This is a genomic window from Bacillus cereus group sp. MYBK195-1 (genome assembly GCF_051916605.1).
In the GTDB taxonomy this organism is placed as follows: Bacteria; Bacillota; Bacilli; order Bacillales; family Bacillaceae_G; genus Bacillus_A; species Bacillus_A cereus.
On the sequence record NZ_JBQAGZ010000002.1, the window covers coordinates 230,686 to 692,058 of the forward strand.

Sequence of the window (461,373 nt, forward strand, 5' to 3'; positions counted from 1 at the left end):
GGGATTCTGTTAAGAAAGAGTTCTTATTACAAAACAGCGGTTCGTTAACTATTAAAGACGTTAAATTAGCAACAAAGTATACTGTTAAAGATGCAAAAGGTGATAATGCTGGTGAAGACTTTGGTAAGCACGTTAAAGTAAAATTCCTTTGGAACTGGGATAAACAAAGTGAGCCTGTATACGAAACAACTTTAGCAGACTTACAAAAAGTTGATCCAGATCTTTTAGCTAAAGATATCTTTGCTCCTGAGTGGGGAGAAAAGGGTGGATTAGCAGCTGGTACAGAGGATTATCTATGGGTACAATTTGAATTTGTAGATGATGGAAAAGACCAAAATATCTTCCAAGGTGATACATTGAATTTAGAATGGACATTCAATGCTAACCAAGAAGCTGGGGAAGAAAAATAATAAAAAAGCGGGTATTCCCGCTTTTTTTTATAAAGAAAAAGAAGTGCTGGTTGTAAGCACTTCTTTCTATTATTATTTTTGATTTTGCTTCCACTTTGTAAATTCAAGAAATTCACGAAATTGTTCTTTGGAGACACCAGAGTTCATTGCATCTTTAACGAGTTGTGTCCATTCGGAGTCTAGGTTAGTTTCCTTTGTTGTTTCATCATGAAGTAAAGTATCAACTGGAATTTGTAGAACTGCTGCGATCTTTTCAAGAAACTGAATGGAAGGGTTTTTTTGTAAATTTCGTTCTATAGAACTAATGTAAGATTTAGCAACGCCAGCTTTTTCGGCAAGTTCAGTTAATGAAATCCCTTTTTGTAAACGAAGGCGTTTTATACGTTCTCCAATCATATTTGCGCACCTTTCTATCAATATGTAGTTGTCTTATGATGTCATTATTATAACATAAACTTCGTTAAAAAGAACAAACCTATTGAGCCTGACTGGATGGCTTCATACGTTGGAAAAATTGCTCGATGTCTTGCATGGCGATACCAGCATCTAGAGCTTCAAGTATTAAATCAATCCATTCTTGATCCAGTGCGTCTGTCTTATCTTTGTACAAATGTAATTCCTCCCTAATTATCGGTCATAATTGCTGCTACAGAATACGTGATAATGCAATCCGCTTTTGTGTTTTATATAGTGAATTATCAAATATTGTGTAGATGAAACAAAGATAAAATCCCCATTAAACTCCCTCTATGGAAATTATAAATTGTTCGATAAAAACTTTCAATATTTTCAGAAAACATTGTTGAATTGTGATATATTCGTATGCTAACTATGAAATTTTTACAAATATATTAAAAACATTACATAATATGACTAAATATTGAAAAAATATTGAATTTTTAATAAAATTCAATTTGTAATACATATTATTTATTAGGGGAGGAAATAAGGGATGAACAAGAAACCGTTCAAAGTTTTGTCATCAATCGCATTGACAGCTGTATTAGGCCTTTCATTCGGAGCTGGCACTCAATCTGCATATGCTGAAACGCCTGTGAATAAAACAGCTACGAGCCCAGTTGATGATCATTTAATTCCGGAAGAACGTTTAGCAGATGCATTAAAAAAACGTGGGGTAATTGATTCGAAGGCTTCAGAGACAGAAACAAAGAAAGCAGTCGAAAAGTATGTAGAGAACAAAAAGGGTGAAAATCCTGGGAAAGAAGCAGCGAATGGGGACCAACTTACGAAAGATGCATCCGACTTTTTAAAGAAAGTGAAAGATGCGAAAGCAGACACGAAAGAAAAATTAAATCAACCAGCAACAGGCACACCTGCAGCGACAGGCCCAGTTAAAGGCGGTCTAAATGGTAAAGTACCAACTTCTCCAGCGAAACAAAAAGACTATAACGGTGAAGTTCGTAAAGACAAAGTACTCGTTTTACTTGTAGAGTACGCTGACTTTAAACATAATAATATCGACAAAGAGCCTGGATATATGTATTCTAACGATTTTAATAAAGAACATTATGAAAAAATGTTATTCGGCAACGAGCCATTCACATTAGATGATGGAAGTAAAATCGAAACGTTTAAACAATATTACGAAGAGCAATCTGGTGGTAGTTACACAGTGGACGGAACAGTTACAAAATGGTTAACAGTTCCTGGTAAGGCGGCTGATTACGGTGCAGATGCTGCTAGCGGCGGCCATGATAATAAAGGACCAAAAGGGCCACGTGATTTAGTAAAAGATGCTTTAAAAGCAGCTGTAGATAGTGGTATTGATTTATCAGAGTTCGACCAATTTGATCAATACGATGTAAATGGTGATGGAAATAAAAATCAACCAGACGGTTTAATCGATCACTTAATGATTATTCATGCGGGTGTTGGACAAGAAGCAGGCGGTGGTAAATTAGGCGATGATGCAATTTGGTCGCACCGTTGGACAGTTGGACCAAAGCCATTCCCAATTGAAGGTACACAAGCGAAAGTACCATATTGGGGTGGAAAGATGGCAGCATTCGACTACACAATTGAACCAGAAGATGGAGCGGTTGGTGTATTCGCACATGAATATGGTCACGATTTAGGTCTTCCAGATGAGTATGATACACAATATAGTGGTCAAGGTGAGCCGATTGAAGCTTGGTCTATTATGAGTGGCGGAAGCTGGGCTGGTAAAATCGCTGGAACGACGCCAACGAGTTTCTCACCACAAAATAAAGAGTTTTTCCAAAAAACAATCGGTGGTAACTGGGCAAATATCGTAGAAGTAGATTACGAGAAATTAAATAAAGGTATCGGTCTAGCGACATATTTGGATCAAAGTGTTACGAAATCTAACCGTCCGGGTATGATTCGTGTTAACTTACCAGACAAAGATATAAAAACAATTGAGCCGGCATTTGGAAAACAGTATTACTACAGCACAAAAGGTGATGATCTTCATACGAAGATGGAAACACCACTGTTCGATTTAACAAATGCAACGACTGCAAAATTTGACTTCAAATCATTATATGAAATTGAAGCAGAGTATGATTTCCTTGAAGTACACGCTGTAACGGAAGATGGTCAACAAACGTTAATTGAAAGACTTGGTGAGAAAGCAAATAGTGGAAATGCAGATTCGACAAATGGAAAATGGATTGACAAATCATATGATTTAAGTCAATTCAAAGGCAAGAAAGTAAAATTAACATTTGATTACATTACTGATGGTGGTTTAGCATTAAATGGATTCGCTCTTGATAATGCTTCATTAACAGTAGATGGTAAAGTAGTATTCTCTGATGACGCAGAAGGTACACCACAATTAAAATTAGATGGTTTCGTTGTATCTAACGGAACAGAGAAGAAAAAACATAACTACTATGTTGAGTGGAGAAACTATGCTGGGGCAGATAACGCGTTGAAATTTGCTCGCGGTCCAGTATTTAACACTGGTATGGTTGTATGGTATGCAGATTCAGCTTATACAGATAACTGGGTTGGTGTACATCCAGGACACGGTTTCCTTGGTGTAGTTGATTCTCATCCAGAAGCAATTGTTGGTACTTTAAATGGTAAACCAACAGTTAAGAGTAGTACACGATTCCAAATCGCTGATGCAGCGTTCTCATTCGACAAAACGCCAGCTTGGAAAGTCGTATCTCCAACGCGTGGAACATTTACGTATGATGGCTTAGCAGGCGTACCAAAGTTTGATGATTCTAAAACGTATATTAATCAACAGATTCCAGATGCAGGACGTATTTTACCGAAGCTTGGTTTGAAATTTGAAGTAGTAGGACAAGCTGATGATAATTCTGCAGGTGCTGTTCGTTTATATCGTTAATACAGTAAAACTACCGAGAGATTTTCTTTCGGTAGTTTTTTTGTGAGCAATGAATTTTATATAGCTGAAAAAGTCATATATAATGTAACCTTAAGAATAGAGATTTGTTATATATGAAGTCTATATAAATAATGAAAGAATTGGATAAAAATAGTGGGAGAAGGTGAGTGAATGAGTATTTCCTCTATTGTAAGTAGGCAAAAGGAATATTTTTTAAAAGGGCATACGAGAAGCATCGAAATGAGAAAGAATAATTTGAAGAAGCTTTATGAAGGCATTCAGCGTTTTGAAGAAGAAATATTTCAGGCATTGAAATTAGATTTAAATAAGTCAGTTCACGAGTCGTTTACAACGGAAGTTGGATATGTATTAAAAGAAATTTCCTTTCAATTGAAACATATGTCATCGTGGAGTAAACCGAAACGAGTTCGAACAGCACTCACTCATTTTGGATCAAAAGGAAAAGTAGTGCCAGAACCGTATGGTGTGACGCTTATTATTGCACCGTGGAACTATCCTTTTCAATTAGCAATTGCACCACTTGTAGGAGCACTGGCAGCTGGAAACACAATCGTTTTAAAGCCGTCAGAGTTAACGCCAAGCGTTTCAAAAGTGCTTAAGAGAATGTTAGATGAATTATTCCCAGAAGAGCTTGTAGCGGTAGTAGAAGGTGGCGTTGAAGAGAGTACATCTTTGCTGAGGGAACCGTTTGATTATATTTTCTTTACTGGTAGTGTTGGAGTTGGAAAAGTTGTAATGGAAGCAGCAGCGAAACAGTTGACGCCGCTCACTTTAGAACTTGGCGGGAAAAGTCCTTGTATTGTACATAAAGATGCAAAGATAGAGATGACAGCAAGAAGAATTGTTTGGGGTAAGTTTTTAAATGCAGGGCAGACGTGTGTAGCGCCTGATTATATGTATGTGCATTCTTCCGTGAAAGAAAAGCTAATTGAGGCACTGCGACATGAAATTACAGAGCAGTATAGTAAAGAACCTTTGCAAAATGAAAATTATGTGCGTATTGTAAGTGAGCGTCATTTTGAACGATTATGTGGATTTTTACAAGATGGTCAAGTCGTAATTGGTGGAAACTATAAGAAAGATACATTACATATTGAACCGACAGTACTAGCGGATATTACATGGAAAGATACTGTTATGGAAGATGAAATTTTTGGTCCGATTTTACCAATCATAGAGTACGACAACATAGAAGATGTAATTGGCACAATCCAGCAACATCCGAAGCCGTTAGCGTTATATGTATTTTCTGAAGATAAAGAAGTACAAAAGAAAGTGACGAGTAATATTTCATATGGTGGAGGCTGTATTAATGATGTTGTCTATCATCTTGCCACGCCATATTTACCTTTTGGTGGTGTTGGAAGTAGTGGATTAGGGGGTTATCATGGGAAAGAAAGTTTTCGGACTTTTTCACATTATAAAAGCATTTTAGGCCAATCTACAGCATTCGACATGAAAATTCGTTACTCTTCTACAAAAAGTGCTTTAAAATTCATACGAAAGTTGTTAAAATGATGATGGTGTTTATCAGTAGGCGTAGCCGTATGATAATAGCCCCTTCGCAATGGAAGGGGTTTTTCTGTTCGACGTTATGTATCATGCGAAAATGAATCCAACATACTACATAAAGAATAGAAACGAACGCTTGTTAAATAACCATTTTTGTTTGGATCGAAACAAAAAATAGTCTATAGAACATAAATATTTATTCATGAATATAAAAATTAAAAATTTAAGGTAGATAGGACGGGAAAATGAAAAAGATTATTAAAGTTGAAGCAGTTGAAAAACATTTTGGAAATCAAGTGATTATCCCACCTCTTTCTTTAGATATTAAAGAGGGAGAGTTTTTAACAATTTTAGGGCCGAGTGGCTGCGGGAAAACGACTTTACTTCGTATGATCGCAGGATTTGAAACTCCAACTAAAGGGAATCTTTTATTAGATGATGAAAGAATTAACGATTTGCCGCCATATAAGCGTCATATGAACCTAGTGTTCCAACATTACGCACTATTCCCACATATGACAGTAGAGAAGAATATTTGTTTTGGTATGAAAATGCAGAAAGTATCAGCAGCAGAGCAGAAAGAGCGTGCTGAAGAGGCAATGCGTTTAACGCAGTTACTTGAGTTCCGTAATCGTAAACCTGCGAAGCTTTCTGGTGGACAACAGCAGCGTGTTGCAATTGCAAGAGCGATTGTAAATAATCCGCGTGTATTACTATTAGATGAGCCACTTGGAGCGCTTGACTTTAAGTTACGAAAAGACTTGCAACGTGAATTGAAAAACTTACAACGTAATTTAGGAATTACGTTCATATACGTAACGCACGATCAAGAAGAAGCAATGAGCATGAGCGATCGTATTGTAGTTATGAATAAAGGACATATCGAACAAATCGGAACACCGAAAGAAATCTATAATAAGCCGAAAACATTGTTCGTTGCGACATTCATCGGTGAAAATAATATTGTGAAAAACGGGGAAGGCTATGTAGCAATTCGCCCTGAAAATGTAAAAGTACGTTCGGTTGAAGAGTCAATTTTAAAAGAATACCATCTTGGACATATTGAAGATATCGAGTTTGTCGGAAATATGGAGAAGCTTTATGTACGTGATGAGAAAACATCAGAATTACTAATGGCATATCAAACTGCTGAAGAGGCAGCGCAGTGGAGCATTGGAGATAATGTATATGTAGGCTGGGAGCAAGAGGACGAGGTGACCTTAAATTGAAAAAAGGGAAATTACTCGCACTACCTACAGTCGCGTGGCTGTTAATTTTCTTCCTAACCCCGCTCGTATTCGTATTAGGATTCGCCTTCATGCAGCGCGGAGCTTACGGGACAGTAGAAATGCAATTTACGCTGGAGAATATATCCCGTGTGTTTGATCCATTGTACTTAGGAACGTTATGGGAAACTGTTAAAATCGCAGTTATTACAACAGTAATATGTTTATTAATTGGCTATCCGTTTGCGTATACAATTACAATTGTTGACCGCAAATACCGCTCTATTCTTTTATTATTGGCAACGATCCCGTTTTGGATTAACTTTCTTGTTCGTTCATACGCATGGATTGTTATTTTACGTTCACAAGGTCTTGTGAATACGTTGTTATTAAAGCTTGGCATTATTAGTGAACCGTTAAATTTATTATATAATACTCCTTCTGTAATACTCGGAATGGTCTATTCTTTATTACCATTTATGATTTTACCAGTGTATGCAGCAATTGAGCAGCTGGATAAGCGTAAGCTAGAAGCGGCTTATGATTTAGGAGCAACACCAATAAAGGCATTTTGGAATATAACAGTGCCGATGACGATGTCAGGAATTGCGACTGGTTCTATTTTAGTATTCGTTTCTTCTATCGGAATGTTTGTTGTATCAGACGTGATGGGCGGATCGAAAGTAGCATTAATCGGAAACGTTATTCAAAATCAATTCTTAGGTGCACGTGACTGGCCATTTGGATCTGCGTTATCGATTATCGTTGTTCTATTCTCTGTTCTGTTAATTTACTTATATTATCGTGCAACGAAAGTATATAAATATAATGAGAACGGAGGGGAATAGGCAAAGATGAAGAAGTTTTTAGTTTCTTATTCTTGGTTAATTTTGTTATTCTTGTATTTTCCAATGATGGTTTTAATGGTCTATTCTTTCAACGACTCTCGCATTAATGCGGAGTGGGAAGGTTTTACATTCCATTGGTATACAGATTTATTTCAAAAACAAGATGTTATTGATGCATTTGTAAATAGTATTACGATTGCAGTTATAACAACGATTGTGACAACGGTACTTGGTGTATTCTTTGCAATTGCTTTACATCGTTATAAATATCGTTTCGAAGGGGCTATTAATGGCCTTGTATATTTACCAATTTTAATTCCTGATATTTTAATGGGATTATCTTTACTAATTCTTTTCAGCCAGTTAGGAATGGAACTTGGACAAACAACGATTATTATTGCACATATTACATTTAGTATTTCGTTTGTTGTTGTTATTTTAGCTGCGCGTCTTTCAAGTATGGGACGTGACTTAGAAGAAGCTGCAAATGATCTAGGAGCAACGCCTTGGCAAACGTTTCGTTATGTAACGTTCCCAGCAATTGCACCGGGAGTTATTTCGGCAGCATTATTAACATTCACATTATCAATTGATGATTTTGTAATTAGTTTCTTCGTATCAGGACCAGGATCAACAACATTGCCACTATACATTTACAGTATGGTTAAGCGCGGAGTATCACCAGAAATTAATGCTCTTTCTACAATTTTAATTGTTGCTATCGTAGGATTAATGGTTCTATCTGAAATCTTCCGGAACAAAGGTGCAGATGGTGAAGAAAACTCTGGAGGACACCTTCCTTTATAATACGAACGATATAGAAAGTACAAGGGGGTAATAAACCGATGAAATTAATGAAAAGAATAGCTGGCGCAGCAATTAGTTTTAGCCTTGTTGCTGGTGTGCTTGCTGGTTGTGGTGAAAAGAAAGAAGAATTAAATATTTATAGTTGGGCTGACAATTTTGATGAGCAAGTGCTAAAAGATTTTGAAAAGAAATATAATGTGAAAATTAACTATGACAAGTACGCAAGTAATGAAGAAATGCTTGCGAAATTACAAGCTGGTGGCGCAAAGTATGACTTAATCCAGCCGTCGGATTACATGGTTAAAACAATGGCGAAAATGGACTTATTAGCGCCGTTAGATAAAAAGAATATCCCGAATATCGAAAATATGGTTTCTAATTTCAAAACACCTGCGTTTGATCCAGAGAATAAATATTCTTTAGTGTACACTTGGGGTGTAACAGGGATTGCATACAATAAAAAGTATGTGAAAGAAGCACCTACAAGCTGGGCGGACTTATGGAATGAGAAATATAAAGGACATGTAACGTTACTGAACGATTCTCGTGAAGTATTAGGAGTGGGTCTTAAGAAGCACGGGTTCTCAAACAGTACGAAAGACGATACACAATTAAAGACAGCAGCAGATGATTTAAAGAAGCTGCTTCCAAACTTATTAGCATTTGATACAGATAACATTAAACAAAAATTCATTACAGAAGATGCTTGGATCGGAACAGTTTGGTCTGGAGATGCAGCATTTATCGCAAAAGATAATAAAGATGTAGAATATGTTGTACCGAAAGAAGGCGGCACAATTTGGGCTGATACGTTAGCAATTCCAAAAGGTGCAAAACATAAAGAGCTTGCTGAGAAATTTATGAACTACTTACTAGATGAAAAAGTAAGTGTGAAAAACTACGAGTCAATTGGTTACAGTAATCCAAATGAAAAAGCTCATCCTCTTCATAGTAAAGAATACCGTGATAATCACATGATTTTCTTAACGAAAGAAGAGTTAGATCGTACAGAATGGCTTGTTGATGTAGACGATAAGTTAAAAGACTATGATCGTTACTGGACAGAGCTAAAAACAAAAGGTAAATAAGTAAGGAAATGCGGTTTCTAAAGTAGAAATCGCATTTTTTCATAGTAGGAGGAAATCGTTTGAAGAAGAAGTTACATCAGTATGAGGTAATGTGTATCGGTTTGTTATTTGCTGTATTTGGTATTGTTGCTTGGCGCGTACATGCAGGTGGCGTTACAGTGATGGATACATATGTCCGTGGATTAGTAAGAGGGCTACAAACGGAAAGTTCTCTTATATTTTTCTCGTACTTTACAAAATTGGGATCAGCAATTGGGATAGTCGCTACGCTCGTTATAAGTTTGCTTGTTTTTTGGAAGAAGCGTTATTATGCTGCGATGATTGTATATCCAATGGGAATTTTAATAACACATCTTGTGAATAAAGGGATAAAAGAGATTGTAAAGAGAGAACGTCCGTCATTAAATGAAGCGCTAGATGCACTTGGATATAGTTTTCCTAGTGGACATGCAATGCTATCGATTATGACATTTGGATTTCTTACTTATATCATTGCTGCTAATTTGAAAAGCGTAGCTGGGAAATGTGTCACAACGATTTTGATGGGTATAGTAATTCTATCGATTGGATTAAGTAGAGTCATTTTAAATGTACATTACCCAACTGATATTTTAGCTGGTTACTGCGTAGGTGGTATTTTGTTAATTATCGCGATTTACTACCATCGTTTACTTACTGAGAGATTAGGGCTTAATAAAGAGAGATAGAAAAACGTCTGGAAAAACTATTATTATAGTTTTTCCAGACGTTTTTTGTTTATATCAAGATGTGATACAGTATAAGTGACAATTGAATTATTTAAAGTAGGTGAAAATGTGTGAAGACAAACGTACATAAAGTTGATAAGTGGGGGAAGTTAGGAGCCTTTTTGTATCAGTTTCGTTATACAGTAATTGTAGCGTTACTGTTGCTCGCAATCGCACTTGGGATTTTTGCTCCAAAGCTACCGGGAGTATTAGGTGGTGACGGTTTCCAAACGGCAGGCGACTATCAAAAAACAAAAGAAATTTTAGATCAAGATTTTAAGAAGTCTCAAGATACGCTTCTGCTCGTTTTTGAGAAAAATAAAGATGCTTCGCATGAGGAATTTAAAAAGCGAATAGATGAAATTGTAAAGAATGTTCAAGAGAAAGAGAGCTATGAATCTTTCCATCACCCAATCCAAAATAAAGAAATGCTACAAGATGACATCGGTTATGCGACAATTTTATTTTCCGGGAAAACAAATAAAGAAAGAATGGAAAAGACATTACAATTTGCTGATGAGATTGAGAAAGAAAGTAATGTAGCATTAAAAGTAACACCTACAGGATTTCCGAAAATTAATCAAGAGATTAATGAAAGAACGCAAAATGATTTAAAAGTAGCAGAAATGATTGGATTACCAATTGCGTTTCTTGTATTACTATTTTCGTTTGGTAGTCTTTTGGCATCAATTTTACCGATTTTGAATGGGGCGCTTAGTGTTATTAGTACGATGGGGATATTGTATTTCATCGGTGTTGATAAAGAACTATCTATTTTCGTGTTAAACGTTGCACCGATGATTGGACTTGCATTATCTATTGATTTTGCGCTATTATTTGTGAACCGTTTTCGAGAGGAAGTTGCTAAACGAACGGTAAAAGAAGCGATAGCAATTACATATCAAACGGCAGGACGTGCGATTGTATTTTCAGGATTATGCGTATTTGTTGGGTTATCCGGTTTGTTTTTCTTTAAGATAGATTATATTCAATCTGTCGCGATTAGCGGAATGATTGTTGTCATTATGAGCATTTTATTCTCACTCACACTTCTTCCAGCACTATTATCGTTAATAGGTAAAAGAATATTAAAAAAGAATCAAGTAGCACATACGCCGGCAAAAGTATGGCGTAAATTTGCACAATTTGTGATGAAACATCCAATTGCAATGATTATTGTTGTTACAACATTTATTGTTATTTGCTTATTACCATTACGTACAGCGAATTTGCAGTTCCCTGGTGTTGAAGCTTTACCTGAAAAGAGTGATACAAGGATTGCATATGAAAAGTATGAAGAAGCATTTAATGAAACTTTCAAAACACACGCTGATGTTACGTTAGTTGTAGAGACGAAAAAAGATATGAAAGAAAAAGAAAGTCTACAAAAGATAGAAGAAGTCGTTCAAAAGTTAAAAGATGATAAGAAAGTACATGAAGTAAGAAGTTTATACGACGGGTTAACTGGAATGAAAGCAGATCAAGTTGTTGGAATATTGCAGTCGCCAGAATCAGCGAAACTAACTCCTGTATTTGAAGCATACACGCAAAGGAATAAGACGACGATAGAAATCTTTTTGAAAACAAAACCACGTACAGAGACTGCAAAACAGTGGGTACGTGACTTTAAAAAGAACTATAAAGAAACGGATGTTACGTATTATCTAGGCGGAATGACGACGTTTCAACAAGAATTAGAAGATGAAATTAAAGATAAAGTTGTAATTGGTATGTCTGTTATATTTGGATCGACCTTTGTTATATTATTATTTGCATTCCGATCTATACTCATTCCAATTAAGGCAATTGTTATGAATATACTTAGTTTAAGTGCAACCATTGGAATTGTTGTTTGGTTATTTGAAGGTGGTCATTTCGGTTTAGAAGCGAGTCCGGTTCTGTTTGTCTTACCAATCTTCATTTTTGGCCTCGTATTTGGGCTTAGTATGGATTATGAAGTATTTCTTATTTCACGTATTCATGAGCTCTATGAAGAAACAGGAGATAACGATCAAGCAACGTTAGAAGGGCTCGTTTCAACAAGTAGAATCATTACATCAGCTGCTTTAATAATGATTGTTGTAACTGGTGCATTCGCATTTACTGATATTTTACCAGTAAAGCAGATGGGGCTTGGCGTTGCATTAGCAATATTTCTTGATGCAACAATTATTCGTCTTATGCTCGTACCAAGCTTAATGAAGTTATTTGGAGACTGGAACTGGTGGTTACCATTTCGAAAAAAACGAGAAAAATCATCATAAAAAATGCTCATCATATTGATGAGCATTTTTTATGAATAGCAAAGCCTACATTTTGCAAATAGTATGTGATAAGAACATTACATAATAAGTAGGTGAAGGCAATGTTTCGTTATTTTAAGTTTAAGTTAAATGATACAGTACAGTTTGCCGAGAACGATGGGCATATGTATCGCATTGTCGGTTATCGGTTAGAAAAAGGATTTTATCCAAAAGATGAATGGACTCATATCATTTATGAACTACTTAGAGAATTTGACGGGTATACGATGGATGCAGAAGAGGAAGAACTTGTAAAGGTCGTTCAAGTAGAGGATGAGTATTACAAAATACAAGAAGTATCAGGTTATCGCTATCCAGTAAAAATGAAACAAAAACAACAAGTGATGAAAATAGAAAAGATGGACGATTTATTAGATGCTTACAATGATTATAAAAGGTTGGCGGATTTCTTTAAAGATTTATCATATGAACAAAAAGCTGAAGAAGTATTGTTAGAAATGAAAAGACTTAGAGCTTGAGGGGCAGTCTATTATAAGACTGTCCTCTATTTTTGGCAGTGCATCAAAGTGTGTTTTCCGTTACAATGAGAGAATCAATAGAAATAAGGTGATAAACAGTATGGAAACAAAGAAAAAGGGCGAATGGTGTGAAATTATCGTTCCAGCTAAATGGAATGGTATAAGTATTGAATCGGTATTAAAAGTAGAATGGGAAATACCGAAAAAGCTATTACATCAGCTTCGTATGGAAAAAGGTGTTACAGTTAACGGGGAACAAAGAAGATGGAATGAGCTTTTAAAAGAGAACGATAAGTTACAAGTCCATATGTTTGCGGAGGAAGAGTACGGTGTAGATCCAGAATATGGTGAATTACATGTAGTATACGAAGATGATCACGTACTTATCGTAAATAAACCAGAGCAAATGGACACACACCCTGCTGAAAAAGGTGGAACCGGGACGCTTGCAAATCTTGTTGCTTTTCATTTTCAAATGCAAGGTTTAGAGACGAAGGTGCGTCATATTCATCGTTTAGATAAAGATACGACAGGTGGTGTCGTGTTTGCTAAGCATAGAATTGCTGGTGCAATTATGGATCGTCTATTAATGGAAAGAAAAATTAAAAGAACGTACGCAGCGCTCGTTGAAGGGAAAGTAAAGAAGAAACAAGGAAAGATTGATGCTGCTATCGGAAGGGATCGCCATCATGCTACAAGGCGTCGTATTTCTCCAAAAGGTGACCAAGCTATCACATATTATAAAGTAGAAAAGTATTTTAAGAAGCAAAACACGACTTTCGTAACGTTACAATTAGAAACGGGTAGAACACATCAAATTCGTGTTCATATGAGTCATAATGGTAATCCACTAGTTGGGGATGTATTATATGGTGGACAAACAAAATATATGTCCAGTCAAGCATTGCATGCGATGAAGATAAATTTCTTGCATCCAATTACGAAAGAAGCAATTGAAGTTGATGTGCCGTTTCCTACAAAGTTAAATAATAAAATAAAAGAATTTCAAAAAGAAAATGCGTAAAGTATAAGTTTTAACTTGAAAAAAGTAGATTTTTGCAGGGATTTCTCTAAAAGAAGCGAAGCCGTTAAGAGAAAAGAGAGGTGAGAATCACTTGATCAAATATAAGTATGTACTTGGAATATTTTTCGCTTGTCTTTTACTTACTCTATTTCTCTATCCCTATTTACCAAATCGTATGGCAGTACATTGGAATGTAAATGGTGAGCCAAACGAGTTTATGAGTAAACAAGTTGTTGTAGCATTTATTCCTTGTTTTATTATTTTTTCATATGGATTTTTGTATATTATTTCACATAATATATTTAAGTTTAATGAAAGAGAGCATGGTATTATAGGCGGATTTATAAAGAAAATTACGTTATTTATGTTGTTTATTCATATGCTTATCCTCTTTATTAATTTTGGGGAGTTGATATCCTTTCAAACAGGATTAACGATTGGGATTAGTATGTTTCTTTTTATGCTGAGTAAAGAATTTAAGAAAATAAAAGGCAAAGAAAAAGATCCAATTAAATTACAAAAAATTCGTTTAGTAAGTAGACGAATTTTTCAAGTGATGGCATGTGGCATATTGTTTTCATTGTTTTTGAACTTAGAGTGGGGATTTTATGTATTGCTTAGTGTAATAAGCTGTGGATCTATGTTGTTTATGTTATATATTTTCTATTCATACATAATAGAAAGCTATGAAACTTAAAAAAGAGTCTTCTCATGAGAAGACTCTTTTAATCTATTTATTTCGTAATAAATTGTTGTGTCCAGTAGTTGCCGCTTTCTACATAGCCAACACCGATGTGAGTGAAGCCGTTATTTAAGATGTTTGCACGGTGTCCAGCGCTGTTCATCCAAGCTTGTACTACTTCTTCAGGTGTACGTTGGCCTTGAGCGATGTTTTCACCTGCAGATGTATAAGAAATACCAAATTTCTTCATCATATCAAACGGAGATCCGTATGTAGGACTGTTATGATCAAAGTAGTTGTTTTTTTGCATATCTTCAGACTTAATACGTGCTACTTTACTTAATTCAGTATCGATTTTTAGTGCTGGTAAGCCTTGTTTTGCACGCTCAGCGTTTGTTAATTCAACAACACGTTGTTCGAACTCGCTTAAAGATTTTGCTTCTTCAGCAGGCTTTTGCTCAGCAGGTTTTTGAGTATTGTTGTTTTCAGCAGGTTTTTGAGCTTCTGGTTTTTGAACTTCTTCAGCAGGCTTTTGCTCGGCTGGTTTTTGTTCAACTGGCTTTTGAGTTTCTGGCTTAGCTGTTGGTTGCTCAGTTACAACATTTTCAGTAGGTTGTTGACCAGGAATGAAGCAGTTTGGTTGGAAGTTTCCTTGTTGCCATTGTGCTAATGATTCAACTCCCATAGATTGTAAGAATGCTTGTAATTCTTGTTGGCTCATTTGTTTCATCATCACTTTTGAATGCTGAATATTTTGAACCTTTACGTTAGATGGTTGTACTGTTGCAGCTTGTGCATCTAGAGAAGATACTCCTAAAGTAAGAGCTGTTGCAGCAGCTACAGATAATAAAACACGCTTTTTCATGATGTGTGTCCCCCTATATAAAGTTTTAATTTGTTTTCACACGATTTGTTTTTGACAGCCTGTCTGACTGACAAATTCATCGTAGCATACAATTTGCGAGAAAAAAGATGGAAAAAAATTCATAGACTTTAAAATTACCTAATTTATCCTAAGAGAAGAAGGGAGCAAAAATAAGAGAAATATAGAGTATAAAAGGAATTTATAGTGTTTTTATACTTGGTTTTAAGAGGGGATTTTTGGATAAAGTTACCTAAATAGAAAATGAAGAATCCTATTGTATCAATGGTTTGAGCGATTTTTTGAGGAATATAATGGATTGATTTTTACAAAACTGTAATGTTTCTGTTGTTCTTTTTTATAATAAAGTAACATATTTTTAATGTTGTAGCAGACAAAAAAGCGGCTATCTCTTTACATAGACGAAGGAGATAGCCGTTTTCCTATTATTACGTATGTTACGAGTTATTACGAGTTAGTTTCAATTGCTTCTAATAATAAATCCACAATGTGAATTCCTCTCATCTTATGAGAAAGCCCTTCTCGCTCAATACCCAATTTCATTTGTAATAAACAACCCGGATTTGCAGTAACAATGGTTGCTGCTTCTGTTTCATGCACACGGTCCATTTTGTAATCTAGAAATTCCATTGATAACTCTGAATGAACAATATTGTAAATACCAGCAGAGCCACAGCAACGATCGGCATCTTTCATTTCTCGATATGTTGCACCTTGGATAGCCTCTAGTAACATACGAGGTTCAGAAGATGTGCGCATAACATTGCGTAAATGACAAGAGTCTTGATACGTAATAACTTGCGGCGTGAGTCGTAAGTCAGTTCGCTTATGGAAGTCTAGTTCTACTAGTATAGCAGTAATATCTTTAATCTTAGAAACAAACTGCTTAGCACGTTCAGCCCAATCCGGATCATCCTTTAAAAGATAATCATAGTCTACGAGGTAAGCTCCGCAACCACCTGCATTCGTAATAATATAGTCGATGTTTAAGTCTTCGAATGCTTTTATATTGCGCTTTGCTAATTCTTTTGCTCCACTCTTTTCACCAGCATGTCCATGCAATGCACCGCAGCAACTTTGTGTTTTCGGAATAACGATATCACAACCAGCTAATTGAAGAAGTTTCATCGTTGCGTTATTTGTTTCTAAAAACATCGTATCCATTAAGCAGCCTGTGAAGAATGCAACTTGTTTTTTCTTTGTACTTTCTGCAGGTAAAAATGAAGGACGATCTTTCATCGCTTTCATTTTAGGGACTTTTGGTAAAACGAGATCCATCGTTGCAAGTGTTTCGGGGAATAACTTCATAATCCCTGTTTTATGTGTTAGCGTTTGTAAACCAGAACGTTGATAAAATCCGATTAGTCCAGTTAATGTTCTCATTCGATTTTGATGGGGGAATAATCCTTCAAAAACGACTTTTCGAACAGCTTTCACTGGCACCGAGAATTTTTTATTTTGATTAATAATATCACGAGCTTCTTCTAATAAATGCCCATAATTTACACCAGATGGACAAACAGGCTCACAAGCACGGCAACCAAGACAAACGTTTAATGTATTCTCAACATCTTCATCTGGTTCGATTAAACCATCAACGACAGCTTTCATTAATGCGATACGTCCGCGCGGTGAATGTGATTCTTTATATCCGGATTGAATGTAGGTAGGACAAGTAGGTAAACAAAAACCGCATCGCATACAGTTTAGTAATTCATCTTCACTTAATCGTTCTTTAAATTCTTTTTGAATATTTTCTTTATTCAATGTCGTCATCGCTCAACCACCACTCTTTTTCGGGTGTCTTTCGCGAACATTTTTCCAGGATTCATAATGTTATTTGGATCGAAAGCTTGCTTTATTCCTTGCATAGCTGCAATACCTTCCTTACCTAATTTCATTTCTAAATATGGAGCTTTCATCGCACCAACACCATGTTCACCAGTAATTGTGCCACCAAGTTCAATTGCTTTCGCAAATATTTCAGCAAAAGCTTGTTCAGCTCGGTGCATTTCTTCTGCATTACGAGCGTCTGTCATACAAGTTGGATGTAAGTTACCATCACCAGCGTGTCCAAACGTACAAATAGGAATATTATATTTTTTTGCAATGGTATTAATAGCTTCAACCATTGGAGCTATTTGTGAACGTGGTACAGTTGCATCTTCTAATATTGTAGTAGGTTTTAATCGTGCGAGCGCTGATAGGGCACTACGGCGAGCGGTACGAAGCGCATCTGCTTCCGTCTCATCTTTTGCAACGCGAACATCAACTGCATTCATAGAGTGACAAATGTTAGCCATTTTTTCAATATCTCGATTGACTACTTCGGGTGGACCGTCTTGTTCGATTAATAAAATTGCTTTTACATCTGTAGGTAAACCGATTTGTGCAAACTCTTCTACTACTTCAATTGTCGGTTGGTCTAAAAACTCCAGTGTTGCTGGAATGATTTTATTTGCAATAATAGAAGAAACAGCACGTGCAGCTTCATTAATATCTTCATATAATGCAAGCATTGTTTTCTTTGTTTCAGGCATAGGAACAAGTTTTAATATGGCTTCTGTTACCACGCCAAGTGTTCCTTCAGAACCGATAAATAAACGAGTTAAATCGTAACCAGCTACATCTTTTGCTAATTTACCACCAGTGCGAATAATATCACCATTTGGTAAGACAAGTTCAAGCCCCATTACATAATCACGTGTTACGCCATATTTCAAACCGCGTAATCCACCTGAGTTTTCATTAATATTACCGCCGATTGTAGAAATTTTCATCGAGCTTGGATCTGGTGGATAAAATAAACCTTTTTCTTCTACCGCTTTAATAATATCAAGTGTAATGACACCAGCTTGTACAGTAATTGTTAAGTTTTCTTCATCAATTTCTAAAATATTGTTCATATGGTGGAAAATAAGGACGATACCGCCTTCAAGTGGACATGTTCCTGCGCAAAGATTTGTTCCAGACCCGCGCACATACACAGGAATTTTGTGAGTGTTACATACTTTTAACACTTCAGCTACTTCATTTGTATTACGAGGAGCAATGACTGCATCAGGCATTGCTTGGAAGTTTGGAGTGGCATCATAACTATAAGTTAAACGCCCCATATTGGATGTATCTACATTATCTTCGCCAACAATAGATACGAATGAATGAATAATTTGTTTTTCTAACATTGGAAATCCCCCTCAAACTGTTAACGTGTTTAGTTATAATAAACAACGTGGTAACAGTGCTTTCATTATAATGATAAAAAAGTCGAGGGATTCTTTCTATGTATAATCATCTAAAGATTAATCTGTTTTATCGTTCTTTTTTGTATGATTATCTAATAGGAGGAGTGCGAAGTATAAAACGTTTAAGTCTTTGAATTGTTTTGGATCAAGTCCTGTATGTTCTTCAATCTTTTTTAGCCTATAATGTAAGGTGTTAATGTGTATATGTAATTGTTTAGCTGTCTGTTTATAAGATTGGTTATAATCGATAAATAAGCGTAAAGTGTGCATAAGCTCAGGAGATGATAGTAAGCTTTCGATGGTACGCTCTAGAAATTGTTCACGCGTTTCGGCAGAAATATCTTGTAAACACATTTCTAAACGTAAATCTTCATTAAATACAATTTTTTTCGTTTCCAATGATACAGAAAGAGCACGTAATGCTTGTTCGTAACATATGTTCATATTGTTTGGGGTAACTGTTTGCCCAATCCCGATATATAAAGGAATAGAAAATAAAGCTTCGCAGTCTTGTTTTAACCGTTTTAAAAACTGATAAGTTTGTTCTTTGGAGCTCATCGCTGTAAATAAAATAAAACGATCATTTCCCCAGCGAACAAATAGATGCTCTTTTGTTAAAATATTTCGTACATGTTGCCATATTTTACGCTGGAGCATTGTGTCATTTTTGCCAATAGAAAACAAAACAAGTTGTTTTTTCTTATATAAATCAATGCCAAGTGTTTTGGCACGATCAAGAAAACTCGGGGACCACTCTGTATTTTGAAGCCAATCAAAGACAAAAGCTTCATAAGAACGGTGCTCAAGTTCTAATTGCTCTAAAAAGTAGTTTTCATGAATTAATAATTCGGTCATCTTACGCAATATTTCTCCGTAGCGTGAAATATTTTCAGGTTCTCCGGTAATCCCAATGACACCAATTACTTCATCATGAAATAATAGAGGAAGATTCATCCCAGCCTTTACACCTTGCAATCGCCTTTCATCTTCTTTTGTAATGATGACGGTTTTCTTTTGTTTAGCGCAGCGGAGTGCACCTTCATGAAATTGGCCAATTCTTTCTGTATCTGTACTTGCGATAATAACGCCTTCTATATTAATGATAATTATATTTTCTGTAATTAGTCTGCGTACTTCTCGTACAATTTTATTCGCTAAATCAGGAAATAGCATAATTGACACACCTCAAATTCTATTTGTTGTACATTATATATGTAAATTGAGTAAGAAAGGGAAATTTCACACTTTCCACACATTTATTTGTTATTTTACAATTATAACGAAATCATCTGAAGATGGAGGGAATCTTTTGAGAAAGTATGTTTTTCTTCTCTGTTTTTTATTTCTATTAGTAGGGTGTCAAGGAAGTTCATATACACCAATTGCTAAAGATAAAAATGTTATTATAACTACGAATATAAAAGAAGGCAGTATTAGTTTTATTGATAAAAAAGATAAAAAGTTAATTACGACATGGGAACTAAATGAGCCAATGGCCGGAATCACACTGCTTCCAAATGGCGATGAAATACTTGTATACGGTAAGCAATTAGAATATATGTATGTATATTCACTAGCGGAAGGAAGGCAAGTGGAAAAATATAAAACTGGAAAGGGCATTGTAAATGTGGTCGTATCAGCAGATAAAAAACAATTATTTGCTGCTGATCAAAATGTTCAAAAGGTAAGGTTCTTTACGATAAATGGGAAAGAGACAGGAAATGTTTCAACAGGAAAAGGGCCTATAACGATGGTAGAGTATCAGAATCGGTTATCTGTACTAAACTTTTATGATACGAAACTAACGACAATTGATACGAAGAAAAAAGAAGTTGTTCAATCCTTTATGATTCCGCCAGCATCAACAGGAGCGACGATTAGTCCTGATGGGAAAGAAATATGGATTGGCGGGCATGGTGATGGAAATCAAGTGAATGAGAAAGTATTAGTGTATTCTTTACAGAGCGGTGAAATGGTACGTTCTTTACACGCTCCATTTATGCCTGTGAACATAACGAAAGATAATAAGTACATATATGCATTAAGCCACGGTTCGAATATGCTTAGAAAATTTGATATTAGTACGTATAAAGAGGTAGCTTCCGTTGAAATAGGCTCAAATCCATTTGCATTTTTGAAAAGCGGAGCAGAAGGATATGTAGCAAGTTATGATAGTGATGAAGTGTGCGTCATGGATATGAAGAGTATGAAAATAAAACAAACAATTAAAGTCGGAAAAGGACCGTTTCAACTCATAGAGAGGGAAGGGAAGGACAATGAATAAATATAGAGTGCTAGTTGTAGATGATGAAAGTGATATGAGACAGCTTGTTGGAATGTATTTGGATAACTTTGGATATGAGTGGGGAGAAGCTGAAAACGGAAAAGAGGCTCTTAAAAAACTAGAAACGGATCATTATGATTTCGTTGTATTAGATATAATGATGCCAGAAATGGATGGACTTTCAGTTTGTAAAGAAATTAGAAAAACGTCAGATGTGCCGATTATATTTTTAACCGCAAAAGGTGAAGAGTGGAATAGGGTGAATGGCTTACGTATGGGAGCAGATGATTATATTGTAAAACCGTTTAGTCCTGGTGAATTGGTTGCCCGTATGGAAGCTGTACTAAGAAGATATACAAAGCAAGAACAGCAAGAAGAGATTCAATTTGGACCAATTCTTATCAATGAAAAAAGCAGACGAATTGAGGCGAATGGTGAGTCGATTTCTCTTACTGTAAAAGAGTTTGATTTACTATATTTTCTTTGTCAGCATACAGGACAAGTATTTAGCCGGGAGCAATTACTTGAAAAGGTATGGGGATATGATTATGCCGGAAGTACAAGAACAGTAGATACGCACGTGAAAACGATGCGCTTGAAGCTTGGAGAAAGTGGAAACTACATTCAAACTGTTTGGGGTGTAGGCTATAAATTTGAGGTGTAACATATGTTTACGATGGTACAAAAACTTTGGCTTACAGTAGTATGTGCAGTATGTGTAACAGTGTCCTTTCTTTATTTCGTATCTTTATACTCGTATGAAAAGTTATACGTTGATAATTTAAAAGCTTCGTTAGTAATGGAAGGAAAAAGTCTTGCTGCTCAATATGATAAGCGTGAAGGAATATCAACTTTTGAAGAGAAAGTAAGATCGTTTAATCAAATATCTAGTTCGGACGTTATTTTCGTATCTAATCCGCGTGATTTAAGCGCATGTTTGCCTTTTGATGTGCATCATCATTCTCTTATAAGTGAAGGAGATAGGCAAACGCTATTAGATGGGGAAACTGTGACAAAAATAGGATATGAAGAACATTTTGACCGTAATATTATGGGGGTTGTCATTCCTGTATTGGAAAATAAAAAATTAGTCGGAATTGTCTATTCGTATATTCCTTTAAAAAGTATAAAAAATTTAATCTATGATATGGGTCTTATTTTAGCACCGTTAGCAATTGCTATGATTTTAATTACGATATGGGTTGGAAGAAAAATTATAATTGCAATTACGAAGCCACTTTCGCAAATGGAGCGGGTTGCAAATCATTTGGCTACGGGAGATTTTTCGGAGCGGATTACAGTTTCTTCAGAGGATGAAATTGGACGATTAGGAAAAGCATTTAATAAAATGGCAAATTCATTAGAAACAGAAGATGTAAAGCGTAAGGAATTTTTAGCAAATGTTTCGCATGAACTTAGAACACCACTTAGTTATATAAAAGGGTATAGCGAGGCTATTTTAGATGGTGTTGCAAAGGGAGCTCAGCAGGAAAAAGTAACTCAGCTAATTCATAAAGAAGCAGGTCGTATGCAGCGTCTCGTTCATGACTTGTTAGACTTAGCACAATTAGAAGGTGAGCACTTTCCGTTAAAGAAGCAACCTATCGTTTTTTCACAGCTGATTGAAGACGTATTAGATACGTATGAGATTAAGTTTATAGAAAAGGAAATTCATATTTCAACCAATTTAAATCCAGAGGTCATTGTCATGATTGATGAGGATCGTATGCAACAAGTGCTTCATAATGTGTTAGATAATGCGATACGATATACAAATCAAAAAGGAAATATCGTTATAACTTTAGAGCAAATCGATGATTACTGTGAATTAAAAATAAAAGATACAGGAATTGGCATTGATATAGAGCATTTGGAGAATCTTGGGGAACGCTTTTACAGAGTTGATAAAGCGAGAAGTCGTCAACATGGTGGAACAGGTTTAGGCCTTGCTATTGTGAAACAAATTGTTCATATACATGGTGGACAGTGGAAAATTGAAAGTGAAAAAGATAAGGGAACAACGGTTATTATTAAACTGAATGTACAGGATGAGGGGGGCATGTTCTAATTTTTAGGGCATGTTCTTTATATTGAAGAAAATATTTATCCCACTATTCGCTGGTCAGTAAGACCCTCACCTCAAAATTCAGCGGAAGCAAAGAAGTTAGGTGGAGGCACTGCTGCCCGTAAAAGCCCGATTGGTGAGGGCTAATAATCAGTGGGGGATGAACAAAACCCTCACTGATTAAAGTTTCACTTTATACGTAAAAATATAAATTAATATGTAATAAATATCGAAAATTTGACTATTTTATGAACAAAACATTTGTACTTCTTATCAATTCGGTCTAAAATAGTTATGATGCAAAGTTCTTATAAATCGTTTCAATTGTTGTTTGGAAGATACTGAGGTGATTTAACTGGAGTACAAATCTATTAAACCGAAAAAAATTTACGAAGAAGTATCTGAAGCTATTTTAACAATGATTAAAAATGGTACGTTAAAACCTGGTGACAAACTACTCCCTGTGCATCAATTAGCTGAGCAGTTTCAAGTTGGCAGATCTGCTGTTCGTGAAGCGCTAAGTGCGCTAAGAGCGATGGGCTTAATTGAGATGAAACAAGGAGAAGGTACATATGTGAAGAACTTCGATTCTTCTTCATTAACGAAATCATTAAACAATAGATTATTAATGAAGAAAGAAGATATTTTGAATTTATTAGAAGTACGAAAGGTGCTTGAAGTGGGGGCAGTTCGAGTAGCGGCGGCAAAACGTACGGAAGATAATTTACAAAATATGAAACATTGGTTAGATGAAATGGCAAAGAGCATTGGAGATGAAAAGGCTGGCGAAAAAGCCGATTTTCAATTTCATATGGGAATTGCAGAGTCTTCGCATAATAGCATTTTGCTTGAACTCATGAATCATGTTTCAGAGATGATTGCTGAAACGATTGGTGAATCAAGACGCATTATTTTATATGGTGAACAAACGACATCAGAACGACTTATAGAAGAGCATCAAGTTATATATGATGCGGTGTTAAAACAAGATGTAGAATTAGCGCAGCAAGCAATGCTAGATCACTTAACAAATGTAGAACATATTGTCACAGGTAAAAACGATATAAATTCGTAATTTAATCTTTTAAAAATTTAATTTTCTGATAAAATAGAGAAAGATTAAGTAAGCGTTTTCTTTAGAGAAGGGAGAGGATAGGCCATGGTTGAGCCTATTTCTTCTCTGCTAAGTCATCTGATGACCATATGTTTGTTGGTGAAGTTGTAAAAAGGGGGAGTAATAGTTATGAAAGTTACTTTATTTGTTACTTGTTTAGTCGATATGTTTGAAACAAATGTCGGCAAAGCAACGGTTGAAGTGTTGGAGCGTTTAGGTTGTGAAATTGAATTTCCAGAAGCGCAAGTTTGTTGTGGTCAGCCTGCTTATAATAGCGGCCATGTAGAAGCAGCAAAAGAAGCAATGAAACATATGATTGAAACTTTCGAAGATGCAGAATATATTGTTACGCCATCTGGTTCTTGTGCGACAATGTTTCATGAGTATCCACATGTTTTCAAAGATGATCCAAAGTGGGCTAAACGTGCACAAAAAGTTGCTGATAAAACTTATGAATTTACACAGTTTATTGTGGATGTTTTAAAGGTTACTGATGTTGGTGCAAGTTTACCAGGGGTCGCTACTATTCATAAATCATGTCATATGACACGTATGCTTGGAATAAAAGAAGCACCAGGAATTTTATTATCAAATGTAAAAGGATTAACTGTGAGAGATTTGCCAAACGTGCAAAATTGTTGCGGGTTTGGGGGAACGTTTTCAGTTAAGATGACTCCAATTTCTGAGCAAATGGTAGACGAAAAAGTAGATAGTGTAATGGAAACAGGTGCAGATTATTTAATCGGTGCAGATTGTGGGTGTTTGTTAAACATTGGCGGACGTATTGAGCGTTTAGGAAAAGAAGTAAAAGTAATGCATATTGCTGAGGTACTGAATAGTCGCTCATGAAGGGGGAACATAAGCTATGTCTATGAAAATCAGTGAGAAAAAATTTAATGATCGCGTTGGTGATGGAATTCAAGATTCGTTTATGCGCGGAGCAGTATCTTCTGCACAAACGCGTTTATATACGAATCGCTTAAAAGCCGCAGATGAACTAGGAAACTGGGAAGAGTGGCGTGAACTAGGTGAACAAATTCGTCAACATACGTTAGAAAATCTTGATTATTACTTAATGCAGTTAAGTGAAAATGTATCAAAAAGAGGCGGACACGTGTACTTTGCGAAAACGAAAGAGGAAGCAGCAAAGTATATTCAAGACGTTGCAAAAAAGAAGCAGGCAAAAAAGGTAGTAAAATCAAAGTCGATGGTAACAGAAGAAATTAGTATGAACCATGCGCTTGAAGAGATTGGCTGTGAAGTGTTAGAGAGTGACTTAGGAGAGTATATCTTGCAAGTAGATAACGATCCACCTTCACATATTATTGCACCTGCACTTCATAAAAATAGAACGCAAATTCGCGATGTATTTAAAGAAAAGCTAGGCTATGAAAATTCTGATGACCCGTATGAAATGACAAAGTTTGTTCGTAAACAACTTCGTGAGAAATTTATGGATGCAGAAATTGGTGTAACTGGTTGTAACTTTGCTGTTGCAAATACTGGCTCTCTTTGTTTAGTAACGAATGAAGGTAATGCAGATCTTGTTATGTCAATTCCTAAAACACAAATAGCGGTAATGGGTATGGAACGTATGGTTCCGACAATGGAAGAATTAGATGTTTTAGTTGGTTTACTATGTCGTAGTGCAGTAGGTCAAAAATTAACAAGTTATGTAACAGTAGCGGGGCCAATTCAAGAAGAGGAAGTTGATGGACCTGAAGAATTTCATTTAGTTGTTGTTGATAATGGTCGCTCTCAAATTCTTGGATCTGAATTCCGTTCAGTATTACAATGTATTCGTTGCGCTGCTTGTGTTAATGTATGTCCTGTATATCGTCACGTTGGTGGACATTCATATGGATCGATTTACTCAGGACCAATCGGTGCGGTATTAACACCGCTTCTAGGTGGATATGATGATTACAAAGAGCTTCCTTATGCATCTAGTTTATGCGGAGCATGTACAGAAGCTTGTCCAGTAAAAATTCCATTGCATGATTTATTATTAAAACATCGTCAAGTCATCGTTGAGCAAGAAGGTCGTGCACCACTTGCAGAAAAACTGGCTATGAAAATGTTTAGTATGGGTGCTTCTTCAGCTGCTTTATATAAAATGGGTTCAAAAATGGCACCAGCGGCAATGAGTCCATTTACATCTGGTAATCGTGTATCAAAAGGTGTTGGACCACTTAAAAACTGGACGGATATTCGTGAATTCCCAGCTCCAAGTAAAGAACGATTCCGTGATTGGTATAAAGATCATAAGAAAGGCGGGGATAAATAATGACAGGATTAATTCAAAACCGTGATGCCTTTCTAGATAACATTGCAAAAGAACTTGGGCGCGCGCGTAAAACAGAAGGCGTAGAGCGTCCAGTATGGAAAAGTAATGTGAATATAGAAACGTTAAAAGATTATTCACAAGAAGAATTACTAGAAGTGTTTAAAGAGCAATGTACAAACATTCATACAACTGTAGTAGAAACGACAAACGACCGTTTAGGTGAAGACCTTCAAAAAGTAATCATGGAAAACGGCGGGGGACCTATTTTATTATCAGCAGATGCGCGTTTTGATGCATATGGTTTAACATCTTTATTTAAAGAAGAACTTCCAAAGCGAGATGTTGAAGTAAATGTATGGGATCCAGAGAGAAAAGACGAAAATATGCGTTTAGCTGAAAAAGCGAATATTGGTATTGCATTTAGTGATTATACATTAGCTGAATCTGGTACAATTGTTGTACAAAGTCATAAAGGTCAAGGGCGTTCTTTACACTTTTTACCGACTGTATATTTTGCTATTATTCCACGTGAAACACTTGTGCCTCGTATTACACAAGCAGTTCAGGATATGAACTCACGCGTAGAAAATGGGGAGACAGCGGCATCTTGTATTAACTTTATTACAGGGCCAAGTAACTCGGCTGACATCGAGATGAATCTTGTTGTTGGAGTACATGGACCATTAAAAGCAGTTTATTTCATCGTATAAAAGAGGGGAAAGCAGGCCAGGAAATGGCCTGCTTTTTAGTAGAATAAAGGATAATATGAAGTAGAAGTTCTCTCCTTTTTTTGCTATGTTTTTTGGGAAAGGAGAGGAAGGGATGTTCACTTATTTATATGCACTGTTAGCAGGGATGGTGTTTGGTTCTTTTTTTATGCTAGTTGCGATGAGGGTTCCATTAGGTGCTTCTATTATTACCCCGCGTTCACATTGTGATTATTGCAAATATGTGCTAAGGACAAAAGAACTAATCCCTATCATTTCATTTTATATACAAAGAGGCTGTTGTACGAATTGTAAGAGGAAAATTCCAATTATGTATGTAGCATTTGAATGTATAACAGGAGGTATATTTCTTCTTACAGTGTATATGATTGGAATAGAACGAGAGCTTATTATTATTTTATCCCTTTTTTCGCTACTTCTTATTATTTCAGTTACAGATTACTTATATATGTTAATTCCTGATTGTATTTTAATTTCGTTTGCCTTTTTACTCATTCTCGAAAGTGTTTTTGTACAATTAGTTACTTGGACAGATAGTATAGCTGGTAGTGGTGTTATATTTATTTTGTTATATTGCATGCAAAAGATATATCCAGAAGGGCTTGGCGGAGGAGATATAAAACTACTTTCGTTACTTGGATTTATAGTAGGAGTGAAAGGAGTTTTTATCGTTTTATTTTTAGCATCTTGTTTTAGTCTTTGTTTTTTCGGGATTGGTATCGGATTAAAACGTATAGAAGTACGAAAGCCAATTCCATTTGGTCCTTTTATTAGTCTCGGGGCAATATGTTATGTATTGGCCGCATATTCAAATTAGAGAGGGAATCGAAAATGAACGTATATATGGATGATCAAAGAAGTTGCCCGTCCGAGTATGTGCCCGCAACTACAGTAGAATGTGCTTTGCAAATGGTTCGGGATTATGATGTGAATATTCTTTCTCTTGATTTTAATATGGGATGGGGAGCGAAAAATGGACTAGATTTTGTAGAAGCTTTTTGTACAGAGGGGTTATATGTAAATGAAATTCACTTTCATACGAATGATGTTATCGGTATGCACAAGATGAAACAGAGAATGGATAAGGGAAAGGAAGAAGGAGAAATTACTCCTCACCTTGTTGTTAAATACGTGGGAAGCTAAAAACTCCAAAGTAAAACTTTGGAGTTTTTAATGCTTCATATGGGCTTGTAAAGGAATAATCTCTTCTTGTTGAGCTGTTGCGATTTCAGTTTCTTCCTGTTGAACTTCAGGCGTTTTCTTTGTTAAGTAGTGGTATACCATACCGACAAATACTGATCCGCCAATAATGTTACCAATTGTAACAGGAATTAAGTTATGAATAGCACCTGAAAAAGAAATTGTCTCAGGATGCGGTGAAACTAAAGATAAAGCAAAGAGTGATAAGTTTGCAATACTATGTTCGTAACCAGATAAGAAGAATGTGAAAACAAGTAGCATCATGACCATTATTTTTGCTGTGTCACCTTTAACCTGAGAAGGTAAGAAGCAAGCAAGACATACGAGCCAGTTACATAAAATGGCTTTAAAGAATAACTGCATTGTAGGTGTATTCATCTTTCCTTCAACGACTTTACTCATTAAGTGACCGTGATCAATTGCTTCAAAAATTCCAGTTGCGTAAAATAGTAAGGCAAAGAATAATGCGCCGGCTAAGTTACCTGCATAACAAGCAACCCAGTTACGAAGTGTATCAGAAATCGTTGTTTCTTTTCTTAAAGTTGCTACAGTAAAGTACATTGTGTTTCCAGTAAACAATTCAGCACCGCCATATATAATAAGTACGAGAGCAATCCCGAAAAACATAGAGGCAGATAAATAAGTTGCTGGTGAATCTGCAATGTGAAAAAAGTTACCTAATTTAAAACATAGTACAATAATAAAACCGATATAAATCCCCGCAAGTGCAGCACGAATGAAATATTGCATTGGGTTTGTATCTAGTATTTTCTTTTTGCTTTTAGCCAGTTTGACAACATAATCTAGTCCTTGTTCTAGCATGAGTAATACGCTCCTTTAGTAAATCTTCTATAAATACTCCTTATATGAATAAAGTACATGGAATTGTTCCTACTTTCAATGAGTTTGTGCAATGTTTCACAAAAAGGACATACATACATTAAGAAAACGTTTACAAAAGGTAGTATAATGGAATTTTTTCTGGACATTGCGAGGAAGAAAGGAAAAAGAAAAAGCGCTGTAATTACAGCGCTTTTTCGTCTAAATTCTTTTCCATTTTTACTTCTACTTCTTTTGAGAAGAACCAACCACCAACTGCGATTCCGACTAATACAATCCAGAATGTAAGCTTCCACGGAGTGGATTCTGGGAATGAATGTGGAATTACATTTAATGCAGGGTGTGCTAACGTATAAACTGCTAGCTTCACACCAACCCAACCTACAATTAAGAATGCTGCAGTTTCAAGCCCTGGTTTACGTTTTAAGATTTGTACGAAAGCAGTTGCTGCAAATCGCATAATGATTAATCCGATAAGTCCACCTACAAAGATAACAACGAATTGCCCAGTATCAAGACTACCAATTGTACCTAGTCCTGTTTTTGGTAAAGTCATTGCTAGTGCAACAGCAGCTAAAATTGAATCAACTGCGAAGGCGATATCAGCAACCTCAACTTTAAATACAGTCCACCAAAAGTTCTCTTGTTTTTTCTTTGCTTCTTTTTCTTCTGTTTCTTCATCTGTATTCTTTTTAACATATGTTTTAAATAAGTGATTACCAGCGATAAACATAAGGTAGATGGCACCGATTGCTTGCACTTGCCATACATCGACTAAGAACGAAATCATAAATAACGATCCAAATCGGAAAACGAATGCCCCCGCTAATCCGTAAAATAGTGCTTTCTTTCGTTTTTCTTCTGGTAAATGTTTTACCATAATTGCAAGAACAAGAGCGTTATCAGCCGCTAAAATCCCTTCAAGTGCAATTAGGATGAGTAATACCCAACCATACTCCAATAATAATGATACATCCATGTACATTCTCCTCTCATCTCTATAACTTCTAAATAAGTGAAGAATTTCCCCACTATTTAGTTTCCCCATACTCCTGCCTATTAACTTTGGAAGAATCTGGAAATGAATGCAAAAAAGACCTCTGCCGTTAATAGGCAAAGGTCTTGCTAGACATATGTAATAAAAATGCCAACAAAGCCGGAAGAACTAAGTTCTACGTAATGACGACTTTGTTTCCAAGATATATTCTTGGACGCTACTCCCCTTTGGAGATATGTTATTGTATTCTCATTATATGGATAATTTATACGGTTGTCAACCTGTTAAAATATCTTCATTCGGATATTTTATTTTTCGGTTCTTTTTACGAGCAAATGAAAATGCCAATGTTAAAGGACCCATTTTCCCAAAAAACATCATAAAAATAATAATCGCTTTTCCAATTATAGTTAAGTGGGGTGTTAAGTTCATACTGAGGCCAACAGTCCCAAATGCTGAAAATACTTCGAAAGCACTCATCAATAGAGGAACTCGTTCAGTAATACTCAAAATTAAAATAGCAAAAAAGATAAATGAAATAGAAATAATAGTAATGGTTAATGATTTGACAATGAGAGTATCTTTAATGGATTTTTTAAATACGACAATATCTTCTTGTTCTTGTAAAAATTTAAATACGCCAAAAAATATGATTAAAAATGTTGTTAACTTAATCCCCCCACCCGTTGAAGCACTACCAGCACCAATAAACATAAGTAGCATCATTAATAGCAGGGAAGGTTTTGACAATGTAGAAATATCAACTGTATTAAACCCGGCAGTTCGCGTTGAAATTGCTTGGAAATAAGAGGCCATTCCTTCTTCAAATGGGGTAAAACCTCTCATAGAAAGAGAGTTATGGAACTCGAATATAAAAATAAAAAGGGTAGCAATAATGTTGATGATTAGAGTAGAAGAGAGCATAAGTTTTGAATGTAGTGTAAGGTTTTTAAAGTTTTTCTTTCTTTTTATGTCTACGATCACTGTAAAACCAATTCCACCTAAAATGATGAGAGAGGAAATGACGAAATTGACAATAATGCTATGAGAATGGGACATTAAATTATCGCTCCACACAGAAAAACCAGCATTGTTAAAGGCTGAGATTGAATGGAAAAAACTATAATAGATCCCTTTGGTAACCCCGTATTTTGGTACCCACTCAAAAGAAAGAATTAAAGTAGCGATACATTCGACTGTAAAAGAGAATAAAAATAATGCTTTGGCAAGACGGATGACGCCGCCTATATTCGTTTGATTTAATGCTTGTTGTAATAAAATACGGTTTTGAAGACCGATTTTTCTGCCGAGCATAATCGCAATTAAGACAGCAAAGCTCATAATACCAAGTCCGCCAACTTGTATAAGCGTTAAAATGACACATTGTCCAAACAAAGTAAATACTTTTCCAGTGTCCACAACACCAAGCCCTGTAACCGTACAGGCAGAAACTGTTGTAAATAAAGCATCGAGCCATGAAATAGACGTTGTTGTAGCGATTGGAAGCTTTAATAAGCATGTACCTATAATTGATAACATGATAAAAGACAAAGTAAGAACGCGGGGAGGACTCATACGAATGTTAATCCGTTTCATGTTATATATCGTTCCTTTCTGTTTGCTCTTACTAGTATGTGAAAAAGTCCGATTATGTATGTGAAAAATAGAAAGAGGCAGAGAATATCTGCCTCTAAGCCATATGTTATATTATTATCCGCGTAATTGTTGTTGAGCTAAAGAAACAAGACGTTTTGTTACTTCACCGCCAACTGATCCGTTAGAACGAGATGCTGTATTAGACCCTAAGCTTACGCCGAATTCTTGTGCAATTTCATATTTAAATTGATCAAGTGCTTGTTCAGCACCTGGAACTAGTAATTTGTTTGTTTTTGCCATGATGATACACATCCTTATGAGTAATCCAGTCCAGATAAGTACTTATCTGAATTGGTACTGTTATTTTATGTGGAACCGGCGTGCTCATACGCGGAAGTAATCGGTGTGATTAGAAGTTATTGGATAGAAAAAAGAGTAGCAAATTTGCTACTCTTTTTTTAGTATTGTCGCTGTACCTTCCACGACAATATCATCCGATTGATTATATATATTTGTTTGCAACGTAATGATTTTTTTATCGTCACGCTTCTTAATAACCTCTGCCACAACGCGAAGTGTATCACCGATTTTGACAGGGGCACGGAATGAAACATTTTGGGATAAATAAATCGTATTTTTGCCTGGGAGTTTCGTTCCAAGGATGGTAGAAATAAAACTCGAAACGAGCATACCATGGGCAATGCGTTCTTTAAACATTGTCGTTTTTGCAAAAGAGTCTAAAATGTGAATAGGATTCACATCCCCAGTCAATTTTGCAAAATTGATAACATCTTCATCTGTAATTGTTTTTGTAAGGGATGCTTGATCACCGACTTGAATCTCATCATAACGAAGCTCCGGGACGGTTTGTGCTTCTTGAAATGGATTCATTTTGTCCTCCTTCTTTTCCATATCGAAAAATGCCAGCCATCTTGATGTAGTAGGAGGAAGAAAGAGTTTTGTTTGTGCTGCAGTTAGCTCCCACATTTTTCTTACTTGATGGAAGTAAATAGATTTTTTGAGTTTTCCTCGAACTTTTTTGCGAGTTCCAACTGTTTTGACTTGAACTCTTCCAAAAAACCTTCTAACTGTTTTTGAGCCTCTTCACGTTGTAATTGTTGTTGCTCAATAAATTGTTTTGTTGTTTCTTCAAATTGACCGCTTGTTTGTGTAAGAATTGACAAAGATGTTTTTGTAGGAGAAACAGTAAGTTGATGCATATGAGCAGAAAGTTCCTTCCATTTGTCCTGCCACTCGTTAATTTGATCATTTAAGGAGTTTCCAGTTAATTGTTTCACGTAATCTGTATATTGGTTGTTGAACTGAGCAGTGAGTTGTTGTAGTTCTTTTTCTAGTTCATCTACTCCTGATGTTAATTTATGCAAAGCGTCTTGTTGTTGTTTTAATGTTTCTAAAGTAAGCTGCTCTAATTGTTTCCCAGCTGAAGAGAAAAGGGAAAGTGATTGAGACCAGTTTTTCCAAAATGCATCGACTAATTCGTATGGTTTAGTTTCCATTATTTGACCCCCAAATGTTTTTTTGCATATTGTGAACGCAGATTACTCTGCTGTACCACCAGGTGAAGATGAAGAATCCTTTTCATCCTTTTCTGGAGAAGTAGAAAATGGAAAGAATGCATTGGTGTATAACGTGAAAAACGTTCGCAACATATTTTGATAATGTTCAAAAGAAGTCGCACATGTTGTTAAATATTGCTCTCCATATTCAGTTAAAGAATAAATTCTTTTTGCCGGCCCTCCATCGCTTGTATCCCAAGTAGAAGAAATAAGGTTTTCTTTTTCTAATTTGCGTAGTGTTCTATAAACATTACCTTGGTCAACAGAAGAAAAGCCGATATCCATTAGCATTTGAATAAGTTTGTAACCATGAAGACTCCAGTCTTTTAGACATAGAAGTAAGAAGGGAACTAAGAAGTTTTTTGGCATGGAGTTGGGTTGTTTCGCTTGGTTGCTCTCCAAACTTTCGCGTTGTTCTGGTTCATTTTGTAGCATGATTGTGCATCACCTCATGAATCAGTTAGATGGAATTTTTTGCTTATAAGTGCAATTTACACCTATCTGTTTTTAAAGTCAACACATTTGTTAGAAAATAGAAAAAAATAAAATATAGACTTGAAGTTTTATTCAGAATATTAGAAAATAGTGAATAGGTTGAATTGTTTCAAAAACGAAAAAAGGAGTGTAGGTAAAGTGATTGATCAAAAATTCGATCCACTACAAGCATGGAAAAATGCTTATGAACAAACCGAAACATTTTGGGGAAAAGCGCTCAATGAAACAATTAAAACAGAAGAATATTCTGCTTGGATGGGCAGCGTTCTAGATTTGAATTTGTTTTATCAAAAAGCATTAAATGATACGACAAAAAATTATTTAGAACAAGTAAATGTGCCGACGAAAGAGGATATCGCAAGAGTGGCTACGCTAGTTATTAACTTAGAAAATAAAGTAGATAACATTGAGGAGTTTCTAGAGGAGAAAGTCGATTCTTTAGGACAAGCTCCTACATTAAAGCGTGATGTGACGAAAGTGAAACAAGATATTCGTACGCTTGAAACAAAAGTAGATCAAATTTTAGAATTGCTAGAAAAGCAAAATGCAGTACTAGCTAAACTACAAGTACCTGTAAAAGAAGAGGTAAAGCCTGCGAATAAGCCAGAAAATAAAAAATGATCAAAGCGCTTGTTTATAACAGATAAAAGAGAGAGGGAGAATCTCTTTTCACGTATAAACAGCGAAACATAATTATATATGGACTCTATAGTATGAGTACCAAAATGATTCATAACAATCGTTCACAAATTCATTTAAGGGGGAAAAGAAATGGTTCAATTAAATGGAAAAGTAGCAATCGTAACAGGTGGAGCAAAAGGAATTGGAAAAGCAATTACAGTAGCATTAGCACAAGAGGGAGCGAAAGTAGTTATTAACTATAATAGCAGTAAAGAAGCAGCTGAAAATTTAGTAAATGAATTAGGAAAAGACGGACATGATGTTTATGCAGTGCAAGCGGATGTTTCTAAAGTAGAAGATGCAAACCGACTTGTAGAAGAAGCTGTGAATCATTTTGGTAAAGTTGATATTCTTGTTAATAATGCTGGTATTACAAGAGATCGTACATTCAAAAAGTTAAATCGTGAAGATTGGGAGCGCGTAATTGACGTGAATTTAAGTAGCGTATTTAATACGACAAGCGCTGTTCTTCCATACATAACAGAAGCGGAAGAAGGAAGAATTATTAGCATTTCTTCTATTATTGGTCAAGCAGGTGGATTTGGCCAAACAAACTACTCAGCAGCAAAAGCGGGTATGTTAGGATTTACAAAATCATTAGCGTTAGAACTTGCAAAAACAAATGTCACTGTAAACGCTATTTGCCCAGGATTTATTGATACTGAAATGGTAGCAGAAGTACCAGAAGAAGTACGTCAAAAAATCGTTGCAAAAATCCCGAAAAAACGTTTTGGTCAAGCTGATGAAATTGCAAAAGGTGTAGTATACCTATGCCGTGACGGTGCGTATATCACAGGTCAACAATTAAACATTAACGGCGGATTATATATGTAATGAAGTAAGAAAAAAGTGCATATCCATAGCAGGAATGCACTTCTTTTTTTTAGAAGGAAATCGACCAAAAAGGAGATAGAAAAATGACTACATTCGCAACAGAATGGGAAAAGCAATTAGAGCTATACCCAGAAGAGTACCGAAAAGCATACCGCCGAGTGAAAAGGGCGAGTGAAATTTTATTACGTGAACCAGAGCCGCAAGTAGGATTAACGCCGAAAGAGGTTATTTGGACGAAGAATAAGACGAAGCTTTATCGCTACATTCCAAAACAAGAAAAAACACAAAGAGTTCCAATTCTGTTAATATATGCTCTTATTAATAAACCATATATTATGGATTTAACTCCTGGAAATAGTTTAGTGGAATATCTAGTGGATCGTGGTTTTGATGTGTATATGCTTGATTGGGGCACATTTGGTTTAGAAGATAGTCATTTGAAATTTGATGATTTCGTGTTTGATTATATTGCAAAAGCAGTAAAAAAAGTAATGCGAACTGCAAAATCGGACGAGATTTCTTTACTTGGTTATTGCATGGGTGGAACGCTAACTTCTATTTATGCAGCACTTCATCCGCACATGCCAATTCGTAACCTAATCTTTATGACAAGTCCTTTTGATTTTTCTGAAACAGGATTGTATGGTCCTTTATTAGATGAGAAATACTTCAATTTAGATAAAGCGGTTGATACATTTGGAAATATTCCGCCAGAAATGATTGATTTCGGAAACAAAATGTTAAAGCCAATTACGAACTTTGTTGGTCCATATGTTGCTTTAGTAGATCGTTCAGAGAATGAACGCTTCGTCGAAAGCTGGAGATTGGTTCAAAAGTGGGTTGGTGATGGTATTCCGTTCCCAGGTGAATCATACAGACAGTGGATTCGTGATTTTTATCAAAATAATAAATTGGTTAAGGGTGAACTCGTTATTCGCGGACAAAAGGTAGACCTTGCAAATATTAAGGCGAATGTCTTAAATATTTCTGGGAAACGTGATCATATCGCTTTGCCATGTCAAGTAGAAGCATTGCTAGATCATATTTCTAGCAATGATAAACAATATGTATGTTTACCGACAGGACATATGTCTATCGTTTACGGTGGAACAGCTGTAAAACAAACATATCCGACGATTGGAAATTGGCTTGAAGAGCGTTCTAATTAAAGATAAAAAATCCAACTAGCCTATGTTAGTTGGATTTTTTTATGAAAAATAACAAAACATAGAAAGGAGAAATTTATATTTTAGGAGTATAATTATGAAACTTATGATGGGTAAGTTGTTTTGGAATACAGGAGTTTCTGTACCTTGTTATCCACTGTTAGAAAATGATATGATATGTGATGTGCTCGTAGTCGGAAGCGGCGAAGCCGGTGCTCATATAGCGCATTCGTTAGCGAAAATTGGCATGTGTGTTACACTTATTGAAAAAAGAGCCATTGCATGTGGTAGCACAGCTGCTAATACAGGTTTACTACAATTTCTTCATGATAAATCGTTAACCTCTCTTATCCATACATTTGGTAAAGAAAAAGGGGTGCGAGCATATAAGCTTTGTTATGAAGCGCTAAGAACAATGGAAGCGGTAATACCGACTCTTGATATTAATCCCCATTTTATTCTGCGAAATAGTTTATATTATGCAAGTAAAAGTGAGGATGTCTCATTTTTACAAGAGGAGTACAATACGTTACAGAATTATGGATTTCCTGTTGAGTATTTTACAGCATCTGATATTAAGGAGCGTTATCCTTTTATAAAACAAGCGGCATTATATACACACGGTGATGCTGAGGTAAATCCGTATTTATTAGCACATAGTCTTTTGCATAAAGCAAACCAAATGGGAGCTAATATATATGAACATACAGAGGCAATACATATAAAAAAACGTAAAAATGATTTAATTTGTTACACGAAAACAGGGAATCAAATTGTAGCAAAGAATATTATTATGGCGACAGGTTATGAAGCGCTTTTTGGAAAGAAAGAAAAAAATACAACAGTAGACATCTCTTATGCAATTGTAACAAATGAAATAGATCAGTTTGAAGGCTGGCATGAGCGATCGTTAATTTGGGAAACGGCACGGCCCTACTTATATTTTCGAACGTATCAAAACCGCATTATTGTAGGCGGATTAGATGAAGCGATGCAAATTCAAACAATCGGTGATACGAAATTATTGCATAAGCGTGATATCCTTATTAATATTGTAAAAGAGATGTTCCCGCAGTATAAAAATATACAGGCAGACTACTATTGGGCAGCTGTATTTGGTGGTACTCATGATGGGCTTCCCATTTTAAAAGAAGATGAAAAGATACATAATTTATTTTACGCATTGCCGTATGGAGGTAATGGAACTGTATATGGAATGGTCTTTGCCAAATTATTTGAGCAGTTATTTACAAATAAAGAAAGTAAAGATTTTTCTTTATTTAATCGATAGAAAAAAGGTAGCGAAGTGATGGAATGAGAGATATAAAAAAGTTTTTACAAAAATTACGTCCTGTACAACTCATCGTTTTGTTTTATTTATTAGCGGTAGTTGTATCGGTGATATTGCTTAGTTTCCCGTTTGTTACGAAGCCCGGTGTGAAATGGACATTTATAGATGCTCTTTTTACATCGGTTAGTGCGGTAAGTGTTACGGGGCTGTCTGTTATTACGATTCCAGATACGTTTACTACGGCAGGAATTATTGTTTTAGCTCTTATTTTACAATTAGGCGGCTTAGGAATTATGGCGCTTGGTACATTTGTTTGGATCATTACGGGGAAAAAGATTGGTTTGCAAAGAAGAAGATTAATTATGGCAGATCATAATCAAGGAAATTTATCGGGTCTCGTAGAATTGATGCGTTCTATTTTAATTGTAATTATTTCGATAGAACTTATTGGAGCAATCTTATTAGGTACAAGATTTTTACTTTACTTTCCGACTTGGCAAGAAGCTTATTTTCACGGTTTCTTTGCAGCTGTTAGTGCGACTACGAACGGCGGATTTGATTTAACAGGACAGTCATTAATTCCGTATAAAAAAGATTATATTGTTCAAATGATTCATATGTTACTAATTATTTTAGGAGCGATTGGTTTCCCTGTGCTAATGGAAGTAAAGCAATTTCTTAGTAAAAGGCGACAACAATTATTCCGTTTTTCATTATTTACAAAATTGACGACTACAACATTTTTCACACTCGTTGTTGTGGGTACAATTATGATTTTTTTACTGGAGAGAAATCATTTTTTAGTAGGAAAATCATGGCATGAAACTGTATTTTATACATTATTTCAATCTGTGACGACGCGAAGTGGTGGACTTGCAACAATGGATATACGTGAATTATCACAACCGACGCTTTTATTTATGAGTATATTAATGTTTATAGGGGCATCTCCAAGTTCGGTTGGGGGCGGAATACGTACAACTACATTTGCTGTTAGTATATTGTCACTATACACCTTTGCAAGGGGCGGTAGAACAGTTAGAGTCTTCAAACGTCAGCTACATGAAGAGGATGTACTGAAAGCATCTGTCGTTATGACGATGGGGATTTTGTTATGTGCTACTGCGCTATTCATTTTATCTATTACGGAAAATGTACCGCTTATGAGCTTAATTGTTGAAGTTTGTTCTGCTTTCGGAACGACGGGACTATCAACAGGTGTTACGCCTGATTTAACAACTGTTGGGAAACTTGTACTTATTGTGCTTATGTTTATCGGACGCGTTGGTATTTTAACATTTATTTTAGCTAGTGGTGGAAGGGAACAACCACCTCGCTATAAATACCCGAAAGAGCGGATTATTATTGGATAGTATGAAACCATTCTACCTACGTTAGGTAGAATGGTTTTTTAGTCGTTAATGCCAAATTGTGGATGCATAAAAGCTTCATTTTTATTATCCACTTCGTTTTTTAGTAACTCTTGATTTTCTTCTGAAATCCACCCAATATCATTTGTCGGATGGATCCACTCATCGCCAGCCATAATGGCAGGATCTACTTCATCACTCCAATTGTTAAGCGGACTGTTCTCGGAATTATATTTACTGTCTCCAATTACAACATTATATTGATTCACAAAAGGTTGTTGCATCGTTTTTCCTGTTCCTTTAAAAGATGGAAAATTCATTTGATGCGGGAGCGTTTCGTCTAAAATGGGTGATTGAATCTTTTCTTTTTTCTTCAAAATTATCGCTCCTTTTTATAATGATTTCTTCATATGTAGTATTTCCATCTAACGCCTCTTATGTACTTGTTAACACTTGCCAGTAATAATTATTTTAAGTTGTTTCAAACTAGAGTAGAAAGTGATTTCTTGAGAGCAGGTGAATGTATTGGTAAAAAGAAAAGTGAAACAAAATGCGGCAATCAATAATAATAAAACTCCGAAAGAAAGCTTACCAGATGCAGAATTTGCATTAGAGTATGAAGGAGAAAATAGCGCAAAGTATGCGAATCGTAATTCAAAAAAAGGGAAACAAAAATGAGGCGTTTTTTACAAACGCCTCATTTTTTTGTGGGATTATAAAGGTTTTTTTAATTATTTGTAAATTTAGTGTTTTCTATTAGCGGAAAAATGCGAAAAAACATAGAAGTAGCAACGTATTACACAAAAACAAACAACAAACAAAAGATTAATGTTGGTTTAATACTGCTTTTACACTAGTTGTTTATATTTGAGTTGTACATAAGATTTGTAAAAGGAGAGAGAAACAGTGAAAAAAACAATCTTTAAAGCTGTAGCGACTGGAATGGTATTTTCGTTATTAATGGGGTGTGGTGCAAAGAAGGAAGAAAGTGCTGGAGCGAAAGTGAAAGATGACAAATTATCTGGATCATTAACTGTTTACACAGCAATTGAAGAAGAACTTGTACCAATTTATCTTGATTCCTTTAAAAAGAAATATCCTGATGTGAAATTGAACATTGTACGTGATTCAACAGGAGTTATTACTGCGAAATTGCTAGCTGAAGGGAAAAATACACAAGCAGATGTTGTATGGGGAACTGCGGCATCAAGTCTATTAGCTTTAGATAAAAAAGATATGTTAAAAGGATACTCTCCAAAAGGAGCAGATCGTGTTCTTCCACAATTTAAAGATGATAAGCAACCTGAAAAATGGGTAGGAAATACTGCATTTATGACGGGGATTGCTGTAAATAAAGAAGAGTTAAAGAAGAAAAATTTACCGATGCCAGAATCATATGAAGATTTAACGAAACCAGAGTATAAAGGAACACTTGTTATGCCACATCCAGCATCATCTGGAACAGGATTTTTAACAGTTTCTGCATGGCTACAAATCATGGGTGAAGATAAAGGCTGGGATTACATGAAGAAACTTCATGATAATATGGCAAGTTATACGCATTCAGGATCAAAACCAGCGAAATTAGCAGGAGCGGGTGAATATCCAGTTGGCGTATCAATGGTTTATAGTGCTTTGAAAGAGAAACAAAAAGGTGCACCAGTTGAAGTTGTATTGCCGAAAGAAGGATTAGGTTGGGAAGTAGAAGCGAACGCACTTATTAAAAAAGATAATGCAAAAAATGAAAAATTAGCGCAAGCATTTTTAGATTGGGCGATTACTGATGATGTAATGAAGTTATACTTCGAGAAAAATGGATTTGCGACAATTAAAAATGATTATAAACTTCCAGATGGATTCCCTAAAGATGTAACAGAAAAGTTATACAAAAAGAATGACTTTAAGTGGGCAGCAGAAAATCGTGACAAAATTTTAGAAAAATGGGAAAAAGAGTTTGGCCAAAAAGCAGAACCGAAAAAGTAAGTGAGTGGGAGAGAGAAAAAATGAGCGAATATTTATCAATTCAACACATTCAAAAACAGTTTGATGCATTTACAGCGTTAAAAGATATTTCTTTTACTGTGAACAAAAATGAGTTTGTATGTTTATTAGGCCCAAGTGGTTGTGGGAAAACGACATTGCTTCGAATTTTAGCAGGTCTAGAAGAGGCAACAACAGGTAGTATAGCTGTGAATGGAAAAGATATTACAGCATTACCTCCTGGAAAGAGAAACTTCGGAATGGTGTTCCAATCGTATGCATTATTTCCGAATTTAACAGCACTTGAAAATATTGAATACGGCTTAAAGACAAAAAAATATGGAAAAGCAGAAGTAAAAGAGAAAGCGCTAGAGGCGTTAAAACTTGTAGATTTACTGAATGTAAAAGATAAATATCCTGCTCAAATGTCTGGTGGACAACAGCAGCGAGTGGCACTTGCACGTGCGCTCGCTCTGTCTCCAGATATTTTGTTACTTGATGAGCCGTTATCTGCTTTAGATGCGAAAGTACGTGAAAAGTTACGTAGAGAAATGCGTGATTTGCAAGAGAAAGTAGGAGTAACAACTATTATGGTCACGCATGATCAAGAAGAGGCATTAACGATGGCTGATAAAATTGTTGTAATGAATCATGCGGAAATTATGCAGATTGGAACACCAGAGGAGATTTATCAAAGACCAGCCAATCCGTTTGTGGCAGATTTTATTGGTTCTATTAATTTCTTTTCGAAAAATAACGAAGAGCATGCAATTCGTCCTGAACATGTAACAATTGTACAAAAGGACGGTATTAAAACAGTTGTGGAAAGTATGGAGTTTCGTGGATCTGTATATCGGACGGAAGTGCGAGTCGTAGAAGAAAACACATACCTTTATAATGAGAAAATTGTAGTGGATATATTAGCATCAGAAGTAGAAGTAGCTGATATTAGAAAAGGAAAGCCGATTCAAATCTCTTTCTCAGAAAATCATATGTTGTCATATGGAAAGAAGGTCATTGTATAGATGGAGATGTTAGAAAACTACAAGGTAGAAAGTGCGAAAAAAAAGATTAAGAGAAGTATAGGGAAAGAGGAATGGATCCAAAGGCTTGTAATTATCGGTATGATTCTTTCCTTCCTTATCATACTTGTATTACCACTATTACAACTATTTACACAAGCTTTTTATAATAAAGATGGAGTTTTCATTGGTTTAGCGAATTTCAGTAAATATTTCACAACGCCGACTTTAGTTCAGTCTTTACAAAATACGGTATGGATTTCGGGCGCAACAACAATTATTTCAGTTTCAATTGCATTCGTTTACGCATATGCGATTGCCCGTACGAATGTTTTTGGAAAGCGTGTATTTCAGTATGTAGCGTTATTACCATTGTTTGCACCAACGATGATGCACGGTATAGCACTTACATATTTATTTGGTAATCAAGGGCTAGTAACGAAAGGAATGTTTGGGTTATTTGAAGGTATACAAATCCCTTTATATGGACCAGTAGGAATTGTAATAGCTGAAGTTATGTATACATTTCCGCAAGCCTTTCTCATATTACTAATTGCCTTTCAAGGATCCGATTATCGTTTATATGAAGCTTCTAATATGCTAGGGGCGAGTAAAACAAAACAATTTTTCACGGTTACTTTACCTAGTGTAAAGTACGGATTAATTAGTGCAATGTTTGTTGTGTTTACACTTAGTTTCACTGATTTTGGGGCACCAAAAATTGTTGGTGGACAATATAATGTGCTTGCTACTGACGTATACAAACAAGTAATTGGACAGCAAAATATGTCGATGGGTGCAACAGTTGGAATGATTTTATTAATCCCAGCTATATTCGCATTTGCAGTTGATCGTATTACGCAAAGAAAGCAGGTGAATTTCTTATCTTCAAAAGCAGTACCATACAGAATAATAGCTAATAAGAAAAGAGATGTCATCTCATTCATATACTGTAGTGTGATTACATTTATGATCATTTTGTTATTTGTGGCAGTTGGTATTGCTGCAAGTGTGAAAGTATGGCCATATAATATGAGTTTTACATTTGAGCATTTTATTTTTTCGAGTTTAACAGGAGATGGACTTGAAGCATTTAAAAATAGCGTAATTGTTTCAGCAGTTACAGCAGTTATTGGGGCGATTTTAACATTTGTATTTGCATATGCAATTGAGAAAATAGACCAGCTACAATTCTTCCGAAAAACAGGTTACTTTTTCTCTATCGTTCCTTTAGCCATACCAGGTTTAGTACTCGGATTAGGATATGTCTTTTTCTTTAGTCAACCAACGATTCAAATTTTGGGACTATCAGTAACGAACCCGTTTCATTCTTTATACGGAACAATCGCTGTGTTAGTACTAGTAAATATCATTCATTTTTATTCTGTAACATTTGTCACGGCAACGACTGCTTTAAAGAAATTAGATCGAGAGTTTGAGCTTGTTTCGCAGTCGATGGGTATTCCGTTTTATAAAACATTCTTTAGAGTAACGGTACCAATGTGTTTACCAGCAATTTTAGAAATGGTAATGTACTACTTCGTAAATTCAATGGTAACTGTATCGGCAGTTGTATTCCTATATGCAGCTGATTTTAAACTAGCTGCCGTATCAATCGTAAATATGGATGATGCAGGAAATGTGGCGCCAGCAGCTGCAATGAGTGTGCTTATTGTTGTTACAAATATTGTAGTAAGAGTTGTATATGAATGGGGAACGAAAGCACTTCGTAACCGAACTTCACAATGGCAAAAAAGATAAGTAAGAAAGGTGATGGACAGAATGAAAATTGAAGCAGTTATTTTTGATTGGGCAGGGACAACAGTTGATTACGGATGTTTTGCACCACTAGAAGTATTCATGGAGATTTTTCATAAACGGGGTGTAGCAATTACAGCAGAAGAAGCTCGTAAGCCAATGGGGTTATTAAAAATAGATCATGTAAGGGCACTTACTGAGATGCCTCGTATTGCGAGTGAGTGGAATCGTGTTTTCCGACAATTACCAACAGAAGCAGACATTCAGGAGATGTATGAAGAATTTGAAGAGTTTCTCTTCGCTATTTTACCGCGCTATGCTTCGCCGATTAATGGAGTAAAAGAAGTGATTGCTTCTTTACGTGAAAGAGGAATTAAAATTGGTTCAACGACTGGTTATACGAGAGAAATGATGGATATTGTAGCAAAGGAAGCAGCGTTACAAGGATATAAACCTGATTTTCTTGTTACGCCAGATGATGTTCCAGCAGGCCGTCCATATCCATGGATGTGCTATAAAAATGCAATGGAACTTGGTGTGTATCCGATGAACCATATGATAAAAGTTGGGGACACAGTATCAGATATGAAAGAAGGTAGAAATGCTGGAATGTGGACAGTGGGTGTAATTCTTGGCAGTAGCGAGCTCGGTTTAACGGAAGAGGAAGTGGAGAATATGGATTCGGTAGAACTTCGTGAAAAAATAGAAGTAGTTCGCAATCGTTTCGTTGAAAATGGGGCGCACTTTACGATAGAAACGATGCAGGAACTCGAAAGCGTAATGGAACATATCGAGAAACAAGAACTTATTATTTCATAAAAGGGGAATAGGATCATGACTGAAAATCACTACTTATTATTAACACCAGGACCATTAACGACAACAAAATCAGTAAAAGAAGTTATGCTATACGATTGGTGTACGTGGGATGATGAATATAATACGATGGTGCAAGAAGTAAGAGCTAAACTTGTATCGTTAGCGACGAAGGAAGAAGAGAAATATACAACAGTGTTAATGCAAGGAAGCGGTACGTTTTCAGTTGAAGCAGTAATTGGTTCTGTTATTCCGGCAAATGGGAAGCTTCTCGTTTGTACAAATGGTGCGTACGGTAAGCGCATTGTGCAAATGGCAGAGATGTTACAGATTGATGTAGTGGTCAGTCAAACAGAAGAGTGGGAACCTACTAATATTGTAGAAGTAGAGAAGTTATTGCAAGAAGATAAAGAGATTACGCATATTGCAGTTGTTCATTGCGAAACGACGACAGGCATTATAAATCCAATTGTAGATGTATGTAAATTAGGAAAACAGTATGGAAAGGTTACAATTGTTGATGCGATGAGTAGTTTCGGCGGGATTGAAATAGACATTGCTGATTTACAAATTGATTTTTTAATTAGTAGTGCGAATAAGTGTATTCAAGGGGTTCCTGGATTCGGATTTGTAATCGCAAAACGTGATGAATTATTGAAGTGTAAAGGGCAAGGACGCTCTTTATCTCTTGATTTATATGATCAATGGGAAACGATGGAAAAACAAAATGGGAAATGGCGTTTTACTTCACCTACACATGTTGTACATGCTTTTTATCAAGCACTACTTGAACTAGAAAAAGAGGGAGGAGTAAGAGCGCGTTACAATCGATATTACAACAATCAAAAACTACTAGTAAATAGAATGGGAGAAATCGGATTTAAGCCACTAGTAGATGAGGAATATCAATCTCCTATTATTACATCTTTCATTTATCCAAAAGAGGGATTCGAGTTTCAACAGTTATATAACGAATTAAAGCGTTATGGATTTGTTATTTACCCTGGAAAAATTTCGAAAGTAGATACGTTCCGCATTGGAAATATCGGTGATGTACATGAAGAAGATATTAATCGCTTAGTTGATAGTATTGCTAAAGGAGCTGTTATTGGGTGAAAGTATTTTGCTTAGGTGGAGCAGGTAAAATTTGTCGCGAAGCTATTTTGGATTTAGTTCAATTTTCATCTTTTGAGACAATTACAGTAGCTGATTTTAACGAGGTAGAGGGCCGTAAAGTAGTAGAATGGCTCAACGACCCTCGTGTTGATTTTGTAAAAGTAGATGTAAAGAATCACGAGGATACGGTTGCAAAAATGATTGGTTATGACATTGTAATGGACGGTACGACGATAAAGTTAAACAGATTGTCGACCCGCTGTATTGCAGAAGCAGGCTGTCACGGTGTGAACTTAAATGGATTTGGTGAAGAAAATGAATCGCATGCTATATTTGTTGAAAATGAAAAGATATGTTTACCTGGATTTGGCATGACGCCAGGTGTAACGCAAATGATGGCAATGCATGCAGCAAATCAATTGGATACTGTAGAGTCTGTCCGTGTAAGTCACGGTTCGTATCGTCCGATTGCTTTTTCTGCATCAATTACAGAGACAACGACATATGAATATGATCCATATTTACCATCGCGTACAGTGTATGAAGATGGTGAATTTAAGCAAGTACCTCCGTTTGCGCGTCCGAGAGAAATAGAATTGCCAGAGCCTTATGGTAAGGCAACGCAGTATATCATTCCGCATTCTGAAACGATTACGCTAGCAAAGGCATTAGAAAATAAAGGTGTCAAACTGATAGAGACGAGAGGAACTTGGCCACAGCAAAATATGCAACTTGTACGTGCTTTATATGATTACGGCATATTGCGTAATGATCAGATTGAAATAAACGGGAAAGAAATAGGCATTATGGATTGTATTTCACAGTATTTATTGCAATCGAAAGAAGGGCAAGAAACAGAGCTTTATGGTTATGCACTTCATGTAGAAGTAATAGGTATGAAAAATAATGAGAAGCAAAGACATGTGTTATATCATACACATCCGTTATCTGATGGTTCTGTTGTAGGATGGGAAAAATTAAGAGCGTATACGAGAAACGTCGGTATTCCATTTGGGATTGCTGCAGAGTTAATTGCAAATGGAAATGTAAATAGGGTGGGTGTTGTTACGCCTGAAGAAGCCTTTGAAAATCCACAATTGATTTTTGATGAGCTAGCAAAGCGCGGTATTCATATTCATGAAGAAGTTTCTACTTATAAAGAAAATTATAGCTTTGTATAAGTAAGGAAGTTTATAAGGGAGATATAAATGAGGTGAAGCTATGTCTGTAGTAGGAGAAGAAAGAAAGCGAACCATTCTTGAAAAGGTAGAATTTAAAGGGAAAGTAAAGGTTTCAGAATTAGCGAGAGAATTTGCTGTATCAACAGAAACGATTCGTCGATATTTAGAAGAATTAGATCGTGAAAAGAAGCTGAAAAAAGTGTATGGTGGAGCTGTTCAACTTCCAGGCGCTGGAGTAGAGGCACCAATGTTAGAAAGAGAAATGCTACATATAGAAGAGAAGAAAAGAATTGGTTATAAAGCAGCGACATTTGTAGAAGACGGTGATGTTATTGCAATTGATGATGGAAGTACACCGCTTCAAATGGTTCCATACCTTGTTCATCGTAAAAACTTAACGATTGTAACAAGTTCATTTCCAGTCGCAACACAATTAATTTCTTCTATTAATAAAAAGATGTTTCACGGTGAAGTTTTATTTATAGGTGGAAAAGTATCTCCAAAGCATTCGCGTGTATCAGGGTCTATTTCTCAGCAAGTCATACAGCAATTTCATTTTCATAAAGCGTTCGTTTCGATTGATGGGTTATTACCTAGTTTTGGAGTTTCCAGCTTTGAATTAGAGAAAGCGAAATTGTCAGAGGCGATGATGAAATTAGCTGAGAAAACATATATTTTATGTGATCATACGAAGGTAGGAGTGAAAGGGAATTATCGTATAGCAGCAATTTCGCGTATTCAACACGTAATTTGTGATAAAAAAATGCCATATAGCTTTGAAGAAGAACTTAAGAAGCATAATATTCAGTGGACAGTTTGTTAAATACAGTGAAAGCACATAAACTCCCGCCTAATTTTTAGGAGGGAGTTTTATTATCTGTAAATCGTAAAATAAAAGATTTGCAGTTATGCAAAAAGTGGACACATTTTCTCACCTCTTTCATATAATTTACCAATACAAAAAAAGTTGGTCGAAGGAAAGAAGGGAGAACATGTCAGAACGAATATATAATAAACTTGTATTGTACGCGAATATTTTGCAAAAAATCGGTGTCATCAATGAGAAGGAAAAAAGTGAAATTCTTCATACGATAGGTAAAAAAGCCCTTTGAATAAAGGGCTTTTTTATTTTTTTATCTTTAAAAATATAAATTTAATGTAATATTCTCATTGACAATGATAATGATATTCATTATCATTTATTTGTGGATAATTGATAATACTTATCAATTGTAAAGATTATATATGATAGGGGATATTATTTTGAAAAAAAATTACATGAAGGCGCTAGTAGTAGCGACAACATTAGCAATTCCATTTGCTACGTACTCTACTCCAGCATTAGCGGCATTAAAAGTTGAAGCAAATCAATCGGTAGCAGCAGCGAGTGATCGCACGTATGATACTGAGATTAAAATATATAAGGACCAAAAAGATGAGCCATCTATGGTTTCTCAATATATAAAAGATCCTAAAGTAACGATTGCAGCTGGCAAAAAAATTGTCACTGTAACAATGCAAGATAGTGATTATTTTCAATATCTTAGAATAGAAGATAGAAACCAGCCTGGTGTATTTCATGATGTGAAGGTTTTGTCAGAAGATAAGAGGAAGAATGGAACGAAAGTAGTTCAATTTGAAATTGGTGAGTTTGAGAAGAAGCACAATATGCAAATGCATATACTTATTCCAGCTATTGGATATGATCACAAATATCAAGTTCAATTTGAAATTAAAGATCCAACTGTAGGTAACAAAGAAACAGAGAAACCAGATGATAACTCTAATTCAGGCAATACGGAAACGGATAATCCAGTTGATAATCAAAATATGATAACAGATAACAAATTAAGAGAACTTGTGAATAAAAAAGTATTTAATAGAAAAGATTTAAATACACCAATTACGAAAGAAGAGTTATTACAAGTAAAGGATTTGTTTTTAAATACGAATGAGATACTTGATTATAGTGCATTAAAATATATGCCAAATTTAAAATCTTTAACAGTTGCGAATGCGAAGATAAAAGATCCGTCGTTCTTTGCGAACTTAAAGCAATTAAGTCATTTAGCTTTGCGTGGTAATGAATTTTCAGATGTAACGCCACTTGTTAAGATGGATAATTTAGAATCTCTTGATTTAAGTAATAATAAAATTACAAACGTTGCACCACTAACTGAAATGAAAAATGTAAAAAGTTTATTTCTATCAGGCAACCAAATAGAAGATGTAACAGCATTAGCGAAAATGGAACAACTAGATTACTTGAATTTAGCAAATAATAAAATTACGAACGTTGCTCCATTAAGCGCTTTGAAAAATGTAACATACTTAACTTTAGCAGGTAATCAAATTGAAGATATTAAAGCGTTATATTCATTACCTTTAACAGACTTAGTATTAACACGTAATAAAGTTAAAGATTTATCCGGCATTGAGCAAATGAAGCAATTAGAAGAATTGTGGATCGGGAAAAATGAAATAAAAGATGTTACTCCTCTAAGTAAGATGACACAGTTAAAACAATTACACTTACCTAACAATGAGTTAAAGGATATTACGCCATTATCAAGTTTAGTAAACTTACAAAAGCTTGATTTAGAAGCGAATTATATTTCAGACTTATCACCAGTTAGTAATTTGAAAAAATTAGTATTTCTAAGTTTTGTTGCAAATGAAATTCGTGATGTCCGACCAGTTATAGAACTAAGTAAGACGACTTATATTAATGTCCAAAATCAAAAAGTATTTTTAGAGGAAACAGAAGTAAATAAAGAAATAAAAGTACCTATATATGAAAAAAATGGTGAAGTTTCTACGAAAATCCGTCTGAAGAGCGATAATGGTACGTATAGTAATGGCGTAGTGAAATGGAGTACACCAGGTGAGAAAATATATGAATTTGGTGTGAAAGATCCATTCGCGGATACAGGAATTTTCTTTACAGGGTCTGTTATTCAAAATGTAGTAGAAAGTAAAGACGGTAATACGTCTAAAGAAGATGAGAAAACAGAAGTGGTAGAATTTAAAGATGTACCAAAAGGACATTGGTCAGAAGAAGCAATTAATTACTTAGCGAAAGAAAAATTATTTATAGGCTATGGAAATGGTGAATTTGGATTTGGTGATAACATTACTCGTGGACAAGTAGCTCTTCTAATACAAAGGTATTTAAAATTAGAAAATAATCTAGTACCAAAAACGGCATTTACAGATACGAAAGGAAATATGTATGAAACGGCTATTGATGCAGTGGTTCAAGCTGGAATTATGACAGGCTATGGAAATGGTATGTTCCGTCCAGATGGAGTATTAACTCGATATGAAATGTCAGTAGTATTACAAAGAGTATTTCAGTTAAAAGAAAATGAAAATAGTGCAGAGAATTTTAAAGATATACCAAATGGCCATTGGGCGAAAGGATATGTGAAAGCTTTAGTGGATAATAAAATATCAAAAGGCGACGGGGAAGGGAATTTTTTAGGAGATAATTTCGTAACACGTGAACAATATGCACAGTTTTTATATAATGCAATAAAGAAATAAAGTGAAACTTTAATCAGTGGGGGGTTTGTTCATTCCCCACTGATTATTAGCCCTCACTAATCGGGCTGCCCGTTAATGCGGAATAAAAAATGAGGAAAATACGCTATTCTTTAATTAAAGAGTAGCGTATTTTTTATGTACAAAATGAAATAGGAAATAGATAGGAGTATAGACATATGAATAGCCTATTTTAAAGAAGAACCACGAAACTATATTGACAAAAAAGCGTTCTCATGTGATAATTCAATTAATTTTTAGAATAATCAAAAAATATTCCTTTTACATAGAAAGGATTCGAACCTTATATGAATATTATGCCGGGGGTGACGAAATGTTATTTTTTCTGAAGAAATGGAATGAATTAAAAGATGTGAAATCTGAATTGGCACTTCGTGATTGGTTTTATGGTACCAAAATTAGCTTATCGCTATGTACGTCAAAAGAGCCGTTAACATTCTTAGTAAATGTTGAGGGAAGAGATAAAGGGCTATTTTCGGAAGAAGATTTTATTGTCGTAAATTGCATGTGCGAGTCAGTATTTGAAAATGAAGAAAAACCAGCTGCAGAGTCATTTATGCATGCGGATATTTATAAAAAAAGTAGTGCAGGATGTATTTTACAAGTGCAGACTGTAGATAGTCATTTAATATCAGAGTTATATGGGGAAGAAGGAGAAGTAACGTTCGATAAACGCAGTGTGGAGCGTGTTTTCGGAAAAGAAGGTATAACAGAAATGACAATTCCAATTGTAGAAGATGAAAAAAAATTCGCTGATTTATTAGAAAGGAATGTTCCGAATTTCATTGAAGGTGGAGGAGTAGTTCTTGTTCATAATTACGGCATGATTGTGTGGGGAAAAACGCCAGAAGAGGCGAAAAAATGGCTAGAGGGTATAGAATATTTAATGAACTATCATGTAAAGTTATTAATGATTAAGGGGGCAAGGAGCTCTGTTATATAAAAATGGATGTGATATAGCTACAAGTTAATAAATAAATGAAAGCGTTTTAAAAATAATTTCACTCATAAAATATAGGTCTCCTTATTATATATAGATTACATGTTGACATGTAAGGAGGAACATATTTTGCGAGTTAAATATCATTTTCTGCCAAAGCAGCAAGTAACATTTTGCAAAATAAATGATTCTGGTGAAGAGGCACTGCAAATGATGAACGAAACGGGATTTCGAGCCATCCCGGTATTAGCAGAAGATGAGAAGAAATTCACAGGGATTATTTATAAAGTAGATTTATTAGAAAAAAAATGCAATAGCGGATTAGAGCATGTAAGTGCAGGAGATATGCTCGATGATTCTAATGCATTTATTTTTGAAAAGGATTCCTTCTTCAGAGCTTTTTATGTAATTCGTCGGCTTCCGTTTTTAGCCGTGCTAAATGATTATAATGAATTTGTCGGTATGTTAACGCATTCGAATATATTTGATGTTATTGAAGATTCATTTGGTATGCGAACAGGTGGTTATATATTAACAATTGCAACACAAGATTGTAAGGGAACGATTAAAGAGCTTGGGACATTGTTAAAAGCATATAATATCGGTGGCCTATTTACGCTAGATAACGGTGATCAATATATCCGCCGCGTTATTGTAAATATATCAGATGAGTTAGATGAAACAAAATTAAAGCAATTAATCGGAAAAATAGAGAAAAAAGGATTCAGAGTGAGTCATGTAGATTATATTTAAGTTAAAAAGAAAAGTACCTATCTGTTATATATAGATAGGTACTTTTTTGTCCCGCTATTTGTGGGCAGTAAGATCTTCGCCTCAAAATTCAGCGCAAGCAAAGAAGTTAAGTGGGGGCGGACTGCCCGTAAAAGCCCAATTGGTGAGGGCTGATTATATGTGAGTAATGAACTTTATTTTGAAACAGGAGGCGGGGATAATGCTAGATCAGATAAGAAAATAAAGTCTGCATGCTCACGAATTTTAGGGATAGAAGTTTCAATAACGCGTGATGTAATTTCACCTGGGGGGCCCACATGCCCGATAGCTACCATAATAGGTTTTTCTTGAATTTTTTTGATGAGTAATTGGGCTTGTTTTGAAATATGCCCTGCTGTATATACATCATCAAAAAATAGTTGGTTTTCAATAATAGGAACTCCTAATTCTTTTCCGATTTTTGGGACGACACTATTAGGATTCGTTTTACTATCTAAGTAAAATAAACCGTGTTTTTTACAAGCAGCAAGTATAAGGCGAACAATTCTTTCATCCGCTGTTACTTTTGACCCCATATGATTGTTCATTCCAATTGCATGCGGTACTTCTTGAATCGCTTGTTCAAGTCGGTTGTTTATTTCTTCATCGCTTAAATCAGTTGTAATTGCTTTCGGCCCAAGCCATTCTTTTTTACCTTTTATAGGTTCCATTGGCATATGTATAATAACTTCATGTCCTTTCTTATGGGCAGCTATTGCGTCTTCTTTTGTGGAAGGAAGAAAAGGCATAACAGCAACAGTGAGTGGAATGGGAAGTGATAACATTTGATTAGTCCCCTTCATATTATTACCGAAATCATCAATGACAATAGCAACTTTATTCGTATGAGCATTTGCTTGAATAGGAAATAAGAAAGACGGTAAAAACAAAACAATGATGAATAATGCAATCGTATATTTTCGCATATAAATATTTCCTTTCTATTGTTATCCTGCTATTTGTGGGTAGTAAGACTCCCACCTCAACATTGGGCTGGATAGGTGGGAGATTCACTGCCTACCCGATTGGTGAATGCTAATTATCAGTGGGGGCTGAACAAAAAAACACTGATTAAAGTTTCACTTTATCAATCATCATTATGTTTTGCTTTTTTATATAAATTAAACAAAAAATGTCGAAGAAAAGTAGGTGGAAAATTAAGAATCCCCGGTTTACGTAGAATTTATAAAAAAAGAAGATGAAAAAAATGTCTATTATTGCGAATGTATTTACAAAGATAGAATAATTTGTAATAATTCTCAAAGTGAGGGTAAAGATTTGTAAATTACAGGGAGAAAATGTTAAGTTTTCTGATTCTTCAAATTTGCATATGATTAAGTAGTTAAAAAAAGTCAATGGAGAAGTGAAGTTAAGAGCATGGAAGTATAATAAGGGGGATATGGATGTTTACTGTAAAAAGGAAGTACACATTAGAAAAGCTTTCACGTGATATTCATATGAAACGTGAAGAAATGATTCAACTAGGATTAACAAGTGGGCTAAATAGTAGGGAGACAATTCAAGTTAGTCAAGAATTGGACAAGCTTATTTTACAATATCAATGTTATAAAGAAAAACAAACACCGAAATGGTTTTCAATTATAAAAATACCTATTTTCCAAATCGGGTATGAAGGAAAATCAAATAATTTTTGGCGAATGCTTGTGGCTGGTTTTATGAAATAAGTATAATTACCCTTATAGGATAAGGATAATTATACTATGTGTAACGGAATTTCGATATGAACTGTCGTTCCTTCGTTTTCTGTACTGTCGATAAAAATATGCCCATTATACATCTCTACAATTCGTTTACATATGACAAGTCCAAGACCTGTTCCAGTATCTTTATTAGTAAAGAACGGATGAAAGAGGTGTTTTTGAATATGTTGCGGAATCCCTTTTCCAGTATCTGTAATATGCAGTTGTGCGTGTGTTTCATTGTTTTTTACTACAATGGTTAGTGTATCATTAGAAGTCATGGCCTCAATTGCATTTTTGGTAATGTTTAAAACCACTTGTTTCATATGGTCTTTCGAACAACGGATATGAACAGGATGGTCTGGCAAATGTAAATGGAATACAATGTTATGTAAATTCGCCTCAGATTGAATAATTAATGCTACCTCATTTAGAATTGTTCTTACATCATATGTTTGTTCGATGATGGCGGTTGGCTTTCCTAGAATAAGAAATTCACTTACAATTTCATTGATTCGCTCTATTTCTTGTTCAATTACGGAAAAGTAGAACTGATCTTGTTCATCTTTATATTTCTCTTTTAATAGAGCGACGAGTCCTTTAATTCCAGTAAGAGGATTACGGATTTCGTGTGCTGTACTCGCTGCAAAAGTTCCAACTAATTCAATTTTCTGTAGCTCATTTTGTTGTCTTTCAAGTTTTGTTTGACGTTTTAACAACATATATTGAGCAAGCAAAAATAAAATAGACATTAAAAATAAAGTAGCTATACACTCTATTGCAACCCACTGGTATAAGGTTTTTTGATGAATGGGTAATGGAGAAACAGAGACCTTCCAATTCAATCTTTGGAGTGGGGTAGTAAGCATATTAGAATGCGTATCACTTGTGTCGTTATTATCATCGGTTAGAAAAACTACATCATGTTTATCAGTTACCTCAAAATGGTATTGTGGTTTAATGGCATTTAAAGAAGAGGAAATGTAATCAAAGCGTAAACTAGCTAATAATAATCCTGAGAGCTCCTTCTGTTTATTAAATATGGGGGCAGCAATCATAATAGCTTTATGTCCAAGAACGCGATCAGTAATGACTGATGATACAGTGGTTTTTTTAGTTTGGAGCGCGTCTTGAATATATTTACGGTCTGAAACATCTATAGGCTTTGATTCATCTTCAGATGCGATTGTAATGACTCCTTCTGGTGTAGCGTAATATAGACCAGAAAAGCGTGCATCGTTTCCATCTGTATCATGTACAATTTGTTTAATGCCATTTATATTACCAGTCTCGGTGCCTACAACTTTTGCAAGCATGTCTAAAGCAGAAATTGCTTCACCAAGATGATGATCCAAATAATCTCTATATAAAAAGAGAACTGTATGAGCAGATAATTTGTTTTCCTGTTTCATTTTATATGTATGATACGAATAAAATGTAGCACCAATCCCTATTGTCGGTAGGATAACAAGCAATATATATATAATTATGCTTTGGAATTTGACTTTCAAATGTGGTACTCCTTCTTTTTTTATTATCATTATATATAAACTATGTTAAAATTGTCATGTTTTTATTCAAGAATGATTTTTAATATATTAGGGGAGAAGAAATGGATGAGTGAATGCTCATTCGGAATTCACATGAAGTATGAAGTGGTATTTTCTTTTTATTGCTGAGAATTTAAGTGAAGGGTTGAAAGTTGTATGACATCAAATAATGAACGAGAAGATATTTCTCAATCTTTAAAAGTATTTATTGCATTATCTCGTGTACATCGTTCTGTTATGGATACTACAAATAAATCTATACAAAGTAACGGGTTAAATCCAACTGAATTTGCTGTATTAGAACTGCTATATCATAAAGGCGGTCAACCACTCCAGCAAATTGGTGAGCGCATTTTAATAGCTAGTGGCAGCATTACATATGTTGTAGATAAGTTGGAGAAAAAGGGATTAGTAAAGAGAATCCCATGTCCGAATGACAGACGTGTTATTTACGCGCAATTAACTGAGTCTGGCGAGAACTTTATTGCTTCTATTTTTCCGGGGCATGAGAAAGTTATACATCAGTCTTTTGAAATGTTAACGAAAGATGAAAAAGATGAATTACTTGATTTATTAAAAAAAATTGGGAAGTATGAAAAATAATATGTTCCAAAGGAGCTTTGGATAAATAAATCCAAGGCTTTTTTATTTGTAATGAACTCAGGGCAGTCACTGCCGAAATTTGTTGAAAATTAAGAGGGGATTCGAGAATACGTATTGAATTATAATAAAGGTATGTAATGGAGAGGAGGCTCGTTCATGTCATTTAAAGACTATGAATATAAACGCCCAAATATTGAAGAGTTAAAAGAGAAATTTACTGTTGCTTTAGAGAAGTTTGATAACGCAAAAACTGTAGAAGAACAAAAACAAGTCATTCATTCAATTAATGAGATTCGCAACGATTTTGGTACAATGGGAAACCTTTGTTACATTCGCCATTCTGTTGATACGACGGATACTTTTTATAAGGAGGAGCAGGATTTCTTTGATGAATTCTCTCCAGTTGTACAAGGATATGGTACAAAATATTATAAGGCACTCATTAATTCTCCATTTCGTGAAGAATTAGAGGCGTATTATGGAAAACAATTATTTGCTCTAGCAGAATGTGATTTAAAAACATATTCAGATGAAGTCGTGAAAGATTTACAATTAGAAAATAAATTATCATCGCAATATACACAGTTATTAGCATCTGCAAAAATTGACTTTGCTGGAGAAGAAAGAACGTTATCGCAACTGATTCCGTTTATGCAAGGAAAAGAAAGAAGCGAACGTAAAGCAGCAAGTGAAGCATACTACGGATTTTTAGCTGGAAATGAGGAAGAACTAGATCGTATTTATGATGAGCTTGTTAAAGTGAGAACGAAAATCGCAAAATCTTTAGGTTTCAAAAACTTTGTTGAACTTGGATATGCAAGAATGTACCGTACAGATTATAATGCGGAGATGGTGGCTAATTACCGTCAGCAAGTGCTGGATTATATCGTTCCTGTTACAACGGAATTAAGAAAGCGACAACAAGCACGTATCGGTGTAGAGAAGTTAGCTTATTACGACGAAAATTTTGAGTTTGCTACAGGTAATCCAACTCCAAAAGGAGATGCGGATTGGATTGTTGATCATGGAAAGACGATGTATAAAGAGTTATCGGCTGAAACAGATGAATTTTTCAATTTCATGCTAGATAATGATTTATTAGATTTAGTTGCGAAAAAAGGAAAAGCTGGTGGCGGATATTGTACATATATTGAGAATTATAAAGCGCCATTTATTTTCTCAAACTTCAATGGAACATCTGGTGACATTGATGTATTAACACATGAAGCAGGTCATGCTTTCCAAGTATATGAAAGTCGTAAATTTGAAATTCCAGAATATAATTGGCCAACATATGAGGCATGTGAAATCCACTCTATGAGTATGGAATTCTTTACATGGCCATGGATGAAGCTATTCTTTGAAGAAGATGCAGATAAATATTACTTCTCTCACTTAAGTTCAGCACTCCTGTTTTTACCTTATGGTGTATCTGTTGACGAATATCAACATTATGTATATGAAAATCCTGAAGCATCACCGGAAGAGCGTAAGACAGCATGGCGTAACATAGAGAAGAAATATTTACCACATCGTGATTATGAGGATAATGATTATTTAGAGCGCGGTGGTTTTTGGCAACGTCAAGGGCATATTTATAGCTCACCGTTCTATTATATTGATTACACGCTTGCTCAAATTTGTGCGCTACAATTTTGGAAACGTGCAAGAGATAATAGACAAGAGGCTTGGGAAGATTATGTGAATCTGTGCCAACAAGGTGGAAGTAAATCGTTCTTAGAATTAGTAGAAGTTGCAAATTTAACATCACCATTTGCTGAAGGCTGTGTGAAAAGTGTTATTACAGAAATTGAAGCATGGTTACATGCGATTGACGACACAAAATTGTAAAAAACATGCGCTTTTTTTCACATGTTTAACATCGACATAATGGGAAAATGATGAGATAATAAAAGAAAATTCAGAATACTAAAGAGGTGTTTCTAATAAGGAGCACCTCTTTTCACAAACAAAAGGGGGGAACAAGTATGCTTCAATCTAATATGGATGTAAGTTTAGAAAGTTTAGTAAACTCATTACAGTCTACTCGAAGCACGCTATTATCAGAAATTGAAATGTTAAATGACACAGAAGTGAATGTAAAGCCACGCCGTGATAAATGGAGCATTATTCAAATTTTACACCACTTGCATTTAGTTGAACAATCTGTCACGTCTGCCCTTGTATATGCTTTACAAAAAAAGGAAAGAAACATGACTCCATTTAAAGACCTCCAACTTACGCTTGATCGCACACATAAACGAGAAGCTCCTCAGCAAATGCAACCAACAGAAACTTTAATGAAAAAACAGCAAGGAATTCAATTGCTAGAACATTCACGCCAAGAACTATTACACGCGCTTCATAGTGTTATAGATGAAAAAGATTTATTTGAAAATGGATTAAAGCATCCTGTTTTTAATGATCTGAATTTGTATCAATGGGTTCAATTTCTTGATTTGCATGAACAAAGACATCTTACGCAGTTAAAAGAGGCGAAACATGCAATTTTGCAACGCTAAAGTGGAAGAAGTGGGAAACCACTTCTTTTTTGATACGTGCATAGTTTTCTTTCTTATTTTGGAATACTACATGGAGAAAGAAAAGAAGGAGCTGAAAAAACATGTCTAAAAAGAAGCGAGAAGAAGAGCGCGCCTGGAAAGCACGTAAAGAAAATCAACAACCGCACGGAAAAGTGAAAGCTTTTGCTGAATTAGTTGAAGGAACAGAAAAAACGTGATGATTATTTCATCACGTTTTTTGTATGAGTGGAAAAGTTAATAAAAAGGTTGTACCGATTCCTTTTTCACTTATAATATCAATTTTTCCATTCATAGCTTGAACAACACTGAATACGACCATCATTCCAAGTCCAGTACCTTTTTCTTTCGTTGAATAAAAAGGAGAGCCAAGACGTTTTACTTGTTCTGAATCCATACCGACTCCTGTATCTTTTATATATAACTGAATATGCTTATGATCAGGAACTAATGTGAAATAAAGATCACCGCCTTTTGGCATAGCCTCAATGCAATTTTTTAAAATATTTAATAAACATTGATTTAGTTTTTGCTTTTCACCAGCGATAAAAAAAGAAGTGCTTTGCTTTATATAATGAGTACGTACATTTGTTAAATTAGCAAGCGGTGTAATTAACGACAATGCATGTAGTAATTCTTCTTCTAACTGTAATGTTTGTTCTTTTTCAATGCTTGGTTTAGCAAAGGTTAAATAATCTGTAAGAACATGATTTGCTTGTTCGATGCCGTTAATGGCAATGTCGATATATAATTTTCGTTCCTGCTCAGTACAGGTATCTGATTGTAACAGTTGTAAAAACCCTTTCGTTGAAGTTAATGGATTGCGAATTTCATGAGAGATAGACGCTGCCATTTCACCAATTAAATGAAACTTTTCAGCATTTATAAGTTCGTTTTGGAGACGAACTTGAGTTTGTAATATGTGTAGTAAATATAGAATTAGAATCGTACCAAGCATTGAACATAACTCATACACAATAATATGCGGTATATAATCAGTCTTATTTGTAACCTTTGAAAGGAAGAAGGGTATCCAAATAAATCCGTATGTGAGACTGTAGATAATAGCAAGTGTTATTTTTATACGATTAGAAGTTCGATTAAAAAATTTATATGTTAATAGTAGAACAATAAATAGAAGAACAGAACCGATAAGAGATGGGAAAACACCTACCCCCCCTAATAATAAGCGATATATGTTTAATACAACTAAGATAGAACCACCAGCAATAGGCCCTCCCGTTAATGTACCGACAATTAATACAATATGGCGCATATCAAATTGAAAACCATTATTTGTTTTTGCTGCAAATGTAATACAGAGTACGGTAGCGAGGCAACAGAGTACAATGAATATAGCTGAATTTAATTTAGGAGAGCGTTTCCCTTTTTGATTCCAAAATAAATGATATACGAGCATTGTAATCAGGATGAATAATATATTTAAAAAGAGATAAATAATAAAGGATTTCAGTGGGATGCCTCCTCTCTTCTTAGATTAAATTAATCATACTATAAAATGAAAGAAATGAAATAATAAATAGCAGAAAAATCAGAAATTTTTACGCTAGTATACAATATGTTACAATAAGTTGTGTCAATGAAAGAAGAAATTCCGTGCACCGCGCGGGAGAGGTTCGCGAACTCCCTCTATAAAAAACTATGGAAACAACAATATCCTTAGGTATTGTTTTGTTTTTTTATTGTGACAGTTCAAGAACGTTCTTTCTTCTTATTTATAGTAGAGAAGGAGAATGAGTGAAATGAAAAAAGAAAAAGCAGTTGTTGTTTTTAGTGGAGGACAAGATAGTACGACATGTTTATTTTGGGCAATAGAGCAGTTTGCAGAGGTAGAAGCTGTAACGTTTAATTACAATCAACGTCATAAGCTAGAAATTGATTGTGCAGTGGAAATTGCAAAAGAGCTAGGAATAAAGCATACGGTACTAGATATGAGTCTATTAAATCAACTTGCTCCAAATGCGTTAACGAGAACGGATATGGAGATTACACATGAAGAAGGTGAATTGCCATCGACATTTGTAGATGGACGAAATTTACTCTTCTTATCATTTGCTGCTGTATTAGCAAAACAAGTTGGAGCACGTCATATTGTAACGGGTGTATGTGAAACTGATTTCAGTGGTTATCCAGACTGCCGTGACGTGTTTGTGAAATCGTTAAACGTTACTTTAAATTTATCTATGGATTACCCGTTTGTTATTCACACGCCACTTATGTGGATTGATAAAGCTGAAACATGGAAATTATCAGATAAACTTGGAGCATTTGAGTTTGTTCGAGAAAAAACATTAACATGTTATAACGGAATCATTGGTGATGGTTGCGGTGAATGTCCAGCATGTCAACTTCGTAAAGCAGGATTAGATACGTACCTACAAGAACGCGAAGGAGCGAATAACTAATGGATAACTTTTTTGGATTTCGCATCGTAGAGAATTTGCAAAAAATGGACAAGGATATTCAGCGTAAACAACTCAAATACCATAATAAAAGAGTAATGGTCAGCAAGGAATTTACATTTGATGCAGCACACCATTTACACTGTTATGAAGGGAAATGTAAAAACTTACACGGTCACACATATAAAGTTGTATTTGGAATTAGTGGATATGTAAATGAAATAGGTCTTGCAATTGACTTTGGAGATATAAAAGAAATTTGGAAAAATGAAATCGAAATTTATCTAGATCATCGTTATTTAAACGAAACGTTACCTGCAATGAATACGACTGCTGAAAATATGGTCGTTTGGATTTATGAAAAGATGGCAGAAGCACTAACAAAAGAGAATCGAGTGAACGAATATAAAGGAGCTCGCGTTGAATTTGTTCGTCTATTTGAGACGCCGACTAGTTATGCGGAAGTAAGACGGGAGTGGATGCTCGATGAGTAAAATCCCTGTCTTAGAAATATTCGGTCCGACTATTCAAGGTGAAGGAATGGTTGTAGGGCAAAAAACAATGTTTATCCGTACAGCTGGTTGTGATTATAGCTGTGCTTGGTGTGATTCTGCTTTTACGTGGGATGGATCAGCTAAAGATCAAATTAGACAGATGACACCAGAAGATATTTGGGATGAGCTTGTTGCAATTGGAGGAGAAAATTTTTCTCATGTTACGATTTCAGGTGGAAATCCGGCATTACTGAAAAATATTGAGTTTCTTCTTTCTATATTAAAAGAAAATGGAATGCGAACGGCAATTGAAACGCAAGGGAGTAAATGGCAAGATTGGTTACTTCAAATTGATGAGGTAACAATTTCTCCAAAACCACCAAGTTCAACGATGAAAACAGATTTTCATAAGTTAGATGCTATTATTCAGAAACTAGCAGGAAAAGATATTAGTTTAAAAGTAGTAGTATTCGATGATCATGATTTTGAATATGCAGTTAAGATGCACGAACGTTATCCCAAGGTACCATTTTTCTTACAAGTAGGAAACGATGATACAAAAACAGTGGATGATGCGATGCTTATAAAAAAATTATTAGATAAGTATGAATGGCTGATTGATAAAGCTGTAAATTGTAAAGAGATGAATGATGCAAAAGTATTGCCTCAGCTTCATGCGTTAGTATGGGGAAATAAGCGCGGCGTATAACGAGAAGGGATGTTTAAAATGACAGGAAGATTAGATGAAGATTTAAAAGATGTAACATTACTAGGGAATCAAAATACAAAATATTTATTTGAATATAGCCCAGAAATATTAGAGGTATTTGATAATAATCATCCAAACCGTGATTATTTTGTAAAATTCAATTGTCCTGAATTTACAAGTTTATGCCCGAAAACAGGACAACCAGATTTTGCAACAATTTATATTAGCTATATTCCAGAGCAAAAAATGGTAGAGAGTAAATCTTTAAAGTTGTATTTATTTAGTTTCCGCAATCATGGTGATTTCCACGAAGATTGCATGAACGTTATTATGAACGATTTAATTAAATTAATGGATCCGCGTTATATTGAGGTATGGGGGAAATTCACACCACGTGGTGGCATTTCAATTGATCCATACTGCAACTACGGGCGCCCAGGTACGAAGTATGAACAAATGGCTGACTACCGCATGATGAACCACGATCTATATCCGGAAACAATTGATAATCGTTAATAGAAAGAAAGGGCCCGTATAGTATACAGGCCCTTTCTTTCTATTATATTATGCATTTTGATTAATGACAGTATAGTTTTTATGACTTACAACTGTAAGAGGTTCCATATCTAGTTCTCTAAAATTCTTCATAATTGTTATATCAACAATAACAGAGTTTTGATTTACTTTTTGAACACGGCCTTGCATTCCACCTTTAAATTCGATGATATCTCCAGTTTCTGCGATCTGCATAAGCAACTCTCCTTGTTACAGTTTTCCCAAAAAAAGAATAAATTTGGGTTTTTTTATTTCCTCCTATTTTGAACCATATTTCCTACTTTGTAAATGTTTCCAAAGTAAAAATTCGAAAAATATTCACTTTTTGTAAGAAAATATGTAGAAAATCCATGTTTTTTAGAAAAAATAGCAAAAATGCGAGAATCTTTATATCGAGGTATAATGAAAAAGTAGAATAACCTGCTGAAGTGGGAGAAATTAGAGGCGGTAAAATGATGTTTGAATTTGTGGGGAGTGTTATAGCTTTAATTTTATTTTTATTTTCTTATATGCATTTAAAAAAGATTCGTCAATATGATACGAGTACATATTTTGATGGGATGGATGGTATCCATGCTTCGATAACACATGATAGTGGTGGGGAGATGTAAAGGTATATAACTTTATTTTTTTGCGTGGTATGATGTTTAGAACTAGTGCATAATAGAGTTCATAAGTGATGAATGGAGAGTGAAAAGAATGAAGATTTCTTTTATTCGTCATGGTTGTTTAAGTCGTATAAGAGAACCGATGACAATTAATTCATTTCACGAATGGATGAAACGGTATGATTCCGAGTCAATGATACAAAAAGCTAAAATACCGATAGAAACAATAGAGGCAATTGAAGCAGCGAAATTTGTCTTAACAAGTGATCAAAGGCGTGCTGTACAATCAGCAGCTGAATTGACGGATTCTTTATCTTTTATGCAAAATTCTCTTTTTAGAGAAGCTGAAGTTCCTTCATGCTTTTTTGCTCCGAAGTGGTTGAAATGCACAATTAAGGTATGGATGTTCATTGGACGAACATTATGGATACTTGGCTACCATAAAGATGTTGAGTCTTATAAGGAAGTAAGAGAGAGGGTAAGGCAAGCGGCTTACCTGTTACATCGTTATGCTCTCGTACATGGAAGTATAGCTCTTGTAGGTCATAATTATGTGAATGTAATGATTGGTGCCGAACTGAGAGCGATGGGATGGTCTGGTTCTCCTATTTTGCACAGAGAGCCATGGGGATGTACAACATATACGTTTCACGAGGCGATGGATGGAAATATATTAAATACAAATTTAACATAAAAGCACACGATTTATATAAATCGTGTGCTTTCTTTTTAAGATATAGAAATTTTGACGTTTAATGGTTTTACGAGATGAGCATAAGGTTCCCCTACTAGCATAACAATTTCATCTTTTTTATAACCTAACTTTTCGTATAGTGAATAGGCGCGTTTGTTTTCTAAATTAACAAGTAAAGCGATTTTTTTATGCCCTTTTTCAGTTGCATAGATTTCGGCAGCTTCAATTAATTTAGAACCTATACCTTTTCCGCCGTGTGCACTTGAAACTGATAATGTATCAATGTAATACTCATCAAGCTCAGCTTCTTTTTCTAACGTAATTGATTCATCTTTATGTAATGCTCTTAAGTGATGTACAATTGGTGCGTCAAGCTGTGTTGCTTCACTACCGTGATAAGCGACAATAATTCCAACTGCACTCTCGTCTTGTTCATAGACAAAACAGTTTTCGTAGCTCAGACGGTTATTTTCTTTTGAGAACCATGTCTCAAGTCCTAGTAATACTTCTGCTTCAACTGTGCTACCTGTGATTTTTTCAGCAATTTCATGCAGAGCATTATACAATAAAGGAGCTATTGCCATCGCATCTGTCTTTTTTGCTTTCCGAATCATAGTATCCCTCCTAGTTCTATTTGTATATTGTAGCATAGTGGTATGGAACTTTGCATAATTGAATGCCGAAATGTTTGATATAGAGAAGTAGCTATGTTAGTATATGATATTTAGTGGACATATAGTAAAACAATATTGTTTGCGAAATAACGAAAATAAAATCATGGCATAACAACGAGATAAAGTGAAACGTTAATCAGTAAGATTTTTTGTTCATTCCACGACTGATTAGTAGTCAACACCAATCGGACTACCTGCAAATAGCGGGATAAATTTACAGTTGTTGACCTATAGAATATAAGATAAAATAAAATATTGCAGAGAGGTGAAATACATGGATAAAGAATTAGCAAATACAATTTTAGATCAGCTAAAAAATGGTGAAATAAAGGAGTATGTTGTTACGAAAGATGTATTTTATATGTTCAGAGAAGTTGTTGTAAATAGAGAAGACTTTAAGCATTTCATTGGTAACGCACAGCGAGGCGGGCAAGTGATTTATACATATTCAGAAACGCCACGTTCATAAGGGGGAATTTTGATCAGCAGGGCATCTCTCACTGATTAGTAGCCTTCACCAAACGGACGTTTCATGCGGGATAAATAAAAGATAAAGGAGAGGGGAATTATGGGCGATTTTAAACAAGGCATTTTACCACATTGGGATTATATGTGGAAAGATAGAGCCGGCAATCGATTTATGGGAATGGTTATGTATCCAGAGAAACGAAAATGTTCAGCAAAAATGCTTCAGAAAATAAAAAGAGCATATGAAGAAGCAATAGAAATTAAAGTAACTGTACAAGTTCAACATACATATCAGTACGTAGAAGGACTGATTGTATACTTTGATGAAGAGGCTCCTGTATGTACAATGATTGATAAAGATGAAAATCCACATCATATATTTGTAAAAGATATTTTGCGCATTGAGTACTCTGAATAAACTTTTCATAAATAAATTGAAGTTCCATAATAATAATCTTTTTCTATAATAGTTATCTTTTAGTATGTAACGAAAAACGAAAGTATATGTATAATATATTTAATAAGGTAAATTTGATAAATGTAATCGTTTTTTAGAGCAGATTATCGTTTCATATCTGTTCTTTTTTGCGTGATGCTGGAGAAATATATTTCTTCAGCATCTACCGTTTTATGACAAAATATATTATTAACTTTTTTAAAAATAAGGTTAAATTCGTTGACAACTTTTTTGAAAAGCACTTTATTGACATGAGTTTTAGAATGTTGTTTCATAGTCATTGTATTGAAAAAAAACGGCTATCATGTCGAAAAGTAAAAGTTAAAAAAAGAAAGAATTTATACATATATCTTGTGTCTTATTTTGAAACGTAATACAATATATAGAGAAATCAAGAACGACATATAGAGAATATAGATTTGAGAGGGAGGGTCGGAAATGTTAGTTGCATATGATTCTATGACAGGAAACGTGAAGCGTTTCATTCACAAATTAAATATGCCGGCCGTTCAAATTGATGAAGATCTAGTAATAGATGAAGACTTTATTCTTATTACGTATACAACAGGTTTTGGAAATGTACCAGAACGTGTTTTAGACTTTTTAGAGCGCAATAATGAAAAATTAAAAGGCGTATCTGCAAGCGGCAATCGTAACTGGGGAGACATGTTCGGTGCAAGTGCTGACAAGATTTCTACTAAATATGAAGTGCCTATTGTATCAAAATTTGAGTTGTCTGGAACAAATAACGATGTAAAATATTTTAAGGAAAGGGTGCGGGAGATTGCGACACATTGAACTGAATAATGAAATCACGCAAATGCAGGACGGTTTTTATCAGCTTCATAAAGATAAAGAGGCATTAGAAGTCTTTATGGAAGAAGCTAGAGAGAATACCGTTCCTTTTAATAGCGTGGCAGAGCGAATGGAGTATATGAAAGAACATGATTACTATTACAACGTTCTGGACGAGTATAGCTTGGAGGAAGTAGAGGAAGTATATAACATCGCTTATGGTGAAAACTTCGAGTTCCAATCTTATATGGCAGCATCTAAGTTCTACAAAGATTATGCGTTAAAAACGAATGATCAAAAACAATACTTAGAAAGCTATGAAGATCGTGTAGCAATTGTGTCATTATACTTAGGACGCGGTGATGTTTCGAAGGCAAAACAATTCGCAAGCATGATTGTAAAACAAAACTACCAACCAGCGACACCAACCTTTTTAAATGCGGGAAGAAGCAGAAGAGGAGAAATGGTGTCTTGTTTCTTGTTAGAGATGGACGATAGCTTAAATTCAATCGGCTTTAACATTAATACAGCAATGCAATTATCGAAAATCGGCGGTGGAGTAGCTTTAAACTTATCTAAGCTACGCGCACGTGGTGAGCAAATTAAAGGTATCGACAACGCTGCAAGTGGTGTAGTACCTGTTATGAAATTGCTTGAAGATTCGTTTTCATATGCGAATCAGCTTGGCCAACGAAAAGGTGCCGGCGCAGTATATTTAAACATTTTCCATTGGGATATTATTGAATTCCTTGATACAAAAAAAATAAATGCCGATGAGAAGAGCCGTATTCAGTCTCTATCAATCGGAATTATCGTTCCAAGTAAGTTCTTTGAACTTGCTGAGAAAAACGAACCTTTCCATGTTTTCGCGCCTTATACGGTTTATAAAGAATATGGCAAGCATTTAGATGATATTGACATTGATGAAATGTACGATGAATTAATGAGCAATCCGAAAGTGAAGAAGAAGCCACTAGATATTAGTGCACGTGATATGCTTATTAAAATCGCTATGATTCAGCTTGAGTCTGGTTACCCATACTTAATGTTTAAATCAAATGCAAATAATCAACATCCATTGAAGGATATTGGAACTGTGAAGATGTCGAACTTATGTACAGAAATCTTCCAGCTTCAAGAAACTTCAGAAATAAATGATTACGGTACAGATGACATTATCCGTCGTGATATTAACTGTAACTTAGGATCGTTAAATATCGTAAACGTAATGGAAAATAAAGAAATTCGTGAAGCAGTTCATGCGGGAATGGAAGCTTTAACAGCTGTTTCTGATATGACGATTATTCCAAATGCACCAACTGTGAAAAAAGCAAATGACGAGCTTCATTCAGTTGGACTTGGAGCAATGAACTTACACGGATATTTAGCAAAAAATAAAATCGCTTATGAAAGTGCAGAAGCGAAAGAATTCGCTCGTACATTCTTTATGATGTTAAATTACTACTCTATTGAGAAAAGTATGGAAATCGCTACAGAAAAAGGCGAGACATTTAAAGACTTCGATAAATCTGATTATGCGAATGGCACATACTTCGAAAAGTATGAAACGACAGATTACAGCCCAGTAACTGAAAAAGTTCAGCAACTATTCGAAGGAATTCATATTCCAACAAAAGAAGATTGGACAAGTTTAAAAGAGCAAGTTCAGAAGAATGGTTTATACAACTCATATCGTCTTGCCATTGCTCCAACACAATCAATCAGTTACGTTCAAAATGCAACTTCAAGCGTAATGCCGATCGTAAGTCAAATCGAATCAAGAACATATGCGAACGCGACAACATATTATCCAATGCCGTATTTATCAAAAGATACGTTCTGGTACTATAAATCTTCTTACGATATGAATCAGTTTAAATTAATTGATTTAATCGCAGAAATTCAAGAACATATTGACCAAGGAATTAGTACAATTCTTTACGTTAATAGTGATATTTCAACACGTGAATTAGCACGTTACTACATCTATGCACATAAAAAAGGCTTAAAGAGTCTGTATTATACGAGAACACGTAAATTAAGCGTGGAAGAGTGTGTGGCTTGTACCGTTTAATATAAAAAGTGAGACATGATGAGCAGGGTTTTCTGAACCCTGCTCATGCTTAGTTATCATATTTAGAGAAGGGGCGATTTAATGCGTGCGGTAAACTGGAACAAAAAAGAAGATGATTTTAGTTTAATGTTTTGGAAGCAAAACATCGCTCAGTTTTGGACAGAAGAAGAAATTGCGGTTTCGTCTGACAAAAATACTTGGGTGCAATTATCGAAAGAAGAGCAAATTGCTTATAAGCGTGTATTAGGTGGTTTAACACTTTTAGATACGAAACAAGGTGGCGAAGGAATGCCACTTGTACTTGTTCATCTTGAAAATTTACAAGCGAAAAGTGTATTAGCTTTCATGGGAGCTATGGAAGAAGTACATGCGAAAAGTTATAGTCACATTTTCACAACACTAGCTACAGAAGAAGAGATTGATGATATTTTTGACTGGGTAGACAATCATCCGTTACTTGAGAAAAAAGCTGGTATTATTACTAGTTACTATCGTCGTTTATTAAAGCCTGAAGTAACAAAAAAAGAGTTATACATGGCAATGGTAGCAAGTGTGTTCTTAGAAAGTTACTTATTCTATAGCGGATTCTTCTATCCACTTTACTTAGCTGGTCAAGGAAAACTAACAGCAAGTGGTGAGATTATCAACTTGATAATTCGTGATGAGTCAATTCACGGCGTATTCGTCGGTATTTTAGCACAACAAATCTTCGCAGAACTTTCTGCAGAAGAGCAACAAGAAGTGCAAAAAGAAACACAAGAGTTATTAATGGAACTATATGAAATTGAAATGGCCTATACAGAAGAAATTTACACTTCTATCGGTCTTGTAGAAGATGTAAATCGTTTCGTTCGTTACAATGCAAATAAAGGGCTTATGAACTTAGGGCTTGAGCCGAAGTTTGAAGAAGAAGAAATTAACCCAATCGTTTTAAATGGTTTACGTACAGATACGAAAAACCATGATTTCTTCTCTGTAAAAGGAAATGGTTACGTAAAAGCAACGAACGTTGAAAAGTTAGCTGACGATGACTTCGTGTTTAACTTTTAATATAGGATTATAAAGAAAAACTGTCTTATTCATTGATAAGACAGTTTTTCTTTATAATTTTGTTTACATAACACTATTATTTTTGTATAGCGATTTATATTTGGGAAGTTCTATTCGTTTAACGGATAGAACTTTTTTGTAATTAAATGGGTATTTACAAACCTTTTGTATCGGTGTATTATTTAACTAGTACACCGATACAAAAGGAGGGAAGAAATGAAAATAGAGTTTTCTCCAAATACACCAATTTACATTCAGGTAATGGAATACATAAAAAAAGAGATCGTAACAGGACATTTATTACCTGGTGATAAAATTCCCTCGGTCCGTGAATTAGCGAGTGAATTACAAGTGAATCCAAATACGATTCAGCGTACATTTCAAGAGCTAGAACGGGATGGAGTTGTTGTCACACGTAGAGGAATGGGACGGTATGTAACGAATGAAGGGGAGAAAATTATGGAGCTACGAAAAGAGATGGCGAAAGAATTACTTCATTCTTTTATAGATGGAATGGACAATTTAGGTTTTTCAGAAGAAGAAATTCTTACAATTCTTCGTTCTTCATTACATGAGAAAAGGGAGGAGAGCGAATGACAGAGCTATTAAAAATAGAAAATTTATGGAAGAGATACGGATTAAAAGCAGTGATTCGTGAATTAAACATAGAGATTCCGGAAGGGAAAATCGTTGGGCTTGTTGGAGATAACGGGAGCGGGAAAACGACGTTATTGAAAATGATTGCAGGCTTGCAACACCCTTCTGAAGGTAGTATTACAATAGACGGTAAAAAGGTAGGATTACAGACGAAAGAAATCGTTTCATTTATGTCCGATAAGCCAATCTTTGATGATTGGATGACTGTAAAAGACGCTTTATTTTTCTACCGGGATTTTTACAATGATTTCGATATTCAAAAAGCGGTAGATACGATTGCAGAATTTAAAATACCGTTAGAAGAAAAAATTACAGCTTTATCAAAAGGTATGGTTGAAAAGCTTCAAATTATATTAACGTTTTCGAGGAAAGCGAAGTTATACGTATTAGATGAACCGCTTGGCGGGATTGATCTTGTTTCTAGAGAGCACATATTGAATCTCATTCTACAATTTTATAGAGAAGATTGTACGATACTAATCTCGACGCACTTAATAAACGAAGTTGAAAATATTTTTGATGAAGTGATCTTTTTAAAAGATGGGGAAATTGTATTGTATGAAAATGTAGAAGAGTTACGTTTTCAGAGAGGAAAAGCTGTTACAGAGGTGTTTAAGGAGGTGTTTAGTAGATGAAGCCGAGCTTAATATATATGTACAATATAAATAAAAAGCAAATAATTATTTCTTTGTTAACATTTATATTCGTTGTCGCTGTAGCTTTCGTAAGTTTGGGGAATTATATTAAGCAAGAATCAGGAGAAGTAAGACAAACAATTATAGTTAGTTTCGTTATTCTAGTATATATAACTTTTTTAGCAATGATAGTTATTCAGGCGGTGTCTGCATTTGGAAAAATGACTGAAAGCACATTATTTCGGTTAACATCGATATCCGGTAAAAAGATTGTTTTAGCAATATTGTTATACGCTGTAATTTATTTACTTATTTTCGAATTAATAGGATCTATTTTTTTATATGGTATTTCTATGAAAATAATAAAAGGTACAGAGCTCTATGAGGTATTATTTACTCAAAGTGTATTCAATCCACTAAAGCACCTCTTTAGTACTATGTTATATGTATTTAATTTATCAAGCATATTGCTAGTATTACTTTTTTCAGTAGCAAGCGTTAAAGTGTTTTCTTTGAAAAAGAAGAAGTTAAAATATCCACTGGTATTTTTCTTATTTTTACTAGTAACAAAATTATTAGGTACTATATATGGAATGTTGGGTGGTCTTGCACCTACTACGCCTTTAATAGCAAAGTTAGTATATATAGATGAATCATCAGAAGTGAATGTGTTTCTCTATCCAGAAAAACTTATGAATTTATATAGTATTGCTTTTTCAATCGGTATATTTGTTCTACTTATTTATATAACAGGTCGCATTATCGATAAAAAACTAGAAGTCTAAAGGAGGAATCAGCATTGGGAAACGTAGTAGTAAAGTTAGAGAATGTTCGAAAAAAGATTGGTGGAACGGAAATTATTCGTGGTTTATCATTTGAGGTTCGTGAAGGAGAAGTATACGGATTCCTTGGGCCGAACGGTAGCGGTAAGACGACGACGATCCGTATGATGACAGGTCTTATTTCAATGACAGAGGGCGATATTACAATTTGTGGACATAGTATTCGCTCGGAGCGTGAAAAGGCACTAGAGCAAATTGGAGCGATTGTAGAAAATCCTGAACTATATGATTATATGACAGGAATGCAAAACTTAAAGCATTTTGCGAATATGGCCATTACACCAATTAGTAAAGAGCGCATTGCTGAGATTATAAAGCTTGTTGAGTTAGAGCATGCGATTCATAAAAAGGTGAAAACATATTCACTTGGCATGAAACAACGTTTAGGAATTGCACAGGCATTACTTCATCAGCCGAAAATCTTAATTTTAGATGAGCCGACAAATGGATTAGATCCAGCTGGTATTCGCCAAATTCGTGATTATTTACAACGTTTAGCGAAAGAAGAGAATATTGCTGTAATCGTATCAAGTCACTTATTGAGTGAAATTGAATTAATGTGTGATCGCGTTGTTATTATTAAACAAGGTGAGTTTGTACAAGAGTACAACTTACATGAAAAAGTGAAACATGATGAGGCAGTCGTTGTAGCGTTTGAAGTAGATGAAGTTCAGAAAGCAAATGAAATCATTAAAGGCAAAGCAAAAGGGAATGTAATTGTAGCATCTGTAACAAAAGACAACATTCCACAACTTGTAAAAAAACTTGTTCATGCTGATGTGCTTGTATATGGCGTTACTGTTCAAAATAAAACGTTAGAGGATGAGTTCTTAGCGATTACTGGGGGAGTGAAAGCGTAATGTTTAAATTAATTCAAAATGAATTTTTAAAGTTGCATGCGAAAAAAGGTATGTATATTTTAATTGGTGTCATTGCGGCACTCGAAATTTTAGGTACTTTAGCAATGTTGAAGTGGGGAAAAGGTGATGAGTTTAAGGGGTCATATTTAGATTATGCAAACTCAGAGATTGGCTTAATTGTTTTATTTACAACGATTTTTGGGATTACACTTGCTGCCCGTACTCTTACTGATGAGTTCCAAAAAGGTACAATTAAACAATTGTTAATCCGTCCAAGAAAAAGACTTGCAGTTTTATTTTCTAAATATATTACAGTGTTATTAGCAATGTTATTTATCGTATTAGCTGGTATGCTAATTGCAATGATTATTGGCGGTATTGTAATGGATGGTAGTAAAACAGAATTAACATTAGGAATCGTAATGAAGTCCACTTTATATCAACTACTTTCACCGTTCTTTTTTGCAACACTTGCATTTTTCCTAGCAAATGTCTTTAGAAAATCTGTATTACCATTAATTATTACGATGTTCCTATTCTTCTTACAAGGTGCAATTAATATGGTATTAATAATGTTTGCAAAAGGTGTAGCGAAGTTTGTAGTATTCAACCATTTGGATTTAAGAGCTTACGATAGTAATAAATTAATCAATGGTGGAATGGAACCAACATTTACAGAATTTACGTTTACAACTTCATTATTACTTGTAGCTGCATACTTTGTTGTGTTACTTGTAGCATCAAGTGCATTATTCCAAAAACGTGACGTATTATAATAAAAGAAATCCCCGCTTGTAAAAACGGGGATTTTTATTACATAAATTTCTCTTAGATTGCAACCTGAAGAACAGCGATATGTTATTTTAAGAGATATGCTGTTTGAAATGATTTGAGAAAAATAGGAAGAATTTCAACTATATTCATATTATAATTTAGTTATCCTGCTATTTATAGGGAAAGGATTGCCTATAAAGTATTGATTAAAGTTTTATTGTATTTTTACTATCTTTGGGGGTGTTCTATATGCACTATGCATTTTCACGTATAAGGCTACGTAGCTTTTTTGGATGGATGATTATAGGGGTGCTCCTTATAGTCATCCCATTAGGTCTAGCAAATGTTTCTGAGAATACGATGGAGGTTATTTCACAAATAACTGTATTTTTTGTATTTCCGTTACTTTGGCTATACGTAAAAACAAATAAAAATAATATTGTATTTAACAGTTTTTTTTATAAGCCAGGACATTTACCTTGGGGATTAATTGTATTAGCAACGATAATGGGAATGATTTTTTCAGTTGGCATATCTCAGATTCAATTTTACATATTAGCACATACGTTACCTAATTTCTTAGTTACTATGCTAGAAGACGGAAATGTTATTAATACGAGTAACGTATATATGACGATATTTACTTTCATTTCAGCATGTGTGTTAGCACCTATTATGGAAGAGGTTATTTTTAGGGGATTTTTCTTACAGCGAATGGCTTATAAATGGGGAATTAAAAAAGCTGTAATTATATCTTCAATTATTTTTGGCTTAGGACATTTTGATGTTATTGGTGCGTTCATGTTTGGTGTCGTTATGTGTCTTTTATATATAAGGACACAAAATATATGGACGAATATAGCTGTGCACGCTCTAAATAATTTGATTGCAACAAGTATGCAATTTTTCGGTGGAGAAGAAAGTGGTACAATCTCAATTACTGAATTACAAGCGCAAAGTAATTTATGGATTGGTATTGGTCTTACAGTTGTTGGATTACTTTGGTTAATTCCTTATGTTTGGAAACAATGGCGTACAGTAAAAGAAGTTGGCGTGCCACCAATACGTTTTATAAATGAGCAAAAAGTAGTGAGTTCATCACAAGAAAATGAAGTGTATAGTCAAGTGATCGTAACCGATAGATTGATGGCCATAGAGTTACCAGATGAGGCTGTAAATAAGCTTCGGTTAGAAGAAAATGATTATGTAACAGTATCTGTAGAAGAAGATAAAATCGTTATAAAGAAAGCACATAATAGATAATTAAAAAGTAGCTCCTTAAGAGCTACTTTTTAATTTGTAATAATTTCCACGCGGAAATTATTACCATTCTTTACATATTTAATATCTGTAACAGTACGGACCGTCTTTAAAATCTCCACTTTTTCACCAATTCGCGGGATGGTCGGAACGTTGTCCCAAATACCAAGCAAGTCATCTAATTGTGCCGTTTTTTCATAAAACCAGATTTTCAATGTAAAGCCCCTTTCTCGAACTTTATGTATTTTAATACATAATATATTATTTTTATTCTTATTGTAAGGGGTTTTTTGATATTTTATGAATAAAAATAAATTAATCTTCTGGGAAGATATGTTCAATATCAGGAGTAAGAGATACTTCTGATAATACGATATGAGAAACTGTCGTTGCATATGAAGAAACATCATTGATAAATTCTTCAAGTTCAACGAGTGAAGGAACAGAAATTTTTACAATGTAGCATAAGCTTCCTGTTACTCGGTAACAAAAACTTGCAGATGGATAAGACTGAATAAACTGTTGCATACGTGTTGTATCACCATTTTTTAAAGTGATTTCTAAAATACAATCTAAAACGAGTCCTGCTTTTTTATAATCAATATCGATTGTGTATTTTTGAATAACACCTTCGCTTTCGAGCTTACGAACACGTTCTGAAGTAGATGGAGCAGATAAGTTTACTCGTTTCGCCAATTCACGCATAGAAAGGCGACTATCATTATATAATTCATTTAAAATTTTTCGATCAACACGGTCTAGTTGCATTTGTAAATATACCTCCAGTAAAATAATGATTTTTGTAAAGGAAAAATATAAATTAAGATTCATATGAAATGTAAAGTGAACGTTATTTATTTTACAATAAAACAGAAGGAAATAGGAGGGGAAATAATGGAGAGAATTTCATTATCAAATGTAGGAGATACAAAGTTTCAAAAGTTATTAGGGCATAATTCGGATATATTACATTCGTGGATTACGTTAGAAGATACACTGTACAATAAAGGAACTCTTTCAGCAGAGTTGAAGGAGCAAGTGAGAAGAACATTAGCGTATGGGAATGAATGTCCGTACTGTATGGCAAAGGGAAGACCTGATGATGTGCAAAGGGCAGAGGAGATTGGTGTAGCTGTTACTTTTGCGCATACATTTGTTCATGACCGAAAAGCAATAGATGATACTATGTTTCACGTATTAAAACAATATTGGACAGAAAAAGAAATTGTAGAGCTTTGCGCCTATGTTTGCTTTATTACTGCGTCACAACAACTTGGTTTTCTATTTCAATTACAGCCAAATTAAGGGGGAAATGATGACAAATCAAATAGCACTTATCATAATCGATGTACAAAAGGCATTTCAATTACCAGATTGGGGCGAGAGAAATAATATTTTTGCTGAAGAAAACATGAGAATTTTGTTAGAAGAATGGAGAAAAAGAAAGCGAGCAGTTTTTCATATTCAACATGTAAATAAAGAAAATGCTCAGTCAATGTTTTATGAGAGAGCGGAAACGGTAAACTTTAAAGAAGAAGTGCAACCACTACTTGGTGAAGTGGTTATTCAGAAATTCGTTAACAGCGCGTTCATTGGGACAAATTTAGAAGAACAATTAAGAAAGAACAAATGTAATGCAGTAGTGATTGTAGGATTAACGACAAATCACTGTGTGGAAACTACGACACGAATGGCAGGGAATTTAGGATTTACAACATATTTAGTGAGTGATGCAACGGCTACTTTTAACCGTAAAGGTTTAGATGGTAAGGAGTATAGTGCAGAAGATATTCACAATATGACACTTGTAAATTTACATGAAGAGTTTGCTACGATTGTGACGACAAAAGAAGTATTAAAATTATTTTAAGAAAATAATTGCAAATTATGTAGAAAAAAATAAGAATATTTCGTATAATCTAAGTACAATCATTTTGAAAATAGGGGTGGCATCATATGGAGCAAATTTCAGTAAAGAAATTAGAAGAGGTACTTGTTGTAGCAGGGGATGATAAACAGAAGCAAAAGGAATTTTATGAATTGCTCTTATCTACTGAGTTTTATGTTGCTGGTTCACTAGAAGCAGAGGACGGGGCAACAGAGGGAATACTTCGTTTGCGTCATTTCCAAGGAGAAGGTAGATGGATCGTTCCGTTCTTTACACAAATGGAATTTGTAAAAGATGTGTTGCCAGAAGGAACGCCCCTTATTACGATACGTGGGAAAGAGTTATTTGGTAGCATTGAGAAAGATGCTACAGCTGTATTAAATGTTGGTACTGATATAAGTAAAACATTTATTCCAGAAGAAATTGCAGATATCTCATCTGGACGAATTTTTAATTATTATAAGTAAAAGGAAAAGCGTAATCGCTTTTCCTTTTTAATTTGAATATGGAGTGGCTATACCGGAAGAAATAGAGACTGTTTTATTATTCGTGTTTATTGTCGCTGTAGCTCCAAGTGGAATACCGATGTTTGGACTTATATGTCCAATTGGTAAACCGAATAGGACCGGTATATGATATGGTGCGAAATATTCATATAATATTGCTTGCAATGATTGAGATGGCTTTGAAGGAGTACAGTCGTGACAACTTGTGAAAATAACGCCCCTACATTCATTAAACTTTCCAGATAAAAGTAGTTGATTTAACATACGGTCAATGCGGTACGGTTCTTCACCAATGTCTTCAAGTAATAAAAGTGTATTGTCCGTATTTATCTCGTAGGGCGAGCCAATTATACTTGTTAACACAGCTAAATTTCCTCCAACTAACGTACCTGTAACTGTACTGTGAGAGCTAGGTACGATACATTCTGATGCAGATAAAATGGTTGAATACGGATGGAATAGCTGATTGAAAGAAGATAAAGAAAGAGAATCTACACCTTTCCCTAATTCTTCAACCATTGGGCCATGAAATGTCACAAGCTTTGCATAACGTGAAACAGCAGTATGTAAAGCTGTAATATCGCTATATCCCCAAAAGATTTTAGGGTTTTGCCGAATGATTTCATATTGAATGTGAGGGAGGAGACGAGCACTTCCGTAACCACCTCGTGCACAGAAAACGGCCTTCACTTCATTATTTATAAATGCTTCATGTATATCGTCAAGCCGAACTTGATCACTTCCGGCTAAAAATCCATATTTCTCGTAAACACTCTTCCCGATTATTACGGATAACCCCATCTCTTGTAATACATTCACACCTTTTAATACATTTTCGATTGTAGGTGGACCAGATGGTGCAATGATCATTACTGTATCACCTTGTTTTAATGCATCTGGATAAATCATTAAGCTCAGCCTCCTTCTCTTTCAATATATTCGCTTCATATGAAGTTCAACCCTTGCAAAAGCAGGGGAAAGCTTATCAAATAAAGAAGATATAAGGGAAATAGGAGGGGAAATGATGTTTACAAGTCGAGTAACAGACATATTAAAAATTGAGTATCCCGTTGTTCAAGCCGGTATGGCAGGCGCGATTACGACGCCAGAACTTGTTGCAGCAGTAAGTAATAGCGGAGGATTAGGGACGCTTGGAGCGGGCTATATGAGCCCAGAACAAATTCGTGAAGCGATTTATAGAATAAGAGAACTAACAGATAAGCCTTTCGGTGTTAATTTACTTGTAACGAAAGAGATACAAATAGAAGAAGAGAAGGTAAATGAGGCGAAAGTATTACTAAGCGGAGTGAATAGAGAATTAGGTATAGAAGTAGAAGGAACGTTAAAGCTTCCAAAAAGCTATAAGGAACAATTACAAGTGTTATTAGATGAAAAAGTACCGGTCGTTAGTTTTGCATTTCAAACGTTAGAAAAAGAAGAAATAAATGATTTAAAAAGAAGTGGAATAAAAGTTATCGGAACAGCTACCCATGTGAAGGAAGCGAAAGTACTTGCTGAGCTAGGAGTAGATATTATTATTGGGCAAGGTAGCGAAGCAGGAGGGCATAGAGGAACGTTTATTGGGAAAGAACGAGATGCTATGATTGGTACTTTTGCGTTAATACCTCAGTTAGTAGGGGTTATTCCGCATATCCCAATTGTCGCAGCAGGTGGTGTAATGAACGGACAAGGGCTTGTTGCGGCATTGGCACTAGGAGCAGAAGGTGTTCAAATGGGATCGGCCTTTTTAACAAGTGAAGAAAGTATTACGCACGATGTGTATAAAGAAGCGGTTTTACATAGTACAGATACGAGCACAACTGTAACTCGTGCGTTTTCTGGGAAATATGCGCGGGGTATTCGGAATGAATTTATAGAGAGACATGAAGGAAAAGAAGAAGGGCTGCCGATGTATCCAGTGCAAAACGTATTAACTTCTAAAATACGCCAAGAGGCAGCGAAGCAAAATAAGGAAGAATATATGTCACTTTGGGCAGGACAGGCAGCATCATTAGCTCGAATCGAATCAGCTCAGCATGTAGTGGAGCGAGTTATGAAAGAAGCAGAGAATGCAATCGAACAATTACAAAATATATACAAAAAGACCACTTGAGTAATTCAAGCGGTCTTTTCATTAGTTTGCTTTATAAAATTGTTGGATGGCTTCGTCGATGTAAACCCAGCCTTTCCAACCTAAGTGCATATGATCTTTTAAGAAGTATTTATCATATTCATGATTTGAGAAGTCGGCAATTGGATAACCAGCTTTTTCAATTTGCTCATGAACTTTCTTATAGTATGCTTCGCGGCGTTCTTTCGGGAAGCCAGCGTAGTCGTACCAAGGACCTTTGACAGGAACAGAAATGAAGAGTGGTTTTGCACCAGATTGTTTTAATAAATCAAGTACAATTTGTAAATCTTCATATTCTGGCGATTGGTCATAAGCATCATTTTTTAAGTAACCTTCACGTTGCTTTAATTTTTTCTTAATTTTGCTATTGAAGTAACCATCTTCGATACCATATTCATTAGATACAGATTCTGCTGCACCTGTTTGATCCGCATGTTTACGAGCCTCTTCCCAGTTCATTTGTTTTAATGAAGGGTCAAGCTTCTCTTTGTGCGGTTTAATATTAAACATAGCTGTAAATAAATCTTTACGATCTAAAATGTTACGGTAAATATAAGCGAAAGGTTTAGCAGCAAGTGCTTTTACTTTATACTTCGTATCATCATAAGCGATACCTTCAAGCGAGATTTTTAATAAAGTTTCTTTTTTTACAATCTCAAAGTTTAATAAACGCTTTGCAATTTGTTTTTTCATTTCAGGTTTTAAATCATTGTTGAAAATGAAGTGGTAACCTTGTTGTTTTGAAAAGTTAGGTGCAAAGTGCGTCTCGTCAATACCTTGTGGTACAAACCATTGCGGAGAAAGAACGAATACCATTTTCTTATCTTTCAATTGATCCATTGTAGATGCGAAGTTTAACACATGTACAAGGTCTTGTGTTCCGCCGCGTCCAAGAAGGAATGGCGTAAATCCTTCAGGCTTTACTTTAAAATAATTAGATGGATGGAAAGCATCCATACGTGCGAATTCCGATGAACCGTACATCGGAAGATATTTTGGATCTGCTAACATCTTTTGCTGTAAAATCATACTTTGAATTTTTTCTTCTTTTAAAGAAGTAGCAGCTTGTTCTACTTTCTCATCACTTAAAAGTGGAAGTAGGAAGCGCGTTGGAATAAGTAAGAATACAGCAAAAAGGGCCAATGCTAAAAGCATCGGACCAAATTTTGCTTTGTTCATCGGATTTCTTCCAACTTTTTAATAACCATGTTTGGTGTAGCCCACTCGTCACGGTCAAAATCAGAAATAGAAACTTCAATATCTAAACGCTCTTGGAATTCAACTAATAAAGATACTACAGCGAAAGAATCAAGGATACCTTCCTCAAATAATTGAACATCTAAGTTTTCTTTCACAATATCGTTTTCACATACTTCTTCTAAAATATCTAATACTTGCTCTTTGAATTCTGCCATTTTTAAAATCTCCTTTATATCCGAAATTATTATATGTGCAACTTCTTAATGGAATAAGAAGGGTGCATTAAAAGTATCTGTTAAGGTGTCCAGAGAAGATTAGGAAACCGAAACATACAACGTGGAACGTAATTACAATCGCAAGGACGTGTGTAAATTTATTGTTTGGCCAAAACTTATGCTTTTTGTTTTTTCGTTCGAAAATATCGAATAAAATGAACAGTGCGGCATGATAGAGACCATAAATAACATATTGTGCAACAGCGCTTCCTTGGATGTGCCAAATTCCCATAATGAAGAAGTTTAAAAATGCACCGATATACGAAATTGTGTAACGGTTCTTAATTAACTTTTTCTTCGTTGCAAAAAAGACGAAACGCATGTAAATAAAATCACGGAACCAGAATGATAAACTCATGTGCCAGCGGTTCCAGAAGTCTTTAATATTACGACTAAGGAATGGCTTATTAAAGTTTTCTGGCGTTTTAATTCCCATCATGTAACTGATACCAATTACGAACGCACTATAACCTGCAAAGTCAAAGAATAATTGCATGCTAGTAGCGTACATAAAAATCACATTAGATAAAAGTGTATCTTGATTGGCGAATACGGCCTTTACAAGATATGTTGTTATCAAGTGTGCAATTATAAATTTGTACAGAAAACCTTGGAAAATACGGTTAAGTCCTGTATATAGTAACTTTTGATATTCTTCACCGCTAGGTGGCTTTTGAATATCTTTTTGGAATCTACGGTAACGATCAATAGGTCCACTTGAAATCGCAGGGAAGAATAAAACAAACTCCCAGAAATTAAAGAAGGAAAGTTCTTTAATTAAATTATCACGAACTTCAAAGACCATTTGTACAGCTCTAAATGTTACGTAAGACATACCTGCGAAAACAATAAAATGTAATTCAGGTACAAACGGTGCAATTTTTGCCAAAATAAGAGGCAAAATCGATAAAATAACAGCTATGCAAAACATGAATGTACTATTATTTTGTTTTCTTAAAATTAAATAGCCTTTAATAAGGGCATATTGCCAAATAATAAATGCAGCTAACATAATCGCTTGCTTCGGTTTATCTGAGAAGATAATAGCAATCATGACTAATGTTAATACTGCATTATATTTACGCAACATTTTACCTTTTAATCCAGCTATGATAGTAGGTATTAATAAAATGCCCACTATAGCGAAAAAATAAAATGATCCATATGCGGTCATGCTGTAACCTCACTCAATAATTTTTTGCGATCTACCTTTCCATTTGGTGTCATTGGAATAGAAGATTGATACATGAATTTACGTGGAATCATGTAGTTTGGTAATCGCTCATTGAGTTCTTTTTTGATTGCAGATGTTAATTTGAATTCTTTTTCAAATGAATGTTCTCCAGGAACAACAACCGCTAATAAATAATCGTATTTTTCACCTTTTTTAATTGGAACGATAACTGCACCTTCTACGTAAGAACACGCACGAAGGTGATGCTCAATTTCTTCTAATTCCATTCGATAACCATGCAGCTTAATTTGGAAATCAAGACGACCATTATAGAATAGAAGACCATTTTCAACATAGCCAGCATCGCCTGTTTTATAGGCGCGCTCACCGTCAATCATAGTAAATGCTTTTTCTGTTAATTCAGGGCTTCCTAAATATCCAACGCTTACGCTTGGACCGACAATTACGATTTCGCCTTTTTCACCATCAGGTGCAATCGTACCATCTTCTTTCATAATAAGAAGGCGACAGTCTGATTTACAATAGCCAACTGGAAGTGATTTGTATTGATCAAGCACTTCTTCTGTAACGTGAATACCTGTTACAGCGACAGTAGCTTCTGTTGGACCGTAAGTATTCATAATTGTTGCTTTTGGGAAACGCTCAATTAATTTTCTAGCCACTTCATTTGGTAACACTTCACCGCAGAATAAGAATGTTTTCATGTTCGGTAGCATACCCTCAGAGAAAGATGCTTCCATTAAACACATTTCAGCGAAAGAAGGTGTGGAAGTCCATACTTGAATATCCGATTGCTTTAAAGAAGCAAACAAGTCTTTTGGACGCGCAATCATATCTTTATCGATTGCCCAAAGTGTACCACCTGTTACTAATGATGGGTAAATATCCATTACAGATAAATCGAATGAGAAAGGTGCTTGATTTAAGAATACTTGCCCTGTTTGTAAGTTGAAATCTTCTACAGCCCATTTTGTAAAGCTAACAAGACAGTTATAAGTAATCTGAACCCCTTTCGGATTACCTGTGCTTCCTGATGTGTAAATAATGTAGAAGTTCTCATCACCTTTTACCGCATGTTCAGGATTTGGAGTGTTCCCTTTATGAGTAAAGAAAATATCTTTTAAGTTGTCTTCACTTACGATGCGAACTGGTAAATCAGTTACAGTTACTGCTGTTGCCGATAAAAGTAATTTCGCACCAGAATTTTCAGCAATACGTTGTACACGATCAGCTGGGATAGATAAATCTACAGGAATGTAAGCATGTCCAGCTTTTACACATCCTAAAAAGTTAATAATCATTTCAGGTTGCATATGGCCATACACCATAATTGGTGAACGATCGTCTGGATACTCAGAAGAAATCCAATGTGCTAACGCATCAGAATCTTCCTTTAATTGTTTGTACGTAATTTTCGCATCTCGCCAAACAAAAGCGGTTTGATCAGGCGTTTCTGCAGCCCACTTTTCAATTTGTTCTAATAACTTCATAACGTTCCCACCCTAGAATTCATTGTAAATAAATGTACTTGTGTTTGTATCATGGAATCCATACAACCAAAGTAATGCAAATAAAATTGCAAGATAATAAACCGTCTTTGCAACCCATTGTGTGAGTGGTCGAGACCATATCTCTTTTAATCTTTCCATGTCTTTCCCTCTCTTAATGAAATAATAGCTCTTTGTAGGTATCATGTCCTACATTATTGTGAAAAAAACAAAATCCCACATTTTAGGTAAAAATAAGTCAAAAGGCTCTTTTTTGATATTAGCACTAAATACTAAAAAAGAAAATCCCTAACTTAGCAATTATATTACATTCAGCATGAATTTGTAATGGGTTTGACATGTAAATAGAAAGTGGATTGTGTGAATACATAAAAGTGGACTATAAGAATACGTAAAAATACAGTATTTGTTTTTATTAATCATTCAAGACGGAGTAAACTTTTAAATTTCTAGTTCTTTTGAAAAGGAGGAAATTATCATGAATAGAGTGTGGAAGAATCTAATTTCGGAAGAAAATATCGTGAAATGGAGAAGGCACTTCCATAAGTATCCGGAATTATCATTTCATGAAAAAGAAACTTCGCAATTTATATATGATACATTATGCTCATTTTCTTCTTTTGAAGTAACGAGACCGACGAAGTATAGTGTACTAGCAATTAAAAGAGGTGTGAAGCAAGGGAAAGTAATTGCGATTCGAGCTGATATAGATGCTTTGCCAATTCAAGAGGAGACAAGTAAATCTTATACATCTGTGAATAAAGGAATGATGCATGCATGTGGGCACGATGCTCACACAGCTATTTTATTAAGCACAGCAGAGGTGCTATCAAATATAAAGGAAGATTTTGCAGGTGAGATTCGTCTATTCTTTCAGCACGCAGAAGAGGTGTATCCTGGCGGGGGACAAGAAATGGTTGAGGCAGGTGTAATGGACGGTGTTGATTATGTAATAGGTTTACATGTTATGTCTGGATTAGAAAGCGGAAAGATAGGAATTGTGTATGGGCCGATGATGGCGGCACCAGACGTATTTACAGTTGAAATTCAAGGCAAAGGAGGACATGCGGCGCGGCCAGAAGAAACGATAGACCCTATTGCTATCGGAGCACAGATTATTACAAATTTACAACATATCGTATCAAGAAATACGAGTGCTTTTATGCAAAGGGTTATTTCAGTTACACAATTTCATGGGGGAACGGCTGACAATATTATTCCTAGTACAGCAACTTTAATGGGAACCGTTCGTTCATTTAATCAAGCATTGAGGGTGGAAGCAGAAGGGAAAATCGAGAAAATTGTGAAAGGAATTACAGAAGCACATGGAGGATCGTATACATATACGTATCGATATGGATATGATCCGGTTATTAATGATGAATATATTACGAAAATAGTAGAAGAAAGTGCACTACATTTGTTTGGGAATGAGCGTGTTGTGAAGCTTGAACCTTCTATGGGTGGGGAAGATTTTTCAGCATATTTAAGAAAAGCACCCGGTTGTTTCATTAAATTAGGAACAGGTAATGAAAATATATATACTTGTTATCCACATCATCATCCGAAATTTGACGTGGATGAATCAGCATTAATTTGTGGAGTGGAGTTATTTTTAGAGACGACTATAAGATTACTAAAATCATAGAAAAACAAAAAAAGGCAACTGCACTCTATTGCAGTTGCTTTTATTTCTTTCCGTCAGAGAGGGCTGAGAAAGAACTATGCTCATTCATAGTATATGAATAGCTAACGGACAAGCTTGTACATTTTAATCATTTTTTTAAAAATAGTTGTTGACATTGATAATCAATGTCAATTAATCTAAAAGTAGTTGAAATTGATAATTATTATCAATAGGATGGATGCGACATGTTAATGAGAAAAAATTTTCACCTTCTGCGGAGGGGATTAAAAGATAAAGATAAAGATGTTGATCAGCATATGGAATGGCAAAGAAATGTAATTCGGTCTGAATATGTAGATGAGAAGAAGAGCATTCAAACAGAAAAAGAGATACAAAGTAAAGGGAGAGGTTCAGTTGAGTAAGTTAGTAATGATTTTTGCAAGTATGAGTGGAAATACCGAGGAAATGGCTGACCACATTGCCGGCGTAATTCGTGAAACAGAAAATGAAATTGAAGTTATTGATATTATGGATTCACCAGAAGCTTCTATATTAGAACAGTATGATGGAATTATTTTAGGCGCATACACTTGGGGAGATGGTGATCTTCCTGATGATTTCTTAGATTTTTATGATGCAATGGATTCTATTGATTTAACTGGGAAAAAAGCGGCAGTATTCGGATCGTGTGATTCGGCTTATCCGAAATACGGAGTGGCAGTTGACATTTTAATAGAAAAGCTACAAGAGCGCGGGGCAGCAGTTGTGTTAGAAGGACTAAAAGTAGAATTAACGCCAGAAGATGAAGATGTAGAAAAATGTATACAGTTTGGAGCTGAATTTGTAAAACACCTTTCTTAATGGCAGAAGGGAGATGAAGAACAAGTGCATGAGAAAATCTCAATCAAAACGATGACAGATTATCATTTGTATGATTTTATGCGTTGTCCGCATAAATTTTATTTTCGTCATATAAAAAGAAGAGAACCTTCTTCATTTGAATGGCAACAAATAGCACAAATGATTGTCAATCAAATTATTAACGAGTATTACACGCTACCTGCGGGTCAACAAACGAAAATTGTACTTTTAATATTAATAGAAAAGTATTGGAAAAAAGTAAGGATTAATATGTTTGCTTCGAAGACGGAGTACTATATTGTATTAGCTAAGCTAACGGATCACTTATTACAGTTTGTTGAAAAGGATGATAGTCAGACACCACCATTGTTTTTATACGAGAAGTTTCAAACATATATGGAAGAGTTAGGTGTCCACATGTCATTGACATTTGAAGTTGGTGAGTGGAGTGCTGGGTCGTTTGTAATTAAAAAGTATGTCGTCGATGCGGATGAGGAAATGCTTGCTCTTTGTCAGAAGCTAATGACAGTATTCAGTTATAAAGCTTTCGGCGTTCTTCCAGGAAAGATTGAAGTTATTAATTTAATAGAAGGAACTAAGTATGAGTACATTCCAAAACAGGAAGATATTATAACTGGAATGGCTGATTTATCTAGAATGAAAGAAATGTTGCAACAACCTGAGCATTATACAGAGCGTCATTTTCGTTCTGAGTGTATAAGTTGTGCATTTCGTAGTGAATGCCAAGGGGAAGAAGTAAAGAAAGAAGCGGAGCAGAAGAAAAATATCGTACATTAAAGGATGCAACTTTGCATCCTTTTTTGTTGTTGACATGAAAAGCTTTTCATCATTTACCGTATATTTGTAGCAGATTTTAATAAAGGGAGGAATAATCAATGAAAGATGAAACGAAAGTATTTCAATGGTTAAAAGAACAGAATGCTCCTTTTGAAATTCAACTGCAAATTTTACAGGCATTTCAATTGTATAAAGTCATTGTTGAAATGGATAAAAAGTTAATGTTGTATGAGGAGAGAGTATATAGGGAGAGAATGTAATCTCATCCCTGTAATATCGTTTTTAGCTGTTCTGTGCCTGTAATGAATTCGAGTTTATTCTCTGACTCAAAGTTATAAATAATATTATGTAGTAAAGGACTGTATTGATAAAAGATAGTAATGCGATGAATGAGTAATGGATCATGATGAGAAATAAGTGTACTGTTCATATACAGATGTAGTAAACTCATGTCCGAAATCATAATATAGTCCTGCAAAATCAAAAGCAGGATCGCCAATTTGCGCATCACCAAAATCGATAACACCTGAAATGCTTTTGTTATGCTTGTTAAATAAAATGTGATGATGAGTAAAATCAGCGTGAATGATTGTATTTTGAAAAGTGGATGTAGCTAAACATGCAAAGGAATTTTCAAATAAGCGATTTAAGGCTAGTTTCTGTAATGAAGTAAGGCTAGTAGTGAGATATTGGTTTAATTTTGTTTGTAGCTCTTTCCAGTAGGTACATGTTTTTTCAATAGGGAAACATAGCGTTGTAACTTGGTGTAAAGGAATGCTATGTAGTACCGCAAGGAAAGTAGCTAATTGTGTAATAATTGCTTTCAGCTCTGGATCCTCCAGCGTGGCAACTGTGTCTGTTTTTAATGGTTCACCATGAATGAGAGTATAGTAACTACAAAGAGGAACCTCATCAGATTCATTTTTATAAATTAGGTGATATTGTGGAACTTCGATTTCTTGTAGTGATTGAGTGAGAATTGCGCATAGTTCTTTTTCTAACGGAATTCGCATCGCATATTCCTGTTTTCGTGGGAAACGAAACAATAGCTCATCATTTACTATAACTGCTACATTATCCCATCCATCTTCATTTTGTTTATATGAATGTATAGAAAGATTAGGCAAAGCTTCTTTTATATAATGTTTGTAAGAGTCCATAATTGTTCCTCGTTTCTAAGTTAAGTTATTCCACTTTATGATATCAGAATTTTCTTTCTATACGTTAAAATATAGCTATCATTATGAAGAAGGACGGGAGTATTACGAAAAAAAGACTGTTAATCAGTTCTCTATGTATCGCTTTTGTATTGTTTTGGTCATATAAAGAGGAGGTTTTTGCTACCTTTAAACCGATTGATCAGTACGAGTTAAATAAGGAGTTAAAGAACAAAAGTATAGAAAATTTAACTCATAATGAAATGAGAAAGGTAGGAGAGCATTTTGTGACCGAGCAACTATCAGTGTTTGGGTCTACTAATAAAGAAGATGTGAAACGAAAAGGTGAAGAACTATTTTTAAATAGAGGGTATGAACAATTAATGGGAAATTATTATCCAAATCGTTTTCGAGATTTAGAGTATAAATTTACAAACGAGGAGGTACGTGAAGAGACCGATGAGAGTTTTCTTTATCAAGCTGTAGCGTACGTTGCGGGTACTGAAAATGGTAAGAGAAGTGAAATGAAATTGAATTATGAAGTGAAAATTGTAAAGGTTAATAATATATTTATGGTGCTAGAACAAAAGCAGAGCGTACAATAAAGGAAATTCATTGCTCAATAGAACATTTGGGGGTGTGTACTACTTAATACGGAATAAAAAGGCCCTCAAGGAATAAAGGGCCTTTAAAGATTTTCATTTTGTTGACCAAGTTCTTTTTGAGCAATATATAAATTTCCTTGCTCGACTTGTTTAAGGGTATGAACAGAATCTCCTGCATATCCTTTTTGTGTTTTAACAGTTCTTTTTGAACGATTGGAATCTTGTTTCTTCATATAATAGGCCACCTTTCATCAAAAATAAACGAAAATGATAAGTATGAGTAATACAGCAGCGAAAATGGTAATGCCCATTAAAAACGAAGTGTTTTTATATTTAGGTGGCTTATGTACATCTTGCCGATATCCAGGTGAAATTTCAGGGGCAAATTCTTCATCGAATGATTGCTTTTTTTCTTTGTCGTCCATATGTACCCACCTTTCTTGTTCATTATATTATACGTTACAAGAAAAAATATGCATAAAGAAAACAGCCGCTTTATTATTAGCGGCTGTTTTGTGTTGTATATTTTCGTTGTACTTGAAAGAGACGGATAAGTAGGAAGGCAGCGCCAAATGCTAGACCGATAATAAGACCGATCCAATAGCCTTTTGCGGCCCATTCTGTATACGTTGCTAATATATAACCTAGTGGTAGACCTATTATCCAATAAGCAATTAAAGTCATAATTAGAGCGACATTTACATCTTTATAACCACGCAGAGCTCCTTGTACAGGGGTTGCAATTGCATCTGAAATTTGAAATAAAATCGCAAAGATAAGAAATTCTTTTGCTAAATGATGAACTTTTGCATCTGTCGTATAAATAGAAGCAATTTGATCATCAAAGAAGTAGAGAAGAATCGAATATAATAAAGCAAAGGCAAGGGCTAATCCAATTCCAATCAGTCCGTATTGTTTTGCATTATCGAAACGTTTTGCACCAACTTCGAATCCGACCGCAATAGTCATTGCCATTGCTAAACTTAGCGGAGTCATATATAACAAGGAAGCAAAGTTCATAGCTGCTTGGTGAGCTGCAATAGTTGTCGTACTAAAATTACTCATCATAAGCGTTACCGCAGCGAAAATACTCGTTTCAAAAAAGATAGCAAATCCGATAGGGACGCCAAGCTTTAAGAATGCTGTCCAACTCGAAAGAGAAGGGCGGTATAATTGTTTGAAAATGTTGAAAGAGGCAAAAGGCTCTTTCGTCTGAATAATAATGACTGTAATAATTAAAATGCACCAATATGTTGCAGTGGAAGCAATTGCCGCTCCGACACCACCAAGCTTTGGGAAACCGAAGTTACCAAAGATTAATAAGTAATTTAATATTACGTTAATTGGTAATGATAGTAATGTAATAATCATCGTTGTTCGAGTTTTTCCTAATGCATCAATAAATCCACGTAAAACCGTGTAAGTGAATAAAGGTATAATTCCTATTGCGATAATACTTAAAAATTGAGCTGCAATACGTTCCACAGGTTCTTCTAAGCGCATGCCGTTTAAAATAGGTGAAACGAAGAAGAAACCGATGAGGATAACAACGAAGCTAGCACAAATTGCTAAATAAACTGCTTGTATGACAACGTGAGGAACGTCCTCTTTTTTCTTGGATCCAACGAGCTGGGCAACAATGGGAGTCGTGGCCATTAAAATCCCTGTTAACCCAGTACTAACTGGAATCCATATACTTGTTCCAATTGCGACACCTGCTAAATCAGTTGGGCTTGCATGTCCTGACATTGTTGTATCAAAAAAACTCATCGCAAATAATGACATTTGCGTTACGAAAATCGGAAAAAATAGTAATACAAATTGCTTTAACTTTTGTGAGAATGAAGTAGTTTCTTTCATAAAATCCCCTTTCCGTATAAAAAAACAAACTCTTACTATCATACAATTTAATCAAAGATTAGAAAAGAAATACGCGCCTACAACATATGAAACCAATAAAAAAAGGATGCACTTTGAAAAGGGATAAGGTATTATGATAAGGTGTGAAAAAATTACATATTATTTGTTATTAAGGAGGCACTACTTGTGGCTGATTGGTTAATTGGTTTAATCATGGGTGCTGTTGAAGGGTTAACAGAGTTTCTACCAGTATCATCAACAGGACATATGATTTTAACAGGACATTTAATTGGATTTGACGATGAGAGAGCGAAAGTTTTTGAAGTTGTTATCCAATTGGGATCGATTTTAGCAGTTGTTGTTATATTTTGGAAGCGTCTATGGTCGTTAGTTGGAATAGGTAAAGTAACAGACGGACCATCGTTAAATTTATTACATATTATTATCGGGATGATTCCTGCCGGGGTACTTGGCGTATTATTCCATAGCACTATTAAAGAGGTTTTATTTGGTCCAGGACCAGTTGTTATTAGCTTAGTAGCCGGTGGTATTTTAATGATTGTTGCTGAGAAGTTTTCGAAACCAAGTACAGCAAGAACGTTAGATGAAATCACATATAAACAGGCATTTACAATTGGAATGTTCCAATGTTTAGCTCTTTGGCCAGGATTTTCTCGTTCTGGTTCTACAATAAGTGGTGGTTTATTAGCTCGCGTGTCGCATACAGCGGCAGCTGAATATACGTTCATTTTAGCGGTACCGATGATGGTAGCTGCAAGTGGCTTAGATTTAATTAAAAGCTGGGATGTATTAAGCTCAGCAGATATAACGCTATTTGTAACAGGATTTGTAACTGCATTCGTTGTTGCGATGCTTGCAATTGTTTCATTCTTGAAATTATTATCTCGTGTAAAACTAACACCGTTCGCTTATTATCGTTTCATTTTAGCTGCGGTATTCTATTTCTTCATTATGTAAAATAAAAACCTGCCGAGCTCGGCAGGTTTTTATTTTACTAATTTTTCTATCATGTTTTCCATTACATGTTCCCAAAGAGAAGTATCATCAGCTAATGTAGCACGGAAATTAGCATACATTTCTTTTTGTTTTTCTTCGAATGTTGGATCTTCTTTTTCAGGTAATGTAGCGCGCATTGAAGTTACTAATTCTTGTACTTTTGGAGCGCGTGGTCCAAAGACGGCTTGTTCATTTCCATCTTTATCAATGAAAATAAAGATTGGAATCGCACGTGCTGTTCCATTTGTTAAATATTGATCCATTAATTCTAAGTTTTCATCACGAATTAATAAACTCATATCAATATTTGCAACTTCAGAAATTCGTTTCATAACAGGTACGCATAAAAGAGCATCGCCACACCAATCAGCAGTTAATACGATAACACGCCAGCCATCATTTTGACGTTCTTCTAATACAGGAAGTAATTCATTTGGAATTAAAAAATTATTGTAAATGTGTAGTAGCTCGTATTGGTTTACTTGCATTTCATTCACATATGTATCAAAGGACATACCTTTATCAGCCCATTGTTGTAAGTTCATAATTAACACCTCTTTAGTAAGATTTGCTTTCATTGTACCAATTTTTATATAGAAAAGCTTGTATTCTTACTCTTTCTTGTCACTTAATAATTTATTTAATAGAAAAAAGAATAGTACGACACATAATTCAGTTAAGTTGGACATTTGTACGCTTTCTATCCAATCATCAGCAGTATGAATGACGAACCAATCTAGTGTAATTTCAATGAATGAGAAAAGAGTGAGAGAAATCCAATTTGGCATGTTTTGAGTCAATGGATATAGCAGTGCTTTGAAGAAACTGAAAATAAATAATGTAATACCATCTAAGAAAGTGATTAATAAAAAAAAGAGAAGTAAAGCAGTACGTGAACTATACGCTATACCTGTAATTTGAAAGATTCCTACATATACAAAAAATATAAATGTAAAAACTATAATGAGAAAAAGAGCAATAATACTAATGATAATTGTTTTATCTTTTAGGCTGAGATTTGAGAACCTATCCTCCTCATGCATTAAAATACCCCTTTTTCTGGAAGTTGACTTCATTTTATCATGAAATACATATTAAAAAACTACGAATTATGGGAAAATAAGGTGACAAAAAGTAAGATTTCATGTAAAATTATTAATAAGGTTTTTATTTAACTAAATGAAATAAAAGGAGCTGTCAATGTTGTCTCAAAATCGAGAGCAATTAATGGAAGAACTATCGACAAATGTGTTTGCTATGTTTCGCACGTTGCGTAATGATATCGGAAAAATATTCGGTGGTTACATACCGTGGAATGAATTCATCGTCCTAAGAATATTAAATCGTACGAATAAAGAAATGGTATCGCGTGTAGCAAATGAATTAAATGTGTCGAATAGTCATATTACAGCTGTTACAGAAAAATTAATTAATAAAGGTTTTGTAACTCGTTCACGTTCTACATCAGATCGCCGAGTTGTGTATTTAGAGATTACAGAACAAGGGAAAGATTTAGTTGCGAAAATGGAAGATGCGAAAAAACAATATTTACAAGAAAGATTCTCTGCACTTTCAGAAGATGAAATGAATGTAATGATTTCAATTTCCAAAAAACTTATTTAAGTGATTATAAACAAGAAAACGCTTACGTGATAAAATAGAAGGTCTTCCTTATATATGGGAGATCTTCTTTCGTGTGTAATAGATGTTAATAAATAAAATGTGTATGAAAAAAGATAGAGCGCCATACTACTAATACAAGGAAGGAGGGAGAAATATGACGAATCGTAACGGTAGTAAAGGGAGCGGTAATCAAGGGTCACCAAAGTCCGGCCAATTTAATCAGGAATTTAGCACTGAATTTGAAACTGGTAATGATAATAAAGGAAAAGAATATCGTTCTAAAAAAGGGAGTAAATCAAAAAAGGAGTGAAATAATTCACTCCTTTTTTGATTTAAGATGCTGCCGATTGATCCGTATTATATTTTTCTTCTGATTTTGCGACAATCATTGCGCAAATTGCATCGCCAGAAATGTTTACAGCTGTTCTAGACATATCTAGAATACGGTCAATACCGATAATTAAAGCGATGCCTTCTACTGGCAGATTTACTTGATTTAAAACCATTGTAAGCATTACAAGTCCAACACCAGGTACACCAGCAGTACCGATACTAGCTAGTACAGCAGTTAATACGACCATAGCTAATTGCGGTAATGTAAGTTCAACTCCGTATACTTGAGCGATAAATACAGTGGCTACCCCTTGCATAATGGCAGTACCATCCATATTAATAGTTGCCCCTAGTGGTTGTACAAATGAGCTTATCGCTTTTGGAACGCCCAGCTTATCTTGTGCTGTTTTCATTGCAAATGGAAGCGATGCATTAGAGCTAGATGTACTAAATCCAATTGCCATTACTGGTCCGAAATGTTTAAAGAAACGAACAATACTTTCTTTTGCTAATACCTTTAATAAGCCGCCATATACAAAGACCCCGTGAATAATGAGTACTAACATAACGACAATCATATACTTGAACATCGCAGCGACGCCTGCAAGACCCATTTTACCAACGGATGAAGCGAGCAAACCGAATGTTCCAATTGGGGCTAATTTCATAACGAGATTAACAAGATACATCATTAATTCGTTGCCCTGTTCAAGTAATGAATGGATACCTTGAACTCGTTTTCCTAAAATAGCTATACCGAGTCCAATCAATACGGCAAAGGTAATGATTTGTAACATGTTTCCGTCAGCCATGGCTTTTGCTGGGTTATCTGGTACGATATTTAACAATGTGTCGACGAAAGATGTTTCAGTTTTTGCACCTTCATACTTAAGACCTTCTGTTTTAAAATTACCGCCAGCTCCTGGTTTTATAATAAGTGCAAATGTAACCGCTATAGAGATGGCAACCGCAGTTGTTACGAGAAAGAATGAAATTGATTTTAAACCGATTCTTCCAAGTTGTTTCGGATCTCCAAGACCGGCAGCACCAAGTACGATAGAAATGAACACAACAGGAACAACTAGCATTTTAATAAGTCGAATAAATAATTGACCAATTGGGTTGAACACATATTGATTTAGTGGCTCAAAGATAGATGGAGCAGCTAAATTTAGAGTGAGTCCAACAACTAGACCTAGGAATAATGCGATTAAGATTGCTTTTGTTTGTTTCAATAAAATCCCCCCTTTTGTTTTTGCAAAATTTCTTTCTAAAGTAATTATACCGAAAAAATACCTAATTTGACAATATTTTCTGAATTTTTTGTTTTAATTTAAGTGTAGATAGACTGATTTTGTGTTTGGAAAATAAAATAGACCATCATATAGGATGGTCTAGGGAAGGGGACAATTTATGTCAATTTAATTAGGGATGGAAGTTGTTCAAAGACACTGGGGAATGTCTTATAAATTAGGGAGGAACAACTTCGATACATATACTATAAAAGGTAGGTGTGACTCTCATGTGAACATAGGGTGAAAGAGAGAGGGAGTTTTAAATAAAAGGTAGAAAGACAAAAAAATAAGACCATCATTTATAAGATGGTCAAGGAAGGGGACAATTTATGTCAATTTAATTAGGGATGGAAGCTGTTCAAAGACACTGGGGAATGTCTTATAAATTAGGGAGGAACAACTTCGATACATATACTATAAAAGGTAGACGTGACCTCTGTGTGAATATAGAGTGAGTTTTAAATAAAATGAAAATTTAATGAGTGTTTTTTGTTCATCCCCTGTTGATTATTAGCTTTAACCAATCGGGCGTTTATTGCCCACAAATAGTGGAATAAAAGATAGAGCAAACAAAAAATAAGACCATCATTTATAAGATGGTCAAGGGAAGGGGACAATTTATGTCAATTTAATTAGGGATGGAAGCTATTCAAAGACACTGGGGAATGTCTTATAAATTAGGGAGGAACAGCTTCGATACATATACTATAAAAGGTGGATGTGACCTCTATGTGAACATAGAGTGAAAGATATGGGGATTTGAAAAATAGTACATATGAAATTGTTATTGCTAGCAATATTGAGTTAGGATATAGAGTTTTCCAGCATAAAAACGAAAAGGAATCTGAATATAAATAAAAGTTGTAATCTATGAAAAAAAAGATTATGCTCAACTATATTATGAGAATATAAGGTTTGTCCCAATTATTTAAGGGCTTTTAAAAAGCTTTTTATTTATGAGGGGAAAGTTTCACTTTAATAAGGGAGTTAGTGATATGAACGTAACAAAAAAACAAGGGCTGTATAATCGTCTTATACGATTAAACCCACCACAAATATTAGCATTAGGCTTTTTCTGCTTAATTGTGGTTGGCGGTTTGTTATTAAAATTACCATTCGCAACGAAAGCACATATTAGTTGGGTAGATGCTTTCTTTACAGCAACTTCAGCAGCGACCGTAACTGGTTTGGGAGTAGTGGATACAGCAAGTACATTTACGATGTTTGGCGAAATTGTTATTATGTTTTTAATTCAAACAGGTGGTCTAGGTCTTATGACAATTGCCATTTTAATTGTTTGGGTACTAGGTAAAAAAATCGGATTACGCCATCGTTTATTAATTGGAGAAGCATTTAATCAAACAAATATAGGTGGTCTTGTAAAATTAGTAAAGCGTGTCTTTATATTTTCGATTTGTATTGAACTTATTGGGGTCATCTTTTTATCGTTTCGCTTTATTCCAGAGTTTGGTTTTGGAAAAGGTTTATACTATAGTATTTTTCATGTAATTGCATCTTATAATAATGCAGGATTTGCTTTATGGCCAGATAATTTAACAAGATATGTAGGGGATCCCATTATTAATATTGGGATTTGCTCTTTAATTGTAATCGGAGGACTCGGTTTTACCGTATTAATTGATATATGGTATAGTCGCAGTTTTCGAAAATTATCACTTCACTCAAAAATAATGATTATTGGAACAGTAGTGCTAAATGTTATAGCAATGATTGTAATTTTTGTATTGGAATATAATAATGTGAAGACGTTAGGGAATTTATCTTTAAATGAAAAACTATGGGCTTCCTTCTTTCAAGGTATTACTCCGCGGACAGCTGGATTTAATACGGTTGACTATGGAGGTATGGAAGAATCATCTATATTATTTACGATGATTTTAATGTTTATTGGTGCAGGAAGTGTATCGACAGGTGGAGGAATTAAATTAACGACGTTTGTTATCTTAATTACATCTGTCCTTTCTTTCTTTAGAAAAAAGGAGGAAATTGTTTTATTTCAGCGTACAATTAAAATGTCGACAGTAACGAGGGCATTAGCAATTGCTGTTGCCAGTCAAATACTTATTTTAGCAGCGGTATTCATATTAATGCTTACAGAAAACTTCAGCTTTATTCAATTATTATTTGAGACAATATCAGCGTTTGGCACAGTCGGATTAACGATGGGAATTACTGCACAGCTATCGGCGTTCGGAAAATGTATTATTATGTTTGTTATGTTCTGCGGATTAATTGGACCATTAACACTTGTGTTCTCTTTAGCGCGACCAGCAAAACAAAAAATAAAATATCCATCGGAAGATGTGTTTACAGGATAAGGTATCCCGCGTTAAGCGAGATACCTTTTTCTTTTTTAGAACAGGGAAAACAATAGACCAATAAGTGCTACTCGGAATAAAATTGCGATAAGTGCAGCAATCCCACCGACAACTGCAGCGATACCGCCAGTTACAGTAGCTCCGCGATTATAAGCGTAAATACCGAGTAAAACAGAAACAAGACCAAATAGTGTTGGAAATGTAAATAGCGATAAGATAGATAGCGCAAGAGCGATAAAACCAGCAGTTGATCCAGCAGCGGACGATTTTACAACATCTTTATCGTCTTTATCATCGTAATTATAATCAATGCGTTGTGGTGCAACCTCAGCGGCGTACTCTTCTTTATAGTCACTATCTATTCTATCTCTTCTTTTATAATCATCAAATTTCTCAGTCAAAGTCATGACTCCTTTCATAACAAGGTTCAATAGTAGTATGTATCTCTTTTTCTTTTTTATCCTGCTATTTGTGGGAGTCGAGCTACGTACACATCCCACTGATTAAAGTCTCACTATACCGGAGCATGTACAGGGAGTAGTATCTTTTAAAAGGAGGAAAATGTTTTCTTGAAATAGGAAAAGTTAGTATGACTTCCTCTATTTTGGAAAGTATAAAAAGGAATAATGAGGAAAGGGTGCAATACATAATGGAACATCCAATTGAAAATTTAATGAAAACGGCAATGACAAATTTAAAAGAGATGGTAGATGTAAATACAATTGTTGGGAGCCCGGTTTCAACAGCTGATGGAAATGTAGTATTAACAGTATCTCAAGTGGCTTTTGGTTTTGGAGCTGGTGGAAGTGATTTTAAAGGGGATTTCATTGCTGAAAAACATAACGGTGGGCAAAATCAGCATAAAGAGAACAAGCAAGGGCATCCATTTGGAGGAGGAAGCGGGGCTGGGGTTTCCATTAGTCCAGTAGCTTTTTTAGTAGTTGGTTCTAATGGGGTGCAAGTATTACATCTCAACAGCAGTACACATTTAATTGAAAAGGCTTTAAATACTGTACCAAGCACTGTAGATAAATTTGTGAATGGTCGTCAAAAGTGAACTTGCATTTTTTAGGAATTATGATATATTAGAAAAAGTGCGCTTTAGGATGATCGGAATAATTGAAATGTAAATATATATGATGTGTGGAATAAGGGAGAGGAATTTATGATTAATATCAAAAACTTAGTAGTTGGCTTATTTATGTTAGTAAGCGGCTTTGTTGTATATGTAATAAAAGAAAAAGCTCCATTCTAAAACAGACAAACCGTTAATGTCTGTTTTTAATTTACCGAAAAAAATTGACAAGTTATTGTATTGGTGTTATAATTTTAATTCGTGTCTCGGTTACAGCTAGTGTAAAGTAAATATCTCTTATGAATGCAATACGAAAAGTTTGCGAAAGATCGGGTAATTTTATCAACAACTTTTGTGAACAAACCCTATAAATTGTATTTGTAAGCTATATATGTATACTAGTGAATCAAGGAGCGGTCAGTGGAACCGTAATGATGAGAGAGAGGTAGGGCTTTCATCCAGTATATGTTACTTTCCCGTTAGGTGAATATAAAAAAGAGGACTCCTTTTAAAAGGAGTCCTCTTTCATTTTTTAAGTGCGACTTTCAACTTGTTGACAAATTTCATCCGTTGTTAAACCGTGAGCTGTAATGACTGATCCTTTAATTGATGTATCTGCAATGCCCATCACATTAGAATCTTGCCCAGTTACAACGCAACAATCACACCCTTGTGCATCCTGTTCTGAGTTAAGTGTAACAACTTCATGACCTTGTTGTTGAAGAGCTTGTTGAACGTCTGTTAATGAGTTTTCAACGCCAATTCTAGCCATAATTCTCACCTCCTACCATCTAATTGCTAGTATGCTCAAGTTCACTGCATATATTTATGAAAAGACGGTAGGAAGTAAATCTTTGTTTAGTCGTTATATACGCCAGTAAGCATTTGACTAACGAATTGATCGTTTAATGTATCTTGTGCTGAAGAAGTATTTGAATGGATGTCGATTGAAGCAATAAAATGATTATGTTCTTTCGTATTTGGTTCTACCTCTACGTAATTATCGAATTTACAAAAACCTTTCGTATCCATTAGATCAAATAATTGCAGCATTTCTACTACCTCTTGTCTCGTTCCTTTAATTTGTACACACGCCATATTTATTTCCTCCTTTATTTTGACAAATTGTTTTTTAAAAATAGGATTATGATTACGAAATGAAAAATATGAATGTTATTTTTAGACAGCGCTATTTTTGTTATTCCCCCCTTTTTCAGCAAAAGTCGTTATATATTCCCAGATTTATAAAATCGGACGTCCGTTTATTGAATACAATAGATTCGTATCAATTGATGAAAATCCTTCTTTTAAACAAATATTTTTTTAGTGGAAATTAGCGAAAAAAATTTTTGGTTTTTTTGTAAACGTTAACAATGTTGTTAAATCAGTATAAGCAAAGAAGTACGTACGATTAAAAATTATAAATTTTCTAAAAATTCACTTGATTTATTTAGAAAGGAGAGTAAACTAGGAAACAATAAAAAATTCATAGAACATAGGAGGCGCTTCTAGTGAATGAGCAATGGATTTTCTTAAATGGAGAATTTGTTCCAAAAGATGAGGCAAAAGTTTCAGTATATGATCATGGCTATTTATATGGCGATGGAGTGTTTGAAGGAATTAGAGTTTATAGCGGTAATGTTTTCCGTTTGAGAGAGCATCTTGTCCGGCTGTATGAATCAGCAAAATCAATCCTTTTAGAAATTCCATATTCATTAGATGAAGTAACAAATATTGTTGTTGAGACGATTCGACAAAATAAATTATCTAATGGATACATTCGCCTTGTTGTATCAAGAGGAGCAGGAAATCTTGGATTGGATCCCGATTCATGTAAGAAGCCGAATGTAGTAGTAATTGCAGAACAATTATCTTTATTCCCGCAAGAATATTATGAGAAAGGGATTCCAGTTGTAACAGTTGCAACGCGCCGAAATCGTCCCGATGTTTTATCCCCTCAAGTAAAATCTTTAAATTACTTAAACAATATTTTAGTTCGTATTGAAGCGAAATTAGCTGGAGTACAAGAAGCACTTATGTTAAATGATCAAGGATATGTAGCTGAAGGATCAGGAGATAACGTGTTTATTGTTAAAGGAAATAAATTAATTACACCACCAAGTTCTGCTGGAGCGTTAGAAGGTATTACACGAAACGCCATTTTAGAAATCGGCGAAAAACTTGGGTATGACGTAAGAGAAGAGTTATTTACAAGACATGATGTATATGTAGCTGATGAAGTGTTTTTAACAGGAACAGCTGCTGAAGTGATTGCTGTTACGACAGTAGATGGTAGAACGATTGGCTTAGGGCAAACAGGTCCACATACGAACCGTTTATTAGAAGAGTTTCGTAAGTTAGTTGTAGAAGATGGAGAGAAAATTTACGAAGAAAATAAAGTTGGATAACAACTTTTTTAACATAAGAAAGCGTTGATAGGGAGGAGTAGTTGATTGTGAAGCCTCACAGAGAGTCGGTGGTTGCTGAAAACCGATGGTTCACGTCGACGAACATCGCCCTTGAGTGCTAAGCTAAAGCATTTGTCTAGGCTTAGACGGTAGCTCCGTTATTAGCTAGATCCATTTATGGATCACTGAGGCAAGAGTATTCTTGCGAAGAAGGGTGGTACCGCGAAATCTTTCGTCCCTTCAGCACATAGCTGGAGTGTGGACGTAGGATTTTTTTATTGTATAAAAGTTTGAAAAAGGGGGCTTATAAGAACAATGTCTTCAAAAACGGAAGAGAAACTGGCAACTGGTGCACAGCTATTGTTAGAAGCGCTAGAAAAGGAAGGGGTAGAAGTGATTTTCGGTTATCCGGGTGGTGCCGTTTTACCTCTCTATGATGCATTGTATGATTGTGAAATTCCGCATATTTTAACAAGGCATGAGCAAGGGGCAATTCACGCTGCTGAAGGATATGCCAGAATTACAGGGCATCCAGGGGTTGTAATTGCAACGAGTGGACCAGGTGCTACAAATGTAATTACGGGTCTAGCTGATGCAATGATTGATTCATTGCCACTTGTAGTATTTACAGGCCAAGTAGCAACAACGTTAATTGGGAGCGATGCTTTTCAAGAGGCAGATATTATGGGACTTACGATGCCAGTGACAAAACATAACTATCAAGTGCGAAAGGCCTCAGATTTACCTCGAATTATTAAAGAAGCATTTCATATTGCTAAAACAGGAAGACCAGGACCAGTCGTTATTGACCTTCCGAAAGATATGGTAGTCGAGAAAGGTGAGCGATGTAGCAATGTACAAATGGATTTACCAGGATATAACCCTAATTATGAACCGAATCTACTTCAAATAAACAAATTACTCAAAGTAATTGAAACCGCAAAAAAACCGTTAATTTTAGCTGGAGCGGGTATATTGCATGCGAAAGCTTCGAAAGAATTGACAAGTTTTGCTCGTAAATATGAAATTCCTGTTGTGCATACATTACTTGGTCTCGGTGGCTTTCCACCAGATGATGAACTATTTTTAGGAATGGGAGGAATGCACGGTTCTTATACAGCCAATATGGCGTTATATGAATGTGACTTACTCATTAATGTAGGTGCGAGATTTGATGATCGGCTTACAGGGAATTTAGCTTATTTTGCTAAAGGGGCTACTGTTGCACATATCGATATCGATCCAGCAGAAATCGGGAAAAATGTGCCGACTGAAATTCCTATTGTTGCAAGTGCTAAGCGGGCATTGGAAGTATTACTTGAACCAGAAGGGGGAAAAGAAAATCATCATGAATGGATCACTTTATTAAAGGGGAGAAAAGAACAATATCCATTCTCTTATAAAAGAAACTCTGAAAGTATTAAGCCTCAATACGCAATTGATATGTTATATGAAATTACGAAGGGAGAAGCGATTGTAACAACAGACGTTGGGCAACATCAAATGTGGGCAGCGCAATATTATCCGCTGAAAAATCCAGATAAATGGGTAACTTCTGGTGGATTAGGAACGATGGGGTTCGGATTTCCAGCAGCAATCGGTGCGCAAATTGCAAAGCCTGAGGAACTAGTTATTGCAATTGTCGGTGACGCCGGATTTCAAATGACCTTGCAAGAATTAAGTGTGTTAAAAGAACACTCGTTGCCTGTTAAAGTATTTATCTTAAATAATGAAGCTTTAGGAATGGTAAGACAATGGCAAGATGAATTTTATAATCAAAGATACTCGCACTCTTTATTGTCGTGTCAACCAGATTTCGTCGCTCTTGCGAATGCGTATGGCATAAAAGGAGTTCGCATAGAGGATCCACTTCTTGCAAAGAAGCAAATACAGCAGGCGATTGAATTACAAGGACCAGTCGTAATTGATTGCCGTGTACTTCAATCAGAAAAGGTAATGCCGATGGTTGCGCCAGGGAAAGGTGTTCACCAAATGGAGGGAGTGGAAAAAAGGTGAAGAGAATTGTTACAGCGACAGTTCGAAATCAAAGTGGTGTGTTAAACCGAATTACAGGGGTTATGACACGAAGACATTTTAATATTGAAAGTATTTCAGTAGGTCATACGGAATCATCGGACATATCGCGGATGACGATTGTTGTACACGTTGAAAATGAACAGCAAGTGGAGCAGTTAATTAAACAACTTCATAAGCAAATTGATGTTCTGAAAGTATCAGATATTACAGAAGAAGCGATGATCGCAAGAGAACTTGCACTTATTAAAGTAGCAACATCAGTAGCAAGAGCAGAATTATATAGTTTAATTGAACCGTTTCGAGCCGCTGTAATAGATGTTGGGAAGGATTCCATAGTTGTGCAAGTAACAGGTACGCAAGATAAAGTAGAAGCGTTAATCGAATTACTTCGTCCATACGGTCTGAAAGAAATTGCTAGAACAGGTGTAACAGCATTTACGCGTAGTATGAAAAAACAAGATAAGCAAGTTATGTTAATTCAATAATCATTTAAATATAGGGGGAAATGAAAATGACAAAAGTTTATTATGAGAAAGATGTAACGGTAAATGTATTAAAGGAAAAGAAAGTAGCAATCATCGGATATGGCTCGCAAGGTCATGCACATGCGCAAAATTTACGTGATAACGGATTTGATGTAGTAGTAGGTTTAAGAAAAGGTAAGTCTTGGGATAAAGCGAATGAAGATGGATTTTCTGTATATACAGTAGCAGAAGCAGCGGAAAAAGCTGATGTAGTAATGATTCTACTGCCTGATGAATTACAACCAGAAGTATATGAAGCTGAAATTGCACCAAATTTACAGGCTGGAAACTCTCTCGTGTTCGCACATGGATTTAATGTTCACTTTGGTCAAGTAAAACCACCAGCTAATGTAGATGTATTTCTAGTAGCCCCAAAAGGACCGGGGCATCTCGTACGCCGTACGTTCGTCGAGGGCGGAGCTGTTCCTGCATTATTTGCAGTATACCAAGATGCAACAGGAGTTGCGACTGAAAAGGCACTTTCTTATGCTGATGGGATTGGAGCGACGAGAGCTGGTGTATTAGAAACGACATTTAAAGAAGAAACAGAAACAGATTTATTTGGAGAGCAAGCTGTGCTTTGCGGCGGAGTAACTGCGCTAGTAAAAGCTGGATTTGAAACGTTAGTTGATGCTGGTTATCAACCGGAACTTGCATATTTTGAATGTTTACATGAACTAAAACTAATCGTTGACCTTATGTATGAAGGCGGACTTGAAAATATGAGATATTCAGTTTCAGATACAGCGCAGTGGGGCGACTTCGTATCAGGACCACGCGTTGTAACGGAAGATACGAAGAAAGCGATGGGTGCAGTGCTAGCAGAAATTCAAGATGGTACATTTGCAAGAGGCTGGATTGCAGAGCATAAAGCAGGAAAACCAAATTTCCATGCGACAAATGAGAAAGAGAATGAACATGAAATTGAAGTAGTTGGACGTAAATTACGTGAAATGATGCCGTTTGTACAGCCGCGAGTAAAGGTAGGGGTTAAATAATATGAAACAGATTTTGTTCATGGATACGACGCTACGTGATGGCGAACAATCACCAGGAGTAAATTTAAATGAACAAGAGAAATTGCAAATTGCAAGGCAATTAGAGAGACTAGGTATTAATGTCATGGAAGCTGGTTTTGCAGCAGCTTCCGAAGGGGATTTTCAATCGGTAAAACGCATCGCAAATACCATTCAAAATGCTACAGTTATGAGTTTAGCTAGAGCGAAAGAAAGTGATATTCGAAGAGCATATGAAGCGGTGAAAGGTGCTGTATCTCCTCGTTTACACGTATTTTTAGCCACAAGTGATATTCATATGAAATATAAGCTTTGTATGTCAAAAGAAGATGTATTAGATAGTATTCACCGCTCGGTTACACTCGGGAAATCATTATTTCCGACAGTACAATTTTCTGCAGAAGATGCGACAAGAACAGCAAGAGATTTTTTAGCTGAAGCAGTTGAAGTTGCGATTCGTGCAGGAGCGAATGTAATTAATATTCCAGATACAGTTGGATATACGAATCCAGAAGAATATTATTCTCTTTTTAAATACTTACAAGAATCCGTTCCTTCATATGAAAAAGCAATTTTCTCTTGTCATTGTCATGATGATCTTGGGATGGCAGTAGCAAATTCATTAGCTGCGGTTGAAGGTGGAGCGTTGCAAGTAGAAGGAACAATTAATGGAATTGGAGAAAGAGCAGGTAATGCGGCGCTAGAAGAGGTCGCAGTTGCTCTTCATATTAGAAAAGATTTCTATAAGGCGGAGTCTTCTATGATGCTAAAAGAAATTAAAACGACGAGTACATTAGTAAGCAGATTAACAGGTATGGTTGTACCGAAAAATAAAGCGATCGTTGGAGCGAATGCTTTTGCTCATGAATCCGGAATTCATCAAGATGGTGTTTTAAAAGAAGTGACAACATATGAAATTATTGAACCAGCGCTAATAGGAGAATCTCAAAATCTATTCGTACTTGGAAAACATTCTGGACGTCACGCGTTTACAGAAAAAATGAAAGAGCTTGGCTATGAATTTACAAAGGAAGAACGAGATGCGGTGTTTGAAGCGTTCAAAAAATTAGCTGATCGTAAGAAGGAAATTACTGAGGAAGATTTACGTGCGCTTATGCTTGGTGAAGCAGCATTTGCAGCTCAGCAATATAACATTACGCAACTACAAGTTCATTTCGTATCAAATAGTACACAATGCGCGACAGTTGTACTAAAAGACGAAGAAGGAAATGCATACGAAGATGCAGCCACTGGTTCTGGTAGTATTGAGGCGATCTATAATGCAATCCAAAGAATTTTAGGATTAGAATGTGAATTGGTGGATTATCGCATACAATCTATTACACAAGGTCAAGACGCACTGGCTCATGTTCATGTTGAATTAAAAGAAGGAACGCATCAAGTATCAGGTTTTGGTGTTGCGCAAGATGTATTGGAAGCGTCGGCAAGAGCATATGTCCATGCAGCAGGGAAATTAAAATCTCTTATAGCGCTTGTGAAATAAATATTTGATAGGTGAGAGAAGCTTTCCTCACCTATCAAATTAAAGTTCTGAAAATTCAGTTAAAAGGAGTGTTAAAAATGGAAAAACGTATCGTTTGTTTAGCTGGTGATGGTGTTGGTCCAGAAGTAATGGAAAGTGCGAAGGAAGTATTGCATATGGTAGAAAGGCTATATGGACATCATTTTCATTTGCAAGATGAGTACTTTGGTGGTGTTGCTATCGATTTAACTGGGCAACCATTACCACAGCGAACACTTGCCGCCTGTTTAGCGAGTGATGCGGTTTTACTTGGAGCAGTAGGTGGACCAAGGTGGGATAGTGCGAAAGAAAGGCCTGAGAAAGGATTATTAGCATTAAGAAAAGGACTCGGTGTATTTGCGAATGTTCGCCCTGTAACGGTAGAAAGTGCAACTGCACATTTATCACCATTAAAAAACGCTGATGAAATTGATTTCGTTGTCGTTCGTGAATTAACAGGCGGAATTTATTTTTCTTATCCGAAAGAGCGAACGGAAGAAGTGGCGACAGATACACTTACGTATCATCGCCATGAAATTGAACGTATCGTTTCGTATGCTTTTCAATTAGCGAATAAGCGGAAGAAAAAAGTAACATCTATTGATAAAGCGAATGTTTTAGAGTCTAGTAAATTATGGAGAACTGTGACAGAAGAAGTAGCAATTCGCTACCCAAATGTGGAAGTAGAACACATTTTAGTAGATGCAGCAGCTATGGAATTAATTCGGAATCCAGGAAGATTTGACGTTATTGTAACGGAAAATTTATTTGGTGATATTTTAAGTGATGAGGCTTCAGTATTAGCTGGATCATTAGGAATGCTTCCATCAGCAAGTCACGCTGAAAAGGGACCTTCATTATACGAGCCTATTCACGGATCAGCACCGGATATTGCGGGGAAAAATAAGGCGAATCCAATTGCGATGATGCGTTCTGTTGCAATGATGCTTGGGCAATCGTTCGGATTAACGAGAGAAGGATATGCAATTGAAGAAGCAGTTTCTGCAGTCCTTAAATCAGGAAAATGTACAGCAGATATCGGGGGGACTGAAACGACAACTTCATTTACAAAGGCAGTTATTCAAGAAATGGAAGAGCAAGCGTTAGTAGGGAGAGGAAGATAATGGGGAAAAGGTTACTAGATAAGCTTTGGGAAAGACATGTAGTTGCGACTAATGAAAATGGATTGGATTTATTATATATCGATCTACATCTTGTTCATGAAGTAACGTCACCGCAAGCCTTTGAAGGCTTGCGGCTTACAAATCGAACAGTCCGCAGACCAGATTTAACATTTGCAACGATGGATCATAATATTCCAACGAAAGATGTTTGGAATATTACCGACCGCATTGCGAAGCAGCAACTAGATACACTTCGGGAAAACTGTAAACAATTTCAGGTGCCATTAGCGGATATCGGAGATGAAGAGCAAGGGATCGTTCATGTAATAGGACCAGAACTTGGGCTTACGCAGCCAGGAAAAACGATTGTTTGTGGTGATAGTCATACAGCAACGCACGGTGCTTTTGGCGCACTAGCGTTTGGTATTGGTACGAGTGAAGTGGAACATGTATTGGCAACGCAAACGTTATGGCAACGAAAGCCGAAAGCGATGGGCATTGAGTTAAAAGGAAAGTTACCGCAAGGTGTTTATGCGAAAGATATTATTTTACACCTTCTTTCAAAGTACGGAGTAGCAGTTGGAACAGGTTACGTAATGGAATTTTACGGAGAGGCCATTCATGCTATGGATATGGAAGAGAGGATGACGCTTTGCAATATGGCAATTGAAGGGGGAGCAAAGGCTGGCATTATTGCACCAGATGAAAAAACGGTTGCTTACGTAAAAGGGCGTAAATATGCACCGAAAGACTATGAATCTATTAAGAAAAAATGGTCAGAACTTTATACAGATTTAGATGCAGTTTATGATTTACATATTCTAGTAGATGTTACGGATTTAGCGCCGTACGTTACGTGGGGAACAAATCCTAGTATGGGCGTTCGGATCGATGAGAAATTGCCAGAAAAGCATGATGCAAATGACGAAAGAGCGTTTTCTTATATGGGATTGAGTCCCGGACAAAGTACGTATGACATTCCAGTTCAACATGTTTTCATTGGATCTTGTACAAATTCCAGGCTTTCTGACTTAGAAATTGCTGCATCTGTCGTGAAAGGTAAAAAAGTAAAAGAAGGTGTGCGAGCACTTGTTGTACCTGGATCTCAAAGGGTAAGAGAAGCAGCGATGCATAAAGGGTTACATCGCATATTTGAAGAAGCTGGATTTGAATGGAGAGAGCCCGGATGCTCAATGTGTCTAGGTATGAATCCAGATCAAGTGCCTGAAGGGGAACATTGTGCCTCTACGTCAAATCGCAATTTTGAAGGAAGACAAGGAAAGGGAGCACGAACGCATTTAGTTAGCCCGGCAATGGCGGCAGCGGCTGCATTATATGGTCATTTTGTTGATATTAGAAAGGAGAGTTATGATGGAGCCATTTCGTATTCATAAAGGTACTGCTGTAGTACTGATGAATGATAACATTGATACAGATCAAATTATTCCGAAGCAATATTTAAAGAGAATTGAAAGAACTGGGTTTGGGAAGTTTTTATTTGATGAATGGCGATATGATAATAATCGCCAAGAAAACCCTAATTTCCCGCTTAATGCACAAGAAAGAAAAGGAGCCAGCATATTAATTACAGGTGATAATTTTGGATGTGGCTCATCTAGAGAACATGCTCCATGGGCACTTGCTGATTATGGTTTCCGCGTTATTATCGCTGGAGGATTTGCCGATATCTTTTATATGAATTGTATGAAAAATGGCATGTTACCGATTGTAATGGATAAAGATATGCGTGAACAACTTGCTAAAACAGATGCGGGGGAACAAATTACAGTTGATTTAGAAAATGAAATAATGACAACGAATACGCATAGATTCCATTTTACAATCGAGAAAATGTGGAAAGAGAAGTTATTAAATGGTTTAGATGAAATTAGTATTACAATGCAATATGAACAAGAAATAAAAGAGTATGAAAGAAAAGTGGCTTTACATTAAAAAATGACGGAATATTAAAAATGTATTTACATTCAAAATTAACTGTTATATACTATGTGAAAATCAGAGGAGAAAGGGAGTAAGTATTATGAATATCGTGCAATCTATTACAATGCTTACACAACTACATCATCATACATGAAACCCTTGAACCTAGCGTGAAAACGTGTAGGTACAAGGGTTATTCCCGTTGTACCTACACTCTACTGAAGAGCCTTGTAGGTATTTTGTCTACAAGGCTCTTTTTATTTTCGGCTTAGGGGAATGAAATAGGCATACATTAGAAGGGGAAAGGTGTGAAAATTTAGATGACAAAATGGAAACGAGCAAACCCGAATGGAACGAGAGATTATTTATTCGAAGAATGTACGTTAATTGAAGAAGTAGAACAAAAACTAAGACTTACTTTTTTAGAGAGAGGTTATGAGGAAATAAGAACACCTACAATTGAATTTTATGATGTTTTTGCATTTCAAAATAGACCGATAGATGAAGAGAAGATGTATAAATTTTTTGATGAAAAGGGAAGGATTATCGTTTTACGTCCAGATATGACAATTCCTTTAGCGAGAGTTATTGGAACACAGAGACGGGATACGCCACTTAAAGTGACGTATAGCGGGAATGTATTTCGAGCGAATGAATCCCATTCTGGAAAATATAATGAAATCGTACAAAGTGGTATTGAAGTTATCGGGATTGATAATGTAAGAGCTGAAATTGAATGTGTAATAAGTGTCATTCAAGCACTTCAAAAGTTGAAGGTGCAATCTTTTACAATTGAGATTGGGCAAGTACAGTTATATAAATGTATTGTAAAAAAACTCTCCATCCATGATGAAGAAGAAAGGGTACTTAGAACATATATAGAAAGTAAAAATTATGCTGCCCTCTCAAATTTTATCGGAGAAAAGAAATTAGATCGATGCGATGAGACAGTAAGGTTACTTGAGAAATTGCCAAGGCTATTTGGAAATTTAGAAGTTATTGAGGAGGCAGAAAAGCTTGCTTCAAGTAATGAAATGAAAATGGCAATTGCAAGAATAAAAGAAATGTATGAAACAATTGAAACGTTAGGATATGGTTCTTACATATCAATTGATTTGGGCATGATTCAACACTTAGATTACTATACGGGTGTTATTTTCAAAGGATATATATATGAAATTGGAGAAGAAATCGTTAGTGGCGGAAGATACGATGAGCTAATTGGCAATTTTGGAGAAATGCTGCCAGCTGTTGGACTCGCGGTACAAGTAAATCAAATTGTGAAGGCGCTGCAAGAGCAGCAAGAACCATATGAACGAAATCAAATTGATATTGTGATTCATTATGAGTTAAATACAATAGCGGAAGCAGAAAGGCTACGAAATTTACTTCGAAAGGATGGAAAAAATGCTTGGTTATCTCTATTCTCTAATTTAAGCGATACCTTTCAATTCGCAAGAAAAAATAAAATAGGAACGGTCGTTGAGGCAAAGAATGAATACTTAGTGGAATATGTATGGAATGAGAAATGGGTAGTCCAGAAAGAAGGAGAGGCTTCATGCGTAACATTCAAATTGCGTTAACGAAAGGAAGATTAGAAAAACATGTCATTCCACTTTTTGAGCAGATTGGAATTGATTGTTCCGAGCTCAAAAATAAAGGTCGGAAGCTTGTATTTCAAAGTAAAAATACAAATATTTCATTTATTTTAGTAAAAGCGGTTGATGTTGCTACTTATGTAGAACATGGGGTAGCTGATATTGGCATCGTTGGAAAAGATATTTTAATGGAAAACGAGAAAGATATTTATGAAATGCTGGATTTAGGAGTGGGGATTTGTAAGTTTTGTGTGGCATCTATTCCTACGTATAATCCGAAGAGTTACCGGAAGAAAAGAATTGCTACGAAATACCCGCATATTACTTCTACTTATTTTCATGATAAGGGAGAGGATGTAGAAATTATTAAAATAGAAGGTTCTGTAGAAATCGCTCCTCTTCTTGGATTGGCGGATGCGATTGTAGATATTGTTGAAACAGGAAAAACATTACAAGAGAATGGACTCATTGTATTTGAGGAAATGCACTCTATATCGGCTCGGATGATTGTGAATAAGGCAGCTTTAAAAACTAAAAAAGACGAAATATTCAGTATTGTAAATATGATGGAGCAAGAAATCTTATCAGGGAAATAGGAGGATTTAAAGTGGAAATCATTTATGAAGATTTTAAGGAGGCATTATCTAAAATAAAAGTGCTAAGAGAAAACGCTAATATAATAGAAGAAACTGTTCAAAGAAGTGTAAGAGAAATCATTAGAAATGTAAGGGAAGGAAAAGATGAGGCTTTATCTTTCTATACAAAAAAGTTTGATGGTGTAGAGATGAAAGATTTTCGTGTAAGTGAAGAAGAAATACAGCAAGCGAGTATGTTTGTAGAGAATTCATTTTTAGAAGCTTTAAAAGAGGCGAAGAAAAACATTGTTTCGTATCACGAAAAGCAAAAGAAGCACTCAATATTCGATTGTGAAAGTAAAGGGATAATTAGAGGGCAACTCATTCGGTCGTTAGAAAATGTAGGTGTATATGTACCGGGTGGGACAGCCTCATATCCTTCTTCAGTATTAATGAATGTATTGCCGGCGAAACTCGCAGGTGTGAAAAAGATTGTAATGGTAACACCGCCGAGGAAAGGAGGAATTGATCCGCATATATTAGCTGCTGCAGATCTTGCGGGAGTAGATGAAATTTATACGATAGGTGGAGCACAAGCAATTGCTGCGTTAGCATACGGGACGGAATCGATTCCGAAAGTGGATAAAATAGTTGGACCGGGAAATTTGTACGTCGCTCTAGCGAAACGAGAAGTATACGGAATAGTAAATATCGATATGATTGCTGGTCCATCAGAAATTGTAGTTGTCGCGGATGAAACAGGTAATGCAAAATATATCGCAGCGGATTTATTATCGCAAGCAGAGCATGATGAGAGAGCAACGGCGATTTGTATTACAACGAATATGGAACTAGCTAAAGAAGTAGAAAAAGAGGTAGAAAGACAGTTAGAAACGTTACCAAGAAGTGAAATTGCACGTGAATCAATAAATAGAAATGGAGCCATCTTTATCGTTGCTTCTTTAGAGGAGGCACTAAAGTTATCAAATAAAATTGCTCCAGAACATTTAGAGTTACATATAAAAGAACCGATGAATGCTCTAGATTATGTGAAACATGCAGGCTCTATTTTCCTTGGGCCATATGCACCTGAAGCGCTCGGGGATTATTTGGCGGGACCGAATCATGTATTACCAACGAGCGGAACGGCAAGATTTTTTTCTCCGTTATCAGTCGATGATTTCGTGAAAAAATCAAGTTTTATTTCTTATACAGAGGAAGCATTAAAAAATGTACAGCATCATATTGTAGAGCTTGCAAATAAAGAAGGGTTACATGCACATGCGAGAGCAATCCAAATAAGGTTTGAGGAGGAAAAATAATGCGTCAGTCCAGTCAAGCACGTGAGACGACAGAAACAAAAATTAAATTAAGTTTGCAGCTTGATGAAAGTACGAGTGTATCTATTCAAACGGGGGTTGGTTTTTTCGATCATATGCTGACTTTATTTGCTAGACATGGAAGATTTGGATTGCAAGTTGAGGCAGAAGGTGATGTATTTGTCGATGCACATCACACCGTTGAAGATGTTGGAATTGTACTCGGAAATTGCTTGAAAGAAGCATTGCAAAATAAAGAAGGAATTAATCGTTACGGTTCCGCGTATGTACCGATGGATGAATCTTTAGGATTTGTTGCAATTGATATAAGTGGACGCTCATATTGTGTATTTCAAGGGGAATTAATAAATCCGAAGCTTGGGGATTTTGATACAGAATTGACGGAAGAATTTTTTAGAGCAGTTGCACATGCTGCCAATATTACATTACATGCGCGCGTTCTATACGGAAGTAATACACATCACAAAATTGAAGCATTATTTAAAGCTTTTGGTAGAGCGCTTAGAGAAGCGGTCGAAAAAAATGCCAACATTACTGGTGTAAATTCAACGAAAGGGATGTTGTAATTGATTGCCATTATAGATTATGGAATGGGGAATATTCGCAGTGTAGAGCAAGCATTAAAATATACTGGCGCAGAGTACATTGTAACGAGTGATAAAGAAGAGATATTGAGAAGCGATGGCGTGATTCTACCGGGAGTAGGTGCATTTCCGAAAGCGATGGAAGTATTAAAAGAAAGAGATTTAGTGTGTGTACTAAAAGAAGTTTGTGACATAGGAAAACCACTCCTCGGTATATGTTTGGGCATGCAACTTTTATTTGAACGAAGTGAGGAACTAAAAGATTGTAGCGGGTTAGGTTTACTACCAGGGGAAATTCGTAAGTTAAAAGTTTCGTATAAAATTCCTCATATGGGATGGAATGAATTAAGGAAGGAAAGAGAATTTCCGCTTTGGAATGGTTTAGTGGATGGTTCTTTCGTGTATTATGTTCACTCATATTACGCGGATTGTCCAGATGAAATTGTATGCGGAGTAAGTGATTATGGAATGCAAATACCAGGGTTTGTCGCGAAAGGAAATGTATTTGGTGCACAGTTTCATCCAGAAAAAAGTGGCGAAATAGGCATGCAAATATTAAAAAATTTTCAAGGAGTGGTAGAAGCATGGAAATCTTCCCAGCTATCGATTTAAAAGAAGGGCGATGCGTTAGACTTTATCAAGGAGAGTTTAGTAAAGAAACGGTGATGAATGAAGATCCGGTAGCGCAGGCGATCATATTTGAAAAGCTTGGAGCGGAAATACTACACATTGTTGATTTAGACGGTGCAATTGCTGGCGAGTCGTTAAATTTGCCCGTCATTGAAAAAATCTGCAAGGCGGTACGTATTCCTGTGCAAGTGGGAGGAGGAATTCGTTCACTTGTAACGGTGGAGAAGTTATTGTCAGCAGGTGTAGAAAAAGTGATTTTAGGAACAGCAGCTCTTTATGATAAGTCATTTTTAGAGGAAGCAGTTCGTCTATATAAAGAGAAAATCATTGTTGGAATTGATGCGAAAAATGGTTTCGTAGCAACGAGAGGTTGGCTTGATCTGTCTGAAATTTCTTACGTTAGTTTAGCGAAACAAATGGAAAGTTTAGGTGTTCAAACGATTGTGTTTACAGACATTTCGAAAGACGGGACGCTTGCAGGTCCAAATTTTGAACAATTAGCGATACTTCAAAAAAGTGTTGGCATTCGTCTCATCGCCTCTGGAGGAGTGGCATCTATTCAAGATGTGAAAAAGTTAAATGATATGAATATATATGGTGTCATAATTGGAAAGGCGCTTTACGAGAAAAAGATTGATTTAGAAGAAGTGTTACAGGTAACGAAGTTATGTTAGCGAAACGAATCATTCCATGTCTAGATGTGAAAGAAGGGCGAGTCGTAAAGGGTGTAAATTTTATAGGATTACAAGATGTCGGTGATCCGGTTGAAATAGCTGAAGCATATAACGAGGCAGGGGCAGATGAAATCGTATTTTTAGATATTACAGCGACTCATGAAGGAAGAAAAACGATTATAGATGTTGTAGAAAAAACAGCAGCTAAAGTATTTATTCCTCTTACGGTTGGCGGGGGGATTTCAAGTGTGAAAGATATGTACAATTTACTAAGAGCTGGAGCAGACAAAGTTTCAATAAACTCAGCGGCAGTGCGAAACCCGAAGCTTATAGAAGAAGGGGCAGAACACTTTGGATCACAATGTATTGTCGTGGCAATTGATGCTAGAAAAGTAGCAGAAGGTAAATGGAACGTATATGTCAACGGCGGAAGAGTTGACACAGGAATGGATGCTATAGAATGGGCGAAGCGTGTTGTTAAACTTGGGGCAGGTGAAATTTTGTTAACGAGTATGGATGCAGACGGAACGAAAAGCGGATATGACCTTCGTTTAACAGAAGAAATTTCAAAAAGTGTTTCCATTCCAGTCATCGCATCAGGGGGCTGTGGTCATACGGATCATATTATAGAAGTTTTTCAAAAGACAACAGTTGATGCAGCGTTAGCGGCATCCATCTTTCATTATGGTGAGGCGACAGTGCAGAGTGTAAAGCGAAAATTAAGAGATGCAAATGTTGAGGTGCGGTTATGAAACCTAATTTTTCAAAAGGATTAATACCAGCAATTGTCATCGAAGAAGGTACGAAAGAAGTTTTAATGCTAGCTTATATGAATGAAGAAGCATATGAAAAAACGTTAGAGACGAAAAGAACATGGTTTTATTCTCGTTCGAGGCAGTCGTTATGGAATAAGGGGGAAACATCAGGGAATGTTCAATATGTGCAATCTTTATATTTAGATTGTGATCAAGATTCAATTGTTATGAATGTGAAACAAGTAGGACCTGCTTGTCATACGGGAGAGAAGACATGTTTTCACTATCAAATTATATAGGGGGATACATATGGAAAATGCCTTTAAGTTGCTGTATAAAACAATTGAAGAACGAAAGGAAAGCCCACTTCCTGAATCGTATACAAATTATTTATTTTCAAAAGGAGAAGATAAAATTTTAAAGAAAATTGGTGAAGAGTGTGCTGAAGTAATTATCGCATGTAAAAATAATGATAAAGAAGAAGTAGTGAAAGAAATGGTTGATGTATTTTATCACTGTTTCGTTTTATTAGCTGAAAAAAATATTACATTGGAAGATGTCATGCGAGAGGTGAAAGAACGAAATGGAAAGCTTTCGAAAGTTGGGGATAGAAGGGAAATAGATACATTATAAGGGGGAATGTATATGAAAGTAGATTATCATCTTCACTTAGAAGAAGGACCGTATTCAATAGGATGGCTTTCTAAAATAAATGAAGCGCTGGAACGTTATGAACCGCTTCAAGAAAGGCATTCTATTGATTGGCTTATGAAAACACAAGAGCGTTTGCAAAAGCGTGTGAAGGAAGGGCCATTTACAACAGAATGGATGGACCTCTATTTAGAAGAAGCTGTGCGAAAAGGTATAAAAGAAGTGGGAATTGTTGATCATCTATATCGTTTTCATGAAGCGAAAGGATATTATGAAAAATATGTAGATATTAGTGATTCTAAGCTCGGTCGTATACAGAAGGAATGGTTAGATCAAGTAAGGGTAGTTTCACTGTATGATTTTACAAAGGTTATTGAAGAGGCGAAAGAACGATGGAGTAAAAGAGGTGTCACGCTTAAACTTGGAATTGAAGCGGATTATTTTATTGGTTGTGAAGGAGAGTTAAAAGAATTATTAGCGCTAGGAGACTTTGATTATATAATTGGTTCTGTTCATTTTCTAAATGGCTGGGGATTTGATAATCCAGATACGAAAGAATATTTTGAGAAGCATGACCTACGCGCATTATATGATATGTTTTTTAAAACAGTTGAGAGTGCGATTCGTACCGAGTTATTTGATATTATCGCTCATCTTGATAATATAAAGGTATTTAATTATCGATTGGATGAGAATGAACAGCTTTCTTATTATGAGGAAATTGCCTGTGCGTTAGTAGAAACGAATACGGCAACAGAAATAAATGCAGGATTATACTATCGTTATCCTGTTCGTGAAATGTGCCCAAGTCCACTATATTTACAAGTATTAGCTAAGTATGGTGTTCCAATTACGATTTCTTCGGATGCCCATTATCCAAATGATTTAGGGAATTATGTACAAGAAAATGTACAAACATTACGAGCTCACGGTGTTACTCAGGTTGCAACATTTACGAAGCGAGCAAGAGTAATGAGGTCGCTTGAAGAAGAAGTAACAAATTCAAAATGAAACGCAATTTTTTGATGAAAACCGTCCTTTTTGTTCAAAATAAGAAAGAATGAAAAGGAGGGTAAGAAATGGCGAAACAACAACATAAACAAAATGTACAAGGTGCACAGCAACAAGCTTATACTTCTGAAACGAATGCTGTATCTCAATCGGTTATTGAGGAGCAAATTAGCGATACGGTTGCAGAAGGAACGATTGATGTGAAGCTTGGAAAAGAATCGCAGGAAAAAGCGTAAGAAAAGGGGAGAGTTGCATCTCCTCTTTTTTCATGGAAAAGTGTCGATTTTTAAAACTATAATCAAATTCCTTGGTTTTTATATGTGGATTTCTTACAATGAAATATAAGAGATATCTTATTTTCTATAGAAGAGGTGTTAGTAGTGGCAAAAATATTAGTAGCGGGAAAAATTCCGGAAATTGGATTAGAACTATTAAAAGATCATGATGTAGAAATGTACGATAAAGAGGAGTTAATTTCTATAGATGAATTAACAGAGCGTGTAAAAGATAAAGATGCATTGTTAAGTTTACTTTCGACAAAGGTGCCAAAAGAAGTTATTGATGCAGCGCCTCATTTAAAGATTGTTGCAAACTATGGTGCTGGTTACGACAATATTGATTACACGTATGCGGGCGAAAAAGGAATTGCAGTTACGAATACACCGAAAGTATCAACGGAAGCGACTGCAGAATTAACATTTGCACTTCTTTTAGCAGCGGCGCGTAGAATTCCTGAAGGGGATACGTTATGTCGTACGACCGGATTTAACGGATGGGCACCGTTATTTTTCTTGGGACGAGAAGTCCATGGTAAGACAATCGGAGTTATAGGTCTTGGAGAAATCGGGAAGGCTGTTGCAAAACGTGCGAAAGCATTTGGAATGGATGTTTTATATACAGGGCCAAATCGTAAGCTTGAAGCTGAAAGTGAACTGGGAGCAACGTATGTGACGTTGGAAGAATTATTACAAACAGCAGACTTTATTACAATTAACTGTGCTTATAATCCAAAATTACATCATATGATTGATGAAGAGCAGTTTAAAATGATGAAGAAAACAGCGTATATTGTAAATGCTTCACGTGGACCAATTATGAATGAAGCAGCACTTGCTCATGCATTAAAAACGAATGAAATTGAAGGAGCAGCTCTTGACGTGTTTGAATTTGAACCGAAAATTACAGAAGAGTTAAAAGAATTAAAGAATGTAGTACTTGCTCCACACGTAGGGAATGCAACATTTGAAACTCGTGATGCGATGGCTGAAATGGCTGTTAGAAATATTTTAGCTGTATTAAACGGCGAAGAGCCAGTAACACCTGTAAATGAAAAGGTATTAGTCACAAAATAAAAAGAAACCTTCCGGACTCGGAAGGTTTTCTTATTTTTCTTTATTTGTTTTTTTAGACGGTCTTTGTCTAATGAATTGAGATAACATGTACAAAATATATAGTGGAATGGCAATGAATAAGAAAACAGAAAAATTTCCAAATCCTGTTTGATACATTGTAATAATGATTCCAACTAAAAATAGTGTAATAATGATGCTATATCGTGGAATTGGTACATCTTTTAAACTTGGGATACGAATGCGGCTCACCATTAAAAATGCGAACGTTACAAATACGGTAATAAGAACGATTTTTGGAATGGTATGTGAAAATAACGTTAAGAAAGCAACAAGCCCTCCCGCTGCTGTAATCGGTACTCCAGTGAAATATTTCATTGAAGTAGAAGATGGTGTTACATTAAATCGTGCTAAACGATATGCTCCGAAAAGAGGGAATAATCCCGCTATGTATAATCCGATGATTCCGTAGTTTGAGAAAGATGTGTAATACATTAAAACAGCTGGTGCTGCACCAAATGTTACGACATCTGCAAGCGAGTCGAGCTCTTTTCCCATTTGTGAATCAACACGTAATAAACGAGCAACACGACCATCAAGACTATCTAACATCATCCCGATAAGTACTAAAATAGCAGCTGATTTATAATATCCTAAAGATGCATAGCCGATTGATAAAAATCCGCTATATAAATTTCCGAGCGTAAATAAGTTTGGAATAGCTGCTCTATACAAAATCTGATCCCTTGCTTTCTGTAATAAATTCTTAATTAGTGTATGAAAGTTTACTTATTTTATCATACCATAAATTTATTCCTCATACGAAAGAAATTACCAATTTGTGAAAGATTTCATAGAAGGATGGTTTGAAAATTAAGTGAAAATAAAAAGAGGAAGCAACTTGTATAAAGTTGCTTCCTTTACTATTCAAATTTCGTTGTCATCGTTCCAGTTTTATATCGATTATTAGGATCGAAGCGTAATAAATCTCCATAAATTAATTTATCGGAGAGTTTTAATTCTGTTTTTGCTTTTTCAATATACGGCTGACATAGCGTCATGTCAGCTTCTTCACCCGTACTTCTTTTGTAGCACATATTTTTTGTATAAACATACTCTTCAGAAACAAAGCTACCATCACGCATTACCATAAGCGGGTCTTTCTCTTTAATAAATAAGTCAGTTCCAAATTCAACGGATTTATTTGTTTTAATACCAAGTAAATGAAGGAGCGTTGGCTTAATATCAATTTGACCGGATACTTTAGAAACAACTTTTCCTTCTTGGCCAGGCACATGAATAATAAGAGGGACTCGTTGTAATTGCATAGAATCGAATGGTGTAATAGTATCTTTTCCTAGGAACTGTGCCATAGCTGCGTTATGGTTTTCGGAAATACCGTAATGATCACCATAGATGACAATAACGGAATTATCATACAATCCTTCTTCTTTTAATTGTTTAATAAATAATTTAAGAGCTTCATCTGTGTAACGAACAGTTGGGAAGTAGCGGTTTACAACACCACTTTCCGAGTTGAATTCATCAACATATTGATCTTCCGGATTTAGAAGAAATGGAAAATGATTTGTTAATGTAATAAATTTTGTATAGAACGGTTGCGGTAAAGATTTTAACTTTGGAATAGATTGTTCAAAGAACTCTTTATCTTTTAATCCCCAACCGACAGACATTTGCTCCGTTCCTGCGTAATCATTTAAATTAAAGTAACGATCATATCCAAGCGCAGGATACATTACATCCCGATTCCAAAACGTTTTATCATTTGAATGGAAGACGGCAGAAGAATATCCGTATTTCTTTAATTGTTCTGGTGTCGCTGTGTATTCATTTGTTGCATGAGTAAAGAATACAGAACCACGATCTAGCGGATAAAGTGAGTTTTCAACGATAAATTCAGCATCAGAAGTTTTACCTTGTCCAGTTTGATGATAGAAGTTATCGAAATAGAAACTATCCTTAATAAATTCATTTAAAAATGGTGTAATTTCTTTTCCATTTATTTTTTTATTAATAACAAAGCTTTGTGTAGATTCCATTGAAATTAAAATTACATTTTTACCTTTTGCAGCTCCAAATAAGTTTTTATCAACTTGTTTGTCTTTTGAGTCTGTATAGTTTTTAATTTCAGAAAACCCATCCCCACTTGCAAATACACGCTCAGCTGAGGACTTGGATTGAAGCGTAATATCAAATAGATGATATGTGTATAAACCTAAATTCTTCACGACAGTTTGACGGTCAAATGAGCGTGAGAACATTTGTGGTTTATAAATAACTGATACAACAATTTGTAGTGCTAATAAAGCTGTTACACCGCTAAAGAAAGTTCGCTTCTCTGAGCGGGAAAGTGGTGTTTTGTCCCCAAATGATGGGAATTTACGCGAAATAAACATTAAAATAATTGCATCTGCAAATAAAAGTAATGTTTTGTACGTAAAGAGTTCTTTTATACTTGTCCCTAAATCAGCCATATTGTTTGTTTGGAATAAAACCGGGAAAGTAACGAAATCGTTATAGAACCCATAAAACATTGCGTTTCCAAATAAAATAAATGACAGTATAAAACTGATTCCAATTATAATTCGGTTTCGGTGCTTAGATGCAAGTAAAGCTAAGCCGAAAAATAAAAGTAACGCAGCTAGTGGATTGATAAAAAGCATGAATTCTTCAAAGAAATTATCAATTTTAATATCAAATGCTAGCTTGTACACAATATATGTTTTAATCCATAGTAAAACGACTGCAACGAGTGCAAATCGCAGTTTTGGAAACAGATGTTGTAGCATAATATACTCCTCTCCTAAAAAGCATGACAGTTCTTGAGAGTCAGTTTGCTTAACGACTCATTTTATATATACGAACAGTCCTTTGTTATTATGATTATTATACTATGAGTATCATTATACGAAAATAAAAGAAGGTTGTGGGCTTTTTTATAATAATCGAGTAGAAAAAGAGTGGTGGGAGACAATAAAACAGAATTTCTATGTATGATAATTATCGTACGCAGAAAGAATCGCGTGATAATACGGAGGTTATAATGCGAAAATTATTATGTTTTATAGCATGCAGTAGTGTTATATTTTTTACTTCACCGAGTGTGTCGGTAGCCCAATATGATGCACCTCTTATGGAAGATGCACTTTATTCTGTTTTATTTCCAAAAATAAATAAAGCAATTGAAAAACAATATGGAAGTTTGAAACCTTATCAATGTCCTAAAATTATTAGTTTAAAAAAAGTGTATAGCGGTACATATTTATTTCAAGCAAGTATTGAAGTGACAAAGTATGAACGTGTTGCTGGGAAAATTGCTCCACCATTTGAGAAGGTAACGATTACATTTAATAACGAAGAAGGCGAATGGGAAGTAACAAAGGTATTAGTAAAGCGCTTACCAGACGATACGAAATTAAACTGCAAAAAAACAATATAAAAAATTGTTTGACAAATAAAATGGTCCTTTGGTATTGTTAATAGCAACAATTAGATGTTTGAAAATTAAATAGACTTACCTCATCTACTCTCAAAGGTAGAGGCCGCGATAGGAAAGAGTAAGCTATGGGAGATTTAATGGAATCTGTGATCATAGGTTGAAAGGGACTATTGCCGAAATATAAGAATAACCATCTTATTCATATATTGGGACTGCATTGAATAAATGTAGTACTGTCATAATATTTATTTTATGGAGAGCTATTTGGAGATGTTGATGCGGTTTCTTATTTTGAGGAGATAACAACTCGTTTATTTTTTCAATATATATTTTTCCTAATAAGAAACGCGTGTGAACATTGTTCCGCGCGTTTTTTGTCTATCTAAAAGCGTGCTGCAATGAATAGAAGATTGGGGTTATGAGTTTTAGAGGAAATAAGGGAGGAATTTAAATGTATTTACACGGCACAAGCCGAATTAATGGGCAAGGACACTTAGAAATTGGAGGGTGCGATACGACGCAGCTAGCAAAGCAATACGGAACACCACTTTATGTATACGATGAAGAGTCTATCCGAGGAAAATGCCGAGCATTTCATCGTGCTTTTAAAGAAAGTGGTTTCTCTTATCAAGTAGCATATGCAAGCAAGGCGTTCTTGTGCATGGAGATGTGCCGAGTAGCTCGTGAAGAGAGTATGTCATTAGACGTTGTTTCTGGGGGAGAATTATATACTGCGCTCCAAGCAGGATTTCCGGCATCACGTATTCATTTTCATGGAAATAATAAAACAGAAGAAGAAATAGTGATGGCTCTTCAGGCGAATATCGGTTGTTTTGTCGTAGATAACTTCTTTGAATTAGAAGTTTTACACGATTTAGCGATGCAACATGGGAAATTTGTGAACATATTAATTCGTGTAACGCCTGGAGTAGAGGCGCACACACATGAATATATTACAACAGGTCAAGATGATTCGAAATTTGGATTTGGCGTTTCAAACGGTCAAGCGATGCAGGCAATTAGATTTGCTGTACAAAAATCCAATTATAATGTGCTAGGGATCCATTCACATATTGGATCACAAATATTTGAAACAGCTGGTTTTGTTCGAGCGATTGAAGTTCTTCGCCAATTTTTAGAAGAAGTGAGAGAGCAAACAAACTATGTAGTAAAAGTGTTAAATGTAGGCGGAGGATTTGGAATACGTTACACAGAGTCAGATACACCATTAACTCTTGAGACATATGTGCGAGCTGTAACAAGTGCAGTGAGAGAACAATTTACTGTATGTGAATATCCATTGCCAGAAATATGGGTTGAACCAGGCCGTAGCATTGTAGGTGATGCTGGGACAACACTTTATACAGTTGGATCTGTGAAAGATATTCCTGGTATTCGGAAATATGTATCAGTCGATGGTGGAATGACAGATAATTTAAGACCAGCTTTATATAGCGCGCGTTATGAAGCGATGTTAGCGAATCGAGGGAATGATGAGAATGAGGAACTCGTTTCGATTGCCGGGAAATGCTGTGAGACTGGAGACATGTTGATTTGGGATATTCATTTACCGAAAGTCGCTGCTTCTGATTTACTAGCAGTTTCCTGTACAGGAGCATACGGGTACTCGATGGCGAATAATTACAATCGGATTCGAAGACCAGCTGTTGTCTTTGCAAAAGGCGGAACATCGCAAGTAGTTGTGGAACGTGAAACATATGAAAATATTATTGGGAACGATCGCATACGTATTAAAGAGCTTGTCTAAATAGGAAAAGGAGTTGTTCGTATGGGCAATTCCTTTTTTATAAAATAAAATAATTAAAATATATCGGAAAACTAGGATTGAAAAAAATCAGAATTGTGATAAAATACAAATACAAAGCTTATCAAGAGAAGCGGAGGGAACTGGCCCGAAGAAGCTCGGCAACCTGCTTATAGAAAGCAAGGTGCTAAATCCAGCAAAATGGGATCCATTTTGAAAGATAAGGTAAAATATATTACCGAACAGTCTTTTCGAAATGGGAAAGATTTTTTTTATGAATAAAAAGGGGGGCTGTTTGCGTGAGTGTACGGGAACATTTTGATGAAGTATCCGAGAAGATTGAAGCGATGCTTGCTGATATGAAATATGGTTCAATTACAATTGTTGTGCAAGATGGAAAAGTAATTCAGTTAGAGAAAAGTGAAAAAGTACGTTTAAAGTGAAAAGCGCTGACTAGAAAAACTAGAGGCGGTTTTAACCTATTTTCATTAGGTTAAAACCGTCTTTTTGCTTTTACAGGGGGAAAAAACATGTTGACGTATGAAACGTGGGAAGAAAATGTTGTTTCATTTTCGGAAGAAGACGAAACAAAAGGCGCACTATCAGTATTAAAGTGGGCTTATGGAGAGTATAAAGATGAAATTGTCTACGCATGTAGCTTTGGGGTGGAAGGTATGGTATTGCTGCACCTTATAAACCAAGTAAATCCATATGCTAAAGTCGTATTTTTGGATACAAATGTTCATTTTCAAGAAACGTATGAATTAATTCGGAAAGTGCGGGAAAGATTTCCTTCATTGAATATTATAGAAAAACAGCCAGAACTTACACTTGATGAACAGGCGAAGTTGCATGGTGAAAAACTGTGGGAGAGCAATCCGAATCTTTGTTGTAAGATTAGAAAAATTTTACCTTTAGAAAAATCATTAGTAGTGGAAAAAGCATGGATATCAGGCTTAAGAAGGGAACAATCAGAAACACGTAAGCATACAAAGTTTATAAATCAAGATCATCGTTTTCAATCTATTAAAGTTTGTCCACTCATTCATTGGACGTGGAAAGAAGTTTGGCGATATGTATACAAACATAGCTTGCCGTATAACCCGTTGCATGATATTGGTTATCCAAGTATTGGGTGTGAGAAATGTACGTTACCTGTTGGGGATGGTGGCGATTCAAGAGATGGTAGATGGGCTGGAAAAGTGAAAACTGAATGTGGTCTTCATTATCAATAAGATGAATCTTGAAATAAAGCTAAGAGAGGATATAGAAAAATGAGCATAGTAAACGAATTAGTAAACCGTATAGATGAGGCATATGACGTATCACAAATTGAAAAAGAAATTAAGTTAGACAATATTGCGTTAAGTGATTTAGAACTATTGGCGACAGGTGGATATAGCCCCCTTACTGGTTTTTTAGGGAAGGAAGATTATGATTCAGTCGTAGAAACGCTTCGTTTAGCAAATGGTAGTGTGTGGAGTATACCAATTACATTACCTGTAACAGAAAAAGTCGCAGAAAGCCTGAAAGTTGGAGAGGAAGTAAAGCTTGTCAACAATGGAAATATATATGGTGTCATTCAAATAGAAGATATTTTTGTACCAGATAAAGAAAAAGAAGCGTTACTTGTATATAAAACAACGGATGGGGCTCATCCAGGAGTGGAAAAATTATATGAACGACCAAACGTTTACGTTGGAGGAACTATTATTCTAACAAAACGCTTTGAAAATAATCAATTTCCTTCTTATCATTTAGACCCAATTGAAACGAGGGAAGAATTTAAAAAACGTGGGTGGAAAACAGTGGTCGGGTTTCAAACGAGAAACCCGGTACATCGTGCCCATGAGTATATCCAAAAGTCTGCTCTTGAAATTGTAGATGGTCTCTTTTTAAATCCGCTCGTTGGAGAAACGAAATCGGATGATATTCCTGCTGATGTAAGAATGGAAAGCTATGAAGTACTCCTTCAAAACTATTATCCGAAAAAGCGTGTCTTTTTAAGTGTATTTCCTGCTGCCATGCGTTACGCAGGACCAAGGGAAGCGATATTTCATGCGTTAGTAAGAAAGAATTTTGGATGTACCCACTTTATAGTAGGGCGCGATCATGCAGGGGTAGGAGATTATTACGGTACTTATGAAGCGCAAGAAATTTTCACGAATTTTACGATAGAAGAGTTAGGAATTACACCACTATTCTTTGAACATAGTTTTTACTGCACGAAATGTGAAGCGATGGCTTCAACGAAAACATGTCCGCACGGAAAAGAAGATCATGTTATTTTATCGGGTACAAAAGTAAGAGAATTATTAAGAAACGGTGAGATTCCGCCGAGTACATTTAGTCGTAAAGAAGTAGTGGAAGTACTAATTAAAGGATTGAAAAAAGCAGTAGTAACAGAATAGGGAGAGAACGAGATGGATACGAATATTACTTGGCATACAGCGTCGGTTTCAAAAGATGAGAGAAGAGCGAAGAATGGACATCACAGTTTTGTAATTTGGTTTACTGGTTTATCAGCTTCGGGTAAATCTACAGTAGCGAATGCGGTCGCTCGTAAACTGTTTGAAAAGAATATTGGAAATTATGTGCTGGATGGGGATAACATTCGTCACGGTTTAAATAAAGACTTAGGATTTTCTGAAAGTGATCGCATGGAAAATATAAGACGTATTGGCGAAGTGGCAAAGTTATTTGTAGATCAAGGAACAGTTGTCCTTACAGCATTTATTTCACCATTTCGAGTAGACCGTAAACAAGTAAGAGATTTATTAGCGGCAGATGAATTTATTGAAATTTTTGTGAAGTGTCCGATTGAAGAGTGTGAGAAACGTGATCCGAAAGGGCTTTATAAAAAGGCAAGAAAAGGTGACATTAAGGATTTCACAGGTATTGATTCGCCTTATGAAGAGCCAGAGCAAGCGGAATTAATTGTAGAAACGCACAAATATTCTATTGAAGAATGTGCAGAACAAATCGTGAAGTACTTACAAGAGCGTAGTTTTATATAGGGGGATAAACAATGAGTTATGAAAAAGTATGGGCTAACAATGAAAAATTAAATCAGACCGAGAAAAATAAATTAGAAAAAGATGGCTTAGAAATTTTTAATGATATTCCTTACTATGCGGAAAATGGTTTCGAATCTATTCCGAAAGAAGAGTGGGATGCCTTTAAATGGGCAGGCTTGTATTTACAAAGACCGAAAGAAGCTGGTTATTTTATGATGCGGGTAAATATTCCGTCAGGGATTATTACAAATGCACAGGCAGAAGTACTTGCTTCTATCGCTGAAGATTATGGACGTGATGTAATAGATATTACGACGAGACAAGCGATTCAGTTTCATTGGTTAGAAATTCATCAAATTCCAGATATTTTTAATAGATTAGCGAGAGTTGGATTGTCTTCAGCTGGAGCGTGTGGTGATATAACGCGTAATATTACAGGTAATCCGCTTGCTGGCATTGATGCAAATGAATTATTTGATACAACGCATATTGTAAAAGAAGTATACGATTACTTCCAGCATAATGAAGAGTTTTCTAATTTACCACGTAAATTTAAAATGTCTATTAGCTCTAATATTTATAACTCAGCAAACGCAGAGATTAACTGTGTTGCATTTACACCTGCTACGAAAGAAATAGATGGTGAGAAAAAAGTTGGTTTTCATATAAAAGTAGGTGGAGGATTATCAGCCCGTCCGTATTTAGCTGAGGAATTAGATGTATTCGTTTTACCAGAAGAAGTGAAGGCGGTGGCGATTGCGATTGCTACTATATTCCGTGATTTTGGATATCGTGAGAAACGTCATTTAGCTCGGTTGAAATTTCTTGTTGCGGACTGGGGAGCAGAGAAATTTAAAGAGAAACTAATAGAGTATACAGGGCCTTTACAAAGTAAAGGGGAAAGTGCACTCAAAGGATGGAATGCAGGCTATTTTTATGGTGTTCAAGACCAAAAACAAGAGGGATTAAAATATGTAGGTTTTAATGTACCGGTAGGTCGTTTACATGCAGAAGAAATGTTTGAGATTGCAAGAATCGCAAAGCAATATGGAAATGGACAAATTCGTACATGTAACTCGCAAAACTTCATTATTCCGAACGTTCCTCCGGAAAATGTAAAAGGATTACTTAGTGAACCGCTGTTTGAAGCGATATCTGCTAGCCCGAAATCATTTATTGGTCATGCGGTTTCATGTACCGGTATTGAATATTGTAATCTTGCACTAGTAGAAACGAAAGAAAGATTACGAAAAATTGCAGAATACTTAGATACACAAATTGCACTCGATGTTCCAGTTCGAATTCATATGGTAGGCTGCCCGAATTCATGTGGTCAACGTCAAATTGCTGACATTGGGTTACAAGGTGTGAAAATGAAAACGAAGGAAAAAGGCATTGTTGAAGCGTTTGAAATATACGTAGGTGGAACATTATTAGATGGCGGTGCCTACAATCAAAAGTTAAAAGGAAAAATAGATGGCGAGGATCTACCTGATGTACTCGCATCATTTATAAGTTATTTCAAAGAGAATAAATTACCAGCCGAAACATTTTATGATTTTGTAGGTCGTGTTGGTGTAGATACATTACAAATAGCGTTAAATAACGTGCTAGAAGAAGTAATAGCGTCTTAGGAGGGACGATATGGATTTATATCGATTTGAAGCTGTATTAGTGAGTGATATTGTTCCGATAGTTGTTGTTGCTCAAAGTGAAGAACAGGCATTTAAGCTTGCGGAGATTGAGCTTGAAAAGCATTTTTTACCGTTGCCAGAGGTAAAAGAGATTTCTTTGTTTGAAAAAAAGAAGATTCGAAAAGGTGCGGCATTTGTTATCCATGAGTAGAGATCAGTAATACGAAAAAATAAAAACTTCCATTCTTATATACGAATGGAAGTTTCATTTTAATAGAAGAAATGAGGAGAGATGATGGGAAAGGTTTATATTGTTGGAGCGGGTCCTGGCGATCCAGATTTAATTACTGTTAAAGGGTTGAAATGTATTGAGAAGGCAGATGTTATTTTATACGACCGACTTGTGAATAAAGAGCTGCTTTCACACGCAAAGCCTGACGCGGATTTAATTTATTGCGGAAAACTCCCGAATTATCACACGATGAAGCAAGAGACAATTAACACGTTTCTTATTAAGTATGCGAAAAAAGGAAAAGTTGTAACGAGGCTTAAGGGCGGCGATCCATTTGTGTTTGGTAGAGGGGGAGAAGAAGCTGAAGCATTAGCAAAGCAAGGTGTACCATTTGAAATCATTCCTGGTATTTCAGCTGGAATAGCTGCTCCTGCTTATGCGGGCATTCCAGTGACGCACCGTGATGCAAGTGCAAGTTTTGCTATTGTGACTGGGCATAGGAAAGAAGGTGCTGAAGAAGAAGTGAAATGGGAAAGTTTAGCGAAAGGTGTAGAGACTTTAGCGGTATATATGGGGGTTAGTAATTTGCCCTACATATGTGAGCAACTTATGAAGCATGGAAAAGATAAAAGTACGCCAGCTGCTATTATTGAGCAGGGGACGACGTCTATGCAACGCACAGTTGTTGGAACGTTAGGGACAATTGTAGATGTTGCGAAAAAAGAGCAAATTCAAAATCCGAGCATGATTGTAATTGGAGAAGTTGTCCGTTTTAGAGAAAAAATTCATTGGTTTGAGAAGCAGACAGAAAATGCTTATCAAGTAAGTGGAGTGTTGTAAAATGAAAGCCGTTTTATATATATGTCATGGAAGTCGTTTGAAGACAGCGAAAGAAGAGGCGATTCAATTTATTACATCGTGTATGAGCCGTATAGAAGCGACTATTCAAGAAGTTTGTTTTTTAGAGTTAGCGAATCCTTCTATTGAAGATGGTTTTCGTACATGTGTGAAGCGTGGGGCCACAGAGATTATTGCTATCCCTGTTTTTTTATTAGCGGCAGGTCATGTGAAGAAAGATATTCCGTTTGAATTGGTAAAGCTCAAGAATCAATATCCAAATGTTAAAGTGACTTATGGTAATCCGTTTGGTGTATCAGAAACACTTGTTAAATCGGTGTATAGCGGAAGTGGCATCGAACAGGAAGATAAAAATGAAGTGACGTTACTTCTCGTTGCAAGAGGGAGTAGTGATCCTGAAGTATTAAGAGATATAAACTGGATTGCTTCTTTATTTCAAACAAAAGAGAAGGTTAAAAAAGTAGAAGTTTGTTATTTAGCGGCTGCAGAGCCAAAATTTGAGAAGAAGTTAAAGGAAGTAGTAGAACGAAAAGAAAAGAACATCGTTGTACTGCCTTACTTGTTATTTACAGGTTTACTTATGAAACATATTGAGAAAGAAGTGCGCCAACATGAATTGGAAGAGATAAAAATCAGTCCATATTTAGGGAAGAATGAAGCGTTTCAAGATATGTTAATTCAGAAAACGACGGAGTTATTGAAAGGAGATCAGTATGTATCCACTTACAGTGCGAGTTAATGAGAAACGCGTTGTTGTTATTGGCGGGGGAAAAGTTGCAGGATTTAAAATTATTCCTTTACTCAAACAGGGTGCGGATATAGTTGTGATCAGTCCAGAATTAGATGCGAATTTAGTAAAACTTGTGGAAGAAAAGAAAATTCGTTGGTATCAAAGAGAATATGAAAAAAGTGATATTAAAAGTGCTTTTTTAGTTGTTGCAGCGAGTAGTGATTCAATATTAAATGAACAAGTTGCTGAAGATGCCGCTGAGAATCAATTAGTAAATGTTATTACAAATCCGGAAAGTGGTAATGTTCATTTTCCGGCAGCGATTCATCGTGGTTCACTTAATATAGCAGTTTCTACTGGGGGAGCGAGCCCGAAGCTCGCAAAAAAAATTCGAGATGATATTGCAAATAAATATGATGAGACATATGAATCGTATTTAGATTTTTTATATGAAGTAAGGTTGAAGTTAAAAGATTTACAGTTAGAAAAGAGGGAACGAAATATATTGCTCCAAGAAGTGTTGAAATCAGTATATGTGCAAAACGAGGGGAAAAGAGAAAGTTTTTTACGAGAATTAGAGGAAAAGATTTTAAAATAATAAAAGATAAAGTGCGCTTTACAAATATAAAAATATAATTTATAATCACAAGTAACTTCAATAGATGAAATCGATGAGCAAGAAGAGTACGTATATTTGATGCGTTCAGAGAGCTGGGGTTAGGTGGGAGCCCGGTACGATAAAATATACAGAATGGGCTTGCGAGAGGTATGTTGAACATTGTAGTAGGCAACCCGGGTTCCGCCGTTAAAAGGATAGAGTATCGGAATTATTCCTGTACTTGAACAAGTGGGATTTATCAATCCAATTGAGGTGGTACCACGGTATTTATATTACATATATCGTCCTCTACATGCATATTTGCGTGTAGGGGACTTTTTTATTTTCTAAAGGAGGTGTGCGAGTATGAAATGAAAGTGTATAATTAACAAAAGTTTAAATATTCAGAAAAGGAGAATTTATGATGAAAGAAACACAGCAATGGACGTCGAAAATAGGCTTTGTACTCGCAGCAGCCGGAGCCGCAGTAGGTCTTGGTGCGATATGGAAATTTCCATATGTTGCAGGTAATGGCGGGGGAGGCGCATTCTTCCTTGTATTTTTACTATTAACTTTATTTATAGGTATGCCTCTTTTAATAGCGGAGTTTGTTATTGGACGTAGCACGCAAAAAGAGGCCGTTACAGCTTATAAAGTACTAGTACCAAATAGCAAAGTATATCCTTGGATTGGTCGTATGGGAGTTGTTACTTGTTTTAGTGTACTATCTTTTTATAGTGTTGTAGGTGGATGGATTTTACTTTATTTATATTATAGTGTGACAGGAAGTTTCTGGAATAGAGCAGCTGATTATGGACAATTGTTCGGTGAAACGATTTCAAATCCGTTAAGTGCGATTGGAGCACAATTTATCTTTATGCTTTGTACAATTTTTGTCGTAAGTAAAGGTGTAGAGAAAGGTATAGAAAAGGCAAGTAAGTACATGATGCCGCTATTATTTATTTTATTTATTGCGATTATTGTTCGTGCGTTAACACTCGATGGTGCTTTTGCTGGAGTAGAGTTCTTCTTAAAGCCAGATTTTTCAAAGCTTACAGCAGATACGATTTTATACGCGATGGGACAATCTTTCTTCTCACTAACAGTAGGTGCCTCAGTAATGGTCACGTATAGTTCGTATTTAAAGAAAGAGGAACATTTAGCGAAATCAGCAACATCTATTGTAAGTTTAACTGTTTTTGTTACAGTACTTGCAGGATTAGCAATTTTCCCAGCGATTTTCGCATTAGGAGTAAAACCAACTGAAGGACCAGGATTACTGTTTATCGTCCTTCCGGCAGTATTTGCAAAAATACCATTTGGTCAATTTTTCTTTATTATGTTTTTAATTTTATTCTTCTTTGCGACTTTAACATCAGCAATTTCAATGCTTGAAATTGTAGTAGCATCTGTTGCGAAAGGTAATGAGAAGAAGCGTCCGTCAGCATCATTATTAATCGGTATTCTTATTTTTGCAGTCGGTATTCCATCAGCTTTATCATTTGGGATTATGAGTGACGTGAAAATATTCGGGAAAACATTCTTTGATTTAGTTGACTTTTCGGTAAGTAACGTATTGCTGCCGTTAGGAGTACTAGCTATTTCATTATTTGTACCAAATAAAATGAGTAAAGAGTTATTGATGAAAGAATTAGAAGTGACGGAAACGAAGGGGAAAACGTTATTTAACATTTGGTTCTTCTTACTTCGTTATGTTATTCCGGTAACTGTAATAATTGTATTTTTAAATGCGATAGGTGTATTTAAAATGTTTGCATAAAAAAAGGCGGGGATCTCCCGTCTTTTTTTATGTGGATGTTGATGAGTGTAATAAACGATTATATGCTTTATAGGCTGTAGTGACTGCAAGGAATGAACCGATTAAAAATAACACTGAGCCGCCAAATGTAAATATCCGGCCAATATACGTCTCTCTAGCTTCTTCTATTTTTTGTTGTAATTGCGTATTCATATTGATCACCCCGTAAACTATAGGCATTTAGTTATAGTCTATGTAGAATGCCTATATTGTGTGAAGTGTAAATAAAAAACCTCGGTAGGCACCGAGGTTTTTTATAATCCGATATAAGGAGATGGGTCAACTGCGTTTGTCTTGCCGACATTCCATTCTCCAAGATGAAGTTCGAAGTGTAAATGTTGTCCGTATGATTGGCCCGTGTTCCCCATAAATCCAAGCTGATCGCCTTGTTTTACAGTTTGTCCATTCGATACAGAACGGCTATTCATATGAGCATATACTGTCGTATATGTTTTTCCGTTTATACGGTGAGATAAATACACTACGTTTCCGTAACTAGATGATAATTCTGAACGAATAACAACGCCATCTGCAGCGGCGATAATTGGAACCGTTCCCGAAGCAGCGATGTCAATTCCTTTATGGTTATCTAAAGAACGTACACCAAATCCGGAAGTTTTTGATCCAGCTGCTGGTTTGATAAAGCCACCGATGTTTGTATCATGTGGTGTTGGAGCTGCTTGAGTTGCTTGAGCAGATTTAGTAGCTTGTTGTTTGCGGGCCTCTTCTGCCTGGCGGGCTTCTTCCGCTTTACGAGCTTCTTCGGCCCGTTTTTCTTCTTCAATTGCTTTTTGCACAGCTTGACGTTGATTTTCTAAAATGCCTTTGGATTCTTCTAATCCTTCAATCTCTGAATCTACTTTTGCTACTTTCGTATGTAGATCGTTAATAAGAGTTTGTTGCTGTTGTTGGTTATTTTGTAATTCTTGCTGTTTTTGTTCTAGTTTTTGCTCAGATTCTTTCAGTTGTTGTTCTTTTTTCTCAACAGCCTCTTTTTCTGTAGTTACAGCATTTTGATCAGATGTTTGTTTTTTTACAATATCTGTATCGTTGTTTAATATTAAACTTACGGAGTACATATTATCAACAAGATCGGCAATATTTGAAGAATTTGTTAGTACCTCTGTAATGATATTTGTACGAGGTTTTTCTTGCATAGATTGTAATCGTTGTTTAATAACTTCCTGACGTGTATCTATGTTTGTTTGTAATTGTTCTATATGTTTCTTTTTGTCAGCAATTACTTGTTGAGTTTTGCTAATTTCTTTTTTTGTATCGTTTAATTCAGCTTCGTTTTTATTAATAGAAGTAGTTAATTCATCAATTTTCTTCTGTAATTCTTGAATTTCTTTTTCTATTTGTTCTTTCTCGACTGATTTATTTTGTAAGTCACTTTGTTTGCCTTCTAATTCAGATTGAATGTTAGATAATTTATCTTGATTTGTTTCAGCGTATACGGGTGAAAGTAACGGGGAAGCAAAAATCGTTCCTGCTGCTAAAACACTAAACGCTGCAAATTTCTTTTTCATAGTTGTCTGACTCCTTTCTCTATGAATGTTATATATCATAAGAAGAAGAGTGTCTATCGTTGTAATCATAATGTAAAGAAAACTTTATAAAATTGCTAAGTTTTGTCGGAATTTATCATTTTTCAACTGTAATTGTCATAGTACATACATTTTATTCATATGTGTAACAAAGGTATATTTTGGAATTAATCTGTAAAATGAAGAAGGAAAGTAATCGTTTTTATGAGGTAAAATATTACTTGGAAAGCTAATAAAACACTAGTGAGGAATCGTTCTCATGTTAGGTTTTCTGACATAGGTCTGCTTTTTGTCAAGAAAATTATTTGTGTTCGGGCAAAGTTATTTTGTTGTCAGATTTAAATTTTTGATTTATGATTTTTAACAGGGACAAAATGTAGTGAATTGTCGAATAATATGTAATACTCTTAATTTCTTAGTTTTATAGAGATAGAATGAGAGATAGAGTGACACATCGAAGAGGGGGTTACAACAAATATGAAAAGAATAGGACTTGCATGGCAAATATTAATAGGGCTTGCGCTTGGTATTGCGGTTGGGGCGATTTTCTTTGATAATCCAGCTGTTGTGAAGTACTTACAACCAATTGGTGATATTTTCATCCGATTAATTAAAATGATCGTTGTACCGATTGTTGTAGCAAGTATTGTTGTTGGGGTTGCTGGTGTTGGCGATGTTAAAAAACTAGGTCGACTAGGCGGAAAAACAATTCTTTACTTTGAAATTATTACAACAATTGCAATTATTGTTGGTCTATTAATAGCGAATATTTTCCAACCAGGAAAAGGCGTAAATATGGAGCAGTTAACAAAGACAGATATTTCGAAATATACACATACGACAGAGCAAGTACAAAGTCATTCATTTGCAGATACGTTTGTAAATATTGTTCCAACGAACATTATGAAGTCATTGGCTGACGGAGATATGCTTGCTATTATCTTCTTCTCTGTACTATTTGGTTTAGGTGTAGCAGCAATTGGTGAAAGAGGAAGACCAGTTCTTCAATTTTTCCAAGGTGTAGCTGACGCAATGTTTTACGTAACAAACCAAGTTATGAAATTTGCACCATTTGGTGTGTTTGCACTAATTGGTGTTACAGTTTCTACATTTGGTCTTGCTTCATTAATTCCATTAGGGAAATTACTAATTGTCGTATATGGGGCAATGATCTTCTTCGTCGTAGTTGTCTTAGGACTTACAGCGAAAATATTTGGAATCAACATTTTCCAATTCTTTAAGATTTTAAAAGACGAGCTGATCTTAGCGTATTCTACAGCAAGCTCAGAAACAGTTTTACCAAAAATCATGGAGAAAATGGAGAAATTCGGTTGTCCGAAAGCAATTACATCTTTCGTTATTCCGACAGGTTATTCATTTAACTTAGATGGATCAACTTTATATCAAGCAATTGCGGCTATTTTCTTAGCGCAAATGTACGGTATTGATTTATCTATTACACAACAAATTACATTATTGCTTGTATTAATGGTTACATCAAAAGGTATCGCAGGTGTACCGGGCGTATCATTCGTTGTATTATTAGCGACACTTGGTACAGTAGGTATTCCACCTGAAGGCTTAGCGTTCATTGCTGGTATTGACCGTATTTTAGATATGGCTCGTACAGCAGTTAACGTTGTAGGAAACTCTTTAGCAGCTGTAGTTATGTCTAAGTGGGAAGGTCAATATGACGCTGAAAAAGGACAAGCTTATTTAAAAGAGATTTCTGAAAAGGGTCAAGCGGCTTAATTATAATATGAACAAGCTCTCACATAATATGTGGGAGCTTTTCTGTATATAGAAGAGGAGCAGACATAATGAAACGAAAATATGGTGACGGTTCTTCGTGGAAGAGACTAATAGAAAAGAGTTATACGGTTAAGCAAATGGAAGAGGGAATGCTCGGAATACTGGATATAAAAAAGGTGAGAGAGCCTAGTTGTAAAGAATATGATGGTGAAGAACTTTGTATTGCAGCGGATCAGTATACGTGGATTCAATATTTCATAGACGGGAAAAACTTTGCGATTACCGCTATGTTAGATGATCAGAAAAAATTAGTGCAATATTATATAGATGTGGCGAAAGAATATAAAATAGACGATCGTGGTTTACCGTATTTTGATGATTTATATTTAGATGTAGTATTATTACCTAGCGGTAAGGTGTATGTATTAGATGAAGAGGAGCTAGAGTATGCTTATAAAAGTGGCGATGTCACGAAGGAAGAGTATGAGTTAGCTTGGTATACTACGAAATGGATATTAGCAACAATAAAAAATAGTAAATTTTATTGGATTTCAATATTGAAAGAAGAAATAGAAAAGTTGAAATGATTGTTGTATTCAAATTTTTGTATAATTACCAAAAAAATCTATACAAAAAATAATTGACTTTTGTTTTGTAAGCGAGTAAAGTTAGGGAAGAAATTATTATTAAAAAATAAATATGAAACCTTCTTATAAAGAGAGGCGGAGGGACTGGCCCTACGATGCCTCGGCAGCGGACTCGATTTCAGAGTGCTGTGCCAAATCCAGCAAGCGTGTGCTTGAAAGATGAGAAGAGTGTTTCTTATAGATGTATAAGACCTCTTCTCATCGGAAGAGGTCTTTTGTTATTCATTAGAAAAAGGTTGAAACTAGGGAGAGATGGTACTTTGAAAGAAACGAGAGAAAATGGTTTAGCTTTATTACCACTTGGGATATTTTTGGCGCTATTTATTGGTTCTGGAATTATTACAGGTGATTTCTATAAATTGCCGATACTTGTAGCGATTTCAATTGCTGTAGGAGTCGCTTTAGTGATGAATCGTAAAGAAAGTTTTAATGTGAAAGTAGAGCGGTTCGCTAAAGGTGCAGGAAATCCGGATATTATGATTATGGTATTAATTTTTGTGCTTGCAGGTGCATTTTCTGAAACTGCTAAAGGAATGGGCGGAGTAGACTCAACTGTTAATTTAGCGTTAACTATTTTACCGCCAGGATTTATCGTAGCTGGAATCTTTGTTATTGGTGCATTTATTTCATTAGCGATGGGAACTTCAATGGGAACAATTGCAGCATTAGCGCCGATTGCTGTAGGTATTAGTGGTCAAACTGATATCTCAATTGCGCTTGCAATGGCTACTGTTGTTGGCGGAGCGATGTTTGGTGATAATTTATCATTTATTTCAGATACAACAATTGCAGCTGTTCGTTCACAAGGAACAGAAATGAAAGATAAGTTTAAAACGAACTTTTTAATTGTGTTACCAGCGGCTATTATTACAATTGTACTATTAGTAATAGTTACTTCAGGAAGTGACACGCACATTAAAGCACATAACTTTGATTGGATAAAGATTTTACCGTACGCAGGAGTACTTATTACAGCGCTACTTGGCTGGAATGTACTTATTGTATTAACTGGTGGAACTGTACTATCTGGTGTTATCGGTCTTATAGATGGAAGTTACACGTTAGAAAGTTTCTTTAAAAGTGTAACGACTGGAATGGGCGGTATGATGGAGTTAGTATTACTTGCTATATTAATTGGCGGTATGGTTGAATTAATCCAATATAATGGTGGTATTCAATATTTGATGAATGTATTAACACGTAATATTCGTTCGAAAAAAGGAGCGGAATTTGGTATTGCTGGTTTAGTGAGTATGACGAATATGTGTACAGCGAATAATACGATTTCAATTATCTTTACAGGACCCCTTGCAAAAAATATTGCAGATCAATATGAAATAGACCCTCGTAAATCAGCGAGTGTATTAGATCTTTTCTCATGTTGTGTGCAAGGATTAATTCCGTACGGTGCCCAAATGTTAACGGCAGCAGGATTTGCAGCGTTATCTCCGGTTGAATTGTTGCCATATGCATTTTATCCAATGTTAGTTGGAGTATGTGGGATTGTTTCTATTTTAATTGGGTTTCCAAGGTTTTCGAAAGTAGCTGAGAAAAAAGAGTATCATAAAACAGCTTAATTTAATATGAATGTTAGTAATTAAAAAACGTGCAGAGAATAGATTCTGCACGTTTTTTTGCGTAAAGGGCTGAATATGACTCGGTCTTAAGTCTGAGTTAAAAACGGTTCTTAAGCTCGTTATGGGAAGATGAAAAATTAGTTAAGATAAGAGTATCAAATCGAAGGGAGGCAAGCACAAGATGAAACAATTTCTAGCGTTTATCGCAGCCGGTATTTTGGCTTTAATTGCTCTTGGTAGTCTTGCTGGTATTGTAGGATTCGCAATCGGAGCAGGAGTTGTATATTGGAGCTATAAATCATTTGTGCGAGCTAAATCATTTTTTGGAAAGTTAGCTTGGGGTATTGTTGGTTTAATCGGTTTATCCATTGCACTTTCTCATTCGCCAGCATTAATCGGTATCGCTGCTTTAGTGGTTTTATACTACGGATACCGTGAGTGGAAAAAAGAAAAAGATGTAGTTGTTGAATCTGCTCCAGAAAGTTCTAAACCATATAGCAACTTTGAAGATGAGTGGAACAAATTAATGAAAAACTAAAACAATAAATCAAATTATAAATAAAGTAGAAGAGAGGAAGATTTATAATGAAACAATCTTTATTCGGACGTGTACGCGATGCAATTTTAGCTGATTTTCATAACGTGTTAGATGAGAAGGAAAGAAAAAATCCAATTGCGATGTTAAACCAATATTTACGTGATAGTGAGCGTGAAATAACAAAAATTGAGAAGTTAATTGGGCGTCATAAAACATTAAAATCTAATTTTGCTCGTGAGCTTGAGCAAGCACGTTATTTCGTTAATAAAAGATCAAAGCAAGCTATCATTGCTCAAGAAGCAGGCGAATTACAATTGCACGAACGTGCGTTAGAAGAGGTAGCTTATTATGAAGGGCAAGTAACTCGATTAGAAGAAATGTATGCAGGTGTTGTAGAGCAAATTGATGAGTTAGAGCGTCGTCTTTCTGAAATGAAAAATAAATTAAAAGAAATGCACGCAAAGCGCATGGAACTAATGGCACGTGAAAATATGGCACATGCAAATCGTCGTATGAATACTGCGATGCATAAAATGGATGAAAATAATCCGTTCTTACGATTTGAAGAGATTGAAGATCATATTCGTGACTTAGAAACTCGTATGAATGAAGAGCATGAGCGTGACACGTTTGATATGAAAATTGCAAAACTTGAGCGTGAAATGAAAGAAAAGAATGATGTATCGTTAACGAAAGAGTTAACAAAATAATAGTGGTATATTATAAAACAGGCTTATGATATAGTGATAGGAGAAAAGGTGTTGGAAAGCAATGCCTTTTCTTCTATGTATATGTGACAAGAAGGGGGGAGCTGAAATGAAGAAACATTTTTCAAAGACACAATTAATGGGGATGCTCCTCATCATATTTGGATTCGGTCTTTTTCTTGATATGATACTTGGACATTTTGAACCAGGTGGTCTCATTTTTGCATTTATTATGCTTATGTTTGGAAGGCATTATCGTAAAAAGAATCGTTATGTACGGGGAAATGTATTTTTATTTGTTGGTGGTATCGTATTTTTATTCTTCTTATTTTCATCAGCAGCATTTGTTCTTGTCGTATTTGCTTGTTTAGCTTTAATAGGTTATCAATTGATTCAACAAGGACATCAGCAAAAAGCAATGAAGGTTGAAATTAAAGAAAAAGGGATTATAGACGAAGAGAAGCAAATATATCGTACAGAAACATATTTAAAAAATATGTTTGTAGGCAATGTACGAATGATGGATCATATTTATGAACTTGAGGATATTAATGTTCAATATGGTGCCTGTGATGTGGAAATAGATTTAACGACTGCTATGATTCCAGAAGGGGAAACGGTAATTGTTATTCGGGGTGTCGTTGGCAATATTCGTTTATATGTGCCATATGATATTGAACTTTCTTTAAATCATTCTGTTATTGTCGGACGTGTGCTCTTGCCAGGTCATGAAGAGACAGGGTTTAACCGCAATGTTACATTTAGAACAGAGCAGTATAAAGAGGCTCCTCGTCGTATTAAAATTATTTCTTCGCTTGTCGTAGGCGACACGGAAGTGAGGAAAGTATAATGAAGAAACAAAAAAATATTTCGTGGATGTATATTCGTTATTCTATGTTGTCCTCTGTTAGTATCGCACTCATTTGTACAATTGTATATGTATGGAAAAGCGAGCAACAAGTGTATGATTTATTATGGAAGGAATCCATCGCTTCTGTTCCAATTGGCTTGTTTATTATGACTACAAGTTTACTTATCGGGGGAATTGTAGGATATGCAATCGGTTACTATATAGAGCAGCGTATACAAGGATTAAATACGTTTCTATTTGAAGTAGAGCGAGGGAATTTTCCGAGCGATGTTTCGTTTACTGCAGATGATGAATTTCATGAAGTGGAACGAAAAGTAATCGTTCTGGCTCGTCGATTAGAGGAGCAAGCTGGACTCTTTCAAAAAGTAACGAATGAACGAGCTCATTGGAATGAAGAGATGAGACAAGAAGCGATTTCTCAAGAAAGGCATCGTTTAGCAAGGGAGTTGCATGATTCAGTAAGTCAGCAGCTTTTCGCAATGTCGATGATGATGTCAGCTATTAATGAACAAGTAGCTGAAATTCCAGAAACGACAAAAAAGCAGTTGCAGCTCGTTGAAAATATGGTTGTAAATGCACAATCAGAAATGAGAGCGTTGCTTCTTCATTTACGGCCTGTACAATTAGAAGGTAAGAAACTGACAGAAGGTATAGAGGAATTATTGACGGAATTATCGCGAAAGCAACATATGAAAATTGAATGGCTTATTGAGCCAATAGAATTAAAAAAAGGTGTAGAAGATCATTTATTCCGTATTGTGCAAGAAGCGCTATCAAACACGTTGCGACACGCGAAGGCAAAGAAAACAGAAGTGCGCCTTCGAAAAATTGATCAATATGCGATTTTAAAAATCATTGATGACGGCGTTGGGTTTGAAGTAGGGGTTAATAAGGCTGGTTCATATGGCCTAAGATCGATGCAAGAGCGTGTTCATGAAATTGGTGGGACACTCAAGGTACTTAGTTTCCCGGCCAAAGGTACACAAATAGAAGTAAAAGTACCGATTATGATTGAGAGAGGGGGAGAAGTATGATAAAAGTATTGCTTGTCGATGATCATGAAATGGTTCGTATGGGTGTATCGGCATATTTATCTACACAGCCAGATATTGAAGTAGTAGGAGAAGCTGAGAATGGAAGAAAAGGATCAGAATTAGCATTGCAATTAAGACCGGATATTATTTTAATGGACCTTGTTATGGATGAGATGGATGGTGTCGAAGCAACACGTGCTATTATTCAAGAATGGCCAGAAGCAAAAATTGTAGTTGTAACAAGCTTTTTAGATGACGAAAAATTGTATCCTGTTATTGAGGCTGGGGCGACCAGTTACTTATTAAAAACATCAAGGGCAAGTGATATTGCTGATGCTGTACGAGCTACTTATGATGGAGAAACAGTATTAGAGCCAAAAGTTACCGGGAAAATGATGTCCCGTATGCGTCAAAAGAAAGAGCAACCTTTGCATGATGATTTAACGGAAAGAGAGTTTGAGATTTTGTTATTAATTGCAGAGGGGAAAAGTAATCAAGAGATTGCGGACGAGTTATTTATTGCACTGAAAACGGTAAAGACACATGTGAGTAATATATTAAATAAATTGAATGTAAGTGATCGTACTCAGGCGGTTATTTATGCATTTAGGCATCAATTAACGAAGTGATAAAGTGAAACTTTAATCAGTGGGAGGGATTCATCCCCCACTGATTATCAGCTCTCACCAATCGGGTTTTTACGGGCAGTTAATGCGGGATAAAGTGAAGCTTTAATTGGCGGGGAATTCCTCGCTGATTATTGGCTCGATACAATATAGATTTGGCGTTAAAACAATTGAATGTTTTTATTGACGATAAATAATGTAAGCGTTATCATCGAGGTGTTAACAGTACATATAAAGGGGAGAATGTATATGTTAGTTCAAACTATATTCGGAATGGATAAGTCTAAAAAATTAGGGGATTATGTGAACGCATTACAAGCGCTTTGTGAACAATATAATGTTGAAACAGATAAAATTGCGATTATTGAGGCAACAGAGGAATACTATTTATTTTTAGTAAAGCAAGAAGAGCACTATGATGTTGTCAAGGTAGAAACAGTTGATACGAATATTGAATATTATACGAAAGCTTATAAAATAAGCAGTTTTAATCATGCTGCGTATCAAATGTAAAAAAACTCCCTTTTGGGAGTTTTTTTAGGAGGCTTTTACTTCGTGAGAGTCGGTTACTAATGGAACTTTTTTCGTACCGCTTAGCTTAGCCATTGCAAGACCAATAAGAGCTCCTACTAATGCTGGTATTAGCCAGCCGATTCCTTCATTATATAAAGGGATAAATTCAAAATATGGTGTGATAAATGAAACTGAAATACCACCTTGTTTTAATCCATCAAATACGCTTACTACAGCTGCTCCGATTAAAGCACCTACATAAACAGAGCGATATCCACCGAAGTATTTATGAAGCAATGATAGTAGTACAAGTACAATTGCAATTGGATACACAACAAGCAGAATTGGAACAGAGATTGCGATAATTTTCGTTAAACCTAAGTTGGCAACTAGTAATCCTAATGCGCAAATGATACTCGCGAACGTTTTGTATGAAAATGTAGTCAATAATGTTGAAAAATATTGGCTGCACGCAGAGACGAGTCCAACGCATGTCGTTAAACAAGCGAGTGTAACGATAAGAGATAATAGGAGCAAACCATATGGACCGAATAATTGTTGTACGATAACAGTAAGTAGCTGTCCGCCATTTTTTGCATATCCGAGCGAGACGCTAGTTGCCCCAAGCCAGCCGAGTGCACCGTATACAAGTACGAGCCCTGTAGCGGCAATAAGCCCTGCTTTTGCTGTGGCGATGGCAATGGACTTACGATCATTCACACCTTTAGAGCGAATTGCATTTACAACGATAATTCCGAATGCAAGTGCTGAAATGGTGTCCATTGTTAAGTAGCCTTCCATAAAGCCTTTGAAGATTGGAGAAGTTTGATACTCTTGCATTGCTGGTCCTGATTGTCCAAGTGGTGTAAATACACTTTTAACAAACAATAAGAAAATAGAGAGTAATAAAATAGGTGTTAATACATTTCCAATACGATCAACAAGTTTAGATGGATTCAAACTCAGCCAAAATACGATAGTAAAGAAGATGATTGTATATACAAATAGTACTAGGCTGCTAGAGCGGATTGTTTCTGGCAAGAAAGAACTAACACCCATTTCATAAGCGACATTTGCAACACGTGGGATGCCCATGGATGGACCGATGGCAATGTATACAACCACTGTAAAGAAAATTCCGAATAATGGATGAACATGACTTGCAAGTTGTTGCATTCCATTTCCTGATAGAGAAATTGCGATAACAGTAAGTAGTGGTAAGCCAACTCCTGTTAGTAAAAATCCAATCATTGCTGGCCAAAAGTTTTCACCTGCGTTTTGCCCAAGCATGGGAGGGAAAATTAAATTACCTGCCCCAAAAAATAAAGAAAATAGCATAAGACCCGTGAAAAAAATATGTTTTTTTGATACAGTGTTCATTGTTTTTCCTCCTTTTTCATTCATTTGTAAGAACACAAAAAACTCGTCCCTAAAGAAAGGGACGAGTTATATTTACCCGCGATACCACCCTAATTTACACATGTAGAAATAAATCTATATGTATACGGCTTTGCAACGTACAACATGATACGTGTTCCTTGTAACGGGGGACGGCCGGTAAGAACTTACTGTAACATTCGGTTCTACTTCTCGGAGATGATTTTCGGTTACGCGCTGAACGTTGGCTTTCAGCAAATCGCCAACTCTCTGGGGAACAGTTCTATAACGTACTCGTTCTCGTCAATGAATTTTTATTCAAGTATTCTGACAGTATTGTTGCATGTTTTTTTTAGAAAGTCAATATGTTTTTTGAAAGATATATTTATATACGGAAATATCGAAAGTGATATTCGTTGTTGCAAAAGGAATAATGAATTGTAAAATGGAAGTAAAAATTTGCGGAGAATTGTAAAATTTATAGAGAAAGTTGATATTTATAGGAGTAAAGAAGGGATTGTTTGAATTTACAGAGAATAATACAACAATCCACTTGCTGGAAAGAACAAACCAAAAGAGGTGACTGAAATGCTTGCGATGGGAGTATTATTTGGCATTATTGCTATAATTGGTTTTATGTGGTTATATTATTCGCGTTCGTTTAAACAAGCAGAAGTTTTACTCTTTCAAAAAGGTAGTTTGTTGACAAATCAGTCTAGATATTTAGTATGTCCGAAGTGTGGAAGTGCACAGGCCAGAAGTGGAGGATATCAAGAGTGTTGCAAAATTAGGTTATGAAAAAAGGAAGCCTCACATTATTTTGTGAGGCTTCCTTCCTTACAACTTCATCGCGCTCCAAATTGTCCATCGATCTCTTTCAATAATAGGAGAGACGTTTTGTAATGCGGTCTGTATATGTTGTAGAAGTTGAGAAAGTTCATCATCTGTTAACTCATATAGAATGGATCGACCTGTTCGAGGAGATAAATCTTGCAATAATGCTTCTACAGAATCATGTATTTTTCGTATTTCCCATTGTGTTTGTGTGGGAAGTACATGAAGAGAATGTTTTTGCAATTCAGTCTGTATAGTGTTGGTTTTTGGACGTCTTTTTGACTCTATTTCAATAAGTTTTGGAAATAAAGAGAAAAAATATCCGCGAATATGTTCGGGACTTCCTGGAATTGTACAATCTTCAATTGTTCGATCTTGTAAAATAAGTACACCGTTTTTATTTAATATACGAGAAGCTTCACGTAAAAATGTAGGAATGTCTTGTAAATGATGAATAACTGCACGCGAAATAACTATGTCAAATGTTTCATTAGGGTATGGGATATTATGTGCATCACCGTGGATGAATGAAATGTTTGGAAAGTTGTTACAATTTTCTTTTGCAGCTTGTAATATTTCTTTTGAAAAATCAAGTCCCACAACATTATTGGCTCCCATAAGAGCGAGTTCTTTCGTATAAATCCCACCACCACAGCCGATATCAATTATTTGCTTGTTTTGTATTTCTGTAATGTTTTTTACCATTTCAGCCCAAGAAATATGAGCGTTTCTTGTTGCATATGTGTACTTATTATTTTCATCATGAAAATTAATGGACATGATAAAGACCTCCTTTCAATGATTAGTATAGCGTATTTAATAGGATGTCACGTTTTTGTTTTATGTATGAAGGTTATAAGGATTTCTTATCGTAAGAGGAGGATTAATTTGAAAGGGAAATATGTATTGGTGTTGTTGTTTGTTATGTTACTAGCAGCTTGTGGTCAAGTTGAGCCGAAAAAAGAAACAAAAAAAGTAGAAGAGACGGTGAATGAAGTGAAAGAAACAATAGGGGTAACCGTTATACAAAAAAAACATAAAGAGAAAAAGTTGCAGGAATCAGAAGCGAAGTTAGTAATAGACATTTTGAATAAAGCTGAGAAACAAGAAATAACAGGAAGCTTCGGTGAACCTGAATATGAAATACAAATTAGTAGAGATGGGAAAAAAGAAACTTATTATGCATGGTTAAGGGGAGAAGATAGACGAGGATGGGTGCAATATAAGAAAGCTATGTATATGTTGAATGAAAAAGATACGGAAAAGCTTTTGGATATATTTCCAAATGTCTCAGAACAAAAAGAAGATGAGATGCAGGTAAGCCCTTTAACGGAAGTAACAAAAAAAGATTTGCAGATTACCGCGTTTCATATTAAAACAGGCGATCAAAACGTGAATTATACAGTACGGTATACGATTTCACAATCACTATACAATAAGTTAGTGAAGGAGCAAGAATATTATTTGCAACTCAATTTTCCAGAAAAAGTTCAAAAATTAATTGGAGCAAAAGAGAGTGAAATGATTTTAGGTGAAAAAGTAAAGGAAGGGTATAAGCAATATGAATTACATGCTACTGTTCCGATAAAAAGCGCTTCAGAATCACAATTAAAATCATTAGAAACATATTACGAAAATTATGATTTGAAAATATTAAACAGTGAAAAAGAAAAAATAGGTGTGTTTCAAAATATAATTCAGATTGTTAAAGATTATGGTGAAAAAATGAATTTTCAAAGATAAAGTGAGACTTTAATTAGCCCTTACGGATTGGAATGAATGTAAACTCGTCAAATCTATATGACCTTTCCTAGGAAATGATAATAGAGAGGGGAAAGCACCCCTCTCTATTACTTTGCTTTTGTAGATGGCTCATTCATTGATTTTCGTGTAATAAGAAAAGAAATCATAAGAGCGGAAAGGATGACAAGGGCAATAAATACGTGATTGGGCAACAAATCTAATAATAATACGTAACTAACGGTATAAAAAATAAGAGTTGAAGCTAAAAACGATAGAGCACCTATTATAAGAGATTGTAAATTCATTTGTGTACACCTCCTTTTATTTATATTTTTAGCTGAAAATGGATTATATAAACATTATTTCTAACAATAGAAAAAAATATGTCATAATAGAGAAAAGAACAAGCTTTGATGAATGATATGATTCATTAATGAGAGATAAAGGAGAGGAATATGAAAAATAATAAAAAAGGATTATGGGGAATTATTGTTGCGATAGGTCTATTTTTACTGTCTAAGTTAAAGTGGGTATTTGCAATTTTTAAATTAGCAAAGTTTTCAACGGTATTTAGTATGTTTCTATCGCTTGGCGCATACGCAGTTCTATATGGTTGGAAATTTGGAGTGGCGCTCATTTATTTGTTGTTTGTTCATGAAATGGGCCATTTATGGGCTGCGAAAAGAAAGGGGATCCCAACATCGCCAGCAATCTTTATTCCATTTATGGGGGCTCTTATTGGAATGAAAGAGATGCCGAAAAATGCGAAAGATGAAGCTTACATTGCATATATGGGTCCGCTTTTCGGACTTCTGTCATTTTTACCAGCGATACCGCTTTATATAATGACGAAAGAGCCATTTTGGGCGCTTGTTATTTTGCTTGGAAGTATGATTAATTTCTTTAATTTAATTCCCGTTTCGCCGCTAGATGGTGGGCGAATTATTTCAGTTGTCAGTACTAAAATTTGGGGAGCAGGCCTTATTTTATTACTTGGCTATTCAATTTACTTTAAAAGTATTTTGGGAGGGTTTATTGTTATTATCGGTTGTATGGAGTTATATAGAGTAATAAAGAGAGATGAGCCGATTAAGGAATTAGGGCATAAAATTGATGGAATGAAAGAATATGTTACTAGGCTTGAAGAGGAATTAAAAGAAACGGGTGCTGTACATCGGACTATATACGTGATGCATCATGAGATGAATGCATTAAGACAAAGAGAACGGGAAAAAGAGTTACAAATAGGTGAACTTCAAAAAATGGAAGTGTTAGAGTATCTTTTACCAAAGTTCGAACCGTTAGATTATGTTCCATATGAAGATGAAAAAGATGAGTATACAATTCACATAAGGGAAGCATTTGAAGCGTCAGAAAGAAAATTAAATGAATGGAAAACAGAAAAGGAACAACAAGAAAACTATTATAAAGTGGATGCGAAAACGAAATGGACAGTATTTGCTTGTTATATTGGATTAATGGCTATACTCGGTTACACAGCTTATGAAGGATATATTGTTCTACAAGAACATTTGCCAACGAGAAATGTATAGAAAAATATTGTCGAAATGATAGGAAGAATTAATACAGGAATTATATTTCTACAAGAGAATGTTACAAGTATAGTCATACGTTGTAATATTTTTAGTAGAGAAGGAGTTCTGTATATGAAGAAATTGTTAAATGTATTAGGTATTATTATCGTGATGATTATTGCGAGTTATAGTCTTATGAATGTGCTGTTACATTATGCGAATAAGCCTGCTGAGGTAAATACAATAGCTCAAATAGAAGATGTGCAAGAAGAGACAAAAGTGCTAGATTTTATTCGAATGACACATGAAAGCTATAATAATTTCTTAAATTACGGTAAAGCAGAGAATTATACAGATGGGGATTGGAATCAATTTAAGCAATGGTTTCAACAGCAAGAACAATCTTTAAAAAATATACATATGGAAATAAAGAATGAAAAAATAAAACGCGATGTAAATAGAAGCTATGAAATTGTAAAAAAAGGTGTGGAACTTCAAAATATTGAGTATGTAGTGTATGCCCACCGTGTATATCATGACTTGGATATCATCGTAAATAAATATAGAGGTGAAACGAATATCTGGGGGTATACGGAGTTTGGCGATGGGAAAGATATAAAAGTAATTGAACAAGCTATACAAACAAAATAATAAGCTAGCTAGAATTCTAGTTAGCTTATTTTCTTTTGTAAATATAATGTTCATATATTATTCACAAAAACACCGTGTTAATAGTGATTAAAATCACAATCTGCATTATAAGATTCAGTTAAACTAAAAATAGTTAAGGAAATAGAGGAGTGGGATACAATGTTAAGTGTAAAAACAATTGAAATCGTAAAGTCAACAGTACCATTATTACAAGAAAAAGGCGTTGAAATTACAACGAGATTTTACGAAATTTTATTTTCGGAACATCCGGAGTTATTGAATATTTTCAACCATACAAATCAGAAAAAGGGAAGACAACAACAAGCGTTAGCGAATGCTGTTTATGCAGCTGCAACGTACATTGATAATTTAGAAGCTATTATTCCAGTTGTAAAACAAATTGGTCATAAGCATAGAAGTTTAGGTATTAAAGCAGAGCATTACCCGATTGTAGGTACATGTTTACTGCGTGCCATTAAAGAGGTCGCAGGTGCACCTGATGAAGTTTTAAACGCATGGGGAGAAGCATATGGTGTCATTGCTGATGCATTCATTAGCATTGAAGCAGAGATGTATGAAGAAGCTGCACATAAAGAAGGTGGATGGAAAGACTTCCGCAACTTTGTGATTGTTAAAAAAGTGAAGGAAAGCGATGTTATTACGTCATTTTATTTGAAACCTGAAGATGGAGGGAAAGTTTCTTCATTCATCCCAGGTCAATATGTAACGGTTCAAATCAATATTGAAGGTGAGACATATACACATAATCGTCAATACAGTTTATCCGATGCTCCTGGGAAAGAATATTATCGTATTAGTGTAAAAAAAGAAAAAGGTGTAGATACACCAGACGGTAAAGTGTCTAATTACTTACATGAACATGTAAAAGAAGGAGATGTTTTACCAGTAAGTGCACCAGCGGGAGATTTCGTGTTAAATATGGATTCAACATTACCAGTTGTACTAATTAGTGGTGGAGTAGGGATTACACCGATGATGAGTATGTTAAATACGTTAATTGAACAAGATTCAAAACGTAATGTATATTTTGTTCATGCAGCAATAAATAGTAATACACATGCAATGAAAGAAGACGTTAAGGCAGTAGAAAATGAATATGAACAAGTTAAAGCATATACTTGTTATTCTGCACCGACTGAAAAAGATTTAGAAATGAAGAACTTTGATAAAGAAGGTTTCATTGAAAGTGAATGGTTAAAAACTATTATTCCGACAACTGAAGCAGAGTTTTATTTCTGTGGTCCAGTAGCATTTATGAAGCATATAAATGCTGCACTAACTGATTTAGGTGTGAAACAAGAGCATATTCATTATGAATTTTTCGGCCCAGCAACAAGCTTACAATAAGCAAAAAAACGAGGTATTTATTTTACCTCGTTTTTTATTTGTTCTCGTAATAAACGGTTTACTGTTTCACGGCGTATACCTATCAGTTGACCAATTTCGGTTTGTGTTAATATTTCATATATAGGAATGTCACCTAAATATAGGGTGAACCATTCTTGTAAACGATGAAGACGTTCTTTCGGAGAGACGGTTGTCAATTGATCAATTCGTTGTTGCATCATTCTTAATTTAGATTGTAATTGCATAGCGATGTTAGCATACGATTCGGGATTTGCTTGAAGTCTCTCGTACCATTCACTACTAGTGATCGGTTCCACTTCTGTTTTTATTAAAGCGATAGCTGTACCGTGATATTCTTTCGGTGAAATTAAAGAATGATGAGGTATCGTTTCACCTGGAACGATAATGTTGAATAAAAATGGTGTTCCGTCTTCTTCTAGCCGAACTACTTTTAATAAGCCTGTTTTTATAAAGTATAAAGGACCGTCCTCGCCTTGACGGAATAGTACATCTCCTTTGTGTAGAATCAATGTTAGCCCCCCATTAATATGTTTCTATTTCTTCTATTTTAGCGTATATGTATATAGACAATATGCTATTTCAACAGCAATTTCATTGACGAAATGTATGCTATTACAGTAGTATACTATTTAGTGTGTAATAGTACTAGCAATGAATACGCTGTAGGGGGTTTAGTATATTGTTAGATGCGATGAGAATGACGGATATGAGAATTCCGGCGAATGCTATCATTCATGTAGAAGAGATGAAAGGTGGAGTCGTTTTATCCGTTGAAGTAGACGGCCAAATTATTTATACGATGGCTTATGATGAAGAAACAGATAGCTATGCTGAATTATATGATCGAAACGATAAGAGGGCGTGCCAAGTACATGAAGACTTCATGGGGTGGTCACTTCTTCATTAAAAAAGATGTCAATATGACATCTTTTTTTATTAAATCGATAGAATATACAAAGAAATGAAATATAAGGATAAAATTTGTAATAATTGATTTTGCATTGTTAGCACTCTGTAACTGCAAGTGAACTATTTTTTCGCTATCATAAAGATAACAGTCGCAGTTATAGGAGTGGTCAACTTGAAGAAAGTACATATTTCAAATTATATGTTATTATGTGTTTGTTTAATTTTATTTGTTCTCCTCGGAGGATTTTTATATTCATGTGTATAAGAAAAACGCATTCTAAAAAGAATACGTTATAAAAGGGAAATAATGATTAATCTAGTTCCAAGAATAATCAACGTAATACGTAATAAATTAATTACGGCGTTACCACTTAGTTTTGTATTAATGTAAGCCCCGATTTTTCCGCCAATCCATGCACCCGGAATCAGGATTAATGCATAAATCCAGCTGACATTTCCAAGTGAGATGTGAGTTGCAGAACTTACAATTGCTGATAGAAATACGATGAACATTGAAGTTGCTACTGCAATATGTGCTGGGAATGCAAAAAGAAGCATCATTGCTGGAACAAGTAAGGCACCGCCACCAATTCCAAATAATCCAGATATAAACCCAACTATAAAGGCGATAAAGATAGCAAGAAACGGTGGGAATTGGTAGTGTACAGTATTTCCATCATTATCTGTAAAAGAACGCTTAATTACAGACGTATTTGAGAGGGAAAGAGGTTTTAATTTGTCTCGAAGCATAAGTAGAATTGAGACGAATATAAGGAAAATCCCAAAGTATAAAGAAAATGTGTCTTGGTTTAAAAATTTATTTGCCCATGATCCGATAATACCACCAGGGCCGCTTCCGATAAATAAAATAAGTCCACTTTTATAATCTACTCGCTTATGCTTCATGTAAGTAAGGGTGGAAGATAGTCCTGTGAAAACGACTGTTACCATAGAAGTCCCTACTGCAAGTTGTGGTGATAAACTGTGTAATCCAATTAATAACGGAACAATAATAATTCCGCCTCCAAGCCCAACTAGGCTGCCGACTGTTCCGGCGATTAGTCCGATGAAAAGTAACATGATGTATTCCAAAATTGCCAACTCCTCTAAATAACTTATCCATCAATTATTATACACGCTTTTTAATGAGAAATAGGCTTGTTCACAAAAAAGTCGTCTTCCTAGAAAAATAAGGAAGACGACTTTTGATTAGAAAACAAAATGTAATAGGTAGTAAAACAGAGCAGCTAAAGAAGCTGAAATAGGAAGTGTAATAACCCATGTAATTAACATACGTTTTGCAGTTCCCCATTTTACCCCTTTCACACGGTGAGAAGCACCAACCCCTAAAATAGAAGAAGAGATAACGTGCGTCGTACTAACCGGTAAGTGAATGAATGTTGCACCGAAAATAACAAGTGATGATGATAAATCGGCAGCTACACCATTTACAGGACGAATTTTCATAATTTGTCCACCGACAGTTTTAATAATTTTCCATCCACCGACAGAAGTACCAAGCCCCATTGCGACAGCACAAGATAATTGTACCCAGAACGGGATATCGCTAGAAGTATGATAGTTATTAGCCATAAGTGCCATCGTAATGATCCCCATTGCTTTTTGTGCATCATTCGTACCGTGTGTGTAGGCTTGTAATGCTGCAGTGAAAATCTGGAATATACGGAAGTTCTTATTCGTTTTCGTTAAGTTAAAGTTTTTAAATACTACTTTAAAAATACTGTATACGATATAACCAATAACAAAAGCGATAATCGGTGAAATGATTAAAGCTTCAATAATTTTAATGAATCCTTTAAGATTTAGCGAGCTAATCCCAGCGGCCGCAATTGCAGCACCTGCGATTGCGCCGATAATTGCATGCGAAGAACTACTTGGAATACCGTAGTACCAAGTAATTAAGTTCCAAGCTATTGCCGCAAGCAAAGCAGCTAAAATTACAAGAGAACCATTTTGTAAGGCGAATGGATCAACGATATCTTTTGTAATCGTTTTTGCTACACCTGTAAATGTCATTGCGCCCAAAAAGTTCATAATAGCCGCCATAATAATGGCATGTCTAGGCTTTAGAGCTTTCGTTGAAACAGCCGTTGCAATAGCGTTTGCTGTATCGTGAAATCCATTGATAAAGTCAAAAGCTAAAGCGCAAATGACTACTAAAACGGTCAGTATCAAGAGTGTATCCATGATCAAACTCCTTACGCGTTCTTCATAATAATTGTTTCTAATACGTTTGCAACGCTTTGACAGCTATCAGCTACTTCTTCAAGCTCTTCGTAAATCTCTTTAAATTGAATAATCTTAATCGGATCTTTTTCACGAGAGAATAAGTGCTTAATCGCATGACGGCGAATATCATCACACTGTGATTCATAATCCTTAATCTTAATCGCATTTGTACGAATGTCGACTAATTTTTTGTTAGACATTAATTCAACAGAGTTTGCAATCTCAATCGCACATTGATTAATTGCTTCTACGAATTTAATCATGTATTCATCAGCTTCTGTAATAGAATACATTTCGAACAGACCAGCACTGTGATCTAATCCGTCTAATACATCATCCATACTCATTGCAAGTTGTAGGATGTCCTCACGCTCAATCGGAGTGATAAACGCTTTGTTTAACTCCATAATGATTTCGTGAATAAATGAGTCACCTTTTGACTCATACTCTTTCATGCGCATAGAAAACTCTTTTAAATCGCTAGCATTTTTAATTTTATACTCCACGAAAAACTGCGCGCCTTCTTTTAAATTTTCGGAAACATTCATTAACATTTCAGAAAATTTATCTTTTTTTGATTTAAAGACCATTATTGTTACCCCCACAAAAGTAATATATGTAAAATATATTGGCTAATCAATTCTAACAAAAAACTGTCGTTTTTTAAAACATTTTATCGAAAAGTTTACAAAAACTTAACATAACTCTCGTTGTTCTATTAATAATATTAATATCCAATAGTGAATATCTTACTTGTAGAATGTCCTTTTCTTGCAAAAAGTATGAATGTAAAAGAAAAGCTTTACACTATAGGAATGACTACGTTATTATAATAAATTTAAAAGGCGGTATATTCTTCCTTTTAAAAAGAAGAGTGTAAATAAATGAAGGAAGTGAACGAATGAAATTGAAGAACACTCATTTTAAAAAAATGCTTGAGTGGTTCAATAAGAGGAAGAAACTTCGTAATTCATTAATTGTATTGGGAAGTGTATTCGTTACTCTATTTATTGCTGTAAATATAATAATTTCCATTCAAGACATATCTGAACTAAAACAAGCTGTTCCACAACCGACTTTAATTTATGATGCAAATAATGAGGTCGCAACTAAATTAGCTTCTTCGAAAACAGAAGGCGTTAAAAGAAAAGATATTCCTGATATTATGGTTCAGGCAATTGTTGCAGTAGAAGATAAGGAATTTTTTAACCATCATGGTATTTATTATAGTGGAATTATAAGTGCGGTTTTTAAAAATATTACAGCAGGAGAAGTTGTAGCTGGGGGAAGTACAATTACACAGCAGCTTGCGAAGAATGTATTTCTGACACAAGATCGTACATTTTCTCGTAAAATAAAGGAATACTTTTTAACAAAAAAAATAGAACGTACTTATACAAAAGATGAAATTATTGAAATGTATATGAATCAAATTTATTTTGGGGAAGGTGCTTGGGGTATAAAAAGGGCAGCAAAATCTTATTTTGATAAAGAGGTAAAAGATTTAACAATTTCAGAAGCTGCAACGATTGCAGGCTTGATTAAAGCACCATCTGCATATTCACCTTATAAAAACTTTAACAAGTCAATTGAAAGACGTAATGTCGTATTAAGCTTAATGAAAGAGCAAGGGTATATTTCTGACGAACAGTATAATAAAGAAAAAGAGAGCGGTCTTGTATTAAAACGTGGTGTGGATGATAAATACAAGGGAAAATATTCTCAATATGTAGACTATATTGTTAGAGAAGCAATGGACAAGTACGAATTGACACAAAATGAAATTTTAGCGGGTGGTTATCGTATTTATACAGAGCTTGACCCGAAAAAACAACAGGCTGTAGAAGACGTTGTGAATAATGATAGTTATTTCAAAGATAATGGCTCAGACCAACTGATGCAAACGGGTGTAGTTCTTATGAATCCAAAAACAGGTGGTGTACCAGCTTTAGTTGGAGGGAGAGGACCGTACCAGTTTTTACAGTTTAATCATGCAACCCAATTAAAAAGACAACCTGGCTCAACGTTAAAGCCTTTAGCTGTATATGTACCCGCGTTAGAGCAAGGGTATGAAGTATACGATATATTGAAAGATGAACCATTTAATATTAAAGAATATAAACCACAAAATAGCGATCATACTTTTCACGGTGATGTGACAATGTATGAAGCTGTGGCAAAGTCGTACAATGTTTCGGCTGTTTGGCTATTGGAACAGATTGGATTAGATAAAGGATTGAAATCTTTAGAGCGATTTGGTATTCCATTAGTGCCAGAAGATCGTACGTATCCAATCGCTTTAGGCGGTATGCATGTAGGAACATCCCCATTTGTAATGGCTCAAGCGTATAGTACATTTGCAAATGATGGTGTTCAAGTGGAAGCTCATGCGATTAGAGAGATACAAAATGCGGAAGGTGAAACGATTGGAAAGTGGTATAAGAAAGAGACACGAGTGACAAGCGAGAAAATTTCTCAAAAGATGACATATTTATTAAAAGGCGTTGTCGAAAAGGGAACGGGCGAAAAGGCGAAAGTTAATAATGTTGATACGGCCGGTAAGACAGGAACTACTCAAATTGTAAATGGCCCAAGCACCGGCGCAAAGGATTCATGGTTTGTTGGATACACACCAGATTTGGTAGGTGCGATTTGGGTAGGATATGATAAAACAGATAGCGATCATTATGTTCCGGGTGGTAGTCAAATTACGACGACAATGTTCCGGGATATTATGAAAAAAGCGAACGCAAATCCAGCTCAAAAAGCATTTCAGTTATCGCTCATATCTGAGGCTGATTATAAAAAACAATTGACTACAATAGAAGAGGAAAAACGAAGAAAAGAAGAAGAGAAGAGAAGGAAAGAAGAGGAACAACAAAGAAAAAAAGAGCAACAAGAGTGGATTGATAAAGTGAAAGAATGGATTCCTTCATTTTGGTAAAAGAAAGAGGCGAATAATGAAATTCGCCTCTTTTTTGTATGAAAAACAAAATGAAACTTTAAACGATTGAAATTATCCCTTCTCCGTACTAGTTACTACTCGTTAAGTATAATGTTTGTATTGCCAAAGGATTGAGAATCGAATGTGACAATTATTTTTCCTTTACTAATAGGTTCGTAAGGTAATTCTTCTTCGTAATTACCATTATTTTCATTGTGGATAGAAAGTGTAATTTCATCGATTTTTTTATTTGTATACTGATCTTTAATCGTTTCAGCAATTTGAAGTAACGCTTCGGAACTAGAAGCTTTCGTAATAAGCATTCCCGTTATAACTTTCTTTTCATTTTTTGTTGCATTGGAATAAGGGATGTTGCTTTGTTTCGTATACAAAATTTTGTATGGAACTGTTTTTCTCTCTGCTTTTGAAATAGTGGAATATTTTAGAGTTAAAAAAAATCCTACACATAAAATAATGCATATCATAAGAGCAATCCAAATGCGTATCGGTGACATAAATCTCATTTTTCATCCCTCTTTCATATCTTTGACTTCATTATTTATCATACAAAATGGGGATTAAGATAGAGTAAATTTGAGGTAAAGAAACGTAAAGAAGGAGCACTTATCCTCCCAAACAAGTGCTCCTTTTTATTAAAAGAGAGATTTAATAGACAATCAAAATCACATCTATTACTTATAAATGTGCTTAGTCCTCCCAAAATATTTTCGGAAATTGTGGTTAGTAAATTCGGATGACAGATAGTGTCGCAGTTGTATCGCCCGCAGGTCCTTGAGCGCCTTGAGGCCCTTGAGCACCAGTAGTCCCCGTAGTTCCTCCCCCTAGGCAACCAGATCCATATTGAACTAGAATAGCTTGACCAAGAGCTTGAAGAAGTCTAACAAATTCTGTAAGTTCTGACTTAGGGATGTTAATATGGCTACATGCTCTTACTTCGCAACAATCATTACCATAAAATACTTTTCCTTTGTTTTTATTGTTCATCTTTTCATTCTTTTCTTTCATAGAATCATTAGTCATTACTATATATTAAAATGAAATTTATACTAAATTCGTGATGGACAAACTACCATTTCTAAAAAAATAAGAAATTGGCCCACCTACGAAAGAAATAAGTAAGATATAGAGAAAGGTTTATATAATGTAAAGAAGAAAAGTGCAACATAAAAAACTACATGCTAATTGTTGGGAGTGTTTAACAATTGGCATGTAGTTCGTGGATTAGTCCTCTATTTACATTGATTTAATTTTTCAAGGGTTGTTTTAGGTAAGATTGGAATTGAAATAGTGAAAGTTGTACCATCTTCATTACTAGTCATTTTTAATGTGCCGTTATGATTTTGGATGATTTTTTTTGTTACTGACAAGCCTAGTCCTGTTCCCGAATCCTTCGTTGAGAAGAATGGGTCAAAGATATATTCTTGAATAGCTGGAGGAATACCAATTCCATTATCTGTGAAAGTAATCCGAATGAAGTTATTAAGGCGATAACTAGTAATTTGAATAGAAAGAGGTTTGTCGCCTTGAGCATCGACGGCATTTTGAAATAGATTTAAAAACACTTGAACAAGTTCATGTCGATCAATATTGACTAAAATATCATCTAATTCATTAGAGAAGTTATAATCAATTGAAATATTATGCAAGGAAACTTCACTAGCTAGTAACTGTTGAATATAGTCACGTAAAAATGTATTGATGGGAAACGGTTCTCTTGTAAATTCCCGTGTTTTTGAAATGGCTAAAAATTTTGTAATAATATTATTTGCACGATCTAATTCAGGGATAAGCAAGTTTTTAAATAACTCTTTATTTGATGGAGAAACGCTTTCTTGTAAAAATTGTAAGTATCCTCGTACTGTTGTAAGAGGATTTCGTACTTCGTGTGCAATTCCAGCTGCGATTCGCCCTGCTAACGAAAACTTCTCTGCATCACGTTCTGTATTTAAATAATGAAAGACACTAATAACTCTAAAAATCTCCCCGTTATAATCGCGAATAATTCGGTTATTTATAATGCCATAGTTTTTGTCTAAAACTTCTTCATTATATATTTCTGTTCCCGTTTTTAATGTTTCAATCGCTTTAATTTTTTCTTCCGGCAAGTTTAGTAATTGTTGAATCGGTTTTCCGATAATATCATTTCGTATTATACCGAAATCATCTGCAGCAACTTGATTACATAAAGTAATATTCCCTTTACTATCGATAATGGTTACATGATGTGAAAAGGCATCAAAAATATGTACAAAGTGTTTTTCAAGTTGTTCAAATAAAAATAATGAATCACAAGTAAGTTGAAAATGAGCCTCTTTATTCTCTTTTGGTATTTCTTGAATGGAATGAGTCGTTCTAGTTTTCTTTATTCGTAAACCAATATGTGGATTTTTGTATGTGAAATGATGTGGTAATTGATTCACAAGTTCTTCATAAAAACGTACTTTATTTTCTAGTTCTTCAATTCGTTTTTCATGAGATACAGTAGCATCGTTTGGAAGCATAAATAAATAACCCCTCATTTTAAAAATTCTTCCATATAGTATATCATATTTTTATAAGGATACCCTTAAAGAAAAGGCTACATGATGCAAAGTGAATAGATGATGAAGTTAAAAAGGGAGGGGTATATGTGCTGTTTATTGGAGTGACAGGATGGGGAGATCATGATTCTTTATACATAAATCCCTATGAAAATAGAAATAAATTACGAACATACAGCGAGTATTTTCCTATTGTGGAAGTGGATAGTTCATTTTACGCAATGCAACCTGCACGAAATTATATAAAATGGGCAATGGAAACGCCGAAAGATTTTTCTTTTGTCGTAAAAGCGTATCAAGGAATGACAGGACATATGAAAGGTGAAATTCCTTTTTCTACGTTCGATGAGATGTTTGATGTGTATAAACAGTCTCTTCTTCCTTTAATAGAAGCTGATAAATTAAAAACAATTTTATTTCAATATCCACCATGGTTTGATTGCAAAAAGAAAAATGTAGATTTTCTTCGATATACGAAAGAAAAAATGGAAGGTTTACCATGTGCAATAGAATTTCGAAATCAAACATGGTTTTATCCAGAAATGAGAGATAAGACGTTACAGTTTCTAGAACAGGAGAAATGGATTCATACAATTTGTGATGAACCCCAGGCTGGGATAGGTTCTGTGCCACTTGTGTTAGAGGTTACGAATTTAGACATGGCATTAATACGTTTTCACGGTCGAAATGTTCATGGTTGGCTTGATAAAGGGGAAAATTGGAGAGCGGTTCGCTGTTTATATCGCTACAACAATAAAGAACTGGAAGAATGGGTTGAACGACTAGAGCAATTAAAAAAGAAAACAAAGGATATATACGTACTGTTTAACAACAATTCAGGTGGGGATGCAGCAGATAATGCGAAACAGCTTATGAAAATGATGAACATTACATATGGTGAGCCGAAGCCGGAGCAATTAAATTTTTTTGAATGATAATAAACAAGAAAGGCACTGTACAAACAGGGGGAATGTACAGTGCCTTTCTATATGAAAAAGAGGGGTAACAATGTTACTGAGCGTTTGGTTGATTCATTAATTGTTGGCTTCATAATAAATGATAATGGTTATCATTATCATTGTCAATGGTTTTTCTAAAAATATATAAAAAACTTTGTATATTTTAAATAGAGATAAAAAAAGAACAGCGATTAATGCTGTTCTTTTCCATTGACGAATTGTTGTAAATCAAAAGGAGTTATCGCTTGGATAAATTCTTTTGAGATAAGTGTTTGAACGAGAGTGCTCTCAGAGATAGAAGCACCTGTTTTCTTTTCATAAGCTTGTTTTAATAAATCAAGTTTTTCAGCCGTTTCTTTTGGTAATTCAATTGTAAGTGTGTTCATAATTTCTCCCCCTTATTATTAGAGTACCACTACAGTATAGGAGAGACAAGAAAAGAGAATACGAAATATAAAAAAGGTTACCAAATTTTAAAATGGTAACCTTTTTTATGTATAAGAGTTATTAAGCAATACCGATATACTTTAAAGTTTTTGATGGAGTACTGTGATCAAAGAAGTGTTGTAAAAACGCAATATCAACACCTGATTTGTATGCACAATAACCCCAAGTTTTTCGAAGTGTATGTGAGCTAATCCCTTCTAATCCAACTTCTTTTGCGGCTTTGTTTAAAATGTACCATGCATGTTGTCTCGTAATAGATTTTGTTCCTTTTTGAGATTTTAACAATGGTTCATTACGTTTCCAAGTTTTACGTTCTTTCATGTAGTCTTCGATTGCGTGCTGTAAGTCTTCATTTACAGCAAACCATTTATGTTTCTTCACTTTTTCATTGTAAAATAAAATGGAATGGCGAACATTTTCATTTTCATCGATTACATCACTAACTTTTAATTGTAAGATTTCACTTACTTTTAAGCCAGAATTTACAGCTAATACGAATAATAAGCCATCACGTTTCGAAGATTGTAAAAGTATATTTTTGATAGTTTCTAATTGTTTTTCATTTTGAATAGGTTGTCCTGCTTGTTTCATTTCACGCACTCTCCTCTTTTATATGTGTAAAGGAAAGGATTAACTTGTTTCTTACTATAAAGGGAGAGTGTGAATTTCATGTGAACTCCTAGTGAAATTAAGACAAATTATTTGACTTCTTTTACTTTTTGTAAATTGAAATAGAATACAACACTGTTAGTCGTATTATACACACCATACTCGGCATGATGGAGGTCTAAAATGTTTTTTACAATAGATAATCCGAGACCGGTACCTCCGGTGTGACGGCTACGTGATGCATCTAGACGATAGAAGCGATCCCAAATTTTTTCAAGACTTTCTTCAGGGATAGGGTTTCCTGTATTCTCGATTTCGACTTTTACGGTATCTTCTGCTTCTATAATGGAGACTTGTATTTTTTCTCCCTCTGGCGTATAACGGATTGCATTACTTAGTAAGTTCACAACTACTTGTTCAATGCGACTGCGATTTGCTTTAACAAGTATAGAAGGGTCTGCATCGATGTTCACTTGTAAATGTTTTTCTTCCATGCTAAATAATAATTTTGTGTAGACTTGTTGCGTTAATTCACCGATTGAGAACGTCGTCATATCTAGTTTGTAAGTACCAGATTCCAACTTTGCTAATTCTAACATTTCAACAATCAGCCTGTTCATATTTTCTGTTTCTTCTAAAATAACATCAGTATAATACGAAGTATCCTTACTAACACCATCTTTAATTCCTTCTGCAAAACTTCTAATTACACTTAGCGGTGTTTTTAATTCGTGTGATACGCCAGAAATGAATTCTTTTCTTGTTTTTTCTAATTGACGTTCACGTTCAATATCTTGTTGTAACTTTGTATTAGCAACATTTAATCGATCGATTCGATCTTTTAAATTTACAGATAATGTATTGATACTGCCAGAAAGCCCGCCAATTTCATCGTCAGCTGTAACAGGTAATTTCTCGCTGAAATCAAAATTAGCCATTTTTTTTGTAACACGATTTATTTTAATTAATGGCTTAACAATGATTTTTGAGTAGTAGAAGGATAACAAAATAATTACGAGAAACACGATGATTAAGGCATAGACATAATAATCTTTTAAAACGAGCATCGCTTCATTAACAGGCTGCAAAGATGCTATCGCAAAAGCGTATTCTGTAATCCTTCCATTTTCTATAATCGGTTTTACAAAGATACTATTTTTTATATTTTCTCCGCCATCTAATATGAAAGTACTTAATTGGTTCGAGTTAGAAGTTCCCTCTCTAATCATATCTGCAAAATATTGAACGGCTTGTAATGTTTCAATATCATTTGCAAGACGAACCTCAGCTTTGGATGGGAGCTGTAACTTAGTTATAACACCTGTAAAGACGATTCGAGTTGTAGATTTGTATCGGCTTGCAAGTCTGTTCTTAGAAGGGTTACCATTAATTGACTGAAAATCCGAATAGAAATGTTCGTTCTGCCATTGATTATAATTCGTTCCTAATTTTTGTGGTGTGATTATATTATTCTCTTGTACGACTCCATCAACATTGATTATTACATCTTTTTTTAAACCTAAATTTTCGAATTTATTATATTCTTCTGGTGTTAAAAGATTATTGAGTGGAATGGAATACTGTTTATTATTGTTGGGATTAAATACATCGATATAGTAATTGTTATCACTTTTAATAATACCGTTAGAGTCCAAAAACTGCATATCGGCATTTGTTTTATCATGAAATTCTTGTTTTAGTTTTCTAACCTGCTCATAACTTTTATCACTTTTATCATAATTATCTACGAATTTTTCAAAAGCAGTTTGGACTGTTTTTACTTTCTTATTAATATAAAATTTCTCTAAAAATAGAGATTGTCCTAGGAAAAAAAGTAGGAATATGATTGTAAATAAAGTGGATGTTAATAAAAATAGTTTAAAGACGATACTTCTGTTTTTCACTACGTCACCTCTTATGAGAAATACTGTAAATGATTTCTTTATCCCGCTTTAACGGGCAATAAGACTCCCACTTCAAAATTCGGCGAATACAAGGGAGTTAAGTGGGAAATCAATTGCCCGTAAAATCCGATTGGTTCAACTAATAATCAGTGGGGGATGGAAAAAACCTCCACTGATTAAAGTTTCACTTTATTATAACAAACGTTACAAGAAAGTAGAGGGGAGAAATCTGTCTCTTTATAAAGTAGTTATTTATAAAAAGTCACATAAAAAGAACTCGCCAGACGTATGACAAGTTCTTTAGTGTATTATTGTTGAATTGCTGCATCTAAAGCGATTTCAATCATTTCGTTAAATGTAGTTTGACGCTCTTCAGATGTTGTTTCTTCGCCAGTGAAGATGTGATCGCTAACTGTTAATACAGATAATGCATTTACACCGTATTTCGCTGCTAATGTGTAAAGAGCAGTTGTTTCCATTTCTACTGCTAATACACCGTAATCTCCAAGTTTTTTAACCATGTCCATGCTTTCACGATAAAACACATCTGCTGTTAAAACGTTACCGACACGAACGTGTAATCCTTTTTCAGTTCCAGCATCATAAGCTTTCTTTAAAAGGTCAAAGTTTGCAGCTGGTGCAAAATCAAATCCTGGGAATGTTAAACGGTTCATATTAGAATCAGTACAAGCCGTCATTGCGATAATAACATCACGAACTTTTACATCTTTTTGAATTGCACCGCAAGTTCCAACGCGAATTAAATTTTTAACTCCGTAGCTTTGGATTAATTCGTTTACATAAATAGAAATAGAAGGAACACCCATACCTGTACCTTGAACAGATACACGTTTTCCTTTATAAGTTCCAGTGAAACCTAACATACCACGCACATTATTATAGCAAGTAACGTCCTCTAGAAATGTTTCAGCGATATATTTTGCACGTAATGGATCACCAGGTAATAGAATAGATTCAGCGATTTCGCCTTGTTTTGCTTCGATATGTACACTCATAAAAAAGTCCTCCTTATAGTGTATTGATAGAAATCAATATCATTTGCATTATACACTACGAATCCTTTCAATTAAAATCTTTTTATTATTTGTAATATGTGCAAAATAGGAGGATTTCATAAATCATAATCTAGAATATATATCTTAAGAAGTTTTGTATGAATAGAGACAATAAAAATGGTAGGTGATGTTTTGAAAAATCTTGTCATCGGGCTTATTGCGTTAGTACTTATTGTGGCAGGAGGATTTTACATAAAAAAATATCAAGAAAACGAAGAGACTGTAGGAGATGTTCAGGAAGTAAAGTGGGATGTTTCAAATGGAAAGGGAAATGAGAAAGTAGATATTGTATTTCAGTTGTTAAACAACAAGAATAATGAAATTCGTGGTGTAAATGATCAAATGCGGGCAGTGATTGTAGATGGACAGTTAAAAAACATACAACAAATTAAACCCACATTTGCAGGGAACGGGTCATATAAGTTATCTTCCAAAATAGCGAAAGACGAAGAATATACAATATTTTTATACGAAGATAAAAATAAGTCCGTAGAGTCATTCGCTAGGAAGAATTTTGGTAGAACGAAAGAGGAGAACAATAAGAAAAAAGTGAAATTTCCAATTGACAGTGTACTTACAAAAAAAATAGGAGAGTATGAAGTTTCTCTTTTATTTGGCGCATTACATCCGAATGAACCAGTTACGTTAACATTTCAGTTTCAAGCGAAAAAGGGTGAAAAATTGAAATTGCATTCAGAGAGAGGAGAAGTAGAGTCACTCTATATAGTGGATGAAACGAAGGAGAATTTTTTATACGCTATGCCTGTAGATACGGATGAACAATTACAATACCGAATTACATTTCCTGCCGAGGGCACGTATAAAATGTGGGGGAATTTCTATATAAATGGTAAGAAGTATGAAAAAGAATTTATTGTACAAGTTCAAAAAAGAAAAAACAGCTAAGAATTTAGCTGTTTTTTCTTTTTCCTATTAATTTTGTTACAGAGAGCATTGTAATTGGTAAAGAATGATTCTTTCTAAATGCTAAATATTTACCGCTCCATGCTGGTTTATATTTTTCTTTAAAATGTCGTAATCCGCTGAAACTATACGTATAACGAACGTTATTAAAGATTGCAGCAGCCACTCGTTCAGACCAGAAAGACTGTGTGGATAAACCAACATTTGAAAGTGGTGCCATACCGATATTAAAGGAGTGGTATTCATTTTCTTTTGCCCACTGGAATAAGTGGATGAAAATTGCGTCCATAATGCCGCTAGGCGCATCTGGATAATATCGCATTAAATCGACAGATAATGATCCGTTTTGATATACAGGCATGAATGTTGTGAATGCAATAATTTTTCCATCCGAATCAGATAATGTTGCGATAGGAGCGCGACTAATATATTCACGATCGAAGTATCCGAGTGAAAAACCTTTCTCTTTTTTTCCACCAAGCCATGCATCTGAAACTTTTCTTAACTCTTCATATAATTCGTCGGAGAAAGGTGGCTCATGAATAGAGAATGTATAGCCTTCTCTTTCAAAACGGTTGAAAGTAGCTCGCATGCCAGCGCGTTTCTTTCCTGTTATTGTAAAGGTATTTAAATCAACAACAGCTTCTTCACCAAGCTTAAAGAAGTTATAACCAAAATCGTGGTATAAACTCATCCATTTACTTTCAATTTGATAGAATACACAAATGTATCCAAATCGATCAGCCTCAGCTAAAAACTCTTGCAATACAGTACGATAGGAGGAAGGGTCCCCAATTGGATCACCTAGTACAATAAGTCGTTTTCCAGTTATTGAGAAGAGAATGAGTGCTTTTCCATCACTACTGAAAAAGAACTGTTTATCTCCTAAAAAACCTAAATGACTAAGTACATTTCCACCATGTTCATCTAAGAAGTTTTGTAATCGTTTATCATTAGCTGGTTGCCCGGGAAATTCATTTCGATAACGATTTGCAATGAGTGAACCAATTAGTAAAAAAGTAGGAACAAAAAAGGCAGCTGCTAATGCACTTCGTTTCACTTGTGTAATATTACGAACGACAAAATCAGGTTTGAAAGCTTCTTTTGCACCTGCAAATAAAATACCTAAGTTTTTATATAAATATAACGTTACAAGTAGGAATATAAAAACTTTTACGATATCGGAAAGTGAGACTTCCATTTTCTCACGTACAAACCTTTTACGAAGCATATACAATACAGCGAGTACGATTAATAAAATAAAAGTTTCTTCAACATCAATTCCTTTTAGTGTGTTAAAAATAGCCGCTCCAATTAAAGAAACAATCGTCATATAATAAGAACGTTTTGTTCCGTAATATATCCCCCGCGAAAGAATGAGGAGGAGAATACCGAATGTTAGCGATAAGCTAAAAGAAAATTGAATAAGATGTTTTGGAGCTAGAATATGTAAGGCGTGTGCCCGATTTATACTTGTCGGTAGAATGGTTGATAAAATAACCATTAAGCCAGCAAATACTGTTAAAGCAGCAGATGCCCAAGAACCTAACTTTCCTAGAAAGTCACGCTGCAAAGTCCATATAACACCAGTTGTCTCTAATGCAGGCGCAATAAAAGGTTTATCTTCAAACTTTTTAATGGCTACTCCTGTCATTTCAAAAGCTGCAAAAATGAGACCAAGGCAGAAGGGCAAGATGTAATAGACGAGACGATATAATAACATAGCAGGGAGTAAAACACCTGTATCGATGCCGTATTGCCCAAGCCCAGTTAAGAAGACAAGATCAAATGATCCAAGGCCACCAGGAACAAGACTAACGACACCAGCTAAAGCAGCAATAACATATACGCCTAAAAACTTTTGGAATTCGATTTCAATGCCAAATAATAGTAATATGACGTACATAACAATACCAGCGGATACCCACTCGACTAATGAAACTAATGAGTATAAAACAGTTGGGTTTTTCTCCTCTTCTTCTTGTTCCTCTGTTTGCGTCGCTTTTCTATTTTTTAATTTAGAAAATCCGATATATATAGGGACGAAAAGAGCGAAGAAGATAAGAACAGGCCATAGCCATGGTTTTTCATGCAAAATAAATCTCGTGTCTAATATTCCGATGAGACCAAGAAATGAAAGAATGGCTAATCCATTAATAAAGGCAGTTGTCATCCAAGCGATACTTTTAATAAGTTTTCCATTTTCTTTTATATATGGACGATAAAGCATTGTGCGTACGCCGGCTCCAACAAGACCACCAAACCCGATAAATCCATTTAAAGTATTAGCAATCCACGAGATACGGAAAATCTTTTGGACAGGGATATCAGCTTTTAAGTAACGAAGCATAACATAGTCATAAAAGAACATTGTTGATACAGCGAATGCACCAAGTGTAATTGCTAAAAAGACTCCTCCAGTTGGAATGTTTTTAATTGTATCAATCGCTTCTAAAAAAGAAATGCCCGCTAATTCTTTTTTTGCTTGAAAGAATACAATTGTTAATACAACAAATGGGAAGACAATTTTCCCGATTTGTAAGAAACGTTTCCATGAAAACGACATAAATACAACTCTCCTTGTATAAGAAAACTGAGACAATAATATTATTATGACAAACTTCAAGAAAAATAAAAAGGTAAATTCCTGTATAGGCGAGCTATTTTTTATATAGGTATATTTAAAAGAATATTTTGTTTATCAGAAAATTAAGTTAGAATAAGATGAAAGAGGGGGAGGGGAGTATATGATTATAAAAGGTTACGTAGGATATGAGTTAGAAAAAGCGAAACCTAATACATCAGAAGATTTTTTTAACAGATCTGAAGTGACATATATATTAAATGGTAAAGAGAAAACTTTTTCGGTTGTATACGTTCGATATTTTGAAGAAGTTTTACAAGAAATTACTCCTTTTGAAGGAAATCCAGTGTATAAAGTAGAAGAACAAAACATATATTTGCGTGATATTGTAGCGATATGTTGTTTAGTGAAAGATAAGGAGCTTCGTGCGCAAAAACGTTTGTATTTAAATAATATGGAAGAATTTCAACAATATTTTGATGAGGGAACGGTGTCGAAAGTACAAGAAATATTGGCTGAATTACATAAAAATAAAAGAGTAGAAATAGCGTGAAATGGCAAAGGAGAGAGAAAAATGTCTAATTTGATGGTTGAAAATCAAACAGAACAAGTTTCTATATTTTTAGAAGATGCTATTAATTTGATAACTAATTATGTAAATTATCATACGTTACCTTCTTTATTAGAGGAAACACCAGCAGGGAATGAGCAATATTATAAAGGGGTATTAGCATCAATGAGACGACTTCTCGTTTTTTGCGAAGAAGGACAGGATGCATGTTTTGTTTTGTTGAATAGCCAGCCATTTCGAAAAACAGCAGCTGAAAAAATTTTATATAAGATTTACCATCAAGTAATTGCAGAGTTTTTTTCACCGAAGAGTGATCATTGGTATGAAAATAGTCGGTCTGCATATACAGGGAAAAATTCTATCGTTTTTCAACAAACACCACCTGCATCTTTGGAGCAGGTGATGAAGAGTTTAGAAGGTAAATTTCAATTGATGCGTGAAGAACTAGAATATTATGAGACGGATTATCAGACAAAGATGTTACACAAATATTGATTGAGGAAAAGAAGCTAAGGTGACTTAGCTTCTTTTCCTTTTGTACAGTTATATAAGGGATTTTCATTGAATATAGTTAAGTGGATAGCATTAGGGAGGTGCAACATGAATCAGCAAGGTGTATTTACAGATTACTTTCATGAAGTAGAAAATTGGTGTGAAAGTGTTCTTCACGTATTAGATAGCCGCGCAATGGAAGTGTATGATGTCCATATGCTTGCTTATAAAATTCAGACGTTATTAGAGCGTATGAAAGAGCATGAGTATGAAACAGATGCAGAGTTTATGTATGAAATAAGCGATGATGTAGAACATATTCAGCATCACTTGCAGGAAGTATTTATGCAAGAAGAAGAGGAATATGAATTATATGAAAGAGGGGATAGTGAACGAGCTGTCCCAATTGGAGGACATACACTCCCGCCATTACCTTATCCGTATAATGCATTAGAACCGTATATTTCTAAAGAAATTATGATGTTACATCATGATAAACATCATCGGAGTTACGTGGAAGGGTTAAATAAAGCAGAGAAGATGATGGAAGAAGCGAGAAAAACAAATAAATTTGATTTAATTAAGCATTGGGAAAGGGAAGCGGCTTTTCATGGGTCAGGTCATTACTTACACACGATATTTTGGAATAACATGAAAAAAGACGGTGGTGGAAGTCCAAGAGGAGCTTTTTCACAACAAATTGAACAAGATTTTGGGAGCTTTTTACGTTTCCAAAAACATTTTACAGAAGCGGCCTCTAAAGTAGAAGGTTCAGGCTGGGCAATTCTCGTTTGGGTACCCCGGTCTGGAAGGTTAGAAATTTTGCAAAGTACACTTCATCAATTATTTACACAATGGGATACGATACCGCTCCTTGTACTAGATGTCTGGGAACATGCGTATTATTTACAATACCAAAATCGAAAAGATGAATATATTAAAAACTGGTGGAATGTTGTAAATTGGCCTGATGTAGAAAAAAGGTTTGAAAATGCGAAACAAATTGAATGGACACCATATTAGACGCAAATTCTCTGCGTCTTTTTTAATGGAAGTAGAAGGAAGATTTCGTTCATATTTTAAAAGGCCAAGCATACACTTGTACAAAAAGTGCCAAAAGGACGTGGGGGGAAATATGAGACGAATTTGTGTAATCATTACGCTTCTTATGATGTATGCAAGCGTTATGCCGATTCCTACATATGCAAAGATGAACAGCAATGTCAGTGCTCGAAATGCTGTATTAATGGAGCAACAGTCTGGTCGTGTATTATACGGAAAAGCAGAACATGAGCCTCAAAAAATTGCTAGTATAACAAAAATTATGACCGCCTTATTAGCTGCTGAATCAGGGAAGATGAAAGAAATGGTATCAGTTAGTAATGAAGCGGTGAGGGTGGAAGGATCGGCAATCTATTTAAAGCCTGGACAAAAAGTGAAGTTAGAAGATTTAGTATACGGACTCATGCTTAGATCTGGTAATGACGCAGCGCAAGTAATTGCTGAAAGTGTGGGTGGGAGTATAGATGGATTCGTATATTTAATGAATCAAAAAGCGAAAGAAATTGGAATGAAAGATACGCACTTCTCAAACCCTCATGGCTTAGATGGAGATGGATCACATTATTCGTCGGCTTACGATATGGCATTATTAACGAAATATGCAATGGGAAACGAGACATTTAAGAAAATCTTTGGAACCAAAACATATAAATCAGATTCTTGGGATTACCCGTGGAAAAATAAACATAAGCTGGTAACGTCTTATTATGAATTTGCAACAGGAGGAAAAACAGGCTTTACGAAGAAAGCTGGGCGAACGCTTGTGACAACGGCATCAAAAGATGGACTAGATTTAATTGTCGTAACTTTGAGTGCCTCTAGTGATTGGGATGATCATATGAATTTGTTTGATAAAGGTTTTGAACGTTTCAAACAAACGAAAGTTTTAGGACAAGGAGCAATTGCTGAAATAAATGAAAAGAAGTATGCCAACCATGTTTATACGAAAAATAGTTTTTCGGTACCGTTAACTGAAGAAGAAAAAAAGAACGTAGTATTAAAAGTTGAACTCCATAAAAGTACAAAACTTACGGATGGAGTAAAGGTTGGGAAGACAGACATTTATGTTGGTAATGAAAAAGTTGGAGAACGGAATTTATTTTATAGTAAACGGAAGTTAGTAGCTACAACGGGACTTTACTGGAATAATGTGAAAGAAATTTTTTCTTACATGATAGGTGTTGGGAACGATGGTTAATCTCGTATGGGTAGCGATGGCTGTCATTGGGATTGTATACGCCATGATAAATGGCACGATGGAAGAAGTGAATAAAGCTGTATTTGACGGAGCAAAAGATGCGGTAACGATTTGTATAGGACTTATTAGTGTTTTAGTATTTTGGCTCGGTTTAATGAAAATTGCAGAGGAAGCCGGATTGTTAAAAAAATTAGTTACACTTTTTATGCCGATAGTAAAAAGGTTGTTTCCAGAAATACCAAAGGATCATCCGTCCATGGGATTTATTCTATCAAATATGATGGCAAACTTTTTTGGTCTAGGTAATGCAGCAACCCCTCTTGGTATTAAAGCGATGGAACAACTGAAAGAGTTAAATGGAGGAAAGGATTCGGCGAGCCGTTCTATGGTGACGTTTCTAGCATTAAATACATCAGCCATTACATTAATTCCTACGACAGTCATTTCCATTCGAATGACGTATGAATCAGCGAATCCTACTGAAATTGTTGGGGTAACATTTATTGCACAAGTACTTTCTATGATTGGAGCAATTTGGATTGACCGCTATTTTTACCGAAGAAGGAGTAGAAAGGGGCGGAAAAAATGAGTATTGTAAATACAATTTCTTTATGGGTAATTCCTTGTGTAATTGGTTTTATCCTTTTATATGGCACAATAAAGAAAGTACCGACGTATGAATCGTTCGTTGAGGGAGGAAAAGAAGGGATTCAAATTGCAATTTCCATCTTACCGTTTATGGTTGGAATGCTTGTGTCTATTTCTATATTCCGGTCTTCAGGTGCGTTAGATGCAATGATATCGGTAATGAAGCCAATGTTAGATTTGATCCATGTTCCAGCAGAAATTGTTCCACTAGCACTTATACGCCCTATTTCAGGCTCTGCTGGTTTAAGTATTACGACCGATTTAATTGCCACATATGGGCCAGATTCGTTTATTGGGAGATTGGCTTCTACGATGCAGGGAAGCACAGATACGACTTTCTATATTTTAACTGTATATTTTGGCGCGGTCGGGATTAGAAAAATGGGTGATGCACTAAAAGTAGGACTTTTTGCAGATTTAATAGGGATTATATGCTCAATTGTGTTCGTTTCTTTATTGTTTCAGTAATACTATTCATTTTTTACGCTATTTCGCTTATAATACGTATACGACCACTATTAAGGTGTAGCTTAATAGTGGTTTTTTTATGTGGTATTTTTGACAAAATGATGAACTTTTATTGTGAGAAATATGAAAAATATGGACAATAATAAAGGGTAAAAACATGATTTGACCTTTATATGTTTATTATCATCGCTATGTTGTTTAAGTAAGATGAAGCGAATAGCCGTAAAGCGTATGCGGTTGCCAAGTCTTTCTAATGTAAGGTAAGATAAATTCGAGGTGAAAAAAAGAAATGGAACGATTACAAAAAGTGATTGCGCAAGCAGGTATTGCATCGAGAAGAAAGGCTGAGGAATTAATTCAGCAAGGAAAAGTGAAAGTTAATGGAAAAATAGTGAAGGAGTTAGGGACAAAAGTAACTCCTCAAGATAAAGTAGAAGTAAATAACATCCCTCTTGAAAAAGAAGAACCTGTTTATTTTTTACTATATAAACCAACTGGCGTAATTTCAAGTGTATCAGACGATAAAGGAAGAAGTGTTGTAACGGACTTTTTCCCGGAAATTACACAACGTTTATTCCCAATCGGACGCTTAGATTATGATACGTCTGGCGTATTATTAATGACAAACGATGGGGACTTCGCAAACGTATTAATGCATCCTAGATATAAAGTTGAAAAAACATATGTTGCAAAAATAAAAGGTCCATTAACAGGTGAGAAAATTCGCATGTTAGAACGCGGTGTTACGTTAGAAGACGGTAAAACAGCGCCAGCGCGTGTGAAAATTATTTCTTGGGACAAGCGTAAAGAGATGGCTATTGTACAGTTAACAATTCATGAAGGACGTAATCGTCAAGTACGTCGTATGTTTGAAGCGTTAGACTGTAAAGTAGTGAAATTAAAACGTGAACGTTATGCTTTCTTAGAAGTAGGAAGCCTGCGACCTGGTGATGCGAGAGAATTGACACCACATGAGGTGAAACAATTACGCGCGCTTGCTTCTACAAAGCCAAGATAAGCTATAGAGTTAAAAATTCACCAGTGGAGTGCTCTGCTGGTGATTTATTCAATACAACATTTACAGAAGATAATACATAACATTTATCGAGGAGAGGAGAGGTAATATGAAGAAACATCGCTTATTATTTCGCGTTATTATTCTACTCATTTTATGTGGTGCTGTAGGATTTACCCTTTATCAAGGATTCTTTGCTAATAAAGAGAAAATGCAAATCGGAAAAGAAGCACCTAACTTTGTTGTGACGGATTTAGAAGGGAAGAAAATTGAACTAAAAGATTTAAAGGGAAAAGGTGTATTTTTAAACTTTTGGGGCACGTGGTGTAAACCTTGTGAAAAAGAAATGCCTTATATGAATGAATTATATCCAAAGTATAAAGAAAAAGGTGTTGAAATCATAGCGTTAGATGCAGATGAAACGGATATTGCAGTAAAGAACTTTGTGAACCAGTATGGTTTGAAATTCCCAGTTGCCATTGATAAAGGACAAAAGATTATAGGAACATATGGAGTAGGTCCATTACCGACAAGCTTTTTGATTGATAAAGATGGAAAAGTAGTGGAGCAAATTATAGGTGAACAAACGAAAGAACAGTTAGAAGGGTATTTAAAGAAAATTACTCCGTAATAAAGAAAGCCTTTACATAAGGGGTGCGTGTCTATAGTGCTTCTGGTTTAAAAATTCTGAGTATTGTGGTAACTTGAGGTTAGAATATACAATAGTACATATAGATACAGGGGCGGTGAGAGTGTTGAAAGAAATTAAATGTGAATGTGGACATGTTAATCCGATAGGAACCGTTTTTTGTGAAGCTTGCGGGAAACCATTTGAAAGCAATGAAAATGCAAAACTATTGGATATGCGCTATGAGGGGAGTGCACGGAGATCTCTCACGCAGACAAAAACGATAGTCGATAAAATTTGGAGCTTTTTCTCTTCTGTAAAAGTGGGTGTATGGCTAATCGTAATAACTTTAGCTGCATCAGCGATAGGAACTATTTTTCCGCAAGAAATGTACATAACTCCAGGGATTGCACCAGCTGAATATTATAAACAAGAATACGGATTTTTAGGACAATTATACTATCAATTAGGATTTAATAATTTATACGGTTCATGGTGGTATATGATTTTGATTGCTTCTATCGGTATTTCACTTGTGATATGTAGTTTAGACCGCGTTATTCCACTTTATAAAGCTTTAAAAAAGCAAGGTGTAAAAAGACATCCTAGCTTTTTAAAGAGACAGAGATTATATGGGACTGGTACACCGCAAGATGGTGACCTGGAAAGAGTGCAAAAGAATTTAAAGAAAAGAAACTATAACGTGAAAGTGGAAGACGGAAACGTTTTAGCAGAAAAGGGACGCTTCTCGCGTTGGGGTCCATATGTAAATCATATCGGCCTTATTATCTTTTTATTCGGTGCGATGCTTCGTTTTTTACCGAGTATGTACGTAGACGAAGCACTTTGGTTACGTGATGGTGAAACGAAAGAAATACCAGGGACGGATGGACAGTACTACTTAAAAAACGAGAAATTTATAAAAGAAGTTTATGATAAAAGTAAGGACAAAGAAGTTTTTGAGGAAGCGATTGATCGTGTAGGCGATAAAATGATTGCGAAAAACTTCCAAACGAATGCCGTATTATATAAAGCAGTAGGAGAAAATATAGCAGGACAAAAACCGAAATTAGAAAAAGTAAAAGAAGCGGAAATTCGAGTGAATGAACCACTGAAATTTGATCAATTTGCAGTGTATCAAGTGGATTATAAAGAAAGTGAATTTAAAAGTATGTCCTTTAACTTGCAAAATAAAGAAAATAATCAAAAGTGGGGACCGATTAAAGTAGATTTAACGAATCCTAAGGAAAAATATGATTTAGGAAATGGTTATTCTCTAGAACTATTAAGCTATTTTCCTGATTTTTATTTTGATGAGAATGGAAAACCAAATACAAAAACGAAATTACCAAACAATCCTGCATTTGTATTTAAAATGTTTACACCTGAAACACCAGATGGTGAAGTGAGTTTTGTTGGTATTCAGCAAAATATAGAACCAGATGGAAACAACAAATATAAAATGTCGTTTGCAGGTGTTGAAATGCAAAATGCAACAGCACTTACTGTAAGAAAAGATTTAACGCTTTGGATTCTCGGTATTGGAGGATTTATATTTATGGTTGGTGTCATTCAAGGTATGTATTGGAATCATCGCCGTATTTGGATACAACGTGTTAATGATGAATGGTGGATTGCAGGGCATACAAATAAAAATTGGTTCGGTTTAAAGAAAGATATTGAAAGAGTAATAGAAGGTACAGCAATTCCACAGCCAAATGATAAAGTAATCGATAAAAAAATTAGTTAAGGTGGGGAAACGATATGGTGCAAATAAGTAGTAACTTTCTCTTTACCGCATTTATTTTATATTTAATTGCGACTCTATTTTTTGGGGGAGCCATTAAAGAAAAGGGTCATAAATGGGCAAATGTAGGAATAACGATTACAATTTTAGGGTTTATAGCACAAACAGTATATTTTGTTACAAGGTGGATTGCATCAGGGCATGCGCCAGTTAGTAACTTTTTTGAATTCGGTACATTTTTCGGCATGATGCTTGTAGGAGCATTTATTGTCATGTATTTTATGTACCGTGTAAGCATAATCGGACTATTTGCATTACCAGTTGCGCTTTTATTAATTGCCTATGCAAGTATGTTTCCGAGGGAAATATCTCCGCTTATTCCATCTTTAAAAAGTAATTGGTTACATATTCACGTGACGACTGCAGCAGCAGGACAAGCCATTTTAGCGATTAGTTTTATTACAGGCGTTATGTATTTATTGAAAAATGTAGATCAATCGACGAGAAGTAAACGTACATTTTGGCTAGAGACGGTAGTATTTACACTTGTTTGTACAGTTGGATTTATTGGAGTAACAACGGTATTTTCTAGTATGAAATATGAAGCGAAGTTTCAATGGATTGATAAAAATGAACAACAACTGGAAATGAAGTACAATCTTCCGGCTTTAGTTGGACCGCATGAAGGGAAGTTACTGACAGAAAATAAATTAGAACCGGCAGTTGAAGTTCCAGCAATTGTAAATGCAAAAAAATTAAATACTGTTGTTTGGTCAGTGTTAGTTGGGACATTACTGTATATTGTATTAAGACTCGTTTTACGGAAGCGAGTATCGGCGGCACTTCAGCCGTTAGTAAAGAATACGAATAGTGATCTACTAGATGAAATCGGATATCGATCTATTGCAATTGGATTCCCAGTTTTCACATTAGGTGCATTAATTTTTGCGATGATTTGGGCTCAAATAGCGTGGACGCGCTTTTGGGGCTGGGATCCGAAAGAGGTTTGGGCACTTATAACGTGGCTCTTTTATGCTGCAGTACTACATTTACGATTATCTAAAGGGTGGCATGGAGAGAAATCAGCTTGGCTTGCAGTAATTGGTTTTGCAATCATTATGTTTAACTTTATTGTAGTAAACTTAATTATTGCCGGTTTACATTCATATGCATAGAGAAATAAAATAGGAGAGTGCATGTCACTTTCCTATTTTATTTTTGTCAACTTTTCTTCTTTTTTGAGAAAAACATGACAAAGTAGCGGTTGATTTTGTAAAATGATGTCGAGGACATTATATACAGTTCAAAAAAAATACATAGTTTTGGAAAAAAATTGAACAAAATTTATTATTCTTGTGAAGCATAATATGGGAAGTGAAACATTTAGAAGATTGCTTAAATAAACGAGAATAGCGCAACATAATAGTTAAAGAAGGGTAGGTGTGAACCGCTGAGGTGAGAGTACGCAGCGGGTAGAGATGGAAAATGAATCAAGAATTTTAATTGTAGATGATGAGGATCGTATTCGTCGTTTATTGAAAATGTACTTAGAAAGAGAACAATATACGATTGAAGAAGCAGATAATGGTGATACAGCTTTAGAAATGGCGTTGCAAAATGATTACGATTTAATCTTATTAGATCTTATGATGCCTGGTAAAGATGGCATTGAAGTATGTAAAGGGGTTCGTGAGAAGAAAGCGACACCAATTATTATGCTGACAGCAAAAGGTGAAGAAGTAAATAGAGTACAAGGATTTGAAGTTGGAACAGATGATTATATTGTAAAGCCGTTTAGTCCACGTGAGGTCGTGCTACGTGTGAAAGCGGTATTACGTCGTGCTGTACCAACAACATTCTTTACACAAGATACAACGACAAAAGATGTTACTGTATTCCCTCACTTAACAATTGATAACGATGCACACCGTGTTACTGCAGATGGCAATGAAGTAAACTTAACGCCGAAAGAATATGAGTTACTATTATTTTTAGCGAAAGCTCCTGATAAAGTATTCGATCGTGAGCAGCTGTTAAAAGAAGTATGGCAATATGAATTCTTCGGAGATTTACGTACAGTTGATACACATGTAAAGCGTTTACGTGAGAAGTTAAGCAAAAAATCACCAGATGCAGCGAAAATGATTGTTACTGTTTGGGGTGTAGGTTACAAATTTGAGGTTGTGAACGACTGATGCTTTGGAGAAGTGTAGTAGGGAAGTTATGGATGACCATATTACTTCTCGTTTCGTTTGTTCTTGGATTTGTTGCGATTTTACTTTCACAATTTTTTAGAACGTATTATGTTGATATGAGTGAAAATAGACTTCAAAAAGTCGCAACAAGTGTTACGGAATTAATTGAAGAAGGTGCCGATGTAAAAACGATTGAGAACATCGCGTACAAATTCTCTGATCCACTTTCAAGGATTATTATTGTAGAAGATGGCAAGGAAATCTCTTCTTCACCGAAACAAGAAGGGTTAGTCACTCTTACAATGGATGATTTAAAAGAAGATAAAGAATTAGCCGCTGTTTTTACGGACAAAAAAGAAATTAAGAACAACATTAGAAAAGCTTCTGATAGTAGAAAGAATAAAAGCACTGAAAATGATATTGTGATCGTTGGGAAACCAGTACAATCAAAAAATCAAAGCGCAGTGTTCGTATATGAATCTTTACAAGTGCCAATAAAAGATATGGAGAGAACGACTGATTTCATTTTCTTAGCCGCTGGGATTGCGATTATATTAACAACTTTCTTTGCGTTCTTCTTATCTACTCGGATTACAGCACCGCTTCGTAAAATGCGTGAGGTTGCTTTTGAAGTGTCACGTGGGAAATTTGATGCAAAGGCTCCTATGGTATCTCAGGACGAAATTGGTGAGCTGGCAACGGCCTTAAATCAAATGGGTAAACAGTTGAAGTTTAATATGAATGCTTTGCAGCAAGAAAAAGAACAGTTAGCCAGTATTTTGAGTAGTATGGCAGATGGAGTTATTACGTTAAATCAAGAAGGTGAAGTCGTAGTTATTAATCCACCGGCTGAACATTTCTTACAAGTTTGGCAAGAAGAAAAAGAGATAGAGTTAAGAAAAAAATTACCTTCTGAACTTGTGGAACTATTCCATCTCGTTGTAGAAAGCGAGCAACAACAAGTTGTTGAAATTAATTTACAAAAAGGGAACTATGTAGTTCTTATGACACCACTTTACAATCAAACGAAAATTCGTGGGGCTGTAGCGGTACTGCGAGATATGACGGAAGAACGTCGTCTTGAGAAAATGCGTCAAGACTTTATTGCGAATGTATCACATGAACTTCGTACACCGATGGTCATGCTGCAAGGGTATAGTGAAGCGATTTTAGATGATATTGTGCAAACGAAAGAGGAAATAGATGAGTTTGTTCAAATCATTTATGATGAATCCGTTCGTTTAGGTAAACTTGTAAATGAATTGTTAGATTTAGCTCGTATGGAAAGCGGTCACGTAGAGTTACATATTGGTGAAGTCGACATACATCCGTTTGTGGAAAAAATTGGTCGTAAATTCCAAGGGATTGCAAAGGATAAAGAAGTTGAACTAACAGTTGATTTCCGGAATCAGATTGAAGAATATGCGTTTGATGCAGATCGGATGGAACAAGTGTTGACGAACTTGATTGATAACGCAATTCGTCATACGAATGCGGGTGGACATGTAACGCTTGTAATTGATACGAAAAATAATGGCCTCATTTTTGAAGTACAAGATTCGGGTGCAGGCATTCCAGAAGAGGATATTCCATTTTTATTTGATCGTTTCTATAAAGCTGATAAAGCAAGAACACGTGGGAAAAAGGGTGGAACAGGACTTGGGCTTGCGATTGCGAAAAATATTGTTCAAGGCCATGACGGTAAAATTGCTGTATCAAGTGTTGTTGGAGAAGGAACTACATTCTCTGTATATTTACCGAATCGTATAATTTAGATATGTGTTTTTAAAGTTGATAATGAATAAAGTTCTGCTGTTTTTTATTTTTTTGTAAACTCAATTAAATAAAGAATGGTAGAACTTTTTTCTATCTTGATCGAATCAAGAATAACAAGAGAGGGTGCTGTGAAGAAATGAAATTATATACAAAAACAGGAGATAAAGGAACGACAAGTGTAATAGGTGGCAGGGTTGATAAAGATGATATCCGTGTGGAAGCGTATGGAACAATAGACGAGGCAAATTCTCATATTGGATATGCAATGACTAAGGTTCAAGGCGGGGCTTTTAGAGATATTTACAATGAGCTCGAAAATATTCAACATGAACTATTTGATTGCGGAGGAGACTTGGCAATAGTGGAACAAAAAATTCCTTATAAAGTGACAATTGAGATGGTTGAAAGTTTAGAAAGAAAGATTGATTTATATATAGAAGAAGCCCCGCCATTAGAACGCTTTATTTTGCCAGGTGGTAGCGAGGCGGCGGCTACTATTCATATTGCACGTACTGTTGTAAGGAGAGCAGAACGCTCTATAGTATCATTGCAAAAAGAAGTGAAAATAAATGAAGTTGTCTTAAAGTATGTAAATAGATTATCTGATTATTTGTTTGCGATAGCTCGAGTAATAAATGCCCGATTACAAGTGAAAGATGTGGAGTATAACCGTAGTGCATTAGTTTTTCGTGATAAGAAAGAGAAGGAAGTGGAGTAATTCACTTTCTTTTTTTTGTATACTTTTTTCTGTAATATACCAAAATAGAGAAGGTATGGTGGTAATTAGAAAACGGAGGATGTATATGAAAGTTTTAAAATGCGGCGTCATGTTATTGAGTATACTGTTTGTATCTCAATTACATGTTTATGCAGAAGAAAATCGATGGACATGGCCTGTTGAAGGTCAGATAAGTGATTATTTTGGGACAAGGCATGGAAAACACTATGGTATTGATGTAGCTGCGCCGATTGGAACGCCTGTGGCAGCTATTCAAGATGGTAGGGTAACGAAGTCTTATTATTCAAGTAGTTATGGAAATGTTGTATTTATTAAACACGGAGAATATGAGGCTGTATATGCACATTTAAATAAGAGATATGTGGGGCAAGGAGATTATATTTCCAAAGGAGAAAAAATTGGAGAAGTAGGGAACACGGGAGAATCGCGAGGTGCACACTTACATCTAGAACTTCATCAAGGAAGATGGACGATGGCGAAAAAGAATGCGATGAACCCATTGCTTGTTTTAAATGAACAAAGAAATGAAGTTGTTTCTTCATCATTATATGTCGTACAAAAAGGGGATACTTTAGTTAGTATTGCACGGAAATTTAGTATGACACTTAAGGAAATTAAAGAAAAAAATGGATTGCAGCAAGAGCTAATTTATCCTAATCAACAATTATATGTTAAGTGAAGGAAACATCTCAAAAATTAAACTTTGAACAAATTTATGTTCTTCTTAAATAAGGTTCAATGTAAATGAAATTATATGGGCGCTTTTGCTAGAACTATTGAGTGAATTAGAGCATCTATATCTAAAAGAAAACCGTCCCAAAATTTATTTTGGGACGGCTTCTTTTACCAAAAAATAAAGACACATATAAATCCAGAAATAGCTAAATAGCTATATAAGTAAAAAACTTTTGTTCTTGTTTTCTCTTTTGTTCGAAACAGTACGATAGTCGGTTCAATTAAACCGATTGTCAAACAAAGTAGGCCAAGAAGCATACAACCAATCGAAATAGAATACAGGGCGATTTGTGGTGCTTGAAATGGAATCATCCATTTTAATAAAAATGCAATAAGTGCAGTGTAACAAATACTACCGATGTATTTATTCAGTGGTGTATTAGAACGAAAACCAGGAAGTTTTTTTAAGAAAGAGCGGGAAACAACTTCTGTTTGTAAAGATGTATGCTCTTCAATAATTTTTTGAGCTTCTTTTCCTTTTTGAAAAAGAGATAAGATCCAATTTCGCTCACCCTGAAAAATAAATTGAGAAGTTGTCAAATAGTGATCAATCTTTACTTTATTCCAACTCTTCCACGGATGACGCTCACACAATTTTAATTTACTTTCTGTTTTTTTATCATACTGATAAATACTGATGCCATCTTCATCGAAAGTAGCATAGTATGTCTCGTTTGAGAATGTGCCTAAATCAATTGGACAATAGAAAAGTAATTCTTTTTTTAAGTAAAAGTATTCTTTTCTTAAGTTTTTTTTCATTGCTTCTCGAATAGAATGTCTCTTGTCTTTTTTCATGACATTTCCTCCATAACTCAGAAAATGTTCTTATCTTAACAATTCAATATCTTATCACTTTTAATTATATATGACTAGGTAATTCAAAAGAGAAATGCCGAATAATAAAAAATATGGATTGTATTGTAAAATATCTCGCAATTTATTTTTTGTTACGAAAAATAAATAACTAATTTTAAATAAGTTACAATTTTTTAGTTCACAATGTTATGAGGTTGTTGTATAATGAAGGGGAAAATAGAATATCGGTCTATCTTCGGGGCAGGGTGAAAATCCCGACCGGCGGTGATGAACTATTTATGATTTTGTTCTAAGCCCGCGAGCCGTTAAGGCAGGATTTGGTGTGATTCCAAAGCCGACAGTATAGTCTGGATGGGAGAAGATGGAGGTTCAAGCGTTCAAAAAAGATATGGATTTGAACGTCTGTTTGATGTGCCTTAAATTCTCCCTTTGTGTAAAACACAAAGGGTTTTTTCGTTCTATGAAAAAATAGGCATAGCAGAACCTTTCCACTTTCCATGAGATGATCGATGGAAAAGGAGAGAGAAAGATGAAACAAAAAAACAGTGTAGTGCAGATGGTGAGTGTAGCGATGCTAAGTAGTATTGCATATTTACTAATGATGTTAGATTTCCCGTTCCCAGGGCTTCCGCCATTTTTGAAAATTGATTTTAGTGATGTACCAGCTCTAATTGCAGCAATTATCTTTGGACCAGTAGCAGGAGTGATTGTAGAGGCGATAAAGAACATTTTACATTACGGGATTCAAGGAAGTTTAACGGGAGTACCAGTTGGAGAAATTGCAAACTTTATTGCAGGATGTTTATTTATTGGACCAGCAGCTTTCTTATTTAGAAAGTATCGTACTGTGAAGAGTTTAACTACAGGATTAATGCTAGGGACAATTACAATGGCACTTATTATGAGTGTATTAAACTACATCATCATATTCCCGGCTTACACTTGGTTTTTAAATTCACCGGCTATGTCTAGCGAAGCTATAAGAACAACGGTTGTAACGGCAATCTTACCATTTAATTTAATTAAAGGGATTGTTGTAACAATTGTATTTGTAGCATTATTCTCACGCCTGAAAGTATGGGTGTTTGCAAAAATGAAAAATGCATAATATATATTAAAACCATTAGTAGTGTGAAACTACTAATGGTTTTTTATTAAGGAAAATAAAATTTAGATACAAAAAATGCCCCTCATCAATATGAGGGGCATTTTTTGAAGTTAATAAAAGACTATTCGAATTTTAAAGCGTCTCCGTCGAATGATTCGTCAGCAACTTTAATTGAGTCAGTTGGACAGCCTTCGAATGCATCCATCATATCTTCAATTAATACATCTGGAATTTCAACGATACCTTGGTTATCATCTAATGTTACAAATGCAATACCTTCATCATCATAGTCATAAATGTCTGGTGCAGCAGCGCCACAAGCACCACATGCAATACAAGTATCTTTATCAACGATTGTATATTTTGCCATCTTTTTTCCCTCCTGATAATATGTATGTGAAAAGCTCGCCATAAAAATTATAACCTTATTGTAAAACGGTTTGTAAAACTTTTCAACATAAAATTATAATGATAATGCTTATCAATTAGAGTGTCAACTTATTTTTGAATTATGTCATAAGATTTTCAAAATACGTAAATATGATTTCGTTTGATACAATAGAATATATACAAGTATATAGTTCTTATATGATAAGTTTAATGAGCGAAAGTAGATAGTGTAATTGTACTGAAAAGAATGAAGTTAAGATTGGAAGGTGGAAGCGGTCATGCAAATACAATATACTTTGTTGCATTGTTTAAAACAATTGAATGGTGAAAGAACCGTTTCTTCTATTTATTATTTACTAAAGGGCAAACGTTCTTCGCAAACTTTACAAGATGGAAATATGTTCCGAATTTCTTTTTTGTTCGGAATATACAAATCGTTGAATAGAAATGACTATGATGGTGAAGTTGCAAAGTTGTTGCAAGCGAATTTTATTCAAGAAATACATGAAAATACATATGTGTTAACACCTACGGGTAAAATGCAGTTACATAAATGGGAGGAAGTTTATGCTTTTCCGGCGCATTTGCATGGTTTACATTATGGTGAATTAGGTGAAACATTTTGGAAAAGATTATCATTAATTATTCAAACTATATCAAATTTACAACAGAATAATACGAAGTTTATCCCAATTCAGCAAGATACAGAAATAATGATGTGGGTGAAACGTTTTCTAACAGGAATACCATATAAGAGAAGTGAGTTGGCGAGAAAACTATGGACGGAAGTACATAATCTTTTAGAAAAGAGCAATACGATAGAAGCGACGATTGTAACATATCGGCTAACGGGTTATGAACGTATTGGTTGTACATTGCAACAATTAGCAGAAATTACGAAACAAGATATATTCAGGGTGTATTTTTTATTTTGGGGTACAATGCATTTCTTTATACAAGAAGTTCGTGATAAAGAAAATGAATTTCCACTATTAGCTGAAATTATATCTTATCCAAATGAGAGAGCTGAATTATTTAGTTTATCGACGAAAAAAACATATAATTTTTGGAGACAAGGACGTTCTTTAGAAGAAATAGCGACGATTCGGAATTTAAAGGTTGCAACGATAGAAGATCATTTTGTTGAAATTGCTTTGCGAGAAAAAGATTTTTCTATTGAAATGTTTATGGAAAAAGAAAAGATAGACAAAGTAATAAAAGTAATTGAAGCATTGCAAACGCGGAAGTTACGTGTTTTGAAACAAGCGGTTGGAGAAGATATCTCTTATTTTGAAGTTCGTCTTGTATTAGCGCGGATGGAGGGTGTAAATGAAACTTGAAGAATATTTATATAAGTGGTTTGGATATTCTGAATTTCGTCCAGGTCAAAAAGGAGTTATTACAGATTTATTAGAAGGAAAAGATGTGATAGCAATGCTTCCGACTGGAAGAGGGAAATCTATGTGCTATCAGTTTCCGGGGCTTATGCGAGAAGGAACAGTGCTTGTTGTATCACCGTTATTATCTTTAATGGAAGATCAAGTGACACAATTAAAGTATGTTGTGAAAAACCGAGTAATAGCATTTAATAGTTTTCGGACATTAAATGAAAAAAGAGAAGCGATGAAAAAATTATCTTCATATAAATTTATTTTTGTTTCACCAGAGATGTTACAGTCGGAGTTATTAATTAGGGAATTGAAGAAAATTCATATTTCATTATTTGTTGTTGATGAGGCTCATTGTATTTCTCAATGGGGTTATGATTTTAGACCGGACTATAAAAAACTAAATGTAGTTATTGAAAATATTGGTTCTCCTACAGTATTAGCATTGACAGCCACAGCGACAAAAGGGGTACTGCAGGATATCGCAAATAGTTTAAATTTAAAGGGTGCCGCGGAACATGTATACTCTATTGACCGTCCTAATATTGCAATGGATGTGCAATTTGTAGAGACGATAGAAGAAAAGAAAGAGGCGCTTTTAGAGCAGGTGATGTATTTACAAGGGCCGGGGATTGTATATTGCTCAAGTAGAGCGTGGACAGAAAGGTTAACGGAATACTTGAGAGGGAAAGGTGTTACTGGTGTAGCTTTTTATCATGGTGGTATGGAACATGAAGAGCGTATGTTAATTCAACAGCAGTTTATGAACGATCAATTGCAACTTGTAATATGCACAAGTGCATTTGGTATGGGGGTAAATAAGGCGAATACGCGATATATTATTCATTTTCATTATCCAACTAATATAGCTTCTTACTTACAAGAAATCGGAAGAGCTGGAAGAGATGGCGAACCGAGTATAGCTATTTTATTATGTAGTCCGTTGGATCATGATTTACCAATTTCAATCATTGAGGATGAATTGCCGAGTAAGTCACAAATACAATTTTTATTTTCTTTACTACAAGAAAGAATGTTTCAAACGAAAGAATTACCAATAGAAGATGTAGAAGAAATTTGTTATAATGCAGCAAGATTTAATGAGCAATATTGGCGTTTCGTTCGTTATCATCTCGAACAGGTTGGAATTATACAACAACGAAGATTATTATTAGAAGGTTTGTCAGATGAAATCATGAACCGATTAATAGCTGAAGTAGAAATAAGGTTGCGTAATAAATATAGTGAGCTAGAAAATATGAAGTCATGGATACAAGTTAAAGGATGTAGACGTGAATATGTGCTGCAACAGTTCGGTTATAGGAAAGAGCAAGAGTTAATTAATTGCTGCGATTATTGCGGTATTACAAAAGAAGATTATAAAAAAAGACGAGCGCAACAATCGGATTTCGACTATAATTGGGAAACAGAGTTACAAAAGCTTTTCGGCCTAGAAAAGATGGAGGAATGATGAACATTCAAAGGCATAATGTTGAAGATATGAGTCCGCAGGAAATAAGGCTGAATCTATATATAACACAGTTAATTATTATCGGTATTGGCTGTTTACTGGCATATATATTATTTCAAGATGTAAAAGAAGTCTTTAATTTATGGAAGTGGGAACCAGTATCTATACTTATTATAGGTGGTTTGTTAGCGATTGGTATTGTGTTATTAGATTATGTTGCAATGCGAGTGTTTCCGGAGTCTTGGTTTGATGATGGTGGTATTAACGATAAGATGTTTCGAGGAATGTCCGTTCTGCATTTACTCGTTATTACGTTCTTAATTGGTTTTGCAGAAGAATTTTTATTTAGAGGTGTAGTACAGACTCATTTTGGAATTGTAATTGCGAGCTTCGTATTTGCAGTGTTACATATTCGTTATATAACAAAGCCATTTTTGTTTTGTTTCGTCTGTTTCATTAGTTTTGTCTTTGGTTATGTATTTGAATGGACAGGAAATTTGTTTATAACAATCTTTGCACACTTTCTTGTTGATTTTATAATGGGACTCCAATTAAGAAAATAAATGGAAGGTGGTGGTGAACAACATGAGGAAACGAATTCCTGATTTTGAAGAGGAATTAGAAGTTGAGCGAGTGGAAGAAAAAGAAAGTTTACCGCCGCGTAGTGAAATTCATAGAAATAAAGAAAAAAAACAAAAGTTTAAAATAAATCACATTTTCGTCCGGGTTTTAACATTTCTATTCATTCTGCTGCCAATTAGTATTTTGTGGTATACGGATAAATATATTCAGGTGAAGGGTGATAGTAATAATGCCGGAAAAAGTGCGTTTGAAGTAATCTTCTTTGATTCAGCTAAATCTGAGTCACAGAAACATTCTGAAAAAGTAATAACGCATACTGTGAAAGAGGGAGAAACTTTAGAAAGTATAGCGAAGCAATATTTTTCAGATGGAAATGGAATTGAAGTAATTAAAAAGTATAATAACTTGCAAGAAGATGAAGTGAGTGCAGGTCAAGAATTAAAAATTCCGATAAAAGATAAGTCCACAAAGCAAGAAAGCTAGTGAGTTAAGCGATCACAGTTTGTTATAAAAGCCTAGGATTATCTTTATGAGGAGGGGAGTCAAAAATATGATATGGATTATATTATTCAGTACTCTCATAGGCATGGGGATTTTATTGCTTCTTGTGATGTATAAAGAAGCGATGCGTAATACGGTGTTGGAACATACTTTAGTATTTAAAGAATTTCCGAAAAGTTTTCAAAAAGTAAATGTGTTTTTTATTTCTGATATTCATAGAAGAGTCATTTCGAATTTGTTAATTGAACAAGTAAAAGGAAAAGTAGATCTCGTAATTATCGGAGGAGATTTAGCAGAGAAAGGTGTCTCTTTATCAAAAATCTCTGCGAATATTCAAAAGTTAAGAGAGATAGCTCCTGTATATTTTGTGTGGGGAAACAATGATTATGAGATAGAATATCATGAATTAGATGCGTTATTATTAGAAAATAACGTAAAAGTTTTAGATAATACAAGAGTGGTATTTGAGTCTGAATTAGGCGAGAAAATTTGTTTGCTCGGTATAGATGATGTTGGATTGCACCGTGATCGTCTAGATTTGGCATTGGCGGATTGTAAAGAAGATGGTTTTCGTATCCTAGTTAGTCACAACCCTGATATAATAAAAAAAATGTCTGGAAATGAACAGATTTCACTTGTCTTAAGTGGACATACGCATGGAGGGCAAATCCGATTATTCTCATCTAAAAAATATTTAAAAGGTGGCGTATATAACCATTTAAATACGATTCTCTTTGTTAGTAATGGGTATGGAACAACATTGATACCACTTCGTTTCCGAGCACCTGCTCAAACACACATCATTACATTGTGCGGAGGGAAATGATGCCAACTCTTAATGGGAAATACAATATAAAAGCCGTTTCGAATATAATTGGAGTTCAGCCGAGTACGCTTCGTGCATGGGAAAGACGATATCAAATTATTGCCCCAAAGCGGAATCAAGCTGGGCATCGTTTATATACAGAAGAGCATATTCAAATTTTAAAATGGTTAATGGAAAAAGTTTCTTCCGGTATGATGATTGGACAAGCAGTTCAATTATTAGAAGAGAATCGTTTGCAGAGTACAGTTCAAAAAGAGATACATTTCGATAAAGAAGTTGTTTTAGTGGACGATTTGCTACAAGCTTTGTTAAAATTTGATGAAATTACAATTGCTGCATTATTAAACGAAGCTTTTAGTATATATTCAACAGAGAAGGTTGTTGCCAGTATTGTTCTTCGAGTGACAGACAAATTATTAACGTCAAAAAATAATAATGAGATTTCAATGGTGCAATTTCAATATGCACTATCATTTTTACAAACGCGTCTAGGGATGGTGTATCACAATGCCTCAATGTTTTCCTCTTTACACAAAGTTATTGTGTTAGAAAAGGATGCATTGAAAGGATTTATTTTTTCAACTTATTTACGCTTAAAAGGATATGAGGCGATATATATTAGGACAAGCTTAGCTGAAGATGGTATGTTATCAGCGGTAGAGGAAATACAGCCGAAATATGTATTTGTATCTTTTGCTGACGAACAAGAAATGAAAAAGACGATGAACTTTATAAATTTATTACAAGAAAAAAGGGAATCTCTTTCAGTTGGATTTATCGGAAAGCTAGGCGTTCTAAACCAGTTGGACATTGAAACAATCTTAATTGGTGATACGAAAGAAGAATGGGATGGATGGTTAAAAATGTCGGAATAGTTGTTCGAAAAGAACCATCTATTTTCTATTTCATATAATAAAAATTAGATGCATTGGTTACGTAGGGAGGGTATGAGATGAGGCTGGAACGATTAAATTACAATAAGATAAAAATTTTTCTAACATTTGATGATTTATCTGAACGAGGATTAACGAAAGAAGATTTATGGAGAAATGCACCGAAAGTACAGCAATTATTTCGTGATATGATGCAAGAAGCAAATAAGGAATTAGGGTTTGAAGCAGATGGTCCGATTGCAGTTGAAGTGTTTTCTCTACAAGCACAAGGGATGGTTGTAATTGTAACGAAAGAAAATCAAGAAATGGATACAGATGATGAGTTCCGTGACGAGTTTATTGAAATGCAAGTGACTCTAGATGAAAGTGAGCATATATTATATGAGTTTGCTACGCTAGATGACGTAATTAACCTGTCGAATCGCTTATATAACCTTGGTGTAACTGGCGGAAAGCTATATACGTGGGATGAGCGCTTCTATCTTTGGGTGGAAGAAGAGGAACAAATTCAATTGTTGAAGGTGGATTTTATAGCTATTTTAGCGGAATACGGTAATCCGTCTACAGCAACCATTTATCGCATCATGGAGTACGGTAAAGAATTAATGGATGTTAACGCGATAGAGCAAATACACAATTACTTTGTGAAAAAACAAAACCTCAGCTAATACAACATAGCTGAGGTTTTGTTTTTATTTGGAGAAGGGAAGGGATGATTGTAAATACTCGAACATACTTTTTGAAAATAAAATATGCAGTTTTATAGGAGTGTGGTTGATGAAAATAAAAAACATTTAAATATTTAAGTATTTTACTTTTCTAAAAGTAATAAAAGGACTATAATAATAGTGAAAACGCTTGCAACAGAAAATAGTTTGTATATATTTGTTAGCGTTTTCTATTGCATTCCAAATTTAAGGGTGTATACTAGGCAATGAAGGTTTACTAAACAAGTGAAATTACAGGGGGTTTACTTACTATGGTAGCCGAAAAGGGAACTCAAACAAAAACACAACAACAAAGGGAACAACATTTTGAACTATTGAATTCAACACAAATTGTTATTAGTGAAGCGTTAGAAAAATTGGGTTATCCAAACGAAGTATATGAATTATTAAAAGAACCAATTCGTATGATGACAGTGAAAATACCAGTTCGTATGGATGACGGGACTGTTAAAATATTTACAGGATATCGTGCACAACATAATGATGCTGTTGGTCCAACGAAAGGTGGGATTCGCTTCCATCCGAATGTAACAGAAAATGAAGTGAAAGCACTTTCAATCTGGATGAGTTTAAAATGTGGTATTGTTGATTTACCATATGGTGGAGGTAAGGGTGGAATTATTTGTGATCCACGTGAAATGTCATTCCGTGAGTTAGAAAGATTAAGCCGCGGTTATGTACGAGCAATTAGCCAAATCGTAGGACCGACGAAAGATATTCCAGCTCCAGATGTATTCACAAACTCTCAAATTATGGCATGGATGATGGATGAGTATAGCCGTATTGATGAATTTAATTCACCAGGATTTATTACAGGTAAACCGCTTGTATTAGGTGGATCACATGGACGTGAAACAGCAACAGCGAAAGGTGTAACAATTTGTATTCGCGAAGCTGCGAAAAAACGTGGCATTGATATTAAGGGTGCACGCGTTGTTGTTCAAGGATTCGGTAATGCTGGTAGCTTCTTAGCTAAATTTATGCATGATGCAGGTGCGAAAGTTATTGCAATCTCAGATGCTTACGGCGCGTTACATGATCCAAATGGATTAGATATTGATTATTTATTAGACCGTCGTGATAGCTTCGGTACAGTAACAAAGCTATTTAACAATACAATTTCAAACAAAGAATTGTTAGAACTTGATTGCGATATTTTAGTTCCAGCTGCAATTGAGAACCAAATTACAGAAGAAAATGCTAATGATATTAAAGCGAAAATCGTTGTTGAAGCTGCAAATGGTCCAACAACATTAGAAGCGACTAAAATTTTAACAGATCGCGGAATTTTACTTGTTCCAGACGTGTTAGCAAGTGCTGGTGGTGTAACAGTATCTTACTTTGAGTGGGTACAAAATAACCAAGGTTACTACTGGACTGAAGAAGAAGTAGAACAACGTTTAGAAAAAGTAATGGTAAGATCATTTGATTCTATTTATGAAACAGCACAAGTTCGTAAAGTGAACATGCGCTTAGCGGCGTACATGGTTGGTGTTCGTAAAATGGCTGAAGCAAGCCGCTTCAGAGGTTGGGTATAAAATATTATATCTTGAGAAAACGTGATTTCCTTTCGAGGGAATCACGTTTTTTTGTTGAAGTATTAAATGAGGTGTTGTATATGGAGAATGAAATGCTGGAGCGAGTAGAACAATTAGAAGAAAAGGTTAAGAGGTTAGAGGGAGAACTCGCAAGAACGATGAAAGCTCGAAAAATAAGTACCATTCGGATGTTCGGGGAAGGGCTACTGTTTCTGATATTTGGTGTGGTTGTAATAGGGCCGATTATTGCCGTTGTAATCTCAATTTTTACTTGGCTTGCTGAAAAATAAAATAAAAATAAAAAAAGAACGCTTGTTCTGTACGAACAAACGTGCTATACTCTCCTTAGATAAACAAAACGGAAATGATTTTAAGGAGAGATAAATGATGAAAATGACAGTAGACCAAAGATTTATGATGCCAGCAGATGTTGTAGAGCGAGTGGAAGTATTACGAAACAAACAAAGCAAGCGTGGCACATTATTACAATCGGTAAATAAATTTTTCGGTTTAGATACGAAAGAAGATTGTGTTTGGTTTTACGGTTTTTATGGAGTGGCTGTAAGTATCTTGTTGTTTATGGTGTTCACTTCAAATATTTTCGATTTTCTCTTCGCGTAAGAAATATGCGATAAGGACATTGCTACCGAATACATATATAAGGAAGTAAGGTAACCTTCTAGAGCGGGAGTTGGTAGCAATGGCGATGTTTCCTATAGAGCGCAATTATATTGGATATGGAAGTTCACGACCGGGGATTCCTCTGACTAAAGTGAGATTTATCGTAAGCCATGATACAGGGAATCCTGGAAGCAATGCGATAGGGAATCGAGATTACTTTAATGAATTACAACCGAAAGCTTCGGCGCATACATTTATAGATGATAAAACAATATTGGAGATTATTCCTATAAATGAAGTTGCGTATCATGTTCGATATGGTGTGCCGACGGATAATGACTTATATGGCTATGACGCAAATAAGGCGGCCATTGGAGTGGAACTTTGTTATGGTGGCGATGTTAACTTTTGGGAAGCGTATAATCGTTTTACATGGTATCATGCGTATTTATGCCAAAACTTTGGCTTAAATCCGAAAAAAGATATCGTGTCACATAAAACGCTTGATCCAGCTAGAAAGATTGATCCTGAGAATGTATTAGGGAAACAAGGTATTAAATTTCAGCAGTTTTTAGCAGATGTCTATCGGATGTACGTTTCGTTTAGATGACAAATATATGAAAAATGAATACAATAAAGATAGGTGCCTACTGCTGTAAGTAGGTTTTTTCTTGTTTTTATAAATAGTGCATTGGTAGAAGACTAGGAGTGGACGAGTATGCAGAAAGAAACAGTTATTATAATCGGAGGCGGTCCGTGCGGATTAGCGGCTGCAATTTCGTTGCAAAAGGTAGGGATAAATCCGTTAGTAATTGAAAAAGGAAACATTGTAAATGCCATTTATAATTATCCAACTCATCAAACATTTTTCTCTTCTAGTGAAAAATTAGAAATTGGTGATGTAGCTTTTATTACAGAAAATCGTAAGCCAGTTCGAAATCAAGCGCTTGCGTATTATCGTGAAGTAGTAAAACGTAAATCTGTACGTGTAAATGCTTTTGAGCGAGTGGAGAAAGTTCAAAAAGATGGAGAAGTTTTTCAGGTTGAGACGACAAAGCGTGACGGAAGTAAGGAAATGTATATAGCGAAATATATTGTTGTAGCAACTGGATATTATGATAATCCAAATTATATGAATGTTCCAGGTGAGGAATTGAAGAAAGTAGCTCACTATTTTAAAGAGGGGCATCCTTATTTTGATCGAGATGTAGTAGTTATAGGTGGGAAAAACTCGAGTGTAGATGCCGCGTTAGAACTTGTTAAATCTGGTGCACGTGTAACGGTACTGTATCGTGGAAGTGAGTATTCACCAAGCATAAAGCCTTGGATTTTGCCGGAATTTGAGGCGTTAGTACGAAACGGTACAATTCAAATGCATTTTGGAGCTCATGTGAAAGAGATTGCTGAGCATACATTAACGTTTACAGTTGATGGTGAAGCTTTTACAATCCAAAACGATTTTGTATTTGCGATGACTGGTTATCATCCTGATCATAGCTTCTTAACGAAGATGGGTGTTCAGATTGATGAAGAAACAGGACGTCCAATTTATACAGAGGATAGAATGGAAACGAATGCTGAAAATATTTTCATTGCAGGTGTCATTGCTGCTGGAAATAATGCAAATGAAATATTTATCGAGAACGGTAGATTTCATGGAGATGCGATTGCGCAAACCATTGCATCAAGAGAAAAATAAAAAGGAGCTGTCGGGAAAATCTCGACAGCTCCTTTTTATTCGTGCATAAACATATTTTGAATGGATTCATGGGAATTTGTATTCTCTAATGCAACAAGTAATTTAATGCGTGCTTTTTGTGCATTTAAGCCGTATGTGAATACAATGCCCATATCTTTTAAGTGTTTACCGCCACCTTCATACGAATATACGTCTTGAACGATACCGTTGAAACAGCGAGAAACTAATACGACAGGAATACCTTTATTTAATAATCTTTCTAGGCTAGGTAGTGTTCTTGGAGGGAGATTACCTTGTCCAAGAGCTTCGATAACAATGCCGTCTACAGGAAGATTTTCGATTGCTGCTAATAATGTATCATCCATGCCAGCATATGCTTTTAGAACAACTACATTTTTAGACACTTTGTTTATCGTATATGATTCGCGATGTACTAAAGCGTGATGGAAGACAACGCCGCGTTTTGTTACCATTCCAATTGGTCCGTATTGTGGACTTTGGAATGTTGCGACATTACTTGTATGTGTTTTCGTTACATTTGTAGCGCAATGAATTTCGTCGTTTAATACGACTAAAACACCTTTTTCTGCAGCTTCATCACAACTAGCAACTTTTACAGCTGATAAGAAGTTATATAGACCATCAGCACCTAACTCATTGCTAGAGCGCATTGCACCTGTCACTACGATCGGAATAGTTGCTTGTACTGTTAAATCTAAGAAATAAGCTGTTTCTTCTAATGTATCCGTACCATGCGTAATAACTACGCCATGAATGTTGTCTTGTTTTACTCTTTCATCAATGATGACTTGTAATTGTAACATTTCGCTCGGTGTCATATGAGGAGATGGTAGATGGAACACATCTTCAACGATTAAATCAACATCGCCTTCTAAATCAGGAATGAATTTTAAAAGAGGATTTTTTTTACCTGGTTGTACGACCCCAGTTTCTTTATCTTCCTCCATTGCAATTGTTCCACCTGTGTGTAAAACTAGGATTCTTTTCAATGCTTATACCCCTTTCAAGTAAAAAAATACATTTAGAACATAACATGTTTTGAGTAAATTCGACAATGGAAATGTATAAAAGTATGCCTCGAAAATGACAATAAAATTAACTGCTATATGTACGATGTATAAAATTACGAAACGAAATGTGCAAATATAGTATAGGAGGGAGAAATTACGGTGAAAAAGATGGAGAGAATTTTTATTCGTATATTAATAATACAATTCATTTGTCTTTCTGTTGTACAATTGTTATTTATACATAAGTCATCAGTGAAATATTTATCTAAAATTGTTTATTATGAGGGTGTTATGGTAAAAAACAAAGTGGAAATCTTGCAGGTGAATCGGTAGTTTTCATTTTCTTCTATGAAGGATTATGCTACAATAATTGAGGATTTAATGACGCGAAGCAAATGAGAAGAAGCAGGGTGAACACCTGCTTTTCGTTTTGTTTTATAAGTGAAAAAATGAGGTGTTACAATGGATAAACGAATTTCGATTGCTATAGATGGTCCAGCAGCTGCAGGGAAAAGTACAGTGGCAAAAGTTGTTGCGAAGGAACTTTCTTATGTTTATATTGATACAGGCGCAATGTACCGTACGCTTACATATGCAGCCCTTGAACAAAAAGTAGACATTGAAAATGAAGAGCAGTTAATGGAAGTTGTAAAGAATGTAAATATTGAGTTTCAGCAAGGAGAAAATACACAGCTTGTATTTTTAAATGGACAAGATGTTTCTGAAGTAATTCGTACACCTGATGTGACGAATCGAGTATCTATTGTAGCGAAACATCGCCTTGTTCGTGAAGAAATGGTACGTCGTCAGCAAGAGTTAGCGAAAAAAGGTGGCGTTGTAATGGACGGCCGTGATATTGGTACACATGTATTACCGGATGCTGAAGTGAAAATCTTTATGCTTGCTTCTGTTGAAGAAAGAGCGGAAAGAAGGCATTTAGAAAATTTAAATAAAGGTTTCGATTCTAATTTAGAGCAGCTAAAAGAAGAAATTGCTCAGCGTGATAAATTAGATTCAGAACGCGAAGTTTCTCCACTAAAAAAGGCTGATGATGCATTGGAATTAGATACGACTTCTTTATCAATTGAAGAAGTTGTCCAAAAAATTATGAGCATTGTTTCTGGAGTGTTTGCGAAATAAAGAAAGGGGATAATCCTCTTTCTTTTTTTGTTTAAATAGAAATGTAAAGGATACGTGAATTGTGAGTCTCTTTCCTTGACAAATGAGCTGATTTGTAAGAAGTTAGTTAAAGAGGAATAAAACTGTCAGAATATATTCGCTATTATATTTCAAAACATACTTTTTTCAAGCTGGTTTTGCTGTATACTATTTATATAGGTTTAATATATTTTCTTGTGAATGTTATTGAAAAAGAGTATGTGATGAGAAATTCTTAAACATGCAAATGAAAACTTTGTTTTCATTTCGTATATACATAAAAAATGCTTTGTCAATTCTGTAGGGAGGTATTTCCATGGTAGAGAAAATGAATGAAGAAGTTATGGATTCAAAAGAATTACAAGTTGGTGACGTTGTTACAGGTTCTGTAACGAAGGTTGAAGAGAAACAAGTGCTTGTAAATGTTGGATACAAAACAGATGGCGTAATTCCAATTAGTGAATTAGCTAACGTTCATATTGAAAAAGCAAGCGATGTTGTAGAATTAGATCAAACACTAGAGTTAAAAATTATTAAATTAGAAGAAGATGATCTTGTCTTATCTAAACGTGCTGTTGATGCAGAAAAAGCATGGTTAGAACTACAAGAGAAATTTACTTCTGGTCATGTATTTGATGTTACTGTAAAAGATATTGTGAATGGCGGATTAGTTGTGGACCTTGGTGTTCGCGGTTTTATTCCCGCTTCACTTGTAGAAGTACATTATGTAGAAGACTTTACTGACTATAAAGGTAAAACATTAGCGGTGAAAATTGTTGAATTAGACCGTGAAAAAAATCGTGTAATCCTTTCGCATAAAGCGGTAGTAGAATTAGAACTAGATTCTAAGAAAAAAGAAGCAATTTCTTCATTAAAAGAAGGGGACGTTGTTGAAGGAACAGTACAACGATTAACTGACTTTGGCGCATTCGTTAATGTTGGTGGAGTGGACGGTTTAGTTCACATTTCACAAATTTCACACGAACGTGTAGAGCAACCTTCTGAAGTGTTAGAGCAAGGTCAAAAGGTTAAGGTAAAGGTGTTATCTGTTGATGCTGATACACAACGTATTTCTTTATCAATTAAAGCAGCTCAACCAGGACCTTGGGAAAACGTTGCTGGCGAAATAAAAGCTGGAGATATTCGTGAGGGAGTAGTAAAACGCCTTGTTACATTTGGTGCATTCGTTGAGGTTTTACCGGGCGTTGAAGGACTTGTACACGTATCTCAAATTGCAAATCGTCACGTGAAAAATCCGAATGAAGTATTGGAAATGGGACAAGAAGTAAAAGTGAAAGTACTTGAAGTTCACGTAGCAGAGAAACGTATTTCTTTAAGTATAAAAGAAGCGCTTGAGGAAAATAATGTAACTGAAGATTATAGTCAGTATGAGCCAAATGCTGATTCTGCTACTTTCCAATTAAGTGATATTATTGGTGAACAACTGAAAAAATTAAAGAAATAATGAGGGGTACAAGTGGTAAGGGCAAAACGTAAATTAGATCATATTGAATACGCTCTTTCTACTGGTCAGTCTCGTACGCATGGCTTTCATGATATTGATTTTGTGCATCAAAGCTTGCCAAATTCAAATTATGACACAATAACATGTGAAACAAAAATCGGCGAACTTTCACTAAGTTCGCCGATTTTTATCAATGCGATGACTGGTGGTGGAGGAGAGAAAACGTTACATATTAATGAGCAATTAGCATATGTAGCGAAACATCATAACCTTGCTATGGCTGTAGGTTCGCAAATGGCGGCGTTAAAAGATGAAAGTGAAGCTGCTTCTTATAAGGTGATTAGAAAGGTAAACCCAAATGGTATTTTCTTTGCTAATTTAGGTAGTGAGGCAACTATCGAGCAGGCAGAGCGCGCCGTTGATATGATTGAAGCGAATGCATTACAAATTCATTTAAATGTCATACAAGAGTTAACGATGCCAGAAGGAGACCGTGATTTTACTGGAGTACTTCAGCGTATTGAGAAAATTGTTTTAAATAGTAAAGTTCCTATCATTGTAAAAGAAGTTGGATTTGGGATGAGTAAGGAAACAATGCAACAGTTAGTGAACGTAGGTGTAACAGCAATTGATATTGGTGGGCAAGGTGGTACAAATTTTGCTGCTGTTGAAAATGAAAGAAGACAGCGAATGCTTTCTTATTTTAATAACTGGGGCATACAAACAGCAACCTCGATTATTGAAGCAACCTCTACAAATAATAACCTCTCTTTTATTGCATCTGGGGGTATACAAACAGCGCTTGACGTAGCGAAAGCGATCGCATTAGGGGCGAATACAACTGCGTTTGCTGGTTACTTTTTACGTATTTTAATGCAAGATGGTATCGAGAAGTTAGTGGATGAAATTGAGCTTCTACATACAGATTTGAAATTTATAATGACAGCTCTTGGTGCGAAGACGATAGAAGAGTTGCAATCTGTACCTCTTGTTGTAAAGGGTGAAACATATCATTGGTTAATGCAGCGTGGTATTGATACTGCGCATTATAGTAGGAGATAAAAAATCAACCGTTCGGTTGATTTTTTTTGTTCTATTCTTTTTCGTAATATAAAGTGGAGAATGGGACTAGTATTATATAAAAATATCATTTCGTAAAAATTGCAATTGAAAAAGGACTAAAAAATGTAGATGGTGTGTTGTCGAATTACTGGATAGAACTTAATTTTTAACGGGAATAGGTGAAGGTAAAAAGAAGTAATGGGAGGATATAGTGCGCAAAATATTATTTCAATATAAATAGAAAACATTAAACTGATTATGTAAAAGACGGTTTCGTACAATATCGAAACCGTCTTTTTGTATTAATTAGTGCTGGTTTTGTTTTCGAGCCTGTTCTGGTGTATCAAGTCCAGTTGCACCTGGATATTGTAGTGATTGATCACGATCGGATTCAACGCGGCGTGATTCTCGTAGTTTTCGTTCTTGGCGATCTTTACCCATAATGAATAACACCTCCTTGTTAAAAGTGTTGCTGTTATAAGAAAAAACTATGCGTAAATAAAGTGGATTAACTTTCATAAAAAGTTCCCATAATGGAAAACATAGGAGGTGAAGTTGATGGATGGAAGTACTTTTTATTTTGTAGCTTGGATAGGGTGGATCATTGTAACCTTTTTTATGAAAAAGGACCTTATTCGGTGGAAGTTAGGCGCTTGTATACTGATTTTTATAATTTGCTCTCCGTTACATGTAACGATTGCCTCATTCGTGGTATCAGTAAATGCTCTTTTACTTTGTATTATTTCTTTTATAGGAATCACGCTATATTCTGTCTGGAAAAAATTATATAGCTTACTTTCGGCACTTATTATTGCAATGTTATATACAAGTTTTCATCTGTTAGAAATATATGATCCGATTTGGATTGTGGTGGATAGAGTGTTTCTGCTAAGTAGTGCTCTTGTGTATGCATCGGTGTTATTGCATGGGGATCGCATATTACGATTATGTTCTCTATATGTAGGGATGTTACAAGGAGAGCTGCTAGTGACATTTATTTTTAGGAAATTGAATTTCCCATATGATTACGGTAGTTTAGCATTTTTTGATATCGTCGCCGTTTCTACATTATTCATGGCAGTATTGTTTTGGAGTGCAAAAGCATCAGTATACATGGAACGGTTTAAGAGAAAAACACGTAAAAGAAAGGCGAGGGTAATACATGACTGAATATACACCAGCCATTTTATGCGGCGTAATAGCGGGGACAGTTACAAGGGTGCTAATGCTTCGGACGGATACGCGGCAATATCCGACGAGGCTGCATGGGAAAATTATTCATATTGCAATGGGGTTAATTGCAGCTGCTTTAGGAGCGATTGCAATCCCGTCTATTTTGAAAAAAGATTTTTCTGCCATTACATTTCTTACGTTAGCAGCGACACAATTTCGTGATGTACGTAATATGGAAAGAAATACGCTTCAACAATTAGATGGGTATGAGCTCGTACCGCGTGGAAATACATACATTGAAGGAATTGCATTGGTTTTTGAAAGTCGCAACTATTTGGCAATGTTAACGTCGTTTGCAACGACGTTTGCGTATATAGGATTCCGTTCATGGATTGCAGGAGTAATTATGGCTATAATCGCATTTTTTATCGCGAAAAAATTAATGTCTGGTAAAAGGCTGCATGATCTTGTTGAAATTGAGCACGTTCCGCTTCGTTTTGAAGGAGCAGGGCTTTATATTGACAATATTTACATTATGAATATTGGATTGCCAGCAAGACAAGAAGAAATTATGAAATATGGTATGGGTTTTATTTTAAAGCCGAAATCAATTGATGCGATGGTTACAATCTCAAATTTAGGGCAACGACAAGCTATTTTACACGATGTTTCAGTAGCGTTAGGGATTTATAGAGATTCTGGTACACCAGCGCTTGTACCGTTAGCAAAGCGTGATTTAGAGGATGGCAGGGTTGGGATTTTTGTACTGCCGCAAGATCAAGATGCAGAGAAAGCGATAGGTGTCATAGGAAATGTACCAACGTTAGAAAGTGCTGTCCATATGTCATCGGAAGCCCCGAAAGGAAGGGGAGATAAGAGATGATGTTAGAAAGTGTTATTCTGGCAGTTATAACAACGACTCCAGAAAAATTTGCAGGTGGTGCTCCTTTATTCGTTTGTGAATCGACAGAGGAACTAGAATTTATTGCAAATAATTTAGAGGCAATTTTAGATGGTATTGCACATCGCTTACAAGAGAATGTATATATTATTGTGAAACATTAGCAACGTGTGTTATAATGTGAGGTGTTTTGATACGTTGAGAAATATTCTGGAATGCAAATCCCTTCTTGCACAAAGAAGGGTTTTTTACATAATAAACAGAAGCAAGTTGAAAGGATGAAAGTATATGCCGAAACCAGTAATAGCGATAGTAGGTCGCCCGAACGTAGGGAAATCTACTATTTTCAATAGAATTGTTGGAGAAAGAGTTTCAATCGTAGAAGATATTCCAGGTGTAACGCGCGATCGTATTTATAGCGCTGGAGAATGGTTAAATCATGAATTTAACATTATTGATACGGGCGGAATTGATATTGGAGACGAGCCGTTTTTGACACAAATTCGTCAACAAGCTGAAGTAGCAATTGATGAAGCGGATGTTATCATTTTTATGACAAACGGTCGTGACGGTGTAACAGCAGCTGATGAAGAAGTTGCAAAAATTTTATATCGTTCAAATAAACCGGTTGTACTTGCAGTAAATAAAGTGGACAATCCGGAAATGCGCAGTGACATTTATGACTTTTATGCATTAGGATTTGGCGAACCATTCCCAATTTCAGGTACACACGGATTAGGATTAGGTGACTTACTAGACGAAGCTGCACAACATTTTCCAAAGATTGAAGAAGACGGATATGATGAAGACACAATTCGTTTCTCTTTAATTGGACGTCCAAACGTAGGGAAATCATCACTTGTAAATGCTCTTCTTGGTCAAGAGCGTGTAATTGTTAGTAATGTAGCAGGAACAACTCGTGATGCTGTCGATACACCATATAGTAAAGATGGAAAAGATTATGTAATTATTGATACAGCTGGTATGCGTAAAAAAGGAAAAGTGTATGAAAGTACAGAAAAATATAGTGTACTTCGTGCGCTAAGAGCGATTGAACGTTCTGACGTTGTTTTAGTCGTTTTAGATGGTGAAGAAGGAATTATTGAGCAAGATAAAAAAATCGCTGGATATGCTCATGATTCAGGGCGAGCTGTTGTTATCGTTGTAAATAAATGGGATGCAGTGAAAAAAGACGAGAAAACAATGAAAGCATTTGAAGAAAATATCCGTGCTCATTTCCAATTCTTAGAATACGCACCAATTGTTTTCTTATCTGCAAAAACAAGAAAACGTACACAAACATTAATACCGGTTATCGATGAGGTAAATGAAAGTCATAGTATCCGTATTCAAACGAACGTATTAAACGATGTAATTATGGATGCGGTAGCGATGAATCCGACGCCAACTCATAATGGTAGCCGTCTGAAAATTTTCTATGCAACACAAGTTGCGGTAAAACCACCGACATTTGTTGTGTTTGTAAACGATCCAGAATTATTGCACTTCTCATATGAGCGTTTCTTAAAGAATCGCTTACGTGAATCATTTGGCTTCGTAGGAACACCGATTCACATTATCGCTAGAGCAAGAGACTAATGGAGAGGATGTGATTTTATGACAAAAATCACAGTAGTAGGAGCAGGTAGCTGGGGAACAGCGTTAGCGATGGTATTAGCTGACAATGGACATGATGTACGTATTTGGGGAAATCGCCCAGAACTTATGGATGAAATTAATACGAAACATGAGAATAGTCGATATCTCCCAGGCATTACATTGCCAAGCACAATCGTAGCCTACTCTTCTTTAGAAGAAGCATTAGTAGATGTAAATACAGTACTGCTAGTAGTACCAACGAAAGCGTACAGAGATGTATTACAAGAGATGAAAGAAATTGTTACTGAACCAATTACTTGGATTCATGCGAGCAAAGGAATTGAACCTGGTACGTCAAAACGTATTTCGGAAGTGATTGAGGAAGAAATTCCAGAGCATTTAATTAAAGATGTTGTTGTACTGTCTGGACCGAGTCATGCTGAAGAAGTCGGTTTACGACAAGCGACAACAGTTACGTCTGCAGCAAAGCGTATGGAAGCGGCTGAGGAAGTACAAGATTTATTTATGAATAGTTATTTCCGTGTATACACAAATCCAGATATCGTTGGAGTTGAACTTGGTGGTGCGTTAAAAAATATTATCGCATTAGCTGCTGGTATAACTGATGGTCTTGGATTAGGTGATAATGCAAAGGCGGCATTGATGACACGTGGTTTAACAGAGATTGCTCGTTTAGGAAGAAAAATGGGCGGGAATCCGTTAACGTTTGCTGGTCTAACTGGTATGGGAGACTTAATTGTAACGTGTACAAGTGTTCATAGCCGAAATTGGCGCGCTGGAAATATGCTTGGAAAAGGACACTCTTTAGAAGAAGTGTTAGAAAGTATGGGTATGGTTGTGGAAGGTGTAAGAACAACGAAAGCTGCTCATGAATTGGCAGAGAAAATGGAAGTTGAAATGCCGATTACAGCTGCTTTATATGACGTGCTGTTCAATGGGAATAACGTAAAAGATGCGGTAGGCTCATTGATGGGGCGTGTTCGAAAACATGAAGTGGAAGCTATACCTGATTTACTGTAAAGAAAAGCGACAGAAGTACATTTGTACTTCTATCGCTTTTTTTATTTTTTGGGTCTTTTCACCATTTTTTCATTTTTGCATAGGATGAAGAGTAACTTGAGGAGAGGGTGAAAAGAATGGATAATAACATTTTTAATAATATTGAGAAGGAAGCGAAAGTAAATAAAGAGGATATTTTTAAATTAGCATCATCCGTGCAAAATGCGAATTTACGTGATGAAACTGTACTTCGTCAATTAATTCATCAAGTGGCTCTTATGGCGGGACGTGAAGTGCCGAAAGAGCAAGAGGATCAAATTGTAAAAGCGATTATTAATAATAATATGCCAACAGATTTTGGCTCGTTAAGCAAAATGTTTAAAAAATAAATTATGAGAAACAAAGAGTTTGTAGATTGCATATGATAGCCATGAAAGAATGGGAATAGAGCTGTTTTTGGGCATATTTGGTCAACCGAAGCGAGAGATACAATCGCTTCGGTTTTATTTTTGTCTAGATTGGTGAGAAATGCTGGAAAACCTATTGATTAAAGTTACATATTCGCAATTTGTAGTAAAAAGTTCTTTTTGTATTTGTTTAAAGATTTTAATTTGTTAAAATAGTATAAAAATAGATTAATAAAAAGGGGTGTGTATATGTCAGAAGGGCTTATGAAAATGTGGTTAGCTTTAGGGGCAATTGGATTTATGTTTTTTGCAGTAAGTTTTATTTTATTAAGTAGACATAAAATAAAGAATAAATTTTTGAAAGGGATTACAGCGTTAGTAGCGTACACCCTTATGATTGTGTCAGGAATTGTTATTTTTCTTGTTGTATTTAGTGGACCTGTACAGCAGTAAATGGAATGGTCTCGAAAATACTACATACGGAGCAAGTTAGATTAGTATGAAAAGGTGATGGTAGTGAAAAAATTCCATATTATTTTAATATTTTGTTGTATGAGCCTTTTAACGGGGTGTCTGTATCCGAAAGAAAATATGAAGCAAAATGCGGTTCCTTATGAAGATCAGCTACAGGTTGTTCAAAAAGCTGTTGTGACATTTAAGGAGCAAAATGATGGGATATTGCCAATTAAGACGAGGGATATGAGTACACCTATTTATCAAAAGTATCCAATCGATTTTCAACAGATTGCCCCGCGTTATATACAAGAAGCGCCAGGGAATGCGTATGAAAGTGGAGGAGTATACCAATATGTATTAATAGACGTTGAAACAAATCCAACAGTAAAGTTAATTGATGTTAGGATAGCTGAACAAATTCAGGAACTATCTTTAAAGCTTAGGATGTATCGTGATGAACATCAATATCCACCTTTTAAAAAAGTAATTTCAGATGGTGTATATGAATTGGATTTCAAAAAACTAGGATATAAAGATGTGCCACAAGTGACAAGTCCATATTCTGGTAAAGGACTTCCTTTTGTAATTAATGAAAAAGGAGAAGTTTTTGTTGATTATAGAATCGACTTATATGACGCTTTGAAAAGAAATGAAGGGCAGTTTGCGGAGGGAGAAGATATTCGAAATATACTTTCGAAAGGTTCCCCGTTTGTACCAGCTTATTCTTTACCGTACACAGTAAAGGACGGAGAACCAATTTTTTTAAAATGATAAGTCATGAACCTTTCTTTTAGTGAATAAGTTCTAGAAGAAAGGTTTTTTATGTTATACAACTTACGATGCAAACAAAAGATATTTTTTAATAGTCATATGAAATTGGACAAAATTATATGATATATTGTCCGAACTTCTAGAATACCATTATATTATATCAGATATTATAGGCAACGTTAGAGAAGGTATTAGTTGACTATAAACGCGGAATTATTCCCAAAAATTTTGAGGGAGGGAATCACTTGGAAAAGGTAGATATTTTTAAAGATATTGCAGAACGAACAGGCGGTGATATTTATTTTGGAGTTGTAGGAGCTGTTCGAACAGGGAAATCAACATTCATTAAAAAATTTATGGAACTTGTAGTTATTCCAAATATTGAGAATGAGTCTGACCGTCAAAGAGCGCAGGATGAATTGCCTCAAAGTGCTGCTGGTCGTACAATTATGACGACGGAACCGAAGTTTGTTCCAAACCAAGCGGTTTCTATCGAAGTAGATGAAGGACTTGAAGTGAATATTCGATTAGTAGATTGTGTTGGATATACGGTTCCTGGAGCGAAGGGCTATGAAGATGAGAATGGCCCGCGCATGATTAATACCCCTTGGTATGAAGAACCTATTCCATTCCATGAAGCTGCAGAAATCGGCACGCGTAAAGTAATTCAAGAACATTCAACAATTGGTGTTGTAATTACAACAGATGGAACAATTGGTGAAATTCCAAGAAGAGATTATATAGAGGCAGAAGAACGCGTTGTAAATGAGTTGAAAGAAGTAGGAAAACCTTTCATTATGATAATTAATACGGTACAGCCGTATCATCCAGATACAGAGCAATTACGCCAAAGTTTATCAGAAGAATATGATATCCCGGTTATTGCAATGAGTGTGGAGAGTTTAAGAGAAACAGATGTATATAATGTACTTCGTGAAGCGCTATTTGAATTCCCTGTATTAGAAGTGAATGTGAACCTTCCGAGCTGGGTAATGGTGCTAAATGAAGGGCATTGGTTGCGTCAAAGTTATCAAGAAGCAGTTCAAGAAACTGTGAAGGATATAAAACGTCTTCGTGATGTGGATCGCGTTGTTTGGCAGTTTAGTCAATATGAATTTATTGATCGAGCGAGCCTAGCTGGCATTGATATGGGGCAAGGTGTGGCGGAGATTGATTTATATGCGCCAGATGAATTATATGATCAGATTTTAAAAGAAGTAGTAGGAGTAGAAATTCGAGGGAAAGATCATTTATTAAAGCTTATGCTCGATTTATCTCATGCGAAAATAGAGTACGATCAAGTGGCGGATGCACTGCGTATGGTTAAGCAAACAGGATATGGTGTAGCAGCGCCTGCATTAGCGGATATGAGCTTAGATGAGCCAGAAATTATTCGTCACGGTTCAAGGTTTGGTGTGAAGTTAAAAGCGGTAGCGCCATCTATTCATATGATTAAAGTAGATGTAGAGTCAACGTTTGAGCCGATTATTGGTACTGAAAAGCAAAGTGAAGAATTAGTTCGTTATTTAATGCAAGATTTTGAAGATGACCCGTTATCAATTTGGAATTCTGATATATTTGGACGTTCACTTAGCTCGATTGTTCGAGAAGGAATTCAGGCGAAATTATCTTTAATGCCAGAAAATGCTAGATATAAATTAAAAGAAACGCTAGAAAGAATTATTAATGAAGGATCTGGCGGATTAATTGCGATTATACTATAAGAAAAAATCCCTCTCACTGTAGAGGGATTTTTTGTTTTTTTGATTATAAAATAGAAAAATAAACAGTCATTATCTAATACATTGTTGTAAATTGTCAAGTTTCATCAGATTTTCACATTTTCAGAGTAACAATTTCCTTAAAAATATTGAATTATAAAGGAGAATCGTATAATATAGGCGTTGATAATGATTTATCTACATCTTTGTAGTATAGAATTTGCAAAAATTGCCTACAAATGAAAGTAAGACTCATTTTATGATCATTATACAGTCTTATCTTTGGGAGGAGGTGAATGGCATGAACAAGACAGATTTAATCAATGCTGTTGCAGAAGCAAGTTCCCTTTCTAAAAAGGACGCAACAAAAGCAGTAGACGCTGTTTTTGATTCTATCTTAGAAGCTTTAAAACAAGGTGATAAAGTACAACTGATCGGATTCGGTAACTTCGAAGTTCGTGAGCGTGCGGCTCGTAAAGGTCGTAACCCACAAACAGGTGAGGAGATTGAAATCGCTGCAAGTAAAGTACCTGCATTCAAACCTGGTAAAGCGTTAAAAGATGCGGTTAAATAATCCTTACATATTAACAGGGAAGAAGAGTTTCCTTTTTGGGAACTCTTCTTTTTGCTTTTAAAAACATAAATATGCTAGAATGTGTTCGTATCACTTTTAGGTTTTCGGGAGGGCTAGCGGATGGCAAAAGTTAATTTAGAACAAATTGAACATGCAGTACGCCTTATTTTAGAGGCGATTGGGGATGACCCAAATCGTGAGGGAGTACTTGATACACCAAAGCGTGTTGCAAAAATGTACGCAGAAGTGTTCTCAGGTATGCATGAAGATCCGAAAGAGCATTTGCATAAAGTATTCGGAGAAGATCACGAAGAGCTTGTACTAGTAAAAGATATACCATTTTATTCGATGTGTGAGCATCATTTAGTTCCATTCTATGGAGTTGCTCACGTTGCATATATTCCGCAAGGTGGAAAGGTGACAGGGTTAAGTAAATTAGCTCGTACCGTAGATACAATTGCACGTCGCCCACAACTGCAAGAACGTATTACATCAACAGTAGCGAACTCTATTATGGAAGTACTAGAGCCTCATGGTGTAATGGTAGTAGTAGAAGCAGAACATATGTGTATGACGATGCGTGGTGTAAAAAAACCAGGTGCGAAAACAGTAACGACAGCAGTGCGTGGTGTGCTTGAAAATGATGCTGCAGCGCGCAGTGAAATTTTATCGTTTATTAAAACGAAGTAAAGAAAAGCGGGAAACTGCTTTTCTTTTTTTTTTTAGTAAATAAATGATATAGTTTTAACTAGACAGAGTGAGATTAGAAAGATTGCTTACATGAATGGTAGGTGTAGCCAAGTTTTGGTTATAGAAAATAGAGTGTATGTGTTATAATAAGTTTTATGAATTAGAAAACAAGGGTGATTTTTTGTGTGTGACATCTACGGAGGGTATGCGGGTATAAAAGAAAAATTGATGGAGAAATTACGCCATCCTTACTTTATAAACTATATTGAAGAACCATTTATTGATGAAGAAAAGATAGCATTGTTATATGGTGCTTTAAAGAGTGCAAACTTACATATAGAACAAATTGAGCATTACGTAGTAACAATTATGCTTGTACAAATTGCGCTTGATACGCATGAAAGGGTATCAAATAAAGCAGGCGAGGAAGAGATTGAATTCCATAAATGTCGTCAATTAACAGTACTTGCAGGCGATTACTATAGTGGACTATATTATTATTTATTGTCTATGAATCGTGATATTGTTTTAATTCGTGCACTTGCTGAAGGAATTAAAGAGATAAATGAACACAAAATTATGTTATACCAAAAAGCGCATGAAACGACGGATGACATAATGAAAAGCGTAGTAGCGATTGAGTCTGCGCTCCTTCAAAAAACATGTGATCATTTTCATTTATCACATTGGAAGCCATTTATTACATACGTATTAGGTGGAAATCGCCTTCAAAAAGAAATTCAATTGTATGCTGATAAGCAACATTCACCTGTTTTTCAAGCTATGCAAGATGCTTTAGGGGATAAAGCAGAAGTAGTGATTAATGGTTGGATGAAGGAATTGAGAAAGAAAGAAAAACAATTTTTAGAAAATCACACAGACATAAATGAAATAAATTCTGTGTTAAGGAATAAATAGAAGACATAAGCAATTTTACATTGGAAGAAGGTACGAGCATGCAACAATCAAAAGAAGAAAGAGTACATGACGTATTTGAAAAGATTTCTGATAAATACGATGTGATGAATTCTGTAATTAGTTTTCAAAGACATAAAGCGTGGCGTAAAGAAACGATGCGAATTATGGATGTACAACCAGGTAGTCAAGCGCTTGATGTATGCTGTGGAACCGCAGATTGGACAATTGCGCTAGCTGGAGCCGTAGGTGAACAAGGAAAGGTTGTTGGCTTAGATTTCAGTGAAAATATGTTATCTGTCGGTAAGCAAAAGGTAGAGGCGTTACAATTAAAACAAGTAGAACTTCTACATGGGAATGCAATGGAACTTCCGTTTGAAGATAATACGTTTGATTATGTGACGATTGGGTTTGGTTTACGTAACGTACCGGATTATATGCACGTATTAAAAGAAATGACACGTGTAGTAAAACCAGGTGGAAAAGTAATCTGTTTAGAAACATCTCAACCAACAATGATTGGTTTTCGACAAGGGTATATTTTATACTTTAAATATATCATGCCGTTATTTGGAAAGATGTTTGCGAAAAGTTATAAAGAATATTCATGGCTTCAAGAATCTGCTAGTACGTTCCCAGGGATGAAAGAATTGGCTCAAATGTTTGAGCAAGCTGGACTTGAACGTGTGCAAGTGAAACCATTTACTTTCGGGGTAGCAGCGATGCATTTAGGTATTAAACCAGAATCAAAATAGAAAAAAGAAGTTTTAGGTTAAGGTGAACAATATGAAGTTACAACTTATGTACTCTTTTTTACGATCGGATATTAATGTGATAGAAAAAGAATTAAAAAAGACAGTCGCTTCTGAACAGCCATTAGTAGAAGAGGCAGCATTACAGCTTATTGAAGCTGGTGGGAAACGAATTCGTCCTGTATTTGTGTTGCTTGCAGGGAAATTTGGAGATTATAAGTTAGATGCGATTAAGCATGTTGCTGTTGCGTTAGAACTTATTCATATGGCTTCTCTTGTTCACGATGATGTTATTGATGCTGCATTTTTACGACGCGGCAGTGCGACTGTGAATGCGAAATGGGGAGATCGTATTGCGATGTATACAGGGGACTATCTGTTCGCTAAGTCTCTTGAATGTATAACAAATATCGAAATTCCAGAGGCGCATCAAGCGTTATCACATACTATTTTAGAAGTCTGTAAAGGTGAAATTGAACAAATTAAAGATAAATACAATTATGACCAAAATTTAAGAACGTATTTAAGAAGAATAAAGCGAAAAACAGCATTATTAATTGCCGCGAGTTGTCAATTGGGAGCGATTGCTGCTGGTGCTAATCGTGATACGGTAAATCGTCTATTTTGGTATGGGTATTTTGTAGGGATGTCTTATCAAATTATTGATGACATTTTAGACTTCGTTTCCACAGAAGAGAAACTTGGAAAACCTGCTGGCGGAGATTTACTACAAGGGAATATTACACTTCCTGCTTTATATGCGATGGAAGATCCAGTACTTCGTCAGAAAATCACATCTGTACATGAAAATTCAACAGCAAGTGAAATGCAAGAAATTATTGATGCTGTAAAAAATAGTACAGCAATTGATCAAGCATTTGCGTTTAGTGAACGTTATTTACATAAAGCTTTAGAAATAATAAAACCACTTCCACGTGGAAAAGCAAAGTACGCATTACAAAATGTTGCAAAGTATATTGGAAAACGAAAATTTTAATGTTTATTCTAAAAAATAAAATAATCTCTCTATTTCAAAACTATTGCACAATTGTGATAAGGGTGATAATATGTGTGTGGGGATATACAATTACATACATAATTCAGAAGTGGAGAGATTTTTTATGGAAAAAACATTTCTAATGGTAAAACCAGACGGTGTACAACGTGCCTTCATTGGGGAAATTGTAGCTCGTTTTGAGAAAAAAGGCTTTCAATTAGTTGGTGCAAAATTAATGCAAGTCACTCCGGAAATTGCTGGACAACACTACGCTGAGCATAAGGAAAAACCTTTCTTTGGTGAGTTAGTAGACTTTATTACATCTGGACCTGTGTTCGCAATGGTATGGCAAGGTGAAGGTGTAGTAGATACAGCGCGTAACATGATGGGGAAAACAAGACCACATGAAGCAGCTCCTGGAACAATTCGTGGAGATTTCGGTGTAACTGTTGCGAAAAACATTATCCATGGTTCTGATTCTTTAGAAAGCGCAGAGCGCGAGATTGCTATTTTCTTTAAAGAAGAAGAATTAGTTGACTACTCAAAATTAATGAATGAATGGATTTACTAATTATTTTGAAATAATTTGTAAACGCTTTAATCACTGTGATAATAGTAAAAAGTGCAAGGAGAATAGGGGTATTCTTCTTGCACTTTTTTTATTTTCAGTTAGTTACGAAGTTTGAGCTGTTATGATATATTGATATTTAAATTAGGCCTATCGGAAATATAGAATAAGAAAATGGTCGATTTATGATATAATTTCTTTAATATTTTTAGAATGATAAAAGTTAATATAGTGAGATAAATACATATACGAAAAGAGGAATAACGTATGCGATATATTACAGCTGGTGAATCTCATGGTCCACAACTTACAACGATTATAGAAGGTGTTCCGGCAGGATTGTCTTTAGTAGCAGATGATATAAACGAAGAGTTAGCTAGAAGGCAAAAGGGATATGGGCGCGGTAGACGCATGCAAATTGAAACGGATCAAGTGCAAATTTTAAGTGGTGTTAGACATGGAGAAACATTAGGTTCCCCTATTGCACTTGTTGTTGAAAATCGTGATTTTGCACACTGGACAAAAATTATGGGGGCGGAGCCTTTAACTGAGCAAGAAGAAAAAGAGATGAAAAGGAAAGTGACAAAACCAAGGCCTGGGCATGCTGATTTAAATGGTGCGATTAAATATGGTCATAGAGATATGAGGAATGTACTGGAACGCTCGTCAGCGCGCGAAACGACGGTGCGTGTTGCTGCTGGTGCGGTTGCTAAAAAGGTGTTAGAAGAACTTGGTATTAAAGTGGCGGGCCATGTAATTGAAATTGGCGGTGTACAAGCTAAGGAGATTACGTATAGTTCAATTGAAGAATTAAAGAGTATTACAGAAGCATCTCCTGTACGTTGCTTAGATGAAGAAGCTGGTAACCAAATGATGAAAGCAATTGATGATGCGAAAGCAAATGGTGATTCAATCGGTGGAATCGTTGAAGTAATTGTGGAAGGGATGCCAATTGGAGTAGGTAGCTACGTGCATTATGATCGAAAACTGGATGCGAAATTAGCAGCTGCAATTATGAGTATTAATGCTTTTAAAGGTGTCGAGATTGGAATTGGTTTTGAAGCAGCGCATAGACCAGGAAGTGAAGTTCATGATGAAATTCTGTGGGATGAGGAGCATGGATATACACGAAGAACAAATAATGCAGGTGGACTAGAAGGCGGTATGACGACTGGAATGCCAATTGTTGTGCGCGGTGTGATGAAACCGATACCTACACTTTATAAACCTCTTCAAAGTGTAGATATTGATACGAAAGAGCCTTTTACAGCGAGCATTGAACGTTCAGATAGTTGTGCAGTGCCAGCAGCTAGTGTCGTTGCAGAAGCGGTTGTGGCTTGGGAATTAGCGACAGCTTTAATAGAACAATTCGGATTAGATCGTATGGAACTAATTCGTGAAAATATTGAGAAACATAATGAATATGCGAGGGGATTTTAATGGGAAACATACATATTCAAACGAAATCAAAAGAATATGATGTACATGTTGGTAAAGAAGCGTTGTCAAACTTAACAACGATCGTTCAAAATATGCAGCCAGCGGTATCTAACGTAATGATCATTTCAGATGAAGCTGTTGCATCACTACATTTACAGACAGTTATCGATGCATTACAAGTAGAGCAGCACGTGTTTTCGTTTGTTGTACCAAGTGGCGAAAAAGAGAAGTCTTTCGAAAATTTCTATGCGGCTCATACGTCAGCTCTTGAAAATAAATTAGATAGAAATTCTTTAATTCTTGCACTTGGAGGCGGAATGATTGGAGATTTAGCTGGTTTTGTTGCTGCATCGTTTATGCGTGGTATTCGCTTTGTGCAGGTTCCGACAACTTTATTAGCGCACGATAGCGCAGTGGGTGGGAAAGTCGCGATTAACCATCTGTTAGGTAAAAATATGATTGGTGCATTCCATCAGCCAGAAGCAGTTGTATATCATACACCGTTTTTACAGTCTCTTCCTGAAAAAGAGTGGCGTTCAGGTTATGCAGAGGTGATAAAGCATGCTCTTATCGGTGATGTGGAGCTATACCATTGGTTAAAAGAAGAAGTGCAAACATTAGCGGATCTTCATGATGAGAAGTTAATCCATATATTAACGAAGGCGATTCCTGTAAAGGCAAATGTTGTGTCACAAGATGAAACAGAGAAGGGTGTACGTGCTCATTTGAACTTTGGACATACGTTAGGACATGCTCTTGAAAAAGAGCTAGGGTATGGAAATATTACTCACGGTGACGGTGTAGCGGTTGGAATGTTATTCGCCATATTTTTAAGTGAGCAAGTGTACAAGGTTGATCTTGCTTATGAAGATATGAAGCAGTGGTTCTTGAAATACGGCTATCCAAAAATGCCAAGAGATTTGAATGTAGAGCGCCTCGTTCAATTGATGAAACAAGATAAGAAAGCAAATGCAGGAGCAATTCATATGGTGCTTATGCAGGAATATGGGGTAGTGAATGTCGTATCTATTTCAGATGAGACTGTTCATATTGCGTTAGAGGCATTTCAAAAAGATATGGTTTAAAATGATAGCGAAGTGCTGTGAAGTGCTCATTTAGAGGTATTCTCGTAATAGTGACGGTTATGACAAAAGATTACAGTAAGGGGCTATAACCGTATTGTAATCAAATTGAATGAAATGACTGGGGGAAGAAAAATGAGAGTGAAAGAGCAATTGTTAACTTTGAGAGCGTATGTGCCTGGGAAAAACATTGAAGAAGTAAAAAGAGAATATGGTTTATCAAAAATTGTGAAATTAGCATCCAACGAAAATCCATTCGGTTGTTCAGCACGTGTGACAGAAGCATTAACTTCTTTAGCGAGCCAATATGCCCTTTATCCAGATGGATATGCCTTTGAACTTCGGACAAAAGTAGCGGAACATTTAGGTGTAAAAGCAGAACAACTACTATTTGGTAGTGGATTAGATGAAGTCATTCAAATGATTAGCCGAGCGTTACTACATGAAGGAACAAACGTTGTAATGGCGAATCCTACGTTTTCACAATATCATCACCATGCTGTTATTGAAGGAGCAGAAGTTCGTGAAGTATCACTTAAAGATGGTATTCACGATTTAGATGCAATGCTAGAGCAAGTAGATGAGAAAACGAAAATTGTATGGATTTGTAATCCGAATAATCCAACAGGTACATATGTTGAGAAACAAAAATTACTTTCATTTTTAGAATCAGTTCCTAAGTCGGCTCTCGTTATTATGGACGAAGCATATTATGAATACGCGGAAGCAGAAGACTATCCGCAAACATTACCACTTCTTGAAAAGTATGAAAATCTTATGGTTTTACGCACGTTTTCAAAAGCATATGGTTTAGCTGCTTTTCGTATCGGATATGCGATTGGGGATGCGAAGTTAATCGGACAGCTAGAAGTAGCTAGGTTACCATTCAATACATCAACTGTAGCCCAATCTGTAGCACTCGCTGCATTAGAAGATCAAGCCTTTTTACAAGATTGTGTGCAAAAGAATGCTGAAGGTTTAAATCAGTATTATGCATTTTGTAAAGAATATAACGTATTCTATTATCCATCTCAAACAAATTTCATTTTCTTAAAACTGGGTATACCGGGTAATGAAGCTTTTGAACGATTAATGAAAAAAGGATATATCGTTCGTTCTGGTGCTGCATTTGGTATCGATGATGGTATTCGTATTACTGTCGGTTTGAAGGAAGAAAATGATGAAATTATAGAGTTGCTGAAAGAGCTTGTAAATGAGCAAGTACAGAAAGAAGAAACATATTCTTAAGAGATTGTGAAGGCTCCTAGTATAGGAGCCTTTTTTATCGCATTCAAAATAAAGGTTGAAGACTGCTAATTAAGTTATTCTGTAAACCACGGTTTGTATGGCTCGATAATTAGTGAGAGAAGTTATTTGCACGGTCATAAAAGAAAGCGGTACAATAGAAGATGATGATAAGGTATCGGTGTCATATCCGAACCTTTTGAACAATTAACTACTCTGTAAGAAGAAGTATAAGAAGAAGCATGCTCATTCTAAAGGTTGCGTTCTAACAGTGAGTTGCTTATGATAAATGAACAGAAGAGAATATTTTTTAGAATTAAAGGAGACGTTTATGCAAAAGTTTGAACAAGCTGTTTCATATATTGAAAATGGTGAAGCGGAAAAAGGATTACAATTATTAAAAGAACAATTAAAAATTGCGAATGATGAAGAGAAGTATGATATCGCTCGTTACTATCATACGCTTGGATTTACAGATGAGGCATTAGCAATTACTGAAGACTTACGTTTACTGTATCCAGAAGAAAGTGAATTCACTGTATTTTTAGCAGAATTATATATTGATCTAGATAAAGAAGATGAAGCGATTGAAGTGCTTCATGATATTCCAGAAAATGACGATTTATATGTTCAATCGTTATTACTTGTTGCAGATTTATTCCAAATGCAAGGTTTTGATGATGTAGCAGAGCAAAAACTATTAAAGGCGAAAGAAATGATGCCTGATGAACCTGTTATTACGTTTGGGTTAGCAGAATTATATAGTAGTAAAGGTGAAGAACAAAAGGCAATTACTTATTATGAATCGCTATTAGCGGAACATAAAGTAATGGGTGGTGTTGTGATCGCACTTCGCCTCGCAGAAACGTTAAGCGCGATCGGAAACTGGGAAGAAGCGATTTCTTATTATGAAGCAGGCCTAGAGGAACAAAAAGATATTCACTCATTATTTGGATATGCCTTTACATTATACCAAGGTGAAGAATATCAGAGAGCAATTGGTGCTTGGCAAGAACTAAAAGAATTAGACCCTGAGTACGCATCACTGTACATGTATTTAGCGAAAAGCTATGAAAAAGAAGGAATGCTTCAAGAAAGCTATGAAACGCTTCATGAAGGAATTAAAGTAGATGAGCTTTCAGTTCCATTTTATGTAGAGTTAGCGAACATTGCGGCGAAATTAGGAAAAATAGTAGAAGCAGAGGAAGTTCTTCAAAAAGCGCTTGAGTTAGATCCAGGGCATTTAGGTGCAACATTAAAATATGCATATATCTTAAAAGAACAAGAAAAGTACGAAGAGTTAATTGCAATTGTAGAGCGTGCTATTGATAGTGGAGAACCAGATACACAACTACTTTGGGATCTTGCGTATGCAAAAAAACAATTAGAAATGTATTCGGATGCATTAAAACACTATGAAAGTGCATATACTTCTTTTAAGAATCATCCAGACTTCTTAGAAGAGTACGGTTATTTCTTATTGGAAGAAGGAAAACGAAAAGAGGCGAAAGAAGTATTTACCCAGTTATTACAACTAGACCCGACACAAATTCATATTGAAGAGTTGTTATATAATTTAGAGGATTTTTCATAAGTTGGAAGGAAACTGAATGCCGCTTCTTGAATCTAAAAAGAAAAGAGAAAGACAGAGGAGGGACTTAATTGCTATGAATACCCCTGTTTCTGTAAACGAGAAGAAGGATTTTGTAAAATGGTTTTTGAATAATTACCAACTGAAACAGCGTGAATGTGTATGGATTCTGAATTATTTAATGAGTCACGACCAATTGATGCATAAAGTCCACTTCGTAGAGCATGCAAAATATTGTCCGCGTGGCTTAGTGATGTCAGCGAATTGTGTGAAAGACACACCGTTTCACTTTTTTAAACAAAATGTTATGACAACAGATGCTGAAAAATCGTTTCATGATATTCGTTTAAATCGAGATGAGGATATTTATATTCAACTCAACTTTAAATCATCGTTTCAAAATGCGAATTATGTAGCTGTATTAGAAGAAAACCCATATCTACCAAAGCATATTGAAGTAAATGAAAAAGATCGTTTACTTGCAGAAAGGTTTTTGGAAGAAAGTGTATTTTCGTTTAGGAGAGAACGCCTTTTGAAACAAATTGATGAAGCGTTAGATAAGCAAGATAAGGAAGCGTTTCATAGATTAACGGCAGAGTTAAAGACTTTATAGAATTTATTTGGATTAATTAATTTTTACAAATTTCAGACTTTTATCAAGAAAAACTACCTATATTGGGTAGTTTTTCTTTTTTTACCTCTTTTAGTGTGGTTTAATATATATAAAGTGAAAGTTCTGTCATTTGTAAGTGAAGGAGGGAAGGGATTTGAAGTGGATTGTAAAAGATGTAGAACAGTTTGAGCAAGCAAGAGAGTATGTTGATACAGGAGTAATACCGCTGTTATCAATTTCGGCAGCAAAAGAAATGAAAATGGTTGTAGAACAAGGCGAATTTATCGAATTGTTGAGCACGGAATTGGAAAGAGAGTATAAAGGAAGAGTGCTTTTACTGCCTGCGTTTACGTATTTGGTAGAAAGTCAAAAGAATGAAAAAGGTCGTTTGCAAGAATGGACAAATCATTTACGAAGTGAAGGTTTTAAGCATATTGCTTATGTTACAAGTGATTTTTCATGGAAAGAGGATATGCAAGAGTTACAGGGAGATTTATTTTGGTTTCCTTCATTAGCGTTAGAACAATTTAGTGATCAAGCAAAAAGAGAAGTTATTCATGCGCATATAAAAAATATAATGGTGATGTTGGAAGATAAATGGGGAAACTCGCAATAAACAGAAAGTTCTTATTATTATGAGTAGTATGATATTGACCTGTGCATGAGCGTATTATATCATGATAGTGTCCTAGTTTTTATTTTTTATATAATTTATCACGAGGGGACAATTTCTGATAGAGGGGGGGAATTTTCGTGAGCGACAAAGAACATCGCGTGTCAAGAAGACAATTTTTAAATTACACACTCACAGGGGTAGGAGGCTTTATGGCTGCCGGTATTTTAATGCCGATGACGCGATTTGCGCTTGATCCGGTGTTAAGAAAAGAAGCGGGAACAGATATGGTTGCTGTTGCGCAAGTAAAGGATATTACAACAGAGCCGAAGCGTTTCGATTTTAAAGTGAAGCAGGTTGATGGTTGGTACAAGTCTGAAGAACCAAAATCGGCTTGGGTTCATAAAGATGAAAGCGGAGACATTGTTGCGTTCTCTCCAGTATGTAAACATTTAGGATGTACAGTTAACTGGAATTCGGACAAAGCACATCCGAATCAATTCTTTTGCCCATGTCACGGGGGGCGTTATACAAAAGATGGGATTAACATTAAAGGTACGCCACCCCTTGCTCCGCTTGATGTGTACGAGTCTAAAGTGAAAGATGGAACGCTGTATCTAGGAAAAGCGAAGCCAAGAGGGGGTGCAAAGTAGATGTTAAATAAAATTTATGATTGGGTGGATGAAAGATTGGATATTACACCAATATGGCGTGATATCGCTGATCATGAAGTACCTGAACATGTAAACCCGGCACATCACTTCTCTGCATTCGTCTATTGCTTTGGAGGACTTACCTTTTTCGTTACTGTAATTCAAATTTTATCTGGAATGTTTTTGACGATGTATTATGTGCCTGATATTAAAAATGCTTGGGAATCAGTTTACTATTTACAAAATGAAGTTGCTTATGGGCAAATTGTTCGTGGTATGCACCACTGGGGTGCTAGTCTCGTAATTGTAATGATGTTTTTACATACACTCAGAGTTTTCTTCCAAGGTGCGTATAAAAAGCCCCGTGAGTTAAACTGGATTGTTGGTGTTCTTATTTTCTTTGTTATGTTAGGTCTTGGTTTTACCGGATATTTATTGCCGTGGGATATGAAAGCTTTATTTGCTACAAAAGTAGGGATTCAAATTGCAGAGCAAACACCGCTCATTGGTCCTTATATTAAAACATTACTCGCTGGTCATTCCGAAATTGTTGGCGCTCAAACATTAACTCGCTTCTTTGCTATTCACGTCTTCTTCTTACCAGCAGCACTTCTAGGTTTAATGGCCTTCCACTTCATCATGATTCGCAAACAAGGTATTTCCGGTCCACTATAAGAGATTGCTAAATTAAAGGGGAAAGAACAAAAGGAGGGAGATTATGCATCGCGGCAAAGGGATGAAGTTTGTAGGAGATTCTCGGGTACCAGTAGCTCGGAAACCAAATATTCCAAAAGACTATTCTGAATACCCAGGGAAAACAGAAGCATTTTGGCCGAACTTCTTGTTAAAAGAATGGATGGTTGGTGCAGTTTTTTTAATCGGTTATTTATGTTTAACAGTGGCGCATCCGTCGCCGCTTGAGAGAATGGCGGACCCAACTGATGCTGGATATATACCACTTCCAGATTGGTATTTCTTATTCTTGTATCAGTTATTAAAGTATTCTTATGCTTCCGGTTCATTTACTGTAATTGGAGCATTTATTATGCCAGGGATTGCGTTTGGAGCATTACTGTTAGCTCCATTTCTTGATCGAGGTCCAGAAAGACGTCCATTGAAGCGTCCTGTGGCAACTGGATTTATGCTTTTAGCAATTGCATCGATTATTTTTTTAACTTGGGAATCTGTAGCACACCACGACTGGGAAGCTGCAAAAAAACAAGGAGCAATTGTAAAAACAGCGCCAGTTGATAAAAATGATGATGGCTATAAATTAATGCAAAAAAATACTTGTTTAACATGTCATGGTGACAATTTACAGGGCGGGGCAGCAGCACCGGCACTGCAAAACTTAACTTTAAAGCCAGAAGAAATTGCTAAAATTGCGAAAGAGGGAAAAGGTTCAATGCCTAAAGGTGTATTTAAAGGTACGGATGAGGAACTGAAGAAGCTTTCGGAATTCGTTGCAAAGTATAATAAAAAATAATAAAAAGCTGACTACAAAATTTGTAGTCAGCTTTTCTATTTAGTTGGATGAAGTTTGTTATAATAGAGTAGGATTTAATGAATGAATTACTTTGCTTGAAAGGTGTTGGACATACGGATTGGTGTACTTGTATGCAATGTTAAGACAACGCTCGGTATTATTATTTTTATTAATTGTTAACATATTAGGTACAATTTACGGATTTATATGGTACGGAAATCAATTGAAAGAAACGTCACCTATATTTTGGCCGTTTGTACCAGATAGTCCTATGGCGAGTCTCTTTTTTGTCTTTGTTTTAATTGCTTTTTTGGCAAAGAGAAACTGGGGATTAATAGAAGCGTTAGCGATTGTAACTTTAATAAAATATGGTATTTGGGCTGTTGTTGTAAACGGGATTATGATTTACGTAAAAGGGCCTATTGGCCTTATGGGCTACATGTTAATGCTTTCGCACTTTGCGATGGCAGTACAAGGATTTTTATATGCTCCATTCTATCGTATAAAAAAATGGCATTTTATAGTAGCAGCTGTGTGGACGTTGCATAACGATGCAATTGATTATTTATTTTGGCAAATGCCGCGATATGGAATTATGCATTTGTTTGTAGAGGAAATTGGTTATTTTACGTTTTGGTTAAGTATTGCTGTACTATGTATTACATATTATTGTTGCTTACGTGAGCAAAGGAAACAATTTTCTTTATGATGGTTAGAACATTTAGGGGGAGAACATGGAGAAAAATAAGAGTGGTACAAAAATATTGGATCGATTGATTACTTTAGTTGTTTCATATAGCATAGCATTTTCTATTTTTGCACTCGCAACAACGGCAGTTGTGTATGGAAAATGGCTGTATTATTTTGAAATTGATTTTTTAAATATTCCTGATTTAGCGGATATGACGAAGGATGAAATTAAAAGAAATTACGATGTGCTTATTACATATTTATCCCCGTTTTATGACGGAGCATTACATTTGCCAACATTAGATATGTCCACAAATGGCCGTATTCATTTTGTAGATGTTAAAAATATTTTAGTAAAGATTCAATATGTGATGTATGCGACAATTATGATTGCAGTGATAGGCGGAATTTATTTATTAAAAAAGAAAAATGAAAAGTTTTTACTGCATGGATCGATTTTAACAATCATTTTTCCGATAGCGCTTATGTTACCAATTGCTATTAATTTTGAAAAGAGTTTTGTATTATTCCATAAACTTTTATTTAGTAATGATTATTGGGTTTTTGATCCTGAAAAAGATCCAATTATATTAATGTTACCAGAAGAGTTCTTTATGCATGCTGCGTGTGCTATTTTATTATTCATTTTAGGTGGTAGTATACTTTGTTACAGTTTATATCGATATTTCGTAAAAAAGAAAAGGATGTCACAGAAAAAATTCTCTGCTTAAAGAGAATTTTTTTCTTTGTAAAATGATAATATATTTTTCGGTCTAGTTCTGTTCTATTCTTGTCCAAATTAACATATTTTGTACTAGTAGTTATAGGGGGGACCGGGATGAAGAGAACATTAATTGGATTGATAGCATTTCTAATTATAATGTTTCCGTTACGTATATATGCTGAAGAGTGGAATGAGCTAACAGGGTTGTTAGACGACTCGTTACAGTTAGTGAAGCGTAATGAAGATGAAAAAGCGGTACAAGTATTACAACATTTCTCGGAGCAATTTTTAATAAAGGGGAATGAAAAGAAGCAGGAAGTAACACCAGATCAAGTTAGAGTTATTTCTTTAGCTTACGATAAGGCGCAACAATCGCTCTCTGAAGAAGGTTTAGGTAAGCAAGCTAAAATTGATAATGTGCTGGCATTACAACTTGCTGTTGATGCACAAGTATCGAAATATCAACCACTTTGGATGGAAAGAGAAAGGAAAGTAATGGATGCCTTTTCTCAAATGGAAAAAGCGATGGAAAAAGAAGATGCTGGGCAGTTTCAACAAACGTTAAATACGTTTTTAAATGAATTCAATATTATTTATCCAAGCTTAATGATTGCTTTGCCAGAAAACGAGGTTCAGCGTGTAAATGTTCATTTATCTTATTTAGATGAATTTCGTAACGTTATGTTAAAAACGAAAGGCGGCCAAATGCAATTAGGGATTATTAAAGGGGATTTGCAAAAGATATTTCACACAGTAAAAAAAGATGAAATTGCACCCTCTCTCATTTGGTTTATGACAATTACTGGGGGACTTATTTTATTCACATTAACTTATGTTGGATGGAGAAAGTATAAAGGAGAGAGAGAAAAAAGAAAAAGTAATGTACATTCTAAAAATAGATAATGCAATAAATAAAGATATGGATTGTAAGGTTTATTCATTGACAATAGTGGCAGAAGAAAATAGAATGAGAAGTACTATAATTAAAACTTCAATGGAGGTTCATGATGTTTTATTTAATTTACTTCGCGATCATAATGATCATACCGTTGTATGCACAGTCAAGAGTACGTAGTGCCTATAGCAAGTATTCACAAGTTTATTCAACATCAGGTATGACAGGAGCGGAAGTGGCTCGAAAAATTTTAGATGAAAATGGATTATACAACGTAGCTGTAGAAGAAACACCAGGTCATTTATCAGACCATTATGATCCAACCGCTAAGACGGTTCGATTATCAACAGATAACTATTATGGACATTCAGTTGCTGGTACAGCAGTTGCAGCACACGAAGTAGGACACGCAATTCAAGATGCAAAAGATTATAAATTTATGCGCGTTCGTCATTCGTTAGTGCCAGTTGCAAACTTTGGTTCGAATATGTCTTGGATTTTCGTCCTAATCGGTATATTTGCACAAATGTCTGGTTTGTTGTTATTAGGTATCATTTTAATGGCAGCAGGTGTTGTGTTCCAGCTCGTTACATTGCCAGTTGAGTTTGATGCGTCAAAGCGCGCAATGCAACAAATTGAAGCGTTAGGTATTGTATCAACAGATGAATATGGGCAAGCTCGTAAAGTATTAAATGCGGCAGCATTAACATATGTAGCAGCTGCAGCTGTAGCGGTATTTGAATTATTACGTCTCGTATTAATGTATACTGGTATGCAGCGTAGCGACGACTAAAGACTATCAATTTTGATAGTCTTTTTTTATTGTATAGATTGAATTATATAATGTATTGCAAATAGAAATAATAGAAGTAATGCGGAAAGGCGGTGGGGGGAAATGAAATATCCAGACCATTTAGTAAAACAAGTGCAAGAGCGCAGTGCTCCTTATCAACTAGAAGGTTTTTTAAGTGGACAAGGTCCTGAAAATCCCAAATTTATGTTGTTAGGAGAAGCGCCTGGTGAAACAGAAATTCATAATGGGATTCCGTTTAGCGGGAGGGCGGGAAAACAATTAATGGATTTTTTAGAGCGTATTGATGTTACAAGGGAAGAAGTATATATTACGAGCGCTGTTCGAAGTAGACCTTATAAATGGCGAGAGAAAAAAGAACGAAATGGTGAAATCATACAAAAAAAGTATAATAGAACGCCAAATCAGGGAGAAATAGTTGCCCATGCGCCTTTGTTAGATTATGAATTAGAGAAAATACATCCGAAGCTTATCGTCACGCTTGGAAATATCGGTCTTCAACGTTTAACAGGAAAAAATAAAAAAATCACAGATATACACGGGCAATTATTAAAACAGCCCATTCAAAAATTAAAGGATATGCAAAGTGCAGAGTTTACATGGTCAGAGAAAGAATATCATGTTTTTCCGACTTTTCATCCAGCTTCCATTTTTTATAATCGGAGTTTATTGGAGCTTATTCATGAGGATTTTGAGAAGCTTAAAAGACTTGTAATAAAAAACTAGAAAAGCTAAGGCGCTTTTCTAGTTACATTTAATTATGTAAAGGGTTTTTATTTTCATCTAACGTAAATCCTTCACCAACTACATCATGTACATCACTTACAGCGACAAAAGCATGAGGATCTACAGAAGTAATGATATTCTTTAATTTCACGATTTCATTTTTAGCAACAACGCAATACAATACGTTACGTTCCACTTTTGTATACGATCCAACAGCTTTTAAAAAGGTTGCTCCGCGCTCCATTTCAGATAAAATTTTGGTAGCAATTTCATCGTTTTTCTCTGAGATAATAGTCGCTCCTTTGGCAGCATAAGCTCCTTCTTGCATAAAATCAATGACTTTAGCACCGATAAAAACAGCAACTAGCGTATACATGCCCTCGCGGTATGATAAATAGGTAAGAATAGAGACTACGATAACGACAGCATCAAACATAAACATTGTTTTCCCCATACTCCAGCCAACATATTTGTGAGCTAGTCGTGCGATAATATCTACACCGCCAGTAGTCCCGCCATATTTAAATATTATTCCAAGGCCGATACCGATAAATGCCCCGGCGAATAAAGCTGCGAGTGTCATATCATTTTGCAAGTTTAAATGTAAGTTGAGTACTTCGTAACGCTGGAAAATCCATAGAAATAAAGATACGCTAAAGGTGCCAATTAATGTATATAAAAATGTCGTTCTGCCAAGTAACCTCCAACCAATAAAAAATATAGGGATATTTAAAATTAAGTTTGAGTAGGAAGGATCAAACTTAAATAAAAAATACAATAATAGTGTAATACCAGTAAACCCACCCTCTGCAAGGTGGTTTTCAATATTGATATTGACAATACCGAAAGAAAATATAGCGGAACCGATTAAAATAAAAATAATATTTCGCATCTTCAATTTTGATGTCATATAGAAATCCCCCTAATTATGTAATGATTGCATTGCTCCGCTGAAACAGTAAAACATAATAATAAGTAATTTCTAGTTGCTAGTGAAAATAGTAAGAATTTGATTGGTGTGGGCTGATCTTTTGCGAAAAGCACAAAAGAAGGTTTCACTTTATCCCGCTCTAACGGCTGGTAGGAGATGAAGCAAAGAAGAGGGGCAAACCAGCCGTAGGAACCCGATTAGTTCAACTAATCTTTTGCAAAAAGCGCAAAAGAAGTTTCACTTTATCCCGTACCAACGGCTGGTAGGAGATAAAGCTCTGAAGAAAGGCGAACCAGCCGTAGGAACCCGATTAGTTCAACTAATCTTTTGCAAAAAAACGCAAAAGAAGTTTCACTTTATTATAGTCTATCCAAAAATGGGTCGCAAATAGGTGTTTGGCGGGGAATAATATTTGTCAAATCGCGATGAATTGGCTAACATGAAAGAGGAAGGATTAGAGGTGAATAGTATGGAAGCAAAAACGATGAAAGATATGCAGAAAGAAGTAGATGCATATATTGGTCAGTTTAAAGAAGGTTATTTCAGTCCGCTTGCAATGATGGCTCGTTTAACGGAAGAAATGGGAGAGCTTGCAAGAGAGGTAAATCATTATTATGGTGAGAAACCGAAGAAAACAACTGAAAAAGAAAGAAGTATTGAAGAAGAGCTTGGAGATGTATTATTTGTTATGATTTGTATGGCAAATAGTTTAAATATTGATTTAGAGACAGCACATAACATTGTAATGAATAAATTTAATACACGTGATAAAGATCGCTGGACACGTATTGATGAGGGAGAGAAAGAATAATGAAAGAAATTAAAGTAATTATCGCCGGACCAAGAGGACGTATGGGACATGAAGCAGTTCTTCTTATGGAAAGAACGGAACATTTTAATTTAGTAGCAGCAGTGGATTATAAGCATGGTGGTGAGAAGATTTCTGATTTACCTGGCATGCCAGCATTACATGCACCGATTTACGCTGATTTACATACTTGTTTAGATGAAGTAGAAGCAGATGTGTTGTTAGATTTAACAACACCAGAAGTGGGGAAACAACACGTTACACTTGCAGTTGAGCGTGGACTTCGTTCGGTTATTGGTACAACTGGATTTACAGAAGAAGAATTGGCACGTTTAACAGAGAATGCAAAAGAAAAAGCAGTAGGAACAATTATTGCTCCAAACTTTGCAATTGGTGCAGTTCTTATGATGAAATTCTCACAAATGGCAGCGAAATATTTCCAAGATGTTGAGGTAATTGAATTACATCATGATCAAAAATTAGACGCACCATCTGGTACAGCTGTAAAAACGGTAGAGTTAATTCGTCAAAATCGTGAATCAAAGCAGCAAGGTCATCCAAATGAAGTAGAGCAACTAGCAGGTGCACGTGGTGCAAATGTAGACGGTATTCACATTCATAGTGTACGTTTGCCAGGGCTTATTGCACACCAAGAAGTAATGTTCGGTGGAGATGGACAAATGTTAACAGTTCGTCATGATTCATTCAATCGTGCATCATTTATGTCAGGTGTAAAACTATCAATTGAGACAGTAATGAACCTTGATCATCTTGTGTACGGTTTAGAAAATATTATCGACTAAAGGGGAGACAACGGATGAAAATTGCCTTAATCGCACATGACAAAAAGAAAAATGATATGGTTTCGTTTGCATACGCATATAAACCAATTTTTGAACAACATGAATTATTTGCAACAGGAACGACAGGGCTTCGTATTATGGAAGCGACTGGATTAGTTGTAACAAGATATCAATCTGGCCCTCTTGGTGGAGATCAAGAAATTGGTGCAATGATTGCAAAGAACGATTTAGATATGGTGATTTTCTTCCGCGATCCATTAACAGCACAGCCGCATGAACCGGATGTGAATGCATTGCTTCGTTTATGTGATGTATATGCGATTCCACTTGCAACGAATATGGCAAGTGCTGAAATGTTAATGCACGCATTAGAGCGAGGAGATTTAGATTATCGTAAGTTAAGAAAATGAGGGGAACAATTATGAGTGGATTACATATATTAGCGTTTGGTGCTCATGCCGATGATGTTGAAATCGGCATGGCTGGTACCATCGCTAAATATACAAAGCAAGGGTATGAAGTAGGTATTTGTGATTTAACAGAAGCTGATCTTTCTTCAAATGGAACGATAGAGTTGAGAAAAGAAGAAGCGAAGGTCGCAGCTCGTATAATGGGAGTAAAAACGAGGCTGAATTTAGCGATGCCAGACCGTGGTTTGTATATGAAAGAAGAGTATATACGTGAAATTGTCAAGGTGATCCGTACATATAAACCAAAACTAGTTTTTGCGCCGTACTATGAAGATCGCCATCCAGATCATGCAAATTGTGCAAAGCTTGTGGAAGAGGCTATTTTTTCAGCAGGAATCCGTAAATATATGCCGGAACTTTCACCACATCGTGTGGAGTCTTTTTATAATTATATGATTAATGGTTTTCATAAACCGAATTTTTGTATAGATATAAGTGAGTACCTCTCTATAAAGGTAGAAGCATTAGAAGCGTATGAAAGTCAGTTTTCAACAGGGAGCGATGGTGTTAAGACACCGTTAACAGAAGGTTACGTTGAAACTGTGATCGCTCGTGAGAAGATGTTTGGAAAAGAAGTTGGAGTCTTGTATGCCGAGGGATTTATGAGTAAGAAACCGGTTTTATTACATGCTGATTTATTAGGGGGATGTAAATGAAATTAAAAATAGGTATTACATGTTATCCTTCTGTAGGTGGTTCTGGAGTTGTTGGAACAGAATTAGGAAAGCAATTGGCGGAACGTGGGCATGAAATTCACTTTATTACATCGGGTTTACCATTCCGATTAAATAAAGTATATCCAAACATTTATTTTCATGAAGTGACGGTAAATCAATACTCTGTATTTCAATATCCACCATACGATTTAGCGTTAGCAAGTAAAATGGCCGAGGTTGCACAAAGAGAAAACCTAGACATTTTACATGTGCATTACGCAATACCACATGCAATTTGTGCATATTTAGCAAAACAAATGATCGGAGAGCGTATTAAAATTGTCACAACCTTGCATGGAACAGATATTACTGTGTTAGGTTCCGACCCTTCGTTAAATAATTTAATTCGTTTTGGTATTGAGCAATCCGATGTTGTTACTGCTGTCTCGCATTCATTAATTAACGAAACACATGAGCTTGTAAAACCAAGTAAAGAAATTCAAACGGTATATAACTTTATAGACGAACGTGTATATTTCAAGCGTAATATGTCTCAATTAAAGAAAGAATATGGTATAAGTGAGAGTGAAAAAGTACTTATTCATATTTCGAATTTCCGTAAAGTGAAACGTGTGCAGGATGTTGTTCAGGCATTTGCTAAAATTGTTAAAGAAGTAGATGCGAAGTTGCTTCTTGTTGGAGACGGACCAGAATTCTGTACGATTTTACAGATAGTGAAGAATTTACATATTGAAGATCGCGTTTTATTCCTAGGGAAGCAAGATAATGTTGCAGAACTACTTGCGATGAGTGATTTAATGTTGCTTCTATCAGAGAAGGAAAGTTTTGGTCTTGTTTTATTAGAAGCAATGGCGTGTGGTGTACCTTGTATCGGAACGCGGGTTGGAGGTATTCCAGAGGTTATTCAACACGGGGAAACAGGATATTTATGTGAAGTTGGCGATACAACAGGAGTGGCAAATCAAGCTATTCAGCTATTAAAGGACGAGGAACTTCACCGTAATATGGGAGAACGAGCAAGAGAAAGTGTTTATGAGCAATTTCGCTCAGAAAAAATTGTTTCACAATATGAAACGATTTACTATGACGTACTAAGGGATGACAAAAATGGAAAGATTTAAAAAAGCTAGTTCTATTATTGAGACATTAAAGCAACAAGGACATGAGGCTTACTTTGTTGGTGGGAGCGTACGAGATCTTATTATCGATAGGCCGATTGGAGATATTGATATTGCGACATCTGCTCTACCAGAAGAAGTGATGGCTATATTCCCAAGAAATGTTCCTGTTGGTCTTGAGCATGGAACTGTAATTGTTGTAGAAAATGGTGAGCCTTATGAGGTAACTACTTTTCGAACAGAAAGCGAATATGAAGATTTTCGAAGACCTAGTAGTGTTCAATTTGTTCGTTCATTAGAAGAGGATTTAAAACGTCGTGATTTCACGATGAATGCAATTGCTATGACAGAAGAAGGCAAAATGGTTGATTTATTTGCTGGACAGGAAGCCATTCAACAGAGAGAAATTGTGACAGTTGGAAATGCTGCGGATCGTTTTCAAGAAGATGCCCTGCGAATGATGCGTGGTATTCGGTTTGTAAGCACGTTAGGTTTTTCATTAGAAATGAAAACGAAGCAAGCGATTGAAACGCATGGGCATTTGCTAGAACATATAGCAATTGAGCGTATTACAGTAGAGTTTGAGAAACTGTTAACTGGTACATATTGTGTGAAAGGTCTCAAAGAATTAGTAGAGACGAAGCTATTTTCTCATTTGCCATATTTACAAATGTCAGAAGAGAGACTGTTAAAAGCTACGCAGTATAAATGGGATTCTTTCGAAACGGATATTGAGGCGTGGGCATTTTTCTTATATTGTATCGGAGAAGAACATCCATCTGTCTTTTTACGTCAATGGAAGTTTTCGAATAAAAAAATAAAAGATATTGTTGCAGTTTTATTGGCAATTCGTACTAGAAAGGAGAAGGATTGGGATACAGTCCTTCTTTATAAAACGGGAATTCATATCGCTGAAATGGCAGAGAGAGTATATGAAGCGATGATTGAAAGCTATGATCCTACATCTATTGAACGAGTACAATCAATGTTTCATGCATTGCCAATCCAGGAGCGTCAAGAAATGAATGTGACTGGTAATGATTTATTAAACTGGGCAAACAAAAAGCCTGGTCCGTGGGTTGCTGAAATGCTTCAGAAAATCGAAGAAGCAATCGTACAAGGAAACGTAGTTAATGAGAAAGAGCGTATAAGGGAGTGGCTGCAAGGATGCAATCTACTATAAGAAAGCAGTTATTGCAAGTTTTTTCTGAAGCGGATGGCGAGTTTGTATCCGGCCAAACAATTAGTGATAAACTTGGTTGTTCAAGAACTGCTGTGTGGAAACATATGGAGGATCTGCGGAGTGAGGGATATGAACTTGAAGCTGTGCGCCGATTAGGTTACCGAATTGCAAGTAAGCCAGACAAAGTGACTGCTAATGAAATTCAGTTAGGGCTACAAACGAAGCGGATTGGTAGAACAGTGTATTTTGAAGAAACTGTTGAATCAACGCAGCACATTGCAGCAAAACTTGCTTATGAAGGTGCAGAAGAAGGAACTGTCGTTGTAGCAGAAGAACAAACAGCGGGAAGAGGTCGTTTAAGCAGAAAATGGCATTCACCAAAAGGAACAGGGATTTGGATGAGTATTATTTTACGCCCATCAATCCCAGTTCATCATGCACCGCAACTTACTTTGTTAGCGGCTGTTAGTGTTGCACAGGCAATTGAAAAATGTACAGGTGTAAACGTAGGAATAAAATGGCCAAATGATATTTTAATTCAAGGTAAAAAGGCTGTAGGTATATTAACAGAAATGCAAGCGGATCCTGATAAAATTAATGCTGTCATTATGGGCATCGGTATTAATGCGAATCAAAAGCAAGAACATTTTGATGAAGAAATTCAGCACATCGCTACTTCATTAGCGATTGAATCAGGTAAGCCGATTGTTCGTGCAGAACTTATGCAACAAATCTATTTACAACTAGAAAAATTATATGAAGAATATTTAAAAAATGGTTTCTCTGTCATTAAAATTCTTTGGGAAAGTTACGCTGTGAGCATCGGGAAAGAAATTACCGCTCGAACAATGAGAGAGACGATTACGGGTGTAGCAAAAGGAATTACAGAGGATGGTGTATTGCTTCTAGAAGACCATGAAGGAAAAGTACATCATATTCATTCTGCAGATATCGAAATTAAGTAAAAGAAGTTCCTCTTTTGGAACTTCTTTTTATTTCAATAGTTTTGAGTTGAATTTGTAACATGATAATAAATTCTTTTCGTATTTAAAGTTCATTTCAAAATAGCTTCCGTCGAGTTGGCCTGGCATGTTATTTGACGATTACTTTGCCTGCCATTCCTTTAAGAAGATGGTATCGACATATTAATTCATATGTACCAGTATTTTTAGGTTTCACGGTAATATTCTTTTCTTTTCCTGACTGGACTACGACGTCAATACCGAGTTTTTTCACTGTAAAGGTGTGCTCGTTTTTACCTTTATTTTTCAATAGTAATGTTGTTTATCCTTCAAGCGGAATCGTGATGACATTTGGATTAAAGTAATCATCATTTAGTTCAACCTCAATCACTTTCGTTAAATCGGTGGGTTGTGTTACGACATGAACTGAGGCAAATACATGGGAGGATCCTAAAGACATCCACCATACAATCATTACAAGCAAACTGCTGAATCGAAATAACCACCTGTTCATAGACATCTGCAATTCTCCTTTGTTAAGTACTTTCCTCAATTAACCTGCATCATTAGTTTAAGAGTTATACTATATAGTTAAATTGATTACAGAAAAAATTAACTTGGACTTTTTTAACATGCGTTGAAAAAACATGTATCTTTTCAGGATTGAATTATCCATAAAAACTGTATAGCATATATACTCTCGTGTTAAATTTCATATACCGTAATAAGAATAAAAAATTATTTTTTCAAAAAAATGTAGTAATTCCTTTTTGTAGTTTGCTATAATTAGTTCGAATGTGGGCAGTATCAGAGCGAACTGCACCATGATTCGAAGTCATACGAAAAATAATAACTTGGATTCTGCCTTGATCCAATAACGGACTGGGACAGAGGGATGAATAATGCCGACTAACACACAACCCTTCTGCCCTTTTATGGCCAGAGGGGTTTTTTTATATGATTTCGGCCATCTCCTCTCTCCTGCATAAAGGAGGAGTAGTTTTTGAAAACAAAAACAGATTTTTTGAAGATGAAAGAGCAAGGTGAGCCGATTACAATGCTAACGGCGTATGATTATCCATCCGCTAAATTAGCAGAAGAAGCTGAAGTTGATATGATTCTAGTTGGAGATTCTCTTGGAATGGTTGTACTCGGATACGATTCAACAGTACCTGTAACAGTAGAGGATATGATTCATCATACGAAAGCTGTACGCCGCGGAGCGAAAGAGACGTTTATTGTAACTGATATGCCATTTATGTCGTATCACGTATCATTACAAGAAACGATGGTGAATGCACGCCGCATCGTTCAAGAGAGCGGGGCACACGCACTGAAGGTAGAAGGTGCTGGAGAAGTTATATCGACGATTCAATATTTGACGAACGCAGGAATTCCTGTTGTAGCGCATTTAGGTCTAACCCCTCAATCTGTAGGAGTGTTGGGTGGATATAAAGTGCAAGGAAAAGATGCGGAGAGTGCAAAAAAATTAATAGAAGATGCAAAGAAATGTGAAGAAGCTGGTGCAATAGCGCTTGTGTTAGAATGTGTACCAATGCAGTTAGCAGAACTTATTTCAGAGCAACTAACAATACCGACAATTGGGATTGGTGCAGGACAAAAAGTAGATGGGCAAGTGCTTGTTTATCATGATCTTATCTCATACGGCGTAAATCGTGTTCCGAAATTTGTGAAGCAATATACGTCTGTTCAAGAGGAAATTGTGCGTGGGATTTCACAATATGTTACTGAAGTAAAGACAAGACAATTTCCTGAAGAAAAACATTCGTTCACAATGAAAGAGGAAGAATGTTTAGCGTTATACGGAGGAAAACAATAATGAAAATCGTAACTACAGTGCAAGAGATGCAGCAAATTACGAGCGAACTTCGTGCAAGTGGAAAGAGTATTGGTTTTGTTCCAACAATGGGTTATTTACATGAAGGCCATGCTACTTTATTACGTAAGGCAAGAGAAGAAAATGAAATTGTAGTTTTAAGTGTATTTGTAAACCCACTACAATTTGGCCCAAATGAAGATTTAGATCGATATCCTCGTGATATTGATAGAGATGAAAATGTAGCAAAAGAAAACGGTGTAGATTATTTATTTTATCCGAGTGTAGAAGAAATGTATCCAGCAGAACAAACAACAACGGTAGAAGTTGTGAAGCGCACGGACGTATTATGCGGTCAACAAAGACCTGGTCATTTTGCTGGTGTTGCAACTGTACTAATGAAACTATTTAATATTACGCTGCCAAAGCGTGCTTATTTCGGTATGAAAGATGCTCAACAAGTTGCAGTAATTGAAGGATTTGTAACTGATTTCAATATTCCAGTTACAATCGTACCAGTTGATATTGTAAGGGAAGAAGATGGTTTAGCGAAAAGTTCTCGTAACGTGTACCTATCACAAGATGAACGTGAAGAAGCTCTTCATTTATACCGCAGCCTATGTATGGCGAAAGAAAGAATTGAGGCAGGTGAACGTAATCCGGAAATCATTACAAATCTTGTGAAAGAGTATATTGAGACGCATACGAAAGGCACTGTAGATTATGCAGATTTATATGCATATCCGTCATTAACAATGGTAGAGAAAGTCGAAGGAAGAATCATTTTAGCTATTGCAGTTAAGTTTGAAAATGTAAGATTAATTGACAATATAACATTAACGGTTAAATAAGGGGGAGCATCTATGTTTCGCACAATGATGAGAGCAAAGTTACATCGTGCAACTGTAACGGAGGCAAATTTAAATTATGTAGGTAGTATTACAATTGATGAAGACTTAATGGATGTAGTAAATATTGTAGAAAACGAAAAAGTCCAAATTGTAAATAATAATAATGGTGCTCGCTTAGAGACATACGTTATTAAAGGGGAACGCGGTAGTGGTGTTGTTTGTTTAAACGGTGCTGCGGCAAGGCTTGTACAACCAGGGGACAAAGTAATTATTATTTGTTATGGGCTAGTTACGGAAGAAGAGATTCATAAACAAGAACCAAAAATTGCAGTATTAGACGATAATAATCAAATTATTGAAATGTTAGGTGCTGAAAAAGCGAGTACGATATTATAAGTAGAAAGGCTATCTCTATTGCGGAGATAGCTTTTTTGTGCATCTTTTCATTAAGATGAGATAAAACGTGGTATAGTAACATTATATAAATTATTGTTGTTTGAAAGGTAAGAAATTGAGGTGTTACATATATGAGTAAGCGTTATGTCGTTGTTGATTTAGAGACGACAGGGAACTCCTGGAAAGATGGGAAGGATAAAATTACCCAAATTGCAGCTGTTGTAGTAGAAGATGGAGAGATATTGGAGATTTTTTCGTCTTTTGTTAACCCAAAGAGAGAGATCCCACCATTTATTACAGAATTAACAGGGATTGATGAAAGTCTTGTAAAACAAGCCCCGTTATTTCAAGATGTAGCCCCGATGATTGTTGAGCTATTACAAGGTGCGGCTTTCGTTGCGCATAATGTTCACTTTGATTGGAATTTTTTAAATGAAGAATTAAGGCAAGCTGGATATACAGAAATACATTGTCCGAAAATCGATACGGTTGAATTGGCTCAAATTCTTTTGCCGACAGCCGATAGTTATAAATTACGTGATTTAGCTAAGAAGCATGAACTAGAACACAATCAACCACATCGTGCGGATAGTGATGCTCTTGCAACAGCGGAATTATTTTTACAATTTTTAAATGAAATTGAAAAGTTACCACTTGTCACGTTGCAATCGCTTTATGAATTAAGTGATGTGTTCCAAAGCGATATAGCTGATGTGCTTTCTGAAAATATTTTAAAGAAAGTAATGCACGGTAAAGAAGATATAACGGAGTATGAAATACATCGAAATATTGCGCTGAAAAAGCGGAACTATTCCTTAAACCTTGGAGAAATGTGTTCATCAAAGTTTGATGCTTTCTTGAATAAAACGATGGATAAATTGGAATCACATATGCCAAAGTTTGAAAGAAGAGAAAGTCAACAACTGATGATGAAAGAGATATATACGGCGTTAAGAGATTCTCGTTTTTCACTAATTGAAGCGGGTACAGGAACAGGAAAGACTCTCGCTTATTTGCTTCCTAGTCTTTATTTTGCAAAGAGAAAAGAAGAACCTGTCATTATAAGTACACAAACGGTACAACTCCAACAACAAATATTAGAAAAAGAAATTCCGTTATTACAAAAAATAATGCCATTTTCATTTGAGGCAGCTCTTCTAAAAGGAAGAAAGCATTATTTATGCTTACATAAATTTGAGTATGCTTTGCAAGAGGAAGAAAAAAATTATGATATGGCACTTACGAAGGCGAAGATTTTAGTTTGGCTATTGAAAACTGAAACAGGTGATCGAGACGAATTAAATATTCCTGAGGGCGGAAAGTTACTTTGGAATCGTATTTGTAGCGATGCGTATAGTCCAGGCGGTATGCAAAGTAATTGGTTTAGTCGTTGTTTTTACCAGCGAGCGAAGAATAAAGCTTTATTTGCAGATATCGTTATTACAAATCATGCGTTATTATTTCAAGATTTTTCAAGTGAAGAACCGTTGTTTGCTTCATGCGAACATATTATTTTTGATGAAGCTCACCATATTGAAGAAGCTGCGAGTAGAACATTGGGTGAACAGTTCTCTTGTATGTATTTTCAATTGGTTATATCTCGTCTTGGGACGCTAGAAACAGAAGATGTACTCTCCAAAGTATATAAAATGATGAAAAAATCAGAGCAAGCATCTCGTTCAACTTTCCGTATGATAAGTTATAGTTTGAAGGAACTTAAGTTTGATGCGGATGAACTCTTCCAAATGTTACGTACTTTTATATTTAAACAAACAAAGCAAGAGCAAGGAACGAATAATATGCCGCTCATCTATAGGTATAACGCAGAACTAGAAAAAGGTAAGTTGTGGGATAGTATCGTCGAATTAACAAATCGTTTTATATATGAATTAAGAAGGGTAGTAACTGCTCTTGAGAAGCAAGTGGATATATTGCAAAGTAAGTTAGAATGGGAGATGCATGTTGTAACAGGTGAATTTATGCATTTAATTGAGTTGCTGAGAAAGATGGCAGAATCATTACAGTTACTCGTATTAGAAAAGAATTCGTATGTAACTTGGATGGAGACTGAAACGAAAGGGACGATTCATTCAACAGTTCTATATGCACAGCCTGTTCATATTGGTGAAAGATTTGCTGATGAATTTTTAACAGAAAAAAAGAGTGTTATTTTTACATCCGCAACACTAACAGTTAACGATACGTTTGATTATATAAAAGAGGAACTTGGTTTACATGATTTCGCTCCAAATACTTTAAAGGTTCCGTCGCCATTTCGTTATGATGAACAGATGAAATTAATGGTGTCAACGGATGTACCTTTTATTAAGCAAGTAAGTAATGAGCGATATATTGAATCTGTATCGGAACATATTGTAAAGATAGCGAAAGCCACAAAAGGCAGAATGCTCGTTTTATTCACTTCGTATGAAATGTTAAAAGAAGCGTATGCGAATTTAAAAAATAATGATGAATTAGAGGGGTATTTATTACTGACCCAAAGTGTGAATAATAGAAGTCGAAGCCGCTTAATTCGAAAGTTTCAAGAGTTCGACAAATCAATTTTATTAGGGACGAGCAGTTTCTGGGAAGGAATAGATATTCCTGGAGATGCCTTAAGTTGTCTTGTTATAGTCCGTCTACCATTTACACCTCCTCATCAGCCGATGATGGAAGCGAAAGGTGAGTGGCTAAAAAATCAAGGTGAAGATGTATTCACTAAATTAGCGCTCCCACAAGCAATATTACGTTTCAAACAAGGATTCGGCCGCTTAATTCGAACGAATACAGATACAGGAACGGTAGTAGTGTTAGATCGTCGTTTGACGAGTTCTTCCTATGGAAAACGATTTCTACAATCGATTCCTAACGTACCTCTTTATGAAGGGCCATTAGAAGAATTGTTAGTACAATTAGAAGAACCACCAAATGAATAAAAATAGAAGAAAAATACGCCTGAAGTACTTATAAACTTCAGGCGTAAAAAATGTGGGTAGGAGGAATTTTATTTTTCTTACTTCTTGTATACAAAATGTGTTGGTTTTCGACTTGAAACCTTTTTTTGCTGTACATGTCCTGCTATAATAGATGGGTGATGAAGCAGGGGTTGTAAAGAATGTACTCTTATTGTAACCGCATTGCGTTCTTCTATAATTAGAAATTTTTGTGTAACGGAGGAGTTTTTTCATGGATAAGAAAATCGAAGTACTATCAACGACGCGTATTAAATATTCGTCGGATTTGTATAAAATTGTTGATAGTTTAAATCGTACGTTAAAAGAGCAGGACCTCATGTTCGGACTAGCATTAGACGAAAAAGATAAAGAAACAGCTGTATTTACGATTTACAGAACGTAGTGATACAATGAAAAAGTGGATCTTTGCAATCATTATTGTTATCGTTGCTAGCGGAATATATGGGGCGTATGTTTATAATAAAGCGATGGGAAAGAAAATTCCAAAAGAGTCGAAATTTGTAGAAATTGCTAAAGAAAAAGCAAAGCTTACAAAGGTGAAATCTGTTGATTATTACAACGGAAAATCTGCATATATAGTCGTGCAAGGTACAGATGAAAAGGGAGAACAACTTATCGTTTGGGTGCCTGAGAAAAAAGGGGATACTGTAGTAAGGAAAAAGAGCGAAGGTATTTCTGAAAAAGAGGCTATACAAAGAACAATAGAGCAAGTCGGCAATGAAAGTAAGGAATCAAAAAGTAAGCCGAAAGAGATTATGAAAGTGAAATTAGGCTTTGAAAATGATGTACCACTATGGGAAGTTACATATATTGATGATGACAATCGTTATAGTTATTACTATCTTGAATTTAAAGATGGAAAATTTTTAAGACGATATAGCATTGAAAAATAGATGTAGGGGGAACTACAAATGAAATTAGCAAAGCGAGTAGCTGCTTTAACACCGTCTTCAACTTTAGAAATTACAGCAAAGGCACAAGCATTAAAAGCAGAGGGTCATGATGTAATTGCATTAGGGGCAGGGGAACCTGACTTTAATACACCAGAGCATATTATGGATGCTGCACATAAAGCGATGTTAGAAGGGCATACGAAGTATACACCAACAGGTGGATTACAATCGTTAAAACAAGAAATTGTGAAGAAATTTACTCGCGATCAAGGTATTGCGTATGATCCATCTGAAATTATTGTATGTAATGGTGCAAAGCATGCATTATATACATTATTCCAAGTATTACTTGATGAGGGAGATGAAGTTATCATCCCAACTCCTTACTGGGTAAGCTATCCAGAGCAAGTAAAGCTTGCTGGCGGTAAGCCGGTTTATGTAGAAGGTTTAGAAGACAATGAGTACAAAATTACAGCAAAGCAGCTGCGTGAGGCAATTACAGAGAAAACGAAAGCAGTTATTATTAATTCACCGAGCAATCCAACAGGAATGATTTATAGCAAAGAAGAATTACAACAGCTTGGAGAAGTATGTTTAGAACATGATATTTTAATCGTTTCTGATGAAATTTATGAAAAATTAATTTATGGTGGCGTAGAATATACTTCAATTGCCCAGCTTTCTAATGCATTAAAAGAACAAACACTTATTATTAATGGTGTATCTAAATCTCATTCTATGACAGGATGGCGTATTGGATATGCTGCAGGAAATAAGCAGCTTATTAAAGCGATGACGAACTTAGCGAGTCATAGTACGTCAAACCCTACTTCAATCGCTCAATACGGCGCAATTGCGGCATACGCAGGCTCACAAGAACCTGTGGAAACAATGCGTCAAGCCTTTGAAGAGAGATTAAACATCATTTATGATAAATTAATTCAAATCCCTGGCTTTACTTGTATTAAACCGCAAGGTGCATTTTACTTATTCCCTAACGTAAAAGAAGCTGTAGCTTTATCAGGATATGCAACAGTTGATGATTGGGCAAAAGCTCTATTAGAAGAGGAAAAAGTGGCTCTTGTACCAGGTACAGGATTTGGTGCTCCAAATAATGTTCGTTTATCATATGCGACATCTCTTGAACAAGTAGAGAAAGCATTAGAGCGCATCCATACATTTATGAAAAGTAAAGTGCAAGCTTAATTTTATATTTCATTCATGTAATATAAAAAACCTCCCTATTAATGGGGAGGTTTTTTTGACGGATTGTGGCAAAAAGAAATAGCTAAAGGTGTGTTATACTAGAGAGCGAGGTGTTTGGTGATGAAAAAGAAAATGATGTTACAGTGGTTTGAGCAGGGAAGCATTGCAATTCCAAAATTGCTTATGATGCATTATAAAAAATTAGGTTTAAATGAGACGGAATTTATGGTTGTACTTCATGTACACACATTTTTAGAATCAGGTAATTCGTTTCCGACTCCTTCAGAGATTTCTGAACGGATGACGATAACGGAAATGAAATGTATGGAAGTAATTCAGACGTTGATTCAAAAAGGTTTTTTATCACTAGAAGGTGGACAAAGATCAGAAGCGATGATGTGCGAAAGTTATTCTTTACAACCGTTATGGGAAAAAATATTACATTTCTTAATGGATGAATCAATAGAGGAAGAGCAAAAAGAAAAAAAACAGCTACAAGTAAATTTATATACAGTATTTGAAAAAGAATTTGGAAGACCACTTTCGCCGTTCGAATGTGAAACGTTAGGGATGTGGGAGGACCAAGATCAACATCATCCAAATTTAATTCAAGCGGCTCTTAGAGAAGCTGTAATGAGTGGAAAACTAAATTTCCGATATATTGATCGTATTTTATTTGAGTGGAAAAAGAATGGAATTAAAACGGTAGATCAGGCTCAAAATCAAGGTCAAAAATTTAGAGCGAATCAACAAAGGGCACAACAAATGACAAAACAAGAGACGAAATTTACTGGAAAAGTGCCTTTTTATAATTGGTTGGAGCAGTAATATAGGAGGAAGTATATGTTAAATAAAACACAAATTCGCTATTGTTTAGACACAATGGCGGATATGTATCCAGAAGCACATTGTGAATTAATTCATGAGAATTCTTTTGAATTAGTAATCGCGGTAGCACTATCTGCACAATGTACAGATGCACTTGTAAATAAAGTGACGAAAAATTTATTTCAAAAATATAAAACACCAGAAGATTATTTAAGTGTATCTTTAGAAGAGTTACAACAAGATATACGTTCTATTGGGTTGTATAGAAATAAAGCAAAAAACATTCAAAAATTATGTCAGATGTTGCTGGATGATTACAATGGAAAAGTTCCAGAAGACCGTGACGAGTTGACGAAATTACCAGGAGTAGGGAGAAAAACAGCAAATGTTGTAGTTTCCGTAGCGTTTGGAATTCCGGCAATTGCTGTTGATACACATGTGGAGCGAGTGAGTAAACGATTAGCTATGTGTAGATGGAAAGACTCTGTGTTAGAAGTAGAAAAAACATTAATGAAGAAAGTACCGATGGATGAGTGGGGAGTTACACATCATCGTATGATTTTCTTTGGACGTTATCACTGTAAAGCACAACGACCGCAATGTGAGGAGTGCAGACTGTTAGAAGTATGTCGTGAAGGAAAGAAGCGAATGAAGGTGAAATAAAGGATGGAGCGAGTTATAGAAATACCGAAAGAATTTCACTGTTTACCATTTTTTGAAGAAAGTATAAATTTAATTAAGTATCATACAGACAATTCTTTTGAAGAGATAATACAAAATACTTACTTTATATTTGATATTGAAAGACAGTATGAGCCATGGAAGGAAATTGAAAACAGCATTCCAGTGATGTTGAATGTATGGAAAAATAAGCATGAAGACATTGCTATACTGTTTCGAAATAGAAATAAGCAAGAGGCTGAGGGACCAATGATTCTTTTTGCAGCTCACTTGTTATCGGTTGTCTATTGGCTAAATGAACAACCTGTTCATAGTTTGAATGAAATGCAAATAAATACGAATAAATTAAAAGTGCAACCTGTTAATTTTATGGAAAGATATTCATTCATTATAAAGAAACCGAGTAATTATCATTCTTATATTCAATTAGCGCAGTTGTATATCGAAATAGAAAAGCTGTATGTAAAGAGAATGATAACAAAAAAGAAGTCCGCTTCTCGTTAAGAGAAACGGACTTCTTTTTTCTATATTAGGACTCTGTTGTAACAACAGTACCGTCTGCGTGAGGTGTATCTCCTCCGGTATTTTGGTGTTGCTGTTCTTGTTGTTTCTTGGCCTCTTCTTCAGCTTTTTTCTTGGCCTCTTCTTCAGCTTTCTTCTTAGCTTCTTCTTCAGCTTTTTTCTTAGCTTCTTCTTCAGCTTTTCTTCTAGCTTCTTCATCAGCTTTCTTTTGAGCTTCTTCTTGCTGTTTGCGTTGTTGTTCTTGTTGTTGTTGCTGCTGTTGTTCTTGTTGTTTCTTAGCTTCTTCATCAGCTTTTTTCTTAGCTTCTTCTTGTTTTACTTTATCTTCATTAGCTTTTTTCTGGGCTTCCTCATCAGCTTTTTTCTTAGCTTCTTCATCGGCCTTTTTCTTAGCCTCTTCTTCAGCTTTTTTCGCATCTGGAGTTCCGCCAGGCGCAGTGAAAGATGCACCAACTGCTGGGCTTGTTCCAGTGCCTTTTTTCGCTACTACAGAGAAGCTGTAAGTAACACCTGGTTTAATACCACCAAGAGTAGCTGTCGTACCACTTATTGATAGGCTACCACTTGAACCGTCAGTTGCTTTATAGCTGGCTGCATATGCATCAACTTCTGCTGGTCCAGACCAGTTTAGTGTAACTGTGCTAGCGCCATCAAAAGTGACATTCAGACCACTAGGGGCATCTACTTTAATTTGTTTAATTGCATCTTTTTTCGCACCTTTTACGTATAACTCTCCGTTTATTTCTTGTACAGAAGAAGGACGTTCAAAGCGTGATTTATCTGTAGCGAATTTGCTCATCATTACTTGGAACATTTGCTGTGCAATTCTAGTGGAGCGATCGCTAACATAATTTTTTGGACCATCTTTTTCGTAACCGGTCCAAACAGCCATTGTGTATTGTGGCGTATATCCAGCAAACCAGCTATCTCTGTTTGCATCAGCTGGGATGTCATATTTTTGAAGAACTGATTCATCAAAGTTTTGTGTTCCTGTTTTACCTGCTACGTCAACACCTGAAACGTATGCTGTTGGACCTGTACCACCAGAACCAGGTTTTACTACGTCACGAAGAACGTCAGTAACCATATAAGCTGTATAGTCTTGCATTGCGCGATGTTCTTTCGGTTTAAAGCTTTTCTTTTTCCCGTCCGGGAAGGTTACTTCTTTTACGAAGTGTGGTTTATTATAGTTACCACTATTACCAAAGGTTGCATATGCACCTGCTACTTCTAATGGAGAACTATCGTTACTACCGATTGCTGTTGATTCGTAGACTTTTCCTTCTTTAAAGGTCATGCCTAAACCTTCAGCAAATTCTTTTGACTTATTAAGACCAACTGTTTGTGCTGTCTTTAAAGCTGGAATGTTTAATGACTTTTTCAAAGCTTCACGTAGTGAAACGTCACCTTTGTAACTCTTTGTTGCATTTTGTATTTTCTTACCATTGGAATACGTATACTCTGAGTCGTTTAATTGATGGTATGTAGACCATTGTAAATTTTCAATTGCCGGACCGTAGTCGAAAATTGGTTTCATTGTTGAACCAACTTGGCGTTTTAAATCAGTTGCCATATTATGACCTTTGAAAGTAGACTTACTTTCTTTACGTCCAGCACCAATTGCTCGAACTTCTCCAGACTGTGTATCCATAAATACGAATGACCCTTGGAATTGATCGTCCGGATACTTAATAAGATTGCCATCCATAATTTTGTCGGCGTAATCTTGAGCATCTTGATCAAGTGTTGTATGAATCGTTAAACCATCTGAACCGATATTTACATCAGGATATTCTTTTTCAACTTCTTTTACAACCGCATCTAAAAATGCTTGATACTTCATCTCAGTTACTTCTGAAGACGGTTGAAGGCCCTCAGTTACTGGAATCTTAACGGCGTTATTCATTTCTTCTTTTGTTATATAACCATGTCGATTCATTAATGATAATACGACATTACGACGATTTGTTGCTCGTTCAACATTTTCCTTTTTTGTTGGATCATAAATGTTTGGACCTTGGGGTAAACCAGCGAGCATAGCAGCTTCATGTAATTGCAAGTCTTTTAAATCTTTACCATAATATTTTTGCGCTGCTGTCGCAATACCGTATGAACGGTTACCTAAATTAATCTTATTTAAGTACATTTCTAAAATCTCATGTTTAGAGTATTGTTGCTCTAATTTGTAAGATAAGTACCATTCTTGCACTTTTCTTTTAGCAGTTTTGTCCATCGTTAGAAAGTAGTTTTTAACGACTTGCTGTGTAATCGTACTACCACCTTGGGAACCGAAACCACCAGTGACATTTTCCATAACTGCTTTTGTAGTTCGTTTAAAATCAATTCCATTATGATCATAGAAACGCGAATCCTCAGTTGCAAGAAATGCATTTTCAACTACTTTTGGAATTTGATCATAAGTAACATGTGTTCGTTTTTCAGCACCGTATTCATAGAAGAAATTTCCGTTTTTATCGAGAAACTTTGTTGATAAAGGATTAACAAGTTTGGATTTGTCTAATTTTGGAGCGTCCTTTACCATAACAAAGAAAGCGGAAACGCCGGCTACAAGACCAACGATACCAAGAAGTAGACAACCTATAAGGAATTTCTTGAAAAAGGAGCCTTTTTTCTTTGGTTTTTCTTCTTTATGTGTTTTTTTCTCTTGATTTTTCACATGATTTCGTTCTGTACGAGAACGATAATTATCTGACATTATACTTTCTCCTACCTTTCATTCTCTCCCCCAAAAGTCGAAAAAAGAGCCTTAGTGATGACTCTATCACGAAAAATAAACCATGTCTAGTACACGGATATAGTCAATCCGAGGGTGATAACCGCATGATAATAAGGATCCATGCTCTTCTATTTCTTCTTTCGTAATCGACTTGCGTCCACCAGTATTTTGACGATTCCAAAATGCAATAATATGTTTTGCATCTAGTAAATAAAATTCATCAAAAAGTGTAAATTTAATAATAACAAATGCAATTCCATTATGAGCAACCACTTGCTTCATATGTTCAATTTGATGAAGGTGGAAGTTTTGAAGTGGGAAACTAGTTTTATTTTTGGTTTCCTTTGCTTCAAAATCGATGTATTTCCCTTTGTATACACCGTTGTAATCTGTTGTAGAAGGTTGTTTAAAATACGCTTCTTTTACCACTGCAGCACTTCGAGCGGGGTAATCTACTTTTACAATTTGAAGAGGTGTAGGCTTTTTATGTACACATGCAATATTATGGGTTAAGTAATATTGATTTGTTTCATTCAATTCCTCTTCAAGGGACATACCTCTATTACTATAAGTATGTGTTTTTATAGGTGTTTTTTGAGGTTGTGAAGCTTGATTATACCTTTTTCCATTTGGGTAACGAATGGTCATAGTGTGTCCACCCCCAACTTGCTAAGAATTACTTACAAAGGTGATTATATCAAAAAATGAAAAAAGATGTGACCTTTTTGATGAAAGGTATGATGACTTATTTATGTTTACATGGAATGATTATATGAAAATTGAACAAAATCGAGAAAAAAATTTTTGTACAGAGGAAGAAAAAGCAATCATTCACAATATTAAAAAGAAAACAGAAATAGCTAATGTGGACAATATTTCTCGGACACAATCTTATCAAGAATATTATTTAAGAAATAGTGAAATCAGGTGGGCCTTTTTAGCGAGTATGGTTTCGAGAAATGCGGGCTGGAATATGACTGATTTAGAAGGGAGATATTATGCTACTGTTTTACCTAGAACGGTAAAAAAACATTTATTTCTTCTGTACGAACAGGCTAATTGGATTATTTTTTTAGATGCATTTCCTCAGTTATTATTGTATGAGGAAAGTAAGAAGAGACGTGCACCTTTCTTTTATTTGTTGCAATATTTCAACGTATCAATTTTTATGGAAAAAGAATGGTTACTTTTCTGGGAAAGAAGAGATATGAATAGACTTATGACAGCGCTTATTATAAATGAACAAAATAAAATTCAAAAACCAGTCATTGAGAACACATATTTTAAAAAACATGTATTCCATACTGCACTTTTTAAAGTACAAGAAAGACTTCATATTAGTGCAGTTATCTTCCCAACAATTGAAGGGAGAATGTATGGATTTTCGGTTTATCAATTTGAAACGTTACAACAGCGTATAGAACTAGGAAAAAAATTAGCATGGTTATTGTTTCATCCAATTTATAATGGTTCGTTTTATAAGTTTGCACTGCAAACTACACATACTGGGTCTAGAGAAGATTATGAAGTTTACGCAAAGGAAACTCGAAAGTCTTATACGCCAACACTTAGAGATATTTATCCTGTTATTTTACATGAAGAAATAAAAATGAGAGATTGGTTTTGTGCAAATATGAAAATGAATGTGCTATTTGTACTTGAAGAACCTAAAGGGGAAGTTAATATAACAGAATGGTATAGAAGAAAGAGAGAACAAATCTATAGGCTATCTATCGTAAACCGTTTTGCTAAAAGGATCGATGAGTTCATGATATAATAAAAAAGAAGTCCCGTCTTCCATTTTGAAGACGGGACTTCTTAATTTGAAAAAATCCTGCTATGCGTGCTACAACTTTAATTTCAAAACGTAATGCTAGTAGGAGATTAAGGATGATTTGAAATTTAAATGTTCGTAATAAAGTCTCGCTTTATGTAGCAGGGAAGTTTGGACCATCTAGCTTTGGATTGCCAGTCTCGGGTTTATTTTGTTGTTTGTTTTGGTTTTTCTTTTTTTCATTTTTGTTCTTTGCCATTGTAATACACCTCCTTTTTGTATTGTTACCATTTCTATAAATGACATACGAAATGATTTCTTTGACGAATAACAACTAGTTTTGTCATGTGGGCAGGAGTGGTGAATCATTCGGCGAAATTACATGACAAAGGAAAAGCAAAGAAGGAGGCGTTTTGTATATGGCGATGGTTCAGAAGGAAGATGTAATGAAAAAAATGGATCAAATGTTAAGTTCTCTCGATTTGCTGGAAATGAATATAGGGATTAGAATGAATCATGCATTAAAGGATGCGAGTGAAAAAATATGCAATAAAATAGAAATAACAGAAATGCATATTGAACATATGGAAAATAAATTAGTGCATCACGAAGAGAAAGGGAATTGGGTAAAGACATTTCAAAACGTCGTAGTGAGTGCATAATAAGGTGGGAAAGAAATGAAGAATGAAGCATTAATACAGTCTTCAGAAAAACTCATGCAGTATAATAATGAAGCGAATGTAAAAAAAAGAGAACTAACTGAATACGACTTTTATAAGGATATGAAACCGTTTGTAGATATGGTAGATGAGGAATTAAAGAAGTGGAAAGAATTAGCTTATACGTGGATTAAAGAAGAAAAGCCAAAGTATATACATGTACAGCAAATTGATCAAGTATACGATAATTTACAAACGAATGTGTTGCAATGCTTTGTAAATAAAGGTAAAGGTAAACGATTCTTTGAAACACACCAAGCCATTTCGTATACTTTGCAAAATATAGTTGAGCAATGTAAATAACAAGAGGGAGAGCCCTCTTGTTATTTTTATGCTTCTGTCATTGTTGTAGGTTTTGTTGCGCCGTTTATTTCTAATTCTTTTATTAATGTTCGATAATCTGATATGCATATTTTTCCTTCGAGATACCAATGTCTCGCAAAGTCTAATAATTCATTTGCATTCTCTGTGCAATACCCCTTTTTTTGAGAAAACGCTTGTTTTAAATCCCCTAATACCATGTTGATTCCTCCCCCATGAGAATCTTCTTCTTAATTATCATAGCATGGAAGGGTTTTCTTTTTTAATTTTTTAAAAATTTAAACTTCCGACAAAAATAGACATATATTCCATCACACATATTATTTTATAGGTACATATTATATATGTAGAAACTTATGTGAAGGAGGAGAGAATGCATGTTTCAACAACCTAACGTATATCAGCAAACGAATCCATATGCACAGCAAAATATGTACCAATATAATACGGATACATATTTACGGTATAATATGTATCCTTTCGAGCCTTATTATGGAAATCAAAATTATTATCAACCGTTTGAAGTGTCCTTTATGAATCAAGCTCAACAACCACAACAGCAACAACCTTATGTGAGTCAAGTTCAACAACCACAACAGCAGCAGCCTTATATGAATTCGCAATATTATATGCCACCACCATCGCCGTATGCTAATCAACAAGCGATGTTTTATCCACCAAAACAACCGTACCCGACGCAGGGTAAGCAAAAGCAACAACAGCCAAGTCAGTTTTCTAGTTTTGTTTCTCAATTTAAAACATCAGATGGTAACTATGATGTAAATAAAATGATGAATACAGCTGGACAAATGATGAATGCGATGAATCAAGTGACAGGTATTGTAAAGCAAGTTGGAGGCTTTTTTGGTAAGTGATGTTGAAGGATTGTCTATAAAAACAATGTAAATGAAATAAAGGACTAGACAAATTTCCTTGTAATAAATGGGTATATATAACAAACGGCTTTCTCTCTTTTCTCATACTGTAAAGTGTAATCAGATTTTTTTAACGAGAGAGGAGAGAAAAAACTATGCATCATTGTCATCCTTGCTTTGGAGGGCATAAGCCTACAGGACCTATTTGTACGACTGCTCCTGTCATTCATCCGACGAAACAATGCGTAACACACTCTTTTTCAACAACGGTGGTGCCACACATTTTCCCAACACATACAACACATGTACATCATCAACAAATTAAAAACCAAAACTTCTTCCCGCAAACAAATTCAAATGTAAATGTTGTGGACCCAATCGATCCAGGATTCGGCGGCGGATGTGGACCGTGTGGTCATGGTCATCATCACCACCACCACGGTCATCAAATATCTCCATTTGGGCCAGGACCGAATGTATCACCGTTTGGACCAGGACCAAATGTATCACCGTTTTTACCAAACAATGTATCACCAGTAGGTCCAAATATCGGACCAAACGTTGGTGGAATATTTAAAAAGTAAATGATATGTTAGAACTAGCGAAATGCTAGTTCTTTTTTTGTAATTGGAGTGTTGATATGAAAGTTATTGCAGTAACAGGATATAAGCCATTTGAACTTGGAATATTTAAAAATGATCATCCAGGGGTGGAGTGTATAAAGAAAGCGTTACACCGTAAATTAACCAATTTTGTAGAAGATGGTTTAGAGTGGGTTATAATAAGCGGCCAATTAGGTGTAGAATTATGGGCTGCTGAAGTTGTTTTTGAAATTCAAGTAGAATATCCAGATTTAAAATTAGCGGTATTCACTCCGTTTTTAGAACAAGAAGAAAATTGGAAAGAAGATAATCGTGAATATTACGAATTTATCCTTTCTCAAGCAGACCATGTTGATAGTATCACGAAACGGAAGTATGAAAGTCCAGAGCAATTTAAATTAAAAAATCAATTTTTTATTGAAAAAAGTGATGCGCTTTTAGCGGTATACGATGAAGAAAAACCAGGAAGTCCCAAATATATTGTAGAAGCAGCAAAGAAAAAAGGAGAAATAGAAAATTATCACAGTTATTTCATTCTTTTTTCTGATTTACAAGATATAATAGAAGAGGAACAGTGGAATAATGCAGAGTAAATATGTAATATAGTACTCGTATATATGATTGACAAAAAGCATTGTTTCTGAAAAAATTTAGTTAATGAAAGTTTTGGTAAAAATTTGAGGTGAAGAAAATGATTTCGGATAAAATTAAATTAACAGCGAAAGATATTTTAGAAAAAGAATTTAAAACAGGTATGAGAGGTTATCAGCAAGAAGAAGTAGACAAGTTTCTTGATATGATCATTAAAGACTATGAAGCTTTCCACAAAGAGTTTGAGCAATTAAAGCAACAAAATGCTCGTTTAAAGCGTGAATTAGAGGAACAAAAACTAGCAGTAACGCAAGTTCCACAACAACCTGTACAAACACCAGTTGCACAACCAGTTTATAACAACACGAATACGGATATTTTAAAACGCTTATCTAACTTAGAAAAAGCTGTATTTGGAAGTAAGTTATACGAATGATGTAAGGTGGGAAAAGGTTTAAGCATTTTACATAGAAAAAAACGTTGCAAAATCTTTTTGTTTCCACTATACTAATGGATGTCATAACGTTTGGGTAATCGCTGCAACGCCAACGTTGTAGAGGAAAGTCCATGCTCGCACGGCCTGAGATGGCTGTAGTGTTCGTGCCTAGCCAATTCATAAGCTAGGGTATTCTGGCTGTAAGGCTGGTTTAACGGCAGGGAAAAAACCTAAGTCCTTTCGGATATGGTTTGACTACCTTTAAAGTGCCACAGTGACGAAGTCCTTGAAGAAATGATAGGAGTGGAACGAGGTAAACCCCACGAGCGAGAAACCCAAATAATGGTAGGGGAATCTTTTCCAAGGAAATGAACGACGGGAAAGGACAGGTTTTATAACCTGTAGATAGATGATTGCCACCGGAGTACGAGGCGTGGGCCGTTTGTAGTACAAAGGAACAGAACATGGCTTACAGAACGTTATGAACCAACTATGAAATAACTCAGCTCTCCTTTGTTAGAGGAGGGCTTTTTATTTGTATGAAGTTATAAAGTATGAGTTAAAATGGTTAATGAGAAAATTTTTCGTAAAATGTAATGATTAATAGGACCAATTGCTATTAATTATTGTTTGAATATACATAAGAGGTGAATGCAAATGGGAAAAGTTACTTTAATTGCAACAGCGGCAATGGGTATTGAAGCGTTAGTTGCCCGAGAAGTTCGCGATCTTGGTTATGAATGTCAAGTAGAAAACAGCAAAGTAACATTTGAAGCAGATGAAAAGGCGATTTGTCGCACGAATTTATGGTTACGTACTGCGGACCGTGTAAAAATTAAAGTTGGCGAATTTAAAGCAACAACATTTGATGAGCTATTTGAAAAAACGAAAGCATTAAACTGGGGAGATTATATTCCAGAGAATGGCGAATTCCCTGTTATCGGTAAATCTTTAAAATCTGAATTATTCAGTGTTTCGGATTGCCAACGTATCGTTAAAAAAGCTGTCGTTGAAAAATTAAAAACAACATATAAACGTACAACTTGGTTTGAAGAAGATGGTCCGTTATTCCGTATCGAGATTGCAATGCTCAAGGATATTGCAACATTAACAATTGATGCGAGCGGTGTTGGACTTCATAAACGTGGATACCGTATGGATCAAGGGGAAGCTCCGTTAAAAGAAACATTAGCTGCCTCTTTAATTAAATTAACAAACTGGAAGCCAGATCGTCCATTTGTTGATCCATTCTGTGGATCAGGTACAATTCCGATTGAAGCAGCATTAATTGGACAAAACATTGCACCAGGATTTAACCGTGGTTTCGCATCTGACGAGTGGGGCTGGGTAGGTAAACAAAACTGGCGTGAAGCTCGTCAAGAAGCTGAAGATTTAGCGAACTATGATCAACGATTACAAATCATTGGATCGGATATTGATCATCGTATGATTCGAGTTGCTCAAGATAACGCAGAAGAAGTAGGCTTAGGTGATTTAATTACATTTAAACAAATGCAAGTAAAAGATTTCACAACAAAAGAGGATTATGGCTACGTTGTAACGAATCCTCCATACGGAGAACGTTTAAGTGAAAAAGCACTCGTTGAACAACTGTATAAAGAAATGGGACAAGTATTCCGCCCATTAGATACATGGTCAGCGTATGTATTAACAAGCTATGAAGCATTTGAGAAGTGTTACGGAAAAGATGCGTCGAAGAAGCGTAAACTGTTTAACGGATTTATCCGTACAGATTACTACCAATACTTCGGAAAACGTCCACCGCGTAATTCATAGTATAAAACTCCTCCAGCGCGCATATACTGGCTATTATGTAATGCGTAAAGGAGGAAGTGATATGGATAATTTCCAATTATCAATGATTCAAAAAGCTATTCACCGTACGTATGATGAGCTCGGAAAAGAAGTGGATAGTCAAGATGCAATTGTAGATGAAATACAAAAAGCACAAGAAGAATATTTGTCAGCTCTTTCACATGAAACAGCGATTGATAAAAGGTATTTAAAGTCATTAATATAGAAGAAAATTTTCCTTTTTCGAAAGGAAAATTTTTTTTCGTGTATTTATATGTATGGCAACAGGGGAAAGTAGCTGCACACATATGCGTAGCAGTTGCTATTATCTTTTTATAGAAAAACTTTTTGGTTGGAGGCTAAGGATGTTTACTGAGAAGAGATTACCATTTGAAGTAGGAAAACAAGATAATTTTTATGATAAGTTGAATGAGTGGATTGGAGATGTGTTTTACGACATCCTTCCGGAAAAAGGCTTTGAAGAGCGTGATGAACAAATTTTTATGGCGTTTCAGTTAGAGCGTGCTTTCCAAGAAAAGAAAGTTATGTTCGCAGAAGCTGGTGTAGGAACAGGGAAAACAATTGTATATCTTCTATATGCAATTTGTTACGCGCGTTATACTGGAAAACCAGCTATTATTGCTTGTGCAGATGAAACGTTAATTGAGCAGCTTGTGAAAGAAGAAGGAGACATTGCGAAATTATCTGAAGCGTTAGGCTTATCTGTTGATGTAAGGCTTGCAAAATCAATGGATAATTATTTATGCTTACGTAAACTTGAAGATGTTATGAGTGGACGAGCTCCAGAAGTAATTGAAGACGTATATTACGAGTTACCACAGTTTGTATTCGATCATGGTACGATGCAAAACTTTACTCACTATGGTGACAGAAAAGAATTTCCACTTTTAAATGACGAAGAATGGTCGAAAGTAAATTGGGATTACTTCCAAGATTGCTTTACTTGTGATTCTCGTCATCGTTGTGGACAAACTCTTTCACGTGAACATTATCGTAAAGCAGCAGATTTAATTATTTGTTCTCAAGATTTCTATATGGATCATATTTGGACGTACGATGCTCGAAAGCGTGAAGGGCAAATTCCATTATTACCAGAAAGTAGCTGCGTTGTATTTGATGAAGGACATCTTGTAGAATATGCAGCTCAAAAAGCTTTAACATACCGTTTAAAGCAAACGATGATGGAGCAACTTTTAACGAGATTATTACAAAACGATATTCGTGAAGAGTTTGCACATTTAGTAGAAGAAACAATTTGGCAAACAGAGCGATTCTTTGATGTGTTACAAGAAAACAAAAAAGAAATTGCCGGTTCTGATCGTTTAGAAATTACTGTGACAGAAAAAGTAACAGCTGAAGCGAAACGACTTTATGCGAAAATTGGTGAAGTCGGTGATGCATTAGTATTTGAAAGTGAAATGCATACAGTAAACACGTATGACTTAAATATCGTTGATGAACATTTAGATGTATTAGAGCATTCACTTCGTCTGTTCATGCATGAGAAAAATGTAATTACATGGGGTGAAGAAGGTGATGGAGCCTTCACGTTAGTGATTATGCCACGTGCAGTAGAAGAAGTATTACAAGAGAAAGTATTCTCGAAGAAAATTCCGTATATTTTCTCGTCTGCTACATTATCTAATAACGATTCATTCGCATTTACAGCAAATAGCCTAGGGGTAAAAGATTACTTATCATTCTCAGTTGCCTCACCATTTGATTATGAAGAGCAAATGGCAGTAAACTTACTATCGCATACGAAAGAAAATGAGTGGGAAAGAAAGTGTCAATATACACTTGAAAATATACAGAAAACAAACGGACGTACACTTGTATTATTCCGTACAACGCAAGAACTTGCAGCGTTTAAAGAATATGTAAGTAAAGAACAAATGTCAGTTCCGTTCCTATATGAAGGGGATCAAGAAATTAGTCAGCTCGTTTCTCGCTTCCAAAATGAAGAAGAGACTGTACTTTGTGCCGTTCATTTATGGGAAGGTTTAGACATTCCTGGTTCATCATTATCACATGTTATCATTTGGTCATTACCATTCCCTCCAAACGATCCTGTGTTTGAAGCGAAGCGTAAACATGTGAATGACCCGTTCTGGGATGTAGATGTACCATATATGATTTTACGTCTTCGTCAAGGGATTGGTCGTTTAATTCGTACGAGCGACGATAAAGGTGCTATATCAATCTTCTTATCTGATACAGAAGATGAGAAAGTGGTAGAAGCGGTGAAAAACGTACTACCGGTAGAAGGTAAAGAATTATAAGGAGAAAGCTTGGCGCTTGCCAAGCTTTTTTTCTATTATAAAAGGAATTTAGATTTCCGTGTCGAATTAAGTTTGAGGTAGAAAAGGGAGGTTTTTATACAATGACAGTAGCTACATATGAAGTAGAAAAACAATTTTTAACATATGTGAAGAAGATACAAAATTACGGAGAAGCATTAAGTTTAATGTTTTGGGACTTAAGAACAGGGGCGCCTAAAAAAGGTGTTGATCAACGTTCAGAAGTAATTGGTATGCTTTCATCCGAAGTGTTTGCTATGTCGACTTCAGATGAGATGGGGAACTATTTAACAGAGCTTGAAGCTTTAATACGTGAAGATAAACTTTCTGAAACGACGAAGAAAATGGTTGAAGAGTGTCGGAAAGAATATGATAGAAATAAGAAAATTCCACAAGCGGAATACGAAGCGTATGTGAAATTAGAAGCGAAAGCAGAGAGTGTGTGGGAAGAAGCTCGTGAAAAATCTGATTTCGAAATGTTCCGCCCGTACTTAGAAAAAATTGTTGAATTTAAAAAGAAATTTATTACATATTGGGGTTACGAAACATATAAATACAATACATTATTAGACATGTATGAGCCAGGTATTACAGTAGAAGTTTTAGATCACGTATTTGGTCAACTTCGTGAGCGCATCGTGCCGCTTGTAAAAGAAATCTCTGAGTCTAAAAAAGGATTAAAAACAAGTGCTTTATCGGAAAAATTTTCAAAAGAAAAACAAAAGAACTTTACATTAGAACTATTAAAGCAATTGAATTATGACTTTGAGGCAGGCCGTCTTGATGAAACAGTACATCCATTCGAGATTACATTAAATAGAGGGGATGTTCGTATTACGACACGCTATGACGAAAAGGATTTCCGCATGGCTGTGTTTGGAACAATTCATGAATGTGGTCATGCTGTATATGAACAAAATATTGCAGAGAAATTTGAAGGTACACCGTTATGTAGTGGAACATCTATGGGTATTCATGAGTCACAATCGTTATTCTTTGAGAACTTTATCGGCCGTAATAAATCATTCTGGAAGAAAAATTATGATTTATTAAAAGAGTATAGCAATGGTCAATTTGATGATATGTCAGTCGATGAATTTTATGATGCAATTAACGAATCGAAGCCGTCATTCATTCGTATAGAAGCAGATGAGCTTACATACCCGCTTCATGTTATGGTGCGTTATGAATTAGAGAAAGAATTATTTGATGGTACATTACAAGTGAAGGACTTACCAGCAGCTTGGAATGATAAGATGGAAGCATATTTAGGAATTCGTCCGGAAAATGATGCGCAAGGTGTATTGCAAGATGTTCACTGGGCTGGTGGCTCATTTGGATACTTCCCATCTTATGCGCTTGGTTACATGTATGCAGCGCAATTTAAGCAAAGAATGTTAAAAGACATTCCGAACTTTGATGCATTATTAGAAGAAGGAAACGTAACACCAATTCGTGAATGGTTAACAGAACATATTCACCAGTATGGTAAAACGAAAAAGCCACTTGAAATTTTAGAAGATGTAACAGGCGAAGGGTTAAATGCAAATTACTTAGCAGATTATTTAGAAGTGAAGTATAAAGGAATTTATGAGTTATAAAAAAGAGCTGCTTACTTGCAGCTTTTTTTATAGGGGGATAGAAGATGGTTTATACATATACAGTAATGACGCAAGAAGAGGCGGAAGAGATTGCATATAACTGGCATTATAAAGGGGAATATTCCTTTTACGATATAGAGGCAGATGAAGAAGATTTAGCTGAGTTTTTAGAGGGTGAGAGTAGAGGGAATCATGTGTTTTCTGTGAAAGAAAATGGTACTCTCATTGGGTTCTTTACGGTTTGTAAAATAAATAATGGAACGGTTGATATAGGACTTGGAATGAGGCCTGATATAACTGGAAATGGATTTGGTTTACAGTTCGTGAATGCTGGATTAGCTTTTAGCAAAGAAAAATACGGATGCAAATATATAACACTATCAGTAGCGACATTTAATGAGAGAGCGATAAAAGTGTATAAAAGGGTGGGGTTTGAAGCGGTTGGAACGTTTATACAGAAAACAAATGGTGGTTGTTTTGAGTTCTTGAAAATGAACTATATATGTAAACGTGATTAAAAAACAGAGGATCTTCTGTTTTTTTATTTTGATTTAGAAATATATGATACATATTGTTTACTTGTTGTAATTGAGAGTTTTGAAATTTCGGTAGAGGGTGTGTATGATAGGAGTTTAGTAGCAAATAGTAGGTTTAGCAAGGAAGGGTAGAGGTAGTATGATTACAATTAAAACGAAAAATGAAATAGATTTGATGCATGAATCTGGAAAATTACTTGCTTCATGTCATAAAGAAATTGCGAAAATGATAAAGCCAGGTATAACGACACAAGAGATTGATACGTTTGTTGAAATGTATTTAAAAAAGCATGGTGCCACATCTGAACAGAAAGGTTACAACGGGTATCCATATGCGATATGTGCATCTGTAAACGATGAAATGTGTCATGCGTTTCCGGCCGATGTTCCTTTAACTGAGGGTAATATTGTAACAATTGACACGGTAGTAAACTTAAATGGGGGTCTTTCAGATTCTGCTTGGACGTATAGAGTTGGAAAAGTTTCTGATGAAGCAGAAAAGTTGTTGTTAGTAGCTGAGAATGCTTTGTATAAAGGGATTGATCAGGCGGTAATTGGTAATCATGTAGGAGACATTGGCTATGCAATTGAAAGTTATGTAACAAATGAAGGTTTTTCTGTCGCAAGAGACTTTACGGGACATGGGATTGGTAAAGAGATTCATGAAGAACCAGCAATTTTTCATTTTGGGAAACAAGGACAAGGACCTCAGTTACAAGAAGGAATGGTAATTACAATTGAACCGATTGTAAATATAGGTATGCGATATTCTAAAGTAGATTTAAATGGGTGGACTGTACGAACGATGGACGGGAAATTATCAGCTCAATATGAGCATACAATTGCGATTACAAAAGATGGGCCAATCATTTTAACGAAGTTGTAATTGGGAATGAAAGAGTTTGCAAAACTCGAACAAAAATAGTGGTTTTTAAAAATTTGTACGTGTTTTTTTGATAAATGCTTTTCAAAGCATAAAAAGTACGTTATAATCCTTCTATAAAATAAATAGTTAGCTACACTCATATAATCGCGGGGATATGGCCTGCAAGTTTCTACCGAAGTACCGTAAATACTTTGACTATGAGTGAGGACGAATATAATTGCTTGTTTAGCATTCTTTTTTTGCGAAACTCCAAAAGCGCGTCTCTCACTTGTAACGAGTGGTGGCGGCTTTTGGAGTTTTTTTATTGCATAAGAGGGGGAACAAACATGAAAGTATTACAAGAAAAGATTTTGAACGAAGGAAAGGTTTTATCTGGTGACGTATTAAAGGTAGATGCTTTTTTAAATCATCAAATTGATCCAGTACTTATGCAAGAAATCGGAAAAGAATTTGCTAAACGTTTTAAAGAAGAGAACATTACAAAAATCGTGACGATTGAATCTTCAGGCATTGCACCAGCGGTTATGGCTGCATTAGAGCTTGGTGTAAAAGTAATTTTTGCACGAAAACGTAAATCGTTAACGTTACAAGATAATATGTACGTTGCAAACGTATATTCATTTACAAAACAAGAAACAAATGAAATTTCATTATCTCGAAATCATATCGATGAAAATGATCGTGTATTAATCATCGATGACTTTTTAGCAAACGGTCAGGCTGCTTTAGGTTTAATGAGTTTAGTAGAGCAAGCTGGAGCGAGTATTGCAGGAATTGGAATTGTTATTGAAAAAGCATTTCAAGATGGAGGAAAGAAGCTTCGTGAACAAGGCGTTCGTGTTGAATCACTAGCAGAAATTGCATCACTTGATAACGGCACAGTTACATTTGTACAGCAAGAAACTGCGGAGGTGAAATAAACGATGAAGCAGCATCCATTTAAAATTGCATCGCTTGGTATGCAGCATATGCTTGCAATGTATGCTGGAGCAATTATCGTTCCGCTTATTGTGGGCGGTGGACTTGGTTTGAATCAAAAAGAGTTAACATATTTAGTCTCAATTGATTTATTAATGTGCGGCGTTGCGACAATTTTACAAGCATTATCAAATCGCTTTTTCGGTATTGGGCTTCCAGTTGTGCTTGGTTGTACATTTACAGCGGTTGGACCGATGATTGCAATCGGGAAACAATACGGCGTGTCTTCTATTTATGGAGCAATTATTGCTGCCGGGTTATTCGTTGTTATTTTTGCAAAATTATTTGGAAAGCTTGTAAAACTGTTTCCCCCTGTTGTAACAGGATCTGTCGTTACAGTAATTGGAGTTACACTTGTTCCAGCTGCTATTAATGATATGGCTGGCGGAGTAGGAAGCAAAGATTTCGGAAGTCTTGAAAACTTAGCGTTAGCATTTGGTGTGTTACTATTTATCATCATTATGTATCGTTTCTTCGACGGATTTATTCGTTCAATCTCTATTTTGCTAGGTTTATTGTTCGGTACAATCGTTGCAGCATTTATGGGGAAAGTAAGCTTGCAAGCAGTTGGAGAAGCAGATTGGTTCCATGGTATTCAGCCATTTTACTTCGGTACACCAACATTTGAATTGACGCCAATTATTACGATGATTTTAGTTGCTTGCGTAGGGATTGTAGAAGCAACAGGTGTATACTTTGCATTATCTGATATTTGCAATAAAAAGATTGGTGAAAAAGAATTAACAAAAGGCTATCGAGCAGAAGGATTAGCGATGGTGTTAGGTGGTATTTTCAACGCGTTCCCATATACAACATATTCTCAAAACGTAGGGCTTGTTCAATTAACTGGAGTAAGAAATCGCGTTATTATTTATACTTGTGGTGGTATGTTAATCGTTCTTGGATTCATTCCAAAAATCGCAGCTATTACAACGATCATTCCGAAATCAGTACTGGGCGGTGCGATGTTAGCAATGTTCGGTATGGTAATGGCATATGGTATTAAAATGTTAAGTAGCGTTGATTTTGGTAAACAAGAAAATTTATTAATCGTTGCATGTTCTGTCGGAATCGGACTTGGAGTTACAGTCGTTCCTACTTTATTCTCACAACTTCCTGAAAATATTCGTATTTTAACAGATAACGGAATTGTACTTGGAAGTGCGTCAGCAGTACTTTTAAATATCGTATTTAATATGGTGCCGCAGCGTAAAGTGAAAATAAAAGAAGAGCCGGTGTCTATGCAAAGTGCGGTAAGAGAAGCGTAAAAAAGCAAGGTCTCATTATGAGACCTTGCTTTTCTTTTTAAGTGGCATCATTTTTCCGTACGTACCAAGACGCCAAATGTACTCAAGTGGCCCGTATTGATAATGTGAAAGCCACCAGCGGCTAATAAAGATTTGTAACGTGTAGAAACTAATGCAGAATATTGGTCCAACCCATAATGGAGCAGGATAATAATTTTTAAGGAATAGACCAAATACAAGTAATGTAACAATTGTATGCGAGATGTAATTTGTTAATGCCATTCGTCCAACGTATTGGAATGGACGTAATAACGTTTGCCATTTTTCTTTTTGTAATAAACGCATTAGCGTGAAAATGTAGAATATGAATAACGTTTTTCCGCTAAACATTGTAAAGACCTGCATATAAATTGGTTCATAAAATGGTTTTGATAAGAAGTAACGGACCATGAAGAACCACATTGGTAATGTTAAAAGGAACATAATAATTTGCCATTTTTTAAGTTTTAGATCTAACTCTTTCGTGCGGCGGAAAATATCCTTTTTGCCGGCGTATAAACCAAGCAAAAATAGCCCAACTGTTTCTGGAAGCATAAGTAAATTTAATCCAATTCCATCAGCGTAAAATGCATGGAAACGATTTTGTATTTGTGACAGCCAATCTTCTAATGGCATGATAGGTAAGGAAAAACCTAGCTCTTCCTTTGGTACCAATGCAACTGTAATACCAGCCATTAGCATAATGAATTGAAAAATACTCAATAAAACGATAGCCCATATTAAAATAGTACGAGGTTCTCTCTTATAAAATAAAAATAAGAAAAATCCAGCAATCGCATAAGTATGTAAAATGTCTCCGTCCCATAAAAGAACGTAATGTAAGAAACCGAATAATAATAAAATAAGTAAGCGGCGAACAAATAAAATTTTCGGATGATCTGTTTTTGCTTCAGCACGAGTCATAAAAATGTAAAAGCCTAGGCCAAATAAAAACGAAAAGATAGTATAAAACTTTGTTTGAATAAACATATCGTAAAATAGACGGATATAGCTATCTAGCCCTTCATAAACTCCTGAAATATCACGTGAGTCAATCCCAGCGATAACAGGCCAGTTCACAAGAAAAATACCTAGTACAGCTATTCCTCTAATAATATCGATGGAGTGTATCCTCTCGCCTTGTGAAATATTTTGTGTCATTATTTTCCTCCCTGTTAAGTAATTCCCTTTTATTATACAAAATGTAAGATGGAGGGTATAGGGTGGATTTCCATTTTTTTTAACTATTAAGTTATGTAAGATGCGATATAATAAGAGGGCACAACAAGTTTTAACCTTTTTCAAAACAGGCAGTAAAGCTCCTTCTTATAAGGAGCTTTCTTTATGAAAAGTGTTGATAATGATTCTCTTTAATGATAAAATATATTTAAAATTGATAATCATTATCAAAAAGGTTGGTGTGTAAGTATGGTATATGCATTAGTAGCAGGTACAGTCGCTGTATATGCAGTTATTGCGAAGTATGTTTTAAATGGAGTAGGAACAGCAAAATGAGTGATATGACATAAAATCCCTTTCATTTGTAAAAAGAATGAAAGGGATTTTTTATTTTTAATGAGAATATGCTGAAAATTTAGTATGATAGTAAAGTGAAACTGTAATCAATGGGTAGGTGTAACTCTCACTGGTTATGAGCTCGCAAATAGCGGGGAAAAGTATATACATCTTGGATAAAGGGGAACAAGGGGATGACAAACATAGTACAGACAAACGGTATGAAAAAACTTGTTTGTTTTTATGAAGAGTGGCAAAAACACGGCGATGCAGAGAATAGTTTAAAGTTGTTTGAGGTGATTCAAAAATATAAACAAGAACAGCTTATGATAGCGTTCTGTGGTCACTTCTCTGCAGGGAAATCAACGATGATGAATCATCTATATAAAGCGCAGTTGTTACCAACAAGTCCAATTCCGACAAGCGCTAACGTTGTCAAAATTGAAAAAGGAATGGATCGTGTTGTTGTAACGGTTAAATCTGGAGAACAGTACGAGTATGACGGTGCATATTCAGCTGAAGAATTAAAACAAATTTGTAAAGATGGTGATGAGGTAATTGGTGTTCACATTTATCGGAATGATGCGCCAATTCCTGAAGGTGTTATGTTAGTAGATACACCAGGGATTGACTCAACAGATGATGCCCATCAATTAGCGACAGAATCAACGCTACATCTAGCAGACGTAATTTTTTATATGATGGATTATAATCACGTCCAATCGGAAGTGAATTTGCAATTTGTTAAAGAATTGAAACAACGTAATAAAACGGTTTATCTCGTTGTCAATCAAATAGATAAACATAAAGAAAATGAATTGTCGTTTGAGAATTATAAAGATAGTGTAAAGCAATCGTTCTCTAACTGGGATATTGAAGTAGATGGAGTATATTATACGTCATTACGAATGATGAACCATCCACATAATGAAATTGGAAGCTTAGAAACGTTAATTACTTCTATTATGAAAGAAAAAGAGCAGTATGTAAGGACTGGAATGGAGCGAGAAACAGAATATTTAATGGGGGAACATTTCTCGTTTATTGTTTCTGAAAATGAAAAAGCTCTTTTGAAATATGAGGAAGAGTTAGCATCACCACTTTCTATTTCAGAGGTAGTTGAAAAGAAGGAAGAGTTAACGGAAGCGAAAAATCGTGAGGCAAGTAAAGAGTCTCATGTGAGAAATGAATTTATAAAAGGCCTACAAGCTATATTAGATAACGCGTATTTAATGCCATTTGAAATGAGAGAATTGGCAAATGCGTACTTAGAAACGAAATTAACAAAGTTTAAAGTCGGTTTGCTATTTGCGAAAGGAAAGACGGAGCAAGAAAAACAAAGGCGTGTAGAGGCGTTTTATTCTGCCCTTCAAAAGACTGTTGAAACGCAGCTTGATTTTCATGTGAAGGAATTTATTGTAGCCTTCTTAAAAGAAGAAGGATTGTTCACGGAGGAAATTGGGAAAGACATATATGGGTTAGAAATTGCTTTCGGACCAGAAATGTTGGCTGAGGTAATTAAACAAGGCGCAGGTTTCACAGGTGATTACTTACTTCTTTATACAGCGGATGTAGCGAATGAACTAAAGAAGCGTTATTTTATAAAAGCACAGCAAATTTTTGATAAAAGTGCGGTTGTTTTAAAGCAAAAGGTGAGGGAAGCAGTTGCTCGTATTGAAGAAGAGATTGAAACATATACGATGTTGCAAACGGCGAAAGAAACACAATTACAATACAATAACAATTTGGCGACATATGAAGACTATTTACGAAATGTTTGGCACGATCATGTTGCTACGCCTGAAGGTTTGCAAATAGATGAGATATTGCAAAGGGAAAAGCAAATTGTTAGTGAGAAATTTACACTACAAGAGAAGGAAATCGTAAACGATAACGTAGCGATTCATGAAGAAGAGCTGAAAGGAACGGCGGCTTTAAATATTCAGCGGATATTAGAGAAAGTGAAAAAAGCTGAAACGATATTAGAGCCATTGCCAGCGCTGAAACATGTACAGCAAGAGGTAATAGAGAAAAGAAGACGTGTAGAAACAAAACAATTTACAGTAGCGTTATTCGGGGCATTTAGTGCTGGAAAATCATCATTTGCCAATGCCTTACTCGGTGAGAAAGTACTTCCTGTATCACCAAACCCGACGACGGCAACGATTAATCAAATTTTGCCGGTTACAGAGGAAAAACCACATGGAACAGTAATTGTTCAGTTTAAATCAAAGCAAGCGTTATTAGAAGATATGAAAGCTGTTTATAAGCTGTTTCATTATGAGATTGCTACGTTAGATGAAGCGTTAGCACAAATTGATAAAGTTATGAAATATCCTTCACCAACTGGGAAGCAAAAAACAACATTTAGCTTTTTACGAGCGGTACAAAAAGGGTATGATGCAGTTTCTACTTATTTAGGAGAACAAGTACAAGTTACATTAGAAGAGTTCTCTGATTATGTAGCGAATGAAGAGAAATCATGCTTCGTTGAGTATATGGAACTTTATTATGATTGTGCTTTAACAAGGCAGGGAGTAGCGCTTGTAGACACACCTGGAGCGGATTCTATCAATGCTCGCCATACGGATGTTGCATTCCAGTATATTAAAAACGCAGATGCTATTTTATTTGTAACATATTATAACCATGTATTCTCTCGTGCTGACCGTGAATTTTTAATTCAGCTTGGTCGTGTAAAGGATACTTTTTCCCTTGATAAAATGTTCTTCTTAATTAATGCTGCGGATTTAGCAGAGTCTGAAGAAGAACTTGAAATGGTAAAAGGTTATATCGCAGATCAGCTACTGCAATACGGTATTAGAAATCCGCGTTTATTTGCAATTTCAAGTTTATGTGCGCTTGAAGAGAAACAAGGAAAGAATGTTGAAAAAGAGAAGTATGGTATTTTACAAAACTCTGGGATTACTAAGTTTGAGGAATCATTTACGTCCTTTATGATGAGAGATTTAATGCTTGTTTCTGTGCATGCTCTATATGGTGCGTTGCAAGGGGCAGATCAGCTTTTAGTAAACATGATAAAGGGTGCAAAGCAGGGGAATGAAGAGAAAGAGAAGCAAACGAAAAAATATGAAGCAGAGCGTGATCAACTACTTCATATCATTTCTTCATATAGTGTACTTGCTGAAGAACAGGCGATGCAAAATGAAGTGAAAGAGTTGCTTTATTACGTGCAACAGCGTCTATTCCTACGCTATAACGATGTGTTTACTGAATTTATTAATCCGGCGGCACTTCGAACCGATGGAAATGTGAAAACACAATTGCAGCAGTGTGTTATGGAATTAGTAGCATTTATTCAGCATGATTTATTGCAAGAAATGCGTGCGACATCATTACGCCTTGAAAAATGGATAGACGAAGCGATGAAGCGTGCAAAAGACGAAATTGTAGTGAACTGTAAAGTAGAAAATGAATCAATTTCTATGAATGGAACAGTGGAGTATGAATATAAAGATATTACACATAAAGAACCCTTCCCTTCAGTTGAAATAAAAGATTTCAAAAAAGCATTGGCACATTTTAAAAATGAGAAAAGCTTTTTTGAAAAGAATGACAAAGCTTTTATGCAAGAAGACGCTAAATCTGTATTAGAACCGCTCGTATCAAACTATGTAGCTGATGAAAAACATTTATTTGTTCATCATTATAAGCAAGAGTGGGATATGAAGTGGAATTTATTCCAAAAAGTGATGCAGCAAGATGTGATGAACTATTATGAAAGTATATTGTTGGCATTGGCTGAAACGATCGATGTATCTCTATATGAACAAAGTAAAGAACAATTGCAAAAGCAGTTAGTAGAGATTGAAAAAGAAATTTATGTTATATAGTCGTTATGAGAAAAAGATTCGTTCAATTTTCTTTTGAAGTACAGTATCTAAAGATTTTACAAATCCAGCAAATTCATCGGTAGAAATCATATGAGTAAGAACGAGTCGTCTGCCATCTGGTGTTTCACCGCATAAGACGAATGAAGAAAATTCATATGTTTTGTTTTCAACTACTAATTTTGGATAGGAATACGTGTCGCTTTTCTTCTTCTTTCCATCAATAGAGATGACGTTGCATTTTTTCTCATTGTTGTCCATGGTGAATCCCTCCTTTCTATTACTTATGGTAGACAAGGAGGGTTTAGAACAATAGAAAAGGGGGAATTTTTTATGTCTGTTGTAATAGAACGTATTCCAAAAGAGGCTATACCGAAGGCTTTATTGTTACTTGCTGATCCAAGTGAACGGCAAATAGCTACATATGTACAAAGAGGATTAACATACGTAGCTAAGCAGGGGGGGAGCGTTATCGGTGTATATGTTCTTTTGGAAACAAGGCCAAAGACGATGGAAATCATGAATATTGCGGTTGTAGAACATTTACAAGGAACAGGGATTGGGAAGAAGCTATTAAGGCATGCTGTAGAAACTGCTAAAGGATATGGTATGTCAAAACTTGAAGTTGGTACAGGCAATTCTAGTGTTTCACAACTTGCTTTATATCAAAAATGTGGATTTCGTATTTTTTCTATTGATTTTGATTACTTTTCGAAGCATTATGAAGAAGAGATTATTGAAAATGGGATTGTATGTCGTGATATGATCCGGCTTGCAATGGAATTGAATAAAAACGTATAACTATTTAGGGGGAAGAGAAGATGGAAGTACATAAAGCAATTACAGCACATTCTCGTAAACAAAATGAAAGCGTAAAAGCATGTTTACAATTAGATGCACAGCGTGAAGCAGCTATTGAAGCTGCCGTATCTCTTGCGTCAAATGGGAAAGAATTTTCGGTTGATGTCATTAATTTTGTAACGAAGCAAATTAATGATCTTGCAAAAAATGGTGTTACCTTGCAGCGTAAATATGTTACAGAAGAAATGGTTATGGAGTATGTAAGTCGTTTGAAAGAGAAAGAAGGTCGTTAAAGATGATAGTTACAGTCGAATGGTTACGTGAGCATATAGAAGATGAGAATGTCCGTATAATCGATTGTCGTTTTGATTTAGCGAATCCTAATTGGGGTAGAGAAAAGTATGAAGAAGGACATATTCCTCATGCGTTATATTTTGATTTGAATTTAGATTTATCAAGTCCTATAGCAGAACATGGTGGCCGCCATCCTTTACCAAATATTGAGGAGTTTGCAGACAAGCTTTCGAAGGCTGGTATTGATGAACATACGACAGTAATTGCGTATGACAGTCAAGCTGGTGCAAATGCTGCTCGTTTATGGTGGTTATGTAACTATGTAGGACATGAGAAAGTATATATATTAGATGGTGGTTTCCCTGCTTGGAAAGAGAATGGACTACCGACAACAGCGGAAATTCCTGTTGCTATACGAAAAACATTCAAAGCTAATATACAAGATCATATGCTTGTAACGATGGAAACGGTCAGAGAGAATATCCGTGCAGGTGCGGATGTTACATTAATTGATTCAAGAGAGCCGAAACGTTATGCTGGTGTAGAGGAACTTGTCGATCATAAAGCAGGACATATTCCAACAGCGGTAAACCATTTTTGGAAGGATGGAATGTTGCAATCAGGACAATTTAAGAATAAAGCTGGGCAACAAGAACGATTCCAAAATCTGTCGAAAGATAAGGAAACCATTGTATATTGTGGTTCTGGTGTTACGGCATGTCCAAATATCGTTGCATTAAAATTGGCTGGATTCCAAAATGTTAAATTGTATGCAGGTAGCTGGAGTGATTGGATTTCTTATCCAGAAAATCAAATTGCAAAAGAAGAAGATTAATCACTTGCATGCAAAAATAATTTGTATTAAAATAAGGTCACAAGCAAGAGATTGCTCGAAAAACTTTGTATTTTACACATTGGAAACAATGTGATAATATAACGACAAGTAAATAATACATCCTGCGGTGTGCGTAACTTATTTATGTCTAAAACCGATGTTAGTTATACGGAAGCTCAATATTTAGCGACCATCATCAAGCCTTCCTTGTGGAGGAAGATGTACGGTAACTGTGAGGGCATCCACCTGCGAGTAGCGGGTTTTTGGACATTTACGAGGAGCGGCACGTGCGGGGGTCTTATTTCAACTAACCTTATATAAAATTCCTACGGTGTACGTAGCTTATGCATGTCTTAAACCAATAAGTTTAATATGGAAGCTCAATATTTAAATGTAGCTAACATGCCATCTTTTTAAGAAGGAAGTTACAAACATTTGTGAGAGCATCCACCTGTGAGAGCAGGTTTATGGACATCTAGAGAGAACGGCATATGTGGGGCTATATAAAAACCTTACGTTTTATACGTAAGGTTTTTTTGTTGCATAGATATATTAATATTATCTTGATTCACCTGTGAAGTTTCCGTAATAAATGTAGCACTTTCTGTCTTCATCAATCTCTCTTGAATCTAAGGAGAATTCCATAGACATGCCGTCTCGCTGAATATATATAATATCTGAATGAAGAGATGGTAAAATTTCTTCGTAGTTCCATACATCTTGACTATCTACTAAGCTTGAACTCGTTTCACTTAGTTCTCTAATTTCAAAACCGATGTGGGAGTATGTAGGGTCTGAAGGGTCATTGGCGAAAACTTCTTTTTGAATATAAATAACTACTGTTCCGTCTGGATCAACCGAAGTTGCAGTAACAACATAAGTATTTTTCTCTTTAATAAAATATTCACAAGTCATGCGTGCGATAATTTCAGAATTAGAAATATTGGCGTAGTTCCATAAAGCAGGATACCCTTTCGTTTCATCATTAAGTCGATATTCTAAGCGCATTTTTATACCTCTTCTTCCTTTTTCTTCTACTTTATCATGCCATCCTATATAATAGGAATAGAAATTAAAAAGGGGAGTGCGAAGGTGACAAAAACGAAATGGCTAGTAGGTGGTGTCGTAACGTCTTTAATGACTGGCACTTTATTTGGTTGCGCACAAGATCTTCCCCCAAAACCGAATGATAATAGTTGTTCTGATTGGGATTGGGATGATGAACTTGGGGTATGGCAGTGTGATGATAGTAGTTCAGGTTATCGTGGGCATTATTTCTATGGTGGGCGATACTATCAAAATAAATCCACTTTTAAAAATTCATCGGCGTTTAAATCGTATCAATCGTCTGCTGAATTTAAAGGTGGAATTGGAAGCGGTTCAAAGGGAGGATTTGGGGGATAAAATATGTCGCAATACATAAGGGATCGAAAAGAGTTTTATTTGAAATATCCAAATTTTTGGTCGAATTTATATGAATGTGAGTATAGTTTGTTTCATGTTTTTTCTATAACAAATCAGACTATGAAGCAATTACAATTAGCGACTGAACGAATGGGAAAAATATTTTTTAAGACTGCTAGACTGCTGCGTAATTTAAGTGACGAACAGCTTCTTGAGCTTGGTTTTCCATCCGCGAGTTTATCATTCATTAGAATGAAAGGGCTTTATCCTGAATCTGTAATTTCGCGATTTGATTTTGCTGTAACAGAGGATAACCAAATCAAAATGCTTGAGTTTAATAGTGATACACCAACTTTTATTGTGGAATGCTTTCAAATGAATGGGAAAGTATGTGAAAATCTAGGTTATGATGATCCAAACTCGGATCAAGAACGATTGCTATCTTCTGGTGTTACGAAAGCCGTAATGGAAGCGACAAAGGGATTAGACAATCCAAATGTTGTTTTTACAGCACATCATGAACATATTGAGGATTGGAATACGACTATGTATTTGAGTCAGTTATGCCATGTGGAAAATAAAGTAGTGCCAATGTCAGAACTTAGAATTACAAAAGATGCTCTAATCGATAAAGATGGGGCGAAGATTGACGTTTTATATCGCCAAACATATCCGATAGAAGATTTAATTGAGGATCGAGATCCTGAAACAGGAGATTTGGTAGGTGTGGAATTGTTGCAACTTGTAAAGGCCGGAAAGCTTTTTATAATAAATCCTTTGTCAGCATTTTTACTTCAGCCAAAATCAATTCAGTGTCTTATTTGGGGGTTAGCAGAAGAAGAGGCCTTTTATACAAATGAGGAACAACAGTGGATTAAAGAATATATGTTACCTACATATTTAGAACCAGATTTATTTTTAGGAAAAGGTTCTTTCGTTCAAAAACCTTCATTTGGTAGAGAAGGAGATACAATTACGATTCGTGATAAGGACGAAAATATTATGCTTCAAAATGCACATCAAACATATAAAAAGTCACTGCCAATATTTCAAAAGTATACAGAACTTCCAGTCGTATCCTTGGAAACAGAAAAAGGGATGGAGAAACTGTCGTATGTGTTTGGTTCTTTTTTAATTGCTGGAAAAGCGAGTAGTATCGGTATTCGCGCGGGAGAAAAGATTACAGGAAATGAATCGTACTATTTACCGGTAGGTATAAAAAGGAGGGGGAAAAATGATTAATTTTTTATTATATTTAGCAGTAACACTTGGACTTTTATGTATTGGTCTGTTCTTGATGGAAGTGACAACGAAAGTTAAGGAATTTAAGTTAATGGCTCAAGGGAATAAGGCGGTAAGCTATGTGCTTGGAGGGCGATTACTTGGGTTAGCTATCGTTTTATATTCGACAGCAGCTAATTCAATTTCACTTCTTGATATGATTTCGTGGGGAGCAGTTGGGATTTTGGCTCAAATTATCGTCTTTTATTTAGCTGAGTGGCTTACACCACGCTTTAATATAAACAAAAGTCTTGAAGAAGATAATCAAGCAGTCGGTCTTTTTCTTATGTTTTTATCGCTTTCAATTGGGATTGTAATCGCTGGTTGTATAACTTATTAAAAACTTTACGTTTAAACGTAAAGTTTTTTATTTTATACCGCTATTTGCCGGGCAGCCCGATTGGTGAGGGCTAATAATCAGTGGCGGATGAACAAAACCCCCACTGATTAAAGTTTCACTTTATATACGTTAGTTTGCCATACCATTTGAAAAAATTGTAGGCTACGGTTGACATCTATTTTAAATAAGAGTAACATTTTCAATGTAATGAAAATAAGTCTCTGTTAGGTGAGGCTCCTGTATAGAGAAATGCTACTGCCCAAAAATGTCGAGAGACGCCAATGGGTCAACAGGAATGATCGAATTAAGGTTTTTCTTAACGTAGCTGGTAATGTACCTATGCTATACAGTGCTAAAACTCGGTGAGGGAGAGGTCCGTAGATTTCTAATTATATTAGAAATCGTTTATTTGTGTATGTAATGGCCGCTACTCTCTTAAGGGTAGGGGTCTTTTTTGTTACCAAGCTATGAGTAATTTCATATTATAAACTATAAAATTAAACGAGGAGATGAGGAGCATGTCAAATTCTGACTCGGTTCCGTTACCCATATACTTCAAATCAAAAATATATGATGTAGGCAGGAAACGATTTGTTCCTCCCTCTATATTTATCACAATGTAGCGTTTATAAAGCGCGAGACACTTTCACAGTAAAGTGGATAAATTGAGAAACAAAGCGTTTCTTCCTATGTTGTAAAGGAGGAGACGATAATATGTTATATGCAAACAAAACTGTGGGTAACACGTCATATAAACTAAGTAAAAAATCAATAAAAGAACAAACAATGCTCCAAAAAAATAAAGATTTATTAATTGAAATTGCAACAAGAGATGTAAAATCTGTATTTGCATATTTTAAAACAACAAGAGACGGACTATCAATGAAAGAGGCACAAAAACGTATTCAAGTATATGGCCGAAATGAACTAACTTCAAAAAGAGCACTTCTTGCAGAAGTAATGATGAAGCTAGGTGGCATGATTCCAGGTTTTTCAAAACAACGTGTGTGTGATGAATTACAACGTGAAACGATTACTGTATCTAGAGTAGAATGTTCTAGTAGTACAGGGTTAAATAGTGAACTGAAAATGATGGAGATACCTGTGCAAGAACTTGTACCTGGAGATATGATTTTTCTTTCGGCTGGAGATGCTGTGCCAGCTGATGTACGTATTATTTATGCAGATGATTTATTAGTGAATGAGTCTGTGTTAACGGGAAACGAAGAGAATATAGAGAAGTTTGAGAGCTGCTATCACCTTGAACGTAAACGATTTATTCCATTAAAACGGATGAAAGATTATAATCCACTTGAGCTTGAAAATGTATGTTTTAAAGGTTCGCATATCGTTAGTGGAAATGCAAAAGCTATCGTTGTTTCTACTGGAAAAAATACGTATTCAGGCATCTTGCATACTTGTTGTAGTAGAACGTCTTAATGTGTTAATGGTGCTAAATATACAAAAACAATGTATAATAGACAAAGTTGAGCAAAAACGTAGAATGGTAATCTATTTATATAACCTTACGTGATAACGTAAGGTTATTATTTTTTTAATAGGAGAGGAATTATGAAAAAAGTATTATTAGTTGATGGTATGGCACTATTATTTCGTGCTTTTTACGCAACAAGTGTCTACGGACAATTTATGAAACGACAAGATGGAACCCCTACGAACGGGATTCATGGTTATATGAAACACTTATTAACAGCTACGCAAGCGATCGAACCAACACATATCGTTACATGCTGGGATATGGGAAGTACGACATTTAGAACAGAATCGTTCTCGAATTATAAAGCAAATCGTGCAGCGCCACCAGAAGAATTAATTCCTCAATTTGATTTAGTGCAAGAAATGACTGCAAAATTATCCATTCCAGTTATCGGTATGAAAGGCTACGAAGCCGATGATTGTATCGGTACGCTTGCAAAACAATATTGCAATGAAGCTGAAGTTTATATTTTAACAGGTGATACGGATTTACTTCAACTTGTTGATAAGAGCGTTACAGTCATGCTTCTGCGTAAAGGAATTGGAAATTACGAATATTACACACCGGAGAAAATCATGGAAGAAAAAGGTGTAGAGCCGTGGCAAATCGTCCATGCAAAAGCTTTCATGGGAGATACAAGTGATAATTATCCAGGTGTAAAAGGTATCGGTGAAAAAACAGCGTATAAGCTTATTCAAGAGCACGGAACAGTATCCGCTGTACTAGAAAATGTAGGATCATTAACAAAAGCGCAGCGTACGAAGATTGAAAGTGATTTAGAGAACTTAAATATTTCGTTACAATTAGCCCAAATTCACTGTGAAGTTCCAATTTCATGTTCACTAGAAGAAGGGTTACACACAATGGATGAAGAAAAACTTAGATTTGTTTGTGAAGAAATGAATTGGGGAAGACCTGAAATATTAATAAATATGCTATAAATAGTTTGGAAAGAGGGATGTTGCATAAGTCGAACTTTGACTTGGTGACACCTTCTTTTTGTTTTTGTAAACAGTATTATAGTAAATAAAATTATGTCGAACTCAATTTTAAATATATAAATGTTTTGACAAGATATAATGATAAAAGTTGATGGAAATAGTAACTTTTATAATGAAGTGAATTAATTTCAACATAGTTTTAGATAATCACTTTTTTCGTGTTCACAAAGTTGTCAGAAAATAAACGGAATTTTCATATGAAGTTCAAATAGAATTCACAACAATCAATTATTATAAGAACCACAGATAATTCTTTATCTTTTATATAAATCATCCCCCAAGGAGGACAATGAAAATGAGAAAAAAAGTGAGAAAATCTTTTAAACAATTATTAATTGAAAATAAACAATCACTATTAAATAATAAAGAAAATATGAAAGAAATCGAGGAGAGAATTGAGAAACGACATGTAGCATATAGTGGTGCCAGTAATTAAATAAACTAAAAAAAATAGCCTATATAGGCTATTTTTTTTATTTTATATTGAAAAAATGCTAATCAGCTCTTTAATTTTGTAAATATGCAAGATATTTTTATAGCGTTTTTCTATCAATATTACTCATTTTTCGAGGTTGAAATTGGTATATACCAATTTTTGAGATTTCCTATTCATAATATTACAAAAAATGTTACAATACACTCAAATTTATACTATAAAATCATTTTAATATGAAAAATTGGAATGAAAAGAAAGGAGGGGAATATGAATAAAGATGTCGCTTTGAAATGATTATTATCATTTCATTAGGAGTTGATGTAAAAAGATGAAGAGATACGAAGAATTGGACTCTATAAGAGGGATTTCTTCATTAGTAGTAATGATCGGTCATCATTTAATGATTTTTTCAGCATTTCAAAATTACAGTTATGAAGATAATAAGCCATTTGTTGTGTACCTATTAAAAGAAACGCCTGCTCGTCTAATTTTTAGTAGTGGTAACGAATCAGTTATTATCTTTTTTGTTTTGAGCGGATTTGTTTTGTATGAATCTATTCAAAAAAACTATAGTAGCTATGGGTCATACCTTTTAAAACGTATATGCAGAATATATATTCCTTATATTGTGGCAATAATTATAGCTATTGTATGCCAGATTACAATTAGTGAATATGGTATTTCTTATTTAAGTGAATGGTTTAATCGCTCATGGACGATTGAAAGTTCTTCAAGCTTAATAGCGCAACATATTTTATTGGTTGGGAAATATAATACAGATGCATATAACGGTGTAATTTGGTCACTTGTCCATGAAATGCGAATATCAATAATTTTCCCGTTAATTTTGATGATTTGCTTACGAAAAACGTTGAGGTGTTCATTACTATTATTGTTTAGTTTTAGTATATGTTCTGTCGTAATATTATTTTTGTTTCGCTCGGGCTTAACATTAACAAGCTATGCATTAACATTGCATTACACGGTGTTGTTTTTACTCGGAGCACTAGTTGCGAAGTATAAAAATAATTTAATAGTTTTTTATAGTAATTGTACTAAAAACACAAAAATTACATGGTTTTTATTTGCGATTTTACTTTTTATGTATGAAGGGCTTATAGGAGAAATTAAAGTGCTCAATAATTTTATATTTCGAGACTATGTAGTGGCGATAAGTGCATGTCTATTTGTCATATTAAGTTTGTCAATATCAACTTTGTCGTCCTTGCTACGTAATAAATATTTGTTATATTTGGGGAAGATTTCTTACAGTCTTTATTTATACCATATTATATCGTTGTTTTCCCTTATATACATGCTCCATGAAATATTACCGTTGCCAATTATTTTAATTTTTTCACTTGTTTTTTCGTTTATACTTGCAATGCTTTCGTATGTATATGTAGAAAAGTTTGCATTCGGAGTTGGAAAGTATGTAACAAAACAAGTGGATAGAAGAGAGAAAGGGTTATCTGTAAAGAGTGAATTGCAGGATGTTATTCAGAAAAGGGCGGTGAAATAATTGAAGCAAGAAATGAGTATAAAAGATTTTCAACAATTATTGAAAAGAAGATTCGTAACGATTATTTTAACGATGTGTTGTTTAACCGCTTCTTTAGTTCTTATCTCTATGTATGTTTTAAAGCCGTCATATCAATATTCAACGCAAATTCTTGTTGGGAATTTAGATGAATTTAATAAGGAAAATTCAACAAATAAAACACAAGAGAATAAGCAACTAGTAACATCGTATGTTGATATTTTAAAAAGCCCATTAATTATTTCAACAGTCAAAAAAACTTTGAAATTAGAGCAATCAAGTCATGAATTAGCACAAAAAATCTCGGTTGTGAATACGGACAACTCACAAATTGTAACTGTTACAGTAAAAGATTCCAATCCGAAAATCGTGAAAGACATTGTAAAGACATTGGCAGAGCAATCACAAAAAAGCTTTCAACAGTACACAAATGTACAAGGGGTGAAAGTATTAACGGATCCTGAGTTACAGGAACAGGCTGAAAAATTGTTTCCGAAATTTCAACTGATCATTCCTATTTCTTTAATTGTTAGTTTTTTTGTTGGAATAGGTTTAGCTGTATTTCGAGATTATTTTGATGAACGTATATACACGGAACAGGATTTAGAGAAAATAACAACAGTCTCTGTTATTGGTCACATAAATATGAAACAAAATAGAAAAAAGAAACCTACAGAGGTTGATAAAAAATCATCTACATATCGAGGTGAACATGTCGATGTTTAGGACAAAGAAGCAGCTGCCATTCAATTTGCATGATGATCTGATGAAAGAGCAGTTTTATACGGTGTATCACGAGCTGAAAAAATCCGGAAAACAACTGTTCACAGTTAGTTCAACGAAGAACAGAGGTGTTGTTGCCTCGCTTATAGTAAATATGGGTGTAGTGTTTGCGGAAATGAAAAAAAAGGTGTTACTTATTGATGTGAATTTTTCTGACCCTAAACTACATGTATTATTACAAAGTGATCACATGATAACAGTAAACGATATAATAAGCTTTTCCTCCTGCAATTATGAATCTTTTTCTAGTAATTTGTCTAAATACTTATATTGTATTCCTGCAAAAAAAACAGTACATACAGGGACGCCCTTAGTTGCTATGGATGAATTTGATAATGCGATTGCTAAGTTGAAAGAAGATTTTGATTACATTTTCGTTTATTCTTCTGAAGTATTTGAACTTCCTGCTACGCACATTATTGCAGGGAAATGCGATGGAGTGGTTTTAGCAGTTAAAAAGCAAAAAGATTCATTACGTACAGTGCAAAAAGTAATAGCGGATATAAATAGGAAAGAATGTGAATTAATAGGTATAATTTTATATTCTTGAATGTGGGGGTAACGATCCATGATTCGTGAAACAAATCAAGCCAAGTTGTATACGATTCCGGCTCAAGAAAAGCCTAGCATATTGAATCGAAGTGTAAAACGCTTGTTTGATATTATATTTTCAATCATATTGTTACTATTAACAATACCAATTATGTTGTTCTTTTGTATTATGATTACTTTAGAAACATCAGGGGCTCCAATATACTTTCAAGAACGTTTAGGTATAAACGGGAAGAAGTTTAATGTATTTAAATTAAGGTCGATGGTAAAGGATGCTGAAATGAACGGACCACAATGGGCAAAAGAAGATGATCAAAGAATTACAAAAGTTGGATTGTTTATAAGGAAAACGAGAATTGATGAATTACCGCAACTTTTAAATATTTTAAGAGGAGATATGTCTTTTGTAGGCCCTAGACCAGAGAGAGAGTTTTTTTATAATGAGTTTGATGCGTATATTCCAGAATTTAAGGATCGTTTAATGGTAAAACCAGGCTTAACAGGATGGGCACAAATAAATGGAGGGTATAATCTTGATCCAAAGGAAAAGTTGAGGCTGGACATGGAGTATATTGAAATGAAAACGTTTCGGATGGACATCCGTATTTTATGTAAAACCGTTTTAATTGTATTGAACGGCAATGGTGCAAGATAAATATATATGTAAACAAACAACATATGTAAGTAGGTTACTTGCAAAGGAGAACTTGTATGGGTAGATCTATTCTAAACAATATTATCCATCTATTTTATAGTACGATTTTAGCTAACCTTCTTCAGGCCGTCAGTTTAATTGTTTTAGCAAACTTTTTTAACGCACAACATTATGGGATGTTTAGTGTTGCCATAGCAGTGACGTTTGTTATGTTATTCTTTACAGACTTAGGACTTAGTAATACGTTTCTTCGAGAAGGGGCAAAGGATGGAGCAGATTTAGAGCAGATTTTATCATCTTATATAAAAATAAGGATGATTCTACTTATTTTTATTTCTATCATCGGTTATATTGCTATTCATTATATGTATGAGGATAAAAATTTAATTTATATGATGATAAACGTAATGTTTTTCATGTTAATAGGATTAACTTGGCAAAACATAGGGATTGCCTATTTTCAACTGACGGAACGTATGAAGTATATAGCGCTCATAAAAGTTGTATCAGCATCAGTTGTCATTATAATTACATGTTTTTGTATTTTCGGAGAGTTACCGGTGTATGTAACAGCTCGCTTATATGCTTTTGGGTATATGATCGGTGGTTTATTCAGTATATATATCATGAGAAGAAAGACGAAAATGAATATGAAAGTCGTAATTCATAAAGCGTTATTTTGGCAATTAACTCCCTTTATTATTAGCGGTTTTTTAATAATGAGTACGCCACAATTAGCGCCTATCTTGCTTAACTATACATTGCCATTAAGTATGGTAGGTGTTTTTGCAGTGGCGTACCGGATGCCGGCAGCTTTATATCAAGTACCAGGGGTAATTGCAGGTGCATTTTTTCCGGTGCTCTTTAAGCATTATAACCAGAATAATATAGAAGAGCATACGAAATTAAATTTACTTCAAATTAAATCAATGGCGATTGTAGGAATATGTATGACGATCGGTTTATATCATTTAGCACCATACTTTATTTCTATATTTTTTCATGAAGAATGGAGCAATGCAGTAGAACCACTCCAAATATTATCATTTCTTATTGTGCTACAAAGTTTAAATATTGCCATTGCTGACGGTTTAACGACGAGTGGATGTCAAAATAAGAGAACTGTTGTGCAGTGTGTAGCATTGGTGATAGGTGGGGTTATGCTTTATAGCTTTAGTAGTCTTGGTGGAGTGATAGGAGCGGCATACGCTATGGTTTTATTTGAAATAGTCGCTTTAGTGGGATATATAGCGGTAAGTGTAGTGAAGAAAAAAATTGTATTCCAAATTGTAATACCGTATACAATTTATTTTGGTGTAACCTTTATTGGAGTGCAATATATATTGCATACATATCATTTAATTGCGCTTGTTCTTAATATACTAATTGTAGTAGCTGCCATATTCCTATATGATTATGAGCTAAAAAAACTTCTTCTTTCTTTTATAAGAAAAATACGCAAAAAGGATTATATTACGAAACAGGGGATATAGCCTATGGAAAATAATATGAAAGTATCGATGGGATGGATTATTCTTCTAATATTATTTGTTATGTTAAGTAAATACAATTTATATATTGGATTTTCATTGAAGATATATATGATTTTTTTAGTCATATATTTTTGTTTAACAATTAAAGACTTTCATATTCAAAAGTTATATTTTCATGAAGTTATATTTTTACTGTTTTATTTCATTTATTGTTTAAGCGGAATTCTTTCTATGTATTTAAATGCTAGTATTCGTATGATTTTTGGCGTGCTACTCGTTTTAGGATGCTATTTTATAATGAGAAATTTATTGGGGAATACTGAAATAGTGGTACTTGAATCATCTATTGCTTATGTAGGAATAGTATTTAATGTTGTAAGTCTACTACTCTATATAATCGGTTTACAATACTTTAGTTTATACGGTGGAGAAGAGAGAGAAATTTTTGCTGGATTATTAGTTGATAGAGGATATCCACGGTTAATTGGATTGCTAGATGATCCTAACATTTTTATTTTTTATAATACAATATTTTTTATGTACTATATGACGAATTTACAAAATATCACTAACATCCTAGGGTTAATTTTATGTGTTACGACGAGTCTATTAACCTTTTCAAGGGGGGGGATATTAGCGCTTGTGCTTGTTGTTTTTGTATATATATGTATGTCTAGTTTCGCTAAAAAAATAAAAATAATTATGAGTTTAGTATTGTTTAGTGTAGTTATTTTTAGTTTATCGAATAGTGTAATGGGGGGCCAATTAGATGACATATTAAATAAACGAATTTCTGATTTTTCCCATGATAATGGAAGTGGTAGATTTACATTATGGGAAGCTGCTTTTAAATACTATTTATCCAATCCATATATCGGAATCGGTGCTTTTAACTTTTCGAATTATTATGAGTATCAATTTAATGAAAAATTATATGTACACAATACATTTTTAGAAATTTTGTCTGAATCGGGTACAATTGGTTTTCTTCTATATAGCGCGTTTTTATTCATATTAATGTTCAAGTTAGCGCAGCATACTTTGTTTCGTGAAAAACCATACCTTCTATTGACTATGATTGCATTTTTATTTCAGATGATGTCATTGTCACTCATTATTAACGAAGCATTCTTTTTATTTTTAGCAGTTGTTGTGAAGTATATTTCAATATATGAAGGAAGGGGAAAGATAGATGGTAAAATGTCTATCAGCACATAATAAGGCGCCTCATGTTTCTGTAATAACACCTTCTTATAATAGTAGACGATTTATAGGTGAGACAATTTTATCTGTACAGAATCAATCGTATGAAAACTGGGAAATGATTATCGTTGATGACTGTTCAACCGACCAATCTGCCGCAAAAATTAAAGAGATAATAGAAGGAGACTCACGGATTAGGTTATTATCATTAAAAGAAAATGTTGGTGCTGCTAAAGCTCGGAATTTAGCGATTCGAGAGGCGAGAGGAAGGTACATTGCCTTTTTAGATAGTGATGATATATGGTTGCCGCATAAATTGAAGACACAATTGTTATTTATGGAAGAAATGAATATTGCTTTTTCATATGCGTCGTATAGTTTAATTGATGAAAATGGTAATGAATTAAATCGCGAAGTGAGTGTACCAAAATCTGTTGATTATCATTATTTAGTAGGAAATACAATTATCGGGTGTTTAACGGTGATGATTGATCGTGAAAAAATTCCGTATGTCGAAATGCCTAGTGTACAGCCGGAAGATACAGCGTTATGGCTGAACTTATTACATGAAGGGCATGAAGCAAAAGGGATACAGCAAGTATTAGCGAAGTATCGAATTGTAGCAAATTCTGTTTCGAGAAATAAAGTTAGAGCAGCTTTTCGGTATTGGAAATTATTAAGGGACCAAAAAAGTCTTAATGCAGTGCAAAGCTTTTACTATTTTAGTAAGTATGCTTATCATGCTTATAAAAAAAATAAAATCAATGTAGTTGGGAAGACGCAATTATGAACATACTGTTGATGACAGATAAATTGATAACTGGCGGAGCCGAAAATTATTTCTGTAAATTAGAAAATAATTTGCATTATGAGGATTTTAAGATTTATACAGCTGCAGGTGATGGAGAACTATATGAATCCCTTACTAGAAAAGAAAATTTTATATTACTTAGTCGATGGAATCATTTGAGAAATATTTATTATTTACGAAACGAAATTTGTAAACGAAAGATAGAACTTATTCATGCAAATAGTTTGCGAATGGTATTATATGCTTTTCTACTTCAAAAGTTTATTAAAAAAAAGATGAAAATTGTTTATACGAAACACAATGTAACGATATTAGAAAAGAAAATGCCAACGCTTTTTCGGTATTTCATGAATAAATATGTGAACAATATTATTACAGTAAGTGAGTTTGAAAAGAACAATTTAATTTCAATTCATGTAGCAGAAGAAAAAATAAATACAATTTATAACGGTGTCGATATTGAAAAGTTTTTATTCCAGCAGAAAAAGAAAGAATCTACATATAAAATAGGGATATTAGCTAGATTATCCAAAGAGAAAAACCATCAACTATTTGTCAAAATTGCAAATGTGTTGAAAAAGAGAAATGATTTTATGTTTTATATTGCTGGTGATGGACCAGAGAAAGAATCGATTATGAAAGAAATAGAAAAATATGGATTGCAGCAAAGGGTGAAGATGCTAGGGAATATTTCAGAGCCGCATGAGTTTATAGGGAATATGGACGCCTTACTTTTATTATCTTTTCGTGAAGTGTTTCCAATGGTAGTAATTGAAGCGATGGCTACAGGGACACCAATTGTTTCAATAGATGTTGGTGGAATACATGAAGCGGTAATAGATGGAGAGTCAGGTGTTTTGATATCTGAATATTGCGAATCCGAATTCGCAAGTGCGCTTGAGGAACTACAAGGGAATGAAGAAAAGGTAACTGCTATTAGATTGAAAGCACGAGAGAAAGCAATGAGATATTTCTCGTTAACTAAAATGATAGAAGAAACGAAAAATATATATGAATTAAACAAATGACCGAGTAGGTCGTTTGTTTTTTTTATTATAGAAACTTTTAAGAGACAACTCACATATTATATGAAAAAGGTAATATGAGGAGTGAATTTATTTTGTCAGAATATATTTCTTCCCAAGAAGATTGTGCGCCAGAAAGTAGCGTTCACATTGATTGTTTTGGGGCAGTTCCGAACTCAGGAAATGATAGTTCATTAGCAATTCAGCAAGCTATTGATTATTGTGTAGCGAATCGAATTTCGACGGTTAGAATTACAGGGGTAAATACGTACAAAATTGTAAAGCCGATTGTTATTAAATCAAACGTAAGATTAGAGTTAGATCCTACCGTAACGCTGCAAATTGATGGGGATTTTAATGCATTTGCGCTACAAAGTAACGCTTCGATAGTTGGTGGTACTATTCAAGTTATAAATCCATTGTTTCAATCTGCTGTTATTTATGTTTCTGGTTCACAACAAATCGAAGTACCTAATCAATCTGTTATATCAAATATAAATATAATAAATACAACTCCATCGTATAAAGGAAAAGCTATACATTTTTATTGTCAAAAGGCATGGGATTACATTAGTTTCTTTCAAGTTAAATTTATTCAAATTAAAAACTTTCAAACTGCAATATATTTGAAAACAGAGTATATAGATGATATCAATACACCTTGCTGGATTAACGCTAATGTATTTCAATCTATATTTATTGATGGATGTGGGTATGGGATTGAAGTAGATGGAAATAGTGATTTGCCAAATGAAAGTTCAGGAAATACGTTTCATGATATTCAAGTGCAATGTAGACAACAAACGAAAAAAGTAATTCGTTGTTCAGGTGCGTATAATACATTTGATTGTATGATTTGGGATACGTACCGGATGAGTAGTGAACAAATTGTCATTGAATTTTCTTCTAATTCTCATCGTAACTACCTTTTTTCAAATCTGCTTTCAACAACTATTGTAGATAAAGGTCAATATAATGTTTGTAAGTCTACTTATGAAGAATCCCTACGAATTCAGTTACCGTTGACTTTAAATAGACCTCATTTAATAGGGAATCAAGATGATATTTTAGTAAATGCTCAGCAGAAATATAACGTTAAGCAAGTAAGTGGAAAAGTGCCGTACGGAGGGAATCTCACAAATTGCTTTAATTTAATAGATGAACAAAGTGTAAACTATATTGACGTTCCAGATAGTAACCCAGTTGTCATTGAACTTGATTTTACGAAAAAACCAATACAAATGTTAAATTGTTTTGGAATGTATTTTGGATGGGGAGAGAGCCCAAAGAAAATTAAAATTGAATATGCATTAAGTGCAACTGGAAGTTGGGTTATCGCGTTGGATGTTCCATTAAATGTTGGGGATACAATTATCTCGAATATGAAGGCCAGTCAGTTATATAAAGTTAGAATTACATTAAGTGGTTATTCTCAAGATCATAAACGTTTTCGAATTAATCGTATCTTTGCAAGATCTTCTATGGAAAATGGGAGTGCTTGGTTAGCGACAACTGGCGGAAGGATGTTTGGAGATATTGAAATAGAGGCAAGTAAAGGTATAATCATGAAGACTGCTAGTGGAGTGAAATGGAAAGTTACTATTAATGAAGCTGGCCAACTTATTACGACTAAAATAACTTGAGGTGGTGTTTAATCGTATATCCTTGGACGAGTTACAACGTAGTGGAATATAGGTAATGAAAAAGAGATTGTAATTTGGTTTCAACCAAACTACAATCTCTTTTTTGTTTCAATTATTTCCACCAAATCCAAGTCCAAAGGTAATTTCGTACATTTCGAGGAGTAATGCGAATGAAGCGTTCACCGTCAAAGAAGCAATTTAAATTTGGAAGTGTTTCATCTGGATTTTCTGGAACAAAGGTGACGATGTTTTCGTTACTTGTAACGGTTACTGTAATTGGTGGGTCGGTAGGCGAGACTTGAAGTTGTAACGAAATATTGGCCGTATTTTTAAATGGATTATTAACAGGTGGACTTATTACTTGTACTGTGAATAACACGATAATTGTTTCGTTTGGTTCTAAATTAGTGGTAACTTGGAAACCGATATTCGGATTTGCTAGTGGAGAGCGTTCACCGTTAATAAAGACAGTGCCGTTTATAAATTGTAAACCTGCTGGAATGGTATCTTGTAAAGAAATATTTGAGAGTGAAATTTCGGCAGTATTTGTAATACGCACCGTGTAATCAAAATATTGATTTAAATAAGCTGAGCTGACGGAAGCATTTTTCGTGACTGTTGTAGTTATAAATTGAACTGGTATACGAACGATGTTTGAATTAACAATGAAAGTAATAATTGGATCCTGTGGTGTCAATTGAAAGGCAGCGGTAACTGTTGCAGAATTTATAATTGTACTGTTTGAAGGAATAGAAGTTACGAGAACTTGAAATGTTATAGTTGCTACTGTATCTGCAGGTAAAGAACCAATATTAATACCAGTGTCTGGACGAACGTTTTGAACGGTAGAACCGTTAATTGTTACGCTATTTTCTATAAATGTTGTACCAGCTGGAATTGTGTCTATAACAGAAGTACTAATTGTGGGAATTGGGGAGTGATTAAATACCGCTAATGTGAATGTAATGATATCTCCTATAACGATAATAGATTTGTCAGCTGTTTTTTCAATGCGAATCAACGGATCAACTACTGTCGTTGTAACGATATTTGTTTGCTTTATAATCGTAATAGGTGGTTTTGTTGGATCAATGATAACGGTATAGGAAACAGAAGCATCGTTACTAATTGTAGGTTGAAGAGTAGAAGAAGATATTGTCACTTGGAACGTAATAATAACAAATTCATTAGGCGCAAGATTTCCTAACGTAATACCATTTTCAGGGTTCTCATTAGGCTGATTGATCCCGTTAATCGTAACACTACCAGCAACAAAAGTCGTATCTATTGGTACGGTGTCTATGGCAAGAAGGTCGTCAATCGTTACATTACCGCTATTCGTAATCGTAATTGTATACGTTAAAGTTTGACCAGGCAAGGCGTTTGTTACATCAGCAGACTTAAAAGCAATGACGTTATCATTTTGGACAGTAGTTGTTACGGTATTTGTTGTAGTCGTATTTGTAACAGGTACGTTATTTGGATTGACTATATAGTTAAAAGTAGTAATTGCGTTGTTGTTTAGTTCGTTTGGTGTTGGAATAGAAGTTACAGTTACTTGGAATGAAACGATAGCGTCTCCACCAATAGTTATAGTACCAATTGGTATACCGCTTACTGGATTCACCCCTGGAAGAGTTTCTCCGTTTACAATGACGCTATTTTCTATAAACGTAGTACCTTGAGGAATAATATCTTGAATGATTACATCATTTACTGCAACATTACCGGTTTGATTTAGTGTAATCGTATACGTTAACGTATCACCAACCGTTGCAAATGCAAGGTCAACAGTTTTATTACTATTCAAATTCGCGTGATTAATTTCTGTTGCTGCAGCTGATGAAATAATAGTTTCGGTAATAGGTGGTCGATCTGGTAACGTGTATTCATATTCAATTGTACTCGTGTTAGAGATAGGATTTGTTTGCGGAATCGAAGTAACCCGTACTTGGAATAGAACAGTTGCTGTCGTATTAGGCGGAATGTTATCAATTTGTATACCGTTAAGTGGATTGTCATTTGGACGAGCGTTTCCGTTCACAATAACACTATTCTCTATAAAGTTCGTATTTGCTGGGATGATATCTGTAACAATAATGTTTTCTATTTGTATATTTCCGTTATTTATGATGGAAATTGTATAAGGGATGATTGTTTGTAGGTCAGCATATTGGATAGGTGTTGTTTTTGTCGCAATTACATTAGCAGAAATAACTTCAGTGAAGGTAATATTGCTAGTCGATATTTGTTCTTCCACGTTTATTGTATAACGAGAAGTTGATTGATTTTGAACACGACCGCTGGCTGGAAGAGCTACGACGGTAACAGAAAATGTGACTGGGATAGAAGTGTTAGGAGCAATCGTTCCTACAAGTATACCAGCACTTGGATTGGCATTAAGCTGAGGAATGTTATTTACTAAAACGCTACCGTCAATAAAGGTTGTTCCATCAGGTATATTGTCTGTAAATACAACAGCAGTTGCATCCGTATTCCCCGTATTCGTTAAAGTTGTTGTATAAGTTAAAATGTCACCAATCGTTACAGAGGTCAAATCAACAGTTTTAAGTGAAATGATATCAGCATCATTAATTTGAACGAAAGTAGTATTGGAAGTAGTAGATTTTTGAATTGGTGCAAAGTCAGAATTGAAAAGAAAGTCGTAGACGATGTTTGCCGTATTAGGTGCTGGATTTATAGCAGGTAAATTCGTAACGGAAACTTGGAATGTTATTGTCGCCATTTGCCCCGCTGCGATATTAGGAATGGAAAAGCCGATATTCGGATCTGCTGCAGGAAGTACAGTATTATTAACTATTACACTTCCTGGAATAAATACTGTTCCATTCGCTATAGTATCTGTAAAAAAGATGGAGTTAGTTGTAGTCGATCCATTATTTTGAATGAATACTGTATATTCAATGATTTCATCAATGTTAGCTAATACAGTATTAGTGGACTTTGTAGCAATAAGAATAGCATCAATGAATTGTATGTTTGTAGCATTGGAAGAGGTCGTTTCTGAAATTGGTGGTGTGCTTGGGTCTGGTCGATACTCATAGTGAATGACGGCGATATTATTAATGTTATTTTGTGGTGGTATAGAGACTACGCTTACTTGGAACGTAACAATAATCGTATTATTTGGAAGAATTATATCAAGATTGATACCGGTAATTGGATTTTCGTTAAGTCTTGGTACGCCATCTACAAGAATGCTATTTGGAACGAATGTGGTGCCAGCAGCAATTGCGTCAAGTAGGAGAGTATTTGTAATAGGTATTGTACCAGCGTTTGTAACTGCGACTGTATATGTGATGATTTGACCGATACGTGTAATGGATCTGTTAGCGGATTTAATTGCATTAACATTTGCCGTCCGCACTTCAGTATTTACTGCATTTGATAACGATCTACGCTGAATAATTTGAGAGCTAGGGTCGATTTGATATTCGTACGAAGTGTCTGAAATATTAATGACTGCATTGCCAACTGGTATATTTGTAAGTTGTACTTGGAATGAAATAGTGACTGTTTCATTTGGTTGTATCGTGCCGAGAGTTACTCCGTTTTCAGGATTAGCGCCAGGCTGAATTACATTATTTATTGCTAAGCTATCTTCAATAAATATAGTACCTTCTGGAATGTAATCAATGAACACGGTATTGTTAGCTGGAACTGTTCCTATATTTTGTAGTGTATTTGTGTAGGTAATACTTTGCCCGATTGATGCGAAAGTTACATCTGCGCTTTTAACAGAGATAATATTTGCGTTTTGAAGTGATGTTGTAACAATGTTAGAATTTGCAGAGCGATTCACTGGTGGGGCTGTAGGGATACTTACATATTGGTAAGTTGCTGAAGATTGATTTACAATTTCGGTTTCAGTAGGTGGATTATTTGTTTGCACTTGAAATAGTATCGTTTTGGAACTGTTAGCAGGAATGGTTCCAATCGGTATTCCATTTTCAGGATTTACACCTGGTTGCAGGACACCGTTAATTGTGACACTATCGGGAACAAATGTAGTTCCAGCTGGAATAGAGTCTGTGAAAACAATATTTATTGCGTCAACATTACCGATATTTTTCACTTCAGAAATATAAAGTATAGTTCCACCGATATCTACAGTTGTTGGATTGGATGTTTTTGTAATTGTCAATTGTGCTTGCACGAAATTTGTAATGACGATATTACTAGTAGATGTTTCAGTAATAGGTGGTTGCCCTGGGTCTGGTTGGATTGTATATGTTGTATTGGATTGATTTGTAATCGATTCTTGCGAGAATGAATCGTTAATAAGAATTTGGAACGAAATAAGGTGAGTAGCGTTTGCTGCTAAGGTAGGTAAAGTAACACCTACATTTGGATTGGCATCAAGTATAGTTGTTCCGTTAAGTGTAAAACTATTTTGTACGAATGTAGTATCTTGAGGGATCGTATCTGAAAATATGAGATTCGTAGCTGGAATATTTCCGGTATTTTCTAGTGTTATTGTGTAAGTCAAAATATCACCTGTTGTTGCTTGCTGTGCATTGACTGCTTTTAAAGAAAGGATAGTCGCATCTGAAATTTGTGTGAAAGCAGGATTAGATGTAATTGTTCGAGAGATGATAGGAGCAGTTGGGTCGGCGATAAAAGTATAGTCAATACGGGCTGTATTAGAAATTGGGTTCACTCTTGGAATAGATTGAACGATAACTTGGAATGTTATAGTGACGATTTCTGACGGTGTGATGGAGTTTAATGGTATTCCTACGTTAGGACCAGCATCTGGAACAGAAACGTTATTAATAGTTACGCTATTCGGAATAAAGGCAGTTCCTTCGGGGACCAAATCTGTTAAAGTAACTGTATTTGCAGTAGTATTTCCGTTATTTTGAACAACTACTGTGTAAGTGATTGTGCCGTCAGTAGATTGTACGAGAGAATCTGTACTTTTAATTACGGATAACGATGCATCAACAACAGTTGTATTAACCGTATTAGACGAGGATGTTGCTGTAACAGGAGGTTGACTTGGATCGACAATATACGTGTAACTTGTAAGTGCTTGATTTATAATCGCTCCTTGCGGTGGAATAGAACTTGCAAGAAATTGGAACGTAATCGTAGCGGAATCACCTGGTGCGATAATACCAACTGGAATACCGAGAGTTGGACTTGCATCTGGAAGTGAAATCCCGTTGAGCGTAACACTATTTGGAACAAATAATGCTCCTTCAGGAACTCCGTTAATGAGTAATACAGAGTTTGCAGGGAAGTTTCCAGTATTCGTTAATGTTGCTGTATACGTAATTACATCCCCGATAGATACAATTGAACGATTTGCTTGTAAAACAGTTGTAACAGTCGCGTTATTAATTTGTGTTGAAGCGCTATTAGAATTTATCGTGCCTGTAACAGGAGGAGAGGCCGGATCAACGATAAATGCGTATTGAATAGATGCTACGTTTGTAATCGGATTTGAAGGTGGAGTTGATGTAACTATGACTTGGAAAGTAACGGTTAAGGAACTACCTGCGCTAACTGTTCCGATATTAACTCCGTTATTTGGATTTGCGCCTGGAATGGTATTTCCATTTACAGCAAAACTATTTTCGACAAAGGTCGTTCCAGTTGGAACTGGGTCTGAGAAATTTACATTCGTAGCGTTTGTATTGCCGTTATTTTGAATCGAAACTGTATAAGTGATCGTATCTCCAATATTTGCAAAGGCTGTATTAGCAGTTTTTACAGCTGAAAGTATGGCTGTATTAATAGAAGTAACGAAGACATTCGTTTCCACATTGCCAGGCTGAGCTAGTAATGCATTGCCTACGTTATATTGGAAGTTAACAAATCCTAAGTTTTGGAGTTCAGGTGTGAACGTTGTTGGATTACTTACGATTTGTACTTGGAATATGATTGTAACAGTTTGATTTGGATTGATTGTATTTATGCCAACACCGTTAATAATCGAAGCGGATGGTAATGGAGTACCATCAACAATAACTGATTCTGCAACAAATTGTGTCCATGATGGTAAAGGGTCTGAGAATATAGCGTTGTTAGCAGGAATATTACCTGTGTTCGTAATAGTCGTTGTATACGTAATCGTATCACCAATCGTTGCAAAAGTTTTATCTCCTATTTTAATCGTATTTAAAATAGCACTTTCAATTTTTGTTGTAACGTTGTTAGAAATAATATTTTTTGAAACTGGAGGATTAGCTGGATTAACGATATGTTGAAAGCTAACGCTAGCTTGATTAGTAATTGGATTTATAGGTGGAATTTCATTGGCGATAATGTGAAATGCTACGATGACAGATTCGTTTGGCGTGATATTACCGATTGGAACGCCTGTAATGATATCTGCATTTGGGATGCTAGTTCCGTTCAGTGTAAAGCTATTCGGTTCAAAGGAAGTTCCGTCTGGAATAAGGTCGTTAAAAATAATATTCGTTGCACTCACATTTCCGCTATTTGTAATTGTAACGGTGTAGGTAATATCCTGCCCGATATCTACCGTAGATACATTTGAATTTTTTTGTGCAGTAAGGATAGCGCTATTAATTTGTGTTGTCGTTGTATTAGATTGATTGGAAGTTGTAATAGGTGGCTGGCTAGGGTCAACGACATAATGATATGTGGTAGAAGCAGAATTAGAAATAGGATTAAGTGTTGGAAGTGTAATAACAGTTGCTTGGAATGTAACGATTGCCGTATTACCACCATTAATGGAACCAATATTTACCCCCGTTGATAAATCAGCGTTTAGAATGGTTTGCCCATTAACTTTGAAACTATTTGGAACGAAACTTACATTGCTATTAAGAATATCGATAATAGTTACATCAGTTGCGGTCACATTCCCAGTATTAGGGAGGTTAAGTGTAAATGTTATTGTATTACCAATGTCCGCAAAAGTAAGATTAGCTGTTTTTGTGGTAATAATAGTTGCGTTGTTTATTTGAAGAAGTGTAGTGTTGGAAGTAGCTGCACTCGATGCTGGCGGATTACTTGGATTAACAGTAAACTCATACGTGGTTGATGCTGTATTTGGTGCAGGGTTACTAGGAGGAATGCTGTTCACTGTAACTTGAAAGACGATACTATATATTTCATTTGGTGGAAGTGTTGCAAGTAATACACCGTTATTTGGATTCGCGTCAGGTTGTAGAACACCATCAACAGTTAATGTGTTAGGAACAAATGTGAGTCCACTCGGTAATACATCCGTGAATACAATATTAGTCGCATCCGTATTTCCTATATTCGAAATAGAAGTAGTATAAAAAGCAGTTTGCCCGATATCTGCAAAGGATACACTTTCATTTTTCGTCATAGATAATATGGCTTCTTTAATCTGTGTTGAAACAGGATTACTAATTGAAGTTTCTGAGTCAGGTGGTGAGACTAATTGATACGATGTTGATGAGAAATTTACAATTGGGTTTTCGGTTGGTAATGATGTAACAGTAACTTGGAACGAAACTGTTACTGTAGTCCCGGCTGTTATTGTCCCAATATTCACACCGTTCGATGGATCCGCCTCACTTTGAGGAACTCCATTAATAGAAAATGTGTTTGCAATAAATGTAGTTCCACTTGGCACGGTATCTGTGAATATAACATTTTGTGCAGATGAGTTTCCATTGTTTGTTAAAGCGACAGTATAAGTGAGTGTGTCCCCAATACGACTAAAGGATTTATCGACTTGTTTTAATGAAAGAATGGTAGCTGTATTAATCGTAGTAAACACTGTGTTTGAAGTAACGTTTCTTGAAACAATAGGTGCATTGGGATCAGCAATAAATGTGTAAGAAGCAGTAGCGGAATTGGCAATAGGATTTTGAACAGGGGTAGAAGTAGCGGTAACTTGAAATGCTATAGATATTGAGCTGTTAGGAGCAATTGCTCCAATTGTTATGCCTGTATTAGGATTCAATCCAATTTGTGTGAGTCCATTTATTGTAACGCTATCAGTAATAAATGTTGTACCATTTGGTATAAGATCAGTGAAAGTAACATTCGTTGCATTTGTATTACCGTTATTCGTTAAAATTGTCGTATAGGTAATAGTATCGCCTAGTGTTACAAGGGTTTGATCGACCGATTTTACCATCGTTATTATGGCATCTAATACAGGGGTTGTAGCAATATTCGTTGAAGTAGAGGTAGTAGCAGGAGCGCTGTTTGGATCAACAGTATAAGAATATAAAATTGTGTCATTACCCATAATTGAACTGGAAGGAGAAACGGAAATAACATTTACTTGGAAAGTAACAGTTACCGTTTCACCAGGAGCGATATTTGGTATATTTACTCCAAGTGCTGGTTGCGCACCAGACTGCTGAACGCCATTTATTGTGACTGAATTTGGTATAAAAGTAGTGTTAGCTGGAATAGCGCTTGTGAAAGTAATATTCGTTGCAGCTGTATTTCCGGTATTTGTAATAGTAGTTGTATACGTAATCGTATCTCCAACTGAAACGATAGATTTATCAGTGCTTTTTTTGGTTGTTAAAATTGCACTATTAATAGTTGTCGAAACCGTATTAGATACATTCGTTTGCGATACGGCAGGTTGGCTAGGATCGACTACATGTGCAAATTGTACAGAGCTAGAATTAGAAATTGGATTTATACTTGGAATGTTTGTAACAAGTACGTTGAGAGTAATCACGGCCGTTCCATTTGGATTTATATTGGCAATCTGAATCCCGTTAGCTGGATTTCCGATTTGCTGTGTACCAGAATCGTTTGTAAGAGTGCCAGATATGAATGTCGTTCCATCAGGTAAAGTATCTGTGAAAATTATATTTTGTGAAGTGACATTTCCAGGGTTACTTAATGTAATCGTATAAGAAATTGTATCGCCAATTGTTGCGAAAGTTTTATTTACAGATTTGATTGCCACAATTTCCCCAGAATTTATTTGTGTCGAAACCGAATTGGATGTCGTACTTCTTGAAACGAGTGGGAAGTTTCGACCTGTCATAAATTGATAATTAATGGAAGCGCCGTTTACAACTGGTGAGTTTGGTCCGCCTGGTCCAATTGTGAAAATTGGATTTGGAATGCTAACTACTTGCACACGGAAGGTAACGTTTATAAAATCTCCAGCAATAATATCCCCAATCGGTATCCCATTCGCTGGATTTACTCCAGGTAATAAAACTCCGCCTACTCGAACGCTATCTTCTATAAATACTGCGTTATTTGGAATCAGATCTGTAAAAATGATATTAGTAGCAGTTGTGTTTCCTATATTATCCAATAAAACAGTATACGTTAAAAATGAATTTCCAGGTGCTATGTCAGAAAATAGTCGATCCACACTTTTCGTTGCTTGAATAATTGCTTCGTTAATTTGAACTAAAGTTGGATTACTTGTAGCTGTTTCTGTCACCGGCGGCTGGGTAGGATCAACAATGATCGAGTATGTCGTGCTAGATTGGTTCAAAGTTGGGTTTGTAGTTGGTATTGAGCCAACGATAGCTTGAAAGCTAATTGTTGTCGTTCCTCCAACTGGAATTGGGTCTAAAGAGATTCCGCTATCTGGTCTAAATCCAAGTTGTGGGGTGGTATTAATTTGTACGCTATCAGGAACGAATGAAAGTTCAGGTGGTAATATATCGATAAAAACAGGTGTGTTTGCGGTAGTATTTCCGCTATTGGTGAGGGTAGTTGTATACGTAATTGTATCTCCAACAGCAGCAAAAGCACTGCTTGCAGTTTTTGTTGCGATAACAGAAGCAGTATTTACTTGTGTAAAAGTTTTATTAGATTGAACTGTTCGTGAAACTGGCGGTTCATTTATATCTACAATAAAGCTATATTGAAGCGATGATTTGTTCGGGATTGGATTAAGGTTTGGAAGTGTTGTAATGTTTACTTGAAAACTGAGTGTAGCAGATGCATTTGAATTCAAGTTACCAATATTGATCCCGTTTTGTGGATTTGCATTAGTAATAGTTGTTCCATTTACCGTAAAACTATTTGGAATAAACGTTGTACCATTTGGAATTACATCTGTAAAAATAACATTGTTTGCGGTAGTATTACCGGAATTAGTAATGGTAGAAGTGAAAGTAAGTGTATCTCCAATAGTAGCGAATGTTGAATTGACAGTTTTATTTATAGAAAGAGTAGCATCAATAATTGGAGTAACCGTTGTATTCGTAATTGTACTATTAACAGCAGGTGATTGGTTTGGATTCACGGTATATTCATAATTTACAAGAGCATTATTTGTTAATGTGCCACTAGGTGGTATCGCTAAAATTTGTGCTTGAAAAGTAATAAATACAGTATCTCCTGGCGAAATATCTGCCAAGTGAATACCAAGTGATGGATCTAATCCTGGTTGTGGGACATTATTGATCGTTACGGAGTTTTGGATAAATGAAGCTCCTGCACCAAGCCCATCCGTTAAAACAGTCGCACTAGCAGGAGTATTACCTGTATTTGCTACTGCAATCGTATAGGTAACGATATCGCCAATTGCAGCTGTCGGTGTATTCACAGACTTAGTAGCGACAATAGTAGCGTTATTAATTTGAGTTGTTATTACGTTACTTAACGTATTGGCCGATGCTGGAGGTAAGTTAGGATCTACGACGTACTGGTACGTTGTATTGGTTTGGTTCGGGATTGGATTTGGATTCGGGATAGAATTTACTTGTACTTGGAACGAGATGATCGTATTTGCATTCGGATTTATTGGATCAATGGCAATTCCACTTGCTGGATTTACATTAGGCAGTGTATTCCCGTTTACAGTAACACTATTAGGAATAAACGATGTCCCATTTGGAATTACATCTGTAAATATTACATTTGATGCAAGTGTGTTCCCGTTATTCGTTAAAGTAGTCGTGTACGTAATAATATCATTTACGTTAGCAAACTGTTTATCTACCGATTTCGTAGCGGCAATTGAGGCGTTATTAATAGTTGTCTGTACAGTGTTAGAAGCAACCATCTGCATTACAGCTGGTTTGGATGGATCATACGTATATTGGAATGTTGTGCCTGATTGATTTGTAATTGGGTTTACAGCAGGGATAGTTGGTACAAAAACTTGGAATGCAACGGTGCGTGATGAATTCGCTCCTATCGTACCAATTGAAATGCCGGTAGCAGGATTTGCGTTAGCTACAGGGACATTATTAATCGTTACAGTATTAGGAATGAAGAGAGTACCCGCTGGAATGATATCTGTAAATGTTACATTAGCAGCAGGGATATTCCCGTTATTTGTTAAAATAGTCGCATATAGTATGACATCACCAATATCAGCGAAGTTTGTACTCGTTAGTTTTGTAGCAACGATATTAGCAGTATTAATTTGTGTAGTTACTATATTGCTAGCGGCGTTTCTAACAAGAGCAGGCAAGTTTGGATCAATGATAAAGCTATATTGAAGTGAAGCACTGTTTTGAATTGGGTTTGGTGAAGGTAGCCCATTTGCACTTATTTGAAAAACAATCGTTGTAAAACCACCTGAAGGAATGGAGCCGACTTGAAGACCGGTACTAGGGTCTGCACCTTGTTGTAAAGTACCACCTATAAAAATACCATTTGGTACGATAGTGGAGCCATTAGGGATTATATCGGTAACAATAACATTATTTGCTATAGTATTTCCAAGATTAGCTAAAGAAATTGTATATGTGATTGGTTGCCCGACATCGGCGATAGTTAAATCTACTTCTTTGACAATCACTACATTTGCTAAATTAATTTGTGTACTTACAGTGTTACTTACAGATGTTTCTATAGTTGGTGGATCGCCCGGATTTAGAATAAAACTATACTGTGTACTAGATGAATTTAATGTTGGGTTTTGTGTTGGTAAAGAGGTGATGGTTACTTGATAAGAGACGGTAAGTGAGCCGTTAGCAGCAATGGAAGGTAGCGGAACACCTATATTTGGATCTGCGTTATTTTGGAGTACACCATTAATAAGAAAAGTATTTGGAATAAAGGTAGTACCGTCTGGATTCGTATCTACGAAAGTAGGACTATCAGCAGAAACACTTCCTGCATTCGTCAAAGTAACAGTATAAGTTAATGTATCCCCTACGGTAGCGAACGCTCGATTCACTGTTTTGGCTGAAATGACATTTGCATCGTTTACTTGAGTAAATGTAGTGGTTGAAGTAGTGTTTTTACTTACAGGTGAAGCGTTTGGATCAACGATAAAGTTGTAGGAGATAGAAGCACTATTCGAAATAGGATTTGGATTTGGAATGCTAGTTATTACTACTTGGAATGAAGCTGTAATTGTAGTATTAGCATTGATGCTACCAATATTGATGCTAGTTGGTGTAACGCCTGGTTGAGTAACACCGTTAACTATAACGCTATTTGGTACAAAGGCGGTTCCATTCGCAATTGAATCGGATAGTAATACATTGTTCGCTGCAACATTTCCATCATTAGTGAGAGAAAAGGTGTAAGTTAATACATCACCAACTTCCGCAAACGTTTTATCTACAGATTTATTAGCATGGAGATTTGCTAGTCTAATTGTTGATGTAACAGAATTAGAATTTGCTGTTTTTGAAGTCGGTGGCAGACTTGGATTTACAGTATATAGATAAGAAGCAAAGGCATTATTAATGATAGGGTTTTGGGCGGTAATATTGATGACTGTTACTTGGAAAGAGAGGGTAAAAGTAGCCCCGCCAGGAATTGTGCCGATAGGTAATGCAACGAGAGAATCTACATTTTGCAAAACTCCGTTTAGTGTTACAGTACCAGGATTTAATATCGTTCCATTTGGAAGTGGATCTGTTAGTTGTACGTTATTAGCGGCTGTATTTCCACTGTTTGTAATAAGGATTGTATAACTTATCGTTTCGCCAATTGTGGCAAATTGTTTATTAGTTGATTTTGTTAATGTTACATTCGCATTGTTAATTTGAGTGGAAACGAGATTAGAAGAAATGTTTTTCGTAACAGGTGATTGGCTAGGATTGACGGTATATTGATAAGAAGCACTTGATCCGTTAGATACGACATTTGACGCGGGTATTGTATTTACTACTACTTGAAATGCAACATTTTTTGTTGTGCCTGTTGGGATGGATCCAATATTCACGCCGTTAGCGGGATTTGCGCCCACTTGTGTCGTGCCATCTATTGTTAAACTGTTTAGAACGAAAGTTGTTCCAGTAGGGATGACATCTGTAAAAATAACATTGTTCGCATTTGTATTACCTGTACCTGTAAAAGAAACGGTGTATGTTAGTGTATCACCAATATCTGCAAAATTTTTATCTACTGCTTTCGTGATTGTTACAGTAGCATTATTCACTTGAGTGGAGACAATATTTGTCGTATCAGTCCCACTTACTGCTGGTTGATTAGGTACAGGAACGTATTGATATGTTGTTGTTCCACTATTTAATATTGGGTTTGTTTGAGGGATAGAAGGAACGAGTACTTGGAATGAAATAGTAGTAGTGGAATTTGCGGCAATTGACCCAATTGATATACCATTAGCGGGATTTGCGCCAGCTTGAGTAACTCCGTTCACAGTTACACTCCCTGGAATGAAAGTAGTCCCGCTAGGAATCGGATCCGTATATATCACATTCGTTGCAGCGATATTTCCTATATTAGCTAAGGCAATACTGTAAGTTAATGTTTCACCAATATCGGTAAAAAGTTTGTTAACTGATTTTGTTCCATTAATATCTGCGAGGTTAATTTGTGTTCCAGCAGAGTTGCTTGTTGCAAGACCATTAAAAGTTGTTCCTCCGGCGATTGGTGTATATTGAAATGTAATATTAGCAGTGTTAGAGATAGGATTTTGACTTGGAAGAGAAACGACAGTAGCTTGGAAAGTTACTGTACGAGAAGCACCATTATTAATTGTTCCAAGAGATATACCAGCCGCAGGATTAGCATTTGTTTGTGGTACGTTATCTACTGTTACAGTGCCAGGTATAAAAGAAGTCCCGTTAGGGAGACTATCTATAAAAATAGCGTTATTGGCAGGAAGAAGCCCGGTGTTAGGGATAGTAACTGTATAAGTGAGAATATCTCCAATTGCAGCAACACTTTTATTCACGCTTTTCGTCGCTTGTATATTTGGTGAGTTTATATTAATTTGTAAGCCGACTGTATTTAACATATATGCGTCTCCGTTAGTAGTTAAACGGATTGCGGCGGATACTTGTGAGTTTGTTAAATAAGGAGAAATATCAATGGAAGTAATGTCCCAGCCCTGTCTTCCTGCGGAGATGTTTGTACTTGTAGAAGCACTTTGATTTCGCGTTCCAAATGTCCCTGTTGTATCTAAGTTTCCTGCAGCATTATTCACTTGAGAACCGAAGAAATTATTTATAGCATTGTTTGGTCCAGATAAAGCATTTAATGAACTGAAATTTGGTCCAAATAAAGCCTGATCCCCGGTTAAATCTGCATCTCCTTCGGTAGAACTTAAAAATAATCTCCCGCTTACTGGTCCTCCTGAAGGTGTTGAAAATCCAGAAACAGATACATCGGCACTACCAGTTTCTGCAGAAACACGGTTACCAGCTACGTAAATAGTTAAATTTCTTGCAGGTAATGTCCCGTTTTGATAAGCGACAATGAGTGTCCATCCGGCCGAGTTAATGGATCCATTTGAAGCATCTAAAGGATCAACAAGTCCAGGGACAGCTCCTGTAGTATAAGAACCAGAACCTCCAGCTTGAATAAGAGTTGTTACGTCTGCTGAACGAGTATAAAAGCCAAATGTAATAGAGTTTGAAACAAACGTTTGATTTGAAGCTGTAACAGCTGAAGGAGTAATTGAGTATGTTGAAACGGGTGTTGTAAATGAAACGGGATTACCTAGAACACTCGTAATGTTTTGATCACGAGATAAATAGTTTCCACCCCAAACGAGTTCTGCGTAAAGAATAGTGCTACCAGCAGGGATATTTAAAATAGCGGTAGAACTATTTTGTGTATAGGTTAACGTTGTACCTGCGGGAAAAGTAGGTACTTGTAAAGCGGTATTCGTAGTTATAAACGCACCAATTGCCCCGATTGTACCAGCACGGTTTTGATTACTAATTTTACTTAATCCTAAAGTATTACCTGTAATAGCGAGTGCGCCGTTAGTGGTGGTAGAAAATCGATTCGTAATGGGCATGTTGTCACCTCATTTCCAATATAGTCTTGGTCAAAATAGGATATGTGTGTGATAAATAAATGGAAACATGTACAAGTTGATTTGATAATAATGATTTAAATGTCTAGATAAGGGGATGGAGTATGATTGAATTGGAAATTAGAGTGGAGCGTCTTAGGGAAGCAAAAACAGGGAATATTGTATCATTATCTTCTTATATTGGGTGGGATTATAACAGAGAAGAAATTGAGACTATTTTTAACGGAGGGAATGTATACGGTGTTTGGAATGAGAGAGAGGAACTAATTGCTAGCGCGGCAATAATATTATATGGGGAGAAATTAGCGTCTATCGGAATGGTGATTGTACATCCAGATTATAAGGGGAGAGGGATTGGAAAGATAATAACGGAAGCGTGCGTTAAAAGCGTATCAGCTCATACTCCAATTATGCTTATTGCTACGGATGAAGGGAAACCTTTATATGAAAAGTTAGGATTTAGGGCAGTAAGTTATGTTTCTAAATACATATGTAACTCATACAATGCGAAAGATTATTGTGTAAGAAATGAAGATTATGTGATGAATTATGAAGAGGGTGATTTAGAAAAAATAATAAAAATAGATGAATATGCGTTTGGAACAAATAGAAAAGAGTTTTTAAAGAAAAGAATTATGCAAAGTGAACAGTGTATCGTTGTAAGGGACAAGGAACAAAATGTATTAGGTTACGGTTTAAGCATACAAACACCAGAAAATAAGATAATAGGGCCGGTTGTTGCTAAAAATGATGAGATGGCAATGAGAATAGTACATGATTTAGCAAGAGGGCATAATGGTAAATTAAGAATTGATGTACTAGAAGGAAAGAACGATTTCATGAAAGAATTAGAGATTGCTGGTTTTAAAAAAGTGAATATACCACCAATTATGATGAAAAATAGTAATCGGTTATTAAAAAGAAATAGTGAACTATATAGTATTGCAGCGCAAATTTTTGGATAAAAAAGAATCCTTTTAAATGAAGGATTCTTTTTTGAGCCAATTTAATCACGATATTGGTCGTGAATAGGTTGAAAAAGATCTTCCTCGACATCTCTAACAACTGAAAAATGATCAACATTATAATGACCATGGAGAATTTTATTATGGTGAGAGATAATTTGCTCTGCAGACAATACGTTAGAATCAGTTGTTGAATGACCGTTTTTAATTAATGTAACGTCAAATCCTTGTACAGTTGCTGTCTTAACGGCAGTGTCAATGCAATGCTCTGTTTTACATCCGCCTATAACAATATGATTAATGTCTTCTTCTTTTAAAAGTTCAAGTAAAGAAGTGCCGTAGAATGAATTGGTTGCTGCTTTATTAATAAAGATTGCAGACTGGGGTACTTGAATTTGATTATGTACTTCAAATCCTTCGCCACTACCAGAAGCAACATCGATATCTCTTACGAAAACAATAAGAGCATTTGAATCTATTGCTTTCTGCAGGGCTATATTTAGTGTAGATAATAGCTCGGTTTTACGAAAAACTTCATTTTCTTGCTCATTTCCATCAATTAATTCTTGCTGAGCGTCGATAATTAATAGTGCTTGTTTCATCGTGTCTCCCCTTTAATATGAAATAAGTTTCACTGTACATATTCCTTCAGATTGTTAGGAAATCCTCTATTGTAAGAGAAGTAGAAGATTGATTTACAAAGTTGTCAAAGAAATTTCATTCTCATAGCGTGTAAAAACATGTATGATAGGAGATGGAGAATTTTTGAGTAGGTGGGAATAACATGCAAACAGTAGAAGATTATCTTTCATTCTTACATACGAAAGGATTTAAATTATCAGAGGAAGCACAAGGGTTTATTATGTTTGGACAAGGATATACTGGTGCGTCTGATGGGATTGTGAACGCAGCAATAGAAGCGACAATTAAACATCAATTGCAGTTTGATGGTAGTTATTTCGTTGCGTTATTAGAACGATTGAAAGAGGAAGAAATTACAGATAAAAAAAGCGCTAAGGCTTTTATGCGGAAGTTACAAGCGTAACTTCACGCAGCCTGCGCTTCTTTTTTTGTTTTGGAAGGTAATTCAACAAAAATCATGCCTAGAAAAATACATAGACATCCGATAATAGCAGAAATAGAAAGTTGTTCATTTGCAACGAGAACGCCTGTTAATGCAGCAAAAACGGGCTCCATTGCGAAAATAATTGCTACTCTCGTTGGAGAAGTGTGTTTTTGTGCCGATGTTTGAATGAAAAAAGCAATAGATGTTGCAAACAGGGCAGTTAGAAAGAGTGCGAATAAAAAGGATTGATTCGTCCATAGTGATACTGAAAATAACTTTTCCCAATCTTCAAACAAGAAAGCGCAAATAGAAGAAAATATACCAACAGCTAATACTTGAGATGTGCTTAATAATAAAGGTGATATTTTTTTAGAAAAGAAGCCGTTAATAAGAATATGGGCAGCGAAAGCGACTGCACAACCAAGAACAAGTATATCTCCTATATTTAATTGGAAAGAATCAGCAGCTGTTAATAAGTACAAACCTGTTGTAGCTACAGCAATACCAAGTACGATGAAAATGGTGGCTTTTTGTTTTAAAAAGATAAAGGATAAGATTGGGACCATAACAATGCTTAGCCCAGTTAAGAAACCTGCTTTTGAAGAAGTTGTATAGAGTAAGCCAAATGTTTGTAATAAATAGCCGACAAATAAGAAGAACCCAACTATTAATCCAGCTAAACTACTATGTTTTAATTCTTGTTTTGAAGTTTTCTGTGAAAAAATAATTTGAACGAATAATAAAATAATTCCAGCGAATAAAAAACGAATACCATTAAACGTAAATGGACCAACGAAAGACATAGCGTTTTGAACGACAACAAACGTAGCTCCCCAAATAAAAGAGACAAATAATAAAGCAAGAGGAGCAATCCACTCTTTTTTCACACTCATACCCCCGTTAATTTTGTAAGATAGCTTTTCTAGCTAATTCATCAGCTACTTTATTTTGACTACTTGGAATCCACTTAATAAAAAAGAGATCGAAGTTTTTTATGTACTGTAGTGCTTCATCTAAAAGAGGTGCAAATATTTTATTTTTTGCGTATTCCTTTTCAACAGCCCGCTCAACAAGCTGCGAATCTGTACGAAAAGAGACAGTGCTATAATTATGCTCAATGCAATATTTTAATGCTAGAAGTAAAGCGCGGTATTCTGCTTCATGATTGGACATTGTTCCAAGTGGTACTGATAATTGTACAGGCGGCTGAATGCCTTTAATAAACACTCCTGCACCAGAAGGACCAGGATTTCCTTTTGATGCACCATCAATATATACTTCAATCAAAATGAGAAACCTCCAAATTATAAGATTATCCCCTACTTAAATGTTTTTTTGAAGTAGGGGATAGAGTAGTTATCCGATTGTGATGCTGTAACGACATGTAAATGTTTCATTCGCTTGTAAAGATTGAATTCCCTTTTTGTCCTTGAAATCTTTTGCTGGATTTACTTCATCAGCGATTCCATACCAAGGTTCAATACATAAGAAAGGTGCGTTATCCCCTGGTGTCCATACGCCGACAAATGGAAATCCATCAAATTCTACTTTTACAAATTTATTATGTTTATGAGAACGAATCGAAATTTCATTCGTATTCATATGTTCAAAAATAAGTGCATCATTTTTGAATAAATCGTATGTAAGTGGCAATTCAGTCGTATTTTCAGCGATTAATTGCTTTTTGTTTGAAAGATAAGGTCCTTCTAATACGCTTGTTTCTAAGCGTTCCGAACCATTAAACGATAAGTGATAATCTGTAAATGATTCACCGTCCAATAAAGGGAAGTTGAATCCAGGATGTGCTCCGATTGAGAAGAACATTTCTTTAGAAGTAGGATTGTTTACTTCATATGTTACATGAACACTTTGTCCATCTAGCTCATAAGAAACGAGTAATTCGAATTCGTATGGGTATTTTTTTAATGTTTCTTCATTACTAGTAACGATATAAATGATCTTTGTTTCGCTTTGTTCTTTCACAGAGAAAGTAAGATCACGAGCGAAACCGTGTTGTGTTAATGAATATGGTTTACCGTCTACGTAGTATGTATTATCTACTAATCGACCGACAATTGGGAACAAAATTGGTGCACGGCGTCCCCAATAAGTAGAATCACCTTGCCATAAATATTCTATGTTGTCTTCTTTTAAGCGAACGCTCTGTAATTCTGCACCTTTGTCAGAAATGGAAACGATCACTTTTTCATTTTGAATTGTTGCTGTCATGAAGTGAAACCTCCTAAATCTTTCATATGTTTCATTATACGTTGTCTAAAAGAAAAAAGGTAGTTCACGATGGGAATCTATTGACGAAAGAGGGGCTACCACGTAAAATATAATCTTGTTGCTTAAAAAACGAATAACGTGGTTCGAAACCATCCCACGTAAAAAAACTAAGGAGATTTTGTCATGAATATTAGAACATTAGTCGGTAATGGTATTTTAGCGGCATTATATATTGCTGTTTCTATGCTTATTCAGCCATTTGGCTTTACGAATGTACAGTTTCGTATTTCAGAGATGTTTAATCATCTCGTTGTATTTAACAAGAAAGCAATTTACGGAATTGTATTAGGTGTATTTTTAACGAATCTCTTTTTCTCACCTATGATCGCTTATGATTTAGTATTTGGAGTAGGTCAATCTATTCTTGCATTAGTTGCAACGATTATTTCTATGCGATTTATTAAAGGTGTTTGGGCTCGTATGATTTTTAATACAGTTATCTTTACGATTACAATGTTTATGATTGCAATTGAACTTCATCTTGCATTTGATCTACCATTTATGTGGACTTGGTTAACATGTGCAGCAGGTGAATTCGTAGTAATGGCCATTGGTATGCCTGTAATGTACTGGATTAATAAGCGAGTACAATTTGAAAGATTTATGTAATAGATGAAAGAGCCATTCCTTATATAGGATGGCTCTTTTTGTATGTGATAATATTGAATATAATTCTTTGACTCTTGATAAAATATAATAAAATAAAGTGAGGCTTCAATTAGCCGGATAAATAAGAAGTCTTATATAAGGGGAATGAAGTATGAAATATAAAATTCATTGGTTGTATAAAACAAAGCGCGGATTGCAGACGGAATTAACGACAGAGTATATGAACATAGAAGAAGTACTTCAATTTGCAGAGGATTTTGAGAAAACAGGAAGAGTAAAAGAATTTTCATTTTATGATGAAATGGACGCGGAATGGTCATTAAAAGAGATGAAAAAGTTAAGTAAGCAAGTAGAGGAAGAGCCCCAAGAAATACTCGTTTATTTTGATGGGGGGTATGATGTGCAGACGAAAGAGGCTGGCGTTGGTATATGTGTGTATTATAAAAAAGGAAATACAAACTACCGGATTCGCCGCAATGCATATATAGAAGGTATATATGATAATAATGAAGCGGAATATGCATCATTATTATACGGTATGAATATACTCGAGGAATTAGGGATTAAGTATGAAGCGATTACACTTCGCGGAGACTCACAAGTGGTACTACAGCAATTGGCTGGAGAATGGCCTTGTTATGATGAACATTTAAATCATTATTTAGATCAAATTGAACAAAAGGCGAAGCAAATGAAATTAAAACTTATATGTGAGCCGATATCTAGAAAACAAAATATAGAAGCACATCAATTAGCCACGCAAGCATTGGAAGGAACAGTTATTGATAGTCATAAAGAAATAACTGAATAGAGAGGTGCAAAGGTGGATAAAAAGCAACTCATTACAGAGGTAAATGACTTATTAGAAACGTATTGTGAAGGCTGTTTTTTGCGAGAACATAATCGAAAGACAAATAGTAAATATTATGCCCATTCATTTTGTATACGCCAATGTACAGTTGGAGAAACATTGAAAAAATATGGAGAACAGTTGTCATGAAAAAACATCCAGAGAAAATTCTCTGGATGTTTTTTAGTGTCTTGCTTCGTTTAGTTGATGCTCACATTTATTTAATTTCTTTTCCTCATTCATTAAAAATGGTTCATCTAAATCAGTTGCAACAGATTTCATAATTTCAAGCTGAGAGCGAGCTGCTTCTACAGCAGTAGTAGCATGTTCTAATGTATCTGGATCCATTGAAATTGTTGCTGATCCTACCATTTTTTGTGCTGTTTCTACACGGAATTTCACTTCTTCAAAATCATTTACTTCTGATCCCATTAATAATTCCTCCTTTGTATAGTGCGCATTTCACATAGTTTTTGCTCTGTAAAACGGAAATATACAAAGGAATAACAAAGGAGGTTACCAAGTAAGGCAACCTCCTGTTATATGTTGGATTAAAGTTTTACTACGTTAGCAGCTTGAGGTCCGCGGTTACCTTCAGTAATGTCGAAAGATACTTCTTGACCTTCTTCTAAAGCTTTGTAGCCGTCTCCTTGAATAGCAGAGAAATGTACGAATACATCGTCAGCGCCTTCCATTTCGATAAATCCAAAACCTTTTTCGTTGTTAAACCATTTTACTTTTCCTTGCATGTTACAATTCCTCCTAAAAGCGTTTACTATTTTCATTTAGTGAAATTCATTTAAAAAATAATATAAACTAAAAATGCTATATTCTTGAATATTCTGCTAAATGATTAATTTAAATATACACGAATTGGGAGAATTTAGTCAAGTAAGCGATTTTATTTTTTTGTATTTTTAAATAATTTTTCAGTCAAATTTTTAAATAGGTATAGGACAGGCCGAGTATGTAATATTCTTAATTGAATGCTATACATAATGAGGTGAAAGAATGAATAAGCCTTACTTATTAGATAATGAAGGAATGAGAACGAGAACCGACATACCGGATTGGGTTGCAAAAGAATTTGAGATTTTTTCAAGTGTCGTGTTAGAACCAACTTTTCCATGCTATTTCGGTTTAACAGCTTTGAAAAAGAATGAACTTCGTTATTCATTTCTTTCTCATAATGATTGGAGTCATTTGCCGCATACAATGTTATCTTTTTTAGAGTTAATGAAAGAGAGACCGATTGTAAGAAGGGGCTTTTTCCTTTTTGTAGAACCGGAATGTGAAGAACAATCACTCGAATATTACCGTGATTCTTTTTGGAAAGTGTTACAGTATTTACATGAAAACGATAATGAAGCATGGCCAAAGCAAATTCCTGAAGACCCAGACCATTATTTATGGGAATTTTCATTTGGTGGTGAGCCAATATTCGCATTTGGAAATGCGCCAGCTTATAAACAACGAAAAACTAGACATTTAGGAAATTCTCTCGTTATTGGGTTTCAGCCACGCACTATTTTTGATGGATTAGAGGGAGATCGTCCTAAAGGAGCATATTCAAGACAAATGGTCCGTGAGCGAGTTGAAAAGTGGGATCAATTGCCGAAACATCCTAACATTAGTCATTATGGTGACCCAGAGCATCGTGAATGGAAACAATATTTCATAGGAGACGATGTAGAGCCAATAAAAGGGAAATGTCCTTTTCTTCATAGGATAGAAAAGTAAGAGCCATCATCTAGATGGCTCTTTTGTATATTTTGGATAAAAAAGGGTATTTTATTATGAAAGCTAGTCTATTTTTTAAAATTACATCATTAACTAGTAGTAAAGAGAGTAGAAAGGATAGAGCGATGATTGGAGCAATTATACAGCAAATCGTATTAGGTATATCATTAGCTGCGCCAGTAGGGCCGATTAATATTGAAATGTTAAAACGAGGAATTGAACGTGGTTTTTGGCACGCTTGGGTTGTTGGAATTGGTGGAATGACTGCAGATGTTTTATTTATGCTTCTCATTTATTTCGGTTTATCTTCTGTGTTTATGTATACATATGTACAAGCCTTCATGTATTGCACGGGTTTTTTCTTGTTATTTTATTTAGGATTTCAAAGTGTAAAACAAGGAATTTTCGAATCGAATATGGAATATAAAAAAGAAGAGGTAGGTGGCCTTAAGCAATCGTTTATGGCAGGATTTTTAATTGCGATATCCAATCCATTAAATCTTGTTTTTTGGTTTGGTATATACGGAAGTACACTTAGCTCATTACTTACGAAGGTAACGAAACAAGAAGCTTTTTTGTACAGTCTTTGCATTATTGTTGGTATTATTTTATGGAATTTAAATATTGCTTTTTCTGTACATTTTGGAAGAACTTTATTAAAACCAAAAGCGCTTGGCTACATAACAGCCGGAGCAGGTATTATTTTAGTAGGTTACTCTATACATTTTGCATACAAAGCTTTACAGTTGTTCACATAAGATTGAAGGGGAGATTTTTATGTATCGAACCACTATTGACGGAAAAGAAATTATAATTACGTTAGCGCCAAAAATCCGAAAAGAAATTACTGATAGAAATCCACTATATGAAGCGGTATTTCATAATGCTGCAAGATTGTTACAAACAAAGCAACCGACGTTTGCAGTAAATCATGAAATATTTGGGCTCATTATTGGAGAAGTGCAAAGAGGAGAAGTAACAGTGTTTGCAGTGGAACATATTATTCCGAAGCAAAATATATTTGGATCAAACAATTTTTTCTCGGCAATAGAACAGCAGGCAAATTTGTAAAGTGAATAGAATAAGAATAGAAAAGAAATAGTCGTAACGATATGTTGCGGCTGTTTTTTTGGAAAAGGGGGAAACAAGATGAAGAAAGTGGGGAAAGAGTTCTTTTTACAACATGATATTGTTATTATGTATAGCATTCTATTTATTTTCATTATTATTTTAAAAATGCAATTTTTTACGTGGTTTGGCATGTTAGCATGTATGTTTGGGATTGTTTTCTATACACTTAATGAATATATGACACATCGTTTTTTATTCCATATAAAGCCACCTAAAAACACATTTCTATTAAAAATGTTAAGAAGATTGCATTATGATCACCACGTATATCCAGATGATTTAAAACTTTTGTTTTTACCTGTATGGTTTAGTATACCTAGTTTTACTATATATTTACTTATAGCATATGGTATTACAAAAAGTGTTACTATTGCACTTTCATTTGGAATCGGAATGATTATTATGCTGCTCGTTTACGAATGGAAACATTATATTGCTCATAGACCGATTCGTCCCGTCACTAAGTTTGGAAGATGGCTAAAAAAACAACATATATTACACCATTATAAAAACGAAAAGTTTTGGTTTGGTGTTTCAAATCCAGTATTCGATTTTATATTTGGAACACTTAAAGACGGAAAAGATGTTGAGTTAAGCGAAACGGCTCGTAATTTAGAAAAGGAAAAAAAGACAAAAGTAGTGCGTTAAGCACTGCTTTTGTCTTAATGAGGATAAATAAGTAAGGTGTCACTTTATTTTGAAAAAGTATATTAAAAATTTAGGGGGAATTGCCGAAAAATGTCTATCAAAAAATCTTTGCATGAATGCATGGATTGTCTAAAATGAATATAAGTTTCTGAATATTTATAAAATTTAGTCTTTAGGTATGCAAGGGGGAAGTGTATTTTAAGTAAGAGAGGGGATCGGTTAATGAAACGAGACGATACGTCAGCACGTAAGTTGCAAAATGAGGTGAATTATACAGAGGTCGTTCAGTCGGAAGAATTTCAATTGTTATTAAATACGAAAAAGAAGTTTATCATTCCAATGAGTATTTTCTTTTTTAGTTTTTTTATCGCATTACCTATTTTAACATCGTATTCAAAGGTGCTTAATACACCTGCATTTGGAGACGTTACATGGGCGTGGGTATTTGCTTTTTCCCAATTTATTATGACATGGGCACTATGTATGATTTATAGCAAAAAAGCAGAATCATTTGATGAAATCTCCCGAAAAATTTTGCAAGATATGCAAAAAGGGAGGGGCTGAACTTGAATACTACTGCATTTGCACTATTTTTAATTATTGTTCTTGGTACGCTCGTCATAACCTATTTTGCATCGAAAAAAACGAAAAATGCGAGTGAATTTTATACGGCTGGAGGGGGATTAACTGGTTGGCAAAATGGTCTGGCCATTGCTGGAGATTACATGTCTGCTGCTTCATTTCTCGGTATAGCTGGAGCAATCGCATTAACTGGGTTTGATGGATTCTTTTATAGTATCGGTTTTTTAGTTGCTTATTTAGTTGTACTATATCTTGTTGCAGAACCGCTTAGAAATTTAGGAAAGTACACTTTGGCGGATATGATTGCAGCACGCTTTGACGCGAAAAAAGTTCGCGGAGTTGCAGCTCTTAATACGATGACGATTTCTATCTTTTATATGATTGCACAATTAGTTGGCGCGGGTGCACTTATTAAATTATTATTAGGGATTGAATATACGACATCTGTATTAATCGTTGGAACACTTATGACGGTGTATGTTATTTTTGGTGGTATGACAGCAACGAGCTGGGTACAAATTGTAAAGGCTGTATTACTTATGGCCGGTACGTTTATTATTTCTGTTATCGTTTTCGCAAAATTCAACTTCAGCGTGACTGAAATGTTTGCCCAAATGAAAACAGCTACACCATTAAAAGATTCATTTTTAAATCCAGGTGTAAAGTATAAGGATGGCCTTGATACACTTTCTTTAAATTTAGGACTAGTACTTGGTACAGCTGGATTACCACATATACTTGTCCGCTTTTTTACAGTACGTGATGCAAAAACTGCACGTCAATCTGTCGTATATGCGACATGGTTAATTGGTGCATTTTATATTATGACGATTTTCTTAGGATTTGGTGCGGCAGCGTTTGTAGGAAATGAAGCGATTATTAAAGCGAACCCAGCGGGTAATATGGCAGCACCTTTATTAGCCAAAGCGTTAGGTGGAGACTTCTTATTTGCTTTCGTATCAGCAATTGCTTTTGCAACAATTTTGGCTGTAGTGGCAGGTCTCGTATTAACGGCAGCATCAGCATTCGCTCATGATTTTTATAATGAGATCATTCGCAAAGGAAAATCAACGGAAAAAGAGCAAGTATCTATGGCTCGTTATGCATCTATTGGGGTAGCGATACTATCTATCATACTTGCATTATTTGCCCAAACATTAAACGTAGCATTTTTAGTATCATTAGCATTTGCAGTTGCAGCGAGTGCAAATCTACCAGTGATTTTATTTACAATATATTGGAAGCGTTTTAATACAACGGGTGCTATTTCCGGTATGATTGTAGGTCTCGTATCAGCTATTGTTCTCGTAGCGTTGAGTCCGAATGTTTGGAACCCTGTAGCTGGAAAAGCTATTTTTGTTGGGGAAGCGATATTCCCATATACGACACCAGGAATTATTTCAATTCCGCTTGGATTTCTTGCAGCGTATTTAGGAACTGTTTTATCTAGTAAGAAAGAAGATGCAGCGAAATTTGATGAAATTCTCGTGAAATCTAATACTGGTCACGGTATTAGCGATGCGTCTTCACATTAAATAAAAGAGGAGCTTTTCGATAGATAAGAAAAGCTCTTTTTTCTTTTGTCATTTTCTTGTAAATATTACTGATTTGTAAGTAGGATTTGTCTTAATTTTGTGGAATGAAAATAGCAGGGAGAAATTTAAGTCATCATGGCACCAGCGCAGCTTTTGTGAAAAATAAGTTGTTATGGAAGGTGGAAGTAATGATGAAAACGAAGCAAACTGATGAATTATTAGCAAAAGATGAGCAATATGTTTGGCACGGAATGCGTCCCTTTAGTCCAAATAGTACAATGGTAGGGGCAAAAGCTGAAGGGTGCTGGGTTGAAGATATACAAGGAAAAAGATATTTAGATGGTATGAGTGGTCTTTGGTGTGTGAATAGTGGATATGGAAGAAAGGAGCTCGCAGAAGCGGCTTATAAGCAATTACAAACATTATCATACTTTCCAATGTCACAATCTCATGAACCAGCTATAAAGCTTGCTGAAAAATTAAATGAGTGGCTTGGGGGAGAGTATGTTATTTTCTTCTCAAATAGTGGTTCAGAAGCGAACGAAACAGCTTTTAAAATAGCAAGACAATACTATGCGCAAAAAGGTGAACCACATCGTTATAAATTTATGTCACGTTATCGTGGGTATCACGGGAATACAATGGCGACAATGGCAGCGACGGGACAAGCGCAGCGTAGATATCAATATGAACCGTTTGCTTCAGGCTTTTTACACGTAACACCACCGGATTGTTACCGTATGCCTGAAATTGAAGGGCAGCATATTTATGATGTAGAATGTGTGAAAGAAGTCGATCGTGTTATGACGTGGGAATTAAGTGAAACAATTGCCGCTTTTATTATGGAACCAATTATTACAGGTGGGGGCATATTAATGCCACCACAAGACTATATGAAAGCTGTTCATGAAACGTGTCAAAAACACGGCGCGCTACTTATTAGTGATGAAGTGATTTGTGGCTTCGGTCGTACAGGAAAAGCATTTGGATTTATGAATTATGATGTGAAGCCAGATATTATTACGATGGCAAAAGGGATTACGAGCGCATATTTACCATTATCTGCAACAGCTGTGAAAAAAGAAATATATGAAGCATTTAAAGGGAAGGGAGAGTATGAATTCTTCCGACATATTAATACATTTGGTGGAAATCCAGCAGCTTGTGCATTAGCCCTTAAAAACTTAGAGATTATGGAAAATGAAAATTTAATTGAGCGATCTGCGCAAATGGGTTCCCTTTTATTAGAGCAACTAAAAGATGAAATTGGGGAACATCCGCTTGTTGGGGATATTAGAGGAAAAGGTCTATTAGTTGGAATTGAATTAGTAAATGATAAAGAGACGAAAGAGCCAATTGATAACGACAAAATCGCAAGTGTCGTAAATGCTTGTAAAGAAAAAGGGCTTATTATAGGACGAAACGGTATGACGACAGCAGGATATAATAACGTCTTAACATTAGCACCGCCGCTTATTATTTCAAGTGAAGAAATTGCCTTTGTTGTTGGAACGTTGAAGACGGCGATGGAACGTATTTAATAAGTAGAGAGAGGAGCGAGCTTTAATATAAGGCTCGCTTTTGTTTAGTAGAGGGGACTTTTAATGGATAAATATGATTCGAACAAACATTATCACATCGGATATTATGAAGACGGATATGATTTAGAAGTGACGGCGTATAAGAGAATAAATGAGCCGGTTTGGGATGCTTATATTCCGCACTATAAGGTGGACGATTTTTATAAGAAAGTGGAGGAAATGAAGCTAGGTGAATATATAGATAATTACGGCATTATGGTGTATTCATTTAGTAATGATATGGATGATGAAGAAGCACGAACTATTTTTGAAAATGGTTAAAAAAGAACGAGATTGTTTAAAGATAAAACAAAAAGGAGATTGCTATCTTATAAAATAGCAATCTCCTTTTATTATAGTAAACTTATTTACTTGCTTTCATTGCTTTATCTTTTGCACCAAACGTGTATTTTAACATTGGTGGTGTAATCATTGTAGTTAAAATAACGACAATAACGATTGCTGTAAAGTAATCTTGTGCCAATAGCCCAGAAGAAAGACCTGTTCCTGCGATGATAAGTGCAACTTCACCACGAGAAACCATACCAGAACCGATAATTGCAGAAGACTTAGCATCAAATCCAGTCATGCGTGCACCAACACCACAACCAATTAGTTTCGTTAATACAGCGATTACTGTTAATGCTAAGATGAACCAAATTTGATTGCCAATACCGTCAAATGTAATATTCATACCGATACTAACGAAGAATACTGGAACGAACATAGCGTAAGCAATTGGTTCTACTTTCTTTTCTACTTCATGTTTGTAGTTTGTTTGAGAAATTGCAATACCAGCAGCGAAAGCACCGATAATACCAGCAATTCCTAATAGTTCGCCGAAATATGCGAATGAGAAACAGATGATAAGAGCTGCGCTCACGATAGACTCAGATACGCGCAGTGGTGACAACCAACGCATAATTGCTGGAACACCTTTCCATCCGATTAAAATAATAGAAGCGAAGAATACTACTTTCTTCAAGATAATCATTGTTAAGTTAACATCATCAGTGCCTAAGAAGCTCATTGCGAATGCTAATAAAATAACAACAAGAATGTCATCAAATACAGCGGCTCCAAGCATCGTCGTACTTTCACGTGTTTTCATTTTACCTAAATCACGAAGTGTTTGTACGGAAATACTAACACTTGTCGCACATAGAAGTAATCCTAAGAATACAGCGTTTCCTTGTTCCATTCCCATAACAAGGCCAGAAACGTAACCACCTACGAATGGAAGAATAATACCTCCGAGTGCAACTGCTAAAGAAGAATTACGATTGGCGTTTAATTCTTCTAAGTCTGTTTCAAGTCCAGCCATAAACATTAGAAGAATAACCCCGACATTACTTAATTGAGTTAGAAGCTCTGAATTTTCAATCCAACCTAATAAAGCTGGACCGATAACGATACCGACAATTAATTTACCTAGTACAGAAGGTTGACCTAATCTAACACTAAGATCACCAGCAAGCTTTGTACTTAATAAAATAAGTGCAATTTGAAAGAAAAATTCGAATTCCATCTGATCCTCTCCTCATCATTTTTAGTTTTATCATACGATTTCTCGGAATTTGCCTAATGAAAATATGTAAAACCCATTAAACAAAAGGGTCTGATTACAAGTTCTTTTGAACTTGTAATTTGAACCTGTAATTAATATATAATAGATTTTATAAAAAATCAATGAAAAAATGGGAGCTTTTTGAGGAAGAAGCTGTCTTATTGAGATATAGGTGTAAGAGTAGCGTGTGAATTTTATATGTATAAAATAGTATGAAGTCCTTTTTCATTACAAATAATAAAGCCTAAATGCTATTTCACGAATTATAAATGTGAAAAGGAGGTTTTATCATTTGAATTCATTAAAAAATAACTTGTCTATTGTTGCTTTAGGTGGAGTAAATGAAATAGGAAAAAATATGTATGCTATCCAATATGAAAATGATATTGTCGTCATTGATTGTGGGTCTAAATTTCCAGATGAAAGTTTATTAGGGATTGATTTAATAATTCCAGACGTCACATATTTGCAAGAAAATAAAGAAAAAATTCGCGGTTTAGTAGTAACGCACGGGCATGAGGACCATATTGGCGGAATACCATATTTTTTAAAACAACTAAATGTACCAATCTATGCAACAAAGTTAACGTTAGGTTTAATTGAAATTAAATTAAAGGAACACAATCTTCAAAATGATACGGAATTAATCGTTATTCATTCAGAATCAGAAATTGATTGTGGTTCTATTAAGGCAACCTTTTTTAAAACGAACCACAGTATCCCGGATTGTCTCGGTATTGTTTTTCATACACCAGAAGGTACTGTAGTACATACAGGTGATTTTAAATTTGATTTAACACCAGTAAATAATCAACATCCTGATATTCATAAAATGGCTAAAATAGGAAGTGAAGGTGTACTAGCTTTATTATCTGAAAGCACAAATGCAGAACGCCCAGGTTTTACTCCATCAGAAAGGTCAGTAGGAGAACGGATAGAGGAAATATTTATGAAAGCAAATAGAAAAGTAATTATTTCTACGTTTGCTTCTAATGTGAATCGTGTTCAGCAAATAGTTGAAGCATGTATAAAGACAAATCGAAAACTAGCTTTGCTAGGGAGAAGTATGGTAAATGTAGTAGAGGTTGCTCTAGAGAAAGGTTATTTACATATTCCAGAAGGTATGTTAATTGAAGCAAATGAGGTAAATCGTTTAGATCCAAAGCAGGTTGCAATACTTTGTACAGGAAGTCAAGGAGAACCAATGGCAGCTTTAGCGCGTTTAGCTAGTGGAAACTATAGACAAGTGGATATTTTACCAGAAGATACGGTTATTATAGCTGCGACCCCTATCCCAGGAAATGAACGTAACGTTTCTCGAATTATCGATAATTTATTTGCATTAGGAGCAAAGGTGATTTACGGATCAGGCAGTTCTACTGGAGTGCATGTATCCGGTCATGCATATCAAGAAGAGTTGAAGTTAATGCTTACATTAATGAAGCCAAAATATTTTATTCCAATTCATGGAGAGTTTAGAATGCTACATCACCATAGTTTGTTAGCAGAATCAATTGGTATTGAAAAGGAAAATATCTTTATCGTACGTAATGGAGATGTTGTAGATATAAGTAATGAAGTGGCCGTTCAATCTAGAAAAATACAGGCTGGAAATATATATGTAGATGGATTAGGAATTGGTGATGTTGGAAATGCCTTATTACGTGATCGTAAACAACTTTCAGAAGATGGAATGCTCGTTATAGTTATTACTTTTAATAAAGTCGATGGAGAAATAATTTCAGGTCCTGATATTATTTCTCGTGGATTTGTCTATGTTCGTGATTCAGAAGAATTTTTAAGAGAATTAAATAAATTAGCTGTTATTACAATTAATAATTTAAAGAAAGAGAATGTGAATAGCTGGGGTATTTTGAAAAGGGAGGTAAGAGAAGCGTTAGGGAAGTATATATATACAAATACAAAACGAAAGCCGATGATTCTTCCTATAATAATAGAGGTTTAATAGTAAAAAAGAATTCTCGTATGGGAATTCTTTTTTTGTTTTAAAGACAAAATGAACATATAATGAAGTAAATAGAAATGGAAGGAAATAAAAGATGTTATTAAACAAACGCTTTACAATTGGAGAAATGGCAAAAATGCATAATATAGCGGAATCAACTTTACGCTATTATGATGAGAAGGGAATTTTTCATCCGTCCACTGTGGACCCGCAAACAAATTATCGTTATTACACAATCGATCAATTTTCACTATTAGATACGATTAAGTTTTTACGCCAATTAAACATTCCATTAAAGGAAATTAAAAAATATATTGATGAAAGAAATCCAGCATACGCACTCAATTTACTGGAAAAACAACAAGAGATGATGCTGAAGAAACAAAGAGAAATTGAGTATGCTTTGGCGAAAATGGAGCATAGAATTCATTTAATTAAGGAAGCAACAAAAGCAAAAGCTGAACAAATGGTAATTAAAGAGATCCCGCCGCGAAAAATTACAGCAATTGCGGTTGCTCCAAATACGACGGATGATATGTTTGAGTACTACATCCATTCGTTGCAAAAAAATATGAGGCAAATGGATGATAGTTTATTTTCTGGAGATATTGGTGTAACTGTTGCGAAAAAAGGGTTAATGCAAAATGAGTTTCAAGCATATAGCAGTGTATTTATTCTTTTGGATTATATGCCGTATGAAGTGCATACTTCAGATGAAATTAATGAAGGTTTATATGCTTGTTCTTATCATCATGGACCGTATGAAGAAACGGATGCAACGTACAAGGAGTTACTTACATACATTGATAAAGAAGGTTACGAAGTACATGGAGATTCGATTGAGATTGGATTGATTGATTGGTCTGTAACAGAAGATCCTGAGGAGCAAGTAACAGAAATTCAAATTCCTATAATGAAAAAACAAAGCAATAAGTTATAGGACTCGTATAATTACAAATGAGCATCAAACGCGATAATTAAGTCACCTATTTTTTAATTCTCTATTGACCTTAAAGTTACTTGAAGGTTTAAACTAAGAAAAGAGAGTTGAAAAAAAGGAGCATGTTAGAGTATGGAAGCAACAGAAAAATTAAGAGAAAAACCAATTAAAAGTTTATTTATTTCTTATTTAATACCAGCCGTCCTCGGAATGGTATTAATGTCAGTGAATATTGTAATTGATGCGGTTATGATTAGTAGAGGAGTTGGGGCGAACGGTTTAGCAGGAGTGAACGTGGCTATTCCAGCCTTTTCGATTTTCTTCTCTATTTCATTATGGATTGGAATGGGCGGGGCAACGTTATATTCCATTGCATTAGGTGAAAATAAACGAGAGAGAGCAAGGTCTATTTTTACTCAATCAATGACGGTAGCAGTTGTTATCGTAGGGATTTTAGCAGCGATTTGCTTATGGAGAATAGAAGATTTAGCATACTTATTTGGTGCAAATGAAGTGATTTTACCATATGCGTTAGACTATTTACACGTATTATTAACATTTGGAATGATATACGTTTTAGAAAATATTTTAAGTACATTTATACGAAATGATGGAAATCCTAATTTAGCAATGGCTGGTCTTGTTGTAACGGCTGTATTAAATATAGTGTTTGACTATATCTTTATTTTTATCTTTGGATGGGGCGTAACAGGTGCTGCCTCAGCGACTATTCTTTCGGCAGCGATTGGTTTCCTTGTATTATTAACTCATTTCTTTAGAAAAAGTAGTATTTTAAAGTGGACGAAATTTCATTTTGAATGGGATACTGTCAAACAAATTATGGTGATTGGTTTCCCAAGTTTTACAGCAGAAAGTACGGTTGCAATCGTAACGATTGGTTTTAATATCGCATTTGTCCAATATGCAGGAGAAGTAGGAGTAGCTTCCTATGCGATGGTGAATAGTATTCATGCAATGACATTACTATTATTCTTTGGTGTTGGAGCAGCATTACAGCCAATTGCTAGTTTCCATTACGGGGCAAATTTATCAGAGAGACTTCGTGAAGGATTGAAGTTTGCTGTGAAAATTGCTGTTGTCCTCGGAGGCGTTGCGATAATTGTCGGATTATTCTTCGGGAAATATATCATTGGTTTATTTGATGTTCAATCTCCAGAATTATTGGAGTTAACCTTAACAGGTATTAGTTTATTCTTTATCCAATACGTATTTTTAGGTTATAACATTGTGTATGGAGAGTACTTCCAATCAGTGCGACAAACGAAGAAATCAGTACTTATTATAATGAGCCGAGGATTACTATTTATTATTCCATTGTTATGGATTATGCCGAAATTATTTGGTATAAATGGAATTTGGCTCGTTATGCCAGTTGCAGAAGTAATGACAGCGATTATCGTATTTACGATGAATCGTATGAAACATCCTGTTCCATTAAATATGGCAGGAGAGAAAGAAGCGATATGATAAAAAATCCCCTTAAGCAATTAAGGGGATTTTTTTATTCCTTTAAACTAATCGCAAAAGATCCATCCGTTTCTTGAACAGAAGCAAAGGCAACGTTTTTAATATTTGTAATTCCTTTTTCATTTAATTCTTTATATAACCATTTTTCATCTTTATGTATTAACTTTAAGTTATCATATTGAATTTGTGAATCGACGATAAGTGCAATTGGTAATCCAGCATACTTAACTTCTATGTTTAAATCTTTTGGAGTTAATGGTACAAGTTCTCTTTTTGGTAAAATACTAATAGCGCCGTTCGCTTCTAAAATAGCGTATTCAATTTCATGAACACTTGGATATCCTGCAACGCGAAGATTAGAAAGCAGTTCTGCAATGGGGTATCTACTTTTTTGTAAGTTCTCAAAAATAATATCACCATGTTTAATTAAAATGATAGGGTGTCCGAGAATAAAACGATTTAGTTTGTTGAATAGGCTTAATTTTGTAAGGAGTAAATGTAAACATGTGATAACAACCATACCGAGAAATGCTTGTAAAGCACCAGAGACGGGTATGGCCTGGAAAGCTAAATAAGATAAAAAAATTATAGCCCCAAAATCATGAGGAGTTAGTTGCGCTAACGCGGATTTACCGAGTAACTTAAGCGATAGTAAAAATAAGATGAAAAAGAACGACACGTTACATAAAAAGAGAAGCAATAGAGACACTCCTTCGTGTAAAGTTGTACTTACTATTCCCGAAAGTAATATAAATATTACCTTTCAGAGGATAAATTAGGGTTTATTGGAATTTGTCTGTATACAAACAAATAAATGGATATTATCATGAAGGAAGTAAAAGAAAATAGGAGTATATGAATATGAGAAAGAAGAAAATAATGAAGGGCATTTTAGTTGTTATAATGATTTGCGCCGTGTATGCGGGGTTTTTACAATATCACATTTATAAGCATGGGCATATGAATGCAACCTACGATGCTGATTACATAATTGTACTAGGATCGAAAGTAAATGGGACGAAACCATCTTATTCATTGCAATATCGTATTGATAAAGCAGCTGAATATTTAAAATCACATGAGAAAACAATCGCTATCGTATCTGGAGGACAAGGAAAAGGTGAAGACATTTCAGAAGCATTAGCAATGAAACAAGGACTAATAAAACAAAATATCGTAGAAGACCGCATTATAATGGAGGACAAATCTACGAGTACAGATGAGAATATTACATTCTCAAAACCGTTAATTCCAGCCGATATGAAAAAAGGTATGATCGTAACAAACGATTTTCACATGTTTAGAGCGAAAAAAATAGCGGCCAAACAAGGTTTACAATTAGAAGGTCTTCCGGCAAAAACACCGAAACCAATCATCATTCCATCGAATGTACGAGAATATTTAGCAATTACACAGTATTGGTTTATGAATCGAATATAGTGAAAGTGATCCCGTCTGAAATTCTAGGCGGGATTTAGTTTGAGGAAAATCTTACAAATATGTCACGTTCGTGAAAGGTAAAGCGATAGTTTCTAGAATGATTTCCTGACATAATGAAGGTAACAAAAACTATTTAGAGGTGAATCGGATGAAAGGAAATAATATTTTATCTTCGTTATGTTACTTTAGTATCTTTTTTGCACCATTTTTACTACCAATTATCGTGTACTTTGTTGCAGAAGATGAAGTGAAGTATCACGCGAAAAAAGCATTTTGGTCACATGTTTTCCCATACGCAATCTTATTTGGAGGACTAGCAGTATCAGGCATGTACGGTTTAGGTTTCAATCAATCTGACGGTGCTGGAATTGGAATGGCTATCACATATGCAGTGTTCATTCTTGTAGGAATTTACTACTTCATTTGGAATATCGTAAAAGGTATTAAAGTTTTGAAAACGGCGTAATAAGATAAGTATAATTTCATTTACCGTATCGATAAATGTTTTAAAAAAGGGCAATTCAAAAAGAATTGCTCTTTTTGTGCTTATAAGTTGTGAAAATTGAAAAAGATATGTTAATTTTTCATTATGAAGAGAAAAAAGGAGTGATTTTCATGAATGAGATCATACATAAGATGGAGCAACATGTTTCAGTTCGTAAATATAAAGAAGAATTAATTCCGAAAGATGTAGTAGAAAAGATGGTGCATGCTGCGCAACATGCAGCTTCATCACATTTTGTACAGGCGTATTCTGTTATATATGTAACAGATCAGGAATTAAAGGCTAAACTAGCAGAGCTATCCGGAAATCGCCATGTGAAGGACTGTGCAGCATTTTTTGTTTGTTGTGCAGATTTAAAACGACTTGAAATTGCATGTGAAAAACATAGTACAGAGATAAAGCATGAGGGAGTAGAAGACTTTATCGTTGCGACGGTAGATGCTTCACTTTTTGCGCAAAACTTAGCACTAGCAGCAGAATCGTTAGGATACGGTATTTGTTATATTGGTGGTATTCGTAATAATCCGAGAGAAGTGAGTGAACTGCTTCATTTACCGGATAAAGTATATCCTGTATTCGGAATGACAGTCGGTGTACCAGATGAAGAACATGGAGTTAAACCACGTTTACCAGTAGCAGCAGTTCTTCATGAAAATGGATATGATGAACAAAAATATGATGAATTACTAAACGAATATGATGAAACGATGAACGCGTATTATAAAGAAAGATCATCAAACAAGAAAAACGTAACATGGACGGAATCAATGAGTTCGTTTATGTCTAAAGAAAAAAGAATGCATATGAAAGAGTTTTTAAGTGAAAAAGGATTAAATAAGAAGTGAAGTGAGTAAAGAGGCAAACCTGTGATGCAGGTTTGCCTTTTTGAGAAGGAGAAATACCTAAGGCTAGAAAGTTGTTTATTCTTTCTGAACTTAGGTATTTTGTTTGTTATCATGTACATAGAAATAAAAATTAATGATTTTTTACAAAAGTGATAGAAAATGAGAATGAAATGCCAATAGTAAGTAAAAGCGGCATAATAGCCGCTTTTTATCGTTTTATTTAGTAATTAATTTGAAATATTTTCCTTATGAAAGAAAGATTATTGCTAATTGTAAACTGTCAATAAAGTTATTTAAGTTTTGATATGGAATACCCCGCCGGAAAATACAGCAATAATTTCGTTTGAACATATCTGTTATTGCACGATCTAAAGCATCTTCTATAACAAGTTCAAACTTTCAATAAGAAGATAACCCCCTGTACAACTTAAAAGAATGTACGTAAATATTTTAAAAATCCGTTGATTAAGCCATTTAAAAATAATTTGACCTATAAACAAACCTAAAAATACAATTGGAATGGCATAAAAACTTGATTCCCAAATGGTTTTGTTTGTGCCAGTAAAGAGTATTTGAGTTACTAGACTAATGAAATATATAAACAGATAAAAAGCTAATGTAGTTGCTCTTAACTTCTCTTTTTCAGTATTAGTTCCTGTAAAATAAAGTAACAGGGGTGGACCTGGCATACCGATACTTGTCGTTAAAAGACCAGATAATCCGCCAACTATGAAATCTCTAGATTGTGTTGATCTAACCTTAACGTTGCATATTAGCAACAATGTTAATAGTAAGAGTAGGATGCTAACTGCTAATTTAAAAGTGTTTATGTTAACGGAAATAAAAATCAAAATGCCAAAAGGAACACCAACTATACTTCCAAAAATAAACCTTTTCAGTAGAACAAAATCAACGTCCATTCTTATTTTCCAAATGAGTGAAATGGAGATAATTAAAGATAAAATAATGTTTATTTGTATAGCTTCTTGTGGTAGAAATAACATAAGTAAGAAAGGGGTTGCCATTATGGAAAAGCCAAAACCTGTACTTGCTTGCAGAATAGAAGCCACTAATATAATACATATGAAAAAGAATGTGATACCCAAAACAGCCCTCCTATTTAATCAAGTTTAACTAGTTAAAGTCTATTATTTAAGTGCAATGTTTCACAAACTTATTTGTATTTTAACATAAATATCTAGTTTTTTCTCAAATAGTGTTGCCATATAAGGCTCTTTAACTAAAAAATCTGACTTGTATTTTTAAACAATTTTATTATGGGGAAACAAATAATGAATGGGATCAAAATGTATTGATTATCATTAAATTATTCACTGAGATCCCCGCGATAAAACAAGAACAGCCATATAAAACTTACAAAAATACAGCATGTAGCTAATAAACAGCCAATCATTTGAGGAGAAAGAATTTCTAACAGCCCTCCTGTAAAAAACATCGATAACTGAATAAGAGATCCGTAAATGGAATAATGGAATGAAAAAATTTTACCTATCATATTTTCGTGTGTGTAAGTTTGAAGTAATGTCGTATCAAGTGGAACGATGATTCCTCCTGCTATGCGCATACAGAATAAAGTAATGATACCGATAATAAGTTGATCGGATAGAATGAATCCGAGAAAGAAAATTCCTTGTAATAAGTAGGCCCAACCGAATACTTTTTTCATTTTTTCTTTATTATGGGATATATAAAGATTAACGAGAAGGCTTCCTATCATAAGCCCAGCCCCTTGAACCGTATATAAAATCCCAATGTTCGTATGGAAAATTTTTTCGGCATAGATCGTTAGAAGTAGTTGATAAGCACCTCCAATAATCCCCCATGAAATGCCGACAAGAATTAATGTTAAAATGATTTTTGTTTGTAATATGTATGTATAACCACCTTTTATATCAGTGAAAAATGCTTTCTTCTTGTTACAAGTATCATGAGCAGGAATACTCATGTTATAAATAAAATAGGCTGAAATAAAGTATGATAGGCTATTTACTAAAAAAGCGAACTCAATATGTAAAGATTGTGCAATTACTCCGCCCAAAGAAGCCCCCATAATAGACATAAAACCATTAATTGTACTAGAAAGAGAGTTAGCAGTTACGAAATGATTTTGGTGTACGATATTTTTTAGGGTTGCTTGTTTAGCCGGTTCAAATAAACAAGAAAGTACAGATAAACATATATTAGCAATGAAAATAATCTCAATTTTATAGCCTGCGAGTAAGTATGTAAGGACTAGAATTCCCCGTGTAATATCGGTAAAAATCATAATATTCTTTTTAGAGAAACGATCTACAATTCCGCCTATGAATGGACTAAGAAGAAGCTGTGGTAAACTTTTACTTATAAAAGTAAGTGCGATCATAAACGGCGATTCCGTTATGCTGTAGACAAATGTTAATAAAGCTACCGTATGGAACCAATCCCCAAGTACACTTAATGTTTGCCCATAAAATAGTTTATTGAAGTTTTTATTTGTTTTAAGAAGTGTGGAATAAGAAACTGACATAAATAGATTAATCCTTATGTAATGAAGATGTTTGAATTTGTTCTTTCCACTCACTTAAATACACTTTTTCCGCTGTGGGAAGTCCAACAGGTAATTGTGCAATCAATTCTAAACTATTTCCATCAGGGTCGTTAAAGTATACGGCTGCATGTGCTAATTCCGGAAAAACAATCGGTTCAATTGGTTCCATTCCAAAGTCTTTTCGTGCTGAAATTCCTTTTTGATTTAGCCAATGAATCGCATTTTCTAAATCATGTAAACTTACTTGAAAGGCGATATGTCGTAAAGAGGGGTGATAATTCACTTTGTATTCTGTGCCTTCCCAAAGGCCGAGCCAACTCTCATTTTCTTTAATCCAAAAGAAAGCAATATTATCTCCTCTTTTATATAATTTTAGCCCTAGTGATTCATAAAAAGGTATTGATACTTTTAAGTTGCGGACAGGTAAATGTGCTTCGTAAAGACCTCTAATCATTGTAATCCCCCTTAGTAAAAATGTTTCTTATTCCATAGTAAACAATATGTTGCTAGTTGAAATCGCAAATAAGAGGGATATAAATTCATACGAAAGTATGAAAAAAAACAGCTCATATTTGAGCTGTTTTTCTATAGTTTTTAGTTCATTTTTCAAGGATAGGATATATTAATATCCGTATCCGCCGCCACCCCAACAGCTACATCCGATGATGATTAGAAGGATGAATAGTACGATAAGCAAAGCAAATCCACCGCCGAAACCAGCGCAACTTCCACCATAACTCATATGTTTTCCTCCTTTTTAGTAAGTTAATCTATATGGTTCATGGACTACTATATACAGTATGTTTTTTGTATAGAAAACGAGCCAGTCTCATTTATAATTAGACAAATGCCTGTAGATTCATTAGAATTGCATGTTAGTGATTTGTAAATAAACCTTTACGTAATTCATAATTTAGGCATAAAAAATAAAAAATTGTAAAAAAAACCATTTTCTTATTTTTTTATGAGAGAATATGTACTATAATTTTACAAGTAATATTATGGGAAAAGGGAGTTTTAGTATAGAGATGGAGATGGGACAATTAAAAAATAAAATAGAAAACAAAAAGAAAGAGTTAATTCAACTTGTTGCGAGACACGGATTGGATCATGATAAAGTTTTGTTATTTAGTCGTGATTTAGATATACTTATTAATAAGTTTATGAACATAAAAGACAAAGTGCATAAATAAAAAATTTATATTTTTTTATATTAAGATGTTTCACAGAAAGGAGAGGACAGTAATTGGAACATTTACAGGAAGAATTGTATAAACAAATAAAAGAAGAAAAAGGTACAGTTACAATTTTCTTAAAGAGTGGCGTTAGAATAGTAGGAGAAGTTGTTGGAGTGGATAAATTTACAGTTTTAATCTTAGTGGATGGAAAACAACAGCTTATTTATAAGCAGGCTATATCAACAATAATGAAATAAGACACTCTTGTTGAGTGTCTTATTTCATTATTGCTTGCATGCCTCAACATCAATGCCGGCAGCAATTAACTTCTTTTCTCCATCTTCTTCAATAATTTTTTGTAATTTAGATAGGAAAGAATCAAAGTTTGTATGCTTTGCTACTTGGAATGTCATTTTATGTTCAATTGGTAGCCACGTATCAATATCAGCTTCGTTATGTTGGATTTTCACCTCAAGTTTATCGAGTGCATTAGCAACTTTTGCTTCGTACGTTTCTTTCGCTTCAAACTCCATCCATAAGTCATATAATTCCTCACCGAGAGAACCTGTTAATGTTTGTTTAATATTTAAAATAGCTTCTAGTTCAGTTTTTTGTTTTTGTAGCTGTAATTCGTGACTATTCATTGTATCAAATGCAGGGATATCACCAGCTTCGGCTTCGACTAGGTCGTGAATAATAACCATTTTAAGTAATTTCTCAATATTTACTTTTTGATCCAAATAAGGTTCAACTAAAATGGCCATTAGAGACATACGCCATGTATGTTCGGCAACACTTTCTTGACGTCCGTTGGAAAGCCAGCTATGTCGCATTTCATATTTTAGTTTTTCTGCTAATGCAATGACTTGTAAAATGTTGTGTTCCATCGTGATCCTCCTCATTTATTCATACCATAATTCTAATATAGAAATGAAATGTGTCAATTTTATGAGTATATTGCGATAAACAGATGATAAGCGTATAATACATGTTATATGTGAAAACGTATTATTAAAATAAAAAAATGTTATATAAAAATGGAAAGGAAAGGGCAGAAATATGGGAGAGAAAAATCAAGTATTAGCTAGACCACAAAGAAGAAAAAGGAAGTTTGATATTTCTAGCCCAGTGGGCATTATAGTAGGTTTCATTATAGTGATAGCGGCAATTATGCTTGGCGGCGGTGGAATAAAAGCTTTCAAAAACTTTTTAGATGTTTCATCTATTTTAATTGTCATAGGGGGAACAACAGCGACAATTGTTGTGGCATATCGATTTGGAGAAATAAAAAAATATACGAAAAGCATTTTTACTGTTTTACATAGAAGAGAAGAAGATTTAGAACAGTTAACGGATTTGTTTGTCGATTTTTCGAAAAAGTCTAAAAAGAACGGCTTGCTTTCTTTAGAGGTAGATGGAGAGCAAGTAGACAATCCTTTTATTCAAAAAGGAATTCGATTAATGTTAAGCGGTTACGATGAAGATGAATTAAAAGAAGTGTTATTGAAAGATATTGAAACGGAAGTGTATGAGTTAAGAAAAGGAGCAGCATTATTAGATAAAATTGGTGATTTTGCTCCAGCTTGGGGAATGATTGGTACGTTAATCGGTCTTATCATTATGCTCCAAAACTTACAAGATACATCGCAAATTGGTACAGGAATGGCAGTTGCGATGTTAACGACATTATATGGGTCTGTACTTGCGAATATGATTGCAATCCCTCTTGCGGAAAAAGTATATCGTGGTATTGAAGATTTATATACAGAGAAGAAGTTTGTAATAGAAGCAATTTCAGAATTGTATCGTGGACAAATCCCTTCTAAATTAAAGTTGAAACTGGATACATACGTATACGAAACAAAGGTAAAAAAGGTAAAAGGAGCAGCCTAATATTTCAAGGAGTGGTATGATGAGTAAAGGACCGCAAAAGGGATCGCCTCGTTGGATGACGACTTTTACAGATTTAACGATGTTATTATTAACTTTCTTTGTATTACTAGTTGCTACATCAAAGCAAGATGCAGTAAAATTGTCAAAGATGCTTGAAAAGTTTAGTGATACGGGGCAAGTAGATGCAAAAGTAATGGAAAATACAATACCGGATATTTCACATGAAAAAAATGATGAAAAAATGATTTCAAAAAAGAGAATGGATGAATTATATAAAAAGTTAAAAGCATATGTAGATAATAATGGTATTAGTCAAGTGAATGTATATCGAGAGGATACAGGGGTAAGCGTCGTTATAGTAGATAATTTAATATTTGATACAGGCGATGCGAACGTTAAGCCCGAAGCGAAAGGGATAATAAGTCAATTAGTTGGATTTTTTCAATCCGTACCTAACCCAATTGTTGTAGAGGGACATACAGATAGTAGACCTATTCATAACGAGAAATTCCCTTCTAATTGGGAGTTATCTTCAGCACGAGCGGCAAATATGATTCACCATTTAATTGAAGTGTATAATGTGGACGATAAAAGGCTAGCTGCGGTAGGATATGCAGACACAAAGCCAATTGTACCAAATGATTCACCGCAAAACTGGGAAAAAAACCGTCGCGTTGTTATTTATATAAAAGAGTAGTATATTATTATTTTAATAATAAAATAATAAAAACACGAAAATTCTTTTAAAAAAATATTAAATTTTATCATTTTATTTTGTATAATGAGTGAGAATGATAAGGTGAAATATTAAGATATATTTATACATAGAAGGAGAGAATTAAAAAGAATGGCACATAAAATTTTAGTAGTAGACGATGCGATGTTTATGCGAACGATGATTAAAAACTTATTAAAAAGTAATGCTGAATTTGAAGTTATTGGCGAAGCAGAGAATGGGGTAGAAGCAATTCAAAAGTATAAAGAACTTCAACCTGATATTGTAACATTAGATATTACTATGCCAGAAATGGACGGGCTTGAAGCATTAAAAGAAATTATTAAAATTGATTCAAGTGCAAAGGTTGTTATTTGTTCTGCAATGGGACAACAAGGTATGGTATTAGATGCAATTAAGGGCGGGGCAAAAGACTTTATTGTAAAGCCATTCCAAGCGGATCGTGTAATTGAAGCTTTAACAAAAGTAGCAAATAGTTAATATAGAAGGGGTGCCACAAGGAATCAAAACAGTGATAGCGGATCGACGTGTGGCCCCCTTTTTTCTCATTGTAAAACACTAAATTGTTATACATAAATGAAATGTTTGTTAGACAGGTAGGGGATAAAAATGCAAACAGATCTATTAAATATATTTTTCGAAGAGTCAGAAGAACATTTACAGTCGCTAAATGAAAATGTGCTAGTGTTAGAACAAAATCCTGCTGATATGGATGTTGTAGGAGAAATATTCCGATCCGCCCATACATTCAAAGGTATGTCTGCGAGCATGGAATTTACGGAAATGGCTGATTTAACGCATAAGATGGAAAATGTGTTAGATGAAATTCGTCATGGAAATATAGTTGTAAATGCGGATATTATTGATGTGATTTTTGAGTGCATTGATAATTTGGAGAAGATGGTTGCAGATGTGCAACAAGGTGGAATGGGCAATATTGATGTAGCCTCAACTAAACAGAAATTAGAAGCATTATTGAACGGCAATGTAGAAACTCCTACGGAACATATAGAGCAAAATCATATAGACACCGATGATGCAGTTTCGCATGAAGTGCATATAACAGTTGAACAGCAAGCAATTTTAAAAGCAGTACGTGCCATTATGTGTATTGAAGCATTGCAAAATGTAGGGAATATACAAAAAACAGCTCCGAGTATTGAAGAAATTGAAGCAGATGCTTTCGGATTTGAATTTACAGTATTTATGGATACGGATTGTAGTATAGAAGAGTTGAAACAAGTAGTACTTCATGTTTCTGAAATTGAGAAAGTGGAAGTAAAGCAAGGAGAACCGATATCGAAGGAAGTAGTTTCTAAAAAGGTCGTTACACAAGAAGTTGTGCAAGTAGAAGAAAAGCTACAACCTGCTGTGGTTACGCAAGTAAACTCACCGATAGAGGCAACGAATCAACCTTCAAGTACTATGCCAGCTAAAAGTACTACAAAAACGAAAAATGCTAAAGTGGAGAATCGTTCAATTCGTGTTCAATTAGAGAAAATCGAAAGATTAATGAATATGTTTGAAGAAAGTGTAATTGAACGTGGGCGCATTGATGAATTGGCTCAAACGATTCAAAACAAGGAGCTAATTGAACATTTAAATCGATTAGGCGATATTTCAAAAGATATTCAAAATGTACTATTAAATATGCGTATGGTGCCGATTGAAACTGTGTTCAATCGTTTCCCGCGTATGGTACGTATGTTAGCGAAAGATTTAGGGAAAAAAATCGATTTACAAATTACAGGTGAAGATACTGAAGTAGATAAAATTGTTATTGATGAAATCGGCGATCCGCTCGTTCATTTAATTCGAAATGCAATCGATCACGGTGTTGAAACTGTTGAAAAACGACGTGATGCAGGTAAAAATGAGACAGGTACGATTAAATTAGAAGCCTTTCATAGTGGAAATCATGTCGTTATTCAAATTATGGATGATGGAAACGGTATTAATAAAGGAAAAGTATTAGAAAAAGCGATTAAAAATGGCGTTGTAACTGAAGCGGATGCGAATAGATTAACAGATCGTGAAGTGTTTGATCTTATTTTCCAACCGGGATTTAGTACAGCTGAAGTTGTATCAGATCTTTCTGGACGCGGTGTCGGATTAGATGTTGTAAAACATACGATTCATAGTTTAGGTGGACATTTAATTATTGATTCTGAGGAAGGAAAGGGGAGTACATTTAGAATTGAACTTCCATTAACGTTATCTATTATTCAATCTATGCTTGTTCAAACGAATGATAAGCGTTATGCTTTACCTCTTGGAAATATCGTTGAAGCAATTCGAATTAAGAGAGAAGACATCCAATCCTTACAAGGAAAAGATGTATTAAATTATCGTAATCAAATTATTGAAGTGAAACATTTAAGTACTGTATTTGGTGAAAAAACAGTAGATGAGGCGTTTGCGTCATATGATGGTCAAATGGTTCCTGTGTTAATTGTTCGTAACACACATCGCAGCTATGGACTTATTGTAAACACAATTATCGGTCAAAGAGAAATAGTCTTAAAGTCATTAGGTGACTTCTTTGCAGAGAGTTCTAACTATTTCTCTGGTGCGACGATTCTCGGTGATGGACGAGTGGTCCTCATTTTAAACCCAGAAGGTTTATAATAGGAATGAAGGAAAGCTCCCCACTTGTATACAATTGGGGAGCTTTTTGGCTAATCGTTACGAATCTAATAATGGGATACATACATAGTAACGTTTTATACTAATGAGTTTGCTAAAATAAAATAAGAGTTTATATTATTTGATAGAAAAACAGAAATGAGGAGGCAGGGAAAATGCCTGAGCAACACACAAAAGGGGATACGAGCACGATTGTGCTAGAAAAAGAAAATGAGCATTTAACGCCCCAAGAATGCGATATTCTTGGCGAAATTGCAAATATATCATTTGGTTCAGCTTCGACTGTATTATCAACAATTTTAAATAGGCAAGTAAGCATTACTGCTCCTCGTATAGAGTTGGTAGATTTATATGATTCAAGAGATGTCGAAGTTCCACATGTTGTATTAAACATTCATTTTACAAAAGGATTAGATATGGAAAACCTTCTTGTCCTTAAGCAAGATGTTGCATTGTCCATTGCTGATTTAATGATGATGGGAACAGGTGAAGTGGAGGACGGAAAAGAACTTGGTGAATTAGAGCTAAGTGCTGTACAAGAAGCGATGAATCAAATGATGGGATTCGCAGCTACATCTATGTCGGAATTCTTCCAAGATACAGTAGATATGTCTCCGCCGACGATTAAAGTTGTAAAGTTATCAGAAGAAATGGAGAAAATCTCTGAAATCGATGGGAATCATACGATTGTTAAAGTATCGTTTGATTTAAAGATAGATAATCTTGTAAACTCTAAACTTGTACAAATTGTTTCAGTTGAGCATGCGAAACAAATGGTAAATAAATTAATGCAATTATCTGGTGGAGTAGAAGAAACAGACGAACCAGCAGAAGTAGTGGAAACTGAGATTGTAGAAGAAGTTGAAAAAGAGCATTTAACACAAGAAGAGAAAGATGTTCTTGGTGAAATTGCAAATATTTCAATTGGTTCCGCTTCAACAGTATTATCAACGCTTTTAAATCAGCCAGTTACAATTAGTACACCAAATGTGGAAGCAATCAATGTTCGTCATTATGATGGAGTACCAGTACCATTTGTTATTTTAAATGTCGACTTTGTTGAAGGGCTAAAGAATGAGAATGTATTCGTATTTACGAAAGATGTCGCCTTAACAATGGTAGATTTAATGATGATGGGAACAGGGGAAGTTGACCCAGAAAAAGAGCTTACTGAATTAGAACTGAGCGGTATTAAAGAAATTATGAACCAAATGATGGGTCATGCTGCTACGGCGATGTCAGAAATGTTTCAAGAAAAAATGGACATGACGCCGCCAAATGTTAAATTTGTAACGTTAAAAGAAGAAATGGAATATTTGGGAGAGTCAATGGAAGTGGACGAACTCGTTCAAATTACGTTCAATCTTGAAATTGGCGATTTGCTTCAATCGAAGATGTATCAAATTTTGCCAATTTCCGAAGCGAAAGAAATGGTAAGGCGACTTCTGTATCCGATGGTGGAAGAAGAAGAGATTGCCACAGAAGAAATTGAAGAAGAAAAAATTGTAGAACCAGTTGTGCAACCTATTGAATTTAAAGAAGTAAAACAAATGGAACCAGTATATATGGACACGTCCATTCTACAAAATGTAGAAATGAACGTGAAATTTGTATTTGGAAGTACAGTGAAAACGATTCAAGATATATTAAGTTTACAAGAAAATGAAGCAGTTGTACTAGATGAGGATATTGATGAACCGATTCGTATTTATGTAAATGATGTATTAGTGGCGTATGGTGAACTTGTAAATGTAGATGGATTTTTCGGAGTAAAAGTGACGAAATCACTATAAGGCATTGAAATAGGAGTTTGAACTAGTAGATGAAAAACGTAAAGTTTTTTCTAATGAGTTGGCTATGCATACATGTGTGCTTGTTCTTCCCCTTGCAAAGTCAGGCTGAGGAACAAATTGAGCCAGATCAAAAAATAAATGAAGTGAATGTACAAGAAGAAAATAAGGAATCTCAAAAATCTTCAGAGCAAGTGGAAACGAAACAAGATGAAGAGAAACAAAAAGAAGCAGAACAAGCAGAACAAGAAGTAGAACAAGAAGTAGAACAAGAAGTAGAACAACAAGAAGTAGTAAATAAACAATTGAATGAAAGAAAGATAGAAACAGAACAGGGAATTATTACAGTAAATAAGCCGGAGCTTAAAGTTGGCGAAGAAGTGCGAATTGCTGTAGAACCAAATGGGGAAAACATTCAAAGCATGAAAGGTATATTGCAGTTACAAAAAAATGGCGAGCAATATGCGCAAGAAAGAATACTATCTTTTGAGTATGATGAAGAAACGAAGAGCTGGGTTGCTAACTATAAAGCAGGGGATTTTGATTTGCAAGGTGATTGGAATCTTCAGCTCGTTCAAAGTTACAAAGAGAATGAGAAAGAAGAGATCGTAAAAAATGAAGTGAAAGTCCCGCTCATTCGTATTAAAAATGAAACGCCAACTATAGATAAAGAATTGCCAAAGTTACAGAAAGTTACTATTGATGAAGTAAAAGAGAACTTAGTTGAACGAAAACAGGGAGATTCTATACATATACGAGTAAAAGCGTCAGATATAGAATCGGTTGTAAAAGAAGTGCGCGTTACATTAAAAGGGAAAGAAAATAAAGAGCTTTCGTTTTTATTAGACTACAACAAGCATGATATGGATTGGCAAAAAGTATTTGAAATAACAGAAGCATTGCCGGCTGGGCCATACGAATTACTTGTAGAGATAATAGATGCAGCAGGTAATAAACTTGTTGAAGAAAGTGAATATACCATTTCTGTTTTGGCGCCAAAAAACGAAGATGATAAAAAGATAGAAGAGAAAGAGAAAGAGAAAGAAGATAAATTAGATAATAAACTAGAAAATGAATTAGAAGATAAGAAAGAAAATGAGAAGCAAAAAGATTTGAAAATCAAAAACCTGCTTCCAGAAGAAAAATTGCCAGTTGTTCAAATTCCGAAGCAAGATGAGAAAGTAAATAAGTTTATAAAAGAACCGTTGAAAGAGAAAGAGGAATTTACTTACGTTATAAAAGAGCCGTTCGAAGACAACAAGGAAGTACATAAGGCGAAGGACCAAAAAGAGAAAAATAACAAACAGGTTGTCTCTAAAAAGAAAGAACAAAAAGAAGAAACGAAAGACAAGGAAGAAGAAAAAGGTGAACAGGGAGTACAAGCTTCGGATGTATTTACTATCATGTCAGGTTTGTTCGTACTGTTTTTAGTTTTAAAGAGTAATAAAGAATGGGGCTAATTATTTCATAGTAGTGGAGGCGCTTAAATGGAGATTAAACGTACGACAATTGAAGATAAGACGCTACAACCATTAAAACAGCCTGCAGCTATTTCGGAACATGAAATCCAGAAAGAACGAAAGCGTAGCAATTTAGTGTTTACTGGACAGTCTAAAATTATTTCGAAAAATAATGAAATAGGTATTTTACTTGCAAGTTTAAGTGATGGAAAGATTATGAAGGAAATGCTTTCTAAAGAGATGGATACAGTGTTACAACTTTTTAAAAAGTTACATACATTATCTCAAGAAGGAAAGCAATCAGAAAAAGTATTTGAACAAGTAATTAGAAGCCTGCAAGGACTTATTAAGCAGGCGCATATAAAAGAACTTCCTTTGTTAGATGGAACATATGATTTCGCTGAAGTACAACTATCATTTGGTAGAAAAGTACATATTCCTTTACTAGATGTAAGTGCACTTATCTCTAGAGTGGAAAGTGATTCTTCAGAAGGAAATATAAATTTGATGGTAACGGTTATTACTGCTTATATAACGAAATTGTCTAACGAAACGATTTTAATTAGCGTTACAGACCGCATTGCTAAAGATCGGGATGTAAGTGTATGGAGAGCGCTTGCGGAAATGAACATGACACAATTATCACAGGCATTGAAACAAACAATGCAAGAACATAAATGGTCTATGACGTTTCTTTTTCTCTTCATATGGATTGTCGGTATTATTTTAATTCGAGTTATGTAAAAAGGTCGTCACTCCATTGTGACGACCTCTTTTATATTTTTTCGTAGAAGAATGTATCAAATCGCTGAAGATTGTAACGTTCGGGTGTTAAAATTTGTTCCGTACTACCAACAAATAGTACACCGCCTTTTCGTAAAGAACGACTAAATTTTTCGTAAAGTTTTACTCTTGCTTCTTCTGTGAAATATATCATTACATTACGACAAATAATCAAATCATAATTTGTATCGAATGACTGCATTAAAAGGTCATGTTGTTTAAACGAGACGTTTTGTTTAATGTTTTGATGCAATGAATATAGATCATTCTCTTTTGTGAAATGACGTTCTTTCAAATCAGTAGGTAATTCCTTTAACGAACGTTCTGTATATTGAGCGCGTTTTGCGGTTTCTAAAATATGAAAATCAAGATCTGTTGCTTGAATTTCAAAACGAAATGGAGCTAGATGCTTTGATAAAATTAAAGAGAGTGTATATGGTTCTTCACCAGCAGCGCAAGCGGCACTCCATACCTTTAATTTTCCGCTATTTTGTTCGAGTAATTTTGGTAGTGCTTTCGACTCTAAAGTTTGCCATCGTTCTTTATTTCTAAAAAACTCTGAAACGTTAATTGTAATATAGTCAATAAAATTTAAAAATAAATTTTGATCAGCGCGTAATTTGTTTAAAAAATTAGTGTAGTTTTCGAAGCCTTTTCTCGAAATGAAAGCATCGATTCTACGGCGCATTCTATCTTGTTTATATGAAGCGATGTCCATATTGAATTGTTGTTTAAAACTCGCGATAAAATGATCATAATCTTGTTCAATTATCATATTTACAATGGGCACAATAATGATATTGTGCCTCCCCCTTTACATCATACGAATTTTTTGTTCAAAGCTTTTTTTCATTTGCTTTTCATGTAATCCTGGTAAATCATAAATGACAGCATCAATACCTGCTTCTTTTGCAACATCGACAGGGATGACAGATGTATGTTTGTCACCATTATAAAAACAGAGAACTAAATCAGTGTCTTCAATAATTTGTTTAACAAAAAACATATAATCTGATCGGTAAATGGAGTCAGAAGGATGATCAAAAGCAACATATTCGGCTCCGTGTTTTTTTAAGTAATCAACGACTTCTTGAAATTCATCTGTTATTGCTTGCAATGGTTGCAGCGTGTAAAGGCATAAATTTTGAGCGAGTCTTTCATTCTCAACGAAAAAACGAAGAACCTCATTTTCAATAGATTTATAACATAATATGTAAATTTTATGTTTGTGAGCATAGTCAGCTAAAAATTTTTTGATTTCTTCTTGATCTAATGCTGTTAATTGATTTGAACCACAAAGGAAAATATTCATAGAATTGTGCCACCTCATGCTAAATTGTAACATATCTTTTATAAAAAATAACTGCAAAATATTACTGTTCAGAGTATAATTATAAATAACTGGATTTTACGATTAAGTTTAGGAAGAAATAAAAAAATAAATAGGTGATATATATGCTACGTTCTATCTCGCATAATCCAATTTTATCGCATATACCGCCTGCTACTCAAATGCCGAAAGAAGCAAATGTCAGAACAGGACTTGCATTTTCGGATAATTTGCATGCAGATCCGAAAAAAGATAAATTACTAGAACAAATGGAAGCGTTTGTCGATAATATTGGAGAAATTAAAGAGAAAATTGAAATGGAATTAACGCTTGATAATGTAATGGAATACAAAAATACAGTAAAATCATTTTTGAATTTTTACGTGGATAATGTATTGCAGTATAAAGATGTCATGTCTCGTCACCCGCGTTACGGATATTCACAGAAAATGACGATTGTGAAACAGGCAGAAATGGGATTGAATGAATTAGAAGATGTTATGAATTTAATTAATACGAAAACAGGACATTTAGAAATGTTAAATCAAATTGGAGAAATCCATGGTTTAATTGTGAATTTAGTCTTGTAAAAGGAAGGAAGCTATATGTACATACAATTATATGAAAAACTCGTTATTATTCAAAAAGCGTATGAAAATATTCAAGCGCTTGGAGAGCAAATATATGAGAATTTAAAAAATAAAAATGTAAATGCAGTTCAAAAATTGCAAGTAGAGCAATTGCAGTACATTGATGGTTTAAAAGGGTTATCAAGCTCATTAGAAGAAATGGTTGTTCAGTTCTGTAAAGAACAAGGGGTTGAATCATTTCGTGTAAGTGCGTTATTTTCGTATTTTTCTCAAGAAGAAATTGAAAAAATGGAAGAATTACAAAAAAACGTAACTGAATTAGAAGAGAATGTAAAAATGCTTCTTTTGAAAAATCAATATTACTTAAACGTACTATTAAAAACTACAGAAAGTATTGTGGATTCTGTTTCTGAATATAACTTAGAGCGAAACAATAATTCGCAAATCTTTATGAACGAACTATTGTAAAGGAGAAGTGAAGCTTTATGAGATTATCTGATTATAATACACCGCTATCGGGCATGTTAGCGGCTCAAATGGGGTTACAAACAACGAAACAAAACTTGTCTAACATTCATACACCGGGTTATGTTCGTCAAATGGTGAATTACGGATCTGTTGGAGCAAGCAATGGTCATACGCCAGAACAGAGAATTGGTTACGGTGTACAAACGCTAGGTGTTGACCGTATTACTGATGAGGTTAAGACGAAGCAGTTTAATGATCAATTATCTCAGCTCTCTTACTATAACTACATGAATTCAACTTTATCACGTGTAGAGTCTATGGTTGGAACGACAGGGAAGAATTCATTATCTAGTTTAATGGACGGTTTCTTTAATGCCTTTCGTGAAGTAGCAAAAAATCCAGAGCAACCAAACTACTATGATACATTAATTTCTGAAACTGGGAAGTTCACAAGTCAAGTGAATCGTCTTGCGAAAAACTTAGATACAGTGGAAGCACAGACAGCAGAAGATATTGAAGCGCATGTTAATGAATTTAATCGTCTTGCTGCTAGTTTAGCAGAAGCGAATCATAAAATTGGACAAGCGGGTACACAAGTGCCGAATCAACTTTTAGACGAACGAGATCGCATCGTTACAGAGATGTCTAAGTATGCAAACATCGAAGTATCTTATGAATCTATGAATCCTAATATTGCGAGTGTTAGAATGAATGGTATTTTAACAGTAAATGGACAAGATACATATCCACTTCAATTAAATAAAGAAAAAGACCCAATGTCAGTTGAGATTTACGGTTCAGAAATCTCTGTAACTAGCGGAGCGATAAAATCAGCGATTGATACGAAAGCAAAGATTGTTGATTATAAAAAAAATCTCGAAGATTTAATGAGTTCAGTGAAAAATCAAGTGAATACAGTGATGGGAAAAGATTTCTTCGTTGGAGATTATGCGAAAGATATGAAGTTAAATCCAGAATTCCAAAAAGATGTTTCGAAAATGAAAATGTCTGCTGAAACAGCAAATAAATTAGCAGCAGTTACAGATGGAGATTATAAAGAAGGTCTTTCTTATAAACAAGCATTAGACCAATTTATAGTTCGTGTTGCATCTGATAAAAGTGCAGTGAATGGTTATCAAAAAATTCATGGCGACTTACTAGAAGGTATTCAGCAAGAAAAAATGAGCGTTGAAGGTGTAAATATGGAAGAGGAAATGGTAAATTTAATGGCCTTCCAAAAATATTTCGTCGCAAACTCTAAAGCTATTACTACGATGAATGAAGTGTTTGATAGTCTATTTTCGATTATTCGATAAGTGATAATAATTGATTGGAAATATATAAGGAGGAGATAGAAATGAGAGTATCTACATTTCAAAATGCAAACTGGGCAAAGAATCAGTTAATGGATTTGAGTGTGCAACAACAATACCATAGAAACCAAGTAACTTCAGGGAAGAAAAATCTTCTTATGAGTGAAGATCCACTTGCAGCGAGTAAATCATTTGCGATTCAACATTCATTGGCAAGTATGGAGCAAATGCAAAAGGATATAGCGGATTCGAAAAATGTATTAACACAAACTGAAAATACTTTACAAGGTGTTTTGAAATCTTTGACGAGGGCAGATCAATTAACAGTACAGGCATTAAATGAGCCAAATGGTGAAAAAGAATTGAAAGCCATCGGTGCAGAGATTGATCAAATTTTAAAACAAGTTGTATATTTAGCGAATACGAAAGAGCAAGGTCGTTATATTTTTGGTGGTGATAGTGCAGAGAAGCCACCATTTACAGAAGATGGTACATACCAGGGCGGAAAAAATGATGTGAACTGGCAACTAAATGACGGTTATGAATTCAAGGCGTTCCGTAACGGAGAAACATTATTATCCCCGGTTATAAAAACGTTAAAACAGATGAGCGAAGCGATGCAAAAAGGTGACCAAAAAGCATTACAACCGTTATTAGGAGAAAATAAGAAAAACTTAGATGGAATCATTAATCGTACGACTGAAGTTGGTTCAACAATGAACACAATGGAGACATTTAAAACAATTTTAAGCGAGCAAAACTTAGCGCTTCAAGAAAACCGTAAAGAAATTGAGGATGTCGATTTAGCGGTCGCGATTTCTGACTTGGCATATATAAATGCAACGTATGAAGCGACGCTTAAAGCGGTTAGTACGATGAGTAAAACAAGTATTTTAGACTACATGTAATCTATAAGGAGTGAGAAAAATGGCAGGAACAACGATGACAGGTATTGGTGGTAGACAACAAATTTGGAACCTCGGAAATAATATGATCGATACTTCTAACCTAGTAGAATTAGAGATGCAAGCGTTAGATATGAGGAAAACACCGTATACTACTGAGAAGCAAAAACTTACGCAAGATAAACAAGTATATGCAAGTTTAAAGACACAATTTACTCCTTTTACTCAAGTGTTTAAAGATTTAGCAGCTTTTAAAGGGAATGAGAAAAAAGTAACGACAACACAAGACGGCTACATTAATGTGAAAGCTGATGGTGGGGCGATTGCAGGAACTTTTAATATGACTATTACACAGCTTGCGCAGCGTCATCAAATAGCTTCAAATGACATTAAAGATATAAATGCGAAGCTTCCTAAAGATGAAACATTAAAGCTAGGCGGTAAAGAATTAAAAGTAACAACTGATATGACATATAAAGATTTAATTAATAAGATTAATGATGGAGATTATGGTGTATCAGCTTATACACTTGGAAATAAGATTTTCATGACCTCGAAAAAAGAGGGAACAGATGGACAGATTAAGTTTGAGGGGAACACATCTACACTATTTCAAGATATTGGTTTAGCTAATGCGGATGGCCTAGCGCTTAATACAATCAATGAAGCACAAAATGCTAAATATAGTATTAATGGTATTGAAGCTGAAAGTTTTACTAATACAATTGAGGCTCTTCCGGGCGTGAAAATTGAATTATTAAAAGTAACTGAGCCGAAAGTAGAAGGGACACCAGATGCAGGTACAACAACAGATCCAAAAACAAAAGGTGTAGAATTAAAATTTACGGTAAGTGATTCCAATGTAACAGACACAGCCAATATTATTAAAAAGATGGTAGCAGAGTATAATAAAGCAGTTTCTACAGTTGACCTTTTTGCTGGGAAAGATGGAGTTTTCCAAGGGCAGGTAATTATGCAAAGCGTACGTCAAGCAATGAACAATGTCGTAACATTTTCTCAAGATGGTAATTATTTATTCACATTCGGTATTCAATTAAAGCAAGATGGAACGATGGAAGTTAATGATGAAAAATTAACACAAGCATTAAAAGAAAAACCTGATGCAGCGAAGCAATTTTTCTTTAGTTCTAACGGTTTAGGAAAAATGATGGAAGAACCACTTGATAAAATATTCGGTGATAAAGGTGTAGTTGGAGAACGTGTAAAAAATATTGATTCACGTGTAAGTGATTTAGATAAAAAGATTAAAGATATTGAAACGCAAAACCTGCAAAAACAAGATGAAATTGTGAAGAAGTATCAAAAGCTAGAGAGTACATTGGCGGCGCTTGATAGCCAACTAAAAACAATTAAAGCAATGACAAAACAAAAAAGTGATGATTAATGAAAGTTGAGGAAGTGATCGTATGCAAGCATGGCAACGTTATATGCAAAATGATATTATGACGAGTAATCCGATTAAAAATACAATTTTTATTTATGAAAGATGTATTGTAGAGTTTCGTAATTTAGAAGAACTTTTACATACTTTTAAACTACAAGAAGGGGACGCACTTCTTGAAAAATTAGAACGTATTTTTGAAGAACTAAAGCTTCAATTAAATCCTGAGATTACGAAAGATTTATATGATAGTCTCTATGGTTTATATGATTGGATTAGCATTCAAATTCAAACGATGAAAGTAACGCGTGAGGCGAAAGATATTGATGCAATTGTGAAAGTGTTACAAGATTTAATAGACGGTTACCGCGGAGCACTTGAAAATGAACAATGATATTTATCGGACGTTTGTCAGCTGTTTTAATGAAATCGGTGAATTGCAAGTGTCAGACAGGGAGTTTGCTGAGAAGAGTGAGATGTTAAATCGCTGGATGATGACATTGGATGAAGAAACGCGTGCGCAAGTTGCGGCGGAGGTAAGCCCATTCATTATTAAGGCAGCTCAACATATTCGAGATAAGCAAAAGATTTTGGAAGAAATGATTATGACAAATGATGGGCGAATGAAGGCTAATTCATTTTACGGTAAATATTAATAATAACGTTTGGAAACAGATTCCCCTTTTAAAAGGGGGTCTATTCCTTCGTTTACATAAAGAACTCCGCTGATTGAGGTTTCATTTTATGACTGTGATGAAAAAATAATAGTAATCTAAATAATAGAAAAATGGACTTTAGTTTATAGTTTATATATTGAAATGTTCTATAGATTACTATGTGTATACAGTTTTTTGCATTCTTTTTTTATATTTTTGTATTTTTCTAAAGACAACAATGAAAAAATGGAATAAAATATGTAAGGGTACATAATAGTAAATATTTTAATAAACGCATATAAGAAAATAAATAATGAAGTGAAACTTCTATCAGTGGATCATTACGTTAGAAAAGGAAGGGTGTGGAATATGCCAGATTTAGTGAGTGATGTAAGCCATTATATGAATTATTTAGTGACGAAACGAAATACTGTTTCTAGTAATATTGCAAATGCGAATACACCTGGCTATAAAGCACAAGATGTAACATTTGCTGAGCAGATGAATAAAAGTAGTGCATTATATAAAAACAATGCGGCTGATTTAAAGAGTAATCCAGATTTATATCAAACGAATGAAAGGCACTTGCCGACAGTAAATACGAAAAATACATATGCAAAGATTCAAACAAAATCAATGCAAACGAATAAAGACGGAAATAGTGTGGATGTAACGACAGAAATGCTAGATTTAATGAAAGCAAATCAGTTATACGGTATTTCAATTAACGCAATTAATACACAATATGCAATTAACCAAGCGGCACGCGGACGTTAAAAGTAGAAGGAGAGACAACGGATGTTTCAGGCAATTAATGCAAGTGGCTCAGGACTAACGACAGCGAGAAAGTGGATGGAAGTTACTTCTAACAATATTGTAAATGCAAATACGACGGCGGCTCCGGGGGCAGATTTATATGAGCGTCGTAGTGTGGTGCTAGAATCAAATAATAGTTTTGCAAGTATGCTAGATGGGGCTCCTACTAACGGAGTAAAAATAAAAAGTATAGAAGCAGACAAAACGGAAAATTTAGTGTATGATCCGACGCATCCGCACGCAAATGAAGAAGGATATGTACGTTATCCCAATATTGATGTAACTGCTGAAATGACGAATGTAATGGTTGCTCAAAAAATGTATGAAGCGAATACGAGTGTATTAAATGCGAATAAAAAAATGCTTGATAAAGATTTAGAAATCGGCCGAGGATAAGGGGGAAGATAGTAATATGAAAATTCAACCAATGTTACATACACAACCATTTGGAGCAATTCAGTCAATTGGTGCACCGAAAACTGCTCAAACATCTGTAGTTGAGGGGAAAAAGTTTATTGATTTATTGGAAGATATGAATCAAACGCAAAACAATGCACAAACAGCAGTATATGATTTATTAACTAAAGGGGTAGGAGAAACACATGACGTTTTAATTCAGCAAAAGAAAGCTGAATCTCAAATGAAAACGGCTGCTCTCGTACGTGATAATCTTATTGAAAATTATAAGTCACTAATTAATATGCAAATTTAGGAAAGTGGACGGGTGTGTTTAAATGGAAAAGATGAAAAATGTTATCCAATCGTTAAAAACGTGGCATAAGTTAGTAATTGGTGCTGCGCTTTTAGCGATTGTAACAGGAGCACTTTTATACTTCACCTTGCCAGATAAATATGTTGTTGTATATCAAAATTTAAATGATGCAGATAAACAAGAGATTACAGCAGAATTATCGAAGTTAGGTGTCGATTACCAATTAGCGGCCGATGGTTCAATTCGTGTGCAAAAGAATGATGCTCCATGGGTTCGAAAAGAAATGAATGGGATGGGCTTACCGTTTAATTCGAAAAGCGGTGAGGAAATTTTATTAGAAAGCTCTCTCGGTTCAAGTGAACAAGATAAAAAAATGAAGCAAATTGTCGGTACGAAGAAGCAATTGGAGCAAGATATTGTAAGAAACTTTGCGACAGTTGAAACGGCAAATGTTCAAATTACATTGCCTGAAAAAGAGACAATTTTTGATGAAGAAAAAGCAAAAGGAACAGCGGCGATTACAGTTGGAGTGAAACGTGGCCAATTGTTAACAGCTGATCAAGTTGCAGGTATACAGCAAATGATTAGTGCAGCAGTTCCTGGTGTGAAGGCAGAAGAAGTAAGTGTTATTGATAGTAAAAAAGGTGTTATCTCAAAAGGAGCAGATGAAGCACATTCTAGTAGTTCCTCTTCTTACGAGAAAGAAGTAGAGATGCAGCACCAACTTGAAGGTAAATTAAAGCAAGATATTGATGCAACGTTAATGACGATGTTTAAACCGAATGAATATAAAGTGAATACGAAAGTATCTGTAAACTACGATGAAGTTACACGTCAGTCAGAAAAGTATGGTGATAAAGGTGTACTTCGTAGTAAACAAGAGCAAGAGGAAAGCTCTACTGCGCAAGAAGGGGCAGATACGAAGCAAGGTGCTGGTATTACAGCTAACGGTGAAGTGCCAAATTACGGTACGAACAATAATCAAAATGGTAAAGTTGTCTATGATAATAAAAATGGTAACAAAATCGAAAACTATGAAATAGATAAAACAGTTGAAACAATTAAGAAACACCCAGAATTAACGAAAACGAATGTTGTTGTATGGGTAGATAATGATACGCTAGTAAAACGTAGAATTGATATGACAACTTTTAAAGAAGCGATTGGAACAGCGGCAGGACTTCAAGCTGATCCGAACGGTAACTTTATAAATGGTCAAGTTAACGTTGTAACTGTTCAGTTCGATCAGCCGAAAGCTGAAAAAGAGAAAGAGCCAGAAAAAAGTGGTATGAACTGGTGGTTATTCGGTGGAATTACAGCTGGCTTATTAGCAATCGGTGGTCTAGTATGGTTCTTATTAGCAAGACGTAAGAGAAAGAAAGAAGAAGAGGAATATGAAGAATACTTAGCAGAAGAGGAAATTGCTGCAAGTAATGAAAGTATCTTGGAAATTCCTGAAGAAAAAATAGTGCCAGAGCCAAAACCTGAACCAGAAGAACCGAAAGAACCTACGTTAGATGAACAAGTGCAGGATGCTACGAAAGAACATGTAGAAGGTACTGCAAAAGTAATTAAAAAATGGTTAAATGGACAGTAAGGGAGGAACAACGATGTTAGATGAAATCTCCTCCAAAGAAAAAGCTGCCATCCTCATTCGTACATTAGACGAAGGGGTGGCAGCAAAAGTCATTGAATATATGACAGCTGAGGAAAAAGAAGTATTACTTCGTGAAATCGCAAAGTTTCGTGTATACAAACCAGAAACGTTAGAAAATGTACTAGGAGAGTTCTTATATGAACTAAATGTAAAAGAATTGAACTTAGTCACTCCAGATAAAGAATACATTCGTCGCATATTTAAAAACATGCCAGAAGACGAACTAGAAAAATTATTGGAAGATCTTTGGTATAACAAAGATAATCCGTTTGAGTTCTTAAATTCACTTACAGATTTAGAGCCACTTCTTACAGTGCTTAATGATGAGTCACCACAAACAATTGCAATTATCGCTTCTTATATTAAACCGCAACTTGCGTCTCAATTAATTGAGAGATTGCCAGATCATAAGCGCGTTGAAACGGTAATGGGTATAGCGAAACTAGAACAAGTTGATGGTGAATTAATTAATCAAATTGGTGAGTTGTTAAAATCGAAATTAAATAATATGGCATTTAGTGCAATTAATAAAACTGATGGCTTGAAAACAATCGTAAATATTTTAAATAATGTTTCACGAGGTGTTGAAAAAACAGTCTTTCAAAAGCTGGATGAAGTCGATTATGAGTTATCTGAGAAAATTAAAGAAAATATGTTTGTCTTTGAAGACTTACTTGGTCTTGAAGATCTTGCGCTTCGCCGGGTATTAGAAGAAATTACAGATAACGGTGTTCTTGCGAAAGCACTTAAAATTGCAAAAGAAGAAATTAAAGAGAAATTATTTACATGTATGTCTTCAAACCGTAAAGAGATGATTCTAGAAGAATTAGATGGCTTAGGACCGCTTAAGATGACGGATGCTGAAAAAGCGCAGCAAACGATCACTGGTACAGTGAAAAAGCTAGAGAAAGAAGGAAGAATTATCGTTCAAAGAGGTGAAGAGGATGTCCTTATTTAAAAACAGAATTCCGAAGAATTCTGTTTCTTTTTCTGAAGAAACGTATGAATTACAATTTCCAAAACCAGCTTCAGTTCAAATAGAAGAGGAAGAATTACAAGCTGATCATGCAGAACTTCGCGCCCAGCAAGAATCGTTACATATGGAAATGAATCAGCTAAGGCAAGAAAAGCAAATGCTAGAACGAGAGCGGCAGCAGTTATTACAAGATAAAGAACAATTTCAAATGCATATTCATGAGCAAATGGAACAGATGGAAGCAGCGCGTGTGCAATTTCAAAAAGAACAACAAGAAACAGCATATGAATGGACAGAGTTATTATGGTATCAATCTTTTCATCTAGCAGAAAAAATCGTGAATCAAGCGGTAGATTCACGATTGCTTGATGTGTTACCTATTTTAACTGGCATCGTGCAAACATTGCCAACTTCGTTTGAAAAATTAATCATTACAGTACATCCAGAAACGTTTGAACGTATTCAAGAAGAGAAGGAAAATACGAAAGAATATTGGTTACTACAATTAGTAGAATGGAAATATGATTTCTCCCTGCAGTTTGGTGAATTTGTTCTGGAAGAAGAGAAAGAGTTCTTTGAATTTAAATTTGCACCTATATTTGCGAAACTTCGTCAGAAATGGGAAGAAGAGAAGTTATTTGAGGAGCAAAATGTATGAGCCGCCTGTTAATGAATGAGAACGAAAAATGGAATAAGTTCATTGAAACACCGCTGTATACGAAAGTAGGCAAAGTTCATAGTGTACAAGAACAGTTTTTCGTAGCAAAAGGGCCGAAAGCGAAGATTGGTGATGTTTGCTTCGTTGGAGAACATAACGTCTTATGTGAAGTGATTGCCATTGAAAAGGAAAATAATATGCTACTTCCATTTGAACAGACAGAAAAAGTATGTTATGGAGATTCAGTGACATTAGTTTCAGAAGATGTTGTTGTACCACGTGGTAATCACTTGCTCGGAAAAGTGTTAAGTGCAAATGGTGAAGTGTTAAATGAGGAAGCTGAAAACATTCCATTACAGAAAATAAAACTAGATGCACCACCTATACATGCATTTGAACGTGAAGAGATTACCGATGTATTTGAAACAGGAATAAAATCAATTGATTCTATGCTAACAATTGGTATCGGTCAAAAGATTGGTATTTTTGCTGGGTCAGGTGTTGGTAAATCAACTTTACTTGGAATGATAGCAAAAAATGCAAAAGCTGATATAAACGTTATTAGTTTAGTAGGGGAACGTGGCCGGGAAGTAAAAGACTTTATTCGAAAAGAGTTAGGCGAGGAAGGTATGCGAAAAAGCGTCGTTGTTGTAGCGACGTCAGATGAAAGTCATCTTATGCAACTTCGTGCAGCGAAACTCGCAACGTCTATTGCTGAATACTTCCGTGATCAAGGTAATAACGTATTACTTATGATGGACTCTGTTACTCGTTTTGCCGATGCACGAAGAAGTGTTGATATTGCTGTTAAAGAGTTACCGATTGGTGGTAAAACACTGTTAATGGAAAGTTATATGAAGAAGTTGTTAGAGCGTTCCGGAAAAACACAAAAGGGATCTATAACAGGTATTTATACGGTGCTTGTTGATGGGGACGATTTAAATGGTCCTGTACCAGATTTAGCACGTGGTATTTTAGATGGACATATCGTATTAAAGCGTGAGCTTGCAACGCTTAGTCATTATCCTGCAATTTCAGTATTAGATTCAGTAAGTAGGATTATGGAAGAAATTGTTTCGCCACATCATTGGCAACTTGCAAATGAAATGAGAAAGATTTTATCAATTTATAAAGAAAATGAATTGTATTTTAAGCTAGGAACGATTCAAGAAAATGAAGAAAATGCTTATATTTTTGAATGTAAAAATAAAGTAGAAGGCATAAATACATTTTTAAAGCAAGGTCGATCGGATAGTTTCCAATTTGATGATATCGTTGAAGCGATACAGCATATAGTATAAGGCCTCTGCATAAGAGGTCTTATTTTTTTTGTTTTTTAATATTTCACAGATTTTTTTGGAAAAAAACTATATAATAGAAAAAGAGAACGTTATAATAGAAAGGGGTTATGAAAACAGGTGGATAAACAGCAGTACGACACAATAAAATTGCAAATAAATCAAGAAAAAGAACATATTTTAAAAGAAGTGTATGAATTAACAGCTGAAAAAAGAAAAATAGAACAAAAAAAAGAATATGATTTATATGTTGTGAAATCGCGTAGTAAAGTCGTACAAACTGGGCAACGTATTATGGCTGGTATGCTTTCTTCACATACGTTTTCACCTGAAAGAATAGAAGAATGGAATCGGAAAATTAAAAAAACGGAAGGTTTTATTCAAAAAAATGAAAGTCTTTTAGAGCAAGTAAAAGAAAAAGAACGTGTCATTGATGAGATGTATCAAGAAGATTGCAAAAAGCTTGCGAAAGCACAAGAAAAGCTGGAAGAAAAAATGCTTCTGGATTTGAAAATGTGTATGAATGGATGAGGTGAATGTAGTGATACAGTCTGTATTACCGGTGCAACAAAGTTTACCTCCGCAAAAAGAAAAAGGGCTAGAAGTACAATCAAAAAATGAAGATTCTTCATTCGATCGTACGATGAGAATGGAAAATAAAAAACAGCCGCAAACGGAGAAAACGAAACGAGAAGAAGCACCAAAAGAAGAGAGAAAAGATTATATTCTTTCTAAAAAATCGGTAACGGAAGAAGAACCTATTGTAAAGAAAGAAGAAAAAAAAGAGACAGAACAGTTGTTATTAGCTGTATCTGAGCAAATGGTTGCAATTGAGCAATTACATGTGCAGCCGGAATTGTTATATCAATACATACAAAAAATACAAGAGCTATATAAAGAATATGGCAATATTAAACTTAATGAATTACCTGCAGCTGAATTACAACAATTACAAGAACTTCTTTCAAATATGAATATCAAAAATGCTATATGTTTAGAAGATACAATGCAAATGGTATTAGACAAAATGAAGATGCCAGAGCAAGCGATGCAAGCATTGAAGGCTGTAGAAACAGAAACTTGTAATATTGCAAAGAAACAAGAAGAGTTTAAAGACGTAGATCTTCCGAAAGCTGAGAGCGATGATGCAAAGATAGAGTTGCCAGAAGTTGATACATTAAACGATTCGAGCTCTGCAGGTGCAGAATTATTAAATAAAACGACGAGTACCGAACAAGTAGGGAAATCAAATAGTGGTGCTGAGAAAGTTTCATTACCTGACTTAGGAAAGAAAATGGAAGCGCAAGTAGAAGCGTTGCAAAAATTTGTAGTGAAACAAGAACGTGTTTTATTCCAGTTAAATCCAGAAAAACTTGGTACATTAACAGTGTTTATGAAAAAACACGGAGATCAAATTGACGTTCACGTAGAAATGGAAAAACACGATGCGAAAAAACGTGTTGAAATCATTTTTGATGAATTGAGATTAAAGTTAAAAGAAAAAGAAATCAATATTCAAATTAGCTATTCAGATAAAGATGAAAATCGCAAAGAACAGCGAGAACAAGACCAAAGGCAAAAACAGAAATTAGCAAATACAAATCATGAAAAACAACAATCAACAGAATTTGCGGGATTATTGGAGGAATAAAGCGTGCCAACAGTTGGATTAAATACAACGAGTACAAATCATATTCCGTTACAAGCAGGAGCGCAAAAAAGTAATGTACCTGTTAATGGTGTACAATCGCCAGTGCAACAAAGTAATGGAGTTTCAGCAGGAGCGCAAAAGACTCCTGGGGTAATGGGGAAAGATGATTTCTTAAAATTGTTTTTATCAAGTTTCCAACATCAAGATCCATTTAATGCGATGGATATGAATCAAATGATGAATCAGACAGCGCAGTTATCTCTTATGGAACAAGTACAGAATATGACGAAAGCAGTAGATAAGCTGCAATCAACGATGTATTCAACAGCACTTGATGGTGGAATGAAGTTTTTAGGGAAATACGTAAGAGGTGTTGACGGTGACGGAAACAAAGTAACCGGTCAAGTAGAAACGGTTCGTCTTGCGGAAAATAACGATGTACAGCTCGTTATTAATAATAAAGTTGTCTCTCTTCGTTTCGTTGAGAGAGTGTCTGATAAACCGATTGGGGAAACGAATCCAGAAGACGCAAAGAAAGACGATCAAAAAGTAACTGAAGAAGTAAAAACTACAAATTCATAAGGAGTGTCCATACGTTATGATTAAAGCGTTATATACAAGTATTACAGGGATGAATGCAACACAAAATGCATTAAGTGTAACTTCAAATAATATTGCCAATGCACAAACAGTAGGTTATAAAAAACAAAAAGCAATGTTTGATGATTTACTATATAATAATTCGATTGGTGCAAAAGGTGACGGTAAATACGCAGGAACGAATCCGAAAAGTATTGGTAACGGTGTGAAAATGAGTGGTACGGTTACGGATTATAGTGATGGTACAATTACGTTAACAGGTGGCAAAACACAAGCAGCAATGGAAGGTAATGGTTTCTTCGTTGTAGGTGATTCAAAAGGCGGAAATATGGAATTTACTCGTAAAGGTACGTTTGGGATATCTTCAGATTACTATATTACGAATACTGAAGGTCAATACGTATTTGCCTACCCTGCAAATGAGGCAACTGGTGAAGTTGATTTATCTGGAATTCCAGGACCGTTGCAAATTCCAATGGGAACAGCAATTGGTGGTATTCGAACATCGAAAGGGACAATTAAAGGGAATATTCCAACTGGTGAAAAACAAATTACACAAGATTTACCTGTATATGATAATGCGGGGAATACATGGACAATGCGTGTAGAGTTTAAACAAACGAGTGAACATAACTATACATATAAAGTACAAATGCGCAATGACTCGAAAAAAGAAACAGAGTTTAAAGATGTTCCAGGTGCAGGTGGTAATATGACATTTGATGCTGTTGGAAATCCAAATCCGAAAGAGCAAGGAGCCAATATTCCATTTGATGGCGGTTCTATAAAATTAGACTTAAGCCATTTAACAAATCATCCAACAGATAAAACATTATCAGTAACAGACGTAGATGGTAGAGCTGCAGCGACGGTTAAAGATTGCTTCATTGCTGACGGTGGATACGTAATGGTAAAATATTCTGATGGAAGTATGAAATCTGCAGGTCAATTAGCTGTTGCGATGTTCCCGAACGAAGGCGGACTAATGAAAACAGGTAATGGTAACTATACAGCAACGAATACAACAGGTATTTTAGCTCTTGGTACATCTGGTCAAAACGGTGCGGGTAAAGTACGTGGTGGTGCACAAGAAGGTGCAAACGTAGATTTATCTGTAGAATTCGTTGACTTAATGTTATATCAACGCGGATTCCAAGGAAATGCGAAAGTTATTAAAGTTTCAGATGAAGTATTAAATGAAGTTGTAAACTTAATTCGATAATATATATCGCATGGAAAAAATGTAATGGAGTAGAAAGGGTTTTTTATTCGTATGACAAGACAAGAGCGAATTTTACAATTGCCTTTTTTCGAAAATAAACGTGAACTTGCCGAGCAAGTATTAAAAATAGAACGAGAAGAGCATGTATATTTACCAGATCAATTTGAAATTAAGCAAGTGCCTCCGTATTCATTTGGTGAAAAACAAGCAATCATTGGCCGTATCCATGAGTTTTATTTCATAAGTGTTGGTAGCGATACTGTTTGGAAGTATCAACTGTTTAAGGATGAGATGAAGTGTCGTGAGTTTTTTGTTATGTTGCCAAATATTACGGATCAGCAGATAGCGTTTTGGTTTAATAACATAGAGTTATTGAAAGGTTCTTAAAAGCACTTTTTAGGTTTTGAGAGAGGACCTGGCGATGTTTTGGAGCGGTTAGTGCCTAATAGAGTCCCGACCGATGTGTAAGACCAGAGATATGTAGCGTTACTAGAGTAGTGTGGTAGTGTAAGAAGTGGTAATATAAAATAGTTTTAAGTTAATTTAAGGTAGTTGTATATACGATTAGACTGAATTTCTATAAAAGGAGAGGTGAGGAGGATGGCGCAAAATAAGTATCGCGTTACATTCATTTCGCCGAGTGAGGTTGAGCAGCGAACTGTAATGGCGGCGAATAGTTTGCCAGATTTAATTCGTAAAGTAGAAAGTATTATCGCAGATCCAAACGGTTATTTTGTGAATGATAAAAAAAATAATTGTTATTTTAAAGTGATTAAAGAAAATGTTACGTTTATTCAATATGAGTTACTATTTTCGGATAAGGAAATTCATATTGAAAAATTAAAACATATAGCACCGGTAGTATTAAAGCGATTATTCGAAAAAATAAATGACCCGGAATTATATGCACTCGCGCTACTTGATGTTGATATAGCAACGAAAGAATATGTGCTAGCAGAAATGAATTCTGAGCTGAGAATAAGAGTAGAGACGGAGCTTTCGAAAAAATGGGAAGCAATGCCGACAGAAATTGTAGGTGCACAAGAAGTTTTATTAGAGGCACTTGCTTCGTTTATACAAGATTAATTGTTTTTTTATAAAATGAATCGTTCGACTATCTATATTTTTTATATAGGTAGTTGACTTTTTCTCTTTTATAAAGCTTAATAATTAGATATACGGAATTAATGGAAGGGGAGCGACACCTTTATGTCACAAGCACAAAGTATTTTATTAGAAAGCGGAACAAATGAATTAGAGATTGTTACGTACACTGTTGGTGAAAACCTATTTAGTATTAATGTAATGAAAGTACGTGAAATCATTAATCCATTCCCTGTTACAACTGTGCCAGAATCTCATCATGCAGTTGAAGGTGTTGTTCAAGTACGTGGTGAAATTTTACCTGTTATTAACTTAGCGATGGCTCTTAATTTAAAGTCAACAAAGCCACTTGATCAAACGAAATTTATCATCTCAGAATTAAACCAAATGAAAGTTATTTTCCGCGTGGATGAAGTGCATCGTATTCAACGTATTTCGTGGGAACAAATTGATGAACCAGCTTCATTATCTATGGGACTAGAAGAAACGACATCTGGTATTGTAAAACTAGATGGAAAAATCATCTTACTATTAGATTATGAAAAAATTGTATGTGAAATTAGCGGCACTGGTTATGACAATAAATCAATTGCAGGATTAGAACAAAAAACAGATCGAGCTGAAAAAGTAATTTACATTGCAGAAGATTCAGCGATGCTTCGCCAAATATTAGAAGAAACATTATCATCAGCTGGATATACAAAAATGAACTTCTTCAGCAATGGTGCAGAAGCGTTAGCGCAAATTGAAAAATTAGCGAAAGAGCAAGGCGAAAAAATGTTTGAGCATATTCACTTGCTAATTACGGATATTGAAATGCCAAAAATGGATGGACATCATTTAACGAAAGTGGTTAAGGATAGTGAAGTAATGAATCGTTTACCAGTCATTATTTTCTCTTCATTAATTACAAATGAATTATTCCATAAAGGTGAAGCTGTAGGAGCAAATGCTCAAGTAAGTAAGCCAGATATTCAAGAGCTAATTGGTTTAGTTGATAAGTTAGTGCTTTAAAAGCTTCTATTTAGCCGGAATAGAAGCTCTAGCTAAGTGTTGAGCGGTCAGTGCTTAATAGAGCCCTATGCGATGTTGAGACCAGAGATATGGAGTGGTTATAGGTAAGTAGAAGAGCTGGCGTATAACATTTTTCTATTTAGTAGGAATAGAGGAACTACTTATGTAAGGAAGTTTTCAGTGCTTAATAGAGTCTCATGCGATGTGAGTTCAGAGGTATGAAGTAGTTTTAGGTAAGTAGAAGTGAGACTTTGATTGAGGATTTGAAGACTGGGTTTATAACTCTATTCTGTTAGAGAGAGGAAGGAATTAGCCAATGCTACATATGGCTAATTCCTTTTTAGTATTCTATACTCTAAACTGGTAGAAAAATGAAAGGTTTCTTGGGTGTTTGTCGCTGTATGTGTGAATAATCTTCATTTAGAGATTTTTGATTTAAAAATATAAGCAAACGTATTTTCGATTGTTATTTTAGTAATATTTCGTGGTAACGCAAATTTTTTCGGTGAAAAAACATCCAAAATACCATATAATATAATTAAATGTAATTAATATGTAATTTTGCATATTAATAAAAAACATTTTCCAAATTTTTATACTTTCTATACATTTTTATATGTTTATTATTTGACAGATAATTTCGAACTGTTATAATATGGATATGTAAAAATTGCTATTTTCTTAAAAGACATGGAAGTCAGATGAGAATTGTGAAAGGATGAGGGGGAGTGGCACAGATTATGTATCACCACACAGCAATTAATGTATTAGGTCTTTTACAAAACATGTCAAATAATAAAATGAACGATATGCAACTAGAAGCGGAATTTAAAAAAATAGAAAAAGAATTCCAAGTAAAGTATGAAGAGTTAGTTGATTTACATAATAGAATGGTATTATTTCAAATAGATATAGAAAAAAATGGCGGGATGCGAGCATATGAAAAATCAGCAATTACATGGCTGAAGTCTGAACTAGAGCTACTGTATGAAGTGTATCAATTTTGTCAACGTCACGGTTTAAACATTTTAAATATTTCAAAATACGTAAGTAAAAATGAACTAAATCTTTTTCCAAAAACAGAAAGTCAATTGCAAAATACGTATTATAAATTAAAAAAACGTGAAATACCGTTTGAAAATATTGAAAAACAAAAACCAGGACGAAAGCGAAAATATATACCAGTAAAAGAGACAATCGTTGCAAGAAAACAAGAAAACGAGTACGAATTAAAAGAAGAAATCCAGCATAAAGAGGATGAAAAAAATCTTGTAACAGTTATATCTGGTATTGTTGATAACTTTGAAACAATTAATCAATGTAGTGAAAGGAAAGAAGACGAACTACATCAGTTTATGGAAGGTATTTATAAGCTTTCTAGCATGGCAGCAGGGCGTTCTAGAGAAGCAAAGAACACACGTAGTCTAGAAGATGAATTGCAGTCGTTACAACTAGAAAATGAAAGGCTAAAACGAGAGAAAGAAGAGCTTGTACAAGATATTAAAGGTATGACGCAGCTTTTAATTCATTTCATTACAAGTTCTGATATCGATCAAATTCGTAAATTACCAACTTTCGTACAAGATTGTAAAATGGAATTACATAAACTTGGGCTATATAATGCACAAGACGGAAAAATGAAAATAATGGTTGACCGTAGCGGACAAGTTATGACGGTAACACAGTAATAAAATTTGGGTACAAAATAAAAGGGAGATACATAGTTTATATGTATTTCCCTTTTGTTTTGTATGGAATCGTTCCAAAGAAGGAAGATTAATTTTTATGATTGTAGTAGTTTAGAGACCATTTGCGGAATTTGGTTCGCTTGTGAAACCATACTAAGTGCAACTTCAGTCAATAATTTGAACTTTAAAAAATCACTCATCTCCTGCGCCATGTCTGCATCTTCAATTAGAGATGCAGCATCTGTTAACGCCATACTTTGATTATTTAAATTTTCAATATTAAACTGTAAACGATTTATCATTGCACCAAGGTCGGCACGATGAAGTGACACACTTTGCAAAGCATCTTCAATTTTAAGAATCGCCGCTCTTGCTTCTTGTTCTTTTGAAATCTTGATGTCATGTTGTGTAGGGGAAGGGGGAATATGTTTCATCATATTTATTGTATGACCGATATCGTCTAATGTAATAGGGCGGTTTTGACTGTCAAATACGGATAAATCATTAAACTCAGTCGTCTCGCCAATATAGCCAATTTTTTTCTGTTAAAGACTGAAACTCTTTATTCAGCGAATGACAGTTTTTATTTGAATTTGTACCGTTTGAGGATTGAACGGCCAAATCACGCATACGCTGTAAAATATTCGTCACAGTTTGAAGGGCAGCTTCGGCCGTGCGAAGCATCGATATCGCATCCTCATTATTACGAATCGCCACGCGCATACCACTTGCTCTCGCATGCATACGAGTCACAATTGCAACATTAGCGGGATTATCAGAAGCATGGTTTAACTTCTTACCAGTCGCCAAATGCTCCATTACAACATTCATACGCTTTTCATTCTCATACAACGACTGCCTAGCATTCATACTTAAAACATTCGTACCAATACGCATAATAGACACTCCTTATAGATTGATATAGTTAGTGTTCTAAAGCTAATAAAAGGTCATGAAAAGATAAAAAGGCTTATGCTTATTTGCTGTTTGTGTTTTAACATAAGAGGGGATCAAGATAAGTACTAACCGCTTCTATGCACCGCAGATGCTCTCTCCCATCAAAAAAAAGAAGTTTTTATAAAAAATAAACCTCTCTGCAAGCAGAGAGGTTTATTCAGGAAACTAACTCAAATGGCTTATTGTAATAATTTAGAAACCATTTGTGGAGTTTGGTTTGCTTGAGAAAGCATGCTGATACCAGCCTCGTTCAAGATTTTGAACTTAGTCATCTCAGACATTTCTTTCGCCATGTCAGCGTCTTCGATTTGAGAAGCAGCTGAAGCCATAGAAGAAGATTGGCTCTTCAGGTTGTTTACGTTAAAGTCAAGACGGTTTAATGTAGCACCTAGAGTTGCACGGTTGTCAGCAACTGTTGTTAGAGCTTTATCAATTGCTTCGACAGCTTTTAAAGCATCTGCTTTGTTAGCTGCAGCTGTTGCTGTAGGAAGTGTAGCAGCATTTAAAGCATCTTTAATAGCTGTAATACCAGCATCTGCCTCAGTTGTTTTACCCTCTTGGAAAGCATTAAGAGCATCTTCTATATCTTTAGCTTGTCCTGCATCCATACCAGGTTTAATGTTAGTAAGAGCATCTTTAATAGTTTTGATATCCGTCGCAATAGTAGAACTAGTTTTTAAATTAGCAATTCCATTTGTTACAGCATCAAGGTCTTTTTGATCAATTACAGGAGCTGTAGCGCCACCAGCACTACCGATTGCAATTTTATCGATTCCTAATTTTTCAAGAGTAACTGCTTTTAAATTAATACCAATTTGTTGATCAGCGCTACTTGAATCAAGTGTTTGAATCTTAACTTCGCTATCTTCTTTTAATAAGTTCTTATCGTTAAATTGAGTATTGTCTGCAATGTAAGTGATTTGTTTTTGTAATTCAACAAATTCTTTTTGTAGTGCAGATTTGTTTGAATCAGTGTTTGTACCGTTAGCTGATTGGTTAGCAATGTCACGCATACGAAGTAAGATGTTAGATACTGAGTTCATTGCTGAGTCAGCTGTACGGATTAAAGACATACCGTCTTGTGTGTTGTTAGCTGCAACACCTAATCCGCTTTCACGTGCACGCATACGAGTTGCGATTGCAAGACCTGCTGCATCGTCAGAAGCATTGTTGATACGTTTACCACTTGATAGACGATCCATAGAATTGCTCATTTTTGATTGGTTTTGACGCATGTATTCTTGCGTACGTAAACTGTTAATGTTTGTATTAATTCTCATAATTAAGAACCCCCATTTTTTTATATTGACTTTTCTGCAAATTGAAAAACGGTAATATGCGAAAAAATCAATTTCGAGATTTATTGTAATCCCTGTCATAGCGGGTGTCAACTAAAAATTCGAATTAATAAATATAAAAAAATAACAGTTTAACAATATATTCATTTTTTTATTACATAATTATTAAAAGGATTATTGCAAACTTTAAAAAAAAACTCTAATATTAGATTATCTTTGTTTACCGAAAAGGTGATATTATGATAGTTGGAAATATAGTAAAAGAAGTGCTTGCATATAAGAAAGGACAAATTCAGCAAAAGCTAAGTAGTCCGCAAGCATTCGTTAGTAGTCGTTTTCAAGAGAAGTTGCAGAGTGAACCTGCGAAGGAGACGAAGGCTACTACGCAGCCGGCAAACATAGAAGATATGAGTCAGCCAGTACAATCTACGAAAATAGAAGCGGTTGTTAATAAGCCGGTAGAAACTATTAATAAAGTAGAGGAAGCGAGTAAGCCTGAAGAAAAGGCTGAAACGAAGAAAGCAGATGAGGTGCAAGTTGCGCAAAAAGAGTTTGAACGACGTTTCCTAGAAACGAAAAATGAGGCCGCTGATACGTGGGAATTAACGAAGAAGTATAATATTCAAAAAATACGTTCTTCCAATGAAGGCAAGTATGAGGATATTATTGATCGAGTAAGTCGTACATATGGAATTCCGAAAACGTTAATTCAAAAAATGATTGAAGTAGAGTCTAATTTTAATCCGAAAACGGTGTCACATGCAGGTGCGATGGGTCTTATGCAGCTTATGCCAGCGAATGTGAAGGAGATGGGTGTGAAGAATCCCTTTTCACCAGCTGAAAGTATTGAAGGTGGTGTGAAAGAGTTAAGCGGTTATTTAAAGAAAAATAACGGGGACTTAGTATTGGCACTTGCTTCTTATAATGCTGGTCCTGGCAATGTGAGAAAGTACGGAGGCGTACCGCCATTTAAAGAAACGCAAGGATATATTAAAAAAATATTAAATATCGACGTTTCAAAATAAGAAGTTTCATATATAGAGAGAACATGAAATTTTCGTGAACATGATATGGGAGTTGGCTAGATTTGAAATTACAAGATGATATTCCGTTAACAATTTATTTTGAAATCGGAAATACGAAAAAGAAAATTGAAGATCTGCTTCATATTACGAAAGGTACATTGTATCGTCTTGAAAATTCAACGAAAAATACGGTGCGTCTTATGCTTGAGAATGAAGAGATTGGAACCGGAAAGATTTTGACGAAGAATGGAAAGATGTACGTTGAAATCGTTGAATTGAAAAGGTAGGGAAGGGGATTGTCATGAGTGGCGAAAAATTAAGCCAAGAGCAAATTGATGCCCTGCTGAAGGCGGTAAATGAAGGCGAGGAAATGCCAGCTTTCGCACAAGAAGCAGGAAAGCAAGAGAAATTTCAAGAGTATGATTTTAATAGACCAGAGAAGTTCGGTGTTGAGCATTTACGTAGTTTGCAAGCGATTGCTTCTACGTTTGGGAAACAGACGTCACAGACGTTATCAGCGCGTATGCGTATTCCAATTGAACTAGAGCCTTCAACGGTTGAGCAAGTTCCATTTACGAGTGAGTATGTGGAGAAAATGCCGAAAGATTATTATTTATATTGTGTAATTGATCTCGGTTTACCAGAGCTTGGAGAAATTGTTATTGAGATTGATTTAGCATTCGTTATTTATATTCATGAATGTTGGCTTGGCGGAGATAGTAAGCGTAACTTTACGATGCGCAGACCGTTAACAGCATTTGAGTTTTTAACGCTTGATAATATATTCTTGCTTCTTTGTAAAAATTTAGAGCAATCATTTGAAAGTGTTGTTGCGATTGAACCGAAATTTGTAACGACGGAAACAGATCCGAATGCATTAAAGATTACGACAGCGAGCGATATCATTTCATTACTTAACGTAAATATGAAAACAGATTTTTGGAATACGACGGTGCGTATCGGGATTCCATTCTTATCTGTTGAAGAAATTATGGATAAGTTAACGTCTGAAAATATTGTCGAACATTCTTCAGACAAGCGTAAAAAGTATACGTCTGAAGTGGAAATGAAAGTAAATCAAGTGTACAAACCTGTTCACGTTGCGATTGGTGAGCAGAAAATGACAATGAGTGAGATTGAACAAATTGAAGAAGGCGATATTATTCCGCTTCATACGAAAGTTTCGGATGAATTACTTGGTTATGTAGATGGCAAGCATAAATTTAATTGTTTTATTGGAAAAGATGGAACGCGTAAGGCGCTCCTATTTAAAAGTTTTGTAGAGTAGGAGGATCCATATGAAGCATGAAGTATCTCCCGTGTCATTAATGGGATTAGAAGATTTTGCAGGAAAGCGAAATGAAGCAGGTAAAGCACATATTGATACTGTTTCAGATATTTCGATTGAACTTGGTGTAAAGCTTGGAAAGTCATCTATTACACTTGGTGATGTAAAGCAGTTAAAAGTTGGCGATGTTCTTGAAGTAGAGAAAAACTTAGGACATAAAGTAGATGTGTATTTAAGTAATATGAAAGTCGGCATCGGTGAAGCAATCGTAATGGACGAGAAATTCGGTATTATCATTTCTGAAATTGAAGCTGATAAGAAACAAGCGGCGCTTATGAAAGCGCAAAGTCAAATGCAAGATAAAGAGTAGAGGAGGAGTCATATGTCGTATATGACGACCTTATTTCAAGTCGTTTTACTGTTTGGTGCGCTCGGCTACGGTGCATATTATATGACGAAAAAGACGCGCAAACAGCAGTTTTTTAAGCAGGGTGAAAATGGCCATATACAAGTAAAAGACGGCGTTTATTTAAATCATCAAACGAGTGCCTTTTTATTTGAAGTGGACGGAAAGCAAGTGTTCACTGTTATTAGTAATAACGGTGTGCAGTCTGTGCAATTAACCGGAACAGGAAATCAGTTTCAACAAGCACTAGAAGACGCGGTGAAGAGTGAAACGAAAAAAGTAGAGGATCCATCATGAGAATAAAGAAACAGTTATCATTATTAGCCGTTATTTTCGTATTTTCTATCGTTTTTTCAATTATTTTTGTAAATCCAGCGTATGCAGCCCCGAACGGTTTTATTAATTTCGAAAATGGGAAAGAGTTTACGAGTAATTCAAGTGTACAACTATTTGCGCTCGTTACCCTTTTATCATTATCTTCTTCTATCGTTCTATTATTTACACATTTTACTTATTTTATGATCGTTCTAGGGATTACACGTCAAGGACTTGGGGTAATGAATTTACCACCAAACCAAGTGCTTGTTGGACTTGCATTATTTTTATCACTCTTTACGATGCAGCCTGTACTTGGGCAACTGAAGAGTGATGTGTGGGATCCGATGACGAAAGAGAAAATAACAGTAAGTCAAGCTGCGGAAACGACAGCTCCTATTATGAAAGAATATATGTCAAAGCATACGTATAAGCATGATTTAAAAATGATGCTGAAAGTACGCGGAGAAGAGTTGCCGAAAGATTTGAAAGATCTTTCACTATTTACGCTCGTACCATCCTTTACGTTAACGCAAATTCAAAAAGGTTTACTAACAGGGATGTTCATTTATTTAGCGTTTGTATTTATAGATTTGATTATTAGTACACTTTTAATGTACCTCGGGATGATGATGGTACCGCCGATGATTTTAAGTTTACCGTTTAAAATACTCGTTTTCGTATATTTAGGTGGATATACAAAAATCGTCGACATTATGTTTAAAACGGTCGCCTGAAGCGTTTGATGCTATGTGATAGGAGTCATATAAATGAATACGTCACCAATTATAGATATTTTTCAAACCTTTTTTTATAAAGGGGTTATGATTTTAATGCCGGTTGCCGGCGTAAGTATGATTGTCGTTATTATCATCGCTGTCATTATGGCGATGATGCAAATTCAAGAGCAAACGCTGACGTTTTTACCGAAAATGGCGAGTATTGTCCTCGTTATTATCATTTTAGGTCCGTGGATGTTCCAAGAGTTAACGACACTTATTTTAGATTTATTTGATAAAATCCCATCGCTATTGCGTTCGTACTAAGATAGGTGAACTGAAATGAATATGGAATTATGGGCGGCAACGTTTTTTGCGTTTTGCCGCATTACTTCATTTTTATATTTTTTACCGTTTTTCTCAGGACGATCCATTCCAGCAATGGCGAAGGTTACAGTTGGACTTGCTCTTTCAATTACAGTGGCTGATCAAGTGGATGTCTCTCACATCAAGACAGTTTGGGACGTTGCAGCTTATGCAGGAACGCAAATTGTAATTGGATTATCACTTTCAAAAATTGTAGAAATGTTGTGGAACATTCCGAAAATGGCCGGGCATATTTTAGACTTTGATATCGGTTTATCACAAGCAAGTTTGTTTGATGTAAATGCGGGTTCACAGTCTACTTTACTATCAACCATTTTTGATATATTTTTTCTCATTATTTTTATTTCACTTGGCGGCATTAATTATTTCGTTGCCACGATTTTAAAGTCGTTTCAATATACAGAGGCGATTTCAAAATTGCTGACGACTAGTTTTTTAGATAGTCTACTCGCAACGCTATTATTTGCGATCACATCAGCGGTTGAAATTGCTCTTCCGCTTATGGGAAGTTTATTCATCATTAACTTTGTTCTAATTTTAATTGCAAAAAACGCTCCGCAATTAAACGTTTTTATGAATGCATACGTAATTAAAATTACATGTGGTATTTTGTTTATTGCGATGAGTGTACCGATGCTCGGTTATGTGTTTAAAAATATGACGGATGTATTACTTGAAGAATATACGAAACTATTTAACTTTTTCTTAACGAAGTAGGGGGACGCGCATGGCAAAGGATAATAAAACAGAAAAGGCCACCCCGCAGAAGCGTAAAAAATCGCGTGAAGAAGGGAATATTGCCCGGAGTAAAGATTTAAATAATTTATTTTCCATTCTCGTATTAGCAGTTGTCGTTTATTTCTTCGGAGATTGGCTAGGGTATGAGATTGCGAATTCCGTAGCGGTGCTGTTTGATCAAATTGGAAAAAATACAGATTCAACCGAGTATTTTTATTTAATGGGGATTTTATTACTGAAAGTATCGGCTCCGATATTAATACTCGTATACGCTTTTCATTTATTCAATTATATGATTCAAGTCGGGTTCCTATTTTCTTCTAAAGTCATTAAACCGAAAGCATCACGTATTAATCCGAAAAACTATTTCACGAGACTGTTTAGTCGTAAAAGTTTAGTAGATATTTTGAAATCACTGTTTTATATGGGATTAATCGGTTACGTCGCTTACGTTCTTTTTAAAAAGAATTTAGAGAAAATCGTGAGCATGATTGGATTTAACTGGACTGCGTCACTTACTGAAATTATTAGGCAAATTAAATTTATTTTCTTAGCAATTTTAATTATTTTAATCGTTCTTTCTATTATTGATTTCATTTATCAAAAATGGGAGTACGAGCAAGATATTAAGATGAAAAAAGAAGAAGTGAAACAAGAGCATAAAGATAATGAAGGGGACCCGCAAGTAAAAGGGAAACGAAAAAACTTTATGCATGCAATCTTGCAAGGAACAATTGCGAAGAAGATGGATGGCGCAACATTTATTGTAAACAACCCGACTCATATTTCGGTCGTACTTCGTTACAATAAACACGTTGATGCAGCACCAATTGTCGTTGCAAAAGGGGAAGATGAGCTCGCATTATATATACGAACGCTTGCCCGTGAACAAGAAATACCAATGGTGGAAAACCGTCCGCTTGCTCGTTCTTTATATTATCAAGTCGAGGAAGATGAGACGATTCCAGAAGATTTATACGTAGCTGTAATTGAAGTTATGCGCTATTTAATTCAGACGAACGAACTTGAAGTATAATAGCGCGTTTGGAGGAGATCTCTTTGTTTAAGATAGAGTCTGCAAGAACCTATTTTTCTATCTTTTTAGCAGCGTCATTCGTAGTGGCGCTCTTAATTCCACTTCCACCATTTATACTTGATATCATTATCGTTTTTCTACTAAGTATGTCAGTGCTTATTTATATGCGAGCGACAAGTATTAACGAGTGGGATGAATTAAAGTCATTTCCAACGATGTTGTTATTAATCGGGATTTTCCGCGTATCGATTAACGTTTCGACGACGCGAGCGATTTTGACAGATGGAAATGCAGGTCATGTTATTGAAGAGTTCGGCCAGTTCGTAATTGGCGGAAACTTATTAATTGGTATCGTTATTTTTACAGTATTAATCATATTCCAGTTTATCGTTGCAAACGGTGCGTCTCGTACAGCTGAAGTTGCAGCTCGTTTTACACTTGATTCTTTACCAGGGAAACAAATGTCTATCGATGCTGATTTAAACCAGCGTATTATTTCAGAAAAAGATGCACAAGCAAAACGAAAAAAATTAAATATGGAAACAGAGTTTTACGGAGCGATGGATGGTGCCGGAAAGTTCATTAAAGGGGACGTTATTTTCGGGATCGTCATTTTATTCGTAAACATTATTTTTGGCTTAATTGTCGGAATGATGCAGCAAGGCATGAGCTTTGGTGAAGCGGCTCTTCATTACACGCAGCTAACTGTCGGGGACGGAATCGTAAACCAAATTGGATCGCTTATGCTTGCGATTTCAACTGGTATTATCGTAACTCGTGTATTTGACGGTTCACCGGATACCGTAACAGAAGGTATCTTTAAAGAGTTATTAGCGCATGAAGTCGTTGTATATGCGCTCGGTGGTTTATTTATCGCAATGGGTATTTTTACTCCGCTACCGTTTCTACCATTCGCACTCGTTGGCGGAACAATTATCTTCTTAGGAATTCGTAATAAAAATCGAATAAAGAAAGAAAAAGAAGACGAGCTTCAAAAAGAAATAGAAATGATCCAAGGCGAAGATGAGCAACTGCAACAAGTGGAAGATTCATTCGGAGTATTTACGGATAAATATCCAATTATAGTAGAACTCGGTTTAGATTTAGCAGCACTTGTAAAGCAGAAAATTAACGGGGAAACAGCTCGTGATAAAGTTGTTCTTATGAGGAAGTCGATTATTACTGACCTTGGTATTAACGTTCCTGGAATTAACTTTAAAGATAATACGAGCTTTAGACCACGCGGACGTTACATTATTCGAATTAAGGGTGCGAAGGCGGCTGAAGGTGTTTTAAAATCAGGTTATTTATTAGCATTAAAAACACCAAACGTAATGGCTGATTTAGATGCAGAGCCAGCGAAAGATCCAATTTTTGGTGAAGATGGATATTGGATTTTAGAGCATATGGTGCAAGATGCACAAATGAAAGGCTATCAAGTGTTAGAGCCACTTAGCATATTAATTACACATTTAGATGTTGTAGTTAGACGTAATCTTCATGAATTAATTCAGCGCCAACATGTAAAAGACTTAATTAACTCGCTTGAAAATGATAATGGCGTTCTATTAGAAGAGATTAAGAAGAAAGAAATTGATTTATCACTCGTTCAAAATGTTATTAAACAACTTCTAAAAGAAGGTATTTCTATTCGTGATTTACCAACAATTATTGAAGGTATTATTGACGGCAAAGAAATTTATCAAAACCACGTTGATGGTGTGACATCATTTGTTCGTGAATGTATTTCAAAAGTTATTTGTGAAAATGCGAAAAATCCAGACGGAAAAATATATGCAGCGCTCTTCTCTGATTCAATTGAGTTAGATGCGGATGTTGTGAATAATTCATATCAAGGTTACTTATTAAACTGGGATTTAGATTTAGAAACACGTGTCGTTGAGCAAGTGCAGCGCGTCTTTAAGCAAGCACGTTTAATGGGAAGAGAGCCAGTGTTATTAACACGTAGAAAAGATTTTAGATTTGCGATTGTAAGACTGCTAGAACGTTATCAAGTGGAAGCACAAGTACTTTGTATTAGTGAATTAGCACCAGAAATTGTTGTGGATCAAATTGCCTATATTGAATAGTAGGGGGTGAAGTAATGGAAAGTACAGAAAAGAAAGAAGCGTTAATGCGAATAAAAGCAGCTTCGAAAAATGAATTGTATCGAAAGTTATTTGACCAATATGGTACAGATTATTATTATGTTGTCGATGAAAGTGTAAAACGAAATATACCGTTTTTTTGGAAAAAGGATTATGAAATGTTAGTTGCTTTTCCAGAAGAAAAACAGGAAGAAGTGAATGAAGGTACAGCTCAATTTCATGAACAGTTAATGGATGTTGTGAATGATCCTTCAGAACAAATTGTGAAGGCGAATGGAATTCAATCAGTACTGCACAATTTAGAAAACGTAACGACTTCTATGTCATACGCGGCGATGCAAACAGGAAATAGTGAAGAATGGGCAAGAAAAAAAGAGAAACTATTAAAGCTGTTTGAAAAAGGAATCGTCGTTGTGAAACCGATGAAAGAAACGGAAGTAACGAAAGTAACGAAAAAGAAAAAAGTTGTGAAACAAGTCGTTCCAGTAAAGAAAGAAGAAGTAGTTCCAAAGAAAGAAAATCAAGAATCTGTACCGTTTATTATTCAAAAAGTAATTCGGATGCTAGAACAAAACGATGTGGAACAATATTTCATTCATGCATATGCTGAAAAGTTAAAAATAAAGTTTGAAAATGCAACGATGATTACGGAAGAAGAAGTTATCAGGTACATATTGGAAGATATGAAATCTCATTTCAATACGGAAAACGTCTTTGAAAAAGAAGTACAAACAATTGCATTAATCGGTCCAACTGGCGTTGGTAAAACGACGACACTCGCGAAAATGGCATGGCAATTTCACGGTAAGAAAAAAACAGTTGGTTTTATAACGACAGATCATTCGCGCATAGGAACAGTACAGCAATTGCAAGATAACGTAAAGACAATTGGATCTGAAGTAATTGCTGTGCGTGATGAAGCTGCAATGACAAGAGCGCTTACGTATTTTAAAGAAGAAGCACGCGTCGATTATATTTTAATTGATACAGCAGGGAAAAATTATCGTACGTCAGAAACAGTGGAAGAAATGATTGAAACGATGGGACAAGTAGAACCAGATTATATTTGTTTAACGTTATCAGCTTCAATGAAAAGTAAAGATATGATTGAAATTATTACAAACTTTAAAGATATTCATATAGATGGTATTGTGTTTACGAAATTTGATGAAACAGCAAGTAGTGGCGAATTGTTGAAAATTCCAGCAGTATCATCAGCTCCTATTGTATTAATGACAGATGGCCAAGACATAAAGAAAAATATACATATCGCTACAGCTGAACATTTAGCAAAACAAATGTTACAAACATCGTAGAAAAGAGGTGAAGAATAAGGCGCTTGCCTTATTCAAACGAATATGAACGGTCTTTATATAGGTTCTATGGGCATGATGAATTACATGCAGCGCATTAATGTTCATTCGAATAACGTTGCAAATGCTCAAACGACAGGATTTAAAGCAGAAAATATGACGTCTAAAGTATTTGATGTACAAGACACATATCGCCGCGGAGATGGGGCGGTAACAAATATCGGTTCGGTCGATTACGCTGTAGTACCAGCTGCGACGCATGTGAATTTAGTACAAGGAAATATACAAATGACAAATAGCGCTACAGATTTCTTTTTAGATGACGGCGCGGCCGGCACAACATCATTTTTCGTTACTTCTAAAAATGATGAAACGTTTTTAACGAGAGATGGTAGTTTCACATTAAATAGTGATCGTTATTTACAAACGTCATCTGGTGCTTTCGTAATGGGAGAGAATAATGAGCGTATTCGTATCCCAGAAGGAGCAAAGGTTGCTGTACAAGCAGACGGTACATTATATGATGAAGTAACACAAAATAATATTGGTCGTTTGCAAACAAAAACAGTAGATGCAGAAACGAATGCACGTCTCGTGCAACGTGAAAACAAAAGCTTTACACTAGCAGAAGGAAACATTGCTAATTTACCGAACGGAACAGGAATAGTAAAAAATCATATGCTAGAAAATTCAAATGTAGATATGACGAAAGAGATGGCAGATCTTATGACAGATCAAAAGATGATCCAAGCATCACAGCGTGTTATGACGTCATTTGATAAAATTTATGAAAAAGAAGCGAATGAAATATTGAGATAGTGGACTCCTAATAAAGGAGTCTTTTATTAATTTTAAATTTCAGAATTATCAATTGACTTTATGGAGCTTCTTTTTTATATTAGTAGGTATAACTATAACTACTAAAGAGGTGAGAGTATGGCAACGGCATTATATTTAGAAGATGCATACAAAACGAGTTGCGAAACAGAAGTGATAAGAGTAGAAGGGAATAAAGTATTTGTAAAAGAAACAATTTTTTATCCAACTGGTGGAGGACAGGAATGTGATACGGGTGTCATTGTACAAGATGGGTCTGTATTTGAAGTTGAAAAAGTAAAGAAGGAGCAAGGAGAAATAGTTCACTATATAAAAGATGAAGCACAAGTAAAGTTAGGTCCAGTTAAATTAGAGATAAATTGGGAAAGGCGTCATAATTTAATGCGTCATCACTCTTTACTGCATCTTATCGGAGCTGTTGTTTATGAAAAGTATGGAGCTCTATGCACTGGAAATCAAATTTATCCTGATAAAGCACGTATCGATTTTAATGAGTTACAAGAGTTATCGAGCGTGGAAGTAGAAGAAATTGTTGAGGAAGTGAATAAACTTATTAAGCAAAATAAAGAAATTTCCACTCGTTATATGAGCCGCGAAGAAGCAGAAAATGCTGTAGGAATGATTAAAACAGCAATAAATCTCCTGCCAACTACTATCCAAGAAATCCGCATTGTTACAATTGAAAATTTAGACGAACAAGCTTGTGGAGGCACACATGTGAAAAATACGAGTGAAATAGGAACACTTGTTATTGATAAAGTAAAAAGTAAAGGGAAGCAAAATCGTCGTTTTGAAGTAAGAGCGATTTAGATTGTGAGGGGTTACCGATGGATGAAATTATAAAGGAATTACAAAAGTTAGGATTTTCCCAATATGAATGTAAAGCGTATATTGGACTACTAAAACATTCTCCAGTAACAGGCTATGAAGTGAGTAAACAAACAGGAGTACCTCGTTCTATGATTTACGAGGTACTCGGTAAGTTAATGGATAAAGGAGCGGTGCATATTGTACCTTCTGAACCAGTTAAATATGTACCAGTACCAGCTACCGAATTAATGAATCGAATGCGAAAAGACTTTGAAAAGTCCTTTGAATTTTTAGATGAGAAATTAAATTGTTTAGAACAAGAAAGACAGATTGATGTAATTTCGCATATTCGTTCAAATGATCGTGTTTTGAAAGAAATATGCAATATAATTAGTAGAGCAAAGGAAGAGTTATGGATTTCTGTATGGGAAGATCAAGTGCATGAAATTGAGCCATACATTCATCAAAAGGAAGAGGAAGGCGTACATATATTTTCAATCTTATTTGGAGCTCCAGAAACAAAAATAGGAGCGACGTTTCATCATAATTATATGACGCCCCACGTTGTTGAAAAGAGAATGGGTGGTCATTTAACTGTTATTGCTCGTGATGGAGAGGAAGTATTAATTGCGAACTTCTCAAATGATAGCACTTCATGGGCCGTTACAACGTATGACCCAGCGCTAGTTCTCGTTGCTACAGAGTATGTGCGGCACGATATTATGGTTGAAGAAATCACAAAGGAATTTGGAGCTGATAAGTTAGATACGTTATGGCGTGAAAATATAGATTTAGTTCATGTCGTAACAGGAAAACGAACTTTAGAAGGAATGGAGGATGATAGAGATGAGTAAAGCTCAGGCACATGTAGCTTTGCAGAGTGACGATACATTTCAGCAAGGAGTAAAAGATTGTTTACCAACTGTATTTGGTTACTTGAGCATCGGTATAGCAGCTGGTGTAATTGCAAAAACAGCTGGTTTCTCCATCATTGAAATTGCGTTTATGTCCACTTTAATTTATGCAGGTTCTGCCCAATTTATATTAGCTGGTATGTATGCAGCGGGTGCTCCTGCTTCCGCAATTATTTTTACTGTATTTTTTGTTAACTTGCGCCACCTTCTTATGAGTGCTGCACTTGCACCGTACTTTACGAAAATTCCTCTATTTAAAAACTTAATCATCGGTTCGCAAATTACAGATGAAACTTTCGGCGTTGCAGTGCAGCATGCTGCGCAAAAAGGATATTTAGGTGAAAGATGGATGATAGGGCTTAATGTAACAGCGTATTTAAATTGGATTCTTGCTACTATCATTGGCGGGCTATTTGGTGAGTGGATACCAGATCCACATACATACGGCATGGATTATGCATTACCAGCGATGTTTATCGGATTATTTGTTCTTCAGCTCATAAGTAGTAAACCGAAACTAGCAATTCATTTAAGTGTTGCAATTGTAGCGATTATTATCGCATACGTTTCACACCTATTTATGCCAGATAGTATAGCGGTTATTATCGCAACCTTACTAGCTGCGACGATTGGAGTGTTGATTGAAAAATGGAAATGAGATTAGATGTATTATTACTTTTACTAGCAGCAGGAGCTGTTACACTCGTGCCACGTATTTTACCTCTACTTGTATTTAGCAAACTACAAATTCCTGACTGGGGTTTAAAATGGTTAAATTACATACCAATTGCGATATTAGCAGCGCTTTTAGCACAAGTTTTATTTATGCATGAAACGATGCAGTGGGATTATCTTATTGCAGCAATTCCAACATTTCTTGTAGCGATATATACTCGTAGTTTATTAGGTACAGTATTAACGGGAGTGATTGTGATTATTTTGTTACGTTTCCTTTTCTAAAAAGGATTACGCTCATATCATAGCGAAAAGTGTAATAACATGAAAAATATAGGGGTGGTGTTATGATACTTTTAACGATAGGAGCAATTTTGTTAACGTTATTTATTTTCTTTATTATCGGCTTTATTACGTTTATGATGTTTGTTGATAAGGCGACACCTCAAATATATTATACACCTTGTGAATCAGTGACAGTGAAAACTAAAGGTAAACATAGAAGGAAGAAAAGTTGAAAGTTGGCTTTTCTTCCTTCTTCTATTACATCCCCGAAAGAACTAACAACAATAACCCAAATAAAAAACTAGTCAAGGAAAGAAAACCGATACATATTGAGAATACACGATTATTCCCCATTCGCGCCAGAAAGTTATAAAACCTAAAATACAAAGGAAAAACCAAATGGGTAGGAATAGGAACTCACTAACTTTCGCGGGGAGTAGCGAATAAAAAGTTGTTACATATAAGATCCAATTAGTAAAAAATAAAATGCAAACGATAATAGATTGTAAGTAGAGGCGGTTAAAAAATCTCCTTTATAAGATTGTTTTTATCACGCATTAACAGCCCGATTGGTGAGGGGGAATAATCAGTGGAGTATTAACCCACCCCACTGATTGAAGTTTCACTTTACAAGAAATGAATCTATTAAATTGTATGCTTGTTTTGTAGAGTGCTCGTTATATTTTTCAGTGTACGGATTTAGAAATCCATGTTCACCGTGTAGTTGTTTTATTTCTAATAAAGGATTCTTTTGTTGCTGCAATGTGTGAATTAAAGAGGATACTGAAAAACTAGATTCTTTTTCAGGGAAAATAAGTAAGGTAGCACATGTTGGTTTTATATGAATATAGTCACGTATACGAGAACCGTAACATCCGATAATAAAATCAATTTTCGGATTGTTACTACATAGCCATGAGATGGTAGCTCCAACACTAAAGCCGATAAGTCCAATATGTGTATAACTACTAGAAAGATGAGAAATGAATTCTTCAATTTGCTTTTTTCCATAATCAAATCCAATATGATTTACAAAATGTTCATATGCTTTTTCTTCATCACTATAATGAAATGCATGTTGTAATTGTAGAAGATTAGGACAGAATACGTCTATATGAGATGAAGTAAAGTGCTGGGTAACGTGATGCATATGGTCGTTCACACCATATATTTCATGAACAATAACGAGAGCTACTTTTTTCTTCATAGTTATAAATCGCCTCTATGAAACTTAAATTCTTTCTCAACAAGGCAAATACGCAGGTGGAAGTTTTCATACCAGTGCTCACGACCTCTTTTTTTCGCTTCTTTATGTAAGGTGTTCTTTTTCCAATTTTCAATTGCATCAAGTGATTCCCAATAAGAAATTGTTATTCCGAGCCCAGAATTACCTCGTGCACTTTCTACACCTAAAAATCCAGGTTGTTGCTTTGCGAGTTTTTCCATTTCTTCGGCAACGGTATTATAGTCAGTTGTATCATTTGATAAATTAGAAGTGAATATAACTGCATAATAAGGCTTGTTTTTTTCTAAATTAGATGCCATTATTTTTCCCCCTTAATGTATAGTACGAATAATTAATCCATAGTTTGTATTTTAGCAGGTCACAAAAAGAAAAGAAGTAGAAAATTCTTATTTTTTCAGCTCATGTAAAATAAAGGATAGAAGAAATTTATAATAAGTAATCTGAAAGAAGAAAAATGCCACTTCAAAAGAGAAGTAGCATTTCTTATATTTCCTCTAAGCTATTAACTGGAACAGTTAATTCGCGTCCTGGGTTTTTTACTTCATATATGCGGGCGGTTTCATTGCTTTCATCGACGTGTTGAATCATAACAGGCATGCCTTGAAAATTGACATTGGCTTGTTCTGCTGACATAGAAAGCTCTATTGCACGTTGTATATTCATTTATATTCCTCCCATCATTATTATCTTTGCTAAAAAAGAGGAATAATATACCATTTAGAGACATTCTTAAAGTTTTTGTATTATTTGTAATGTTTCTTTAATAAATGCAGAGAAAATAGAATCTGGATAAGATTGTATCATTTCATTTGCTTTTGTTGCTTCTTCAAGAGCTCTTGTTTTATCATTTAGTTTGACGTAACAAAGTGCACGATATGCACCTGCTGTTGTAAGCCACGCTTGATCCAGTGGATGGTTCATATAATCCGGTATAATACCACGTTGCAATGCTTGTAAAGCTTCTTCGTAACGTTTTAATCCGTACAAAGCCTTTCCTTTTTCAAGATAGTACAGTCCATCGTCTTGAAAAATTGGCTCATCTTTTAGTTTTTCTCGAAATTGTTCTAGATGTTTTAATGCGATTGTATATTCATTAGTAATTGTGTTGTAATAGTAAGCTTTTAAAATATCAATAATTGCGATGGATAGAATATCTTCTGTAAAAATGGCAAATTGCTCAGATTTTTTTATGTAATATAAATATTGTTCTTTATCAGCTGTAATGACTTTTTGGTAAGATAAAATCCGGTAAAATTCATCTGTTTTATAATACACTTGATGCTTTTTTGAAAATGCGAGTGCTTCTAATATCGTTTCTTCACATTTTTCATAATCGCCACATGCTAGTAAGATGATGGCTTCATATAAACATAACTCGATATGTATAATGAGATCCATTTCTAAATGTTTTTCCTCATAATCATTTCTAATATAATATATAAGTTGTAAACATTCAGCATACTTTTTACGCGTGAATATCGCAAAAGATAATTTTAATTTTGTTTCTGTACTGTCGCGATATAACTTATATTTTTCAAAAATAGAAACAGCTTTTTCTACGTAAGATTCAATGTTGTAATCTTTCATAATCGTCGCAGCAGTTACAAATTGTTTGTATAAGCGAGCTGTATTTAAAGTAGAAGGTAGCTCTGTTTGAACGATAGGTAGTAAAGTCTTGTATACTTCATCGCATTTATTTGCTTTTATTAATGGCTCCATTTTTTGAATGAGTTCCACAATTTCTCCTTCATCTTCTTCTAATAAAAAGCTCATTTCACATTCAAGTTTTTCCGCAATATATTGTAATGTTTTCATAGAAGGTGTAGCTTTTCCATTTTCAATTTGACTAAGCATACTTTTTGTCAGTTCCAAACCTGCCAGCTCTGTTTGTGTAAGCTTTTTTTCTTTTCTTAATGCTTTAATTTTTTCGCCGAGAGTTGCCATATTATTGCTCCTTTATATTTAAAAAGTTAAATTATATTTAACTTTATGTTGTGAAAATCGGAAAGTTGATTATATAATAAGTTTAACACAATTTAACTTTTAAGGGGAGAGAGTCAAAAATGGGAGATATAAGTATAGGACAACATGATTCAAGAATGAAGATTGCAACGAGAAACATCATTTTAATGATGATTGGAAAAATGACGTCTTTATTAGGCGCAGGTATTTATACGTTCGCAATGGGGTTATACGTATTAAAGACTACTGGTTCAGGGATGGGGTTTGCAACTACGCTCGTTTGCGGATCACTTCCAAGGATGATCTGTGGTCCAATTGCTGGTGCTGTAGCAGATCGCGTCAATCGAAAATGGCTTGTCATTGGTACTGATTTATTAAGTAGTTTAACGATGCTTAGTATGTTTATTCTTGCTACTATATTTGGACCATCACTTCTTTTTATTTATATTTCAGCAGCATTATTATCAATTTGTGCAAGTTTTTATTCCGTTGCATTAACTTCGTCTATTCCGAGTTTAGTAGATGAAGGACGTATTCAAAAAGCGAGTGCTTTAAATCAAACGGCGGCTTCTTTATCAAATATTTTAGGGCCGATTATTGGCGGAGTTGTATTTGGTTTCTTTTCAATTCAGTCGTTCTTTTTGTTGAATAGCATTACATTCTTTTTAGCGGTTATTTTGCAATTATTTATTGTATTTGATTTATATAAAAAAGAAGTGGCTGAGAGTAAAGAGCATTTCTTGACGAGTATAAAAGAAGGTTTTTCATATATAAAACGAAAACATGAAATATATGGTTTAATGAAAATAGCATTGTGGGTAAACTTTTTTGCATGTGGTCTAACCGTTGCACTTCCATACATTATCGTACATACATTGCATTTATCTTCAAAGCAACTTGGTACTGTAGAGGGAATGTTAGCAGTCGGGATGTTAATTGGTGCGATTGCTTTATCGGTGCGTAAAGAAGTGAATAATCCGTTTCGTTCAATTTATACTGGACTGTTTTTGTTTGCAGGTTTAAGTTTATGTACAGTCTTTCCGTTGTTAGTTATCATTCCAAAAGTAGCAAGTTTTATTTACTATATTGCTTTTATGATGTTAACTGGTATAGCAATTATGATTGTAAACATTCCAATGCAAGTACATATGCAAAAAACGACAGATCCGAGCTACCTAGGGCGTGTGTTTGGCCTACTTGAAACAATTGCGACTGCAATCGCACCACTTGGTATGATTGTATATGGACTACTATTAGATATGTTGCCAACTAGCATTGTTATGATGACAATAGGCGGAGGTTTATTGTTAGTTGTATTAGTTGGAGTAAAGCAACATATGGCGAAAAAACAACTAGATGTGTCCGCTTAAAAATAAGAAAATAATAAAAATTTGACTTATCATTATAAAAATGACTAAATTAGTATTTTAGTTTTTGAAACTCTTTTTCATGTATGTTAAAGTAAAGTGAGCTTGCAAAGAAAAGGAGACAACAGCATGAAAAAATTAAGTTTTGTTATGCTTTTTCTATTAGTCGTAATGGCTGGATGTAGCAATTATGACACATATATTGAAACAGGTATGCAATCATTGAAAGATGAAAAGTATAGTGATGCAACAATGTGGTTCGAAAAAGCAGAAAAAGAGAAATCAGGAAATGAAGCCAAATCATATAAAGAAGTTGCTGAGAAAATGGATCACGGAGCAACAGCATTAAAAGACGGTAAGTATTTAGAAGCGAAAGACATTGCAAATGAAGTGTTACAAATGAAAAAAGACGATGCACTTGAAAAAGCTGTAACATCAAATGCAGAGAATATGCTTCAAAAAGCAAAAGATGTGGAAGAGAAAGTAAATGAAAGAGTGGCAAAGCGTAGAAAGGTAGAAGAAGAAGGAATCGATAAAATTATCAAAGCTGTCGATAGTATAGATGAAGTGAAAGAAAAAGAGAAGAAAGTATCAGAAGCATTAGATAAGGCTGAAGAGGCGCAAGCAAAAATTGAGGCAAAGAAAAATAAATAGATTTATAGTTTAAAAGGCTGTCGTGCATAACGACAGCCTTTTAATTTTTTGTTGCAAATGAAGTGATGCTCTGTAGTAAAAAAGAAATGATTTTAGAATTCCATCTGTCCTCATGATGAATCGTATAAATATTACGCTGAAATTCAAATTCAGGGATTGGTATATAGCATAGCTCATTTCGTTGTATTTCTTGTTCGATAGCAAGTTTAGAAATCAAGGCAATTCCATTACCATATTTTAAAATTTGTTTCATCGTTTCTAATGAATCTAATTCAATTTCTGATTGGAATGTAATGTTGTGCGCTAACGTCCATTGTGTAAGTAAATCTCTCGTTGTAGATGGGTTACGATGCAATAGTATGCGTTCCTTTTCTATATTTTGTAACGATACATTGTCTTTCTTTGAAAAATGATGTTCTTTGGAAAAGGCAAGAACAAGTGTATCGGGCATTATATTCGTTTGTTTTAAAAGTGGTTCATCAAATGGAGCAGCGGAAATTATCCCAAGATCGATTTCGTGATTTTGTAGCATCATTCGAATTTCAGGGGCTGTTTTCACTAGTAGCGTTATTTTTATATTGGGAAATTCACATTGAAATTGATGAACGACTGCTGGCAAAAGATAAGTCGCTGGTACATAACTAGCGCCGATTGTTATAGCACCTTTATGAAAATCTTTAAACTCTTGCGTGACACGTCTAGCTTCTTTCATAAGTGCATCTATTTTACAAGCATAATGGTGCAAAGCCTCACCAGCCTCTGTTAAGAAATACCTTCCAGAACGTAATTCGAATAAAGACACACCGAGTTCTTCTTCTAAGCTTTTTATATGAAAAGTAATAGTTGGTTGTTTAACGCCAAGTTTTTCTGCAACGATTGTAAGCTTTTTGTATTTCTTAATAAGTACTACAATTTCTAATTTTAAGAGATTCATTATGATGCCGCCTTTTTTATTTTAACTATAGAAAAAATCTATAGAAATAAATAGTTTATTAGAAGTTTTTTAATTTAATCTTTACAGTACATTAACATTCAGTATAAATCTTCCATATAGAATGAAAGCAGGTTAAGAATGAGGGGAGAGAGGTGAGACGATGGATATTAAAATTAATGGATTAGAAAAAACATTTGGTAAAACACAAGCGTTAAAGCCGTTGCAGATTGTAATGAAACAAGGGGAATTCACTACACTTTTAGGACCTTCGGGATGTGGGAAAACGACTTTACTTAGAATGATAGCAGGACTTGAAGAACCGGATAAGGGAGAAATATATTTTGGAGACCAGTGCATGTATTCTGCTACAAAAAAGATAAAGACATCTCCTCATGAACGGAATATCGGTATGGTATTTCAAGATTTTGCTTTATGGCCGCACATGACTGTTTTTGAAAATGTTGCATTTGGTTTAAGAGCTACAAAGCAAATGAATCATTTACGAGAAAAAGTAGAGGATGCGATAAAGCGAGTTCGCCTGCAAGGTATGGAGAAAAGGTATCCGCACGAACTTTCTGGTGGACAGCAACAACGTGTCGCATTCGCTAGAGCAATTGTAACAAAACCTCATTTTATTTTGTTTGATGAACCGCTAAGTGCACTCGATGCAATTTTGCGAGAAGAAATGAGAATAGAGCTTATGGATATTGTTCATTCCATTGGTTTAACTGCACTGTATGTTACTCACGATCAAACAGAAGCAATGTCAATGTCAGACCAAATTATTGTCATGAAACAAGGAGAAGTATTACAAAAAGGAACACCGGAAGATATTTATGTGAAACCGTCTCATGAATTTGTTGCCAAATTTGTTGGTAAGGCGAATTGGTTTGTAGAGGGGAAAAGAATGATTCGTCCAGAGCATGTGAGTTGGACAAAAAATGATGTGTGCGAAATGTATACAGGTGAAATTCAGCATGTTACATATGTAGGAGAACGTTATGAAGTGAAAGTAAATATGGGGACTTTAGGCATCTGGACAGCCTATCACAATAGTAAGCTAAGCATCGGGAAACCAGTATCGTTATATGTACCAAAAAAATGTATTCATCATATAGGGGGAGAATCGTATGAAGAAATTCAGTTCGCTTAAGTCTTTATTTGTATGTACTTTACTATTTTCTACTGTAGTAACAGGTTGTAGTTCAAAGACAGGTAATGCAGATGCAAAAAGTAAAAATATGAATGAAAAGAAAATTGTTGTATATAGTGCAGGGCCAAAAGGGTTAGCAGAAAAAATTCAAAAAGACTTTGAAAAGAAAACTGGTATAAAGGTGGAAATGTTTCAAGGGACAACTGGTAAAATTTTAGCGAGAATGGAAGCTGAAAAGAAAAATCCAGTCGTTGACGTTGTCGTACTCGCTTCCTTACCAGCGATGGAAGGATTAAAGAAAGAGGGTCAAACGTTAGCTTATAAAGAGGCGAAACAAGCTGATAAGCTGCGTTCTGAATGGTCAGATGATAAAGGCCATTATTTCGGGTATAGTGCTTCAGCATTAGGGATTGTGTACAATACAAAAAATGTGAAGACGGCGCCTGAAGATTGGAGCGATATAACGAAAGGAGAATGGAAAGGGAAAGTGAATCTTCCAGATCCAGCACTTTCAGGTTCAGCTTTAGACTTTGTAACAGGATACGTGAAAAAGAATGGACAAGATGGATGGAATTTATTTGAGCAGCTTAAGAAAAATGAAGTTACAGTAGCAGGAGCAAACCAGGAAGCGTTAGACCCAGTTGTAACAGGTGCGAAAGATATGGTCATTGCGGGTGTTGATTATATGACGTATAGCGCAAAAGCAAAGGGTGAACCTGTTGATATCGTATATCCAAAAAGCGGAACAGTTATTAGCCCACGTGCAGCGGGGATTATGAAGGATAGTAAAAATGTTGAAGGTGCAAAAGAGTTTATTGATTATTTATTATCCGATGATGTACAAAAACAAGTTTCTAAAGCGTATTTATTGCCTGGTAGAACAGATATAAAAGCTGAAAATAGACCAAATGTAGAAGAGATTCCAGTATTAAATATTGATTGGAAAACAGTTGAGAAAGAGCAAGATGAAATAGGGAAACAATTTAAGAAAGTATTTCAATAAGATGGTGATTCCATGGTAAATCGATTCGTATCAGTAAGACAAGTTGGAATGACGGTAGCGTTATTACTTGTGGGGATGTTAATCGTCATTCCACTTTTTCTTATTTTATTTTCTAGTGTATATGAAAATAGCAGTTGGAATTTTTTAAAGCCTTTTGAAGTGATGCAGAGTGGTGGATTAGCGGGGATTTTTCTAAATTCGATGCTTCTAGGTGTACTCGTTGTAATAGGTGCTACAATATTTGCATTTCCATTGGCATTTATTATGAGCAAAACAGATGTAGGAAAGTATAGTAAGTTAGATATTGTTTTTATGATTCCATTTATGACACCGCCGTATATTGGATCGATGGGCTGGATTTTGTTCATGCAACCTAACGGCTATTTTGAACAATTTTTCCCGATGCTAAAGACAGTTTCATCATCGTTTTTTAGTTTAGGAGGTATGGTATTAATTATGAGTCTGCATTTATTCCCATTCCTTTATTTCATGCTGAAAAACACGTTACTTCAGATTGGGAGTAGTAAAGAAGAAGCTGCAGCAGTTCATGGCGGAAGTTTTTTCTATCGCTTAAGAAAAATAATATTGCCGTTATTAGTATCAAGTTATGTAATGGGTGCTTTACTCATTTTCGTAAAGACGATTGCTGAATTTGGAACACCGGCCACATTCGGACGTAGAATAGGATTCCACGTGTTAACATCAGAAATTCATAAATTTATTTCGAGTTGGCCAATTGATTTTAGTAGTGCAACAGCATTATCTTCTTTATTACTTAGTGCTTGTATGCTCATTTGGTATATGCAAAATGTATTGAATCGAAAGTATTCATATGCAATGGTTAGTGGAAAAGGTGTGAAATCAAAAAGATATACTTTGTCTATATTTACGCGCGTTGTAGCATGGATGTATGTAATTGGTTTATTAATCGTATCAATTGGAATTCCATACTTTTCTATACTTATTGCTTCTTTGTCAAAATTAAGAGGCGGCGGTTTACATGTAAATAACTTTACAACAAGCCATTATGAGGCATTGTTTACAATGGGATCTCCGGGATTAGAGGCTTTATGGAATAGTTTTCTTTTTTCACTCGTAACAGCGATTATTGCGGTAATTATTGGAGTCTTTTTGGCACTTATGATTCGAAAGGGGAAAAAAAACTCTGAAAAATGGCTTGATATGTGCGGTATGTTACCGAATATGGTACCAGGAATCGTTATGGTTGTAGGTCTTATTCTATTTTGGAATTCACCATATATGCCTATGTCAATTTATAATACACCAATTATGGTTATCATAACGTATGTTGTTCTGTTTTTACCTTACACGGTGCAATATGTAAAATCATCACTCGGACAAATTGATGATTCTCTCGTACAGGCAGGAAGTATTTTTTCGGGAAATTATATTTATATTTTTAGAAAAATAATATTGCCTCTTATTATCCCAGGCATTCTTGCCGGATGGGCGATGACATTTACAATTTCAATAAGAGAGTTAGTAGCATCACTTCTCGTATTACCTCCATCAGTAGAAACGTCAGCAACGTTTATTTTTGCTCAATTTGAACAGGGTGAAGTATCTATAGGAATGGCGATGGCCGTTGTTTCTGTTGGACTTACAACAATGTGCTTATTACTGCTGCAACATATGGAGCAAAAACGAAAAGGGGTAGCATGATGAGAATGGAAGTATGGGGAGGAGCAGGGGAGTACGGTCGCTCCTGCTATTTTGTAAAAAATAAAGAGACGAAAATATTATTTGATTGTGGTATTAATCGATCATATGAGAATAGTTATCCAAAAATAGAGGGAGAAGTTGTTCCATTTTTAGATGCGGTATTTTTATCACATATTCATGAAGATCATACGATGGGTTTACCTTTATTGGCGAAGTATGGATATAAGAAAAAAATTTGGACGACTCGTTATACGAAGGAGCAACTGCCGTTATATTATGAAAAATGGAGAAACTATAATGTGATGCAAGGGTGGAAGTTACCTTATAGCGACCAACATATAAAAGATTTAAATTATGTATGTATTGATGAGATTAGTAATCCAAATGAATGGATACAAATTACTCCTACATTGCGGTTTCAGTGGGGGTATAGTGGTCATGTATTAGGAGCTGTTTGGTTTTTAGTTGATATGTGTAATACATACGTATTTTATTCAGGCGACTATTCAGCAGAGTCTAATATACTACGAGCTAATTTACCTGAGAAATTGGGCCACAATATAAAAGTTGCAATTGTAGATGCCGCTTATCACACAGATGATGTTTCGCAAAATGAAAGATTAGACGATCTATGTGCAGAAATTGAACGAGTTATGCAAAATAAAGGAATAGCATTATTACCGCTGCCACAACTTGGTAGGGCGCAAGATATAGTATTGTATTTATATGAACGATATAAAGAATTTCCGCTTATAGTAGATAAAGAAATTTTGGCTGGATTTGAAGAGATGTTCATATATAAAGATTGGATAAAAAATAATGAGGAACTTAAACGGATTATGGAGAGTTTAAAAAGAAGCATAATAGTGATGGATAATGACATTAGTATGCAAAATAGTTACGGAATAGTTGTAATGAGCGATGCGAATATGCAAACGAAACGAGCACAGTTATACTATGAACAGCTTCGGAATGAAAAACGGAATGCCATTATTTTTACTGGGCATATTGCGAAAGGGAGTTTTGCAGAAAGAGTTATGAAAGAACATGTAAGGAGTACATGTAGGGTGAAGCGAGTTCCGTATAAAGTTCACCAAAGTATAAGAGACGTTAAAGAGATGTTAAATACATTATTACCAGAACATACGGTGCTAGTGCACGCTTTGAAAGAGGATACGGATCGATTACAACAAAAGCTAAGTACAGCAGGATATGAAAATGTATATTCACTTGCAATGGAACGTATAGAAGTCATTTGAAATGTAAAGGGGATAGGTATATGAAAAAAGTATTTGTATTCGTAAGCATTTTCTTTTGTTGTTTCCTTTATAACGTTAAGGAAGGGTTTGCAGCTAGTCCAATGAAACCTAGTTTTGAAGTAAAGTTATTATTGAAGCCAGAACAAGTATTAGGTGATAACAAAGAGATGAAGAAAGAGGTGCTAGAACATTTCCAGGCTGGTACAAAATATGAAAGAATACAAGTGCAATTTTTAGATACTGCGAATAAAAGTTTAAGTGAGGAAGGTTGGTTTGCTAGAATTCGAAAGAAAGAATTTAGTAAAGATTTTGAATTAACATATAAAAAAAGATATCCTATTCCAAATGGTGTAATTCAAGATGCACTAGAAGTAGCTAAAAAAGAAGGATTCGATAGTAATACGGATAGTTATGAGGCGGAAATAGATTGGGGATTTGAGAAGAAAACATTAAGCATTTCAAATAAGAAAAGTTACAGCGCTAAAGGATATGGGATACTTGATTTACCAAATGAACAAGCTGCTCAAAACATGTTAATAGAAAAATTACCAGGGAAAATGAACAAATGGTTGTATACAAATTGGGGAGAGGAAATGTTAAAGAATTCCCGTATTTACGGTCCTGTATTAATGAAACGATATACAGGAGAGTTTGAAAACATAAAAGCAAATATTGAAGTTTGGCCATTAAGTAATACCGGAAAATTAGAAGATGACTTCGTAATAGAAGTGTCATTTAAAACAAATGAAGAAAGTAGTGCGACAAAACAAAGGGAATTATTAATGGCGAGTTTAGAGAAAAAAGGCTGGTTGTTACCGAAAGATAGTTTGAAGACAGAGCTTATTTTTCAGTAAATGAGAAAAAAGGAATCCATATTTCGTGGATTCCTTTTTCCAATATATGAGTATTAAGCTAAGTCAGCTGACACGAACATATCACTATTTTGAAGGTTTTTAGAGCGTAAACTATAAGCAACTACCTTCTTTTTATATTGTTTTACAACATCAACATGCTCCTCGTGACTATAAATATAAAATGTAAAATTCTTTTTGCCACGTTTTGCATTGATAATTAAAGGCGTACCCTCATTGTGTGGTGGTGCATAATAGCGATCTAAAAATAAACCTTCGTTAAAATCATGAATAATTTTTGATTTCTGTTCGCCTTCTACGCTATTTCCATGAATTGTAATAGTCACATTCTCTTCTTCAAGTTTTGGATGTGTTTCGTACTTGCTAATAATGGATTCAATAACAGTGTTAGGAAGGCTAGAAACGATAATTTTAAATGCTCCAAATACAACTAACATTACAATAAACCAAGTCGTCATAGTATATCATCCCCTTTATTCTATTTAATAATATAACTCATATGGTAATAGTACATATGGTGAAGTTTTGTATAATTTGTGAAAAATATGCCATTTTCACGAACGAAATGTTAGAAAAATCAATTTTGTTACAAAAAGTTGAAATCGAAGTATTTTAAAAGAAAAAGGTTTATAATAAAAATATAACTAATAACCACATTACTAATTATAAGGAAGTGTAACTATGAGTACTGTAGCAATCGTATATGGTATTATTCTTTCCACAATTATTGTTTTGTTTTTCGTTGGGGTTTCACGTTATATTCATAAATGGAAAGAAGGCGTTGCGAAATTAAATCACATTGAAGAAGAACTTAGTGATTTAATGTTACATCATGGTAAGTAAACATTTATTTTTTAACTAAACAATGTGAAGAATATCACAAAACGTGCTTTCCTAATGAAGGCATGTTTTTTTGTTGTTTAAGAAAAGAAGTATTTTTGTATAAATAATCTAATTATTACTTAAAAAGGGAAATTTATTTAGTATAATATATAATATGTTTATTTTAGGGGGAGTATCATGAGGGGATTAAAAGTTGTTGGAATTATAGCTGGAATTACTATAGTAGGCTGTATAGCTTTCTTTTCAGTGAAGGAATATGTCAATTCCAAAGAAGACTCTAATTATGTGCTAAATTACATAAAAGAACATAAGGATGATAAAACAACTTCTTTAATTGTTAAAAGAAATGGTGAAACATTGACATCAATAAATGAAAAAGAAAAATTACCGCTAGCAAGTATGTCGAAAATCGTTATAGCAATTGAATATGCTAAGCAAGTAGCTGAAGGGAAAATAAGAAAAGACGAGAAAATTTCATTGAAAGAATTAGAAAAATACTATGTGAAAAATACTGATGGTGGTGCACACCCTGCATGGCTAGATGATGTAAAAGGTAAAGAGTTAGTGAAGGGTGGTCAAACTTCTTTAGAAGAAGTAGTGAAAGGAATGATCCATTATAGTTCGAATGCGAATGCATCATATTTATTGGACAAGCTTGGAGCAGCGCGGATAAATGAAAGTTTGAAAGAGTTAGGCTTAAATAGTCACGATGAATTTTATCCAACGTATACAGGGGCATTATATATGAGGGGCTATGTTGAAAAAGAACTGCATATTCCTCAAAATAAAGCATTGGACAAGCTACGTAATATGTCTAATGATGAATATGTTAAGCATGTATGGCAAATACATGAATGGATGAAAGACGAGAAAGAATGGACAAAACGCGAGATATCGTTAAAAGCCGATATGGATTTTCAGCGTATTTGGTCAGATCGGTTTATAGGTGCAAATGCGAAGGATTACATGAGTTTATTGGAAAAGATAAATAGCAGAAATTATTTTACACCACAAATGCAAGGTGAGGTTGAGAATATATTTAAAGGAACCGTAGGAGAGGGTATATTCGAATTTGCTGGACAGAAAGGTGGTTCTACGGCATTTGTATTAACAAATAGTTTCTATGGTACTGATAAAAAAGGGAATAAGATTGAGATTGTCTTTATGATGAACAATTTGAGTGAAAAAGCATTTGAAAAACTTCTAAGTAATATGGATTACTTTATTCGAGATATTGTCATAAGTGAGGAATTCAGAAATAAATTATAATGAAATAATTTTATTATGTAAACAAAGGGGCACTTATGAAAAGTGCTCTTTTGTAATACAGGATTTTCCAATCTTATTATTGAATATAGATGGGAAATAAGAAAGGAGGTTGAAAAATGACAACAATATATTTCGTTCGCCATGCCCATTCTACATATACAAAAGAAGAACGGGAACGACCTTTATCTGAAAAAGGGCACTGTGATGCAGAAAATGTAACGCATTTATTAAAAGATAAACATATTGATGTTGTTATTTCTAGTCCTTACAAAAGAGCAATCCAAACTGTACAAGGAATTGCGAATACATATAAATTATCAATACAAACTGAAGAAGATTTGCGTGAAAGATTATTGAGCACAGAGCCAGTATCAAATTTTAATGATGCTATGCAGAATGTGTGGAAAGATTGGAGTTTTGCATACGAAGGCGGAGAATCAAATACTGTAGCACAAAAGCGCGCTGTAATATGTATACAAAATATATTAAAAAAATATGAAGGTAAGAATATTGTAATAGGTACGCATGGGAATATTATGGTATTACTAATGAATTATTTTAATTCGAAATATGATTTGGAGTTTTGGAAAACACTTCATATGCCTGATGTGTATAAATTAAATTTTGATAAAAATCGTTTCATTTCTGCTGAAAGAATAGAGAAAACAGGTCATCGGTTAAATATTTTGTAAAAGTTTATCAAAAAAAGAGGAAAGAGAGAAGTTATTGTAGAAGTATGACTTTGTAACATAAAAAATATATGTTAAAGGAGGCTGTTTACATGTTTGAGAAAGAGAAAGAAGGGCTTATTGAAGTTCACAACGTATATGAAATTGCACCAGCAGATGGAACAATTATTGGTATGGCAACAGAAGAAGAAATGGAAATTGCTGCTGAACTAGAGCTGCAGTACTATGCCCATTCTCGTTTGCTAGAAGCAAATATTCAGTTAGACGGTTCCTCCTATAAAGAGTTACTTCAGGAGTTCCAGGAGTACGAAAGAAAATCAATGAGCTTTTGGCGAGCAATACATAAGCGTTTAGCTGTGCCATGGGCATGGGTATTACGTATTGATGTTGCGAATGGCCCTATTTATGTAAGTAATGGGAATGCGTATTACGAAGAAATCGATGATGAAGAAGATTATGAATAGATAAGTAAGGAAGCAACTTTAGTTGCTTCCTTTTTTTATTTATAGAGATTGAACAGCCTCAATAATAATATCAGGCCGATCAATTTCGATTCCGTGACCAGCATGTTTGGCAAGTATATATTGGCTATGTATGGAGAGTTGTAATTGTTCATGGATCAGTTCTTGCCACATTGATTCAAGTTGTGTCGCTTCCTCTTTTGGCATGCCACCCTCAGTCAACTGAGTAATAGAATAATGAGGATCTCTACCGATAACGATTAATGGTATTTCTAATGTTTTATATAGCTCTTTTATTGAGCGAGCACAATTTTTCCACTCATATAGTTCAGAAGCTGTTGCTTTATATAACAGAGGAGAGGTAGAAAATTCAATGTACTGTCTTAATTGGTTAGCGAGTATAGATTTTAGTTTATTAGAAAGCATGTCTACATCCATTTTGGAGTATGTATTATATTTTTCAAGCCACATATTATCCGAGTCAGTTTGATCAGAAATTGGTAAATGAAGTTCATCTAAACGGTGTAAGTTCATCGAAGTAGAATCAACTAAAATAAGTGCTTGCAGCTTATCTTCATGTAACATCGCAAAATGTTTTGCACATAATCCTCCATAGGAATGACCGATTAGAATAAATGGCTCTTGAATAGCTAGTTTGTTTAGTAACATATGTAGCTCTTTTGTAACTTGCCTTATTGTACGTGGCTGATTTCCTAGCTCACTTTTCCCGTAACCTGGGCGATGGTATGAAACGACTGTAAAGTGCTGTGAAAGCTTTTTTATAATAGGAAGCCAATCATAAAATGAGCAACTCATTCCGGTTTGAATGACTACAGTTTGTTTACCACCTCCTTTTATATGTACTTCTATATTTTGCCCCATTATTTCTACAAATTTATGAATGTTAATTCCCCCTAAGCTTGAAATAATTTTTGAAAAGCAAAAACGATACACCAAACACCTATACCGAGTAGGACAGATGTACTAAGTGTAAATGAATTTTTTAAACCAATATAGACAATAAATAATAGTAGTGCTGATGCGGGGAATCCATATAATACCCCTAAAGCAAATTGACTCAATTCTTGTTAATTCCCGCCTTCAAATGAAATCCAAAATAGACTAAGTAAACTTACGAGAGGAAGAGCAGCAATAAAGCCACCTATCGTACTATAATGTTTGGCGACTTCAGTGATAACGCCGATAATAAGTGCCGAAACGATTACTTTAACGAGGAAATGCATATTTTGCCTCCTTCGCTAATAACGAAAATGCTTTTTCAATTAATTGTAGTTCTTCTTTTGATAACTGTGATTCTAATATTTTTATCTTTTCTTTATCTAGTAAAGTATGTTTTTCTAATACTTCAATTCCTTCAATTGTTAATGTAAGGTTTACCACTCTTTCATCTTTTTTATTTCTCTCTTTAACGATGAAACCCTTTTGAATAAGGCGCTTTATATGTTCAGATGCTGTGTTATGAGAAAGGCTAAGCTCAGTAGCGACTTTTCCAATTGTTATATCTTTCTCACGAGAAACGATTTGTAAAATACGAATTGCTTGGTGGGAAAGATTGTCCTCGTATTCGTATCGTAAGTGATAATAAATGCTCTCCCAATGTTGATTAATGTTGTTCATAATAATAAATCCCCTTTTTTATATCGTATAGTAAGATATATTCGTTGTTTTAGAAATAAAATCCTTTTATTTGGATAAAAAATGTTGAAAAAGTTTATTTTTATTGAAATATAAGGTAATCTATGTGTAAAGGTATACATTTAGCAAGAGAGAGGATGATAGTTGTGAATACATTCAAATGGATGAGTCATGAACAGATGTATGTAGATGAAATACATGTTGAAAAATGTGGTCCTCTTTCAGTCGGCGTATATGGGGGAAATCAAGAAAGTGATGCATATGAACGAGGAGATGCGGTACTTGCTTGGTGGGACCCTGAATTACAATTTGAATTTGTTATGATTTTTGATACACACCACAAAACAAAAAATATTGATTATATAATAGAAGCGATTTCAGAAAGAAAAGAGAAATTAAAAGAGTTATTTTCCTATCCAATACATTTAGCTTTTCATCATACACATATGTACTTATTAGCGTTATTTACAGATGAGTTATTTATTAAAAAGTGTGATCAAGATGATGAGGAACTCGCTTGCTTAATTTGTTTACGAAAAGGCGAATTTTTATATTGGTTATCAGTTGGTGATTGTTTCGCGTATTTATTCCATTCTGAGAAAACGAAAAATGGAAAAGGACGATTAAATAAACGGAAAAATTACGAATATATTGGCAGGAAAAATATTTTTGCAGCAAATACACCTTGCTTTACGTCAGGTGTAAGAGGATTAGAAAAAGGAATGAATCACATTGTAATGGCAACGGACGGTATTTTAGAGTGTGACAAACGAAGGTTTGATGATGATCAATCTTTAGTAGAAATATTACACGACGGAAATAGCTTGCAGATTGAGCCCGTATTAACAAATGTACTACAGTGGAAAGGTAGAGACTGTGCCACGATTATTGGATGGTCTATTGATACTGATAATAAACAATGTGCTAATTAATATAAAAGGAGTTCAAGGTTTTTATCCTTGAACTCCTTTTTGTTAAGCAATATGGATGTGATATGTTTTCAACCATTCATTTACTTGTAGCATATACTCCATGGCACTTCTTGCTTCAAAATTGTTAATCACTTTATTACTTTGATCAGCAATTGAAAGTAAGATGGAATGGTTAATAAGTGAGAAAATAGGATTGTTTTTATTGTTACACATATCAAGTGTTAAATTACGGATTGTTTGTAAGTAGTGTGGATCTTGTGAAGTTGGATAAGCGCTTTTTCTTCTATTGCGTACATCGTCAGGTAAAGCTGGTTGTAGTGCTCTACGTAAAATGCCTTTTTCAATATTATCAATACTTTTTATGTTGAAAGGAACATTCCATAAATATTCAACTAATCTATAATCGCAAAACGGTACACGAACTTCAAATCCAACAGCCATACTCATACGATCTTTACGGTCAAGTAAGAAAGGAAGGAATCTTGTTAAAAATAAATAAAACATTTGACGTTGTTTCGCGGATTTTTTACTTTCGCCTTCAAGAGTAGGTACTTCAAGTATCGCTTCTTGGAATCGTGTATCAATATAGTCTTCTAGATTACATTGGTTACTTACTTCATTTAGTAGAAGAGGAGATGTGTTTTTCCAATTTGTTAGCCAAGGAAACTTATCTACATATAGTAGTTCTTCTTGATGAAACCAAGGATATCCACCGAATACTTCATCAGCCGATTCGCCGGATAAAGCTACGGTCGCATCTTTTTTCATTTCGCAAAATAGTAAATATAGTGAAGTTTCCATTTCACCAGCACTCGGTAAATCTTTTGCATGAAGGGGAACGAATAAGTGATTTGCTAATTCTTCAGCATTCACAATAATATCATGATGCGCTGTCCCGACATGTTCAGAAACGCGTTTTACCCAAGGAGCGTCTAAACCAGTGCGAGCAAATGTCAGTTCGAAATCTTTTGCGCTATTTACAAAGTCAACAGAATACGTATGAAGTGTTTTATTTTCAGCAGCAAATTCTTTACCCGCAAGTGCAGTAATACCGCTAGAGTCTAATCCGCCTGATAACATACAAACGAGAGGAACATCGGCAATTAATTGTCTTTTTACTGTATCTTGTAAAATAGACAAAATATGCGAAGATGTATCTTCTATAGAGTCTGTATGGAACTTACTTTCTAAATTCCAATACTTCGTAACTACTTTTTTATGACGTGTAAATGTTATAGAATGTCCAGCACGTACTTCTTGAATATGTTTAAAGACGCCACATCCTGGAGTGCGAAATAAGCCTAATCCAAATATTTCATTTATTCCATTCGCATCAATTTCAGCAGGGACAGATGGATGCGCTAATAATGCTTTAATTTCAGAGCCGAAAATAATACTGCCATTTCTTTCTGTAAAAAAGAGTGGTTTTACACCTAAATGATCTCGTGCTAAAAACAATTGTTGCTTCTGATCATCCCATAAGGCAAAAGCGAAAATTCCGTTTAAATGTCGTACGCAGTCTTCTTTCCATTCTAAATAAGCATGTAGTAATACTTCTGTATCTGAATGGGTTTCAAATGCATGCCCACATTTTTGAAGCTGCTCTCTCAGTTCACGGAAATTATAAATTTCTCCATTATAAGTAAGAGCATACGTATAATCACCAGCACGAAATGTCTTAGGCTGTGTCCCGCCTTCTGGATCAATTACAATTAAACGCCGGTGTGCAAAGGCCGCATGAGGTGAAAACCAAAATCCTTCAGCATCCGGACCACGATGCTGAATACTATTTGCCATCTTTTTTAAAATAACATGTTGATTTGAAAGGTCTTCTTTCCAATCTACCCAACCTGTAATTCCACACATACACATCTCATCTCCTAATTTTTAAAATAGATTAATGAAATAAAATGTACACTAAATTAAAGAGTGACTATATAAATAGTGTACTACATGAATTAAATTACAGACTTGAGAAAGTTTTCTTTGAATGCATAGTTATGTGAGAAAATGGCTAAGGGAAAGTATTCCATTACATACAAAAAATAAAAAAGATGAGAGAAAAAATTTTCTCAGACGTTATATAGGGTGTAAAAGCTTTTACAAAACAATAAGGGGAATCGCTACATGAAATCAAATGAGAAAAATTTTATAAAAAGATTACAGCGGCAAAAAGAAGACGCGTTAGAATTCGTTGTCGATACATACTTACCACTCATAAAGGGGATCACGCATAAAGTTCTACTTCCCATTCAAAATGATGGACTCATAGAGGAATGTATAAACGATATATTTCTTTCCATTTGGAATAACGCAAATAAATTTCATGGAGAGCCGAGTGATTTTAAAAAGTGGATTGCAGCGATTGCGAAGTTTAAAGCAATTGATTATTACCGGAAATCGACTAAAACAGTAGAAATCATTTCAGATGAGTTTCATATCAATACAGAAAAATCAGCAGAAGACGAATTAATCGTTATGGAAGATAGGGAAGAATTATTGAAGCTCATTAATCAATTAGAACCGCTAGATCAAAAGGTGTTCATTATGAAATATTTACTTGGTATGAAGACAGAGGAAATAGGTGACAAGTTAGGATTAACTCGGGCAGCAATTGATAATCGAGTGTACCGGGGGAAAAAGAAACTACAACAAAATGCTACGAAAATTAGTTTTGGAGGTAGTGCAATATGAAAGACATTTATGAACTATTAAATGATATTGATATAGATGAAAAAGAACTAGAAGAAATTGAGGCTTCTGAAATTGAAAAGGAAAAAGTAAAACGAAATGTAAAACAATCGATACGTACGAAGAAAAAGATGAAAAGTTGGAAGAAGGGTGTCGCTGCTGCATCTATTTTAGTAGGATTATCGGTTGCAACTCTTGGTATCGGTTTTCCTACATATGCCGGGGGATTGCCAATTGTAGGTGACATATTCCGATTTTTAGATAATGGTAGAACGGGGTTATATGAAAATTATAAGGAATTTTCGACTGAGTTGAATATGACAAAAGAGAGTAATGGGGTTAAGGTTACAATTAATGATGCTGTATTCGATGGTAGAACAATTACAATTACATATTCTATTGAGAGCGAAAAAGATTTAGGAGAGAAACCGTTCCCATTTGGAAGTCCGCAAGTTATGGGCTTTAATGGCGGAGGAGGTAGTTCGAACGTTACAAAAGTTGGAGAGGGAAAATATGTAGGTATGACTACGATGAGTGGTCATGGTAGTGAAAGGTTAGATGTTGCAAATGTTTGGTGGGATATAGAGGCAATTGAGTTGGATTATGAAGGTAATGTAATAAAGGGAAACTGGAATTTCGCGCTTAGTTTAAAAGCAATGGATAGTAAGGAAGTAAAAGTTAATGGGGTTTCTGAAAATGAATTAATAAAAGTAAATATAGACAAAATGGAAGTAACTCCGATGTCATTTATCGTTTTTTTCAATCAGGAAGAATCTAAGGTATTAAGAAGTATATGGGATAGTGCGGATGTTGAGTTAGAAATAAAAGATGATTTAGGAAATCATTATGCCGGTGAAGGAAATGGCGGAAGTAGTACAGTAGCAGAGCCACATAAAAGTAGTTGGAGTGCCACCTTCCAAAAACTAAACGAAAATGCAACAAATCTTATCGTTACACCTCGCGTGCACTTGCGAGTACATACACCTGAAAATCATGGTGGAGTAGAGTATGTGAATGGGAAAGAGAAGAAAATAGAAGTGCCGAAAAAAGAAGCGAAGAGCAAAGATATTGTGTTAGATGATATTGTCATTGATTTAAAGAAATAAAAGAAAGACTGCCTAAAATCATTTAGGCAGTCTTTTTTCGTTAAGAACTAGTGACGAATAGTGCATGCGGATGCTGCGTTTTATACTCATCTTTCCACGGAATGTTTAGTTGTTCCCACGATTCGCCGCTATCATTGGATTGAAAGACGCCATTGTTATTTAACGTGTAGAACGTATGTGGTTCGGCTTCGTTTGTCGCAAACATCGAAATGACTGTACCGATTGCAGATGGTAATCCTTGTTGTACTTGCTGGAACGGAGTATCTTTCGTTTTTCGATAAATATAAGATTCATAAGGGATACGATGATGAGCAAGATCAGCACTTGGCGCAGCAGAAACGAGAATCGTATCACAATCAGTTGGATCGATAGCCATGCTGTATAAATAATGATGTTCAAGTCCTGCACTACATGAGATCCAACTGTTTCCATTGTTATAACTCTCAAGATAAGCACGATCAGGTCCGCCCATAAATCCGTCACCACATGATGCATAAAGGCGATTTGGTGCTTCAGGGTGCATAAGTAATTGATGAGCATCGATAGGAGCACCGAATTTTTTATCAATCCATGTATGCCCTTTATCGTTACTTTGAATAACAGCACCAGCTTCGATTGAAACGTGTATTGTATTAGGGTTATTTGGGTCAACTGTAATCCAGCGTACGTGATGGGTAAAAGGTCTAGGCGGAAATGCCCACGTATAAGAAGATAATAATGATTTCATATTTTTAAGTTCAGTCCACGTTTCACCACCATTTTCAGAGCGAAATAAAGCGCTCGGTTCTGTGCCGACATAAACGACACCATATCCGTTAACTTGTTCATTTGAGCTTATTGTTATGGAAGTGATAGAGGAGTGCAAAATACCATCTTCTTTAGGGAAATCAAAGTAACGATAGGAATCCCCAATTGGTCTCCATGAATCCCCACTATCGTCACTTAACCAGAGACCTCGTCCAAATGTTCCGCAATATACACGATTCTTTTGAAATGGATCAACAGCGATACAGGTAGGTTGCATATTTTGTAAGTGATAAGTCGTTTCATAGTTATCATTGTGTTCTTTCACTACAACAAGTTCACGTTCCATACAGAGAAATAAACGTTTCATTTAAGTAACCTCCTTAAAAATTCTTTCATTAGTAAACAATATGAAAATAAAAAAGAAGTAGTCTTGTTTTATTTGAGAAAAAGGGATTGTTTAAAAAATAGCGAAGTGTGTATACAGAGGAAGCGGGCGTTTACAATCAGTCAATTCGGGATAAACACGGGGAGTTTGTTTCATACTAACATACAGATATTGTACTTAAAGGAGTATTCGTATGGGACATTCACATGATCACGGTCATTCTAACAATAAAAAGGCGTTACTAATTGCCTTCCTACTAACAACAAGTTTTATGATTGCAGAAGTTGTTGGTGGATTTGTAACAAATAGCTTAGCACTACTATCTGACGCGGGGCATATGCTAAGTGATGCAGTATCTTTAGCTTTAAGTTTACTTGCGTTTAAGCTCGGAGAAAAAACAGCAACAACTGCGAAAACATACGGGTATAAGCGAGTCGAAATGTTAGCAGCATTATGTAACGGTGTCGTTCTTATTGTCATTTCGGTATACATTTTTATTGAAGCAATCCGTCGTTTTAAAGAACCAGTTGAGATTGCTAGTAATGGGATGCTCATTATTGCAGTCCTTGGTCTGCTTATTAATATTTTATCAGCTTGGATATTAATGAGAGGCGGAGATGTGAAAGGTAATTTGAATTTAAGAAGTGCTTTCCTGCACGTACTAGGCGATCTATTGGGTTCCGTCGGAGCGATTATTGCTGCGTTACTTATTAAATTTTTCGGATGGACTGCTGCAGATGCGATTGCTAGTATTCTTGTGTCTATTTTAGTCATTATTAGTGGATGGCGTGTAACACGTGATACGGTTCATATATTAATGGAAGGTGCACCACAGCACATAAATGTTGAAGAGGTAAAAAGTACGTTATTAAATATTCCGATTGTCAAAGAAGTTCATGATTTGCACATATGGTCTGTCACATCAGATTTTCAAGTATTAACATGTCATCTTATTATTAAAGGGAATGAAACGCAAAGTGTATTAAAAGAGGCTACGTATGTATTAAAGGAGAAATTTCATGTAGAACATGTCACCATTCAAGTAGAAATAGATGGTGAATTTAATCATGATGACACAACTTGCAAAGTATGAAAGAAAAAGGATAAGAAAAAGTGTCATAACATTTTTCGCGCGGCATACATATATATAATGTGGCCACAAGTACTTTGCAAGGTAAATATTTCATGAAATTACTTTACTTATAAAGAGTCATCTTTTATAATCAAAAGTGGTAATTGATAGAGATTATCATTTTCAATGATCGTAGAAAGGAGTTTTTTAAAAGATGAGTAGTCAACTCCGTTTTGCTGTTGAAAATCGTAAGAGGCATTTAATTGATGAGTTAATTGGAGCAGGTGTGTTTAAGATTCGCGACCGACAATTATACGAGCTGTCTTTAGAGGAATTGGAAAAAGAGTACGAAGATATGGAAGATTATGCAAATGTTCAGGCGTAGCTATATAGATTAGTAAAAGGAGAGCTGGTTACGATTTTGTGTAACCAGCTCTCTTTTTATTTCGTAGAAATTATTTTTTGTATTTCTTTCATGGGACGGAGCCAGTTTTGGGTCATTATTTGTTCCATTTGTTTTTCGTCCTGCTTCTGTAATGCTTGAATGATAGAGTGATGTTCTTCAATAGATTGACTTGCTGGAACAAAGTTTTGGAAAAACAAATATTCAAGACGTAAAACGTGAAGTTGCATATTTTCTAGAAAGGGTTCAATATATTGGTTTTTAGCAATAGAAGAAATTGTATTGTGGAATTGTATATCTAATTCTAAAGCTTGTTTTGCGTTTTTTTTCTCTATAGATTGCTGAAAATGCTCATTTATTTCAGAAAGTAGTTGAATATCAGCGTCTGTAATGTTTTGAAGAGCTTGCTTTCCTATAATAGAGTGAAGACCAGCCATCGTTTCATAAATGATAGATACGTCGTCTAACTTAATAGGAGCAATTTTCGTTTTTTGCCCTGGTACCATTTCCACTAATCCAGAAAGCTCTAATATTTGAAGTGCTTCTCTTACAGGTGTTCTGCTTACTCCTAGTGCCTCAGCCAATTCCCCATCATTAATTTTTTCATTGGGCTTCAGTACACCTTCAATAATCCAATTTTGTAGTTGATTTAAAACGAGTGATTTTGCTGAAACTCTTCCTGGTTTTTTATAATTTTGAGGGACAGGCATAGTGAATTCAATCCTTTCATTGTATATTTTCCTTTTTTGCATGAACAAGCTTTAATTTTTGTTTCCCTTCATCCGGCTTTTGGCTTAAGATGAGCACCATTACAATGACACAAAAAGCGCCTAATAACTGAAAAGATTGAAATGGCACTTGCAATATAAGTACAGAAGAAATAATAGCTGCGAGTGGTTCTGTGCAACCAAATAATGTTGTTTCTTTCGGAGTCAGGTATCGTATGCTGTCTAAGTATAAATAAAAGGCAATAAGTGTCCCGAAAATGACGACAAATGTGATGAGCGGTAGGGTACTTAGTTTTACATATTTCATAGTTGATAATAAAATGAATTCGTTTGTAGAAATAAAGTGTACAATCGTTACACCAATACCCCCAATAATCATGCCCCATCCAACGATAACGGAGGAAGACCATTTTTCTAACAATTCCTTTGAATATAAACTATAAAAAGCGAGAGATAATCCAGATAAAATCCCCCAAATAATAGCTGGTGTAGAAACAGCCAAGTTATGAACAGACCCGTTTGTTAGTAAGAGAAAAGTGCCTACTAATGAAAGGGTAATTGAAATGAAATCAATTTTTGATGGACGAACGTTCCATTTGAAAAGTAAGTATACAGTGATGAATATAGGAGCTAAATATTGTAATAATGTTGCCACGGCAGCATTTCCTTCTTTAATTGAAGCGAAATACGTATACTGTACAGCAAGCATACCGAATAGACCAAACAAAATCATTTTAATAGCATCAGATTTTTGTTTCCAAATGCTAAATATCTCTTTTTTTCTCGTTCCGAATGAGGAAATAATGAGCAAAATAATTCCAGATATAAGTAAACGGATCGTAACTAACCATTCGGTTGAAACATTGTCATATTGAAAAAGTTGTTGTGCAGCTGTACCAGACAAGCCCCATAAACAAGCACCGATTATGACCATTATAATTCCTTTTAATCGATTTGAATCCATATGATCTAAAATTCTCCTTTCTAAAAATACAAATTGAATACAATATGCAATATATCACAGAATGACGTGTTAATAAACTGAAATTTCTAATTTGTTTTTTATGTATAGTAAAATATTGTAGAGGAGGGGGAGTATATGTTAGCTGGATTTTTAGTTTGTTTATTTGTTGGGTTACTTATCATTTTTTTAGGGTATCAAATACATGTGAAAAAGAGGTTGTTTTTGTTAGCAGGATATCAAGAAGAAACGTTTGTTGGAGATAAAAATAAATTAGCGAAGCTTTCAGGAGCATTTTCTTATATAGTTGGAGTTGCTACTATAATATTACCGCTTGGCTTAGAAAAAATAGGTAATGTAGTTGGTATCGTATATGCTATATTAATTGTTTTAGGTACAATTGTATTCATAATTAAAGCAAACCTATTAAATAAGAGTGCTATAAAGTAAAAAGGCTTCATTCTACTGAAGCCTTTTATTAATTGTTATGAAGTATAAGTAAAAGCCGGGATAGGATCAATAAATGTATTCCAGTTTTGTTGCATTTCTTTTTCTGTTAATAAACAATCATCTAATGATTGTTCAATTAAAGAACAGTTCATATCAATTCCGATAAATACGAGTTCGGTTATTCGATCTCCATATTGTTTATCCCAGTTTTTCAATACTTCTGGTTCTTCTGTAATCATTTGATTTTTTTCAGTTTCAGGTAATGCCGCTATCCATTCACCGGCTCCTTGAATTGTAATAGAGGAGCCTGCTTGAGATAGAAGCCCTATCATATTATTACGAGATGCCAACCAGAAGAATCCTTTCGCTCTTACAACATCTAAAGGCCATTTTTCTAGCCAATTCATAAGGCGCTCGGGATGGAAAGGATATTTGCGGCGGTAAACAAAAGAAGTGATACCATATTCTTCTGTTTCCGGTGTATGATGATCACTGTTTAATTCTTGTATCCAGCCGGCCGATTGACTAGCTTCTTCATAATTAAATAGATTTGTGTTTAAAATTTCTTGTAATGGTACTTTGCTAAACGAAGATTCAAGAACTTTTGCATTAGGATTTAATTTTTTTAGTAAATGATGAAGCTCTATCACATCTTCTTTTTCTAGCAAATCTATCTTATTAAGAATAATTACGTTTGCAAACTCAATTTGATCTATTAATAAATCAATAACTTCTCGGGTATCATTCTCATCGATTGCTTGTTTTCGGTCTAATAAACTTTCTCCATCTGCAAAATCATCCCAAAATCTATTTGCATCTACAACTGTAACCATCGTATCGAGGCGACAATTTTTCGTTAAATCAATGGTAAGAACTTCGTCTGTATAAGTAAACGTTTGAGCAACTGGAATAGGCTCACTTATACCAGAAGATTCAATAATAATATAGTCAATATCACCATTTTCCACAAGACGATTCACTTCTATCATTAAATCTTCTCGTAGTGTACAACAAATACAGCCATTTTGAATTTCTACTAGTTTTTCCTCCGTACGTGAAAAACCACCCTTTTTTATAAGAGATGCATCAATGTTTACTTCGCTCATATCATTAACGATAACAGCTACTTTTAGGTTATTCTTATTAGTCAAAATGTGATGTAGTAAGGTAGTTTTTCCAGATCCTAAAAAACCACTTAATACAGTGATAGGTACTTTTTTCATGAAATGATCTCTCCTTTAAATCGTAATGATTACGTTTTATATTAAACGATAGGAAAAGAAAAATCAATAATAAATCATAATGATTACGATTTAAGAATAGAAATAGACTATAAAATTTGTGCTGTAGTATGAAGGATTTGGACAAGCACATGTTTACATATAAATAAAATGGAGGCGAGAAGCTTGGTCTTTAATAGAGTTTCAAAAGAATTAGTAGGCATAGCTCTTATCGCTATGTTTCTCTTTTTATTATTTTTTGTAGATTTTACAAGTCTAGTAAATTTGCACAAAAATATACCGCAGGAATGGCTGAATGTGAATACGGTATTTTTAAGTATCATTTTTGAAGCAATACCTTTTATTTTATTAGGGGTAATTGTTTCTTCATTTATTCAAGTGTTTGTGACGGAAGATATGATTCAAAAAGTAATGCCGAAATCTCCAATTGTTGCAATGATTCCAGCAGTATTTGTGGGAGTTCTTTTTCCAATGTGTGAATGTGTCATTATACCAATTGTAAGAAGGCTCATTCAAAAGGGGTTACCACTTCATGTAGGCATTGTTATTTTACTGAGTGCACCCATTATGAATCCAGTCGTTTTTTTATCTACTGTATATGCGTTTCAAAAAAATGATTACGTTGTATATGCACGTTTTGGGATAACAATTCTAGTTGCTCTATTCATAGGTCTAATTGTGTATTATTGCTATCGCGAAAGAAATGTTTTAAAAGACGTAGAGGTTTCAGTTCAAACAAGCAAAAAAAAGAGTTGGAAAGATGTTATGAATCACACTGTAGATGAGTTTTTTGATACTGGTAAGTATTTATTGATTGGTGCTTTTTTAGCAAGTGTATTTCAAACGTTTTTTGATCGAAATGTACTGGATGCAGTAGCACATAACGAAGTAATTGCTCCCGTTATTATGATGGGGTTTGGTTATGTTTTATCAATTTGCTCTGCAGCCGATGCTTTTATAGCTGCGTCTTTTGGACATGTTTTCTCGATAAAGGCACTTCTCGCATTTCTTGTGTTTGGGCCTATGCTTGATATGAAAAATACGTTAATGCTATTTGCGTATTTTCAAAAGAGATTTGTATTCTTTTTGATGGGAATTGTCATTGTATCTGTGTATACCATCGTGCAAATCATAATGTTATAGGAGGTGAGAAAGAATGGAGAAAGAGGAGCAGAAGGCATATCATCGCTATATTCGTGGCATTATTTTAATTGGTTTAGCAATGCTCTTATTTAAACTACTTGTAACAGGGAATATTTATAATTTTATCGCTCCAAAAATGATCAAATTTACGTATATAGCTTTTGTAGTAATTTTAATTTTTGGTATTGTACAAGTTTGGGGGGATGGAAGAGAAAAACAGCATGATTATAATTGTTGTAAACATCATACAACATCAAAATCAGGGATAAAAAGTTTCTTTGTATATGTTTTATTTGTTGTTCCGATAGTTAGTGCTTTTCTCTTTGGAAGTGTAACAATTGATGGAAGTTTAGCAGGAAAAAGGGGTATGAATCAAAGTGTACAGGCGAGAAGTCTGGAAAGAAACGAAAAAGAGGGGAAACAGGTTAAGTTTGATGAGCGAGAAGTATTAGTTGATTCAGAAGAAACATCAAATTTAGCAACGACTTATAAAACGGAAGAGCAAGTAGTAAAAAGTATGTTAGGACAGCGTAAACTACAAGTAAAGGATAAGGATTATGTTCAAACAATGAATGTAATTGGTCAAAATGTTAATTGGTTTAAAGGGAAAGAAATTACATTCTTAGGGTTTATATATAAGGATAAAGATGTGACGGGTAATAAAGCAGTAGTGGCTCGATATGGCATAACTTGTTGTATTGCGGATGCATCAGTCTGGGGGATGATTGTTACCGGGAAAAATATTGAAAAAATTCCAGAAGAAACATGGGTGAAAATAACAGGATTATTAGATGAAACGACATATAAAGGAACAGTTTTTCCACTTGTAAAAGTAAACAAAATCGAGAAAATTAATAAGCCAACTGACCCATATGTATATGATGCTTTACCTCAATAGAAAAGAATAAATTCTTCATATTTTCATGAAATAGAATCATAATCAAGGCGATAAAAAAATAAAGATAAGAGTAATTTGGTTTGTTAAAAATATGTGCAGAAGGAGTTATGCGATGAACTGGGTTACTCATAAACCATCATTTGAATTTGAAACATTTAGTCCTATTATTCGGTCACAATCTGCGTGGAGTGGACATTTAGATTTTGCATATGACTTAGTACGATTTGAAAAACCAGAAACTTTAGTTGAGTTAGGTACACATTTAGGAGCTTCCTTTTTTAGTTTTTGTCAGGGAGTAAAAGATGGAGGGTTATCGACTAAATGCTTTGCAGTAGATACTTGGGCTGGAGATGGGCATACAGGTCCATATGGAGAAGGGGTTTTTCAAATAGTAGAAAAAGTAGTGAGCGATAACTACCTTAATATAGGAAATTTAATTCGATCTACTTTTGATGATGCTGTAGACCGGTTTCAAGATGAAACGATAAATCTTTTGCATATTGATGGCTACCATACGTATGAAGCTGTTTCTCACGATTATAATACATGGCTACCGAAAGTCGCGAAAAACGGTATTGTATTATTTCATGATATTGAAGTTAGAAGTAGTGATTTCGGCGTATATAAGTTTTGGGATGAGGTAAAAGCGAAGTACCCTCATTTTCAATTTGCGCATTCATATGGACTGGGAGTGTTATTTCCGAAGGGTTGTAGTGATAAGTTTGAGGAAATACTTAAAAATAAAGAAGAAATACAAAATATGTATAAATAAAGATAGGGCATGCATCATTTTAATGATGTGTGTCCTATTTTTGTGTGGAAAATAATAGTGTGAATTAAAAAGTGAAGATAGTTGTAAAAAGTTTTATTGCAGCAAATATTAAAAAAGTTAGTATGGGATTGTTCCTTGTAAATAAAGTGAAGCTTTAATACGTTCATATCAATTCGGAATTTTACAGTAGTTAATTTCTTACCTAAGTGCTTTGTACTTACTGAATTTTAAGGCGGGGGTCTTATTGGCCGAAAATATCGGGATAAATAAAAATACAACATTTTTTATATTTTTCATTGCGAAAAACGTAATCTACTTTTACAATAGAAAGGGTTGTGAATATATTATACTGGAAAAATAAATCGAAATAATATGAAAATTTTGTTTTGTCTTCGCTAATTGTATATTACATACATGTAAGACGACATACGTCATGTTATCGACTTGTAAGGAGAGAAAAAAATGAAAAGTGTAAGATTACCATCGATGCTAGAAATCATAGTTCTTTTATTACTATTTCTTGCTGTTGTCTTTTCCTTCCAAACGATTTTTGATCTCCCAATTCAATTAGCGCTATTTATTTCATGGTTTTTAGTAATTGCGCTTGGATTAAGATTAGGATTTCGTTATCAAGAATTGCAAGATGCAATTACGAAAGGGATTTCTAACGGATTAGAAGCGATACTGATTTTAGTTGCAGTAGGTGCTTTAATTGGAACATGGATTGCTGGTGGGGTAGTACCAACATTAATCTATTATGGATTAGAATTTATTCACCCTAGCATATTCCTATTAGCAACATTAATTATTTGTTCTATAACTTCTATCGCAACAGGAACGTCTTGGGGAACAGTGGGAACAGCAGGTATTGCTATGATGGCGATTGGTGAAGGCCTTGGTTTACCACTTCCGCTTGTTGCTGGTGCAGTTCTTTCAGGAGCTTATTTCGGCGACAAATTATCACCACTTTCTGATAGCACAGTTCTTGCAGCTTCTATGGCGAAAGTAGATGTTATTGCTCACGTTCGAGCTATGCTCGTATTAGATGTTCCAGCTTATATTATTACTAGTATTATGTTTACTGTAGCTGGTTGGATGTATGGCGGCGATAATGTAGATTTGAATCGAGTAGAATTTTTAAAAGAAGCTTTATTAAAGCAATTTGATATTAAAATATGGATGCTTGTTCCGGCGGTCATTGTTATCGTTCTATTAGCGATGAAGAAACCGTCTATGCCAACAATTGCAATGGGAGCTTTAATTGGTGCAATTTGGGCAACCCTTTTCCAAGGGATGAACTTTGGAGAGGCGATTGGAACAGCTTATAACGGATTCTCAATTCAATCTGGTGTTGAGTTTGTTGACAAGTTATTAAACCGTGGTGGAATTAACGGCATGCTTGGCTCAGTAGCCGTTATTATTTTCGGTTTAGGATTTGGTGGATTACTTGAAAAACTAGGTGTTTTAAAAGTAATCGTATCAAAATTTGAGAAGAAATTAAATTCTGCAGGTAATGTAACATTGTCTACATTAATCGTGGCATTCTTAGCTAATATATTTGGTTGTGCGATGTATGTATCACTAATTTTAACACCAAAAATTATGGAAGATAGCTATGATAAATTAAAAATAGACCGTCGTGTATTAGCGCGTAACTCAGAAGTAGGTGGAACGTTAACTTCAGGTATGGTTCCATGGTCTGATAATGGTATTTTTATGGCTGGTATTTTAGGTGTAGCAACGTTCTCATACGTTCCGTTTATGTGGTTAAGCTTCGTATCGTTAATTTTAGCAGTTATTTACGGATATACAGGCAAATTCATCTGGTATGTAGATGATGCAGATAAAGGAAAGCAAGCATCATAAAATAAAAATCACCTTCTACAATATGTAGAAGGTGATTTTTTTATTTTTTAATAGCATTTGCTGAAGTTATTTCATTCTCATATTTAGCAATTTTTTGTTGTATCTTTTTTAAGTTTTTTTCAGTGTCTTGAATGAGCTGTAAGACATTGGTCTCCTGTTGTTTCATTAATTCTAACCTTTGAAGGATGGTAGATTCTCCTTCCATAGACCAGTCGATAAATTGTTTTATTTTTTGAATTGGCATACCAGTGTTTTTTAAACACAAAATCATCTCTAAATATTTCAGTGCTTCTTCATCAAAAACTCGATCTCCTTTTTCGTTTCTTTGCAGAAAAGGGAACAGTCCTTGTTTATCGTAATAACGTATTTGAGAAATTGTTAAGTGTTGCATCTTGGCGACTTGTCCAATTGTATAATACATATCATTCATCCTTTTATTACCAAGGTATAATGCCATCTTTATTTAGTATTTTGCCATTATAGTTTGTTTCACTTAATGCATATTTAATAATAATTTTAGCACTTTCAGTGGTTGTATGGCCACCGGGGGAATTTCCATTAAGATCCGTAGTTGTAAAACCAGGAGTTACCCCAAATACTTCTGGACCGTTAGTAGCAAATTCTTTACTAAAAGCTAATGTTAAAGCATTAATAGCTGTTTTTGAAGAATTATATCCTAGTGTATTAATTGGATGTGTTTCACCATTAGAAAACATTGTTAGTGAGGCCATATCAGTTGTTACATTTATTATTTTACTGTTGCTTGAATTCTTTAATAATGGTAAAAAGGCTTGCATCATTTGGAAAGTTCCAAAAAAATTAACTTCAAATCCTTGGCGTAAAGTTTCAATATTTAATTCACTAGGTAGCATATTGAAGTCTAGCGCTATGCCTGCATTATTAATTAATAAATGTAAGTGATCAGTCGTTTCGTAAATTTTCTTTGTTGCTTCTTGAATGGATTGTGAATTTGAAATATCTACTTGAATATAGGAAACGTTTGAAACATTTAAAGATTCTACGGCTTGTTGTCCAAGTTGTTCATTACGAGCACCTAAAAATACGTGATAATCTTTTTCTGCTAATTGACGAACAAGTTCATATCCAATTCCTTTATTCGCACCTGTTATAAAAGCATATTTTTTCATATTGAATTCCTCCAGTAATGTTATAGTAGGTTACAATGGAAAGGATACAGCCTAAACTTAAGTTTAGGTCAAGAGGAATTTTTTTAAATAAATATAGAATATCTATATTTAAGAGTGAGAATTCTTATCATTTAAGAGGAAGTCTGTTATTATAAGAGATGTAGGTATTATATTTTCAAGGGGATGAAAACATGGAGTACAGAATTGAAAGAGATACATTAGGAGAAATAAAAGTTCCAGCTGATAAATTATGGGCAGCACAAACACAACGTAGTAAAGAAAACTTTCCAATTGGAACAGAGCAAATGCCGCTTGAAATTGTAAAAGCATTTGCAATTTTAAAGAAGAGTGCAGCGCTTAGCAATCAAAAATTAGGAAAGCTATCAGAAGAAAAAGCAGAAGCAATTGTAGAAGCTGCTGACGAAGTGATTGCAGGGAAATGGAATGAACATTTTCCGCTTGTCGTATGGCAAACAGGTAGTGGTACACAGTCAAATATGAATGTGAATGAAGTAATTGCAAATCGTGGGAATCAAATTTTGAAAGAGAAGGGATCTGACGTACATATTCATCCGAATGATGATGTGAACATGTCACAAAGTTCAAATGATACATTTCCAACGGCGCTTCATGTAGCTTGTGTAATCGCAGTAGAAAATCGCGTATTACCAGCGATTACGAAATTAAAAGAAACTTTAGCAGAAAAAGTAACTGCATTTGAACATATTATAAAAATTGGTCGTACACATTTACAAGATGCAACGCCGTTAACTTTAGGGCAAGAAATTAGCGGATGGCACCGTATGCTTGAAAAAACAGAGCGTATGATTGCAGAGAGCAATACATATATGAAAGAGTTAGCAATTGGTGGAACTGCGGTTGGAACAGGTATTAATGCTCATCCTAAATTTGGTGAGATGGTATCAGAGGAAATTAGTCAATTTACAGGTAAACAATTTGTTTCTGCACCAAATAAGTTCCATGCATTAACGAGCCATGATGAAGTTGTATATACTCACGGTGCATTAAAAGCATTAGCTGCGGATCTAATGAAGATCGCTAACGATGTACGTTGGCTTGCAAGTGGTCCACGTAGTGGTCTTGGAGAAATTATTATTCCAGCAAATGAACCGGGAAGCTCTATTATGCCAGGTAAAGTAAATCCAACGCAAAGTGAAGCGTTAACGATGGTTGTAGCGCAAGTAATGGGGAATGATGCAACAATCGGATTTGCTGCGAGCCAAGGTAACTTTGAGTTAAATGTATTTAAACCTGTTATTGCTTATAACTTCTTACAATCAGCTCACTTATTAGCGGATGCAATTGTTTCGTTTAATGACAATTGTGCAGTTGGTATTGAAGCAGATGAAGAAGTAATTAATGAAAATGTGAATCGCTCACTAATGCTTGTAACAGCGCTAAACCCACATATCGGATATGAAAATGCAGCGAAAATTGCGAAGCATGCTCATAAAGAAGGATTAACTTTAAAAGAAGCAGCATTGCAATCTGGGCTACTAACAGAAGAGCAATTTGATGAAATTGTAGATCCAAAGAAAATGATTGCTCCAAAAGAGTAATAGAAAAAGCCAAGGTTCTGAGTATAGAATCTTGGCTTTTTTGATGTTCATTTTTAAGTTTCATCTACTTGCAATAATGCAAGCTTCAAAATATATTATTTGTTAGCAGGCGTATTCATTACTTTCATCTGTGGGCAGTTCTCTTTTAAGAGTGAAATGAATTTTTCTTCTTCTAGTGGTACGAAAGAGGTCACTGAGTCAAATAAATTGTAATGTATTTCTAATTGTTGCCTGGTCCATTTTTTTGAACGAAGTTTTTTGCCAGAGTGCTTAATATGGCGAATGTCTTTAAATGGGATTTCAGTACGAAGTATGAAACCGTGTTTTACAACAAGAGATGATTCCGTTACGTTGTAGTGAGAGAAATAGAATGAAGAAAGATTCACGATATTTAGCAGCATCATGAGAGTGAAAAAAATAGAATTTTCATTTTGAAAGAATAACGAAACGAAAAAAATAATTATAAATAATGTAATGAAAATGACGTGGAATGGATTTTTTTTCGCTTTAAATTTCAAGTTAGTCACCTCGGTATACTTGTTCTGTAACTAAATTAAATCATAACATTGTGATAAAACGTGTGAATATGCAGAATTGCATATTCACACGTTTTATTATTCATGTAAAATTTCTTGATGGGATAAATTCAAAAGAAGTTTTGTAATAGTGGAGTGGCATAAAGTGACTTACAAGAATAGAAAGATAGCGTTAGTCATAATTAGTTGTATGATGATTATGAGTAGTTGTGCTAATAAATTTGTTGAAGATAGAAATCGAAAGCATACATTTGTACAAGCAAGTAAGGTTTTAGTAGAGACTGTAAATAGAATATATAAAGTGAAACGTTAATTAGTGGGAGGCTTACTGCCCGGTAAATAGCGGGATAAAAAGTAAAAGGTGTTTTCTTATACGGAAACATCTTTTTTGTAGTTAAAATTGAATACTGAAGTTTTGGAATGAGTGAATACCGGTTCCATATTCACTAATCGCATATGCGTTCTGTGCAATTTGCTTAACGGTAAACCAAGGGTCTTGAAGAATATTCATGTTCTATTTCACATCCTATAAAATGAATTTGTATAAACATATTCGCTTTTCGTTGTATTAACCCCTTTTGATAGATGTTTTTATAAAAGTTTATAAAATGGGCAAACGAAACGTTGAAATGTTTGTTTGTGTTGTGATAAGATGATGAAGTGGTAATAAACGATATAGTGATTTGTTTGGTTTTTAAATAAACATTTTGAAGGAGTGTTTAGTATGAGCGATATTTCAGAGAAGTTTTGGGATGCGTCAATAGAGGAATTAAAGAAAGGGTATGTGTTTGATGAAGAAAAAGAGGGGTACATTTGCTTAGCTTGTGGTGAAACATTTATTAAAGGTGTTATTTATCAAGATAATCAAGTTTTGTATGAAGCAGAGAAGTTCGTCCAATTGCATATTCAAAATGAGCATACGTCTATGTTTGATTATTTGCTAAATATGGATAAGAAATTTACTGGATTAACGGATTTACAAAAGAAAATGGTTCAGTTTTTCTATATGGGACTGAATGATAAAGAAATTGTAAAAGAGTTGGATGGCGGAAGTACATCAACAATTCGTAATCATCGATTTACACTGCGAGAGAAAATGAAGCAAGCAAAAGTATTTTTAGCGCTAATGGAATTATCAGAAGAAAAATCAAAAGTACAAACGAAATTTGTACCAATTCATAGAACAGCAACGATGGTGGATGACCGATACAATATTACGGAAGAAGAAAATAATGAAGTATTAAAAGCTCACTTTACAGAAGGATTAGATGGACCTCTCTCTAAATTTCCGAAGAAACAAAAGCGTAAATTAATTATATTGCGTCATTTAGTGAAGAAGTTTGATAGTAATAAAAAGTATACTGAAAAAGAAGTAAATACAGTGATAGAAAATGTATACTCTGATTTCGTAACTTTAAGAAGATATTTAATTGAATATGGATTTTTAGATCGAACAGCCGATGGAAGTCAATATTGGGTGAAGTTATAATCATAAGAAAAGAAAATGAATAGAAGCACAGTATTATAACAACTATACAAAGAGATAGATATTGAAAATAGATGTTTAATAAAAGGAGAAATGAAATTTGAAACCACCTGCAGATAACAATAAAGAAGGTGCGGAGTCACATAAGTTGGAAAGTGAGAGTAAACCGATTTGGAAATCGATGTCGATGTTTTTAGTACCGTTATTATTAAGTAATGTACTACAATCAGTTGGACAATTATTTGGTATGGTAGTAGTAGGAAGATGGCTTGGAGTTAATGATTTAGCGGCTATATCAGCATTCTTCCCATTATTTTTCTTGCTCGTTTCATTTGTAATTGGTATCGGTTCAGGAAGCTCTATTTTAATTGGTCAGGCGTTTGGTGCTAAAAACGAAGATCGTTTAAAAGCTATCGTTGGTACGACGCTGACATTTACCTTTATTATTGGAGTTGTGTTGGCGATAATAGGAAGTATTTTTGCGATGGATATTATGCGTCTAATGGGAACGCCAGAAAATATTATTGAAATAAGTGTACATTATGCACGGATTTTATTTATATCGATGCCAGTATTATTTTTATATTTCGCATATACAACATTTATGAGAGGTACAGGAGATTCTAAAACGCCATTTTACTTTTTAATTGTAAGTACAGTACTAAATATGATTTTATTACCAGTTCTTATTTTTGGATGGTTAGGAGCTCCGAAATTAGATGTGTATGGAGCAGCCTATGCATCTGTTATATCTACAGTTATTACGTTTATTGTCATGCTTGTGTATTTAAAGAAGAAAAATCACCCATTACAACTAGATGGAACGGTTAGAAAATACCTTCGAATGGATGGGGAGTTATTAAAGCTATTGCTAAGGCTCGGTATACCGGCAAGTATAAATATGATATTAGTTTCATTATCTGAGATTGCCGTAATCGCATTTGTAAATCGTTACGGTTCGGATGCAACAGCTGCTTACGGCGTTGTGAATCAAGTTGCAAGTTATGTACAAATGCCAGCAGTTAGCCTAGGTATTACAGTTTCTATTTTTGCAGCACAATCAATTGGGGCGAATCAATTTGATCGATTGCAGAAAGTTGTGAAGGCCGGAATTATTATGAACTACGTCATCGGTGGTGTGTTAATATCTCTTATTTATTTATTCTCAAGAGACATTTTATCACTATTTTTAACGAGTCAAACTACAATTGAAATTGCTCATAGCTTAGTTATGATTACGTTATGGAGTTATTTAATTTTCGGTCATGCACAAATTATTAGTGCGACAATGCGAGCGAGCGGTACAGTACTTTGGCCAACTGTTATTGGAGTTGTTTCAATTTGGCTTGTAGAAGTACCCGTAGCATATTATCTTTCTTACCATACAAGTCTTGGAATAGAAGGTATCTGGATCGGGTATCCAGCAGCATTTATTGTCAGCTTAATATTGCAGTATGCATATTATAAGCTTTCATGGCAAAAGAAACGAATTACACGATTAGTTAGTTAAATAGAAAAAATGTCCCTAAGTTATTAGACTTAGGGACATTTTTTCTTAAGTGCAGGTTTACAAATAGCTTTTTAAAGTTATATCAAAATGTTGTCTAATGAGTGTTTTATCACTCATATAAAACTCCCATGCTTTTTCCGATTCACCGATAATCTCAAAGGATTCCTCTGTAATATATAAAGCGCAATTATCCTCCAGTGCAATTCCTTCTATATTCCCTTGATGATTTTGTAAAAAGGAATGGAAGGCGTTCATTCTGTTTAATTGATTATAATGTGGACAAAATCTTTTATTAACAATCCCCCATCCATTACTCTCTATATAACCAGAACCTTCATAATCTGATCGGATACTAGACGTGAACCAACACATAGCACCAGCGCTATAGCCAGCAATAAGTGTCCCTTGTTGCAGAGCCAATAATAATTTTTCATCAAGTCTATGTTCTTTCCATTGCGTAAGCATGTGAATATAGTTTCCGCCACCTAGATAAATTAAATCGGCTGAATGAATCATCTCGTCTATTTCATACTTAGAAGGTGAATCTGTTGTAATGCGTAAAATTTGTACTTCACAATGTAATTGTTTTTCAAACGTGTCTAAAAATAATTTTATATAGCTTTCATCATCATGACTAGCCGTTGGAATAAACAATACTTTTGGATACTGTTTATTTGTTAATTCTATAAGGCGTTCATTAATAGGCAAGTGATTTGAATCTTGTAAATCACCGCCACCAATGACAGCTAATTTCATAGTAAAGCACCACCTAATTATTTTTGTTATATAAAAATTCGATAGAAGAGAGTTACATTCCTTCTCTATATGTAATGAATAAGTAGAAAATGTAGTTTAAGTATATCGGGATAGTAAAGAAACTACTGACTATATATACCAATGAATTAGAAACCATTCATTGATATATAATATTTCATACTAATGTTTCAAAAAATGGAAAAAATATGTTTAAATAGATGTAATGAAGCATTCATTCATATTGAATTTATACTTATATTTTAAAAGGGTATCGGAAATAATAGCGATTTTCTAAAACAGTTTTTACTTTTAATAGGAAGTTGTATTACAATATGGTGAAATTATTTCAATATATTTATTTAATATGAAATACAAAGAAGGAGCGTGAAAAAAGTGGATTTTCGATTTGAATTTACAACGAAGCTGAAAGAATACTTAGACGATGAGAAGGATGAAAAAATAATAAAAGATGGACATAGAGATGTAATTTTTCACTATTTATATGCGTTAGAGACTGAAATTGGCGTTGTTAAAAATCCTAATTTTACTTTTTTTGCATCAGGAAGACGTTCACATATAGTGTTAGAAAACGTTGAATTTAAAACAGAAGTAAATGTAAAAAGTAATATAATTGAAATTACAAAAATAGTGGATAATGTAGTTATTCCGTTAGATACTATCGTAGCGAAGGATCGGGAATTATTTGCCCTTGGGCGTAATGAGAAGTTTAGTGTACAAATATTAGAGCAGTATCTCTTTGATACATTTGGAGATAAGTTAGGCTTATAATGAATAGAATGAGGTACGTATTTATAGGTAGTGAATTTTAGTTTGTATTACTTGCGTTTGACCTCTCATTTAATTTGTACTACAATTCGTAGTGTGAAAGGAGTCATACGATGTTTACGCAAAACTATAGGTTAAATGAGCAAGGATTAAATCATTTCTTTGGACCGCTTGAAGCGAAGATTATGGAGATTATTTGGTCTACTGAAGGTATTACTATTAAAGAAGTCCAGCGGAAATTAAGTGAAGAATCGCCTGTGAATTTTAATACTGTTATGACAGTTATGAACAGGTTAGTAGAGAAATTACACTTAGAAAAACAGACTGTGAAAAGAAGTGGCATATATCGTGCTATACAAACGAAAGAAGAATTCTTATCCAATCAAACGAAGAAAATGACACAGGAATTAGTGGGGGAATTTGGAGATTTAGTTATAACACATATGATAGATGAGTTAGAGCAGGCTGATCCGAATTTAATAAAAAAATTAGAAGACAAATTGAATCAGTTAAAAAAAGAGGATCGATGAAATGAAAGGGCAAATGCGTAAAATCGTATTGTTAGCGCTCATTGTTAGTACCCTCTTTTTCAGCTTGTTATTGTATTATGTTACATATCCATTTCTCTTTCAAAATAAGGCATTCTTCCTTTCAAAGTTTTGCTTGTTTCAGTTAGAAAAACATATGAAAGAACTATCAATGGTTCGTATTATAATAGCGGGGTTATTATTAATTACTGTATTGATTGTTTGTAAAAGAATTTGGCGGCAATTTTTCTATAGTAAAAAAGTACAAAAAGTACTTATCCCATTTATTAGAAAAGGGAAACAAATATATATACTACCGACTGCGGAAGTTGCAGCGTTTACAATTGGATTATTCCGTCCGAAAGTTGTCATGTCGGAAGGTTTGCTTCAGACGTTTTCAGATGAAGAGATTGATGCGATTATTTTCCATGAAGAATATCATCAAAATAATTGGGATCCGCTAAAATTATTTTGTTTTACGTTATTAGCAGAAGGAATGATGTACATCCCGATATTAAAAGAATTGTTACAACGATATCATACGTATCAAGAGTTAGCAGCAGATAAATATGCGATGAAAAAAATGGAATCTTCATTTGAGTTAGGTAGCGCGTTATTAAAATTAATTAAAATAAAGACAATGGAAAATCGATGTGTTACAGCTTCATTTGCAAAAACAGCAATAAATTTACGAATCGAGCAAGTGTTAAATGAAAAGGTTGCTAAGCTTACTATTCCGTTACATACGAACTCGGTATATGTAACAGTAGGGTTATTCTGTGTGTCAATTGTACTTATTGTCGGAGAGTGCATATAGCCTCTTTTTTTAAGAATAAACACTACTATATGTAGTGTGGATAGAGGTGTTGTCATTTATATCATTATACTTTTTATCGCTATATATATCTTATTTATCATATATTACAGGTATTTTATTGTATACAAATCAAATGACGAAAATGACAGCATTCTTTATTCGTCTATTTGGTGGATTTACAGGTTTTTAAAAATGAGGAGGAAGAAAAGTGAAGAAACTAATTGCTATTATACTAGTAGGTGCTCTCGTTTGGGCGGGGGTTAACTTTTATAATTCAAAGAAAGAAGAAAAGGAAAGAAAAGCGAAACAAGCAGAGTTACAAGAGAAAGAAGTATTACCACAAGTAGGTTTTAAAGCACCTGGCATCACATTAAAAGGATTGGACGGAAAGTTGCAGTCGTTAAATGATGCCAAGGGAAAACCATATATTATTAATTTTTGGGCATCATGGTGTGGGCCGTGTGAAATGGAGGCACCTGACTTAGTTCATATGTATGATAAATATAAAAAGGATGTTGAAATTTTTGCGGTGAATGCAACTGTTAGTGACCCAGTACAAGAAGCAAGCGCATTTGCTAATCGCTATGGATTTGAGTTTCCGGTTCTACTAGATATGGACGGAGTAGCTGGACTAGATTATAAAGTATTCTCTTTACCGACGACATTTTTTGTTAATAAAGATGGAATTATAGTAGATCATGTACGAGGTGTATTACCACCAGATCAATTAGAAAAGAAATTTAAGAAATTGATTGAGAGCTAAAAGGGGATTTCGTGATGATGGAGTGGATCGTGAGATTACAACCCGTATCTCTTATAATTGGAAGTCTATTTGGATTTATGTTGATGAAACGAAAGATGAGGCATCAAAATGTATCATATGAAAAAATGATGGATGCCGTAACAAATGCGTTTCTTATCATCGTATTTGTATGGAAGTTTGCACCAGCAATTTTAAATCCTGTATGGGCTTTTGGGGCGCCAGTGCAAGCAATATTAGCTATTGGAAGTATGCAACATATTGTAGTAGGATGCGTAATTGCTAGTGTATACATTGTTTGGAAAAGTAAAAAGGAACAATTTTCGCTTCGTATTTTACTTGATGTACTCCCTTTTGGATTGTGTGTGTGCACTATCTTTTATTTTCTATTACATCATGAAGTAGGTGCACCAACGACACTACCATGGGGAATGAAAATATATGAATCTAAACTTTTATATCACCCTATATTCGTATACGAGATCATCCTTGCTCTTTGTATAATGGGCTTGTTATGGATGAAAAATGAAAGGCTCGGAAATGGAAAGAATATAAGTGTTTTTCTAATTATTGAGGGTTTTGCTCAAATCATTATTTCGCTTGTTAGTGAACAAAATTCGGTTCTGTTTGGTCTATCAGCACAGCAAATAATGAGCTTTTGTATTATTAGTTTAGGGATTTTGTTGGTGCCGAAAAAATAAAAGATAGCCATGTACAGAGAGTATCTGTGTATGGCTATCTTTTATAAGCGTATTATTATATTGTAGAAACCTAAAAACCCCTTTATTAGGGGTTTTTAGGTTTCTATAGGTCTGCATGTGTTTCTTGTTTATCTGTATCCCATTTTGGAAGTTGTTTTGCTTGTTGATTTTCAGTGAAATTATTAAAGCCAAAAGCAAGTATGCATGTAAAGGTTAAAATAGCTAAACTAATCTTTTTCATTATCTTAGTGCCTCCTTAGTTAATAATTTTTGTTTTGCTTCGTAAGTTTTGAAAAAATATTTTTGAGATTTCTCTATTTTATTCACTTTATGAAATTCTACTGCTAATAATTCGTAATATTCTTGTGCATAATCGTATAATTCTTTACTGTTAAAATATGTAGTGCCTGCAATGATTGCGTTTTCTAAGTCGTCTAGAATACCAGTGTGTTGTGTTTTTAAGATAGTGAAATGGTGTTTATATTCTTGATTATTTAATTCATTACAAATTTCTAAGCCTTTTTGAACCCAATCGTTTGCAAGTTCTTTTTCATTTAAACTAAAATGTTCTTTGGCTTGTAGAAAATTGGCTTTTAGGTGTTTAGGTAATTTGTTTGTAACTATTGTAAGATGTCTAATAGCAAGGGTTGATAGATTTTGAGAAGAGTAGAGCCAACCTAAGTTATTTCGAACTTTTAAGATTAGTGTATCGTCTTTCAGCTTTTGTAAAATATTGATTGCTGAATTATAGTTCTCTTCGGCTTGTTCGAATTGTTTTAAATAAACAGAACATGAGCCTAAAATGTTTTCGCATAGAGCTATTTTAATTTCATAACGTGGATATTTTGAGAAAATCTCTTTCGCTTGATTTGCATAATTGATTGCTGTAAGTGGTTTGTTTGTATGGTGATTAAATATAGCAAATTTATATTTATATTCAGCTTCTTCTAGTTCGCCTGGTACATGTTTTAAAAGGGATTCAGCTTTTTCGTATTCTTTTTTTGCTTCATCATAATTTCCAATAATGGTAGCATGTTCAGCTTTAAAAAAGTGATAATAATAAGTAATAAAGTCTTCAGTTATTGGATTGTCTAAACGAACAATTTGACTAAAAGTATCATACTTAATGTTTGTCCAATCGGTTAGGACCTTATATTTAAAGTTTAGTAGGGAGTAGTAAAGCGATAGATTTTGATCAGCTTCAATTTTATTAATCTGTTTCTCTATTTTTTCTTTTAATTGTTTCGCTTCAATTAATTGCTCCGCTACCATTACTTGATATAAAATGTTTAATTCGTTGACAATCTGTTCATGCCCTTTTAATAACACACTCATTATATATTCCCCCATCCGATAAAAGTATCCTAATTTAATTATTTCTATAATAGCAAAATAGAAGAAGTATAAGAGTAATTTTACTATACTTTTCAACAAAATTCTGAAAAATTAATTAATTTTTACGTATTTCTTATTTTTATGTGAATATTACAAGTGCCTCTGGTAGTGGTGGGATGAATCTGACTCATGATACGTTAGCATCAATGGGAGGGATAGCTTCACTTGTAAAAATGTTTTTAGGAGGATTGTTCGGATTGGGTCCAACTGTTAAGTTTTTAACAAAAATTTCACTTTCTTATTTAATAAAAACAGGATAATCCGCATTTTATAAGAATCATCCTGTTTTTATTGATACATTAAAAAATCGGCGGAGTAACAGAAAACAAAACAATGGCATTTTTTTTAAAATGATTCACCCATTTATGCTTTAAATAAGCAGGTATCTTTACACTGTCGCCAGTTTCTAATACGTATTCTTCCTCATTTAAATATAATGTGATTTTCCCATCTAAGACAAATGCTAATTCTTCTCCTTTATGTTCTAGCACATTTTCTGATGAAGCTGTATTAGGCGGGACGGTCATAATTGCTGTTGCTAAATTTCCAGTGAAATCAGGTGAAAGCATTTCATATGATAAATTATCAATAATCATTTTCTTTCGTTTATGGGAACGTACAATTAAATCGTCTGTATTTGTATCTTCAAGTAAAAAGCTAAATGTTGGCACATCAAGAGCTTTAGCAAGCACTTTTAATGTTTGAATAGAAGGGTTAGCAGACCCACGCTCAATTTGACTTAACATAGATGGTGTAATATCGGCCATCTTTGCTAGTTCTTTACTAGTTAAACCTTTTTCTTTTCTTTGTTTTTCAATTTTTTTACCAATATCTATATTTTCCATAATGAAAATCTCCTTAAGGGTTATTAAATTATATTTAAATAAATTAAATTAAAATTAACTAAAGTTAACGATTTGTGTTAAACTATATTAAAATTAATTTAATTATAATTTATTATATGGTGAGCTACAAGGATATAAGGAGGAAACAAAATGAAAGAAATAGGGGCATTACAAGCAGAATACCCATTAGTGAATAAACTTATTGCAACAGAAGAAGTATTTTGGATAAATCCAAACATAGAAAAGTATGAAAGGGCAATAAAAGATTCACCACTTAATGAAAAGAATGTAAAAGATGCGGAAGAGAGATTAAAGCGTTTTGCACCATATATTGCGAAAGTTTTTCCTGAAACGAAAGGGACGAATGGCATAATCGAATCACCTTTAGTGAAAATATCTTCTATGAAAGAAGCTTTAGAGACAAATTACAAGCAACCTATTTTAGGAGAATTATTATTAAAATGTGATAGTCATCTTCCGATATCAGGATCAATTAAAGCTAGGGGTGGCATTTATGAAGTGTTAAAATATGCTGAACAATTAGCTTTGCAGCATGGTATGTTAACAGAAGAAGATGATTATTCCATTTTAGATAGTGATACATGTAGAGAGTTTTTTGCCAAATATTCAATTGCGGTCGGTTCAACAGGAAATTTAGGGCTAAGCATTGGGATTATGAGTGCCAAACTAGGTTTTAACGTAACGGTTCATATGTCAGCAGATGCGAAACAATGGAAAAAAGATTTATTAAGAAGTAAAGGTGTAAACGTTATTGAATATGAAGATGATTATAGTAAAGCAGTAGAAGAAGGAAGAAGACAAGCGGATGCGGATCCTAGCTGTTATTTTGTAGATGATGAAAACTCACATGATTTATTTTTAGGATACGCAGTAGCAGCATCACGATTACAAAAGCAATTAGAAGAGTTAGAGGTTGTAGTAGATGAAGAGCATCCTTTATTCGTTTACCTTCCGTGCGGAGTAGGAGGCGGACCTGGCGGCGTCGCATTTGGTTTAAAGTTATTGTATAAAGACAACGTTCATTGTTTCTTTGCAGAGCCAACACATTCTCCTTGTATGTTACTCGGTTTAATGACAGGCCTTCATGATAAAATTGCTGTTCAAGATATCGGGATTGATAATGTAACAGACGCGGACGGACTAGCGGTAGGAAGACCGTCTGGATTTGTCGGTAAAACGATGGAACCATTTTTGAGTGGAAATTACACAGTAAGTGATGAAGAGTTATATAGATTGTTAAAAGAACTAGCTGATACGGAGAATATTTATTTAGAGCCTTCTGCACTAGCAGGTATGATTGGGCCAGTGAAAGTATGTAAAGAAGATGAGTATTTACAAAAGCAACAGTTAACAGAGAAGGTGAAAAAAGGTACTCATATTGTGTGGGGAACGGGTGGAAGTATGGTTCCAAAAGATGTAATGAATGAATATTATAGGAAAGGTTTGGAGTTAACGGTATAAGAAAAATGAGGCTAATTGTAGCCTCATTTTTTCATGTACATAAAAATCTTTGTTATTTTCACAATAGTTCTTTATAGTATATATAAAGGATAACTAATATGGAATAAATACAACAAAAAAGCTTTATTTTACATAATAAGAGGATGTGTATACGATGTCATTACAGACTAAATATATAGCGGGTATTTCGCTTGGGGTTATGGGGATAGGCTTTGCGGCTTCTATCCCTTTTCAAGGAACGGTAGCAGGAGAGATTATACAAGGGGGATTTGAAGCTGGGTTAGTTGGCGGGCTTGCAGATTGGTTTGCGGTTACTGCTTTATTCCGTCACCCGATGGGAATTCCAATTCCGCATACAGCTTTGTTACCTAAAAACCGTAAACGAGTAACGAAAGGGCTCATCAATACGTTAGAAAATGAGTGGCTAACGAAAGAAAGTATTACGAATAAAGTAAAAGAAATGCAGCTAGCACAAATGGTGCTACAAATTGCAGAGAGAGAAATGCAGTCTGATGCTGTGAAAAAAGGCATTGTAACGATTGCTGAGAAGGCGATTGTTTCAATCGATACAGAAAAATTAGCGGTTATTATTGAAAAAGAATTAAAGACGTATTTACATACAATTAATACAAATAACATTTTACAAGTGCTTGTTGATCAATTAGTTGTGCAAGAATATGATGAGAAGACACTTGATTACATATTAGTGAAGGTAAAAGATTGGACAGCGCAAGATGAAGCTCGTTACCAGCTCGGTAGCTTAGGTATGAAGGCGATGGAAAATATAAAAGTAGATGGATTCTTGCAGTTTACTTTGAAATCATTTATGAATATTGTAGATGAAGATAAAATTGGCGGCATTTTGCAGAAGTTTATCATTAGTAATATTAACAGCCTACAAGAGGCTGATAATAGCACAAGACAACTTATATTAGCGAAGATTCGTCAAGAAATTATCAATGTAAAAGAAAATGAAGCCTTATTAAAGGAATTAGAAAATTGGAAAGAAAAGTGGATTGCGAATTGGGATGCTACTGACAAAATAAAAGAGATGCTAGAGCAAGTACAACAAAGAGCAGTTGCTTTTGTAAATAATGAAGAATTTGCTGATAAATATGTTATTCCATTTTTACAAAAACAAATGAATAAAATAAAAGAAGATGAACAGACAGTTCAAAAAATAGAAGATTGGTTACAAAAACAAGTTGTAAGTCTTGTTGAGAAGAACCATTCGAAAATTGGTAAGCTTGTACAAGAAAACCTTGATAAGTTAGATGATAAAACGTTGATCGAAATGATTGAAAATAATGTCGGTAAAGATTTGCAGTGGATCCGAGTGAACGGGGCGGTTTGCGGATTTATGATTGGATTAGTGTTAGAAGGAATTAAAGCGATTATATGAGAAAAACCTTCCGCAATTGCGGAAGGTTTTTCTCATTTTTCGATAACGCTCATATTCAAATTATAAGTTTTCTCAATATTTAACTTGTACGTCCCATTTCCAGTTTTAATCGAATTTTTATACCAATGTTCTTGGTTGTTTAATTCTGGATGTTCTTCTGAAGAAGTATTTTCGTTTTTCGTTAAATCTTCTACTTGTTCCCAAGGTGTACTTCCATGTGTTTCTTTTTGATTCGTTACTGCTGTTAAAGATACATCACTTTCTTTTGCAAGATGGACAGACACTCTTGAGCTTTCCTGTACAAACCAATTATTTTGTAATTGACCTGGATAAAGAGATAGTTCGTTATTTGAAGCACGGATTTCCACATTTTTATTTTGCGGAAGAACAAGCGTTGGTTTCACCTGTGGTGCTGAATTAAATAACGTATGCTGAACAGGTAATGATTTTAAAGTGATATACATCGTTTCTCCAGCCGTTTGAACTGAAAGGAAATCATCTCGTTTTAAATTGAGTTTTTCATTTGCTTTCGTTGTCATTTCATAAGTTCCCAAAAGATGAATTTGATTTGTATTATTTCCCTCTATCGTTAGAGGTTGATGTCCTGCATCTACTACGATTTTTTTGATAGATTCAGGTATATCAAATTGTCCGTCTGGAATATTACTCGTTTGCCTCGTTGTGTTAATAGAGTGACGAACTTCTTCTAGTAATCCAGTTGATAATAAACAGTAAAAAGCAATTACGACGCTTCCTAAAACGCCGATAAAGAAAATACTAAAAATATCATATTTAATAAATGATTGTTCCTTCTTAGAAAATAGAAGGTATAGTAAAACTTCGGCTCCAAGTATGATGAGTAAAACTGGCCACCATGCAGTTAGTGTATCTAATACTTGAATTCCTTTTACGACTGAAAATAGTAAAAAGCATCCTAACGATATAATAGAAAGCCCCATTGAGAATGTTCCAACACGCCAAGTCCTCATTCGCTTGTCCCACCTTTGTTTTCTTTATTTCCAAGTAACAATTTAAAGCCGCCGCCAATTAAAAGGAGCGCAACGATAGATGTTTGGAAATAGCGATAATATAGTTCATTAAGATGAATATTAAATATAGTTACAAAATAATCATTCAAAATAGGAAGGACTGTTTGATTTAATAAATAATAACCACCGAGTGTAATTAATCCGATACCGATCCATCTTTGATGATTTATAAAATAATCGATAATGGGTTCGTCTTGAACTCGTTCTTTTCCGTATTTTGCTGTTTGCTGTAACGCATCAAAAAAGCTATAGAACCAAATGATTGGTACTAAAAATAAAAACGCAGAAAGTCTTAATAAGTCGAGTAAATAAATAGATAGTAAGAAGGCTGCCATAAGCTGAAGACCACGGCGTTGTAAGCCTAAATACATATGACCTGCTCCAGGGAACATCGCTAAAATAGAAGCAAATGTTTTACTTTTCTTTCCCTGCTCTCGATGTTCTTCAAAATCTTCGAAAATAGTACGGTCAATTAATTGCTCGCCACGTTCTTTTTTCTGTAGTTGCTGAACAACGTCAAAGAAATTATAAATCCATAAAACAGGTAACGTAATAAGGAAGATAAGAAAACTTTCTTGCGATGTTAAAAGTGCAACGAAAATGATCATACTTCCGATTCCTGTGCAAGCTACTAAAAATGTAAGTCCGCGTTGCATAAGTCCTAATTGGAAATGGCCAAGTCCAGGGATGATGGATAAGAGAATGATATAAAATCGTTCGCTCTCTTTAGAGGAATTTATCACTTCTCCAGCTTCTTGCTTTTTCGTTTGGTTTATAATGGTGATAACTAAATCTAGTAAGTTAATTACCCATAGAACAGCTAGTAAAAATAGAGAAAGAAAAGCAATATCACGTTCTCTTACTACTATGGTACAAAATACTGCAAAGGAGAATAGAAATAGTGATCCTCCGCTATATAAAATAAACCGTCCTAGCTTTTTTAAGTATAAATGTCCAAGCCCAGGAATTAGCCCTAATACAAGTGCTAAAAAGGGATTTTTATTCATGCTTTGAACCTCCGTCCTTTTTCGATGTGTCTACCGATTTGTTTACAATTTGTTGTGAAATAGAAGACTCGTTATGTTTTGAAGATTTCTCTAAATTTGATGTCGCTGTAAAAATATACTGAAATAAACCACTTACCATAAAAATAATTGTAGCCGCAGTCGCAATTATGTAATGAATGATCGTGCGCTTTAGTGAGGTTGTTTTTATATTTTCATTAGACTGTAGTGTTTCAAAATTAATTTGCGTCATAACTTCGTTCGTAAATGAATCATCATTTATCATTGGAAGGTTTTCATGTTGTTCATCAATACTTTCCATATAAAGTGCTAAACAATGATCACATTCATAAAGATGTTCTTCCATAGATTCACGTTCATTGCTTTCTATAAAATCTAATGTATAATTGCGCCAATCTTCTTTTGAATAATGCATCATAGAAACTCTTCCTCCTTCCAATGTTTTTTAATCCATTTTCGTGCTCGATACAGTTTCATTTCGACTGTTTTTACTTCGATGTTTTCCTGTAAAGCAATTTCTTGATAGCTCTTTTCTTCTAAGTAATGTGCGAGAACGACGTCACGGTAATTTTCGGGAAGTTCTCTCAGTTTTTGAGCAATGAGTAATTTTTGCTCTTTCGTCAATAATAAAGCCTCAATATTATGAGAGGACTGTATATTTTCCTCAGCTTCTTTACATAAGGAGAGTTCTTCACTTTCTCTAGCTTTCTTTCTCTTATAATCAATAGCGTGATTGGTGGCAATACGTGCCATCCACGTTTTTAATCCGCGAAATTGATAATTTGGGAGAGAGGTGTGAATTTTTACGAATACTTCTTGTGTAACATCTTTCGCATCTTCTTCATGTCTTAAAATAGAAAAGATAACTTGAAAAATATAATGACGATATGTTTGTACAAGGATACGAAAAGCATGCTCGCTTCCTTGCTGTGCTTTTTCAATTAATTGTTTTTCCTCAATCGGTCTCTCCCTCCTTTTTGACGCATTCTATTATATAGACGTAAAGAATGATAAGTCACCCTACACATTTTGTAAAAAAAGAATAATATATTTTTTGCGGGAGAGCTAGATGAAAAAAGGTGTGAAAAAATGGTAAAGAGAAGTATATAATGAGCAAGTAGGAAATGTTATACGGAGAAAGGATGTGAATGTTAGTAGGGAAAGGTTCATACTAACAAACATGAAAATTAAAATATTAATAGCAGATGATAACTCTTTTATTAGAGAGGGCATGAAAATTATTTTAAATACATACGAAGAGTTTGAAGTAGTAGATACTGTAAATGATGGGGAAGATGCTGTAGCGTATTGTAAAAAGCATGAAGTTGATATTGCTCTTTTAGATGTTCGTATGCCAAATATGAACGGTGTAGAGGCGACGAAGTTCATTTGTGAAGAGACGAAAACAAAACCGCTTATTTTAACGACGTTTGATGATGATGAGTATATTTTGGATGCAGTAAAAAACGGAGCGAAAGGTTATTTATTAAAAAATAACGATCCGGAGCGTATTCGTGATGCGATAAAAGGAGTATATAACGGTCAAACTGTTATGCAAGATGTTGTCCTCGATAAAATTAAGTCTAATTTAATGGAAAGTAAAGAGGAAGAATGTAAAATTGATAAGAGCCTTTTCACAGAAAGGGAGCTTAGTATTATCGCATTAATTGCAAAAGGTTTCTCAAATAAAGAAATTTCGAAACAGCTTTTTATATCTGAGGGAACAATTGCAAATTATATTACATCAGTTTTAGGGAAAACTGGACTTGAACATCGCACACAAATTGCGATTTATTACTTAACAGGGAAAGTAGATTAATGATATGGAATTTTGGTTAACTGTAAGTAAATTAATTGTCTTTTTATATATTGTGTTCAGTTATATTTACGCAAATGTAGCAAATTTACCGTGGGTTATATTTACTTTACTTATTTACCTTTCTGTAAACGTAATGATTTCTATATTTAAAAAAGATACGTATAAAAAAATATTAATCTGTATATCCATTGGCGTAGTTATGTTATTTACATGGAGGGTTCATCCATTTTTTATTTTGTTTTTACCTTTGAACTTATACGAAATTACATTCTATTACATAGAAAAGAATTGGCCACGCTTTGTCGTTATGATGCTCCCAATTACGATTGCAGATGAAAGTATTCGAATGACTTATGGATTAATTGTTGCATTTTCTTTTCTCGTTTTAACTATTGCAGATCGATATATATCGCGTGTAGTAAAACTTGAATCGCAAAATGATAAGATGCGAAAAGATATGCAACGACTTACGAAAAGCTTACATGAAAATAAAGAGTACATAAGACAATCTGAATACACATTTAAGCTAGAAGAGAGAAATCGGTTATCGCAAGAAATTCATGATAAAATTGGTCACTCGATGACGGGTGCGCTTATTCAAATGGAAGCAGCAAAAAGGTTAATGGAAATAGATAAAGAAAAATCTGCGGAGTTATTACAAAATGCAATTCACATTTCAAAAGATGGAATTGAAAGTATTCGCATTACATTGAAAAATATGAAGCCACCAACTGAGCAAATTGGTATTCATCGTATGAAATTATTCATAGAGGAATTTGCCGGTAAGAATGATGTGAATATTCCTTTTGTATATAAAGGGAACTTAGATATGATTTCTCCCATTCAGTGGAAAATTATCGGTGAGAATGTTACAGAAGCACTAACAAATGCAATGAAATATGCTGATGCTACAGTTATTTCTATAGATATTCATGTGCTTAACAAGATGGTTAAGGTGCAAGTGAAGGATAACGGAAAAGGGGCAGCTCTTGTTAAAAAAGGTCTCGGTATTATGGGGATGGAGGAGCGAACAGCTTCAGTAAACGGAAAAATTATTGTAGATGGAACAAGTGGCTTTTCAGTGACGATGTTGTTGCCGATATAAGAGAATGGGACGAAGATGAACCATCTCATATGAAAAAAGTGAATATTCTCATGTGAAAAGAATGAACTTCTGCACTGAGCAGGTTCATTCTTTTTGTTTATACTAAAAGCAGAGAAACCGAAATAGGGGTGAAAATGATGAATACATTAGAAATTAAAAATTTAACGAAAAAATTTGGTGATTTCATCGCAGTTGATAATATGTCTTTATCTATTAAAGAAGGAGAAATATTTGGCTTTTTAGGATCAAATGGTGCTGGTAAGAGTACAACGATAAATATGATTGCTGGCTTGTTAAGAAGTAATGAAGGTGAAATTAGCATACTAGGAAAAAATATAAAGAAACATAATCGATTTGCAAAGATGAATATTGGTATTGTTCCGCAAGATATTGCGATTTATGAAGAGTTAACTGCCTATGAAAATGTGAAATTCTTTGCTGGGTTGTACGGATTACGAGGAGCCGAATTAAAAGCTAGGGTAGAGGAAGCTCTTCAATTTGTAGGACTTAGCGATAAACATAAAAGTTATCCGAAAAACTTTTCTGGCGGGATGAAACGAAGACTGAATATCGCTTGTGCAATTGCTCATAGACCGAAGTTAATTATTATGGATGAGCCGACAGTTGGAATTGATCCACAGTCAAGAAACTACATTTTGCAGTCAGTACGTAAATTAAATGAAATGGGAAGTACGATTATTTACACGAGCCACTACATGGAAGAAGTAGAAGAGATTTGTACGAAAATCGCAATTGTCGACCACGGTAAAGTGATTGCAGAAGGTACGAAAGAACAGTTAAAAGCGATTATTACAGATACGAAAGATATTTGGATTGAAGTGAAGTCAGTAGAAAATTTAGATGTAGAAAAGTTAAAAGAGATAAACGGTGTGAAAGCTGTTCAAATTGAAGAGAACGTAATCAAGGTAAACTCGGATGCAGGATTAAATAATTTAAATCAAATTATTCAGCATTTCATTAATCATGACATTGAAATTCGTTCATTAGAGGAGCAGGCTCCAAACTTAGAAACAGTATTTCTTACGTTAACCGGAAGAAACTTACGAGATAAATAAAAGGTAAATGAAGAAAAGGTAAAGGGAGGTTCATCAATTGAACATCTTCAATATTGCAATTATGCATATTAAAAGAGATTTCAGAGACGTAAGAACTTTAGTTTTTATGTTAGCATTTCCGATTGTACTTATGCTTGTGTTAGGAACAGCGTTAACCAACGCATTTAATAGTGATAGTCATTCGATTAAAGATATACAAGTGCTATATAAAGATGAAGCGAGTAGCACGTTTTCTCAATCATTTGCAGCATTTACGAAAGAAGTGGATAAATCAGGTATTCATTTTAAAAAAGCTTCCGGCAGTATAGATGGGAAAGAAGAAGTGAAGAAAAATAAATATGCTGCTTATGTAGAGTTAAATAAAGATGGTGCAAAATTTTACGGAAGTGACAAAAGTAGTATTGAGGGGAGTATTGTGGAAGGAATGCTTACAACATTTGTTGATAAGTACAATGTAGCGGTCGAAGTTGCAAAAGTAGATCCTACTAAGGTGAGCACAGTTATTTCAAACGGAAATCATAATGATTATATAAAAGAAACATCCTTACAAGCTGCGAAAAAACCAGGTTCTATGGATTACTATGCGGTTGTAATGACAACGATGATTGCACTATATGCTGCGATGGGAGCGAGTTCTTTAATTCGAGGAGAACGAATACGTAAAACAGGAGATCGTCTCATTGCTGCACCTATAAGTAAAGCTGAAATATTCATTGGAAAAGTACTTGGTAGCCTAGTAGCAAATGCCCTGTGCATATTACTCGTCATGTTATTTAGTAAATTTGTTTTTCAAGCGAATTGGGGCGACCATCTTGGAATCATATTTCTTATTTTATTAACACAAGTCTTTCTAGCAATTAGCTTCGGTTTAGGAATCGGATATATCACGAAAACAGCTGAAGCGTCTAGGGCAATTATTATGGTTGTTGTGCAATTAGCTTCTATTTTTGGAGGTGCATATTTCGTAGTAGAAGAAAATTTCGTTACGAATTTATCGCCATTAACTTGGGCAAATACAGCTGTTATGAAAATTATTTATGCAAATGATGTAGGGGCAGCACTACCAGTCATTTCTTTAAACCTTGGAATATCAGCACTCTTTTTATTAATTGCAATTATTGCATTACGTAGACGGGAGGGGCTATAGTATGAAGGATATTTTATGGCTCATACAAAAAACGTTATCTGTACTTTTGAAAAATAAAAAAGGGTTATTCATTATTATTAGTTTGCCGATAATAGGGACGCTCATTTCCTTCTCGATATACGGAAATGCAGGGCAAGGAACGTTAAATATCGGGATTGTAAATAAAGAAAATGAGCCGATAGCAAATGATACGATAAAGTTTTTAGAAGGATTAAATCATGTGAATGTGAGTAAGGTTAAGGAGTCTCAAATAGAAGATAAACTCACTTCCAAAAAACTTGATGGAGTTATTACATTAGATTCTGGTTTTTCAAAAAGTGTTCGAGAAGGGAAACCAGAGCATATTGAAATTTCATCGATTAAAGGTGATCAAGTAACAGGATTTATAAAATCATATTTATATAATTATATTGATAATATAGCAGCTATTAGTAAAGTGGCAGGAACAGATCAAAGTGCGTTTGATAATATGTACGCAGGGTATCAAAAAGGTTCATTTAAAATGAAAACTGAGACGCTAGAAGATACTTCGAAAAATAAAGATATGACAAATCAAACGATGGGTTACCTTATTATGTTTATGCTGTTTTCAGCAGCGAACTTATCAGGTCATATTTTAAAAGAAAAAGAGAATAGAACGTACTTTAGACTATTATCAACGCCGATAGATGGGAAGAAGTTTATATTATCTAATGTCGGAGTAAATATGATAATACTAACAGTACAAATTTTGATTACAATCCTATTCCTAACGAATGTTTTTCATACGAATATCAATATGCCTTTCATAGTGATGATGGGCGTACTAATGCTATTTGCATTAATCGCAATTGGAATATCATTAGTCCTTGTAGCTTTTTCGAAAAACTCAGCATCGGCAAATGCGATGCAAAATATGATCATTGTACCAACATGCTTACTTGCTGGATGTTATTTCCCATATGACATTATGCCAAGTGCAGTACAAAAAGTAGCTAATTTTCTTCCGCAGCGCTGGTTGTTAGATACGATATCAAAACTACAGCAGGGAATACCATTCTCGGAGTTGTATTTAAACATTTTAATTTTATTAGCTTTCGCAATTGCATTCTTCTTAATTGCTATTTATAAGTTTGGAAGAAATAATGATGCGAGAAATTTTGTTTAATGTGAAAAGGTGTGGCTTAATGCCATACCTTTTTTGTTTGAAATTTAGAGTATCTTTTGTAGTATAGGAATGCTTTTGTAGAGCACTTCGTTATGTGAAGCATGCAAAACATATTTATGTCCCTTTAGAAGAAAAACGCTATGTAGAACAGCGTTACCGTCACCATGTTTTGTAAGTAAATCACTGACGACTTTGCCGTCTGTCCATTTCAGTTTGGAATGTGAAGGGACGACTTGTAAATATTGAGTTGTTTCCTCTCCATCTCCGGCAATGAGTGTCGTTTCAATATTTCTTTTTTGTATAATAAATCTATTTTTATTTAATGTATCGAGGAAAGGGTTTTTCGTTTCCATCTTACTATAAGGAAGAAATGTAATAGAAGAGTTGGATTTTATAAATAAATAATTTCCGTAATCTTTACAAGGAATAACATCTTGTAATCCTGGAAAGTAAATGTGTATCGCCTCAACTTTATTCATTTTATGTAAGATGCTTAAGTAACAAATATATTGTTCCATATAAAAATGAACGATATTTATTTTAGAAGAGGCATGGATAGGGAGACTGCCTCCAGTCCAATAACTATAATTTGGTGGAGATCCAGCGTTTGGTGTGCAGAGTATTATAAGTTGATTCACATCATTTTTATATTCGTCACTTTGAACGTAAGAACGTCCAAGAAGGCCGCCCATACTATGACAAATTAAATTTAGTTTATCGCAACCTGTAATCTTTTTAGCATAAGCAATCGTTTGTAATAAATATTTTTGTGTAGAAAAAACAATACGCTGCCGCCAGTCATAAAAACAGATGAACAAGTCTTTATTTCGTTCGTACCCCATACTTTCTAGCATCATGATGAATGGTTCGTAAACAAATGCAGAAAGTCCAAAACTCCAATTACCAGTGCCGGGAATAATAATATTGCTCATTGAACCGAAAAGACCTGGGATAAAAACAATAGGAGTTTTTCCTTTTCTCATATTCGTATCTCCTTTAACTGTTTAGTATCAATAAAAATAAGAAATACATTTCGTATGAAAACATATTTAAATGAAACACTACGAAATAGTAAGGAATATGATTGGAAGGAAACCAAAATGATTAAAAAAATATTAAGAGTTACTTCTATTATTATTGCTATTTTCGTTTTTATTGTAATTTGTATGCATATCGATGTTACCTTAGGTAGGAAAATGGAAGCTGGAAAAAACATGCCGACAGAGTATGCGCCTCATTATAGTGACTTTCAATTATATGTAGAAGGGAAGTCTTTTTATAAACAATTATTTACTGATATAAGAGAAGCCAAAAGCTCCATCTACACTTATTTCTTCATTTTGTCGGATGATAAAAGTAGTCATACTTTTTTAAACTTATTAAAAGAGAAAGCAAAAGAAGGAGTAAACGTCTATTTATCAGTTGATCGCATTAATGATTTATCATTTGAAAGAAAGATGATAAATGAATTGCGGGAAAGTGGTGTGCATTTTACATATAGTAGAAAACCTGCATTGCCATTCGGATTTTATTCACTTCACCATCGTAATCATCGCCGTATTACGACGATTGATGGGGATATTGGCTATACAGGCGGATTTAATATAGGAGATGAGTACTTAGGGAAAGATAAGCGATTTGGATATTGGCGTGATTATCATGTACGGCTTAAAGGAGAAGGAGCAAAAGATTTAGAAGAGCAGTTTGCTTTAGATTGGAAACGAGATACGAAAGAAGAGATAAAGAGGAGTACGAATAAAGCTAGTAAAGGGAATACATTACATACTATGACTAGTTACAATGGGCATTACGTTGCTGAAAAATATATAGAGCTCATAAAACAAGCTCAGCACTCCATTGTAATTGCAACGCCGTATTTTATAGCAAAAAATAAAGAATCCATGAATGCTTTAATCGCAGCACAAAAGCGTGGTGTTACAGTAAAAATACTTTGGTCATATAAACCAGATCTACCTCTTATAAAAGAAGCGGCGTATCCATACATACGTCAAGCTGTTAATAATGGGATTACTGTATATGGGTATAAAAAAGGAATGTTCCATGGCAAATTAATGCTTATTGATAATGAATTAACTGTTATTGGTACAACAAACTTTACTTCGCGTAGCTTCAATATAAATGATGAAATGAATTTTTATATTTATGGCGGTCCTATTGTAGGACAAGTTAATAAGGCGTTAACAGAGGATTTTCATGATTCGAAAGAAATGACGAAAGAGTTTTTTGAGAAGTTATCTTTTTGGGAGCGTTGTAAGGAGAAAGTGGCGGGATTGGTTGAGTTCTATTTGTGATGATGGATTAGGAAAGGGTGCCTACAAAAGGCACCCTTTTTGGTGGGAAATCATTATTTTTCATGCACCAGCATCGTAACATCATCATTAATCAACGTCCCCACATGTTCACCTAAACATATTTTTTTCATGACTCCAGGCTCATCAAAGTTAAAGACATGCGTTGGTAAATTGTAGTCCCGGGCAAGCAGTAATGCCGCTTGATCCATGACTTGTATATTTTGTCTAACGACATCATTATAGTTTAGTTTGCTGTACATTTTTGCTGATTTGTTATGCTTCGGATCACTTGTAAAAACGCCATCGACACCCTGTTTTGCGACTAATATGGCATCGCTATTCATTTCAATAGCTCTTTGTACGCTTGGATAATCTGTCGTCACGAACGGTTGCCCGTTTCCGCCTCCAAAGATAACGATATAGCCGTTATCTAAATGGTGGACTGCACGCAAGCGAATGTATGGTTCAGCTACTGCATTAAATGGAATGGAAGTCATAACGCGTACTTCTCTATTTGTTTTACTTGTTAAAACACCGCGAAGCATTAAGCTGTTAATGATTGTACCTAACGTACCGATATTATCAGCTTCTACGCGATCGATTCCCCATTCTTCAGCTAGATGCCCCCTAAAAATGTTACCGCCACCGATGACGATGGATACTTCGATACCTAAATCAACAATGGATAAAATTTCGTTTGCGATATGTTCTAATCGTTTGGAGTTAAAGCTATTTCCAGTTTGATCGGCAAGTGCACCGCCGCTTAATTTAATTAAGACACGTTTATATGGCTTCATAACAATTCCCCCTATATAGATCGCAATAAAAAAGGAACAAAGGCGAATGCCTTTGTTCCTTTTTAAGAAAATGAAAAAGAAAAGAAGAAGATAGGACGAATTGCTTTGTATAGTTTTTCATAACATCCACTCCTTTTCATTTTGATTTGTTTTAAGTATATATCTTTTTGATTATACGAAACAATCTGATTACTTATCAAGTTTATTTTATCGTTTTTTAACAAAATGGTGTCAATGAAAAAAAGAAGAAAAATATTTGAATTTTTTGTGACGAACTTGTAGGTTTTTGTATGATTTTGTAGGTTCGCTTATAAGATGTGTGAGTAGCTTTTATAAATTCAAATTGAAAGCGTTCGCATGAAGGGGATGAACATAAATGAAAAAATTCGGATTGGCAACACAAATTTTTGTCGCGCTTGTTTTAGGGATTGTAGTAGGGGCAGTCTTTTATGGCAATAAAACGGCGATTTCTTATATCACACCAATTGGGGATATATTTATTCACTTAATTAAGATGATTGTAGTACCAATTGTTATTTCAGCATTAATTGTTGCAGTAGCTGGTGTAGGAGATATGAAGAAGCTTGGGAAACTGGGTGGTAAGACAATTCTTTATTTCGAAATTATTACGACGATTGCTATTTTAATGGGATTACTTGCAGCGAATATATTCCAACCAGGTACTGGTGTTGATATGAGTAATTTACAGCAAAGTGATATTTCTTCTTATAAACAAACTGCAGATGCAACAGAGAAGAAAGGTTTTGCTGAGACAATTGTTCACATTGTACCGAAAAACGTATTTGAATCGATTGCACAAGGTGACCTATTACCGATTATATTCTTCTCAGTATTATTCGGCTTAGGAGTTGCGGCAATTGGGGAAAAAGGAAAGCCTGTCTTTAACTTTTTTGAAGGCGTACTCGAAGCCATGTTTTGGGTTACAAATCAAGTTATGAAATTTGCACCATTTGGTGTATTCGCATTAATTGCCGTTACGGTTGCAAAATTTGGTGTAGCAACACTACTTCCGCTAGGAAAACTAGTGCTAGCTGTATACGTAACTGTTATACTATTCGTTGTGATTGTATTAGGTATTAATGCACGAATGGTTGGAGTAAACATTTTTACATTAATAAAAATTTTAAAAGAAGAATTGATTCTTTCATTTACGACAGCAAGTTCAGAAGCTGTTTTACCTAATATAATGAGAAAAATGGAAGAGTTCGGTTGTCCAAAGGCAGTTGCCTCTTTCGTAATTCCGACAGGTTATACATTTAACTTGACTGGATCGGCTATTTATCAAGCGTTAGCGGCATTGTTTGTTGCACAAATGTACGGTGTGCACATGTCACTAACGGAGCAAATAACGTTATTATTCGTTCTCATGTTAACATCCAAAGGTATGGCGGGAGTTCCAGGTGCATCGTTCGTTGTTGTATTAGCAACGTTAGGTTCAATGGGGTTACCACTAGAAGGTATCGCATTAATTGCGGGAATTGACCGCATTTTAGATATGATTCGCTCATCTGTCAATGTATTAGGAAATGCATTAGCGGCCATTGTTATGTCGAAGTGGGAAGGCGAATTCGATAATGAGAAAGCAAAACAATATGTAGAAACAGTCAAAGAAACAAAAGCAGCATAAGAAATCGTTAAGGAGTGAATAATCATGGCAACATTAACTGAAGTTAAAAATGGTGTTCGAATTGAAAAAGATTTTTTAGGTGAAAAAGAAGTACCAAACTATGCATACTACGGCGTACAAACAATGCGTGCAGTTGAAAACTTCCCAATTACAGGATACAAAATCCATGAAGGTTTAATTAAAGCGTTCGCAGTTGTAAAAAAAGCTGCAGCGCTTGCGAATACAGATGTAGGAAGATTGGAATTAAACAAGGGCGGTGCGATCGCAGAAGCTGCTCAAGAAATTCTTGATGGAAAATGGCATGATCATTTCATCGTAGATCCAATCCAAGGCGGAGCGGGTACTTCAATGAACATGAATGCAAATGAAGTCATTGCCAATCGTGCTCTTGAATTATTAGGAATGGAAAAGGGAGACTATCATTATATTAGTCCAAATAGTCATGTAAATATGGCCCAATCAACAAATGATGCATTCCCAACGGCGATTCATATCGCAACGTTAAATGCATTAGAAGGCTTATTACAAACGATGGGTTATATGCATGATGTATTTGAATTAAAAGCAGAACAGTTTGACCATGTTATTAAAATGGGACGTACACATTTACAAGACGCTGTGCCAATTCGCCTTGGACAAGAATTTAAAGCGTACTCTCGTGTACTTGAACGTGATATGAAACGCATTCAGCAATCACGTCAACACTTATATGAAGTGAACATGGGAGCAACTGCAGTTGGTACAGGCTTAAATGCAGATCCAGAATATATTGAAGCAGTTGTAAAACATTTAGCTGCAATTAGTGAACTGCCACTTGTCGGTGCAGAAGATTTAGTAGATGCAACGCAAAATACGGATGCTTATACTGAAGTATCTGCAGCGCTTAAAGTATGTATGATGAATATGTCTAAAATTGCGAATGACCTTCGCTTAATGGCATCAGGTCCGCGTGTTGGTTTAGCGGAAATTATGTTACCAGCTCGTCAACCAGGTTCATCTATTATGCCAGGGAAAGTAAACCCTGTTATGCCAGAAGTAATTAATCAAATTGCGTTCCAAGTAATTGGTAATGACCATACAATTTGCCTTGCTTCAGAAGCAGGACAATTAGAATTAAACGTTATGGAACCAGTACTTGTTTTCAACTTACTTCAATCGATTAGCATTATGAATAACGGTTTCCGTGCCTTTACAGATAATTGCTTAAAAGGAATTGAAGCGAATGAAGATCGCTTAAAAGAGTATGTTGAGAAAAGTGTAGGAATTATTACAGCCGTGAACCCTCATATCGGTTATGAAGCAGCAGCTCGCGTTGCGAAAGAAGCAATTGCAACAGGCCAATCCGTTCGAGAACTTTGTGTGAAAAATGGTGTATTGTCACAAGAAGACTTAGAGTTAATTCTAGATCCATTCGAAATGACACACCCAGGGATTGCAGGAGCAACTCTTTTAAAGAAAAATTAAAAGAAGAGGGGGACAATCCCCTTTTTTTTGTTTACAATATAGAAATGCTATATATGAATAGAGGTAGGGATGTTATGAGCAAGTTTACAGTAGCTTCTAATGGTGCATTAGAAACAACATTAAGAGGAGCAGAAGTATTATCAACACCACTTTTAAATAAAGGGGTAGCTTTCACACAAAATGAAAGAGAAGAGTTAGGTTTAAAAGGGTTATTACCGCCAGCGGTTTTAACGTTAGAAGAACAGGCACGCCGAGCATACGAACAATTTAGTTCTCAGCCGGATGATTTATTAAAGAATGTATACTTAACTGCGTTACATGATCGAAATGAAGTATTATTTTATCGTATATTAACAGATCATTTACGTGAAATGTTACCGATTGTATATACACCAACTGTCGGTGTAGCAATTCAAAGATATAGTCATGAATATCGTAAACCACGTGGTGTTTATTTATCAATTAACGATCCATCAGGTATCGAAGAAGCATTCACGAATATCGGTGCAACAGCTGAGAACATTGATTTAGTCGTTGTAACAGATGGAGAAGGCATATTAGGAATTGGTGACTGGGGCGTTGGTGGTATTAACATCGCAATCGGAAAATTAGCTGTTTACACTGCTGCAGTTGGAATCGATCCTAGTCGTGTATTACCGGTAATTTTAGATGTAGGTACAAACCGTGAGGAGCTATTAAACAATCCATTTTATATTGGAAATCGTCACCCTCGTATAACAGGTGAAGCTTACGATGAATTTATTGATACGTTTGTACAAGCGGTAAACAAACAATTCCCGAAAGCACTTTTACATTGGGAAGACTTTAGCTCTCGTAATGCACGAAAAATTTTAGATAAATATCGTCATGATGTTTGTACGTTTAATGATGATATTCAAGGTACAGGTGCAGTTTCACTTGCGGCAGTATTATCGGCAGTGAAAGCTTCTGGTGTACCGCTAAGTGAACACCGCGTTGTTGTATTTGGTGCTGGTACGGCTGGAATCGGTATCGCAGATCAAGTTAGAGATGCGATGGTTCGCGTAGGCGTATCTGAAGAAGAATCATATAAGCGTTTCTGGTGTATTGATCGTAACGGGTTAGTTACAGATAATATGGAAGATCTTCTTGATTTCCAAATTCCGTACGCAAGAAAAGAAGTAGAAGTAAGTGGGTGGAAGCAAAATGATGTGATCGGACTTGCTGAAGTTGTGAAACATGTAAAACCGACAATTTTAATTGGTACATCTACTGTTGCAGGTGCATTTAAAGAAGAGATTATTAAAGAAATGGCTTCTCACGTAGAAAGACCAATTATTTTACCAATGTCGAATCCGACGCCACTTGCTGAAGCAAAACCAGCAGATTTAATCGAGTGGACAGAAGGAAGAGCGTTAGTTGCAACAGGAAGTCCATTTGAACCAGTTACATATAACGGTGTAACGTATGTGATTGGACAATCAAATAATGCACTGATTTTCCCAGGTCTTGGTCTTGGAACAATTGTAGTACGAGCAAGCGTCATGACGGATGGAATGTTCGCAGCAGCAGCTGAAGCAGTTGCAAGTATGGTAGATACAAGTCAGCCAGGAGCACCTATTTTACCAGAGGTCGAAGAATTACGTAATATCTCAGAAATGGTTGCAATTGAAGTAGCTAAAGTTGCAGTTGCAGAAGGTGTTGCAAGAGTGAACTTAAGTGATAACGATATCAAGATGGCAGTGAAAGAAGCAATGTGGAAGCCAGAGTATCGCCAAATAAAAGCGGTAGAAAAGGTTAGAATATAGAAAAAAGCCCGTTTATAACAATAAGCGGGCTTTCGCTTTTACTACTGAAAAAAAGTATAGGAAGTGTCACCTTTGAATTGGAATCAATTATGGAAGAAAGATATGTCCCTTTTAATTATATTAATGGTCGTTGTTCCGATTGCTGGGGAGCTGAACTTTCATCCCTTTAATGATACGTTTCGAGTTAGCTTCGGTACACCGCTATTCTTCTTTTTATTATTATTTTTAAGAAGAGTACCAGCAGGAGTTGCAGGTATTCTTGTTGGTATATCTGTAGTCTTATTCCGAGTATGTCTTGACTGGATCATGCAAGGTTCATTTCATATGACAGAATCATTTTATTTGCGTTATCCTGTGTTCTTCTATTATTTTATTTATGGCAGTTTTTTTTCGCTTTGCAGGGTAAATAAGTTCCATCAGAAACCAATCATTATTGGCTGCCTTGGAATTTCAATTGAAATTGTTGCAAGTATGTCAGAACTTGCGTTTTATCATATGTTAGTACTAGGTACAACAATAACGATTTCTGAAGTAAATAAACTCATCATTATTGCTATTTTTCGTAGTTTCTTTGCACTTGGTTTTTTAAATATGATGAATTTATATGAAACGAAATTAAAAGAATCGCAAGTTCGAAAAGAAAATGAAAATATGTTAATGCATCTTTCTAATTTATATGTGGAATCTGTTCATTTGAAAAAGACGTTACAAAATGCGGAGTTAATTACACAAGAAGCATATCAACTATATCGAAATTTACAAGTAAGCGCTGATTCAAGTAGTAAAACAGCATTGAAAATAGCGGGGGAAGTGCATGAAATAAAAAAGGATAATCAAAGGATATTTGCAGGATTATCTAAACTGTTATTAGATAAAAATGTGGCTGAATATGTAGAAGGACATGAGTTAGCAGAAATGATTGTTAGAATAAACGAGAAGTATGCTGAAATGCTAGAAAAGGATATACGTTTTTCTAAACATATAGAAGGTGAGCATGCTGCATACCACGTGTATACAGTTCTATCAATTTTTAATAACCTCGCTGCAAATGCAGTTGAAGCAATTGAAGATAAAGGTGTCGTTATTATTAAGCTATATAAAAGAGATCAACATATATTTTTTGAAGTAATTGACGATGGACCTGGTATTGCACAAAAGTATAAGAAATTAGTATTTAAGCCAGGGTTTACTTCCAAGTATGATCAAACGGGAACACCGTCAACTGGTATTGGGCTTTCTTACATAAATGAAATGGTAACAGAGCTAGGCGGAGAAGTGAGATTAGAAGGCCGAGAAAATAAAAGAGGATGTAAGTTTATCGTTTGTTTACCAGAGGGTAGTTTAAAGCGGGAAGGGGAATAGATTTGTTTTATTATATCGTAGACGATGATGAAGTTTTCCGTTCGATGCTTTCGCAAATTATTGAAGATGGAGATCTTGGAGAAGTAATTGGTGAGGCGGATGACGGAGCTTTTATTGAGGCGGATCAACTAAATTTTAAAAAAGTAGATATTTTATTTATTGATTTGTTGATGCCGATGAGGGACGGAATTGAAACAGTTCGTCACATTGCGTCAACTTTCACGGGGAAAATCATTATGATTTCTCAAGTGGAATCGAAGCAGCTTATAGGTGAGGCATATACACTTGGTGTAGAATATTATATTACAAAACCATTAAATAAAATCGAAGTTGTATCTGTTGTACGCAAAGTGATGGAGCGTATTAGATTGGAGCGTTCTATACACGATATTCAAAAATCATTGAATAACGTGTTTCAGTGGGAAAAACCGCAATTGCGTACTGAACCAGTGCAAGAAGGAAAAAAGATAGGGGATTTAGGGCGCTTTTTACTATCAGAACTCGGTATTGCGGGAGAGAATGGAAGTAAAGATTTACTTAGTATGCTGGAATATTTATATGGTCAAGAAAAGGCACAGACATTTGAGTTTGGCTTTCCTGCGTTAAAAGAAATTTTCCATCATATTACGATAAGAAAATTAGGGGATTTAGCTTTAGAGGCGGATATTGATAAAGAGAAAAAAGCTTCTGAACAAAGAGTACGTCGAGCTATTTATCAGTCGTTAAATCATTTGGCTTCTTTAGGATTAACAGACTTTTCAAATCCAAAATTTGAAAGCTATGCTCCAAAATTTTTCGATTTTACCGTAGTTAGAAAACGGATGACAGAAATGACGAAAGATGAACTCGCATCTTCTGGTCATACGCGAATTAATACGAAAAAGTTTATTCAAGTGTTGTATTTTGAGGCGAAGAGGTTGATGGAGATAGAGTCAAGAAGATGCTTATAAATAAGCATCTTCTTTTGTTAAATCAACATTTTATATTTTCTCGTGGAGCATGTAAAATGTTAAGTAAGAGAAAATGGTTTTATATTAAGGAAGTGTCAAAGCAATGAGTTTCACATTGAATAAATCGATTATTAAAGAAGTGTGCGGAGAGACCTCATATAAAAGAGGTGAAGCCTATTATAAATCAAATAAAGTGATAATAGATCAGTACGATGAAAATAAAGAAATTTGTGAGGCGACAGTAAAAGGGAACGAGGATTTCCATGTTACAGTAGCAAAAGCCAAAAAGGGTGATGTTGTTGCAAAATGTAGTTGTCCTTCATTAGCGTCTTTTCAAACGTACTGTCAACATGTTGCAGCAGTATTAATACAAATAAACTATAATCAACAAACAGGTGGAATGAGCTCCACTAGTAGCAGAAATGATCAATTGACAAGTGGTATGTTTCAGCTGTTTGCAGATAAACCACTGAGGCCAAAAAGTAAACAACACCGTTTTGATACACGTGAAATATTAGATATTGAGTTTATATGTACACCAGTTGCTACGAGAAGTGGTGGGGCTCTTCTTGGAATTCAATTGAAACTTGCCAAAGTGTATGTCATAAATCATATTAGAGAATTTCTTTCTAAGGTGGAGAAAAGAGAGTCTTTTCATTGTTCAAATGAATTTACATATACACCAGATGTACATAGTTTTAAACAAGAAACGGATGCAATTATTCAGCAGCTCATTAAAATGTATCATAACGAAAAAATGTATGAAGATACGCTAGAAGTACATGCGAAACAAGATGAAAGTATGATATTTATACCACCAGCTTCATGGAAAGATATGCTCTTTTCGCTTTCTAAAGTTGAATATGTACAGCTGAAACAAAATGAACAACTGTTTCAGAGATTACAAGTTTCAAAAGGGTTGTTGCCGTTACACTTTGAATTTACGAAGGGAAATAATGGCGGATTTACACTTCATATAGATGGTTTAAATCGTGTACAAGTTATGGATATGTATAACAATGCACTTTACGATGGGAAATTATATCACTTACACATTGAAGATTGTATGCGACTTATTGAATTACAAAAGATGATGAGTCGCTCAAATAGTAATCAGTTTTATATTCCAGAAAGTAAGATGGAACATTTCGTCGCGAAAGTTGTACCAGGATTAATGAAGCTCGGAACTGTACACATTGATGAAGTAATATCGGATCGTGTTGAAACACCTTCGCTAAAAGCGAAATTGTATTTAGACCGCGTGAAAAATCGCTTATTAGCAGGTCTTGAATTTCACTATGGGAACGTCATGATTAATCCGCTAGAAGAGGATGGACAGCCGTCTGTTTTTAATCGTGATGAGAAAAAGGAAAAAGAGATTTTAGACATTATGAGTGAAAGTGCTTTTGCAAAAACAGAAGGCGGTTACTTTATGCATAATGAAGAAGCTGAGTATAATTTTTTATATCACGTCGTGCCAACATTAAAAGGTTTAGTTGATATTTATGCGACGACAGCAATCAAATTGCGAATTAGTAAAGGGGATGCAGTTCCTCTTATTAGAGTGAGAAGAAAAGAAAGAATTGATTGGTTGTCATTTCGTTTTGATATAAAAGGAATACCAGAAGCAGAAATTAAAGGTGTATTAGCGGCCCTTGAAGAGAAACGTAAATATTATCGATTGGCGAATGGTTCGTTTTTATCGCTAGAGAGTAAAGAGTTTAATGAAATTAATCAGTTTATAAAAGAATCAGGTATTCGGAAAGAATTTTTACATGGAGAAGAGGTAAATGTTCCACTTATTCGGAGTGTAAAATGGATGAACGGACTTCATGAAGGCAATGTTTTAAGTTTAGATGATTCTGTTCAAGAGTTAGTAGAAAACATTCAAAACCCGAAAAAATTAAAGTTTGCTGTGCCAAATACTTTAAATGCAGAAATGAGAAAGTATCAAGTATATGGGTTCGAATGGATGAAAACACTTGCTCATTACCGTTTTGGCGGTATTTTAGCAGATGATATGGGACTTGGAAAAACGTTGCAAAGCATTGCTTTTATAGATTCTGTTTTGCCTGAGATTCGAGAAAAGAAACTACCTATATTAGTCGTTTCACCATCATCTCTTGTTTATAATTGGTTTAGTGAATTGAAAAAATTCGCCCCGCATATTAGAGCAGTTATTGCAGATGGAAACCAAGCAGAGCGCCGGAAAATTTTGAAAGATATAACGGAATTTGATGTCGTAATTACGTCATATCCATTACTGAGAAGAGATATAAGATTGTATGCAAGACCATTTCATACACTATTCCTTGATGAAGCGCAGGCGTTTAAAAACCCTACAACGCAAACGGCAAGAGCTGTGAAAACAATTCAAGCTGAATACCGTTTTGGGCTAACGGGTACACCTGTAGAAAATTCATTAGAAGAGCTATGGTCTATCTTCCATGTCGTCTTCCCAGAATTATTACCAGGAAGAAAAGAGTTCGGTGATTTAAGGCGTGAAGATATAGCGAAGCGAGTGAAACCATTCGTATTAAGACGATTAAAAGGGGACGTATTAAATGAGTTGCCAGAGAAAATAGAGCACTTACAATCATCGGAGTTATTACCCGATCAAAAGAGTCTCTATGCTGCTTATTTAGCGAAGCTAAGGGAAGAAACGTTAAAGCATTTAGACAAAGATACGTTACGTAAAAATAAAATTAGAATTTTAGCTGGTTTAACGAGATTGCGACAAATTTGTTGTCATCCTGCTTTATTTGTTGATGATTACAAAGGAAGTTCAGCTAAATTTGAACAACTGTTAGAGATTTTAGAGGAATGTAGAAGTACAGGGAAGAGAATATTAATTTTTTCTCAATTTACGAAGATGCTTTCCATTATTGGTCGTGAGTTAAATCGACAAGCAATTCCATACTTTTATTTAGACGGGAGTACACCAGCGCAGGAACGTGTAGAGCTGTGCGATCGGTTTAACGAAGGAGAAGGAGATCTATTTCTCATTTCTTTAAAAGCTGGTGGTACCGGACTTAATTTAACTGGTGCAGATACAGTAATATTATACGATTTATGGTGGAATCCAGCTGTTGAACAACAAGCGGCCGATAGAGCGTATCGAATGGGACAAAAAAATACAGTGCAAGTTATAAAGCTAGTAGCCCACGGAACAATTGAGGAGAAAATGCATGAACTGCAAGAAAGTAAGAAAAATTTAATTGCTGAAGTGATTGAGCCGGGAGAAGGGAAATTGTCCTCAATCACAGAGGAAGAAATTCGAGATATTTTAATGATTTAATATAAAAAAGCTATGCCTTCAAATTTATGAGGGCATAGCTTTTTTGTTGTAATAATTATATTTTGTTTTGTACAAAGTAAAGAAATCAAATGTTATTTAAATTACTTCTTTGTACCTTTACTTTTGTATGGTTTGGCAGCTGCCTTTTTCTTTGCACTTGATTGCCAACGGTTCCATCCTTTACTTCCTGTACCTTGTCCTACACCTTTTTTCGGTTTTGCTTTCGTTTTACTCATATGATCACTCCGTTATATAAAAATCTTATTTGATAATAGTCAATGATTTAGAAAATACTCTTTATAAATGACTATGATTGCTTTAAGTAAAAATAAACTGCTTGAATGCTATAGTATATCATGAAATTGGAAGTAAACTGAAAGGAATTATAAAGAAAATGAAAATAATAAGAAATACTGCGGATTCTATATTCCGAACGATCACATTAATTATTGTGTATACGTTAGTTTCGGTCAGTGAAACATTTTTTGGATTGACGAGGCAGAAAAAGTAAAGATGTTAAATTAACAACAATCAATAAAGCCGTAAAATAAAGAATTGAAAAATATTTTAAAACTTTTTGTTGACTTTCTTTATTTTTTGTATAGAATAATCATTAATAAAATGTTTCAGAGATGTGACAACAAAACGACTATGAAAGGACGAGTAGTAGTAGGACGTAGTTTAAGCGAGTCAGGGGTGGTGTGAGCCTGATACGAAGCCTATTATGAAGAACCTCCTGGAGTTGCTAACCGAAATCCTTTATAGGAAAGTAGACTTAGCCGGGAACTTCGCCGTTACAAGAAGAACAGTATCGAGATATTTCATCTCCGTATTGTATAAGTGAGCAACCTCTGTTGCTAATTTGGGTGGTACCGCGGAACCAAAGCCTTTCGTCCCAGTTTTTTGGGAAAGAAGGGCTTTTTTTGTTGGCTTCTTTTCACAACATCCAAACATTTTAGGAGGAAACCACCATGTATCAATCATTAATGACAGTAAGAGAGACTCAAATTGCAATTAAGGAAGTTAAAACATTTTTCGAGGACCAATTAGCAAAACGCCTTGAACTATTCCGCGTATCTGCACCATTATTCGTAACGAAAAAATCAGGATTAAACGATCACCTAAACGGTGTAGAACGTCCAATTGAATTTGATATGTTACATTCAGGAGAAGAATTAGAAATTGTTCATTCACTAGCGAAATGGAAACGATTTGCATTACATGAATATGGATATGAAGCTGGTGAAGGTTTATATACAAACATGAACGCGATTCGTCGTGATGAAGAACTTGATGCAACGCATTCCATTTACGTTGACCAATGGGATTGGGAAAAAATCGTTCAAAAAGAATGGCGTACTGTCGATTACTTACAAAAAACAGTACAAACAATTTATGGAATATTCAAAGATTTAGAAGATCACTTATTTGAAAAATATCCGTTCCTTGGAAAGTATTTACCGGAAGAAATTGTTTTCGTTACTTCTCAAGAATTAGAAGATAAATATCCAGAATTAACACCGAAAGATCGTGAACATGCAATTGCGAAAGAACATGGTGCAGTCTTCATTATCGGAATTGGTGATGCACTTCGTTCAGGTGAAAAGCACGACGGACGCGCAGCTGATTATGACGATTGGAAATTAAACGGTGACATTTTATTCTGGCACCCAGTACTACAATCTTCATTTGAATTATCATCAATGGGAATTCGTGTTGATAGTAAATCACTTGATGAGCAGTTAACGAAAACTTGTGAAGACTTCAAACGTGAGTATGATTTCCATAAAGGTATACTAGAAGACGTACTACCATTAACAATCGGCGGTGGCATTGGACAATCAAGAATGTGCATGTACTTCTTACGTAAAGCTCATATCGGTGAAGTTCAATCTTCTGTATGGCCTGACGATTTACGTGCAGCTTGTAAAAAAGAAAACATTCATCTGTTTTAATAGAAGTGAGGGAATAGCTTAAATATAGAGCTATTCCCTCTTTTTTTATAAAACATTACTTATTTATTACCGAGTTCTTCCGCTAAACCGATTAAAATTCCTTCGACTCCACGAATGTAGCAGAGACGATACGAGTTCTCGTACTGAACTACTTCGCCAACGAGCTCTGCACCATGCTTAGTGAGTCTCGATACCATTTCGTCAATGTCTTCAACGGTGAACATGACGCGTAGATAACCGAGGGCGTTTACAGGAGCTGTTCGGTGATCTGCTATAGTAGGAGGGGTGAGAAATCGCGAAAGTTCAATTCGGCTGTGGCCATCTGGAGTGGCCATCATAGCGATCTCTACGCACTGAGAACCGAGTCCAGTTACGCGACCAGCCCATTCACCTTCGACATTGGCTCGACCTTCGAGATTCAAGCCAATCTCCTCAAAGAAAGAGATTGCGTTATCAAGGGATTCTACAACGATGCTGACATTGTCCATTCGTAGTAATTTGTTTTTTGCCATAGTCTTATCTCCTTATGTATAAAAGTCTATTATTTAATTATCCCCGTAATTATACTACTAAGTAGTTACAAATTCCTTTCAGTCAAAAACACCTTGTCACAGTATAGGAAAATGTGACAAGGTGTTTTTTAATATGTCATATAGCATCGTGTTAACGAACAGCTTTTTATTTAATAGGAATGTAATACATTAATCAGATTTTTTTAGTATTACTAAATATATCAGATTAGCTCATTTGCACGAAAGGCTCAATTTTCGCCATAAATGATTGATGCAGCGCCTCAACGCCTGTTACTAAATGAAGGCGGTCAATAACGACAGACACTTTAATTTCTGATGTACTTACCATTTTAATATGAATATCTTCTTCTTTTAAAGTAGTGAACATATTTGCAGCGACACCTGGGTTAGATACCATGCCAGATCCTACGATTGATACTTTTGCTAAGTGATTTTCATGTTCTACAGATTCATAGTGAAGAGTTTCTTGATTTTGTTCCAAAACTTCTAAAGTTTCTCTTAAATCATTCGAATGAATGGAGAAGGAGAGGTGTACAGTTCCTTCATTTGTAATACTTTGAATGATGATATCTACATTAATGTGTGCTGCTGCTAATGTAGAGAAAACTGTTGAAAGCGAGCCTTGTTCTAATCCTTTAATTGTGACACGTGTAATGTTATCCTCAAATGCAATACCTTTAACGATTGATTGTTGTTCCATGTTACATTCTCCTTTTACAATTGTTCCGTTTTCTTGTTCCATACTTGAGCGAACTTCTAAAACTACGTTATGATTTTTAGCAAACTCAACAGCGCGCGGGTGTAATACGCCGGCACCGAGATTAGCAAGCTCTAACATTTCGTCATAAGAAATTTCGTCTAATTTGTAAGCATCTTTTACAACTCGTGGGTCCGTCGTATATACACCTGTCACATCCGTATAAATATCACATTTTTTTGCTTTAAGTGCAGCGGCTAGTGCGACAGCAGTTGTATCAGAACCACCACGGCCAAGCGTGGTAATTTCATTTTCTACACTTATACCTTGGAAACCAGCTACGATAACAATCGTGCCTTCAGCAAGATAAGATTGAATACGATCTGTATGAATGTCAGTAATCCGTGCACTACTATGTACAGATTCTGTCGTAATACCTGCTTGCCACCCTGTTAATGAAATTGCATGATAGCCTTTTGCTTGCAGTGCCATTGTTAATAATGAAATAGTTACTTGTTCTCCTGTAGATAGAAGCATATCCATTTCACGTTTACTTGGATTTTCTGTGATAGCGTTAGCGAGTGCGACAAGTTCATCTGTGCTTTTTCCCATTGCTGAAACGACAGAGACAATGCTATGACCTCGTTCATATTCTTCAATAATTAAATTTGCTACATGTTGAATGCGTTCGACGCTTCCGACAGAAGTGCCACCAAATTTTTGAACAATTATTTCCATTACAAATTCCTTCTTTCGTCTATTTTTAAGAATAGATTAGGAAATATATAAATCCCAATACTCCTGTAGTTACCAGAAAGACAAACAAAAAACACCATCTCAAATAAGTGAGGATGGTGCTGTTACAGGAAAAGGGAAACAGAAAACGGAGCTAATAAAAAAACCGCCAAAAAAGGAATATCATAAAAAAATGATATCTCTTTTTTGTAGATAGCTCTTCATACGTACACGTCTGTACATATGACAGTTCTGTTTCTATTCGAAAACAGCCCCAATTGATAAATGCAGAGAAATTTATCAATTTCGGCAATACTTCCTTTCATCTAAGTTCATAGACATCTCTGTGTCTCCATTAGAATACTCATAAGTATCGCAACCTCTATCTCACGTTTTAGGCGAGAGTGTTTGATTTATGAAGTTGTTGGTAACATTTGTTTTATAATAATTTAAATTTTTCGGGGAATCAAGTGTTTTATATATATTTTAAAAATTCTTTCTTTTTTGAGGAAGTTTGTGAAAAATGTAGCAAAATAAATTCATTGCATGTACATTAAACTTATAGTGCATAGGAGGTGGGGAGAATGAAAAGGAAACAGTCTATTTATGTTGCGACAAAAATGAACACGACGATGGAAAATTATGGGAATATACGCAAGAACCAGATATACATACAGAGTGGGATGCTCGCTTTACTGAAATTTCGTATTTAGAGAAAAAAGAAGGAGAACCACAGAAGTTTTTGTATAAAACAAAGATTGGATTTGGGCTTGAAATAGTTGGAGAAGGGGAATCAATAGGTGAAATAAGAAAAGAAACTGGTGAAAGAATTTCTTCTTTAAAATTTTGGACGGATAATACATTATCTCTTATTCAAATAGGACGTGGTTATTGGAAGTATACGCCCAATAAAGAATACATCCATTTTGAGACACAATATGATTATGATACAAGATTTGGTCGTATAGGAAATGTGATAGATTCCTATATTTTTCGTCCGTTATTAGGTTGGGCGACTGCTTGGAGTTTTGATGCCTTAAAATTATGGTTAGAAAAGGGGCTTCATCCTAGGTTACTAATTAGAAGAACAATGACGTATTGGCTCGTATGTTCTTTATTTGCTTTTGTATGGATATATCAAGGGATAGTGCCAAAACTACTGTTTACTCATTCAGAAGAAGTAAAGATGCTTTCTTTATTAATCGGTTCAAATGAAAGTAGTGTATGTATACTTAAAATAATTGGGGGGTTAGAAATAATTTTCGGTGTCGTATGGCTGTTGCCACTAACAAAACGAAAATTATTTATACTGCATATTATTGTATTACTAGTTTTAACGTTAGCGGCAGGATTTACGAATATCGCAAGCTTTACAGGACCGTTTAATCCGATTACATTAAATGTTCTTTTAATGGGGTTATCAATTGTCGGTTATATAAATAGTTTCGATTTACCAAGCGCGAAAAATTGCAAGAGGGCGAGAAAGGGATAAGTATATGGCTAATATGTATGAACGATTATTAGGGGATACCTATAAAAATCTTCATCCTGAATTGCAGAAGCGTTATGCGATTACAGAAGAGAATAGTTTTACAGGGGAAGGAAAGATGGATGAAATTTACGGTGGCTCTTTTTTCGTGAAATTTATATTGAAAATTGCATCGAAGTTTCGAATGTTTTTCTCGGAACGAGGAGAGGAAATTCCATTTACGATACAAAACATAGCTGAGCGAGATGAATATGGACAAGAATTAGTAAGGTGGAACCGTACTTTTTATTTTCATAATAAGAAAAGATATTTTAATGCAGTTATGCAATTGGATGAAAACGAAAATGAAATTGTAGATTATTTTGGTGAACCACATTTACTCGTTTCTACACTGCATTTTCATATCGATGAGTTAGGGGCAATGCATATTTCTTCAAAGAAACAATGGTTTTATATGTTTGGAAGAAAAATGCCGTTACCAAAATTTTTGTATGGTGAGGCAAAAATTGTTGAAAGTTATGATGAAACACTTCAGTGTTTTCGAATTCATGTACAAGTACGAAACCCGTTAATTGGTTCGCTTTTTTCATATAAGGGAACATTTGTGGAAAGGGAATAAACGATATGAAAAATATAATATTTGGGCTTGCTTGCTATGTTGTTTTTCTAATATGTGAGTGGTCGAATATAAATCCTGTTGAAGCAATTATATTATTATCTGTTTTATTATTTATACCAATGTCATTTTGTATTATTGATAAAAGAACAAGAGATGGATCGCAATTATTATTTTATAAATCCGTATCATTTTTATATCCAATCGCAGCAATTTGTGCAATGCTAGCTTTCGTCACACATCACTATTTATTTGCGCTAGTTTGGTTTGTATATACAGGAATTGTTGCGTTATTTGGTGTAAGTAGATTGCTAGAAAGAGGATGGAAGCCGTTAGAAGAAATCGCCATAGATAGTGCGTTTATTTATTTGTTTTTAGGTGGTTTTTGGTTTTCTGCTTCAGTAGCAAAACTTTCAATTATGCATTTTAGCTCTGACATTGTTTTACTCACAGCTGCACATTTTCATTATTCGGCGTTTCTATTGCCATTATCAGCTGGTTTAATAGGGAGAAAAAGAGAAAAGAGAAGTAAAGTGTATGATGCTATTATGTTTATCATCATGATTTCACCTATGACAGTTGCAATAGGAATTACATACTCAAGAATATTTGAATTTTTTGCAGTGTTCCTATATTTATGTGCAATTTATGTGCAATTTATGGGTATGGATTTTACGTTTGGAGAGCAAAATTTAATGCTATCAGTGCAAAGATTCTTCTAATCGTTTCGTCTAGTACACTCATGGTTACAATTATGTTCTCACTCATATATTCATACGGAAATTTGAAGCATGTCTTGACGATTACAATTGCTCAAATGGTTTGGATTCATGGTGTTGTCAATGGAATTGGAGTAGCGTTACCGGCATTTATCGGCTGGGTGATTGAAAAGAGTGTTCCGAATTATAAATACTATGGGAAACCAATGAGTAAGTTAAGAGGAAATGTGGCAATTGGTGAGGCTTATTTATATAGCAGCAATTTAGTAGACAGTAAGGAATACAACGGTTTAGTTGATAAAGTAAATGACTTTCATAGTGAGGCATTTGATGTGACGAAGGTTCCTTTAAGTATTATTCATTTTTATGAAAATACAGCAGAGTATGAATTGCAATCGAATATTAAATGGGCTCGTTGGTTCCGTCCGTTCGCACTTTGCTATGAGAAAATGAGTAAGCGTGTAGAACAAATACATTTAGGAATGGGCGGCAATTGGGAAACGATGCATGGCTCTATCATTAGTGTCATAGATGAGAAAGATGGAAGAGAGAATGTAAGGGCTTGGCTAAGAAAAAATGAAGCAGGTGAATCTATTTTTGTAGCTCTTTATTCAAAGCATACAAATAAGAATGAGACATATATGAATATCGCCTTACCTTTACCTTATTCGAATATGACTGGTATTTTGAAACTATATAATGATAGTCATGATTTAATTATTACTAGTAAGTTAAGAGAAAATGGTCAGGGAGATGAGGGGATTTATTTACATACTCGGTTCTTGACAATCCGTTTACCGTTAGCAGAGACTTTTATTATAAAAGAGCGCACGGATCACATACTAGAAGCTAATCATAGAATGTGGATATTTGGAGTTAAGTTTTTAGAAATTGATTATAAGATTAAGAAAGTAGAGGAGAAGTAAGAAAAGCTTGGAGAGATTCCAAGCTTTTTTACGTATGTGTAATTGTTATAGCAACTTGTTTATCTAGCTCATTATCCCAAACACGTTGAATTTCAAAGGTGCCTTTTTCAAAAAATAATGGGAATCTTTCTTTAAACCAATCTTGCATAGGAAGCTTTAGTGCTGTATCGATTGGTATCCATAATAATTTGCCCTCAGGTGGGTTTAAAAGAAGTTCACCTTCAAATGAGTCTGTCCAGTAGTTAAATACCATGTACCGAACATTCCCTTTCGGATTTACATATTCATCTAATCCCTTAAAATTTAAATCCGAAACAAGTAATCCGGTTTCTTCTTTTACTTCCCTTATAGCGGCTTGAACGATACTTTCGGGAAAATCTACTTTGCCGCCAGGAGCTATGTAGCCAGGGAAACCTCGATGATTGGGTCGTTTTACGAGTAAAACTTCATTGTTGCGCTGGATCATACACATTGTATAGATTTGGTGTTCGATATTATGTGAATTTGGAGGCATAATGATGCATTCTCCTTTATATTTTTTTGATAATTTTACCATAACATAATGGTTTCTTATATAATTAGAAATATAATATTATAAATTTTCAGTCATATATTATGTATTCTATAGTCATTTGAAAAGAGGGGAGAGACATGCAAGGGGAAATACAAAAGGAGAAAAGTTTAGGTTATATTGGAAAATTATTATTACCAGTTAAAGTATCAACGCACTTTAAGTTTTTATGGATTGGACAATTACTCTCGGCCTTAGGTAGTTCGATAACTATGGTCATACTTCCAGTTGTTGTGTATTCATTAACTGGTTCAACAGTTGTAATGGGGATGACGATGGCAATGTACATGCTACCTAATATTCTTGCTTTACCATTTGCAGGTTTAGTTGTAGACCGAATTGATCGGGTTAAATTAATGTTATTTACGGATATAATCCGCTGTATAGTAATGCTATTACTTGCATCGCTTATATTTATGGATTTATTAACAATTACGATTTTATATATTCTCGTTGCCATATATGGACTTATGGAAGGGATATTCCAACCAGCATATTCTGCTGTAAGGGCAAAAGTATTCGTCCCTGAAATTCGTAATGCAGCTAACGCACTCACTCAAATGAGTAATCAAGGTATACGATTAATTGGGCCAGCACTTGGTGGGTTAATCGTATCGGTTGCATCTGCAGGGATAGGTTTCGGACTAGATGCAGCAACGTACTTATTATCATTTTTATGTTTATTATTTTTAAAAGAAATTAAGTTTAAAAAAGTAAAGCCCATTGAAAAGAGTAAGCTTACTTACAAACAAGAGTTTATGGAAGGTGTTTTAGTTTTAAAAAGTCATCCGTGGCTGTGGATTACAATTTTAGTTTTTTCTTTTATAAATATTTGTTATGCCGGCATTATCGTCGTATTAATTCCATGGTTATTTAATGTTCATCATCATTTTGAAGCTTACGTGTATGGACTTGGCATGGCCTTTTCTGGTGGTGGGGCTGTAATTGCCGCATTAATATTTGGTGGGAAAGAGCGGTGGCATAAGAGAGGATTACTGGCTTATGGAGGTGTTTTAATGAGTGGCATTGCTTTATTAATTATGCCATTCATTTCTTGGGCACCCGCTTTAATATTCTTAATGGCAATTGAAGGATTTGGCATGATGATATTTGGACTCATTTGGGAAACGAGTTTACAGGAGCTTGTACCAGAAGAAGCATTCGGAAGAGTGGCAAGCCTTGATATGTTGGGTTCTTTTGCTTTATTGCCATTAGGGTATCTAGTTGTAGGCTGGTTAGCTACTGTCATAGGTGGCGAAATAACTATTATAACACTAGCTAGTTTAGTAATTTTAACAATTGGAATAGCATTGTCTGTACCGAGTATTCGTCGATTTAATTGATTATATGGGAAAAGAGGGCTAGACCTATATAGAAAATAACTTAGCATATAATCAACTAGTATTAATAAAACACCTTTGTAATGAAAAACTGTCCGTACATATTTGGCACAACAAAATTAGAAATCACAAAAGAAGTGACGGAAGCGATACAAGCAGGTTTCAAAAAAGAAGACTAAGCCCTAAAGAAATTAGGACTTAGTCTTCATTAAATACAAATGTTTGTTTCATTTTTTTACCTTCATTTACCGGATGGCCATTGTAAGAGAAATTCTTTTCTTCCCAAGTGATTACAACTTTAAAATTATGACTATTAAAGTCTAATGGGAATACCATGTAGTCAAAGCTTGTATGACTTTTAGAAATGTTTCCATTAGGTGTAGTAGGTTTAAAGGTAGCTTTAGAGGTAGGGTTGTTATCAAGTATTTCCACAGATACGTTTGATACATCATGACCGATGTTTTTTACGAGTAAACTATACGTATCAAATACACCTTGCTTTGGCTGGATTGCTTGCTTGTTTGAGTTATGAGATTTATCGATTTCGACATACCATTGTTTAGACTTTGACGCAATCGGTAGTGACTGAAATGTGTAAGCACTAGCTTGTATTGGTAGTGCTAAGCATAAAAGTGTAAAGAGAGTTAATATTTTTCGTTTCATTTTTTGAGTGCTCCCATTCTTTAATGGATTTACTTGTTATTATCTTCTTTTCACGAGTAAATATACCATATAATGTAAAGAGGCTATTGTGAGTAGTGGATCAATATCTTATTCACTACTCTTATAGCCGGCATAATTACGTATGTAGTAAAAAAGAATAAATTTTTTTCTATACTTAGATTGCTGCCCTTTTTAAAAGGGCTATTTTTACGTTTTAATAAAAAGAATATACTAAGAGTTCAGTATAAATTATTTATTTTAATGTAGTTAAATGTGCTTGTATATGTGAAATTAGAGAAGGAAGCTGTGTAGAGGTGTTTCTACACAGTTTTTTAGGATATGAAAAAATTACCAAAAATATGTTAAAATAACATTGTCATACAACAAGGGGGATTTGTTTTATGGAAAATGGACATCTTGCTAAAGTAGACTTAACGAAAAAAATTGAATCAAAATCTAAGTACAATAAGAAATTAGAAAAATATCAAAGGCGCTTATTAGCATTACAGCAAATTTTGAAAGAAGAAAAAATCGCGGTTATGCTTGTTATGGAAGGATGGGATGCGGCTGGTAAAGGTGGGGCAATTAAGCGGGTGACGGAACACCTTGACCCGCGTGGGTTCCAAGTAAATCCAATTGGAGCGCCTGCACCTCATGAAAAACGTTACCATTATTTGCAACGTTTCTGGCGCAAAATTCCACAGTACGGGCAAATCACCATTTTTGATCGCTCATGGTACGGTCGTGTGTTAGTTGAGCGTGTTGAAGGATTTGCTACAAAGGAAGAGTGGATGAGAGCATATGATGAGATTAATGATTTTGAAAAACTACTAACAGATGACCATTACATAATAGGGAAGTTCTTCTACCATATAAGTAAAGAGGAACAGTTAAAGAGATTTAAAGATAGAGAGAAAAATCCTTTGAAAAGATGGAAAATTACAGACGAAGATTGGCGTAATCGTGAAAAATGGGATGAGTATGTTGAAGTAATGGAAGACATGTTTGAAAAAACAAGTAAGCCAAATGCAAAGTGGCATATTATTGAAAGTAATGATAAATTGTATGCTCGTGTGAAAACGTTAAAAATCATTATTTCATTCATTGAGGATTATTTCTTAGAACATGGTATAGAATTTCCTTCTTATTATTATGAAATGAAAGAGGATATTGAAGGTTTGCAAGATGTAGGTGTGAAAGAGTAAATAAGAAAATGGCCCTGTGAATTGGTGAAACCAAATTATGGGGCTTTTTTATTTAGAAACATTTTACAATTAACAGAATAAGGTATATAATCAATAATCATATTAATATTGTTAATATGATTATTGATTATATACTATGTGGGGGTTTTACTTTGAAGGGAAGAGATGTTGTTTTAGGTTTATTAATGGAAAAGGAATTGTCTGGTTACGATATTAAAATTGTGTTTGAAGACGTATTTACTCATTTTTTTGATGGAAGTTTTGGAATGATTTATCCAACGTTACGGCAATTGGAGAATGAAGGGAAAATAAAAAAAGAGGTTGTCATGCAAGAGGGAAAACCGAATAAGAAAATGTACTTTATTACAGATGAGGGGCGTGAAGAATTTTATCAATACATGCAGACGCCTGTAGAGAAGGATGTTTTACGTTCGGATTTTTTAATGAGAATGTATTTTGGCAACTATAGTGATGATGTAACAATAAAAAAATGGATTAAAGATGAAATTGAAAGAAAAGAAGCGTACATTGCAGATCTTCGATTGAAATATGAAAAGTGGAGAGTAGGTATTACTTTCGTCGAAGAAATTTCACTAGATGTAGGTATTGCATCGTATAGTGCACAAGTGGAGACTTTGAAGAAAAAATTAGAAGAGTTAGAGGCGAAAGAAAACAATAAAACAGAAGAATGAAAAACGCATTCACAATAAATAAAGGGGTATATAAAGATGGAGCAATCAAAGGGTATTAAGATTGTCTTTTTAATGTGTCTAGGTATCTTTCTTTGTATGATTGATACGACAATTATGAATATAGCTTTACCGGCAATACAATCGAGTGTAAATACTTCATTAGAAAAGATGTCTTGGGTATTAAATGTTTATACAATGACGATTGCAGTACTTGCCATTCCGTTAGGGCGGATAGCTGATATCTTTGGAAAAGCAAAGATGTATATTCTTGGTCTGGTGATTTTTGGTGGTGGATCGGTACTTTGCGCTTTTGCTAATACAGGTGATTTTCTTATTTTTTCTCGTTTTATACAAAGTATTGGGGCAGCAATTTTATTTCCAACAAGTATGGTAATTGGTGTATCAGCTATGCCGTTAGCTAAAAGGCATGTTGCACTTGCAATTTTAGGAGTAACACAAGGATTGTCAGCTGCTATGGGGCCAGTAATAGGTGGAATTATTACGCAAAATTTAGGATGGAGATGGGTGTTCTTCGTTAATGTTCCGGTTTGTATAATAGGAATCGTGTTATGTTGCATCATGCTACAAATAAAAAATGAAGAACGTATTATCTCAAAAATAGATTGGATAGGACTACTATTAAGTAGCACAGCAATTTTTTCATTTACTCTCATATTAGTAAAAGGTAATACATGGGGATGGCAAAGTAATATTGCTTTGTCTTGTTATGCAATTAGCACTATTTCTCTTATTCTATTTATTTTAGTAGAACGAAAGATTCATAACCCAATGGTGAATTTAAAGTTATTTCAAGATCGAATGTTTGTCGGAGCGTCGATCGTTGTTATATTAAGTAATTTATTTTTAATTGGAGTTACTGTATTGCTTCCAACGTTCTTGACGAAACTACAAGGTCGAACGGAAATTGAAGCGGCTTTTTTAGTGACACCTATTTCAGCAATGATATTTTTTGTCTCACCAGTTGCAGCAACTTTAATTAAAAAACTCGGAAAAGTAACTATTATTTTGTCAGGATTTCTTGTTATGGGGCTTTCCTACTATTGGTTGCAAATGATTGATGTTCATTCAACAAATATAGAAATTATTATTCCATGTATGATATTAGGTGTCGGATATGGCTTAGTAGTGGGGCCAATTACAGTTTTAAGTGCGTCTTCGTTTGAAGGAGAATTATTAACTGCTTCTCAAAGTGTTGTATCAATGTTACGACAGGTTGGAATTGTATTGGCGGTCGCAATATTTGTCTCTAACTTAACTCATAATTTAAATGTAAATAAAGAAAAAGTATATTGTTATGCAGAAGAAAAGGTGCGGAATATTCATGTGAATAGTACTGAGCAAACTGAAATTTTACAAATGACTAAAGAAAAAATAGAGAATCAAAGTTTAGAGTCGAATATAAATAAGAAACAAAATACAATGACAATGGGATTAAGTAAAGAGAAAAAGGAAGAATTGATTCGCGACAAGACGGATGAAATATTAAGAAAAGTTCCAGTAGAATATAGGGATGTAAAAAGAGAAGAAGTTATGAGGCAAGTAACAAAAGAAGTTGAAAAACAAGAGGAAAGTATAAAGAAAGAGGTACTCACATTCTCGAATGATGTGAATCATTATGCCAAGAATCAGATGGCAATGAGTTTTACAGATTTATATAAAGCAAGTGTGCCAATTATTTTAATTTGTGCTTTCGTAAGTTTGTTGTTTTGGGAAGGAAGAGCTTTGAGTAAAAAGAGAAGGGGAAGGATAGTAGAAGAAGTGTAAAGGGAAACAGGCTGCTATTAGCCTGTTTTTTCATTGTTTTCTCCTTGCATATTGTGAATAGTAGTATTTTTAATATAGCATGGGATAAGTCGAGTATGATTAGAAAGTTTTTTAGAATGAAAGGGATGAATGGAAAATGCCATTGAATATGTAACGTTATACATAGTACATTAACAAGAGGGATTAATTTTAAAAGGAGGATGGGGAATTGCTAGATAAGGCAGGGGCTTTAATAGATAATCATGTGTACACAGAAGAAGAGCAACAAAAACTATACAAACGAACGTTAATAATCGTCAGCATTTCACAAATGTTTGGCGGTGCAGGACTAGCTGCTGGTATTACAGTGGGAGCACTTCTTGCGCAGCAAATGCTTGGAACAGATGCATTTGCAGGATTACCAACTGCTATGTTTACATTGGGATCAGCATTAGCAGCTTTCATAGTAGGGAAGCTTTCGCAACGATATGGACGCCGGATAGGTCTTGCAACAGGGTTTATAGTAGGTGGATTTGGAGCAATTGGTGTTGTAATGGCAGCTTTAACGAATAGCATTATTCTTTTACTTATTTCTTTACTCATATATGGTGCCGGTACAGCCACGAATCTACAAGCTCGTTATGCAGGTACAGATTTAGCAGATAAGAAGCAGAGAGCAACGGCTGTTAGTATTACGATGGTAATGACGACTTTCGGTGCAGTTGCAGGACCAAATTTAGTAGGAGTAATGGGTAGTTTTGCGCATTCAATTGGAGTTCCTAAACTTGCAGGTCCGTTCATACTATCGGCAGCAGCATTTATACTGGCGGGTCTAGTTCTTTTTGTTATGCTTCGTCCAGATCCGTTAATTATTGCTAACATAATAGAAAGATATAAACAGGAACATACATATAAAGGGCAACCAATAACAGAAGAAGTGAAAGAAAATAAACGAGGTATTACAGTTGGAGCAATCGTAATGATACTTACGCAAATCGTGATGGTTGCGATTATGACGATGACGCCAGTTCATATGGGACACCACGGTCACGGTTTAAGTGCAGTAGGACTTGTGATAGGTTTTCATGTAGGTGCAATGTATCTTCCATCTCTCGTTACAGGAATGTTAATTGATAAAATTGGCCGAACTACAATGAGCATAGCTGGTGGAGTGATTTTACTTGCAGCGGGTGTCATAGCTGCGATAGCGCCAAGTGATTCTTTATTACTATTAATCGTTGCTCTGTCTTTACTTGGGCTAGGATGGAACCTCGGATTGATTAGTGGTACAGCACAAATCGTTGATTCCACAACACCGTCTACACGTGCTAAAACACAAGGAAAAATAGATGTTTTTATTGCGCTAGCTGGAGCTTCTGGTGGAGCGATGTCAGGTATGGTAGTAGCGAATTCAAGTTATGCGGCATTGTCATTGGCTGGAGGCGTGTTAGCGTTATTACTTATTCCTGTTGTGATATGGTCTCGAAAAGGGGCAAGAAATTAAATGAAAAAGAGGTTCTAGTTACTGACTAGAGCCTCTTTTTATACACTTAAATTAAATTCCACTCTACAATAAGTCCTAAATGTGTAAGACCACCACCGAATCCGTATAGTAAAAGTGTGTCTCCATTATTTAACTTCCCTTCTTTTATAGCTAAATCTAGAGCGAGTGGAATGGTGACTGAAGAGGTATTCCCCATATATTCCACGCTCGTTAATGTTTTTTGTATTGGAATTTGAGATTTTTCGCAAATAGATTCAATCATTCGTAAGTTAGCGCTGTGGGGTATGAACCAGTCTATATCATCTACTTGCATATTTGAGGTATGTATTAAATCTTTTATGCCTTTTGGCACTGTACGTGTTGCCCATTTATATACTTCTCTTCCATTTTGAACGATTTTTTCATTTGTTTGCAGTGGTGTGCCATTCATAGTAGTAGATAAGTTTGTTCTATATAGATGAATGCCGCCATCACCGTTTGTTCCCATGTGAGCAGCGATAAAGCTTGGGGTGTCTTCATCTCTTTCTAATAAAATAGCTCCAGCACCATCACCGAATAAAATACAGGTCGTTCTATCGGTATAATCAGTAACTTTAGATAATGTCTCTGTCGCTACGACAAGTATTTTTTCATGTGATCCAGAAGTGATTAAGCTATTACCGACGTGTAGTCCATATGTAAAACCAGCACAAGTTGCATTTAAATCAAAAGCTAGTGTATGAGGTATGTTGAAGTATTGTTGTATTTGGCAAGCAACACTAGGGAAAACGTAATCAGCAGTAGTAGTAGCGACAATGATACAGTCGACATCTTCTAAGTTTTTCTTATATGTTGTACATAAATTTTTAATTGCTTTAATGGCTAAGTTTGAGGAATATTCTTCTTCGCTAGCGATTCTTCTTTCCTTCATTCCTGTTCTTTGTACAATCCATTCATCATTCGTATGGACCATCTTTTCTAAATCGTTATTAGACAATATTTGATCTGGAACATAAGTACCAATTGCAGTAATACGAGATTTAGAATGCATAGGAACATCTCCTAATTTTTATTTTTTATAACCTGATACTAATATCAGGTTATAAAAATGTCAATATAGATTTTTGTTGTATTAAAACGATAATACTTAACTTACTATGAAGGAATTTGGCGAGTGCTGTAAAAATAATATACGAGAAGTTTCTAAAATTGATAATTGCTTTTGTTATTTTTATTGTGAGAAAAACTCGCAAAAAATGACGATTTTCTTTAGTGTGATATAGGTTGTTAAACCTTGTGAAAGCGAATTACTTATGCTACACTTTATGTAACTTAAAATGAACGGAGGGGCTTCCTTTGATCTTAATCAGATTACGTCTCAATACTTTGTGCCAATAATTGAATAGCGCTCAAAGGCTCTGTCTGTGTACAGAGTGAACGGGATTGGTCTGCCTATTTTAAAGGAACCCTTTATTAAGCTTATATGTGACAAAGAGGGAGGGACGAATACGCCCTCTTTTTGTTTTGCCTTTATAAATAGAATGGGATTGTATAGGTGAACGCTTATTGTGGATACGTATATGATCTTGGGACTTTTTGACTATAAAATAGGATGAAAGCATAGCTTTCTTCTATTTCTTTGGTGAACCCTTATCCGTTTACGAAAACACAGGCAGCGACCTGTGTTTTTTATTTTACGTAATCGAAATGGAGGAATAAATATATGGAAGAAGTATTACAAAGAGCAGTTTTAGTTGGAGTAAATGTAGGTAATGAAGATGATTTTGCATATTCGATGGAAGAGTTAACAAATCTTGCGGAAGCCTGTGATGTAGAGGTAATTGGGCAAGTAACGCAAAATTTACAACGAGTAAATCCATCGCATTATATCGGAAAAGGAAAGATTGAAGAAGTAGCAGCGTATGTACAAGAAATAGATGCGAATATGGTCATCTTTAATGATGAATTATCTCCTTCACAAATTCGAAATTTAGAAGAGGATTTAGATTGTAAGGTAATTGATCGTACCATTTTAATTTTAGATATTTTTGCGCAACGTGCGAAAACGAAAGAAGCACAGCTACAAGTAGAAGTAGCACACCTTCAGTACATGATGCCTCGTTTAATCGGTCTTCGTGAATCGTTAGGGAGACAGAGTGGCGGCGTTGGTACGAAAAATAAAGGTGTCGGTGAGAAGAAGTTAGAGTTAGACCGTCGTAAAATTGAAGAACAAATTTCAGTTTTGAATAAAGATTTAGAAGCGCTCGTTGCCCAGCGTCAAACGCAGCGAAAGCAACGTAAGAAAAATGAAATACCTGTTGTAGCATTAGTAGGTTATACGAATGCAGGAAAGTCAACGACGATGAATGCAATGCTTGAAATTTATAATGGTACAGAAGAAAAACAAGTATTTGAAAAAGATATGTTATTTGCGACGTTAGAAACATCTGTACGAAATATTGATTTGCCAGATAATAAATCATTTTTATTAACAGATACAGTTGGATTTGTAAGTAAATTACCACATCATCTTGTGAAGGCGTTCCGTTCAACGTTAGAAGAAGTAGCGGAAGCAGATTTACTTATTCACGTCGTAGATTACGCAAATCCAAATTATGAACAATTAATTGATATTACAAATGAAACGTTAAAGAAAATTGGAGTAGAAAATATTCCAACGATCTATGCTTATAACAAATCAGATATGGTGGATGTTGAAATTCCGAAAGTACAAGAAGACCGCGTGTATTTATCTGCGAAGAAACATGTTGGAATTGAAGAGCTTGTAGAAATGATTCGTTCCCATATTTATAAAGAATATACGAAATGTGAAATGTTAATTCCGTATGATCAAGGACAGGTAGTTTCGTATTTCAATAATCATGCGCACGTTTTATCAACGAGTTATGAAAATGAAGGTACGAAACTAGAAGTGGAATGTAAGACGAGCGATTACGAGAAGTATAAGCGTTTTGCAATTTAATGTAAGAGGCAACCCAGTTTGTGATTGGGTTGCCTTTTTCTATAATGTTTTACTGCTGAAAGTTACAAGGATGCAAGTCAATGATGGGAGTTAAGTTATATTTCTGGAAAAAGAAATGAAAGCAGTATAGAATAGAAATGTTTCAAAAGTCAGAATTTATTACACCTACTGTAATAAATATATATTTTGTACAGAAAGGAGCGATTCACATATGCAGGCAGTTTCACAAAAAAACACAGTAGAAACACCGACAATATATCGAATATTATTTGCGATTAGTTTCGGACATTTTTTAAATGATTCGATGCAAGCAGTTGTGCCGGCGTTGTTTCCTATTTTGGAAAAAACGATGAATTTATCCTATATGCAAGTAGGGTGGATTGCGTTTGCGTTAAATATGACGTCATCGATTATGCAACCGGTGTTTGGTATGTATTCAGATAAGAAGCCGTCACCATTTTTATTACCACTCGGTATGTTTTCAAGTATGCTTGGAATGATTGGACTCGCGTTTGCACCAAACTTTATTATTGTTATTATTTCTGTTTTATTTATTGGCTTAGGTTCCGCAGTCTTTCATCCAGAAGGCGCTCGTGTTGCGTATATGGCGGCAGGTGCAAAACGAGGGTTAGCGCAAGCGATTTATCAAGTTGGGGGAAACACGGGGAATTCTTTAGCTCCTATTTTTACAGCGCTAATTTTCGTTCCACTCGGTCAAATTGGTTCATTAGGTTTTACAGCATTTGCAGCAGTAGGAATTGCATTATTAATTTTCGTATCGAATTGGTACAAAAATGAATTAGCAACCGGCGCTGTAAGAAGGAAGAAGAGAGCTGCGCTTGAGGCGGAAAATGCAATTGTAAGTACACACATTAAATTTGTTATTATACTTCTTGTTTTTCTTACTTTTGTGCGCTCTTGGTACGGTGCCGGTATCGGGAATTTCTATCAATTTTACTTAATTGAGCATTATGGTTTATCTATAAAAAATGCCCAGTATTTCGTATTCGCATTTATGATTGCTGGTGTGTTAGGCACTTTCTTCGGGGGACCGTTAGCAGATCGATTTGGTAAGAAAAACATCATCGTATTTTCAATGTTAGGTTCAGCGCCACTTGCGCTGTTATTACCACATGTCTCACTTGTGTGGGTCGTACCTTTATTTTTATGTATCGGTTTTATTAGTTCAAGTAGTTTTAGTGTAATTGTTGTATACGCGCAAGAGCTTGTTCCGGGAAAAGTAGGGATGGTATCAGGTCTAATTGTAGGTCTTGCGTTCGGCCTTGGTGCTCTAGGCGCTGTAGTACTAGGAAAGTTAGCTGATATATATAGCCTTCAGTTCATTATGATATTATGTAGTTGTTTACCGTTAATTGGACTTACTTCATGGTTATTACCAAGTGATAAGAAAACGATAGAATAGGGGATGCACTATGAAATTATGTGAAAACGTAACAGAATTAATAGGAGATACACCTGTCGTCCGATTATCTAAATTTATTCCGGAAGACGCAGCGGACGTGTATGTGAAACTAGAAATGTTTAATCCATCACGTAGTGTGAAAGACCGTGCTGCTTATAATTTACTTCACGTTGCAGAAGAAAATGGTCTCATTAAACCAGGGGATACAATTATTGAACCGACAAGTGGGAATACAGGAATTGGTTTAGCGATGAACGCAGCAGCTAAAGGGTATAAAGCGATTTTAATTATGCCAGACAATATGTCAAAAGAGCGTATTAATTTATTGAAAGCATACGGGGCAGAAGTAGTTTTAACACCAGCAGAACAAAGAATGCCAGGAGCAATTGCGAAGGCATTAGAACTGCAAAAACAAATACCGAATAGTTTTATCCCGCAACAATTTGAAAATCCAGCTAATCCGAATATTCACCGTTATACGACTGCACTTGAAATTTACGAACAAATGGATGGAGAGCTTGATGCTTTTGTTGCAACGGCAGGAACAGGCGGAACGATTACAGGGACTGGTGAAACGTTAAAAGAGAAATTACCAAACTTATATATTGCAGTAGTGGAACCGAAAGGATCTCCCGTTTTATCAGGTGGTGTACCAGGTCCTCATAAACTAGTAGGAACAAGCCCAGGATTTATTCCGAAAAACTTAAATACAGAAGTGTATAACGAAATTATTCAAATTGCAGACGAAGAGGCTTTAACGACAATGAGAAATTTAGCTAGACAAGAAGGATTATTAGTTGGGCCATCTTCTGGAGCATCTGTTTACGCTGCAATTATGATAGCGAAACGTCTAGGCGTTGGTAAAAAAGTTTTATGTATTGCGCCTGATACAGGTGAACGTTATTTGAGTATGGGGTTATTTGAATAAAAAGGATAGAAACACCTTAATAGTGAATAGCTGCTATTAAGGTGTTTGTTTTATGGAATGAAGAGGGGGAGAAGAACAATGAAACTATTAAAACCAATACATGAATATAGTGAGCATATTACGGCGTATAGACAAGCGTTTTTACACTCAGGGGAACAACCACATGGAAGTAGTTCTTTACAAAACTTTGATTCTCTTGATAAATGGTTTGAAAAAGTGAGTAAACAAGAACTAGGAGAAAATTTACTAGCTAATCGAGTGCCATCTAGTCAGTTTTTAAGTTTTGAAAAAGGAGAACTTATAGGTTTTGTGAATATTAGACATAGATTAAATCCAGAATTATTACGGGAAAGCGGTCATATTGGATATAGTGTCCATCCAAATAAACGTCGCCACGGTTACGCTACGAAACAACTACAACTTGCATTAGCTGAAGCGCAAAAGTTAGGATTGCAGAAAGTATTAATAACTTGCGATAAATCCAATATCGGTTCTGCTAAAACGATTCAAAAGGTTGGCGGTGTGTTAGAAAATGAAGTAGTTTCTTCTCGTACTGATGAAGTTATTCAGCGCTATTGGATAGAAATATGATTAAGTAGGAATTTGAAAAGGTAATGCAAGCTGTAATATTGAAATAGATAAATGAAATATAGGGGATTACTGCAATTTTAGGGGGAAATGAAATGGGATTAAAAGAGAAAGCGATAGAGATGTCAGAGATTTATAGGCAAAATCCGAAAGTAGAAGCCATTATTTTAGCGGGTTCAGTAGCTAGAAAGCTTGAAGATGAACATTCAGATATAGAATTACATATTTTATGGTCAACACCGCCGGAAGATGAGGATCGTAGGGCCCCTATTTATCATATTGATGGGAAAATATTATCGTATCATCCGTATGAGGAAGAAGAATGGTCGGAAACGTATTTAACGAAAGAGGGAATTAAATTAGAGATTAGTAACTTTTTAACAGAGACAGTAGAGAAAGTAATTTCGGATGTGGTGGATCAATATGATATAAATTATGAAAAACAATGTATTGTATCATCCGTTCATGATGGTGTTAGTTTGTATGGAGAAGGGAAAGTGAATGAATTAAAAGAAAAAGTAGCGGCATATCCAGATGAACTAGTAAAACGGATGATTTCAGAAAATCTATGGTTAAGTAATCGTTGGCACAATCGAAAGGCGCTTTTAAAACGGAAAGATTGGCTTATGCTTTATGACGTTATTTGCGAAGTACAAAGGAACGTATTCGGTGTTTTATTTGGTTTGAATAAAATGTACGTACATCATCCAGCGTTTAAATGGATGCCTAATAATGTGGAACGAATGACTATTAAACCTGAAAAATTATATGAACGTATGGCGGACACATTAATAGGGAATCCAGAAAAAAGTGTGCAGGAGTTAGAGTTGCTAATAGAAGAAGTGTTGCAACAAGTTCATACATACGCGCCAGGAGTAAATGTGGATGAGCAAGAAAAATCTATTTTTTGTTTTGTGAAATAGAAAATAGTGATAAGGGGGAAGTTATGGGTTTTTTTAATAGGTTTTTTAAAAAAGTTGAAAAAGTAAATGAGCAAGAAGCTACTCTTCATGAATTAAGTGAAGAATTGTATGTTGAATCACCGGTAGAGGAAGCGACTAGTTACTGGGTATCAATGGCACAAAATATAATTGTTAATGCTGTAAAGGCGGCTGACAATGATGTGGAACGTGCCTTCGTATTATTGAACTTGAAGAAAGGTGAGGCCTCATTTGATATTTTTTATCAAATAAATGGGCAATTGTATTTCTGGGATCAGCTCGAAAATGAGACGATAAGAAATACAATTCAGAACGAGTTGTTACCGCAAGCTCCACAAGTTTCAAATGCAGTAAATGAGCAATTTCGTGAAGCTGATCACCCTATAATTTCGTTCGCACAATTGCAGTTTGAATGGGAAACGAAAGCCTGGTTCTCACATATAATTTGGGAAGATAACCTTGCTGCTCAATTGCCCAAAACTCAAATTCTAAATGAATGGTTTCGTGTAATTAAAGAAGAAACGAAAAATAGACCACTGGATAGTGATGTGAAATTTTCTTGGTATCCATCAAACTCTTAAAAAACTAATACAGAGAGACAGGTTATGTTTCTAGATGATTTGTATTATTGAATAAGTATCAATAATACGTAATTCTTTTTCTATTGCCTATTAGAATTCGTTATGTACTAATCCACCTGTTTTCTAAACTAAAACTTACATTTTGAATTTTTAAATAGATTGTAATACATAAAAATTCAAAATATAAGTTGACACTATTTTTAATGTGTGATAAAAATGATAGTAATCAATTCGGAAAATAATATTTGGGCAATGAAAGGGTATAGTAGTGAATATCTCCCTATTTCAGAGAGCTGATGGTTGGTGTGAATCAGTATATAGATTATTCATGAAGTTCGTCCTGGAGCATCTTTCATAAATCTCACATTATGAGGAAATGAAAGACGGTAGTTTATACCGTTATCAAATAAAGTGGTGAAGATTTTTCACAACTAGGGTGGTACCGCGATATTTATCGTCCCTACGTATTTACGTAGGGACGTTTTTTATTTAGGGCCTAACTTTGGTGTGGCTTCATAACTAGGGTGGTACCGCGATATTTTATCGTCCCTACGTTTTTGCGTAGGGGCGTTTTTATTTAGGTGGTTTCTTAGTATTCTTCACAACTAGGGTGGTACCGCGATATTTTTGTCGTCCCTACGTATTTACGTAGGGGCGTTTTTTTATTATTAGGGAGGAAGTGAACGTATTAGAAAAGAGTATTGATAGAACAATATAAATACCGAATTGTAACAAAGAAAAAGAGACAGAGAGGAGATTAACAAATGAATTCACAGCAATGGACATCGAAATTAGGTTTCGTATTAGCTGCAGCAGGTTCGGCAATTGGTCTTGGGGCGATTTGGAAATTCCCATATATGGCCGGCATTGGAGGAGGCGGAGCGTTCTTCCTAATTTTCATCGGTTTCACATTATTAATTGGTTTACCGCTATTATTAGCTGAATTTGTTATTGGAAGAAGTACACAAAAAGAGGCTGTTGATGCATATAGAGAGATTGCTCCTAAAACGTTATGGCCTTGGTTAGGTAAATTAGGAATTGTAACTTGTTTCATATTACTTTCTTTCTACAGTGTTGTAGGAGGCTGGATTTTATTATATTTATGGAATGCGATTACAGGTAGACTATGGGAAGGAAATGGAGCATACGAAGCTACGTTTGGTGAAATCATTTCCAATCCATATTTAGCAGTTGGATCACAGCTATTATTCATCCTTATTACTATTTTTATCGTAAGTAAAGGTGTACAAAATGGTGTTGAAAAAGTAAATAAATATTTCATGCCAGCATTATTCGTTTTATTCTTTGTTTTAATCGTTCGTGCACTTACGTTAGATGGTGCTGGAGAAGGAGTTCGTTTCTTCTTACAACCTGACTTCTCACATGTAACATCAGAAGTTATATTATACGCAATGGGGCAATCGTTCTTCTCATTATCTGTCGGGGTAGCCGTTATGGTAACGTATAGCTCATACTTACCGAAAGAAGAAAGCTTACCACGTTCAGCATTTTCTATCGTAGCCTTAACTCTTGTTATTACATTACTTGCAGGACTTGCAATTTTCCCAGTAGTGTTCGCATTTGGAATGGAACCATCTCAAGGACCTGGGCTATTATTTATCGTACTGCCAGCTATTTTCAGTAAAATGGCATTCGGAAAATTATTCTTCATCGTTTTCTTATTACTATTCTTCTTTGCTACTATTACATCAGCAATTTCGATGTTAGAAATTAGTGTTGCATCGTTAACATCAAAAGGTAAAGGGAAACGTGAAAAAATGGCCTTAATCGTAGGGTTATTAATCTTCGTTGTTGGGGTACCATCAGCATTATCATTCGGTATATTAAGTGATCTGAAGATTTTCGGGAAGACAGTCTTTGATTTAGCGGACTATGCAGTAAGTAACGTATTAATGCCACTTGGTGTATTATTAGTTTCTATCTTTGTTCCTTTAAAAATGAAGAAAGATGTATTAATGAAAGAGCTAGGTGTAAGTAAAAATAAAGGATACAAATTATTTGTGTTATGGTTATTCTTACTTCGCTTTATCGCACCAATTGCGATTATTATCGTATTCTTAAATGTACTTGGCATTATATAAATAGAAAGGTAGCGTATCATACAAAGATACGCTACTTTTTTATTTTGCTCTTTTTTGCAGTTCGTTTACCGTTACGAACTGATATCCCTTCTTAGATAAAGAATCTAAAATACCTTCAATCGTTTGTAAATTTTCATTAGACTCATCATACATAGAATGCAATAAAATGATAGAACCTGGTTTTACATTTTTATTAACATATTTAATTTTATCAGCCGCAGATTTATAAAAAGTATCGGGCTCAAGATCCCATATAATCGTTTCGATATTATTTTTATTTAAATAATAGGGTAGTCCAATTAATTTTTTTCCGTTAGGGGGCCTAAAATCAATTGCGTCTGTAAATCCTGTTTGGCGGATTAATGAATTCGTTTTTTCTATTTCATCTTTAATAAAAGAAGGTGTTTTGAAAACCATTCTATTATGAGAATATGTATGGTTTCCAAGTTGGTGCCCAGATTGCGCGATAGCTTCTCCTAACGATAGCTTTTTCTCTAATTCATTTCCAATTAAAAAGAAAGTAGCTTTAGCGTTGTATTTATCTAGTAGCGGTAATATTTGTTTTACATTGTTAGTAGGGCCATCATCAAAAGTTAAAGCGATCACTTTTTCATTTGTTTCTACGCGTTGTGTTAAATCTCCAAATAATTGAAAGCTTCTTGCGTTCATCAATTTGTATGTTCCGAATAATGCCGTGATAATAAAGAATAGTGTAACGATCGTAATGATAATTTTTTTCTTCATAACGTAACCTCACAATGATTTTTGATTCAATTAAAAAGTATTATATCAAACTAAGTAATTTCGTGCTTTAAGAAGGGTGTGGATGCAAGGAGAAGGAATTTATCATATAATAAAATGCAAAAGGTATATTAGGAGGTGTTTATATGGCGATTATAATTCAATTGCCAGACACTGCAACGTCTCATGCAAAGCCAAGTATGGAAATGGCGATACTTTGCGTGAGGTAGACAAGTAATATACAATCGCCTATATGAGCTCGTATCATTTTTTATATTTGGCTTTGCACCTTATTGAAATGAATCATAAAAAATAAGGGGCGAGCAGAAATGAAATACGTAAAAGCTAATGCTGTTTTACCGGAGAGTTTAATTACTGAAATTCAAAAGTATATACAAGGTGAAACAATTTATATTCCGAAACAAGAAACGAAACATTATAAATGGGGTACACGATCTGGCGGAAGAAAACAACTAGATGAAAGAAATAAAGCAATTAAAAAAGCGTTTAAAAGTGGGATTGCTATTCATCAACTTGCAGAAGAATATTTTCTTTCTGGGGAAACGATTAAAAAGATTGTGTATTCTAAATAAGAGGAAAAGAGTCTGATTCATATATTACTTTGAATCAGACTCTTTTTGTTTTATATGTATTGGATATATGAAGTGTGAACGGGCATGATAATAGAAAAAATGTGCCGTTTTTTATTAAATGCTATACAGAACATTTGAAGAGTAGAAAGGTGAACATATATGAATCATATTGGACAAATAACGATAGAGCTTTTAATTGGTTTTTTTGTTCTATTAATT

The 461,373-nt window shown here is 35.0% G+C and carries 481 protein-coding genes, 3 other RNA genes, 9 pseudogenes, 10 riboswitches and 5 other annotated features (2 of these 508 cut by a window edge); of the genes and pseudogenes, 371 read left to right on the forward strand and 122 right to left on the reverse strand.

What is annotated here, in order from left to right; all coding sequences use genetic code 11:
- Window positions 1-410: the 3' portion of a biofilm matrix protein CalY gene (gene calY / locus ACTFRY_RS10805; RefSeq protein WP_000053713.1), read on the forward strand. It extends 184 nt beyond the left edge of the window; only the last 410 of its 594 coding nucleotides appear in the window; the start codon falls outside the window, past its left edge; it ends in the stop codon at window positions 408-410.
- A 72-nt stretch (window positions 411-482) separates the two neighbouring features.
- Here calY and ACTFRY_RS10810 read toward each other — a convergent pair whose 3' ends face one another.
- A complete protein-coding gene (locus ACTFRY_RS10810) occupies window positions 483-806 on the reverse strand; it encodes a helix-turn-helix domain-containing protein (protein WP_000578885.1) in 324 nt (107 codons plus the stop codon).
- Window positions 807-885: 79 nt separating this feature from the next.
- Window positions 886-1,020: an anti-repressor SinI family protein gene (locus tag ACTFRY_RS10815; RefSeq protein WP_000276219.1), complete on the reverse strand. Its 135-nt coding sequence runs from the start codon at window positions 1,018-1,020 to the stop codon at window positions 886-888.
- Between the two features lie 342 nt (window positions 1,021-1,362).
- Here ACTFRY_RS10815 and inhA1 point away from each other — a divergent pair, with 342 nt between their 5' ends.
- The 11 genes from inhA1 to ACTFRY_RS10870 all read left to right on the forward strand — a co-directional run bounded on the left by inhA1 (window position 1,363) and on the right by ACTFRY_RS10870 (window position 14,504).
- Window positions 1,363-3,753, forward strand: coding sequence for a M6 family metalloprotease immune inhibitor InhA1 (inhA1, locus tag ACTFRY_RS10820; protein ID WP_016117439.1), 2,391 nt, complete (start codon window positions 1,363-1,365; stop codon window positions 3,751-3,753).
- Between the two features lie 171 nt (window positions 3,754-3,924).
- Window positions 3,925-5,292 carry an aldehyde dehydrogenase gene (locus tag ACTFRY_RS10825; RefSeq protein ID WP_044795467.1) on the forward strand — a complete coding sequence of 456 codons (1,368 nt, stop codon included), beginning with the start codon at window positions 3,925-3,927 and terminating at the stop codon, window positions 5,290-5,292.
- Window positions 5,293-5,531: 239 nt separating this feature from the next.
- Complete coding sequence (potA, locus tag ACTFRY_RS10830) at window positions 5,532-6,515, forward strand: spermidine/putrescine ABC transporter ATP-binding protein PotA (protein WP_000720336.1); 984 nt, start codon at window positions 5,532-5,534, stop codon at window positions 6,513-6,515.
- Window positions 6,512-7,360: a spermidine/putrescine ABC transporter permease PotB gene (gene potB, locus ACTFRY_RS10835; RefSeq protein WP_000715501.1), complete on the forward strand. Its 849-nt coding sequence runs from the start codon at window positions 6,512-6,514 to the stop codon at window positions 7,358-7,360. The genes potA and potB overlap by 4 nt, the downstream gene beginning before the upstream one ends.
- A 6-nt stretch (window positions 7,361-7,366) precedes the next feature.
- Window positions 7,367-8,167 (forward strand): spermidine/putrescine ABC transporter permease PotC, encoded by an 801-nt coding sequence (gene potC / locus ACTFRY_RS10840; RefSeq protein WP_000714192.1) that lies wholly within the window; start codon window positions 7,367-7,369, stop codon window positions 8,165-8,167.
- A 38-nt stretch (window positions 8,168-8,205) separates the two neighbouring features.
- The gene (gene potD, locus ACTFRY_RS10845; RefSeq protein WP_098616848.1) at window positions 8,206-9,255 is read left to right on the forward strand and encodes a spermidine/putrescine ABC transporter substrate-binding protein PotD; all 1,050 of its coding nucleotides are present in this window, start codon (window positions 8,206-8,208) and stop codon (window positions 9,253-9,255) included.
- A gap of 59 nt (window positions 9,256-9,314) precedes the next feature.
- The gene (locus ACTFRY_RS10850; RefSeq protein WP_141536591.1) at window positions 9,315-9,962 is read left to right on the forward strand and encodes a phosphatase PAP2 family protein; all 648 of its coding nucleotides are present in this window, start codon (window positions 9,315-9,317) and stop codon (window positions 9,960-9,962) included.
- Window positions 9,963-10,072: 110 nt separating this feature from the next.
- Complete coding sequence (locus tag ACTFRY_RS10855; protein WP_098616847.1) at window positions 10,073-12,265, forward strand: MMPL family transporter; 2,193 nt, start codon at window positions 10,073-10,075, stop codon at window positions 12,263-12,265.
- A gap of 101 nt (window positions 12,266-12,366) precedes the next feature.
- Entirely contained in the window at window positions 12,367-12,783 is a 417-nt protein-coding gene (locus ACTFRY_RS10860) for a hypothetical protein (RefSeq protein WP_000490301.1), read from the forward strand.
- A 100-nt stretch (window positions 12,784-12,883) separates the two neighbouring features.
- Complete coding sequence (locus tag ACTFRY_RS10865) at window positions 12,884-13,807, forward strand: RluA family pseudouridine synthase (RefSeq protein WP_000448321.1); 924 nt, start codon at window positions 12,884-12,886, stop codon at window positions 13,805-13,807.
- A 91-nt stretch (window positions 13,808-13,898) separates the two neighbouring features.
- Window positions 13,899-14,504: a DUF1648 domain-containing protein gene (locus ACTFRY_RS10870; protein ID WP_000598996.1), complete on the forward strand. Its 606-nt coding sequence runs from the start codon at window positions 13,899-13,901 to the stop codon at window positions 14,502-14,504.
- A 37-nt stretch (window positions 14,505-14,541) separates the two neighbouring features.
- On the opposite strand, the gene ACTFRY_RS10875 is transcribed toward ACTFRY_RS10870, so the two are convergent.
- From ACTFRY_RS10875 to ACTFRY_RS10890, 4 genes are all read right to left on the reverse strand, one after another.
- Window positions 14,542-15,354, reverse strand: coding sequence for a CAP domain-containing protein (locus ACTFRY_RS10875; protein ID WP_088363119.1), 813 nt, complete (start codon window positions 15,352-15,354; stop codon window positions 14,542-14,544).
- Window positions 15,355-15,819: 465 nt separating this feature from the next.
- Window positions 15,820-17,148 carry a (Fe-S)-binding protein gene (locus ACTFRY_RS10880; protein ID WP_000209649.1) on the reverse strand — a complete coding sequence of 443 codons (1,329 nt, stop codon included), beginning with the start codon at window positions 17,146-17,148 and terminating at the stop codon, window positions 15,820-15,822.
- A complete protein-coding gene (glcD, locus tag ACTFRY_RS10885; RefSeq protein ID WP_098616846.1) occupies window positions 17,145-18,557 on the reverse strand; it encodes a glycolate oxidase subunit GlcD in 1,413 nt (470 codons plus the stop codon). Before glcD ends, ACTFRY_RS10880 begins: the two co-directional genes overlap by 4 nt.
- 117 nt (window positions 18,558-18,674) lie before the next feature.
- The gene (locus ACTFRY_RS10890) at window positions 18,675-19,799 is read right to left on the reverse strand and encodes a CdaR family transcriptional regulator (RefSeq protein ID WP_001999325.1); all 1,125 of its coding nucleotides are present in this window, start codon (window positions 19,797-19,799) and stop codon (window positions 18,675-18,677) included.
- 127 nt (window positions 19,800-19,926) lie between these two features.
- Between ACTFRY_RS10890 and ACTFRY_RS10895 the strand changes: the two genes are divergently transcribed.
- The 9 genes from ACTFRY_RS10895 to ACTFRY_RS10935 all read left to right on the forward strand — a co-directional run bounded on the left by ACTFRY_RS10895 (window position 19,927) and on the right by ACTFRY_RS10935 (window position 28,238).
- Window positions 19,927-20,901, forward strand: coding sequence for a YncE family protein (locus ACTFRY_RS10895; protein WP_001234145.1), 975 nt, complete (start codon window positions 19,927-19,929; stop codon window positions 20,899-20,901).
- The gene (locus ACTFRY_RS10900) at window positions 20,894-21,565 is read left to right on the forward strand and encodes a response regulator transcription factor (protein ID WP_001046400.1); all 672 of its coding nucleotides are present in this window, start codon (window positions 20,894-20,896) and stop codon (window positions 21,563-21,565) included. The genes ACTFRY_RS10895 and ACTFRY_RS10900 overlap by 8 nt, the downstream gene beginning before the upstream one ends.
- A gap of 3 nt (window positions 21,566-21,568) precedes the next feature.
- The gene (locus ACTFRY_RS10905) at window positions 21,569-22,969 is read left to right on the forward strand and encodes a sensor histidine kinase (RefSeq protein ID WP_098616845.1); all 1,401 of its coding nucleotides are present in this window, start codon (window positions 21,569-21,571) and stop codon (window positions 22,967-22,969) included.
- Between the two features lie 382 nt (window positions 22,970-23,351).
- On the forward strand, window positions 23,352-24,041 hold the full coding sequence (locus ACTFRY_RS10910) for a FadR/GntR family transcriptional regulator (protein ID WP_254904472.1): 690 nt from the start codon (window positions 23,352-23,354) through the stop codon (window positions 24,039-24,041).
- A gap of 168 nt (window positions 24,042-24,209) precedes the next feature.
- Complete coding sequence (locus ACTFRY_RS10915) at window positions 24,210-24,929, forward strand: (Fe-S)-binding protein (protein ID WP_000869150.1); 720 nt, start codon at window positions 24,210-24,212, stop codon at window positions 24,927-24,929.
- A 16-nt stretch (window positions 24,930-24,945) separates the two neighbouring features.
- A complete protein-coding gene (locus ACTFRY_RS10920) occupies window positions 24,946-26,367 on the forward strand; it encodes a LutB/LldF family L-lactate oxidation iron-sulfur protein (protein ID WP_000061930.1) in 1,422 nt (473 codons plus the stop codon).
- Complete coding sequence (locus tag ACTFRY_RS10925; protein ID WP_000147183.1) at window positions 26,367-27,077, forward strand: LutC/YkgG family protein; 711 nt, start codon at window positions 26,367-26,369, stop codon at window positions 27,075-27,077. Before ACTFRY_RS10920 ends, ACTFRY_RS10925 begins: the two co-directional genes overlap by 1 nt.
- Window positions 27,078-27,189: 112 nt before the next feature.
- Window positions 27,190-27,912, forward strand: a complete 723-nt coding sequence (locus ACTFRY_RS10930) for a prepilin peptidase (RefSeq protein ID WP_000495716.1) — start codon at window positions 27,190-27,192, stop codon at window positions 27,910-27,912.
- A 14-nt stretch (window positions 27,913-27,926) separates the two neighbouring features.
- Entirely contained in the window at window positions 27,927-28,238 is a 312-nt protein-coding gene (locus ACTFRY_RS10935) for a cyclic-phosphate processing receiver domain-containing protein (RefSeq protein ID WP_141541486.1), read from the forward strand.
- A 27-nt stretch (window positions 28,239-28,265) separates the two neighbouring features.
- Here the strand turns inward: ACTFRY_RS10935 and ACTFRY_RS10940 are convergent, their stop codons facing one another.
- The 7 genes from ACTFRY_RS10940 to phaQ all read right to left on the reverse strand — a co-directional run bounded on the left by ACTFRY_RS10940 (window position 28,266) and on the right by phaQ (window position 33,740).
- Window positions 28,266-29,117, reverse strand: a complete 852-nt coding sequence (locus tag ACTFRY_RS10940; protein ID WP_000893029.1) for a formate/nitrite transporter family protein — start codon at window positions 29,115-29,117, stop codon at window positions 28,266-28,268.
- A 202-nt stretch (window positions 29,118-29,319) separates the two neighbouring features.
- Window positions 29,320-30,114: a TerC family protein gene (locus ACTFRY_RS10945; RefSeq protein WP_350369221.1), complete on the reverse strand. Its 795-nt coding sequence runs from the start codon at window positions 30,112-30,114 to the stop codon at window positions 29,320-29,322.
- An 82-nt stretch (window positions 30,115-30,196) separates the two neighbouring features.
- Window positions 30,197-30,370, reverse strand: a riboswitch (yybP-ykoY riboswitch).
- Window positions 30,371-30,408: 38 nt separating this feature from the next.
- Window positions 30,409-31,728 (reverse strand): TrkH family potassium uptake protein, encoded by a 1,320-nt coding sequence (locus tag ACTFRY_RS10950; protein ID WP_000822339.1) that lies wholly within the window; start codon window positions 31,726-31,728, stop codon window positions 30,409-30,411.
- 114 nt (window positions 31,729-31,842) lie between these two features.
- Window positions 31,843-32,028 (reverse strand): alpha/beta-type small acid-soluble spore protein, encoded by a 186-nt coding sequence (locus ACTFRY_RS10955; RefSeq protein ID WP_001140707.1) that lies wholly within the window; start codon window positions 32,026-32,028, stop codon window positions 31,843-31,845.
- Window positions 32,029-32,175: 147 nt separating this feature from the next.
- Window positions 32,176-32,619, reverse strand: a complete 444-nt coding sequence (locus ACTFRY_RS10960; RefSeq protein WP_001067916.1) for a MaoC family dehydratase — start codon at window positions 32,617-32,619, stop codon at window positions 32,176-32,178.
- A gap of 101 nt (window positions 32,620-32,720) precedes the next feature.
- A complete protein-coding gene (gene phaP / locus ACTFRY_RS10965) occupies window positions 32,721-33,245 on the reverse strand; it encodes a polyhydroxyalkanoic acid inclusion protein PhaP (protein ID WP_000448594.1) in 525 nt (174 codons plus the stop codon).
- Window positions 33,246-33,287: 42 nt separating this feature from the next.
- Entirely contained in the window at window positions 33,288-33,740 is a 453-nt protein-coding gene (gene phaQ, locus ACTFRY_RS10970) for a poly-beta-hydroxybutyrate-responsive repressor (protein WP_000939955.1), read from the reverse strand.
- 198 nt (window positions 33,741-33,938) lie between these two features.
- On the opposite strand from phaQ, the gene phaR reads away from it, so the two are divergent.
- The 5 genes from phaR (at window position 33,939) to ACTFRY_RS10995 (ending at window position 39,145) form a co-directional block, all read left to right on the forward strand.
- Window positions 33,939-34,421 (forward strand): polyhydroxyalkanoic acid synthase subunit PhaR, encoded by a 483-nt coding sequence (gene phaR / locus ACTFRY_RS10975; protein ID WP_000566942.1) that lies wholly within the window; start codon window positions 33,939-33,941, stop codon window positions 34,419-34,421.
- Between the two features lie 150 nt (window positions 34,422-34,571).
- A complete protein-coding gene (locus tag ACTFRY_RS10980) occupies window positions 34,572-35,315 on the forward strand; it encodes an acetoacetyl-CoA reductase (RefSeq protein WP_000250407.1) in 744 nt (247 codons plus the stop codon).
- A gap of 83 nt (window positions 35,316-35,398) precedes the next feature.
- On the forward strand, window positions 35,399-36,484 hold the full coding sequence (gene phaC / locus ACTFRY_RS10985; RefSeq protein ID WP_000206333.1) for a class III poly(R)-hydroxyalkanoic acid synthase subunit PhaC: 1,086 nt from the start codon (window positions 35,399-35,401) through the stop codon (window positions 36,482-36,484).
- 94 nt (window positions 36,485-36,578) lie between these two features.
- Window positions 36,579-37,772: an NAD(P)/FAD-dependent oxidoreductase gene (locus tag ACTFRY_RS10990; protein WP_098616843.1), complete on the forward strand. Its 1,194-nt coding sequence runs from the start codon at window positions 36,579-36,581 to the stop codon at window positions 37,770-37,772.
- Window positions 37,773-37,795: 23 nt separating this feature from the next.
- A complete protein-coding gene (locus ACTFRY_RS10995) occupies window positions 37,796-39,145 on the forward strand; it encodes a TrkH family potassium uptake protein (protein ID WP_001204691.1) in 1,350 nt (449 codons plus the stop codon).
- A 38-nt stretch (window positions 39,146-39,183) separates the two neighbouring features.
- On the opposite strand, the gene ACTFRY_RS11000 is transcribed toward ACTFRY_RS10995, so the two are convergent.
- Window positions 39,184-39,519: a DUF3905 domain-containing protein gene (locus ACTFRY_RS11000; RefSeq protein WP_000726028.1), complete on the reverse strand. Its 336-nt coding sequence runs from the start codon at window positions 39,517-39,519 to the stop codon at window positions 39,184-39,186.
- 148 nt (window positions 39,520-39,667) lie between these two features.
- Here ACTFRY_RS11000 and ACTFRY_RS11005 point away from each other — a divergent pair, with 148 nt between their 5' ends.
- The 11 genes from ACTFRY_RS11005 (at window position 39,668) to cbpA (ending at window position 52,272) form a co-directional block, all read left to right on the forward strand.
- Complete coding sequence (locus ACTFRY_RS11005; RefSeq protein ID WP_000240799.1) at window positions 39,668-39,820, forward strand: hypothetical protein; 153 nt, start codon at window positions 39,668-39,670, stop codon at window positions 39,818-39,820.
- A gap of 228 nt (window positions 39,821-40,048) precedes the next feature.
- Complete coding sequence (locus ACTFRY_RS11010; RefSeq protein WP_000750895.1) at window positions 40,049-41,125, forward strand: putative 2-aminoethylphosphonate ABC transporter substrate-binding protein; 1,077 nt, start codon at window positions 40,049-40,051, stop codon at window positions 41,123-41,125.
- Window positions 41,126-41,145: 20 nt separating this feature from the next.
- Window positions 41,146-42,147, forward strand: coding sequence for a putative 2-aminoethylphosphonate ABC transporter ATP-binding protein (locus ACTFRY_RS11015; RefSeq protein WP_000006191.1), 1,002 nt, complete (start codon window positions 41,146-41,148; stop codon window positions 42,145-42,147).
- Window positions 42,148-43,905: a putative 2-aminoethylphosphonate ABC transporter permease subunit gene (locus ACTFRY_RS11020; protein ID WP_440032344.1), complete on the forward strand. Its 1,758-nt coding sequence runs from the start codon at window positions 42,148-42,150 to the stop codon at window positions 43,903-43,905. It abuts the gene before it with no gap.
- A 21-nt stretch (window positions 43,906-43,926) separates the two neighbouring features.
- On the forward strand, window positions 43,927-44,721 hold the full coding sequence (gene phnX / locus ACTFRY_RS11025; protein ID WP_098616842.1) for a phosphonoacetaldehyde hydrolase: 795 nt from the start codon (window positions 43,927-43,929) through the stop codon (window positions 44,719-44,721).
- A gap of 15 nt (window positions 44,722-44,736) precedes the next feature.
- Complete coding sequence (gene phnW, locus ACTFRY_RS11030; protein ID WP_000138231.1) at window positions 44,737-45,834, forward strand: 2-aminoethylphosphonate--pyruvate transaminase; 1,098 nt, start codon at window positions 44,737-44,739, stop codon at window positions 45,832-45,834.
- Window positions 45,831-47,015, forward strand: coding sequence for a saccharopine dehydrogenase family protein (locus ACTFRY_RS11035; protein ID WP_016117450.1), 1,185 nt, complete (start codon window positions 45,831-45,833; stop codon window positions 47,013-47,015). The genes phnW and ACTFRY_RS11035 overlap by 4 nt, the downstream gene beginning before the upstream one ends.
- A gap of 40 nt (window positions 47,016-47,055) precedes the next feature.
- Complete coding sequence (locus ACTFRY_RS11040; protein ID WP_000117667.1) at window positions 47,056-47,838, forward strand: DeoR/GlpR family DNA-binding transcription regulator; 783 nt, start codon at window positions 47,056-47,058, stop codon at window positions 47,836-47,838.
- Window positions 47,839-48,260: 422 nt separating this feature from the next.
- Window positions 48,261-50,561: an NEAT domain-containing leucine-rich repeat protein gene (locus ACTFRY_RS11045; RefSeq protein WP_098616841.1), complete on the forward strand. Its 2,301-nt coding sequence runs from the start codon at window positions 48,261-48,263 to the stop codon at window positions 50,559-50,561.
- 331 nt (window positions 50,562-50,892) lie between these two features.
- Window positions 50,893-51,522, forward strand: coding sequence for a class II aldolase/adducin family protein (locus ACTFRY_RS11050; RefSeq protein WP_000896005.1), 630 nt, complete (start codon window positions 50,893-50,895; stop codon window positions 51,520-51,522).
- Window positions 51,523-51,648: 126 nt separating this feature from the next.
- Window positions 51,649-52,272: a cyclic di-AMP binding protein CbpA gene (gene cbpA, locus ACTFRY_RS11055; RefSeq protein ID WP_001264207.1), complete on the forward strand. Its 624-nt coding sequence runs from the start codon at window positions 51,649-51,651 to the stop codon at window positions 52,270-52,272.
- A gap of 173 nt (window positions 52,273-52,445) precedes the next feature.
- Here cbpA and ACTFRY_RS11060 read toward each other — a convergent pair whose 3' ends face one another.
- On the reverse strand, window positions 52,446-53,216 hold the full coding sequence (locus ACTFRY_RS11060; RefSeq protein WP_001234107.1) for a divergent polysaccharide deacetylase family protein: 771 nt from the start codon (window positions 53,214-53,216) through the stop codon (window positions 52,446-52,448).
- Between the two features lie 477 nt (window positions 53,217-53,693).
- Between ACTFRY_RS11060 and ACTFRY_RS11065 the strand changes: the two genes are divergently transcribed.
- Window positions 53,694-53,975, forward strand: a complete 282-nt coding sequence (locus ACTFRY_RS11065) for an aspartyl-phosphate phosphatase Spo0E family protein (RefSeq protein WP_000495536.1) — start codon at window positions 53,694-53,696, stop codon at window positions 53,973-53,975.
- 29 nt (window positions 53,976-54,004) lie between these two features.
- Here the strand turns inward: ACTFRY_RS11065 and ACTFRY_RS11070 are convergent, their stop codons facing one another.
- A complete protein-coding gene (locus ACTFRY_RS11070) occupies window positions 54,005-55,501 on the reverse strand; it encodes a DUF3149 domain-containing protein (RefSeq protein WP_000865053.1) in 1,497 nt (498 codons plus the stop codon).
- 195 nt (window positions 55,502-55,696) lie between these two features.
- On the opposite strand from ACTFRY_RS11070, the gene ACTFRY_RS11075 reads away from it, so the two are divergent.
- The 4 genes from ACTFRY_RS11075 (at window position 55,697) to ACTFRY_RS11090 (ending at window position 58,883) form a co-directional block, all read left to right on the forward strand.
- Window positions 55,697-56,143, forward strand: a complete 447-nt coding sequence (locus ACTFRY_RS11075) for a MarR family winged helix-turn-helix transcriptional regulator (protein WP_000203336.1) — start codon at window positions 55,697-55,699, stop codon at window positions 56,141-56,143.
- A 156-nt stretch (window positions 56,144-56,299) separates the two neighbouring features.
- Complete coding sequence (locus ACTFRY_RS11080) at window positions 56,300-57,994, forward strand: M3 family oligoendopeptidase (protein ID WP_000008576.1); 1,695 nt, start codon at window positions 56,300-56,302, stop codon at window positions 57,992-57,994.
- Between the two features lie 137 nt (window positions 57,995-58,131).
- On the forward strand, window positions 58,132-58,665 hold the full coding sequence (locus tag ACTFRY_RS11085; protein WP_000941970.1) for a DinB family protein: 534 nt from the start codon (window positions 58,132-58,134) through the stop codon (window positions 58,663-58,665).
- Window positions 58,666-58,766: 101 nt separating this feature from the next.
- Window positions 58,767-58,883, forward strand: coding sequence for a DUF6254 family protein (locus ACTFRY_RS11090; protein ID WP_000038355.1), 117 nt, complete (start codon window positions 58,767-58,769; stop codon window positions 58,881-58,883).
- 11 nt (window positions 58,884-58,894) lie between these two features.
- Here the strand turns inward: ACTFRY_RS11090 and kinB are convergent, their stop codons facing one another.
- Window positions 58,895-60,103 (reverse strand): sporulation sensor histidine kinase KinB, encoded by a 1,209-nt coding sequence (gene kinB, locus ACTFRY_RS11095; protein WP_000964153.1) that lies wholly within the window; start codon window positions 60,101-60,103, stop codon window positions 58,895-58,897.
- A gap of 206 nt (window positions 60,104-60,309) precedes the next feature.
- Window positions 60,310-60,353: riboswitch (PreQ1 riboswitch) on the forward strand.
- A gap of 93 nt (window positions 60,354-60,446) precedes the next feature.
- Between kinB and queC the strand changes: the two genes are divergently transcribed.
- The 4 genes from queC to queF are packed head-to-tail and all read left to right on the forward strand — an operon-like array spanning window position 60,447 to window position 62,825.
- A complete protein-coding gene (queC, locus tag ACTFRY_RS11100) occupies window positions 60,447-61,109 on the forward strand; it encodes a 7-cyano-7-deazaguanine synthase QueC (RefSeq protein WP_000711604.1) in 663 nt (220 codons plus the stop codon).
- Entirely contained in the window at window positions 61,109-61,600 is a 492-nt protein-coding gene (queD, locus tag ACTFRY_RS11105) for a 6-carboxytetrahydropterin synthase QueD (RefSeq protein ID WP_000368414.1), read from the forward strand. Before queC ends, queD begins: the two co-directional genes overlap by 1 nt.
- Window positions 61,593-62,309: a 7-carboxy-7-deazaguanine synthase QueE gene (queE, locus tag ACTFRY_RS11110; RefSeq protein ID WP_000036297.1), complete on the forward strand. Its 717-nt coding sequence runs from the start codon at window positions 61,593-61,595 to the stop codon at window positions 62,307-62,309. The genes queD and queE overlap by 8 nt, the downstream gene beginning before the upstream one ends.
- Before the next feature lie 18 nt (window positions 62,310-62,327).
- Window positions 62,328-62,825, forward strand: coding sequence for a preQ(1) synthase (gene queF / locus ACTFRY_RS11115; RefSeq protein ID WP_001986050.1), 498 nt, complete (start codon window positions 62,328-62,330; stop codon window positions 62,823-62,825).
- A 48-nt stretch (window positions 62,826-62,873) separates the two neighbouring features.
- Here the strand turns inward: queF and ACTFRY_RS11120 are convergent, their stop codons facing one another.
- The gene (locus tag ACTFRY_RS11120) at window positions 62,874-63,059 is read right to left on the reverse strand and encodes a YkvS family protein (RefSeq protein ID WP_001165082.1); all 186 of its coding nucleotides are present in this window, start codon (window positions 63,057-63,059) and stop codon (window positions 62,874-62,876) included.
- A gap of 260 nt (window positions 63,060-63,319) precedes the next feature.
- Here ACTFRY_RS11120 and ACTFRY_RS11125 point away from each other — a divergent pair, with 260 nt between their 5' ends.
- Window positions 63,320-63,475: a hypothetical protein gene (locus ACTFRY_RS11125; RefSeq protein WP_000461432.1), complete on the forward strand. Its 156-nt coding sequence runs from the start codon at window positions 63,320-63,322 to the stop codon at window positions 63,473-63,475.
- A gap of 88 nt (window positions 63,476-63,563) precedes the next feature.
- Window positions 63,564-64,166 (forward strand): histidine phosphatase family protein, encoded by a 603-nt coding sequence (locus tag ACTFRY_RS11130; RefSeq protein WP_098616840.1) that lies wholly within the window; start codon window positions 63,564-63,566, stop codon window positions 64,164-64,166.
- A 35-nt stretch (window positions 64,167-64,201) separates the two neighbouring features.
- Here ACTFRY_RS11130 and ACTFRY_RS11135 read toward each other — a convergent pair whose 3' ends face one another.
- Window positions 64,202-64,780 (reverse strand): GNAT family N-acetyltransferase, encoded by a 579-nt coding sequence (locus ACTFRY_RS11135; RefSeq protein ID WP_000619548.1) that lies wholly within the window; start codon window positions 64,778-64,780, stop codon window positions 64,202-64,204.
- Window positions 64,781-65,114: 334 nt separating this feature from the next.
- Between ACTFRY_RS11135 and ACTFRY_RS11140 the strand changes: the two genes are divergently transcribed.
- The 11 genes from ACTFRY_RS11140 to ACTFRY_RS11190 all read left to right on the forward strand — a co-directional run bounded on the left by ACTFRY_RS11140 (window position 65,115) and on the right by ACTFRY_RS11190 (window position 74,715).
- Entirely contained in the window at window positions 65,115-65,309 is a 195-nt protein-coding gene (locus ACTFRY_RS11140) for an abortive phage infection protein (protein ID WP_098616839.1), read from the forward strand.
- Between the two features lie 99 nt (window positions 65,310-65,408).
- Window positions 65,409-65,726 (forward strand): hypothetical protein, encoded by a 318-nt coding sequence (locus ACTFRY_RS11145; protein ID WP_000502196.1) that lies wholly within the window; start codon window positions 65,409-65,411, stop codon window positions 65,724-65,726.
- A 477-nt stretch (window positions 65,727-66,203) separates the two neighbouring features.
- Window positions 66,204-66,563 (forward strand): class Ib ribonucleoside-diphosphate reductase assembly flavoprotein NrdI, encoded by a 360-nt coding sequence (gene nrdI, locus ACTFRY_RS11150; protein WP_000959448.1) that lies wholly within the window; start codon window positions 66,204-66,206, stop codon window positions 66,561-66,563.
- Window positions 66,550-68,634, forward strand: coding sequence for a class 1b ribonucleoside-diphosphate reductase subunit alpha (gene nrdE, locus ACTFRY_RS11155; protein ID WP_001215835.1), 2,085 nt, complete (start codon window positions 66,550-66,552; stop codon window positions 68,632-68,634). The genes nrdI and nrdE overlap by 14 nt, the downstream gene beginning before the upstream one ends.
- An 81-nt stretch (window positions 68,635-68,715) precedes the next feature.
- Window positions 68,716-69,684: a class 1b ribonucleoside-diphosphate reductase subunit beta gene (gene nrdF / locus ACTFRY_RS11160; protein WP_001203029.1), complete on the forward strand. Its 969-nt coding sequence runs from the start codon at window positions 68,716-68,718 to the stop codon at window positions 69,682-69,684.
- Between the two features lie 216 nt (window positions 69,685-69,900).
- Window positions 69,901-70,281 (forward strand): GntR family transcriptional regulator, encoded by a 381-nt coding sequence (locus tag ACTFRY_RS11165; protein ID WP_000687513.1) that lies wholly within the window; start codon window positions 69,901-69,903, stop codon window positions 70,279-70,281.
- On the forward strand, window positions 70,278-70,976 hold the full coding sequence (locus ACTFRY_RS11170; RefSeq protein WP_000137710.1) for an ABC transporter ATP-binding protein: 699 nt from the start codon (window positions 70,278-70,280) through the stop codon (window positions 70,974-70,976). The genes ACTFRY_RS11165 and ACTFRY_RS11170 overlap by 4 nt, the downstream gene beginning before the upstream one ends.
- Window positions 70,973-71,761: a hypothetical protein gene (locus ACTFRY_RS11175; protein ID WP_000804806.1), complete on the forward strand. Its 789-nt coding sequence runs from the start codon at window positions 70,973-70,975 to the stop codon at window positions 71,759-71,761. The genes ACTFRY_RS11170 and ACTFRY_RS11175 overlap by 4 nt, the downstream gene beginning before the upstream one ends.
- A gap of 14 nt (window positions 71,762-71,775) precedes the next feature.
- Complete coding sequence (locus ACTFRY_RS11180) at window positions 71,776-72,678, forward strand: ABC transporter ATP-binding protein (protein ID WP_000528786.1); 903 nt, start codon at window positions 71,776-71,778, stop codon at window positions 72,676-72,678.
- Window positions 72,678-73,454 (forward strand): ABC transporter permease, encoded by a 777-nt coding sequence (locus tag ACTFRY_RS11185; RefSeq protein WP_000475427.1) that lies wholly within the window; start codon window positions 72,678-72,680, stop codon window positions 73,452-73,454. Before ACTFRY_RS11180 ends, ACTFRY_RS11185 begins: the two co-directional genes overlap by 1 nt.
- 247 nt (window positions 73,455-73,701) lie before the next feature.
- Window positions 73,702-74,715 (forward strand): CPBP family intramembrane glutamic endopeptidase, encoded by a 1,014-nt coding sequence (locus ACTFRY_RS11190; protein WP_098616838.1) that lies wholly within the window; start codon window positions 73,702-73,704, stop codon window positions 74,713-74,715.
- 29 nt (window positions 74,716-74,744) lie between these two features.
- Here ACTFRY_RS11190 and ACTFRY_RS11195 read toward each other — a convergent pair whose 3' ends face one another.
- Both ACTFRY_RS11195 and ACTFRY_RS11200 read right to left on the reverse strand, forming a co-directional pair.
- Window positions 74,745-74,927, reverse strand: a complete 183-nt coding sequence (locus ACTFRY_RS11195) for a DUF3913 family protein (RefSeq protein WP_000707107.1) — start codon at window positions 74,925-74,927, stop codon at window positions 74,745-74,747.
- 100 nt (window positions 74,928-75,027) lie between these two features.
- Window positions 75,028-75,480, reverse strand: coding sequence for an Lrp/AsnC family transcriptional regulator (locus ACTFRY_RS11200; protein WP_001175505.1), 453 nt, complete (start codon window positions 75,478-75,480; stop codon window positions 75,028-75,030).
- Between the two features lie 126 nt (window positions 75,481-75,606).
- On the opposite strand from ACTFRY_RS11200, the gene ACTFRY_RS11205 reads away from it, so the two are divergent.
- From ACTFRY_RS11205 to ACTFRY_RS11215, 3 genes are all read left to right on the forward strand, one after another.
- Window positions 75,607-76,017, forward strand: coding sequence for a carboxymuconolactone decarboxylase family protein (locus ACTFRY_RS11205; RefSeq protein WP_000439747.1), 411 nt, complete (start codon window positions 75,607-75,609; stop codon window positions 76,015-76,017).
- A gap of 10 nt (window positions 76,018-76,027) precedes the next feature.
- Complete coding sequence (locus ACTFRY_RS11210; RefSeq protein WP_141541483.1) at window positions 76,028-76,582, forward strand: cysteine hydrolase family protein; 555 nt, start codon at window positions 76,028-76,030, stop codon at window positions 76,580-76,582.
- Between the two features lie 86 nt (window positions 76,583-76,668).
- Window positions 76,669-77,067, forward strand: coding sequence for an SseB family protein (locus tag ACTFRY_RS11215; protein ID WP_000435266.1), 399 nt, complete (start codon window positions 76,669-76,671; stop codon window positions 77,065-77,067).
- Window positions 77,068-77,094: 27 nt separating this feature from the next.
- Here the strand turns inward: ACTFRY_RS11215 and ACTFRY_RS11220 are convergent, their stop codons facing one another.
- Window positions 77,095-78,015, reverse strand: coding sequence for a S66 peptidase family protein (locus ACTFRY_RS11220; protein WP_098616836.1), 921 nt, complete (start codon window positions 78,013-78,015; stop codon window positions 77,095-77,097).
- A gap of 115 nt (window positions 78,016-78,130) precedes the next feature.
- Here ACTFRY_RS11220 and ACTFRY_RS11225 point away from each other — a divergent pair, with 115 nt between their 5' ends.
- A complete protein-coding gene (locus tag ACTFRY_RS11225) occupies window positions 78,131-79,219 on the forward strand; it encodes an NAD(P)H-dependent flavin oxidoreductase (protein ID WP_098616835.1) in 1,089 nt (362 codons plus the stop codon).
- Window positions 79,220-79,240: 21 nt separating this feature from the next.
- Here the strand turns inward: ACTFRY_RS11225 and dltD are convergent, their stop codons facing one another.
- The 5 genes from dltD to ACTFRY_RS11250 form a co-directional block, all read right to left on the reverse strand.
- On the reverse strand, window positions 79,241-80,416 hold the full coding sequence (gene dltD / locus ACTFRY_RS11230; RefSeq protein WP_086408899.1) for a D-alanyl-lipoteichoic acid biosynthesis protein DltD: 1,176 nt from the start codon (window positions 80,414-80,416) through the stop codon (window positions 79,241-79,243).
- Complete coding sequence (gene dltC, locus ACTFRY_RS11235) at window positions 80,413-80,652, reverse strand: D-alanine--poly(phosphoribitol) ligase subunit DltC (protein ID WP_000807310.1); 240 nt, start codon at window positions 80,650-80,652, stop codon at window positions 80,413-80,415. The genes dltD and dltC overlap by 4 nt, the downstream gene beginning before the upstream one ends.
- Window positions 80,653-80,719: 67 nt before the next feature.
- Window positions 80,720-81,886, reverse strand: coding sequence for a D-alanyl-lipoteichoic acid biosynthesis protein DltB (gene dltB / locus ACTFRY_RS11240; protein ID WP_000127925.1), 1,167 nt, complete (start codon window positions 81,884-81,886; stop codon window positions 80,720-80,722).
- Window positions 81,883-83,397 (reverse strand): D-alanine--poly(phosphoribitol) ligase subunit DltA, encoded by a 1,515-nt coding sequence (dltA, locus tag ACTFRY_RS11245; protein ID WP_098616834.1) that lies wholly within the window; start codon window positions 83,395-83,397, stop codon window positions 81,883-81,885. Before dltA ends, dltB begins: the two co-directional genes overlap by 4 nt.
- Before the next feature lie 12 nt (window positions 83,398-83,409).
- The gene (locus ACTFRY_RS11250) at window positions 83,410-83,556 is read right to left on the reverse strand and encodes a teichoic acid D-Ala incorporation-associated protein DltX (protein WP_000440293.1); all 147 of its coding nucleotides are present in this window, start codon (window positions 83,554-83,556) and stop codon (window positions 83,410-83,412) included.
- Between the two features lie 337 nt (window positions 83,557-83,893).
- On the opposite strand from ACTFRY_RS11250, the gene amaA reads away from it, so the two are divergent.
- From amaA to ACTFRY_RS11275, 5 genes are all read left to right on the forward strand, one after another.
- Window positions 83,894-85,063, forward strand: coding sequence for an N-acyl-aliphatic-L-amino acid amidohydrolase (amaA, locus tag ACTFRY_RS11255; RefSeq protein WP_001082787.1), 1,170 nt, complete (start codon window positions 83,894-83,896; stop codon window positions 85,061-85,063).
- A 224-nt stretch (window positions 85,064-85,287) separates the two neighbouring features.
- On the forward strand, window positions 85,288-85,464 hold the full coding sequence (locus ACTFRY_RS11260; RefSeq protein WP_044795437.1) for a hypothetical protein: 177 nt from the start codon (window positions 85,288-85,290) through the stop codon (window positions 85,462-85,464).
- Window positions 85,457-85,903, forward strand: a complete 447-nt coding sequence (locus ACTFRY_RS11265; RefSeq protein ID WP_098616832.1) for a flavodoxin — start codon at window positions 85,457-85,459, stop codon at window positions 85,901-85,903. The genes ACTFRY_RS11260 and ACTFRY_RS11265 overlap by 8 nt, the downstream gene beginning before the upstream one ends.
- A 24-nt stretch (window positions 85,904-85,927) precedes the next feature.
- Window positions 85,928-86,701, forward strand: a complete 774-nt coding sequence (locus ACTFRY_RS11270; RefSeq protein WP_000544577.1) for a hypothetical protein — start codon at window positions 85,928-85,930, stop codon at window positions 86,699-86,701.
- Between the two features lie 98 nt (window positions 86,702-86,799).
- Window positions 86,800-86,961 carry a hypothetical protein gene (locus ACTFRY_RS11275; RefSeq protein WP_000651084.1) on the forward strand — a complete coding sequence of 54 codons (162 nt, stop codon included), beginning with the start codon at window positions 86,800-86,802 and terminating at the stop codon, window positions 86,959-86,961.
- A 2-nt stretch (window positions 86,962-86,963) separates the two neighbouring features.
- On the opposite strand, the pseudogene ACTFRY_RS11280 reads toward ACTFRY_RS11275, so the two are convergent.
- Window positions 86,964-87,861, reverse strand: a pseudogene (locus tag ACTFRY_RS11280) (aminoglycoside phosphotransferase family protein).
- Window positions 87,862-87,944: 83 nt separating this feature from the next.
- On the opposite strand from ACTFRY_RS11280, the gene ACTFRY_RS11285 reads away from it, so the two are divergent.
- Window positions 87,945-88,463 carry a hypothetical protein gene (locus tag ACTFRY_RS11285; protein WP_000710751.1) on the forward strand — a complete coding sequence of 173 codons (519 nt, stop codon included), beginning with the start codon at window positions 87,945-87,947 and terminating at the stop codon, window positions 88,461-88,463.
- Between the two features lie 83 nt (window positions 88,464-88,546).
- Here the strand turns inward: ACTFRY_RS11285 and ACTFRY_RS11290 are convergent, their stop codons facing one another.
- From ACTFRY_RS11290 to ACTFRY_RS11300, 3 genes are all read right to left on the reverse strand, one after another.
- Entirely contained in the window at window positions 88,547-88,696 is a 150-nt protein-coding gene (locus tag ACTFRY_RS11290; protein ID WP_000743742.1) for a hypothetical protein, read from the reverse strand.
- An 18-nt stretch (window positions 88,697-88,714) separates the two neighbouring features.
- On the reverse strand, window positions 88,715-88,888 hold the full coding sequence (locus ACTFRY_RS11295; RefSeq protein ID WP_000341062.1) for a hypothetical protein: 174 nt from the start codon (window positions 88,886-88,888) through the stop codon (window positions 88,715-88,717).
- Between the two features lie 76 nt (window positions 88,889-88,964).
- Window positions 88,965-90,323 carry an MATE family efflux transporter gene (locus ACTFRY_RS11300; protein WP_098616831.1) on the reverse strand — a complete coding sequence of 453 codons (1,359 nt, stop codon included), beginning with the start codon at window positions 90,321-90,323 and terminating at the stop codon, window positions 88,965-88,967.
- 186 nt (window positions 90,324-90,509) lie between these two features.
- Here ACTFRY_RS11300 and uppP point away from each other — a divergent pair, with 186 nt between their 5' ends.
- On the forward strand, window positions 90,510-91,301 hold the full coding sequence (gene uppP, locus ACTFRY_RS11305; protein WP_000796256.1) for a bacitracin resistance undecaprenyl-diphosphatase: 792 nt from the start codon (window positions 90,510-90,512) through the stop codon (window positions 91,299-91,301).
- Between the two features lie 29 nt (window positions 91,302-91,330).
- On the opposite strand, the gene ACTFRY_RS11310 is transcribed toward uppP, so the two are convergent.
- Both ACTFRY_RS11310 and ACTFRY_RS11315 read right to left on the reverse strand, forming a co-directional pair.
- The gene (locus tag ACTFRY_RS11310) at window positions 91,331-91,918 is read right to left on the reverse strand and encodes a thioredoxin family protein (protein ID WP_136986832.1); all 588 of its coding nucleotides are present in this window, start codon (window positions 91,916-91,918) and stop codon (window positions 91,331-91,333) included.
- Window positions 91,919-91,951: 33 nt separating this feature from the next.
- Complete coding sequence (locus ACTFRY_RS11315) at window positions 91,952-92,383, reverse strand: regulatory YrvL family protein (protein WP_000544068.1); 432 nt, start codon at window positions 92,381-92,383, stop codon at window positions 91,952-91,954.
- Window positions 92,384-92,543: 160 nt separating this feature from the next.
- On the opposite strand from ACTFRY_RS11315, the gene ACTFRY_RS11320 reads away from it, so the two are divergent.
- Both ACTFRY_RS11320 and ACTFRY_RS11325 read left to right on the forward strand, forming a co-directional pair.
- The gene (locus ACTFRY_RS11320; RefSeq protein ID WP_000081432.1) at window positions 92,544-92,963 is read left to right on the forward strand and encodes a MarR family winged helix-turn-helix transcriptional regulator; all 420 of its coding nucleotides are present in this window, start codon (window positions 92,544-92,546) and stop codon (window positions 92,961-92,963) included.
- A gap of 154 nt (window positions 92,964-93,117) precedes the next feature.
- Window positions 93,118-93,273 (forward strand): hypothetical protein, encoded by a 156-nt coding sequence (locus ACTFRY_RS11325; protein ID WP_000184928.1) that lies wholly within the window; start codon window positions 93,118-93,120, stop codon window positions 93,271-93,273.
- A gap of 22 nt (window positions 93,274-93,295) precedes the next feature.
- Here ACTFRY_RS11325 and ACTFRY_RS11330 read toward each other — a convergent pair whose 3' ends face one another.
- Window positions 93,296-94,531, reverse strand: a complete 1,236-nt coding sequence (locus ACTFRY_RS11330) for a dicarboxylate/amino acid:cation symporter (RefSeq protein ID WP_098616829.1) — start codon at window positions 94,529-94,531, stop codon at window positions 93,296-93,298.
- 1,055 nt (window positions 94,532-95,586) lie between these two features.
- On the opposite strand from ACTFRY_RS11330, the gene ACTFRY_RS11335 reads away from it, so the two are divergent.
- Window positions 95,587-96,930, forward strand: a complete 1,344-nt coding sequence (locus ACTFRY_RS11335) for a TrkH family potassium uptake protein (RefSeq protein ID WP_001103324.1) — start codon at window positions 95,587-95,589, stop codon at window positions 96,928-96,930.
- 35 nt (window positions 96,931-96,965) lie between these two features.
- Here ACTFRY_RS11335 and ACTFRY_RS11340 read toward each other — a convergent pair whose 3' ends face one another.
- Window positions 96,966-97,331: a hypothetical protein gene (locus tag ACTFRY_RS11340; protein ID WP_016117465.1), complete on the reverse strand. Its 366-nt coding sequence runs from the start codon at window positions 97,329-97,331 to the stop codon at window positions 96,966-96,968.
- Between the two features lie 188 nt (window positions 97,332-97,519).
- On the opposite strand from ACTFRY_RS11340, the gene ytfJ reads away from it, so the two are divergent.
- Together ytfJ and ACTFRY_RS11350 are read left to right on the forward strand one after the other, a co-directional pair.
- The gene (gene ytfJ, locus ACTFRY_RS11345) at window positions 97,520-97,987 is read left to right on the forward strand and encodes a GerW family sporulation protein (RefSeq protein ID WP_016117466.1); all 468 of its coding nucleotides are present in this window, start codon (window positions 97,520-97,522) and stop codon (window positions 97,985-97,987) included.
- 108 nt (window positions 97,988-98,095) lie between these two features.
- Entirely contained in the window at window positions 98,096-98,185 is a 90-nt protein-coding gene (locus ACTFRY_RS11350; protein ID WP_000608227.1) for a hypothetical protein, read from the forward strand.
- Between the two features lie 352 nt (window positions 98,186-98,537).
- On the opposite strand, the gene ACTFRY_RS11355 is transcribed toward ACTFRY_RS11350, so the two are convergent.
- Both ACTFRY_RS11355 and ACTFRY_RS11360 read right to left on the reverse strand, forming a co-directional pair.
- The gene (locus tag ACTFRY_RS11355) at window positions 98,538-98,777 is read right to left on the reverse strand and encodes a YkuS family protein (protein ID WP_000101022.1); all 240 of its coding nucleotides are present in this window, start codon (window positions 98,775-98,777) and stop codon (window positions 98,538-98,540) included.
- Between the two features lie 86 nt (window positions 98,778-98,863).
- The gene (locus tag ACTFRY_RS11360; protein ID WP_000752512.1) at window positions 98,864-99,103 is read right to left on the reverse strand and encodes a DUF3911 family protein; all 240 of its coding nucleotides are present in this window, start codon (window positions 99,101-99,103) and stop codon (window positions 98,864-98,866) included.
- Window positions 99,104-99,162: 59 nt separating this feature from the next.
- Here ACTFRY_RS11360 and ACTFRY_RS11365 point away from each other — a divergent pair.
- The 21 genes and pseudogenes from ACTFRY_RS11365 (at window position 99,163) to ACTFRY_RS11465 (ending at window position 117,747) form a co-directional block, all read left to right on the forward strand.
- Window positions 99,163-99,376: pseudogene (locus tag ACTFRY_RS11365) on the forward strand (hypothetical protein).
- A 140-nt stretch (window positions 99,377-99,516) separates the two neighbouring features.
- Window positions 99,517-100,413, forward strand: coding sequence for a branched-chain-amino-acid transaminase (ilvE, locus tag ACTFRY_RS11370; protein WP_001005486.1), 897 nt, complete (start codon window positions 99,517-99,519; stop codon window positions 100,411-100,413).
- A gap of 15 nt (window positions 100,414-100,428) precedes the next feature.
- Window positions 100,429-100,656 (forward strand) — a binding site (T-box leader).
- Between the two features lie 72 nt (window positions 100,657-100,728).
- Window positions 100,729-102,429: an acetolactate synthase large subunit gene (gene ilvB, locus ACTFRY_RS11375; RefSeq protein WP_000095835.1), complete on the forward strand. Its 1,701-nt coding sequence runs from the start codon at window positions 100,729-100,731 to the stop codon at window positions 102,427-102,429.
- Complete coding sequence (gene ilvN, locus ACTFRY_RS11380) at window positions 102,426-102,935, forward strand: acetolactate synthase small subunit (protein WP_000822946.1); 510 nt, start codon at window positions 102,426-102,428, stop codon at window positions 102,933-102,935. Before ilvB ends, ilvN begins: the two co-directional genes overlap by 4 nt.
- A gap of 20 nt (window positions 102,936-102,955) precedes the next feature.
- A complete protein-coding gene (gene ilvC / locus ACTFRY_RS11385) occupies window positions 102,956-103,972 on the forward strand; it encodes a ketol-acid reductoisomerase (protein WP_136986233.1) in 1,017 nt (338 codons plus the stop codon).
- Between the two features lies 1 nt (window position 103,973).
- Window positions 103,974-105,494 carry a 2-isopropylmalate synthase gene (gene leuA, locus ACTFRY_RS11390; RefSeq protein WP_098616297.1) on the forward strand — a complete coding sequence of 507 codons (1,521 nt, stop codon included), beginning with the start codon at window positions 103,974-103,976 and terminating at the stop codon, window positions 105,492-105,494.
- A gap of 77 nt (window positions 105,495-105,571) precedes the next feature.
- The gene (gene leuB / locus ACTFRY_RS11395) at window positions 105,572-106,636 is read left to right on the forward strand and encodes a 3-isopropylmalate dehydrogenase (RefSeq protein ID WP_000415380.1); all 1,065 of its coding nucleotides are present in this window, start codon (window positions 105,572-105,574) and stop codon (window positions 106,634-106,636) included.
- A complete protein-coding gene (gene leuC, locus ACTFRY_RS11400; RefSeq protein ID WP_000518102.1) occupies window positions 106,636-108,030 on the forward strand; it encodes a 3-isopropylmalate dehydratase large subunit in 1,395 nt (464 codons plus the stop codon). Before leuB ends, leuC begins: the two co-directional genes overlap by 1 nt.
- A complete protein-coding gene (gene leuD / locus ACTFRY_RS11405; protein WP_044796653.1) occupies window positions 108,008-108,589 on the forward strand; it encodes a 3-isopropylmalate dehydratase small subunit in 582 nt (193 codons plus the stop codon). Before leuC ends, leuD begins: the two co-directional genes overlap by 23 nt.
- 308 nt (window positions 108,590-108,897) lie before the next feature.
- Window positions 108,898-110,160, forward strand: a complete 1,263-nt coding sequence (locus ACTFRY_RS11410; RefSeq protein ID WP_000170290.1) for an ATP phosphoribosyltransferase regulatory subunit — start codon at window positions 108,898-108,900, stop codon at window positions 110,158-110,160.
- Window positions 110,136-110,771 (forward strand): ATP phosphoribosyltransferase, encoded by a 636-nt coding sequence (hisG, locus tag ACTFRY_RS11415; RefSeq protein ID WP_001244486.1) that lies wholly within the window; start codon window positions 110,136-110,138, stop codon window positions 110,769-110,771. Before ACTFRY_RS11410 ends, hisG begins: the two co-directional genes overlap by 25 nt.
- A gap of 11 nt (window positions 110,772-110,782) precedes the next feature.
- Window positions 110,783-112,072: a histidinol dehydrogenase gene (hisD, locus tag ACTFRY_RS11420; protein ID WP_000402917.1), complete on the forward strand. Its 1,290-nt coding sequence runs from the start codon at window positions 110,783-110,785 to the stop codon at window positions 112,070-112,072.
- A complete protein-coding gene (gene hisB, locus ACTFRY_RS11425; protein WP_001249950.1) occupies window positions 112,072-112,656 on the forward strand; it encodes an imidazoleglycerol-phosphate dehydratase HisB in 585 nt (194 codons plus the stop codon). Before hisD ends, hisB begins: the two co-directional genes overlap by 1 nt.
- Complete coding sequence (hisH, locus tag ACTFRY_RS11430) at window positions 112,657-113,286, forward strand: imidazole glycerol phosphate synthase subunit HisH (protein WP_000560362.1); 630 nt, start codon at window positions 112,657-112,659, stop codon at window positions 113,284-113,286.
- Window positions 113,259-113,978 (forward strand): 1-(5-phosphoribosyl)-5-[(5-phosphoribosylamino)methylideneamino]imidazole-4-carboxamide isomerase, encoded by a 720-nt coding sequence (gene hisA, locus ACTFRY_RS11435; RefSeq protein WP_098616296.1) that lies wholly within the window; start codon window positions 113,259-113,261, stop codon window positions 113,976-113,978. The genes hisH and hisA overlap by 28 nt, the downstream gene beginning before the upstream one ends.
- Entirely contained in the window at window positions 113,972-114,730 is a 759-nt protein-coding gene (gene hisF, locus ACTFRY_RS11440) for an imidazoleglycerol phosphate synthase cyclase subunit (RefSeq protein ID WP_000880109.1), read from the forward strand. Before hisA ends, hisF begins: the two co-directional genes overlap by 7 nt.
- Window positions 114,727-115,032, forward strand: coding sequence for a phosphoribosyl-AMP cyclohydrolase (gene hisI, locus ACTFRY_RS11445; protein WP_000803963.1), 306 nt, complete (start codon window positions 114,727-114,729; stop codon window positions 115,030-115,032). Before hisF ends, hisI begins: the two co-directional genes overlap by 4 nt.
- 10 nt (window positions 115,033-115,042) lie before the next feature.
- Window positions 115,043-115,366 (forward strand): phosphoribosyl-ATP diphosphatase, encoded by a 324-nt coding sequence (hisE, locus tag ACTFRY_RS11450; RefSeq protein WP_000426356.1) that lies wholly within the window; start codon window positions 115,043-115,045, stop codon window positions 115,364-115,366.
- A gap of 12 nt (window positions 115,367-115,378) precedes the next feature.
- A complete protein-coding gene (locus ACTFRY_RS11455) occupies window positions 115,379-116,395 on the forward strand; it encodes a histidinol phosphate phosphatase domain-containing protein (RefSeq protein ID WP_000861856.1) in 1,017 nt (338 codons plus the stop codon).
- Window positions 116,396-116,463: 68 nt separating this feature from the next.
- Window positions 116,464-116,631 (forward strand): YozQ family protein, encoded by a 168-nt coding sequence (locus ACTFRY_RS11460; RefSeq protein ID WP_440032345.1) that lies wholly within the window; start codon window positions 116,464-116,466, stop codon window positions 116,629-116,631.
- 144 nt (window positions 116,632-116,775) lie between these two features.
- Window positions 116,776-117,747: a 2-hydroxyacid dehydrogenase family protein gene (locus tag ACTFRY_RS11465; protein ID WP_001062840.1), complete on the forward strand. Its 972-nt coding sequence runs from the start codon at window positions 116,776-116,778 to the stop codon at window positions 117,745-117,747.
- A 30-nt stretch (window positions 117,748-117,777) separates the two neighbouring features.
- On the opposite strand, the gene pssA is transcribed toward ACTFRY_RS11465, so the two are convergent.
- Together pssA and ACTFRY_RS11475 are read right to left on the reverse strand one after the other, a co-directional pair.
- Window positions 117,778-118,479, reverse strand: coding sequence for a CDP-diacylglycerol--serine O-phosphatidyltransferase (gene pssA / locus ACTFRY_RS11470; protein ID WP_000285418.1), 702 nt, complete (start codon window positions 118,477-118,479; stop codon window positions 117,778-117,780).
- A 188-nt stretch (window positions 118,480-118,667) separates the two neighbouring features.
- Window positions 118,668-120,554, reverse strand: a complete 1,887-nt coding sequence (locus tag ACTFRY_RS11475) for an LTA synthase family protein (protein WP_000939082.1) — start codon at window positions 120,552-120,554, stop codon at window positions 118,668-118,670.
- 254 nt (window positions 120,555-120,808) lie between these two features.
- Here ACTFRY_RS11475 and ACTFRY_RS11480 point away from each other — a divergent pair, with 254 nt between their 5' ends.
- From ACTFRY_RS11480 to ACTFRY_RS11535, 12 genes are all read left to right on the forward strand, one after another.
- Window positions 120,809-121,204 carry a DUF3888 domain-containing protein gene (locus ACTFRY_RS11480; protein WP_001228751.1) on the forward strand — a complete coding sequence of 132 codons (396 nt, stop codon included), beginning with the start codon at window positions 120,809-120,811 and terminating at the stop codon, window positions 121,202-121,204.
- A gap of 89 nt (window positions 121,205-121,293) precedes the next feature.
- A riboswitch (Lysine riboswitch) is annotated at window positions 121,294-121,475 on the forward strand.
- A gap of 180 nt (window positions 121,476-121,655) precedes the next feature.
- The gene (gene lysA / locus ACTFRY_RS11485) at window positions 121,656-122,972 is read left to right on the forward strand and encodes a diaminopimelate decarboxylase (RefSeq protein ID WP_098616294.1); all 1,317 of its coding nucleotides are present in this window, start codon (window positions 121,656-121,658) and stop codon (window positions 122,970-122,972) included.
- A 115-nt stretch (window positions 122,973-123,087) separates the two neighbouring features.
- A riboswitch (SAM riboswitch) is annotated at window positions 123,088-123,196 on the forward strand.
- 72 nt (window positions 123,197-123,268) lie between these two features.
- On the forward strand, window positions 123,269-123,412 hold the full coding sequence (locus tag ACTFRY_RS11490; protein WP_000116158.1) for a YezD family protein: 144 nt from the start codon (window positions 123,269-123,271) through the stop codon (window positions 123,410-123,412).
- An 87-nt stretch (window positions 123,413-123,499) separates the two neighbouring features.
- Window positions 123,500-124,204, forward strand: coding sequence for a phosphoadenylyl-sulfate reductase (locus ACTFRY_RS11495; RefSeq protein WP_000959010.1), 705 nt, complete (start codon window positions 123,500-123,502; stop codon window positions 124,202-124,204).
- A 39-nt stretch (window positions 124,205-124,243) separates the two neighbouring features.
- Window positions 124,244-125,380, forward strand: coding sequence for a sulfate adenylyltransferase (sat, locus tag ACTFRY_RS11500; RefSeq protein WP_000029483.1), 1,137 nt, complete (start codon window positions 124,244-124,246; stop codon window positions 125,378-125,380).
- Window positions 125,381-125,392: 12 nt separating this feature from the next.
- Window positions 125,393-125,986: an adenylyl-sulfate kinase gene (gene cysC, locus ACTFRY_RS11505; protein ID WP_000380494.1), complete on the forward strand. Its 594-nt coding sequence runs from the start codon at window positions 125,393-125,395 to the stop codon at window positions 125,984-125,986.
- An 11-nt stretch (window positions 125,987-125,997) separates the two neighbouring features.
- Window positions 125,998-127,620 carry a nitrite/sulfite reductase gene (locus ACTFRY_RS11510; RefSeq protein WP_000119607.1) on the forward strand — a complete coding sequence of 541 codons (1,623 nt, stop codon included), beginning with the start codon at window positions 125,998-126,000 and terminating at the stop codon, window positions 127,618-127,620.
- A gap of 10 nt (window positions 127,621-127,630) precedes the next feature.
- Window positions 127,631-127,831 carry a DUF3906 family protein gene (locus tag ACTFRY_RS11515; protein WP_000366918.1) on the forward strand — a complete coding sequence of 67 codons (201 nt, stop codon included), beginning with the start codon at window positions 127,631-127,633 and terminating at the stop codon, window positions 127,829-127,831.
- An 84-nt stretch (window positions 127,832-127,915) separates the two neighbouring features.
- Window positions 127,916-128,692: a uroporphyrinogen-III C-methyltransferase gene (cobA, locus tag ACTFRY_RS11520; protein ID WP_000521255.1), complete on the forward strand. Its 777-nt coding sequence runs from the start codon at window positions 127,916-127,918 to the stop codon at window positions 128,690-128,692.
- A 1-nt stretch (window position 128,693) separates the two neighbouring features.
- Entirely contained in the window at window positions 128,694-129,449 is a 756-nt protein-coding gene (locus ACTFRY_RS11525; protein ID WP_000648890.1) for a sirohydrochlorin chelatase, read from the forward strand.
- Complete coding sequence (locus ACTFRY_RS11530; RefSeq protein ID WP_000283365.1) at window positions 129,424-130,038, forward strand: NAD(P)-binding protein; 615 nt, start codon at window positions 129,424-129,426, stop codon at window positions 130,036-130,038. The genes ACTFRY_RS11525 and ACTFRY_RS11530 overlap by 26 nt, the downstream gene beginning before the upstream one ends.
- A gap of 64 nt (window positions 130,039-130,102) precedes the next feature.
- Window positions 130,103-130,351: a binding site (T-box leader), on the forward strand.
- 111 nt (window positions 130,352-130,462) lie between these two features.
- On the forward strand, window positions 130,463-131,818 hold the full coding sequence (locus ACTFRY_RS11535; RefSeq protein WP_000665441.1) for a sodium-dependent transporter: 1,356 nt from the start codon (window positions 130,463-130,465) through the stop codon (window positions 131,816-131,818).
- 27 nt (window positions 131,819-131,845) lie between these two features.
- Here the strand turns inward: ACTFRY_RS11535 and ACTFRY_RS11540 are convergent, their stop codons facing one another.
- Together ACTFRY_RS11540 and ACTFRY_RS11545 are read right to left on the reverse strand one after the other, a co-directional pair.
- Complete coding sequence (locus ACTFRY_RS11540; protein WP_001096002.1) at window positions 131,846-132,010, reverse strand: hypothetical protein; 165 nt, start codon at window positions 132,008-132,010, stop codon at window positions 131,846-131,848.
- A 101-nt stretch (window positions 132,011-132,111) separates the two neighbouring features.
- Complete coding sequence (locus tag ACTFRY_RS11545) at window positions 132,112-133,386, reverse strand: murein hydrolase activator EnvC family protein (RefSeq protein ID WP_000726081.1); 1,275 nt, start codon at window positions 133,384-133,386, stop codon at window positions 132,112-132,114.
- Between the two features lie 495 nt (window positions 133,387-133,881).
- Here ACTFRY_RS11545 and gltP point away from each other — a divergent pair, with 495 nt between their 5' ends.
- The 9 genes from gltP (at window position 133,882) to ACTFRY_RS11590 (ending at window position 141,669) form a co-directional block, all read left to right on the forward strand.
- Window positions 133,882-135,156, forward strand: a complete 1,275-nt coding sequence (gltP, locus tag ACTFRY_RS11550) for a glutamate/aspartate:proton symporter GltP (RefSeq protein WP_000821130.1) — start codon at window positions 133,882-133,884, stop codon at window positions 135,154-135,156.
- A 68-nt stretch (window positions 135,157-135,224) separates the two neighbouring features.
- Window positions 135,225-135,743 carry a DUF402 domain-containing protein gene (locus ACTFRY_RS11555; RefSeq protein ID WP_086392137.1) on the forward strand — a complete coding sequence of 173 codons (519 nt, stop codon included), beginning with the start codon at window positions 135,225-135,227 and terminating at the stop codon, window positions 135,741-135,743.
- A gap of 120 nt (window positions 135,744-135,863) precedes the next feature.
- Window positions 135,864-135,969, forward strand: a riboswitch (SAM riboswitch).
- A gap of 94 nt (window positions 135,970-136,063) precedes the next feature.
- Window positions 136,064-137,380, forward strand: a complete 1,317-nt coding sequence (locus ACTFRY_RS11560) for a Na+/H+ antiporter NhaC family protein (RefSeq protein WP_000665465.1) — start codon at window positions 136,064-136,066, stop codon at window positions 137,378-137,380.
- Window positions 137,381-137,561: 181 nt separating this feature from the next.
- The gene (locus tag ACTFRY_RS11565; protein ID WP_000808640.1) at window positions 137,562-137,918 is read left to right on the forward strand and encodes a lmo0954 family membrane protein; all 357 of its coding nucleotides are present in this window, start codon (window positions 137,562-137,564) and stop codon (window positions 137,916-137,918) included.
- Window positions 137,919-137,965: 47 nt separating this feature from the next.
- A complete protein-coding gene (locus tag ACTFRY_RS11570) occupies window positions 137,966-138,628 on the forward strand; it encodes a PspA/IM30 family protein (RefSeq protein ID WP_000814133.1) in 663 nt (220 codons plus the stop codon).
- 106 nt (window positions 138,629-138,734) lie between these two features.
- The gene (liaF, locus tag ACTFRY_RS11575; RefSeq protein ID WP_000716095.1) at window positions 138,735-139,475 is read left to right on the forward strand and encodes a cell wall-active antibiotics response protein LiaF; all 741 of its coding nucleotides are present in this window, start codon (window positions 138,735-138,737) and stop codon (window positions 139,473-139,475) included.
- The gene (locus tag ACTFRY_RS11580) at window positions 139,475-140,530 is read left to right on the forward strand and encodes a sensor histidine kinase (protein ID WP_000744334.1); all 1,056 of its coding nucleotides are present in this window, start codon (window positions 139,475-139,477) and stop codon (window positions 140,528-140,530) included. The genes liaF and ACTFRY_RS11580 overlap by 1 nt, the downstream gene beginning before the upstream one ends.
- Window positions 140,527-141,159 carry a response regulator gene (locus tag ACTFRY_RS11585; RefSeq protein ID WP_000598707.1) on the forward strand — a complete coding sequence of 211 codons (633 nt, stop codon included), beginning with the start codon at window positions 140,527-140,529 and terminating at the stop codon, window positions 141,157-141,159. Before ACTFRY_RS11580 ends, ACTFRY_RS11585 begins: the two co-directional genes overlap by 4 nt.
- Window positions 141,160-141,330: 171 nt before the next feature.
- Window positions 141,331-141,669 carry a DUF3922 domain-containing protein gene (locus tag ACTFRY_RS11590; protein WP_115735452.1) on the forward strand — a complete coding sequence of 113 codons (339 nt, stop codon included), beginning with the start codon at window positions 141,331-141,333 and terminating at the stop codon, window positions 141,667-141,669.
- 24 nt (window positions 141,670-141,693) lie between these two features.
- Here the strand turns inward: ACTFRY_RS11590 and brnQ3 are convergent, their stop codons facing one another.
- Window positions 141,694-143,049 (reverse strand): branched-chain amino acid transport system II carrier protein BrnQ3, encoded by a 1,356-nt coding sequence (gene brnQ3 / locus ACTFRY_RS11595; protein WP_001099175.1) that lies wholly within the window; start codon window positions 143,047-143,049, stop codon window positions 141,694-141,696.
- Between the two features lie 54 nt (window positions 143,050-143,103).
- Window positions 143,104-143,362, reverse strand: a binding site (T-box leader).
- A gap of 272 nt (window positions 143,363-143,634) precedes the next feature.
- On the opposite strand from brnQ3, the gene ACTFRY_RS11600 reads away from it, so the two are divergent.
- Window positions 143,635-143,844, forward strand: coding sequence for a hypothetical protein (locus ACTFRY_RS11600; protein ID WP_000880630.1), 210 nt, complete (start codon window positions 143,635-143,637; stop codon window positions 143,842-143,844).
- A 39-nt stretch (window positions 143,845-143,883) separates the two neighbouring features.
- On the opposite strand, the gene ACTFRY_RS11605 is transcribed toward ACTFRY_RS11600, so the two are convergent.
- Window positions 143,884-144,660: a class I SAM-dependent methyltransferase gene (locus ACTFRY_RS11605; protein WP_000026283.1), complete on the reverse strand. Its 777-nt coding sequence runs from the start codon at window positions 144,658-144,660 to the stop codon at window positions 143,884-143,886.
- Between the two features lie 108 nt (window positions 144,661-144,768).
- Between ACTFRY_RS11605 and ACTFRY_RS11610 the strand changes: the two genes are divergently transcribed.
- The gene (locus ACTFRY_RS11610) at window positions 144,769-145,623 is read left to right on the forward strand and encodes a hypothetical protein (RefSeq protein WP_000677063.1); all 855 of its coding nucleotides are present in this window, start codon (window positions 144,769-144,771) and stop codon (window positions 145,621-145,623) included.
- Between the two features lie 107 nt (window positions 145,624-145,730).
- Here ACTFRY_RS11610 and ACTFRY_RS11615 read toward each other — a convergent pair whose 3' ends face one another.
- Window positions 145,731-145,928: a hypothetical protein gene (locus ACTFRY_RS11615; RefSeq protein WP_001053357.1), complete on the reverse strand. Its 198-nt coding sequence runs from the start codon at window positions 145,926-145,928 to the stop codon at window positions 145,731-145,733.
- A 150-nt stretch (window positions 145,929-146,078) separates the two neighbouring features.
- Between ACTFRY_RS11615 and ACTFRY_RS11620 the strand changes: the two genes are divergently transcribed.
- From ACTFRY_RS11620 to hmpA, 3 genes are all read left to right on the forward strand, one after another.
- A complete protein-coding gene (locus ACTFRY_RS11620) occupies window positions 146,079-147,176 on the forward strand; it encodes a site-2 protease family protein (RefSeq protein WP_000794491.1) in 1,098 nt (365 codons plus the stop codon).
- Between the two features lie 114 nt (window positions 147,177-147,290).
- Window positions 147,291-147,809, forward strand: coding sequence for a hypothetical protein (locus tag ACTFRY_RS11625; RefSeq protein ID WP_000735229.1), 519 nt, complete (start codon window positions 147,291-147,293; stop codon window positions 147,807-147,809).
- A 159-nt stretch (window positions 147,810-147,968) separates the two neighbouring features.
- Window positions 147,969-149,177: an NO-inducible flavohemoprotein gene (hmpA, locus tag ACTFRY_RS11630; protein ID WP_000953763.1), complete on the forward strand. Its 1,209-nt coding sequence runs from the start codon at window positions 147,969-147,971 to the stop codon at window positions 149,175-149,177.
- Between the two features lie 17 nt (window positions 149,178-149,194).
- Here hmpA and ACTFRY_RS11635 read toward each other — a convergent pair whose 3' ends face one another.
- The gene (locus ACTFRY_RS11635) at window positions 149,195-149,707 is read right to left on the reverse strand and encodes a Crp/Fnr family transcriptional regulator (protein WP_000600585.1); all 513 of its coding nucleotides are present in this window, start codon (window positions 149,705-149,707) and stop codon (window positions 149,195-149,197) included.
- A gap of 170 nt (window positions 149,708-149,877) precedes the next feature.
- On the opposite strand from ACTFRY_RS11635, the gene ACTFRY_RS11640 reads away from it, so the two are divergent.
- Complete coding sequence (locus ACTFRY_RS11640; protein WP_000883009.1) at window positions 149,878-150,105, forward strand: hypothetical protein; 228 nt, start codon at window positions 149,878-149,880, stop codon at window positions 150,103-150,105.
- Window positions 150,106-150,398: 293 nt separating this feature from the next.
- Here ACTFRY_RS11640 and ACTFRY_RS11645 read toward each other — a convergent pair whose 3' ends face one another.
- From ACTFRY_RS11645 to ACTFRY_RS11655, 3 genes are all read right to left on the reverse strand, one after another.
- Window positions 150,399-151,199: a sulfite exporter TauE/SafE family protein gene (locus tag ACTFRY_RS11645; protein ID WP_000455762.1), complete on the reverse strand. Its 801-nt coding sequence runs from the start codon at window positions 151,197-151,199 to the stop codon at window positions 150,399-150,401.
- Between the two features lie 117 nt (window positions 151,200-151,316).
- Window positions 151,317-152,315, reverse strand: coding sequence for an inorganic phosphate transporter (locus tag ACTFRY_RS11650; RefSeq protein WP_000380270.1), 999 nt, complete (start codon window positions 152,313-152,315; stop codon window positions 151,317-151,319).
- An 11-nt stretch (window positions 152,316-152,326) separates the two neighbouring features.
- Window positions 152,327-152,947 (reverse strand): DUF47 domain-containing protein, encoded by a 621-nt coding sequence (locus ACTFRY_RS11655; protein WP_000231447.1) that lies wholly within the window; start codon window positions 152,945-152,947, stop codon window positions 152,327-152,329.
- A gap of 311 nt (window positions 152,948-153,258) precedes the next feature.
- Here ACTFRY_RS11655 and ACTFRY_RS11660 point away from each other — a divergent pair, with 311 nt between their 5' ends.
- Window positions 153,259-155,301, forward strand: a complete 2,043-nt coding sequence (locus ACTFRY_RS11660) for a transglycosylase domain-containing protein (RefSeq protein WP_070757138.1) — start codon at window positions 153,259-153,261, stop codon at window positions 155,299-155,301.
- A 95-nt stretch (window positions 155,302-155,396) separates the two neighbouring features.
- Here ACTFRY_RS11660 and ACTFRY_RS11665 read toward each other — a convergent pair whose 3' ends face one another.
- The 3 genes from ACTFRY_RS11665 to ACTFRY_RS11675 all read right to left on the reverse strand — a co-directional run bounded on the left by ACTFRY_RS11665 (window position 155,397) and on the right by ACTFRY_RS11675 (window position 157,823).
- Window positions 155,397-155,825 (reverse strand): hypothetical protein, encoded by a 429-nt coding sequence (locus ACTFRY_RS11665; RefSeq protein WP_098616293.1) that lies wholly within the window; start codon window positions 155,823-155,825, stop codon window positions 155,397-155,399.
- Window positions 155,826-156,042: 217 nt separating this feature from the next.
- The gene (locus ACTFRY_RS11670; protein WP_016117477.1) at window positions 156,043-156,327 is read right to left on the reverse strand and encodes a hypothetical protein; all 285 of its coding nucleotides are present in this window, start codon (window positions 156,325-156,327) and stop codon (window positions 156,043-156,045) included.
- Between the two features lie 224 nt (window positions 156,328-156,551).
- Complete coding sequence (locus tag ACTFRY_RS11675) at window positions 156,552-157,823, reverse strand: ATP-binding protein (protein ID WP_098616292.1); 1,272 nt, start codon at window positions 157,821-157,823, stop codon at window positions 156,552-156,554.
- Between the two features lie 128 nt (window positions 157,824-157,951).
- On the opposite strand from ACTFRY_RS11675, the gene ACTFRY_RS11680 reads away from it, so the two are divergent.
- Entirely contained in the window at window positions 157,952-158,797 is an 846-nt protein-coding gene (locus tag ACTFRY_RS11680; protein WP_098616291.1) for a DUF72 domain-containing protein, read from the forward strand.
- A 215-nt stretch (window positions 158,798-159,012) separates the two neighbouring features.
- Here the strand turns inward: ACTFRY_RS11680 and ACTFRY_RS11685 are convergent, their stop codons facing one another.
- The 4 genes from ACTFRY_RS11685 to deoD form a co-directional block, all read right to left on the reverse strand.
- On the reverse strand, window positions 159,013-159,207 hold the full coding sequence (locus ACTFRY_RS11685) for a DUF3924 domain-containing protein (protein WP_001094860.1): 195 nt from the start codon (window positions 159,205-159,207) through the stop codon (window positions 159,013-159,015).
- A gap of 121 nt (window positions 159,208-159,328) precedes the next feature.
- On the reverse strand, window positions 159,329-159,859 hold the full coding sequence (locus tag ACTFRY_RS11690; RefSeq protein ID WP_000806236.1) for a tyrosine-type recombinase/integrase: 531 nt from the start codon (window positions 159,857-159,859) through the stop codon (window positions 159,329-159,331).
- A 107-nt stretch (window positions 159,860-159,966) separates the two neighbouring features.
- Window positions 159,967-161,781, reverse strand: a complete 1,815-nt coding sequence (locus tag ACTFRY_RS11695) for a sensor histidine kinase (RefSeq protein ID WP_000797516.1) — start codon at window positions 161,779-161,781, stop codon at window positions 159,967-159,969.
- Window positions 161,782-162,089: 308 nt separating this feature from the next.
- Window positions 162,090-162,797 (reverse strand): purine-nucleoside phosphorylase, encoded by a 708-nt coding sequence (deoD, locus tag ACTFRY_RS11700; protein WP_000110707.1) that lies wholly within the window; start codon window positions 162,795-162,797, stop codon window positions 162,090-162,092.
- A 177-nt stretch (window positions 162,798-162,974) separates the two neighbouring features.
- On the opposite strand from deoD, the gene ACTFRY_RS11705 reads away from it, so the two are divergent.
- The gene (locus tag ACTFRY_RS11705) at window positions 162,975-163,763 is read left to right on the forward strand and encodes a hypothetical protein (protein ID WP_000232610.1); all 789 of its coding nucleotides are present in this window, start codon (window positions 162,975-162,977) and stop codon (window positions 163,761-163,763) included.
- Between the two features lie 4 nt (window positions 163,764-163,767).
- Here ACTFRY_RS11705 and mprF read toward each other — a convergent pair whose 3' ends face one another.
- A complete protein-coding gene (gene mprF, locus ACTFRY_RS11710) occupies window positions 163,768-166,347 on the reverse strand; it encodes a bifunctional lysylphosphatidylglycerol flippase/synthetase MprF (RefSeq protein ID WP_000010893.1) in 2,580 nt (859 codons plus the stop codon).
- A 181-nt stretch (window positions 166,348-166,528) separates the two neighbouring features.
- Between mprF and ACTFRY_RS11715 the strand changes: the two genes are divergently transcribed.
- The 14 genes from ACTFRY_RS11715 to ACTFRY_RS11780 all read left to right on the forward strand — a co-directional run bounded on the left by ACTFRY_RS11715 (window position 166,529) and on the right by ACTFRY_RS11780 (window position 179,583).
- Window positions 166,529-166,918, forward strand: coding sequence for a hypothetical protein (locus ACTFRY_RS11715; protein WP_000584365.1), 390 nt, complete (start codon window positions 166,529-166,531; stop codon window positions 166,916-166,918).
- A gap of 21 nt (window positions 166,919-166,939) precedes the next feature.
- Window positions 166,940-167,431, forward strand: coding sequence for a YpuI family protein (locus ACTFRY_RS11720; RefSeq protein ID WP_000067556.1), 492 nt, complete (start codon window positions 166,940-166,942; stop codon window positions 167,429-167,431).
- Window positions 167,432-167,536: 105 nt separating this feature from the next.
- Entirely contained in the window at window positions 167,537-168,451 is a 915-nt protein-coding gene (locus tag ACTFRY_RS11725; protein ID WP_440032346.1) for a superoxide dismutase, read from the forward strand.
- A gap of 112 nt (window positions 168,452-168,563) precedes the next feature.
- Window positions 168,564-169,688 carry a D-alanyl-D-alanine carboxypeptidase family protein gene (locus ACTFRY_RS11730; protein ID WP_001252637.1) on the forward strand — a complete coding sequence of 375 codons (1,125 nt, stop codon included), beginning with the start codon at window positions 168,564-168,566 and terminating at the stop codon, window positions 169,686-169,688.
- Window positions 169,681-170,277, forward strand: a complete 597-nt coding sequence (gene spmA / locus ACTFRY_RS11735; protein WP_000247811.1) for a spore maturation protein SpmA — start codon at window positions 169,681-169,683, stop codon at window positions 170,275-170,277. The genes ACTFRY_RS11730 and spmA overlap by 8 nt, the downstream gene beginning before the upstream one ends.
- On the forward strand, window positions 170,274-170,804 hold the full coding sequence (spmB, locus tag ACTFRY_RS11740) for a spore maturation protein SpmB (protein ID WP_000029514.1): 531 nt from the start codon (window positions 170,274-170,276) through the stop codon (window positions 170,802-170,804). Before spmA ends, spmB begins: the two co-directional genes overlap by 4 nt.
- Before the next feature lie 289 nt (window positions 170,805-171,093).
- The gene (gene rluB, locus ACTFRY_RS11745; RefSeq protein WP_000440556.1) at window positions 171,094-171,822 is read left to right on the forward strand and encodes a 23S rRNA pseudouridine(2605) synthase RluB; all 729 of its coding nucleotides are present in this window, start codon (window positions 171,094-171,096) and stop codon (window positions 171,820-171,822) included.
- A gap of 106 nt (window positions 171,823-171,928) precedes the next feature.
- Window positions 171,929-172,450: a thiol-disulfide oxidoreductase ResA gene (gene resA / locus ACTFRY_RS11750; protein ID WP_000716609.1), complete on the forward strand. Its 522-nt coding sequence runs from the start codon at window positions 171,929-171,931 to the stop codon at window positions 172,448-172,450.
- A 121-nt stretch (window positions 172,451-172,571) separates the two neighbouring features.
- On the forward strand, window positions 172,572-174,197 hold the full coding sequence (gene resB / locus ACTFRY_RS11755) for a cytochrome c biogenesis protein ResB (RefSeq protein WP_000910521.1): 1,626 nt from the start codon (window positions 172,572-172,574) through the stop codon (window positions 174,195-174,197).
- Between the two features lie 14 nt (window positions 174,198-174,211).
- Window positions 174,212-175,369: a cytochrome c biogenesis protein ResC gene (gene resC / locus ACTFRY_RS11760; RefSeq protein WP_098616290.1), complete on the forward strand. Its 1,158-nt coding sequence runs from the start codon at window positions 174,212-174,214 to the stop codon at window positions 175,367-175,369.
- A 303-nt stretch (window positions 175,370-175,672) separates the two neighbouring features.
- Window positions 175,673-176,389 (forward strand): DNA-binding response regulator ResD, encoded by a 717-nt coding sequence (gene resD, locus ACTFRY_RS11765; RefSeq protein WP_000426861.1) that lies wholly within the window; start codon window positions 175,673-175,675, stop codon window positions 176,387-176,389.
- Window positions 176,389-178,164 carry a sensor histidine kinase ResE gene (resE, locus tag ACTFRY_RS11770; protein ID WP_098616289.1) on the forward strand — a complete coding sequence of 592 codons (1,776 nt, stop codon included), beginning with the start codon at window positions 176,389-176,391 and terminating at the stop codon, window positions 178,162-178,164. Before resD ends, resE begins: the two co-directional genes overlap by 1 nt.
- Before the next feature lie 137 nt (window positions 178,165-178,301).
- The gene (locus ACTFRY_RS11775; protein WP_000781277.1) at window positions 178,302-178,883 is read left to right on the forward strand and encodes a cob(I)yrinic acid a,c-diamide adenosyltransferase; all 582 of its coding nucleotides are present in this window, start codon (window positions 178,302-178,304) and stop codon (window positions 178,881-178,883) included.
- 85 nt (window positions 178,884-178,968) lie between these two features.
- Window positions 178,969-179,583, forward strand: coding sequence for a peptidoglycan DD-metalloendopeptidase family protein (locus ACTFRY_RS11780; protein ID WP_000866120.1), 615 nt, complete (start codon window positions 178,969-178,971; stop codon window positions 179,581-179,583).
- A 164-nt stretch (window positions 179,584-179,747) separates the two neighbouring features.
- Here ACTFRY_RS11780 and ACTFRY_RS11785 read toward each other — a convergent pair whose 3' ends face one another.
- The gene (locus ACTFRY_RS11785) at window positions 179,748-180,434 is read right to left on the reverse strand and encodes a hypothetical protein (protein ID WP_000710837.1); all 687 of its coding nucleotides are present in this window, start codon (window positions 180,432-180,434) and stop codon (window positions 179,748-179,750) included.
- A gap of 248 nt (window positions 180,435-180,682) precedes the next feature.
- A riboswitch (FMN riboswitch) is annotated at window positions 180,683-180,822 on the forward strand.
- A 162-nt stretch (window positions 180,823-180,984) separates the two neighbouring features.
- On the opposite strand from ACTFRY_RS11785, the gene ACTFRY_RS11790 reads away from it, so the two are divergent.
- Entirely contained in the window at window positions 180,985-181,563 is a 579-nt protein-coding gene (locus ACTFRY_RS11790) for an ECF transporter S component (RefSeq protein WP_000810856.1), read from the forward strand.
- 121 nt (window positions 181,564-181,684) lie between these two features.
- On the opposite strand, the gene ACTFRY_RS11795 is transcribed toward ACTFRY_RS11790, so the two are convergent.
- Entirely contained in the window at window positions 181,685-181,933 is a 249-nt protein-coding gene (locus ACTFRY_RS11795; RefSeq protein WP_001151993.1) for a ferredoxin, read from the reverse strand.
- A gap of 298 nt (window positions 181,934-182,231) precedes the next feature.
- Between ACTFRY_RS11795 and ACTFRY_RS11800 the strand changes: the two genes are divergently transcribed.
- The 12 genes from ACTFRY_RS11800 to ACTFRY_RS11855 all read left to right on the forward strand — a co-directional run bounded on the left by ACTFRY_RS11800 (window position 182,232) and on the right by ACTFRY_RS11855 (window position 192,200).
- Window positions 182,232-183,293 (forward strand): helix-turn-helix domain-containing protein, encoded by a 1,062-nt coding sequence (locus ACTFRY_RS11800; RefSeq protein ID WP_001167008.1) that lies wholly within the window; start codon window positions 182,232-182,234, stop codon window positions 183,291-183,293.
- Window positions 183,283-184,812 (forward strand): ATP-dependent DNA helicase RecQ, encoded by a 1,530-nt coding sequence (gene recQ, locus ACTFRY_RS11805; protein WP_000762980.1) that lies wholly within the window; start codon window positions 183,283-183,285, stop codon window positions 184,810-184,812. The genes ACTFRY_RS11800 and recQ overlap by 11 nt, the downstream gene beginning before the upstream one ends.
- Window positions 184,812-185,375: a CPBP family intramembrane glutamic endopeptidase gene (locus ACTFRY_RS11810; protein ID WP_001025780.1), complete on the forward strand. Its 564-nt coding sequence runs from the start codon at window positions 184,812-184,814 to the stop codon at window positions 185,373-185,375. Before recQ ends, ACTFRY_RS11810 begins: the two co-directional genes overlap by 1 nt.
- A gap of 22 nt (window positions 185,376-185,397) precedes the next feature.
- On the forward strand, window positions 185,398-185,877 hold the full coding sequence (locus ACTFRY_RS11815; RefSeq protein WP_001231553.1) for a LysM peptidoglycan-binding domain-containing protein: 480 nt from the start codon (window positions 185,398-185,400) through the stop codon (window positions 185,875-185,877).
- 67 nt (window positions 185,878-185,944) lie between these two features.
- Complete coding sequence (locus tag ACTFRY_RS11820; RefSeq protein WP_098616288.1) at window positions 185,945-186,721, forward strand: metallophosphoesterase; 777 nt, start codon at window positions 185,945-185,947, stop codon at window positions 186,719-186,721.
- Complete coding sequence (locus ACTFRY_RS11825; RefSeq protein WP_001142651.1) at window positions 186,721-187,596, forward strand: MerR family transcriptional regulator; 876 nt, start codon at window positions 186,721-186,723, stop codon at window positions 187,594-187,596. The genes ACTFRY_RS11820 and ACTFRY_RS11825 overlap by 1 nt, the downstream gene beginning before the upstream one ends.
- A 77-nt stretch (window positions 187,597-187,673) precedes the next feature.
- The gene (locus ACTFRY_RS11830) at window positions 187,674-188,282 is read left to right on the forward strand and encodes a genetic competence negative regulator (protein WP_098616287.1); all 609 of its coding nucleotides are present in this window, start codon (window positions 187,674-187,676) and stop codon (window positions 188,280-188,282) included.
- Between the two features lie 311 nt (window positions 188,283-188,593).
- Window positions 188,594-189,880 (forward strand): NAD-specific glutamate dehydrogenase, encoded by a 1,287-nt coding sequence (gene gudB, locus ACTFRY_RS11835; RefSeq protein ID WP_000225173.1) that lies wholly within the window; start codon window positions 188,594-188,596, stop codon window positions 189,878-189,880.
- Between the two features lie 80 nt (window positions 189,881-189,960).
- The gene (locus tag ACTFRY_RS11840; RefSeq protein ID WP_098616286.1) at window positions 189,961-190,170 is read left to right on the forward strand and encodes a hypothetical protein; all 210 of its coding nucleotides are present in this window, start codon (window positions 189,961-189,963) and stop codon (window positions 190,168-190,170) included.
- A 94-nt stretch (window positions 190,171-190,264) separates the two neighbouring features.
- On the forward strand, window positions 190,265-190,501 hold the full coding sequence (locus ACTFRY_RS11845) for a DUF3961 domain-containing protein (protein WP_001983018.1): 237 nt from the start codon (window positions 190,265-190,267) through the stop codon (window positions 190,499-190,501).
- 79 nt (window positions 190,502-190,580) lie between these two features.
- On the forward strand, window positions 190,581-191,111 hold the full coding sequence (locus ACTFRY_RS11850; RefSeq protein WP_001240655.1) for a peptidoglycan recognition protein family protein: 531 nt from the start codon (window positions 190,581-190,583) through the stop codon (window positions 191,109-191,111).
- A 108-nt stretch (window positions 191,112-191,219) separates the two neighbouring features.
- Window positions 191,220-192,200, forward strand: coding sequence for a YpdA family putative bacillithiol disulfide reductase (locus tag ACTFRY_RS11855; protein ID WP_001168515.1), 981 nt, complete (start codon window positions 191,220-191,222; stop codon window positions 192,198-192,200).
- Window positions 192,201-192,235: 35 nt separating this feature from the next.
- Here the strand turns inward: ACTFRY_RS11855 and ansA are convergent, their stop codons facing one another.
- Window positions 192,236-193,210 carry an asparaginase gene (gene ansA / locus ACTFRY_RS11860; RefSeq protein WP_000822026.1) on the reverse strand — a complete coding sequence of 325 codons (975 nt, stop codon included), beginning with the start codon at window positions 193,208-193,210 and terminating at the stop codon, window positions 192,236-192,238.
- Between the two features lie 180 nt (window positions 193,211-193,390).
- Here ansA and ACTFRY_RS11865 point away from each other — a divergent pair, with 180 nt between their 5' ends.
- The 4 genes from ACTFRY_RS11865 (at window position 193,391) to ACTFRY_RS11880 (ending at window position 196,916) form a co-directional block, all read left to right on the forward strand.
- On the forward strand, window positions 193,391-193,564 hold the full coding sequence (locus tag ACTFRY_RS11865) for a YpfB family protein (protein ID WP_000738057.1): 174 nt from the start codon (window positions 193,391-193,393) through the stop codon (window positions 193,562-193,564).
- 129 nt (window positions 193,565-193,693) lie between these two features.
- Complete coding sequence (gene cmk / locus ACTFRY_RS11870) at window positions 193,694-194,371, forward strand: (d)CMP kinase (RefSeq protein ID WP_000361252.1); 678 nt, start codon at window positions 193,694-193,696, stop codon at window positions 194,369-194,371.
- Between the two features lie 334 nt (window positions 194,372-194,705).
- The gene (gene rpsA, locus ACTFRY_RS11875) at window positions 194,706-195,854 is read left to right on the forward strand and encodes a 30S ribosomal protein S1 (protein WP_350369205.1); all 1,149 of its coding nucleotides are present in this window, start codon (window positions 194,706-194,708) and stop codon (window positions 195,852-195,854) included.
- Between the two features lie 12 nt (window positions 195,855-195,866).
- Window positions 195,867-196,916, forward strand: coding sequence for a type 2 isopentenyl-diphosphate Delta-isomerase (locus ACTFRY_RS11880; protein ID WP_000251036.1), 1,050 nt, complete (start codon window positions 195,867-195,869; stop codon window positions 196,914-196,916).
- Window positions 196,917-197,222: 306 nt separating this feature from the next.
- Here ACTFRY_RS11880 and ACTFRY_RS11885 read toward each other — a convergent pair whose 3' ends face one another.
- On the reverse strand, window positions 197,223-197,357 hold the full coding sequence (locus tag ACTFRY_RS11885) for a YpzI family protein (RefSeq protein WP_000513900.1): 135 nt from the start codon (window positions 197,355-197,357) through the stop codon (window positions 197,223-197,225).
- 117 nt (window positions 197,358-197,474) lie between these two features.
- Here ACTFRY_RS11885 and ACTFRY_RS11890 point away from each other — a divergent pair, with 117 nt between their 5' ends.
- The 29 genes from ACTFRY_RS11890 (at window position 197,475) to ACTFRY_RS12030 (ending at window position 222,029) form a co-directional block, all read left to right on the forward strand.
- Entirely contained in the window at window positions 197,475-198,086 is a 612-nt protein-coding gene (locus tag ACTFRY_RS11890; protein WP_000349096.1) for a YphA family membrane protein, read from the forward strand.
- Complete coding sequence (locus ACTFRY_RS11895; RefSeq protein ID WP_000141596.1) at window positions 198,079-198,972, forward strand: YIEGIA family protein; 894 nt, start codon at window positions 198,079-198,081, stop codon at window positions 198,970-198,972. Before ACTFRY_RS11890 ends, ACTFRY_RS11895 begins: the two co-directional genes overlap by 8 nt.
- On the forward strand, window positions 198,969-199,154 hold the full coding sequence (locus ACTFRY_RS11900; protein WP_000979058.1) for a capping complex subunit for YIEGIA: 186 nt from the start codon (window positions 198,969-198,971) through the stop codon (window positions 199,152-199,154). Before ACTFRY_RS11895 ends, ACTFRY_RS11900 begins: the two co-directional genes overlap by 4 nt.
- A 124-nt stretch (window positions 199,155-199,278) precedes the next feature.
- Entirely contained in the window at window positions 199,279-200,589 is a 1,311-nt protein-coding gene (gene der, locus ACTFRY_RS11905; protein WP_001125893.1) for a ribosome biogenesis GTPase Der, read from the forward strand.
- 18 nt (window positions 200,590-200,607) lie between these two features.
- On the forward strand, window positions 200,608-201,630 hold the full coding sequence (locus ACTFRY_RS11910) for an NAD(P)H-dependent glycerol-3-phosphate dehydrogenase (protein ID WP_000161763.1): 1,023 nt from the start codon (window positions 200,608-200,610) through the stop codon (window positions 201,628-201,630).
- A gap of 116 nt (window positions 201,631-201,746) precedes the next feature.
- On the forward strand, window positions 201,747-201,998 hold the full coding sequence (locus ACTFRY_RS11915; protein ID WP_000369754.1) for a stage VI sporulation protein F: 252 nt from the start codon (window positions 201,747-201,749) through the stop codon (window positions 201,996-201,998).
- Window positions 201,999-202,265: 267 nt separating this feature from the next.
- Window positions 202,266-202,469 carry a DUF2768 domain-containing protein gene (locus tag ACTFRY_RS11920; RefSeq protein ID WP_001289004.1) on the forward strand — a complete coding sequence of 68 codons (204 nt, stop codon included), beginning with the start codon at window positions 202,266-202,268 and terminating at the stop codon, window positions 202,467-202,469.
- Window positions 202,470-202,532: 63 nt separating this feature from the next.
- Window positions 202,533-203,243 carry a hypothetical protein gene (locus tag ACTFRY_RS11925; protein WP_000713405.1) on the forward strand — a complete coding sequence of 237 codons (711 nt, stop codon included), beginning with the start codon at window positions 202,533-202,535 and terminating at the stop codon, window positions 203,241-203,243.
- 245 nt (window positions 203,244-203,488) lie between these two features.
- On the forward strand, window positions 203,489-204,967 hold the full coding sequence (gene spoIVA / locus ACTFRY_RS11930) for a stage IV sporulation protein A (RefSeq protein WP_000416519.1): 1,479 nt from the start codon (window positions 203,489-203,491) through the stop codon (window positions 204,965-204,967).
- A 298-nt stretch (window positions 204,968-205,265) separates the two neighbouring features.
- Window positions 205,266-205,538: an HU family DNA-binding protein gene (locus tag ACTFRY_RS11935; protein WP_001043860.1), complete on the forward strand. Its 273-nt coding sequence runs from the start codon at window positions 205,266-205,268 to the stop codon at window positions 205,536-205,538.
- Window positions 205,539-205,658: 120 nt separating this feature from the next.
- Window positions 205,659-206,228, forward strand: coding sequence for a GTP cyclohydrolase I FolE (gene folE, locus ACTFRY_RS11940; RefSeq protein ID WP_001151482.1), 570 nt, complete (start codon window positions 205,659-205,661; stop codon window positions 206,226-206,228).
- 183 nt (window positions 206,229-206,411) lie between these two features.
- Window positions 206,412-207,146 (forward strand): heptaprenyl diphosphate synthase component 1, encoded by a 735-nt coding sequence (locus ACTFRY_RS11945; protein WP_000332850.1) that lies wholly within the window; start codon window positions 206,412-206,414, stop codon window positions 207,144-207,146.
- A gap of 38 nt (window positions 207,147-207,184) precedes the next feature.
- The gene (gene menG, locus ACTFRY_RS11950) at window positions 207,185-207,898 is read left to right on the forward strand and encodes a 2-heptaprenyl-1,4-naphthoquinone methyltransferase (protein WP_001187674.1); all 714 of its coding nucleotides are present in this window, start codon (window positions 207,185-207,187) and stop codon (window positions 207,896-207,898) included.
- Between the two features lie 31 nt (window positions 207,899-207,929).
- Window positions 207,930-208,892 (forward strand): heptaprenyl diphosphate synthase component II, encoded by a 963-nt coding sequence (gene hepT, locus ACTFRY_RS11955; protein WP_000776077.1) that lies wholly within the window; start codon window positions 207,930-207,932, stop codon window positions 208,890-208,892.
- Between the two features lie 124 nt (window positions 208,893-209,016).
- Entirely contained in the window at window positions 209,017-209,463 is a 447-nt protein-coding gene (gene ndk, locus ACTFRY_RS11960) for a nucleoside-diphosphate kinase (RefSeq protein ID WP_000415883.1), read from the forward strand.
- 264 nt (window positions 209,464-209,727) lie between these two features.
- The gene (aroC, locus tag ACTFRY_RS11965) at window positions 209,728-210,900 is read left to right on the forward strand and encodes a chorismate synthase (RefSeq protein ID WP_098616284.1); all 1,173 of its coding nucleotides are present in this window, start codon (window positions 209,728-209,730) and stop codon (window positions 210,898-210,900) included.
- Window positions 210,900-211,985 carry a 3-dehydroquinate synthase gene (aroB, locus tag ACTFRY_RS11970; protein ID WP_098616283.1) on the forward strand — a complete coding sequence of 362 codons (1,086 nt, stop codon included), beginning with the start codon at window positions 210,900-210,902 and terminating at the stop codon, window positions 211,983-211,985. Before aroC ends, aroB begins: the two co-directional genes overlap by 1 nt.
- Before the next feature lie 132 nt (window positions 211,986-212,117).
- On the forward strand, window positions 212,118-213,230 hold the full coding sequence (gene hisC, locus ACTFRY_RS11975; protein ID WP_001264023.1) for a histidinol-phosphate transaminase: 1,113 nt from the start codon (window positions 212,118-212,120) through the stop codon (window positions 213,228-213,230).
- A 328-nt stretch (window positions 213,231-213,558) separates the two neighbouring features.
- A complete protein-coding gene (locus ACTFRY_RS11980) occupies window positions 213,559-214,821 on the forward strand; it encodes a tetratricopeptide repeat protein (RefSeq protein ID WP_001168671.1) in 1,263 nt (420 codons plus the stop codon).
- Between the two features lie 73 nt (window positions 214,822-214,894).
- Complete coding sequence (locus ACTFRY_RS11985) at window positions 214,895-215,431, forward strand: ReoY family proteolytic degradation factor (protein WP_001095925.1); 537 nt, start codon at window positions 214,895-214,897, stop codon at window positions 215,429-215,431.
- Window positions 215,432-215,585: 154 nt separating this feature from the next.
- Window positions 215,586-216,047 carry a YpiF family protein gene (locus tag ACTFRY_RS11990; RefSeq protein ID WP_098616282.1) on the forward strand — a complete coding sequence of 154 codons (462 nt, stop codon included), beginning with the start codon at window positions 215,586-215,588 and terminating at the stop codon, window positions 216,045-216,047.
- Window positions 216,048-216,184: 137 nt separating this feature from the next.
- Complete coding sequence (gene qcrA, locus ACTFRY_RS11995; RefSeq protein ID WP_001280593.1) at window positions 216,185-216,697, forward strand: menaquinol-cytochrome c reductase iron-sulfur subunit; 513 nt, start codon at window positions 216,185-216,187, stop codon at window positions 216,695-216,697.
- Window positions 216,698-217,372, forward strand: a complete 675-nt coding sequence (qcrB, locus tag ACTFRY_RS12000) for a menaquinol-cytochrome c reductase cytochrome b subunit (RefSeq protein WP_000932700.1) — start codon at window positions 216,698-216,700, stop codon at window positions 217,370-217,372.
- Between the two features lie 43 nt (window positions 217,373-217,415).
- On the forward strand, window positions 217,416-218,183 hold the full coding sequence (gene qcrC, locus ACTFRY_RS12005) for a menaquinol-cytochrome c reductase cytochrome b/c subunit (protein ID WP_000554603.1): 768 nt from the start codon (window positions 217,416-217,418) through the stop codon (window positions 218,181-218,183).
- Between the two features lie 118 nt (window positions 218,184-218,301).
- A complete protein-coding gene (locus tag ACTFRY_RS12010; protein WP_025967075.1) occupies window positions 218,302-218,892 on the forward strand; it encodes a DUF1405 domain-containing protein in 591 nt (196 codons plus the stop codon).
- A gap of 25 nt (window positions 218,893-218,917) precedes the next feature.
- Window positions 218,918-219,604 (forward strand): lipoprotein intramolecular transacylase Lit, encoded by a 687-nt coding sequence (gene lit, locus ACTFRY_RS12015; protein WP_000414377.1) that lies wholly within the window; start codon window positions 218,918-218,920, stop codon window positions 219,602-219,604.
- A 107-nt stretch (window positions 219,605-219,711) separates the two neighbouring features.
- A complete protein-coding gene (ypjB, locus tag ACTFRY_RS12020; RefSeq protein WP_000831584.1) occupies window positions 219,712-220,500 on the forward strand; it encodes a sporulation protein YpjB in 789 nt (262 codons plus the stop codon).
- A 101-nt stretch (window positions 220,501-220,601) separates the two neighbouring features.
- Complete coding sequence (locus tag ACTFRY_RS12025) at window positions 220,602-221,285, forward strand: zinc metallopeptidase (RefSeq protein WP_058839490.1); 684 nt, start codon at window positions 220,602-220,604, stop codon at window positions 221,283-221,285.
- A gap of 102 nt (window positions 221,286-221,387) precedes the next feature.
- Complete coding sequence (locus ACTFRY_RS12030) at window positions 221,388-222,029, forward strand: uracil-DNA glycosylase (RefSeq protein ID WP_016117488.1); 642 nt, start codon at window positions 221,388-221,390, stop codon at window positions 222,027-222,029.
- A gap of 28 nt (window positions 222,030-222,057) precedes the next feature.
- Here ACTFRY_RS12030 and ACTFRY_RS12035 read toward each other — a convergent pair whose 3' ends face one another.
- Window positions 222,058-222,939 carry a YitT family protein gene (locus tag ACTFRY_RS12035; RefSeq protein WP_098616280.1) on the reverse strand — a complete coding sequence of 294 codons (882 nt, stop codon included), beginning with the start codon at window positions 222,937-222,939 and terminating at the stop codon, window positions 222,058-222,060.
- Window positions 222,940-223,429: 490 nt separating this feature from the next.
- Between ACTFRY_RS12035 and ACTFRY_RS12040 the strand changes: the two genes are divergently transcribed.
- From ACTFRY_RS12040 to ACTFRY_RS12070, 7 genes are read left to right on the forward strand one after another with little or no spacing between them, the layout of a single operon-like run.
- Window positions 223,430-223,771: a nucleotide pyrophosphohydrolase gene (locus tag ACTFRY_RS12040; RefSeq protein WP_002108639.1), complete on the forward strand. Its 342-nt coding sequence runs from the start codon at window positions 223,430-223,432 to the stop codon at window positions 223,769-223,771.
- The gene (gene dapB, locus ACTFRY_RS12045) at window positions 223,771-224,571 is read left to right on the forward strand and encodes a dihydrodipicolinate reductase (protein WP_000658810.1); all 801 of its coding nucleotides are present in this window, start codon (window positions 223,771-223,773) and stop codon (window positions 224,569-224,571) included. The genes ACTFRY_RS12040 and dapB overlap by 1 nt, the downstream gene beginning before the upstream one ends.
- Before the next feature lie 14 nt (window positions 224,572-224,585).
- Entirely contained in the window at window positions 224,586-224,981 is a 396-nt protein-coding gene (gene mgsA / locus ACTFRY_RS12050; RefSeq protein WP_000684765.1) for a methylglyoxal synthase, read from the forward strand.
- Window positions 224,982-224,992: 11 nt separating this feature from the next.
- Entirely contained in the window at window positions 224,993-225,697 is a 705-nt protein-coding gene (bshB1, locus tag ACTFRY_RS12055) for a bacillithiol biosynthesis deacetylase BshB1 (RefSeq protein WP_000015673.1), read from the forward strand.
- Complete coding sequence (bshA, locus tag ACTFRY_RS12060) at window positions 225,694-226,839, forward strand: N-acetyl-alpha-D-glucosaminyl L-malate synthase BshA (RefSeq protein ID WP_000768305.1); 1,146 nt, start codon at window positions 225,694-225,696, stop codon at window positions 226,837-226,839. Before bshB1 ends, bshA begins: the two co-directional genes overlap by 4 nt.
- Entirely contained in the window at window positions 226,826-228,019 is a 1,194-nt protein-coding gene (locus ACTFRY_RS12065) for a CCA tRNA nucleotidyltransferase (RefSeq protein ID WP_098616278.1), read from the forward strand. The genes bshA and ACTFRY_RS12065 overlap by 14 nt, the downstream gene beginning before the upstream one ends.
- Window positions 228,004-228,984 carry a biotin--[acetyl-CoA-carboxylase] ligase gene (locus ACTFRY_RS12070; RefSeq protein ID WP_016117490.1) on the forward strand — a complete coding sequence of 327 codons (981 nt, stop codon included), beginning with the start codon at window positions 228,004-228,006 and terminating at the stop codon, window positions 228,982-228,984. The genes ACTFRY_RS12065 and ACTFRY_RS12070 overlap by 16 nt, the downstream gene beginning before the upstream one ends.
- A gap of 127 nt (window positions 228,985-229,111) precedes the next feature.
- Here the strand turns inward: ACTFRY_RS12070 and ACTFRY_RS12075 are convergent.
- A pseudogene (locus ACTFRY_RS12075) lies at window positions 229,112-229,501 on the reverse strand (cupredoxin domain-containing protein).
- Window positions 229,502-229,984: 483 nt separating this feature from the next.
- Between ACTFRY_RS12075 and panB the strand changes: the two are divergent.
- The 10 genes from panB to ACTFRY_RS12125 all read left to right on the forward strand — a co-directional run bounded on the left by panB (window position 229,985) and on the right by ACTFRY_RS12125 (window position 239,152).
- Complete coding sequence (gene panB, locus ACTFRY_RS12080) at window positions 229,985-230,821, forward strand: 3-methyl-2-oxobutanoate hydroxymethyltransferase (RefSeq protein WP_000851108.1); 837 nt, start codon at window positions 229,985-229,987, stop codon at window positions 230,819-230,821.
- Window positions 230,821-231,669 (forward strand): pantoate--beta-alanine ligase, encoded by an 849-nt coding sequence (gene panC / locus ACTFRY_RS12085; RefSeq protein ID WP_000707024.1) that lies wholly within the window; start codon window positions 230,821-230,823, stop codon window positions 231,667-231,669. The genes panB and panC overlap by 1 nt, the downstream gene beginning before the upstream one ends.
- 12 nt (window positions 231,670-231,681) lie before the next feature.
- Window positions 231,682-232,065: an aspartate 1-decarboxylase gene (gene panD, locus ACTFRY_RS12090; protein WP_098616277.1), complete on the forward strand. Its 384-nt coding sequence runs from the start codon at window positions 231,682-231,684 to the stop codon at window positions 232,063-232,065.
- Between the two features lie 131 nt (window positions 232,066-232,196).
- Window positions 232,197-235,001 carry an ATP-dependent DNA helicase DinG gene (gene dinG, locus ACTFRY_RS12095; RefSeq protein WP_098616276.1) on the forward strand — a complete coding sequence of 935 codons (2,805 nt, stop codon included), beginning with the start codon at window positions 232,197-232,199 and terminating at the stop codon, window positions 234,999-235,001.
- A 250-nt stretch (window positions 235,002-235,251) separates the two neighbouring features.
- A complete protein-coding gene (locus tag ACTFRY_RS12100; RefSeq protein WP_000358352.1) occupies window positions 235,252-235,422 on the forward strand; it encodes a YpmA family protein in 171 nt (56 codons plus the stop codon).
- Between the two features lie 7 nt (window positions 235,423-235,429).
- Window positions 235,430-235,933: a cell wall elongation regulator TseB-like domain-containing protein gene (locus ACTFRY_RS12105; protein ID WP_000758739.1), complete on the forward strand. Its 504-nt coding sequence runs from the start codon at window positions 235,430-235,432 to the stop codon at window positions 235,931-235,933.
- 18 nt (window positions 235,934-235,951) lie between these two features.
- Entirely contained in the window at window positions 235,952-237,139 is a 1,188-nt protein-coding gene (gene aspB, locus ACTFRY_RS12110; RefSeq protein ID WP_000761560.1) for an aspartate transaminase AspB, read from the forward strand.
- Between the two features lie 120 nt (window positions 237,140-237,259).
- A complete protein-coding gene (dnaD, locus tag ACTFRY_RS12115; protein ID WP_000728552.1) occupies window positions 237,260-237,967 on the forward strand; it encodes a DNA replication protein DnaD in 708 nt (235 codons plus the stop codon).
- A 15-nt stretch (window positions 237,968-237,982) separates the two neighbouring features.
- Window positions 237,983-238,630 (forward strand): endonuclease III, encoded by a 648-nt coding sequence (nth, locus tag ACTFRY_RS12120; RefSeq protein ID WP_098616275.1) that lies wholly within the window; start codon window positions 237,983-237,985, stop codon window positions 238,628-238,630.
- A gap of 3 nt (window positions 238,631-238,633) precedes the next feature.
- The gene (locus ACTFRY_RS12125; protein ID WP_016117494.1) at window positions 238,634-239,152 is read left to right on the forward strand and encodes a YpoC family protein; all 519 of its coding nucleotides are present in this window, start codon (window positions 238,634-238,636) and stop codon (window positions 239,150-239,152) included.
- 25 nt (window positions 239,153-239,177) lie between these two features.
- Here ACTFRY_RS12125 and ACTFRY_RS12130 read toward each other — a convergent pair whose 3' ends face one another.
- Together ACTFRY_RS12130 and recU are read right to left on the reverse strand one after the other, a co-directional pair.
- Window positions 239,178-241,886: a PBP1A family penicillin-binding protein gene (locus ACTFRY_RS12130; protein ID WP_098616274.1), complete on the reverse strand. Its 2,709-nt coding sequence runs from the start codon at window positions 241,884-241,886 to the stop codon at window positions 239,178-239,180.
- A 66-nt stretch (window positions 241,887-241,952) separates the two neighbouring features.
- Window positions 241,953-242,555, reverse strand: a complete 603-nt coding sequence (gene recU / locus ACTFRY_RS12135; RefSeq protein ID WP_000155598.1) for a Holliday junction resolvase RecU — start codon at window positions 242,553-242,555, stop codon at window positions 241,953-241,955.
- Window positions 242,556-242,658: 103 nt separating this feature from the next.
- Between recU and ACTFRY_RS12140 the strand changes: the two genes are divergently transcribed.
- Window positions 242,659-243,684: a DUF2515 domain-containing protein gene (locus ACTFRY_RS12140; RefSeq protein WP_098616273.1), complete on the forward strand. Its 1,026-nt coding sequence runs from the start codon at window positions 242,659-242,661 to the stop codon at window positions 243,682-243,684.
- 151 nt (window positions 243,685-243,835) lie between these two features.
- Here ACTFRY_RS12140 and ACTFRY_RS12145 read toward each other — a convergent pair whose 3' ends face one another.
- Window positions 243,836-244,015, reverse strand: coding sequence for a hypothetical protein (locus ACTFRY_RS12145; RefSeq protein WP_001987054.1), 180 nt, complete (start codon window positions 244,013-244,015; stop codon window positions 243,836-243,838).
- A gap of 85 nt (window positions 244,016-244,100) precedes the next feature.
- Here ACTFRY_RS12145 and ACTFRY_RS12150 point away from each other — a divergent pair, with 85 nt between their 5' ends.
- Together ACTFRY_RS12150 and ACTFRY_RS12155 are read left to right on the forward strand one after the other, a co-directional pair.
- Window positions 244,101-244,343, forward strand: a complete 243-nt coding sequence (locus tag ACTFRY_RS12150) for a hypothetical protein (protein WP_001252036.1) — start codon at window positions 244,101-244,103, stop codon at window positions 244,341-244,343.
- 15 nt (window positions 244,344-244,358) lie between these two features.
- Entirely contained in the window at window positions 244,359-244,703 is a 345-nt protein-coding gene (locus ACTFRY_RS12155; RefSeq protein ID WP_000786940.1) for a YppE family protein, read from the forward strand.
- Window positions 244,704-244,729: 26 nt separating this feature from the next.
- On the opposite strand, the gene ACTFRY_RS12160 is transcribed toward ACTFRY_RS12155, so the two are convergent.
- Window positions 244,730-244,921 (reverse strand): YppF family protein, encoded by a 192-nt coding sequence (locus ACTFRY_RS12160; RefSeq protein WP_000242652.1) that lies wholly within the window; start codon window positions 244,919-244,921, stop codon window positions 244,730-244,732.
- 177 nt (window positions 244,922-245,098) lie between these two features.
- Here ACTFRY_RS12160 and ACTFRY_RS12165 point away from each other — a divergent pair, with 177 nt between their 5' ends.
- The 13 genes from ACTFRY_RS12165 to pbuX all read left to right on the forward strand — a co-directional run bounded on the left by ACTFRY_RS12165 (window position 245,099) and on the right by pbuX (window position 256,630).
- The gene (locus ACTFRY_RS12165) at window positions 245,099-245,596 is read left to right on the forward strand and encodes a YppG family protein (protein ID WP_086408957.1); all 498 of its coding nucleotides are present in this window, start codon (window positions 245,099-245,101) and stop codon (window positions 245,594-245,596) included.
- Window positions 245,597-245,751: 155 nt separating this feature from the next.
- Window positions 245,752-246,180 (forward strand): CotD family spore coat protein, encoded by a 429-nt coding sequence (locus tag ACTFRY_RS12170; protein ID WP_000546270.1) that lies wholly within the window; start codon window positions 245,752-245,754, stop codon window positions 246,178-246,180.
- Window positions 246,181-246,236: 56 nt separating this feature from the next.
- Complete coding sequence (locus ACTFRY_RS12175) at window positions 246,237-246,791, forward strand: DUF1273 domain-containing protein (protein ID WP_000862912.1); 555 nt, start codon at window positions 246,237-246,239, stop codon at window positions 246,789-246,791.
- 98 nt (window positions 246,792-246,889) lie between these two features.
- Window positions 246,890-247,225 (forward strand): cell division regulator GpsB, encoded by a 336-nt coding sequence (gene gpsB / locus ACTFRY_RS12180; protein ID WP_000622431.1) that lies wholly within the window; start codon window positions 246,890-246,892, stop codon window positions 247,223-247,225.
- Between the two features lie 86 nt (window positions 247,226-247,311).
- An RNA gene (gene rnpB / locus ACTFRY_RS12185) (RNase P RNA component class B) lies at window positions 247,312-247,702 on the forward strand.
- Window positions 247,703-247,882: 180 nt separating this feature from the next.
- On the forward strand, window positions 247,883-249,022 hold the full coding sequence (locus ACTFRY_RS12190) for a THUMP domain-containing class I SAM-dependent RNA methyltransferase (protein ID WP_000521224.1): 1,140 nt from the start codon (window positions 247,883-247,885) through the stop codon (window positions 249,020-249,022).
- Window positions 249,023-249,083: 61 nt separating this feature from the next.
- The gene (locus tag ACTFRY_RS12195; RefSeq protein ID WP_000368569.1) at window positions 249,084-249,266 is read left to right on the forward strand and encodes a DUF3921 family protein; all 183 of its coding nucleotides are present in this window, start codon (window positions 249,084-249,086) and stop codon (window positions 249,264-249,266) included.
- A 139-nt stretch (window positions 249,267-249,405) separates the two neighbouring features.
- Complete coding sequence (locus ACTFRY_RS12200; protein ID WP_000493699.1) at window positions 249,406-251,343, forward strand: ATP-dependent DNA helicase; 1,938 nt, start codon at window positions 249,406-249,408, stop codon at window positions 251,341-251,343.
- Between the two features lie 101 nt (window positions 251,344-251,444).
- On the forward strand, window positions 251,445-252,962 hold the full coding sequence (gene ypwA / locus ACTFRY_RS12205) for a carboxypeptidase (protein WP_000215070.1): 1,518 nt from the start codon (window positions 251,445-251,447) through the stop codon (window positions 252,960-252,962).
- Window positions 252,963-253,006: 44 nt separating this feature from the next.
- Window positions 253,007-253,480 carry a GNAT family N-acetyltransferase gene (locus tag ACTFRY_RS12210; protein ID WP_098616272.1) on the forward strand — a complete coding sequence of 158 codons (474 nt, stop codon included), beginning with the start codon at window positions 253,007-253,009 and terminating at the stop codon, window positions 253,478-253,480.
- Window positions 253,481-253,637: 157 nt separating this feature from the next.
- Complete coding sequence (locus tag ACTFRY_RS12215; RefSeq protein ID WP_000628415.1) at window positions 253,638-254,384, forward strand: type I methionyl aminopeptidase; 747 nt, start codon at window positions 253,638-253,640, stop codon at window positions 254,382-254,384.
- A 116-nt stretch (window positions 254,385-254,500) separates the two neighbouring features.
- A riboswitch (purine riboswitch) is annotated at window positions 254,501-254,602 on the forward strand.
- Window positions 254,603-254,710: 108 nt separating this feature from the next.
- On the forward strand, window positions 254,711-255,304 hold the full coding sequence (locus tag ACTFRY_RS12220) for a xanthine phosphoribosyltransferase (RefSeq protein WP_000866483.1): 594 nt from the start codon (window positions 254,711-254,713) through the stop codon (window positions 255,302-255,304).
- Window positions 255,305-255,307: 3 nt separating this feature from the next.
- Window positions 255,308-256,630, forward strand: coding sequence for a xanthine permease PbuX (gene pbuX / locus ACTFRY_RS12225; protein WP_000809219.1), 1,323 nt, complete (start codon window positions 255,308-255,310; stop codon window positions 256,628-256,630).
- A gap of 15 nt (window positions 256,631-256,645) precedes the next feature.
- Here pbuX and ACTFRY_RS12230 read toward each other — a convergent pair whose 3' ends face one another.
- A complete protein-coding gene (locus tag ACTFRY_RS12230; protein WP_098616271.1) occupies window positions 256,646-257,809 on the reverse strand; it encodes a DUF418 domain-containing protein in 1,164 nt (387 codons plus the stop codon).
- Between the two features lie 548 nt (window positions 257,810-258,357).
- Between ACTFRY_RS12230 and ACTFRY_RS12235 the strand changes: the two genes are divergently transcribed.
- Entirely contained in the window at window positions 258,358-262,017 is a 3,660-nt protein-coding gene (locus tag ACTFRY_RS12235) for a dynamin family protein (protein ID WP_098616270.1), read from the forward strand.
- A gap of 3 nt (window positions 262,018-262,020) precedes the next feature.
- Here ACTFRY_RS12235 and ACTFRY_RS12240 read toward each other — a convergent pair whose 3' ends face one another.
- Window positions 262,021-262,275 carry a DUF3931 domain-containing protein gene (locus ACTFRY_RS12240; RefSeq protein WP_000369740.1) on the reverse strand — a complete coding sequence of 85 codons (255 nt, stop codon included), beginning with the start codon at window positions 262,273-262,275 and terminating at the stop codon, window positions 262,021-262,023.
- 72 nt (window positions 262,276-262,347) lie between these two features.
- Between ACTFRY_RS12240 and ACTFRY_RS12245 the strand changes: the two genes are divergently transcribed.
- The 5 genes from ACTFRY_RS12245 (at window position 262,348) to ssrS (ACTFRY_RS12265) (ending at window position 264,448) form a co-directional block, all read left to right on the forward strand.
- Window positions 262,348-262,815 (forward strand): GNAT family N-acetyltransferase, encoded by a 468-nt coding sequence (locus ACTFRY_RS12245; RefSeq protein ID WP_000117687.1) that lies wholly within the window; start codon window positions 262,348-262,350, stop codon window positions 262,813-262,815.
- Between the two features lie 20 nt (window positions 262,816-262,835).
- Complete coding sequence (locus ACTFRY_RS12250) at window positions 262,836-263,108, forward strand: YpbS family protein (protein WP_000451810.1); 273 nt, start codon at window positions 262,836-262,838, stop codon at window positions 263,106-263,108.
- 2 nt (window positions 263,109-263,110) lie between these two features.
- Entirely contained in the window at window positions 263,111-263,944 is an 834-nt protein-coding gene (locus tag ACTFRY_RS12255) for a sulfurtransferase (RefSeq protein WP_000637562.1), read from the forward strand.
- A gap of 116 nt (window positions 263,945-264,060) precedes the next feature.
- Window positions 264,061-264,243, forward strand: a non-coding RNA gene (ssrS, locus tag ACTFRY_RS12260) — 6S RNA.
- Window positions 264,244-264,264: 21 nt separating this feature from the next.
- Window positions 264,265-264,448, forward strand: a non-coding RNA gene (ssrS, locus tag ACTFRY_RS12265) — 6S RNA.
- 54 nt (window positions 264,449-264,502) lie between these two features.
- On the opposite strand, the gene ACTFRY_RS12270 is transcribed toward ssrS (ACTFRY_RS12265), so the two are convergent.
- Window positions 264,503-264,952 carry a hypothetical protein gene (locus ACTFRY_RS12270; protein WP_086392164.1) on the reverse strand — a complete coding sequence of 150 codons (450 nt, stop codon included), beginning with the start codon at window positions 264,950-264,952 and terminating at the stop codon, window positions 264,503-264,505.
- An 84-nt stretch (window positions 264,953-265,036) separates the two neighbouring features.
- Between ACTFRY_RS12270 and ACTFRY_RS12275 the strand changes: the two genes are divergently transcribed.
- The 15 genes from ACTFRY_RS12275 to ACTFRY_RS12345 all read left to right on the forward strand — a co-directional run bounded on the left by ACTFRY_RS12275 (window position 265,037) and on the right by ACTFRY_RS12345 (window position 279,609).
- Window positions 265,037-265,348, forward strand: coding sequence for a hypothetical protein (locus tag ACTFRY_RS12275; protein WP_000169030.1), 312 nt, complete (start codon window positions 265,037-265,039; stop codon window positions 265,346-265,348).
- 3 nt (window positions 265,349-265,351) lie between these two features.
- Window positions 265,352-266,590 carry a glutathionylspermidine synthase family protein gene (locus tag ACTFRY_RS12280; protein WP_098616269.1) on the forward strand — a complete coding sequence of 413 codons (1,239 nt, stop codon included), beginning with the start codon at window positions 265,352-265,354 and terminating at the stop codon, window positions 266,588-266,590.
- Entirely contained in the window at window positions 266,583-266,969 is a 387-nt protein-coding gene (locus ACTFRY_RS12285) for a DUF350 domain-containing protein (protein WP_000606857.1), read from the forward strand. Before ACTFRY_RS12280 ends, ACTFRY_RS12285 begins: the two co-directional genes overlap by 8 nt.
- A 213-nt stretch (window positions 266,970-267,182) precedes the next feature.
- Window positions 267,183-267,348: riboswitch (M-box (ykoK) riboswitch) on the forward strand.
- Window positions 267,349-267,683: 335 nt separating this feature from the next.
- Window positions 267,684-268,409, forward strand: a complete 726-nt coding sequence (locus tag ACTFRY_RS12290; protein WP_098616268.1) for a P-type ATPase — start codon at window positions 267,684-267,686, stop codon at window positions 268,407-268,409.
- A 132-nt stretch (window positions 268,410-268,541) separates the two neighbouring features.
- A complete protein-coding gene (locus ACTFRY_RS12295) occupies window positions 268,542-269,408 on the forward strand; it encodes a 5'-3' exonuclease (protein ID WP_000757076.1) in 867 nt (288 codons plus the stop codon).
- 355 nt (window positions 269,409-269,763) lie between these two features.
- A complete protein-coding gene (locus ACTFRY_RS12300; RefSeq protein WP_001228048.1) occupies window positions 269,764-269,904 on the forward strand; it encodes an FbpB family small basic protein in 141 nt (46 codons plus the stop codon).
- A 328-nt stretch (window positions 269,905-270,232) separates the two neighbouring features.
- Window positions 270,233-271,426: an acyltransferase family protein gene (locus ACTFRY_RS12305; protein ID WP_000833057.1), complete on the forward strand. Its 1,194-nt coding sequence runs from the start codon at window positions 270,233-270,235 to the stop codon at window positions 271,424-271,426.
- Window positions 271,427-272,170, forward strand: a complete 744-nt coding sequence (locus tag ACTFRY_RS12310) for a YveK family protein (protein ID WP_000807050.1) — start codon at window positions 271,427-271,429, stop codon at window positions 272,168-272,170. It abuts the gene before it with no gap.
- Window positions 272,157-272,777: a CpsD/CapB family tyrosine-protein kinase gene (locus ACTFRY_RS12315; RefSeq protein WP_141541452.1), complete on the forward strand. Its 621-nt coding sequence runs from the start codon at window positions 272,157-272,159 to the stop codon at window positions 272,775-272,777. The genes ACTFRY_RS12310 and ACTFRY_RS12315 overlap by 14 nt, the downstream gene beginning before the upstream one ends.
- A gap of 18 nt (window positions 272,778-272,795) precedes the next feature.
- Window positions 272,796-273,434, forward strand: a complete 639-nt coding sequence (locus tag ACTFRY_RS12320; protein ID WP_016117500.1) for a sugar transferase — start codon at window positions 272,796-272,798, stop codon at window positions 273,432-273,434.
- Between the two features lie 56 nt (window positions 273,435-273,490).
- Window positions 273,491-274,927 carry an oligosaccharide flippase family protein gene (locus tag ACTFRY_RS12325; RefSeq protein ID WP_000533736.1) on the forward strand — a complete coding sequence of 479 codons (1,437 nt, stop codon included), beginning with the start codon at window positions 273,491-273,493 and terminating at the stop codon, window positions 274,925-274,927.
- A 3-nt stretch (window positions 274,928-274,930) separates the two neighbouring features.
- On the forward strand, window positions 274,931-276,145 hold the full coding sequence (locus tag ACTFRY_RS12330) for an O-antigen ligase family protein (protein ID WP_016117501.1): 1,215 nt from the start codon (window positions 274,931-274,933) through the stop codon (window positions 276,143-276,145).
- A complete protein-coding gene (locus ACTFRY_RS12335) occupies window positions 276,120-276,920 on the forward strand; it encodes a glycosyltransferase family 2 protein (protein ID WP_000237694.1) in 801 nt (266 codons plus the stop codon). Before ACTFRY_RS12330 ends, ACTFRY_RS12335 begins: the two co-directional genes overlap by 26 nt.
- On the forward strand, window positions 276,917-277,969 hold the full coding sequence (locus ACTFRY_RS12340) for a glycosyltransferase family 4 protein (RefSeq protein ID WP_001023684.1): 1,053 nt from the start codon (window positions 276,917-276,919) through the stop codon (window positions 277,967-277,969). Before ACTFRY_RS12335 ends, ACTFRY_RS12340 begins: the two co-directional genes overlap by 4 nt.
- 92 nt (window positions 277,970-278,061) lie before the next feature.
- Window positions 278,062-279,609 (forward strand): hypothetical protein, encoded by a 1,548-nt coding sequence (locus tag ACTFRY_RS12345; RefSeq protein ID WP_000006055.1) that lies wholly within the window; start codon window positions 278,062-278,064, stop codon window positions 279,607-279,609.
- 112 nt (window positions 279,610-279,721) lie between these two features.
- Here the strand turns inward: ACTFRY_RS12345 and ACTFRY_RS12350 are convergent, their stop codons facing one another.
- Window positions 279,722-294,754: a cell surface protein gene (locus ACTFRY_RS12350; RefSeq protein WP_440032347.1), complete on the reverse strand. Its 15,033-nt coding sequence runs from the start codon at window positions 294,752-294,754 to the stop codon at window positions 279,722-279,724.
- 122 nt (window positions 294,755-294,876) lie between these two features.
- Between ACTFRY_RS12350 and ACTFRY_RS12355 the strand changes: the two genes are divergently transcribed.
- Window positions 294,877-295,737: a GNAT family N-acetyltransferase gene (locus ACTFRY_RS12355; RefSeq protein WP_098616265.1), complete on the forward strand. Its 861-nt coding sequence runs from the start codon at window positions 294,877-294,879 to the stop codon at window positions 295,735-295,737.
- 41 nt (window positions 295,738-295,778) lie between these two features.
- On the opposite strand, the gene ACTFRY_RS12360 is transcribed toward ACTFRY_RS12355, so the two are convergent.
- Entirely contained in the window at window positions 295,779-296,339 is a 561-nt protein-coding gene (locus ACTFRY_RS12360) for a cysteine hydrolase family protein (RefSeq protein WP_098616264.1), read from the reverse strand.
- Window positions 296,340-296,521: 182 nt separating this feature from the next.
- Here ACTFRY_RS12360 and ACTFRY_RS12365 point away from each other — a divergent pair, with 182 nt between their 5' ends.
- Window positions 296,522-296,782 carry a DUF6123 family protein gene (locus ACTFRY_RS12365; protein ID WP_001195212.1) on the forward strand — a complete coding sequence of 87 codons (261 nt, stop codon included), beginning with the start codon at window positions 296,522-296,524 and terminating at the stop codon, window positions 296,780-296,782.
- 2 nt (window positions 296,783-296,784) lie between these two features.
- On the opposite strand, the gene ACTFRY_RS12370 is transcribed toward ACTFRY_RS12365, so the two are convergent.
- From ACTFRY_RS12370 to ACTFRY_RS12380, 3 genes are all read right to left on the reverse strand, one after another.
- Entirely contained in the window at window positions 296,785-297,690 is a 906-nt protein-coding gene (locus tag ACTFRY_RS12370; RefSeq protein ID WP_000712602.1) for a DMT family transporter, read from the reverse strand.
- 13 nt (window positions 297,691-297,703) lie between these two features.
- Window positions 297,704-298,090: a reverse transcriptase-like protein gene (locus ACTFRY_RS12375; protein WP_061664219.1), complete on the reverse strand. Its 387-nt coding sequence runs from the start codon at window positions 298,088-298,090 to the stop codon at window positions 297,704-297,706.
- 69 nt (window positions 298,091-298,159) lie between these two features.
- Window positions 298,160-299,032: an aldose 1-epimerase family protein gene (locus tag ACTFRY_RS12380; protein WP_098616263.1), complete on the reverse strand. Its 873-nt coding sequence runs from the start codon at window positions 299,030-299,032 to the stop codon at window positions 298,160-298,162.
- A 132-nt stretch (window positions 299,033-299,164) separates the two neighbouring features.
- Window positions 299,165-299,209, forward strand: a riboswitch (PreQ1 riboswitch).
- Between the two features lie 6 nt (window positions 299,210-299,215).
- Between ACTFRY_RS12380 and ACTFRY_RS12385 the strand changes: the two genes are divergently transcribed.
- The 3 genes from ACTFRY_RS12385 (at window position 299,216) to ACTFRY_RS12395 (ending at window position 300,701) form a co-directional block, all read left to right on the forward strand.
- Window positions 299,216-299,701 (forward strand): QueT transporter family protein, encoded by a 486-nt coding sequence (locus tag ACTFRY_RS12385; protein ID WP_001026471.1) that lies wholly within the window; start codon window positions 299,216-299,218, stop codon window positions 299,699-299,701.
- A gap of 151 nt (window positions 299,702-299,852) precedes the next feature.
- Window positions 299,853-300,512, forward strand: a complete 660-nt coding sequence (locus tag ACTFRY_RS12390; RefSeq protein WP_098616262.1) for a ribonuclease H family protein — start codon at window positions 299,853-299,855, stop codon at window positions 300,510-300,512.
- A gap of 12 nt (window positions 300,513-300,524) precedes the next feature.
- Window positions 300,525-300,701, forward strand: coding sequence for a zinc-finger domain-containing protein (locus ACTFRY_RS12395; protein ID WP_000358801.1), 177 nt, complete (start codon window positions 300,525-300,527; stop codon window positions 300,699-300,701).
- Between the two features lie 33 nt (window positions 300,702-300,734).
- Here the strand turns inward: ACTFRY_RS12395 and ACTFRY_RS12400 are convergent, their stop codons facing one another.
- Window positions 300,735-300,983 (reverse strand): DUF2564 family protein, encoded by a 249-nt coding sequence (locus tag ACTFRY_RS12400; RefSeq protein ID WP_000534392.1) that lies wholly within the window; start codon window positions 300,981-300,983, stop codon window positions 300,735-300,737.
- 119 nt (window positions 300,984-301,102) lie between these two features.
- On the reverse strand, window positions 301,103-301,300 hold the full coding sequence (gene cspB, locus ACTFRY_RS12405) for a cold shock-like protein CspB (protein ID WP_001161731.1): 198 nt from the start codon (window positions 301,298-301,300) through the stop codon (window positions 301,103-301,105).
- Between the two features lie 262 nt (window positions 301,301-301,562).
- Between cspB and ACTFRY_RS12410 the strand changes: the two genes are divergently transcribed.
- The 8 genes and pseudogenes from ACTFRY_RS12410 to ACTFRY_RS12445 all read left to right on the forward strand — a co-directional run bounded on the left by ACTFRY_RS12410 (window position 301,563) and on the right by ACTFRY_RS12445 (window position 308,069).
- Window positions 301,563-302,291 carry a YqcI/YcgG family protein gene (locus ACTFRY_RS12410; protein ID WP_440032348.1) on the forward strand — a complete coding sequence of 243 codons (729 nt, stop codon included), beginning with the start codon at window positions 301,563-301,565 and terminating at the stop codon, window positions 302,289-302,291.
- Window positions 302,292-302,305: 14 nt separating this feature from the next.
- Window positions 302,306-303,049, forward strand: a complete 744-nt coding sequence (locus ACTFRY_RS12415; RefSeq protein ID WP_001196839.1) for a LysE family transporter — start codon at window positions 302,306-302,308, stop codon at window positions 303,047-303,049.
- Between the two features lie 19 nt (window positions 303,050-303,068).
- Window positions 303,069-303,362 carry a hypothetical protein gene (locus ACTFRY_RS12420; protein ID WP_000286362.1) on the forward strand — a complete coding sequence of 98 codons (294 nt, stop codon included), beginning with the start codon at window positions 303,069-303,071 and terminating at the stop codon, window positions 303,360-303,362.
- 78 nt (window positions 303,363-303,440) lie between these two features.
- Complete coding sequence (locus tag ACTFRY_RS12425; protein WP_000755396.1) at window positions 303,441-304,070, forward strand: sterol desaturase family protein; 630 nt, start codon at window positions 303,441-303,443, stop codon at window positions 304,068-304,070.
- A gap of 222 nt (window positions 304,071-304,292) precedes the next feature.
- On the forward strand, window positions 304,293-304,634 hold the full coding sequence (locus tag ACTFRY_RS12430; RefSeq protein ID WP_000817366.1) for a DUF485 domain-containing protein: 342 nt from the start codon (window positions 304,293-304,295) through the stop codon (window positions 304,632-304,634).
- Between the two features lie 2 nt (window positions 304,635-304,636).
- A complete protein-coding gene (locus ACTFRY_RS12435) occupies window positions 304,637-306,187 on the forward strand; it encodes a solute symporter family protein (protein ID WP_001098235.1) in 1,551 nt (516 codons plus the stop codon).
- A 191-nt stretch (window positions 306,188-306,378) separates the two neighbouring features.
- A complete protein-coding gene (locus ACTFRY_RS12440; RefSeq protein WP_000850959.1) occupies window positions 306,379-307,728 on the forward strand; it encodes an aspartate aminotransferase family protein in 1,350 nt (449 codons plus the stop codon).
- A gap of 63 nt (window positions 307,729-307,791) precedes the next feature.
- Window positions 307,792-308,069, forward strand: a pseudogene (locus tag ACTFRY_RS12445) (DUF3986 family protein).
- Window positions 308,070-308,131: 62 nt separating this feature from the next.
- Here the strand turns inward: ACTFRY_RS12445 and ACTFRY_RS12450 are convergent.
- Complete coding sequence (locus ACTFRY_RS12450; protein WP_000393878.1) at window positions 308,132-309,295, reverse strand: cation:proton antiporter; 1,164 nt, start codon at window positions 309,293-309,295, stop codon at window positions 308,132-308,134.
- Between the two features lie 331 nt (window positions 309,296-309,626).
- Here ACTFRY_RS12450 and ACTFRY_RS12455 point away from each other — a divergent pair, with 331 nt between their 5' ends.
- The 3 genes from ACTFRY_RS12455 to ACTFRY_RS12465 all read left to right on the forward strand — a co-directional run bounded on the left by ACTFRY_RS12455 (window position 309,627) and on the right by ACTFRY_RS12465 (window position 313,728).
- On the forward strand, window positions 309,627-311,300 hold the full coding sequence (locus ACTFRY_RS12455) for a ribonuclease J (protein WP_098536369.1): 1,674 nt from the start codon (window positions 309,627-309,629) through the stop codon (window positions 311,298-311,300).
- Window positions 311,301-311,394: 94 nt separating this feature from the next.
- Complete coding sequence (locus ACTFRY_RS12460; RefSeq protein WP_098616261.1) at window positions 311,395-312,240, forward strand: MerR family transcriptional regulator; 846 nt, start codon at window positions 311,395-311,397, stop codon at window positions 312,238-312,240.
- A gap of 132 nt (window positions 312,241-312,372) precedes the next feature.
- Window positions 312,373-313,728, forward strand: a complete 1,356-nt coding sequence (locus ACTFRY_RS12465; RefSeq protein WP_000388390.1) for an MATE family efflux transporter — start codon at window positions 312,373-312,375, stop codon at window positions 313,726-313,728.
- 34 nt (window positions 313,729-313,762) lie between these two features.
- On the opposite strand, the gene ACTFRY_RS12470 is transcribed toward ACTFRY_RS12465, so the two are convergent.
- The gene (locus ACTFRY_RS12470; protein ID WP_098616260.1) at window positions 313,763-314,428 is read right to left on the reverse strand and encodes a DUF421 domain-containing protein; all 666 of its coding nucleotides are present in this window, start codon (window positions 314,426-314,428) and stop codon (window positions 313,763-313,765) included.
- Window positions 314,429-314,589: 161 nt separating this feature from the next.
- Between ACTFRY_RS12470 and ACTFRY_RS12475 the strand changes: the two genes are divergently transcribed.
- The 3 genes from ACTFRY_RS12475 (at window position 314,590) to nfsA (ending at window position 316,518) form a co-directional block, all read left to right on the forward strand.
- On the forward strand, window positions 314,590-315,168 hold the full coding sequence (locus tag ACTFRY_RS12475; RefSeq protein WP_001227678.1) for a YdcF family protein: 579 nt from the start codon (window positions 314,590-314,592) through the stop codon (window positions 315,166-315,168).
- Between the two features lie 148 nt (window positions 315,169-315,316).
- Window positions 315,317-315,634, forward strand: a complete 318-nt coding sequence (locus ACTFRY_RS12480; RefSeq protein ID WP_000678055.1) for a DUF4870 domain-containing protein — start codon at window positions 315,317-315,319, stop codon at window positions 315,632-315,634.
- Window positions 315,635-315,783: 149 nt separating this feature from the next.
- Window positions 315,784-316,518, forward strand: coding sequence for an oxygen-insensitive NADPH nitroreductase (gene nfsA, locus ACTFRY_RS12485; protein ID WP_016117513.1), 735 nt, complete (start codon window positions 315,784-315,786; stop codon window positions 316,516-316,518).
- Between the two features lie 380 nt (window positions 316,519-316,898).
- Here the strand turns inward: nfsA and ACTFRY_RS12490 are convergent, their stop codons facing one another.
- The 4 genes from ACTFRY_RS12490 to ACTFRY_RS12505 form a co-directional block, all read right to left on the reverse strand.
- On the reverse strand, window positions 316,899-317,624 hold the full coding sequence (locus ACTFRY_RS12490; RefSeq protein WP_000513081.1) for a sulfite exporter TauE/SafE family protein: 726 nt from the start codon (window positions 317,622-317,624) through the stop codon (window positions 316,899-316,901).
- A 221-nt stretch (window positions 317,625-317,845) separates the two neighbouring features.
- The gene (locus ACTFRY_RS12495; RefSeq protein WP_098616259.1) at window positions 317,846-319,045 is read right to left on the reverse strand and encodes an MFS transporter; all 1,200 of its coding nucleotides are present in this window, start codon (window positions 319,043-319,045) and stop codon (window positions 317,846-317,848) included.
- Window positions 319,046-319,052: 7 nt separating this feature from the next.
- On the reverse strand, window positions 319,053-319,520 hold the full coding sequence (locus ACTFRY_RS12500) for a VOC family protein (RefSeq protein ID WP_000617953.1): 468 nt from the start codon (window positions 319,518-319,520) through the stop codon (window positions 319,053-319,055).
- A 168-nt stretch (window positions 319,521-319,688) separates the two neighbouring features.
- A complete protein-coding gene (locus ACTFRY_RS12505; RefSeq protein ID WP_000120179.1) occupies window positions 319,689-319,808 on the reverse strand; it encodes a YjcZ family sporulation protein in 120 nt (39 codons plus the stop codon).
- Between the two features lie 232 nt (window positions 319,809-320,040).
- On the opposite strand from ACTFRY_RS12505, the gene ACTFRY_RS12510 reads away from it, so the two are divergent.
- The gene (locus tag ACTFRY_RS12510) at window positions 320,041-320,259 is read left to right on the forward strand and encodes an aspartyl-phosphate phosphatase Spo0E family protein (protein WP_000291688.1); all 219 of its coding nucleotides are present in this window, start codon (window positions 320,041-320,043) and stop codon (window positions 320,257-320,259) included.
- Between the two features lie 53 nt (window positions 320,260-320,312).
- Window positions 320,313-320,501, forward strand: coding sequence for an RNA chaperone Hfq (hfq, locus tag ACTFRY_RS12515; protein WP_000400665.1), 189 nt, complete (start codon window positions 320,313-320,315; stop codon window positions 320,499-320,501).
- A gap of 27 nt (window positions 320,502-320,528) precedes the next feature.
- On the opposite strand, the gene ACTFRY_RS12520 is transcribed toward hfq, so the two are convergent.
- On the reverse strand, window positions 320,529-321,131 hold the full coding sequence (locus ACTFRY_RS12520; RefSeq protein WP_098616258.1) for an HD domain-containing protein: 603 nt from the start codon (window positions 321,129-321,131) through the stop codon (window positions 320,529-320,531).
- A gap of 172 nt (window positions 321,132-321,303) precedes the next feature.
- Here ACTFRY_RS12520 and ACTFRY_RS12525 point away from each other — a divergent pair, with 172 nt between their 5' ends.
- The 7 genes from ACTFRY_RS12525 (at window position 321,304) to ACTFRY_RS12555 (ending at window position 329,513) form a co-directional block, all read left to right on the forward strand.
- The gene (locus ACTFRY_RS12525; protein ID WP_000504192.1) at window positions 321,304-322,137 is read left to right on the forward strand and encodes a flagellar motor protein MotP; all 834 of its coding nucleotides are present in this window, start codon (window positions 321,304-321,306) and stop codon (window positions 322,135-322,137) included.
- A gap of 19 nt (window positions 322,138-322,156) precedes the next feature.
- Window positions 322,157-322,834: an OmpA family protein gene (locus ACTFRY_RS12530; protein WP_000033627.1), complete on the forward strand. Its 678-nt coding sequence runs from the start codon at window positions 322,157-322,159 to the stop codon at window positions 322,832-322,834.
- Window positions 322,835-322,984: 150 nt separating this feature from the next.
- The gene (locus ACTFRY_RS12535) at window positions 322,985-323,353 is read left to right on the forward strand and encodes a response regulator (protein ID WP_000940568.1); all 369 of its coding nucleotides are present in this window, start codon (window positions 322,985-322,987) and stop codon (window positions 323,351-323,353) included.
- Window positions 323,354-323,482: 129 nt separating this feature from the next.
- On the forward strand, window positions 323,483-325,501 hold the full coding sequence (locus ACTFRY_RS12540) for a chemotaxis protein CheA (protein WP_098616257.1): 2,019 nt from the start codon (window positions 323,483-323,485) through the stop codon (window positions 325,499-325,501).
- 173 nt (window positions 325,502-325,674) lie between these two features.
- Entirely contained in the window at window positions 325,675-327,312 is a 1,638-nt protein-coding gene (locus ACTFRY_RS12545; protein WP_001115014.1) for a flagellar motor switch protein, read from the forward strand.
- Between the two features lie 29 nt (window positions 327,313-327,341).
- The gene (locus ACTFRY_RS12550) at window positions 327,342-328,769 is read left to right on the forward strand and encodes a transglycosylase (RefSeq protein ID WP_440032349.1); all 1,428 of its coding nucleotides are present in this window, start codon (window positions 327,342-327,344) and stop codon (window positions 328,767-328,769) included.
- Between the two features lie 27 nt (window positions 328,770-328,796).
- Window positions 328,797-329,513, forward strand: coding sequence for a hypothetical protein (locus ACTFRY_RS12555; RefSeq protein WP_000403967.1), 717 nt, complete (start codon window positions 328,797-328,799; stop codon window positions 329,511-329,513).
- Between the two features lie 31 nt (window positions 329,514-329,544).
- Here ACTFRY_RS12555 and ACTFRY_RS12560 read toward each other — a convergent pair whose 3' ends face one another.
- Both ACTFRY_RS12560 and ACTFRY_RS12565 read right to left on the reverse strand, forming a co-directional pair.
- Complete coding sequence (locus ACTFRY_RS12560) at window positions 329,545-330,327, reverse strand: CheR family methyltransferase (RefSeq protein ID WP_000582873.1); 783 nt, start codon at window positions 330,325-330,327, stop codon at window positions 329,545-329,547.
- A 39-nt stretch (window positions 330,328-330,366) separates the two neighbouring features.
- Complete coding sequence (locus ACTFRY_RS12565) at window positions 330,367-330,864, reverse strand: hypothetical protein (protein WP_016117518.1); 498 nt, start codon at window positions 330,862-330,864, stop codon at window positions 330,367-330,369.
- A 143-nt stretch (window positions 330,865-331,007) separates the two neighbouring features.
- On the opposite strand from ACTFRY_RS12565, the gene ACTFRY_RS12570 reads away from it, so the two are divergent.
- The 22 genes from ACTFRY_RS12570 to ACTFRY_RS12675 all read left to right on the forward strand — a co-directional run bounded on the left by ACTFRY_RS12570 (window position 331,008) and on the right by ACTFRY_RS12675 (window position 349,612).
- Window positions 331,008-331,472, forward strand: coding sequence for a YaaR family protein (locus ACTFRY_RS12570; protein WP_000946323.1), 465 nt, complete (start codon window positions 331,008-331,010; stop codon window positions 331,470-331,472).
- Window positions 331,473-331,487: 15 nt separating this feature from the next.
- Window positions 331,488-331,940, forward strand: coding sequence for a hypothetical protein (locus tag ACTFRY_RS12575; RefSeq protein WP_000275885.1), 453 nt, complete (start codon window positions 331,488-331,490; stop codon window positions 331,938-331,940).
- A gap of 17 nt (window positions 331,941-331,957) precedes the next feature.
- On the forward strand, window positions 331,958-333,256 hold the full coding sequence (flgK, locus tag ACTFRY_RS12580; RefSeq protein WP_001239714.1) for a flagellar hook-associated protein FlgK: 1,299 nt from the start codon (window positions 331,958-331,960) through the stop codon (window positions 333,254-333,256).
- 41 nt (window positions 333,257-333,297) lie between these two features.
- Window positions 333,298-334,161 carry a flagellar hook-associated protein 3 gene (locus tag ACTFRY_RS12585; RefSeq protein ID WP_098616255.1) on the forward strand — a complete coding sequence of 288 codons (864 nt, stop codon included), beginning with the start codon at window positions 333,298-333,300 and terminating at the stop codon, window positions 334,159-334,161.
- A 19-nt stretch (window positions 334,162-334,180) separates the two neighbouring features.
- On the forward strand, window positions 334,181-335,563 hold the full coding sequence (locus tag ACTFRY_RS12590) for a flagellar hook-associated protein 2 (RefSeq protein WP_069604189.1): 1,383 nt from the start codon (window positions 334,181-334,183) through the stop codon (window positions 335,561-335,563).
- A gap of 22 nt (window positions 335,564-335,585) precedes the next feature.
- Window positions 335,586-335,954, forward strand: coding sequence for a flagellar export chaperone FliS (locus ACTFRY_RS12595; protein ID WP_001149516.1), 369 nt, complete (start codon window positions 335,586-335,588; stop codon window positions 335,952-335,954).
- A complete protein-coding gene (locus tag ACTFRY_RS12600) occupies window positions 335,944-336,216 on the forward strand; it encodes a hypothetical protein (protein WP_001058088.1) in 273 nt (90 codons plus the stop codon). The genes ACTFRY_RS12595 and ACTFRY_RS12600 overlap by 11 nt, the downstream gene beginning before the upstream one ends.
- Before the next feature lie 318 nt (window positions 336,217-336,534).
- On the forward strand, window positions 336,535-336,993 hold the full coding sequence (gene flgB, locus ACTFRY_RS12605; protein ID WP_440032350.1) for a flagellar basal body rod protein FlgB: 459 nt from the start codon (window positions 336,535-336,537) through the stop codon (window positions 336,991-336,993).
- Window positions 336,994-337,014: 21 nt separating this feature from the next.
- Window positions 337,015-337,428 carry a flagellar basal body rod protein FlgC gene (gene flgC / locus ACTFRY_RS12610; RefSeq protein WP_000484680.1) on the forward strand — a complete coding sequence of 138 codons (414 nt, stop codon included), beginning with the start codon at window positions 337,015-337,017 and terminating at the stop codon, window positions 337,426-337,428.
- 16 nt (window positions 337,429-337,444) lie between these two features.
- Window positions 337,445-337,744, forward strand: a complete 300-nt coding sequence (gene fliE, locus ACTFRY_RS12615; RefSeq protein WP_098529091.1) for a flagellar hook-basal body complex protein FliE — start codon at window positions 337,445-337,447, stop codon at window positions 337,742-337,744.
- Window positions 337,745-337,766: 22 nt separating this feature from the next.
- A complete protein-coding gene (locus tag ACTFRY_RS12620) occupies window positions 337,767-339,341 on the forward strand; it encodes a flagellar M-ring protein FliF C-terminal domain-containing protein (protein ID WP_053514213.1) in 1,575 nt (524 codons plus the stop codon).
- Window positions 339,342-339,354: 13 nt separating this feature from the next.
- Entirely contained in the window at window positions 339,355-340,359 is a 1,005-nt protein-coding gene (gene fliG / locus ACTFRY_RS12625; RefSeq protein WP_069604192.1) for a flagellar motor switch protein FliG, read from the forward strand.
- The gene (locus tag ACTFRY_RS12630; protein ID WP_069604193.1) at window positions 340,346-341,035 is read left to right on the forward strand and encodes a FliH/SctL family protein; all 690 of its coding nucleotides are present in this window, start codon (window positions 340,346-340,348) and stop codon (window positions 341,033-341,035) included. The genes fliG and ACTFRY_RS12630 overlap by 14 nt, the downstream gene beginning before the upstream one ends.
- Window positions 341,032-342,336: a flagellar protein export ATPase FliI gene (gene fliI, locus ACTFRY_RS12635; protein WP_000088693.1), complete on the forward strand. Its 1,305-nt coding sequence runs from the start codon at window positions 341,032-341,034 to the stop codon at window positions 342,334-342,336. The genes ACTFRY_RS12630 and fliI overlap by 4 nt, the downstream gene beginning before the upstream one ends.
- A gap of 117 nt (window positions 342,337-342,453) precedes the next feature.
- Window positions 342,454-342,864, forward strand: a complete 411-nt coding sequence (locus ACTFRY_RS12640; protein WP_000360855.1) for a hypothetical protein — start codon at window positions 342,454-342,456, stop codon at window positions 342,862-342,864.
- Between the two features lie 10 nt (window positions 342,865-342,874).
- Window positions 342,875-343,984, forward strand: a complete 1,110-nt coding sequence (locus ACTFRY_RS12645) for a flagellar hook-length control protein FliK (protein ID WP_136986058.1) — start codon at window positions 342,875-342,877, stop codon at window positions 343,982-343,984.
- A 3-nt stretch (window positions 343,985-343,987) separates the two neighbouring features.
- Entirely contained in the window at window positions 343,988-344,566 is a 579-nt protein-coding gene (locus ACTFRY_RS12650; RefSeq protein WP_001143462.1) for a flagellar hook assembly protein FlgD, read from the forward strand.
- A gap of 16 nt (window positions 344,567-344,582) precedes the next feature.
- Window positions 344,583-345,806, forward strand: coding sequence for a flagellar hook protein FlgE (locus ACTFRY_RS12655; protein ID WP_000588321.1), 1,224 nt, complete (start codon window positions 344,583-344,585; stop codon window positions 345,804-345,806).
- A 51-nt stretch (window positions 345,807-345,857) separates the two neighbouring features.
- Window positions 345,858-346,193, forward strand: a complete 336-nt coding sequence (locus ACTFRY_RS12660) for a DUF3964 family protein (protein ID WP_000198169.1) — start codon at window positions 345,858-345,860, stop codon at window positions 346,191-346,193.
- A 213-nt stretch (window positions 346,194-346,406) separates the two neighbouring features.
- Window positions 346,407-346,892, forward strand: coding sequence for a hypothetical protein (locus ACTFRY_RS12665; protein WP_000068301.1), 486 nt, complete (start codon window positions 346,407-346,409; stop codon window positions 346,890-346,892).
- A gap of 123 nt (window positions 346,893-347,015) precedes the next feature.
- Window positions 347,016-347,924: a chemotaxis protein gene (locus tag ACTFRY_RS12670; RefSeq protein ID WP_000075943.1), complete on the forward strand. Its 909-nt coding sequence runs from the start codon at window positions 347,016-347,018 to the stop codon at window positions 347,922-347,924.
- A gap of 740 nt (window positions 347,925-348,664) precedes the next feature.
- Window positions 348,665-349,612 (forward strand): DNA-binding domain-containing protein, encoded by a 948-nt coding sequence (locus tag ACTFRY_RS12675; RefSeq protein ID WP_025967100.1) that lies wholly within the window; start codon window positions 348,665-348,667, stop codon window positions 349,610-349,612.
- Between the two features lie 95 nt (window positions 349,613-349,707).
- Here ACTFRY_RS12675 and ACTFRY_RS12680 read toward each other — a convergent pair.
- Window positions 349,708-350,509: pseudogene (locus tag ACTFRY_RS12680) on the reverse strand (flagellin N-terminal helical domain-containing protein).
- 239 nt (window positions 350,510-350,748) lie between these two features.
- Window positions 350,749-351,849 (reverse strand): flagellin N-terminal helical domain-containing protein, encoded by a 1,101-nt coding sequence (locus tag ACTFRY_RS12685; protein WP_069604196.1) that lies wholly within the window; start codon window positions 351,847-351,849, stop codon window positions 350,749-350,751.
- A gap of 257 nt (window positions 351,850-352,106) precedes the next feature.
- On the opposite strand from ACTFRY_RS12685, the gene ACTFRY_RS12690 reads away from it, so the two are divergent.
- The 17 genes from ACTFRY_RS12690 to ACTFRY_RS12770 all read left to right on the forward strand — a co-directional run bounded on the left by ACTFRY_RS12690 (window position 352,107) and on the right by ACTFRY_RS12770 (window position 364,956).
- A complete protein-coding gene (locus ACTFRY_RS12690) occupies window positions 352,107-352,892 on the forward strand; it encodes a lytic transglycosylase domain-containing protein (RefSeq protein WP_098616253.1) in 786 nt (261 codons plus the stop codon).
- 62 nt (window positions 352,893-352,954) lie between these two features.
- Window positions 352,955-353,179: a flagellar motor switch protein FliN gene (locus ACTFRY_RS12695; protein WP_000775712.1), complete on the forward strand. Its 225-nt coding sequence runs from the start codon at window positions 352,955-352,957 to the stop codon at window positions 353,177-353,179.
- A gap of 14 nt (window positions 353,180-353,193) precedes the next feature.
- The gene (fliM, locus tag ACTFRY_RS12700) at window positions 353,194-354,180 is read left to right on the forward strand and encodes a flagellar motor switch protein FliM (protein WP_000012356.1); all 987 of its coding nucleotides are present in this window, start codon (window positions 353,194-353,196) and stop codon (window positions 354,178-354,180) included.
- A gap of 10 nt (window positions 354,181-354,190) precedes the next feature.
- Window positions 354,191-354,550, forward strand: a complete 360-nt coding sequence (fliN, locus tag ACTFRY_RS12705; protein ID WP_000680010.1) for a flagellar motor switch protein FliN — start codon at window positions 354,191-354,193, stop codon at window positions 354,548-354,550.
- 12 nt (window positions 354,551-354,562) lie between these two features.
- Window positions 354,563-354,883, forward strand: a complete 321-nt coding sequence (locus ACTFRY_RS12710; RefSeq protein WP_000121176.1) for a hypothetical protein — start codon at window positions 354,563-354,565, stop codon at window positions 354,881-354,883.
- Window positions 354,880-355,638 (forward strand): flagellar type III secretion system pore protein FliP, encoded by a 759-nt coding sequence (locus ACTFRY_RS12715; RefSeq protein ID WP_001220582.1) that lies wholly within the window; start codon window positions 354,880-354,882, stop codon window positions 355,636-355,638. The genes ACTFRY_RS12710 and ACTFRY_RS12715 overlap by 4 nt, the downstream gene beginning before the upstream one ends.
- A 33-nt stretch (window positions 355,639-355,671) precedes the next feature.
- On the forward strand, window positions 355,672-355,947 hold the full coding sequence (locus ACTFRY_RS12720) for a flagellar biosynthetic protein FliQ (RefSeq protein ID WP_001098085.1): 276 nt from the start codon (window positions 355,672-355,674) through the stop codon (window positions 355,945-355,947).
- A gap of 15 nt (window positions 355,948-355,962) precedes the next feature.
- Window positions 355,963-356,724, forward strand: a complete 762-nt coding sequence (locus ACTFRY_RS12725) for a flagellar biosynthetic protein FliR (protein ID WP_001055718.1) — start codon at window positions 355,963-355,965, stop codon at window positions 356,722-356,724.
- 10 nt (window positions 356,725-356,734) lie between these two features.
- Window positions 356,735-357,781: a flagellar type III secretion system protein FlhB gene (gene flhB / locus ACTFRY_RS12730; protein ID WP_001040114.1), complete on the forward strand. Its 1,047-nt coding sequence runs from the start codon at window positions 356,735-356,737 to the stop codon at window positions 357,779-357,781.
- 23 nt (window positions 357,782-357,804) lie between these two features.
- Window positions 357,805-359,871: a flagellar biosynthesis protein FlhA gene (gene flhA / locus ACTFRY_RS12735; protein WP_000472589.1), complete on the forward strand. Its 2,067-nt coding sequence runs from the start codon at window positions 357,805-357,807 to the stop codon at window positions 359,869-359,871.
- A gap of 14 nt (window positions 359,872-359,885) precedes the next feature.
- Window positions 359,886-361,205 (forward strand): flagellar biosynthesis protein FlhF, encoded by a 1,320-nt coding sequence (gene flhF, locus ACTFRY_RS12740; RefSeq protein WP_000446174.1) that lies wholly within the window; start codon window positions 359,886-359,888, stop codon window positions 361,203-361,205.
- A 42-nt stretch (window positions 361,206-361,247) separates the two neighbouring features.
- Complete coding sequence (locus tag ACTFRY_RS12745; RefSeq protein WP_001013935.1) at window positions 361,248-362,021, forward strand: flagellar basal-body rod protein FlgG; 774 nt, start codon at window positions 361,248-361,250, stop codon at window positions 362,019-362,021.
- Between the two features lie 117 nt (window positions 362,022-362,138).
- Window positions 362,139-362,849, forward strand: coding sequence for an alanyl-tRNA editing protein (locus ACTFRY_RS12750; protein ID WP_000179557.1), 711 nt, complete (start codon window positions 362,139-362,141; stop codon window positions 362,847-362,849).
- Between the two features lie 17 nt (window positions 362,850-362,866).
- Window positions 362,867-363,703 (forward strand): TrmB family transcriptional regulator, encoded by an 837-nt coding sequence (locus tag ACTFRY_RS12755; protein WP_000343360.1) that lies wholly within the window; start codon window positions 362,867-362,869, stop codon window positions 363,701-363,703.
- Window positions 363,696-364,421, forward strand: a complete 726-nt coding sequence (locus tag ACTFRY_RS12760; RefSeq protein WP_000030478.1) for an AzlC family ABC transporter permease — start codon at window positions 363,696-363,698, stop codon at window positions 364,419-364,421. The genes ACTFRY_RS12755 and ACTFRY_RS12760 overlap by 8 nt, the downstream gene beginning before the upstream one ends.
- On the forward strand, window positions 364,412-364,723 hold the full coding sequence (locus ACTFRY_RS12765) for an AzlD domain-containing protein (protein WP_000425943.1): 312 nt from the start codon (window positions 364,412-364,414) through the stop codon (window positions 364,721-364,723). The genes ACTFRY_RS12760 and ACTFRY_RS12765 overlap by 10 nt, the downstream gene beginning before the upstream one ends.
- A gap of 62 nt (window positions 364,724-364,785) precedes the next feature.
- On the forward strand, window positions 364,786-364,956 hold the full coding sequence (locus ACTFRY_RS12770; RefSeq protein WP_000602236.1) for a DUF3951 domain-containing protein: 171 nt from the start codon (window positions 364,786-364,788) through the stop codon (window positions 364,954-364,956).
- Between the two features lie 25 nt (window positions 364,957-364,981).
- Here ACTFRY_RS12770 and ACTFRY_RS12775 read toward each other — a convergent pair.
- The 5 genes and pseudogenes from ACTFRY_RS12775 to ACTFRY_RS12795 form a co-directional block, all read right to left on the reverse strand.
- Window positions 364,982-365,250 (reverse strand): annotated as a pseudogene (locus ACTFRY_RS12775) (hypothetical protein); the annotation flags it as partial.
- Window positions 365,251-365,345: 95 nt separating this feature from the next.
- Entirely contained in the window at window positions 365,346-365,930 is a 585-nt protein-coding gene (locus tag ACTFRY_RS12780) for a dienelactone hydrolase family protein (protein ID WP_000730923.1), read from the reverse strand.
- A 2-nt stretch (window positions 365,931-365,932) separates the two neighbouring features.
- A complete protein-coding gene (locus tag ACTFRY_RS12785; RefSeq protein WP_000157878.1) occupies window positions 365,933-366,268 on the reverse strand; it encodes an antibiotic biosynthesis monooxygenase family protein in 336 nt (111 codons plus the stop codon).
- Window positions 366,269-366,452: 184 nt separating this feature from the next.
- The gene (locus ACTFRY_RS12790; RefSeq protein WP_001025731.1) at window positions 366,453-366,632 is read right to left on the reverse strand and encodes an H-type small acid-soluble spore protein; all 180 of its coding nucleotides are present in this window, start codon (window positions 366,630-366,632) and stop codon (window positions 366,453-366,455) included.
- Window positions 366,633-366,698: 66 nt separating this feature from the next.
- Window positions 366,699-367,913: a helix-turn-helix domain-containing protein gene (locus ACTFRY_RS12795; RefSeq protein WP_016117527.1), complete on the reverse strand. Its 1,215-nt coding sequence runs from the start codon at window positions 367,911-367,913 to the stop codon at window positions 366,699-366,701.
- Window positions 367,914-368,032: 119 nt separating this feature from the next.
- Here ACTFRY_RS12795 and ACTFRY_RS12800 point away from each other — a divergent pair, with 119 nt between their 5' ends.
- Complete coding sequence (locus tag ACTFRY_RS12800) at window positions 368,033-369,301, forward strand: MFS transporter (protein ID WP_000502481.1); 1,269 nt, start codon at window positions 368,033-368,035, stop codon at window positions 369,299-369,301.
- Between the two features lie 126 nt (window positions 369,302-369,427).
- A complete protein-coding gene (locus ACTFRY_RS12805; RefSeq protein WP_044796742.1) occupies window positions 369,428-369,952 on the forward strand; it encodes a DUF4398 domain-containing protein in 525 nt (174 codons plus the stop codon).
- 40 nt (window positions 369,953-369,992) lie between these two features.
- Here the strand turns inward: ACTFRY_RS12805 and ACTFRY_RS12810 are convergent, their stop codons facing one another.
- Entirely contained in the window at window positions 369,993-370,886 is an 894-nt protein-coding gene (locus ACTFRY_RS12810; RefSeq protein ID WP_001050594.1) for a LysR family transcriptional regulator, read from the reverse strand.
- Between the two features lie 160 nt (window positions 370,887-371,046).
- On the opposite strand from ACTFRY_RS12810, the gene ACTFRY_RS12815 reads away from it, so the two are divergent.
- The 5 genes from ACTFRY_RS12815 to ACTFRY_RS12835 are packed head-to-tail and all read left to right on the forward strand — an operon-like array spanning window position 371,047 to window position 376,838.
- Complete coding sequence (locus ACTFRY_RS12815) at window positions 371,047-372,039, forward strand: ABC transporter ATP-binding protein (RefSeq protein WP_016117529.1); 993 nt, start codon at window positions 371,047-371,049, stop codon at window positions 372,037-372,039.
- Entirely contained in the window at window positions 372,017-373,042 is a 1,026-nt protein-coding gene (locus tag ACTFRY_RS12820; protein ID WP_000714717.1) for an ABC transporter substrate-binding protein, read from the forward strand. Before ACTFRY_RS12815 ends, ACTFRY_RS12820 begins: the two co-directional genes overlap by 23 nt.
- A 12-nt stretch (window positions 373,043-373,054) precedes the next feature.
- Window positions 373,055-374,725, forward strand: coding sequence for an ABC transporter permease (locus ACTFRY_RS12825; protein WP_098616252.1), 1,671 nt, complete (start codon window positions 373,055-373,057; stop codon window positions 374,723-374,725).
- Complete coding sequence (locus ACTFRY_RS12830) at window positions 374,722-375,984, forward strand: MBL fold metallo-hydrolase (protein ID WP_141541451.1); 1,263 nt, start codon at window positions 374,722-374,724, stop codon at window positions 375,982-375,984. Before ACTFRY_RS12825 ends, ACTFRY_RS12830 begins: the two co-directional genes overlap by 4 nt.
- Before the next feature lie 20 nt (window positions 375,985-376,004).
- Entirely contained in the window at window positions 376,005-376,838 is an 834-nt protein-coding gene (locus ACTFRY_RS12835; protein WP_098616250.1) for a hypothetical protein, read from the forward strand.
- Window positions 376,839-376,891: 53 nt separating this feature from the next.
- Here the strand turns inward: ACTFRY_RS12835 and ACTFRY_RS12840 are convergent, their stop codons facing one another.
- A complete protein-coding gene (locus ACTFRY_RS12840) occupies window positions 376,892-377,314 on the reverse strand; it encodes a YfmQ family protein (RefSeq protein WP_088066895.1) in 423 nt (140 codons plus the stop codon).
- A gap of 41 nt (window positions 377,315-377,355) precedes the next feature.
- Between ACTFRY_RS12840 and ACTFRY_RS12845 the strand changes: the two genes are divergently transcribed.
- The 5 genes from ACTFRY_RS12845 (at window position 377,356) to ACTFRY_RS12865 (ending at window position 380,121) form a co-directional block, all read left to right on the forward strand.
- Window positions 377,356-377,472: a hypothetical protein gene (locus ACTFRY_RS12845; RefSeq protein WP_001987133.1), complete on the forward strand. Its 117-nt coding sequence runs from the start codon at window positions 377,356-377,358 to the stop codon at window positions 377,470-377,472.
- A gap of 65 nt (window positions 377,473-377,537) precedes the next feature.
- Window positions 377,538-377,699, forward strand: a complete 162-nt coding sequence (locus ACTFRY_RS12850) for a hypothetical protein (RefSeq protein WP_000108701.1) — start codon at window positions 377,538-377,540, stop codon at window positions 377,697-377,699.
- A 177-nt stretch (window positions 377,700-377,876) separates the two neighbouring features.
- Entirely contained in the window at window positions 377,877-378,968 is a 1,092-nt protein-coding gene (locus ACTFRY_RS12855; protein WP_001214673.1) for a serine hydrolase, read from the forward strand.
- A gap of 116 nt (window positions 378,969-379,084) precedes the next feature.
- Complete coding sequence (locus ACTFRY_RS12860) at window positions 379,085-379,660, forward strand: histidine phosphatase family protein (protein ID WP_000208266.1); 576 nt, start codon at window positions 379,085-379,087, stop codon at window positions 379,658-379,660.
- Between the two features lie 89 nt (window positions 379,661-379,749).
- The gene (locus ACTFRY_RS12865; protein WP_000461766.1) at window positions 379,750-380,121 is read left to right on the forward strand and encodes a hypothetical protein; all 372 of its coding nucleotides are present in this window, start codon (window positions 379,750-379,752) and stop codon (window positions 380,119-380,121) included.
- Between the two features lie 39 nt (window positions 380,122-380,160).
- Here the strand turns inward: ACTFRY_RS12865 and ACTFRY_RS12870 are convergent, their stop codons facing one another.
- The 3 genes and pseudogenes from ACTFRY_RS12870 to ACTFRY_RS12880 all read right to left on the reverse strand — a co-directional run bounded on the left by ACTFRY_RS12870 (window position 380,161) and on the right by ACTFRY_RS12880 (window position 381,756).
- Window positions 380,161-381,072 (reverse strand): alpha/beta fold hydrolase, encoded by a 912-nt coding sequence (locus ACTFRY_RS12870; protein ID WP_141541455.1) that lies wholly within the window; start codon window positions 381,070-381,072, stop codon window positions 380,161-380,163.
- Window positions 381,033-381,362 (reverse strand): annotated as a pseudogene (locus ACTFRY_RS12875) (DUF3147 family protein). The gene ACTFRY_RS12870 and the pseudogene ACTFRY_RS12875 overlap by 40 nt, the downstream one beginning before the upstream one ends.
- The gene (locus ACTFRY_RS12880) at window positions 381,346-381,756 is read right to left on the reverse strand and encodes a MarR family winged helix-turn-helix transcriptional regulator (RefSeq protein WP_001059784.1); all 411 of its coding nucleotides are present in this window, start codon (window positions 381,754-381,756) and stop codon (window positions 381,346-381,348) included. Before ACTFRY_RS12880 ends, ACTFRY_RS12875 begins: the two are co-directional and overlap by 17 nt.
- Window positions 381,757-381,878: 122 nt before the next feature.
- Between ACTFRY_RS12880 and ACTFRY_RS12885 the strand changes: the two genes are divergently transcribed.
- On the forward strand, window positions 381,879-382,706 hold the full coding sequence (locus ACTFRY_RS12885; RefSeq protein ID WP_001999549.1) for a protein phosphatase 2C domain-containing protein: 828 nt from the start codon (window positions 381,879-381,881) through the stop codon (window positions 382,704-382,706).
- 42 nt (window positions 382,707-382,748) lie between these two features.
- Here ACTFRY_RS12885 and asnB read toward each other — a convergent pair whose 3' ends face one another.
- A complete protein-coding gene (gene asnB, locus ACTFRY_RS12890; RefSeq protein ID WP_000333942.1) occupies window positions 382,749-384,572 on the reverse strand; it encodes an asparagine synthase (glutamine-hydrolyzing) in 1,824 nt (607 codons plus the stop codon).
- 261 nt (window positions 384,573-384,833) lie between these two features.
- Between asnB and ACTFRY_RS12895 the strand changes: the two genes are divergently transcribed.
- Entirely contained in the window at window positions 384,834-385,400 is a 567-nt protein-coding gene (locus ACTFRY_RS12895; protein ID WP_089148926.1) for a sigma-70 family RNA polymerase sigma factor, read from the forward strand.
- On the forward strand, window positions 385,397-386,503 hold the full coding sequence (locus tag ACTFRY_RS12900; RefSeq protein ID WP_098616248.1) for a DUF4179 domain-containing protein: 1,107 nt from the start codon (window positions 385,397-385,399) through the stop codon (window positions 386,501-386,503). Before ACTFRY_RS12895 ends, ACTFRY_RS12900 begins: the two co-directional genes overlap by 4 nt.
- Before the next feature lie 40 nt (window positions 386,504-386,543).
- On the opposite strand, the gene ACTFRY_RS12905 is transcribed toward ACTFRY_RS12900, so the two are convergent.
- The gene (locus tag ACTFRY_RS12905) at window positions 386,544-387,617 is read right to left on the reverse strand and encodes a WD40/YVTN/BNR-like repeat-containing protein (protein WP_065704425.1); all 1,074 of its coding nucleotides are present in this window, start codon (window positions 387,615-387,617) and stop codon (window positions 386,544-386,546) included.
- A gap of 211 nt (window positions 387,618-387,828) precedes the next feature.
- Here ACTFRY_RS12905 and ACTFRY_RS12910 point away from each other — a divergent pair, with 211 nt between their 5' ends.
- Window positions 387,829-388,728, forward strand: coding sequence for a cation diffusion facilitator family transporter (locus ACTFRY_RS12910; protein ID WP_016117538.1), 900 nt, complete (start codon window positions 387,829-387,831; stop codon window positions 388,726-388,728).
- A 193-nt stretch (window positions 388,729-388,921) separates the two neighbouring features.
- Window positions 388,922-389,092 carry a Fur-regulated basic protein FbpA gene (fbpA, locus tag ACTFRY_RS12915; protein WP_000098303.1) on the forward strand — a complete coding sequence of 57 codons (171 nt, stop codon included), beginning with the start codon at window positions 388,922-388,924 and terminating at the stop codon, window positions 389,090-389,092.
- Window positions 389,093-389,148: 56 nt separating this feature from the next.
- Here fbpA and ACTFRY_RS12920 read toward each other — a convergent pair whose 3' ends face one another.
- Complete coding sequence (locus ACTFRY_RS12920) at window positions 389,149-389,820, reverse strand: GntR family transcriptional regulator (protein WP_001145065.1); 672 nt, start codon at window positions 389,818-389,820, stop codon at window positions 389,149-389,151.
- Window positions 389,821-389,836: 16 nt separating this feature from the next.
- Window positions 389,837-390,802: a DMT family transporter gene (locus ACTFRY_RS12925; RefSeq protein ID WP_000378087.1), complete on the reverse strand. Its 966-nt coding sequence runs from the start codon at window positions 390,800-390,802 to the stop codon at window positions 389,837-389,839.
- A gap of 135 nt (window positions 390,803-390,937) precedes the next feature.
- On the opposite strand from ACTFRY_RS12925, the gene ACTFRY_RS12930 reads away from it, so the two are divergent.
- Window positions 390,938-391,249 (forward strand): DUF3784 domain-containing protein, encoded by a 312-nt coding sequence (locus tag ACTFRY_RS12930; RefSeq protein WP_000879375.1) that lies wholly within the window; start codon window positions 390,938-390,940, stop codon window positions 391,247-391,249.
- Between the two features lie 35 nt (window positions 391,250-391,284).
- On the opposite strand, the gene ACTFRY_RS12935 is transcribed toward ACTFRY_RS12930, so the two are convergent.
- The gene (locus ACTFRY_RS12935; protein ID WP_000757681.1) at window positions 391,285-392,472 is read right to left on the reverse strand and encodes a GTP-binding protein; all 1,188 of its coding nucleotides are present in this window, start codon (window positions 392,470-392,472) and stop codon (window positions 391,285-391,287) included.
- A gap of 168 nt (window positions 392,473-392,640) precedes the next feature.
- On the opposite strand from ACTFRY_RS12935, the gene ACTFRY_RS12940 reads away from it, so the two are divergent.
- The 4 genes from ACTFRY_RS12940 to nhaC all read left to right on the forward strand — a co-directional run bounded on the left by ACTFRY_RS12940 (window position 392,641) and on the right by nhaC (window position 397,169).
- Window positions 392,641-393,633 (forward strand): permease, encoded by a 993-nt coding sequence (locus ACTFRY_RS12940; RefSeq protein WP_170968601.1) that lies wholly within the window; start codon window positions 392,641-392,643, stop codon window positions 393,631-393,633.
- 13 nt (window positions 393,634-393,646) lie between these two features.
- The gene (locus ACTFRY_RS12945; RefSeq protein ID WP_000409938.1) at window positions 393,647-394,531 is read left to right on the forward strand and encodes a TIGR03943 family putative permease subunit; all 885 of its coding nucleotides are present in this window, start codon (window positions 393,647-393,649) and stop codon (window positions 394,529-394,531) included.
- 112 nt (window positions 394,532-394,643) lie between these two features.
- Complete coding sequence (locus ACTFRY_RS12950; protein ID WP_001104673.1) at window positions 394,644-395,303, forward strand: class I SAM-dependent methyltransferase; 660 nt, start codon at window positions 394,644-394,646, stop codon at window positions 395,301-395,303.
- A 462-nt stretch (window positions 395,304-395,765) separates the two neighbouring features.
- Window positions 395,766-397,169, forward strand: a complete 1,404-nt coding sequence (nhaC, locus tag ACTFRY_RS12955; RefSeq protein WP_000843992.1) for a Na+/H+ antiporter NhaC — start codon at window positions 395,766-395,768, stop codon at window positions 397,167-397,169.
- A 40-nt stretch (window positions 397,170-397,209) separates the two neighbouring features.
- Here nhaC and ACTFRY_RS12960 read toward each other — a convergent pair whose 3' ends face one another.
- On the reverse strand, window positions 397,210-397,590 hold the full coding sequence (locus ACTFRY_RS12960; RefSeq protein WP_000291861.1) for a MerR family transcriptional regulator: 381 nt from the start codon (window positions 397,588-397,590) through the stop codon (window positions 397,210-397,212).
- A 16-nt stretch (window positions 397,591-397,606) separates the two neighbouring features.
- Window positions 397,607-398,317: an SDR family NAD(P)-dependent oxidoreductase gene (locus ACTFRY_RS12965; RefSeq protein WP_016117541.1), complete on the reverse strand. Its 711-nt coding sequence runs from the start codon at window positions 398,315-398,317 to the stop codon at window positions 397,607-397,609.
- A gap of 191 nt (window positions 398,318-398,508) precedes the next feature.
- Between ACTFRY_RS12965 and fumC the strand changes: the two genes are divergently transcribed.
- Window positions 398,509-399,897, forward strand: a complete 1,389-nt coding sequence (gene fumC, locus ACTFRY_RS12970; protein ID WP_061664437.1) for a class II fumarate hydratase — start codon at window positions 398,509-398,511, stop codon at window positions 399,895-399,897.
- 95 nt (window positions 399,898-399,992) lie between these two features.
- Here fumC and ACTFRY_RS12975 read toward each other — a convergent pair whose 3' ends face one another.
- Complete coding sequence (locus ACTFRY_RS12975) at window positions 399,993-400,415, reverse strand: PH domain-containing protein (protein ID WP_044796727.1); 423 nt, start codon at window positions 400,413-400,415, stop codon at window positions 399,993-399,995.
- Window positions 400,416-400,578: 163 nt separating this feature from the next.
- On the opposite strand from ACTFRY_RS12975, the gene ACTFRY_RS12980 reads away from it, so the two are divergent.
- The 3 genes from ACTFRY_RS12980 (at window position 400,579) to ACTFRY_RS12990 (ending at window position 403,429) form a co-directional block, all read left to right on the forward strand.
- The gene (locus ACTFRY_RS12980) at window positions 400,579-400,746 is read left to right on the forward strand and encodes a hypothetical protein (protein WP_000221433.1); all 168 of its coding nucleotides are present in this window, start codon (window positions 400,579-400,581) and stop codon (window positions 400,744-400,746) included.
- Between the two features lie 411 nt (window positions 400,747-401,157).
- Window positions 401,158-401,922: a DUF2087 domain-containing protein gene (locus ACTFRY_RS12985; protein WP_016117543.1), complete on the forward strand. Its 765-nt coding sequence runs from the start codon at window positions 401,158-401,160 to the stop codon at window positions 401,920-401,922.
- 97 nt (window positions 401,923-402,019) lie between these two features.
- On the forward strand, window positions 402,020-403,429 hold the full coding sequence (locus ACTFRY_RS12990) for an MATE family efflux transporter (RefSeq protein WP_044796725.1): 1,410 nt from the start codon (window positions 402,020-402,022) through the stop codon (window positions 403,427-403,429).
- Between the two features lie 57 nt (window positions 403,430-403,486).
- Here ACTFRY_RS12990 and ACTFRY_RS12995 read toward each other — a convergent pair whose 3' ends face one another.
- Window positions 403,487-404,185 (reverse strand): peptidase E, encoded by a 699-nt coding sequence (locus ACTFRY_RS12995; RefSeq protein WP_016117545.1) that lies wholly within the window; start codon window positions 404,183-404,185, stop codon window positions 403,487-403,489.
- A 393-nt stretch (window positions 404,186-404,578) separates the two neighbouring features.
- On the opposite strand from ACTFRY_RS12995, the gene ACTFRY_RS13000 reads away from it, so the two are divergent.
- From ACTFRY_RS13000 to ACTFRY_RS13020, 5 genes are all read left to right on the forward strand, one after another.
- Window positions 404,579-404,974, forward strand: a complete 396-nt coding sequence (locus ACTFRY_RS13000) for a DUF3942 family protein (RefSeq protein ID WP_000347526.1) — start codon at window positions 404,579-404,581, stop codon at window positions 404,972-404,974.
- 110 nt (window positions 404,975-405,084) lie between these two features.
- Window positions 405,085-405,501: a BlaI/MecI/CopY family transcriptional regulator gene (locus tag ACTFRY_RS13005; protein ID WP_016117546.1), complete on the forward strand. Its 417-nt coding sequence runs from the start codon at window positions 405,085-405,087 to the stop codon at window positions 405,499-405,501.
- A 1-nt stretch (window position 405,502) separates the two neighbouring features.
- Window positions 405,503-406,315 carry a M56 family metallopeptidase gene (locus ACTFRY_RS13010; protein WP_016117547.1) on the forward strand — a complete coding sequence of 271 codons (813 nt, stop codon included), beginning with the start codon at window positions 405,503-405,505 and terminating at the stop codon, window positions 406,313-406,315.
- 208 nt (window positions 406,316-406,523) lie between these two features.
- Window positions 406,524-407,078: a TlpA family protein disulfide reductase gene (locus ACTFRY_RS13015; RefSeq protein ID WP_000733185.1), complete on the forward strand. Its 555-nt coding sequence runs from the start codon at window positions 406,524-406,526 to the stop codon at window positions 407,076-407,078.
- Window positions 407,079-407,095: 17 nt separating this feature from the next.
- Window positions 407,096-407,776: a prolipoprotein diacylglyceryl transferase family protein gene (locus tag ACTFRY_RS13020; protein ID WP_440032358.1), complete on the forward strand. Its 681-nt coding sequence runs from the start codon at window positions 407,096-407,098 to the stop codon at window positions 407,774-407,776.
- A gap of 103 nt (window positions 407,777-407,879) precedes the next feature.
- Here the strand turns inward: ACTFRY_RS13020 and ACTFRY_RS13025 are convergent, their stop codons facing one another.
- Window positions 407,880-408,017, reverse strand: coding sequence for a hypothetical protein (locus tag ACTFRY_RS13025; protein WP_000724010.1), 138 nt, complete (start codon window positions 408,015-408,017; stop codon window positions 407,880-407,882).
- Complete coding sequence (locus tag ACTFRY_RS13030; RefSeq protein WP_000114846.1) at window positions 408,017-409,111, reverse strand: tetratricopeptide repeat protein; 1,095 nt, start codon at window positions 409,109-409,111, stop codon at window positions 408,017-408,019. Before ACTFRY_RS13030 ends, ACTFRY_RS13025 begins: the two co-directional genes overlap by 1 nt.
- Window positions 409,112-409,254: 143 nt before the next feature.
- On the opposite strand from ACTFRY_RS13030, the gene ACTFRY_RS13035 reads away from it, so the two are divergent.
- Window positions 409,255-409,431, forward strand: a complete 177-nt coding sequence (locus tag ACTFRY_RS13035) for a hypothetical protein (protein WP_001999537.1) — start codon at window positions 409,255-409,257, stop codon at window positions 409,429-409,431.
- Between the two features lie 39 nt (window positions 409,432-409,470).
- Here the strand turns inward: ACTFRY_RS13035 and ACTFRY_RS13040 are convergent, their stop codons facing one another.
- Window positions 409,471-410,016: a helix-turn-helix domain-containing protein gene (locus tag ACTFRY_RS13040; protein ID WP_016117549.1), complete on the reverse strand. Its 546-nt coding sequence runs from the start codon at window positions 410,014-410,016 to the stop codon at window positions 409,471-409,473.
- Between the two features lie 150 nt (window positions 410,017-410,166).
- On the opposite strand from ACTFRY_RS13040, the gene ACTFRY_RS13045 reads away from it, so the two are divergent.
- On the forward strand, window positions 410,167-411,498 hold the full coding sequence (locus ACTFRY_RS13045; RefSeq protein ID WP_061664942.1) for a D-serine ammonia-lyase: 1,332 nt from the start codon (window positions 410,167-410,169) through the stop codon (window positions 411,496-411,498).
- Window positions 411,499-411,652: 154 nt separating this feature from the next.
- Window positions 411,653-412,900 (forward strand): DUF445 domain-containing protein, encoded by a 1,248-nt coding sequence (locus ACTFRY_RS13050; protein WP_016117551.1) that lies wholly within the window; start codon window positions 411,653-411,655, stop codon window positions 412,898-412,900.
- Between the two features lie 32 nt (window positions 412,901-412,932).
- Here the strand turns inward: ACTFRY_RS13050 and exsE are convergent, their stop codons facing one another.
- From exsE to ACTFRY_RS13070, 4 genes are read right to left on the reverse strand one after another with little or no spacing between them, the layout of a single operon-like run.
- Window positions 412,933-413,889 (reverse strand): exosporium protein ExsE, encoded by a 957-nt coding sequence (gene exsE / locus ACTFRY_RS13055; protein WP_098616247.1) that lies wholly within the window; start codon window positions 413,887-413,889, stop codon window positions 412,933-412,935.
- A complete protein-coding gene (locus ACTFRY_RS13060) occupies window positions 413,886-414,956 on the reverse strand; it encodes a hypothetical protein (RefSeq protein ID WP_098616246.1) in 1,071 nt (356 codons plus the stop codon). Before ACTFRY_RS13060 ends, exsE begins: the two co-directional genes overlap by 4 nt.
- Entirely contained in the window at window positions 414,949-415,392 is a 444-nt protein-coding gene (locus ACTFRY_RS13065; protein ID WP_000972351.1) for a hypothetical protein, read from the reverse strand. The genes ACTFRY_RS13060 and ACTFRY_RS13065 overlap by 8 nt, the downstream gene beginning before the upstream one ends.
- Window positions 415,389-415,934 carry an RNA polymerase sigma factor gene (locus ACTFRY_RS13070; RefSeq protein WP_306461541.1) on the reverse strand — a complete coding sequence of 182 codons (546 nt, stop codon included), beginning with the start codon at window positions 415,932-415,934 and terminating at the stop codon, window positions 415,389-415,391. Before ACTFRY_RS13070 ends, ACTFRY_RS13065 begins: the two co-directional genes overlap by 4 nt.
- Window positions 415,935-416,154: 220 nt before the next feature.
- On the opposite strand from ACTFRY_RS13070, the gene ACTFRY_RS13075 reads away from it, so the two are divergent.
- The 5 genes from ACTFRY_RS13075 (at window position 416,155) to ACTFRY_RS13095 (ending at window position 421,268) form a co-directional block, all read left to right on the forward strand.
- Window positions 416,155-416,793 carry a response regulator transcription factor gene (locus ACTFRY_RS13075; protein WP_050569649.1) on the forward strand — a complete coding sequence of 213 codons (639 nt, stop codon included), beginning with the start codon at window positions 416,155-416,157 and terminating at the stop codon, window positions 416,791-416,793.
- Window positions 416,794-416,797: 4 nt separating this feature from the next.
- A complete protein-coding gene (locus tag ACTFRY_RS13080; protein ID WP_016117554.1) occupies window positions 416,798-417,898 on the forward strand; it encodes a sensor histidine kinase in 1,101 nt (366 codons plus the stop codon).
- A 137-nt stretch (window positions 417,899-418,035) separates the two neighbouring features.
- Complete coding sequence (locus ACTFRY_RS13085) at window positions 418,036-418,974, forward strand: ABC transporter ATP-binding protein (RefSeq protein ID WP_001093811.1); 939 nt, start codon at window positions 418,036-418,038, stop codon at window positions 418,972-418,974.
- A 37-nt stretch (window positions 418,975-419,011) separates the two neighbouring features.
- On the forward strand, window positions 419,012-420,121 hold the full coding sequence (locus ACTFRY_RS13090; protein WP_001020152.1) for an ABC transporter permease: 1,110 nt from the start codon (window positions 419,012-419,014) through the stop codon (window positions 420,119-420,121).
- A gap of 1 nt (window position 420,122) precedes the next feature.
- Window positions 420,123-421,268 (forward strand): ABC transporter permease, encoded by a 1,146-nt coding sequence (locus ACTFRY_RS13095; RefSeq protein WP_063264000.1) that lies wholly within the window; start codon window positions 420,123-420,125, stop codon window positions 421,266-421,268.
- A gap of 44 nt (window positions 421,269-421,312) precedes the next feature.
- Here ACTFRY_RS13095 and ACTFRY_RS13100 read toward each other — a convergent pair whose 3' ends face one another.
- Window positions 421,313-422,251: an esterase/lipase family protein gene (locus ACTFRY_RS13100; RefSeq protein ID WP_016117556.1), complete on the reverse strand. Its 939-nt coding sequence runs from the start codon at window positions 422,249-422,251 to the stop codon at window positions 421,313-421,315.
- Window positions 422,252-422,368: 117 nt separating this feature from the next.
- Between ACTFRY_RS13100 and cls the strand changes: the two genes are divergently transcribed.
- Complete coding sequence (gene cls / locus ACTFRY_RS13105) at window positions 422,369-423,580, forward strand: cardiolipin synthase (protein ID WP_000591931.1); 1,212 nt, start codon at window positions 422,369-422,371, stop codon at window positions 423,578-423,580.
- 53 nt (window positions 423,581-423,633) lie between these two features.
- Here the strand turns inward: cls and pyrH are convergent, their stop codons facing one another.
- The gene (gene pyrH, locus ACTFRY_RS13110; RefSeq protein WP_000806138.1) at window positions 423,634-424,377 is read right to left on the reverse strand and encodes a UMP kinase; all 744 of its coding nucleotides are present in this window, start codon (window positions 424,375-424,377) and stop codon (window positions 423,634-423,636) included.
- A 376-nt stretch (window positions 424,378-424,753) separates the two neighbouring features.
- Between pyrH and ACTFRY_RS13115 the strand changes: the two genes are divergently transcribed.
- The 6 genes from ACTFRY_RS13115 (at window position 424,754) to ACTFRY_RS13140 (ending at window position 434,886) form a co-directional block, all read left to right on the forward strand.
- Window positions 424,754-426,025 (forward strand): cation:dicarboxylate symporter family transporter, encoded by a 1,272-nt coding sequence (locus ACTFRY_RS13115; RefSeq protein WP_000713291.1) that lies wholly within the window; start codon window positions 424,754-424,756, stop codon window positions 426,023-426,025.
- Window positions 426,026-426,049: 24 nt separating this feature from the next.
- Window positions 426,050-427,489 (forward strand): aspartate ammonia-lyase, encoded by a 1,440-nt coding sequence (gene aspA / locus ACTFRY_RS13120; RefSeq protein WP_000224190.1) that lies wholly within the window; start codon window positions 426,050-426,052, stop codon window positions 427,487-427,489.
- 74 nt (window positions 427,490-427,563) lie between these two features.
- Window positions 427,564-429,276, forward strand: coding sequence for an oxaloacetate-decarboxylating malate dehydrogenase (malS, locus tag ACTFRY_RS13125; protein WP_044795800.1), 1,713 nt, complete (start codon window positions 427,564-427,566; stop codon window positions 429,274-429,276).
- A gap of 63 nt (window positions 429,277-429,339) precedes the next feature.
- The gene (locus ACTFRY_RS13130) at window positions 429,340-430,638 is read left to right on the forward strand and encodes a sensor histidine kinase (protein ID WP_002195356.1); all 1,299 of its coding nucleotides are present in this window, start codon (window positions 429,340-429,342) and stop codon (window positions 430,636-430,638) included.
- Window positions 430,639-430,640: 2 nt separating this feature from the next.
- The gene (locus ACTFRY_RS13135; protein ID WP_098616425.1) at window positions 430,641-431,588 is read left to right on the forward strand and encodes a response regulator; all 948 of its coding nucleotides are present in this window, start codon (window positions 430,641-430,643) and stop codon (window positions 431,586-431,588) included.
- Window positions 431,589-431,691: 103 nt separating this feature from the next.
- Window positions 431,692-434,886 (forward strand): DEAD/DEAH box helicase, encoded by a 3,195-nt coding sequence (locus ACTFRY_RS13140; protein WP_044795686.1) that lies wholly within the window; start codon window positions 431,692-431,694, stop codon window positions 434,884-434,886.
- Window positions 434,887-434,987: 101 nt separating this feature from the next.
- Here the strand turns inward: ACTFRY_RS13140 and ACTFRY_RS13145 are convergent, their stop codons facing one another.
- Window positions 434,988-435,122: a DUF3934 domain-containing protein gene (locus ACTFRY_RS13145; protein ID WP_000047588.1), complete on the reverse strand. Its 135-nt coding sequence runs from the start codon at window positions 435,120-435,122 to the stop codon at window positions 434,988-434,990.
- 406 nt (window positions 435,123-435,528) lie between these two features.
- Window positions 435,529-435,787, forward strand: a binding site (T-box leader).
- Window positions 435,788-435,857: 70 nt separating this feature from the next.
- Here ACTFRY_RS13145 and asnA point away from each other — a divergent pair.
- The gene (gene asnA, locus ACTFRY_RS13150; protein WP_016117560.1) at window positions 435,858-436,841 is read left to right on the forward strand and encodes an aspartate--ammonia ligase; all 984 of its coding nucleotides are present in this window, start codon (window positions 435,858-435,860) and stop codon (window positions 436,839-436,841) included.
- Window positions 436,842-436,900: 59 nt separating this feature from the next.
- Here the strand turns inward: asnA and ACTFRY_RS13155 are convergent, their stop codons facing one another.
- Window positions 436,901-437,353: a VOC family protein gene (locus tag ACTFRY_RS13155; protein WP_001107256.1), complete on the reverse strand. Its 453-nt coding sequence runs from the start codon at window positions 437,351-437,353 to the stop codon at window positions 436,901-436,903.
- 226 nt (window positions 437,354-437,579) lie between these two features.
- Entirely contained in the window at window positions 437,580-438,809 is a 1,230-nt protein-coding gene (locus tag ACTFRY_RS13160) for an aspartate kinase (RefSeq protein WP_016117561.1), read from the reverse strand.
- A gap of 203 nt (window positions 438,810-439,012) precedes the next feature.
- Window positions 439,013-439,199: riboswitch (Lysine riboswitch) on the reverse strand.
- Between the two features lie 191 nt (window positions 439,200-439,390).
- Between ACTFRY_RS13160 and ACTFRY_RS13165 the strand changes: the two are divergent.
- The 3 genes and pseudogenes from ACTFRY_RS13165 to ACTFRY_RS13175 all read left to right on the forward strand — a co-directional run bounded on the left by ACTFRY_RS13165 (window position 439,391) and on the right by ACTFRY_RS13175 (window position 442,556).
- Window positions 439,391-440,298: pseudogene (locus ACTFRY_RS13165) on the forward strand (DoxX-like family protein).
- Window positions 440,299-440,302: 4 nt separating this feature from the next.
- A complete protein-coding gene (locus tag ACTFRY_RS13170) occupies window positions 440,303-440,914 on the forward strand; it encodes a DUF4166 domain-containing protein (protein ID WP_000002650.1) in 612 nt (203 codons plus the stop codon).
- A gap of 5 nt (window positions 440,915-440,919) precedes the next feature.
- Window positions 440,920-442,556 (forward strand): annotated as a pseudogene (locus tag ACTFRY_RS13175) (YndJ family protein).
- A 28-nt stretch (window positions 442,557-442,584) separates the two neighbouring features.
- Here the strand turns inward: ACTFRY_RS13175 and ACTFRY_RS13180 are convergent.
- Window positions 442,585-443,070 (reverse strand): 8-oxo-dGTP diphosphatase, encoded by a 486-nt coding sequence (locus ACTFRY_RS13180; RefSeq protein ID WP_001134949.1) that lies wholly within the window; start codon window positions 443,068-443,070, stop codon window positions 442,585-442,587.
- Between the two features lie 137 nt (window positions 443,071-443,207).
- On the opposite strand from ACTFRY_RS13180, the gene ACTFRY_RS13185 reads away from it, so the two are divergent.
- Complete coding sequence (locus ACTFRY_RS13185) at window positions 443,208-444,470, forward strand: MFS transporter (RefSeq protein WP_098616424.1); 1,263 nt, start codon at window positions 443,208-443,210, stop codon at window positions 444,468-444,470.
- A gap of 195 nt (window positions 444,471-444,665) precedes the next feature.
- Here ACTFRY_RS13185 and ACTFRY_RS13190 read toward each other — a convergent pair whose 3' ends face one another.
- Window positions 444,666-445,130: a hypothetical protein gene (locus ACTFRY_RS13190; protein ID WP_016117566.1), complete on the reverse strand. Its 465-nt coding sequence runs from the start codon at window positions 445,128-445,130 to the stop codon at window positions 444,666-444,668.
- A gap of 401 nt (window positions 445,131-445,531) precedes the next feature.
- Here ACTFRY_RS13190 and ACTFRY_RS13195 point away from each other — a divergent pair, with 401 nt between their 5' ends.
- The 4 genes from ACTFRY_RS13195 (at window position 445,532) to ACTFRY_RS13210 (ending at window position 450,295) form a co-directional block, all read left to right on the forward strand.
- Complete coding sequence (locus ACTFRY_RS13195; RefSeq protein WP_000427322.1) at window positions 445,532-446,335, forward strand: polyphosphate kinase 2 family protein; 804 nt, start codon at window positions 445,532-445,534, stop codon at window positions 446,333-446,335.
- A 152-nt stretch (window positions 446,336-446,487) separates the two neighbouring features.
- A complete protein-coding gene (locus ACTFRY_RS13200) occupies window positions 446,488-447,027 on the forward strand; it encodes a PadR family transcriptional regulator (RefSeq protein WP_000678333.1) in 540 nt (179 codons plus the stop codon).
- A gap of 36 nt (window positions 447,028-447,063) precedes the next feature.
- Complete coding sequence (locus ACTFRY_RS13205) at window positions 447,064-448,812, forward strand: MDR family MFS transporter (RefSeq protein ID WP_098616423.1); 1,749 nt, start codon at window positions 447,064-447,066, stop codon at window positions 448,810-448,812.
- 208 nt (window positions 448,813-449,020) lie between these two features.
- The gene (locus tag ACTFRY_RS13210; protein WP_000884517.1) at window positions 449,021-450,295 is read left to right on the forward strand and encodes an MFS transporter; all 1,275 of its coding nucleotides are present in this window, start codon (window positions 449,021-449,023) and stop codon (window positions 450,293-450,295) included.
- A gap of 46 nt (window positions 450,296-450,341) precedes the next feature.
- On the opposite strand, the gene ACTFRY_RS13215 is transcribed toward ACTFRY_RS13210, so the two are convergent.
- Window positions 450,342-451,325, reverse strand: a complete 984-nt coding sequence (locus ACTFRY_RS13215; protein ID WP_098616422.1) for a ketoacyl-ACP synthase III — start codon at window positions 451,323-451,325, stop codon at window positions 450,342-450,344.
- Between the two features lie 672 nt (window positions 451,326-451,997).
- Between ACTFRY_RS13215 and hflX the strand changes: the two genes are divergently transcribed.
- From hflX to ACTFRY_RS13250, 7 genes are all read left to right on the forward strand, one after another.
- Entirely contained in the window at window positions 451,998-453,257 is a 1,260-nt protein-coding gene (gene hflX / locus ACTFRY_RS13220; RefSeq protein ID WP_000393282.1) for a GTPase HflX, read from the forward strand.
- A gap of 211 nt (window positions 453,258-453,468) precedes the next feature.
- Window positions 453,469-454,680, forward strand: coding sequence for an MFS transporter (locus ACTFRY_RS13225; RefSeq protein ID WP_001149411.1), 1,212 nt, complete (start codon window positions 453,469-453,471; stop codon window positions 454,678-454,680).
- Between the two features lie 10 nt (window positions 454,681-454,690).
- Complete coding sequence (gene cysK, locus ACTFRY_RS13230) at window positions 454,691-455,608, forward strand: cysteine synthase A (protein WP_000762273.1); 918 nt, start codon at window positions 454,691-454,693, stop codon at window positions 455,606-455,608.
- Window positions 455,609-455,686: 78 nt separating this feature from the next.
- The gene (locus ACTFRY_RS13235; RefSeq protein ID WP_098616421.1) at window positions 455,687-456,199 is read left to right on the forward strand and encodes a GNAT family N-acetyltransferase; all 513 of its coding nucleotides are present in this window, start codon (window positions 455,687-455,689) and stop codon (window positions 456,197-456,199) included.
- 92 nt (window positions 456,200-456,291) lie between these two features.
- Window positions 456,292-457,119, forward strand: a complete 828-nt coding sequence (locus ACTFRY_RS13240; RefSeq protein ID WP_000523202.1) for a DUF4037 domain-containing protein — start codon at window positions 456,292-456,294, stop codon at window positions 457,117-457,119.
- Between the two features lie 23 nt (window positions 457,120-457,142).
- Window positions 457,143-457,718 carry a hypothetical protein gene (locus tag ACTFRY_RS13245; RefSeq protein WP_098616420.1) on the forward strand — a complete coding sequence of 192 codons (576 nt, stop codon included), beginning with the start codon at window positions 457,143-457,145 and terminating at the stop codon, window positions 457,716-457,718.
- 243 nt (window positions 457,719-457,961) lie between these two features.
- Window positions 457,962-458,183 (forward strand) — a binding site (T-box leader).
- Window positions 458,184-458,482: 299 nt separating this feature from the next.
- Complete coding sequence (locus ACTFRY_RS13250) at window positions 458,483-459,820, forward strand: sodium-dependent transporter (RefSeq protein WP_001088185.1); 1,338 nt, start codon at window positions 458,483-458,485, stop codon at window positions 459,818-459,820.
- A 39-nt stretch (window positions 459,821-459,859) separates the two neighbouring features.
- Here ACTFRY_RS13250 and ACTFRY_RS13255 read toward each other — a convergent pair whose 3' ends face one another.
- The gene (locus tag ACTFRY_RS13255; protein ID WP_098616419.1) at window positions 459,860-460,564 is read right to left on the reverse strand and encodes a polysaccharide deacetylase family protein; all 705 of its coding nucleotides are present in this window, start codon (window positions 460,562-460,564) and stop codon (window positions 459,860-459,862) included.
- 326 nt (window positions 460,565-460,890) lie between these two features.
- On the opposite strand from ACTFRY_RS13255, the gene ACTFRY_RS13260 reads away from it, so the two are divergent.
- Both ACTFRY_RS13260 and ACTFRY_RS13265 read left to right on the forward strand, forming a co-directional pair.
- A complete protein-coding gene (locus ACTFRY_RS13260; protein ID WP_000878327.1) occupies window positions 460,891-461,154 on the forward strand; it encodes a CD3324 family protein in 264 nt (87 codons plus the stop codon).
- A 159-nt stretch (window positions 461,155-461,313) separates the two neighbouring features.
- Window positions 461,314-461,373: the beginning of a DUF421 domain-containing protein gene (locus ACTFRY_RS13265; protein ID WP_001015535.1), read on the forward strand. Its footprint extends 627 nt past the window's final position; only the first 60 of its 687 coding nucleotides appear in the window; the start codon lies at window positions 461,314-461,316; the stop codon falls past the right edge of the window.

What these genes read in the sequence shown, in the direction of transcription:
- ACTFRY_RS10810 (WP_000578885.1), bottom strand. Translation starts at nt 806, where the DNA reads ATGATTGGAGAACGTATAAAACGCCTTCGTTTACAAAAAGGGATTTCA.
- inhA1 (WP_016117439.1), top strand. Translation starts at nt 1,363, where the DNA reads ATGAACAAGAAACCGTTCAAAGTTTTGTCATCAATCGCATTGACAGCT.
- ACTFRY_RS10825 (WP_044795467.1), top strand. Translation starts at nt 3,925, where the DNA reads ATGAGTATTTCCTCTATTGTAAGTAGGCAAAAGGAATATTTTTTAAAA.
- potA (WP_000720336.1), top strand. Translation starts at nt 5,532, where the DNA reads ATGAAAAAGATTATTAAAGTTGAAGCAGTTGAAAAACATTTTGGAAAT.
- potC (WP_000714192.1), top strand. Translation starts at nt 7,367, where the DNA reads ATGAAGAAGTTTTTAGTTTCTTATTCTTGGTTAATTTTGTTATTCTTG.
- potD (WP_098616848.1), top strand. Translation starts at nt 8,206, where the DNA reads ATGAAATTAATGAAAAGAATAGCTGGCGCAGCAATTAGTTTTAGCCTT.
- ACTFRY_RS10860 (WP_000490301.1), top strand. Translation starts at nt 12,367, where the DNA reads ATGTTTCGTTATTTTAAGTTTAAGTTAAATGATACAGTACAGTTTGCC.
- ACTFRY_RS10865 (WP_000448321.1), top strand. Translation starts at nt 12,884, where the DNA reads ATGGAAACAAAGAAAAAGGGCGAATGGTGTGAAATTATCGTTCCAGCT.
- ACTFRY_RS10875 (WP_088363119.1), bottom strand. Translation starts at nt 15,354, where the DNA reads ATGAAAAAGCGTGTTTTATTATCTGTAGCTGCTGCAACAGCTCTTACT.
- ACTFRY_RS10880 (WP_000209649.1), bottom strand. Translation starts at nt 17,148, where the DNA reads ATGACGACATTGAATAAAGAAAATATTCAAAAAGAATTTAAAGAACGA.
- glcD (WP_098616846.1), bottom strand. Translation starts at nt 18,557, where the DNA reads ATGTTAGAAAAACAAATTATTCATTCATTCGTATCTATTGTTGGCGAA.
- ACTFRY_RS10900 (WP_001046400.1), top strand. Translation starts at nt 20,894, where the DNA reads ATGAATAAATATAGAGTGCTAGTTGTAGATGATGAAAGTGATATGAGA.
- ACTFRY_RS10905 (WP_098616845.1), top strand. Translation starts at nt 21,569, where the DNA reads ATGTTTACGATGGTACAAAAACTTTGGCTTACAGTAGTATGTGCAGTA.
- ACTFRY_RS10915 (WP_000869150.1), top strand. Translation starts at nt 24,210, where the DNA reads ATGAAAGTTACTTTATTTGTTACTTGTTTAGTCGATATGTTTGAAACA.
- ACTFRY_RS10920 (WP_000061930.1), top strand. Translation starts at nt 24,946, where the DNA reads ATGTCTATGAAAATCAGTGAGAAAAAATTTAATGATCGCGTTGGTGAT.
- ACTFRY_RS10925 (WP_000147183.1), top strand. Translation starts at nt 26,367, where the DNA reads ATGACAGGATTAATTCAAAACCGTGATGCCTTTCTAGATAACATTGCA.
- ACTFRY_RS10930 (WP_000495716.1), top strand. Translation starts at nt 27,190, where the DNA reads ATGTTCACTTATTTATATGCACTGTTAGCAGGGATGGTGTTTGGTTCT.
- ACTFRY_RS10935 (WP_141541486.1), top strand. Translation starts at nt 27,927, where the DNA reads ATGAACGTATATATGGATGATCAAAGAAGTTGCCCGTCCGAGTATGTG.
- ACTFRY_RS10940 (WP_000893029.1), bottom strand. Translation starts at nt 29,117, where the DNA reads ATGCTAGAACAAGGACTAGATTATGTTGTCAAACTGGCTAAAAGCAAA.
- ACTFRY_RS10945 (WP_350369221.1), bottom strand. Translation starts at nt 30,114, where the DNA reads ATGGATGTATCATTATTATTGGAGTATGGTTGGGTATTACTCATCCTA.
- ACTFRY_RS10950 (WP_000822339.1), bottom strand. Translation starts at nt 31,728, where the DNA reads ATGAAACGGATTAACATTCGTATGAGTCCTCCCCGCGTTCTTACTTTG.
- ACTFRY_RS10955 (WP_001140707.1), bottom strand. Translation starts at nt 32,028, where the DNA reads ATGGCAAAAACAAACAAATTACTAGTTCCAGGTGCTGAACAAGCACTT.
- ACTFRY_RS10960 (WP_001067916.1), bottom strand. Translation starts at nt 32,619, where the DNA reads ATGAATCCATTTCAAGAAGCACAAACCGTCCCGGAGCTTCGTTATGAT.
- phaP (WP_000448594.1), bottom strand. Translation starts at nt 33,245, where the DNA reads ATGGAAACTAAACCATACGAATTAGTCGATGCATTTTGGAAAAACTGG.
- phaQ (WP_000939955.1), bottom strand. Translation starts at nt 33,740, where the DNA reads ATGCTACAAAATGAACCAGAACAACGCGAAAGTTTGGAGAGCAACCAA.
- ACTFRY_RS10980 (WP_000250407.1), top strand. Translation starts at nt 34,572, where the DNA reads ATGGTTCAATTAAATGGAAAAGTAGCAATCGTAACAGGTGGAGCAAAA.
- phaC (WP_000206333.1), top strand. Translation starts at nt 35,399, where the DNA reads ATGACTACATTCGCAACAGAATGGGAAAAGCAATTAGAGCTATACCCA.
- ACTFRY_RS10990 (WP_098616843.1), top strand. Translation starts at nt 36,579, where the DNA reads ATGAAACTTATGATGGGTAAGTTGTTTTGGAATACAGGAGTTTCTGTA.
- ACTFRY_RS10995 (WP_001204691.1), top strand. Translation starts at nt 37,796, where the DNA reads ATGAGAGATATAAAAAAGTTTTTACAAAAATTACGTCCTGTACAACTC.
- ACTFRY_RS11015 (WP_000006191.1), top strand. Translation starts at nt 41,146, where the DNA reads ATGAGCGAATATTTATCAATTCAACACATTCAAAAACAGTTTGATGCA.
- ACTFRY_RS11020 (WP_440032344.1), top strand. Translation starts at nt 42,148, where the DNA reads ATGGAGATGTTAGAAAACTACAAGGTAGAAAGTGCGAAAAAAAAGATT.
- phnX (WP_098616842.1), top strand. Translation starts at nt 43,927, where the DNA reads ATGAAAATTGAAGCAGTTATTTTTGATTGGGCAGGGACAACAGTTGAT.
- phnW (WP_000138231.1), top strand. Translation starts at nt 44,737, where the DNA reads ATGACTGAAAATCACTACTTATTATTAACACCAGGACCATTAACGACA.
- ACTFRY_RS11040 (WP_000117667.1), top strand. Translation starts at nt 47,056, where the DNA reads ATGTCTGTAGTAGGAGAAGAAAGAAAGCGAACCATTCTTGAAAAGGTA.
- ACTFRY_RS11045 (WP_098616841.1), top strand. Translation starts at nt 48,261, where the DNA reads ATGATAGGGGATATTATTTTGAAAAAAAATTACATGAAGGCGCTAGTA.
- ACTFRY_RS11050 (WP_000896005.1), top strand. Translation starts at nt 50,893, where the DNA reads ATGTTATTTTTTCTGAAGAAATGGAATGAATTAAAAGATGTGAAATCT.
- ACTFRY_RS11060 (WP_001234107.1), bottom strand. Translation starts at nt 53,216, where the DNA reads ATGCGAAAATATACGATTGCATTATTCATCATTGTTTTGTTTTTACCG.
- ACTFRY_RS11065 (WP_000495536.1), top strand. Translation starts at nt 53,694, where the DNA reads ATGTTTACTGTAAAAAGGAAGTACACATTAGAAAAGCTTTCACGTGAT.
- ACTFRY_RS11075 (WP_000203336.1), top strand. Translation starts at nt 55,697, where the DNA reads ATGACATCAAATAATGAACGAGAAGATATTTCTCAATCTTTAAAAGTA.
- ACTFRY_RS11080 (WP_000008576.1), top strand. Translation starts at nt 56,300, where the DNA reads ATGTCATTTAAAGACTATGAATATAAACGCCCAAATATTGAAGAGTTA.
- ACTFRY_RS11085 (WP_000941970.1), top strand. Translation starts at nt 58,132, where the DNA reads ATGCTTCAATCTAATATGGATGTAAGTTTAGAAAGTTTAGTAAACTCA.
- ACTFRY_RS11090 (WP_000038355.1), top strand. Translation starts at nt 58,767, where the DNA reads ATGTCTAAAAAGAAGCGAGAAGAAGAGCGCGCCTGGAAAGCACGTAAA.
- kinB (WP_000964153.1), bottom strand. Translation starts at nt 60,103, where the DNA reads ATGCTCGTATATCATTTATTTTGGAATCAAAAAGGGAAACGCTCTCCT.
- queC (WP_000711604.1), top strand. Translation starts at nt 60,447, where the DNA reads ATGAAAAAAGAAAAAGCAGTTGTTGTTTTTAGTGGAGGACAAGATAGT.
- queD (WP_000368414.1), top strand. Translation starts at nt 61,109, where the DNA reads ATGGATAACTTTTTTGGATTTCGCATCGTAGAGAATTTGCAAAAAATG.
- queE (WP_000036297.1), top strand. Translation starts at nt 61,593, where the DNA reads ATGAGTAAAATCCCTGTCTTAGAAATATTCGGTCCGACTATTCAAGGT.
- queF (WP_001986050.1), top strand. Translation starts at nt 62,328, where the DNA reads ATGACAGGAAGATTAGATGAAGATTTAAAAGATGTAACATTACTAGGG.
- ACTFRY_RS11120 (WP_001165082.1), bottom strand. Translation starts at nt 63,059, where the DNA reads ATGCAGATCGCAGAAACTGGAGATATCATCGAATTTAAAGGTGGAATG.
- ACTFRY_RS11125 (WP_000461432.1), top strand. Translation starts at nt 63,320, where the DNA reads ATGTTTGAATTTGTGGGGAGTGTTATAGCTTTAATTTTATTTTTATTT.
- ACTFRY_RS11130 (WP_098616840.1), top strand. Translation starts at nt 63,564, where the DNA reads ATGAAGATTTCTTTTATTCGTCATGGTTGTTTAAGTCGTATAAGAGAA.
- ACTFRY_RS11135 (WP_000619548.1), bottom strand. Translation starts at nt 64,780, where the DNA reads ATGATTCGGAAAGCAAAAAAGACAGATGCGATGGCAATAGCTCCTTTA.
- ACTFRY_RS11140 (WP_098616839.1), top strand. Translation starts at nt 65,115, where the DNA reads ATGGATAAAGAATTAGCAAATACAATTTTAGATCAGCTAAAAAATGGT.
- ACTFRY_RS11145 (WP_000502196.1), top strand. Translation starts at nt 65,409, where the DNA reads ATGGGCGATTTTAAACAAGGCATTTTACCACATTGGGATTATATGTGG.
- nrdI (WP_000959448.1), top strand. Translation starts at nt 66,204, where the DNA reads ATGTTAGTTGCATATGATTCTATGACAGGAAACGTGAAGCGTTTCATT.
- nrdF (WP_001203029.1), top strand. Translation starts at nt 68,716, where the DNA reads ATGCGTGCGGTAAACTGGAACAAAAAAGAAGATGATTTTAGTTTAATG.
- ACTFRY_RS11165 (WP_000687513.1), top strand. Translation starts at nt 69,901, where the DNA reads ATGAAAATAGAGTTTTCTCCAAATACACCAATTTACATTCAGGTAATG.
- ACTFRY_RS11170 (WP_000137710.1), top strand. Translation starts at nt 70,278, where the DNA reads ATGACAGAGCTATTAAAAATAGAAAATTTATGGAAGAGATACGGATTA.
- ACTFRY_RS11175 (WP_000804806.1), top strand. Translation starts at nt 70,973, where the DNA reads ATGAAGCCGAGCTTAATATATATGTACAATATAAATAAAAAGCAAATA.
- ACTFRY_RS11185 (WP_000475427.1), top strand. Translation starts at nt 72,678, where the DNA reads ATGTTTAAATTAATTCAAAATGAATTTTTAAAGTTGCATGCGAAAAAA.
- ACTFRY_RS11190 (WP_098616838.1), top strand. Translation starts at nt 73,702, where the DNA reads ATGCACTATGCATTTTCACGTATAAGGCTACGTAGCTTTTTTGGATGG.
- ACTFRY_RS11200 (WP_001175505.1), bottom strand. Translation starts at nt 75,480, where the DNA reads ATGCAACTAGACCGTGTTGATCGAAAAATTTTAAATGAATTATATAAT.
- ACTFRY_RS11205 (WP_000439747.1), top strand. Translation starts at nt 75,607, where the DNA reads ATGGAGAGAATTTCATTATCAAATGTAGGAGATACAAAGTTTCAAAAG.
- ACTFRY_RS11210 (WP_141541483.1), top strand. Translation starts at nt 76,028, where the DNA reads ATGACAAATCAAATAGCACTTATCATAATCGATGTACAAAAGGCATTT.
- ACTFRY_RS11215 (WP_000435266.1), top strand. Translation starts at nt 76,669, where the DNA reads ATGGAGCAAATTTCAGTAAAGAAATTAGAAGAGGTACTTGTTGTAGCA.
- ACTFRY_RS11220 (WP_098616836.1), bottom strand. Translation starts at nt 78,015, where the DNA reads ATGATTTATCCAGATGCATTAAAACAAGGTGATACAGTAATGATCATT.
- ACTFRY_RS11225 (WP_098616835.1), top strand. Translation starts at nt 78,131, where the DNA reads ATGTTTACAAGTCGAGTAACAGACATATTAAAAATTGAGTATCCCGTT.
- dltD (WP_086408899.1), bottom strand. Translation starts at nt 80,416, where the DNA reads ATGAACAAAGCAAAATTTGGTCCGATGCTTTTAGCATTGGCCCTTTTT.
- dltC (WP_000807310.1), bottom strand. Translation starts at nt 80,652, where the DNA reads ATGGCAGAATTCAAAGAGCAAGTATTAGATATTTTAGAAGAAGTATGT.
- dltB (WP_000127925.1), bottom strand. Translation starts at nt 81,886, where the DNA reads ATGACCGCATATGGATCATTTTATTTTTTCGCTATAGTGGGCATTTTA.
- dltA (WP_098616834.1), bottom strand. Translation starts at nt 83,397, where the DNA reads ATGAAGTTATTAGAACAAATTGAAAAGTGGGCTGCAGAAACGCCTGAT.
- ACTFRY_RS11250 (WP_000440293.1), bottom strand. Translation starts at nt 83,556, where the DNA reads ATGGAAAGATTAAAAGAGATATGGTCTCGACCACTCACACAATGGGTT.
- amaA (WP_001082787.1), top strand. Translation starts at nt 83,894, where the DNA reads ATGAATAGAGTGTGGAAGAATCTAATTTCGGAAGAAAATATCGTGAAA.
- ACTFRY_RS11260 (WP_044795437.1), top strand. Translation starts at nt 85,288, where the DNA reads ATGTTAATGAGAAAAAATTTTCACCTTCTGCGGAGGGGATTAAAAGAT.
- ACTFRY_RS11275 (WP_000651084.1), top strand. Translation starts at nt 86,800, where the DNA reads ATGAAAGATGAAACGAAAGTATTTCAATGGTTAAAAGAACAGAATGCT.
- ACTFRY_RS11285 (WP_000710751.1), top strand. Translation starts at nt 87,945, where the DNA reads ATGAAGAAGGACGGGAGTATTACGAAAAAAAGACTGTTAATCAGTTCT.
- ACTFRY_RS11290 (WP_000743742.1), bottom strand. Translation starts at nt 88,696, where the DNA reads ATGAAGAAACAAGATTCCAATCGTTCAAAAAGAACTGTTAAAACACAA.
- ACTFRY_RS11295 (WP_000341062.1), bottom strand. Translation starts at nt 88,888, where the DNA reads ATGGACGACAAAGAAAAAAAGCAATCATTCGATGAAGAATTTGCCCCT.
- ACTFRY_RS11300 (WP_098616831.1), bottom strand. Translation starts at nt 90,323, where the DNA reads ATGAAAGAAACTACTTCATTCTCACAAAAGTTAAAGCAATTTGTATTA.
- ACTFRY_RS11310 (WP_136986832.1), bottom strand. Translation starts at nt 91,918, where the DNA reads ATGAAAGCAAATCTTACTAAAGAGGTGTTAATTATGAACTTACAACAA.
- ACTFRY_RS11315 (WP_000544068.1), bottom strand. Translation starts at nt 92,383, where the DNA reads ATGCATGAGGAGGATAGGTTCTCAAATCTCAGCCTAAAAGATAAAACA.
- ACTFRY_RS11325 (WP_000184928.1), top strand. Translation starts at nt 93,118, where the DNA reads ATGACGAATCGTAACGGTAGTAAAGGGAGCGGTAATCAAGGGTCACCA.
- ACTFRY_RS11335 (WP_001103324.1), top strand. Translation starts at nt 95,587, where the DNA reads ATGAACGTAACAAAAAAACAAGGGCTGTATAATCGTCTTATACGATTA.
- ytfJ (WP_016117466.1), top strand. Translation starts at nt 97,520, where the DNA reads ATGACTTCCTCTATTTTGGAAAGTATAAAAAGGAATAATGAGGAAAGG.
- ACTFRY_RS11350 (WP_000608227.1), top strand. Translation starts at nt 98,096, where the DNA reads ATGATTAATATCAAAAACTTAGTAGTTGGCTTATTTATGTTAGTAAGC.
- ACTFRY_RS11355 (WP_000101022.1), bottom strand. Translation starts at nt 98,777, where the DNA reads ATGGCTAGAATTGGCGTTGAAAACTCATTAACAGACGTTCAACAAGCT.
- ACTFRY_RS11360 (WP_000752512.1), bottom strand. Translation starts at nt 99,103, where the DNA reads ATGGCGTGTGTACAAATTAAAGGAACGAGACAAGAGGTAGTAGAAATG.
- ilvB (WP_000095835.1), top strand. Translation starts at nt 100,729, where the DNA reads ATGTCTTCAAAAACGGAAGAGAAACTGGCAACTGGTGCACAGCTATTG.
- ilvC (WP_136986233.1), top strand. Translation starts at nt 102,956, where the DNA reads ATGAAAATGACAAAAGTTTATTATGAGAAAGATGTAACGGTAAATGTA.
- leuA (WP_098616297.1), top strand. Translation starts at nt 103,974, where the DNA reads ATGAAACAGATTTTGTTCATGGATACGACGCTACGTGATGGCGAACAA.
- leuB (WP_000415380.1), top strand. Translation starts at nt 105,572, where the DNA reads ATGGAAAAACGTATCGTTTGTTTAGCTGGTGATGGTGTTGGTCCAGAA.
- leuC (WP_000518102.1), top strand. Translation starts at nt 106,636, where the DNA reads ATGGGGAAAAGGTTACTAGATAAGCTTTGGGAAAGACATGTAGTTGCG.
- leuD (WP_044796653.1), top strand. Translation starts at nt 108,008, where the DNA reads ATGGAGCCATTTCGTATTCATAAAGGTACTGCTGTAGTACTGATGAAT.
- ACTFRY_RS11410 (WP_000170290.1), top strand. Translation starts at nt 108,898, where the DNA reads ATGACAAAATGGAAACGAGCAAACCCGAATGGAACGAGAGATTATTTA.
- hisG (WP_001244486.1), top strand. Translation starts at nt 110,136, where the DNA reads ATGCGTAACATTCAAATTGCGTTAACGAAAGGAAGATTAGAAAAACAT.
- hisB (WP_001249950.1), top strand. Translation starts at nt 112,072, where the DNA reads ATGCGTCAGTCCAGTCAAGCACGTGAGACGACAGAAACAAAAATTAAA.
- hisA (WP_098616296.1), top strand. Translation starts at nt 113,259, where the DNA reads ATGGAAATCTTCCCAGCTATCGATTTAAAAGAAGGGCGATGCGTTAGA.
- hisF (WP_000880109.1), top strand. Translation starts at nt 113,972, where the DNA reads ATGTTAGCGAAACGAATCATTCCATGTCTAGATGTGAAAGAAGGGCGA.
- hisI (WP_000803963.1), top strand. Translation starts at nt 114,727, where the DNA reads ATGAAACCTAATTTTTCAAAAGGATTAATACCAGCAATTGTCATCGAA.
- hisE (WP_000426356.1), top strand. Translation starts at nt 115,043, where the DNA reads ATGGAAAATGCCTTTAAGTTGCTGTATAAAACAATTGAAGAACGAAAG.
- ACTFRY_RS11455 (WP_000861856.1), top strand. Translation starts at nt 115,379, where the DNA reads ATGAAAGTAGATTATCATCTTCACTTAGAAGAAGGACCGTATTCAATA.
- ACTFRY_RS11460 (WP_440032345.1), top strand. Translation starts at nt 116,464, where the DNA reads ATGGCGAAACAACAACATAAACAAAATGTACAAGGTGCACAGCAACAA.
- ACTFRY_RS11475 (WP_000939082.1), bottom strand. Translation starts at nt 120,554, where the DNA reads ATGCTACAACATCTGTTTCCAAAACTGCGATTTGCACTCGTTGCAGTC.
- ACTFRY_RS11480 (WP_001228751.1), top strand. Translation starts at nt 120,809, where the DNA reads ATGCGAAAATTATTATGTTTTATAGCATGCAGTAGTGTTATATTTTTT.
- lysA (WP_098616294.1), top strand. Translation starts at nt 121,656, where the DNA reads ATGTATTTACACGGCACAAGCCGAATTAATGGGCAAGGACACTTAGAA.
- ACTFRY_RS11495 (WP_000959010.1), top strand. Translation starts at nt 123,500, where the DNA reads ATGTTGACGTATGAAACGTGGGAAGAAAATGTTGTTTCATTTTCGGAA.
- sat (WP_000029483.1), top strand. Translation starts at nt 124,244, where the DNA reads ATGAGCATAGTAAACGAATTAGTAAACCGTATAGATGAGGCATATGAC.
- cysC (WP_000380494.1), top strand. Translation starts at nt 125,393, where the DNA reads ATGGATACGAATATTACTTGGCATACAGCGTCGGTTTCAAAAGATGAG.
- ACTFRY_RS11510 (WP_000119607.1), top strand. Translation starts at nt 125,998, where the DNA reads ATGAGTTATGAAAAAGTATGGGCTAACAATGAAAAATTAAATCAGACC.
- ACTFRY_RS11515 (WP_000366918.1), top strand. Translation starts at nt 127,631, where the DNA reads ATGGATTTATATCGATTTGAAGCTGTATTAGTGAGTGATATTGTTCCG.
- cobA (WP_000521255.1), top strand. Translation starts at nt 127,916, where the DNA reads ATGGGAAAGGTTTATATTGTTGGAGCGGGTCCTGGCGATCCAGATTTA.
- ACTFRY_RS11525 (WP_000648890.1), top strand. Translation starts at nt 128,694, where the DNA reads ATGAAAGCCGTTTTATATATATGTCATGGAAGTCGTTTGAAGACAGCG.
- ACTFRY_RS11530 (WP_000283365.1), top strand. Translation starts at nt 129,424, where the DNA reads ATGTATCCACTTACAGTGCGAGTTAATGAGAAACGCGTTGTTGTTATT.
- ACTFRY_RS11535 (WP_000665441.1), top strand. Translation starts at nt 130,463, where the DNA reads ATGAAAGAAACACAGCAATGGACGTCGAAAATAGGCTTTGTACTCGCA.
- ACTFRY_RS11540 (WP_001096002.1), bottom strand. Translation starts at nt 132,010, where the DNA reads ATGAATACGCAATTACAACAAAAAATAGAAGAAGCTAGAGAGACGTAT.
- ACTFRY_RS11545 (WP_000726081.1), bottom strand. Translation starts at nt 133,386, where the DNA reads ATGAAAAAGAAATTTGCAGCGTTTAGTGTTTTAGCAGCAGGAACGATT.
- gltP (WP_000821130.1), top strand. Translation starts at nt 133,882, where the DNA reads ATGAAAAGAATAGGACTTGCATGGCAAATATTAATAGGGCTTGCGCTT.
- ACTFRY_RS11555 (WP_086392137.1), top strand. Translation starts at nt 135,225, where the DNA reads ATGAAACGAAAATATGGTGACGGTTCTTCGTGGAAGAGACTAATAGAA.
- ACTFRY_RS11565 (WP_000808640.1), top strand. Translation starts at nt 137,562, where the DNA reads ATGAAACAATTTCTAGCGTTTATCGCAGCCGGTATTTTGGCTTTAATT.
- ACTFRY_RS11570 (WP_000814133.1), top strand. Translation starts at nt 137,966, where the DNA reads ATGAAACAATCTTTATTCGGACGTGTACGCGATGCAATTTTAGCTGAT.
- liaF (WP_000716095.1), top strand. Translation starts at nt 138,735, where the DNA reads ATGAAGAAACATTTTTCAAAGACACAATTAATGGGGATGCTCCTCATC.
- ACTFRY_RS11580 (WP_000744334.1), top strand. Translation starts at nt 139,475, where the DNA reads ATGAAGAAACAAAAAAATATTTCGTGGATGTATATTCGTTATTCTATG.
- ACTFRY_RS11585 (WP_000598707.1), top strand. Translation starts at nt 140,527, where the DNA reads ATGATAAAAGTATTGCTTGTCGATGATCATGAAATGGTTCGTATGGGT.
- ACTFRY_RS11590 (WP_115735452.1), top strand. Translation starts at nt 141,331, where the DNA reads ATGTTTTTATTGACGATAAATAATGTAAGCGTTATCATCGAGGTGTTA.
- brnQ3 (WP_001099175.1), bottom strand. Translation starts at nt 143,049, where the DNA reads ATGAACACTGTATCAAAAAAACATATTTTTTTCACGGGTCTTATGCTA.
- ACTFRY_RS11600 (WP_000880630.1), top strand. Translation starts at nt 143,635, where the DNA reads ATGCTTGCGATGGGAGTATTATTTGGCATTATTGCTATAATTGGTTTT.
- ACTFRY_RS11605 (WP_000026283.1), bottom strand. Translation starts at nt 144,660, where the DNA reads ATGTCCATTAATTTTCATGATGAAAATAATAAGTACACATATGCAACA.
- ACTFRY_RS11615 (WP_001053357.1), bottom strand. Translation starts at nt 145,928, where the DNA reads ATGAATTTACAATCTCTTATAATAGGTGCTCTATCGTTTTTAGCTTCA.
- ACTFRY_RS11620 (WP_000794491.1), top strand. Translation starts at nt 146,079, where the DNA reads ATGAAAAATAATAAAAAAGGATTATGGGGAATTATTGTTGCGATAGGT.
- ACTFRY_RS11625 (WP_000735229.1), top strand. Translation starts at nt 147,291, where the DNA reads ATGAAGAAATTGTTAAATGTATTAGGTATTATTATCGTGATGATTATT.
- hmpA (WP_000953763.1), top strand. Translation starts at nt 147,969, where the DNA reads ATGTTAAGTGTAAAAACAATTGAAATCGTAAAGTCAACAGTACCATTA.
- ACTFRY_RS11650 (WP_000380270.1), bottom strand. Translation starts at nt 152,315, where the DNA reads ATGGATACACTCTTGATACTGACCGTTTTAGTAGTCATTTGCGCTTTA.
- ACTFRY_RS11655 (WP_000231447.1), bottom strand. Translation starts at nt 152,947, where the DNA reads ATGGTCTTTAAATCAAAAAAAGATAAATTTTCTGAAATGTTAATGAAT.
- ACTFRY_RS11660 (WP_070757138.1), top strand. Translation starts at nt 153,259, where the DNA reads ATGAAATTGAAGAACACTCATTTTAAAAAAATGCTTGAGTGGTTCAAT.
- ACTFRY_RS11665 (WP_098616293.1), bottom strand. Translation starts at nt 155,825, where the DNA reads ATGAGATTTATGTCACCGATACGCATTTGGATTGCTCTTATGATATGC.
- ACTFRY_RS11670 (WP_016117477.1), bottom strand. Translation starts at nt 156,327, where the DNA reads ATGAAAGAAAAGAATGAAAAGATGAACAATAAAAACAAAGGAAAAGTA.
- ACTFRY_RS11675 (WP_098616292.1), bottom strand. Translation starts at nt 157,823, where the DNA reads ATGCTTCCAAACGATGCTACTGTATCTCATGAAAAACGAATTGAAGAA.
- ACTFRY_RS11685 (WP_001094860.1), bottom strand. Translation starts at nt 159,207, where the DNA reads ATGAACACACTTACAATTGAATTACCAAAAGAAACGGCTGAAAAACTT.
- ACTFRY_RS11690 (WP_000806236.1), bottom strand. Translation starts at nt 159,859, where the DNA reads ATGAAACAAGCAGGACAACCTATTCAAAATGAAAAACAATTAGAAACT.
- deoD (WP_000110707.1), bottom strand. Translation starts at nt 162,797, where the DNA reads ATGAGTGTACATATCGAAGCAAAACAAGGCGAAATCGCTGAATCTATT.
- ACTFRY_RS11705 (WP_000232610.1), top strand. Translation starts at nt 162,975, where the DNA reads ATGGTAGGTGATGTTTTGAAAAATCTTGTCATCGGGCTTATTGCGTTA.
- mprF (WP_000010893.1), bottom strand. Translation starts at nt 166,347, where the DNA reads ATGTCGTTTTCATGGAAACGTTTCTTACAAATCGGGAAAATTGTCTTC.
- ACTFRY_RS11715 (WP_000584365.1), top strand. Translation starts at nt 166,529, where the DNA reads ATGATTATAAAAGGTTACGTAGGATATGAGTTAGAAAAAGCGAAACCT.
- ACTFRY_RS11720 (WP_000067556.1), top strand. Translation starts at nt 166,940, where the DNA reads ATGTCTAATTTGATGGTTGAAAATCAAACAGAACAAGTTTCTATATTT.
- ACTFRY_RS11725 (WP_440032346.1), top strand. Translation starts at nt 167,537, where the DNA reads ATGAATCAGCAAGGTGTATTTACAGATTACTTTCATGAAGTAGAAAAT.
- ACTFRY_RS11730 (WP_001252637.1), top strand. Translation starts at nt 168,564, where the DNA reads ATGAGACGAATTTGTGTAATCATTACGCTTCTTATGATGTATGCAAGC.
- spmA (WP_000247811.1), top strand. Translation starts at nt 169,681, where the DNA reads ATGGTTAATCTCGTATGGGTAGCGATGGCTGTCATTGGGATTGTATAC.
- spmB (WP_000029514.1), top strand. Translation starts at nt 170,274, where the DNA reads ATGAGTATTGTAAATACAATTTCTTTATGGGTAATTCCTTGTGTAATT.
- rluB (WP_000440556.1), top strand. Translation starts at nt 171,094, where the DNA reads ATGGAACGATTACAAAAAGTGATTGCGCAAGCAGGTATTGCATCGAGA.
- resA (WP_000716609.1), top strand. Translation starts at nt 171,929, where the DNA reads ATGAAGAAACATCGCTTATTATTTCGCGTTATTATTCTACTCATTTTA.
- resC (WP_098616290.1), top strand. Translation starts at nt 174,212, where the DNA reads ATGGTGCAAATAAGTAGTAACTTTCTCTTTACCGCATTTATTTTATAT.
- resD (WP_000426861.1), top strand. Translation starts at nt 175,673, where the DNA reads ATGGAAAATGAATCAAGAATTTTAATTGTAGATGATGAGGATCGTATT.
- resE (WP_098616289.1), top strand. Translation starts at nt 176,389, where the DNA reads ATGCTTTGGAGAAGTGTAGTAGGGAAGTTATGGATGACCATATTACTT.
- ACTFRY_RS11775 (WP_000781277.1), top strand. Translation starts at nt 178,302, where the DNA reads ATGAAATTATATACAAAAACAGGAGATAAAGGAACGACAAGTGTAATA.
- ACTFRY_RS11780 (WP_000866120.1), top strand. Translation starts at nt 178,969, where the DNA reads ATGAAAGTTTTAAAATGCGGCGTCATGTTATTGAGTATACTGTTTGTA.
- ACTFRY_RS11785 (WP_000710837.1), bottom strand. Translation starts at nt 180,434, where the DNA reads ATGAAAAAAGACAAGAGACATTCTATTCGAGAAGCAATGAAAAAAAAC.
- ACTFRY_RS11790 (WP_000810856.1), top strand. Translation starts at nt 180,985, where the DNA reads ATGAAACAAAAAAACAGTGTAGTGCAGATGGTGAGTGTAGCGATGCTA.
- ACTFRY_RS11795 (WP_001151993.1), bottom strand. Translation starts at nt 181,933, where the DNA reads ATGGCAAAATATACAATCGTTGATAAAGATACTTGTATTGCATGTGGT.
- ACTFRY_RS11800 (WP_001167008.1), top strand. Translation starts at nt 182,232, where the DNA reads ATGCAAATACAATATACTTTGTTGCATTGTTTAAAACAATTGAATGGT.
- recQ (WP_000762980.1), top strand. Translation starts at nt 183,283, where the DNA reads ATGAAACTTGAAGAATATTTATATAAGTGGTTTGGATATTCTGAATTT.
- ACTFRY_RS11810 (WP_001025780.1), top strand. Translation starts at nt 184,812, where the DNA reads ATGAACATTCAAAGGCATAATGTTGAAGATATGAGTCCGCAGGAAATA.
- ACTFRY_RS11815 (WP_001231553.1), top strand. Translation starts at nt 185,398, where the DNA reads ATGAGGAAACGAATTCCTGATTTTGAAGAGGAATTAGAAGTTGAGCGA.
- ACTFRY_RS11820 (WP_098616288.1), top strand. Translation starts at nt 185,945, where the DNA reads ATGATATGGATTATATTATTCAGTACTCTCATAGGCATGGGGATTTTA.
- ACTFRY_RS11825 (WP_001142651.1), top strand. Translation starts at nt 186,721, where the DNA reads ATGCCAACTCTTAATGGGAAATACAATATAAAAGCCGTTTCGAATATA.
- ACTFRY_RS11830 (WP_098616287.1), top strand. Translation starts at nt 187,674, where the DNA reads ATGAGGCTGGAACGATTAAATTACAATAAGATAAAAATTTTTCTAACA.
- gudB (WP_000225173.1), top strand. Translation starts at nt 188,594, where the DNA reads ATGGTAGCCGAAAAGGGAACTCAAACAAAAACACAACAACAAAGGGAA.
- ACTFRY_RS11840 (WP_098616286.1), top strand. Translation starts at nt 189,961, where the DNA reads ATGGAGAATGAAATGCTGGAGCGAGTAGAACAATTAGAAGAAAAGGTT.
- ACTFRY_RS11845 (WP_001983018.1), top strand. Translation starts at nt 190,265, where the DNA reads ATGATGAAAATGACAGTAGACCAAAGATTTATGATGCCAGCAGATGTT.
- ACTFRY_RS11850 (WP_001240655.1), top strand. Translation starts at nt 190,581, where the DNA reads ATGGCGATGTTTCCTATAGAGCGCAATTATATTGGATATGGAAGTTCA.
- ACTFRY_RS11855 (WP_001168515.1), top strand. Translation starts at nt 191,220, where the DNA reads ATGCAGAAAGAAACAGTTATTATAATCGGAGGCGGTCCGTGCGGATTA.
- cmk (WP_000361252.1), top strand. Translation starts at nt 193,694, where the DNA reads ATGGATAAACGAATTTCGATTGCTATAGATGGTCCAGCAGCTGCAGGG.
- rpsA (WP_350369205.1), top strand. Translation starts at nt 194,706, where the DNA reads ATGGTAGAGAAAATGAATGAAGAAGTTATGGATTCAAAAGAATTACAA.
- ACTFRY_RS11885 (WP_000513900.1), bottom strand. Translation starts at nt 197,357, where the DNA reads ATGGGTAAAGATCGCCAAGAACGAAAACTACGAGAATCACGCCGCGTT.
- ACTFRY_RS11890 (WP_000349096.1), top strand. Translation starts at nt 197,475, where the DNA reads ATGGATGGAAGTACTTTTTATTTTGTAGCTTGGATAGGGTGGATCATT.
- ACTFRY_RS11895 (WP_000141596.1), top strand. Translation starts at nt 198,079, where the DNA reads ATGACTGAATATACACCAGCCATTTTATGCGGCGTAATAGCGGGGACA.
- ACTFRY_RS11900 (WP_000979058.1), top strand. Translation starts at nt 198,969, where the DNA reads ATGATGTTAGAAAGTGTTATTCTGGCAGTTATAACAACGACTCCAGAA.
- der (WP_001125893.1), top strand. Translation starts at nt 199,279, where the DNA reads ATGCCGAAACCAGTAATAGCGATAGTAGGTCGCCCGAACGTAGGGAAA.
- ACTFRY_RS11910 (WP_000161763.1), top strand. Translation starts at nt 200,608, where the DNA reads ATGACAAAAATCACAGTAGTAGGAGCAGGTAGCTGGGGAACAGCGTTA.
- ACTFRY_RS11915 (WP_000369754.1), top strand. Translation starts at nt 201,747, where the DNA reads ATGGATAATAACATTTTTAATAATATTGAGAAGGAAGCGAAAGTAAAT.
- ACTFRY_RS11920 (WP_001289004.1), top strand. Translation starts at nt 202,266, where the DNA reads ATGTCAGAAGGGCTTATGAAAATGTGGTTAGCTTTAGGGGCAATTGGA.
- ACTFRY_RS11935 (WP_001043860.1), top strand. Translation starts at nt 205,266, where the DNA reads ATGAACAAGACAGATTTAATCAATGCTGTTGCAGAAGCAAGTTCCCTT.
- folE (WP_001151482.1), top strand. Translation starts at nt 205,659, where the DNA reads ATGGCAAAAGTTAATTTAGAACAAATTGAACATGCAGTACGCCTTATT.
- menG (WP_001187674.1), top strand. Translation starts at nt 207,185, where the DNA reads ATGCAACAATCAAAAGAAGAAAGAGTACATGACGTATTTGAAAAGATT.
- hepT (WP_000776077.1), top strand. Translation starts at nt 207,930, where the DNA reads ATGAAGTTACAACTTATGTACTCTTTTTTACGATCGGATATTAATGTG.
- ndk (WP_000415883.1), top strand. Translation starts at nt 209,017, where the DNA reads ATGGAAAAAACATTTCTAATGGTAAAACCAGACGGTGTACAACGTGCC.
- aroC (WP_098616284.1), top strand. Translation starts at nt 209,728, where the DNA reads ATGCGATATATTACAGCTGGTGAATCTCATGGTCCACAACTTACAACG.
- aroB (WP_098616283.1), top strand. Translation starts at nt 210,900, where the DNA reads ATGGGAAACATACATATTCAAACGAAATCAAAAGAATATGATGTACAT.
- hisC (WP_001264023.1), top strand. Translation starts at nt 212,118, where the DNA reads ATGAGAGTGAAAGAGCAATTGTTAACTTTGAGAGCGTATGTGCCTGGG.
- ACTFRY_RS11980 (WP_001168671.1), top strand. Translation starts at nt 213,559, where the DNA reads ATGCAAAAGTTTGAACAAGCTGTTTCATATATTGAAAATGGTGAAGCG.
- ACTFRY_RS11985 (WP_001095925.1), top strand. Translation starts at nt 214,895, where the DNA reads ATGAATACCCCTGTTTCTGTAAACGAGAAGAAGGATTTTGTAAAATGG.
- qcrB (WP_000932700.1), top strand. Translation starts at nt 216,698, where the DNA reads ATGTTAAATAAAATTTATGATTGGGTGGATGAAAGATTGGATATTACA.
- qcrC (WP_000554603.1), top strand. Translation starts at nt 217,416, where the DNA reads ATGCATCGCGGCAAAGGGATGAAGTTTGTAGGAGATTCTCGGGTACCA.
- lit (WP_000414377.1), top strand. Translation starts at nt 218,918, where the DNA reads ATGGAGAAAAATAAGAGTGGTACAAAAATATTGGATCGATTGATTACT.
- ypjB (WP_000831584.1), top strand. Translation starts at nt 219,712, where the DNA reads ATGAAGAGAACATTAATTGGATTGATAGCATTTCTAATTATAATGTTT.
- ACTFRY_RS12025 (WP_058839490.1), top strand. Translation starts at nt 220,602, where the DNA reads ATGATGTTTTATTTAATTTACTTCGCGATCATAATGATCATACCGTTG.
- ACTFRY_RS12030 (WP_016117488.1), top strand. Translation starts at nt 221,388, where the DNA reads ATGAAATATCCAGACCATTTAGTAAAACAAGTGCAAGAGCGCAGTGCT.
- ACTFRY_RS12035 (WP_098616280.1), bottom strand. Translation starts at nt 222,939, where the DNA reads ATGACATCAAAATTGAAGATGCGAAATATTATTTTTATTTTAATCGGT.
- ACTFRY_RS12040 (WP_002108639.1), top strand. Translation starts at nt 223,430, where the DNA reads ATGGAAGCAAAAACGATGAAAGATATGCAGAAAGAAGTAGATGCATAT.
- dapB (WP_000658810.1), top strand. Translation starts at nt 223,771, where the DNA reads ATGAAAGAAATTAAAGTAATTATCGCCGGACCAAGAGGACGTATGGGA.
- mgsA (WP_000684765.1), top strand. Translation starts at nt 224,586, where the DNA reads ATGAAAATTGCCTTAATCGCACATGACAAAAAGAAAAATGATATGGTT.
- bshB1 (WP_000015673.1), top strand. Translation starts at nt 224,993, where the DNA reads ATGAGTGGATTACATATATTAGCGTTTGGTGCTCATGCCGATGATGTT.
- bshA (WP_000768305.1), top strand. Translation starts at nt 225,694, where the DNA reads ATGAAATTAAAAATAGGTATTACATGTTATCCTTCTGTAGGTGGTTCT.
- ACTFRY_RS12065 (WP_098616278.1), top strand. Translation starts at nt 226,826, where the DNA reads ATGGAAAGATTTAAAAAAGCTAGTTCTATTATTGAGACATTAAAGCAA.
- ACTFRY_RS12070 (WP_016117490.1), top strand. Translation starts at nt 228,004, where the DNA reads ATGCAATCTACTATAAGAAAGCAGTTATTGCAAGTTTTTTCTGAAGCG.
- panC (WP_000707024.1), top strand. Translation starts at nt 230,821, where the DNA reads ATGAAAATCGTAACTACAGTGCAAGAGATGCAGCAAATTACGAGCGAA.
- panD (WP_098616277.1), top strand. Translation starts at nt 231,682, where the DNA reads ATGTTTCGCACAATGATGAGAGCAAAGTTACATCGTGCAACTGTAACG.
- dinG (WP_098616276.1), top strand. Translation starts at nt 232,197, where the DNA reads ATGAGTAAGCGTTATGTCGTTGTTGATTTAGAGACGACAGGGAACTCC.
- ACTFRY_RS12100 (WP_000358352.1), top strand. Translation starts at nt 235,252, where the DNA reads ATGGATAAGAAAATCGAAGTACTATCAACGACGCGTATTAAATATTCG.
- ACTFRY_RS12105 (WP_000758739.1), top strand. Translation starts at nt 235,430, where the DNA reads ATGAAAAAGTGGATCTTTGCAATCATTATTGTTATCGTTGCTAGCGGA.
- aspB (WP_000761560.1), top strand. Translation starts at nt 235,952, where the DNA reads ATGAAATTAGCAAAGCGAGTAGCTGCTTTAACACCGTCTTCAACTTTA.
- dnaD (WP_000728552.1), top strand. Translation starts at nt 237,260, where the DNA reads ATGAAAAAGAAAATGATGTTACAGTGGTTTGAGCAGGGAAGCATTGCA.
- nth (WP_098616275.1), top strand. Translation starts at nt 237,983, where the DNA reads ATGTTAAATAAAACACAAATTCGCTATTGTTTAGACACAATGGCGGAT.
- ACTFRY_RS12125 (WP_016117494.1), top strand. Translation starts at nt 238,634, where the DNA reads ATGGAGCGAGTTATAGAAATACCGAAAGAATTTCACTGTTTACCATTT.
- ACTFRY_RS12130 (WP_098616274.1), bottom strand. Translation starts at nt 241,886, where the DNA reads ATGTCAGATAATTATCGTTCTCGTACAGAACGAAATCATGTGAAAAAT.
- recU (WP_000155598.1), bottom strand. Translation starts at nt 242,555, where the DNA reads ATGACCATTCGTTACCCAAATGGAAAAAGGTATAATCAAGCTTCACAA.
- ACTFRY_RS12140 (WP_098616273.1), top strand. Translation starts at nt 242,659, where the DNA reads ATGTTTACATGGAATGATTATATGAAAATTGAACAAAATCGAGAAAAA.
- ACTFRY_RS12150 (WP_001252036.1), top strand. Translation starts at nt 244,101, where the DNA reads ATGGCGATGGTTCAGAAGGAAGATGTAATGAAAAAAATGGATCAAATG.
- ACTFRY_RS12155 (WP_000786940.1), top strand. Translation starts at nt 244,359, where the DNA reads ATGAAGAATGAAGCATTAATACAGTCTTCAGAAAAACTCATGCAGTAT.
- ACTFRY_RS12160 (WP_000242652.1), bottom strand. Translation starts at nt 244,921, where the DNA reads ATGGTATTAGGGGATTTAAAACAAGCGTTTTCTCAAAAAAAGGGGTAT.
- ACTFRY_RS12165 (WP_086408957.1), top strand. Translation starts at nt 245,099, where the DNA reads ATGTTTCAACAACCTAACGTATATCAGCAAACGAATCCATATGCACAG.
- ACTFRY_RS12170 (WP_000546270.1), top strand. Translation starts at nt 245,752, where the DNA reads ATGCATCATTGTCATCCTTGCTTTGGAGGGCATAAGCCTACAGGACCT.
- ACTFRY_RS12175 (WP_000862912.1), top strand. Translation starts at nt 246,237, where the DNA reads ATGAAAGTTATTGCAGTAACAGGATATAAGCCATTTGAACTTGGAATA.
- gpsB (WP_000622431.1), top strand. Translation starts at nt 246,890, where the DNA reads ATGATTTCGGATAAAATTAAATTAACAGCGAAAGATATTTTAGAAAAA.
- ACTFRY_RS12190 (WP_000521224.1), top strand. Translation starts at nt 247,883, where the DNA reads ATGGGAAAAGTTACTTTAATTGCAACAGCGGCAATGGGTATTGAAGCG.
- ACTFRY_RS12195 (WP_000368569.1), top strand. Translation starts at nt 249,084, where the DNA reads ATGGATAATTTCCAATTATCAATGATTCAAAAAGCTATTCACCGTACG.
- ACTFRY_RS12200 (WP_000493699.1), top strand. Translation starts at nt 249,406, where the DNA reads ATGTTTACTGAGAAGAGATTACCATTTGAAGTAGGAAAACAAGATAAT.
- ypwA (WP_000215070.1), top strand. Translation starts at nt 251,445, where the DNA reads ATGACAGTAGCTACATATGAAGTAGAAAAACAATTTTTAACATATGTG.
- ACTFRY_RS12210 (WP_098616272.1), top strand. Translation starts at nt 253,007, where the DNA reads ATGGTTTATACATATACAGTAATGACGCAAGAAGAGGCGGAAGAGATT.
- ACTFRY_RS12215 (WP_000628415.1), top strand. Translation starts at nt 253,638, where the DNA reads ATGATTACAATTAAAACGAAAAATGAAATAGATTTGATGCATGAATCT.
- ACTFRY_RS12220 (WP_000866483.1), top strand. Translation starts at nt 254,711, where the DNA reads ATGAAAGTATTACAAGAAAAGATTTTGAACGAAGGAAAGGTTTTATCT.
- pbuX (WP_000809219.1), top strand. Translation starts at nt 255,308, where the DNA reads ATGAAGCAGCATCCATTTAAAATTGCATCGCTTGGTATGCAGCATATG.
- ACTFRY_RS12230 (WP_098616271.1), bottom strand. Translation starts at nt 257,809, where the DNA reads ATGACACAAAATATTTCACAAGGCGAGAGGATACACTCCATCGATATT.
- ACTFRY_RS12235 (WP_098616270.1), top strand. Translation starts at nt 258,358, where the DNA reads ATGACAAACATAGTACAGACAAACGGTATGAAAAAACTTGTTTGTTTT.
- ACTFRY_RS12240 (WP_000369740.1), bottom strand. Translation starts at nt 262,275, where the DNA reads ATGGACAACAATGAGAAAAAATGCAACGTCATCTCTATTGATGGAAAG.
- ACTFRY_RS12245 (WP_000117687.1), top strand. Translation starts at nt 262,348, where the DNA reads ATGTCTGTTGTAATAGAACGTATTCCAAAAGAGGCTATACCGAAGGCT.
- ACTFRY_RS12250 (WP_000451810.1), top strand. Translation starts at nt 262,836, where the DNA reads ATGGAAGTACATAAAGCAATTACAGCACATTCTCGTAAACAAAATGAA.
- ACTFRY_RS12255 (WP_000637562.1), top strand. Translation starts at nt 263,111, where the DNA reads ATGATAGTTACAGTCGAATGGTTACGTGAGCATATAGAAGATGAGAAT.
- ACTFRY_RS12270 (WP_086392164.1), bottom strand. Translation starts at nt 264,952, where the DNA reads ATGCGCTTAGAATATCGACTTAATGATGAAACGAAAGGGTATCCTGCT.
- ACTFRY_RS12280 (WP_098616269.1), top strand. Translation starts at nt 265,352, where the DNA reads ATGTCGCAATACATAAGGGATCGAAAAGAGTTTTATTTGAAATATCCA.
- ACTFRY_RS12285 (WP_000606857.1), top strand. Translation starts at nt 266,583, where the DNA reads ATGATTAATTTTTTATTATATTTAGCAGTAACACTTGGACTTTTATGT.
- ACTFRY_RS12290 (WP_098616268.1), top strand. Translation starts at nt 267,684, where the DNA reads ATGTTATATGCAAACAAAACTGTGGGTAACACGTCATATAAACTAAGT.
- ACTFRY_RS12295 (WP_000757076.1), top strand. Translation starts at nt 268,542, where the DNA reads ATGAAAAAAGTATTATTAGTTGATGGTATGGCACTATTATTTCGTGCT.
- ACTFRY_RS12300 (WP_001228048.1), top strand. Translation starts at nt 269,764, where the DNA reads ATGAGAAAAAAAGTGAGAAAATCTTTTAAACAATTATTAATTGAAAAT.
- ACTFRY_RS12305 (WP_000833057.1), top strand. Translation starts at nt 270,233, where the DNA reads ATGAAGAGATACGAAGAATTGGACTCTATAAGAGGGATTTCTTCATTA.
- ACTFRY_RS12315 (WP_141541452.1), top strand. Translation starts at nt 272,157, where the DNA reads ATGTCGATGTTTAGGACAAAGAAGCAGCTGCCATTCAATTTGCATGAT.
- ACTFRY_RS12320 (WP_016117500.1), top strand. Translation starts at nt 272,796, where the DNA reads ATGATTCGTGAAACAAATCAAGCCAAGTTGTATACGATTCCGGCTCAA.
- ACTFRY_RS12325 (WP_000533736.1), top strand. Translation starts at nt 273,491, where the DNA reads ATGGGTAGATCTATTCTAAACAATATTATCCATCTATTTTATAGTACG.
- ACTFRY_RS12330 (WP_016117501.1), top strand. Translation starts at nt 274,931, where the DNA reads ATGGAAAATAATATGAAAGTATCGATGGGATGGATTATTCTTCTAATA.
- ACTFRY_RS12335 (WP_000237694.1), top strand. Translation starts at nt 276,120, where the DNA reads ATGGTAAAATGTCTATCAGCACATAATAAGGCGCCTCATGTTTCTGTA.
- ACTFRY_RS12340 (WP_001023684.1), top strand. Translation starts at nt 276,917, where the DNA reads ATGAACATACTGTTGATGACAGATAAATTGATAACTGGCGGAGCCGAA.
- ACTFRY_RS12350 (WP_440032347.1), bottom strand. Translation starts at nt 294,754, where the DNA reads ATGCCCATTACGAATCGATTTTCTACCACCACTAACGGCGCACTCGCT.
- ACTFRY_RS12355 (WP_098616265.1), top strand. Translation starts at nt 294,877, where the DNA reads ATGATTGAATTGGAAATTAGAGTGGAGCGTCTTAGGGAAGCAAAAACA.
- ACTFRY_RS12360 (WP_098616264.1), bottom strand. Translation starts at nt 296,339, where the DNA reads ATGAAACAAGCACTATTAATTATCGACGCTCAGCAAGAATTAATTGAT.
- ACTFRY_RS12365 (WP_001195212.1), top strand. Translation starts at nt 296,522, where the DNA reads ATGCAAACAGTAGAAGATTATCTTTCATTCTTACATACGAAAGGATTT.
- ACTFRY_RS12380 (WP_098616263.1), bottom strand. Translation starts at nt 299,032, where the DNA reads ATGACAGCAACAATTCAAAATGAAAAAGTGATCGTTTCCATTTCTGAC.
- ACTFRY_RS12385 (WP_001026471.1), top strand. Translation starts at nt 299,216, where the DNA reads ATGAATATTAGAACATTAGTCGGTAATGGTATTTTAGCGGCATTATAT.
- ACTFRY_RS12390 (WP_098616262.1), top strand. Translation starts at nt 299,853, where the DNA reads ATGAAATATAAAATTCATTGGTTGTATAAAACAAAGCGCGGATTGCAG.
- ACTFRY_RS12400 (WP_000534392.1), bottom strand. Translation starts at nt 300,983, where the DNA reads ATGGGATCAGAAGTAAATGATTTTGAAGAAGTGAAATTCCGTGTAGAA.
- cspB (WP_001161731.1), bottom strand. Translation starts at nt 301,300, where the DNA reads ATGCAAGGAAAAGTAAAATGGTTTAACAACGAAAAAGGTTTTGGATTT.
- ACTFRY_RS12410 (WP_440032348.1), top strand. Translation starts at nt 301,563, where the DNA reads ATGAATAAGCCTTACTTATTAGATAATGAAGGAATGAGAACGAGAACC.
- ACTFRY_RS12415 (WP_001196839.1), top strand. Translation starts at nt 302,306, where the DNA reads ATGGCTCTTTTGTATATTTTGGATAAAAAAGGGTATTTTATTATGAAA.
- ACTFRY_RS12420 (WP_000286362.1), top strand. Translation starts at nt 303,069, where the DNA reads ATGTATCGAACCACTATTGACGGAAAAGAAATTATAATTACGTTAGCG.
- ACTFRY_RS12425 (WP_000755396.1), top strand. Translation starts at nt 303,441, where the DNA reads ATGAAGAAAGTGGGGAAAGAGTTCTTTTTACAACATGATATTGTTATT.
- ACTFRY_RS12430 (WP_000817366.1), top strand. Translation starts at nt 304,293, where the DNA reads ATGAAACGAGACGATACGTCAGCACGTAAGTTGCAAAATGAGGTGAAT.
- ACTFRY_RS12440 (WP_000850959.1), top strand. Translation starts at nt 306,379, where the DNA reads ATGAAAACGAAGCAAACTGATGAATTATTAGCAAAAGATGAGCAATAT.
- ACTFRY_RS12450 (WP_000393878.1), bottom strand. Translation starts at nt 309,295, where the DNA reads ATGGAATTCGAATTTTTCTTTCAAATTGCACTTATTTTATTAAGTACA.
- ACTFRY_RS12460 (WP_098616261.1), top strand. Translation starts at nt 311,395, where the DNA reads ATGTTATTAAACAAACGCTTTACAATTGGAGAAATGGCAAAAATGCAT.
- ACTFRY_RS12465 (WP_000388390.1), top strand. Translation starts at nt 312,373, where the DNA reads ATGGAAGCAACAGAAAAATTAAGAGAAAAACCAATTAAAAGTTTATTT.
- ACTFRY_RS12475 (WP_001227678.1), top strand. Translation starts at nt 314,590, where the DNA reads ATGAGAAAGAAGAAAATAATGAAGGGCATTTTAGTTGTTATAATGATT.
- ACTFRY_RS12480 (WP_000678055.1), top strand. Translation starts at nt 315,317, where the DNA reads ATGAAAGGAAATAATATTTTATCTTCGTTATGTTACTTTAGTATCTTT.
- nfsA (WP_016117513.1), top strand. Translation starts at nt 315,784, where the DNA reads ATGAATGAGATCATACATAAGATGGAGCAACATGTTTCAGTTCGTAAA.
- ACTFRY_RS12495 (WP_098616259.1), bottom strand. Translation starts at nt 319,045, where the DNA reads ATGTCAGTTTCTTATTCCACACTTCTTAAAACAAATAAAAACTTCAAT.
- ACTFRY_RS12500 (WP_000617953.1), bottom strand. Translation starts at nt 319,520, where the DNA reads ATGATTAGAGGTCTTTACGAAGCACATTTACCTGTCCGCAACTTAAAA.
- ACTFRY_RS12505 (WP_000120179.1), bottom strand. Translation starts at nt 319,808, where the DNA reads ATGAGTTATGGTGGAAGTTGCGCTGGTTTCGGCGGTGGATTTGCTTTG.
- ACTFRY_RS12510 (WP_000291688.1), top strand. Translation starts at nt 320,041, where the DNA reads ATGTACTATAATTTTACAAGTAATATTATGGGAAAAGGGAGTTTTAGT.
- ACTFRY_RS12520 (WP_098616258.1), bottom strand. Translation starts at nt 321,131, where the DNA reads ATGGAACACAACATTTTACAAGTCATTGCATTAGCAGAAAAACTAAAA.
- ACTFRY_RS12525 (WP_000504192.1), top strand. Translation starts at nt 321,304, where the DNA reads ATGGGAGAGAAAAATCAAGTATTAGCTAGACCACAAAGAAGAAAAAGG.
- ACTFRY_RS12530 (WP_000033627.1), top strand. Translation starts at nt 322,157, where the DNA reads ATGAGTAAAGGACCGCAAAAGGGATCGCCTCGTTGGATGACGACTTTT.
- ACTFRY_RS12535 (WP_000940568.1), top strand. Translation starts at nt 322,985, where the DNA reads ATGGCACATAAAATTTTAGTAGTAGACGATGCGATGTTTATGCGAACG.
- ACTFRY_RS12540 (WP_098616257.1), top strand. Translation starts at nt 323,483, where the DNA reads ATGCAAACAGATCTATTAAATATATTTTTCGAAGAGTCAGAAGAACAT.
- ACTFRY_RS12545 (WP_001115014.1), top strand. Translation starts at nt 325,675, where the DNA reads ATGCCTGAGCAACACACAAAAGGGGATACGAGCACGATTGTGCTAGAA.
- ACTFRY_RS12550 (WP_440032349.1), top strand. Translation starts at nt 327,342, where the DNA reads ATGAAAAACGTAAAGTTTTTTCTAATGAGTTGGCTATGCATACATGTG.
- ACTFRY_RS12555 (WP_000403967.1), top strand. Translation starts at nt 328,797, where the DNA reads ATGGAGATTAAACGTACGACAATTGAAGATAAGACGCTACAACCATTA.
- ACTFRY_RS12560 (WP_000582873.1), bottom strand. Translation starts at nt 330,327, where the DNA reads ATGATAATTGAACAAGATTATGATCATTTTATCGCGAGTTTTAAACAA.
- ACTFRY_RS12565 (WP_016117518.1), bottom strand. Translation starts at nt 330,864, where the DNA reads ATGAATATTTTCCTTTGTGGTTCAAATCAATTAACAGCATTAGATCAA.
- ACTFRY_RS12570 (WP_000946323.1), top strand. Translation starts at nt 331,008, where the DNA reads ATGCTACGTTCTATCTCGCATAATCCAATTTTATCGCATATACCGCCT.
- ACTFRY_RS12575 (WP_000275885.1), top strand. Translation starts at nt 331,488, where the DNA reads ATGTACATACAATTATATGAAAAACTCGTTATTATTCAAAAAGCGTAT.
- flgK (WP_001239714.1), top strand. Translation starts at nt 331,958, where the DNA reads ATGAGATTATCTGATTATAATACACCGCTATCGGGCATGTTAGCGGCT.
- ACTFRY_RS12585 (WP_098616255.1), top strand. Translation starts at nt 333,298, where the DNA reads ATGAGAGTATCTACATTTCAAAATGCAAACTGGGCAAAGAATCAGTTA.
- ACTFRY_RS12590 (WP_069604189.1), top strand. Translation starts at nt 334,181, where the DNA reads ATGGCAGGAACAACGATGACAGGTATTGGTGGTAGACAACAAATTTGG.
- ACTFRY_RS12595 (WP_001149516.1), top strand. Translation starts at nt 335,586, where the DNA reads ATGCAAGCATGGCAACGTTATATGCAAAATGATATTATGACGAGTAAT.
- ACTFRY_RS12600 (WP_001058088.1), top strand. Translation starts at nt 335,944, where the DNA reads ATGAACAATGATATTTATCGGACGTTTGTCAGCTGTTTTAATGAAATC.
- flgC (WP_000484680.1), top strand. Translation starts at nt 337,015, where the DNA reads ATGTTTCAGGCAATTAATGCAAGTGGCTCAGGACTAACGACAGCGAGA.
- fliE (WP_098529091.1), top strand. Translation starts at nt 337,445, where the DNA reads ATGAAAATTCAACCAATGTTACATACACAACCATTTGGAGCAATTCAG.
- ACTFRY_RS12620 (WP_053514213.1), top strand. Translation starts at nt 337,767, where the DNA reads ATGGAAAAGATGAAAAATGTTATCCAATCGTTAAAAACGTGGCATAAG.
- fliG (WP_069604192.1), top strand. Translation starts at nt 339,355, where the DNA reads ATGTTAGATGAAATCTCCTCCAAAGAAAAAGCTGCCATCCTCATTCGT.
- ACTFRY_RS12630 (WP_069604193.1), top strand. Translation starts at nt 340,346, where the DNA reads ATGTCCTTATTTAAAAACAGAATTCCGAAGAATTCTGTTTCTTTTTCT.
- fliI (WP_000088693.1), top strand. Translation starts at nt 341,032, where the DNA reads ATGAGCCGCCTGTTAATGAATGAGAACGAAAAATGGAATAAGTTCATT.
- ACTFRY_RS12655 (WP_000588321.1), top strand. Translation starts at nt 344,583, where the DNA reads ATGATTAAAGCGTTATATACAAGTATTACAGGGATGAATGCAACACAA.
- ACTFRY_RS12660 (WP_000198169.1), top strand. Translation starts at nt 345,858, where the DNA reads ATGACAAGACAAGAGCGAATTTTACAATTGCCTTTTTTCGAAAATAAA.
- ACTFRY_RS12665 (WP_000068301.1), top strand. Translation starts at nt 346,407, where the DNA reads ATGGCGCAAAATAAGTATCGCGTTACATTCATTTCGCCGAGTGAGGTT.
- ACTFRY_RS12670 (WP_000075943.1), top strand. Translation starts at nt 347,016, where the DNA reads ATGTCACAAGCACAAAGTATTTTATTAGAAAGCGGAACAAATGAATTA.
- ACTFRY_RS12675 (WP_025967100.1), top strand. Translation starts at nt 348,665, where the DNA reads ATGTATCACCACACAGCAATTAATGTATTAGGTCTTTTACAAAACATG.
- ACTFRY_RS12685 (WP_069604196.1), bottom strand. Translation starts at nt 351,849, where the DNA reads ATGAGAATTAATACAAACATTAACAGTTTACGTACGCAAGAATACATG.
- ACTFRY_RS12690 (WP_098616253.1), top strand. Translation starts at nt 352,107, where the DNA reads ATGATAGTTGGAAATATAGTAAAAGAAGTGCTTGCATATAAGAAAGGA.
- fliM (WP_000012356.1), top strand. Translation starts at nt 353,194, where the DNA reads ATGAGTGGCGAAAAATTAAGCCAAGAGCAAATTGATGCCCTGCTGAAG.
- fliN (WP_000680010.1), top strand. Translation starts at nt 354,191, where the DNA reads ATGAAGCATGAAGTATCTCCCGTGTCATTAATGGGATTAGAAGATTTT.
- ACTFRY_RS12710 (WP_000121176.1), top strand. Translation starts at nt 354,563, where the DNA reads ATGTCGTATATGACGACCTTATTTCAAGTCGTTTTACTGTTTGGTGCG.
- ACTFRY_RS12715 (WP_001220582.1), top strand. Translation starts at nt 354,880, where the DNA reads ATGAGAATAAAGAAACAGTTATCATTATTAGCCGTTATTTTCGTATTT.
- ACTFRY_RS12720 (WP_001098085.1), top strand. Translation starts at nt 355,672, where the DNA reads ATGAATACGTCACCAATTATAGATATTTTTCAAACCTTTTTTTATAAA.
- ACTFRY_RS12725 (WP_001055718.1), top strand. Translation starts at nt 355,963, where the DNA reads ATGAATATGGAATTATGGGCGGCAACGTTTTTTGCGTTTTGCCGCATT.
- flhB (WP_001040114.1), top strand. Translation starts at nt 356,735, where the DNA reads ATGGCAAAGGATAATAAAACAGAAAAGGCCACCCCGCAGAAGCGTAAA.
- flhF (WP_000446174.1), top strand. Translation starts at nt 359,886, where the DNA reads ATGGAAAGTACAGAAAAGAAAGAAGCGTTAATGCGAATAAAAGCAGCT.
- ACTFRY_RS12745 (WP_001013935.1), top strand. Translation starts at nt 361,248, where the DNA reads ATGAACGGTCTTTATATAGGTTCTATGGGCATGATGAATTACATGCAG.
- ACTFRY_RS12750 (WP_000179557.1), top strand. Translation starts at nt 362,139, where the DNA reads ATGGCAACGGCATTATATTTAGAAGATGCATACAAAACGAGTTGCGAA.
- ACTFRY_RS12755 (WP_000343360.1), top strand. Translation starts at nt 362,867, where the DNA reads ATGGATGAAATTATAAAGGAATTACAAAAGTTAGGATTTTCCCAATAT.
- ACTFRY_RS12760 (WP_000030478.1), top strand. Translation starts at nt 363,696, where the DNA reads ATGAGTAAAGCTCAGGCACATGTAGCTTTGCAGAGTGACGATACATTT.
- ACTFRY_RS12765 (WP_000425943.1), top strand. Translation starts at nt 364,412, where the DNA reads ATGGAAATGAGATTAGATGTATTATTACTTTTACTAGCAGCAGGAGCT.
- ACTFRY_RS12770 (WP_000602236.1), top strand. Translation starts at nt 364,786, where the DNA reads ATGATACTTTTAACGATAGGAGCAATTTTGTTAACGTTATTTATTTTC.
- ACTFRY_RS12780 (WP_000730923.1), bottom strand. Translation starts at nt 365,930, where the DNA reads ATGAAGAAAAAAGTAGCTCTCGTTATTGTTCATGAAATATATGGTGTG.
- ACTFRY_RS12785 (WP_000157878.1), bottom strand. Translation starts at nt 366,268, where the DNA reads ATGGCATCTAATTTAGAAAAAAACAAGCCTTATTATGCAGTTATATTC.
- ACTFRY_RS12790 (WP_001025731.1), bottom strand. Translation starts at nt 366,632, where the DNA reads ATGAATATACAACGTGCAATAGAGCTTTCTATGTCAGCAGAACAAGCC.
- ACTFRY_RS12795 (WP_016117527.1), bottom strand. Translation starts at nt 367,913, where the DNA reads ATGGCAACTCTCGGCGAAAAAATTAAAGCATTAAGAAAAGAAAAAAAG.
- ACTFRY_RS12800 (WP_000502481.1), top strand. Translation starts at nt 368,033, where the DNA reads ATGGGAGATATAAGTATAGGACAACATGATTCAAGAATGAAGATTGCA.
- ACTFRY_RS12805 (WP_044796742.1), top strand. Translation starts at nt 369,428, where the DNA reads ATGAAAAAATTAAGTTTTGTTATGCTTTTTCTATTAGTCGTAATGGCT.
- ACTFRY_RS12810 (WP_001050594.1), bottom strand. Translation starts at nt 370,886, where the DNA reads ATGAATCTCTTAAAATTAGAAATTGTAGTACTTATTAAGAAATACAAA.
- ACTFRY_RS12815 (WP_016117529.1), top strand. Translation starts at nt 371,047, where the DNA reads ATGGATATTAAAATTAATGGATTAGAAAAAACATTTGGTAAAACACAA.
- ACTFRY_RS12820 (WP_000714717.1), top strand. Translation starts at nt 372,017, where the DNA reads ATGAAGAAATTCAGTTCGCTTAAGTCTTTATTTGTATGTACTTTACTA.
- ACTFRY_RS12825 (WP_098616252.1), top strand. Translation starts at nt 373,055, where the DNA reads ATGGTAAATCGATTCGTATCAGTAAGACAAGTTGGAATGACGGTAGCG.
- ACTFRY_RS12830 (WP_141541451.1), top strand. Translation starts at nt 374,722, where the DNA reads ATGATGAGAATGGAAGTATGGGGAGGAGCAGGGGAGTACGGTCGCTCC.
- ACTFRY_RS12835 (WP_098616250.1), top strand. Translation starts at nt 376,005, where the DNA reads ATGAAAAAAGTATTTGTATTCGTAAGCATTTTCTTTTGTTGTTTCCTT.
- ACTFRY_RS12840 (WP_088066895.1), bottom strand. Translation starts at nt 377,314, where the DNA reads ATGACGACTTGGTTTATTGTAATGTTAGTTGTATTTGGAGCATTTAAA.
- ACTFRY_RS12845 (WP_001987133.1), top strand. Translation starts at nt 377,356, where the DNA reads ATGGTAATAGTACATATGGTGAAGTTTTGTATAATTTGTGAAAAATAT.
- ACTFRY_RS12850 (WP_000108701.1), top strand. Translation starts at nt 377,538, where the DNA reads ATGAGTACTGTAGCAATCGTATATGGTATTATTCTTTCCACAATTATT.
- ACTFRY_RS12855 (WP_001214673.1), top strand. Translation starts at nt 377,877, where the DNA reads ATGAGGGGATTAAAAGTTGTTGGAATTATAGCTGGAATTACTATAGTA.
- ACTFRY_RS12860 (WP_000208266.1), top strand. Translation starts at nt 379,085, where the DNA reads ATGACAACAATATATTTCGTTCGCCATGCCCATTCTACATATACAAAA.
- ACTFRY_RS12865 (WP_000461766.1), top strand. Translation starts at nt 379,750, where the DNA reads ATGTTTGAGAAAGAGAAAGAAGGGCTTATTGAAGTTCACAACGTATAT.
- ACTFRY_RS12880 (WP_001059784.1), bottom strand. Translation starts at nt 381,756, where the DNA reads ATGAACAACATTAATCAACATTGGGAGAGCATTTATTATCACTTACGA.
- ACTFRY_RS12885 (WP_001999549.1), top strand. Translation starts at nt 381,879, where the DNA reads ATGTGTAAAGGTATACATTTAGCAAGAGAGAGGATGATAGTTGTGAAT.
- asnB (WP_000333942.1), bottom strand. Translation starts at nt 384,572, where the DNA reads ATGTGTGGAATTACAGGTTGGGTAGATTGGAAAGAAGACCTTTCAAAT.
- ACTFRY_RS12895 (WP_089148926.1), top strand. Translation starts at nt 384,834, where the DNA reads ATGAAATCAAATGAGAAAAATTTTATAAAAAGATTACAGCGGCAAAAA.
- ACTFRY_RS12900 (WP_098616248.1), top strand. Translation starts at nt 385,397, where the DNA reads ATGAAAGACATTTATGAACTATTAAATGATATTGATATAGATGAAAAA.
- ACTFRY_RS12905 (WP_065704425.1), bottom strand. Translation starts at nt 387,617, where the DNA reads ATGAAACGTTTATTTCTCTGTATGGAACGTGAACTTGTTGTAGTGAAA.
- ACTFRY_RS12910 (WP_016117538.1), top strand. Translation starts at nt 387,829, where the DNA reads ATGGGACATTCACATGATCACGGTCATTCTAACAATAAAAAGGCGTTA.
- fbpA (WP_000098303.1), top strand. Translation starts at nt 388,922, where the DNA reads ATGAGTAGTCAACTCCGTTTTGCTGTTGAAAATCGTAAGAGGCATTTA.
- ACTFRY_RS12920 (WP_001145065.1), bottom strand. Translation starts at nt 389,820, where the DNA reads ATGCCTGTCCCTCAAAATTATAAAAAACCAGGAAGAGTTTCAGCAAAA.
- ACTFRY_RS12925 (WP_000378087.1), bottom strand. Translation starts at nt 390,802, where the DNA reads ATGGATTCAAATCGATTAAAAGGAATTATAATGGTCATAATCGGTGCT.
- ACTFRY_RS12930 (WP_000879375.1), top strand. Translation starts at nt 390,938, where the DNA reads ATGTTAGCTGGATTTTTAGTTTGTTTATTTGTTGGGTTACTTATCATT.
- ACTFRY_RS12935 (WP_000757681.1), bottom strand. Translation starts at nt 392,472, where the DNA reads ATGAAAAAAGTACCTATCACTGTATTAAGTGGTTTTTTAGGATCTGGA.
- ACTFRY_RS12940 (WP_170968601.1), top strand. Translation starts at nt 392,641, where the DNA reads ATGGAGGCGAGAAGCTTGGTCTTTAATAGAGTTTCAAAAGAATTAGTA.
- ACTFRY_RS12945 (WP_000409938.1), top strand. Translation starts at nt 393,647, where the DNA reads ATGGAGAAAGAGGAGCAGAAGGCATATCATCGCTATATTCGTGGCATT.
- ACTFRY_RS12950 (WP_001104673.1), top strand. Translation starts at nt 394,644, where the DNA reads ATGAACTGGGTTACTCATAAACCATCATTTGAATTTGAAACATTTAGT.
- nhaC (WP_000843992.1), top strand. Translation starts at nt 395,766, where the DNA reads ATGAAAAGTGTAAGATTACCATCGATGCTAGAAATCATAGTTCTTTTA.
- ACTFRY_RS12960 (WP_000291861.1), bottom strand. Translation starts at nt 397,590, where the DNA reads ATGTATTATACAATTGGACAAGTCGCCAAGATGCAACACTTAACAATT.
- ACTFRY_RS12965 (WP_016117541.1), bottom strand. Translation starts at nt 398,317, where the DNA reads ATGAAAAAATATGCTTTTATAACAGGTGCGAATAAAGGAATTGGATAT.
- fumC (WP_061664437.1), top strand. Translation starts at nt 398,509, where the DNA reads ATGGAGTACAGAATTGAAAGAGATACATTAGGAGAAATAAAAGTTCCA.
- ACTFRY_RS12985 (WP_016117543.1), top strand. Translation starts at nt 401,158, where the DNA reads ATGAGCGATATTTCAGAGAAGTTTTGGGATGCGTCAATAGAGGAATTA.
- ACTFRY_RS12995 (WP_016117545.1), bottom strand. Translation starts at nt 404,185, where the DNA reads ATGAAATTAGCTGTCATTGGTGGCGGTGATTTACAAGATTCAAATCAC.
- ACTFRY_RS13005 (WP_016117546.1), top strand. Translation starts at nt 405,085, where the DNA reads ATGTTTACGCAAAACTATAGGTTAAATGAGCAAGGATTAAATCATTTC.
- ACTFRY_RS13010 (WP_016117547.1), top strand. Translation starts at nt 405,503, where the DNA reads ATGAAAGGGCAAATGCGTAAAATCGTATTGTTAGCGCTCATTGTTAGT.
- ACTFRY_RS13020 (WP_440032358.1), top strand. Translation starts at nt 407,096, where the DNA reads ATGGAGTGGATCGTGAGATTACAACCCGTATCTCTTATAATTGGAAGT.
- ACTFRY_RS13025 (WP_000724010.1), bottom strand. Translation starts at nt 408,017, where the DNA reads ATGAAAAAGATTAGTTTAGCTATTTTAACCTTTACATGCATACTTGCT.
- ACTFRY_RS13030 (WP_000114846.1), bottom strand. Translation starts at nt 409,111, where the DNA reads ATGAGTGTGTTATTAAAAGGGCATGAACAGATTGTCAACGAATTAAAC.
- ACTFRY_RS13040 (WP_016117549.1), bottom strand. Translation starts at nt 410,016, where the DNA reads ATGGAAAATATAGATATTGGTAAAAAAATTGAAAAACAAAGAAAAGAA.
- ACTFRY_RS13045 (WP_061664942.1), top strand. Translation starts at nt 410,167, where the DNA reads ATGAAAGAAATAGGGGCATTACAAGCAGAATACCCATTAGTGAATAAA.
- ACTFRY_RS13050 (WP_016117551.1), top strand. Translation starts at nt 411,653, where the DNA reads ATGTCATTACAGACTAAATATATAGCGGGTATTTCGCTTGGGGTTATG.
- exsE (WP_098616247.1), bottom strand. Translation starts at nt 413,889, where the DNA reads ATGAGGACTTGGCGTGTTGGAACATTCTCAATGGGGCTTTCTATTATA.
- ACTFRY_RS13060 (WP_098616246.1), bottom strand. Translation starts at nt 414,956, where the DNA reads ATGAATAAAAATCCCTTTTTAGCACTTGTATTAGGGCTAATTCCTGGG.
- ACTFRY_RS13065 (WP_000972351.1), bottom strand. Translation starts at nt 415,392, where the DNA reads ATGATGCATTATTCAAAAGAAGATTGGCGCAATTATACATTAGATTTT.
- ACTFRY_RS13075 (WP_050569649.1), top strand. Translation starts at nt 416,155, where the DNA reads ATGAAAATTAAAATATTAATAGCAGATGATAACTCTTTTATTAGAGAG.
- ACTFRY_RS13080 (WP_016117554.1), top strand. Translation starts at nt 416,798, where the DNA reads ATGGAATTTTGGTTAACTGTAAGTAAATTAATTGTCTTTTTATATATT.
- ACTFRY_RS13085 (WP_001093811.1), top strand. Translation starts at nt 418,036, where the DNA reads ATGAATACATTAGAAATTAAAAATTTAACGAAAAAATTTGGTGATTTC.
- ACTFRY_RS13095 (WP_063264000.1), top strand. Translation starts at nt 420,123, where the DNA reads ATGAAGGATATTTTATGGCTCATACAAAAAACGTTATCTGTACTTTTG.
- ACTFRY_RS13100 (WP_016117556.1), bottom strand. Translation starts at nt 422,251, where the DNA reads ATGAGAAAAGGAAAAACTCCTATTGTTTTTATCCCAGGTCTTTTCGGT.
- cls (WP_000591931.1), top strand. Translation starts at nt 422,369, where the DNA reads ATGATTAAAAAAATATTAAGAGTTACTTCTATTATTATTGCTATTTTC.
- pyrH (WP_000806138.1), bottom strand. Translation starts at nt 424,377, where the DNA reads ATGAAGCCATATAAACGTGTCTTAATTAAATTAAGCGGCGGTGCACTT.
- ACTFRY_RS13115 (WP_000713291.1), top strand. Translation starts at nt 424,754, where the DNA reads ATGAAAAAATTCGGATTGGCAACACAAATTTTTGTCGCGCTTGTTTTA.
- aspA (WP_000224190.1), top strand. Translation starts at nt 426,050, where the DNA reads ATGGCAACATTAACTGAAGTTAAAAATGGTGTTCGAATTGAAAAAGAT.
- malS (WP_044795800.1), top strand. Translation starts at nt 427,564, where the DNA reads ATGAGCAAGTTTACAGTAGCTTCTAATGGTGCATTAGAAACAACATTA.
- ACTFRY_RS13140 (WP_044795686.1), top strand. Translation starts at nt 431,692, where the DNA reads ATGAGTTTCACATTGAATAAATCGATTATTAAAGAAGTGTGCGGAGAG.
- ACTFRY_RS13145 (WP_000047588.1), bottom strand. Translation starts at nt 435,122, where the DNA reads ATGAGTAAAACGAAAGCAAAACCGAAAAAAGGTGTAGGACAAGGTACA.
- asnA (WP_016117560.1), top strand. Translation starts at nt 435,858, where the DNA reads ATGTATCAATCATTAATGACAGTAAGAGAGACTCAAATTGCAATTAAG.
- ACTFRY_RS13155 (WP_001107256.1), bottom strand. Translation starts at nt 437,353, where the DNA reads ATGGCAAAAAACAAATTACTACGAATGGACAATGTCAGCATCGTTGTA.
- ACTFRY_RS13160 (WP_016117561.1), bottom strand. Translation starts at nt 438,809, where the DNA reads ATGGAAATAATTGTTCAAAAATTTGGTGGCACTTCTGTCGGAAGCGTC.
- ACTFRY_RS13170 (WP_000002650.1), top strand. Translation starts at nt 440,303, where the DNA reads ATGGCTAATATGTATGAACGATTATTAGGGGATACCTATAAAAATCTT.
- ACTFRY_RS13180 (WP_001134949.1), bottom strand. Translation starts at nt 443,070, where the DNA reads ATGCCTCCAAATTCACATAATATCGAACACCAAATCTATACAATGTGT.
- ACTFRY_RS13185 (WP_098616424.1), top strand. Translation starts at nt 443,208, where the DNA reads ATGCAAGGGGAAATACAAAAGGAGAAAAGTTTAGGTTATATTGGAAAA.
- ACTFRY_RS13190 (WP_016117566.1), bottom strand. Translation starts at nt 445,130, where the DNA reads ATGAAACGAAAAATATTAACTCTCTTTACACTTTTATGCTTAGCACTA.
- ACTFRY_RS13195 (WP_000427322.1), top strand. Translation starts at nt 445,532, where the DNA reads ATGGAAAATGGACATCTTGCTAAAGTAGACTTAACGAAAAAAATTGAA.
- ACTFRY_RS13205 (WP_098616423.1), top strand. Translation starts at nt 447,064, where the DNA reads ATGGAGCAATCAAAGGGTATTAAGATTGTCTTTTTAATGTGTCTAGGT.
- ACTFRY_RS13215 (WP_098616422.1), bottom strand. Translation starts at nt 451,325, where the DNA reads ATGCATTCTAAATCTCGTATTACTGCAATTGGTACTTATGTTCCAGAT.
- hflX (WP_000393282.1), top strand. Translation starts at nt 451,998, where the DNA reads ATGGAAGAAGTATTACAAAGAGCAGTTTTAGTTGGAGTAAATGTAGGT.
- ACTFRY_RS13225 (WP_001149411.1), top strand. Translation starts at nt 453,469, where the DNA reads ATGCAGGCAGTTTCACAAAAAAACACAGTAGAAACACCGACAATATAT.
- cysK (WP_000762273.1), top strand. Translation starts at nt 454,691, where the DNA reads ATGAAATTATGTGAAAACGTAACAGAATTAATAGGAGATACACCTGTC.
- ACTFRY_RS13235 (WP_098616421.1), top strand. Translation starts at nt 455,687, where the DNA reads ATGAAACTATTAAAACCAATACATGAATATAGTGAGCATATTACGGCG.
- ACTFRY_RS13240 (WP_000523202.1), top strand. Translation starts at nt 456,292, where the DNA reads ATGGGATTAAAAGAGAAAGCGATAGAGATGTCAGAGATTTATAGGCAA.
- ACTFRY_RS13245 (WP_098616420.1), top strand. Translation starts at nt 457,143, where the DNA reads ATGGGTTTTTTTAATAGGTTTTTTAAAAAAGTTGAAAAAGTAAATGAG.
- ACTFRY_RS13250 (WP_001088185.1), top strand. Translation starts at nt 458,483, where the DNA reads ATGAATTCACAGCAATGGACATCGAAATTAGGTTTCGTATTAGCTGCA.
- ACTFRY_RS13255 (WP_098616419.1), bottom strand. Translation starts at nt 460,564, where the DNA reads ATGAAGAAAAAAATTATCATTACGATCGTTACACTATTCTTTATTATC.
- ACTFRY_RS13260 (WP_000878327.1), top strand. Translation starts at nt 460,891, where the DNA reads ATGAAATACGTAAAAGCTAATGCTGTTTTACCGGAGAGTTTAATTACT.